Source organism: Nocardia sp. NPDC050718 (assembly GCF_040654235.1).
GTDB lineage: Bacteria > Actinomycetota > Actinomycetes > Mycobacteriales > Mycobacteriaceae > Nocardia.
In genome coordinates this window covers 1,114,227-1,569,316 of record NZ_JBFAHQ010000001.1, presented here as the reverse complement: position 1 = coordinate 1,569,316, position 455,090 = coordinate 1,114,227, and the positions used below count along the sequence as shown (strand labels likewise).

Here is a 455,090-nt window from a genome sequence, read left to right as displayed (position 1 = left end):
GCTACCAACCAGCTCATCGATCTGCTCGGCCGCGACGCGGACCGCCGGATCGGGCTCGGGCTGGCCGACGATCGGTGGTTCACTTTCAGCGCGGGCGTCGGTCTGGACGCCGATGTGTGCGAGGCGATCGATGTCGCCAGGGCGAAGGGCCGCAAGGCCACGCCAGCCCGCTATCTGCGGACCACGGTGCGCCAGTTCTTCCGCGCCCGGCGCGAGGATCCGCGCGTCACCGTCGAGGTCCCGGGACACGATCCGGTCGATGAGGTGTATTACGCCTTCGTCACGAATTCGAGTCCGTGGACCTATCTCGAGGACCGCCCGATTCGCACCAATCCCGGGACGACCTTCGAATCCGGCCTCGGGGTGTTCGCGGTCCGTTCGATGAGTGTGACCCGCACCCTGCTGCTTGCCAGGCAGTTGCTGGCGGAGAATGGAAACCCCAAGGCGGACACGCTTTTCCGGGTCGACGACGTGCCGTCCGTGCACATCGAGACGCCCGAGGAGATCGGCCTGCAAATCGATGGCGACTTCATCGGAAAACGCAAGATGGTGCATTTCACATCGGTGCCCGGCATCCTCGATGTGGTGGCACCCAAGCCCTCCTGAGCTCCGGACACGCGGAAAAATCTCCCGGTTGCGCTGCGAAAACCAGGAGACGCGAGTACAAAGGACCGGGCGGGTTCCCCCTGCGGGCACCTTAGAGCGTGATCTCCCCCACGGTGCGCCGGACACCTATTGACATCTACGGTGTTCGTGAAAGCATTCACAAGCAACCGTGCGGAAACATTCGAGTCGCACAAGTGAACGATCCACTAACCAGAGGTGCCCTTTGTGGCGCCCGCGCAAAGGAGCAGAGGAATGGACTGGCGCCACAAGGCCATCTGTCGCGACGAGGACCCCGAGCTGTTCTTCCCGGTGGGTAACAGTGGTCCTGCGCTCGCGCAGATTGCCGATGCCAAGCTGGTCTGCGCCCGCTGCCCCGTCACTGCCGATTGCCTGTCGTGGGCCCTGAAGTCCGGACAGGATGCCGGCGTGTGGGGTGGAATGAGCGAAGACGAGCGTCGCGCGCTCAAGCGGCGCAACGCGCGCACCCGTACGCGTACCTCCGTCTAGTCGACGAAGGAGGCGTTGCCGGGCCATTCAGCCCGGCCCGGTAACGCATGTGAGAACCCGGCACCTCGCGGTGCCGGGTTTATTGTTGCCCTACAGCGGTTTTCGGACTTTCTATCGTCCGGAGCGGCGGCCCAGCGGGACCCGCAGCACCGCGTCGGTGCCCACGTCGGCACCGGGATGCAGGCCGATCGAACCACCGAGTTCCGAGGTCACCAGGGTCCGCACGATCTGCAGGCCGAGGCGGTCGGAACCCTCCAGACTGAACCCCGAGGGCAGGCCACGGCCGTCGTCGCTGATGATCACGTCGAGCCAGCGGGCCGACCGTTCCGACCGAATCGTCACGGTACCGTTCTGCCCCGCGTCGAAGGCGTGCTCGATCGCGTTCTGCACCAGTTCGGTCAGCACCATCACCAGCGGGGTCGCCCGCTCGGCGGAGAACACCCCGAGCGAGCCCGCCCGGCGGACCTTGATCCGCGCGGTGTGCACCGTGGCCACATCGGCCATGATCGGCAGCAGCCGGTCCACGACCTCGTCGAGGTCGACCTCTTCGTCCACCGACATCGACAGCATCTCGTGCACCGAGGCGATACTGGTCACCCGGCGCACCGATTCCGTCAGCGCCACTTGGGCTTCCGGGTTCTCGGTGCGGCGCGCCTGCAGGCGCAGCAGCGCCGCCACGGTCTGCAGATTGTTCTTCACCCGATGGTGGATCTCGCGGATCGTCGCGTCCTTGCTCAGCAGCGCGCGGTCGCGCCGCTTCACCTCGGTGACATCGCGCACGAGCACCGCGGGCCCGGCCAGTTCGCCGCCCGGCCGCAGCACCAGCGTGCGCAGCAGCACGGTCGCGCCGCGCGCCTCGACCTCCATCCGGCGGCCGGTGCGCCCGGCCAGCGCGGCCTGGATGTCGGCCACCACTTCCTGCGCGTCGAACGGGTCGGTGATCAGCGAGCGGGTGGTGACGGCGAGATCCTGGCCGACCAGGTCGGCCTGCATGCCCATCCGGTGATACGCCGAGAGCGCGTTCGGGCTCGCGTAGACGACGATGCCCTCGGTGTCGAGCCGGATGAAGCCGTCGCCCGCGCGCGGGCTGGAGTGCGTCGCCGCACGGTCCTCCGGGGTGGGGAAACTGCCGTCGGCGATCATCTGGCACAGGTCGTCGGCGCAGGAGACGTACGCCGTCTCCAGCGTGCTGCGGACCCGGGACCGCTGCAGATCGGAGTCGCGGCTCAGCACCGCGATCACGTCCTCGCCGCAGCGCACCGGGATCGCCTCCCGGATCGCGTGCACCGGGCTGGGGTGATAGACCGCGCTGACCTCGACCTCACTGTCGGTCCGCGCCGTCTCGCCGGTCAGCAGGGCGTCGAACACCTGCGGGAAGTCGGTGCGGGAGGCCGTGGTGCTGACCTTGTCGTCCAGGTGCACGGTCGGTGCCGTCGTCGGGCGGATCTGGGCGACGCACACGACATCGGCGCCCTCGGCGACCGGCCCGGCGCCGACCCACAGCAGCAGGTCCGAGAACGAGAGGTCGGCGAGCAACTGCCAGTCACCCACCACCCGCTGCAGATGATCGACGGCGATGCCGGGTAGGTCGGTGTGTTCGGCCAGTAACTCGCTCAGAGTTGCCACGGTGGATCTACGCTTCGCTTCCGGGTGCGGGTCAGGCGATGGTGGCGATCAGGTCGCCCGCCTGGAGGACCTGTCCGGGCGCCACATCGATCGAGGTGACGTCACCTTCGACCTCGGTGAGCACCGGGATCTCCATCTTCATGGACTCGAGCAGCACCAGGGTCTGATCGACCCGCACATGCTCGCCCACCGCGACCTCGACAGCGAGCACGGTCGAGACCATCTCCGCGCGCACTTCTTCAGGCATGGCACCCCGTTCACTAGTCGTTCGGCCACCGCGATTCGCGATGGCCGTATCCGCCGAAGCTACAGCCAATCACACATGAAACAATGGCTCTCGATCAGATCGTGCTCCGCGCTCCGGCGGGGAGGACCCAGAGAAGGGAGCTACCTATGGGTAAGCGTGGACGTAAGAAGCGCAGCCGCAAGGGCAACGCAGCCAACCACGGCAAGCGGCCCAACTCCTGAGCTGCGCTCGGAGTACGGAAAAGGGGCACCCGTCGGGTGCCCCTTTTCTGTGTCCTGACCCGGGCGTTCAGCCCTCGGTGGTCTCGATCCTGGTGACCGTGATCGACCGGTGGATCTCCAGCTTGAGCCGGTCGCGCAGGCCCTCCGGAGCGTGCTCACCACCACATTTGCGGCTGAGCAGGCCCTTGATCTTCTCCTCGATGCCATAGGCCTCGATGCACGGACTGCAGTGGTCCATGTGCTCCTGGAGCCGGTCCCGGGTGGCCTGGTCGCATTCGCCGTCGAGCATGAGCCACACGTCCGCGAGTACCGCGGTGCAGTCCATCTCCATGTCGGGGTCGCTCACTTCGTAACCTCCTGGCGTTCCCCACGGTCGAATCCACGTTCGCGCGCCACGTCGGCGAGCAAACCCTTGAGCTGCTTGCGGCCGCGGTGCAGCCGGGACATCACGGTACCGATCGGGGTGCCCATGATGTCGGCGATTTCCTTATACGGGAAACCCTCGACATCGGCGTAATACACCGCCATCCGGAACTCCTCCGGCAACTGCTGCAGCGCGGCCTTGATCTCGTCGTCGGGCAGGGCGTCGAGCGCCTCCACCTCGGCCGAGCGCAGGCCCGTCGAGGAGTGCTCGGCGGTGGCGGCGAGCTGCCAGTCGGTGATCTCGTCGGTCGGGTACTGCGCGGGCTGGCGCTGTTTCTTGCGGTAGGAGTTGATGTAGGTATTGGTCAGGATCCGGTAGAGCCAGGCCCGCAGGTTCGTGCCCTCCTTGAAGGACTTGAACCCCTGGAACGCCTTCACGTACGTCTCCTGCACCAGGTCCTCGGCGTCGGCCGGGTTCCTGGTCATGCGCAGAGCGGCGCCGTAGAGCTGGTCCAGCATCGGGAGCGCATCGCGCTCGAACCGCGCAGCCAGCTCGGCTTCGTCGACTTCCGAGCCGGACGCCTCGGCAGGCACCACGTCATCGTCGCTCGTCACACCAATCCCTTCGATCGCCGTAGTAGCCGAATCTACCGGCACCACGGATTCGAAAGGCAATCGCGCACCCTGCGGCGAGACAGGACGCTCCTCGAGCAGCAGTGTCACTATCTCTCCTTCGCGAGTTCGGCGGCGGGTGGGCTTGTCACTTGTGTGCAACAGGCACCCCAGCATCCGTGTTCCCGGACGGTAGGAAATGTGTTTGCCGAGCGGGGCACGAGCGTGGTTAGGGTGACGCTCATGGCAGCCGCGTCGACTCCCGCGATCAAGGTCCTCACCGGTGCGGGCATCGCCCACCGGGTCCACGCCTACGCCCACGATCCGCGGGCGGAGTCCTTCGGCGACGAGGCGGTCGACGCGCTGGGCGGCGAACTGGGCGTCGCGGCCGCGCAGATCTTCAAGACGCTGGTGATCGAACTGTCGACCGGCGCGCTGGCCGTCGCGGTGCTGCCGGTACCGGCCAAGCTGTCGCTGAAGGCGGCCGCCGCGGCGCTGGGCGCGCCGAAGGCGGGCATGGCCGACAAGACCAAGGCCGAGCGCACCACGGGGTACGTCCTCGGTGGCGTCTCCCCGCTGGGCCAGCGCAAGAAGCTGCCGACCGTCGTCGACGCCTCGGCGCTGGACTGGGACCGGGTGCTGTGCAGCGCGGGCAAGCGGGGCCTCGAGATCGAGCTGGCGCCGGCCGACCTGGTGCGCGCGGCGGCCGCCGTCACGGCCCCGATCACCGCCTAGCGCGGCGCGCGGCCATCCGATCGGCGTTTCGTTCCGAATTCACTGCGACGCAGTCCGCGCCCGGTACGACCGATTCGACCCGAGGATGTGATGCGAGAAATGTCCGCTCGTTCGACGATCGCCACCCTGTCCGGTGCTCTTGTCCTGACCTTCGGCGCTGTCGCCTTCGCCCCGCCCGTCACCGCGATCCCGCCGGTGGCCCCGTCCGCGCCGACCGACCCGAGCGACTTCCCGCTCAACGGTCCCGGCACCACCAAGAACTCCCCCCAGGCCGCGCCCGAGAAGGACGAGAAGGCCGAGAAGGCGGAGAAGCTCGGCGGCGGGGTCGCCACCGTGCTGATCGATCTGGCCACCGGAATCGTCAAGTGCGGCTTGAACATCGCCACCGACGCGGTGAAGTGCAAGTTCTGACGACGCACACGGCGGGGCCGGATCGGCGCGAGCCGACCCGGCCCCGCCGTTCTCCGCCTCCGGACTAGAACAGGCTCGGCACGTCCGCGGCGGGGTCGAGCAGCTCGGGCCCGTTGTTGCGCACGCTGTTGACCAGGGTCGACACCGGCCGCGCCACGATCGCCGCCACCTCGGCGGGCGAGGCACCGGCGAGCAGTTCGGCCGGCGCCGGATGGTCGGGATCGAGCCAGGCGTCCCAGTGCTCGCGCGGCATCGGCAGCGGCATCCGGTCGTGGATCTTCGCCAGGTCGCCGATGGCGTCGGTGGTGAGGATCGTGCACGACAGCAGCGGCGCGGCGTCGGGCACGTCCCGATCGCGCCACACCGACCACAGCCCGGCCATGTAGAGGCGCGACCCGTCCGCGTGCGCCATGTAGTACGGCTGCTTGACGGCCTTGCCCTGCTCCGTCGGGGCGGATTCGACCAGCCATTCGTACCAGCCGTCCATCGGCACCAGGCAGCGCTTGTGCTTGGCGGCGTCGCGGAACGACGGCGCGGTGACCGCCCGGTCGGCGCGGGCGTTGAACAGCGGCTTGCCCTTGGCCGGCTTGCCGGGCTCACCCGCCTTCGTCCAGGCCGGGATCAGGCCCCAGCGCATGCGCCGGACCCGCAGTGCCGGGTCGTCGTCGGGGGCGCCGTGCTCGTGCCGCTCCACCACGGTCAGCACCTGGCTGGTCGGGGCCACGTTGTAGCTGACCGCCGATTCCTGCTGGTCCGCGTCGAGATCGGTCTCGTCGATCGCGTCGAGTTCGGCCGCCAGCCGACCCGGATTCGTGGTCGTCGCATATCGTCCGCACATACGGCCATCGTCTCACCGGGGACCGACACCCGGCGGCGACGCGACCACACCGAATTCCACACCACCCGTGTGTCCGGACCGCACATGCGCGAAGATGGGCGGGTGAGTTTCTGGCCAGCGCCCCATATCGAGGTCCCCGTCCACGCGACCGTGACCCTGCCCGGTTCGAAATCCATCACCAATCGCGCGCTCATCCTGGCCGCACTGGCCGATGGCCCGTCCACCCTCACCGGTGCGCTGCGCAGCCGCGACACCGACCTGATGATCAAGGCGCTGCAGAGCCTGGGCACCGAGATCCTCGGTGACGCCGAGACGCTCGAGGTCACCCCGGCGCCACTGCGCAGTGCCGCCGTCGACTGCGGCCTGGCGGGCACCATCATGCGGTTCCTGCCGCCCGCCGCCGCGCTGGCGACCGGCGACGTCGCCTTCTTCGGTGACGAGCAGGCCAAGACCCGCCCGCTGACCACCATCCTCGACGCCCTGCGCAAGCTCGGTCTCGACGTCGACGGTGACGCGCTGCCGTTCGTCGTGCACGGCACCGGCAGCCTGCGCGGCGGTGCGGTCACCATCGACGCCTCGGGCTCCTCGCAGTTCGTCTCCGGCCTGCTGCTCTCGGCGGCCCGCTTCGACGAGGGCATCACCGTCCACCACGACGGCAAGCAGCTGCCGTCCATGCCGCACATCGAGATGACGGTGGAGATGCTGCGCCGCGCCGACGTGACCGTGCACACCCCCGCCGACTCGCGCAGCGCGCAGACCTGGACCGTGGAGCCGGGCCCGATCCGCGCGGTCGACTGGGAGATCGAGCCCGATCTGTCCAACGCCACCCCGTTCCTGGCCGCGGCGGCGGTCACCGGCGGCGAGGTGAGCATCCCGATGTGGCCGCGCGGCACCACCCAGCCCGGTGACGTGATCCGCGAGATCCTGGTCCGGATGGGCGCCGAGGCGCGCATCTTCGACGGCGTGCTCACCGTGCGCGGCCCCGGCCGCCTGGCCGGCATCGACATCGACCTGCACGACGTCGGCGAGCTCACCCCGACCGTGGCGGCGCTGGCCGCCCTGGCCGACTCGCCCTCGCACCTGCGCGGCATCGCGCACCTGCGCGGCCACGAGACCGACCGGCTCGCGGCGCTGTCCACCGAGATCAACCGCCTCGGTGGCGATGTCACCGAGACCGAGGACGGCCTCGAGATCGTGCCCGCCCCGCTGCACGGCGGACAGTGGCACTCCTACGCCGACCACCGGATGGCCACCGCCGGCGCGATTCTGGGCCTGCGGGTGCCCGGCGTGGAGATCGAGGACATCGGGACAACGGCCAAGACGCTGCCGACCTTCGTCACCCTGTGGGAGCAGATGCTCGACCCCGCCCTATCGGGTGAGGGAGCGGCGCGCTGAGCCGCCGCGGCCGTACCGCAGCCAGCTACGACGAATCCGATGTCCGGGTCCGCCCGGGCAGGGCCTCGCGTCCGCGCACCAAGACCCGTCCGCAGCACAACGACGCCGAGGCCGCCATGGTGGTCTCGGTGGACCGCGGTCGCTGGGGCTGTGTGCTCGACGGTGACGCCGACCGGCGCATCGTCGCCATGCGGGCCAGGGAACTCGGCCGCACCCCGATCGTGGTCGGCGACCAGGTCGACGTCGTCGGCGATCTCACCGGCAAGCCCGACACCCTCGCCCGGATCGTGCGGGTCGCCGAGCGCAGCACCGTGCTGCGGCGCACCGCCGACGACACCGATCCGTTCGAGCGGATCGTCGTCGCCAACGCCGAGCAGTTGTTCATCGTGGTCGCGCTGGCCGATCCGCCGCCGCGCACCGGGTTCGTCGAGCGGGCCATGGTGGCCGCGTACGCCGGTGGGCTGGAACCGATCCTGGTGCTCACCAAACGCGATCTGGTCGCCGAATCCGAATTCGCGACCGCCTTCGATGGCTTGGACCTGAAGATCCTCTACGCCGGGATCGATGACCCGATCGAGCCGGTGCTGGAACTGCTCGACGACCGGCTCACCGCCCTGATCGGGCATTCCGGGGTCGGCAAGTCGACGATGGTGAATCGTCTTGTGCCCGATGCCTATCGGGCCGTGGGCGAGGTGTCCGGGGTGGGCAAGGGCAAGCACACCTCCACCCAGTCGGTGGCCCTCCCGCTGCCCGCGGGCGGCTGGGTGATCGACACCCCCGGCGTGCGGTCGTTCGGGCTGGCCCACATCACGCCCGACGACGTCATCGCCTCGTTCACCGACCTGGCCGACGCCATCGAGGACTGTCCGCGCGGCTGCACCCACCTGGGTCCGCCCGCCGATCCGGAGTGCGCGCTGGACCAGCTCCCCGGCACGGAGCGGCGGGTCGCCGCGATTCGTCAGCTGCTGACCGCGCTGATCTCGAACGAGACCTGGTAGCAACCGATTCCGTGCCGGGGAGGGGTGCTCAGAACCCGAAGGATCCGGTGCCGGTACCGCCGCCGTCACCCGGGCCGGGATCGGTCGGCACGTCGGCCACGGTGACCACCTTGGTGGTCGACGAGCTGGCCACGCCGCTGCGGCCGGAGAACGTCGCGCCGATGGTGTAGGCACCCGCGGCGCCCGGCGTCCACACGATCGTGGCCTTGCCGTTCGCGGCGACCGGGATGTCGCCGAGGACGTTGTCACCGGCCTTGAACTGGACGGTGCCGCCCGCCGCCGCGGGCGAGACGCTGGCCTCCAGCGTGACGGCCTTGCCGACCTGCGCGCCGGTCACGTCGGTGAGCACGGTGCTCGACACGGCGTCGCTGGACACCGTGATGTTCGGGCCCTTGCCCTGGTAGGTGCCGTCGCCGAGCGAGCCGCCGTAGTGCATGGAGGTCGGCAGCGGGGTGTCGCGGGCGCAGTTCACGCCCACCTTGTACTGCACCTCGAAGGTCTGCGACTTCGGCTCGATGTTCGGGTACACCGGGTACTTGGTGATGCCGAATTCGGCGCGCACCCAGTCCGAGGACGAGGTGTCGAGCTGGACCTGGTCACCGCCCATCTTGGCCGAGCCGGCGACCGGGGTCAGGCACGCCGGGTGCAGGTCCTTGATGTTGTAGATGTATTCGACCGGGATGCCGGTGCGCTCGAACTTCGTCGTCACGGTCACGGTGTCGCCGACGACCGGGTTGGTGTTGGACACCGTCCGGGTGAACTTGCTGTTCCCGTCGTTCCAGGTGATCGTTCCCGGCGCGGCCGAGGCCGTCGCCGGCATCGCCGCCACCGCGAAGCCGGCCGCCACCGCGAACGCGGCCATCGAACCGGCTACCCGCTGCACTCTTCTGTCCACCATCGTTGTCTCCCACGTACACCGGGCGCCCTCGACATCTTCGTCGAGGCGTTCCATCGCCCGAGTTGGCGAGCAGTAGATCACGCAGCGGCACCCCGGCGGATCGAAATCCGAAATGAGTCTCATTCAGATTGCGAATTCGACTCACGTTGGTTCGCGTTCCCGGCAACGGACACCCGGCGCCGGTAGCGTCTCCCCCATGAAGCCACCGGCGATCGGTTATCTGCGCCGCGACATCTCGGGTGTCGCCCAATCCTGGGACGAAACGCAGATCCGTTCCCTAGCCGAACGACTCGGCTACCGCTTCACCAAGACCGTCGTCTTCAGCGACCGCACCATGGACCCGCTCGGCCGCCTGCTCGACGTGGTGACCACCACCGAGGCCGCCGCCGTGGTCACCCCCGACCTCACCCACCTGGGCGCCGATCTCCCCCACCGGTTACTCGCCGCCTGCGACATCATCACGGTCTCCCCCGAGATCACCCACGCCCGCACGATCCCCGCCCTCCCCGCCTGATCCACCGGCGGACCATGGACGTTCCTATCGTCTGATCGACGTGGGCGCCACCGTGGGCTCGCACGGCCTCCGGCGCGGAACGATGAACCTCGCAAAACGCCCATCTTTTGCGAGCCTCGGAGGCCGTGCCATGTGTTCCGACATCCTCGACCTGGACGCTGTCGACATCGATCCCGACGACTACGTCCAGGCCTTGATGAGCTGGCATTTCGGTGCCGACACCGGGAGTCCGTACTGGTTACGGCGGGCCGCCGGGCTCGACTTCGATCCACGGACCGACGTGCGGACCTTCGACGATCTGCGCCTGTTCCCCAACGTGATCGACGAGTTCCGCGATGTCGCGGTGGAGGATCTGATCCCGCGCGGGCTGCGCGGCGCGGATCGGGAGATCGCCGGGATCTTCGAGAGCGGCGGGACCACCGGCGCGCCGAAGCGGTTCGTGATGTTCGAGCGCTGGATGGAGTTCGCGCTGTCCTGGGACGAGCACCACTACGCCGACCTCGGGACCACGAACACCCTGGCCATCGCGCCCAGCGGCCCACACATGTTCGGGGAGTTCGCGTCCCGGCGCGCCCACAGGCACCACGGCGTGAAGTTCACCGTCGACCTGGACCCGCGCTGGATCAAGTACCTGATCGGCTCCGGTGACACCGACGGCGCCGACCGCTACGCCGAGCACCTGATCGACCAGGCCGCCGCCATCCTGACCACCCAGTCGGTCGGCATCCTCATCGCGACCCCGCCGCTGCTCGAGCGGCTGGCCCGGCGCGAGGAGCTGGTCGACGCGGTCCGCAAGCAGGTGAAGTTCCTGTGCTGGAGCGGCGCGCACATGGACGCCGACACCAGGGACATCCTGCGGCAGGAGGTCTTTCCCGGCATCCCGCTCAAGGGCCTCTACGGCAGCACCACCATCCTCGGCATGTCGCGCGAGCGCGATGTCGAGCGCGCGGACGGGCTGGCCGTGTTCGACACGCCGAGCCCCTACATCGCGTTCCGCGTGGTCGATCCGGCGACCGGTGACGACGTCGCCGACGGCGAGCGCGGTCAGGTCGTGATGAACCACCTCACCAAATACGCGCTGCTGCCGAACAATCTGGAGCGCGACACCGCGCTGCGCGCCGAACCCGCGCCGGGCACGCTGGGCTGCGCGGTCGCCGATGTGCGGCCGGTGCAGACCTTCGCCGACAAGTCCGTCATCGAGGGGGTGTACTGATGATCGAGATCGACGCCCTCGGGCCCGCCGGCGCGTATCACGCCAGGCAGCGCATTCCGATCACCGCCCTGGACGGCACCGAAGTCGGTGAGCTGGGCCAGGTTCCGGCCCTGTTCGTCCGGCGCGCGATCGCCGCCATGCGGGCGGCGCCCACTGTCCCGGCCGCTGAACGCTTCGCCCTCATGGCGAAGGCCGCCGAGCTGTTCACCACCGCCACCATCGGCGGGCTCGATCCCGAGGAGTACATCCGGATCGTCTCGACCGTGTCCGGGGTGCCCCAGCAGGTGGTGCGCCAGTCGGCCGAGTGGGTCGCCGACGTCCTGCGCTCGCAAAGCGACACACTGGCTTCGGCGATGCCGCAGGGCGCCGTCGCGGAATGGTCCGACGAGCGCACCCGCGAGGGTGCGGGCGTGTGGGTCCGCAAGGGCGAGGTGTTCGCGGTGCACGCGGCGGGCAACACCCCGGCGGTGCACGGGCTCTGGCCGGAGGCACTGGCGCTGGGCTACAAGGTCGTCGTCCGGCCCTCGGCACGCGAGCCGTTCACCGCCTTCCGGCTGGTGAGCGCGCTGCGGATGGCGGGGTTCCCGCCCGCGACGATCACCCTGCTGCCCACCGACTACGCCGCCGCCGATGTGATCATCGCCGAGGCCGACTACGCGATCGTCTACGGCGGTCAGGACGTCGTCGACAAGTACGGCACGAGCTCGCGGGTGCTCACCCAGGGCCCCGGCCGGTCCAAGATCCTGATCACCGCCGACGTGGACTGGCGGGAGCGGATCGACGTGATCGCCGATTCGGTGAGTCATCTGGGCGGCACCGCCTGCACCTGCACCACCGGGGTGCTGGTCGAAGGCGACCCGGAACCGGTGGCCCGCGCGCTGGCCGAGCGCCTGGAGCGCATCCCGAGCCTGCCCGCCGACCATCCCGACGCCATCCTCACCGTGCAGCCGCTGCCGACGGTGACGGCGATCGACGAGTACCTGCACGAGGTCGCGGGCACGGCGACACCGCTGCTCGGCGGCGACACCATCGTCGACGAACTCCCCTCCGGCGGTGCGGTGCTGCGCCCGGCCGTGCACCTGGTCGACACCGCGACCGCGCCGCAGCTCGGGGTCGAACTGGCCTTCCCGTGCGTCTGGGTGGGGCCGTGGCAGCCCGCGGACGGCATCGCGCCCCTGCGGGACACGCTGGTGCTGACGGCGATGACCACCCGCGCGGATCTGGTCGACGCCCTGCTGACCGAGCCGACCATCACCAATCTCTACCTCGGCGACAATCCCACCACCTGGCTGCGACCCGGCGTTCCGCACGACGGCTACCTGGCCGAATTCCTCATGCGCTGCAAGGGCATGATCCGCTCCGGCATCTGATCCGGCGCGCTCGCGCCCGGCCTGTCCCCGCCGGGCGCGGGCGCGTACGCGAAAATGACCGGGTGACCACCGAGAACCCGCGCCCCCGGCCACCGGCGATGAGCCCGACCATCCTGGTGATCACGCTGTCGCGCCGGGTCGAGGCCGAACTGAGCGCCGGGCTGGCCCCACTGGACCTCACGGTCGCCAGGCTCGGGCTCCTCGGGCACATCAACGGCGTGCCGGGGGCGTCGTTCAGCGAGCTGGCGCGGATGTCGGGAACGAGCGTGCAGAGCGTGCACACCGCGGTGAAGTCGCTGGTCGCGGCCGGGCTGGTGCAGGACCGCACCGCGCGCGCCGGATCGGCCTCGGCGATCGAGCTCACCGAGGCGGGCACCCGGCTGCTCGGTGAGGCGCGAAAAGTGGTGACCCAGGTCGACACTCAGCTCTTCGGACCCGACGCCGACCCGATTCAGCGGCGCGTCGGCGCGGCCATCGTCGCCGCGTTCACCGGCGCGTCGCCCGCCTGACCAGCGTTCGCACCGGACGTGACCCAGCCGACCTTCAATGTTGTTGAAACTCGAGCTAAGCTTCAGTCACATTGAAGGTCGGAGGGAGTCGACAGGTGGAACATCTCTTGCTGTCCGTGCACGTGGTCGCGGGCATCGTCTTCGTCGGGGGCTCGGCGGTCGCGACCAGCCTGTTCCCCCGCTACGCCCCGGTAGCGGCGGGCGGCCCCGATCCCGACTCGGTGCGCAGCCGCTCGGTGGCGGTCGCCCTGCACCGGATCACCGGCAACTACGCCAAACTCGCGATCATCGTCCCGGTGATCGGCATCGTCCTGGCCACCCTCCAGGGCCGGATGAACGAAATCTGGATCACCGTCGCCATGATCACCACCGCCATCGCGGGCGGCCTGCTCGCCGTGCAGATCCACCCACTCCAGCGCCAGGCCCTCGACACCCCCGACGCGGGCAGCCGCCTGAAGACGCTGTCGATGCTGGCCGGCATCTACAACCTGCTCTGGACGGCGGTCGTCGTCCTCATGATCGTCCGCCCCGGATCCGCGAGCTGAAAGAGAGTCCCGACATGACCGACCAGGGTGTCACCTTCATCAATGTCATCGAAGTCCCGGCCGCCGACGTCGACGCCTTCGTCGCCCAGTGGCGCGAGCGCGTCGCGCTGATGCGCACCGCCCCCGGCTTCCGTGACGTCCGCCTGCACCGCGCCCTGCTGCCCGACTCCCGCTTCCAGCTGGTGAACGTCGCGCACTGGGACAGCGCCGAGGCCTGCGAGGCCGCCGGTCTGAACCCCACCGTCGTCGCGTCGGTCGACCAGGCCCGCCGGGTCGCGAGCGCCAACCCCGCCCTCTACCAGGTCGTCGCCGAATTCCCCTGAGCCGCGCGGCTTCTCGCCGCCATCGGCGTCAGGCGTGTTTGGCGCCGATGGTGTGCAGGATTTCGTGGATGATCGGGTCGGCCAGGCGATTGGTGACCGTGCGGCCTTCGCGGCTGGAGGCGACGCAGCCTTCCTGGCGCAGGACGCGCAGGGCCTGGGAGATCGCGTTCTCGGTGCGGCCGATGGCGGCGGCCAGTTCACCGACGCTGATGCCGGGGGTGCGGTGCAGGCACAGCAGGATCTCCAGGCGGTTCGGGTCGGAGAGCAGGTCGAATCGCTGGGCCCAGGTGGCGATTTCGACGTCGCCGATCGCGCGCCGACCGAGCTCGACCGGCGATCCGTCCAGTGTGCGTGGCTCTCCCATGACGGCGTTCAGCTTAGTCCTCGACTGGACACCGCCGCTATCATCTGTCCATCTGTTCAGATAAACATGAGTTGGGATGATGGATGAGGCTCCGCGCTCGGTCGCTGTTCGCTGTGGGGGTCGCGTGCGCGCTGGCCGTGTCGCTGTCCTCGTGTGGCGCGCCGACGAGCGGGTCGACCGACTCGCTGGTCCTCGCCGATGCCTATGAGCTGGGCGGATACAACCCCGTCGCCGGGTACGGCGCGGCCGGTGAGGCCAAGATGTACGACGGCCTGCTGCGGTTGACCGGCGGCGCGGGGCTGTCGGGATTCGCCCCCGCGCTGGCCACCGCCCTGCCCACCCCGAACGCCGATGCCACGGTGTGGACCGCGCCGCTGCGCACCGGCGTGCGGTTCAGCGACGGCTCCGCGTTCGACGCCGACGACGTGGTCGCCACCTATCGGGCGATCCTGGACCCGGCCTCGGCCTCGGAGGCGCGCTCGTCGTTCTCGATGATCGAGCGGGTCGAGGCCGTCGACCCGGCCTCGGTCCGGTTCACCCTGCGTCACTCCTACGCCGCGTTCGCGACGAAGCTGCTCATCGGCATCGTTCCGGCGGAGTCCGTCGCGACTCCGGGCCCGGCGACGGCGTCCGCGCTCAATTCCGCGCCCATCGGTACCGGCCCGTACCGGCTCACCAGCCTGGAATCGACCCGCGCGGTCTTCGAGGCGAACGAGGACTACTGGGGCGGCGCACCCGCGGTGAAACGCCTGACGCTGCTCTACGTCCCCGACGACAACACCAGGGCGCAGCGGATGGCCAGTGGTGAACTCGACGGCACCACGCTGCCACCGCTGCTGGCGAAGACGTTCGCCGAGCGGCCGTCGATGGCGGTGCGGTCCAACACGTCCGCCGATTGGCGCGGCGTCTCGATGCCCGCGGGCGATCCGGTGGCCGGTGATCCGGCCGTGCGCCTGGCGCTCAACCACGCGGTCGATCGCCAGGCCATGATCGACAACATCCTCGGCGGGTACGGCCGCCCCGCCTACACCCCGATTCCCGAGGTCTACGGCGATTCCCACAACCCGGCGGTGACCTTCGCGTTCGACCGGACCCGCGCCGAACGCATCCTCGACGACGCGGGCTGGCGAGCCGGGCCCGACGGCATCCGCGCGAAAGACGGTGTGCGCGCGAAGTTCACGGTGATGTACAACTCCACCGACACCCTGCGCCGCGATCTCGCGCTGGCCTTCGTCTCCGATGCCAAGCGGGTCGGCGTCGAGGTCGATCTGGAGGCGCTGTCCTGGGACCGGATCGAGCCGCGCATCGACACGGCGGGCATCCTGCTCGGCGGCGGCAGCGAGCCCTACGATCCCGATACCCAGGCCTACGCCACCCTGCACTCGCCCGCGGCCGACCCGAGCGCGGGCAGCCCGTACGACAACGCGAGCAGGCACGCCGACCCGGCGATCGACGCGCTGCTCGAACAGGCGAGGCGCAGTACCGATCCCGCGGTCAGGGCGACCGCCTACCACGACGTGCAGAGCCGCTACGGCCAGAACCCGAGCCACGTGTTCCTGGTGCACCTGGATCACGCCTACGTGGTGAAGGACTCGGGTTGGACCACCTCCGGCCCGATCCTCGAACCGCACACCCACGGCGTGACCTGGGGCCCGTGGTGGTCGTTGCAGACCTGGACCCGGCCGTGACCCGCGGCCGATTCCGCGGACGCGGCATCGGCGCCATGGCGGGCCGTCGGCTGGCGGCCCTGGTTCCGGTGCTCGCGGCGGTGTCGGCCGGGCTGTTCGCGGCGGCGGCGATCTCGCCGTTCGACCCGCTGGTCGGCTATCTCGGCGCGCGCTACGAGTCGACCAGCGCCGCCGACCGGGCCCTGCTCGCCCATCAGCTCGGCACGGACGCCCCCTGGTATCAGCTCTACCTGCGCTGGGTCGCCGACCTGATCGGTGGCGATCTCGGTGTCTCGCGCGGCTTCGCGCAGCCGGTGAGTACCCTGCTCGCCCAACGCATTCCGTGGACCGTGCTGCTGGTGGTCGTCGCGATGAGCGTGGCCGTGGCGATCGCGCTCGGCGCGGGCGTCTGGGCGGGCATGCGGCGCGGCGGGGTGGTCGACCGGACGATCGCCGCCGCGTGCGTGGTCATGCAGGGACTGCCGCCGTTCGTGGTGTCGCTGGCGGCGATCGGGCTCTTCGCGGTCGGCCTCGGCTGGCTGCCGCCCGCCGGGCTGACCGACGCGGGCGCCGACGTCGACGTCGCCCAGGTGGCGCGGCACCTCGTGCTGCCCGCCTCCGCGCTCGCGCTGTCCCAGGTGCCGTGGCTGCTGCTGGCCGTGCGGGAATCGGTGTCGGCCAACCGGAGTGAGGATTTCGTGGTGGGCGCGGTGACCAGGGGCATCGATGCCACGACCATCGCCCGCAGGCACATCCTGCCGACCTCGTTGGCCCCGTTCGTGACCATTCTCGGGGTGCGGCTGCCGGAGGTCGTGGTCGGCGCGGTGCTGGTCGAGGAGATCTTCTCCTGGCCCGGTGTCGCCGGCGCCTTCGTACAGTCGGCGAAGGACCTGGACATGGCGCTGCTGGCGATCCTGACCGTCGGCACGACTGGCGCGGTCATGCTCGGGTCACTGCTCGCCGACATCGCCGTCGTCGCGCTCGATCCGCGGGTGCGGGCCGATGGCTGAGCGGCGGCTGACCCTCGCGCTGGGCGTCCTGGCCGCGGTGGTGCTGTACGCGGTGCTGGTGCCGTGGGTGGCGGGGATCGACGACCGGCTCACCGATTTCGCCGCCGCGCGGCAGGCGCCGTCGGCGCGGTGGTGGTTCGGCACCGACGCGGCCGGGCGTTCGCTGTTCGTCCGGATCGCGGCGGCGCTGCGGACCTCGCTGCTGGTCGCGGCGTGCGCCGCCGCCGTGTCGACGGTGCTCGGTGTCGCCGTCGGCGCGGTCGCGGCATTGGCGGGCGGCCGGGTCGATCGGGTGGTGATGCGGCTGGCCGACACCGCGAACGCGCTGCCGCATCTGCTGCTCGGCATCGTGATCGTGGCACTGTTCCGCGGCAACGCGGTGGCGGTGGTGTTGTCGATCGGGCTCACCCACTGGGTGCAGGTCGCGCGGATCGTGCGCGCGGAGAGCCTGAGTCTGCGCGAACGCGAGTACATCGCGGCGGCGGTGCTCGCCGGGGCGGGCCGCAGCCATCTGCTGCTGCGGCATCTGCTGCCCGCTGTCGCGCCGCAGGCGCTCATCGCGGTGGTTCTGCTGCTGCCGCACGCGATCTGGCACGAGTCGACGCTGTCGTTCCTCGGATTCGGGCTGCCCCCGCACGAACCGAGTCTCGGTACCTTGCTCGAGGAAGCGCGGACCTCGCTGCTGCTCGGCGGCTGGTGGACGCTGGTCTTCCCGGCCGGGTTCCTCGTGCTGACCACGGTCGCGGTCGCCGTGGCCGGGTCGGCGCTGCGCGGGGTGCTGCTCCCACCGAGACCGTCGAGGATGCCCCGATGACCGGATTGTCGATCGACGCGCTCACCGTCCGGATTCCCCTGCGCGGCAACGACATCGTGCACGCCGCCACCGGTGTGTCGCTGACGGTCGCCGCGGGCACCGTGACCGCGCTGGCCGGCGAGTCCGGGTGCGGGAAGTCGATCGTCGCGAGCGCCGTCCTCGGTGTGCTGCCGCCGGAAGCGGTCACCACCGGGTCGGTTCGGCTCGAGCTGGGTGGACGGACCATCGACCTGATCGACGACGATCCCCGAACCGGAGGCCGGGCATCGCACGCCCCGCTCGGCGCGGCCCCGTCCCGCCGGACCTTCCGGCGCGTTCGCCCCCGCCCGCGCTCCTACCGCGGCCGCCATGTCGCGCTGATCCCCCAGTCGCCGAGCACGCATTTCACCCCGGTGCGCACCATCGGCTCGCAGCTCGCCGAGACGATCGCCGCGCTCGGCACCGATCACACCCCCGCCGATCTGGCCGACCGCGCCGGGCTCCCGTCCTCGGCGCTCGAGCTGTACGCGCACGAACTGTCGGGCGGGATGGCCCAACGCGCGGCGGTGGCCGCCGCGCTGGCCGGTGACCCGGAGGTGATCGTCGCCGACGAGCCGACCTCCGGGCTCGACCGGGCGCGCACCGATCAGATCGGGCAGTTGCTACGCGACTGCGCCGATCAGGGCGCCGCGGTCCTGCTCATCACCCACGATCTGGGACATCTGCTGCGCGCGGGCATCGCCGACACCATCGCGATCATGTTCGCCTCGCGCCTGATGGAGGTCGGGCCCGCGCGGCAGGTCCTCGACGATCCCTGGCACGACTACACCGGCGATCTGCTCGCCGCCCTGCCCGAACGCGGGCTGCGTCCGCTGCCGCATCCGCCGCTCGCGCTGACCAACCTGACCGAGATCTGCCCGTACGCGGGCGGACCCACCGAGCTGGTTCGCGAGGGCCTGCGCATGATCCGTCGACCGAGGACCTGATGCTTGTCGCCGACGCCCTGACCGTGGGCTACCGATCCGACGCCCCCGTGGTCCGCGGGGTCGACCTGCGGGTCGGACCTGGCGAGATCGTCGGGATCACCGGCGATTCCGGCTCGGGCAAGACCACCCTGGCCAAGACCATGGCCGGGCTGCTCCCGCCGAGCGCGGGCACGGTCACCCTCGACGGCGCACCGCCGCGTGCCCGGCGCGGCGCGATCGCGATGGTCTTCCAGTCACCGCGCGCCGCCACCAATCCCCAGTTCACCCTGGCCCGAATCATCGCCGAACCGGCCACGATCCGCCGCGCCCCGGCACCCGACCTCACCGCCGTCGCCGCCGAGGTCGGCCTCACCCCCGACCTGCTCGACCGCCGCCCGCACGCCCTCAGCGACGGCCAGCTGCAACGCGCCTGCGTGGCCCGCGCCCTCCTCCAGCGCCCCCGCTACCTCGTCCTCGACGAGGCCACCGCGATGCTCGACGCCGCCACCACCGCCACCATCCTCCGCCTGATCATGACGAAAGCCACCGACGACCTCGGCGTCCTCCTGATCAGCCACGACCACGCCCTCCTCACCGCCACCTGCACCCGCGTCACCACCGTCGCCAACGGCACCCTGACCCCACCCTGAAGCCTCAGGCTGTCCTCAGCAACGCGGCTCAGCGTGTGTACCACGGGCAGGCCACCACAAAGGTAGTATGCATTTTGTTGGGTAAGGGCCAACTATATGCACACCATGTGGAGGTGGCTCGATGACGGAACACCGCAGCATCCTGCTGCCCACCGAGCTCTGGCGGGCACCCCTGCGAACCCTGCGCCCGCAGGATCTGGCCAACGTGTACGCCCAACCGCGGCCCGAGATCGCCCGACTCGTTGATCGGGGTGCGCTGCACCGCGTTGCACACGGCTACTACGTCATCGTCCCGCCGGACCATATCGGCCGCCCCTGGCTGCCTGGCCTGGAGGCCGTGGCCGCAGGTATCGCGTCGTCGATTTACGGGCCGGACCACGCCGTGTTGATGGGAATCAGCGCGGCTCGCGTTCTCGGAGCCCTCCCGCGCGCGCTGGCGACCGCGATTGTCGCGGTACCGCGCCAGCACCGGCCGATCACACTGACCGACCGCGCCGCGCAAGTCCGTTTCGTCCGCCGCGATACCGATGCTCTCGACGCGGAGCGCGCTGAAACCCCACTGGGCCCGGTACTGGTCACGACACCGGAGCAGACAGTGCTCGACCTTGCCCGGCGTCCGGAATTGGGCAACGCCGAGGGGGAGGTCCTTCCGGCGATCAAGACGCTCTACCGCCGGAGCGATCCGGCACGGCTCGAGCAACTAGCCGGGAACCAACATCGGCTCGCGAAACTTCGAGAGGTGGAAAGCTGGGTGGGGAATGAAGAGCGATGAGCGTGACAGTGTCGCAGCCCAATTCGGAGTCGCGCCAGAGCAGGTCGAGCGTGACCACCTCATCTCCTATCTGCTTGCGGCAATCGGCAGCAGGTTCGGCGACCGGTTGCACTTCATCGGCGGTACCGCACTTGCTCGTACACACCTGGTGAGTGGAAGGCTCAGCGAAGATATCGACCTGGTCGCACTCGACAACCGTGCGGCACTGGCAGCTGAACTCGATGCCGCGTTGCCGCGATCGGTCGCACGGAGCCACGGCCGACTGGAGTGGGAACCATCATTGAGCGATATCCCGGATACCGGAGCCGCGCACCTTCGCTCCGGATCCGGCGTGTCTGTCAAGATTCAGTTGCTGTCCGCACGTGGCAGACCAGCGTGGCCCACTGAACTCCGCGGGCTCGAACAGCGGTACGCCGACGCACCGTCTGTTGAACTGCTCGTGCCCACATTGCCCGCTTTCGTCGCGGGAAAGACCACGACATGGCATGACCGGCGCGCACCACGCGACCTGTGGGATCTCTGGGCGTTGAACAAAATCGGCGCGATCGACAGTGTCGCGGGACGGTTGTACCTAAGGCATGGTCCGACCAACCGCCTCCCAGCCCGGCAACTGTTCGATCGAGCGCCGGACGAGCGTGACTGGAACTCGCAGCTGGCCGGACAGACTCGACTACAGACAAGCGCCGAGACCGCACTGTCGTCAGTCCGGGATGCATGGGCACGCATCACGGATAGTCGACCTTGAAGCCTCAGGCTGTCCTCAGCAACGCGGCTTAGCGTGTGCTCCCGTGACTTTCACGCAGGGGAATTCCGAGACCGAGCGGCGCAGTCTGAGTGGGTGGGGACGCACCGCGCCGACCGTCGCCGAGGTATTGCGCACAGCTGATCTCGGCGTGATCGCCGAGCGGGTGCGCACGGCGGGCCCGCGCGGGGTGATCGCCCGCGGACTGGGCCGTAGTTACGGCGATCCGGCGCAGAACGGCGGCGGGCTGGTCGTCGACATGACCGCCCTGGACCGTATCCACAGCATCGATCCCGACAGCGGGATCGTCGACGTCGACGCCGGGGTCAGCCTCGACACCCTGATGCGGCGCGCGCTGCCGCACGGACTCTGGGTGCCGGTGCTGCCCGGCACCAGGCAGGTGACGGTCGGCGGGGCCATCGGGTCGGATATCCATGGCAAGAACCATCATTCGCAGGGCAGCTTCGGCAATCACGTGGTGTCGCTGGACCTGCTCACCGCCGACGGTTCGGTGCGGACGCTGACACCGACGGGTCCCGGGTCCGAGCTGTTCTGGGCCACCGTCGGCGGCATGGGGCTGACCGGCATCGTCACCGGGGCGCGAATCCGGTTGAAGCACACCGAGACCGCGTACTTCTTCGTCGACAACGACCGCACCCGCGATCTCGACGAGACGATGGCGCTGCTGACCGGCGGATCCGACGACGGCTACGACTATTCGATGTCGGTACCGGACACCATTTCCACCGGCGCGAAACTCGGCCGCGCCGGTTTCAGCCGTGGTTCGCTTGCGACGCTGGACCAGCTGCCGGTGAAACTCCGCAGCAAACCCCTGAATTTCGATGCACCGCAATTGTTCACCGTGCCCGATATCTTTCCGAACGGGATGGTCAACAGTGTCACGACGCGCATCGCGGCCGAGGCGGCGCATCGCATGTTCCCGCGGCGGGCGCGCGGCCGGATCCAGAATCTGACGCAGTTCTATCACCCGCTGGATCTGCTCGGCGAATGGAATCGCGCCTACGGCAGGCGCGGCTTCCTGCAGTACCAGTTCTCGATGCCGTTCGGCGCCGAGCAGCAGCTCGCCCGTGCGGTGCAGGCCATCGCCGAGTCGGGGCACCACTCGTTCCTCAACGTGTTCAAGCGGATGGGTCCGAGCAACCCGGCGCCGCTGTCCTGGCCGCACCCCGGATACATGCTGAGCTTGGACTTCCCCATCGCCGCCGGTCTCGACCGGTTCTGCCGCGAGCTCGACGAACGGGTGCTGGTCGCGGGCGGGCGGCTGTACTTCGCCAAGGACTCACGGACCGCGCCGGAGACGATCGCGGCGATGTATCCCCGCCTGGCCGAATGGCGGCGGGTGCGCGACCTGGCCGATCCCGAGCAGGTCTTCGCCTCCGATCTCTCGCGGCGGCTCCAGCTCGTTCCGGCGGCGGTGCAGCACGTCCGACAATGACGTGTTCCAGATCACGATGACAAATCCCGAATGAAAGTTCCACTCGGCAAACGGCATTCGTGGACGATGACGCAGATCACTGTCCGTTTTGGGTTCTTATGACATTTTAAGTTACATCTCAGCAACATTGAGTTGGACACTTGTTCATGGGTGCTCGATCGAGGGCCTGCGCTCCTCCGGGAGCATTGCCATTGAGGGAAAGACTGCATTCATGAAGATCCGCAAGGTTGCCGCAACCTCCGCACTTGTCATCGCCGCGCTCGGTATCGCCACCGGCACCTCGCACGCCGCGCCCGCCCCGGCGCCCGTCCCCGCCTTCCTCGACGGGGTGAGCCAGGGCGTGAACCAGGTGCTGCCCGGCATCAACTGGAAGACCGGCATCGAGGGCGACTCGGTCGTCGTCGAGACCGACGCGGGCTCGCTGGCCAGCGAGAACGGCCAGTTCCAGGTCCGCGACGAGCAGGGCAACGTCGTGGTCGGGTTCCCGCTCGCGTACACGCTCAACGACCTCGAGTACCCGATCGACGCCGCCATCGACGGCACCCGCGCCGTGCTCACCCCGCGCACCGAGGCCGCCTCCGCCCGGCCGTCGACCCTGCTCAAGGACGTCGTCCGGCAGGACGCCTTCGACGACGCCGTGAGTGCCGCCGCCACCCAGTTCGGCATCGTCACCGCCATCGGCACCCTGGTCGGCACCCTCGTCGGTGGCGTCGCGGGCTGCGCGCTCGGCGCCGCGGGCGGCGTGCTCCTCGGCATCCCGGTCCTCGCCCTCGGCGGCGCGACCGGTGTCGCCGGCTGCCTGGCCGGTGGCGCGGTCGGCATCCCGCTGGGCGCCGCCGCCGGTCTGGTGATCACCGGCGTGCCCGCCGCGATCGCGATCGGCATCGGCTTCCACAACCGGATCAACGCGCCGGAAAACCAGTAGTACCCGCGAAGGCCCCGTCCACCGGACGGGGCCTTCGTGCTGTCGTCAGTCCGTGAGCCGGATACGCAGCGTCTCGTAGGTGGGGATGAAGACCTTGCGCCGGTAGCGGCGCTCGACGATCTCCCACGGCCTGCCCGCCGCGGTGAGCGCCTCGAGCAACGCGGTCAGCTCGGAGTGGACGAGCTGGGCGCCCAGGCACAGATGGCGCCCGCCGCCGAACCAGAGCTGGCGGGTCTCGGGCACGTAGTCGCGGTGCACGCTGAAGTCGCCGACCGCGTTGTTGATGGTCCAGGTCAGGATCTTCACGTGCTCCCCGGCCCGCAAGTCACGGTCCGCGACCCGCACGTCGGCGGTGACCGAGCGCCCGACCAGATAGGCCGGACTGGTCACCCGCAGCGTCTCACGCACCGCGTCGGGCAGCCGCTCGGGCGCGGCGAGCAGGGCCCGGTGCTCGCCGGTGTCGTGCATGATCGCGACCATCCTGGTCATCGCGCTGGCCAGGGTGTCGGTGCCCGCCACGGCCATCAGGATGGCCAGCCCGGCCGCGTGCTCGACGTCGAGACCGAGTTCGCGGCAGCGCCCCAGCGTGGTGTCGGGGTCGGCGCGCGCGTAGGCGGAAGGGACATTGACAGCGAGCTGCCCGGCCAGCTCCTTCGCGCGGGCCACCGCGACGGGGTCGAGCGTGGTCGAGGCCATGGTGCCGAAACCGAGGTTGACCAGCTCCTCGACGTGGTGGAACAGCCGCAGGAACAGCGCGTCCAGGTCGTCGGTGGGGTCGCCGCCGATCGCCGCGGCGATGTCCTCCGGACGCATCCCGACCAGGTCGGACACACTGCGCCCGACCAGGATCTGGGCGCGCGCGGCGATGTCGACGGTCTCGCCCCCGGCCAGCCGATCGCGCAGATCCCGCAGGTCAGGACCGATGACGCGCTGCACGAGCGCATCGGTGTGGGTGAGGGTGAACAGGTCGCGCACCTTGGTCCGCAGCTCGGTGTGGCCTGGCCCTTCGAACAGGTCCTCGACCCAGTCGCCGATGACCTGCGCCCACCAGTGCCCGGCGGCGCCCTCGGAGACGATGCTGAAGTGCGTGCTGTCGTTGTAGATCTGGCGCGCGACCAGCGGATCGGCAACGAACCAGCCGAGTTTGGGGACCTTGCGGATCGGGCGCGCGATCCGGCCCAGCAGCAGCACGCCGGGCAACCAGGGCTGACCTGCGGCGAGTAGGGTGAGTTCATGGCGTCGGGCAGCACTCCACACCCCGGCACAATCTAGTTGAGCGTGACCGAATAGTGAAGGTCTGTGACTAGGATCGGCGAGATGCGTTGATGGAGGACGATGCATCGCGCGATATTCGGAAGTGAACAAGCACATGGTGAAATCCACAATCGAGGCCGTCGGCGCGTATCTGCCCGCCCGCGAGGTGACCACGGCCGAGCTGATGAGCAAGCTGGCCATCGACGCGCCGCTGGATCTGGAGAAGGTCAGCGGGGTGGCGGCGCGGCGGGTGCGCGGCGTCGACGCCGAGGGCAGGCCGGAGGATTCGTTCAGCATCGCCCTCGCCGCCGCGCGCGAGGCACTGGCGAATTCCCGGTACGCGGCCGCCGAGCTGGATGTGATCATCTCCTGCTCGATCACCCGCACCCGCGGCGAGGACTTCTGCCTCGAGCCGTCCTTCGCGCTGATGCTGCGCTCCGAGCTCGGCGCGCACCGGGCGATCCACTTCGACGTGTCCAACGCGTGCGCGGGGATGATGACCGGAGTCCTGTTGCTGGACCGGATGATTCGCTCCGGTGCGGTCCGCAGGGGCCTGGTGGTCTCCGGCGAGTGCATCACCCCGATCTCCGACACCGCGGTGCGCGAGATCGCGCAGAAGTACGACCCGCAGTTCGCCTCGCTCACCGTCGGCGACGCGGGCGCGGCCGTGGTCCTCGACGCCACCGACGGCCCCGGCCTGGACTACGTGGAGCTCAACACCAGCGCCGCCTTCGCGAAACTGTGTCTCGGCATGCCGAGCGACCAGGGTCCCGGCGTCGCGCTCTACACCGACAATCGCGCGATGCACAACGAGTCCAGGTACCTGCTGTGGACCTCGCGGCAGCGCGAATTCCTCGCCGCCCGTGGCTCCGACTTCGCCGCCGAGGGCTACGACTACCTGATCCATCACCAATTCAGCGGTCCCGCGGTGGAATTGATCGACAAGATCGCCGAGCGCGAGTTCGACTCCCCGATGCCGCCGAAGCTGGCCGTGCTGGACCGCTACGGCAACACCGCGTCGACCTCGCACTTCGTGGTGCTGCACGACGCGCTGCGGCAGGGCCTGATCGCCCCGGGGTCCAAGGTGCTGCTGGTGCCCGCCGCGTCCGGGGTGGTCGCCGGGTTCTTGTCGGTGACAATCGGCGATCTGCGGGTATAGGACAGTATGGGAATCATCATTTCTTCGGCCGTCACACAGACCGGTGGCGTCAGCTCGGTGGGTCAGGCGGCCGCCGCCGCGGGGGCCGCGCTGACCGCGGCCGGGTGTCCGCCGGAACAGGTCGACGCGCTGATCAATGTCGGGGTCTACCGCGACGCGAACCTCGTCGAACCGGCAGTGGCCGCGCTCATCCAGCAGGCGGCCGGCATCGGCCTGGAGTACCGGCCCGGTGACGTGCCCTGCCTGTCGTTCGACCTGATGAACGGCGCGTGCGGCCTGGTCAACGCTGTCGGCGTGGCCACCTCGCTGCTGGCCGACCTGCCCACCGGACACGTGGTCGTCGTCTCCGGTGACGCGCATCCGTCGATGCGAGCGGACGCGGACTTCCCGTTCGAGCCGGTCGGCGCGGCGCTCGTGCTCGAGAACTCTTCCGCCGCTGTCGGTTTCGGCGGTGTGCACGTGAGCGCCGGTGACGCGCTGCCCGATCCGCAGGGCTACGTGACGCTGTCGGCGATGGGCGCGACCGGGCGTTCGGCCCTGACCGTCGAACTCGGCACCGGCACCGCCGAACTCGTCGAGCACGCGGCGATCGCGGCGCGGGAAGCCCTGGCGGCCGACGATCTCGACGCCGCGCGGGTGGTCCTGGTGTGCGGCAGGCCGACCCCCGAGTTCGCCGCCGAGCTGGCCGCCGAACTCGGCATCGGCACCGTGATCACCGACGACTTCGCCGGTGACGCGCACACCTCCGCGCTCACCGCCGCCTACGTGGCGGCGCGGGACGCCGGGCTCGTCGACCGGCCGCTGCTGTTCGTCGCCGCCGACGGCGGGCCGACCGCCGCGGCCGTGACCTACCGTGGGCCCGGGGTGCGGTGATGACCACGCACGCCGTGTCGACAGCGAACGGAAACAAGGAGAGGTGGACGGTGACCGCACCGCAGCAGACTCAGGCGCGCCATCGCGCGACGACGGCGCAGGCCCCGAGCAAGGCGACCGTGTTCGCCCTGCGGACGGTCCCGGTGCTCGGCTGGGCCTACGTGGTCCTCGGGATCGTGCGGCCGTTCCGGTCCCGGCTGGCGAAGCTGGCGTTCTGGATCGACCTGGCGCTCAGCGTCGGCGCGCACCTCGCCCAGATCCCGGCCGCGCGCAAGGTGGCGGCCGAGCACGGAATCGGGCCGGGCCGGGCCGCCGCGATGACGATGCTGCTCGGTGCGACCTGGTGGAAGACGCTGGGCGAGGCCACTCGGTGAGCCCGGCGTGGACAGCGGCGAACGACCACCGGGACCGGTGCGTCCCGGCGGGCCCGCCGCGTCCGCGCCGTAGGGTGACGCGATGACTGTGCTGGTGACGGGGGCGAGCGGGTTCGTCGGCGGGGCGATCGTGCGCGCGCTGCTGGCGCGTGGCGTGCCGGTCAGGGCGATGGTGCGCGAGCCGTCGAGCGCCCCGGCGGGCGCCGAGGTGGCGGTGGCCGATCTCGCGGACACGGCGGCACTGGCCCGCGCGGTCACCGGGGTGCGGGCCGTCGTGCACGCCGCGGCCCTGCTCGGCGAGTTCGGACGCCCGGCGGAGTTCTTCGCGGTGAATGTCGCCGGGACGGACCGGCTGATGCAGGAGGCCGCCGCCGCGGGTGCCGAACGGTTCGTCTTCATCGGCAGTCCCAGCGCGCTGATGGCGCCCGACGGCGGCGATCAGCTGGGGATCGACGAGACGACCCCGTATCCGGCCCGCTTCCTGAACAGCTACTGCGAGACCAAGGCGGTGGCCGAACAGCTGGTGCTGGCGGCCGATACACCGACGTTCACGACGTGCTCGCTGCGGCCACGGGCCGTCTGGGGGCCGGGCGACCGCCGCGGTCCGATCGTGCAGATCCTGGCGAAGTTGCGGGCGGGCCGCCTGCCCGACCTGTCCGGCGGCCGCGAGGTGCGCGCGTCGCTGTGCTACATCGACCATCTGGTGCGGGCCGTGGAGCTGGCGCTCGAGGCCGAGAAGATCGGCGGGCGTGCCTATTTCGTCGCCGATGCCGAGCCGGTGGCGGTGTGGCCGACGATGGCCGCGGTGGCGCGGCGATTCGGGCTGACCCCGCCGAGTGTCGTCGTGCCGGCGCCGGTACTCGGTGGGGCGCTCGCGGCGATCGAGACGGTGTGGCGGATTCCGGCGGTCGCGCAGCGGTGGACGCCGCCGCTGTCGCGCTACGCGGTCGCGCTGGTCACCCGGTCGGCGACCTACGACCTCACCCGCGCCGAACGCGAACTCGGTTACCGGCCCACCGTGCCGTTCGCGGAGGGGCTGGATCGCTTCCACGCGTGGGTCACCGAGATCGGCGGGCTCGACCGGCTGGTGGCCGACCGGTGAGCGGCGGCCTGTGGGTGGTGATCCCCGCTTTCGACGAGGCGCGCGGGATCGGCGCGACCCTGAACGCCATTGCCGCGCAACGCGATACCGATTTCCGGGTGGTCGTGGTCGACAACGATTCCAGCGACGGCACCGCCGGCATCGTGCGGACCTTCGCCGCCGCGCATCCGGTGCCCGTCATCGAGGTGATCAGCGAAGCGCAGAAGGGCACCGGGGCCGCCGCCGATACCGGCATGCGGTACGCGATCGCCCAGGGCGCGACGCGGCTGGCCCGGACCGACGCCGACTGCCTGCCCGCGCCGGACTGGATCGAGCGGATCAACGCCGGGTTCGACGCGGGGTTGCGGCTGATCAGCGGGCAGCTGATCCCCCGGACCGACGAAGGAGTCTCCTGGCGCGACCGCACGATCATCCGGGTCGCGCTGGAGGTGGCCTCGGCCTTCGGCAAGGTGCGCTCGGGCAATCGCGATCCGAAATATCTCGGCCCGTACGTGATGACGCCCGGGTGCAATATGGCGATCACCGCCGAGTTGTACACGGCCGCAGGAGGATTCCCGCGCACCGCGATCGAGGACCTGCACGAGGACCGGGCCCTGGTCAACGCGGTGCGCACGATCACCACCGACTACGGCCTGCGCCGTGATGTCCGGGTGTACGGCTCGAACCGGCGGGTGCGGGCGTGGGGTATCCGCAAGACGCTGGCCTGGTACGCCGATCACCGCTACCGGCCCGAGATCGTCGATATCCGATGACCGCCGATTTCCTCGCCCACCTGGCGATGCAGGCCGATCGCATTCCCGACGCCTCGGCGCTGGGCACGGTCGGGCAGCGCGCGCTGACCTATCGCGAGCTCGTCGACACCATCGACCGGGTCGCGGCCAATCTGGGGGCCGCCGGGTTCGCGCCCGGCGATCGGATGCTGTTCTCGATCCGCCCGAGCGTGGCCTCGGTGACCTTGATCTTCGGGGTGATCGCGGCGGGTGGCACGATCGTGTTCGTCGACCCCGGCATCGGTCCCGACCTGTTCGCCCAGCGGGTGGCGCTGGTCGAACCCACCTGGGCGGCCACCGAATCGCTGCTGTACGCGGTGAGCGGGCCACTCGCGGGATTCGGGCGCAAGCGCGGGCTGAGCCTGCCGCGCTTCGGCGCGCTGGAGGTGCGGCACATCCACAGTGGCGCGTGGCTGCCCGGCGTGCCCGCGGGCTCGATTCCCCTGCGCCGCTTCACCGGTAAGGCGGCCGGGTCGTCGACGGTACCCGCCGATCCCGACGCGGCGGCCTTGATCGTGTTCACCTCCGGGACCACCGACGACCCGAAAGCCGTTGTGCACACCCGTGCTTCGCTCGGTGCGGGGCTGGCCGCGATGGGCGGCCGGACCAGCCTGGCCCCCGGCGCGTTCCTGCACACCGAGCAGCTGATGATGGGGCTGCCCGCGCTGATGGCGGGCGCGCGCTGGGCGATGCCGCCGTATCCGCGGTTCGGCACCCACATCGATCCGGTGCGCTTCACCCACGGCTTGCGCAGCGCCACGCACGCCTTCTACACCCCCGCCGACCTGGCCGCCGCGCTCGACGCGCTCGAGGCCGGTGCGATCACCGCGCCCACGTACCTGCGCCAGGTCGCCCTCGGTGGGGCGCCCGTCACCTCGGCGCTGCTGCGGCGGGCGCGGAAGTCGTTGCCCAGCACCGAGTTCCTGGCGATCTACGGTATGACCGAGATCCTGCCGGTCGCCGTCACCAACGATGTGGCCAAGCTCGCGCACGAGGGCGACCTGCTCGGCGCGCCCGTCCCCGGGGTGCGGGCGCGCATCGCCGCGGACGGCGAACTCGTCCTGGCCGGACCGAACCTGTGCCGCGGCTACCTCGGCGCCGAGCCGCTGACCGAGGTCCCCACCGGTGATCTGGCCCGCTGGGACGGCGAGCAGCTCGTGCTCACCGGCCGCAAGAAGGACATGATGATCCGCGGCAAGACCAATATCTACCCCGGCCTGTACGAACCGGTGATCACCGCGATCGCCGGGGTACGCGAGGCGATCATGGTCGGCCTGCCCGACGAGATCGGCGACGAACGCATCGTCCTCGCCGTCGTCCCCGACCCCGGCGCCGGCGACATCGCGACCCTGCTCCGCACCCGCCTCCCCCACCTCATCGACACCACCGCCGTCCCCGACGACATCGTCATCGTCGACAAGATCCCGGTCAGCGGCCGCACCAACAAACCCGACCGCGCCACCCTCCGCGACCAGCTGCGCGCCCACCTGGGCTAGCTCAGCGGGTCAGGGCGGTGTGGGTGGCGTCGGCGAGGGATTCGATGGTGGGGCGTGGGAGCAGGGTGTCGACGTAGCAGAAGGTGATCGACATCGTGGTGTCCAGGGTGGCGACGGCGACGGTGAGGGCGCTGGCGCAGGAGTTGGTGCCCGCGACGGTGAGGGCCGTGATCGGGAGGGGCTCGGGGGTTTCGGGGGTGGTGAGGCGGCCGAGGTTGCTCAGGGTGACGTTCCAGGGGGCGCGGCGGTCGACGAGTTCGACCGCGCGCCTGCCGGATTCGAGGGAGCGCGGGCAGCCGTAGCGGATGGCGGCCAGGGCGCCGAGGTCGGCGTGCCGGTCGAGGCGGTGGGTCAGTTGGGATCCGGCGGCCCGCGCGGCGTCCCAGAGGGAGTCGGCCGGGCCGAAGGGCACGAACGTGGGGACCACGGCGGTGAACATGCCCGGCTCGTCGTCGGCGGGTGGTGGCGCCAGGCGGGAGCGCAGGTCGACCGGGATGCCGATCGCGGCGATGCCGGAGCCACGGGGACGGTTCAGTGCGCCCAGCGCCTGGGCGAGGGCGGCGGCCAGCGCGGCGTTGACGGTGACGCCCGCGCGCTGGCAGCGGGTGCGGAGCGCGGCGAGCTCGTCGCCCTCGACGGTGCGGAGCACGGTGCGGGTGCGGCGGGCGGGCAACGGCGGCGGGGTGCCGGGGATGCCGACGGCGCGCCGGAAGGTCGCGGTGAGCTGGCCGGCGAGGTTGGTGCGCAGGCACCGGAGCAGGCCGGTGTGCGCGGGCGGGATCAGGTCGTCGGCGGCCGGGATCGGGGTCCGGACGGTGTCGGGCGCGGCGGCGCCGAAGGCGACGGCGAGCAGGCGCGAACCGAGGGCGGCCATCGAACGGCCGTCGATCAGCACGTGCGAGAAGACCAGGATCAGGTCGTGCAGTTCGTCGGAAGTGCCGGGGCGCCACGCCAGATCGATGAGTCTGCCCGGCGCGGTCGCGAGGTCGACCGGGGTGACGAGCTGCTCGTCGAAGACGGCGTGCCACTCGTCCGGATCGTCGACGATGCGGTGCAGGACCGGCAGATGTGGGTCGGCGGCGGGCACGAACCGAGGTCCCGGCGCGACAACCACCCGCAGCAGCGGGTATTCGGCGACCACCGCGGTCGCCGCCTCCTCCAGGCGATACGCGCCGATCGGCCCACGCACCCGCAGCCGGACCACGCAATTGGCCGGGGACAGCTGATCGACCAGCCAGAACCAGCGCTCCGACGGCGACAGCGGACGATCGATCTCGCCGTCGCGCACCCTCACGCCGTCCTCCTCCACACCTCACCCGGACCCGTGTGCGCCACGTTCCACACGCACTCGTTCGAGAGTACGGCCGCAGCTCGGCCGGGGCGCGAATCACGCGATTCCCGGTGTGCCGGAGAGCCCGGCCCGCGATCGACCCCGCTGCCACCGGCTGCTTACGCGGAGCGACGGCTGCCCTGCGATCTCGTTGCGCAACAGTTCGACTGGGCCGCCACACAACGCGGCTGCGACCACCGCGGCCCCCATGGTGTGACCAGGCCCTGCCGAGCTGGCACCGCAAACGCAAGCAGGTGCGGCAGCCGAGCCGATGGCGGTCGAGCGATGCACGGTCGGGCGTCGTGTGCCGTTCACCGGGCAGGCGCGATCACTGACCGCTGTCCCGATCTCGGCGTTCGTTCAGGCCGATGCGGGTTGCAGGACTCGCTCGGTCCAGGTGGCGTCGGTGAGCAGTGCGCTGTCCGCACCGGCGGGCTTGGACAGCAGCGCGGCACGGCCGGGGCGCCCGAGTGCGGTGGGCAGGCTGATCCCGCAGGTGCCGAGGTAGCTGAGCAGCATCGTGGTGCGCAGGAGCGCCGCGTTGGCGGTGTCGTAGGTGTCCTGGTCGGCGAGCAGGTCGGGGATCCGTGGCGGCAGGTGGCGGATCGGCGGGCAGAGCAGCGTCGCACCGCCCAGCTCGGCGGCGAACTCGGCGCGCAGGCCGGGCAGCGCGGCGTACACCGGGGCGATCGTGGTCGCCGTGCCGGTATTGCCTTCGAGACGGCGGCGGGTCGCGGGCTCGATCGGCATCGTCGAGCGCAGCCGGTGGCTGTGCAGGCGATAGGCCTCGGCGCCGACGATCGTGCCGTGGTCGTCCAGCAGTCGCTGGGCCGCGCCGAGGGAAGAAAATCCGCGCACCATCACGGTCGCACCCGCCGCGCGCAACCGGGCGACGGTGCGGGCGAAGTCGTCGGCGATCGGTGGCGCGAAGTCCTCGGTCCATTCGCCGGTCGGCACGACGAATCGTGGCGGCAGCGAGCGCGCGGCGTCGACCCCGCCGGTCGTGCCGAGCCCGCCGACCGGCTGTCCGGCGCACCGCGCCGGGTCCGGCGTCCGGCCCTCGAACCACTGCCCGCCGGGTGATGCCGCCCCAGCGTGCGACACCGGCCCGGCCAACTGCGCGGGCCCGGCGGATGCCGTAATACCAAGCGGAAGCAGTAGTTCGTCGAGGGCCGCGATGTCGGTGACGGTGGTGGCGAAGAGGCCGATGCTGTCGAGAGTCGGCGACAGCGGGGCGAAGTCGTGCGGGCCGTATCGTCCTGGGCTGGCGCGGAATCCGACGATGCCGCAGAGGGCGGCGGGAATGCGGACGGAGCCGGAGGTGTCGGTGCCGACCGCGAGGGGAACCAGTCCGCGCGCGACGGCGACGGCTGATCCGGCGGACGATCCGCCGGGGATCATGTCGGGGGCCAGGGGGTTGGCGGGGGTACCGAACCGGGTGTTGATGCCGAGGCCGGAGAAGGCGAACTCGCTCAGGGTGGTCTTGCCGACGGTGATCAGGCCGCGGTCGTGCGCCCGGCGTACGAGCAGGCTGTCGACGGCGGCGGGTTCGTCGTGCTGGTGGCTGGCCGAACCGCACGTCGTGACGGTGCCCTGGACGTCGAACAGGTCCTTCCACACGATCGGCACACCGTCGAGAGCACTGCGCCGGAGCCCACGCGCGGCCCGGCGATCACTCGCTGCGGCCTGGAGGCGGGCGCGCTCACCGGTGACCGTCACCAGGATCGCGGCCGAATCAGGCTGGCGCACACGATCGATCGCGGCTTCGGTCACGGCTGTCGCGGTGGTTTCGCCGGTGGCGACGGCACGGGCCGTGACGAGAGCGGTGGCCATGGGCGCGGTACTCCTCGGCATCGATGGAACGGACCACCGCACGCTATCGCGACCGCAACCACCCAGGGCATGGCGAAACATCCATTCGAATCGCAAGACAGTGGTGATATCTCTATAGCACCCGGGGTCCGCCCACCGGTTGACTGAACGGCATGACAACGACGAGCTACCCCGAGCCGGTGCTGGTGCCGGCCAGGCAGGCCAGGTCGGTACTGCTGCGGACCGGCGACCGCCTGAGGATCACCGATGTCGCCGGTGGCCAGGTCGGTGACGTCTTCGCCTACCACGCCGACGACCTCACCGAGCAGCACAGCGCCGCGCACACCCGCACCCACACCAGCCGCCTGTTCCCGGCGCTGGGCGAGGCGTTCGTGACCAACCGGCGCCGCCCGATCCTCACCTACCTCGCCGACACCTCCCCCGGCGACCACGACATGCTGATCGCCGCCTGCGACCCGGAACGCTATGCGGCATACGGCGATCCGGGCCACGCCAGCTGTGCGGAGAACCTGATCCGGGCGCTGGCCGAGCGGGGACATCCGGCGCCGTCGCACATCCCGCAGCCGATCAACGTGTTCATGCGGATCCCCGTCGCCGCCGACGGCGCGCTGTCCTGGCTGGCCGCCCCGACCCGGCCCGGCGACGCGATCACCCTGCGCGCCGAGATGCCGTGTCTCGTCGTCGTCTCGTCCTGCCCGCAGGACCACAACGTCATCAACGGGGCTGGCCCGAGCCCGCTGTCCCTGACCGTCCTGACCACCGAGGAGAAGAACCGATGACCACCACCGACCTCGCCCATCCCGCCCTCGCCCCGTTCGATCTCGGCGCCCTGCGCCTGCGCAACCGCTTCACCGTGGCCCCGATGACCCGGATCTCGGCGACCCCCGACGGCACCCCGACCGCCCGGATGGCCGGGTACTACCGCGAATTCGCCGCGGGCGGCTTCGGTCTGATCACCACCGAGGGCATCTACCCCGACGCCACGTACAGCCAGGGCTACCACGGTCAGCCCGGCCTGGTCACCGACGCGCACGTCGCCGGGTGGCGGACGGTGGTGGACGCGGTGCACGCCGAGGGCGTGCCGATCGTCGCCCAGCTGATGCACGCCGGTGCCATCTCCCAGGGCAACTCCTACGGCAACGGGACGATCGGGCCGTCGGCGGTCGCGCCGCCGGGACGGATGATGGCCGACTACGGCGGTGTCGGCGGCCCGTGGAGCGCGCCGAGGGAGATGACCGCCCGCGATATCGACGAGGTGATCGCCGGTTTCGCCGCCGCGGCCGCGAACGCGAAGGCCGCCGGGTTCGACGGCGTCGAGATCCACGGGGCCAACGGCTACCTGCTCGACCAATTCCTCACCGGCTACACCAATCTGCGCACCGACGAGTACGGCGGCCCGGTGCGCGACCGGGTCCGGCTGCACGTGCGCGTGCTGGACGCGGTCCGCGCGGCGGTGGGCGAACTGCCGGTCGGCGTGCGGCTGTCGCAGACGAAGGTCAACGACTTCACCTACCGCTGGCCCGGCGGCGCGGACGACGCGCGGGTGATCTTCGGCGCGCTGGCCGAGGCGAGCTACCTGCACATCGCCAGCGAGGGCCGGAATTTCCTGGAGACCGCGCGCCTGGCCGACGGCTCGACGATCACCCAGCTCGCCCGCGAGGTGACCGGTAAACCGGTGATCGCCAACGGCGGCATGCACGCGCTGCCCCAGGCCGCCGACGTCCTCACCGGCGGGCACGCCGATCTGCTCTCGCTCGGCACGGGCGCGCTCGCCAACCCCGACCTGCCGCGCCGGGTCGAGACCGGGCGTCCGCTCGACCCCTTCGACCGTGAGATGCTGCACCCCATGGCGAACCTGGACACCGCGGCGGCCTGGCGCGCACGCCGATGACGTCGTGGACCCGTGGCGCGGCCGCCGTCGCGACCCTGACCTTCGACGTCGACGCGGAAACGCCGATCCTCGCCGAGGGCGGGCGCTACGCCGAGCACCCGATGGTGATGTCGCACCAGTCCTACGGACCCGATGTCGGCGTGCCACGGATCCTCGACCTGCTCGACGAGCTGGCCGTGCCGGCGACGTTCTTCGTGCCCGGCTGGGTGGCGGAGCGGCGTCCTGGACTGGCCGCCGCGATCGTCGATCGCGGCCACGAGGTCGCCCACCACTCCTACAGCCATCGGGCGCCCACCTCGCTGCCGCCGGGCGCCGAGCGCGCGGATTTCGTTCGGGCACTGGAGGTCTTCGCGGCCCAGGGCATCGAGATCACCGGGCATCGCGCGGCGATGTGGAGCGCCAGCCGCGAAACCCTCACGCTGGTGGCCGAATACGGGCTGACCTACGACTCCTCGCTGATGGGTGACGACCGGCCGTACCTGGTGCCGGGCGCGCCCGCGCCGGTGGTGGAACTGCCGGTGCACTGGTCGCTCGACGACTGGGAGCAGTACGCGTATCTGCCGGAGCCGCGGATCGGGTCGGTCATCGAGTCGCCGGACAAGGTCGAGCGGATGTGGCGGGCCGAACTGGACGGGATGCGGCACTACCGATGCCTGTTCAACGTGTGCATGCACCCCTTCCTCACCGGGCGGCCGGGCCGGATGCTGGCCCTGCGCACCCTGATCCGCTACGCGCAGGACTGCGGGGACGTGACGTTCGCGCGCTGCCGGGACGTGGCGGCCTGGGCCAGCGCCGACGCCGCGACGCCGGTACGGCCGCTGCCCACCTACGACGTGGATCCGGCGGTCTATCCCGGCTGAGGGTCGGCCGCGAACGCCAGGAACAGGTCGACGGTGTCGGCGAGCCGGTGCACATCGCGGCCGGTCAGCTCCGTGATCCTGGCCATCCGGTTGCGCAGGGTGTTGACGTGCACGTGCAGCGCCGCCGCCGTCACGCCCCACTGGCCGTCGTTGACGAGGAAGACGCGCAGGGTGTGCTCCAGTTCGGTGCGCGCGCGGGCGTCGTGCGCGCGCAGTGCGCCGAGAACCTGACCGGCGAAGCGCTCCAGCACCCGGGCATCGAGCAGGCCGAGCAGCATCCGGTGGGTGGCGATGTCGGCGAAGGTCGCGGTGTCCGGACCGGTCTGCGCGCGCAGCACCTGGCAGACCTCCCGCGCCCGGACCAGCGGCTCGCGCAGCCCCGCCGCGGTGGCGGCGATGTCGCCGACGCCGATGACGACGCGGGCGGCCGCCGCGCGACGGGCGACCTCGCCGGAGAGCTCGGCGGCGAAGCGGGCCGGCTCGTCGGCGGCGCCCGGCCACGGGCACACCGCCACCACATCGCGGCTGCCCGCGGCGGTGAACACCGGGATGCCGTGCGTGGCGAACACGGTGCCCGCCGCGTCGGCGATGTCGTCGAGCGACACGTCCTCACCGGCCAGCGCGAAGACCGCCAGCGGTCCGTCCGACGGCACGCCGTAGGCCCGCAATCGCCTGCGCACCTCGTCGTCGCGACCGGGGCCGGACAGGATCATCTCGAGCAGCTCGGCGGCGAAGCGGGCTTCGATCGCTTGCACCGCTTGCTGTTTGGCGACCTCGAGGCTCAGGAACCGCGCCGCCTGGTCGAGGGCCTCCCGATCGGCGGCGGTCAGCGTCGCCGCCGGTTCCAGGCAGTAGAGCCCGGCGTCGATCTCGCCCATCGCGCCCTCGACGAGGTAGAGCGCCGACGGTCCCGATCCGAGCAGGTTCACCTCGAGTGGCGGCGGCGTGCGGGTGAGCGCGGCGGCGGCCGCGCGGATCTGCTCTGCGGTCGGCTCACAGCCGATGGCGGCCAGGCAGCGGCCCCGCCGATCGACCACCAGCAGCGGCAATTCCGTCTCGCCACGCAGGATTTCGAGGACGCCCGCCGCACCGCTGCCCCGCGACAGGGCGGTGGCCAGCGCGTCGCCCCGGCGCACCGTGGCGGTCAGCTCGGCCTGCAGGACTTCGTTCTGGATGCCTGCGGCGGCGCGGGTGAGCGCAGCGAACGGCACCCCGATACACAGCTCGATCAGGGGCAGGTCGCGCTCGCGGCACAGGTCGACGAGCTCCGCGGGCAGCACCGAAGTCTGCGCGGTCAGCCCGAAGACCAGACCGGCCGCACCCGCCCCGGCCAGCGCGTCGACGAAGCGCGCCGCGGGCACGTGCGGCTGCCACAGCCCGTTGGTCAGCACCAGCTCGCCGGGGCGCACGTAGGGCGACGGGTCGGGCAGCTCGGTGGTGTGCAGCCAGCGGATCTCGGCGGCCAGGCGATCGGTGAGTTCCGGCGTCACGATCCGCAGGCCGAGCGCGGGATCGGCGACCAGTCGGCTGATGGTCAACACCCAGCGAATCTACCCACCGATCGGGCCGGGATGCTCAGTGCTTTCACAGGCTGTTACTACGTGCGTATTATGGACCTATGGGTTTCGAGTGGCCTGATTGGGCGATCGCTCACCTGATCGGCGTCGAACCCAGCGAGGTTCGGCAGGTCCTCGCAGCGTCACGACGGTGGCCACGCCCGGCCTTCGACGGCCAGGTGTCCGTCCTGACGGTGTGGGGGCGCACCACGGCCGGACGTCCGCTGATCGTGGTCACACGACAGCGCGACGACTGGACGTGGGTGATCATCGGCGCACGCGCGATGCGCGCCGAGGAGCTGGCGCAGTTCGAGCAGTGGGAAAGTGGGACCGAGTCATGAGCGATCAGGACTATCCATCGAGCAAGGAAGAGCTCGCCGACTTCATGGATCGGCTGAGCTTCTCCGACGCGGCCGCCGAAGCGCCACCCCGCCTGCCCGCCAACGAGGACATCATGGTGACCACCTCCATCCGGTTGCCGCTGGGCCTGCACTCCCGGCTGAAAACCCTGGCCGACGAGCGTCGCGTCGGCGTGTCGACATTGCTGCGGGAGTGGGCCGAGGCCGCCGTCGCCGAGATCGACGACGAGGATCAGCTGATCTCGCTCGCCGAGGCCAAACGGGCGCTGTCGCGGGTCCACCCCATCCATCGGGCCAGCTGATTCACGTTCGTGACCGGACGGTTCCCGCGCGAGAAGCGCAGGGTGTAAATACTTCTCATGATGTTCTGGCGGCGCCGGCCGAAAGGCGATCTGCACGCGGTGCCCAGGTGGCCCACCGACCCGGACGCGCGGACGGTTCTCGCGCACTATCTCGCCCAGCTCCCCGCCGACCCGGCCGCGCCGCGCACCACCGAGATGCTGTTCAACGGGTGGGGCCTCGACCTCGCAGGCAGTGATCTGTCGGGGCTCGATCTCGGTGGCGCCGAGCTCGGCGAGGCGAGGCTGACCGGCGCCCGGCTGGTCGACACCGACCTCTACGGTGCCTGGATGCTCGCCACCGACCTGTCCGGGGCCGACCTCACCGGCGCCGACCTCGGCACCGCGCAGGCCCGCGACTGCGTGCTGCGCGCGGCCCGGCTCACCGGCGCGCGCCTGATGAAGGCCGATTTCGCCGCCTCCGATTTCCGCGACGCCGACCTCGACGGCGCCGATCTGCGCCGGGCGAGCTTCGGCGACAGCGATTTCCGTGGGGCGAGTCTGCGGGGCTGCCGGCTCGACCGCGCGAACTTCGATCGGGCCCGGCTGGCCGGCGCCGATCTCACCGGCGCGAGCGGCGCGGTCGACGGCGCGATCGATATCGGCGCCGAGGCGCCCCTGCTGGTGCACGGCGCGGAACTCGCGGAGTGGTTCGACCGGCAGGGTGCGGCGATCGGTGTCGCTGTGTGCCGCTGATCTTTCGTTCGGCTGAGCAAGGGTGGCCACGCCCGGGCGCGGGACACGTGACCGTGAATTTCCTTGCACGAGTGGGTATTCCACGCGCATTCTGACGCCGTGCAGAAGCTGGTGGCGGTAGTGCTCGCGGTCGTGGTCGGGTTCGGGATCGTCGGGTGCAAGGGCGACGAGGCGACCGAGACGGCCAAAGAAGTCGTGTGCGAGATGGTGGTTCCGGTCGTCGAGGTGGTCGCGCTGAAGCTCAGGGCCGGCGTGACGGTGACAGCGGCCCTCGTCGTCGCGGCCACCGGCATCGCGCTCTCCCAGGCGTGCACCCTTCTGCTCGACCGGTTCGGCGAGAACCCCGACGAGGAGATCCCGGTGATCCTGGACAACGGAAAGGGCACCGAGACAACGAAAGTCAGCGCCAACACCTTCACCAGCGTCACCCAGAACTGGTGCGACAAGACCGGCGGCTGCACCGGCTACGACCGCTGCCCCACCGGCTACCTGTGCCTGTTCACCGGCAGCGAGGGCACCGGCAAGATGTCGCTGTTCAAGATCGGCTCCCCCGACCTGGCCGGCCAGCACATCGACAGCGCCGCCCTCTCGGTCTACAACCGCGCCGGCAAGACCGCCACCCTCTTCGCCGCCCGAGACAACAAGGGCGACGCCTACACCGTCGCCACCTCCGCCAAGGGCGACCTCCCCGCCGACTGGCGAGCCAGGGCCCGCTCCCTCACCGTCGGCCCGATCCCCACCGGGATCGCCTCCGGCACCGACTCCCCGACCGCCACCGGCACCGGCTCCCCCACCGGTACTGGCACCGGCACGAAGACACCCGGCCCGACCGCCCCGAAGAGCGGAACCGGCTCGGCCATACCCTCGGTCACCAAACCGAGCACCCCCGGCACAGCTGGATCCTCCGCCCCAACCGGCTGAGACCCACCGGGCACCGACGGCGCCATCGTCGAACCGGGTTGTGACAGGCCTGCGCTACCGGTGACTCAGCCTCGCAGGACGCGCACCGCGCAGGTGATGCCCGGCGCGTTCGCCAACCGGGCGTCCGTCGTGAGCAAGTCACATCCATAGGCTTCCGCCGCCGCGACATAGGCGGCGTCGTAGGCGGTCAGGTTGTCGCGGAGATCCCAGATTCTGGGTACGAAGACCCGCGTAACGGGAACCTCGGGATCCAGTCTGCCGACGGCCTCGACCGCGCGGGCGGCCTGGTCCGCGGTGATGGTGCCCGCACGGGTGAATCGCCGGATCACCGACAGGACCTCGACGGTCCAGTGCTGCGGGGCGATCCAGCGGTTGTCGGCTTCCAGCGCGGCACGGCAGACATCACCCAGCGGGTCGGGGTTGAGCAGCGCGTGGACGAAGACCGAGGCGTCGACCACGATCACCCGCCGAAATCCGCATCATCGAAGGCCGAATCCCGTTCGGCGCGTTCGGCATCCAGCGCTACGACGACATCACCCGCGGTGAACGCGACATCCATCGCCGCGGGACTGAACTGCTTGAGCACCGCGATGTTGTCCTGACGCCGAGCCTCGTCGCGCACCAGGTCGAACAGGAACGCCTGCAGCGACTGCCCACGTTGCCGCGCCAGCGCGACCAGCTGGTCGCGCAACGGCTCCGGAACGTCGCGAATCTGCAAGGCAACCATGCATGCAATTATACATGCACGATCGGCAGGGGAAACGGCCGAGGCCCCCGCGGTGTGCGGGGGCCTCGGTCGTCTCGATCAGTGGTGCGTCAGCGGCGGCGCTTGCCCTTGGTTTCGGCGCGGGCGGCTTCGCGGCGCTCGCGGCGGGTGCCGGGCTGCTGGCCGCCGTATTCCTGGGCGTCGGAATGGGATTCGGCGCGGCCGTCTTCGGCGGGGCCCGAGTAGTTCAGGCCGCGGGGGGCCTGATCGGTGATGCCCTTGGCGCGCAGGGCGGGCGGGGCCTGGGTTTCGGTGGGGGCGTCCTGGGGGCGGGCGCCGACCGGGGAACGCAGACCGGCGCCGACCGAGACGCCTTCGGGCTGGGGCTGCTGGACCTCGACCTGGAGGTTGAACAGGAAGCCGACCGACTCCTCCTTCAGACCGTCCAGCATCGCGGCGAACATGTCGAAGCCCTCGCGCTGGTACTCGACCAGCGGGTCGCGCTGGGCCATCGCGCGCAGGCCGATGCCCTCCTTGAGGTAGTCCATCTCGTAGAGGTGCTCGCGCCACTTGCGGTCCAGGACCGAGAGCAGGACCTGGCGCTCCAGGTTGCGCATCGCGCCCTCGCCGGCGAGGCCGTCGATCTCCTGCTCGCGCTTCTCGTAGGCGGTGTGCGCGTCGTCGAGCAGGGCCTCGCGCAGCTCGTCGCGGGTGAGTTCGCCCGCGTCGCCGGTGCTGGTCTCGCCCGCCAGTTCCTTGTGGTCGAGGGTGACCGGGTAGAGCGTCTTGAGGGCGCCCCACAGCTTGTCCAGATCCCAGTCCTCGATGTAGCCCTCGGCGGTGGCGCCGTCGACATAGGCGGTGGTCACGTCGGTGATCATGTTCTGCACCTGACCCTCCATGTCCTCGCCACGCAGGATCCGGTTGCGCTCGCCGTAGATGACGGTGCGCTGCTGGTTCATCACCTCGTCGTACTTCAAGACGTTCTTGCGGATCTCGAAGTTCTGCTGCTCGACCTGGGTCTGGGCGCTCTTGATGGCCTTGGAGACCATCTTCGCCTCGATCGGCACGTCGTCGGGCAGGTTCAGCCTGGTCATGATGGCCTCGAGCGCGGCACCGTTGAAGCGGCGCATCAGCTCGTCACCCAGCGACAGGTAGAAGCGGGACTCGCCCGGGTCGCCCTGACGGCCGGAGCGGCCGCGCAGCTGGTTGTCGATGCGACGCGACTCGTGGCGCTCGGTGCCGAGCACGTACAGACCACCGGCGTCGCGGACGGCCTCGGCGTCGGCCGCGGTCTGCTCCTTGACCTGATCGAGCGCGGAGTGCCAGGCGGCCTCGTACTCGTCGGGGGTGTGCACCGGGTCGAGGCCCTGCTTGCGCAGCAGGATGTCGGCGATGATGTCGGCGTTGCCGCCGAGCACGATATCGGTACCACGACCGGCCATGTTGGTGGCGACGGTGACCGCGCCGGGCCGACCGGCCTCGGCGATGATCTGCGCTTCCTGCTCGTGGAACTTCGCGTTCAGCACCGAGTGCGCCACACCGCGCTTGGTGAACTGCTTGGACAGGTACTCCGAGCGCTCGACGCTGGTGGTACCGATCAGGACCGGCTGGCCCTTCTCGTGCCGCTCCACCACGTCGTCGACGACGGCGGCGAACTTGGCCTCCTCCGACTTGTAGATCAGGTCGGCCTGGTCCTTGCGGACCATCGGCTTGTTCGTGGGGATCGGGACCACGCCGAGGCTGTAGATCGAGTGCAGCTCGGCGGCCTCGGTCTCGGCGGTACCGGTCATGCCGGACAGCTTGTTGTAGAGGCGGAAGTAGTTCTGCAGGGTGATCGTGGCCAGCGTCTGGTTCTCCGGCTGGATCTCGACCTTCTCCTTGGCCTCGATCGCCTGGTGCATGCCCTCGTTGTAGCGGCGGCCGACCAGGATGCGGCCGGTGAACTCGTCGACGATGATCACTTCGCCGTCGCGGACGATGTAGTCCTTGTCGCGGGTGTAGAGCTCCTTGGCCTTGATGGCGTTGTTCAGGTAGCTCACCAGCGGGGAGTTCGCGGCCTCGTAGAGGTTGTCGATGCCGAGCTGGTCCTCGACGAACTCCACGCCGGCCTCGTGCACACCGATGGTGCGCTTCTTGATGTCCACCTCGTAGTGGACGTCCTTCTTCAGCAGCGGCGCGATGCGCGCGAACTCGGCGTACCACTTGGACGACGCGTCGGCCGGGCCCGAGATGATCAGCGGGGTACGGGCCTCGTCGATGAGGATGGAGTCGACCTCGTCGACCACGGCGAAGTTGTGGCCGCGCTGGACGAGATCGTCCAGCGAGTGGGTCATGTTGTCGCGCAGGTAGTCGAAGCCGAACTCGTTGTTGGTGCCGTAGGTGACGTCGGCGTTGTAGGCGACGCGGCGCTCGGCCGGGGTCATGCCGCCGAGGATCACGCCCACCTCGAGTCCGAGGAAGCGGTGCACGCGGCCCATCCACTCGGCGTCACGCTTGGCGAGGTAGTCGTTGACGGTGACGACGTGCACGCCCTCGCCGGAGATCGCGTTCAGGTACGCGGGGAGCACACAGGTCAGGGTCTTGCCCTCACCGGTCTTCATCTCCGAGATGTTGCCCAGGTGCAGCGAGGCGCCGCCCATGATCTGCACCTTGTAGTGCTTCTGGTTCAGCACTCGCCAGGAGGCCTCCCGAGCCACCGCGAACGCCTCGAGCAGCAGGTCGTCGAGGGTCTCGCCCTCGGCGAAGCGCTGCTTGAACTCGGCGGTCTTGGCGCGCAGCTCGTCGTCGGTCAGCTGCTCGATCTCCTCGCCGTACGCGATGACCTCGTCGGCGAGGTTCGACAGGCGCTTGACCATGCGACCTTCACCAATCCGTAGCAACCTCGTCAGTGTCAGCGCAGGCACGGGTCTCGTCAGTCCTCTGGTCGGAGTGTGTTCGGCTAGTGAGCCACGGTGTTATGGGCCATCGTAGTCCGCAGACCACCGTACCCGGCCGGGAGTACCCGTGCCCGGTGTACCGGGCGATGCCATCGGCCCAGGTCACACCTGCCGATGAGGCTCGTTGCCCGGCACCGCGATTCACCTACGGTGACGTAGGATGAGGCACGTGCCAGATCTGCGCGATACGGCACCGGAAGGAGTATCGGAGCGCGTGATCACGAGACTGACGCCGCAGGACGCGTCGTTCTACCGGCTCGAGTCGAGCAGCAACCCGATCCACATCGGCTCCCTCGCGATCCTCCAGAACACCGAACCCGGCGCCACCGGCCAGGTCCTCGACTACGACGGCCTCATCGACCTGGTCGAATCCCGGCTGCCCCTGGTGCCGCGCTACCGCCGCAAGGTCCGCGAGATCCCGCTCGCCCTCGGCAGGCCGGTGTGGGTGGAGGACAGCCGCTTCGACATCAGCTATCACATCCGCCGCTCCGCGCTACCCGGTCCTGGCAGCGACGAACAGCTCTACGACCTGGTCGCCCGGCTCGCCTCGCGGCCGCTGGATCAGGGACGGCCGCTGTGGGAGATGTATCTCATCGAGGGCCTGGCCGACGGGCGCAGCGCGGTGTTCACCAAATCGCATTCGGCGCTCGTCGACGGTGACACCGCGCTCGAGATCGGGCACGTGATCCTCGACAACAGCCCGCTGCCGCGCGACCTGGCCGACGACGCGTGGCGGGCCCCGCGCGAACCCACCGACGTGGAGCTGCTGGCTGGCGCGCTGTCCCAGCTGGCCGCGCAGCCGCGCGAGGCCTACGAGGTGGCCCGCGACGCCGGATCGAACGCGTTCGGGCTGGTCCGTGGCACCCGGATGGCGGTGAAGGCGGCGGCCAACGCGGTGCGCACGGCGACCTCGGGGGTCGCCGACAGCCCGCTCAACGCCAGGACCTCGCGCAGCAGGCGCTTCGACGTGGTGCGCACCGATCTGGAGGACTACCGGACCATCCGGCGCCACTTCGACTGTTCGATCAACGACACGGTGCTGGCCGTGGTCACCGGCGCGCTGCGCAACTGGCTGCTCTCGCGCAACGAGGCACTGGTCGAGTCGACCAATCTGCGCGCGGTGGTGCCGATGTCGGTCTACGTCGACGGCGGCGACCAGCCGACCCCGGCCAGCGAGGTCTCCTCGTTCCTGATCGATCTGCCGGTGGGCGAGCCGAATCCGGTGATGCGCCTGTCGCACATCTCGCACGCCACCGAAGCCACCGGCAGGCAGCGGCGCGGTGTGCGCGCCCGCACGCTGGTACACCTGGCCGGGTTCGCTCCGGCCAGCCTGCACGCGATGAGCGTGCGCGCGGCGAGTACCTTCGCCGACAACACGTTCAACCTGGTGATCACCAACGCGCCGGGACCACAGACCGCGATGTACATCGGCGGGGCGCGCATGCTGGAGATGTATCCGGTATCGCCGCTGCTGCGCAATCAGACGTTGAGTTTCGGGCTCACCTCGTACGACGGTCAGGTCTTCTACGGACTCAACGCCGACCGCGACGCCATGGCCGACATCGACGTCCTGGCCGCGTCGGTGCACGAATCGATGGAGGAGTTGCTCGGTGCCTGTATCTGAGAACGGCAAGCTGCGCGTCTACATCCCGGCGACGATCCCGATGCTGCGCAGGCTCGTCGACGAGCGCGAGGTGTTCCCGCTCGGCGCGACCGCGTTCGCGGTGACCCCCGCGCTGCGCGAGGCCTACGCCGCGGGCGACGACGACGAGCTGGCCGAGGTCGCGATGCAGGAGGCGGCGAGGGCGTCGCTGCGGCTGCTCGCCGGTGAGCGCGACGGCCTCGACGACGCGGGCGAGGACGCCACCCCCGCGGACGAGGCGACCGCCCCGGGCAGCCCGGTCTACCGGCGCGCGGTGATCGCGGCCGACGTCACCGGCGCGAAGCTGCGGCCGGACCTGGACGACGCCGTGGTGAAGCTGGCCGGGCCGATCACCTACGACCAGGTGGCGTCGGTGCACGTCGACCTGGCCGAGGCCGAACCGCAGGTCGCAAAGGCCGTCGACGTCATCGACGCCGCCGACCTGGGCGATACCGACGCCGAGTTCGTCCTCGGTGACGCCGAGGACCATCAGCTCGCCTGGTACGCCACCCAGGAACTGCCGTTCCTGCTCGATCTGCTGTGACATCTCCCTGATCAGCGCCGTGACCGCCGCTGCCACTGCCGCCGAACCTACGATGCCGTAACCTGGCTGCGAGCGAGCTGCCCCACCGCGGCTCGACGGCAGGACAGGGAGACAACGGCAAGCATGGTCATGAACAAGTTCCGGGAATGGCTCGAAGCACCGGCCGCGCAGGTCGGCGACCGCGGCGGCAAGCTCAACGTGCTGCGTGGCGCGGTGGCCCGGGTGACCACTCCCCTGCTCCCCGACGACTACCTGCACCTGGCCAACCCGCTGTGGTCGGCCAGGGAGCTGCGCGGGCGGATCGTCGAGGTGCAGAAGGAGACCGCCGACTCGGCGACCCTGGTGATCAAGCCGGGCTGGGGCTTCGACTTCAAGTACCAGCCCGGTCAGTACATCGGCATCGGCATCCTGATCGACGGCCGCTGGAACTGGCGGTCCTACTCGCTGACCTGCCCGCCGGACTGGACCGGCGAGGGCGGCAAGCGGCTCATCTCCATCGCGGTGAAGGCGATGCCGGAGGGCAAGCTGTCCAGCCACCTGGTCAACGGGGTGGCCGCGGGCACGATCGTGCGCCTGGCCGCGCCGCAGGGCGGGTTCGTGCTGCCGGAGCCGCCGCCGGCGAAGGTGCTCTTCCTCACCGCGGGCAGCGGCATCACCCCGGTGATGTCGATGCTGCGGACGATGGACCGGCGCGACGGTGTGACCGATGTGGTGCACGTGCACTCGGCGCCGACCGACGCCGATGTGATGTTCGGCGCCGAGCTGCGGGCGCTGCACGACAAGCACCCGAGCTTCGTCTCGCACCTGCAGCTGACCGACGCGCAGGGCCTGTTCTCGCTGGCGAGCCTGGACGAGCTCTACCCGGATTGGCGCGAGCGCGAGACCTGGGCGTGCGGCCCGGCCCCGATGCTCGACGCGATCGAACACCATTGGAAGGCAGCGGGAATCCCGGAGAAGCTGCACGTCGAGCGCTTCGAGGTGGAGCGGTCGGCGATCGGCGAGGGTGGCACCGTGACCTTCGGCACCACCGGCCGCACCATCACCGCCGACGGCGCGACCAGCCTGCTCGAGGCGGGCGAGTCGATCGGCGTGCAGCTGCCGTTCGGCTGCCGCATGGGCATCTGCCAGACCTGCGTGGTCACGCTGTCCGCCGGACACGCCCGCGACCTGCGCAACGGTGACGAACGTCAGCCCGGCGACAAGGTGCAGACCTGCATCTCCGCCGCGGCGGGTGACTGCACGCTCGACATCTGAGCGTCCCGCGCACTTCGGACAGCAGGTACCCTCGGAGTCATGCGTCGGCCATATGAATGGCCGACAGCGGCTGGTCTCGGCCTACCTCGCGCCGACCGGCGCAACCCCGGGGCCGGGAACGCGGCACAGCCGCCGTTCTCGGCCCGCCTCCATATCTGAGCGACCAGCCGCCAACCGACAGAGAGGACCCCGGTGGCCATCACCGATATCCAGGCCTTCGCCCATCTCACGGCGGCCGACATCGAAACCCTGGGGAAAGAACTCGATTCGATCCGCCGTTCGGTGGAGACCTCCCGCGGCGAGCGCGACGCGAAGTACATCCGTCGCACCATCGCCGCCCAGCGCGCGCTCGAGGTGGCCGGCCGCGCGGTGCTGTTCGGCAGCCGCAACCGCTGGGCCTGGCTCGGCGGCACGGCCTTGCTGTCGGTGGCCAAGATCATCGAGAACATGGAGCTCGGGCACAACGTCAGCCACGGGCAGTGGGACTGGATGAACGATCCGGAGATCCACTCCACCAGCTGGGAGTGGGACATGACCGGGACCTCGGCGCAGTGGCGCCGGGCGCACAACTACTCCCACCACACCTACACCAACGTCCTGGGCAAGGACGAGGACCTCGGCTTCGGCATCCTGCGGATGACCCGCGACGAGGCCTGGCACCCCAAGCATCTGGTGCAGCCCGCGGCGAATCTGCTGCTGGCCGCCACCTTCGAGTGGGGCATCGCGCTGCACGACCTCGGCATCGAGAAGGAGCTGGCGGGCATTCCGGCCAAGCAAGTGCTCTCCGAGCCGAACAAGGACTTCGCCCGCAAGGCGGGCCGTCAGGTCGTCAAGGACTTCGTGCTGTACCCGGCGCTGACCGGCCCGGCCTGGAAGTCGACGCTGAAGGCCAACACCACCGCCAACCTGGTCCGCAATCTGTGGGCCTACGCGGTGATCTTCTGCGGGCACTTCCCCGACGGCGCGGAGAAGTTCACCATCGAGCAACTCGACGGTGAGACCCAGGGCGAGTGGTACCTGCGGCAGATGCTGGGCAGCGCCAACTTCAAGGCCGGTCCGGTGATGGCCTTCATGAGCGGCAACCTCTGCTACCAGATCGAGCACCACCTGTTCCCCGACCTGCCGAGCAACCGGTACCCCGAGGTCGCGGTGCGGGTGCGCGAGCTGTGCGACAAGTACGACCTGCCCTACACCACCGGCTCGCTGGGCAAGCAGTACCTGCTGGCCTTCCGCACCATCCACAAGCTGGCCCTGCCGGACCGCTTCCTGAAGCGCACGGCCGACGACGCCCCCGAGACGTCCTCGGAGCGCAAGTTCACCGGCATCTCGCTGCCCGACGCGCTGCGGGTCGATCCGGAGACCGGCAAGCGCTTCGGCCTGCGCTCGGCGCTGCACGACGCGAAGGTCTCGCTGGAGATCAAGGCGCGGCACGAGAAGGAAGTCCTGCGCGAGGCCAAGGCCACGCTGAAGGCGCGGGCGCGGCAGGAGAAGCTGGCGCTGCGGGAGGCCAAGCGCGCGCTCGGCGAGCGGGCCAAGCACGAGCGGGGCGCGCTGCGCGACCGCGCGGCCAAGCGCAAGGCGCGCCGCGGCTGAGATAACATCTCAGTTTCGATTTCGCAATAGGACGTTTCACACAATCAGGGCCCGAAATCGCCAACCTACGCTCTCGTAACCTACGGTAGTGTAACCGGCATGGCGATCTCGGATGTCAAGGAATACGCGCACCTCACCGCCGCGGATGTCGAAGCTCTCGGTGCTGAGTTCGACGCGATCCGCCGCGAAATCGAATCTTCGCGGGGGGCTGCCGACGCGCGCTACATCCGCAACGTCATCCGCCTACAGCGGGCACTGGAGATCAGCGGTCGTACCGTGCTGTTCGCCAGCTTCCTGCCCCCGGCCTGGCTGGCCGGCGTCGCCCTGCTCGGCACCGCCAAGATCATCGAGAACATGGAGATCGGGCACAACGTCATGCACGGGCAGTGGGACTGGATGAACGATCCGGAAGTCCACTCCACCTCGTGGGAATGGGACAACGCGGGCCCGTCGGCGCACTGGAAGATCACCCACAACTTCCTGCACCACAAGTACACCAACGTCCTGGGCATGGACGACGACATCGGCTACGGCCTGCTGCGCGTCACCCGCGATCAGCGCTGGATGCCGTTCTACCTGGGCAACCCGATCTACAACCTGCTGCTGCAGATGCTGTTCGAGTACGGCGTCGCGATCCAGCACCTGGAACTGGGCAAGGTCGCCAAGAAGAAGTGGGCCAAGGACTCGCCCGAGTGGCAGCAGTTCGACGCCGACCGCAAGCTGGTGCTCAAGAAGATCGGCAAGCAGGCCGCCAAGGACTACCTGATCTTCCCGCTGCTCACCGGCCCGTCGTTCTTCAGCACGCTGACCGCCAACATGGCGGCCAACGTGGTGCGCAATGTGTGGACCAACGCGGTGATCTTCTGCGGTCACTTCCCCGACGGCGCGGAGAAGTTCACCAAGGCCGACATCGAGAACGAGACGCAGGGCGAGTGGTACCTGCGCCAGATGCTGGGCAGCGCCAATATCTCCGGCGGCAAGGTCATGCACTTCATGACCGGCAACCTCAGCCACCAGATCGAGCACCACCTGTTCCCCGACCTGCCGAGCAACCACTACGCCGCCATCGCCGTGCGGGTGCGCGAGCTGGCCGAGAAGTACGACCTGCCCTACACCACCGGCTCGCTGCCGGTGCAGTACTTCAAGTCGTGGCGCACGATCCTCAAGCTCTCGCTGCCCAACAAGTACCTGCGCCACACCACCGACGACGCGCCGGAAACCAAGTCGGAGAAGCTGTTCGGCGGCAATGCCGTCACCACCGTCGACCCGGTGACCGGCCGTCGCCGTGGCCTGCGCACCGCGCTGGCCGCCGGGCGCAAGCTGGCCCGCCGCTCGGTGGCCTGACCGGCTGCGGTTGACTGGTCGGCGTGTGTGCCGACCAGTTGAGCGTCTACGACGCGATCCGCCTGCGCCGTGATGTGCGCGCCGAGTTCACCGGCGAGCTCGTCGACGACGACACCCTGTGGCGGATCCTGGACGCCGCCCATCGCGCGCCCAGCGTCGGCAATTCCCAGCCGTGGGACTTCGTCGTGGTCCGCAAGCCCGACACGTTGCGCCGCTTCGCCGACCACGTCGCGGACAAACGGGTCGAGTTCCGTGACGCGCTGCCCGCCGAGCGGGCCGAGGTCTTCGAGCCGATCAAGATCGACGGGATCGTCGAGAGCGGCACCGGCATCGTGGTCACCCACGACGACCGGCGGGGTGGACCGCAGATCCTGGGCCGGGCGACGGTGCCGGAGACCGGCGTGTACTCGACGGTGCTGGCGATCCAGAACCTGTGGCTGGCGGCGACCGCGGAGCGGGTCGGCGTGGGCTGGGTGTCGTTCTACGATCCGGAGGTCCTGCGCGAGCTGGTGGAGCTGCCCGCCGGGATCAAGCCGGTGGCCTGGTTGTGCGTCGGGCCGGTGCGCGAGTTCCAGCGGGTCCCCGACCTGGAACGGTTCGGGTGGCGGTCGGGTCGCGCGCTCGCCGAGGCCGTGCACCACGAAACCTTCGGTGGCTGAACACGATCCGGGCACCCGCTGCGGCGGGTGCCCGGATCGGCGTTGGTGTCAGGCCAGTCGGATCAGGCCGTAATCGAAGGCGTGTCTGCGGTAGACGACCGAAGGTCGGTCGGTCTCGCGATCGTGGAACAGGAAGAAGTCGTGCCCGACCAGTTCCATCTGGTAGAGCGCGTCGTCCACCGACATCGGCGTGGCGGTGTGCACCTTGGTGCGCACGATGTGGCCGGGGCCTTCCTCATGCTCGGGTTCCTCGGCATGGGCGTGCGCGGCGGCGCCGTTCGGCGCGGCGAACAGGGATTCGTCCACCAGCGTGGCGGTGGCCTGCGCGACCGAGACCGGCGTCTTGTCGCCGTAGTGCACCACGCGCCGCTTGTCTTTGGTGCGGCGCAGTCGGCTCTCGATCTTCTGGGTGGCCGATTCCAGCGCGGCGTAGAAGCTGTCTGCACAGGCTTCCGCGCGCACGATCGGACCACGGCCGCGCGCGGTGATCTCCACGCGCTGACAGGCCTTGCGTTGACGACGGTTGCGTTCGTGGAAAAGTTCCACATCGAAGAGGAATATCGACGGATCGAAGCGCTCGAGCCGAGCGAGCTTCTCCGCCACGTAGATTCGATAGTGGTCGGGGACTTCGACATTCCGACCGGAGACCACCACTTCGGCGTGCGGGCTCTCGGTCGAGTCGGCAGCACTGTCGGCCAGTGCCGTGGGGTCAGCGTCTCGCACTGATGCCCGTGAAGAAGTCGTCACGCGTACCTCCCGGATATGGCCGCACACGAGAAGCGAGTGCGGCGGGATTGAGCTGTGCCGATCGGGAATCGCTCGGCACCAGATGTCCGCGGCGCCACCTCCCAAACTTGTCGTTCGGTGTGTGTCCGCGACGCTAGTCCGCCACGGGCAAGTGCGCCACTGTTCACGCAAATTTCGCGGAGTCAAGCCGCGCAGGTCACCAAAACCGCGCACGGAAGTACGCCGATTCGACTAAGAACGCGTACCGATTCGGTGACAGTCGCCCCGGTGGTGAGAACGTCGTCGACCACGACTACCTCGGCATTCGCCGCGATGACGGCCGGGTCGGCGAGCTGGGTCACCGTCATGATCTTGTCGCGCAGATTGTGGGCACGCTCGCGTGTCGTCAACCCCACCGAGTCGCGCACGCCGCGCCGCATCCGCAGCAGCGGCACGCTCCGGCTATCGATCAGCCACCGCGTGGCGGCGGCCGTCGCCCGCGCCACCGGGTCGCCGCCGCGGCGCCGGGCGGCCGCCGAGCGGGTCGGCGCCGGGACGAGCACCAGCGGGCGATCGGGGGCCCGCAGGCGGTCGAGAGCGAGCGCCAGGGCCAGGCCCAGCGGCGCGGCCAGGTCGCGCCTGCCGTGCTCCTTGGCCGCCAGTACGGCGCGGCGTCCCGCACCGCGATAGGGGCCAAGCGCCCAGCACGGGACGCCGGGATCGGTGCGCGGACGGACCCGCACCGGGCCCCGGCTCAGCTCGGCCGCGCAGCCGGGGCACCAGGCGTCGCCCACCGTCGCGCAGCCACCGCAGTGGACGGGCAGCACCAGATCGAGCAGGGCTCTCATAGCGGGTGAGTATCACAGCACCCACCGACAACTCAGCCGGGCAGCACCGGGACGACGCGTTCGCCGGTCAGGCCGGGCACCTCGCGCCAGAAGCGGTCGTTGCGGGCCGGGTCGGCGGTCTGCAACTGCAGGACGGCGCGGGAGTCGGCGACGTACTGGGTGGCGGGCGCGGCCGTCACCACCCGCACGGGCGGGGTCAGGTTCTGCGAGGTCACCGCGGAGAACTGGGACCCGTCGATGGAGACGGTGAAGACCGGGTCGACATTGCCCTCGCGCGCCACCATGATCGTGTCGCCGGTGACCCAGCTCAGCGAGACCGCGCGACTGCTCAGGCCGAGCGCGAGCGGCACCGGTGAGGTGAGCGCGTACTTGCCGTCGGGCCTGCGTTCGATCACCGCGACGTAGACCCGGCCGTCGGCGATCAGGGCGGCCCGCACACCGGTGCGCGAGACCGCGACCTCGCTGATCGGCGGACGCGGCGATCCCGAGCCCTCGAACAGGGCCGTGGTGTCGACGTCCTGGACCGAGACGTTGCCGGTGGCGCGATCGGTGACCGCCCGGATGACGTGGTCGCCGTCGAGCACCGTCCAGGCGGCGCCGCCGTCGGAGGTCCACGACGGGCGCGCGATGGTGGCGCCCTCGGCGACGGCGAAGGCCTTGGCGCCGTAGTTGCCGATCAGCAGGGTGCGGCCGGGTTCGGGCGCGGGCCTGCCGGTGTCGGCGACGGCGGCGACGAACTGGCCGTCGGCGGAGATGCCGACCGACTGCAGATTGGTCGCCTCGCCGAAGGAACCACTCGGGGTGACGATGCCGTCCGGGGTCACCTGCACCAGCGTGCCGTCGCGCAGGGCGTGCAGGCCGATCCGGTTCTGACCGGGGGCCGACGCGCTGTACTGGTCGAGATCGGCGACGGACCAGCCGTTGGCGTACCGGTCGTCGAGCGGTTTGCCGTCGGCGAGCAGCACGTACGGGCCGAGAATGTCGGCGCCGGCCAGTGTCATCACCACCTGCGCGGCGAGCAGTTCGCGGTCCTTCGGCCCGAGCTGACCGATCCCGGCGAAATCGATGCGCACCCCGCCGATGCCGATGCCGACCTCGCCCGGCTCGTTGCTGGCCTTGGTGATCGGGCCGCGCACGGTCACCGGCTGCGCGAGCTGATTGCGCACGACCGGCGCGATCGCCGACTGCGGGCCGGCGCCGAGCATGCCGACCAGCCGCTCGGTCAGCTGGGCGCGCGGCACCGAGATCCAGCGCGGGTCGGGGACCAGCACGGAACTGCCCGGATCGACGTACTGCAGGACGTAGCGGCGATAGGACTTGTCGAACGCGGTGGAATCCATGACGACGCCGTCGGGCAGCTCGGTGATCCGCCACTCGCCGTCGATCTTGCTCATCTCGATCTTGTTCTCGAGCGTGCCCTCGACCGCCCGGTAGCTGCCGTCCCCGGCCAGCTCGCCGACCTTGCGGGCGCGGATCACGTAGCTGGCCTTGTCGCCGGATCGCGATTCGCGCAGGGTGTCGGGCCGGTCGACGATGGTGATGCCCGCCTCGTCGTTCCATTCGCCCGCGGTGTCGGCGGCCATGTACTGGCGGGCCGCGGCGTGCCGGTTGGCCGGGTCGGCGCTGGCCGCCAGGAAGTCACCGACCAGCAGGTCGGGGTCGCGGCCGGAGGTGGGCGGCGGCGGGCCCTCCGAGGTCGGCGCGCGGTTGATCGTGCCGAGGGCCTGCGGCGCCGAGGACTCCGGCAGGCTGGCGCACCCGCTCAGCACCAGCACGCCGGCCAGTACGGCCGCGACCAGCGCGGCGGCCCGCCGTCCCCAGCGCTCACCCCGCACGTTCGTCATGACTGTCGGTCTCCGGTCTCGGTGGACATCGGCTGGTCGTCGGCGCCGGCTAGCCCGTTCGACGCGGGCGGCGCGTCGGCGTCAACGGGTGCTGCCTTCGAGTCTGCCCCTCCGCCGGGCTCGGTGTGCATTCCCTCGGTGGCACCGGTCTCGCCCGGGTCGGCCGGACTCGCCGCCGAGCCGCTGGGCTCGGTCCGGATCGCGCCGGAGTCCGCCGGATCCTGCTGGATCGCGGGCGACCCCGCGGGTTCGGTCTGGATCGCGCTCGGACCCGTCGGCTCGGTCCGGAGGTCGCCCGGCTCGGTCGACTCGCCGTCGCCGGGTTCGGGCTCGACCGGTTCGGGCTCGGCCTCGGGGAGCGCGGGGACCTTGCGCAGCATCGGTTCCAGGGCCAGCGGGCTCGCGCCCAGTTTGCGGCCGCGCACCATCGGCAGCAGCAGCCGGAAGCTGGCGCCGACGCCGGGATCGCCCCACGCCTCCAGCCTGCCTTCGTGCAGATTGGCGTCCTCGACGCTGATCGACAGGCCGAGTCCGGTGCCGCCGGAGCGCCGCACCCGGGACGGGTCCGAGCGCCAGAACCGGTTGAAGACGAGCTTCTCCTCGCCCGGCCGCAGACCGACACCCTGATCGCGCACGACGGTCGCGACCGCGTTGGCCTCGCCGTCACCGCGCATCCGGATCAGCACCGGCTTGCCCTCGCTGTGGTCGATCGCGTTGGCGAGCAGGTTGCGCAGCACGCGCTCGACGCGGCGCGGGTCGACCTCGGCGACGACCGGCTCCTCGGGCAGATCGATGACGACCTCGACGCCGGCCTCCTTGGCCAGGTGCCGCACCGTGGAGATCGCCGCCCGCGCGCACATCCGCATGTCGAGCGATTCCACCTGCAGCTCGGCCACACCGGCGTCGTGCCGGGAGATCTCGAGCAGGTCGTTGAGCAGGCCCTCGAACCGGTCCAGCTCGTTGACCAGCAGCTCGGAACTGCGGGCCAGCGCCGGATCGAGATCGTCGCTGGAGCCGTGGATGAGGTCGGCGGCCATGCGCACCGTGGTCAGCGGGGTGCGCAGCTCGTGGCTGACGTCGGAGGTGAACCGGCGTTGCAGATTGCCGAATTCCTCCAGCTGGGTGATCTGGTTGGACAGGCTCTCGGCCATCTCGTTGAACGCCTGCGCGAGGCGGGCCATGTCGTCCTCGCCGCGCACCAGCATGCGCTCCTTGAGCCTGCCGTCGGCGAAGCGACCGGCGATCCGCGCCGCCGACCGGATCGGCAGCACCACCTGCCTGGTCACCAGCGCGGTGATCGCGGCGAGCAGCACCAGCAGCACCACGCCGCCGATGAGCATCGTGCCGCGCATCAGCGACAAGCTCGCTTCCTCGCTGGCCAGCGGGAAGATGAGGTAGATCTCCAGGGTCGCGACCTCGGCGCTCGGGCTGCCGATGATCAGCGCGCGCCCGCGATAGCCGTCCGGGTCGGCGACGGTGGTGAACTGGTAGGAGACCTGGTTGCGCTGGACGAAGCGGCGCAGCTCCTGCGGCACCTCCGAGATGGGGCCGGTGGTGAGTTCCTGCGGCGGCGTGCCGCCGACCATCGCCAGCGCCGAGTCGAAACTACCGGCGGCGCCGCTGGACTGGCCGGTGCCGCCACGGCTGGACAGCGCGGCGCGGGCGTCGGCGAGCTGTTGCTGCTGACTGTTCGCGTCGTGCACGCCGGAGAGCTTGCCCTCGATCGTGCTGCGGGCACGATCCATCTCCTCGACGGCGGCGTTGATCTTGGCCTCGAGCAGCCGGTCGGTGATCTGACCGGTGAGCACGACACCGAGGATCGTGATCACGATGAGCGAGAGGGTCAGCGTGGACACGATGACACGCAGCTGCAGCGACCGGCGCCAGAGATGGCCCAGCGCGGTCCCGACAGCCTGGAACCAGGCCATGACCGGGGCCGCCCATCGCCGCAACTGCGTGACGAAGGTGTGCGCACGTCCGTCGTGCGCTGGAGGCGCTGACGCTGTACCGGCAGGTCGACCGTCGGTCACAGCGGCGCCTCACAGGTACCGATCACGGCGGTCCGGCCTTGTAGCCGACTCCGCGGACGGTCAGCACGATCTCCGGGTTCTCCGGATCCTTCTCGACCTTGGCGCGTAGTCGCTGCACGTGCACGTTGACCAGGCGGGTATCGGCGGCGTGCCGGTAGCCCCAGACCTGTTCGAGCAGCACCTCACGGGTGAACACCTGGCGCGGCTTGCGCGCGAGCGCGACCAGCAGGTCGAACTCCAGCGGGGTGAGCGAGATCTGCGCGCCGCCGCGGGTCACCTTGTGCGCGGGCACATCGATGACGATGTCGGCGATCGAGAGCAGCTCGGCGGGCTCGTCCTCGGTACGGCGCAGCCGCGCGCGCACCCGGGCGACGAGTTCCTTCGGCTTGAACGGCTTGACGATGTAATCGTCGGCACCGGACTCCAGACCGAGCACCACGTCGACCGTGTCGGTCTTGGCGGTGAGCATCACGATCGGAACGCCGGAATCGGCCCGGAGCACACGGCATACGTCGATGCCGTTCATCCCGGGCAGCATCAGGTCCAGCAACACCAGGTCGGGGCGGATCTCCCGCACCGCCGACAGGGCCTGCGTGCCGTCGCCGACCACGTGCGGGTCGAACCCTTCCCCGCGCAAGACGATGGTCAGCATCTCAGCGAGTGCCATATCGTCGTCGACGACCAGAATCTTGGGCTTCATAGTCCTATGTTGTCATCTCCCAGGCCAGGATCGGGCTGCCACGCCATTAATGATGTGAACCCGTCGCGTATCCAACCTTATCCGGCAAAGATTTCCGAGCAGAGGGTGAGTAGGGCGGGCCTATCGTCATCGGATCGGTATGTCCACCAGCGACCGAACCAGTCGCGGTCGGCCAGCTCACGATAGACCTCCCCGGTGCGGTGCTGCAGGCCGCCGTCGCGCTCGTAGGCGTCCAGGGCGCGGGCGGTGTCGAGTTCACCACGGCGGCGGGCACGTTCGGCCGCGACCTCGGTGGGCAGGTCGATCAGCACGGTGAGGTCGGGCACCGGCAGCGCGAGCCTGCCGAACTCCAGATCGCCCACCCAGGACACGATTTCACCGTCGGCGTCCTGCCCGGCCCTGGCCGCGGAATAGGCGGCGTTGGAGGCCACCCAGCGGTCCAGGACGACGATGTCGTTGGCGTCCAACAGGTTCGACAGCTCCGCACTCGCGTCGGCGCGGTCGAGGGCGAACATGATCGCCATCGCGTTGATCGACCCGGCGAGGTCGCCGTGCCCGCCCCGCAGGGCCTCGGCGGCCAGATCGGCGTGGATCGATCGGCCGTATTGCGGAAAGGCCAGGCGGCCTGCCCGCAGCCCCTTTCCGGACAATTCGTCGATCAGCCCGTCGATCAGCGTCCGTTTACCGGCGCCGTCGAGGCCTTCCACCGCAATCAGCACGCCCATGAGCGGTGAGATTACCCGGCCGGGGGCGGCGAACCGCGCAGGCCCCACCCCGGAATCACCGGCGGCCGCCGCGGCGCGACGACCAGCCGGGCGACCGACCGCTGTGTCGTCCGACGCGCCGGGCCGATGGGGACCGGATTACCCGTTTCACCTCCCGACAACGGTCTGAAGTGGTCTCATTCCAGAGTCCTCGGCGGATCGGCTCCGTCCGGGCTACCGGGGCGCACGCCAACCCAGCGCCCGCGCCGGGCCGCTCGATCCAGGAGTCATCATGCTCAACCGAACCGTTCTCCGTGCCGCCGTGGCCGCCGCCGCGCTCGGCATCGCCCTCGCGGGCTCCGGCGTCGCGACCGCCGCGCCGGCGGCCGACCCCATCGGCCGCGGCGACCACGCGCGCAGCGGCTCGGCCGCCCTGCTCAGCGGCTCGGCCGAGGCGGGCTCCGCCGCGGCGGGCTCCGCCGCCGAACTCGCCGCCTGCGCCCTCCTGGAAGCCGTCATCCCGCTGCCGGTCTGCCTGCTGCTGGTCTGATCCCCCCGAACACGACGGTGGCCCGCCGACCATCAGGTCGACGGGCCACCGTTCGTTCAGCGGCTCAGTAGCGGTAGTGCTCCGGCTTGTACGGGCCCTCCACATCCACGCCGATGTACTCGGCCTGGTCCTTGGTGAGCTTGGTCAGCGTGCCGCCGAGTGCCTCGACGTGGATGCGCGCGACCTTCTCGTCCAGGTGCTTGGGCAGCCGGTAGACCTCGTTGTCGTACTCCTCCGGCTTGGTCCACAGCTCGATCTGCGCGATGACCTGGTTGGAGAAGCTGTTCGACATGACGAACGAGGGGTGGCCGGTGGCGTTGCCCAGGTTCAGCAGGCGACCCTCCGAGAGCACGATAATCGCCTTGCCCGAGTCGAAGGTCCACAGGTCGACCTGCGGCTTGATCTCGAGGCGGTGGGCGCCCGAGCGCTCCAGCGCGGCCATATCGATCTCGTTGTCGAAGTGACCGATGTTGCCGAGGATGGCCTGGTCCTTCATCGCCTTCATGTGCTCGAGGGTGATGATGTCCTTGTTGCCCGTCGAGGTGATGACGATGTCGGCCTGGCCGATCGCCTGCTCCACGGTGACCACGTCGTAGCCGTCCATCAGCGCCTGCAGGGCGTTGATCGGGTCGATCTCGGTGACCTGCACGCGCGCGCCCTGGCCCGCCAGCGACTCCGCGCAGCCCTTGCCGACGTCGCCGTAGCCGCAGATCAGCACCTTCTTGCCACCGATGAGTACATCGGTGCCACGGTTGATGCCGTCGATCAGCGAGTGGCGGGTGCCGTACTTGTTGTCGAACTTCGACTTGGTGACCGAGTCGTTGACGTTGATCGCCGGGAACACCAGCTCACCCGCGGCGGCGAACTGGTACAGCCGCAGCACGCCGGTGGTGGTCTCCTCGGTGACGCCCTTGACCGCGTCGGCGATGACACTCCACTTGGTCTTGTCGGCCTCGAGGCTCTCGCGCAGCAGGTTGAGGAACACCTTGTACTCGGCCGAGTGGTCGGCGTCCTCGGGCGGCACCACGCCGGCCTTCTCGAACTGCGCGCCGCGCAGCACGAGCATGGTCGCGTCGCCACCGTCGTCGAGGATCATGTTGGCCGGCTCGCCCGGCCAGGTGAGCATCTGCTCGGCGGCCCACCAGTACTCCTCCAGCGTCTCGCCCTTCCAGGCGAAGACGGGGGTGCCCTTGGGCTCGTCGACGGTGCCGTTGGGCCCGACGACGATGGCCGCGGCCGCGTGATCCTGGGTGGAGAAGATGTTGCACGAAGCCCAGCGCACCTGCGCGCCGAGAGCGACGAGGGTTTCGATCAGGACGGCGGTCTGCACCGTCATGTGCAGCGATCCGGAGATGCGCGCGCCCTTGAGCGGCTGCACATCGTGGTATTCGCGGCGCAGAGCCATCAGGCCGGGCATCTCGTGCTCGGCGAGGCGGATCTCCTTGCGGCCGAATTCGGCCAGCGAGAGATCTGCCACCTTGTAATCGATGCCGTTGCGAACGTCGGCGGTCAGCTCGGTGCGCGCGGGAAGTTCTGAGGTCGTCATCAGCCTCTCCTGGTAGTCAGTACCGAGGCAAGGCTACCGCGTGCGCGCCCGCCCGTTTCCCGGTCCTCGGCGGGCGGCGGTCAGGCCGCCGCGCGGTATCGGGCCAGCAAACGCCGCTCCTTGGGCGGCGCGACATTGGCCAGCGACAGATCGCCGCCGTAATGGGCGGCCACCTTGGGATCCATCACCGCGCGCCACAGCGGCGGCACCGCCGCCAGCAGCAGCATCGTGGCGTAGCCGGCGGGCAGCTGCGGCGATTCCTCGGTGGATCGCAGGGTCTGATAGCGGCGGCCGGGGTTGGCGTGATGGTCGCTGTGGCGCTGCAGATGGAACAGGAAGATGTTGGTGACCAGGCGGTCGCTGTTCCAGCTGTCGCGCGGGGAGCAGCGTTCCCAGCGGCCGTTGGGCTTGCGGGCGCGCAGCAGTCCGTAGTGCTCGACGTAGTTCACGGCCTCCAGCAGCCCGAAGCCGATGACGGCCTGCAGGACCAGCCAGGGCGCGATCGCGGGCCCGAACGCCAGCAGCAGCGAACCGAACAGCACCGCACTCATCGACCACGCCTGCAGGATGTTGTTCTTGGTGCTCCACCAGCCCCGGCCCTGCCTGGCCAGCCGGGCCCGCTCGAGCTGGATCGCGGAGCGGAAGCCGCCGATCACACTGCGCGGCAAGAACTCCCACAGCGACTCCCCCAGCCGGGCGCTGGCCGGATCCTCGGGGGTCGCGACCCGGGCGTGATGGCCGCGATTGTGCTCGACGAAGAAGTGCCCGTACCCGGACTGGGCGAGCGCGATCTTCGACAGCAATCTTTCAGCACTCTCGACCCGGTGCCCCAATTCGTGGGCGGCGTTGATGCCGATCCCGCTGACGAAGCCGACGGTGGCGGCCAGCCCGAGCTTGTCGACGACGTCCAGATCGTCGCCAGCCCACATCGCGCAGGCGATCACCAGACCGATCAGCTGCACGGGCAGGAACAGGTAGGTGCACCACCGGTAGTACCGGTCGGAAGAGAGCGCTTCGTAGTCCTCGTCGCGCGGATTGTTGCCGTCCTCGCCGACGATCCAGTCCAGCACCGGAATGGCGATGAGCACGATCACCGGCCCGATCCACCAGAGCACTTCGGCCTTCGTGTGGTACACGAGCTGGGAGGGCAACAGTGCCGACGCGGGAGCGATCAGCCCCAAGGCCCATAGATACCGTTTGGGATCACGAAATCCCCCCGGTTTGCCAACCGTTTGCACGCACGCTCCGCTGTAAAAAAACTAATCGCCGACCGATGTGAATACTGACAGACCGTAGGCGCGTTACACAGAGTCACGCCGCCAAACGTGGTGACGGTTACACGGTGGCGAATCAGAGCCGATCAGACACCGGAGTGATCGCCGTCACCGAGCGGTGCCCGGATGCCGCGTACCTGCACGATCGCTTCGACGTACGGACTCAGCAGCGCGCTCATCTCGGCGGGCGCGTCCCGCTCCGGCACCGGCGGGTTCGGGATGTAGCTCAGCGCGATCCGCACCAGGGCGTGCGCGAGCACATCGGCCTCCGCGTCGGTGGCGTCGACCCAGCTGCGCTGGAACACCACGCCCAACCGCGCGGTGGCGTGTTCGAGCAGGGGGCCCGCGTCGAGGGTGATCAGCCGCAGCAGGTCCGGCTTCATCTCCCCGGCCAGCAGCGAGCGCACCAGCGGGTCGGCCGCGGCCGACAGGAAGAACCCGGTCATGCCGACCCGGATGGCGGCGCGGGCGTCGCCGACATTGTCGTCGAGCGCCTCGCGCACATGGTCGACGAGTTCGTCGGCCAGCCGCAGCGCGTAGGCCTGCGACAGACCGGCGCGCGATCCGAACTCGTTGTAGAGCGTCTGCCTGCTGACGCCGGCGCGCGCCGCGACATCACCGAGCGTGATCTTGGACCAATCACGCTCGGTGAGCAGTTCGCGCATCCCGTCCAGGACGGAGGTGCGCAGCAATTCCCGCGCGGCCTCCTGATACGGGATGCGCGATCCGGTGCGCGGCGTGCCCGCGACGCTCACGAACGTTCGATCTCGACCATGAAGAAGTCGGACTTGGCCGCGCCGCAGTCGGGGCAGGTCCAGTTGTCCGGGATGTCCTCCCACTTGGTGCCGGGGGCGATGTTGTCATCGGGCCAGCCCTGCGCCTCGTCGTATTCGAACCCGCACTGCACACACTGGTAGAGCTTGTACTCGGTCACCGCGATACTCCTACCGCCTCGAAGTCGATCTTCTCCCGCACCCCGCAGTCCGGACAGCACCAGTCGTCGGGAACCGACGCCCAGGGCGTGCCGGCCGGAAATCCCTCTCGCGGGGCTCCTTTCGTTTCGTCGTAGACATAATCACAGACCGGGCAGCGGTACGCACTCATGCCGGATTCTCCTGTCCGTACCGGGCGAGCACCCGCCCGCGATGCTTCGGTTCGATATTGGCGCGGGTGACGTCACCCGCGTAGTGCGCGAGCACGCGCTTGTCCATCACCCTGCGCCAGATGGGCGGGAAGTAGGCGATCAGGATCATGCTCGCGTAGCCGCTGGGCAGGTTGGGCGCACCGTCCCAGCTGCGCAGCGTCTGATAGCGGCGGGTGGGGTACGCGTGGTGGTCGCTGTGCCGCTGCAGGTGGTAGAGGAAGATGTTGGTGACGATGTGGTCGCTGTTCCAGCTGTGCTCGGGCGCGGGCCGCTCGTAGCGCCCGGTCGCCGTCTTCTGCCGGACCAGGCCGTAGTGCTCGAGGTAGTTCACCGACTCGAGCAGGCTGAACCCGACGACGGCCTGCAGGATCAGATACGGCAGCACCTCGATGCCGAAGACCGCGATCAGGCCCAGCCACAGCACCACCGACATCGCCCAGGCGTTGAGCACGTCGTTGCGCAGGGTCCACGGGCTCTTGCCCAGCCGGTGCAGGCGCTCCTTCTCCAGATGCCAGGCCGAGCGGAAGCTGCCCCACACCGTGCGCGGCCAGAACGACCAGAACGTCTCGCCGATGCGGGCGCTGGCCGGATCCTCGGGGGTGGCGACGCGGACGTGGTGCCCACGGTTGTGCTCGATGTAGAAGTGCCCGTAGAACGATTGCGCCAGCGCGATGCGCGCGAGCCAGCGCTCCAGATCGACCTTCTTGTGGCCGAGTTCGTGCGCGGTGTTGATGCCGATGCCGCCGATCATGCCGACGCTGATCGCGATGCCGATCTTGTCCACCACGTTGGCCCCGCCGGGGAAGCCGAGCCAGTGCAGATTCGGCGCGGTGATGATGTAGCAGGCGAAGATCAGCGAGGCGTACTGGAACGGCAGGTACAGGTAGGTCAGGTAGCGGTAGTACTTGTCGTTCTCCAGGTACTCCATCACCTCGTCCGGCGGATTGTTGCCGTCGGGCCCGAAGAACAGGTCCGCGATCGGGATCACGATGTACACCAGCACCGGCCCGAGCCAGAACGGCACTTCGGCCAGGCGGTGCCAGCCGAGCTGGTTGAGTCCCCAGATCAGGGGGATCGCGATCGTGAACAACCCGGTCGGGGCGAACAGGCCCCACAACCAGAGATAGCGCTTGGAATCGCGCCACTGCGGGGGCGCCACCCGCTGTTCGGACGCGTTGGCATCTGTCGACATCGTCGTCTCCATCCTGCGACACACCTCACACCTGTGATGTGCGTAACTCTCTGTCACAGACGATAGGTCCCGATTTGTCCGGCGTCTAGACAAATTCGCAGATTTGTAAAGCTGCAACAGTCGGATAACGGAACAGCGACCGTGCCCACCTGGGCACGATCGCTGTCATCGCAGGTCGGAGACCTATTCAGGGTCCTATACGCCCGCCAGCAGGACATCGGCACCGGCCGGTAGCCCGGCCACCGGCCACCACCGCAGATCCGTCGACTCGGCGCTGCGAACGGGCACCGCGCCCGGCGGCGCGACGATCTCGAACAGCAGGTCAAGGTGCCGCGTCGGCACCCCGAGCGAGCAGGTGATCGGGTGCGCCTGCGCGCCGTACAGACCCGGCGTCAGACGCAGGTCCGCGATGCCCGACTCCTCCACCGCCTCGCGCAGCGCGGCGTCGGCGACCGTCTCGTCCCCCGGCTCGCAGTGCCCGCCGAGCTGGATCCAGCGGCCCACCCGCGGATGCAGGGTCAGCAGGATCTCGCTGCGGTCGTGCGAGAGCACGATCGCCGAGGCGGTGATGTGCCCCGGCGCGTGCTCGCGCAGGCACCCACGCGGCGCCGAACCGAGAAACGCCAGCATCGCCTCACGCAGCGACCGGTCCTGGCCGGACTCCGGCTGCCAGTCGGTGAGCAGCTCGGTGGCCGAGGCGTGCAGCGACTCCGCGCTCACAGTTCGACCAGGCCCGCGCCCGGCGAGCCGACCGTCCGTGGCGCGGGTTCGTCGAGCGGCACACCGATCGCGATGGCGCCCAACGGCATCCAGTCCTCGTCCAGGCCCAGGGTCTCGCGGACCAGCTCGGGGGCGAAGATCGTCGACCCGATCCAGCAGCTGCCGAGGCCGTCGGCGGCCAGCGCCACCAGCAGGCCCTGCACCGCGGCGCCGACCGCGACCGTGAACATGGTCTGCTCGGCGGCCTGGCGACGGGCGTCGGGATAGTCGTGCGCGCCGTCGGGCACGCAGAACGGGATGATCACCTCGGGGGCGTCGAACAGGATGCGCCCGCGCGCGACCCGGCGCTCCACCCGCTCGGGGTCGAGCCCGTCGGCGGCCAGATCGGCGCGCCACTGCTCGGCCATCGCCTCGAGCAGCTGGGCGCGCAGCTTCGGCTTGCGCAGCCAGACGAAGCGCACCGGGCGGGTGTGATGCGGTGCGGGCGCCGTCAGCCCGACCGCGACGGCGGCCCTGATCCGTTCCGGGTCGACCGGCTCGTCGGCGAAGGCGCGGACCGAACGCCGCAGCGGCACAGCCTCTTTGCGGCCCATCTCGATCGCCTCGGCGGTGCCGAGCCAGAACAGGTCGTCGATGCCGCCGCGCAGCAGCGCAGCCGCGCTCGATCCGTCGTCGTCGGTCGCCAGGCCGCGCACCACCGCGACCGGGACGCCGCCGAGCTTGCCCTTGACCAGGTCGGCGGCGGCGGCGAGTTCGTCGGCGACGGCCACCTGGGTGACGTGCAGTTCGTTGCCCTGGCCGTCGACCGCGCCCGCGTAGTCGTGCAGCACGCGCAGCCCGGCCGCGCCGATCGCGGCGTCGATCTGGCCGTTGCGCCAGGCCCGGCCCATGGTGTCGGTGATGACCACGGCCACGTTCACCCCGAGCCGCTGGGCCAGCGCGGCCCGCAGCGACTTGGCGCTGGCGTCGGGATCGGTCGGCAGCAGCACCAGTTCGCCCTCGGCCACGTTCGAACCGTCGACGCCGGACGCGGCCTGCACGATGCCGAGCCGGTTCTCGGTGATGAGGGTGCGGCCCTTGCGGGCGAGCACCCGCACCGCCTCGTCGTCGACCAGCTTGCGGCGGGCGGTGTCGCGCTCCTCCGGATCGGTCGGCGCGGCGACGATGCGGCCCTCGGCCTTGGAGACGATCTTGCTGGTGACCACGACGACGTCGCCGTCGGCCAGCCACGGCGCCTGTGCGGCAAGGTGTTCGGCGACGTCGTCGCCGGGCCGGAACTCCGGCAGGCCGGTCACCGGCAGGATGCGCAGCTCGTCGGCCGCGTGGTCGGGCAGTACGCTCACGGCTTCACTCCCGCCAATTCCAGTGCGGCACGGGCCATCTCGGCCGTGGCTTCGGGGTCGGTCATCAGCAGCGGCACGCTGCGCACCTCGACGCCGGGCACGTCGGCGGTGTCGGTGGAGTGCACCAGCCAGCCGTCGAGGATGCCGGTGGCCGAGCGGGCGCCGTAGTGCCGCCCGATCGCCTCGGCGGTGGATTCCACGCCGATCACCGACAGGCACTCATCGGCCATGCCGCGCAACGGCTTTCCGTCGATCACCGGCGACAGGCCGATGACCTTCGCCTCGGTGGTGCGCAACGCGCCCCTGATCCCGGGCACGGCGAGGATCGCGCCGATGCTCACGACGGGGTTAGACGGGGCCAGCAACACCGCGTCGGCGGACGCTATGATTTCGGTCACATCCGGGGCCGGGGCGGCCTGTTCGGCACCGATCGAGGCGAATCCGTGCGTCGGGAGCGCCGCGCGGTACCGCACCCACCATTCCTGGAAGTGGATCGCGCGACGTTCGCCGGCGTTGTCGGGATCGCTGACGACGACGTGGGTTTCACAGCGATCGTCGGTAGCCGGAATCAGGCGCACGCCCGGTTGCCACCGATTGCACAGCGCCTCGGTGACCGCGGACAGCGGATATCCGGCGCGCAGCATCTCGGTGCGGATGAGATGGGTGGCGATATCGCGATCGCCGAGGCCGAACCAATCGGGCTGGGCGTTGTACTTGGCCAGCTCCTCTTTCGCGTGCCAGGTCTCGTTCGCGTGGCCCCACCCGCGCTCGGGGTCGATGCCGCCACCGAGGGTGTACATGCAGGTGTCGAGGTCGGGACAGATGCGAAGCCCGTGCATCCAGACGTCGTCGCCGACGTTGACGATGGCGGAGATGTCGGCATCGGGCAGCAGCTGCCTGACGCCTTGCAGGAACCGTGCACCGCCGACGCCGCCGACCAGAACGGCGATCTTGGGCTCGCGCACCGCGTGTTGTGCAGTCACAGGGTCACAGCCTAAGCGGTGGGGGTAGCCGATTGATTTCGCGGCGAATTCCGGCAAAGTTGCTGGTCATTTGCCACAGCACATAACAAGATCAAAACGAAAGGCGGGTGCGGAGTGTAACGGAAGGGTGACGGCGGGTTGACCACCGGCGAGTGCGGCGTGTCTAATCACAGACATGTCATTCCGGTCACCGCGATAGGGCATAGCGCGGGGGCGTTTGCGAGAGGGTGTTGGCTCGCCGGAAGACAGGTTCGGGGAAGCCCGCGAGACTACATCGCGGTGTTCGGCCGTCGGGGTCCGCGTTGGCCCGGCGGAAAGAATCTTTCTGCGCTAACACATAGTGAGGAGGCGGAACGATGACCGAAGACATGGTCTCGCCGACCGATTCCACAGCAGGCGCAGCTCACGCTGTCTGCGCCGACACGAGCTGGCCGGAACCGGACGTGGTAAGCGAAGTCGCGGCCCCCCGGCTGAGTCTGGTCGTGACGGGCTTCGACGAGATGTTCGAGTCCATCGAAGAGCAGTGGCAGGAGCGCGCTCTGTGCGCTCAGACAGACCCCGAGGCGTTCTTCCCCGAGAAGGGCGGCTCGACCCGTGAGGCCAAGCGCATCTGCCTGGGCTGCGAGGTGCGCGATCAGTGCCTGGAATACGCACTGGCGCACGACGAACGTTTCGGTATCTGGGGCGGTCTCTCGGAACGAGAGCGTCGCAGGCTGAAGCGCGGAATCGGCTGAGAGAATGTTCGAAAGTAGACTCTGAGGCTCCAGCCCGGAGCACGCAGGCGCAGTACGTCGGTGCTTCGGGCGCACGCCCAGTAGTCGCGCCGTCCCCAGGCTCGACGGGCACGACCAGGTGCACGCGAGAAAGGTGGACGACTCCCATGGCACGTTCCCGGCGTCATACCCCGGCGCCCACCGCCCGCTCGGTGACCCGCCGCGGCCGTGGTGTCCGTGGACCCATGCTCCCGCCCACCGTTCCCGCGTGGCGCACGAGGGGGCAGAAATTCGACCGGCTGGTGCTCGAGGCCTTCGCCCCGCTGGACACCCGCTGGCACGATCGCCTCACCAAGCTCGACATCGCCGTCGACGACGTACCGAAAATCCGTCCGCTGCACCCTGATTCGGTCACCTGGCCGGACGAGGTGGTGGCCGACGGGCCGGTGCCGCTGTCGCGGTTGATCCCCGCGGGCGTCGACCGGCACGGCGCGGCCACCCGCGCCAGGGTGGTGCTGTTCCGCAAGCCGCTGGAGCTGCGCGCCGCCGATCCGGACGATCTCGTCGAACTGCTGCGCGAGGTCCTCGTCCAGCAGATCGCCACCTATCTCGGCGTCGACCCGGACCTGATCGATCCCGAGCCCGAATAACGACCCGCCGATAACGGGACGTATCACCGCGTGTCCGTATCCACTTTTGCGGGCCGGAGGGCTAATCTCGACGTCGTGATCCCCATGCGTCGTTGCTGCCGACCCGGCTGCAAGAACCCGGCTGTAGCGACGCTGACGTATGTGTACTCCGACTCGACCGCCGTCGTCGGACCACTGGCCACCGTCGCCGAACCGCACTCCTGGGATCTGTGCGAGACCCACGCCTGCCGCATCACCGCCCCCAAGGGCTGGGAACTGGTGCGCCACGAAGGCGGATTCTCCTCGAGCACACCCGACGACGACGATCTGACCGCCCTGGCCGAGGCCGTGCGCGAAGCGGGCCTGCGCCGCCGCCCCGCCGACGCCGATCAGCCCGGCTACCGCGACAGCTCGACCCCGCCGCCGCGCACCACGCGGACCGGCCGCCGCGGCCATCTGCGCGTCCTCCCCGACCCGTAGGCCGTCCGCTCCTCGCGAAACCGGACCGGAAATCCGCTGGTCACCGTCCCCGCGCCCAGGTACATGCGAAACCACCGGGCGCGCACCACTAGGGTGAGAGCCATGACGACTGTCGCGCGCTCCGGCGAACTCGTGAACGCCGTGATCAAGGCTTATGACGTCCGCGGAGTGGTGGGCGAACAGATCGACGCGGAATTCGTCGGGGATGTCGGCGCCTCCTTCGCCCGGCTGATGCGCGCCGAAGGCGCGACCCGGGTCGTGATCGGCCACGACATGCGCGAGTCCTCCCCCGACCTGTCGGCGGCCTTCGCCGCGGGCGTGCGGGCCCAGGGCCTTGACGTGGTGCACATCGGCCTGGCCTCGACCGACCAGCTCTACTTCGCCTCGGGCAAGCTCGGCTGCCCCGGCGCCATGTTCACCGCCAGCCACAATCCGGCCCGCTACAACGGCATCAAGCTGTGTCGCGCGAACGCGCTGCCGGTCGGCCAGGACACCGGGCTGGCCACCATCTCGGCCGAGATCGTCGCCGGCGTGCCCGCCTTCGACGGCACGCCAGGCACCGAGACGAGCACCGACCTGCTGGCCGACTACGCGAGCTTCCTGCGCGAGCTGGTCGACCTCGACGACATCCGCCCGCTGACCATCGCGGTCGACGCGGGCAACGGCATGGGCGGCCACACCGTGCCCGCCGTCCTCGGCACGCTCGGCCCGGTCACCATCGTGCCGCTGTACTTCGAACTCGACGGCTCGTTCCCCAACCACGAGGCCAACCCGCTCGACCCGAAGAACCTGGTCGACCTGCAGGAGCTGGTGCGCCGCAGCGGCGCCGACATCGGCCTGGCCTTCGACGGCGACGCCGACCGCTGCTTCGTCGTCGACGAGCGCGGCGAGCCGGTCTCCCCGTCCGCGATCACCGCGCTGGTGGCCCAGCGCGAGCTCGCCAAGGAGCCGGGCGCGACGATCATCCACAACCTGATCACCTCGCGCGCGGTGCCCGAGCTGGTGGAGGAGCTGGGCGGCAAGCCGGTGCGCACTCGCGTCGGTCACTCGTTCATCAAGCAGGAGATGGCGTCGGAGGGCGCGGTCTTCGGCGGCGAGCACTCCGCGCACTACTACTTCCGCGATTTCTGGGGTGCCGATTCGGGCATGCTGGCCGCGCTGCACGTGCTGGCCGCCCTCGGTGAGGGTCCGCGTCCGGTCTCGGAGCTGATGGCCGCCTACGACGTCTACGCCGCCTCCGGCGAGATCAACTCGACCGTGGCCGACGCCGCCGAGCGCACCGCCGCGGTGCTCGCCGCGTTCGCCGACCGGACCGTCTCGGTGGACCGCCTCGACGGCGTCACCGTCGACCTCGGCGACCACGCCTGGTTCAATCTGCGCGCCTCGAATACCGAACCGCTGCTTCGACTCAACGTCGAAGCCGGATCGCAGGCCGAAGTAAACGCACTCGTGACCGAGATTCTGAGCATCGTCCGCGCCTGACTGGGAAAATGAAACCAGTACCGGTGCCGACTGGAATAGTGGAATCACAGACCTGGTATTCGCCGACGGCTCGCCGGCAGACGACACAGCGCGATGAGGGGAGGTGGGATCGGCGATGATCGCTGGCACACCCGTATTCGACCTCGACGATGCCGCGTCGCTGGAGGCGGCCGATACCGGCGGCGCCTTGCGTTCGGCGGCTTCGGGCGGTGCGCAGGTCCGCGCCACGGCCGCGGCGGTGGCCGAAACCTCGCTCACCGAACGCCTCGCCGAGCTGCGTCCGCGCAGCCTGGTCCTCGTCTCCGGTTCGGGCCGGGCGGCCCGCGCCGCCGGCCTGCTGGTCGCCACCCTCGGCGACCGGGCCGGGCTACCGATCGTGCCCGTCACCGCGCTGCCGCCGTGGGTCGGTCCGCTCGACGTGGTGCTGGTGGCAGGCGACGACGCGGGCGACCCGCGCCTGATCGATGCCGTCGACCGCGCGCTGCGCCGCAGTGCCGAGGTCATCGTCGCCGCGCCCAACGAGGGTCCGCTGCGCGCGGTGGCCGCCGGTCGCGCGACCGTGCTCGAACCGCGCGTGCCCGTCCTCGACCACAACCGGCTGCTGCGCTTCCTCGCCGTCGGCATCGCGGTGCTGCGCGGGGTCGACGCCCAGCGCAGCGTGCCCGCCACCCCCGACCTGACCGAACTGGCCGACATGCTCGACGCCGAGGCGCTGCGCGACGGCCCGCACAACGAGGTCTTCCACAATCCGGCCAAGACGCTGGCCGCGCGGATGCACGGGGTCGGCGTCGTCCTCGCCGGGGATTCCCCCGCCGCGGTCGAGCTGGCCGGGCACGGCGCCGAGGTGCTGCTGCAGTCGGCGGGCAGGCTCGCCGCGGCCGCCGATCTGGCCGACACGGTCGCCGCCGTCGGGCGGCTGGCCGAGGCGGCCGGTGGCGCCGCACCGGGTTTCGATCCGCTCTTCCACGACGAGGAACTCGACGGTCCGGCCCCGGTCGACCGGGTGCGGGTGCTCGCGCTGAGCGTGCATCCCGATCAGGCCGCCGCCCGGCGCAAGCTCGCGGTGTTCGACGGTGTCGGCGGCGGGCTCGTCGACGCCGATCTGGTGCACGCCGACGTCGACGTGCTGCAGACCCAGCTGGCCGAGCCGGGGTCGGCCCCGACCACGGACAGCGCCGCCGCCACCTCCGCCGCAGGGGGCGGACACGGCAGCGAGATCGAGCAGCTGGCGGTGCTGGCCTTGCGCCTGGACATGGCGGCTGCCTATCTCCGGCTGACGGGGGCGCGCGGCCCGGCCGCGCCCGGCCCGGACCCATACCACGACGGGGGACGCTACTAGTGCAGGAACTCGTTGGTGCGCTGCGTTCCTACGCCTGGGGATCGCGCACCGCGCTCGCTCAGTTGTGCGGTCGGCCGGTGCCGTCGGCGCATCCGGAAGCCGAACTGTGGTTCGGCGCCCATCCCGCCGACCCGGCCCACGTGAAGGTCGCCGACGGCACCCGCTCGTTGCTCGAGGTCGTCGCCGCCGACCCGGCGCGAGAACTGGGCGCCGTCGCCGACACCTTCGGCACCCGGCTGCCGTTCCTGCTGAAGATCCTCGCCGCCGAGGAACCGCTGTCGCTGCAGGCCCACCCCAGCTCGGCGCAGGCGCGAGCCGGCTTCGAACGGGAGAACCGCACCGGGGTGCCGCTGGACTCGCCCATGCGCAACTACCGCGACGACAGCCACAAGCCCGAACTCGTGGTGGCGCTGGGCCGGTTCGAGGCGCTGGCCGGATTCCGCGACCCGCACCGCACCGTCGACCTGCTGCGTGCCCTGGACGTGCCCGGCCTCAACATCTACGGCGAACTGCTTGCCGCCCAGCCCGATTCGGCCGGGCTGCGCACACTGTTCACCACCTGGATCACGCTGCCCGCGGCGGCGCTGTCGGCGCTGCTGCCCGCGGTGCTCGAGGGCTGCGTGCGCTACCTGTCCGGCAAGGGCGATCGCGCCTTCACCGCCGAGGTGCGCACCGCGCTGGAGCTGGCCGAGGCCTACCCCGGCGACGCGGGCGTGCTGGCCGCGCTGCTGCTGAACCGGCTGACGCTGGAGCCGGGCCAGGCCCTCTACCTCGACGCGGGCAACCTGCACGCCTACCTGCGTGGCGTCGGCGTGGAGATCATGGCCAACTCCGACAACGTGTTGCGCGGCGGCCTCACCCCCAAGCACGTCGACGTGCCGGAACTGCTGCGGGTGCTCGACTTCGAGCCGATCGACCTGCCGGTGATCGAACCGGAGCTCGGTGCCGACGGTGGCGTCCGGTATCGCACGCCCGCACCGGAGTTCGCGCTGTGCCGGTTCGATCTGTCCGCCGACGCCGAGCCGGTGGCGCTGGCCGACGCCGGGCCCGGCATCGTGCTGTGCACCGAGGGCACCGTCGAGCTGTCCCAGAACGGGCGCGCGCTCACCATCGCTTGCGGCAGCGCGGCGTGGATCTCCGCGGCCGACACCGAGATCAAGGCCCGCGCGATCGGCGGGGCCGCGCAGCTGTTCAGCGCCTGCGTCGGCGCCGGGAACTGACGCCGAAGCGCACTTTTCACTCCCCTCCCTCTAGGCTGTTGCGGGCACAAGCGTGTACAGCGGAGAGAAGGGCGGGCCGGGTATGTCGGCTGGTGGTGGCAAGAAGGCGATCATCGCCGCGTTGACGGCCAACGCGGGAATCGCGGTGTCGAAGTTCGTCGGCGCCGCGATCACCGGATCGGCGTCGATGATGGCGGAGGCGGTGCACTCGGTCGCCGACACGGCCAACCAGGGTCTGCTGCTCTACGGTCAGCGCGCGGCGGCCAAGGACGCCGACGAGCTGCATCAGTTCGGGTACGGGCGCAACCGCTACTTCTACTCCTTCGTCGTCGCCCTGGTGCTGTTCACCCTCGGCTCGGTGTACGCGATCTACGAGGGCATCCACAAGGTCCAGCATCCCGAGGAACTGAGTCAGCCGATCGTCGCGATCGTCATCCTCGGCATCGCGATCGGCTTGGAGACCTTCAGTTTCATCACCGCGGTCCGCGAGTCCAGGCCGCTCAAGGGCGACGCCAGCTGGTGGCGGTTCATCCGCAACTCGCGCAGCCCCGAGCTGCCGGTGGTGCTGCTCGAGGACACCGGCGCGCTCATCGGTCTGGTGATCGCGTTCGGCGCGGTCGGCCTGACCATGATCACCGATGATCCGATCTTCGACGGCATCGGCACCCTGGCCATCGGTGTGCTGCTCGGCGTCATCGCGGTCGTGCTGATCGTGGAGATGAAGAGCCTGCTGATCGGCGAGGGCGCGACCCCGGAGCAGGACGACGCCATCCGCGCCAACCTGGTCGACGGCGCGAAGATCACCTCGGTGATCCACCTCAAGACCGAGTACCTGGGCCCGGAGGAGATGCTGGTCGCCGCCAAGGTCGCGATCGCGCCGGACCTCGACATCGCCGAGATCGCCGAGGCCATCGACTCCGCCGAGGTGCGGGTGCGCGCCGCGGTGCCCACCGCGCGGCTGATCTACCTGGAGCCCGATCTGTACCGGACCCAGTCCGTCTGATCCGTCCGGCGCACCGAATCGCCGTCGTCCCACCCGGGACGGCGGCGATTCGCGTCGGTCGACACGTCCTCGCGCCGGGGTGGTCCGGCGCGGTCGAGCGGGTACGGTTCGGTGCCATGGCCGGTGCGGGTGGAGAGAGCAAGATCGCGATCGTCGCCGCGCTGGCGGCGAACGCGGGCATCATGACCGCGAAGTTCATCGGCGCGTTCATCACCGGCTCGTCGTCGATGCTCGCCGAGGCCGTGCACTCGGTGGCCGACACCGCCAACGAGGCGCTGCTGCTGGTCGGGCAGCATCGGGCGGGCCGGGACCCGGACACGCTGCACCCGTTCGGGTATTCGCGCAACCGGTACTTCTATTCGTTCGTCGTCGCGCTGGTGCTGTTCACCATGGGCTCGCTGTTCGCGGTGAACGAGGCGATCCACAAGATCATGTCGCCGCACGGGATCGAGTCGCCGTCGGTCGCGATCGTGATCCTGCTGGTGTCGATGGTGCTCGAGGGCTTCAGTTTCCGCACCGCGCGCAAGCAGTCCGCGCCGTTGAAGGGCGAGCGCGGCTGGTGGCATTTCATCCGCACCACCCGCAATCCCGAGCTGCCGGTGGTGCTGCTCGAGGACCTGGGCGCGCTGATCGGCCTGGTATTCGCGCTGGCCGGGGTGAGCCTGACGATGCTCACCGGCAACGGGGTGTGGGACGGCATCGGCACCCTGTTGATCGGCCTGCTGCTCGGCGTGAACGCGATCGTGCTGATCGTCGAGACCAAGAGCCTGCTCATCGGCGAGGGCGCCACGGCCAAGGAGGACACCGCGATTCGCGGCGCCCTGCTCGCCGATCCCCGCATCGTGCGGGTCGTCCGGATCCAGACCCAGTACCTCGGCCCGGAGGATCTGCTGGTGAACGCCAAGATCGCGATGCGCCCCGGGCTCGACATCAGCGAGGTGGGCGCCGCCATCGACGACGCCGACCACCGCATCCGGGTGGCAGCGCCACACGTCTGCACCGTCTACCTGGAACCCGACGTCTTCCGGCCCGAATCGGCCCGCGCGACACCCTGATTCAGTGGTAGGCGGGGGCCGCGCCGCGCAGGAGGTCCAGCGGGTCGGTGACGATGCCGAAGCGGGTGCGCAGCAGGTGGCGGGCGGCGTGCAGGCCGGGCATGCCGTGCACGCCGGGGCCGGGTGGGGTCGACGACGAGCACAGGTAGGTGCCGGGGATCGGGGTGGCGTAGGGGTTCCAGCGGGCCAGCGGGCGGAAGGCGGTCTGGCGCAGGGTCATCGCGCCCGCGGAGATGTCGCCGCCGACATAGTTGGCGTTGTGCGCGGGCATGAAGGCCGCCGGGGTCACGTGTTTCGCCAGGATCAGCTCGCGGAAGCCGGGGGCGAACCGCTCGACCTGGGCGATCACGGTCTCACTGATATCGCGGTCGGAGCCGTTGGGGACGTGGGCGTAGGTGTAGAAGGTGTGCTTTCCAGCGGGGGCCCGGGTGGGGTCGACGACACCGGGCTGGATCGCCAGCACATACGGTCGCTCCGCGAATTCGCCCGCGGCGACACGGCGTTCGGCCCGCATCGCCTCGGCGCGGGTGCCGACCAGGTGCAGGGTGCCCGCCAGCTCGCAGCCGGGCGCGGTCCACGGCACCGGACCCGACAGCGCGAAGTCGACCTTGCAGGCGGCCCCGCCGTAGCGGAACCGGCCGAGGCGCTCGCGATACCGCGAGGGCAGGCGATCCCCGGCGATGCGCAGGAGTTCGGCGGGCGAGGTGTCGAACAGCACGGCGCGCGCCCGCGCGAGTTCCGCGAAGTCGTCGACCCGGTGTCCGGTGACGATCTCGCCGCCGAGCCGTTCCAGCTCGGCGATCAGCGCGTTCGGGATCGCCTGGCTGCCGCCGCGCGGAATCACCCAGCCGCCCGCGTGGGCCAGGGTGCCGAGCAGCAGGGCGGCACCGACCGCGGGCAGCGCGCGCGGCGGGGTGATCGCATGGGCGGCGACGCCGGTCAGCAGCGCGGGCGCGACCTCGTCGTGGAAGCGGTTGTTCCACAGGGGCGAACCCTGTTCGAGCAGGCGCAGGCCGAAGCGGACGGCGGTGGGAATCCGGGTCGGCGGATGCCGCAGATCCGACATGGCCAGGTCGACCACGTCGGGCCAGTGCTCGACCAGCGGACCGAACAGCGCACGCCAGGCCGGACCGTCGCGCCCCAGGTCGGCGATCGTGGATTCGAGGTTGCGCCACGCCAACCCGGCGCTGCCGCCGTCGAGCGGGTGCGCGTAGGAGATGGTGGGGGTCAGCAGGTCGACGCCGTGCGCCGGGAGGTCGAACGCGCGAAAGAAGGGCGAGGCCAACGCCATCGGATGGGCGCCGGCGCAGATGTCGTGGTGGAAGCCCGGCAGGGTGAGCTCGGCGGTCCGTGACCCGCCGCCCGGCTGTTCCTGAGCCTCGAGCACCCGCACCGAGAGCCCGGCGCGCGCCGCGATCACCGCCGCGGCCAAGCCGTTGGGCCCCGACCCGACTACCACGACCTCAGCCATCCGCTGTCCCTTCGCCCTCGGCCGCCGCGGGCGACCTGCGCCGTCGACTCCAACCTACGCGGCGCGCGGACCGCGGCCGACGAGTCGTCGGTCACCTCAGGCGAACGCGGCCCAGCTCTCGACCAGCAGGGCGATCCGCCGCTCGCGCAGCTCGGGGCGCAGCCTGCCGCTGCGTTCCAGCGTGGCGATGCCGTGCATGGAAGCCCAGGCCACCTCGGTGCGCGCGCCGAGTTCGTCGCCCTCGGCGCCCGAGCTGAACATCGCCTCGAGGCCGGCGAAGGCGTCGCGCAGCGGCTGCGGGGCGTCCAGGCCGAAGGTGAGATCGGTGGTGAGCACGAAGATCGCGTCGTAGCGGGCCGGGTTGGCGGCGGCGAAGTCGAGGTAGGCGCGGGCGACCTTGTCGAACATCTCGGTGCGGTCGGTCGCGCTCTCCCTGGCCAGGCGCACCTGCTCGGCCAGTTCCACGCAGCCCTGCAGAGCGACGGCGCCGACGATGGCGGCCTTGTTGGCGAAGTGGCTGTAGAGCACCGGCTGGCTGTACTCGATGCGGTCGGCCAGTTTGCGGATGGTGACCGCGTCCCAGCCCTCCGCCTCGGCCAGCTCCCTGGCCGTGTCGATGATCTGCTGATGTCGCTGGGCGCGTTCGCGTTCCCTACGGGTTTGCGTGCTCATGCTCGAAATTCTAGCAACGCTAGACAAGAGAGCGGGGCGCACGCTATCGTTCTCTCATCACCTAGCAACGCTAGATTTCAGAGCAGAGCAATACAGACCAGGAGCACACCATGACCGTCTCGCGCACCGCCACCGCCCTCTCCGCACTCGGCGCGGCGTTCATCCTCTACATCGGCCTGAGCTACCTGATCACCCCGGAAACCATCGCCACTGGCTTCGGCCTGCCCACCTGGCCCCAGGGCGACGCGGTGGCCTTCCTGAATCTCAAGGGCGTGCGCGATACCGTCAGCGGCCTCCTGATCATCGCGCTGCTGGCCGCCCGCCAGCGCTTCGCGCTCGGCATCACGATGCTGGTGCTGGCCCTGATCCCGGCCGGCGACATGCTCACGGTGCTGAGCTGGGACGGCTCCCCCGCCGCCGCCTTCGGCATCCACGGCTTCACGGCCGTGCTCGTCGCCCTGGCCGGCGGACTGCTGCTCCGCGAGCACCGCACCGGCACCAACACCACCGTCGACCAGCGGGTCGCCGTCGCGGCGTGACGCCGGTCACTATGCGATGAATACCGCGCCGCCCCACCGTCTTCACCGACAACGAGCAACCACCGAGGAGGAACCACCATGGCGAACGCACCGCACGGCCCCGCGTCCTACTTCCCCACCATCGAGGCCAAGTACGGCCGCACCGTCGACGAGTGGCTGACCCTCCTCGGCGCGGCCACGGAGACCAAGCACGCGGCGCTGGTGACCTGGCTCAAGACCGAGCACGGTCTCGGCCACGGGCACGCGACCGCCCTGGTGCAGTACCACCTGAACCCGGACAAGTGGGCGCGCGCCTGATCCCGCGCCCACCGGAAGGCCCCGCGAGCACCGCGGGGCCTTTCGCGTCGGTCACGACACCGGAACGGGTTTCGGCTCCGGTTCCGCGACGTCGACCGGATGGTCGTCGACCATCGTCTCCTCGTCGAAGGGCAGTTCGCGATCGAGGACCCGGCGGGCGCGATCGGCGTCGACGGTCTTGGTCCAGGTGCCGATGAGCAGGGTGGCGACCGCGTTGCCCGAGAAGTTCGTCAGCGCACGGGCTTCGGACATGAAGCGGTCGATGCCGACGATCAGGCCGACACCGTCGAGCAGTTCCGGACGGTGACTCTGCAGGCCACCGGCGAGCGTGGCCAGGCCCGCGCCGGTGACCCCCGCGGCGCCCTTGGACGCGATGATCATGAACAGCAGCAGGCCGATCTGCTCCCCCAGGCTCAGCGGCTTGCCCATCGCGTCGGCGATGAAGATCGAGGCCATGGTCAGGTAGATCGCGGTGCCGTCGAGATTGAACGAATATCCCGTCGGCACAACGACACCCACCGTCGTGCGCTCCACGCCCGCGTGCTCCATCTTCGCCACCAGCCGGGGCAGCGCCGACTCCGAGGACGAGGTCGCCACGATCAGCAGGTACTCGCGCGCCAGATACCGGCACAGCTTCAGGATCGACATCCCCGAGACCAGGCGCAGCACCACCCCGAGCACGCCGAAGACGAACACCAGGCAGGTCAGGTAGAACGCGATCATCAGCGTCGCCAGCTGCACGACCGCCGACCAGCCGGTGCGGCCCACAACGTTGGCGATCGCGCCGAACGCGCCGATCGGGGCCAGCCACAGGATCATCGACAGGATCCGGAACACCAGCTTCTGCCCGAGCGCGACCGCCCGCAGGATCGGCGCGCCCGCCTCCCCCATCGCCTGCACCGCGAACCCGACCAGCAGCGCGACGAACAGCGCCTGCAGCACGCTGCCCGCGGTCAGCGACGACACCAGCGTCGTCGGCACGATGGCCTGGATGAAGTCCCAGGTGCCGCCCGCGCCGTGCGCCTGCTCGGCGTACTTCGCGCCAGCGCCCGCGGTGCCGGCGCCCAGTCCGGTGCCCGGCTCGATCAGGTTCCCGACGACGAGCCCGATGCCGAGCGCGACCGTCGACATCGCCAGGAAATAGGCGATGGCCAGGCCACCGACCTTGCCGACGGTGGCGGCCGCGCGCACCGATCCGATGCCCAGGACGATCGTGCAGAAGATGACGGGTGCGATCATCATCTTGATCAGGTTCACGAACAGGGTGCCCAGCGGCGCCAGCGACTGACCGAATTCCGGCGCCAGCCGGCCGACCAGGATGCCCGCAAGGACCGCGAAGATCACCGCGATGTACAGCCAATGGGTATGGTCGCGTTTCCGCGATGGTGCGGCGGTTGTGCTCATGGCGCACAATCATCCGGAACCACTGTGACTCCCATCACATTTGGTGCATAACGTTCAAGACGAGGTCGGAGGGCAAGATGCGACGAGTGCGGCTGTCGCTCGCCGGGCAGGCCTTCGTCTGGCAGCTGGTGGTGCTGGCCCTGATGATCGGGACCGGGACCATCCTGGCGGTCCTCGACGCCCGCCACGACCACGACGTGGCCACCGAACTGCAGGTCCGCGACGTGGCGGTGACCGTGGCGCGCGCACCGTCGACGCTGGCCGCGGTCAACTCGCCCTACCCCAGCGGACTGCTGCAACCCACCACCGAGCGCATCCGCGTCGACACCGGCATGGACTTCATCGTGGTGATGGCGCCGGATCGCACCCGCTACACCCACACCAATCCCGACATGATCGGCAAACCGTTCACCGGCAGCATCGACGCGGCCCTGGCCGGGCAGACGCTCACCGAGACCTTCACCGGTTCGCTCGGACCGTCGATCCGCGCGGTCACCCCGGTCTACGACAGCGGCCGGGTGGTCGCGCTGGTCTCGGCCGGGGTCACCAGGGCCAGGATCGGCACCCAGGTGGCCTCGCAGGTGCCGGTGATCCTCGGCGTCTCCGCGGCCGGGCTCGCGCTGGCCGCGTGCTCGTCGTTTCTGATCAGCCGCAGACTGCGCCGCCAGACCCACGGCCTGGCCCCCGACGAGCTGCGCGCGCTCTACGAGCACCACGACGCGGTCCTGCACTCGGTGCACGAGGGCCTGGTGGTGTTCGGGACCGCGCCGGGGCCCGCCGAGGTGGTCAACGATCAGGCGCGCACCCTGCTCGACCTGCCCGACGGCCCGGTGCACCGCACCGACCTGCCGACCTCGCTGCAGCAGATGCGCTGGGGCGTGGTGCGCGACGAGACGCACGTGACCACCGACCGGGTGCTGCTGGTCAACCAGGACGTGGTCAGCTGGGAGGGCCGCCCGATCGGCACCGTGCTGACCATCCGCGATCAGACCGAACTGCGCGCGGTGCTCGGCGAGCTCGACTCGGTGCGCGGGTTCGCCGAGTCGCTGCGGGCGCAGGCGCACGAGGCGGCCAACAAGCTGCACACCGTCGTCACCATGGTCGAGCTGGGCCGCCCGGAGGAGGCCGTCGCCTTCGCCACCGCGGAGTTGCGGCTCTCGCAGGTCCTGATCGACCGGCTGCTGTCCGCCGTCGGGGACGCGGCGCTGGCCGCGCTGCTGCTGGGCAAGGTCGACCAGGCCGCCGAGCGCGGGGTGAGCCTGGCGATCAGCGAGGACACCGCGCTGGACTCCACCGATCCGCTCTCGGCGCAGGAGACGGTGACGCTGGTCGGCAACCTGGTCGACAACGCGATCGACGCCGCGGCGGGCACCGTCGACAAGCGGGTCGAGGTGTCGGTGTTCCACTGTGACGGCGAGCTGGTGGTCCGGGTCGCCGACAGCGGACCCGGCATGTCGGCGCAGATGTTCTCGCGGGCCGCCGAACGCGGCTACACCACCAAGACCGACCACGCCGGACTCGGCCTGGCACTCGTGCACCGCCTCGTCGATCGGCACGGCGGCGCCATCACCACCACGGCCGCACCACACAGCGCGGTCAACGTTCGCATTCCGCTGAGGGAGAAGACATGATCCGGGTCCTGATCGTCGAGGACGAGCCGTTGATCGCCCAGGCCCACCGGGCCTATCTCGAGCGGCTCGACGGGTTCGTCACCGGCGGCGTCGCGCACACCGGTCGCGACGCGCTCACCCTGGCCGCCGAGGCGATCGCGGACAGCAACCCGTTCCACCTGGTGCTGATGGACATCGGTCTGCCCGACATCAGCGGACTCGAGGTGGCCGCCGCGCTCAACGGTCTCGAACCGCGGCCGGACGTCATCGCGATCACCTCCGCCCGCGAGCTGACCATGGTGCGCAATGCCGTGGCACACGGCGTGGTGCTGTATCTGCTCAAGCCGTTCACCTTCGCCGCGTTCCGCGAGAAGCTGGAGCGCTACCGCGATTTCGACACCGCGCTCCCCGCGGGCGAGGCCGCCCTGTCGCAGTACGACATCGACCGCGCTCTCGGCGCCCTGCGCACCGCGGACCAGCGGGCCGGCGCGCCGAAAGGCGTGGTGCAGCACACGCTCGAGGAGGTCTCGCGGGCCGTGCGCTCGGCCGAGTCCGGCATCACCGCGACCGATGCCGCCGCGGCCGTCGGCGTCTCCCGTATCACCGCGTGGCGCTACCTGGAGAAGCTCGCCGACGACGGATTGGCCGAGCGCCGAGCCGATTACGGCCGCGCCGGCCGCCCCAAGACCCGCTACCGCTGGCGCGCCGGCGCGTAGACCGCCGGGCACGGGGAGCCGTTTCACGCGGTCGGGTGTCGACGGCCGACGCAGCTCGAGCACCTGCCCGCAGCGGTCATCCGGCCCGCACCGGATCAAGACAGGTGCGCGGCGCCTGCCAAATCGTCCGGTGCCGGGGTCCGCGCGACCGGACCGAGGTCGACCGGCATGTGCTCGAAACCGTGCAGGGTGAACAGGTTTCGCCGTACCGGCGCCTCGCGCAGCCGCAGGTTCGGGTAGCGGGTGTAGAGCGCGCGCAACGCATGCACGGCTTCCATCCTGGCCAGGCTGGCGCCGAGGCAGGCGTGGATGCCGCTGCTGAAGGCGACGTGTTCGCGCAGGTTCGGGCGATCGATGTCGAAGCGGTGCGGGTCGGCGAAGACGGCGGGGTCGCGGTTGGCACCCGCCAGCGACAGGATGACCGTGTGGCCCTCCCGCACCGTGACGCCGTCGATCTCGACGTCCTCGAGCGCCTGGCGCGCGGTGGTCTGCACCGGCGGGTCGAAGCGCAGGGTCTCCTCCACCACGTCGGACCAGCGGTCGGGATCGGCCTGGGCGAGCGCGAGCTGATCGGGGTTGGCCGACAGCGCCGCGATGGCGTTGCCGATCAGGTTGACGGTGGTCTCGAAACCGGCGCCCATCAGCAGGCTCGCGCCCGCCTGGAGTTCGCGCAGGTCCAGGTCGCCGGAGCGGACCAGGGTCGAGAGGATGTCCTCGCCGGGGTCGCGGCGCAGCTGGGCGATGTGGGCGGCCAGGTAGTCGTCCATCGATTCGATCGCGACCATCGCGCCCCGGTAGGTGCGCCACGCGGTGCCGATGTCGAGCAGCGGTGTCACCCGGTCGCCCCAGCGCAGGAACAGGTCGCGGTCGGCGGCGGGGAAGCCGAGCATGTCGGCGATGATCGCGATCGGCACCCTGGCGGCGAAATCGGTGATCAGGTCGACCGATCCGTGCGCAGGCATCGCGTCGAGCAGTTCGGCGGTGACCACCTCCACCCGATCCCGCAGCCGGGCGATGGCGCGCGGGGTGAACGCCGAGGCCACCGGCTTGCGCATCCTCGTGTGCTCGGGCGGATCGAGGACCAGCATCGACGGCGGCTCGACCGGGTTGGGCGGCAGCGTGACCAGCGCGGCCAGCTTGCGCCACGGTCCCGGCAGATCGCCGCCGAGTGCCTGCCGCACGCCGAATCGGGTGTCGCGCAGGATGGCCCGCACCTGGCCGTGGTCGAAGGCCGCGTAGGACAGCGGGGTCCGCAGCAGTCCGCCGGGCGCGCGGAGTTCGTCGATCAGCGGGTAGGGGTCGTGCAGGCCGCGCTGTCCACTGAGCAGGATGGCGAACGGGTCACCCTTGCGCACCTGCCAGCGCAGGACCGCCCGTGGCGCTCCGTGCTCGGCCGACCATCGCAACCAGTACTGCGCGTTCATCGCCACCCCTGCCGCTCTGCCGAATGGATGCCTCCACCGTACGGCTACCGGCACGCCGGCGGAACGTGTTCCAGTCGGAGATCGACCTATACCTGGGTAGGAGACGCGGCCCGGGTCAGCGCCGGACGGTGACCCGCTCGGTGGTGGCCCGATGCTCCACGGCGGCCGGGTCGGGATTGACGACCTGGACCAGCGAGGCACCGGCGTACAGCACCGCGATGTAGCCGTCGATCAGCTCGGTCACGGTCTCCCACGGCGCGCTCGACAGCACCCGGTCACCGGCGGAGATCCCCTGGAGCGCCGCCGACTTCCTGGCCTCGGCGAGCACCTCGCCCACCGAGAGCCCGTCGAGCGCGGCCCGGAAGCCACCGGGCAGGAACTGGTCGCCGTGCACGCGGACCGCGGTCGCGAAATCGGTGACGCCGACCGGGACATCGCGCACCGGCGTGCCCATCGCGTCCAGCGACAGCACCGCCACCTCGTCGACGCCGTCGGCGTCGTCGAGCCGGTCGGGGGTGACCAGGGCGAGGTCGGCGTCGGGATCGGGGGTGAGCACCACCTCGGTGCCCGCCCACCAGCAGCCGAGCAGCACGGCCGCGGTCTGCCAGTGCGCCGGCAGCAGCACGGCGACCCTGGCGCCGGGACTGAGCGCGAACTCGTCGCGCAGCAGATTGGCGGTCTTGGCGGCCCAGTTGGCCAGCGTCAGGCCCGACAGCTCGATGCGGGCGCCGGTGGCGTCGTCGTACCAGGTGACGCGCGGACCGGCCGGGTCGCGTTCGAGGATCGGGTCGAGGAGGACGTCGGTGAGGGTCGAGTTCGGCTCACGCATGGGTCAGTTCACGCATTTCGGTCCGTTCTGGCCTGCGTCGATCGGCGGGGCTGGCGGTACTGGCGTCGCGGTCGCCGAGGATGTTCCGTCGAAATCGAACATGCCTGCCGCGGCCGAGCCCGGACCAGAATAGTCGCTCGCCAGCACCACGCTCACGGTATCCGCCGACAGTGACGGATCCGCGACCACGGTGAGACCGCCCAGTGCCTCGGCCACCGCCGCGGCCTTCGGATCCCCGGCGTCCGCGGCGAGCACCCGGCTCGAACTCACGCTGCCTCCGGAGTAATTGCCCACCAGGCCCTCGCGGAAACCCTTGCCGGTCAACGCGCTCGACACCTTGGCGGCCAGCCCGGCCTTGCCGCCCGCGTTGAACACGCTCACCGTCACCGTCGACGGGTCGAGCTTCGGCGCGTCGCCGCCGCCCTTCTTCTCCTCGCCGACGAGCCCGGCGACGTAGTCCTGCACCGCCTTCGGCTCGACCCGGACCACCGATTCGCCCGCCGAGGTCATGCTGTTGAGGTCGGCGACCGGGATGGTCTCGAATTCCACCTTGCCGCCGGACAGATCCTTGAGCTGCTGCAGGAAGGCCAGCACGTCCCAGTCCTCGTCGAGCACCACCGTGCGCCCGACCGCCTCGCTGATCTCGCCGAGCTTGCCCGGATTCGCCAGGATCTTGGCATTGAGCAACTGGCCGACCAGCTGGGCCATGAACACCTGCTGACGCACGATGCGATCGATGTCACCGCGCGGCAGCCCGTGCCGCTGGCGCACGAAACTCAGCGCCTGCTGACCGTCCAGACGCTGCTGCCCGGCCGGGAAGTCCGCGCCCGACATCCATTCGTCCACCGCGTTGTTCAGGCACACCTCGACCCCGCCGACGGCATCGGTGAGCAGCACGAAGCCGAGCAGACTGACCTCGGCGTAATGGTCGACGGTGATGCCGGTGAGCGAGGCCACGGACTTGATCAGCGCCTGCCTGCCCGACTTGGTCGACTCGCGTTCGGCGTCGGCCTCGGAGCTGCCCTTGGCCAGCAGCTTGGCGCGTTCGGCCTCCTTGGTGGAGCCGTAGGCGGAGTTGATCTTGGCCTTGCCCTGGCCGGGCACGTCGACGTAGGAGTCGCGCGGGATCGAGATCGCGGTGGCCGAGCGGCCGTCGTTGGGCACCCGGACCAGCACGATGGTGTCGGTATTGGTGCCCACCTCGTCGCCCGCGTGCAGCATCGCGCGCTCGGCCGAGGTCAGCGGGTTGCCGTGCGCGTCGGTGCGGCTGTCGACGCCGACGAGCAGGATGTCGACCGCGCCGTCGCGACCGCCGCCGAGCCCGAGACCACCGATGCGATCGATATTGGCGATCAGATTGTCGACACTGCGCCACGCGAATCCGGTGAGGGCGAGCACCAGCACCGCCGCGATCGCCACCATCACCTGCACCGGACCGGCACCGGTCTGGGTGGCGACCGTGGGTGGTCGTGTCGACTCTCGCACTCGTGATCCTCTCGACGAACTCCGCGCTCGGCTCCGAATCCCCGGCAAACCCCACCATCTCGTGTGCCTGGGCTCGTCCACCGAAACCGGCCATCACAGGCTAACCAACAGTTACCACAGTCACGCCGAACCGCAGGTGTTCCGGCGTGCCAGACTGGCCGCGTGAACCCCGATTTCCCCGTCCCCTCCCGGCTGATCGTAACCGGAGCGCGTGGCCTGCTGGGGCGAGAGATCCTGCGGCTCGCGCCCGCGGCGTCGGGCTACGGCAGGGCCGAGCTCGATATCACCGATCGCGCGGCCGTCGACGCCGTCCTGCGCCCGGGCGCGGTGGTGCTCAACTGCGCCGCCTACACCGCGGTCGACGCCGCCGAATCCGATCGCGACGCCGCCTTCGCCGCCAATGCCACCGGCCCCGCCGTGCTGGCCGCCGCCTGCGCCGCGGCGGGGGCCCGGCTGATCCACGTGTCCACCGACTACGTCTTCCCCGGCACCGCGAGCACGCCCTACGAACCGGACGACCCCACCGGACCGGCGACGGTCTACGGCCAGTCGAAGCTGGCCGGCGAGCGGGCGGTGCTGGAGCTGAGCCCCGACGCGCAGGTCGTGCGCACCGCCTGGGTGTACTCCGGTGTCGAGGGGGATTTCGTCGCGACCATGCGCAGGCTGGAACGCGAACGCGAGACCGTCACCGTGGTCGACGACCAGCTCGGCTCCCCCACCAGCGCCGCCGATCTCGCGGCCGCGCTGCTCGAGCTGAGCACCCGGCCCGCCGCGCCTCGGGTGCTGCACGCCACCAATTCCGGCACCGCCACCTGGTTCGATCTGGCCGTCGCCGTCTTCACCGAGATCGGGGCGGATCCGGCGCGGGTGCTGCCGTGCGATTCGAGCGCCTTTCCCAGACCCGCACCGCGACCGTCCTATTCGGTGCTGTCCCCCGCGGCGTGGGACGCGGCCGGTCTCACCCCGTTGCGGCCTTGGCGTTCCGCACTAGCCGACGCACTCCGGCGTCTGTCCGACTAGGCTGCCCAGTCGTGAACGCAGCCGATTCCGCGGCCCCTGCGGGCCTTGCCGTCGTCACGGTGACTTATTCACCGGGCGAGCACCTCGAGCACTTCATCACCACCCTGGCCGACGCCACCAGCGAGAAGCCGCAGGTGATCCTGGCCGACAACGGCTCGACCGACGGCGTGCCCGAGCTCGTCGCCGAGGCCAACTCGCACGTGCGGCTGCTGCGGACCGGCGGCAACATCGGCTACGGCGGCGCCATCAACCGGGCCGTCGCCGAGATCGACCCGTCGATCGAGTTCGTGATCCTGGCCAACCCGGACATCCGGTGGGGCGTCGATTCCATCGACAAGATGCTCGCGGCCGCCCAGCGCTGGCCCCGGGCCGGCGCGTTCGGGCCGATGGTGCGTGAGCCCGACGGCAGCGTCTACCCGTCCGCGCGCCGGGTCCCCGGCCTCGCCGACGGCGCGGGCCACGCCATCCTGGGCACGATCTGGCCGAAGAACCCCTGGTCGGTGCGCTACCGGCAGGAGAACGAGGAGATCTCCGAGCGGGTGGTCGGCTGGCTGTCCGGCTCCTGCCTGCTGGTCCGCCGGGCCGCCTTCGACACCATCGACGGCTTCGACTCGCGCTACTTCATGTACATGGAGGACGTCGACTTCGGTGACCGCATGGGCAAGGCGGGCTGGCACAATGTGTTCGTCCCCGACGCCGAGGTGACCCACGCCAAGGGCCACGCCGCGGGCAAGCATCCCGAACTGATGCTGCCCGCCCACCACGCCAGCGCCTACCGCTTCCAGGCCGACCGGCATCCGCACTGGTGGCAGGCGCCGTTGCGGGGCGCACTGCGCGCCGGACTTGCGGTTCGCTCCCGGATTGCGGTTCGATCGGCGCTGCGCGAGAAAGCGCGCACCGGCGCCTGACGTGGGCGCCGTCACTGTGAACAGGGGAAACTCGATGGCAGGCAACTCAGGCACCGACGCGGTCATCCTCGTCGGCGGACAGGGCACGCGGCTGCGTCCGCTCACCCTCTCGGCGCCCAAGCCGATGCTGCCGACGGCCGGGCTGCCGTTCCTGACCCACCTGCTGGCCCGCATCGCCGAGGCCGGGATCACCCACGTGGTGCTGGGTACCTCGTTCAAGGCCGAGGTGTTCGAAGAGCACTTCGGTGACGGCTCCGAACTCGGGCTCGAGCTCGAGTACGTCACCGAGACCGAGCCGCTGGGCACCGGCGGCGGTATCCGCAACGTGCTGCCCAAGCTGCGCGCGGACAACGTCATGGTGTTCAACGGCGACGTCCTCGGCGGCACCGATCTGGGCGCGATCCTCGACACCCACGAGTCGACCAACGCCGACGTCACCCTGCACCTGGTCCGGGTCAGCGACCCGCGCGCCTTCGGCTGCGTGCCGACCGACGCCGACGGCCGGGTCACCGCGTTCCTGGAGAAGACCCAGGATCCGCCGACCGACCAGATCAACGCGGGCTGCTACGTGTTCCGCCGCGAGTACATCGAGAAGATCCCGACCGGTCGCCCGGTCTCGGTCGAGCGCGAGGTCTTCCCCGCGCTGCTGGCCGAGGGCGCGCGGGTGCAGGGCCACGTCGACGCCTCCTACTGGCGCGACATGGGCACCCCGGAGGACTTCGTGCGCGGCTCGGCCGACCTGGTCCGCGGCATCGCCCCCTCGCCCGCGCTGCCGGGCCAGCGGGGTGAGTCGCTGGTGCATCCCGGTGCGGGCGTCGCTCCTGGCGCGCTGCTCATCGGCGGCACCGTGGTCGGCCGCGGCGCCGAGATCGGTGCCGGTGCCCGCCTGGACGGCGCGGTCATCTTCGACGGCGCGATCGTCGAAGCGGGCGCGACCGTCGAACGCTCCATCGTCGGCTTCGGCGCCCGGATCGGTCCGCGCGCGCTGGTCCGCGACGGCGTGATCGGCGACGGCGCGAATATCGGCGCCCGCTGTGAACTGCTGCGCGGTGCCAGGGTGTGGCCGGGTGTGGAGATCCCCGACGGCGGCATCCGCTTCTCCACCGACGTCTGATCCGTTCCACCGCGGTAGCCGCCGACTGTCGGTCGGTGGCCACCGCGGTGTTGGTTTCCGCGACAAAATCACCTGGTCGGAGCCCCGATACAGGTAGTGAAGTACTCAGGCGTGGCGGTTCTCGACCCTGCGAACATTCGCGGTATGGAGAGGCTCGTCATCCTCCACCCGCAGGAACTGGCGGGTACTGTTCTGCCGCTCACCGCTGGTCGGCAGCTGATCGGCCGCGGCGCGCGGGCGGACCTGCGCCTCGACGACCGCTATCTCAGCGCCGCGCACGCGGCCATCGATCTCACCGCCGGTCGCGCCACCGTGGAGGACCTCGGTTCCGCCAACGGCACCAGGGTCGACGGTGAGCTGATCGCGGGTCTGCGCCCGCTGCGCGACGGCGACATCCTCACCTTCGGCAATGTCGACGCGCGCTTCGAGCAGGGGCCACCCACCGTGACGATGCCGAGTTCGGCCGTACGCAGGCCACCGCCGGACCCGGTCACCTTCACGGTGGAGCGGCAGACCGGGCACCAGATCAACAATGTCGGGCGCGATCAGATCAACAGCTACATCGAGCAGCGCGAGAGTTTCCTGCGCGCGGTCGCGGCATCCAGGACCAAGGCACGCTGGGTGTTCTGGATCGGCCTGTTCATGCTGGTCGGCGGCGGAATCGGCTACGCGTACTTCCTGATCGACGGGATCAGCGAGCTGAACGACACGTTCGGCGATGCGAGCGCAGGGCCGCCCGACGGGATGCTGTTCTTCGGCCCCGACACGAGCCTCGGCATGCCCGCCGGGTTGATCTGCTTCGCGGTGGCCTTCGTCGGTCAGTTCCTGCTGATCATCGGCCTGATCATGTGGATCGTCGCGGCCGCCCGCGTCCGCAAGGTCGACCGGGACCCACGGCACGCGTGGAACTCACCGTTCGTCAGATAAGGGGAAAATCTCGTGGTCTTCAATATCGGCTCGCAGCAGGGCAATATCAACAACGTCGCCGGCGACCAAACCATCCACGGCGGTCAGCACGGCACCTTCACCGCCACCCAGACCGTCGACTTCGCCGTAGAACTCGAGGCCACCCTGCGGCGGCTCGGCATGGACCGCGCCGCCGACGACGCGGCCGAGGTCCGGCGCGAACTCGCCCGGCCACAGCCCGACCGCGAGCAGATCTCCGCGCGGCTGACCCGGATCGCCCAGGCCGCCACGGTGGTCGCGGGCGCGGCGACCGCCGTGGCCGGCCCGCTCACCGCCCTCGCGCACTGGCTGGGCGCGCTCGGCGCGCCGATCCTGGGGCTGCTCGCCTAGCTGAAGCCGACCGCCTGGTCGCCCCAGGCGGTGTGCAGGTCGGCGTCGGGGTTGTCGACGACGCGGTCGATGGTGTCGATGAGCAGCGTGGTGCGGGCGGACGGGCGGTAGTGGGGCCAGTGCTTGGAACCGTCGATGGCCGCGGGGACACCGTGTTCGGCGAAGGCCAGCCAGCGGCGCTGCATCCGGCCCGAGACCGCGACCGAGGCCTTGCGACCGCCGAGCCAGAAGGTCGGATCGTGGTTCAGAGTGCCGAAATTGCCGAAGACGTACGGCAATTCGGTGGCGTGCCCGGCGCCGACCCGGGCCGCCTTCAGCATCGGGGTCGCGTAGTCGAAGCGGTACATCCAGGTCGGCGAGTGCTGGGCGTGCCCCTCGGCGACCCAGGCGGCGGGCATCCGGAAGGCCGCATCGGTCGACATGGCCAGCGCCCCGCGGGTCTTCGTCAGATCCGGGTAGGCGGAGGTGATCTCGGCGATCCGCTCGGGCGACATCTCCGGATGCGAGGCCGCGACATCGCGCAGCATCGCGTTCACCGCGTCGGGTGTCACCGGCATGATCGGCGAGCGCAGTACCCGGAACAGCGAGGCCTCGTCCCGGTTGGTCCCGATCAGCAGCGGTACCCGATGCGAACGCCCCTGCTGGAAGAGGTCGATCGGGTAGCCGGGCAACAGATCACCGTCGACGACGGGCGCCGCCGCGAGCCTGCCCGGTTCGTTGATCGGCACCTCGTCGAGCAGCACCGCGCCCACCTCGACGAGCCGATCGATCGGCAGGTCCAGCAGCCGATCCGTCTCGCCGGGGCCGAGTTCGAGCAGTTCCAGGTAGCGCTGCGCGACGACGGCCGCGCGTTCCTGCCCGAAGACCGTGGTGGCGGGCGGACTCTGGGCGATCGCCTTGTGGAACAGCCCGGCCGCCGACGGCGAGGTGAGCAGCGCCGTGACGCAGCCCGCGCCCGAGGACTCACCGAAGACCGTGACATTGTCCGGATCGCCGCCGAACGCCGCGATGTTGTCGCGCACCCAGGCCAGCGCCGCCAGCTGATCGCGCAGGCCGAGATTCGGGGTGAACGGCGTGCCGAACGAGGACAGGTCGAGGAAGCCGAGCACGCCGATCCGGTAGTTCACCGACACGACGACAACGTCACCGGCCTCGGCCAGTTTGCGCCCGTCGTAGATGGTCTGCGCCGCGGTGCCGAGGCAGTAGGCGCCGCCGTGCAGCCACACCATCACCGGGCGCGGCGCGTCGTCGCTCGGCTCGGGGCGCGGCGACCAGACGTTGACCCAGAGACAGTCCTCGCCCATCGCCAGATCGGAGTCGACGGGCACCATCGCGCCCATCGCCTGCGGGGCGATGTCACCGAAGACGACGCAATCGCGCACGCCGTCCCAGGCGCGCGGCGGCCGCGGCGGCGAGAAGCGGTCAGGTCCGGCCGGTGCGGCGGCGTAGGGGACGCTGCGCCAGACCGCGATCGGCCCGTCCCAGGCGCCGCTGACCGTTCCGTACTCCGTGCGAGCCAGCGGTTCGGCCTCGTGCGTCCGCACGTCGGGGCCGAGATCGGACTGAATGCTCATCGCACACCTCCTAGCCGGCGCGACCCGACGGGTGCCTGTGTATTTGCTCCCGCAGGCCGCAGCACCTGGTGACTCCTTACGAGAGTACGTGCGTCCGCCCCGGTCAGCCTCCCAACGCACCATTCCGACAGGTAACAGTTACCCCGCGGAACACGCCGAATCCGCTTCTCAGCGGGCCGCCCGGCGGTCACGATGTGGATTCGGCCACGTCCGCCGTCCGCTCCGGCCCCGGACACGGCGATATCTGCCGCTGCCCGAAGATCCCCGTCCGGGCGACTGCCGACATCACAGCTAGTTAGCTGAAAATAAGCTGCGCTTCGTCGCCGTGCCGTCGACGAGAACCGCGTCGCGCGGCAGGTCGCCGATGCGATCGACGCCGAACACCTGATGTCATACCGTGCCGGGCGAAGGCTTCGGCGCACGGTGATCGCAAGCGCCCGCCTACACTGTGCCGATGCCGAACTACAGCTTCCGGTGCCGCTCCTGCGGCGACACGTTCGAGGTGAACCGGCCGATGGCGCAGGCCGCGGACCCGGCCGCCTGCCCGGCGGGCCACGACGACACGGTCAAACTGCTCACCACCTTCGGCACCGTCGGCCGCGGGTCCGCCCCCGCGCCGGTGGCCGCGCCGCGCCCCGCCGGTGGCGGGTGCTGTGGTGGCGGCGGTTGCTGCTGACCTGCGGGGCCGTCCGCTGATCGCCGCGGGTTCGTAGAATCGAGGGGGACCGATCCCCTCGCGGAAGAAGACGCGTCATGACCGTCGCGCGTACCGCGGTCGCCCTGGTGCTGGCCGCCCTGCTCGTCTACTCCGCCCGCGCGAAACTGTCCGGCAGGCCCGAGGTCGTCGAGGCCTACGCCAGGGTCGGCGTCGAACGCCGACGGCTGCCGATCCTCGCGGCCGTGCTGCTGGCCGCCGCGCTCGGGCTGGTCGTCGGCCTGTGGTGGACGCCGCTGGGCCTGGCGACGGCGCTCGGGCTGGTGGCGTACTTCGCGCTGGCGCTCCTCGCGCACGCCACCCACCACGATCTGAACCATGCCGGGCCGCCCGCGGTGATCTTCGGGCTCGCGATCGCGGCCGCGGTGCTGTTCGCCTGATTCAGTCGCGGCGGTCCACGTGGCCGAGGTCGCGGTCGGGATCGATGCGGTCGCGCACGCGCTGCTTGAGGACGGCGATGTCGGGGAAGCCGCCGTCGACCTTGCGCTCCCACAGCTGTTCACCGTCGAGGGTGATCCGGAAGATGCCACCCTGACCGGGCACCAGGGCGACCTCACCGAGATCGGTGGCGAAGGTGGTCAGCAGTTCCTGGGCCATCCAGCTCGCGCGCAGCAGCCAGCGGCATTGGGTGCAGTACTCGATCGCGATCCTGGGCACGGGGCCAGTATCCACCAGGGGTGACTCAGGCGCTGAACGTGCCGTCGAGGTAGACCCACGCGCCGTCGACCCGGACGAAGGTGCTGTTCTCGTGCATCGCGTCGCGGACGCCGTCCGCCTTGTAGTGGGCGATGAACTCGACGGTGCCGTTGTCGTCGAACGGCCCGCCGCGCTGCGTGCCGACGATCTCCAGGAACAGCCACCGCTGCGCCGGGTCGAGCTCGAGCTCGGCGGGCCGGGTGTTCGGATGCCAGGAACGCAGCAGGTAGTCGACGTCACCGACGACATAGGCGGTGTAGCGCGAGCGCATGAGGGTCTCGGCGGTGGGTGCGGGCCGGGTGCCCGCCAGGATCGGTCCGCAGCAGTCGTCGAACGGTTCGCCGCGGCGGCACGGACACGGTTTCGCTTCACCCATGCCGGTCATCCTGCCGGGTGGGGACCGGCGGCGCCCACGCGGGATCAGCCGAACGGCTGGTGCGCGAGCGGGACCAGTTCCAGCGTCCGCGCGAGGTCACCGGTCTGATCGCGCCAGCGCCGCAGGTCGGTCACGCTGGGCGCCATCTCGTAGTCGAGGTGATGGGCCGCCCGGGACAGCGCGGCCCACAGCGCGCCGACCTGCCCCGCCGTCTCCGGCCCCGCGTACACACGCAGGGCGAGGAGCTGGGCCCGCATCGGGCAGCGCATGAGTTCGGGGGCGATCTGCGCCCACAGTTCGTCGACGGCCTGCTCGAGCGCGAGCCGCAGAATCCACGCGACCGCCCGCGACCACACCCCGCCCGCGTCGGAGACGTCGCCGGACAGCAGGTTCTCGGCCGCCTCCAGGCGCTCGGCCACCGAGGGACGCGGGGTGTACCTGGGCCGTCGCGGCCTGCTCCGCCGGTTCACCGGAGCACCACCGCGGCACCGCCGCCCCGGCGGGACCGCGAGCGCCGACCACCTGTATCGCGGCTCATGAGCGGACCGCGGCGGGCTCGTGGGCGCGCAGCCAGGCGATGAATCGTTCGGTGTCGCTGATCAATTCCCGCATCGGCCGATCGATCGGCACATGCGCGCCCGCGGTGGCGTCGCGCAGCACGCCGACCAGCCAGCGGCCGCCGACCGCGCTCAGGTGCTTGTTCAGGTCGTCGACGCGGGCGCCGGGGCCCATGATCGCCAGGGTGATCATCGCGCGGGTGGTGTGGGCGTTGCGCACCCGCCGTTCCACCTCGGCGTGATCGAGGCCGGTGGCGAGCAGTTCCTGGCGGGCCTTCGCCAGCCCCGCCGCCTCGATCGCGGAGCGGCAGCAGGTGGCGACGAGTTCGTCGGCGATGGCGGACGGCAGCTGCGGGGTGCGCAGCAGCGAGCGGGCGTCGTCGAGGTAGCGGCGCACCGGGTCGCCGGTCACCCGCACCTCCACCACGGAACGTTCCCGGCGCTGCACCTCGAGCACCGTGGCGTCGAGCTGCATCCGGCGCACCGCCTCGGCCAAGCGCTCGTCGTGGGTGAACACCACCACCTGCCGGGTGGTCGCCACCTCGGCGAGCACCCTGGCCAGGCCGTCGACCTTCGCCGGGTCCATCGCCTGCACCGGATCGTCGATCATCACGAAGCGGAACGGACTGTGCGACATCGTCGCTCGCGGCAGGAACAGCGACAGCCCGAGCGCGTGCAGCTCGCCCTGGCTCATCACGCCGAGCGCGGCGCCGTCCACCTCGTCGACGGTCACATCCAGCAGCACCCGCCGCGCGGTGCCCGCGCTGCCCTGCAACCGGATCGCGCCGAGTTCCACATTGCTCTGCTGCCGCAGCGTGCTCCACACCCACCGCGCGGTGCTCTCCAGCGGGCGCATCCGCTCGCCGCGAATCGTCGCGGTGGCCGATTTGAGCCAGTCCGCGGCCTTCTTCACCATCCGCAGTTCGGCCGCGTCCGCCGACACCGCGCGAGCGGGGTCGAGCCAGGCGAGGATGCGCGGGACGAGCGGGGACCACACGGAGTCGAGGCGATCGAGCTCGGTGCTCGTATCACGTTGCAGAGCAGAGAGTTCGGCGCTCAACTCGGCGTAGGTGTCACCCAGACGCCGCGAAAACTCGTCATCGTGTTCCGCCTCGCCGAGCCCGGCCCACACCGTCCAGAGTGCGTGCACCGCCGACAGTTGCCGCCTGATCAGACCCGCCCCACCGCTCGCCTGCCCGACGCTCGACGCAGTCCCACCACCGACCACGGCGGCACCGCCCAGCGCGGTCCCACCTCCAGGCGTGGCCACACCTTCCGACGGCACAGCGCCGCTGCCCGATGTGGTTTCGCCGCCGCCGATCGACGCGGGAGCGACCGGTGTCGGCTGCGCGGCGCCGAGCTCGAGGGGTACACGCGACGTGAGCGCGCGAGCGGCGGCCAACGCGGCATCGAACTCCGCGCGGGCCGAGCGCAGTGCGGCGAGTTGCGTTTCGCGCTGGTCGATTTCGGCGTCGGCGGCGGCCAGCCAGGCGGTGTCGAGGTCGCCGCGGCCGCAGAGCGGGCAGGGGCAGGTGCCACCGGCGGTGACGTGTTCGCGGGCGCGGGTGAGCAGTTCGAGGACGCGCAGGTCGGACTCGGCGTCGGTGGTGGCGTGGCGCGACAACGCGGCCGAAGCGTCGGCGAGGCGATCGACCGCCGCGGCCACCTGTGCCGGGTCGGGCAGCGTGAGGCGCAGGATGGCCCGCAGTCCGTCGGGTCCGTCGGGCCCGAGCACCGAACCGGCGACTGCGGCGGCCACCGCGTCGAGATCGGGGTCCGGGACGCGGAGCAGGTCGGCGACGTGGCGGGCGCGCGCGTCGTCGACGTCGGCGAGTTCGGCGAGCAGATCGGTGCGGGACTGCCGCGAATCCTTGACGGCGCGCTCGAGTTCCAGCTTGCGCAGGCGGATGTGTTCGGCGGCGGCGGCCAGTTCGTCCAGGCCGAGCAGGCGGTGCAGCGCGTCGAACAGGTCGCTGGGCTTGCCGTCGACGAGAGCGCCGAGCTCGCTGTAGGACAGGAAGGGCCGATACAGGTCCAGCCGACCGCGCCTGCTGCGCGGGTCGATGGCCACGGTCCGGTCCGTGCCGCGACGCTCGGTCCACTGCGCCTCGCCCAGCTCGCTGCCGGGCGCCCAGTGCGTGGCGACCGTGAGCTCGGCCTCCTCGCCCGCCGTGAGCAGGTCGACCTCGATCCGGGCGAGATCGGGTTCGTGCAGGTTGCGCCAGCCTTCGCGCCACGCGGTCGAGCGGCCGTCCCAGCGCCGGTTGCCGCCCGTGAGCGCGAATTCGGCGGCCTCGGCGAAGCTGGACTTGCCGCTGCCGTTGCGCCCGACGACCAAGGTCAGCCCCGGTCCGGGGTTCAGGCGCAGCGTAGCCGTCGGCCCGATGCCGCGGAAGCCGTGCACGGTGATCGAGCGCAGGAAGACCCCGGTATCACCGGAATCGGGTGCGGCTCGATCACCGTCGGCCTCGGCGAGGGCTGCCAGCACGCACTCGGCGACCCGCCCCTCCACGGCGGGGTCGGCGGCGAGCTCACGCGCGACCACCTCGGCGATGCGATCCGAGCACACTTCTGCGACATCCCCCTTCGCGGCCGCACGCACCGCGGCGGCCGATCTGCCCGGCCCACGTGATCCTCCTCGGCAAACGCTACCTGATCGCGGAGCGTTCGCCCAGGGGATGCGCAGTGCCCCAGCGAATCTGCCCGCGGGAGTGGAATGGCCATCGTGGTGCCACGGCGGGCCCCTCGATGTCCACCCCTCGCCCACCCCGGCGGGCAGCTCGATGAGGTGTTCACACCCGCGCTACGCTGCGATGAGCGACGTGGGCGGTCCGGGCGAGCCGAACAGGTCAGAATGCCAGATTTTTCCGCAGGCAGCAAGTCCAACCGCACGAATCTGCCGGAGCGGCAGCGTCTTCCGCCGAGATTCGCCGACGTGAACGGCAGTTGTCGGTCCCCTGCGGTAGATATTTCGGCGAGGAGAGAACGGGGGAAGGCGATGACCGACCAACAGGCGCCGTGGACCGAGGACCAGGTCCGCGCACTCGCGCCGGACGCGAGCTCACTGGCTGCCGCGCGCAAGCTGGCCGGTCGCTGGCGCGCGACCGGTAGCGCGGGCAGTGCGGTGTGGGGTCTGTGCCAGGGCAGCGGGTCCAAGCCCTATCAGACGATCGTCGACCTGGCCGGGCCCGCGTACAAGTGCTCGTGCCCGAGCCGCAAGTTTCCGTGCAAGCACGCGCTGTCGCTGCTGCTGAGCTGGTCCGGTGGCGCGGTGCCTGCGCAGGACGCGCCCGCGGAGTTCGCCGCGGAGTGGCTGGCGGGCCGGGCGGCCAAGGCGGCGGCACCGCCCAAAGCCAAGGCGGCCGCCACACCGTCGCCGGCGACCGTCGAGCAACGGCGGGCCAGGGTCTCGGCGGGCCTGACCGAGCTGGAGGTGTGGCTCACCGACCAGATCCGGACCGGGCTGGCCCAGGCCGACCGCTCGTTCGCCGCGTACGAGGCGATCGCCGCCCGCATGGTCGACGCCCAGGCGCCCGGCGTCGCTGCGACGCTGCGCCGCCTGCCCGCCGCCGTGGTGACCACCGAGCACTGGCCCGAGCTGCTGCTGCGCGAGTACGCCCGGCTGCATCTGCTGGTGCTGGCCCATCGCACCATCGATGCCGTCCCGGAGCCGCTGCGGGCGGGCATCCGCACCCATGTCGGCTATCCGACCCAGGCCGAGACCGTGCTGGCCGAGCCGGCGGTGCGGGACCGCTGGCTGGTCCTCGGCATGCGGGTCAGCGAGGAGGAGCGCCTGCACACCCGGCGCACCTGGCTGCGCGGCCGCGGCAGCGGGCGCTGGGCGGTCCTGATCGAACATTCCTTCGGCACACCGAATTTCACCGGCGAGGTCCCCGCGCCCGGCCACGAGGTCGACGCCGATCTGCACTACTACCCCGGCGCCGCGCCGTTGCGCGTGCAGTGGGGCGCCCGGCACGGCGTCCCCGCGCCGTTCACCACCGTGCCCGCGATCGGCGGTGTCACCATCGGCGACGCGCTCGACGCCTACGCCTCGGCCCTGGGCGAGGACCCGTGGCTGCGGGCCTGGCCCGCCCTGCTGGCCGACGTGGTGCCGGTGCTCGACGAGCACGGCTGGCACCTCGTCGACGCCGAGGGCGCCGCGCTGCCGCTGCCCGCCGGGGTGCGGCCGTGGCGGTTGTTCGCGGTGGCGGGCGGTCATCCGGTGACGGTCACCGGTGAGTGGCGCGCCGACGGGTTCGATCCGGTCTCGGTGTTCAGCGCGGGCGAGGTCACCGATCTGGAGACCGAGTTCCCCACCCGGTCGGCACCGACTCCCGAACTGGCCGAACTGGTTTCGGTCGCGCTGCTCGGCACGGCCCGACGCAGTGCCGACGGCGTCCAGCTGGCCGACGCCGTGACGGCGGTGGTGCCGCAGCGCTCCGGCGAACCGGCGGTCCGGCTGCTCGACGCGGCCGCCCTCCAGGACCTCTACCTGCGCGGCGGCCGGATGCCGGGCACCGCGCCGAAGCCGGACCCCGCGCCCGACGACGCGCGCCCGCTGCTGCCCCGGCAGGCCGCCGATCGGCTCAGCCGCCTGCTCGCCGAGAAGTCCGCGTTCCTGCCCGAATGGTTCACCGCCGCGGCGCCGTTCGACTACCGGCTGCCGGATGTGCTGTGCGTGCAGGCACTCACCGCGGCCGCCGATGTCCAGCTGCGCGGGTCGCTGCTGCGGCTGGCCGGTCGGCGTGGCCGGTGGCTGGCGGCGCGGAACCCGGCGTGGTCGACGCTGCTCGACTCGTTCCCGGTCGATCGGGTCGAGCTGGCCGCGCCCGAGGAGGTCACCGGAACACCCGGGGCGCAGGATGTCTGGCTGTTCGGCGCCCCCGGCGAGCGCAAGGATTGGCTGGCGCGCCTGCGCCACACCGATCCCGCCGCCGCGCTCGAGGTGCTGAGTACCGCGTGGGCCAAGGAATCGGGCCCGATCAAGGCCGAGTTGCTCGCGCTCCTCGTCGACGGGTCGAGTCTCGCCGACGAGCCGCTGCTCGAGCGCGCACTCGACGATCGCCGCGGCGACGTCCGGCGCACCGCGGCAGGCCTGCTGGCCCGGCTGCCCGGGTCGGCGCTCGGGCAGCGGATGGCGGCGCTGGTGTCGGCGTGGCTGCGCGTCGACACCGACGGCACCGTCGAGGTCACGGTGCCCGCTGCGGTCGACGCGCAGGCCAGGCGCGACGGCATCACCGACGGCACCGACCAGGCCACCCTGCGCTGGGACACCCCCGACTCCACGCTGAAGACCCTGCACCAGGCGATCGCGGCCACCCCGTTGACCGCGTGGGAACCGCTCGTCGGCGCCACCGGAGCGGCCACCGCGACCGCCGCGCTGACCCTCACCCTGCCGCCGCGCTACGCCAAGGCGATCGTCGACGGCTGGGTCGACGCCGCCCTCGCCCAGCGCGACACCACCTGGGCCCGTGCGCTGTTCGCCAACGCCACCCCGACCGAACAGGCCGTACTGCGCCGCCGCGAACTGTTCACCCTGCTCGACGCCACCGACCGGATCGAGCACGTCCTCGATCTCGACGCCCACCAGCTCACCGAACTGCACGCGATCCTGCCCGGCCTCGACCATCCCTGGCCGCGCCCGGTCGCCGACCACGTCGTGCGCCTGCTCGGCGAACGCGCCCGCACGACCTCCCGCCAGGCCAACGCGAACGCCGGCGTCTACGCCGACCGGGCCCTGATCACCGCGGCGGGCGTGCACCTGCCCGTCGACCTGGCCGAGCGCGTCACCGCGCTCGCCGACAGCACCGACGACCCCGCCTGGCAACAGGCCTTCCACCGACTCGCCCACCACCTCACCGACCGCGCGACCATGCTCGAGGAGCTGCGATGACCACCACCGAACCGGCAACCACCCTGCTGCGTCCGCATGCCGAACAGGCCTTCGCCGAGGAGCTGTCCGCGCTGGCTCGCGTCGACGATCGGCCGCGGCCGCCGTCCTGGCGGCTCTCGCCGTGGGCGGTCGTCACCTATGTCCTCGGTGGCACGCTCGACGACGGCACCGTCATCACGCCCAAGTACGTCGGGCCGCGGCGGCTGATGGAGGTGGCCGTGGCGACCCTGGCCACCGATCGCGCCCTGCTGCTGCTCGGGGTGCCCGGCACCGCGAAAACCTGGGTGTCGGAACATCTCTCGGCCGCCATCAGCGGGGAGTCGACACTGCTGGTGCAGGGCACCTCGGGGACCGCCGAGGAGGCGATCCGGTACGGCTGGAACTACGCCAGGCTGCTGGCCGAGGGGCCAAGTGACGCCGCGCTGGTCGCCTCGCCGGTGATGACGGCCATGCGGACCGGGGCCATCGCCCGCATCGAAGAGCTGACCCGCATCCCGTCCGACGTGCAGGACGCGCTGATCACGATCCTGTCCGAGAAGACCCTGCCGGTGCCAGAGCTGGGCGCGGAAGTGCAGGCGGCCAAGGGTTTCAACGTGATCGCCACGGCCAACGACCGCGACCGCGGCGTGAACGACCTGTCCTCGGCGCTGCGCCGCCGCTTCAACACCGTGGTGCTGCCGCTGCCCGCCGACGAGGATTCCGAGGTCGCCATCGTCAGCAGGCGGGTCGAACAGCTCGGCGCCGCACTGGAACTGCCGACCGTCCCCGCCGCGGCCGAGGAGGTCCGCCGGGTGGTGCGGGTGTTCCGCGAACTGCGCTCCGGGATCACCGCCGACGGCCGCACCAAGCTCAAGTCCCCCTCGGGCACCCTGTCCACCGCCGAGGCCATCTCGGTGATCACCAACGGGCTCGCCCTGTCCGCGCACTTCGGTGACGGCGTGCTGCGGGCCTCCGATATCGCGGGTGCCGTCCTCGGTTCGGTGATCAAGGACCCGGTCGCCGACTCGGTGATCTGGACCGAATACCTCGAGGCCGTGGTGCGCGAACGTCCGGACTGGGCCGACTTCTACCGCGCCTGCCGCGAGATCTCGCACTGACGCCGGGCCGACGGGGAGGACGGAACAGACCGCACACATGGGGTTTTCGATGAATCGACAGACCGACGACACGAGCGTCTCGGCCACCGAAGCCGACCGGACAGCCGCTGAACCCGCCGACCACGAGTCGGCGGAGACCGGCGCGCCCGCTGCCCCGACCGGTCCGGCTGACACGGCGCCCGACCCCGGCACGGGCCGACGGCCACCCACCGGCGCGGATGAAGCCGCGGTGACGCGGGTCTTCGGCATCCGCCACCACGGGCCGGGTTCGGCCAGATCGCTGCGCCAGGCGCTCGAGGAATTCGGCCCCGACGCCATCCTCATCGAAGGCCCCGCCGACGCCGACCCGCTCGTCGGATTCGTCGCCGCCGACACCATGACCCCGCCGGTCGCCCTGCTGGCCTACGTCCCGGATTCGCCTGCCCGCGCGGCCTTCTGGCCGTTCGCGGTGTTCTCCCCGGAGTGGCAGGCCATGCGCTACGGCGCCGACCACGCCGTGTCGGTGCGCTTCTGCGATCTCCCCGCCGCGAACGTCCTCGCCGCCGACGACGACGCTCGTGGCGACCGCAGCGACCCCTTGGCCGCCCTGGCCTCGGCAGCGGGCTACGACGACGCCGAACGCTGGTGGGACGCCGTTGTCGAATCCGTCCCGGACAGTGCGGCTTTCGACGCGATCACGGAGGCGATGTCCGCCCTGCGCGAAGACGCGATCCAGACGCCACACGACGATTCGCCGCTCCCCACCGGCCTGCCCACCGCTTCCACAGCGGATCCGGACGACGCCGCACCTGCACCGGGATCGGGCGCCCCGCTACCGGTGGACCCCACGATCGCACCGCTGGTCGTCGATCAGCACACCCTGCGGCGCGAGGCGTACATGCGACAGGTGATGCGGCAGACCCTCAAGGACGGGGCGAAGCGACTGGCCGTGGTGTGCGGCGCCTGGCACGCGCCCGCGCTGACCGGAGCGTTGGGCCCGGCCGCACCGGACGCGCGGCTGCTCAAGGGCTTGCCGAAGATCAAGACCGCGCTGACCTGGGTGCCGTGGACGCATTCGCGGCTGGCGGCGGGCTCGGGGTACGGGGCCGGGGTCACCTCGCCGGGCTGGTATCACCATCTGTTCACCGAGACCGAGCGACCGGTGGCGCGGTGGCTGACGAAGGTCGCCGGCGTGCTGCGGGCGCACGATCTGCCGGTGTCGAGCGCGCACATCATCGAGTCGGTGCGCCTGGCCGACACGCTGGCCGCGCTGCGCGGGCGCCCGCTGGCCGGATTGTCCGAGGTGACCGAGGCCGTGCGCTCGGTGATGTGCGGTGGCGACGAGACCATGCTGCGGCTGGTGATCGACGAACTCGTCGTCGGCGAGACCCTCGGCGGCGTCCCCGAGGACACCCCGACCGTGCCGCTGGCGGCGGATCTGCGGGCGCGGAGCAAGACATTGCGGCTCAAGCAGGAAGCCCTCGCCCGCACGGTCGATCTGGACCTGCGCAAGGAGCGCGATGTCGAGCGCTCGCACCTGCTGCACCGGCTGCGGCTGCTCGGCGTCGACTGGGGCACACCGACCGTCGGCGAGGTCCGCAACACCGGCACCTTCCGGGAGACCTGGACCCTGCGCTGGGAACCGGAATTCGAGGTCCGCATCGTCGAAGCCGCGGTCTGGGGCACCACGCTGCGCACCGCCGCCGAGGCGAAGATCCTCGACACCGCGAGCCGCGACGGGGTCACCGTCGCCGAACTCGCCGACGCGCTGGAGACCGCGCTGCTAGCCGATCTGGGCGGCGCCACCGACGGTCTGATCACCCGGCTGGAAGCGGCCGCCGCCCTCGACCACGACGTCACCCATCTGCTGGGCGCGCTGCCCGGCCTGACCAGGACCCTGCGCTACGGCGACGTCCGCGGCACCGACACCAAGGCGCTGGCCCATGTCGCCGACGGCCTGCTGGTGCGGATCTGCGCCGGGCTGCCCGGCGCGGTCACCGGCCTCGACACCGACGCGGCCGAGGCGCTGCGCGCCCAGATCGATGCCGCGCACACCGCGATCAGCACCCGCGACGACGATCACACCACCACCGAATGGCTGGCCACGCTCCAGCGCATCGCCGACCGCGACGACGTGCACGGCGCGATCAGCGGCCGCGCGGTCCGCCTGCTGTGCGACGCCGAACGCATCGACGACGCCGACTCGGCCCGCCGCCTGGCCGCCGCCCTGTCCGTCGGCAACACCCCCGCCGCCAAGGCCGCCTGGATCGACGGCTTCCTCGGCGGGCGCGGCCTGCTGCTCGTGCACGATCGGGAGTTGTTGCGCCGCATCGACGAGTGGCTCCGCGAACTCACCGAGGACCAGTTCGTCGCCACCCTGCCGCTGCTGCGCCGCACCTTCGGTTCCTTCGAATCCGGGGAGCGCCGCGCCATCGGCCAGGCCCTGCGCGATACCGGTTCCGCACCGGCCGCGGCTACCGGCGCGACCCCCATCGACCCGGCCCGAGGGCAGGCGGCCCTGCGCGCCGCCGCCGCGATCCTGGGCGCCGCCGGATGACCGCGCCACCGGCCCACGGTGCGGTCCTCGCCGCCGCCCGCCGAATCCGGTGCAGCACACCGCCGGAGATCCGAGCTGCGGCCCGGGTATCACCGGCATCCCGACGAATTCCGCTCGAACACCTGGAGCTGCTGCCGTGACCGGTAACGACGAAACCCATTCGCGCCGTTGGCGACTCGTCCTCGGCCAGGCCGCGGAGGAACAGCTCGGCGGCTTGTCCTCGGGCCCTGACCAGGCCATGGACCAGGCCCTCGGCGCCCTCTACAACACCGGTGAGGCAGGCGGATCGACGAAGAGGTCCGGCGGACTCGGTGGTTCGGCACCGCGTGTGGCGCGCTGGCTCGGCGACATCCGCACCTATTTCCCCGCGACCGTGGTCGAGGTGATGCAGCGCGACGCCGTGCAGCGGCTGAACCTCACCCAGCTGCTGCTCGAACCCGAACTGCTGGAATCGGTGGAGCCCGACGTACATCTGGTGGGCACGCTGATGGGGTTGAACCGGGTGATGCCGGAGACCACCAAGGCCACCGCCCGGATGGTGGTCGAGAAGGTGGTGCGCGAGATCGAGCAGCGCATCGCCGCCAAGACCGTCGCCGCGGTCACCGGCGCGATCAATCGCTCGGCCCGCACCCACCGCCCGAAACTGCGCGATATCGACTTCGACCGGACCATCCGCAAGAACCTCGCCAACTATCTGCCCGAGCACCGCACGGTGGTGCCGGAGCGGCTGGTCGGCTACGGGCGCAAGGCGCAGTCGATTCAGCGCGATGTGGTGCTGGCCATCGACCAATCCGGCTCGATGGCGGCCAGCGTCGTCTATGCCTCGGTGTTCGGGGCGGTGCTGGCCTCGATGCGCTCGCTGAAGACCTCGCTGGTGGTGTTCGACACCGAGGTCGTCGACCTCACCGACCAGCTCAGCGACCCGGTCGACGTCCTGTTCGGCACCCAGCTCGGCGGCGGCACCGACATCAACCGCGCCATCGCCTACGCGCAGACGCTGATCACCCGGCCCACCGACAGCCTGTTCGTGCTCATCTCCGATCTGTACGAGGGCGGCGTGCGCGAGGAGATGCTGCGCCGGTGCAACGCGATGAAGGAGGCCGGCGTCCAGGTGGTGGTCCTGCTGGCACTGTCGGACGAGGGCGCGCCCGCCTACGACCACGACAACGCCGCCGCGCTGGCCGCGCTCGGCATCCCCGCCTTCGCCTGCACGCCGGACAAATTCCCCGATCTGCTGGCGGTCGCCCTGGACCGCGGCGACCTCACGCACTGGGCCGACACCAACACTCCCGCCGTGTAGCACCGCGAGTTTCGCTAGGCTGCGAAGCGATCGGGTTCGGTGAACGGGGTGAGGCGATGTTGCGGCGCGGGGAGGTGTTCGCGGGGTTCGTCATCGAGCGGGAGCTGGGGCGCGGGGGCATGGGCGCGGTGTACGCGGCCCGGGACCGGCGGCTGCCCCGGCTGACCGCGCTCAAGCTCATGCACCGTGACCTGTTCACCGACTTCGAGATCCGGACCAGGTTCGAGCGGGAAGCGGACCTGGTCGCGCAGCTGGACCATCCGAACATCATCACCGTCTACGACCGCGGCATGGACGAGGACCGGCTGTGGATCGCCATGCAGTTCGTCGACGGTGTCGACGCGGCGGCGGTTCCGGTGCCGCAGTTCGGGAGCGAGCGGATCGCCCAGGTCGTCACCCAGACCGCGAGCGCACTGGACTACGCGCACCGCCAGGGCGTGCTGCACCGGGACGTGAAACCGGCCAACATCCTGCTCTCCCGCACCGCCGGGGTCGGCGCGGGCTTCGACGAACGCGTCCTGCTCACCGATTTCGGCATCGCGAAGCTCCTCGACGACACCGGCGGCCTCACCCGCACCGGCCAGTTCACCGCCACCATCGCCTACGCCTCCCCCGAACAACTCAGCAGCGCGCCCTTGGACGGCCGCGGCGACCAGTACTCCCTGGCGTGCACCGTCTTCCGGTTGCTCACCGGCAGCGGCCCCTACGACGCCCCCAACCCGGCGACCGTCATGCTCGGCCATCTCAACGCGGTGCCCCCGCGGGCCAGCACCCGGCGGTCCACCTTGTCGCCCGCGGTCGACGCGGTCCTGGCCAAGGCGATGGCCAAGGACCCGGCGCGGCGCTTCCCCACCTGCGCCGATTTCGCGTCCGCCCTCACCGAATCCCTCACGCGCCGAGGGTCTGCCGCGCCGGGCGGGTCCTCGGCCACGCCCCGGACCGCCCTGTCCACGGGTCACGCGCCGGACCACCGATCGGGCACCGACTTCCGTGGCCGTGGCGCCGGACCGGCGACCCACACCGATGCGCCGCAGGCCCGGCGGAACGCCGCAGCGGAGGCGGCCCGCCGGTCCGAGCCGACCGCACGCGGCGCGACATCCGCGGACGGCAGGCCGCGGATCGACATCCGGCACCCGGCGCGACACCCCGGCGCTACCTCGCGCACACCGGGTCCCGGTCGGCACGACCCCGAACAGCAGGCGCCCCGACGCGAACACACGCACCGCAGCAGCGACGCCGTGGCGAGCGCGGGATCGGTGTGGCTGAACGCGGTGCACGGTTGCCTGATCGGCGGTGCGGTCGGGGACGCGCTCGGGGCCCCGATCGAGACCAGAACCCTGCGCCAGATCCGGGACCAGTACGGTCCGGACGGCCTCACCGACACCGATCCACTGCGGATCTCCGAGGAGACGCAGCTGACCGCGTTCACCGTGGAGGCATTGATCCGCGGCTCGGTGCGGGCCAGGGCCAAGGGCATCGGCGGGGCCACCATGGGCCTGCTCCAGCAGGGCATGCTCGTCTGGCTGCGCGGCCAGGTGGTCGACCTGCCCGACCAGCCGTTCGCGCTGCACAGTTCACTCAGCGGCCATCCCGAACTGATCGAGCAACGAGGCGTGGCGAATTCGGTGTACACGGCATTGCGGCAGGCCGCGGCGCGCCGCGCGCCGACCGCCCCGCTCGGCACCCGCAGGCAGCCGATCAACCAGTCCAAGGGCAGCGGTGCGGTGATGCGCGCGGCACCGTGCGGATTCGGGTACGCCGCAGATCGTTCCGGCGCGGCCACCGGGGCGATCTTCGAATTGGGTTGTGACGCGGCCGCACTGACACACGGCCATCCCAGCGGCTGGCTGCCGGCGGGCACCCTCTCGGCGCTGGTCTATCAGCTCGCCCGGGGAAACGACACCACGACGGCGCTCGCCCGCGCCCGGGCCGAACTGGCGACCTATCCCGAGCACGAGGAAACCTCGGCCGCCCTGGACGCCGCGGTCGCGCTGGCCGAGGCGACCGCGCGCACCGGCCGCGGACCGACCCCCGAGGAGGTCGAATCCCTCGGCCAGGGCTGGGTCGGCCCCGAGGCACTGGCCATCGCCGTATTCGCCGTGCTCGCCGCGGAATTCCGGGGCGGCGCCGCGCACGACATCGTCCGCGCCGGACTCCTGCTGTCGGTCAACCACTCCGGCGACAGCGACGCCACCGGCTCGATCACGGGCAGCCTCCTCGGCGCCCGCTACGGCCGCACCGCCCTCCCCCACCGCTGGTCCGACACCGTCGACGCCCGCGCCGCCCTGGACCGCCTCGCCACCGACTACTGCACCGAATTCGGCCTCACCCCACCGCAGGACGACCACGGCCAGCCCACCCCGGACTGGTTCGACCGCTACCCGGCCTAGCCCATCAGCCGCCACCCACGACGACGCCGATTCGGCCCGCCCACTCGCGGCCCGAGCCGGTCCCCAGGAACGCCATCGGCCCCCGGTGGAACGAATCCGCCGGGGGCCGAAGCGACTACGACTCCTACAGGTCCGCGATGGCGGCCAGTGGGGGTGTGCGGGCCGCGCGGACACCGGGCCAGACGGCGGCCAGGACGCCGACGACGCCGGAGGCGATCAGGACGGTGACCAGTTGCGACCACGGGATGGTGATCTGGTCGATGCCCAGGTCGCGCAGGGTGCGCAGGAAGCCGACGCCGAGGGCGATGCCGAGGACCAGGCCGACGATGGCGCCGAAGATGGCGATCAGCATGGATTCCAGGTAGATCGTGCGACGGACCTGGGAACGCTGGGTGCCGACGGCGCGCAGCATGCCGATCTCGCGACGGCGTTCGACCACCGACAGCGCGAGCGTGTTGATGATGCCGAGCACCGCGATCACCACGGCCAGGGCGAGCAGGCCGTAGAGGATGGCGAGCAGGGTGTTGATCTGCTGGCCCTGGGCGCCCTTGAACTGCTCGGCATCCTGCACCTGCACGACGACGAACGGTTCGGTGGCCTTCTCCAGATTCGCCCGCATGGCGGTGAGATCGGTGCCGGGCGCCGCCTTCACCAGCACGTAGATGTTGGTGCGCAGGCTCTGCGGCATCAGCTGTTCGTAGACGCCGGGGTCGACGACCATCGGGCCGAGCAGCGGCGAGTTGGCGAAGATGCCGCCGACGGTCAGCTCGAGCTGCTTGTTGTCCAGGCTGGTGATGCCGACCTTGTCGCCGACCTTCCAGCCGCGATCGGTGGCTTCCTTCTCATCGACGAGCAGCCCGTTCGGGGCGATGGTGGTGGAGCCGCTGAGCACGTCGATGTTCATCACCGGGTCGATCGGGCCGTCCGGGGAGGTGGCGCCGATCTGTTCCTTGCCGACCTTGAAGGCGACCACCCGGATGCCGGTGACATCGCTGACACCGGGCACCTCGGCGCGCACGGCGTCGACCGCGCCGATCGGCACACCGATCATCTGCGGACCGGCGAGCACGTATTCGGCCTCGACGCCCTTGTCGATCAGCACGCTGACGCTGGTCTTCGCGGAGGCGCCGAGGATGCCGATCGCCGAGACCAGCATCAGGCCCAGCGTCAGCGCGAACGCGGTGGCGGCGGTGCGGCGCGGGTTGCGCACGGCGTTGTTGCGGGCCATCTGGCCGATCGCGCCGAACGGGCGGGTGAGCACGCCGAGCACGAGCACCATCGGCCGCGACAGCGCGGGCGCGGCGAGCAGGACGGCCAGGATCAGGCCGAGCGCGCCGATGCCGACGGTCACCGCGGCGCTCTTGCCGGTGCCCTGGGCACCGACGTACACGAGCACGCCACCGGCGACGGCCATGACCGCGCCGATCACCGTGCGAATGCGCAGCGAGTCACCGGCACTGGCGAATTCGGACCGCATCGCCTCCACCGGCGGCACCTTCGCGGCCCGCCGGGCGGGCGCGTAGGCACTGGCGACGGTGACGATGAGGCCCACCAGCAGCGCCACGATCGCGGTGCGCGGCAGCACCGTCAGCGATCCGGTGGGCAGGCCCAGGTCGAAGGCGTTGAGCAGGGCGGACAGACCGAACGCGAGCCCGATGCCCGCGATCAGGCCGAGCACGCTGCCGATCACACCGATCACCACGGCCTCGACGACCACCGAGCGGCCCACCTGCTGACGGCTCGCGCCGATCGCCCGCAGCAGCGCCAGCTCACGCAGGCGCTGGGCGACGATCATCGAGAAGGTGTTGTAGATGATGAACGTGCCGACGATCAGCGCGATCGCGCCGAAGGCGAGCAGGAAGTAGTTGATGAAGGTGAGTGCCTCGGAGACCTGCTTCTTCATGTCCTCGCGGACCTCGTCGGCGTTCTGCACCTTGTAGTTGGGCAGGCCGGCGGCGAGCTTGTCGCGCAGGTCGTCGGCCGAGACGCCCGGCGACGCCGCGATATCGGCGTAGGCGACGTGTGAGCCGTCGGTGAACAGCTTTCGGCCCTGCGGCTCGGTGAACATCACCGCGACCACCCCGCCGCCCTCGGTGCCGGGCATCTCGTAGATGCCGGTCAGCGTCACCTCGAACGGGTCGCCCTTGGACGGGACGAGCACCTTGGTCTTGTCGCCGACCTTCAGCCCGGCCTTCTCGGCACCGCTGGTGTTGAGCGCGATCTCGCCCGACTGGGTGGGCGGCCCACCGGCGACGAAGGTGTTGGGCTCCTCGACCGACTGCTCCGGCGGCAGGTAGGACAGGCCGAAACTCGGCGCGCCACCGGTCTGCACGGCCTTCTTGCCGTCGGGTTCGAGCAGCACCACCGGGCCGTTGACGGCCGGGGCGACCCGGTCGACACCCTCGGTCTTGGCCAGCGCGTCGACGATATTGGTCGGCAGGCCCAGCGACTGCTGGTCCTTGGGGCCGACGCGCACGTCGACGCCCTGGGCCTGGCCCTCGAAGATGCCGTCGAAGGTGCGCTGCAGGGTGTCGGTGAAGACGAACGACCCGGAGATGAAGGCGGTGCCGAGCACCACCGACAGCAGGGTCAGGGCCAGGCGCACCTTGTGCGCGGCGAGATTGCGCAAGGCGACCTTGCGCATGGGGTTCGTGCTCACTTGGTCTCCAGCGCCTTCATCCGGTCGAGGATGGAATCCTGGGTCGGATCGCGCAGTTCGTCGACGATCCGGCCGTCGGCGAGGAACACGACGCGATCGGCGTAGGCGGCCGCGCGCGGATCGTGGGTGACGATCACGACGGTCTGGCCGAACTCGTCGACCGAGGCGCGCAGGATCGAGAGCACCTCACCGGAGGAGTGCGAGTCCAGGTTGCCGGTCGGTTCGTCGCCGAAGATGATCTCCGGCTTGCCGACCAGGGCGCGCGCGCACGCGACGCGCTGCTGCTGACCGCCCGACAGCTCCGAGGGCCGGTGGTCGAGCCGGTCGCCGAGGCCGAGGCGCTTGACGACGGTGTCGAGCCACTCCTGGTCGGCCTTGCGGCCCGCGATGTCGAGCGGCAGGGTGATGTTCTCCAGCGCCGTCAGCGTGGGCACCAGGTTGAACGCCTGGAACACGAAACCGATGCGGTCGCGGCGCAGCGCGGTCATCTGCTTGTCCGACAGCCCGGTCAGCGCGGTGTCACCGATGCGGACCTGGCCCGCGCTGGCGCTGTCGAGCCCGGCCAGGCAGTGCATGAGCGTGGACTTGCCCGAACCGGAGGGCCCCATGATCGCGGTGAACTCACCCTTGGCGAAGTTCGCCGACACTCCATCCAGGGCTGTGACCTGGGTGTCTCCCGATCCGTACAGCTTGACCAGGTCTTGTGCGGCGGCCGCGATCTCGGTGTCGGCCGCCGCGTCGACGGCCTCGGTGCCCATGGCGTGCGAAGTCATGGTGTCCAGTCTGTCTGTCCGCCGGAAACCGCGCCATCCGGGATCCCCCCGATACCTACCGGATGACCCACTCGAACGCCGCCGCCTCCGACCGCGCGCCCTCGGCGGCGCGGGAGCGATTCGGTTCGCCGAGGTCGGCGAGCAGCTCCTCGGTGAGGCCGACCAGGCTCGCCAGCGACGCCGGGGTGAACCAGTCCGGCCTGGTGGCGAACAGGATGTCCTCGGAGGCGGTGTTGCCGCTCGCGCCGGGCGCGAACGGGCACCCGCCGAGACCACCGAGCGCGCCGTCGACCATGGTGGCGCCCGCCGCGACGGCGGCGAGGGTGTTGGCCACGCCCATGCCCCAGGTGTCGTGGCCGTGGAAGACGATGCGGCGCGCCGGGGTGGTGTCGCGGACGGCCGTCACCAGCGCGCTCACCTGGCCGGGGTGCGCCTGGCCGAGGGTGTCGGCCAGGACGATGTCGGCGGCGCCCTCGGTGCGCGGGTCGCGGGCGATGCCGAGCACCCGTTCGGGATCGACGGGACCATCGAACGGGCAGGTGAAGCTGGTGGCCAGGCACAGCTGGATCTCGCCGCCCGCCTCGCGCGTCAGCCGGATCGCGTCGGGCATCGCGGCCACCGACGCCTCGGTGTCGCGGCCGATATTGGCCCGGTTGTGCGCGTCCGACGCCGAGAAGCAGTACTGGAAATTGCGGGCGCCCGCCGCGGCCGCCTTCTCGATGTGCCGCGGCGTGGCCACCCAGACCCAGCATTTCGCCAGCTCGTCAGGGGTGAGCGCGGCGATCAGCTCGAGCGAGTTGGCCATCGGCGGCACCAGATCCGGCCGGGCCATCGAGCCGATCTCCAGCGCGGGCACGCCCGCGGCCAGCAGCCGCCGGACGACGTCGATCTTCTGCTCGGTCGGCAGCACCTTGCCGGTCAGCTGCAATCCGTCGCGCAGGGTGACATCACGCAGCAGCGGCGCGGTCATCGCCGCTGGTCCGGTTCCTGGGCGGGCACGCACATGACCCCGCCGCACGGCTTGTCACCGACGCTGGCCGGCGTCGGATGCACGGTCGGGCGCACGTGACCGGGGCCACGCTGTTCCCACTTGCTGCGCACCGGTGGGCGGCGTCTGCCGTGTACTCGCCTGCTCACGATGCCTCCAGCGCGTCGATCTCGTCTTGCGTCATCCCGAGCAGCTCGCCGAGCACCTGGGCGGTGTGTTCGCCGAGGTCGGGGCCGACATTGCGAATCGGCAGCGACTGTCCCCCGATCACCGGGACGATGCCGGGGAACCCCACCTGCTTGGGTTCGGGCTCGCCCACGTCGACGGGGAACGACTGGATCATATTGCGTGCGCGGTACTGCTCGTCGGCCACGATGTCGGCGGCGGTGTAGATCGGGCCGCACGGGATGGCCGCCTCGTCGAGGATCTTCAGCGCCTCGTCGCGGGTGTGCTCGACCGTCCACTCCGCGATCGAGGCGTCCAGGCGTTCCCGATTGCGCCAGCGACCCGCGTTGTCGGCCAGCTCGGGATCGGCCGCCAGGTCGGGACGCCCGATGACCTGCATGTAGCGCTGGAAGATGGCATCGCCGTTGCCGCCGATGATGATGCTGTAGCCGTCACTGGTCGGATAGGCGTTGCTGGGCGCGATGCCCTCCATCCGGCCGCCGACCCGCTCCCGGTTGATGCCGTAGGCGAGGTGGTCGGGGACCAGCGATTCCATCACCGACAGGATCGACTCGTTGAGCGCGACGTCGATGATCCGCTCGGGCTGCGGCACCGGGCCACTGACCCGCTCACGCTGGAACAGCGCCATCACGGTGCCGAAGGCGGCGTAGATGCCCGCGATCGAGTCGCCGATCGACACCCCCACCCGCACCGGCGGGCGGTCGGGGTCGCCGACGAGTTCGCGCAGGCCGCCCACGGCCTCGGCGACGGCGGCGAACCCGGGACGCGCGGCCATCGGGCCGGTCTGGCCGTAGGCGGAGATCCGGGTGATGACCAGCTTCGGGTTCACCTCCTCGAGCACCTCGGGCCCCAGGCCCCATTTCTCCAGCATGCCGGGCCGGAAGTTCTCCAGCAGCACGTCGCAGTGCCGCAGCAGGTCGAGCACGATCGCCCGGCCCGCCTCGGTGCGCAGGTCGAGCACGATCGACTTCTTGTTGCGGTTGACCGTGCGATACAGCATGGAGGTGTCGCCGCCGTAGAGCCGCCAGTTGCGTAACTCGTCGCCCGTTCCCGGGCGCTCCACCTTGATCACCTCGGCGCCGAAGTCGCCCAGAATGCGACCGGCGGTGGGAGCGGCGACATAGTTGCCGAGTTCCAGGACGCGCACTCCATCCAACGGCCGAATATTCTCATCCGCCACCCCGCGACCTTAGCGTGTCGTCCGGGAGCTCGGCAGTTGGTGGTCGGGCTCGCGTCGTGTGCGCCACGGCGGGGAGGTGGTCGGGGAGTTACCCATGTCCTCGCGGGATCACCCGGTCACCTCCCGCCCCGTGGTCAGCTGGCGAGGAGTTCCGGTTCCTCGACGATGGAGTAGTGCTCGGCGTTGCCTTCGAGGACGGTGCTCGGCTTGCCGTCGACGCCGATCGGGATGTCGCCGGCGAGGGTGATGCGGGTCAGGCGGCGGGGCTGGTTGTCGTAGTCGTCGATGGCGTAGTGCTGGGTGGCGCGGTTGTCCCAGATGGCGACGTCGCCGTCGGACCAGGTCCAGCGGGTGGTGTTCTCCAGGCGGGTGACGCGGTCCTGGAACAGGCGGAACAGCGCCTGCGACTCGCTGGTGGACAGGCCGACGAAGTTCTTCACGAAGTGGCCGAGCAGCAGCGCGCGCTCGCCGGTCTCCGGGTGCACGCGCACCACCGGGTGCTCGGTCTCGTAGTAGGTGGACTGGAACTCCGCGCGGTACTCCGCGGTCTTCGGGCGCAGCGGCTCGACATTGCGGGCGGCGTAGTCGTAGACGTTGGTGTGCACGGCGCGCAGGTTCTCGGCGAGCGCCTTCAGCGGTTCGGGCAGCGAGTCGTAGGCCGCGACGGTGGAGGCCCAGGTGGTCGAGCCGCCGTAGGTCGGTAGGTACTCCGCGCGCAGGATGGACGCCTTCGGGATGCGGTCGACGAAGGTGACATCGGTGTGCCAGGAGTTGGCGCGGCCGGTCTCGGAATCGATGGCCAGGCTCTTGACGCCGTGCGAGGTCACCGTGGGGTGCGGCGTCGTCGGGCTGCCGAGCAGCTGCGCGAACTCGTGCTGGCCGTCCTCGGTGAGGTGCTGCTGACCGCGGAAGAAGATGACCTTGTGCTCGTTGAGCGCGCGCCGGATCGTCGCGACGGTCGCCGCGTCCAGGTCACCCCCCAGACGGACGCCGTCCACCTGGGCGCCGATGTGGGCGCCGAGCTTGGTCACCGTCAGGGCGGCGGGGATGGCGTGGTCGACCGTCATGGGAGATCACCTCTGTCGTTGTGGAACGGTTGGTATGCCTCCAGCACACCGCGAATTCCGTTCGGCAGACAGGTTTTCCCTCCGGGTGATCGGAACCGTCAGCCCAGGTTCTCCCGCAGGTAGGCGAGGTCCTCGGCGACTCCCTCGGCCGGGGTCTCCAGGATGACCGGGGCGCCCGCCGTGCGGCAGACCTCGGCCAGCAGCTGCGGGTCGATGGTGCCGTCGGCGAAGTTGGCGTGCCGGTCGGCGCCGGAGTCGAACTCGTCACGCGAGGAGTTCAGGTGGACCAGGTCGATGCGGCCGGTGATGGCCTTGATCCGCTCGACGACGCCGACCAGTTCCTCACCGCCCGCCCAGGCGTGGCAGGTGTCGAGGCAGAAGCCGGCGCCGTAGTCGCCGACCGCGTCCCAGAGCCGGGCGATCGAGTCGAAGTGCCTGGCCATCGCGTGATTGCCGCCCGCGGTGTTCTCGATCAGGATCGGCACCGCGAAGCCGCCCTTGTCCTGCTGGCGTTCGAACAGCTTGCGCCAGTTGTCGATTCCGGTATCGAGCTCGGCGTCGGAGCGCACGTGTCCGCCGTGCACGACCAGGCCGAACGCGCCGAGCTCGGCGGCGGCCTTCGCCTGCTGGGCCACCGCGTTGCGCGAGGGCATCCGCAGCCGGTTGTTCAGGCTGGCCACATTGATCTGATAGGACGAGTGCACGACCACATCGATCGGGCTGGCCAGGATCTCGGCGGCCTTCGGGTGCGGCTGCGGTTTGTCCCAGCTCTGCGGATCGACCACGAACAGCTGGATGACCTCGGCGCCGAGCTTCTCGCCGAAGCCGATCGGATCGCTCTCGTCGCGAACGTGTGCTCCAATGCGCATGACGTCACCCTAAACCGCGGCACCGACAGCATCGGCGGATGTTGCGAAGCGGGGGCGTCGGGAGATACATCGGTAGAATTTCGACGGGTGCTCTGCCCTGGAGGGGGTGACTTCGCGGTGTTGCGCAAAGGCGACGTGTTCGCCGGGTACACGATCCGGCGCGTGCTCGGCTACGGCGGGATGGGCGTGGTCTACCTGGCCCGGCACCCCCGCCTGCCCCGGCTCACCGCGCTCAAGCTGCTCAGCCGCGACCTGTCCGCCGACGACGAGATCCGCCACCGTTTCGAACGCGAGGCCGACCTGGTCGCCCAGCTCGAGCACCCGAACATCGTCAACGTCTACGACCGCGGCAACGACGACGACCAGCTGTGGATCTCCATGCAGTTCGTGGCTGGCACCGACGTGGCGACCGCCGACGTCAACGTGCTGACGCCCGGCCGCGCGGTGCAGATCGCCGCCGAGACCGCGACCGCGCTGGATTTCGCGCACGCGAGCGGGGTCCTGCACCGGGATGTGAAACCGGCCAACATCCTGCTCGCCAAGCCGCCGATCGGACGCCCGGAACGAGTGGTGCTCACCGATTTCGGCATCGCGGCCGTGCGCGACAGCGAGACGACGCTGTCCTCGGCGGGCAGCATCACCGCCACCCTGGCCTACGCGGCGCCCGAGCATCTCGCGGGCGCGCCGCTGGATCACCGCGCCGACCAGTACTCGCTGGCCTGCACCCTGTTCTGGATGCTGACCGGCTCGGTGCCGTTCCCCGGCCCGAATCCGGCCGCGGTGATCCAGGCGCACATGAGCAAGCCGGTGCCGCCGCTGCGCAGCCTGCGCCCCGACCTGCCGTCGACCCTGGACACCGTGCTGGCCAGGGCCACCGCCAAGCAGCCGCGGGCGCGCTACGACAGCTGCGCGGAGTTCGCCGGGGCGGCCAAGGCCGCGCTGTTCGCGGTGCCAGGCCCGTGGCAGCACCAGCAGCACCAGCAGACGGCGACCGGGGTGGTGCTGCGCGCCCGCGAACCGTATCCGCAGCAGCCCTATTCGCGCCCGGCCACGCCGCCGCAGCCCTATCGTCAGGCGCCGACCACGCCGGCCCAGCCGCACACGCAGGTGCCGCGACCGGCGACACCCGCGCAGCCACATCCGCACGCACCGCGCCCGACGACCGGCAACACCGCCATCCCACCGCGGCGCGGCACCCAGCGGCCGGGCACCATCGATTTCCCCGGTGGCCGTAACCATCCCGGCTACATCGTGCCGCCACAACCACGGCGACCACCGTGATCGGGGCGTCCTGGTCGGTCGCTTCGCTGCCCACCGTCCGCGCGGTCACCGACTGCTAAGGTTTCGTTGAATTTTCCCGTGGCGGGCCACCCGGCCGCGGCTTTCTTGCTGTACGCGCGTGCGCTGGTGGGTCCCGGCGCACGGCGGGAAGTGGAGCAGACATGCTGGCCAACGGAGATGTCTTCGCCGGCTACGTCATCGAACGGCAGCTCGGCCGGGGTGGCATGGGTTCGGTCTATCTGGCCAAGCACCCGCGCCTGCCGCGGATGACGGCACTGAAGTTGCTCAATCGCGAGATGTTCTTCGATCAGGAGGTGCGGGCGCGGTTCGAACGGGAGGCGGACCTGGTCTCGCGCCTGGATCACCCGAACATCGTCACCGTCTACGACCGCGGTCTCGACGACGAGCAGTTGTGGATCTCGATGCAGTTCATCGACGGCATCGACGCCGCCTCGGTGGACCCGCAGACGCTGCCGCCCGCCCGCGCGCTGCAGATCGTCAAGGAGACCGCCGACGCGCTGGACTACGCGCACGGCATGGGCGTGCTGCACCGCGACGTGAAACCGGCCAACATCCTGCTCGCCCGCTCGGGCGCGGGCCGCGGCGAACGGGTCTACCTCACCGACTTCGGCATCGCCCGGCTGCGCGACGACACCGGTCATCTCACCCAGACCGGCACCTTCACCGCGACCCTGGCCTACGCCTCGCCCGAGCAACTGACCGGCGCCGCGCTGGACCACCGCTCCGACCAGTACTCGCTGGCCTGCACGCTGTTCTGGCTGTTCACCGGGTCGGGTCCGTTCACCGCCACCAATCCGGCCGCGGTCATCCAGGGCCACCTGCAGCAACCGCCGCCGCCGCTGAGCAGCGTGCGGCCCGGTCTGTCCTACGCCCTCGACAGCGTGCTGGCCAAGGCCATGGCCAAGCGACCAGACGACCGTTTCGACTCCTGTTCGGACTTCGCGAACGCGGCGATCACCGCGCTCAACAACCCGAGCGCGCCCGCGCTGCCGATCGTCGGCCCGCGCCCGACCACGGGCGGCGCGATCCCGGTGACCGGCGGTCCGCGCCCGACCACCGGCGGCGCGATCCCGCAGACCGGATCGCCGTATCCGCTTGCCGGGCAGGGCCCGATGACCGGCGGACCGATGGGCACGGCCGCGCCGGGCCCGATGACCGGCGGCCCGATGACGGCCGGTCCGATGACCGCGGGTCCGATGACGGCCGGTCCGATGGCCAACCAGTCGCCCGCACCGCTGACCGGTGGCGCCGCGACACAGCACCCGTACACCCAGCAGTCCCGGCCGCAGTATCCAACGCCGCCCGGACCGCCGCGTCCGCCGGCGAACAACTTCGCGCAGTACCCGCAGGGTCCGCGACCGCCGTCGAAGTCGAACACCGGCCTGATCGTCGGCATCGTCGTCGCCGTGGTCGTGGTGCTCGCGCTGCTGGTCGGCATCGGTATCGCGGTCAGCGGCGACGATTCGGGCGGCGGCTCCACCACGACGACCAGCGCGTCGGCGGGCAAGCACGTCACCCCGAACGCCGACGCGATCAGCGCCGAGTTCGGCCGGATGGTGCCCGCGAACGTCGACGGCGACACCGGCTACAACGGGGCCTCCTGCTGGGAGACCGATTCCAGCTACACGCCGTCGCCCAACGACGGTGACCCCGATTTCGGCTCCTGGGCCTGGCAGTGGCGCTGCTACGACGGCGGCGGCAGCGGCGGCAACGATCCGTTCTACCGGATCTACGTCTACAACTCGGCTGCCGATGTGCAGGCGGTGATCAGCGGCCTGCCGACCAACACCAAGTCGGTGGATACCAACGGCGGCAAGCAGTACACCAACTACAAGTACACCGACAACGGGAACAAGATCATCACCCAGTTCACCGGTGACCCCGATCGCGCGCAGTTCCTGATGTTCACCGACGGCTACGGCAAGGCCGACGAGGTGCTGCGCTGGTGGCGTTCGGCCCCGCTCAACTGATGTCGATGCTCGACCGGGACGACGTCTTCGCCGGATACACCATCGAGCGGTTGCTCGGCCGCGGCGGCATGGGCTCGGTGTATCTGGCGCGGCATCCGCGCCTGCCCCGGCGCACCGCGATGAAGCTGCTGAACCGGGAACTGTTCGACGACACCGAGATCCGGGCCAGGTTCGAACGCGAGGCCGACCTGGTCGCGCAGCTGGAGCATCCGAACATCGTCACCGTCTACGACCGTGGCGTCGAGAACAACCAGCTGTGGATCTCGATGCGCTACATCGACGGCGCCGACGCGGCCTCGCTGCCCGCCCCGGTCGATCCGGCGCGGGCGGTGCGCATCGTCGCCGAGACCGCGGCGGCGCTGGACTTCGCGCACAGCCGCAGCGTGCTGCACCGCGACGTGAAACCGGCGAACATCCTGATCGAACCGGTCGACGACACCGAACGCGTCTACCTCACCGACTTCGGCATCGCGCGCCTGCACGACGACAACGCCGCCAAGCTCACCCAGACCGGCACCTTCACCGCCACCCTGGCTTTCGCCTCGCCCGAACAGCTCTCCGGCATCGCCCTGGACGGCCGCGCCGACCAGTACTCGCTGGCCTGCACCCTGTACCGGCTGCTCACCGGGACAACGCCGTTCGACGCGAGCAACCCGGTCACGGTGATCCAGGGCCACCTGCAACAGCCGCCGCCCCGCGCCAGCGCGCTGCGCGCCGAGCTGCCCGCGGCACTGGACGCGGTGATCGCCCGCGGCATGGCCAAGCGGCCGGACGAGCGTTTCGCCACCTGCGCCGAGTTCGCCGCGGCCGCCGGGCAGGCGCTGGCCGGTCCCGGTACGGGACAGCGGTTCCCGGCCTCGGCCCAGACCAGGACGTATCCGCCGAACTCGCCGTTCACCCCGGCGCCGGGGTTGCCGATCGCCGGGAACGGGACGGTCGGACCGAACTCGGCTGTCGGCGTGGGCAATCCGTCGTGGCCGGGCGGCGGGCAGCCGTCCTCGCCTGGCATCCCACAGCCGACCTGGCCTGAGGCACAACAGTCCTCCTCCCCGGGGATTCCGCAGGCAGGGTGGCCCGGCGCGCAGCAGCCGTCCTCGCCCGGCCTTCAGCAACCTTCGTGGCCCGGGGCGCAGCAGCCGGTATGGGCGAGTGAGCAACCATCGCCTGTTGCGGGGATGCCGCAGGGTTCGTGGCAGGGTGGCGCGCCGAGCAGGACGGCCGAGCGGCCGCGGGACGGCGGGTCGCCGCGGGCCGCGGGGGCTCGGTCGAAGGTGGCCGACGACTATCTCGGCCGGAAGCGGGATTCCCGCTGGCAGGCGTCACCGGTGGGGTGGGTCGCGCTGATCGTCCTGCTCGGGCTGGTGATCTGGATGATCGTGGGCGTCCTGCGGAGTCCCGAGGACACGACGTCGGGCGCGCCGCCCGTCGAGTCGACCGAGCCGACCGAGCCGACCACGGTCGCGCCCACCACCGTCGTCACCCAGCGCCCGTCGAGCACCGCGCCGACGACCAGCGATCGCAGGGTGATCGGCGCGAACGCCGCGCAGCTCAGCGACCAGTTCCCGCGCATGCTCCCGCAGACCAGCGCGAGCAACCTGGTGCATGCAGGTTCCGGGCTGGGCAACGCGGGCTGCTTCGCCTACGACCGCACCACCGCCAGCCGCGACAGCGACGACGCCGACATGGGCGACTGGGTGGTCATGTGGCACTGCTTCGGCGGCGGCAACAAGGCGACCTACGAGTTCTTCCTCTACCCCTCCGCCGACCAGGCGAAGCAGGCGATCGCGGCGCTGCCCGCCAACGACGCCCGGGCCGCGACGCACACCGGGCACAGCTACACGAACTTCGTCCTCCAGGGCAGCCAGGCGCGGTCCCCGCGCATGGTCACCCGGTTCGACGCCGACCCGGCCCGCGCCGCGATGCTCATGTACAGCCGGGGGTTCATCGCCGACGAGGCGCAGATGCTGGAGTGGTGGCACACCGCGCCACTGACCTGAGCCGTCACCGACACGTTCGCGGGCGTTGGGGCGTGGGCACAGGTTTCGCCGGAAGCGCGGCCGGTGCAGGCCCTCGCCCGCCGAGGTGAGTGTCAGGCGCTCGCCCACCGGGGCGAGTGTCAGGCCCTAGCCCGCCGGGGCGAGTGTCAGGCCCTAGCCCGCTGGAGTCAGCGTGTAGTGCACGAAGTCGCGCACCGGTTCGTAGCCGATCGCCTGGTAGATCTTGTTCGACGTCGGGTTGGCCAGATCAGTGAACAGGCAGACGTCCGTGCCCTCGGCGCGAACCACCTGGGAGACAGTGGCGGTCAGCGCGCTGGCGAAGCCGTTGCCGCGCAGTTGCGGAGGCGTGTAGACCGGCCCGATCCGCGCCCAGCCGAGGGTTTCGCTCTGCCGGGCGACGAACGCGGCGGGCACCCCCTCGTGCTCCCACAGCCACCAGAATCCGGCGTCGATCCGGCGCCGCGCGGCCTCCTCGTCGAAGGGCCGCGGCTCACCGATCTCGACGCAGAAGGCATCGATGAAGTCCCGGCAGATCGGGAGATCGTCCACGGTGGCCAGGCGCGGCTTGCCCGCCGCCTCGGGCACGATCAACGTTCCGAGACGGAACAGGCGGGCCGAGTACGACTCCGCGCTCGAGCCACCGGTTCGGGCCGCCCACTCGCGCCCGAAGGTCTCCGCGTCGGCGCGCACACCTTCGACGCTGGTCGGCGGCGGTCCTGCCGCGAGAAAGGCGTCGGCCACGGCCGCAACGCTGTGCGCGGGCAACTCGCCCAGGTAGATCCGGCCACCGAAGGCACTCGTGGCGACACCGGCGACCCGACCCGTGTCCTCACGCACGGTCAGGAATCGCGTCGCCGCGGCACCGGCCCGGCCGCCGAGTTCGTTGGCGACGGCGGTGGCGATCACCGTATGCCGCAAGGGGTCTTGACGAAGAAAACTCTCCGCGTCGGCCAGAAAGTGGGCGGCGTCGCCGGTGATGTCGATACGCACCCTGCCGACGGTAGGCCGTGGCGGGGTCGATCGCAGCTGAATTATTCCGCTACTCAGTCCTTTTCGCGCGCGTCCCGATCGGTGCGCAGCTTCAGCAGGATGAGACCCGCGGTGCAGGCCAGGATCAGGCCCGCGACAGTGATCTCCACGTGCAGGCCGGCGATGCCGAGCCCGGCGCCGACGAGGCCGCCGACGAAGAACAACCAGCCCAAGACCCGGGCGACGACCGCGAGAGCGCGATTGCCCGGTGGGTTCGACAGTGCGTGCTGAACATTTGCCACTGCGGCCGAATCATCGTTCGCCGCCGCGGTTTCCAGCCGGGGTGTCGAGTAAGCTCCCATCAGATTCTCCTCGATGACGCCGATCAGATTCTTGCTTCGCGCAGACCTCGCGCGTCGGGGTTCGTTCCGGGCGTCTCATGCGTAACTTTGCTCACACACGCTACGACTCGGCGACGCCGATCGCGCGCGACACGTCCCCGCGACACGCTGAAGAAATCAATCCGATATCTGAATCAATAGTGTTTAAGATAGGCTGTTTGCCCCGACCTGCACTACTGTGAGGCGACTCGAAGCCGACGAGGAGTGCACGCGATGGATGACAGCAGGACCAAGCTCGTAGGTCCGGCAATCGCTGTCGGCGCGGTATCGCTCGGACTGATCATCATCGGTGCCTGCGGTGTCGGACAGCAGGATGTCTACGTTCCGCCGCCGCCGCTGAACGCCGATCTGGCCGCCGCGCCGGCCAGGATCGCCGAGGAGACCACGTCCACGACGACCCGGATCTCGATTCCGCCCTCCCCCAGCTGGCGCATCGCCCCCTACATGTCGCCGCGGAAACCGTTCAGCCTCAGTTCCACCGAGACCTCGCCGTCGGAGACCCCCGCCGAGGGCGAGCCGACCAGCGAGTCCAGGCCGGCGGATCCGACGACCGAATCCCGCCCGCCCGCGACCACCGCCGAGGATCACACGACCACGCCGCGCAGTACCACCACCCGGCCGATCCCGACCCTCACCACCCCACCGCGGATCCGGCCGACGGTCGACGACGAGGAAGCCGCCGAGACGGACTACCCGACGACGCATTCCCACGACAACACCACCACCGCGCCGATCACCCCGGCCACCCCCACACCGGCGGCCACCTCCGAGGCCGAGACGACCACCGTCGCCCCGACCACGACCGACGACGAGCGCTGACACGGCGACGGTGCGCACCCCACCGGGGCACGCACCGTCGGCAACCTCGCGCTACAGCTCCGGCAGGTCGTAGCTGCCGACCCGGTCGGCCAGAATCCGCCGGTGTTCCAGCGCCCCGCCGAGCGTCTGCCCGATCGCGGTGAGCCGGGCGACGTAGTGGCTCACCGGATATTCCGCGGTGACGCCGATGCCGCCGTGCATCTGGATCGCCTCCTGCCCGATGTGCTCGGCCGACTTGCCGACCTGTAACCGCGCCCGCGACGCCACCACCGGATCGTTGCCGCCGTCGGCCAGCGCCGCCGTCGCGAACAGGCTCATGCTGCGCGCCAGCTCGAGGGAGACGTAGCAGTCCGCGGCCCGCTGGGTCAGCGTCTGGAACTTCGACAGCGTGACGCCGAACTGCTTGCGGGTCTTGAGGTAATCGGTGGTCAGGGCCAGCGCGATCTCCATCGCCCCGACCGACTCCGCGCACAGCGCCGCCTGCGCGTACCCCTGCACCAGCGCGATCTGCTCGGCCGCGTCGACGGTGTCGCCCAGCAGTTCCCCGGCGGCGCCGTCGAAGTCGAACTGGGCGCCGCGCCTGCCGTCGAAGGTCCGGTAGGCGCGCTTGGTCACCCCGGCCCCGGCCGGGTCGACCAGGAGCAGGCCGGTGCCGCCGCCGGGCAGCACCGCGCTGACGATCAGCTCGTCGGCGACATCGCCGCGCAGCACCGGGTTCTTGACGCCGGTCAGCGTGTACCCGTCGCCCTGCGCGGTGGCGGCCGTGGTGATCTCGGTCGACGGCCAGCGCTGCCCGGGCTCGGCGTGCGCGAAGGCCAGCAGTTTCTCGCCCGCGGCCAGCGCGGGCAACAGCCGGGCGCGCTGCTCGGCGCTGCCGGTCAGCTTCAGCAGCTCGGCCGGGATCACCACCGCGTCGAGCACCGGCTCCGGGGCGAGCGCGCGACCGAGCTCCTCCTGCACCAGCATCGCCTCGACGGGGGTGGCGCCGACGCCACCGTCGTCCTCGTCGATGGTCAGGCCGAGCACGCCCAGATCGGCGAGCTGCTTCCACACCGTGCGGTTCCAGCCGGGGTCGGTCTCGCCCGCCTTGGCCAGCGCTTCCCCGTCGTAGAACCGGTGCAGCAGCTCGCGCACGGTGTCGCGCAGCATCGTCTGTTCTTCGGTGAGTTCGAGATCCATGTCAGCGCCTCACAATCCGAGGATCGTGGAGGACACGATCGAGCGCTGGACCTCGCTCGAGCCTCCGTAGATGGTGACCTTGCGGTAGTTCAGATAGCCGGGCCCGGTGTGCTGAGCCCAGGCGGGCGAGGCGATGCCCTCGGCGTCGACCGGCAGCGCGTCGGCGCCGGCGATGTCGAGCAGCAGTTCGGTGGCCGCCTGCTGGAGCTCGGAACCGCGCAGCTTCAGCACCGAGGAGGCCGGGTTCGGCTTGCCGTCGGCGGAATTGGACACCACCCGCAGCTGGGTGAGCTCCAGGGCGAGCAGCTCGTTCTCCAGCTCGGCGACGCGGGCCGCGAACACCGGGTCCTCCAGCAGCGTGCCGTGGCCGGTCCTGGTCTGGCGCGCATAGTCTTTCGCGAGCCCGATCTTGACCTTGGTCTTGCCGACGCCGGTGATCGAGGTGCGCTCGTTGCCGAGCAGGAACTTGGCGTAGGTCCAGCCCTGGTTCTCCTCGCCGACCAGCTGATCGGCGGGCACCCGGACGTTCTCGAAGAAGACCTCGTTCACCTCGTAGCTGCCGTCGATCAGCTTGATCGGGCGCATGGTGACACCGGGCGACTTCACGTCGAAGAGCAGGAAGGAGATGCCCGCCTGCTTCTTGGGCGCGTTCGGGTCGGTGCGCACCAGGCAGAAGATCCAGTCGGCGTACTGACCGAGCGTGGTCCAGATCTTCTGGCCGTTGACGATGTAGGAATCGCCGTCGCGGACCGCGGTGGTGCGCAGCGAGGCCAGGTCGGATCCGGCGTCGGGTTCGGAGAAGCCCTGGCACCACCAGATGTCGAGCGCGGCGGTCGGCGGCAGGAAGCGCTGCTTGAGTTCCTCGGAGCCGAACTGGGCGATCACCGGGCCGACCATCGAGGCGTTGAAGGTGAGCGGCTCGGGCACCGAGGCCAGCTGCATCTCGTCGAGCCACAGGTGGCGCTGCATCGGCGTCCAGTCCTTGCCGCCCCAGGCCACCGGCCAGTTCGGCACGGCCAGACCGTGGTCGTTGAGGATCTTGTTGGCGGTGACGATGTCGTCGCGGGACAGCTCGTGGCCGTATTTGACGCGGTCACGGATCTCGACCGGAATCTCGGTCTTGTAGAAATGCCGGAGCTCGTCGCGGAAGGCGACCTCGTCAGAGGAAAGGGCTAACTTCATCCGGGTCTCCCAGCGTGGTTGGTAGCCGTCGAGAAAAACTTACCCCCGAGTAAACGCCAGTGTCGACTACATCACACCCACCCGTGCTCAGCCCCCGTGGCGCCGCGCCCGCCGGTGGCTCGGCGACCCCACCGCCGACCTGGTACGTTGCCAGACGAGCCGGGGAACCGGACTCGAGCATCCCAAGGAGTCACGGGTGAACGGCAGAACCATCGCAGGCAGGGCAGCGGCGGTCACCGCGGCGAGCATCGGCGCGCTGGCACTGCTGGCCACACCCGCGAGTGCGAACCCCACTCCGCTCGACGAAGGCATCAGCCACCTGTCCGAGATCGCCGGGACGGACGACTCCGCCAAGGCGGGCGTCGGCGCGCTGGACAGCTTCACCAAGATCGTCGGCGCCGACCGGCTGCGCGACATCTCGGCCCAGTTCATCCCCTTCACCTATGCGGCGCCGACCTTCGGCTGCGGCAGCAACGGCCCGATCACCACGATCATCGCCGCCGCCACCTTCGAGGGCCCCGGCCCCCGCACCGAGACCAGCATGGCCCCCGGCGACATCCGGTTCAGCGCCAGCCCGCGGCACACCGGCTTCGCGCTGGCCTCGGGTCTGAGCGTGGCCTGGGTGAACGTGAACACCGGCCAGAGCGGCATCGTCCCGCTCGACGATCTCACCGAGTTCCAGCTGCCGTCGCTGTCGAAGACGGTGCACAGCGGCGCGGGCACCGTGATCGCGTCCATGTGGGGCACCATCGACTACCCGGGCGCGCGCTGCGTGATGACGCCGACCGTCGGCACGTTCGTCGTCCCGGATCTGCCGGTCCAGGCCACCGAGGCGCCCGCCGCGCCGCCCGCTCCCGAACCGCAGGCCACCAGCCCCGGCTCGGGTGAATCCTCGGGCGCGCCGCGCTCGCAGGCTCCCGCCCCGCAGACCCCCGCTCCCGCACCGGCTCCCGCGCCCGCGGAGGCACCGCCGACCACACCGGCCCCCGCGCCGCAGAACCCGCCGTCGGCGCTCACTGTCGGCGGCTGATCGCTCGGCTGTTTTCCAGCGGGCAGTTACACGCTGGCACCGACCCCGCCGCCTACCTCCCGTTCGACGAGCAGGCCGCTGGGAACGTCCCGGTGAGGGCGGGGCGATCCGGCTCGTTGCCGCGGTGAACTTCCGCGCGACGAACCCGCAGCGACACCTCGGGCGCCGGAGGCTGTCGCCTAGCCGATCGGGCGGATGCGCAGCACAGTGCCTTCCTCGGAGCCGGCCAGCAGTGCGGTCGAATCGGCGGGGTCGGCGACGACCGCGGTGAGCGGTTGCGTCGCGACGACGGTGCAGGAGGCACCCGTCTTGGGGTCGACGCGGACGAGGTGACCGGCCAGCGTGGTGACGTAGAGGGCGCCATCGCGCACGACCAGGTCGTCGACGAAATCGGGCAGGGTGCCGAAGGAGGTCAGGTCGGCGACGGTGACGCTGTCGGCGGGATTCGAGCGCGACAGCCGCAGCACCCGGCCGACCGGCGTGCCACCGGTGGCGACGAAGTTGGCGGTGACGTAGACCGAATCACCGGCGACGACAATGCCGTTGGGCCCGTCGACCTTGACCGCGGACCACCAGTCCATGTCCTCGCTGCCGTCGCGGCGCAGGCGGTGCACGCCGTTGCCCGCGGTGACGTAGAGATTGCCGTCGGTGTCGAAGGCGGCGCCGTTGGGCTGGGTGAAGCCGGTGGCGAAGGTGGCGGGCACCGGCGCGGTGGCCGCGGGATCGAAGCGGACGATCCCGCCGGTGCCGGACAGCGGCGAGTTCCCGGTGACGACGTAGAGCAGCCCGTCGGGGCCGAGCCGGACCGCGCCGGGCGCAGGCACCGCGACGGTGGCGGTCAGTCGGCCCTCGCGGTCGTAGCGCTGCACCTCGCCGCGCATGACCCGGGCGACCCACAGGTTTCCGTCGCCATCGAGCCCGAAGTTCTCCGACCAGTCCAGCAGCGGCACGCTCGAGCGGATCGCGACGTCCTGGCTGGCCCGGCCGCACTCGGCGATCGGCGCCGCGCCCGCGGTGCCAGTGCCGAGCGAGGCGGTGGTCACGACGGCGGCGCCGACGACGACGTGGGCGACGCAACGACGGAACGACATGGCAGACCTCGACTCTGTGGACGCAGTTCGACGCGCGAAAGTCTAACGGCTACCAACGGGTAGTGGGGTGTCCACACCGCACCGATACCACGCATCGTGCGCAACGCGGGCCGGAACGCACTGATCCTGTCGCGCACGACAATTCGCGCGGCGGTCATAATCGGTCGATGCCCTACTTCGACAGCGCCCGTGGCCGCCTGCATTACCGGCGGTGGCCGGTGCCGGGTGTCGCCGCGACGCTGGTGCTGCTACCGGGCACCGGCCAGCACAGCGGGCACTACCACCGCTTCGCCGATCTGCTGCGCCCCACCGGGATCGAGCTGTGGACGCTGGACACCGCCGGTCAGGGCCTGAGCGAAGGCGATCCGGCCGCGCCTGGCACCGTCGCCGAGCTGGCCGCCGACGCCGGTGGGCTGCTCGCCGAGGTCGCCGCGGCGGGCGGCGCGGCGCCGGTGCTGATGGGCCATTCGCTGGGGGCGATCACCGCGCTCACCGTCGCCGCCGAGCGTCCCGGTGAACTGGCCGGGCTGGTCGTCTGCGGGACGCCGCGCCGGGCCACCGAGATCGCGCCGGACTCGCGCCTGCGGGTGCTGGCGGTGCACGGCGCCGACGACCGGCGGGCGCCGATCGATGCGATCCGGCTATGGACAGGGCGGCACGGATCGGTAGATTTGCGCGAGTACGCCGACGCGGGACACGACCTGTTGCACGAACCGGTGCAGCAGCGCGTGGCGGCCGATATCGCGCAGTGGGTACTCGCCACGGCGCGATGAACGACGAAGGGGGAACAGTGCAACCGATTCGAACAGGGCTGCCGGATACGGCGGCGCTCGGCCAGGCCGTGGACGAGGGCGGACTGTGGATCGACGGCCTGCTGGTCGCCGACGGCGCGCCGGAACGCTGCGCCCAGCGCTACGAGCGCCTCGCCGACGCGGTGGACGCCCAGCTGCTCGTCCTCGGTGGGGCCGAGGTGATCCCCGGTTTCGGCGGGCTGGCCTCGGGCGCCGCGCTGCGCACGGGCTTCGAGGGCAAGGCGGTCGACGCGCTCGCCCAGCTGCGGGCCTACGCGAGCACCGCGCGGGCGCTGGCGGCCGTCTTCCGTGCCGCGGGCACGGCCTATCAGGACAGTGATCAGGCGCTGGCCGCGTCCATCGCGAAGCAGGAGACCGAGCATGCGTAGCATCTCCGGCCGCGTGCCCGGCACCGATCCCGACTACGCCGCCGTCGTCGAGGTGTTCGACAACCTCTCGCACGCCGAGATCCACCAGGCCGTCCGGCAACTCGATCCGGCGGCGCTGTCCGCCGCGGGCGAGCTGTTCCTGACCACCTCGACCGCGCTCGGTGACGAGGTCGAGAACGCGCACGGCGAGATCGGCGCCGCCATCGCCGACGGCTGGCGCGGCAGCGCAGCGCAGCGGGCGATCGACGCGGTGCGCGACTTCGAGCAGGCGGGCAGGCGGATCGCCGATGTGCTGACCGCGGTGGGCGTCCGGCTCGGTCAGGCGGGCGACGCCGCCGAATCGGTGCGCGCCGCCGTCACCGAACCCGATGGCGTCCAGCCGGATCCGGCGGCGGCGCTGCTGGATTCGCAGCAGGCCACCGACAATGCCGCGATCGTGCGACGGGCCGAGAACGCCCGGCTCGACGCGGTGCGGGCGATGGAGACGATCTACGGGGGTGCCTTCGTGCCGACCGGGTCGGGCGTGCCGTCCTTCCCCGAGATCACCACGGAGCCGGGGGCCGCCGATCCCGCTGTCGCGTCGAACGGTGTCGCCGGTGTGCCGTCCGCCGCCGTGCCCGTCGTCCCGGCCGGCGCGGCCACGACCGACCCGGCCGTGGCCGAGGCGACGACCGCCGGTGCGGGCGGCGGGAACGGGACGACCACGGCCTTCGTGCACACGGGTGGCGGCAGCGGCGCGCAGACGGTCGCGGCCGGAACGACCACGACGACAACCACCGCGGCGGGCGCCCAGGGCGCGTCGGGCGCACCGGCGACCGTCGGCGCCGCGAACACCGTGCCGGGCGGCCCGTCGTCCGCCGCGCCGGTGACACCGGCCGGATACCTGCCCTCGGCCGACCCGCGTGTCCGGCGCAGGCCCGCCGGTCGGCCCGACGAGACGTCCACCGCGGCAACGCACGACGGCCCGACGCCGGACGAGGACGCCACGCTCGCCGCGAGCACCGACACCGCCTCGGCGTCGACCGAGAGCCGCCAGGACGCCGTCGCGGCGAGCGGCGACGCGACGGCGGGCATGACCGCGGGCGCCATGGGCGGCCTGCTCGGCGGCGCCATGGTCGCCTCCGACACGACCCGGCCGCCGAACGGTCAGCGGCCACCGGTGCCGCAGGCCGACGACGAGGAGGACGACGACGAGTTCCTGCGGTTCCTCGACGAGGAACCGACCTACCTCGAGCCCGCCGACGAAGTGAACGCGCTGATCGGCAAGATGGAGCCGACCAGTCCCGCCGTGCTCGGTGAGTGGACCGAGCGGGGGTGAACTGGCACCTCACGCCGGATCAGTTCGCGCTGGCCTGGGCGCGCACCGACGGCGACCGGATCCCCTATCCGCTCGCCGTGCGCGCCTCGGCCCGCGACACCGCCGAACGCGACGCCGCCCAGCCCGCCCTCGACGCCTGGTGCGCGCGCACCCTCGACGCCGATCTGTCGGCGGCGCTGCGGGTGCTGGCCGAGCCGGAGATCCGCGTCGAGGTGTGCGGCCGGGCCGTCGCGCCGGTCCGGATGCTCGGGGCCGTCACCCACGACGTGGCGGTATTGGCCGTGCAGGAACCAGGTCGCACGGAGGACCGGGGCGGCTCGGTCCACGTCCAGGTCGGCAGCACGCGGCGGTTCGCCGCCCAGGTGTTCGCGCGGATGCCCGTCGGCAAGACCGGCACCGGCCCGCCGCTGTCGGCCCTCACCGCCCGCGTGGTCGAGGACAGCCGCGACCTGGTCACCGCCCCCGTCGCCGGTCCCTCCGACGCGGCCCGCGTCCGCAGACTGCTGCAACGCCCCCGCGAGGGCATCGGGCAGATCCTGGTGGCCGCGGGCGGCGATCGCACCCCGTCGGGCGTGCTGTCCTGGATCGATGTCACCGGCGACGGCCGCTACCTGGTGCACACCGCGCACCGGGTCGACATCGCCCCCGCCACCCCGGAACTCGCCGCCGACTGGCTGCGCCGGCTGCTGCGCAACGCGTAGATCGGTCGCCGCGGGCGACCGCGCGCGGATCGGCCGGTCGCGCCGCGCTCAGTCCAGACGGAGGAATTCGGCGAGCGCCGTCAGCTCTTCCTGGCTGTCGGGGAGGTACTCGGTGAGCAGTGGGGAGCGGATGACGATGGCTTTCCACATCGCGCGGCACAGCGTCGCGTGGATCACGGTGCGCGACAGCAGCGCTCGCATGCCGAAGGGGGCGTCGGCGGGGGTGGAGGTGGTCATCGAGAGCAGGACGACGGCGGCTTCCCGGCCACGGAACCGGTCGGGGGTGCCGACCAGGACGTCCTCGATCTTGGCGCGCGCCAGCAGGGTTCGGATGCGGGCCACCTGCGCCGCGTAGGGCGCGACGACGAACACGTCGTGCGGATGCAGCTTGCGGGCGCGCCCGCCCGAGGTCCAGGTCTCGCCGAGCAGGGCCCGCACCCGGCGAACCACCTCGCGCGCCTCGGCGTCGGATTCGGTGGCGCTGCCGCGATGGTCGACGAGCACGGTGCTCACGCCCGGCGCGATGCCAGCCAGATCCCGGGCCAGGGTGATGGTCTCGCTGGCCCGCAGCCTGCCCGCGTAGCAGCTCGCCGACACCGGCTCGCACACCGCGGGATGCATCCGCCAGGTGCGGTCGAGGAAGTAGCCGCGCTCGGCGGGCAGGGTGGCCGCGCCCTCGCACAGCCAGTCCAGCGCCGAGACCTGCACCGGTTCCGGATGCGCGGCCAGCGCCCGCGCCGGCACCGGATCGCCGATCAGCAGCAGATTGCGCGCGCTCACCGCCACGGCGACGGTGTCGGCCAGCGAACTCGCGCCCGCGTCGGCGATCACCAGCAGATCGAGGGCGCCGGGAGCGATCAGCGTCTCGTCGACGAAATCGGCGGTGGTGCCGCCGATCACGCACCCGTTGACCGCGTTGTCGAGGAAGCGCGGATACCGCTCGGCATCGATCGCCGACCATTCCGGGCCGACCGAGGCGACATCCTTCTTGGCCACCAGCTCGGGGAGCAGCCCGGCCTCGACGACGGCGTCGAAGATCCGCTCGATCACCGCGTGCGACTGCGCGACCACCCCGATCCGCCACCGGTGCCGGGTGACCAGCCGTTCGATCGCGCGACCGGTGATGCCGGTCTTGCCGGTGCCGGGCGGGCCGTGCACGGCCAGATAGGAGGCGTCCAGCGCGCCGACCGCGCTCGCCAGGGCGGCGGCGATATCGCCGTGCACCTGCGGCAGGTCCAGCCCGTCACGCAGGCGGGGCGCGCGGCGCAGCAGCAGGTCGTAGACGGCGTTCTCGGGCACCTCGGGCAGGGTCACGAGCAGGTCCTGGGCCGTGAGTTCCAGGGCCGCTTCGATTTCGGCCTCGCCGTCGGGCGGGCCGGGGGCGATGGCCGCGGGCAGGTCGTCGTAGGGCGGGCAGCCCTCGGGTAGCAGTTCCTCGAGTCGGACGGTGTCGTCGAAGTTCGCGTCGACGGCGCAGCCGAGGACGGTGGCGGTGGCGGTGGCGCGGCGGCCGAGGGTCTGGGTCATGCCCGCAGCGGCGGCGCCGTCGTAGATGGTGACCATCTGGGTGCCGGGGGTGAGCGTCGCGCCGGTGCCGAGCCTGCCGGTGAGGGTCAGGTAGCGCCGCATCGTCGGAAGCAGCGGGGTGCGATGCCATTTGGTGTCGACGGTGCCCCACTCCGCGACGAGCACGCCCGGCGCGTCGGCCCATTCGCCTACGGGGTGGCCGAGCCGGTCGATGTGGGCCCACCAGCGCGGCTGACGTTCCCGACGGTGGTAGCCGAGGATCGCGGCGGTCAGCGCCGCCGCGCGGGCGGCGTCACCGTCGGCGGCCGCCGCGAATTCGGTGAGCGCCGCCTCGAGCGAACCCGGCCGCAGCGACGGCGGGACGTCGGCCTCCGCGACCGCGAAACGGGTCCCCGGCACCGCTACCCCGGCGTCGTCGGCGCGGGCCAGCAGCCAATCCCGCAGGGCGAGCACGGTCGTGGCCCGGCTCTCCACGGCCGGGAACAGCCCGGCCAGACCCGCGATGTCATAGGACTGTTCGCCGATCAGCAGGGCGGTGCGCACGATGGGCGCGAGGTCGAACAGCGCGCCGTCGGCCAGCAGCTCGTCGAGCAGGTCGGCGCCGGTGCCGAGGCGACCGGCCAAGTCCAGCAGCGCGGTCCGGACGGCCGAACCGTAGTGGTACACGCGCACATCGGGGTCGACCGCGCGGTGCTCGCCGATGATGTCGAGCAGTTCGTCGAGGACGTCGGCGGCCGGGGCGCCGGTGGCGGTGGGAGCGTGCCCGGCGGGTGCTGCATCGGCACGGTCACCGATCAGGCGGTGCGCTGCGGACAGACCGCTAACCGCGTGACGGGCACCGGAGTTCGGGTCGGCCACGTCGGTCGCGGACCCGGGCCGAGCGGTCGGTGTGGCGCCGCTGGCTTGCCCTGCGCTGGTCACCTCGGCGCGCTCCACCGTCGGGCGATGCGGTGCGGACAGGTCGGTAGCGGTGTGGCCGGGACCGCCGCTCGTCTCGGACGGGTCGCCAGAGAACCCGGGCCCAGCGGTCAGCGGGGCGCCGGAGCGCTCGGCAGTCGGGTAGTCACCGGATGCTGTGCCGGAGATTCCGCGTGCGATGGCCGGTGCGGCGGGTACACATCGGCCGAACGCCGCGGGTGGGTCGGTGACCGCGCTGCGGTAGACGACGGAGCGCGCGTCGGACAGTTCTACGGCGGTGACGGTGCCGTGCTGGTCCAGGTCGACGATCAGTGCGAGATCGCCGTGGCCGGGGGCGGGGAGGGCGCCCAGGGCGGCGACGTCGCGGAGGGCGAAGGTGGGTTCGCCGGTGCGCTCACGCTCCAGCTGGATCTCGGCCTGGCGGCGCAGGGCGGTCACCGTGCGCGGGGCGAGACCGGTGACCGGGGTGGTCGTGGTGGCGAGGCGATCGATCGTGAGCACACCCGCCTCGCGGAGCCGGGCGCGCTGGGTGGGGCGGATTCCCGCCACCAGCAACAGGTCCCGGGCGGTGGACGCGGCGACCCGGCAGGTCGCGCAGCGTCCGCACGCGAGGTAGCGGGGGTCGCCCCACTGCACCGGCAGCAGTTCGGTCAGCTTCTCCTCGACGATCCGCTCCACCCGCGCCCGCCGAGCCGGATACACCCGCGCCAGCTCGTCGGTCCGCATCCGCTGGGCGCCCGCCTCGGTCCACAGGTACGCCGACGGGTCCACGCCGACACCCGCCTCGGCGAGCGCGGCACCGCACGCCGCGAACGCGAGCCGCGCCCGCAACGCCGCCCGCGCGCCGTCGACCTCGGCCGTCCCGACCGACGCCGTCGCCCGTTCGAAGGGCGTACGCCCCGCGGCCAACTCGCGCCGCAACGCACGGAAGTCCTCCGCGGGCAAGGAGACCGGCGCGGCAGCGCCCACCGTCGCCCCGGAATCCACCGACGCGCCGTCGAGCTCGGCCGACGCCTCGTGATCGACAACGACCGGTCCGGTCTCCGATGCCACCTCGCCGTATTCAGCCGACTCCGCAAGGCCGACAGGGACACCCGGCGTCACCGGGCCCCCACTACTCGCCGCGAACTCGCCCGGCTCCGGTCCCACGAACCCACCCGTGGCGCGATCACCGGACTCGACGACAACGCCCGGCCCCCGACCGAACTCCAACGATGCGGGCAGATCGACCGCTCCGGACCTCGACGATGCGGGCAGGCCCACCGCTGCGGACCCGAACGACGCGGGCAAGCCCACCGCTCCGGACCCCGGCGACGCGGGCAAGCCCACCGCCGCGGACCCGACAGCGATGTGTTGCGTGTACTGCCCGGTGCCGGGATCGCGGACCAACAGGTCGGCGCCGCAGGCGAAGCGGCCGTCGAAGAAGACCGCGCCGAGGATGGCGGCGGCGCCGTCGCGCAGGGCCGCCGCGGTCTGCTCGGCGGCGGCGGTGAGTGCGGCGATCCGGGCGGCGGGAGTGGCGCCGGGGAGTTCGGGCGACGGGACGCGGATCAGGGCGTCGCCGAAGTGCCGCAGCAACTCCGGCGCCACCTCGGCGGCACGCACGACGGGGACCGCGGCGTCCGGCGCGCCGGGGAGGTTGCCGATGGCCGCGTCGAGGGCGCGAAGCAGCGCGAACTCACAGTCCGCCGCGCGCACGAGATCGCCGACGGCACCGATCACCCGATCACCGGACACGAACAACCGCGGCCCTCCTGTGTTCACGCACACCCGACGGCAAACACCTTAACCAGCGCCGCGGGCGACCAGGGCGCTACCCGCGGACATGTCGAGCAGTTGCGACGGGTGTGGCCTCGCCGGATCCGGCGAGCGCCCCCGGCGTCAGAACCGCGGCTTGCGCCGTTCGGTCCGCGGCCGCGCGTCGCGATCGCGGCGCGGGCCCCGCGAGGCCAGCCGCTGCGCGGGCGGGCCCTGATCGGGCTGCAGCTGGATCAGCACGCCGCTGATCCTGGTGCGGCGCAAGGCTTCCAGCGTCTCGTGCGGCAGGTTGGCAGGCAGCTCTACGAGGCTGTAATCGGGCCGGATGCTGATGTGCCCGAAGTCGCTGCGGCGCAGGCCGCCCTCGTTGGCGATGGCGCCGACGATCGCGCCCGGCACCACGCGGTGCCGCTTGCCGACGCTGATCCGGTAGGTCGCCAGCTCCTGGCCGGTCTCGCGGGAGAACGACGGGCCGCGGCTGCCCCGGTCCTCGTCATCGAAGCGGCGCGGGGCGCGCTCCCGATCACGGTCCCGGTCGCGCTGCGGGCGCGGCGCGGGCTCCGGCTCGGGCTCCATGAAGAAGTTGTCGCCGTCGAATCCGCCGACGGCCAGCGCCGCCGCGATGTCGACCAGCGGCGTGTTGTGCTCGGCCTCGTAGTCCTCGATCAGCTTGCGGAACAGCGCCACATTGTCCGAGGACAGGTTCTCGGTGATCATGTCGCCGAACTTGGACACGCGGGTCGCGTTGACGTCGTCGACGCTGGGCAGCTGCATCTCGATCAGCGGGTGCCGGGTGGCGCGCTCGATCGACTTGAGCAGATGCCGCTCACGCGGCGCGACGAACAGCAGCGCCTGACCCGAACGGCCCGCGCGACCGGTGCGGCCGATGCGGTGCACGTAGGACTCGGTGTCGTGCGGGATGTCGTAGTTCACCACGTGCGAGATGCGCTCCACGTCGAGACCGCGGGCGGCCACGTCGGTGGCGACCAGGATGTCGAGCGCGCCCGACTTCAGCTGGCCGATGGTGCGCTCACGCTGGTTCTGCGCGATGTCACCGTTGATCGCCGCGGCGGAGAAACCACGCGAGCGCAGCTTCTCGGCCAGCTCCTCGGTGGCCTGCTTGGTGCGGACGAAGATGATCATCGCCTCGAAGTCCTCGACCTCGAGCACGCGGGTGAGGGCGTCGAGCTTGCGCTGGTGCGAGACCTGCACGTAGCGCTGGGTGATGTTGGTGTTGGTCTGGGTCTTGGACTTGACCGTGATCTCGACCGGGTCGTTCAGGTACTGCTTGGAGATCTTGCGGATCGCGCCCGGCATGGTCGCCGAGAACAGCGCGACCTGCTTGTCGTTGGGCGTATCGCGCAGGATGCGCTCCACGTCTTCCTGGAAGCCCATCTTGAGCATCTCGTCGGCCTCGTCGAGCACCAGGTAGCGCAGCTGCGACAGGTCGAGCGTGCCCTTCTCCAGGTGATCGATCACGCGGCCGGGCGTGCCGACGACCACGTGCGCGCCGCGGCGCAGACCCGACAGCTGCACACCGTAGCTCTGGCCGCCGTAGATGGGCAGCACGTGCAGCCCGGGGATGTGCGCGGAGTACTTGCCGAAGGCCTCGGCGACCTGGATGGCGAGCTCACGCGTCGGCGCGAGCACCAGCGCGCTCGGCTTCTTCTGCGCGGTGTCCAGACCCATCAGGATCGGGATCGCGAAGGCCGCGGTCTTGCCGGTACCGGTCTGCGCGAGGCCGACCACGTCCGCGCCCTGGAGCAGCGGAGGGATGGTCGCCGCCTGGATCGGGGACGGCGACTCGTAGCCCACATCGGCGATGGCCGCGAGGACGCGGTCATCGATCCCGAGATCGGCGAAGGTCGGGCCGTCTTCGTGCCTGTCGTCGTCGGCAGGAACGCTGTCGACCTCATTGGTACTCATTGACCAGGAGTTTACTGCCTGACGGTAGCTGTCCCGGCCACCGGGTGAATACGGTGAGACCTATGCAACTGCAGAACGGGTCAGCGCATCAGGAACCGGCACCGGACGCGGTGCCGATCGCGGTCGTCCAATTCGCTCCCCAGACCGACCCGGCCGCCAACCTCGCGGCCCTGCGCGAGCACCTGCGCACGGCCGCCGCGGCGGGCGCGAAGGTGGTCCTCGCCCCCGAATACTCGATGTTTGCGGTGACCCGGCTGGACGAGCGGGTGGTGGCGATCGCCGAGCCGCTCGACGGCCCGTTCACCACCGGACTGAGCGCGCTCGCAGCCGAATTCGGGGTGTATCTGGTCGCCGGTGTGGTCGAGCGGACGGCGCCGGAAGCGACCCGGATCAGCAATACCCTCGTCGCCCACGGACCCGACGGCGCGCGCGTCGCGGTGTACCGGAAGGTGCATCTCTACGACGCGTTCGGGCATCTGGAATCCGACGTGGTCGAGGCCGGTCCGCTCGTCGCGCCGGCCACCTTCACCGTCGACGGTGTGATGTTCGGCATGCAGACCTGTTTCGATCTGCGTTTCCCGGAGGGATGTCGGCGTGTCGCGGCGGCGGGCGCCCAGGTGTTGCTGCTGCCCGCGCAGTGGATTCCCGGCCCGGCGAAGGTCGACCAGTGGACCACGCTGCTGCGCGCCCGCGCGATCGAGAACACCATCTACGTGGCGGCCGCCGACCAGTGTCTGCCGCGCGGGGCCGGCGCGTCGATGATCGTCGACCCGGCGGGCGTGGTGCTGGCCGAACTGGGCGACGAACCCGGCGTGCTCACCGCCGCGATCGACCCGGCGCATCTGGCCCGGGTGCGCACGGCCAATCCGAGCCTGTCGCTGCGCCGGTTCGCCATCACCGAGCGCGTATCGCCGGAGCCCGCCGCGGAGTAGCGTTTACAGACGTGGTCTACCCCGATCGGGCAGCGGCGGGCCGCGTCCTCGGCAAGGCCCTGGAGCACCTGCGGGCCCCGCGCCCACTGGTGCTCGGGCTGCCGCGCGGTGGTGTTCCGGTGGCGGCCGGGGTCTGCGCGATCGTCGGCGGTGAACTCGACATCCTGCTGGTCCGCAAGCTGGGCCTGCCCTGGCAGCCGGAGCTGGCGATGGGCGCGCTCGGCGAGGGTGGCGTGCTGGTGGTCAATCGCGATGTCGTCGAACGCAGCGGGGTGACGCAGGAGGCCTTCGACGAAGTCGAGCGGGCCGAGCGGATCGAACTGGCGCGCAGGCAGCGCGAGCTGCGCACCGGCGACCCGGTCCCGCTGGCCGGGCGGGTGGTGATGATCGTCGACGACGGCATGGCGACCGGCGCGACCGTGGTGGCCGCGTGCCGGGTGGCCAGGGCCCGGCATCCGGACCGGATCGTCGTCGCGATGCCGGTGTCCTCGCCCGAGGCCGCGCGGCGGGTGCGCCGCGAGTGCGACGAGCTGGTCTGCCTGTGGACGCCCGCCGACCTGGGCGGGGTCGGGATGGCCTATCGCGACTTCCACCAGCTCGCCGACGACGAGGTCCGCGCGCTGCTCACCGATCAGCCGAAGCACTGACCTTCGCCGCGGTAGGTCGGCACGGTGGTGCGCGCACCAGCCTCGTCGACCAGGTGGATCCGGTCGAAGCGCTCGCACAGCTCGCCCGCCTTGGCGTGCCGGAACCAGACGCGATCGCCGATCTCGAGCTCGGCGCCACCGGCCAGCGGGGTCTGCACCTCGCCCGCGCCCTCGGCGCCGAGCAGCTTCAGGCCCGCGGGCCACACCGGCAGCGGCACCCGGCTCGGGCCGGCGGGACCGGAGGCGATGTAGCCGCCGGCGAAGACGGTGGCGATCCTCGGGGTGGGCTTGCGCAGCACCGGGGTCGCGAAGAACAGCGCGGGGCGGGGGGTGAACGAGCGGTAGTGGTCGAACAGCGTCGGCACGTACAGCCCGGACCCCGCGGTCACCTCGGTGACCTCCGGGTCGGTGATCGAGACCTCGATCGAGCCGGTGCCGCCGCTGTTCACGATCTCCAGCGGACCGGTGACCATGCGCACCGCGTCGAGCACCCGGGAGCGCCTGCGGCCGATCTCGGCGGCGGACAACCGCTTGACCACCCGCACCGCGGGGTTGGTGTCGGGCAGGCCGGCGATCTGGGCCTCGTAGGTCATCACGCCGACCACGTCGAAGCCGCGCCTGCGCGCCTCGGCGGCCAGCTCGGCGGCCTGCTCGGGGCTGCGCACCGGGGAGCGCCGGGTGCCCAGGTGCAGCGGGCCGATCCGCAGGGCGGCGTCGACGTCGAGGCAGATCCGGGGATGGACCAGGTCGGTGCCGAGGGCGGCGCGGGTGAGTTCGAGCTGGGCGACGTCGTCGATCATCAGGGTGATCGCGGCCAGCAGCTCGGGGGACGCGGCGAGCTCGGCCAGCGCGGCCCGGTCGGCCACCGGGTAGCCGAGCAGGACGTCGCGGGCGCCGAGGCGGACCAGCCAGATGGCCTCCCGCAGCGAATAGGCCATGATGCCGGCGAAGCCGCCCTGCGCGGTGAGGCCGTCGCCGAGCACGCGTTCGAGCACGGCGCGGCAGCGCACGGATTTGCTGGCGACCCGGACCGCGACGCCGTTCGCGCGGCGGACCAGATCGGCGGCGTTGGCGTCGAGCGCGGCGAGGTCGACCGCGGCCAGCGGCGGATCGAGCTCGGCGGTCGCCGCGTGCAGATGGTGCAGCGATGTCGTCTGGGTCACTCGACTACTGAACCACCTATTTGGTCAGTCGTCCAGTATCAGCGGGGTCAGACTTCGACGGCCTTGAGCGTCAGGCAGCCGACCAGGTCGTCGATGACCACCAGGGTGGTCTCGTCGTTGCCGTCGGCGAGCCAGCGCAGCACCGCGCCGTAGAGCACCGAGACGATGTAGGTGGCGACCGAGTCGAGCGGCTCCAGCCACTGGGTGCCCGAGAGCCGGGCGCACAGCCCGAGGAAGGCGATGGCCTCGTCGTCCATCTGCCGGAACAGCGCGGTCGCGGTCGGGTCGCCGATGGCGTCACCGGTGTCCGACCACCGGTGCCGCAGAGTCTGCAACGCGGCGTCGTAGGCGGCGATCTGACGATCGGGCTCGGCCTTCACCAGCGGCCAGTAGGCACTCATGCCCGCGTGCAGCAACATGCGCAGCGCCCGCACGCCGGTGGCGTCCGAATTCGCGGCGGCATGCTCCACGGCCTCACAGACGGCAGGCCGGAGCAATGTCTCGGTTAGTTCACGACTGGCGCTCAACGACAACTCCTCGGCAACAAATTTCGCTGCCCGCGGCGATGCGAGCGAGTGGAGAGACCGACCGGGTACCGATCAACCTATCCAGCGAGCTCGATCTTAGAAGGTTTTCTGGATTCACGAACTGGTTCAGCCGTCCTTTTCAGACTGAAAGATTGTTTTGTTATCCGAATGCGACCTTTTGTAAAACCGACCATACGGCTTGAATAGTTCACATTCACCGCAGACGCCACCCCAACGCCATCATCCGCGCACTGGTCGAGTGTACAAGTCATCGCAGGTAGGCCCCGGTGCGTGTGGGCGACGGCACAGTGGCACCCGGCGAAACGGACACAACACAGTGCGTGTCGGATCCGCGAACTCCATCGCGGGTCCGGCGGAACCGTCGATAACCTGGACGGGTGACTCTTTCGCCTCCTGCCGATCAGTTCGCCCTCAGCGGCACCTTCAATTTCCGCGATGTGGGCGGGCTGCGCACCACCGACGGTTCGACGATCCGGCCCGGTGTGCTGCTGCGCTCGGCCCAGTTGAGCGGTCTCGACGCGAAAGGGCACGACACCCTGCGCGGACTGCGCGTCACCGACGTGCACGATCTGCGCGGCCTGGCCGAGATCGACCACATCGGCCACGACATCCTGCCCGCGGGCGTCCGGCTGCACGTCACCCCGTTCGACTCGCGGATGGGCGAGGCACCGCCGCACGAGGCCGAGACCGTCTCGGCGCGCACCCACATGCTCGAGGTCTACCGGCAGTTCCCGGTGATGCCGGAGGCACACGCCGCGATCACCCGGCTGGCCACCTCCGTCGCCGAGGGCGACGGCGCGGCGCTGGTGCACTGCGCGGCGGGCAAGGACCGCACCGGCTGGGCGGTGGCCACGCTGCTGCGCGCGGTGGACGTCACCGAGGACGACGTCTACACCGACTACCTGGCCAGCAACGCCGCCGTCGAACCGCTACGGCGGCTGCTGGAGCCGAAGATCGCCGACGGCGCGGCCCTGTCGGCCGACCTGCTCGGTGTACAAGAGGACTACCTGCGCACCGCCGACCGCACCGTGCGCGAGACCTACGGCGACACCGAGGGCTACCTGAGCGCGATCGGCCTCACCGGCGAGCTGCGCGCGGCGCTGCGCACCCGGCTGCGCTGAGCTACAGCCCGCTGACGCGGCGCTGCCGCACCGGCAGCACCGCGCGGACCAGACCGTTGTCCTCGATGCTCACCAGATTGCCGGTGTGGAACCAGCTTCCGCTGAACCGGGCGACCGAGGCGTCGGGATCGTTCCAGTAGCGCCTGCTGACATTCGGGCCGCGGCACAGCAATTCGCCGCGGCCCGCGCTCGCCTGCGGCCCGGACAGGGCCAATTCCGTCCCGCCGAAAGCGAATCCGAGGGTGGACGCGGATTCGGCGAGGTCGGTGTCGTCGACCATCAGGCCGATGCCGCTGGTCTCCGTCGCGCCCCAGACCGACCACTGCCTGGCCGCCGGGAACAGGTCGCGCAGCGCCGCCGTCAGCGTGGCCGGGGCGGCCGCGGCGGCGCGTTCGGACCGATGACAGGCCTTGCTGATCCGCCGCACCCCCGCGCCCGCCCGGCGCGCGGCGAGTTCGGGGAGCAGGCCCGCGAAGATGCGCGGGGTGCCCGAGACGGTGTCGATGCGCTCGGTGTCGAGCACGTCGGCGAGGCTGGGCGCACCGGGCGCGAGCACCACCGTGCCGCCGACCGCGAAGGTGGGCAGCAGCTGGTCGACACACCCGCTGGCGTGCGCCAGCGGCAGCAGCACCAGGTTGCGCAGGCCCTCGGCGGGCAGGTCGAGCGCGCCGATCACCGAGGACACCGCCGAGAGCAGGTTCTCGTTGGTCAGCTCGACGCCGGTCGGCACCGGCCGCCGGGCGGCCGTGCCGGTGTAACAGAGCAGCGCCGGATCATCCAGTGCCGCACCGTCATCGATATAGGCGGCGCTGTCGGGCAGCGGGCCGTCGGGGCCGAGCACGAAGTCGGCGCTGCTGTCGGCGATCACCCGCTGCGCCACCGCGACCGGCAGCGAATCGGGGACGAGCACCGGGACCGCGCCGGAGAGCAGCGCGCCGAGGAACGCCTGCACCCAGCGGGCGCTCGTCGGCATGTGCACCGCGACGCGGTCGCCGTAGCCGATGCCCCGGTCCTGCAGCCCACCGGCGATCCGGGACGCGCTGTGCCACAGTTCGCGATAGGTCAGCCGCGGCCCGCCCACCTCGACGACCGCCTCCCGGCCGGTGAACGCGTGCACCCGCAGGTCGAGCAGCTCGGTGAGGGCCGGGCTGAGGTCGCCGTAGCGCAGGATCCCGTCGGACCCCCTGGTCAGCCGCCCGGCCGCACCGTTGGCAGGGAACTCGATGATGGTCGCGCCCTCGTGCTCGCTCTGACCCATCCGGACCTCCACGTACGTCGATGCAGCACCGCACCTGTGACTATATGACGTGGATCACACAGCTGTCAGGCACTCGGCGCGCTCATTCGCCGCGATAGGTCGCCTTACCCGGGCCGATCTCCAGGAAACTGCGCACCGCGCCGCGCAGGTCGGCGGTCGCGAACAGCTCGCCCGAGATATCCGGCGTCACCGAATCCGCGTGTGCCACACCGCCGGAACGCCACGCCTCGATGATCTGCTTGGTCGCCGCGTGCGCGCGGGTCGGGCCTGCGGCCAGGCGCGCGACCAGCGCCGCGGCGGCGGCCTCGACATCGTCGTGCACCGCGTTGACCACGCCCCACTCGGCCATCGTGGCGGCGTCGTAGAGGTCACCGGTCATCACGAACTCGCGGGCGCGGCCTGAGCCCGCGCGTTCGGCCAGCCGCTGCGGGCCGCCCATCGACGGCGTCAGCCCGACGACCGTCTCGACCAGCCCGAACTTGGCCTTGGGCGCGGCCAGGATGAAGTCGCAGGCCAGCGCGATCTCGAAGGCGGCGGTGAGGGTGAGGCCGTGCGCGGCGAAGACCACCGGGCACGGCAGGGCCTCGATCGGGTGGATGATCTGGGCGAACAGGTCGTTCCAGAGGCGGGCGCCCTCCTCGACGGTGAGCCCGTCGAAGATGTTCACGTCGACGCCGCCCGAGACGACCTTGCCCTCGGCGCGGATCAGCACGGCGCGCGGCGGCTGCTTGCCCACGGCGGCGATATCGGCGATCAGCGAGTCGATGAGCCGGCGGTCGAACAGGTTCAACGGCGGGTGGGCGATGGTGATCGTCGCGATCTCGGCACCGTCTGCGGTGAAGTCGCGGATCAAACGGGTCGGCTGCGTTGCGCTCATCCGGTCAGACTAGAACCAGCTCCCGCGCGAGGACCAGCACGGAGATCGCGCCCACATCATGGAACCGGCGGGGTGTCGGCGCTCGTTGGCATGATGAGCTGTCGGGGACCGCGGTGCCCTACAGTTCGTTTCGTCAGGCGATGAGGAGGACAACGCCGTGTTCAACAAAGCGATCGAGAAGGCCGTGGTCGATGTGCTCGACACGGGGTCCAAGCTGCAGGCACCCGCGGTGCGCAAATACGTCGCCTTTCTCCGCGAGCGTCATCCCGGTGAGAGCCCGGCCCAGCTCGTGGAGCGGCTGGAGAAGCAGTATCTGCTAGCCGTCACCGGCAGCGGCGCGGCGGTCGGCGCGACCGCGGCGGTGCCCGGCGTCGGCACGCTGGCCGCCCTCGGCGCGATCAGCGCGGAGACCGCGTTCTTCATGGAGGCCTCCGCCCTGTTCACCTTGGCCAGGGCCTATGTCCACGGCATCGAGCCGGAGGACAAGGAGGCCCGCCGGGCGCTGGTGCTCGCCGTCGTCCTCGGCGACGCGGGCATGGCGATCGTGCAGAAGGGGCTCGGCACGTCGTCCAAGAACTGGGCGGGCACGCTGGCGAACAAGGTGCCGGGGATCGCCTCGATCAACAACCGGCTGCTGCAGCAGTTCATCAAGCGCTTCATCACCAAGCGCGCCGCGCTCATGGCGGGCAAGATCCTGCCCGCCGGCATCGGCGCCGCCATCGGTGGCGCGGGTAACCGTGCGCTGGGCAAGGTGACGATCGACAACGCGCGCAAGGCTTTCGGGCCTGCGCCCGCGTTCTGGCCGTCCCCGCTGCATCCGGTCATCGAGGCCGATCCGCTGCCCGCGATCGACGCCCCCATAGCGAAGAACCAGTGAGCGCGCGCCGCGGCGACGCTGTGCGACTGCGCGGTGTCGGCAAGCAGTTCGAGCTGGTCAGCGCCGTGCACGAGGTCGGCTTCGCGGTGCCCGCCGGGTCGGTCACCGCGCTCGTCGGTCCCACCGGGGCTGGCAAGTCGACGGTGCTGCGGATGGTGGTCGGCTTGCAGAAGCCGACCACCGGCACCGTCGAGATCGACGTGCCGGGCACCGGTCCGGGCGCCGTCGGCGCGGTGCTGAGTCCGCGCGGCCTGCATCCGGCGCGCACGGTGCACGATCATCTGCGCTGCTACGCGCCGGTCGCGGGGGCATCCCGGCGGCGGGTCGCGGCTGTCCTCGCCGAAACCGGGCTGGCCACGGTCGCCGATACCCCGATCGCGCGGTTGCAGCCCGGTCAGCAGACCCGGCTGGCACTGGGCACCGCGCTGCTGGCCGATCCCCCGCTGCTGGTGCTCGACGACCCGTTCACCGGCGCCGACGGCAGGGAACGCGGCTGGCTGCACGAACTGCTGCGCGGGCACACCGCCCGCGGCGGCACGGCGCTGGTCAGCGCCGACAAGCTGGCCGATGTGGTGGCGACGGCCGATCAGCTCGTCGTGCTGAGCGAGGGCGCGGTCGTCTGGCAGGGCACCCCGGCCAAGCTGCGCCGCGGCCATCCGGACCGGCTCGTCGTCGCCGCCTCACCCTCGATCGCGCTGGCCACCGCGCTGGCCGCGCGGGGCTACACCGACGCGGTGATGCGGCCCGACGGCAGGCTGGCCGTCGCCGAGGCGAGCGAGGCCACCCTCCGCGAGGTCGCCGAGGCCGCGCAGGTGCGGATCGGCAGCATCGTCGCCGATCCGATCCATCCCGACCGGGTCCTCGCCTCGCTGACCAAACCCCGCGGCCACCGGCACACCGTGCCGGCGCCGCACGCGAATCCCGCCGCGTTCGCCCCGGCGCCGACCTCGTATGGGATGCCACGATGACCGCAGTGCTGCCCGCCGATCTCCTGCCCGGCATCGAGTCCGAGGCGCGCAAGGTCGTCGCCGTGCGCCCGGCGCGGCTGTTGCTCGCCGCGCCCGTGGCGCTCGCGCTCGTCGGTACGCTGATCACCGCGCTGATGTCCGGGCCCGCCGATCCGAAGGGTCAGCCCGCCACCGGCGCCGCGACCATCGGGCTGTATCTCGGGCTGGCCGCGGTGTTCGTGGTGGCGGCCCTGCTCGGCATCGCCGCCACCGGCGGGGAGTACCGGCGCAAGACCATGGCGCTGACCGTGCTGTTCGCGCCCGACCGGACCCGCCTGGTCGTCGCCAAGTTCGCCGCCACCGCGGCGTTCGCCTTCGCCGTAGCGCTGGCCGCCGAGGTGGTGAGCCTGCTGGCCCTGCTGGTGGCCGGACGCGGCAAGTTCGACTTCGGCTGGCAGCTGACGGAGGTGCTCGGCGCCGGTCTGCTGGTCGCCCTGTGCTGGGCGGTGATCGGCGCGGGCCTCGGCCTGCTGCTGCGGACGGTCAGCGGCGCGGTCTGGCTGGTGCTGGGGTGGGCCTTCATTCTCGAACCGCTGATCTGGGTGGTGGTCAAGGGCTTCGGCGCGGGCGGCTTCGCCACCCTGCTGCCGGTCTCCGCCACGGTCGCGGGCGTCAGCGCGGGCTCGTTCGCCGAGGCCGAGGTCTTCGCGCCGACGCCCGCCGCCCTCGTGGTCCTGTTGCTGTGGACGGCCGCGATCGGCGCCGCGGGCTGGTGGGACCTGCGCACCCGCGACCTGTAGGCCCGGTGGCAGCCACCGAACCGGGCTGGATCCGCAGGCTCTGGCGCCTGAGCCTGGAGCATCCCCGGCTGCTCACGGGCATCACCGCCGCGGTGCTGGCCGGTGCGGTCGTCTCGATCGCCGCGCCGCTGGCGACCAAACGCGCCGTCGACGCGGCGGTCGCGGGCGATACCTCGGTCATCGGCAGTGCCGCGGCGCTGCTGGCCCTGCTCGCGGTCGGCCGGTTCGTCGCCACCTTCGCGCGCAGGCTCTGGGCGGGCAAGCTGTCGCTCGAGGTGCAGCACAGCCTGCGGGTGTCGCTGCTGGCCGCGCTGCAACGGCTCGACGGCGCGGGTCAGGACGCGATCCGCACCGGCCAGGTGGTGTCGCGCTCGATCACCGATCTCCAGCTGGTGCAGGGCCTGCTGGCAATGGTCCCGTGGTCGGGTCTCGCGGTCTTGCAGTTCGTGCTCTCGGCCGTGGTGATGGTGTGGCTGAGCCCCCCGCTGGCCCTGGCCGCGCTGCTGGTCGCGCCCGCGATGGCGGTGATCGTGCTGCGGGTGCGGCCCCGGCTGTACGCGGCGACCTGGTCGGCCCAGCAGCGCGCCGCCGACCTCGCCGAACACGTCGAGCAGACCGTCACCGGGGTGCGGGTGGTGAAGGGGTTCGGGCAGGAGGCCCGAATGGTCGACGTGCTCGAGGAGCACGGCCGCCGCCTGTTCGCCGAACGCCTGCGCGCCGCCCGGATCAATGCCGGGTTCGCGCCGGTGGTCTCGGCGCTGCCGCAGGCGGGACTGGTCGCGGTGATCATCGTCGGCGGCGTGCTGGCCAGGCACGGCGCGATCGGCGTGGGCACCTTCCTGGCGTTCACCGCCTACCTGGCCACCATGACGTCCTCGGCGCGCACGATCACCTCGGTGGTGATCATGGGCCAGCTCACCGAGGCCGCCGTCGACCGGGTCTTCCAGGTCATCGACGCCGCGCCGGTGCTGGTCGACCCCGACAAGCCGGTCACCCTGCCGCCCGGCCCGCTCGGCATCGAATTCGACGCGGTGAGCTTCGGCTTCGCGGCCGATCAACCGGTGCTCCACGAATTGGACCTCACCGTGCGGCCGGGCGAGACGGTCGCCGTCATCGGTCCGGCCGGATCGGGCAAGTCGACGCTGTCGCTGCTGCTGCCACGCTTCTACGCGCCCGACGCGGGCCGGATCAGCCTGGTCGGCGCCGACGGCACCCGGGTCGACCTGGCCGAGCTGCGCGCCGACGAACTGCGCGGCGCGCTCGGCGTGGTCTTCGACGATCCGTTCCTGTTCTCCGACACCATCGCCGCCAATATCGCGCTCGGCCGCCCCGAGGCCACCGACGCCGAGATCAGGGCCGCCGCGACGGCCGCCGCCGCCGACGAGTTCATCGCCGAACTCCCCGACGGCTACGACACCGTCATCGGCGAGCGCGGCCTCACCCTGTCCGGCGGGCAGCGCCAGCGCATCGCCCTGGCCAGGGCCCTGCTCACCCGGCCCCGCGTGCTGGTGCTCGACGACGCCACCTCCGCGGTCGACGCCGTCACCGAGGCGGAGATCTTCCGCAGGCTGCCCGATCCCGGCGGCCGGACGACGCTGATCCTGGCCCACCGCGAGTCCACGCTGGCCCAGGCCGACCGGGTCATCCGGCTGCCCGCGCCGCTGGGCGCCGCCCTGCCCACCGCGCCCTCCGCCACCACGAACCGCCCCGACGGCGGCCGCCCACGGTCGATGGCCGCGGCGGCCACGGACCTGAGCGAGACACCCGAACTGCGCGCCGCCGTCGACGCGCTGCCCCCGGCCACCGAGCACCCCGGCCTCCCCGGCGACCTGCGCGCACCGCAACCCGACTTCGGCTTGCGCGCGCTGCTGCGCCCGGTGCGCGGCCTGGTCTGCGCGGTGATGCTGCTGCTCACCGTCGACGCCCTGATCGGTGTCGCCTTCCCGCCGCTGGTCCGCTACGCCATCGACACCGGCGTCACCGCGGGCGACGGCACCGCGCTGGCGATCGCGGGCGTCGTCGGGATCGGGCTGGTGCTGACCGGGCTGATCGTCGGCGCCGCCGTCACCGTGCTCACCGCGCGCACCGGCGAACGCGTGCTGTTCGGCCTGCGGGTGCGCAGCTACGCGCACCTGCAGCGGCTCGGCCTCGACTACTACGAGCGCGAACTGTCCGGCCGGATCATGACCAGGATGACCACCGACGTCGACGCCCTCTCGACGTTCCTGCAGACCGGCGTCGCCACCGGCCTGGTCGGGCTGATCACCCTGGTCGGCGTCGCCGTCGGCCTGGTCTTCATCGACGCGGGGCTGGCGCTGATCGTGCTGGCCACGGTGCCGCCCATGCTGCTGGCCACGCTGGCGTTCCGCCGGGTGTCCTCCTCGGCCTACACGGTCTCCCGCGAGCGGGTGTCGGTGGTCAACGCCGATTTCCAGGAGAACATCGCGGGCCTGCGCGCGGTGCAGGCCGCGCGCAGCGAGCCCGGCGCCGCGCGCCGCTTCGCCGAGTACTCGCACCGCTACCGCGACGCCCGCGTCCGCGCCCAGCGCGCCATCGCCGCCTACTTCTCCTTCGGGCTGGCCTGGGCCGACCTCGCCCTGGCCGTCGTGGTGTACCTCGGCGCGAACGCGGTCGCCGATGGCCGGACCACGACCGGAACGCTGGTCGCCTTCGTGCTGTATCTGGGCCTGCTGTTCGGCCCGATCCAGGAGCTGTCGCAGGTATTCGACGGCTATCAGCAGGCCAGGGTCGGCCTGCGCCGGATCGGCGACCTGCTGCGCACCGAGTCCTCGATCGCGCCCGATCCGCCGGACGCGGTGCCCGTCGACCGGCTCGACGGCGCGATCGTCTTCGACGACGTGCGCTTCCGCTACCCCGGCGCCGCCGCCCCCGCGCTCGACGGTGTCTCCTTCACCGTCCCGGCGGGCTCGACGCTCGCGCTCGTCGGCGCGACCGGCGCGGGCAAATCGACGATCGTGAAGCTGCTGGCCCGGCTCTACGACCTCCCGGCCGACCCCGCGGCGGGCTCGATCCGTGTCGACGGGGTCGATTTACGTAAATTTGTGCTCACCGACTTCCGCGGCCGGCTGGGAATTGTGCCCCAGGAAGCTCACCTGTTCACCGGCGACGTCGCGAGCAACATTGCATTCGGGCAACCTTTCGCCACGGCAGTGGACATCGGCACCGCGGCCGCCACCGTCGGCGCGGCGCAGATGATCGACGGATTACCCCAGAAAATGAACCAACCGGTCGGTGAAAGAGGGCGCGGACTGTCCGCCGGACAGCGTCAGCTGATCGCCCTCGCGCGGGCCGAACTGGTCGATCCCGATCTGCTCCTGCTCGACGAGGCGACCTCCACCCTGGATCCGGCGACCGAGGCATCGGTGCTGGTAGCGAGCCGATCGCTGGCGCGCGGCCGGACCACCGTCGTGGTCGCGCACCGGCTGGCCACCGCGGCGCGGGCCGACCTCGTCGGCGTGGTCGAGCACGGCCGGGTCGTCGAATTCGGCACGCCGCAGGAACTGCTGGCCCGAGGCGGACGTTACGCGCGACTCTGGGCGGCGGGTGCCGAAGCCGAGGGAATACTGTCGGCGCGTGACCGGTAGCACCCGGGGAGATCGGGTCAGTCGCAACACGGGTATGCCGCTGGGCATATGCTCGGTGAGGGCGCATCGGCAGCCATCCGCTGATACCCCTGCCGGGCACGTCACAAACGTCGCAGCGCGAAGAACGAAATGAGGCGAACACCAGCTGTGAGCAGCTCAACTTCCCAGTTCGGACAGAACCAGTGGCTAGTCGACGAGATGTATCAGAAGTTCAAACAGGACCCATCCTCGGTCGACGCCAGTTGGCACGAGTTCCTCGCGGATTACACTCCGGAGGTCGGCACCGAATCAGGTAACAGCCAGGCTCCGGCTCCCGCCGCCGCTGCGACACCCCCGCCGGCCGCCGCTCCCGCCGCGGCTCCCGCGCCCGCCGCCGCCAAGCCCGCCGTGGCGCCCCCGCCGCCGGCTCCGGCACCGGCCCCCAAGCCCGCTCCCGCGACCGTGCGCGCACCGCAGACCACACCTGCCCCGGTGTCGAACGCACCGGCCACCGCCGCGCCCAAGGCCGCCGCCGTCGCCGACGAGACCAAGGTGCTGCGCGGCCCGGCCGCCGCCATCGCGAAGAACATGTCGGCCTCGCTGACGATCCCCACCGCGACCTCGGTGCGCGCGATCCCGGCCAAGCTGATGATCGACAACCGCCTGGTGATCAACAACCACCTGGCCCGCACCCGCGGCGGCAAGATCTCCTTCACCCACCTGCTCGGCTACGCGATCGTGCAGGCGGTCAAGGCCTTCCCGAACCTGAACCGGCACTTCGCCGAGATCGACGGGAAGCCGAACTCGGTCACCCCGGCGCACACCAACCTGGGCCTGGCGATTGACCTCGTCGGCAAGGACGGCAACCGCTCGCTGGCCGTCGCGGCCATCAAGGGCACCGAGGACATGAGCTTCGGCCAGTTCCACACCGCCTACGAGGACGTCGTCCGCCGCGCCCGCGAGGGCAAGCTCACCACCGACGACTTCGCCGGCGTCACCATCTCGCTGACCAACCCGGGCACCATCGGCACCGTGCACTCGGTGCCGCGCCTGATGCCGGGCCAGGGCGCGATCATCGGTGCCGGAGCGATGGAGTACCCGGCCGAGTTCCAGGGCATGAGCGACGAGCGGATCGCCGATATCGGCGTCGGCAAGCTGATGACGCTGACCTCGACCTACGACCACCGCATCATCCAGGGCGCCGAGTCCGGCGACTTCCTGCGCACCATCCACAACCTGCTGATCTCCGACGAGTTCTACGACGAGATCTTCCACGGCCTCGGCGTGCCGTACGAGCCGGTCCGCTGGCGCAAGGACATCAGCGAGCGCGGCGTCGACAAGAGCGCCCGCGTGCTCGAGATGATCGCGGCCTACCGCAACCGCGGTCACCTGATGGCCGACACCGACCCGCTGCGCCTGGTCAAGGACAAGTTCCGCAGCCACCCCGACCTCGATGTCACCGAGCACGGGCTCACGCTGTGGGACCTCGACCGCACCTTCAACGTCGCCGGCTTCCACGGCCAGGAGCGGATGAAGCTGCGCGACGTGCTGTCGATCCTGCGCGACGCCTACTGCCGCCACGTCGGTGTGGAATACACCCACATCCTCGAGACCGACCAGCTCAAGTGGATCCAGGAGCGGGTCGAGCAGAAGCACGTCAAGCCGACGGTCGCCCAGCAGAAGTACATCCTGAACCGCCTCAACGCCGCCGAGGCGTTCGAGACGTTCCTGCAGACCAAGTACGTCGGTCAGAAGCGCTTCTCGCTCGAGGGCGCCGAGGCCGTCATCCCGATGATGGACGCCACCATCGACCAGTGCGCCGAGCACGCGCTCGACGAGGTCGTCATCGGCATGCCGCACCGCGGCCGCCTCAACGTGCTGGCCAACATCGTCGGCAAGCCGTACTCGAAGATCTTCACCGAGTTCGAGGGCAACATGAACCCGGCGGCCACCCACGGCTCCGGCGACGTGAAGTACCACCTCGGCGCGCAGGGCCAGTACCTGCAGATGTTCGGCGACAACGAGATCGAGGTGTCGCTCACCGCGAACCCCTCGCACCTGGAGGCGGTCGACCCCGTCCTCGAGGGCCTCGTGCGCGCCAAGCAGGACCTGCTGAACAAGGGCGACGGTCCCGAGGGCTTCTCGGTCATGCCGCTGATGCTGCACGGTGACGCCGCGTTCGCCGGTCAGGGCGTGGTCGCCGAGACGCTGAACCTGGGTGGCCTGCGTGGCTACCGCGTCGGCGGCACCATCCACATCGTGGTGAACAACCAGATCGGCTTCACCACCGCGCCGGAGAACAGCCGCTCCACCGAGTACTCCACCGACATCGCGAAGTTCATCGGCGCGCCGATCTTCCACGTCAACGGTGACGACCCGGAGGCCTGCGACTGGGTCGCGCGCCTGGCGGTCGACTTCCGGCAGAAGTTCCGCAAGGACGTCGTCATCGACCTCGTCTGCTACCGCCGCCGCGGGCACAACGAGGGCGACGACCCCTCGATGACCCAGCCGGAGATGTACGACGTCATCGACACCAAGCGTTCGGTCCGCAAGGCCTACACCGAATCGCTGATCGGTCGCGGCGACATCTCCATGAAGGAGGCCGAGGACGCGCTGCGTGACTACCAGGGTCAGCTGGAGCGCGTGTTCAACGAGGTCCGCGAGCTGGAGAAGTACGTTCCGGAGCCGTCGGAGTCCGTCGAGGACGACCAGAAGGTTCCCGCCACCGTGCAGACCGCGGTCGACAAGTCGGTCCTGCAGCGCATCGGCGACGCGTTCAACACCCCGCCGGACGGCTTCAACGTGCACCCGCGCGTCAAGCCGGTGCTGGAGAAGCGCCGCGAGATGGCCTACGAGGGCAAGGTCGACTGGGCCTTCGCCGAGCTGCTGGCCTTCGGCACGCTGATCGACCAGGGCCACGACGTGCGCCTGACCGGTCAGGACTCGCGCCGCGGCACCTTCACCCAGCGGCACGCGGTCATCATCGACCGGCTCAACGCCGACGAGTACACCCCGCTGCACAACATCGGTTCGGACAAGCCGGGCTGGTTCGCGGTGCACGACTCGGCGCTGAGCGAATACGCCGCCGTCGGCTTCGAATACGGCTACTCGCTGGGCAACCCGAACGCCCTGGTGCTGTGGGAAGCCCAGTTCGGTGACTTCGTCAACGGCGCGCAGTCGATCATCGACGAGTTCATCTCGTCCGGTGAGGCCAAGTGGGGCCAGCTCTCCGACGTGGTGCTGCTGCTGCCGCACGGCCACGAGGGCCAGGGTCCCGACCACACCTCGGGCCGCATCGAGCGCTTCCTGCAGCTGTGCGCGGAGGGTTCGATGACCGTCGCGGTGCCGTCCACCCCGGCGAACTACTTCCACCTGCTGCGCCGCCACGCGCTCGACGGCATCCGTCGTCCGCTGATCGTCTTCACCCCGAAGTCGATGCTGCGCAACAAGGCCGTGGTCTCCGACATCAAGGACTTCACCGAGTCGAAGTTCCGCTCGGTGTTCGACGAGCCCACCTACGAGCAGGGCGTCGGCGACACCACCAAGGTCAAGCGCATCCTGCTGACCTCGGGCAAGCTCTACTACGAGCTGGCCGCCGAGAAGGCGAAGCAGAAGCGCGAGGACGTGGCCATCGTCCGGATCGAACAGCTGTACCCGATCCCGACGTACCGCCTCAACGAGGCACTGGCCAAGTACCCCAACGCGACCGACATCGTCTGGGTCCAGGAGGAGCCGGCCAACCAGGGCGCCTGGCCGTTCTTCGGCCTCAACCTCCCCGAGGTCCTCCCCGAGCGCCTCGGCAAGCTGCGCCGCATCTCGCGCCGCGCCATGTCGGCCCCGTCCTCGGGCTCGTCGAAGGTGCACGCCGTGGAACAGGCCGAGATCATCGCCGAGGCCTTCGAGCCGACCGCGTAGTTCCTCGCACACAACGGCCGACGCCGGGTGGATCCACACGATCCGCCCGGCGTCGGCCGTTTCCCATGCCGGTCCGGGTAGATCTCAGCTCTTCACGCGGCCCGGTAGTATGCCATCGACGAATCATCTTGGGGGGAGAGTTATTTCGTGATCCTCGATGCGAATCCCGCCTCCCGCCAGTGGGAGCTGCGGTGAACGACTTCTCGGTCCAATTGGGTAGCCTCGCCGGATTCCGGCTGGACCTGGAAGACCTCGGCACCAACTTCTCGTCGAATGCCTCGCGCCTGCTGTCGACCTTCTCGATCCCCGCCGATACCGCCGGACTGCTGTCCACCCTGGCGCCGTCGTTCGAGAAATTGCAGACCACCCTGTCGTCATCCCACGGACAGGATCTGTCGAGCCTGAGCACCTTCGGCTCCGCTCTCGCCACGGCCGGAACCCAGTACCTGACAACGGACACCACCTCGGCACAGGCGATTTCCGCGGTGCGTGCCGATGAGGCGGTGAGCGTCTCGGGCGACCCCGGGGCGGTGAACAGATTCGCCGGACTGCAACTGCCGACGCTCACGGCGACCGATGATGCCCAGTTCACGGTTCGGCAGCTGGTGAACAGCGGCATAGAGGTTCTCTCGCCCTATGACGACAAGCTGAGCGAGGCGATCGGTATCAAACCCGCTGCGGACTACTTGAACCCGCTGGCCGCGGACTGGGAGGTATTGCAGCCACTCGGCGATCGGATCTGCCAACTCGGCATCAACGACTTCGTGTCGTCACAGAACCTCTCCGGAGGACTCGGCTGGCTGCAGTCCACCTGGATCGGAACGGCGGCCGAGGCTTTCGCGTCGAGTGCGACCACCCTCGGGCAGGCGATCTCGACGCGCAGTGACGACCTGGACGCGACGTCGAAGATCGTCCGCAACGGCGGTGCCTACCTGGAGCGCCTGGTCTCCAACCAGGCGATAGGGCTCAGCAACGACCTCACACAGCCGATGACCTTTCTGGATATCACTCTCCCGCTATCGCATTGGGCCCTGATGATCAACGGACCGATGCGCGAATCGTTCCGAACGGACATCGTGGCCGCCGTCGACGCGATGAAGACATCGGCGAACGCGAGACGAGATGCGATAGCCACGGCGGTGGAGCGAATCTCCCAGGCGATGGACTACTCGCCGGGTCGGGCGAGGCCGACCTACGATGCGGCCGAGTTCGAGATCCCGGACAAAGTGGCCGCCGACGTCGGTGTGCGGCGATACGGACTCGACAACAACGTGTGGTGGGAGAACAGCATTGCATCCGCCTGAAGACCGGGAACTGCCGATCAACCGGGCGATCTACGGTTCGGACACCGGAGTCATGAGCAAGGTGGCAGCGACATTGGCACGAACCGATCTCACGGCCGTTCTGGTGGCCTGGGATTCGTTCGGCTACGACCTCGCGCCGAAGCTGCTGCGGATCTACATGCGTGACGAGGGTCCCGACCACAACTACCGATTCGACAGCGCCGAGATCCGCAAGATCGTCAAAACGAGCGCCGTGCAGCGGGCGGCGGCCGCCAGCCTGGATGAGGTGAAAGATCTGGCGCGGGCGGATCCCCGCATCGGAGTGACGAGGGAAATCACGCCCGCCGGTTGGATCGGCAACGTCGAGATCGGCGATGACGACGACCTGGCGAATGCCCTTGGGCACTTCGACGTCGCAGTGGGCACCGACACCACGGTCCACCAGGCCGACGACGGCAGCCTCCGGGCGGAGATGGACTACCGGATCTATGTCTACGACTACTACAACTTCGATCTCAAAGGTGATCACCTGATCAACATCAATCCCGCCAAGACCATCAACAACGAAGCGCGGCAGCTGGAAGAGGCTGGGTGGGCGCGCGCATTCAAATCCAGGGGTGAATCCGCCCTGCAACACTGGAGCGGAACGCTGTGAGCCCGGTCGTGCGTCAGCGCAGCTACTCGGGCGGCTTGGCCTGCCTGCTGGTCGGGCTGGTCGTCGGCTGTTCCAGCGGTGATTCCGATGACTTGAGAAGCCTGGCGTCCTGCGGAGAGTTCGTGTTCCCGGAGGACGCGAAAGTGGTCTGGTTCCACGAGAACGCGACCTTTGGTGACACGCTCCTGGATGCGGTTGTCGAGATATCCGGGAGCGAGGTCCCGGAATTCAAGCAGCGGTCGCAGTTGAACAAGTTCGAACCGGGAGTCCCCAAGTATTGGCGCCAAACCTGGAGCGACATCGGCCAGGCGCAACTGCTGGCGAATGACGCCGGGAACGAACACCTGGTGGAGCTGAACCAGAGCCCGACCAGATGGGTCGTGGTCCACGATTCCGGCCAGACGAGGCAGCTCTTCATCAGGGTCGGATGCTGAGCAGTCGGCCGGGCTCGATCCCGTAATCGATGCCGAAGGGGCGGATCCGGGTGGATCCGCCCCTGTCGGTGTTTCGGTTAGCCGTTCAGCGTGATCCAGGCCTTGCCCGAGAGCTGTTCCAGATCATGGTGATTGGGATAGGTGTCGGTGGTCGCCACGATGCTCGCTTCGACGCGGCCGACACCGGGGCCCATGCCCATGCCGGTGATCACGCCGTCCGGGGCGTGTTCGAGGACGCCGTTGCTGTCGACCTTGTGGGACTGGGCGTTCGCGACGCCGGTGTCGAGATTCTTCCACCGCACCGAGACGCGGTACACCTCGCAGTTCTGCCCGGTCTGGACGATTTTCACGCGGACGCCGAGCTGCCCGGCCTGCGGCTGCGGGACCGTCTCGGCGTTGACGATGGCCGCGCAGCCGTTCCCCGGAAGCCTGGCGAGGGTCGGGTTGAACTGGACGACCTGGTCCGACGGCAGGGCCGCCGCCGGACCACTGAACCCGACGAGCGCGGCAACGGCCGCTGCGGCGGCCACCCCGACCCGAACCGAAACCCGTTGACCTTGTGTGCTTTTCAGACTCATGCAACGGATTTCGCGACTCGCCCATAGTTCGTTACCCATCGTAATGGTCTCGATATGGCAACGGCGCCGATGCCGGTGGTCAGCCCACGTTGCGGGTGCAGACCACGTCGATGACCTGGGTGCCGCTGAGGTCCGAGGAGCCGAAGTTGGCCAGCCGGGCGATCGGGACACCGTCGGACAGGCGGTCGATGGCCTTGCGGATGGCCTCGCTGCGGTTGGGACCCGAGGCGGCCGCGACCCAGCCCTCTTCGTTCCACACCAGCGCGCCGCACCCGTTGGCCCAGGTGGTCATCACACCGCAGTCCTCACCGCCCGCGGCGACGCAACTGTCGATCACGGCGGCCCGGGCGCTCTCCGCGCTGTCCCAGTTCGCCGCGGACCAGCTCTCCCATTTCTGCGAGCTGAACCCGATCGCGCCGAACAGATCGCCCGCCGCGTTCGCCGAACCGGCAACCAGTACCGACCCGGCCGCAAGACCGAGCGCCGCGACGGCGACGCCGGCCTTACCCATGAAACTCATCGAAAGATCCCCTCGTGGAATGGATTCCGAAATTCGGAACCGCGTAGCTAAGCACGGAACCCCGCCGGTGGCCAATCCGGAGGCGCGCCGACCGGCGGCGGCCCACAGAGTTCTCTCAGTGGTACGCCAGTGCCGCATCACGTCGGCCGGGTAGTGTCCGCCGCGAAGGACTGGGACAGGAGAAGGCATGGCGAGCGGACGGAACGGATACCTGCTGGTCGGCGGGATCGCGTCGGTCGGGGCGGGAGCGGTGCACTTCCTGGCCGCCGGGATGCACACCGAGCACGCCACGCTGGCGCGGTTGATGGTGGTGCTGGCCGCGATCCAGTGCGCGACCGGCGTGGCGGTGCTGCTCAGCGCGCGCAAGCCCGTCGTGGCGGCGATGCTGGCGGTGAACGGCTTCGCGGCGGCGGTGTGGGCGTTCACGCGGTTCGCCGATATTCCGTGGATCACCGGGCTGACCGCGGAGGCGCCACAGGTGGCCGACACCGTGTGCGCCGCGCTGGGCGCGCTGGCCGTGCTCGCCGGCGCCGTCGGCCTGCTCCGCCCCACCGCCACCCTGCCCCCACTGAGGTCGGGGATCGCCGCGAGCGCGGTGGGTGTCCTCGCGCTCGCGGCGATGCTCAACGGTGTCGGCCACGTACACAGTCACGGCGACACCGGCGGCGAGCACACCCACGCCGCGGGCGAGGAGCACGGCGACCACGACACCGGCACCGCCTGGCCGCGCCCGTTCGACCCCACCCAGCCGATCGACCTGTCCGGCGTGCCCGGGGTGACCGCCGACCAGCAGCTGCGCGCCACCAACCTGATCCGCAGCACCCTCGACGGCCTGCCCGCCTTCGCCGACGTCACGACCGTCGGCGCGCTGGGCTACCGCTCGATCGGCGACTCCGCCACCGGCTACGAGCACTACATCAACACCGGCTACATCCGCGACGGCAACTTCCTCGACGCGGGCCACCCGGAGTCGCTGGTCTACCGGGTCGACGGCCAGAACCGCACCCTGGTCTCGGCCATGTACATCGCCAACGGCAAGAAGATCGACGACCCGGCGCTGACCGAGTTCGGCGGTTCGCTGATGCAGTGGCACGTGCACGACAACCTGTGCTGGAAGGCGGGCGACAACGGCCCCGTCGTCGCCGGTGTCACCGACGCGGCGGGCAACTGCCCGCCCAACTCGATCAATCCCGGTGCGGGCAACCCGATGGTGCACGTGTGGATCGCCCCGCACCAGTGCGGTCCGTTCGCCGCGCTCGAGGGCCACGGCGCGGGCCAGGCGAGCGCCACCGACGGCCGCCGGACCGACACCTGCGGCGGCCACGACCACGGCGGCGGCCACAAGTAGTACGCCCGCGACGACAGCTCGGCGCGCGTCACGGGCCGTCGTCGGCGCTCAGCTCGGCCGCACCCACCGACGCAACGCGTCGATCGTCGTCTCGGGAGACGTGTTGAAGCAGAACCGGATTCCCGGGGCGAGCTCGGCGGCGACATTGATCAGCCGTTCGAACAGCAGAGTGTGTTCGGGAGCCATCCGCACACCGGCGCCGATCATCGCCACGCCGAAGTCCCCGCCCGCCACGCATTCACGCAACACCGCCTCGGCGGCATCCGGGTCGGCGGGCACCTGGCAGCTCACGAGGTCGAATCCGGCGTCGCGCAACGCCGCTTCGCCCGCCGCGATCCGCGCGGTGAGCGTCGCTTGATCGAGCCCCGGGTAGCGGGTGTAGTCGACGGCGCCGGGATGCAGGCCGATCGACAGGACAGTTTCGGAATGGTGTTGCGCCACCGCGTTCTCCGTTCTCAGCAGATATCCGATGATGCCCAGCCCGGCGAGCACAGCCGCCAGCAGGGCACCGGTTCTCACCATGGCGTGGTGCCCGTCCGGTCGAAGAAACCGCCGGTGACGCCATCGCGGGGCACCGAGGCCAGTTCGACGACGGCGTCGGTGCCCTCGGTGAGGGTCTGGAACCCACTGTGCCCGTTGAGGTCGGTCGCGGTGTAGCCGGGGTTCACGGCATTGACGCGCATGCCGGTCAGGTCGGCGGCGTACATGGTGGTGATCATGTTCAGCGCGGCCTTGGTGGTCGGGTAGCCGAGCGCGGGCGGCAGCAGACCCGCCCACTGCGGGTCGGTGACGGTGGCGATCGAGCCGACCCCGCTGGAGACCATCACGATCCGCGGGTTCTCCGCGCGGCGCAGCAGCGGGAGAAAAGCATGGGTCACCCGGATCGGGCCGAACACATTGGTCTCGAACACTTCCCGCAGTTCGTCGGGACGGGTCTCGCCGGGCGCGGTGTGCGGACCGCCGATGCCCGCGTTGTTGATCAGGACGTCCAGCCGGCCCGCCTCGGCTTGCACCGTGTCCGCGGCGGCGGACACCGAGTCGTCGGAGGTCACGTCCAGTGCGACGAACCGGACGTCGAGCCCGGCCGCGACGAGTTCGGCCGCCGCCGCTTCGCCCTTGGCGGTGTCGCGCGCGGCCAGATATACCCGCCAGCCCGACCCGGCCAGTCTGCGGGCCGCTTCCCGGCCCAGTCCCTTGTTGGCCCCGGTGACCAGGGCGATCGTCTTCGTCATGCCCCCAGATTCGCGCGGCGACCGGCCGCGCTCCAGTGCCGGCGAGCCATAGGACGGGCGATACCAGGGCCTACGAGGCCAGGACCGGCGACCCGGATTCGGCGTGCGCACCGGCGACGCGGATGCCACGCAGCAGCAGGATCGCGGCGATCACCACCACCGGCCCCGGAGTCGGTTCGACGATGACGGCGCACACCACACCCCACCCGAGCACCGCCCACGCGAGGAAGGCGGGCGGCACGATGCCGCGCTGGTCCATCCACACGATGAGCAAGCCGACGAGCAGCAGCGGCCAGCCGAAGCCGGCGGGGTTGGCCCAGAAGCTGTTGGCCGCCGGGGTGTCCTCCCACCAGTGACCCCACAGCTCCAAGGACAGCCATTCGTCGAAGGAGGACGAGCTGAGCAGCAGTCCGATGGCGAGGTGCCCGCCGCCGATGATCGCGAGCACCACCCCCGCCCAGTTGATCATCCGAGTCACCCTCTGTCGCTCCATCACGAACCCCTCAAACCTATACGGAACCGTATAAAGCACAGCATATCGACAACTTATACGGAACCGTATAGATCTGGCGGTATGGCCTGCGGCACAGGCGACACCGGGTGGGATTCGCGGTACCACCCCGTGCTCGAGGACCTGCGGCACCATGGAGAACGTGGACAGAGCGGAATTGGCGGCAGTCCTGCGCAGCGCGCGATCCCGGCTCACCCCGGCCGACGCGGGCCTGCCCGCCGGATCGCGCAGGCAGGTGCCCGGGTTGCGGCGCGAGGAGGTCGCGAGCCTGGCCGGGGTCAGCGTCGACTACATCGTCCGGCTCGAACAGGGGCGCGGCCCCAAACCGTCCAGCCAGGTGCTCGGCGCGCTGACCAGAGCCCTTCGACTGCCCGACGCCGACCGCGATCTCGTCTTCCGGCTCGCCGGTTCCGAACCACCGCAGGCGGGCCGCATTCCGATGCTCATCCGCCCCAGCGTGCAACGCCTGCTCGACCGCCTCACCGATCTCCCGGTGATGGTGCTGTCCGCCAAATCCGATGTGCTGGCCTGGAACCCGCTGTCGGCCGCCCTGTTCGGCGACTTCTCCGCGTACCCGCCCGCGCAGCGCAATGTCTTGTGGCAGCGCTTCCTCGGGACGGCGCCGACGCGGATCGTCATGTCGCCCGACCGCGCCGAGGACACGGCCGCCGCCTGCGTCGGCTCGCTGCGCGCCACCAAGGCCGACTACCCCGACGACCCGGACCTCACCCGGCTGATCACCGAACTACGCACCGGCAGCAAGCATTTCGATCAGCTCTGGCGCACCGGGCGATCCGGCTCGCTCAATACCCTCACCAAGACCATCATCCACCCGGACCTGGGCACCCTCACCCTGGACTGCGACACCATGCTCGTCCCCGACTCCGGCCAGACCATTCTCATCTACTCCGCCGCCCCCGGCACCCCCACCGCGTCCGCCCTGGAACTCCTCCGCGTCACCGGCCTCGAATCCTTCACACCGACAGTCGAATAACCACTGGCCCGCGTTCCGCCCACCCGGCTACCGTGCGTTCCTCGACAAGGAGGAACGATGCGCACGACGACCCTGTGGCGGCCGACCGGTCCCGAGGAGCTGGCCCTGGTCGCCGCCTCCGGGTGGCTGGCCTGGCCGCCCCGGTTGCCCGATCAGCCGATCTTCTACCCGGTCCTCAGCGAGGATTACGCGATCCTGATCGCCCGTGACTGGAACGTCCCGGCCTCCGGCGCGGGCTACGTGACACGCTTCGACGTCCGCACCGACTACCTCGACAACTACGAGGTGCGGCAGGCGGGTGGGCGCGACATTCTCGAATACTGGATCCCGGCCGAGGATCTCGCGGAGTTCAACCACCAGATCGTCGGCACCATCGAGGTGGTCCGGCGGTTCCCCGACGACGCGCCGATCCCCGGCTGACGGCGCTCAGGCGGCTCCGGTGCGCTCGCTCGGGGCCGCCGCCCGGATCGCCGCGACCGCGGCGGCCGGGTCGTCGGCCCAGAAGCCGATGGCGCGCACCGTCACCTCGCCCTGCGGTGTCGAGAAGCGCTGCGGCGCGGTGAGTTCCACGCGGACATTCGTCGAGCTGCCGACCGGGAGAACGAGCAGGTCGGAACCGACGAGCTGCACCGTCTTCGAATCGTCGTGGGCGCGGAGATCGCGGCGGACCGCGGCGACGAGGTGCAGCGGAACGTCGAAGCCGGTGCGGCGCAGGTAGCGCACACGGAGCCGATCCGCGTCGAGCACATGCGGGTACATGTGGTGCGCGGCCAGCATGCCGAGCATCCAGAACAGTCCCCAGACACCGAGCGCCAGCGCGACGATCCGCACCGGCGCCCACGGGATGATCAGGTGCACCGCAGGCACCTCCACCGCACTGACCACGATGAACGCCCACAGCACGGCCGACATCGCCCCCGCGTAGCGAATCGGCGTGCCGCCCCCGAGGTCGGGCCTGCGCGCGACGGCCCGCGCGAGGCTCACCCAGATGTCGATTTCGAGCTGGACGAATCGGCGTCCCAGCCGGATGGCGAGATTCATGACGCCCCCTTTCGCAATACAACTGCATTGTAAAGAGCGCGGGGCCTCGATAGCAATACGACTGCATCGTGAAAAGATGGGCACATGCCGAAACGGGTGGACCACAGCTCGCGCCGGGCGACGATCAGCGACGCCGTCATGCGCCTGCTCGCGCGCGACGGGCTGGAGGCGATCAGCCTGCGCCACGTCGCCGCCGAGGCCGGCGTCTCACCGGGCCAGGTGCAGCACTATTTCCCCAGCAAAGACGCGATGATGGAATTCGCGGCAGGCACCATCGCCCAGCGAATCGCCGCCCGGATCGACACCGCGGGCCCCGACCCCGACCTGCGCCATCTCCTGACCGCCCTGCTCCCCACCGACCCCGACACCACCGCCGACGCCCGCACCCTGATCGGCTACCTGGCCTTCGCCTCGGTCCGCCCCCAGGTCGCCGACACCCTGGCCACCAACGGCCGCGCCTTCCGCGACCACATCGCCACCCTGCTCCCCGACCACCCCGACCCGACCACCGCCGCCGATACGCTGCTGGCCCTGCTCGACGGCCTGGCCCTGCACGCCACCCTCGGCCAGATCACCCCCGAGCACGCCCGCACGGTCCTGCACGCGGCGATCGACGCCGCCGTCGCCGCCCGCTGATCCGCCACGGTCGCGCGCGGCGAACGCTCAAACCGCGCTCTTCGGATCGGCGGCGCGGGTGAGATCCAGCTCGATCGCGAACGGCACGGAGACGCGCAGGCGGTCATGGTGGATTCCGGCGGTCGCCATCTTCGGGACGGTACGTCGGCCATCGGCACGCGCCGATCGATGATCAGCACGCCGGGTTCGAGCCACCTGCATGGACAGCGCCGGTCCGCCCTCGGCGCGGGCGCCGAGGGCGTTGCCTCAAACGGCCGCCCCTGCTTTCCGGGCGCGGAGTTCGGAGACGGCGGCCTCGGTCTCCGCCATCACCAGCTCAGCGTTGATCTGCGCGCCCGCCATGGCGCCCGCCGCCGCGGCCGCGCCGACCTGGGCGGACGGATCGGTGGCATTACCCGCGATCCAGACGCCCGGGACGGTGGTGCGGCCGACGGGGTCGGCGGGGATGTGGTCGCCGGCGCCCGACGGATGCGGTTGCGGAGTCAGGCCGAGGCCGGCGAGGAAGGTGGCGCGGGTGTTCATGCGCGGGCCGACGACCAGCGCGTCGCGGTCGAGCACGGTGCCGTCGGCCAGGCGGACGCCGGTGAGCGTGCCCGCGGCGGACAGCACCTCGGCGACCACACCGTCGACGATCCGGATGTCGCGCGCGGCAAGCTTTTCCGCGTCCTCATCGCTCAGCGGGGCAGCCGTGTGGGTCAGGAAGACGACGTCGTCACTGAGCTGACTGAACAGCAGCGCCTGGTGCACCGACATCGGCCCGCCCGCCAGGATGGCGATGCGCTGGTCACGCACCTCCCAGCCGTGGCAGTAGGGGCAGTGCAGGACACCGTGACCCCACTGTTCGCGCAGACCGGGGATATCGGGGAGTTCGTCGGCGAGGCCGGTCGCGACGAGGACGCGACGAGCGAGCACCGTGCGCCCGCCGTCCAGCGTGACCCGGAACGACTCCGGTCCGGCGCCGTCCGACCCGCCGTCGCGAGGCCCCGGCGGAACCGCGTCCGCGTCGACTCGCTCGACCGCGACGACCGCGCCGGGCACCACCTGCCCGCCGTATCCCCGCACCTCGGCCCGCCCGATCTCGAGCAGCTCGGCGGGCGGCATCCCGTCCCGCGCCAGCAAACCGTGCACCCCCTCGGCCGGGGCGTTGCGGGGCGACCCCGCGTCGATCACGACGACGGATCGCCGGGAGCGGGCCAGCATCAGCGCCCCGTTCAGTCCGGCGGCGCCACCACCGATCACCACCACGTCGTAGGTGTCGTTCAACTCTGTCATCTCGACCTCCTTCGCCGACCACAGTGCCGCCCAGGCCCAGATACTGGCAACGAAATTTGCCGCCGTGGCAAACTGGAGAGCATGGACGACCTCGAACAGACCCTCGATTCGGTCGGCCCCCGCCTGCGCGACCTGCGCAAACGGCGCCGGACCACCCTCGCCGACCTGTCGGCCGAAACCGGCATCTCGGTGAGCACCCTGTCGCGCCTGGAGTCGGGCGACCGCAAACCCACCCTGGAGCTGCTGCTCCCCCTGGCCAAAGCCCACGGCGTCACCCTCGACGAACTCGTCGACGCCCCACCCACCGGCGACCCGCGCATCCACCTGCGCCCGGTCACCCGCCACGGCATGACCATGCTCCCGCTCACCAAACGCGCGGGCGGCATCCAGGCCTTCAAGATGATCATCGCCCCCAACGCCCGCAACCGCCCCGAGGAACCCCAGGTCCACGAGGGCTACGAATGGCTCTACGTCCTCAACGGCCGCCTGCGCCTGATCCTCGGCGACAACGACATCGTCCTCACCCCCGGCGAAGCCGCCGAATTCGACACCCACATCCCCCACTGGTTCGGCGCCGCCGACAACCACCCCGTCGAATTCCTCAGCCTCTTCGGCAAACAGGGCGAACGAGCCCACTTCCGAGCCCGCCCCAAGACCTCCGACTGACCCCGAACGTCGGTTAGTATCCCCCCGAGTAGATCCATGGGGGTGGGCCGGTGTCATTGCTATACAACATAATTCAATCCCGCCTCTGCGGTCCGGCGACCGGTGGTAACACGTGCCACCGTGCCGGCCGAGACGCCTCGGAGGCACTGTGAACAACTTGGCGGTTGACGTATCCCGACTCCAGGGATTCAAGCTCGACCTGCAGGACATCGCGGCGAACGCATCATCGAACGCCGCCCGATTCAATTCCGCGATCGCGTTGCCAGCAGGCGCATCGGGACTCATCGCCAACCTCGCGACGCCACTGGAAAAGTTCCGATCCGCACACGCCGCGGCATTGCAATCCGATACCACCACGATGGACACCCTTGGCACGAACCTGTCGATAGCGGCGACTTCGTACCAATCCACCGACGACCAGACCGCGACTGAGCTGGCCGCGACGACAGATTCCACCGCCGGAAACTCTGGAACGACCGGCAACACCCGATTCGCGGGCCTCCAACTTCCCAGCCTCCCGGATGTTGCCGATGACCAATACACCTTGAAACAACTGGTGACCTCGACCATCGCCCAACTGTCGCCCTACGACGAGCCGTTGAGCGTTGCAATAGGCATCAAACCGACCGAGGAGTACCTCACCCCGCTGCTCGCGGATTGGGAGTCGGTCGAGACCATCGGCAGGCGGATCGCCATGCTCGGCATCAACGACTATGTCGCCTCCCAGAACGTCACCAACGGATCCAACTGGCTGACGTCGGAATGGACCGGCGATGCCGCGCAGTCGTTCACCACCACATCCAGCACCCTCGGACAAACGCTCGGCGTGCGCAGCACCGACCTGGAAAGCACTGCGAAGATCATCGAGAGCGCGGGCGTATGCCTTGAACGTCTCGTCTACAACCAGGCCATGGACCTCAGCAGCAGAGTTCTGCAGGCGGTTGCCTACAAGGAAGCTTCCTTCCCTCTCGGAGCATGGGCAGCACAGGTGAACGACCCTCTACCTGCTGACCTGAAGTCCCAGATCACCACGGGCACAGACGACTTGAAGGCCGCCGCCGAGGCGCGCAAGAACGCGATAACGACCATTATCGACAACACCTCGACCGCCCTCGACTACTCGCCCGGACGAGCCGCACCAGTCTACAACGCAGGCGATTTCGAGGTACCAGACAAAGTGGTTGCTGACCCAGGGAGCAGAAAGTACGGCATCGGGAACACAACTTGGTGGGAAGAAGGCACCGACGACCGCGTCTGACGCTCCGACCATCGGCATCCCACCATGCACCAGTACCCGCGAGACTATATGAAGGACCTCGATGGCACCACAGATCCCACCGATGCCAACCCCGCCCACACCCGATGCAGGTGCAGGCGCCCACGGCTCACAGCCGATCTATAGCCGAGCTGATGACCTCGCATTCTTTACCGTTGCGCTGCGTGCACAAGTTGTCGCAGATGTTGCGGGTTTGACCCACGCAGCGTCCGGCATGCGGCATTACCTCGGCAACTCGGGCGACGACTTCACAATCAGCCCCGACGAGGCTATGAGCGACGTGCCCCGGCTGAAGGCCTATGCCGACAAGGTGGTCACCGATGCCGTACGTCCCATCGCAACTGATCCAGCGAATCACAACAGGACCGTCACCTTCACATCGCCGGATTGGGACGACTTCTCGGTCGGCCAAGCGGAGAGCAATGACTGGTACCTTGCGATGGCATCAGTCGAGATCTGTGCGACGGGTGTAGTCACCACCAAGCCCGCGGAGGGCGGGGGCGATCCGCACATTGCGATGGACTATCAGATTCATTTGTTCGACAAGTACAACTGGGATGGGGGGAAACATGTATACATTCTCAATATCAAGCTCACCGACGAGCGTCTGGGCGCGTTACACACAGCGGGCTTGGCCAAGGAATTCTTGCAGTTCGGAACGTCGACCACGAAGCATTACGAGGGGACACTTCCCTCCGCGGGATCGCTCGATCTCCCGTCCACCGACGTGGGACGTGAGGGCTCTCGTACGGACCCGGGGCGGTGACTGCACCATGACACATGATCGAACCCGATTCCGCCGATGGCTGACAATCGCCGCCATAGGACTTTTCACATCCGGATGCTCTGGCGTGATCGCCGTCGGCGAAATGGAACCACCAGTCGAGTCGACGAACGCCGAGCTCATCACAGAAGCAACCACATTCGCGGCCTGGGTCTTGCCATCCGACGGAAAGGTGTTGCTCGTCAGGAGGGAAAGGCCGGATGGTCTGAAATACTCCGTTGCACTGGAGACCTCACCGGGCGGGTTGGCTCAGATGCTGAAGGACTCCGGCTTCACTACCCCACTTCACAATTGGATGGGTACCGCTTCGGCGGAGACGATCGCCGGACCGCCGCTGACAACGTCACCGCGCATGCAGCGAGGCCAAGACTTCTACCGCTCGCCGGACGGCGACTCGATGATACGCGACGTTCTGATCGACGAGCGGACCAGCGAACTCCGCTTCGTTCACCTGGAGTTTCGCGAGCAATAGGAAGCCGGTGCGGAATCGAGGTTTTGAGGCACTGCAGGCCGAGTTCAACCCTGCAGTGCCGCGATCAGGCCTGGGCTCAAGGCCAGCGGGCAGCGATTCGATCAGCAGATCCACCATGGGAAATGGCATGCGAAGCAAGATAACTCCGCTCGTTGTCGGGATCGGACTCTCGATCGCCGGATGCGCGGACATCGTCCCCACGATCAGCATCGACCCGCCCGTGGAATCGAACAGCCCCGAACTCATCGAGGAAGCAACGGCTTTCGGCGACTGGCAGCTACCGGCCGACGCCAGAGTCCTTCGTGTCAGAAGCGAGAACCTGCGAGACCCGAACTTCAGATTGGCGATCGAGACATCGCCGGACGGCCTGTCCTGGATGCTGGACAAGTCACGATATTCCGAACCGCTCGAGAAGGGGATGCCGGTGCACCCCGAGAAGATCATCGCGGGACCACCTCTGGCAACCTCGCCCAGCGTCAAGGTGTCACAGGATCTCTTCGTTTCACAGGAAGGCGACTCGATGATTCGTGCGGTCGTCGTCGACGAACGCACGCCCGAACTCCGCATCGTCCACCTGCAGTTCCGCGGGCAATAGGAATCGCGCGAAACATCTTCGGGAGTTTCAGAGCGAACTCAGCCCTGTAGTGCCGCGATCAGCGCGGGACTCAGGGCCAGGGCGGGGAGGGATTCGACGAGTAGGTCGACCAATTGTTCTCGGGTGATGGGCTTTTCGGTCATCCAGGTGAGGATTGTTTCCTCGACGAAGGCGATCCAGCCGCGGATGGCCAGGGTGAGGCGGGCGAGGTCGGGGTCGTCGGGGGGAAGTGGGAGTTCGCCGACGATGAGATCGGCGATGGCGCCGCGGGTTTCGTTGACGTAGTCGACCAGGTCGGGTGCGATGCTCGCGGGTCCGCGCAGCACGGAGCGGTAGGACGCGGAGTGCTCGGTGGCGTAGTCGACGAAGCGCTCGATCGAGTCGCGCAGCATGTCGAACAGCGAGAGCTCGCGGTTGGGCGTGACGGCCGCGAAGAACTCGGCGCTCACATGCCGGGCGATCGCCTCGTGGAACTCCTGCTTGGAGGCGAAGTAGTGGAACAGCAGCCCGCGTGAGATGCCCGCCTGCTTGGCGATGTCGTCGACCGAGATGTCCTCGAGCGATCGCTCGGCCAGCATCTCGGCACCGAGGGTGATCAGCTGCAGCCGCCGCTCCTCGGGGCTGAGACGAACCCGCTTGGCCGCTCCCGAACTCGTGATACTCACGTCAATCATCCTAACGCTACTGAATCTGATTCAATAGCTGTTGACTCCCGCTCAATAAGAACGTAGTCTGCATTACATGAGTCGCAAGGTTACAGACAAAGTTGTCGCCGACCGCGGCGCCCGCCACCTCAAGACGATCATCGTCGGCAGTGGGTTCGCGGGCCTCGGAATGGCCATCCGGCTGCGCCAGCAGGGCGCCGAGGATTTCCTCGTCCTGGAGCGCGGCAGCGATGTCGGCGGTACCTGGCGGGACAACACCTACCCCGGCGCCGCGTGCGACGTGCCGTCGCACCTGTACTCCTACTCGTTCGCGCTGAACCCCGACTGGTCGCGCTCGTTCTCCAAGCAGGGCGAGATCCAGGCCTACATCCGTGGCGTCGCCGAGAAGAACAACGTGCTGGACAAGCACCTGTTCGACTGCGATGTGCTCGGTATGCGCTGGAACGCCGAGACCGCCCGCTGGGAGATCACCACCAGTAGGGGCGACTTCACCGCCGACACCGTGGTCTCCGCGGTCGGCGCCCTGTGTGAGCCGTCGCTGCCCGACATCAAGGGCATCAACGAGTTCAAGGGCGAGATCTTCCACTCGGCCCGCTGGGACCACGATGTCGAGCTCGCGGGCAAGCGCGTCGCGGTGATCGGCACCGGCGCCTCGGCCATCCAGATCGTGCCCGCCATCGCGGGCAAGGTCGCCCACCTCGACCTCTACCAGCGCACCGCGCCGTGGCTGCTGCCGCGCATGGATCGCCCGTACTTCCTGCCGGAACGCCTGGCGTTCAAGTACATTCCCGGCGTGCAGCGACTGTCCCGCGCGGCCATCTACGCCGCCCGCGAGACCCAGGTCGTCGGCCTGGCCAAGTACCCCGCGCTGATGAAGATCTTCGAGACCATCTCGCGCGGCAAGCTGCTGGCCGAGGTCCGCGACCCGGTCAAGCGGGCCAAGGTCACCCCGAACTACCGCATCGGCTGCAAGCGCATGCTGATCTCCAACGAGTACTACCCGGCGATCGACCGCGACAACGTCGAGGTGATCACCGAGGGCATCACCGAGGTCAAGGCCGGCTCGATCGTCACCAAGGACGGCACCGAGCGCGAGATCGACGCGCTGATCGTGGCCACCGGCTTCCACGTCACCGACTCGCCCGCCTTCGAGACCATCACCGGCCGCACCGGGCAGACCCTGTCCGAGCAGTTCGACGAGGTCGGCCAGCGCGGCTACAAGGGCTCGACCATCGAGAACTTCCCGAACATGTTCTTCCTGCTCGGCCCGAACGTCGGCCTCGGCCACACCTCGATGGTGTTCATGATCGAGTCGCAGATCAACTACGTCGCCGACGCGCTGGCCACCATCGACAAGCAGGGCCTGCGCACCGTCGAGGTCCGCAAGGACGCGGTCCGCGAGTACAACGCCGAGTTGCAGGCGAAGATGGCCGACAGCGTCTGGATGAACGGCGGCTGCGCCAGCTGGTACCTGGACAAGCACGGCAACAACACCACGCTGTGGCCCGATTTCACCTTCCAGTTCCGTAGGCTGACCAAGAATTTCGATGTCGCTGCCTACGACACGACTTCTTCGACCGACTCCGACACCGAACTGAAAGTGGTGGCAGCACAGTGAGCAATGATGCTTACTTCACGAACAAAGTCTGTGTGATCACGGGCGCGGGCTCCGGCATCGGCCGGGCGCTGGCCGAGAACCTGGCCCGGCGCGGCGCCAAGCTGGCGCTGTCCGACATCGACGCCGAGGGCCTGGCCGAGACCGTGCGCATCGTCGAGGGACTGGGCGCGCAGGTCAAGGCCGACCGGCTCAATGTCGCCGAGCGCGAGGCGTTCCTGCTCTACGCCGACTCGGTGAAGGCGCACTTCGGCGTCGTGCACCAGATCTACAACAACGCGGGCATCGCCTACCACGGTGACGTGGTCAAGACCGACTTCAAAGACATCGAACGCATCATGGACGTCGATTTCTGGGGCGTCGTCAACGGCACCAAGGCGTTCCTGCCGATGCTGATCGAGTCCGGTGACGGCCACGTCGTCAACGTGTCGAGCCTGTTCGGCCTGGTCACCGTGCCCGGCCAGGCGGCCTACAACTCGGCCAAGTTCGCGGTGCGCGGCTTCACCGAGGCGCTGTACCAGGAGATGAAGATCGCCAAGGCGCCGGTCAAGGTCACCTGTGTGCATCCCGGCGGCATCAAGACCGCCGTGGCCCGCAACGCCACCTACGCCGAGGGCATCGACGGCGCCAACACCGCCTCGCTGTTCGACAAGTACCTGGCGATCCACAGCCCGGAGATGGCCGCGCAGACCATCACCGAGGGTGTGCGCAAGGGTCACTCGCGCGTGCTGATCGGCTGGGAGGCCAAGATGCTCGACGTGAGCGTGCGCTTCCTGGCTTCGGGGTACAACCGGATCTCGGCCGTCGTCAACGGCCGCTTCATGCCGCACTGACGCGACTAGGAAACGCCATGCGCGAGTTCACCATCCCGCTGCCGATCGCCCGTGCGGTGCTGGATCCGATCTTCCGGGTCACGCTCAACGCGCGGCTGCCGGTGGCGGTGCAGCGCACCCTGCTCGACGTGGCCTCCGTGCTGCAGCCGATGCCCGACGGTTCCGTCGTGCAGCATCTGCAGCTCGGCGGCCGCCCGGCCGAGCGGGTCATCGCCGAGACCGCCATCCCCGGTTCGCTGACCAGGGCGGTCCCGCCGGAGCGCGCCGCGGGCGCGATCCTGTACCTGCACGGCGGCGGATACGTCGTCGGGTCGCTGGCCACCCACCGCTCGCTGGTCGCGCGGCTGGCCAGGGACAGTTCCTGCGCGGTGTACTCGCTGGACTACCGGCTCGCCCCCGAGCATCCGCTGCCCGCCGGCCTCGACGACGCCGAAGCGGCGTTCCTCGACCTGGTGGAGAACGTCGGCTACCGGCCGGACCAGATCTGCCTCGCCGGTGACTCGGCGGGCGGCGGCCTGGCGCTCGCGCTGGCCCAGCGACTGCTCGAACGGCACCAGATGACGCCCGCCGCGCTGGGCCTCATCGCGCCCTGGGTCGACCCCACCCAGGTGCCGAGCCGCAGCCGCGACCTGGTGATCAACCGGGCGTGGTCGCAGGCGTGCGCCGCCTACTACCTCGGCGACGGCGCCGCAACCGATGCGGGCTACGCTCCGCTCACCGGAAACCTCATCGGACTGCCTCCCACCTACGTGCAGGCCGATGTGAGCGAACTGTTACACGATCAGTGCTGTCAGCTCGTCTCGGCCCTGCGTGGCGCGGGTGTGCACGTCCGCTTCACCGAAACCCGCGGCCTCTGGCATGTCGCGCAACTGCAGGCCGCGCTGGTCACCGAGGCAGCGCTGGCACTCAGCGAACTCGCAGAATTCCTGCGAGAAGCAATCCAGCCAGTTTCGATCGACGATTTACGATAAGTCCTGGTGACAGGATTTTCGGACGGCGATATCGCGGCCCGCCCGAACGTGTCGTAGATTACTGGCGAGTAGAACCCACTGGAAGGGCACTGATGCGAGAGTTCGAAGTTCCGGCTTCCTACACCATCCCGGACGATGCGAACAATTCCGACAACGTCTTCCGCTTCGCCGCGGAGACGCCGAACACGGTGTTGTTCAACGTCCCGAACGGCAGCGGCGGCTGGAACGACGTCACGGCGAAGCAGTTCGAGAAGGCCGTCACCGGCGTCGCCAAGGGCCTGATCGCCTCCGGCATCGAACTCGGCGACCGCGTCGCCATCATGGCAGCCACTCGCTACGAGTGGACCCTGCTGGACTTCGCGATCTGGGCCGCCGGTGGCGTCACCGTCGCGATCTACGACAGCTCGGCCGCCGAGCAGGCCAAGTGGATCCTGCAGGACTCCGAGACCAAGCTGCTGGTCGTCGAGAACGACAAGCACCGCGCCACGATCGACGAGATCGAAGCCGGTTCGCTGCCCGCGCTGGCCGAGACCCTGCAGATCGACAAGGGCGCGATCGAGCAGCTCACCGAGCGTGGCGCCGACCTCGACGACGCCGTCGTGCACGAGCGCCGCAAGCAGGTCGGCGCGGCCTCGCCCGCCACCCTGATCTACACCTCGGGCACCACGGGCAAGCCCAAGGGCGTCCAGCTGACCCACGCGAACCTGTACGCGGAGTCGCGCTCGGGCGGCATCGAGCTGGCCGCCTTCGTCTCCGAGGGCCAGAAGACCCTGCTGTTCCTGCCGCTGGCGCACGTGTTCGCCCGCGCGGTCGCGCTGATCGCCTTCGATTCCAAGGTGATCGTCCGGCACAGCTCGGACTGGACGACCCTGGTGGAGCAGTTCGGCGATTTCAAGCCGGACTTCATCCTCTCGGTGCCGCGCGTGTTCGAGAAGGTCTACAACTCGGCCAAGCAGAAGGCGCACGACGGCGGCAAGGGCAAGATCTTCGACGCCGCCGCCGACACCGCCATCGCCTACAGCGAGGCGCTCGAAAAGGGCGGCCCCGACCTGATCCTGAAGCTGAAGCACTTCGTCTTCGACAAGCTCGTCTACAGCAAGCTGCGCGCCGCGCTCGGTGGTCAGTGCCTGGCCGCCGTGTCCGGTGGCGGCCCGCTGGGCGCGCGCCTCGGCCACTTCTTCCGTGGCGTCGGCGTCACCATCTACGAGGGCTACGGCCTGACCGAGTCCACCGCCGCGTTCAGCGTGAACACCGCGCAGTTCATCCGGGTCGGTTCGGTGGGTCGTCCGATCCAGGGCCACGCGGCCAAGATCGCCGAGGACGGCGAGCTGCTGCTCAAGGGCTCGGTCGTGTTCGGCGGCTACTGGGGCAACCCGGAGGCCACCGCGGACTCGTTCGAGGACGGCTGGTTCAAGACCGGTGACCTCGGCGCCATCGACGCCGACGGCTTCATCACCATCACCGGCCGCAAGAAGGAAATCCTGGTCACCGCGGGCGGCAAGAACGTCTCCCCCGCCGTGCTCGAGGACTCCCTGCGCGCGCACCCGCTGATCAGCCAGGTCATGGTCGTCGGTGACGGCCAGCCCTTCATCGGCGCGCTCATCACCCTCGACCCGGAGGCACTGCCGGGCTGGAAGGAGCGCAACGGCGTCGCCGCCGACACCGCGATCGAGAGCCTGATCGAGAACCCGACGCTGGTCGCCGAGGTGCAGGCCGCGGTCGACGAGACCAACAAGAAGGTCTCCAAGGCCGAGGCGATCAAGAAGATCCGCATCCTCCCGGTCGACTGGACCCAGGAGGGTGGCGAGCTCACCCCGAAGATGTCGCTCAAGCGCGCCGTCGTCATGAAGCAGTACGCGGGCGAGGTCGACAAGATCTACTCGTAATCCCCGTCCGGAAGGCCGGTTGCGTTCGCGCAGCCGGCCTTTCGGCGTTTCAGGCGACGGCCGCGGACCGTTCGCGCAGGACGCGCAGTCCGGCCAGGCCCACCGCGAGATCGGCGGCGATCTCGAACAGAGCCGCGAACCAGGAGAACCCGGTGACGTTCGCGCTGACCGGCGCGTCGACGAAGCTGTCGCTGAGCGGGCCGAACCAATCCGGCAGCAGGTGCACGACGAAAAAGCCCGCCGCGCTGGCGAAGCCGACGACCACCGCGGCCAGCGGGGCCGCGGAGTGCCGCCGGAACACCAGGACGACGACAAGCAGGGCCGCCAGGAGTTGCAGGGTGCCGAGCGCGTTGACCAGGGCCGAGGTGGCGTCCATCCCCCGGCGGAGATGGTCGGCGCCGTGGACGACGAGGGCGACGGCGAACACGGCGGTGGCCGCGCGCAGGGTGGTCTCGGGTGCTGTGGTCTCGGGCATGGGAGCCTCCTGCCGAGGACGGATTCAGTTCTACTACGGAGTGTAGTTTTCACCGGCGGCCGAGGACAGCTGTTCCGTCGTCACAGATCGGTCTCGGCGACGTAGGCTCGCTGACATGGCGTTGTTGCGGGTAGCGGCCGGAATCGCGGCGGCCGCGCTGGTCCTCGGCGTGGCCGAGCTGGTCGCGGTGTTCACCGGTGCGGGCAGCGCGCCCGCGTACGCGCTCGGCGCGACCGTCGTCGACCACACGCCGGACGGCCTGCGCGAGTGGGCGATCCAGAGCTTCGGCCGCAACGACAAGGCCGTGCTGTTCGTGTGCATGGGCGTGGTGGCGGCGGTGGTCGCCGGTCTGGCCGGGTGGCTCGAGCGGGTCACCCGGCCGGTCGGATCGATCGTGTTCGCGGTCTTCGGGGTGGTCGCGGCGGTCATCGGGGCCGGGCGGATCGGCGGAATCAGCGGTGCCCTGCCCGCGCTGATCGGCACCGCGGCAGGGATTCTCGTGTTGCGGGGGCTCGCCCGACGCATCGATGCCATGCCATCACCGCCCGCATCGACGGGCGTGGAACCGGGAGTCGGCCGCGGTGTGGGGCCAGACGACGGCGCCAAGGCGCTCGGCGGCGAATCGCCGGACGGCGCGACCGACCGAGCGCCCGTCGCCGGCGGCGCGATCACAGCCGGTAGCTCGGGCGCGACAGCCACCGGCAGCAGCGCGACCACAGCGGATGCCTCGGGAGAGACAGCCATCGGCCGGGGCGCCACCACGGGCCGGGCTGCGATCGCGGCGGAGGAGTCGCGCGTGGCGGTGACCGCCGGGCGACGGCGGGTGCTGGGCGGGATCGCCGCGACCGGGGTGATGGCGATCGGTGCCGGGCTCGCAGGAAGGTTGCTCGGTGGTGCGCGGACCGATGTGACGGCCGAGCGGTCCACCGTCGAATTGCCCGGTCCCGCAACGCCGCTACCCGAGCTTCCCGCCGACGCGGACCTGCGCGTGCCAGGACTCACGTCGTATCTCACGCCCGCCGACGATTTCTACCGGATCGATACCGCGCTGATCCTTCCCCAGGTCTCCACCGCGGACTGGTCGCTGCGCATCCACGGCATGGTCGACCGCGAAATCCGGCTCACCTGGGACGATCTCGCGCGCCGCACGCCGGTGGAACACCTGGTGACGCTGGCCTGTGTGTCCAATCCGATCAACGGCGATCTGATCGGCAACGCCCGCTGGCTCGGCTACCGCCTCGACGAACTGCTCGCCGAGGCGGGCCCGCACCCCGACGCCGACATGGTGCTCTCGCACAGCAAGGACGGCTGGACGGCGGGCAGTCCGCTGGCCGCGCTCACCGACGGCCGCGACGCGCTGCTGGCGATCGGGATGAACGGCGCTCCACTGCCGGTCCAGCACGGCTACCCGGCGCGACTGGTGGTGCCCGGCCTCTACGGATACGTCTCGGCGACCAAGTGGGTCACCGAGCTCGAGGTGACGCGGTTCGACAGGGCCACCGCCTATTGGACGCGGCGCGGGTGGTCGGCGCAGGGCCCGATCAAGACCGGCACCCGGATCGACACCCCACGCGGGCGCGGCCGGATTCCGCAGGGCCGCACCACGATCGCGGGCGTCGCCTGGGCGCAGCACCGCGGCATCACCGGCGTCGAGGTGCAGATCGACAACGGTGAGTGGCGACCCGCCCGGCTCTCGACCGAGGTCTCGATCGACACGTGGCGCCAGTGGGTCTACGACTGGGACGCCACCACCGGGCCGCACACCATCCGCGCCCGCGCGATCGACAACACCGGGGTGCCGCAGACCGCGGTCGAGCAGGATGTCGTACCGGACGGGGCGACCGGGTACCCGACCGTCACCCTGCAGGTCGCCTGATCGAACGGTTCGTCCCGTCAGCCCTTCGGTCGTCGGCAATTCAGCCCGTCGGCGCTGACGCACCGACCTGACAGCCGGAAGGCCGGTCGCGCATCCGCGACCGGCCTTCCGCTACTCGTCGTTCAGAACCGCTGCGCCGCGAATTGCGCCGCGGTGAGGGTCATTCCGTTGACGCTGTAGAGGGTGTGCAGGGCATTGGGCTGGCCGAGCGGGGAACCGTCGCAGATGTTGTCGGCATCGATGCACAGGTCGATGGTCTTGCCCGCGTAGGGCGCGCCGATCACCACGGCGGGCGCGCCGGCATCGGCCAGGAACCGATCCGACGGTTTCCCGAACAGCGCGACCGCGGCGACGTGCTCGGCCACCTCGGGCGCCAGCGGCGCGGGCAGATGCGACTGGTACTCCAGCGGCACCCCCTCGGGCACCCCGGTGCCGGTGGCGAACCCGGCGACCGCCGCGCCCTGGGAGTACCCGCCCAGCACGATCCGCGTGCTCGGGCAGTTGGCGGCGATGTACTCGACCCGCCGCTGGGCGTCGTTGATGCCGCGCACCACGGTGCGGGCGAAGGCGAGCCGGTCGGCGAAGTCACTGCTCGCGGGATAGTCGACTCCGTAGGCGCCGACCGAGCGGCCACCGGAGTTCAGGCGGACCGCTTCGACAAACGACGCGCCGGTGAAACCGAGCTCACCACCGGGCTCGGCCGTGCCGCGCGCGAACACCACCTCGATGTCGGAACACGACGCCGCTGTCGCGGAGTGGATGGGCGATACCAGCGGAATCGCGGCTGCCATGAGTGCTGCAGACACGAATCGCGAAAGAGAACGTGCTGTCATTCCGGGCAGACTACCCACCTCGCCGCGTCGGCAACACCCCAGGTCACCGGCGCGGCGCCCGCGAAAGCGCTGGTGTCGGCACCGGCATCGTGCTGACCGGGCCGGGTTCGGCGCCGGAACGAGCGCTGCCCGTCTCGCGCACGGCGGGACGGGCAGCGGCGCGACGGGTCAGGCGCCCGCGTCGGCCTTGGCCAGTTCGGGCTTCGGGGTGGCGCCCGATTCGCCGTGGCCGACGAAGAGGGCCGAGGCGATCACGCCGATGATCAGGATGGCGGCGGGCAGCAGCATGGACTGGGCCAGTGAGGTGCTGAACTCGTCGAGGATCTGTGGCGGGAGCGGGCCGGTGGCCGCGCCCTCGCCGACCGGAGCGCCGCCGCCGAGGCCGTTGGCGGTCAGGCGGGCCGCGATCAACGCGCTGATCGCGGCGCTACCGAGCACCGAGCCGACCTGGCGGGTGGTGTTGTAGACACCGGCGCCCGCACCGGCCTGGGTGACCGGCAGGTTGTGCGTGGCCGTGGAGGCCAGCGGCGCCCAGATGCAGGCGTTGGCCAGACCGGCGACGGCCGCGGCGAGCAGGAACCAGATGATCTGCGAATCCGGCTTCATCAGCGCGGCGAAGGCGAACGTCGACCCGGCGAACAGGGTGAAGCCGATGGTCGGCACCAGCCGCGGCGGCAGCCGGTCGGAGAACTTGCCGACGAACGGCGCCGCGAAGCCGGTGACGATCGCCATCGGCGCGAACACCAGCGCCGAGACCGTCGGCGACATCTCGCGCACCGCCTGCAGGTAGAAGTACGAGGGCACCATCATCGACGTGACCGCGGCGCCCATCGCGGCGATGGCCAGGTTCGACAGCGAGAAGTTGCGGTCGCGGAACAGGCTCATCGGCACCAGCGGTTCGCCGCGGTTGCGGGCCTGGTTGATCACGAACGCGATCAGCATGAGCACGCCGAACCCGATCAGCAGCCAGATCCGCAGCGACCAGTCCTGCGTGTTGCCCTCCTGGATACCGAAGACCAGCGCCGTCATGCCGATACCGCTGAGCACCACGCCGACGAGGTCGAACCGGTGGTCGCTGGTCGGCAGCGCGGGCACCAGCCACACGGCCAGGCCGAAGGCGATGATGCCGACCGGGACGTTGACGAAGAAGATCCACTCCCAGCCCAGGTTGTCGACGAGCACGCCGCCCAGGATCGGGCCGACCAGCGTCGCGAGCCCGGCGACGCCGCCCCACAGGCCCATCGCGGCGCCGCGCTTGTCCGGCGGGAAGGTGCGGGTGATGACGGCCATGGTCTGCGGGGTCATCAGCGCGGCGCCGATGCCCTGCGCGGCGCGCGCGGCGATCAGCATGCCGATGGACCCGGACAGACCGCACCACAGCGACGCGGCGGTGAAGATCGCCAGGCCGATCAGGTAGATGTTCTTGGGGCCGAACTTGTCACCGAGCCGGCCGGTGACCAGCAGCGGCACCGCGTAGGTGAGCAGGTAGGCGCTGGTCACCCAGATGACGTTGGAGATGTCGGTGCTCAGGTCCTTCATGATCGCCGGGTTGGCGACCGCGACGATCGTCATGTCCAGCAGGATCATGAAGAACCCGACCACCAGCGCGAACAGCGCCAGCCACGGATTACGTTGGGTGGTCATCGAATTCGTTCCTATCGGAAGATGAGCTCGGGATATCAGTCGCGGGCGGCGCCGGCCGCCCACCTGGGTCGCGGCGCGGCATCGGGGTGGTCCCCCGGCGGCCATTCGTGGGTGGTGTCACCGCTGTCGGTGACGCGTTCGCCGGTGTCGGGATCGAAGATCTCCCACTCGATCTCACCGGCGTCGAGGTCGGCGGCGAACCGCTCGATCCAGGTCAGTTCCGCCTGGATCGTCGCCTGGATGTACTCGAGGACGAACCAGTACCGGCGCGGGATCCGGTGCGCTCTCGCCCACGCGATCATGGCGTCGACATCGGTCACCGCCTCGCCCAGCCGCCCGGCCCGCTCGCGGAGCAGGGCGACGACCTGCTCGGCGGGCAGGGTGTGCGCCTCGGCGAGGGCGACCCGGAAGATCGGATACTCCTGGACTGGGGCGCGGAGCAGTTCGGTGATGCGGCCGCGCAGCGCGTCGCGACCGGTGTCGGTGATCCGGTAGGTGGTCCGTTCGGGTCGATTGCCTTCGCGTTCGGTGCCTTCGGCGCGGACCAGCTCGTCGGCCGCCAGCCGGGCCACCGCGTGATACAGCGATCCCGGCCGCACCTTGACCAGCAGGTCTTCCCGGCGGGCCATCAGCACCTGATACATCTCGTACGGATGCATGGGCCGCTCGTCCAGCGACGCGAGAACCGCGATGGCCAACGGCGTCATCGCGTTGCGACCCGGCTGTCCCACAACGCTCACCTCCACTCCCGCGCGGTCGGCGCAGGTCCATGTTCCACACCAAATATTCCAGTAGGAATATACGGAGCGGAACAGTGACTGGCAAGCGAACTTTTCGGTACTTCGGTGTCCGATCGGGGCGATCGTGTTCGTAGTAGGGGTGAAGGAGCTTCATACCGACTGATCAGGAGCAGATGATGACCAAGGTTGTCGCACTCATGTCCATGTCCCTCGACGGCTTCGTCGCCGACCCGGACGACGGCGTCGCCGAGGTGTTCGACTGGTACTTCTCCTCGGGAGACGTCGAAGTCCCCACCGGTGGCGCCGATCCGATGACGTTCCGGGTCTCCGCGCCGAGCGCCGGGCACCTGCGGGCGCTCACCGCCGAACTCGGCGCCATGCTCACCGGACGGCGCACGTTCGAGGTCGCCCACGGCTGGGGCGGACGGCACGGGTGGGGACCCGCCTTCGTGCTCACCCATCGGGTCCCGGACGGGTGGCTGCGGCCGGATTCGACTGTCCACTTCGTCACCGACGGGCTCGAGAGCGCGGTGCGGCAGGCCGTCGCGGCCGCGGCGGGCAAGTCAGTCGGCGTCCACGGCGCCGACACCATCCAGCAGTGCCTGAACGCGGGGCTGATCGACGAGATCCACGTCGACATCGCGGCGGTGCTGCTCGGGTCGGGGGTGCGGCTGTTCGATCGGCTCGCCGGTGCGCCGGTGTGGCTCGGCGACCCGGCGGTGACCGCGGGCGTCGGGGTCACCCATCTGCGCTACCCGGTGCGCAAGGCTTGATCCCGAGTCCGGTGGGCAACTCTCGAACCGAAGGAGATGATGCGTGATGCAGTACCTGCTGTCCGTGATCCACGACCGGCCCACCCTGGCCACGCCCGCGGAGGAGGCCGCGATCGACGTGTTCAACGACAAGCTGATCGCCGAGGGCTACTGGGTCTTCGCCGGTGGCCTCGGCGAGCCCGGCACCGCCACGGTCGTGGACAACCGGGGTGACGAGCCGATCGTCACCGACGGGCCGTTCGTGGAGTCCAAGGAATTCCTGATCGGCTTCTGGGTCGTCGAGGCCGCCGATCTCGATGTGGCGCTCGCGCTCGCCACCGAGGGATCGAAGGCCTGCCATCGCAAGGTCGAGGTGCGGCCGTTTCTGTGAACGGCGTCGACGCGGCGATCACCCGGGCCCACCACGCGGAGTGGGCCCGGGTGGTCGCGGCGCTGGCCGCCCGGTTCGGCGATCTCGACATCGCCGAGGAGGCGGCGGCCGAGGCGTTCGCGATCGCCGTCGAGCGCTGGCCCGTCGACGGGGTGCCGCCCAACCCCGGCGGCTGGCTGACCACGACCGCCCAGCGCAAGGCCATCGACCGGATCCGCAGGGAGCACAAGCGCGACGACAAACACAGGGAGGCCCGGATGCTCGACGACCACGACGCCGAACCGCCCGGCGTCATCGCGGACGAGCGGCTGCGGCTGATCTTCACCTGCTGCCATCCGGCGCTGGCGATGGAAGCCCGGGTCGCGCTGACGCTGCGGATGGTCGGCGGGCTGACCGTGCCCGAGATCGCGCGGGCCTTCCTGGTGCAGGAGAGCGCCATGGGCAGGCGGATCACCCGCGCGAAGACCAAGATCAAGACGGCGGGCATTCCGTACCGGGTGCCGTCGGCGGCGGACCTGCCCGCCCGGGTCTCGGGGGTGCTCGCGGTGCTGTTCCTCGTGTTCAACGAGGGCTATCTGTCGACCGGGCCCGGCGCCGACCCCGTCCGGAGCGACCTGACCGCCGAGGCGATCCGGCTCACCCGGCTGATCCGTGAGCTGCTGCCCGGCGACGGCGAGGTGGCCGGACTCCTGGCGCTGATGCTGCTCACCGAGGCACGCCGCGGCGCCCGGCTGTCCTCGAGCGGCGAACTGGTCGCGCTCGACGACCAGGATCGGGGAGCGTGGGACCGGGCGCTGATCGCCGAGGGCCACCGGCTCGTCCGCGAGCGCCTCGCCACCCGGGTGCCGCCCGGCCGCTACCAGATCCTCGCGGCGATCAACGCCGTCCACACCTCGGCCCGCGATATCCGCGACACCGACTGGTCCCAGATCGTCGCTCTCTACGACCAACTCGTCCGCCTGGACCCCTCCCCCATCGTCGCCCTCAACCGCGCCATCGCGGTCGCCGAACCCGACGGCCCCGAGGTAGCCCTGGCCACCGTCGACCGCCTCACCGACACCCTGCACGGCTACCACGTCTTCCACGCCACCCGCGCCGACCTGCTCCGCAGACTCGGCCACAGCCGCGCATCCCGCGCCGCCTACGACACCGCCATCGACCTGGCCACCAACCCCGCCGAGATCACCCACCTGACCCGCCGCCGCGACCAGCTGGGCACGTGACGATCAGATATCGTTGTCTCTCAATAGATTTCGGCGAACGATTGCCGACCCGCTAGAGGCCGTGGGCGTCCAGCCAGGTGCGGGCGGCGGTGGCTGGGTCGGTGCCGGTGTCGACCTGGTGGATCAGGTCGGTGAGGCCCTCGGTGGTGAGTTCGCCTGCTACGTAGTTGAGTTTCTTCAGTTGGGTGCGGTCGAAGTGGCCGGAGCGGTAGAGGGCCAGGATGTTCTGGGCGCGGACGGCGTATTTCGGGTCGTCGAGGACGACCAGGTCGGCTGCGGTGCCGGCGGGTGGTCCGTTGACGATGCCCACCTGGATCTCGCCCTCCCGCAAAGCTTTCCGTAGCGCCGCCGGGTCCGGGTAGTGGGTGGTCGTGGCGAAGGCGCAGCCGGCGATCGTGACGGGAGACGGGGTGGTTGGTGCGAAACCGGGCAGCTCGGTGTAGCCGGCGGTGAGGTCGGCGCAGCGCGGGGTCAGGGCGGCCAGCGTGCGGATGCCGTCGCGGGCGGCGAACTCCTCGGTGACCAGGAAGCGGGAGCGCAGGTCGGTGCCGTCGGCGGCGTCGGAGGCCGACAGGCCCTGCGGGAGCGAGGCGTTGACGGCGGCCACCACGTCCTCGGGGGTGCGGGCGGGCGCGACCGGGTTCCAGCGGTCGAGCAGGGCGCCGTCGCGGGCGGGCAGGACCGCGATGCGGCCCGCGTCGAGGTCGGCCCGCGGGTTGTCCGAGCCGCGCACGACGGCGGTCGGGGTGCCGGTGCGGGCCAGCGCCTGGGCATAGATCTCCGCGAGCACAATCGCCTCGGCCGAGGAATCCGCGCCCACCGCGACCACCTCGCGCGGCTCGTCGCCGGCGCACGAAACAGTGGTGAAAGCCCAGGTGGCGACCAGTAGCGCAGCCAGCTTCCGGCGCACCCCGCGCGACACCATCCGGCGACACCAACTTCCTGTATTTGCGGTCAACCCACGCAATTCGGCGCGACGCGGGCAGTATGAACTACCAGAATGTACCTGCGGCCCCCGGGTCGCATGCACAGCGCACTGCCCGCCTTTGCCGGAAGGACACCAGTGAAAACCGCGTTCGCCTCCTCTTCGCACGGACAACGTCGACCGGCACGCCGCTTCGCGGTCCGGGCGGGCCGGGTGCTGGCAGCCGCGGTCGCGCTGGCCGCCGCCATGATCGTGTCCGCCTGCGGCAACTCCGACCCACTGGCCGCCAAGGGCGATTGCGCCAGCGACGCGCTGATCATCGGATCGGCCAATTTCCCCGAGTCCGAGACCGTGGCCAATATCTACACCGAGGTGCTGCGGATCAACGGGTTCAAGGTCGACACGAAGTTCAACATCGGCAGCCGCGAGGCCTACATTCCCGCCTTACGCCAGTGCGCGATCTCGCTGATCCCGGAATACACCGGCAACCTGCTGCAATATCTCGACAAGGACGCGACCGCCACCTCCGAGGCCGACGTGAACGCGGCGCTGACCACGGCGCTCGGTTCCGAGCTGGCCATCGCCACGCCCGCCCCCGGCCAGGATTCCGACGCCGTGGTCGTCACCCGCGCGACCGCCGACCGGTGGAACCTGCGCAGCATCGCCGACCTCGCGCCGCATTCGGCCGAGGTGAAGTTCGGCGCGCCCGCGGAATTCGCGCAGCGCCCCGGCGGACTGCCCGGACTGAAGAAGAACTACGGACTCGACATCAGCGACGCGAATTTCGTACCGATCGCCGACGGCGGCGGTCCGGCGACGGTGCGCGCGCTGGTCGACGGCCAGGTCACCGCGGCCGATATCTTCACCACCTCACCCGCGATCGCGCAGAACAACCTGGTCGTGCTGGCCGATCCGAAGAGCAATTTCGCCGCCCAGAACGTGGTGCCGCTGTTCAACTCCGCGAAGAAGACCGACAAGGCGGTGGCCGTCCTCGACGCGGTGTCGGCCAAACTCACCACCACCGAACTGATCTCGCTCAATACCGCGGTCTCGGGCGACGCCAAGATCGAACCGAAGGCCGCCGCGCTCGCCTGGATCACCGCGCAGGGACTCGACTCCCCGATCGGCTAGGCAAGCGCCCACTAGGAGAATCCGTGTCCGATATCGAATTCCGCGGCATCGCCAAGACCTATCCGGACGGGACGCGGGCGGTGCGCGACCTGAGTCTGCGGATCGACTCGGGCTCGTTCACCGTCTTCGTCGGTCCGTCCGGCTGCGGCAAGACGACCTCGATGCGGATGATCAACCGGATGGTGACGCCGAGCGCGGGCAGCATCCACATCGACGGCCGCGATATCGCGACGGTCGATCCGGTGAAACTGCGCCTCGGCATCGGGTACGTCATCCAGAGCGGCGGGCTGCTGCCCAACCGCAAGGTGATCGACAATGTGGCGACCGTGCCGATGCTGCTCGGCGCCTCCCGCAAGTCCGCGCGGTCCGCGGCGCTGGCGGTCCTGGACCGGGTCGGGCTGGATCGCGCGCTGGCCGACCGGTATCCGGCGCAGCTCTCCGGCGGTCAGCAGCAGCGCGTCGGGGTGGCGCGGGCGCTGGCGGCCGACCCGCCGGTGCTGCTGATGGACGAACCGTTCAGTGCCGTCGACCCGGTGGTGCGGGCGGAGTTGCAGGTCGAGATGCAGCGGCTGCAGGCCGAACTGCACAAGACGATCGTGTTCGTCACCCACGACATCGACGAGGCGATCACCCTCGGCGACAAGATCGCGGTCTTCGGGCGCGGCGGGGTGCTGCAGCAGTTCGACGCACCCGAGCGGGTCCTCGCCCAGCCCGCCACCGACTTCGTCGCCGGGTTCGTCGGCCGGGACCGCGGCTATCGCGCGCTGTCGTTCCGCACCGCCGACGCCGTGGCGCTGGCGCCGATCCGGACCGTCGAGGCCGACGGGGTCGCCGGGCTCCGGCTGGCGCGGGGCGAGTGGGCGCTGGTGGTCGACGCCGACGGCAAGCCCGGCGGCTGGGTGGACGTGACCGGGGTGGAAGCCGTCCGCGCCGGAAAACCGCTGTCCGCCGGCGTGTCCGCGGGTGGCTCCCTGTACCCGCCGGACGGTGACCTGCGCCAGGCGCTGGACGCGGCGATCTCCTCGCCGTCGGGCATCGGGGTGGCCGTCGACGACGCCGGCGCCGTGCGCGGCGGGCTGCTGGCCACCGACGTGCTCACCCAGCTCGCCGAGCAGCGTGGCCGCGAGGACGCCGAACGGAATCGGGAGTTCTTCGACCAGGACGCGCCGTGCGATACCTGATCGACAATTTCGCCGAGGTCATGGCGATCACCCGCACCCACCTGGTGCTCGCGCTGGTGCCGCTGCTACTCGGGCTGGTCATCGCGGTCCCGGTCGGCGCGGTGATCCGGGGCGCCGGGTGGGCCAGGCGGATCACCACGACGGTGTCGAGCCTGGCCTACACGATTCCCTCGCTGGCCCTGTTCGTGATCATTCCGCCGCTGGTCGGGATCTCGGCCATCGACCCGCTCAATGTGATCATCGCGCTCACCGTGTATTCCACGGCGCTGCTGCTGATCGCGGTGCCGACCGCGCTGGACACCGTGCCCGCCACGGTGATCGACGCCGCCGACGCGATCGGGTTCGGCCGGTTGCGCCGCACCCTCACCGTCGACCTGCCGCTGGCGCTGCCGGTGTTCGTCGCCACGCTGCGGGTCGTGGTGGTCACCAATATCGCGATGGTGTCGGTGGGCGCGCTGATCGGGGTCGGCGGACTCGGCAAGCTGTTCACCCAGGGCTATCAGCGCGACTATCCGGATCAGATCGTGGCGGGCATCATCGTCACCCTCGTGCTCGCGCTGATCTTCGACCGGCTGGTGTTCCTGCTCGGCCGCCTCGCCACCCCGTGGACCCGCGCCGACGCGCGCGGGCAGCGGACACCGCGAGAGGACCCGGCATGAATCTGTTCGTCGACGCCTGGCAGTACCTGAGCGACGGCGCGAACTGGGGCGGCCCGGCCGGGATCGACACCCGGCTGCTGCAACACCTCTGGTACAGCGTCCTGGCGGTCGCGCTGTCGGCGGTGATCGCGGTGCCGCTCGGGTTGGTCATCGGGCACACCCGGCGGGGCAGCGCGCTGCTGGTCGGCTTCGCCAACGCCATGCGCGCGCTGCCGACGCTGGGTCTGCTCACCTTCCTGGTGCTGCTGCTCGGGCTCGGCTTGATCCCGCCGCTGCTTGCCCTGATCACCGTCGGGGTCCCGCCGCTGCTGGCGGGCGCCTACGCGGGCATCGCGAACGTGCCCGCCGATGTCGTCGACGCCTCGCGCGCGATGGGGATGACCGAGCCGCAGATCCTGTTCCGGGCCGAACTGCCCAATGCCCTGCCGGTGATCCTCGGCGGATTGCGGGCCGCGACGCTGCAGGTGGTCGCCACCGCGACCATCGCCGCCTACGTCAACCTCGGCGGGCTCGGCCGCTACATCTTCGACGGGATCGGTCTCTATCGCTACGACCTGGTCCTGGTGGGCGCGCTCCTGGTGGCGGCGCTCGCCCTGGTGCTGGACGCGCTGCTGGCGGCGGCGGTCTGGGTGAGCGCGCCGGGCACCGGACGGCTGGCGCGCGGGACGATCGTCGACACCGACGCGTCGCTGGTCACGGAGTAGTCCAGGCCGGTCCGGGTCGTCGACCGTCGCCGGTGGCGAGGGTCAGTCGTCGCCGAGCAACGCGCGCAGGTGCGGATCGGCCGCCAGCACCTGCTGCATCCGGGCGCGCTCCTGGGCCCGATGGGCTCGCGACTGCAGCCACTCCTGCACGGCCGTCACCACGGCCGCGTTCATCGACAGGCCATCGGCCTCGGCGGCGGTGACGAGCTGAGCGTGCACCTCGTCGGGCAGCTGCACGGTGAGGGAGGTCATCACCCGATGATCCCAGACAACGCGAGAGCGCCCCGTTCCGGGGAACGGGGCGCTCTCGGTCGATCAGGGAACTACGCGACGCCCTCGGCGCGCGCGGCCTCGGCCACGGCCTCGGCGACCGCGGGCGCGACGCGCGGGTCCAGCGGGCTGGGGATGATCCGGTCGACGGCCAGCTCACCGGCGACGACACCGAAGATGGCGTCGGCGGCGGCGACCTTCATGCCCTCGGTGATCCGGCGGGCGCCGGCGTCCAGCGCACCCTTGAACACGCCGGGGAAGGCGAGCACGTTGTTGATCTGGTTCGGGAAGTCGCTGCGGCCCGTCGCCACGATCGCGGCGTACTTGGCGGCCACCTCGGGGTGGATCTCCGGGTCCGGGTTCGACATGGCGAACACGATCGACTCCGGCGCCATCGAGGCGATGAGCTCCTCGGGGATGGTGCCCGCGGACAGGCCGAGGAACACGTCGGCGCCGGCCAGGGCCTCGGCGGCACCACCGGTCAGGCCGCGCGGGTTGCTGCGGGCGGCCAGGTCGGCCTTCACGCCGTTGAGGCCGTCCCGACCGGTGCTGACGATGCCCTTGGAGTCGAGCACGACCACATCGGGCACGCCGGCGGCGAGCAGGATGTTGGCGCAGGCCACACCGGCCGCACCGGCACCGGACACCACGACCTTCAGCGCCGACATGTCGCGGCCCTGCTGCGCGGCAGCGCCCTTGAGGGCGGCCAGCACCACGATGGCGGTGCCGTGCTGGTCGTCGTGCATGACGGGGCAGTCCAGGGCCTCGATGACCCGCTGCTCGATCTCGAAGCAGCGCGGCGCCGAGATGTCCTCGAGGTTGACCGCGCCGAAGCTCGGGCGCAGGCGGATCAGGGTCTCGACGATCTCGTCCGGATCGGTGGTGTCGAGCACCAGCGGGATCGAGTTCAGGCCGGCGAACTTCTTGAACAGCGCGGCCTTGCCCTCCATCACGGGCAGCGAGGCGCGCGGGCCGATGTCACCCAGGCCGAGCACGGCGGTGCCGTCGCTGACCACGACCACGAGGCGGTCGGTCCAGGTGTAGGTCTTGGTGAGCGCCGCGTCCTCGGCGATCGCCCGGCTGACCTGGGCCACACCGGGGGTGTAGGCGATCGACAGATCACGCTGGGTCTCGAGCGGGGCGCTGAGCTCGACCGACAGCTTGCCGCCGAGGTGACCCGCGAAGATCTCGTCTTGGGTGATGGCAGCCAGGCTCGCTGCGTCATCGGCCTGGGGCGCCGCGGTGGCATTCGGTGCGTCAGTCACAGGTGACACGATTTCACTCCTGCTCGAGTCGGACTCAACCGGGGGACGGTTACCGCCGGGTATATCGGGATTACGGAATTGCATGACGCTCATAGGGTGCGCAGCCAGGGCGAATACCGGAGAAAACCGGTCGCGTGGCGCGACACTGATCCGCCGAGCGGAGCCGGACGGGTGGTCCGGTCGGACATACGGGTCGGCCCTCGGCCGCGACGGTGCGTCGCGGGGCGGAAGGTCGCCATGGTCCCCGAACCCGGCGGTGGCAAGGGCAGGGAATCCGCAACATTCTGCCAGCCCGGTCGACTCCTTGCCAAACCGGATCCGTGTGTCACCCGGCCGCGCGTCATGGATCGAGGGTATCCGCGGCGAATTGCCATGGCGTTAGAGAAAACTCGCAGTTGAGGGGGAACATCCGGTGAACAATCACACCGCGGCGGGTCGGCCTGCGGTGAGCTGATCGTCCACCGCGACGCGGCGCACCCACACCGCGTCCAGCCCACCACAGCGCTGGCGCACCTGCCACTCCGGCGCGGCCTGCGGGTGGTCGATCCGGCGGTGGATACCACGGGTCTCGGTGCGCACCAGCGCGCTGTAACCGGCCCAGCGCGCGACCGCGAGCAGCGCCGCCGCCTGCCTGGCCTTGACCTGTTCGGCCCCGAGACCGCCCAGCTCGAACTGCGCGCCCGGCCACATGGCATCCAGCTCGGCGATGCTGTCGGCCAGGCTACCCGCACTGCGCCGGTAGCTGCGCCGCAGCGGCAGGGTGTGCTCCTGCACCAGCCCGATCACCGAGCGCGGATCGATGTGCGCGTGCAGCCCGAGACCGGCGCCGGGGACCGGCCGCGCGCTGGTCGCGCGCTCGTTGGCCACCGCGAAGGCGGCGGCGCCCTCGCCCGCCCAGGTCCCCGAGGCCAGCGCCCAGGCACCGCTCAGGCCGCCGGTCGCGCCCGCGGCCCCCGTGACGACCTCACGCCCGGCGACGGCGCCCGCGACGTACAGCCCGCGCACGGTGGTCGCGCAGTCGGGTCCGGTCAGCGCCACCCCGCCCGCGCCGAGGACCGTGCCCTCGAGCACCGCGCGCACCGGCACCCGGCCCGCCGCGTCGACCGCGCCGTGCCTGCTCAGCCAGTGCCGGACGGTGTCGGGCACCTCGTGCAGCGCCGCGAAGACCCGCCCGCCGTCGGCGAGCGCGGCCAGGGCCGCCGGGTACCGGCCGGGCAGTTCCGCGCCCGCCTCGTCGTAGAGCGCGGCGAAGCGCACCGAGAGGCCGGGGGCGACAGCCGGATTCGGATGCACCCGCGACAGCACCGGGGCCAGGCCGTAGGCGCTGGAGAATTCCATCCCGGACAGCTCGGCGCCCGCCTCGACCGCCATCAGCAGGCCCTCGCCGGTGTTCACCTCGGTGCCCGCGCCGCCGGACAGGAACGCGCAGCCACCGGTGGCGACGACCACCGCACCCGCCCGGATCGTCCACGGCCGGAACCGGTTGTGCCGCTGGATGCCCGCCGCGCCGACCACCGTGCCCGCCGGGTCGACGAGCAGTTGCAGGGCCGGATGATGATCGAGGATGCGCACGCCCACCTCCAGCGCGCCCCGGCGCAGCCTGCGCAGGTAGCTCGCGCCGTCCAGGTGCACCACCGGCGGATCGCCGCCCGCGGTGTCGGGCGCCCGGTGCCGGGTGCCGGACCAGACCTGGAGGCGACGGTGGGTCTCGTCGACGACGCGGTGCAGCCAGTCCGCGTCACCGAGGCCGCCGCCACGGGCCAGCGCCGTGTCGACGACGTCGGCGCGGCTGTGACCGGGCGCGACGTCCCAGATCATGGTGCTGCCGTAGACCGTCGGGCCGCTGGACCCGCACCGGCTCTTGTCGACCAGGACGACCCGCGCGCCCGCGGCCGCCGAGACGGCGGCCCACAACCCGGCGGGTCCGCCGCCGAGGATCAGAACATCCGTCTCGATGTTGCTCACAAAGAGAAATATTCGGGGACAGTTCACCCGGGCGCAACCATTACGCGCTCGTCAACTCCACCATTGTGTCCAAAGCAGTGCACCGGTCGTGATCAACACGATCGCCGAGGCGGTGAACGCGGCGACGCCCCGGTTCCGATCGGCGTAGAGCTGGGCGGCGACGACGACCACCGCCGCGAGCACATGCCAGGTCAGCGACTCGGCCCCCGGGCCGGGGAAGTCCCGGCGCGAGCCCATCACCGCGGCCCCGATCACCACGCAGAGCAGGACGACCACCCCGCCCGCGACCAGTCCGCTGAACCCGCGCACCACCGTCACGGGGCGATCACCGGCACCCCGCTCGCCTTGCCGATCAGCGCCTCGAACTGTTCGGGATCGGTCCGGCACGCGCCGATCTCGATGGTCTTGTTGCTGCCGTGGTAGTCCGAGGACCCGGTGCGCAGCAGCCCGAGCTCGGCCGAGAGATCGGTCAGCACCGCGCGATCGGCGGCGCTGTGATCGGGATGGTCGATCTCGAGACCGCCGAGGCCGAGGGCGGCGAGGTCGCGGATCTCGTCGAGCGCGAGCAGCCTGCCGCGCTTACGGGCCCGCACATGCGCGAGCACGCTGACCCCGCCCGCGGCCGCGATCAGCCCGACGGCCCTGGTCAGCGGGGTGTCGGCCTTCTCGGCGTAGTAGGGGCCGTGCGGGGCGAGCAGTTCGTGGAACGCGGCGTCGACGCTCTCGACCACGCCGGCCTCGACCAGCGCCCGCGCCAGATGCGGACGCCCCGCGGCCGGGCCCGCGCCGGCGAGGACCGCGTCGGGATCGATGGGCAGCCCGTCGGCGACCATCTTGTCGGCCATCGCGCGCACCCTGGCCACCCGCTCGGCCCGCAGCCGCTCGCGTTCCTCCGCGAAGCCGGGGTCGGTGGGATCGAACAGGTAGGCCAGCAGATGCACCGGGACGGGCCAGCCGTCCTCGCCCATCCCCTGGCACGACATCTCCATGCCGCGCACCAGCGTCAGGCCCGCCGGGCGGGCGGCCTCGGCCTCGGCCCAGCCCGCGGTGGTGTCGTGATCGGTGATCGCGACGACGTCGAGGCCGGCCGCGGCGGCGTTCCGGACCAGCTCCGCCGGGCTGTCGGTGCCGTCGGAAGCCGTCGAATGGGTATGCAGATCGATGCGCACACCCTCAGTCTTACAGTGCCGTCTCGACCGGCGCGCAGTCCTCCACCGAGACGGCGCCGCCCGTAGCATCCACCTCGTGCCTTCACTACCGCAGATGCCGTCGTTCCGCGGGCCCGGCCGGGCCGGGCCGACGCGGCCACGGATTCCCGTGCCGACCGCGCGCGCCATCGTGGACTGCGGCGTCTACGTCGAGGGGAAACGGCTGCCCGGCCACTTCACCCCCGAGCAGGCGCTGAAGGCGGCGGCCAAGACCGATTCCGGTTTCGTCTGGCTCGGACTGCACGATCCCGACGAGGGCCAGATGACCGAGGTCGCCCAGATCTTCGGGCTGCACCCGCTCGCGGTGGAGGACGCGGTGCAGGGCCGCCAGCGCCCCAAGCTGGAGCGCTACGACAACACGCTGTTCCTGGTGATGCGCACCGTCAGCTACGTCGAACACGACATCCACGCGATCAGCGAGATCGTCGAGACCGGCGACATCATGGTCTTCACCGGACCGCATTTCGCGATCACCGTGCGCCACGGCGAGCACACCGGACTGGCCGGGGTGCGCCACGAACTCGAGGGCACCCCCGACCAGCTGCGGCTGGGCCCGTGCTCGGTCCTGCACGCCGTCGCCGACCACGTCGTCGACTCCTATGTCGAGGTCTCCGAATCGGTCGAGTCCGATATCGACGAGATGGAGGAGGCGGTGTTCACCCCCGCCTCCAAGATCGGCATCGGGGCGATCTACCAGCTCAAGCGGGAAGTGGTCGAATTACGCAGGGCCGTTTCGCCGTTGGGGCAACCGCTGCAGATGCTCGTGCACAACCCGGAGCTGCCGGTGCCCAAGGAGATCCGCCGCTACCTGCGCGACGTGGCCGATCACCACACCAGCGTCACCGAGCACATCACCTACTTCGACGAATCGCTGAGCGGCCTGGTGAACGCGGCGCTGGCCAAGATCAGCGTCCAGCAGAACACCGACATGCGCAAGATCGCCGCCTACGCCGCCATGGCCGCGGTGCCGACCATGATCGCCGGCGTCTACGGCATGAACTTCGACCACATGTGGGAACTGCACCAGCCCTGGGGCTATCCGGTGGTGCTGATCATCATGGCCGTCGTCTGCGGGGTCCTGTTCCGCAGCTTCCGCCGCAGCAAGTGGATCTAGAGGTTCACCGCGCCGCGCGCCGGGTCGCGGATATCGATGCCCGCCTCGGCCCAGGCGTCGCGCAGCGCCTGCGCGCCGCGGACGCGGACCCAGGCGGCCTCGGTCGCGGTGATCGGGACGACGCTGAGATACCGCACCGGCTCGGCGGGTTCGGGCAGCGCGATCTCGGCGATGTCGCTCTCGCCGAGCAGCACCGCGGTGAAGACGGCGTTGTGCCACAGCGGTTCCCCCAGGTCGAGCAGCGCGTCCGCCTGGAGCACAACGCCTTCCACCGAGGGGGTCGCGATGAGCACGCCGAGCGAACGGACGACGCCCGCCTGCGGGCCCGCGCTCAGCAGCAGCGTCAGCACCAGTTCGGCGCGCGGACCGCGGACCGGGTCGGCCAGCAGATCGGCGGGATCGCCCATCGGATGGCGTGATCCGCCCAGTGTCGCGTAGTGCACCGCGCCGTCGCCGGGGATGCGCAGGATCTCGATCGGTTCCAGCCCGAGGAAGGTCACCGAGGCCGAGTCGACCTGGGCGCGTTGCACGCCGAAGTGGTCCAGCACCGCGGTGCGGACCGTGTCCGTCACATCCATTGCGTCACAGGGCCAATCGGGCCAGCATGTCGCGGGCGCGCTCGGCGGTCTTCGGGTCGCACAGCACGTCGTAGCGGCCCGCCACCAGCTGCATGGTGGAGGCGAAGTCGCGCTGGCCCTTGGTGGCCGCGTACGGAATCGAGGTGGTGATCACGCCGAACACGATGCCACCGAGCAGACCGACGACCAGCGGGCCGAGGGCACCGCCGGTCGTGGTGAACAGGCTCAGTAACAGACCGAGGAACAGGCCGAGCCACGCGCCGGAGACCACGCCGCCGCCGATGACCTTGCCCCAGGTCAGCCGGTACAGCACCCGCTCGACCTGCATGAGGTCGACGCCGACGATGGTCACGTCCTGCACCGGGAACTGCCCGTCGGCCAGGTAGTCGACCGCGCGCTGCGCCTCGGCGTAGGTCGGATACGAGCCGACCGGCCAGCCCGACGGCGGCGTCGGCAACGCCTGCCGTCCGCGATTCGGGTTGCCCAAGGGATTCGTCATAGTCCCATTCTGCTAGTTCTGGACCGGCTGTGGCGGAGTGAAACGCGTTGTGCGCGTCATTCCCGCAGCTCGCCCCTTCTCCGCTATGACCTGCGCCATCTTCGCGCTGGCCTCATCGATCATCTCATCGCCCAGCATGACGGCGCCACGAGCGCCGCCCGCGGCGGAGGTGTGGAAGGCGTAGGCCTCCAGGATCAGTTCGGCGCGGTCGTAGTCGGCCTGGCGCGGGCTGAAGATCTCGTTGCAGGCGTCGATCTGGTCGGGATGCAGCACCCACTTGCCGTCGAAACCGAGCGCGGCGGTGCGCCCGGCCGCCCGGCGGAACCCGTCGACGTCGCGGACCTGCAGGTAGGGGCCGTCGATCGCCTGCAGACCGTGCGCGCGGGCGGCGAGCAGGATGGTCATCAGGATGTGGTGGTAGGCGTCGCCGACGTCGTAGCCCACCGGCTGCTCGCCGACCACCAGCGTGCGCATATTGATACTGGCCATGAAGTCGGCCGGGCCGAACACCAGCGCCTGCACCCGCGGGCTCGCGGTGGCGATCGCGTCGATATTGCGCAGGCCGATGGCGTTCTCCAGCTGCGGTTCGATGCCGATCCGGCCGACCTCGAGGCCGCTCGCCTTCTCCAGCTGGGTGAGCAGCAGGTCCAGCGCGTGCACCTGGCCCGCGTCGGTCACCTTGGGCAGCAGGATCGCGTCGATCGCCGCGCCGGCGCCCTCGACGACGGTGATCACGTCGGCGTAGGTCCACTCGGTCGACCAGTCGTTGACCCGGACCACCCGCAGCTGGGAGCCCCAGCCCGGTTCGTTCAGCGCGGCGACGATATTCGCCCTGGCCGCGGTCTTCGCGCCCGGCGCGACGGCGTCCTCGAGATCGAGGAACACCTCGTCCACCGGCAGGCCCTTGGCCTTGGCGATCATCTTGGGGTTGCTGCCGGGTACGGCCAGCACAGATCGGCGGGGCTTCATGGGCCCTCCTCCTTTGTTCGTCACACCGGCCGTGGCGTGTCGTGACCGGCCGTTGTGGACCGCCTAGCCTGAGGGTCATGGCAACCACCAGGGTGTACGTCGCCCGGCTCGCCGGCCTGACGGTGCTGGGTCCGGACGGGGAGTCTATCGGCCGGGTCCGCGACGTCGTCGTGGCCGTCCGGCACGGGCGGCAGCAACCACGGGTGCACGGCCTGGTCGTCGAATTGGTCACCCGGCGGCGGATTTTCGTCCCGATGCTGCGCGTCACCGCGATCGAGCCGGGCATCGTCACGCTCAACACCGGCACCGTCAGCCTGCGGCGATTCGCCCAGCGACCCGGCGAGATGCTGGCGCTGGCGCAGATCGTGGACTCACAGGTGCGCGTCGACGATCCCGGTCTGCCGGACCTGGACGGCGTCGACGTCTACGTGGCCGACCTGGGCATCGAGCAGAGCCGGACCAGGGACTGGGTGATCGGGCGGGTCGCGGTGCGCGGGCACCGGCGGATCGGGCGCAGGCGCACCGTGCACGTGGTGGACTGGTCGCAGGTCCACGGGCTGACCCCGGCCGAGGTTGGCAGGCCGGGCCAGGACGTCACCTCCCTGCTCGAGGAGTACGAGGGCCTGCGCGCCGCCGACGTGGCGCACCGGTTGCGCGAGCTGCCGGAGAAGCGCCGCATCGAGGTGGCGATCGCGCTCGACGACGAACGGCTCGCCGACGTCGTCCAGGAACTGCCCGACGACGACCAGGTGGACCTGCTCGGTCATCTCGAGGTGCGCCGCGCGGCCGACGTGCTCGAGGCGATGGACCCCGACGACGCCGCCGACCTGCTCGGCGAGCTGCCCGAGAGCGAAGCCGAATCCCTGCTGGCCCTGATGGACCCGGAGGAATCCGAGCCGGTCCGCAGGCTGCTCGCGCACTCCCCCGACACCGCGGGCGGTCTGATGACGCCCAAACCGATCGTGCTCAGCCCGTCGACCACCGTCGCCGAGGCACTGGCCCGGGTCCGCGATCCCGACCTGACCCCGGCGCTGGCCTCGATGGTCTTCGTCGTTCGCCCGCCGACCGCCACCCCCACCGGCCGCTACCTCGGCTGCGTGCACATCCAGCAGTTGCTGCGGGAACCGCCCGCGCACCTGGTCGGCGGGATCGTCGACACCGATCTGATGCCGCTGGCGCCGGAACTGCCGCTCTCGGCGGTCACCCGATACTTCGCCACCTACAACCTCGTCTGCGGTCCGGTGGTCGACGCGGAGAATCATCTGCTCGGCGCGGTGACCGTCGACGACGTCCTCGATCATCTGCTGCCCGAGGACTGGCGCGAAGAAGAAGAGCAGCCGTTCGCCCATGTCGAAAGGGCCCAGCGTGAGTGAGAAGAACCCGGCCCGCCAGCGACTGGAGACCCCGGTCGGCTCGCGATTCACCCTCGACTGGGACTCCGAGGCGTTCGCGCGCAGCAGTGAGCGCGTGGCGCGATTCCTCGGGACCGGGCGGTATCTGGCGATCCAGACGATCATCGTCATCGTCTGGATCGTGCTCAACGTGTTCGTGGTCGCGCTGCGCTGGGACCCGTATCCGTTCATCCTGCTCAATCTGGCCTTCTCCACCCAGGCCGCCTACGCGGCGCCGCTGATCCTGCTGGCGCAGAACCGCCAGGACAATCGGGACAAGGTCTCGCTCGAGGAGGACCGCAGCCGGGCCGCGCAGACCAAGGCCGACACCGAGTTCCTCGCCCGCGAGCTGGCCGCGCTGCGGCTGGCCGTCGGCGATGTCGCCACCCGCGACTACCTGCGCCGCGAGCTCGAGGAGATCAAGGACGTGCTGGACCGGATCGACGCGGTCACCGCGCCCGACGGCGCGCCGAAGCCGGAGAAGAAGCGAAAAGCCGCACGCAAGAAAACCTCCGGTCAAACGCCCTCTCCTGCCCCGGTTTCGCCAGGTGGTTCAGACGAGTAACCGGAAATGCTCTACAACTTCCTGACCGGTAGGTAACCTGGATCACGTTGTTCCGGGCGGGCCGGAGGGGGACTCTGCGGTGCCGCTGCTTCGACGTAAAGGGTTGGTGTGGCCGTGCGAATCTCTGCTCCGATAACGATGTCGGCCCTTGTCGTCGCTGGACTGGTCGCCTCCGGGTCGGCCGCGCAGACCGCGACCCCGAGCACCGCCCCCACCGCACCCGAGGCACTCCTGGCCGCGACCGCGAGCACCGCAGAGGACACTCCGGAGACCGATCCCTCCGAGATCGTCGGGCTGCTGCCGATCGCCCAGGAGGCGCCGCGCAAGCTGCGCGCGCTCTCCCCGTCCGCGAACAGCCTGGCGCCCTTCGCCGGAACGGTTCCGCTGCAGAGCATCTCGCTGCCCACCGGCAGCGGTGCGCTCGGCATCCCCGAGATCGTGCTCGCGGCCTACCGCAACGCGGAGCTGGCGATGGAGACCGCCCAGCCCGGCTGCGGGCTCACCTGGAACCTGCTGGCCGGCATCGGGCGCATCGAGTCCGGGCACGCCAGCAGCGGCCGCACCGACGCCGCAGGCACCTCGACCACCCCGATCTTCGGTCCCGCGCTCGACGGCACGCTGCCGGGCAACGAGATCATCAAGGAGGCCGACGGCGGGTTCGTCCGGGCCGTCGGCCCGATGCAGTTCCTGCCCAGCACCTGGGCGCTCTACTCCGCCGACGGCAACGGCGACGGCACCGCCGATCCGCACAACGTCTTCGACGCGGCGCTGGGCGCGGGCAAGTACCTGTGCTCGGGCGGGCTGAACCTGCGCGACGCGTCGCAGGAACTGCGCGCGGTGCTGCGCTACAACAACTCGATGTCCTACGCGGCCAACGTGCTCAGCTGGTCGGCGGCCTACCGCACCGGCGGCGCGCCGAGCTCGGTCGCCATCTCCCCCGGCATCGTGCCGCCGGGCAGCGCGCCGATGGTCTCGCCCAACGTGCTGGCCGCCTCGACGAACGGGTCCGTCACGGCGGCGCCGCCGTCGACGACCAACCAGCTGCCGCCGAACACGCCGAAGGTGACCACGCCGACCCAGGTGATGATCACCCTGCCCGGCCTGCCGCCGATCCCGTGCGGCATCTTCTGCCCCGCGCCGGTCGCGCCCGCCCCCGAGGTCTGCGTCAGCGACCCGGCGCCCGCCCAGATGCCGAACCCGCTCGAACCGGCCAAGCCCGTCGAGCAGACCTACGGCGCTGCGGCGCCGAAGGATCCGGCACAACCCGAGCAGGCGAGCCCCGAGCAGCAGGCGGCCGAGCAGCAGGCCACAGCGCCGGTCTGCACCCCGGCCACGACCGCCGCGCCCGCGCCCGCCGAGTCGACGGCGCCCGCGCCGGAGAAGACCCCGGAGCCGGGCATCGAGCCGACCGAGGAACCCGCGCCCGTCGAGCAGGCGCCGGTGGCGCCCACCCAGCAGCCGGGGATCACGTTGCCGTTCAACATCGTCATCCCGCTGCCGCCCGGTCCGGCCGTTCCCTAGAAATCAAACCGAAATACAGGTCACGGAGGGGTAACAAAAAGGTCTCGGGTGCGGTAATCTCTTCTCATCCAACACGGTTGAGGAGGGCACCACACAGTGGGTCGTCATCGGAAACAGCCTGCTACGACGGTTCGACGTAGCTCGCTCATCGCACTGACCGGATTGGTCCCCGCCGGGCTCGTGGCCGTCACCGCCGCCGCGACCGACGCGACCATCGCCAGCAACGCGGCCGTCGAGCACGACCTGCCCGGCACCGATGCCGAGGCCGCGCCGGAGCTGGCCGCCGCGCCGCAGGCCGACATCGCCGAGATCGCCCACGCGGAGGCGCGCCAGTCGCCCTCGGCCGCGCCGATCGTGAAAACCGTTGCGCAGCCGAATGATCGCGTTGCCGCCGACCTGCCCGCAGGCCCGCTCGGCATTCCGGGCATCGCGGTCGCCGCCTACCAGAACGCCGAAGAGCAGCTGGCCGTGGAGAACCCGACCTGCGGGATGTCGTGGTCGCTGCTCGCGGGCATCGGCCGGGTCGAGTCCACCCACGCGTACGGCAAGGCCGACGCCGACGGCAACCCGATCAAGGCCGTCTACGGCCCGGTCCTGGACGGCAGCCTCTACGGCAACAACGTCATCCACGACAGCGACGGCGGCGAACTCGACGGCCTCGGCGGCTACGACCGCGCCATCGGCCCCATGCAGTTCCTCCCCGAGACCTGGCACCGCTACGCCGCCGACGGCAATGCCGACGGCGTCGCCGACCCGCAGAACCTGTTCGACGCCGCCCTCACCGCGGGCCGCTACCTCTGCGACGGCGGCCTCAACATGCGCGACCTCTCCCAGCAGTCCAAGGCGATCCTGCGCTACAACAACTCCATGGCCTACGTAGCCAACGTCATGGCCTGGTCCACCTCCTACTCCAACGGCATGGCCCCCAAGCCCTCGGACCTCCCCCGCATCTGAGCCGCGGTTCCGGGCACGTTTGCACTGAGCGGGCCGGGTATGTGAGAGTGCCCCGACCATGCGCGGCTTCCGCCGCGCGGCCGGAAGGGGGCTGGTGATGTCCGAGGTTTTCAAGGTCGAACCGGACGCGGTGGATACCTTCGCCGCGAGTTTGAAGGCGCTCGCCGACGCCAACGCGAACGTCGCCACGTACCTGGAGAAGTGGCTGGTACTGGACAACACTGTGTGGGGCGACGGCGGGCTGATCCGCACGGGACTCAGCGCCGTCGCCGAGGCGCACGGCAAACTCACGCCGAACTACGCCACGCTGGGCAGCCTCGCCGAGGCCGCGGCGACCGAACTGACCAAGGTGGCGCAGGTGTATCGCACCACCGACAAAGCACTGGCCGACGAGCTCGACCGGACCTACCCGGCGGGTGGTCAGCCGTGACGACCACCCCTGCCGAGCTCCTGGTCGAGCCCGCGCTCGCGGATCCGCTCAACGACCAGTTCGAGTTCCTGATCACCTCCAATGCCATCTCGCCGACCTACTGGGCGTGCAAGTGGTGCGAGAACGTCCTCGGAACAGACCCGCTCAAGTGGGTGACCACCAAGATCTCCGGCGATTGGGAAGCCCTGCAGAAGGCGGGCAAGGCCGTGGAGAATCTCGCGGCCTACAACTCGGCCTTCGCCACCTCGGTCGAATCCGCGGCGAAAACGGTGGACGCGACCTGGGACGGGAATGCGGCGACGAGCGCTCAGGCCTACTTCAGCAAGCTCACGACGGCCATCTCCGCGCAGGTCGAGCCCTTGAAGGCGATGGCCACCGAGATCAACAACTTCGCCTCGACCGCCTACCACCTGTCGACGTCGATGAGCAACGCGTTGCAGACCGTGCTGGACTGGGGCGCGATCGCGGTGATCGAGTGGGCCGCCGCCCTCACCGGCGTCGGAATCGTCGCTACCGCGGCTCTTGTCGCGGCCGCCACCACCACCACGCTCAAGGTCGTCGCGGAGTGGGGCAGGCTGGTCGAAACCTTCAACGCCGGCTATGTCGCCCTCGAGGCGATCGCCGGCGTGGGTTTCGGTGTGGCCGCGGTGGTCGAGTCGGCGGAGATGCCGGTCCTGCCCACCGCCAACTACGACCATCCGGGAGCCTGAGTGAACGCGCCCGAACCGATACACGATCTCGCCCGCGGTGACGTCGGGGTCTCCCGGCAATTGTCCAGAGCCCTTCGGGTGCTGATGGACACCGCGACGGAACCACAGTTGAAGAATCAGCTTCGCGGAATCCTGGAGGGCAAGGGCAGCGCCCGGGATCTGATGCACAGCGAGGCCTTCAACCGGGTGCTCGATCGGACGATGCCCGCCGCCATGGCCCAGTTCGCCGCGATGACGGACGACGAGCGGCAGCGACTGGCCGAACAGGGCGAGGCGGACCTGCAGCGGCTCCGATCGCAGCCGGCCACGGAGGAGCCACGGTCGCAACCGATCACGGCCCCGCCGCCGACACCCGCGGCGAACACCGTGGTCCCCGGCACCCGCAGACCCAATCGCGAGCGCATTGTCACACCGGATGACGAGGACGACGACGACCAGTACTTCCGCGAGCGAAACCAGCGCGGGTGGCTGGCGTGACCTCGCGAGAGCAGGTGGTGTTCGGGACGGAGGTCGAACCGGAGTGGGTGCCGGTGTTCACTACGCCGGGGCCGATGGAGCTGGTGTTGGCCGAGGCGATGCCCGAGGTGTGTAGTGAGCACGGGTTGGCTGCGGTCGAGCGCCGGTCGGTCTTCGTGAATTCGCACGGGCCGCACTCGGAGTGGCCGACGTTGCGGGGCATGCTGATGTCGGTGGCGCCGTTTCGGCCGCGGCTTCCGGTCGCCGCCAGGGTCAGGTTCGACTGCCCGGCCTGTGAATTCTGTCTGGCCGGTATCAGGCGGTCACGATGGATCGCGGCGCTGGCGCTGCTGGCGGTCGTGCTGACCATCGCCGGAATCTTCATGGCGGTGTCCCTGGAGCTGCAGCAGCTCTATGTGCCGTTGGCTCTGGCCTTCCTGCCCGGGTGTATGCCGATCGCGTTGCTGGTGGCCGTGCTGGCGTGGAGTCGATCGGGCTTCTTCGCGGATGTGTGGATGAATCAGGACGCGGACGAATTGATTGTTTCCGCGCATCCGGATTTCGTCGCCGCGGTGGCGCAATGCCGGGCCGAGCGGCGCTGATCGCGCTGTCCGAGCAGCCCAGGGCGTTGTTCCACGGGTACGGTCCCCGGGTCGAGTGGCGGGTTCGGTGATCCGGTGTCCACCGGGTGGTCCGGATCGGCCCCAGGACTGTTGCCGAAATCCGCGCAGCATAAAATCGGGCATATGCCAGTGATTACGGAAGCGGATGTGCGGGCCGCGCTCGCGAAGGTCGACGACCCGGAGATCCGCAAGCCGATCACCGAGTTGGGCATGGTCAAGAGCATCGCCATCGCCGAGAGCGGTGACGTGCACGTCGAGGTGTACCTGACGACGTCGGGCTGCCCGCTGCGGACCGAGATCGTCCAGCGGGTGACCAAGGCCGTCGCCGACGTGCCCGGCGCCGGTGCGGTGACCGTGGATCTCGACGTGATGAGCGACGAGCAGCGCACCGAGCTGCGCAAGTCGCTGCGCGGCGACTCGGCCGAGCCGGTGATCCCGTTCGCCCAGCCCGGCTCGCTGACCCGCGTCTACGCCGTCGCCTCCGGGAAGGGCGGCGTCGGCAAGTCCAGCGTCACCGCCAACCTGGCCGTCGCGCTGGCCCAGCGCGGCCTGTCGGTCGGCGTGCTCGACGCCGACATCTACGGCCACTCGATCCCGCGCATGCTCGGCACCGACGCCCGCCCGACCCAGGTCGAGCGGATGATCATGCCGCCGATGGCGTACGACGTGAAGATGATCTCGATCGCGCAGTTCACCCAGGGCAACACGCCCGTGGTGTGGCGCGGTCCGATGCTGCACCGCGCGCTGCAGCAGTTCCTCGCCGACGTGTTCTGGGGCGACCTGGACGTGCTGCTGCTCGACCTGCCGCCCGGCACCGGCGACGTCGCGATCTCCATCGCCCAGCTGATCCCGAGCGCCGAGATCCTGGTCGTCACCACCCCGCAGATCGCCGCCGCCGAGGTGGCCGAGCGCGCGGGCGCGATCGCCCTGCAGACCCGTCAGCGGATCGCCGGCGTGGTGGAGAACATGTCCTGGCTTGACCTGCCCGACGGTTCCCGGATGGAGCTGTACGGCTCCGGCGGTGGCCAGGTCGTGGCGGATCGGCTGACCCGCGCGGTCGGCTCGACGGTGCCGCTGCTCGGCCAGATCCCGATCGAGCAGGCCCTGCGCGAGGGCGGCGACGCGGGCACCCCGATCGTCCTCGGCGACCCGGACAACCCGGCCGCCAAGGCCCTGCGCGAGGTCGCCGACAAGCTGGCCGTCCGCAAGCGCGGCCTGGCCGGCATGTCCCTCGGCATCGACACCACCCGGCACCTCTGAGCCGGAGATTGTCGGTGGGGGTGCCTAGGCTGTTCCTATGCTGACGCTGCTGCTCTATGTGCTGATCGTCGGACTGGTCGCGGCCATGTTGTTCCTCGTGGCGAGCGCGGTGTTCGGGCGATCCGAGGAACTCGGGCCGCTGCCCGAGGGCACGACCGCCACGGTGCTGCCCGCGCACGGGGTGACGGGTGCCGACGTGCGCGCGTTGCGGTTCCAGCAGGTGGTGCGCGGCTACAAGGCCGGTGAGGTCGACTGGGCGCTGGGCAGGCTGGCCGAGCGGATCGACGAGCTCGAACTCGAGGTGACGCAGCTGCGCCAATGGCAGGCGCAGGTGTCGGCGGGGCAGGATCGCTCGTGACCGAGCTCGCCGACGACGGGCGCGAGCGCTGCCCCTGGTCGACCGGCTCCGCGCTGTATCGCGACTACCACGACACCGAGTGGGGCACGCCCCTGCACGGTGACGACGCCCTGTTCGAACGGCTGTGCCTGGAGGCCTTCCAGTCCGGCCTGGCCTGGATCACCGTCCTGCGCAAGCGGCCGGCGTTCCGGGCCGCGTTCGCCGGCTTCGAGATCGCGAAGGTCGCCGAGTTCGGCGCCGCGGACCGCGAGCGGCTGCTGGCCGACGCGGGCATCGTCCGCAACCGCGCCAAGATCGACGCGGTGATCGCCAACGCCCGGGTTGCTCGGGACCTGCCGGTGAGTCTGGACGAGCTGCTGTGGTCCTTCGCGCCCGCGCCACGCCCGCGCCCGGCGACGATCGCGGATGTGCCCGCCACCACACCCGAATCCATTGCTCTGGCAAAGGAATTGAAGCGCCGCGGCTTCGCTTTCGTCGGCCCGACGACGGCGTACGCGCTCATGCAGGCGACCGGGATGGTCGACGATCACCTGGAGGTTTGCTGGGTGCGCCCGCCCGCGAACGGAACCGACTCGCGAGTCACATTTCGTACTCAGGTGTCCGCCCGAGACGGCAATAGGGAAGAATAGGACCGGTGTGGCCCGCCGAACACCCGGCGAGCCCGCTGGTTGGCGACAACCGGCAGACGAGAATCAGTGCGCAGACAGACCGCGCAGATCTGGAGGGAGCAGAGGATGGCGGCCATGAAGCCCCGTACCGGGGACGGTCCCCTCGAGGCAACCAAGGAAGGTCGTGGAATCGTCATGCGGGTTCCACTCGAGGGTGGCGGGCGTCTGGTCGTCGAACTCACACCGGACGAGGCTGCGGCGCTCGGTGACGAACTGAAGAGCGTCACCAGCTGACGGCACTCACCGAGGTCGCCGCGCTCCTGGCCTGCCCGGAGTGCGGTGACCAACTGCGACCGCGCGATCGCGCGCTGCGCTGCGGTACCGGACACAGCTTCGACATCGCCCGCCAGGGCTATGTCGGGCTGTTGACCGGCGCCTCGACGAAGATGACCGGCGATACCGCCGACATGCTCGACGCCCGCGCCGCGTTCCAGGGCGCCGGGCATTTCGCGCCCATCGCCGCGGCCGCGGCCAACGCGTGCACGGCGGGAATCGACCGGTCGCCCGCGTCCGCCGAGGCGGCGGTGATCCTCGAGGTCGGCGCGGGCACCGGCTATTACCTCGCCGCGGCGCTGGCCGCCGAGCCCACGTTCTTCGGCATCGCGCTCGATGTCGCCAAGCCCGCCGCGCGGCGGGCGGCCCGCGCGCACCCGCGCATGGCCTCGGTGCTGGCCGACGCCTGGCGCGGCCTCCCGATCCGCGACCACTCCCTCACCGGCGTGCTGTCGGTGTTCGCGCCACGCAATCCCACCGAGGTCGCCAGGGTCCTCGCGCCCGGTGGCCGCTTCGTGGTCGTCACCCCCACCGCCGACCACCTGAACGAACTCGTCGGCCCGCTCGACATGGTCCGCGTCGATCCCGACAAGGAGCGGCGGCTCGCCGAATCACTCTCCGGGCTGTTCGACCGCACCGCGCACACCCGCGTCGAGTTCCCGATGAAGCTGACCCGCCGCGACGTCACCGACGTCATCGCGATGGGCCCCTCGGCCTTCCACGGCACCCCCGCCGACGACCCGCGCATCGCGGCGCTGCCCGACACCACCGAGGTCACCGCCTCGGTCACGGTGTCGACGTACCGCCCGACCGCCTGATCGCCCGCGGCGGCTACTTCAACACGCTCCGGTACACCTCGACGGTCTGTTCGGCGATCCGCGCCCAGTCGAACCGCGCGATGGCCCGCGCACGCCCGGCGTCGCCGTAGCCGCGTGCCAGCGCCGGATCCCCCGCCACGGCGTTGACGGCGGCGGCGAGGCCCTGTTCGTAGTCGGTCGTCGTGCCCGCGTCGTAGTGCACCAGCCGACCGGTGACCCCGTCGTCGACGACCTCCGGGATGCCGCCTACATCGGAGGCGACGACCGCGGTGGCGCAGGCCATGGCCTCCAGGTTGACGATGCCGAGCGGCTCGTAGACCGAGGGACAGACGAACACCGCGGAGGCGGTCAGGATCTGGCGGACCTGCTCGGTCGGCAGCATCTCCTTGACCCAGAACACATTCCCGCGCTCGCGCTGCAATCCGTCGACGGCGGCGGCGATCTCGAGTTCGAGTTCCCTGGTGTCGGCCGCGCCGGCGCACAGCACGAGCTGGATGTCGGGATCGAAGTGCGCGGCGGCGGCGAGCAGGTGGCCGACGCCCTTCTGCCGGGTGATCCGCCCGACGAAGGACACGATCGGCCGGTCGGCGCGCACGCCGAGCCGTGCCAGCACGGGCGTCTCGTCCCCGGTGGGCGGACCGGGATGCCAGACCGTCGCGTCGATGCCGTTGTGCACCACGTGGACCCGGGTCGGGTCGATGGCCGGATAGGCGTCGAGCACGTCGTGCCGCATGCCCTCGCTCACCGCGATCACGGCGTCGGCGTACTCCATCGCGTTGCGCTCGGACCACGACGAGAGCCGGTACCCGCCGCCGAGCTGCTCGGCCTTCCACGGCCTGCGCGGCTCCAGCGAATGCGCGGTGAGGATGTGCGGGATGCCGTAGAGCGCGCCGGCGAGATGCCCGGCCAGCCCCGCGTACCAGGTGTGCGAGTGGACCACGTCGACGGCGCCGACCGCGTCGGCCATCCGCAACTGCGCAGACATCATCTGCAGCGCGGCGTTGGCGGCGTAGAGCTCGGGGTCGGGCCGGTGCACGACGGCGCCGCTGCGGGGCGCGCCCATGCAGTGCACCGTCACTTCCGCCAGCGCGCGTAGCCGGGCGGTGAGTTCGGTGACGTGAACTCCCGCACCGCCGTACACCTCGGGCGGGTATTCCCGGGTCAGCATGGCGACCCGCAGCTGTTCCGCCGGCGCCAGGTCGCTGTCGGTGCCATAACTCACTGGTCCAAATTAGACCCTCGGGTCGACATGAGCCACCGTTGCGCCGCCCAGCCTGTACTTTGAGCAGGGTGAGGAGCCAGCCGCACGTACTCGGGATCGTGCTCGCCGGTGGCGAGGGCAAACGACTGTTTCCGCTCACCGCAGACAGGGCCAAGCCCGCGGTTCCGTTCGGCGGCGCGTACCGGCTGATCGATTTCGTCCTGAGCAACCTCGTCAACGCGGGCTACCTGCGGCTGTGCGTGCTCACCCAGTACAAGTCGCACTCGCTGGACCGGCACATCTCGCAGACCTGGCGGCTGTCCGGCTTCACCGGCGAGTACATCACCCCGGTGCCCGCGCAACAGCGGCTCGGGCCGCGCTGGTACACCGGCAGCGCCGACGCGATCATGCAGTCGCTCAACCTGATCTACGACGAGGATCCCGACTACATCGTGGTCTTCGGCGCCGACCACGTGTACCGGATGGACCCGGAACAGATGGTGGCCAGCCACATCGCCTCCGGTGCGGGCGTCACCGTCGCGGGCATCCGGGTGCCGCGCAGCGAGGCGAGCGCGTTCGGCTGCATCGACTCCGACGAGTCCGGCCGGATCACCCAGTTCCTGGAGAAACCGGCGCACCCGCCCGGCACCCCCGACGACCCGAACATGACGTTCGCGTCGATGGGCAACTACGTGTTCACCACCCGCGTGCTGGTCGACGCGATCCGCGCCGACGCCGAGAACTCCGACTCCGACCACGACATGGGCGGCGACATCATCCCGGCGCTGGTCGCCGCGGGCAAGGCCGCCGTCTACGACTTCGCCGACAACGAGGTGCCCGGCGCCACCGAGCGCGATCGCGGCTACTGGCGTGACGTCGGCACCATCGACGCCTTCTACGACGCGCACATGGACCTGGTCTCGGTGCACCCTGTGTTCAACCTCTACAACAAGCACTGGCCGATCCGCGGCGCCGCCGAGAACCTGCCGCCCGCCAAGTTCGCCAGGGGCGGGCTGGCACAGGAGTCGATCGTCGGCGCGGGCTCGATCCTGTCGGCGGCCACCGTCCGCAATTCGGTGCTCAGTTCCAATGTGATGATCGACGACGGCGCCACCGTCGAGGGCAGTGTGCTGATGCCGGGGGTCCGGATCGGGAAGGGCGCGGTCGTGCGGCACGCGATCCTGGACAAGAACGTGGTGGTCGGCGAGGGCGAGATCATCGGCGTCGACTTGGATCGCGACCGGGAACGGTTCGCGGTCAGCAACGGCGGGGTGGTCACCGTCGGCAAGGGCATCTGGGTCGGTTAGCAGCGCGAGGCGCAGAGCAGCCCGTCCCCGATCGGGATCAGCACGCTGGTGAGTTCGGGGTTCTCCGCGATGGCCCTGGTCGCCGCGCGCACCGCCTGGGTGGCCGGGTCGCGCTGGGACTGGTCGGGCACGCGACCGCCGAGCAACGCGTTGTGCAGGATGAACGCGCCGCCCTCCCGGAGCAGCCGGACACCCTGCTCGACGTAGTGCGGGTGCTCCATGGGGGCCGCGTCGACGAACACGAGGTCGTAGGCGCCGTCGGCGAGCCGGGGTAGGACGTCGAGGGCACGGCCGTTGATCAGCCGGGTGCGCGCGGGCGGGATCTCGGCGGTGCGGAAGGCCTCCTTGGCCGCGCGCTGATGCTCGGGCTCGGAGTCGATCGTGGTGAGCGTGCCGTCCTCGCGCATGCCGTCGAGCAGCCACAATCCGCTGATCCCGGCGCCGGTGCCCACCTCGACGACCGCGCGGGCGCCCAGCATCTGGGCGTACATGCTCAGCAGGGCGCCGACGGAGGCGGGCACGGGCACGGCGCCCAGTTCGGTGGCCCGCTCGCGCGCCTCGAGGAGGACCTCGTCCTCGACGACGGACTCCTCCACATAAGCCAGGTTCCGCTCCACGTTCGATGCCACAGCTATGAGGCTAGGGCACCGAACGGCTCTGTGTATTCAGCGAATGCGCCGATCCCGGTGAGTGTCGCGCACCGATCGAACAATTGCCGCGAGTTTGCGGAAACGTCACGAAGGGGCTGGAACTGCTGCTTTTCCCTTCTCCGGGGGACTAGGGTCGGTATCGATAAGGATTCTCAGGTCACGCTCAGGATCTCCACATCTGACCCATATCGGGGCAGGAAATAGTTGCCCTACGCAAGGCCAGCCGATCGCGGCGGGTACGAGACGCGGGAACAACCTCACACAGTTGCTGGTTGATTCCGATAGCAAGGTTCGCTGACCCGGACCGGCGTGGTTTCGTGCCAGCGGTCCCGAGTAGGAGGTGTCCCATCCCGATGGTAGACACGGCGCGTCACGCCACACCGACCGATCAGACTCTCCCCGCCGATCTCTTCGCCGCCGAGGGCGAGCAGCTCGATGCCGAACTCACCGGCACCGCCGCCTTCGACGCGACCGGTGATCGCACGGTCATGCCCTCCTGGGACGAACTCGTCCGCGAACACGCCGACCGGGTGTACCGCCTGGCCTATCGCCTCTCCGGCGACGCGCAGGACGCCGAGGACCTCACCCAGGAGACCTTCATCCGGGTGTTCCGCTCGCTGCAGAACTACCAGCCGGGCACCTTCGAGGGCTGGCTGCACCGCATCACCACCAACCTGTTCCTGGACATGGTCCGCCGCCGCAACCGCATCCGCATGGAGGCGCTGCCCGAGGACTACGACCGGGTGCCCGCCGACGGCCCGACGCCGGAGGAGTCGTACCACGACGCCCGGCTGGATCCCGACCTGCAGAAAGCACTGGATTCGCTGGCGCCGGAGTTCCGCGCCGCCGTGGTCCTGTGTGACATCGAGGGCCTGTCCTACGAGGAGATCGGCGCGACGCTCGGCGTGAAGCTGGGCACCGTGCGCAGCCGGATCCATCGCGGGCGGCAGGCACTGCGCGAATACCTTGCGCATAATGGAACTGAGCAGCGGTACTCCGCTGACGCCTACGCAGGGTGACGCAGTTGTCGGCGTCACCGAGGCTCTCGGTTGATGTCGGTCGGAAGGAAGAACTCCGTATGAGCGTGGACCCCAGTGCCTCAGGTCGTACCCCGCGCTTTCAGCCCACCGAGCATCTGGCCAGCGAGGCGATCGCGGCCTATGTCGACGGCGAGCTGCGTATGAACGCGTATCTGCGCGCCGCCCAGCATCTTTCGGTGTGCCCGGAATGCGCGGCCGAGGTCGATGCCCAGCAGCAGGCGCGGATCGCGCTGCGCCGGGCCGCCGAGGTGGCCGTGCCGCGCAGCCTGCACGACAGCCTGACCCGGATCCCGCTGGCCGAACTGCCCGGCACGACGGCCGAGCCGCCGCGCCGTAACGAGGCATTTCTCGGATTCATCACCGATTCCTTCACCGCGACCCGGTGGACAACCTGGCGGCGCAAGTAGAGTCACGGGCGTGACAGGCGAATCGACGAATTCCGGATCGACCGAACACGCGGATTCGGCGGCCGACCGGGGGAACCTGCGGCCGTCGGACGCGCCGAACCTCGGCCCGCGTCCGGTGTACCGGCCGCACATCGACAGTCATACCGCGCACGCGTTCCGTCGCCCGAACGGCCAGACCGGCTCGTTCGCACCGCACGACCCGCAGCGGACGGGTCCGGCCGCCGACGCCGATCAGCTGGTCAGCCAGCGCCCGCCGGACGGCGTGCTGGCCGAGGCGTTCGCCCGTCCCGAGGGCTCCGACGAGCTGCTGCAGCGCGAACCGGGCTCCGACGAGCCGCGCACCGTCGTCGCCGGGCCGGTCGATCCCTGGCGTGATCCCGCCGCCGCCGCGCGCCTCGGCGCACCGGCGGTGGAGACCCCCGAACCCGAGCGCCTGCCCGTCGCCCCCAAGCTGACCGCCCGCGAGGTGCTCTTCGGCTCCCGGGTCGCCCCCAAGGCCCTGGCCCTGCTGGCCGTGCTCGCGCTCGGCATCGCCGTCCTCGGCGGGCTGGTCGGGCGGATTACCGCCGAGACCGCGTCGACGCTGACCTCCCGCAAGGTCACCCTGGACCAGACCGCCGGCATCGAGGAGCCGCACAGCCGGATCGCCGCGGTGGCCAACGCGGTGCTGCCCTCGGTGGTCTCCATCCGGGTCACCGTCGGCGACAACGGCGCGACCGGCTCCGGCGTGGTCATCGACGGCGCGGGCTACGTGGTCACCAACAACCACGTGATCTCGATGGCCGCGACCGACAAGTCCGACCGCGCCGCCATCCAGGTGCAGTTCTCCGACGGCACCCGGGTCCCGGCCAAGATCGTCGGCCGCGATCCCAAGACCGACCTGGCCGTGCTGAAGGTGGAGGCCAAGAACCTGACGGTGGCCAATCTCGGCAAGTCCTCCGACGTGCAGGTCGGCGACGACGTGCTGGCGGTCGGTTCGCCGCTCGGCCTGAGCAAGACCGTCACCTCCGGCATCGTCAGCGCCCAGCACCGCCCGGTGAAACTGGCGGGCGAGGGCAGCGACACCAACGCCGTCATCGACGCCGTGCAGACCGATGCCGCGATCAACCCCGGTAACTCCGGTGGCGCGCTGGTCGACATGCAGGGCCGGGTGATCGGCATCAACACCGCCATCCGCAGCGAGACCGGCGGCTCGGTGGGCCTCGGCTTCGCCATCCCGGTCGACGTGATGCAGACCGTCGCCCAGACGCTGATCCGCGACGGCCAGATGCACCACCCGGTGATCGGCCTGAGCGCGCGCACCAAGACCGTCGCCAACGAGGTGATGAGCGGTGCCGCCGTCGCCGACGTGGCCCCCGGCAGCCCGGCCGCCAAGGCGGGCATCGTCGAGGGGGATGTCATCGTGAAGATCGGCGACCGTGAGGTCACCGGACCGGACGAGCTGGTCGTCGCCGTCCAGGCGCGCAAGATCGGGGAGACGGTGAACGTGCAGTTGATCCGGGATGGCAGGCAGGTGGACGTCCCGGTCACCCTCGAATCCGACTGAGCCGCGACCGCGCCGTCCAGGTAGCCTGGACGGCGTGTTCAGCAACATCGGGTGGAGCGAGATGATGATCCTGCTCGTCGCCGCCCTCGTGATCCTCGGCCCGGAGCGCCTCCCCGGCGCGGTCCGCTGGACCACGCGTTCCCTGCGCCAGGTGCGCGACTACGCCAGCGGCGCCACCTCGCAGCTCAAGGAGGAGCTGGGGCCGGAGTTCGACGAGCTGCGCAAGCCGCTGGCCGAGCTGAACGAGCTGCGCAACATGAGCCCGCGCGCCGCCGTCACCAAGCATCTGCTGGGCGGTGACGATTCGGTGCTGCGCGAGCTGGAGACCGCGGTGCCCGACAAGCAGCAACTGTTCGGCACGAGCAGCGGGATGCCGGGCGGATCGGGGTCGTCCGCGCCCTCGCTCGCCAAGCCGCTCGGGCACAACGAGCGCCCGCCGATCGACCCCGACGCCACCTAGATCGCCGGATCACACCGCACGGTCGGCATTTGCCCCGAGGTCGCGCAGCCCGAACACAGCCGCGTTCACCTCGAAATATTGTGATAGCGGACAAGTCGGGCAGGATAGCCCTTGTGCCGCAATACAGTTCGATGTCAACCGATATAGACACGGAATGCTGTCGAGCTGTCTAGACTTCGCACATGTCGGCCGATGACGTGGCACGAGTCTTCGCGATCGAGGACAAGGTCGAGAGACTCAAAGCAGCCACCGACGGGGTGGCGGCTGCCCAGCAGACCATCAACGAACTCACCAGGATCAGGCGCGCCGTGATCCGCGAACTCCATGCCGAGGGCTGGACGTTCGCCCGGATCGGCGCCGCCGCCGGCCTCTCGCGTGCGCGCATCCATCAGGTGAGCACCCAGGGACCGGTCCCCGAGGGCCTGTTCTTCGGGCACGGCACGCTGACCGTGCTCGCGCCCGAGGTCCGCGCCGGGCGGCTACTCGGCGCCCCCGATCCGGCCGCGGCCCAGCGGCTGGCCGAGCTGCTGCGCCAGCTGGGCTTCGTGGCGAACGTGGAGACCTTCCTGCCCGGCAGGCCGGTCGACCTCAATCGCGACGGCCTGGTGATCCTCGGCGGCCCCGAGCTGTCGCCCAGCCTGCGCCAGCTGGTCGTGGCCGATCCGCGGCTGCGCCGGACCGTCACCCGCGCGGGCGACACCCGGCGCGGCATCGAGGACCGGGCCGCGCGCCGCGTCTACCGGCCCGGCGGCACCGAACCACACGACATCGCCTACCTGGCCCGGCTGCCCCGTCCCGACCGGCGCGGCAGCGTCATGCTGATCGACGGCCTGCATCCGCCCGGCTCGCTGGGTGCGATCCGATTGCTGGCCACCCGGCTCGCCACCCTGCACGAACGCGCCAGCAGCCACCTCTTCTCGGTCCTCATCGCAGTCAGATACGACCGCACCTCCGGCGAACCCGTGGATGCCGACCTGCTCACCCCGGTTTATCGCCACGAAACCGACCCCAGGTTGGCTACGACCCGGGTTCGTCCATAGTTAGATCTAAACTAAGCTCACTTTGTGATCTGCATCACGCTATTGTTATGCAGCACAGAACGACGACGATGTTTAGATTGCTAGCGAGTAACCGAATGTGAGTAGGTGAGCGTCACATGTTCTCGTCTCCCGAGGCCAGCGCGTGCCGGGTCCTGCCCGTGCGGACGGCAGGCACCCAGGATCCCCGACCCGTCCCGCCCTTCGAGGCCGAGTCGACCGCCGCCGACGTCATCGTCGCGACCCATCGCCTCACCTACAGCGACCGCCTGAAGGTCTTCATCGGCCCGCACGAGGACGTGGACAGCTTCCTGCGCCCGTTGCGCCGGATGGACGGCAGGCAGCGCTACGCGCTCGATCTGACCGTGCTGCCCGAGCCGATGCCCGCCACGGAGGTCACCACGGCGGTGAGTGGCGCCCGCGGCGATCTCGCGCTGCGCTGCGCGGGCTCGGCCGACGCGATGACCCTCCAGCTACGCATGACGATCGACCACGTCACCCGCCGCTACACCCTCGGTTTCCCCGGTGGCAGGCTCGGCCTGCCGACGGTCTACCTGCCGCACGGCGACGACGACACCTACGTCTATCCCGAAGAGGTCTTCACCGCCGAACGCGCGGCGGAGGTCTTCCGCGCCTTCTTCCACGATGCCGCGATCCCCGGCGACCTGCAGCACCGCGAGATCCTCGACTGAGCTCCGCTCGCCGCGCGCCGACGCTGCGCGATAGCTAGGCTGGTCAGCACGGTCACAATGGCGAATCGGTGGACGTGGAGAGGCCGGTGCGCGATGCGAGAGCTGTTCGGAGCGATCCTCGCGCTGCCGGCCGAGCAGCCCGTCGCGCTGGCCAGGATCATCGATCGGACCGGGCCGGGACCCCGCGACACCGGCGCCGCGATGGCGGTCGCCGCCGACGGGCAGGTGATCGGATCGCTGTCCGGCGGATGCGTGGAGGCCGCGGTCGTCACCACCGCGCGCCAGGTCCTGCGCGACGGCCACGCGAGCACCGAGCGCTTCGCCGCGGCCGACGAGTTCGCCGTCGGCCTCCCCTGCGGCGGCGAGATCGAGGTCTTCGTCGAACGCCTCGACGCGACCGATCGCCCCCTGATCCGCGCGCTCGTCACCGCGCTCGCGGCACACGAACCGATCGCCTACGCCACCACCCTCGAGGCAACGCCGGATCGTAGGCTGCTGTACCCGGGCCGGGTCGAGCCGTGGCGCGACCTCGACCGGGACGCGGCCGCGCTGCTGGCCGCCGGCCACAGCGGTCTCGTCGGCGCCCAGGACTGCACCCCGGCCGCCGCCACCCGGCCGCGCGCCTTCGTCCAGGTCTTCCGCTCCCCCGCGCGGCTGATCCTGGCCGGAGCCAACGACTACACCAGGGCGCTCACCGTGGCGGCGACCCAGCTCGGGTATCACGTCACCGTCGTCGACGCCCGCGAAACCTTCACCACCCCGGCCCGTTTCCCCGCGGCCGACGCGGTGGTCGTCGACTGGCCGCACCGGTATCTGGACGCGGAGCGGCGGGCGGGCCGGGTCGACGAGCGCACGGTCGTCTGCGTGCTCACCCACGACGCCAAGTTCGACGTCCCGATGCTCGCGTGCGCGCTGCGCCTGCCCGCCGTCGCCTTCGTCGGCGCGCTCGGTTCCCGCCGCGCCCATGCCGACCGCACCGCGCGCCTGCGCGAGGCGGGGCTCACGGCGGCCGAGATCGCCCGTGTGCGTAGCCCACTCGGGCTCGACCTGGCCGCGCACACCCCCGAGGAGACCGCGATCTCCGTGCTGGCGCAGATCCTCGCCGAACGCGGCGGCGCGTCGGCCCGGCCGCTGGCCGATCTCGACGGCCCGATCCACCGACCCTGAGCCGAATCCGCGCCCGCCCCTGTTCTTGCCGCCCGAACTTCGATACAGTCTGTTTCATAGATTTGAAACAGTTTGTCTCACAGGAGGTGCTGTGCGCCCACCCGATCCCCGGACCGTGCGCAGTCGCGAGGCCGCGCTGGTCTCGGCCAGGGAACTACTCGTGGAGCAGGGCCTGGCCGGGCTGACGCACAGCGCGGTCGCGGCGCGCAGCGGGATCAGCCGGGCCACGCTGTACCGCCTGTGGCCGGAGCCGACCGAGCTGGTGCGCGCCACCATCACCTGGCACATCACCGCCTCCCAGGCGGCGCCGACCGGTGACCTGCGCGCCGACCTGCTGACCCAGCTGGCGGGCACCCGCGCGATGCTGCACGAGCCCGCCAGCGAGCAGGCGATGCGGGTGCTGATCGAAAGAGCCGCCGTCGACCCGGCATTCGCGGCGGTCAAGGAGTCGCTGTACCGGTCGGGCACCCGGGTGGTGCGCGCGATCCTGACCGCGGCGGTCGAGGGCGGCGATCTGCCCGCCGATCTCGATGTCGACCTGGCCGTCGACCAGCTGCACGGCCCGCTGTTCTTCCGCAGGCTAGTCGCCCACCGCACCTTCGACCTCGACTACGTCCAGGCGGTCGTCGACGACTTCCTGCGCCGGCCGAATACCCCACTCCAGCAAGGACCTTCGTGACATGACGACCACCACCCCCGTAACCCGCTCCGCCCCACTGCTGCTCGCCGTCCTCGTCGGCCTGGTCACCGTCTTCGGCGCGCTACTGGCCGATTTCGTCATTCCCGCGAGCGCCGACCAGCACCTCGGCAACGACGCCTGGCCCCCACACGCGAAGTTCCACGACGCCCAGTACATCGTGATGTCGATCCTGCTCGGCGCCATCGCCCTGTACCTGCTCCTGCGCGACTCCACCCGACCCCACTTCCTGACCGCCTGCGCCCTCCTCGCCACCCCCTGGCTGAGCCTGCTCGCCGCATTCCTGTTCCCCGGCACCGCCATCCAGGACCCCGGCTTCGACAACCCCGCACCCCTGGGCCTGCACCCCCAGGTCCTCTTGTCGCTGATCCTGCTGACCGTCCTTGCCGTGGCCGCCGCGCTCGGCGCCCGGTGCGGTCGACGACTACGCCGCGACTTGTTCGGGGCGGAGGGTTTTCATCGGGGGGCGGTCTTCGAGGGAGACCTCGGTGGCGTGGGCGATGAATTCGCCGCCGATCATCGGGAACTGGGTGAGGGCGGCGCCGGAGTCGATGACGCCGCTGCGGCCCAGCGCGGTGCCGAGGATCTGGCGGCTCATCACGCCGAGGTCGGCCAGCGGGCGATTGCGGTGGGTGCGCACGCCCAGGTTGACCTGGGTGATGGCGTCCATGCCCATCTGGTCGTAGGTGTCGAGCAGCAGGCCGATCTCGACGCCGTAGCCGGGGGCGAACGGGACGGCGGTGAGCAGTTCGCGGGTGCCCGCGTACTCGCCGCCCAAGGGCTGGAGCACCTGGGACAGCTCGGGTCGCAGCGCCGCCAGCAGCGGGCGGGCGACGAGTTCGGTGACCCGGCCGCCGCCGTTGGCGTCGACGGCCTCGCCCTGGCGCAGCGGACGGCGGTAGTAGGCCTTGGACAGGTGGGTGCCCGGCATGGTCAGCAGCGGGCCGAGCAGCTTGGGCACGAAGGCGGGGTCGGGGTCGATCAGGTCGGAGTCGACGAAGGCGATGAGGTCGCCGGTGGTGCAGGCCAGCGAGCGCCACAGCACCTCGCCCTTGCCCGGGACCGGCTCCAGCTCGGGCACGGCTTCCTCGCGGGTGATCACCTCGGCGCCCGCCGCGCGAGCGCGCTCGGCGGTGGCGTCGGTAGAGCCGGAGTCGAGCACGATCAGTTCGTCGACGAGTGTGCCGAGCAGCGGCCGGATACTGGCCACCACCGCGGCGACGGTGTCTTCCTCGTTCAGCGCGGGCAGCACCACCGAGACGGTGCGACCCGCCTTGGCGGCGACCAGTTCGCCGACCGTCCAGTCAGGGGTGTCCCAGGTGTGGGTAGTGGCCCAGGCGGGCTCGCGGTGTTGGATTTTCATGCCAGACCTCGCAGAGTTCGTGCGGGGGGCCGGATGCCCTGGATCGCGGCGATCATGTCCACCACCCGCCGGGTTTCGGCGACTTCGTGGACCCGGAAGATTCGAGCGCCCGCGGCGGCCGACCAAGCCGTCGCCGCCAATGTGCCCTCGACCCTTTCGGTCAGACCGACACCTAAAGTCTCCCCGATAAAATCCTTGTTGCTCAGTGCCATCAAGACTGGCCATCCGGTTTTTACAAGACCGTCGATTCCGCGCAACAACTCGAGCCCGTGATGGGTGTTTTTCCCGAAATCGTGGGTGGGATCGATCACGATCCCATCGCGCCGGACGCCGGCCGCGGCCGCGTTCTCCGCCGCGGCGACCACCGTCGCGGTCACCTCGGCCACCACATCGGTATAGCGGACCCGGTGCGGGCGTGTCCGCGGAATCGCCCCGCCGGTATGACTGCAGACGAGGCCCGCCCCCAGCTCGGCGGCCACGTGCACCAGCTCGGGGTCGGCGCCCGCCCAGGTGTCGTTGACGAGGTCGGCCCCGGCCTCGACCGCGCTGCGCGCGACATCGCCGCGCCAGGTGTCCACACTGATCAACAGGTCGGGATACTTCGCGCGAATCGCCGCGACGAACGGGACCACCCGCTGCGTTTCCTCGGCCGCGTCGACGGTGACGCCCGGCCCGGCCTTCACCCCGCCGATATCGACCAGGTCGGCGCCCTCGTCGACCGCCCGCGCCACCCGGTCCATGGCGGCCTCGTCGCTGAAGGTGGCGCCGCGGTCGTAGAACGAATCGGGGGTGCGATTCACGATGGCCATGACCAGGGCCCGATCGGTCGCCACCGGCCGCCCACAGAACGTCGGGCTCACCCGCCTCTCCGCGGTTTCTGCCGACGGCTCGGAGCCGCTACTGCTGGTGCTTCGGGCAGGCGGTTGGTCGTGTGGTCGGGGTTCGGGCTTGCCCGACGAGTTACCCATGTTCATGCGAGATCAGACGTTACCTTGCTAGCGCGGGGCCTGACCGGCCGCGACGTCGGCGGCGTAGCCGTCGTAGGCGGGGACGTAGCCCGTGGACGGGCCCGACAGGACGTACAGCTGACTGTCGCTGTCGGGGGCGTAGCCCTGTTTGCGCAGCTCCACCTTGCGGCTCTTGAACGTCGAGGTCTGTTCCAGTTCGGCGACCACCCGGACGAACAGCGGGATCGCGTACATCGGCAGGCGCTGGTACGCGGTGGCCGCCAGCGACTTGCCGTCGAATTCCGCGCCGGGGTGCAGGGTGACCGCGGCCATGCCCGCCTTGCCGTCGGTGCCGGGGATGTCGACGCCGTAGACCACGGCCTGCTCGATGTTCTCGTCGTGGTCGAGCGCGCCCTCCACCTCGGTGGTCGCCACGTTCTCGCCCTTCCAGCGGAAGGTGTCACCGAGCCGGTCGACGAAGGCGATGTGCCAGAAGTGCTGGTCGCGGACCAGGTCGCCGGTGTCGAACCAGCAGTCGCCCCGCTTGAAGCCGTCGCGCACCAGCTTGGACTCCGAGGCCCGCTTGTCGGTGTAGCCGTCGAAGGGCTGGCGGTCGTTCACCTTGGCCAGCAGCAGGCCGACACCGCCCGAGCGCACCCGGCGCAGCTTGCCGTCGCGGCCGCGCTTGGCCTTGCCGGTCTCGTCGTCGTATTCGACGACGGCGTAGGGCAGCGGGCACAGGCCGGCGGTGCGGTCCAGACCGAAGGCGTTGACGAACGCCAGCGGCGCCTCGCTCGACCCGTAGAACTCCACCACCCGGCCGATCCCGAACCGGCGGCGGAACTCGTCCCACAGCTCCGGCCGCAGCCCGTTGCCGACGGCCAGGCGCACCCGGTTGTTCCGCTCGGCCGGGCGCACCGGCTGATTGAGCAGGTAGCGGCACAGTTCGCCGATGTAGATGAACGCGGTGGCGCGTTCGCGGGCGATCTCGTCCCAGAAGCCCGAGGCCGAGAACTTGCGGCTGAGCACATAGGTCGACTCGCCCGCCAGCACCGCCGACAGCGCGACCGTCAGCGCGTTGTTGTGATACAGCGGCAGGCAACAGTACAGGCCGTCCTCGGCGCGCAACCGCACCCCGAGACCGCCGAGCCCGGCCATGCTCTTGGTCCAGCGGTGGTGGGTCATCACGCTGGCCTTGGGCAGGCCGGTGGTGCCGGAGGTGAAGATCAGGAACGCGCGTTCGCCCGCGGTCACCTGGGCGCACACCGCCGGGTCGGCATCCGGTGCGGTGCGGGCAGATTCGGCCAGTTCCTCGGCGGTGAGCAGGTTCTCGGCGGGCGCGGGCAGCGAGTCCAGCGCCTCCCCGCACTCGGCGCCGACGACGGTGAGCACGCTGTCGAGCAGGCCGATGCTGTGCGCGAGCACCTGATCGCGCTGGTTGTAGTTGAGCAGGCCGACGGTGCCGCCGAGCTTGAGCACCGCGAGCACGGTGAACAGGGTCTCGGGCCGGTTGGTCATCAGTACGCCGACCACGTCGCCGCGGCGCACCCCGCGCGCGGACAGCACCGACGCGTACCGGTTGACCTCGCTGTTGGCGGCGCGATAGGTGTAGGAGCGGCCCTCGAACCGCAGGAACACCCGATCGGGCCTGCGGTGCGCGACCCGCTGGAAGTACAGGCCGATGGAGGCTTTGTCCTTGGGCCCCACCAGCATTCCGCGCGCATTGCGCAGCATGCCGGGCGCGTCGAGCGCCATCGCGGGCAGCGCCTTGGCGAGGTCGAACACGCTGACGGTCGAGCGGGCGTCGTTGCTCACGTCGAATCTCTCCTAGCCCTCGGCCGGTGCGGCCGGTTCCAGCGCAGCGAAGGCGGCGGGCAGATCGGTGACCACGGTGATGCGGTCGCGCGCCTGCTGCGTCACGATTCTGCGTTCGTACAGTTCATCGATCCAGCGGAAGAGTCCGCCGTAGAAGTCGTCGGCATCCAGCACCACCACGGGTTTGGCGTGTTCGCCGAGGTAGCCGCCGGTCCAGGTCTCGAACAGTTCCTCGAGCGTGCCGACCCCGCCGGGCAGCGCGAGGAACGCGTCGGCGCGCGCCTCCATCAGCTGCTTGCGCTGGCGCATGGTGTCGGTGACGAGCAGCTCACCCGCGTCGACATCGGCGACTTCCTTGTGCACCAGGTGTTTCGGGATCACGCCGACGGTGTGCGCCCCGCCGGCGCGGGCCGCGGTGGCGACCGCGCCCATCATCGACACGTGGCCACCGCCGGAGACCAGTTGCCAACCGCGCCGGGCGATCTCGGTGCCCACGCGGGCGGCCAGGCTGATCAGGCCGGGATCGGTGGTGCTGGCGGAGCAGTAGACGCAGACGGAGTAGGGGGCGCTCACCACTGGTCCTCGGTGCCGAGGCGCTCGATGTCGGCGTGATCGCCGGTCTCGCCACGGATGATCCGCACGACCTCGTCGACGCTGTCGGTGATCTGGATCAGGTCGAGGTCCTCCGGGGAGATCTTGCCCGAGACCGCCATCGTGTTCCGCAGCCAGTCGACCAGGCCGGACCAGTAGGCGCTGCCGAACAGGATGATCGGGAACCGGGTGATCTTGCGGGTCTGCACCAGGGTCAGCGCCTCGAACAGCTCGTCGAGGGTGCCGAAACCGCCGGGCAGACAGACGAAGGCCTGCGAGTACTTCACGAACATCGTCTTGCGGACGAAGAAGTACCGGAAGTTGATGCCCAGGTCGACCCACTCGTTGAGCCCCTGCTCGAACGGCAGCTCGATGCCGAGCCCGATCGAATAGCCGCCCGCCTCGGAGGACCCGCGGTTGGCGGCCTCCATCGCGCCGGGACCGCCACCGGTGATCACCGCGAAGCCCGCGTGCGAGAGCGCGGCGCCGATCTCCCGGCCCGCGATGTACTCGGGATCGTCGCGGTGCGTGCGCGCCGAACCGAAGACGGTCACCGCGGGCGGCACCTCGGCCAGCGCGCCGAAACCCTCGACGAACTCGGCCTGGATCCGCAGCACCCGCCACGGATCGGTGTGCACCCAATCGCTGTCCTGCCGGGAGTCGAGCAGGTTCCGGTCGGCGGTCCGCATGCCCTGCTTGCGATTGCGCCGGAACATCACCGGCCCCCGGAACTTCGCCGTGGATTTGACCTTCCCGGCCTGATCAGCGGAATCGGTAGACATACCCCCACGCTACTGGGTCGGGTCGAACACCAGTCGTCAGCGGGCTGACAGGTAGGTGCGCAGCATCGCGGTGACGGCGGTGATCTGGCTCAGCGGCACGTGCTCGTCGCGCTTGTGCGCGAGATTGGGGTCGCCGGGGCCGAAGTTGACCGCGGGGATGCCGCGCGCGGCGAAGCGGGAGACGTCGGTCCAGCCGTACTTGGCGCGGACCCCGCCGCCGCCGTGGGCGTTGACCGAGTCGATCAGGGTGCGCGCGGCGGGCGCGGTGAGGCCGGGCAACGCGCCGGGCGAGGAGTCGGTCACCACGAACTCGACATCGAGCCCGGCGAAGACCTCACGCACATGCGCGACGGCCTGCTCCACGGTGCGATCGGGCGCGAAACGGAAGTTCACATCCACCTCGGCGACATCGGGCACCACATTGCCCGCGACCCCACCGGAGACGCGCACCGCCGACAGTCCCTCGCGGTACACGCAGCCGTCGATGTCGACCTCGCGCGCCGCATAGGCCGACAGCCGCGCCAGCACCGGCGCGAGACCGTGGATGGCGTTCTCGCCCAGCCAGGCCCTGGCCGAGTGCGCGCGCACCCCCGAGGTGGTCAGCCGGACCCGCAGCGTGCCCTGGCAGCCCGCCTCGATCCAGCCGCCGGAGGGCTCGCCCAGGATGGCCAGGTCGCCGTCGAGCCACTCCGGTAGCTCGCGCTCGATGTGGCCGAGGCCGTTGAATTCGGCGGCGATCTCCTCGCCGTCGTAGAAGATCAGCGTCAGATCGTGGGCCGGGTCGGCGATGGTGGCCGCCAGATGCAGGAACACCGCGTCGCCGGACTTCATGTCGACGGTGCCGCAACCGAACAGCACCGGCTCGCCACCGACCTCGTCGGGGCGGCTGGGCACATTGTCGGCGATCGGCACGGTGTCGAGGTGACCGGCCAGGATCACCCGGGTCGGCAGCCCGCGCTGCGTACGCGCCAGCACCACGTTGCCGTGCCGCAGCACCTCGAACCCGGTGGTCTGCTCCCGTAATGCCTGCTCCACCAGATCCGCGATCTTGGCCTCGTCGCGCGACACGCTGGGAACGTCGACCAGGGCGGCGGTCAGCTGAATGGGGTCGGCATGCAAATCGAGAGTCACATCTCGACAGTAGTACGGACGCCGATCCGACTCGCGGGTTCGCCGGACCACGCGGCCGAATCCCCGTGTCGGGATAATCATTACCCGAGCGAATTAACGGCAAATATTACGATTGTTTGACGATGAACCCCCTTGCGCGGCAGTGAAATTCCACCGCGCTAGCGTTCGTTCGCCGCCTTTTCCGGGCGGTCGAGAATACGGAGGGATTCACACGAAATGAAGTTCGGAAAGATCACTACCGCTGCATTCCTGGCGATCACCGCGATGGGGATTACCGCGGCCACCGCCAATGGTCAGCCCGCCGTGGCGACCGAGCAGCCCGCGGTAGTGGCTGCGGGGGGCGCGACTTCCGGTACTACCCACGGGATCAACTACACGACCTCGGTGTCGCCCGCGGACAAGACCATCACCTGGGCGGTCGACAGCGGCCGGTTCGAGCTCGCCGCCGACGGCTCGGCCGTGCAGCTGCGCACCCAGGACGGCGTGACCGTCGACCAGGCGCCGCTGCGCTCCGAGGTCGCCGGGCTGCCGATCGCGGTCACCCCGCAGATCAGCGAGGACGGCCGCACCGTGAAGCTGGCGGCGGCGATGACGCCGGAGGACACCGCGAAGCTGCAGAGCGTCGCGGGGGCCAAGGACATCAGCTCCTACGACCGGCTGATGGAGCAGGTCAACAAGAACCTGCCCGGCATCGTCATCGGCGCTCTCATCGGCGCGTTCATCCCGTTCCTGTGGCTGATCACCATCCCGGCGGGCGCGCTGATCGGCGGCTACGTGATGGGTGGCCAGGAGTTCCTGGACGCCGTGATCGCGTTCGCCACCGGCCAGCCCTGATCGACCCGGCATGACGCGCGGGTGCGCGGACGTTTCGACGTCCGCGCGCCCGCGTTCCGTGTCCGCCCCGGGGGTGGCCGACACAAAGCGCCGCGGAACCGGCAAAATGAACTCCGTGAGCATTCAGGGAGCAACTGCAGTCGGTATCGCGAACGTGACCTCGGACGGCACCGTCCTCGACACCTGGTACCCCAGCCCCGAGCTGGGCGAATTCACCGAGACCGGCTCCAAGCGCGTCGACGCCGCCGAGGCGGGCGAGTTCGCGGAGCTGCTCGGCGTGGACGCGGCGCGTGGCGTCGAGGTGATCGCGGTGCGCACCACGATCGCGGACCTCTCGGCCGCCCCGGTCGACGCGCACGACGTGTACCTGCGCCTGCACCTGCTCTCGCACCGCCTCGTGCAGCCGCACGGCCTGAGCCTGGACGGCCAGTTCGGCCTGCTCAGCAATGTGGTGTGGACCAACCACGGCCCGTGCGCGGTGGACGGCTTCGAGCAGACCCGGCTGAAGCTGCGCGCCCGCGGCCCGGTCACCGTGCTCAGCGTCGACAAGTTCCCGCGCCTGGTCGACTACGTGGTGCCCTCGGGCGTCCGGATCGGCGACGCCGACCGGGTCCGCCTCGGCGCGCACCTGGCCTCGGGCACCACCGTCATGCACGAGGGCTTCGTCAACTTCAACGCCGGCACCCTGGGCAATTCGATGGTCGAGGGCCGCATCTCGGCCGGCGTCGTCGTCGGCAACGGCACCGACGTGGGCGGCGGCGCGTCGATCATGGGCACCCTGTCCGGCGGCGGCACCCAGGTGATCTCGGTGGGCGAGCGCTCGCTGCTCGGCGCCAACTCCGGTCTCGGCATCTCGCTGGGCGACGATTGCGTGATCGAGGCGGGTCTCTACGTCACCGCGGGCACCAAGGTCACCGGCCCCGACGGCACCGTGGTCAAGGCCGCGACCCTGTCCGGACAGAACAACCTGCTGTTCCGCCGCAACTCCACCACCGGCGCGGTCGAGGTCGTCCCGCGCAAGGGCACCGGCATCGAGCTCAACGCGGCGCTGCACGCCAACGACTGAGCGGAACTCCCCGGCGGCCCCGTACTCGCGAGAGTGCGGGGCCGCTGTCGTCGCCGGACCCGCACCGCCGAGCGAGTGTGACCCGCATCACCATCACAAACCGGGTCCCTGTCGCATCACATGGTCGAACGCAGAAACCGACGGCAGGAGACAGAGATGAACATCGTGGTGGTCGGGGCAGGGTACGCGGGCACCGTCGCGGCGAACAGGCTGGCGCGCAAGGCCGGGGACGCGCGGATCACGGTCGTCAATCCACGACCGGACTTCGTCGAACGGGTGCGGCTGCACGAGCAACTCGCCGGAACCGGTTCGGCGGCGACCCCGCTCGCCGAGATGCTCGGTGCCGGGATCGCGACGCGGGTCGCCGGGGTCGACAAGATCGGCGACGGTGCCGTCACCCTCGACGACGGCACCACCCTCGGCTTCGACCATCTGTTCCTCGCGGTCGGCAGCACCGCGCGGCCGCTGCCCGGCTCGATCCCGATGGGCACCTGGGAGGGCGCCGAGCAGGCGCGCACCGCCCTCGCCACCCTGCCCGCGGGCGGCCGCGTCACGGTGATCGGTGGCGGCCTGACCGGCATCGAGACCGCGGCCGAGATCGCCGGCGCCCGGCCGGACCTGCGGGTGCGGCTGATCGGTGCGGAGCTCGGGGCGAGCCTGTCCGGTGGCGGACAGCGCAGCGCGCGGGCGGGGCTGACCCGGCTGGGCGTGGAGATCGTCACCGACGAGGTCGAGCGGATCGAGGCCGCGACGGTGTGGCTGCGCTCCGGCGACCCGCTCGAATCGGACCTCACCCTGTGGGCGGTGGTGTCGACCGTGCCCGACCTGGCGGCCCGCAGCGGACTCGCGGTCGACGCCGACGGGAAGGCCCTGGTCGACCCGTATCTGCGCAGTGTCACCGATCCCCGGATCTTCGCCGTCGGCGACTGCGCCGCCGTGCCGGGTCAGCGCATGGCCTGCGCCACGGCCGCACCGCAGGGCGCGCACGCGGCCGATACCCTGGCCAGAGTGATCGAAGGACGTGCGCCACGGCCCTATTCGATGGGGTACACCGGCCAGGCGCTGAGCATCGGCAGGCGCGGCGGCATCGTGCAGACCGGACGCCTGGACGGCACCGCCCTGCCGCTGCACGTCAGCGGCCGTCTCGCCGCGATCGTCAAGGAACGCATCAATCGCTACGCCGCCTACGCCGCCCGCACCGGCAACAGCGTGTGGCTGCCGGGCCCGACGCGGTGACCGACGAGTTCGCCGAGAACCGCAGGCTGCTGTTCTCCATCGCCTACGAGATCCTCGGTTCGGTCGTCGACGCCGAGGACGTACTGCACGACAGCTACCTGCGCTGGCGCGAGGTCGACCACGCGAGCGTCGACAATCCGCGCGCCTACCTGGCCCAGATCGTCACCAGGCAGGCGATCGGCGTGCTCCGCTCGGCCGCGCGCAGGCGCGAGGAGTACATCGGGCCCTGGCTGCCCGAGCCGCTGGCGGCGGAGTCCGAGGGCGGGGTCGAGCACGTGCTGACCGGCGAGGCGGTGACCACCGCGATGCTGCTCGTGCTGGAGACGCTGACGCCGGTGCAGCGCGCGGTCTTCGTGCTCCGCGAGGTCTTCGCGTTCAGCTACGCCGAGATCGCGGCGGCCGTCGGCAAGTCCGAGACCGCGGTGCGGCAACTGAACCAGCGGGCCAGGGCGCGCGTGCACGCCAAGCGGCACACCGTGATCGCGACCCCGGCCGAGGCGCAGTCGGTGGTCGAGCGGTTCTCGATCGCGGCGGCCACCGGCGACGTCCAGGCACTGATGGACGTGCTCGCCCCCGACGTGGTCTACATCGCCGACGGCGGCGGCGTGGTCAACGCGGTGCGCAGGCCGGTCCTCGGCCCGGACAAGGTGGCCCGGCTCGTCATCGGCCTGCTCCAGAAGGGCGACCGGCTGGGCGAGATGGGCGTGCGGGTCGGCGTCTTCAACGCGATGCCCGGCGTGGCGGTGACGATCGACGGCGTCCTCGACCAGGTGACCTCCATCGAGGTCACCGACGGCGTCATCACCGCGGTGTACTGCGTGCGCAACCCCGAAAAGCTCAGCGCGGTACGGGTTCCGGAGTGAGCCGACGGCGTGGCCGGGTCGGATGGGCGCGTCGGGACGCTCGGTGATGTAGGACTCGAGTGCCTCGACGCCGCTTCGGCGACCCGCTACGCTGATCAAGTATACGGAGCCGTATATCTGGAGGATCGTCATGGCACTCCCCCCTGGTCAGCGCGCGGTCGAGGGATTCCCGCGCTTCGGTACCCACCTCCATCACCCGCCGCCGCCGGTGCCCGCCAACCCGACGATCGAACTCGGCGGCGAGCTCACCGAGCCGGTCTCGCTGTCGCGGACCGATCTCGCGGGGCTCCCCCGGCGCACCGAGCTGGCCGACTTCCACTGCGTCGCGGGCTGGTCGGCCACCGGGCTGCGCTGGGAGGGCATCCCGTTCGCCACGTTCTACCGGGAGGTCGTCGAGCCGCGCCTGCGACCGGGCGCGGCCATCAGCCACGTCGTGTTCGCCGGGCTGGACGGCTACCAGTCGATCGTCCTGCTCGACGACGCCCTGGCCGCGGACGTGCTCATCGCCGACCGGCTCGACGGGCAGCCGCTCGACAGCGACCACGGCGCGCCGATCCGGCTGGTGAGCCCGAGCCAGTACGGCTTCGTGAACACGAAACACCTGTGCCGCATCGAGTTCCACGTCAGCGAACCGCCCGATCCCGAACGGTTCTCGCCGATCGCGGCGCACCGCCGCGCCCGGGTGTGGGCGGAGGAACGACACCGCTACCTGCCCGGTCGGGTGGTGCGGCCGATCTACCATCGGCTGATCGGGCCGATCCGGGCGCTGAGCGCCCGCGGCAGCAGTACCCGGCGGGACTGAGTCAGCCGAGCAGCTTCTTCTGCACCTTGCCCATGGCGTTGCGCGGCAGCGCGTCGACGAACCTGACCTCGCGGGGCCGCTTGTGCGCCGAGACCTGGTCGCCCACATGGGCGATCAGCGCGGCGCCGAGCTCGGCGGAGTCACCCTCGCGTGAGACGACGAAGGCGACGACGCGCTGGCCCAGATCGTCGTCGGGCAGGCCGACCACGGCGACCTCGGCGACCGCCGGATGGCCGAGCAGCGCGGTCTCGATCTCGCCCGCGCCGATCCGGTAGCCGCCGGACTTGATGAGGTCGATGGACTCGCGCCCGACGATGCGGTGGAAGCCGTCGGGGTCGATGACCGCCACGTCGCCGGTGCGGAACCAGCCGTCCTCGGTCCAGTCCGCGGCGGTGGCGTCGGGACGGTTGAGGTAGCCGTCGAACAGCATCGGCCCGCGCACCTGGAGCGCGCCGATGCTCTCGCCGTCGTGCGGGACCGCGGCGTCGGATTCGTCGCGCAGCCGGGTTTCCACCCCGCGCACGGGCGTGCCGACCCAGCCCGGCCTGCGCTCGCCGTCAGCGCGGGTGGACAGCGTGATCATGGTTTCGCTCATACCGTAGCGCTCCACCGGCGCCTGCCCGGTGAGCTCGGCCAGTTGCTCGAACACCGGCACCGGCAGCGGCGCGCTGCCCGACACGAGCAGCCGGGCTTTGCCCAATTGCCGTGCCAGCTCGGGCTGTTCGACGACCCGCGACCACACCGTCGGCACCCCGAAGTACAGGCTGCCGCCCGCCGCCGCGTAGGCCTGCGCCGTCGGCTTGCCGGTGTGGATCACCGGGCTGCCGACCCGCAGCGGGCCGAGCAGGCCCAGGATCAGCCCGTGCACGTGGAACAGCGGAAGCCCGTGCACCAGGGTGTCTTTCCAGGTCCAGCCCCACGCCTCGGCGAGCGCGTCGAGACCGGCGGCGATGGCGGCGCGGCTGAGCATCACGCCCTTGGGCGCGCCGGTGGTGCCGGAGGTGTAGAGGATGAAGGCCGTCGACGCGGGATCGGGCTCGGGGTAGGTGTGCCAGGACCGCGCGTGCAGCCGCACCGGCACCACCGGCAGCCCGGTCCCCTCGGGCGCGGCGCCGAGCCAGGCCTGCGCACCGGAATCACGCAGGATGTGCTCGAGTTCGGCCGCGCCGGAATCGGGCGGCACCGGCACCACCGTCACCCCGGCGATCAGGCAGCCGACGACGGCGAGCACGGTGCGCACGGTCGGTTCGGCCAGCACCGCGACCCGGTCGGCGCGGGCGATCCGCTCGGCCACCGAGGTCGCCGCACCCAGCAGATCGGAGCGCGACAGAGTGGCATCATCGATGGTGACGGCGTCGGGAATGTCGGCACCGGCGGCGACGGCGATCGGATCGAGCGAGGCAAGCAGCAGCGGCGGACCGTAAGGCATCCGTCCACGCTAACGCGGCGAGGTTCGGCGGTCGCGCGCCGCCGTCCGTTGACTCCCCGACGACATGATGAGACATTCGTCATATAGTTCTCTCACCGATGAAGGGGTCAACGATGACCATCCTTGCTCGCGCACGTTCGGGTCGCACCGAACCGGCCGAATTCGACATCCGGGACTACGTCGACGGTTCGACCGCCTTCTGGGGCGCGACCGCCAACGTGATCATGCAACTGAGCCTCGCGCCCGTCGGCTACGGCGTCGCGGAATCCCGGGTCCACAGCGGCAGCATCATGAAGCACCCGGTGAAGAGAACCCGCACCACCCTGACCTATCTGTCGGTCGCGCTGATGGGCGACGACGCCGATCGCGCCGCCTACCGCACCGCGATCAACGGCGCGCACAAGTACGTGCACTCCACCGCGGACAGCCCGGTGAAGTACAACGCCTTCGACCGGAAACTCCAGCTGTGGGTGGCCGCCTGTCTGTACTGGGGCGCGGTCGACGTGATGGCCCGCATCTACGGCCCCACCGACGACGACATCGCCGACACCTTCTACGAATACGCCCACCACCTCGGCACCACCTTGCAGGTGCCCAGGGAGATGTGGCCCGCCGACCGCGCCGCCTTCGACGCCTACTGGACCGAGCATCTGCCCCAGGCCCACATCGACGCCACGATCAAGGCCTACTTCGACGACCTGCTCGATCTGAAGATGGTCAGCCCGGCCCTGCGGCTGCCGTTCGCCCGGTTCCACCGCTGGTTCACCACCGGCCTGCTCCCCGCCCACCTCCGCGACGAGATGGGCATGACCTGGACCGAGCGCGACGAACGCGCCCTCAATCGCCTGATGCGCGCAGGCGGCAAGGTGACGGGCAGGCTGCCGCGGGTGGTCCGCAACTTCCCGTTCAACCTCACCCTCGCCGACATGCGCCGTCGACAGCGCCGGGGTAAGCCGCTGATCTGACCGGTCCTGCCGCGCGCCTTCCGCGCCGACCTGCGACGTTCGGGTTTCATACCCACGATCGGATCGCCGTCGCACAGAACCGGAGGACGCTCATGAGCAGGCGAACAGTGATGTGGTGCGTGGCGGCGGCCGCCGCCGGTCTGGTGATCGGCGCGCCCGCCGCCAACGCCGACGAGGACCCGGCCACGGTGCCGTCCCGGACGGCGCTGTCGGTGCGGACTCCCGGCGGATTCGCCTGGGGGACAGCCAACGAGCACGAAACGCGGTCGGCGCTGTCGATGTCGAAGCTCTACATCGTCGACTACGCGCTGCGCCACGGCGACGGCGCGCCGGAGGACCGCGCGCTGGCCGAACGGATGATCCGCGACTCCGACGACGGCGCCGCCACCCAGCTGGCGAACAAGTATCCCCAGGCCATCGAGGCCACGGCGAGCGAATACGGGCTGCGCGCGACCCACGGCACCGCCGACTGGGGCCGCTCCAGCACGAGCACCGCCGATCTCACCGAGTTCCTGGTCACCAAGCAGCGCACCGATCCCGGCTCGCCGATCTTCGGGTGGATGTCGGGCGCGAGCAACACCGCCGCCGACGGCACACCCCAGAACTGGGGCACCGCCCAGCTGCCGGGGGTGCAGGGCAGCAAGTGGGGCTGGTCGGACCTGGATGCCCCCGAGGTGGCGTCGGCGTCCTTCGGCACCGGGTTCTCGGTCGCCGCGCACACCTACGGCACCCCGGCCGAGCAGTCCGCCGACGTGCTCGACGCGCTGCCCGCGGTGATCCTGAAGCTGGTCAGCGGGCGCTAGTCCATGTGCGGGTAGCGGTAGTCGGTCGGCGGGACGAAGGTCTCCTTGAGCACGCGCGGGGCGACCCAGCGCAGCAGGTTCAGCGGGGAGCCCGCCTTGTCGTCGGTGCCGGAGGCCCTGGCACCGCCGAAGGGCTGCTGGCCGACCACCGCGCCGGTCGGCTTGTCGTTGACGTAGAAGTTGCCCGCCGCGTAGCGCAGTGCGGCGCTCGCCTTCTCGATCACCGCGCGGTCGCGGGCGAAGACCGCGCCGGTGAGCGCGTACGGCGAGGTCGAGTCGACCTCGGCCAGCAGGACGTCGAAGGCGTCGGGCGCGTCGTCGTCGTAGACGTACACCGACAGGATGGGCGCGAAGTACTCGGTGCGGAAGGCGTCGTCGTGCGGGTCGTCGGCGAGCAGCACCGTCGGGCGGACGAACCAGCCGACGCTGTCGTCGTAGGTGCCACCCGCGGCGATGGTGAGGCCCGCGTCCCTGGCGCGCTCGATGGCGGCGACGCCCTTGTCGTAGGCGCGCTGATCGATCAGCGCGCCACCGAAATTCGCGAGGTCGGCGACGTCACCGTAGGTCAGCTCCTCGACCGTGGCCAGGAACTTCTCCCCCATCGTCCGCCACAGCGAGCGCGGCACGTAGGCGCGCGAGGCGGCCGAGCACTTCTGGCCCTGGTATTCGAAGGCGCCACGAATCATGGCTGTGGACAACGCGTCCGGGTCCGCGGAGGGATGGGCGAGGATGAAGTCCTTGCCGCCGGTCTCCCCGACCAGGCGCGGATAGCTGTGGTAGCCCGCGATATTCGCGCCGACCTGCTGCCACAGGTAGCGGAAGGTCTTGGTCGAGCCGGTGAAGTGGATGCCGGCCAGGCGCGGGTCCGCGAGCGCGATCTCGGAGAGGTCCCGGCCGTGGCCGGTGACCAGGTTGATCACACCGGGCGGCAGCCCGGCGGCGACCAGGATCCGCATCGTGACCCAGGCCGCCAGGGTCTGCGACGAGGACGGCTTCCAGATCACCGTGTTGCCCATCAGCGCGGGCGCGGTGGGCAGATTGCCCGCGATGGCACTGAAATTGAACGGGGTGATCGCGTAGACGAAGCCCTCCAGCGGCCGGTAGTCCATCCGGTTCCAGACGCCGGGACCCGACTGTGGCTGCCCCTCGAGGATCTGGCGCGCGTAGGCGACATTGAACCGCCAGAAGTCGACCAGCTCGCACGGCGCGTCGATCTCGGCCTGCACCGCCGACTTGGACTGCCCGAGCATGGTGGCCGCGGCCACGGTCTCGCGCCACGGTCCCGACATCAGATCGGCGGCGCGCAGGAAGACCGCGGCCCGCTCGTCGAAGGACATCTCCCGCCACTGCGGCGCCGCGCGCACCGCGGCCTCGATCGCGTCGCTCGCCTCCTCGTGCGTGGTGTCGGTGTAGGTCCCCAGCACCAGCGACCGCCGGTGCGGCGCCACGATCCCGTGCCGCTCACCGTCCCCGCTCCGCTCCTGCCCGCCGATCAGCAGCGGCACGTCGACGCACTCCCCCGCGATCTCGGCCAGCCGCGCTCGCAGCCGCTCCCGCCCCGCCGTCCCCGGCGCGTACGACTGCGCCGGCTCGTTCGCGGGCACCGGAACCACCGTGACAGCGTCCATACCCCGAGGCTATCGCCGCGGCCCCAAGATCGCCCGGACCGAGATGTCGCCCGGCGCGTGGCGAGCTTCCACCGCTACAGCGGCGCCCACAGGTACCAGCCGAGCTGCGTCGATTCGAACGATCCGCCCGCCGCGGCGACCTCGACGACGACCGGCTGGCCCACGCCGTCGACGGCACGCCGCACCGCGAGGGTGAAGGGCTCACCGGCGCGCGGGCGCCAGGCCGTGACGGTGGCATTCGCGCCGAGCGCGGCCCCACGGGTGGTGGTGGGATCCGCCGTGGCGTGGCGACCGAGATAGGCGTCCGCGTCGGCGGCGGTGGCGTACTGGGTGTACCAGGAGGTGACACCGAGCGAGTCCGTGCAGGTGATCTGCCGGACCGGCACCGGATCACCGGGTTGCACGATCATCGCGCCCGTGGGGAAGCACTTCGAGTCCGACCACCCCGTGGCGGTCGGATCCTTGGGCAGCATCTGGGGGAAGTCGGAGACCAGCGAACTGTGCTCACCCCACGACGCGACGGGCGGCGGCGCGATCCGGCCCGGCCGCACGAACTTCCAGTAGACCGCGCCGATCCCGACCACCCCGACACCGCCCACCATGGCCAGCACGAGCAAGGTGACCGCGAGCGCGCGCCAGCGCGACGACACGGACTTGCGCGGCGGAGCGGACCGCGTACCCGGACGCGGGGCGTAGCCGGGTGGCGGCGCGTGCCAACCGGGGCCGCCCGCGATCGGAAGCTGCGGCGCCGAGGGTGGCGGCGCCACAAGCGTCGCCATCGAACTCGACTCCGGCTGCGTGCCGGGCCGCGGCGCCGGGTGGCTCGAACCGGGTGCGCTCGGCCCCTTGTGGCCAGAGCCGGGTGCGCTCGGGCCCTGGTGCGATGCCTGCTCACCATGCCCGGACGGCGTGAATGCCGTCGGCACTTGCTGATTCGGAGCGGGCGGCGTCTGTGCGTTCCGCGGCGACGGCTGCGTGGGCGAGGCGGTCGCGCCGCCGAGCGCGTCCACCGCCGCCTTGGCGAATTCCGCACAGCTGTCGAATCGTTCGGCCGGGTCCTTGGCCAGCGCGCGGGCGATCACCGCATCGACACCTGGCGGCAAGGACGGAACCGTCGCGGACGCACGCGGCACCGGCTTGCTCAGATGCGCGGCGACCACCGCGCCGGGATTGTCGGCGGGGAACGGACTTTCGCCGGTGAGCAGGGTGAACAGGGTGCACCCGAGGGAGTACTGGTCGGAGCGGTGATCGACGGACGCGCCGGAGAGCTGTTCCGGCGAGGCGTAGGCCAGGGTCGCCAGGAACGCGCCGGTCCGGGTGAGCTGGCGGGCGTCGCCGCGCAGGCGGGCGATGCCGAAGTCGGTGAGCAGCACGCGGTCGCCGGCACGGGCCGCGGCCAGCAAGATGTTTGCGGGCTTCACATCCCGGTGCAGCACACCGCGCTCGTGGGCGTAGTCCAGCGCCTCGGCGGTCTGGGCGACGATGCCGACCGCACGGGCGGGGTCGAGTGCCGCGCCGCGGAACACCGACGCGTCGGTGCCGTCGACGTACTGCATGGAGATCCACATCAGCCCGTCCTCGACACCGCGGTCGAGCACCGACACGATGCCGGGATGGTCCAGGTGCGCCGAGACATCGGCCTCGCGTTCGAACCGGCCACGCACCTCCGGGTCCGAGGACAGTTCGCGATTCAGCAGTTTCAGCGCCACCTGGCGCGGCAGCCGCGGGTGCGCCGCCAGGTAGACGGTCCCCATCCCACCCCGGCCGAGCAACCGTTCGATCCGATACCCGGCGAACACCGAGCCCGCGCCGAATTCCACCCCGTGCATCCGTGACGAGCCTTTCGATCCCATACCGCTCCGACTGCCGGACCCTAGCCGATCCGGCAGCCGGAACGCGAGATCAGCGCAGATCGTCGGCGATGATCCGCTCGATATTGCGCTCGGCCAGCGCGGTGATGGTGACGAAGGGATTCACGCTGGTGTTGCCGGGGATCAGCGCGCCGTCGATGACGTAGAGACCCGGGTAGCCGTGCAGGCGACCGTAGTTGTCGGTGGCCTCGTTGAGCACGCAACCGCCCAGCGGGTGGTAGGTGAAGTCGTCACCCCAGGTCTTGTAGACGCCGAACAGATCGGTCCGGTAGATCGTGCCCTCCTTCTTGTTGATCTTGTCGAAGATCCGCTTGGCGGCGTCGATCGAGGACTGGTTCCAGGCGGTCTGCCAGTTCAGATCCACCTTGCCGGTGCCGGAGTTGAAGGTGAACTTGCCCCGGTTCGGGTTCTTCGTGATCGCCAGGTACAGGCTGACATAGGTCTCGATCCCGGACGGGAACGGCGCGACCTCGGCGAAGGCCGGACCGCCCGCGTCGGCCCAGTTGTCGATGCCGAGGCACGGCATCGCCGACTGGAGGCTGCCGGTGGCGTCCCACATGTGATTGGCCCGCCCGACCATGACATTGCCGTTGTTGCCCCACTTCTGGCCCACCGCGTCGGACAGATTGCGCAGCTGCCCTTTGGCTTTCATCGCGACCAGCAGCTTGCTGGTGCCGACGCTGCCCGCCGCGAAGAAGACCCGGTCCGCGGTCACCTTCTTGGTCGAGGTGGTCCGGCCCTGCGTATCGATCACCGCCATCTCGACCTCGTATCCGCTGCCGCTGGGCGTGACCGAGGTGACCATGTGCTGGGCGGCGATGGTCACCTTGCCGGTGCCGGTGGCCGCCGCCAGGTAGGTCTTGTCCAGCGAGCGTTTGCCCGCGTTGTTGCCGTAGATCACCTCGCCCGCGAGCGCGGACCGGCGCACCGTGTTCGCCTGCTCCTTCTTCATGTACTCGAAGTCGTAGACGTTGGGCACGAAAGTCCAGCCGAATCCGGATCTTTCGGCATGTTTGCGGCCGACGCGCGCGAACTGGTAGCACTCGGCCGATTCGAACCAGTTCTGGTCGATGGTGTTCACCCCGAGCGCGCTGTTGGCGCGCGGGTAGTAGGTGGCGTACATCTCGTCGGCGTTCACCGAGGGCAGGATGGCGCCGAAGTTCTCCCGCTTCGGCGTCACCGCCATGCCGCCGTTGACCAGCGAGCCGCCACCGACGCCACGCCCCTGGTAGACCCGGATGCCGCCGAAGCCCTCGGAGTCGAGCACGCCGGTGTAGCGGTCGATGTCCTTGTTGTAGGACCCGCCCATGAAGTACCCGACCGGCTGATCGGTGGTGTCGCGCAGCCAGTAGGAGCGGCCGTCGGGTTTCAGGACCGGACAGAAGATGTCGCCGTCGGGCCCCGGCTTGGTCCAGGACATGCCCATCTCGGCGACGAGGACGTCGACACCCGCCTGGGCCAGGCGCAGCGCGGCGACCGAGCCGCCGTAGCCGCTGCCGATCACCAGGGCGGGCACCTTGTCGCCGTCGGCCGCGGGCGCCGCCGCGGCGACAGCGCGACTCGCCAGCGCGGCCGCGCCTAGCGTGAAACCTGTTGCAGCTAGGAACCCGCGGCGCGAAATGCCCCGGGTGTATTGGTACTGACCTGGCTTTTCATACAAGAATTCACGCACAGAGAGGCTCCTCATCGAGACTGCAATGAGAACCTGTTATACCGAGACTTGCACTGAAACGAACGCGTTTCGAACAAACGAAACCCCGGACACCACGGTGCCCGGGGTTTGCGGAGGCGGTGCTTCAGGCCAGGCGTTCGGCCGCGGCGGCCACCCGTTCGTCGGTCGCGGTGAGCGCGATCCGCACGTGCTCCGGCGAGCGCGGACCGTAGAAATCACCGGGCGCGGCGAGGATTCCACGCTCGGCCAGCCAGTCCAGGGTGCGTCGGCACGCCTCGCCGCGGGTGGCCCACAGGTACAGTCCCGCGTCGGAGTAGTCGATCCGGAAACCGGCCTCCTGCAATGCCTTTCGCAGGATCTCGCGACGCGCGCGGTAACGCTCGCGCTGGCGCGCCTCGTGCTCGTCGTCGGTCAGGGCGGCGGTCATCGCGGCCTGGATCGGGAACGGCAGCATCATGCCGGAGTGCTTACGCACCTCGAGCAGTTCGGCGACCAGTTCCGGGTCGCCCGCGACGAAGCCGGCGCGGTAGCTGGCGAGATTCGAGGTCTTCGACAGCGAGTGGATCGCCAGCAGGCCGGTGTGGTCGCCGTCGCACACGCGCGGGTCGAGGATCGAGACGGCCTCGCCCTCCCAGGTCAGGCCCAGGTAGCACTCGTCGGAGGCGACGACGGCCCCGCGCTCGCGCGCGAACGCGACCACCTTGCGCAGGTGCTCGATCCCGAGCACCTTGCCGGTCGGGTTCGACGGCGAGTTCACGAAGATCAGCGCGGGCTTCTGCGGTCCGATCTGGGTCAGACCGTCCGCGCGCCACGGCTTGGCGCCCGCCAGCAGCACGCCGACCTCGTAGGTCGGGTAGGCGATCTCGGGGATCACGACGAGATCGTCGGAGCCGAGCCCGAGCAGGCGCGGCAGCCCGGCTATGAGCTCCTTGGTGCCGATCACCGGCAGCACGGCGGCCGGGTCGACGCCGGTGATCCCGAACCGGCGCGCCATGGCCGCGACGGCGGCGGCGCGCAGCTCAGGGGTGCCGTGCGTGGTCGGGTACCCGGGGACCTCGGCGACCGATCGCAGCGCCTCCTGGATCAGCGGATCGACCGGGTCGACCGGCGTACCGACCGACAGGTCGACCAGCCCACCGGGGTGGGCGGCCGCCTTCTCCTTGACCGCGGCGATCGTGTCCCAGGGGAAATCCGGCAGCAGGCTGCTGACCCTCATTCTTCAGCCATGGGCGGCAGCGCCTTGATGAAGGCCGGGTCGAAGTCGACCTTGCCCACCTTGGTGGCGCCACCGGGGGAACCGAGCTCGTCGAAGAAGTCGACGTTGGCGTTGATGTAACCGCTCCACTGGTCCGGGGTGTCGTCCTCGTAGAAGATCGCCTCCACCGGGCAGACCGGCTCACACGCACCACAGTCAACGCACTCGTCGGGTTGGATGTAGAGCATGCGGCCACCCTCGTAGATGCAATCCACGGGGCATTCCTCGATGCACGCCTTGTCCTTCACGTCAACGCACGGTTCAGCGATGATGTACGGCACTGCCGTTCTCCTAGTCTGTCCTCACCTGCGGTGGTACTCCGCCACCGAAACCCTATCCCGAGACCGCACCTCAGTCCCAGGTCAGCCTGCCCTAACTCGCACTCTCGATCAGCCGATCACTCTTTACCTCCGGCGTATCGGACCCTAGATTCAGAACAGGATCTCGTTGTCGTCAGCGCAACGAAGGGAGCCGCCATGAGTACGGCGGAAGATCGTGCGGCCGCGCTTGATCTGGTAGCCCGGCTGAAATCCGCATATCCCGAACTTCCCGACGCGCCGCCGCCGGACCTCCTCGACCACGCGCGGCTGTGGGCCTATCTCAAGACCGACCACGATGTCGGCGGTGAACCCGACGCTGCGATCACCTACGAGAACAAACAGTACGAGGTCTGGGAGCACAACACCTATGTGATCTGCGAGGTACTCGCCTGGCGCGGGATCTGGCTGTCCGAGGAGCGGCGCCGGATCGGCAATGTCGACCTGGGCCGCACCATGTACCTCGGCCTGCCGTACTACGGCCGCTGGCTGCTCGCCGTCGCCCGGGTGCTGGTCGAGAAGCAGCACATCGGCCTGACCGAACTCAGTGAACGCCTGCTCGAGATCCAGGCGCGGTACGTGGACGGCCTGGGCGGGAAACCGCCGACCGCCCAGCCGAAGTTCGAGGGCGACGGCACGGGGGTCAGCCGCAACCGGCACCACCTCGCGGCGGTCGGCAAGGGCGATCCGCAGGTCTTCGCCGGGCAGGCGGGCGCGGCGGCCTTCGCGGTCGGCGACGCCGTGCGGGTCAGGGAACTGCCCGCGCTGTTCTACACCCGCACGCCGGAGTACGTGCGCGGCGCGGTCGGCCGGATCACCTCGCTGGCCTACGAGAGCCCGGCCCCCGAGGACGAGACGTGGGACCGGCACGACGCGACACCCGAGTGGTTCTACGTCGTCGAGTTCGAGCTCGCGCGCCTGTGGCACGGCTACACCGGCACCGCCGCCGACGTGCTGCGCACCGAGATCCCCGAACGCTGGCTCCAGGTGGCGTCATGACCGGCCACGAGCACGATCACGATCACGATCACGAGCGCACCGTGGCTCCCATGGTCGACGAGATCACCGATTTCGAGGTGCTCGAGATCGCGCTGCGCGAACTGTGCATCGAGAAGGGGATCTTCACCGCCGAGGAGCACCGGCGGTTCACCGAGTTCGCCGAACAGATCGGGCCGACGCCCGCGGTGCGCCTGGTGGCCAGGGCCTGGCTCGATCCCGATTTCCAGGCGCTGGCGCTGGCCGAGCCGATGACGGCGAGCAAGGCGGTGGGCGTGGACTGGCTGGAACCGACCGGTTTCGGCACGCCCAGCGACTTCACCGCGTTCTCCATCCTCGCCGACACCCCGACGCTGCACAACGTGATCGTGTGCGCGCTGTGCTCGTGCTACCCGCGCCCGATCCTGGGCAACTCGCCCGAGTGGTATCGCACGCCGAACTACCGGCGCCGCATGGTGCGCTGGCCGCGTCAGGTGCTCTCGGAGTTCGGGCTCACCCTGCCGCCGGAGGTCGCGGTGCGGGTGCACGATTCGAATCAGAAGCACCGGTTCATGGTGCTGCCGATGCGGCCCGACGGCACCGACGGGTGGACCGAGGATCAGCTCGCGGAGATCATCACCAGGGACTGCCTGATCGGCGTCGCGCTCCCGAAGCCGGGGGTGACCACCAATGTGATCACCGCGACCCGGCCCGCCATCCACCCGGCGACCTAGCGGAAGGCAGCGATGAGTACCCCACGCGAGATCGCGTCGTTGCGGGCGATCGTCGATCGCGACCAGGTGTGGCCCCGGATGGCCGCCCAGTACGGCGTGACCAATCCCCTGCCACCGTGGAAGTCCAGCCTGGACGGCCTCTGCGACGCGCTCGATCACGCCGCGTGCGCACCGGGCGGCCTGGACTTCCAAGCCAGACGCGACGACGAGGACACGCTGGCGGCGACCGTCTATCCCAGCCTGCCCTACCCCGAGAACCAGCTCGTCGCCCTGGCGCACTCGCTGGTGGCCCGGGGCGTCATCGACGAGACCGAGCTGGCGGAGCGCCTGATCAGGATTCGAGCCCGGCTCGAATCCTGATCCGCCCGTTCGGCATTCGCCGCGCTCAGCCGATCGTCAGCGGCAGCGCCACCGGCTTGGGCGGCACCGTGCCGTAGACGGTGGTGCGCTCGCGCACCGGCCGGTCGATGCCCGCGGCGATCTCGGTGAGTTCGGCGACGGTCTTGGCCGAGCCGTGCTGGGAGCCCGCCATCCGGGAGATGGTCTCCTCCATCAGGGTGCCGCCGAGGTCGTTGGCGCCGCCGGTGAGCATCATCTGGGTGCCGACGGTGCCGAGCTTGACCCAGCTGGTCTGGATGTTGTCGATGCGGCCGTGCAGCATGATCCGGGCCAGCGCGTGCACCGCGCGGTTGTCGCGGTTAGTCGGGCCCGGCCTGGCCGCGCCCGCCAGGTAGAGCGGGGCGCTCTGGTGGACGAACGGCAGCGGGACGAACTCGGTGAAGCCGCCGGTCTGGTCCTGGATGCCGCGCAGCACCCGCAGGTGACCCACCCAGTGCTTCGGGTTGTCGACGTGGCCGTACATCATCGTCGAGCTGGACCGGATGCCCAGCTGGTGCGCGGTGGTGATCACCTCGATCCAGGCCGAGGTGGGCAGCTTGCCCTTGGTGAGGACCCAGCGCACCTCGTCGTCGAGGATCTCGGCCGCGGTACCGGGAATCGAGTCGAGCCCGGCCTCCTTCAGCGCCGCCAGCCAATCGCGGATGCTCTGGCCGCCCCGGGAGGCGCCGTTGACGATCTCCATCGGGCTGAACGCGTGCACGTGCATCGACGGGACGCGGGCCTTGATCGCGCGGACCAGATCGGCGTACCCGGTGACCGGCAGCTCGGGGTCGATCCCGCCCTGCATGCAGATCTCGGTGGCCCCGTCGACGTGGGCCTCCCAGGCGCGGTCGGCGACCTCGTCGGTGCTCAGCGTGAACGCGTCGGCGTCGCCCTTGCGCTGGGCGAACGCGCAGAACCGGCAGCCGGTGTAGCAGATATTGGTGAAGTTGATGTTCCGGTTCACCACGTAGGTGACGTCGTCGCCGTTGACCGTGCGGCGCAGCGCGTCGGCCAGCGCCGCGATGGCGTCCAGGTTCACCCCGTCGGCGGTGGCCAGGGCGAGGTACTGGTCGTCGGTCAGGCCCGCCGGGTCGCGCTCGGCGGCGCGCAGGGCGTCGAGCACGTCCGAGTCGAGCCGTTCCGGCGCGGTGACGGCCAGGTCGCGGGCGTGTTCGCGGATGGTCTCCCAGTCGCCGAAGGCGCCGACGACCTCCTGGCCGAGCCCGGAATCGCTGCGGCTCTCGGTGTTTCGCCCCTCGGTGTCGATCGCGGTGTTCAGGTCGACGCGGCCGACCGAGTCCCACGATTCGTCGGGCTCCTGCCACGGCAGGCCGACCGGCAGCGCGTCGGGCCTGGCCAGGCCGGTCGCCGGATCGGTGAGCGCGGCGACGTGCGCGCCGATGCGCGGGTCGATCCACGGGTGGCCGGCGCGCACGTACTTCGGGTGCGCGGAGGTGCGCTCGACCAGGGTGTAGCCGGCCGCCTCGGTGATCTCGCGCAGGGTGTCCAGGTTCGGCCACGGGCGTTCGGGATTCACGTGGTCGACCGTCACCGGCGACACACCGCCCCAGTCGTCGATGCCCGCGTCGATCAGCGCGCGGCAATCGCTGTGCGAGACCAGGTTCGGCGGCGCCTGCACCGGAACATCCGGTCCGAGCAGCAGTCTCGTCACCGCGACGGTGGCCAGGAACTCCGCGACGTCGGCGTCGGGGACATCGCGCATGGCGGTGTCGTCCTTGGCGCGGAAGTTCTGCACGATCACTTCCTGGATGTGCCCGAACTCGCGGTGCTGCTTGCGAATCGCCATGATCGACTCGGCGCGCTCGGTGAGCGTCTCGCCGATGCCGACCAGGATGCCGGTGGTGTAGGGCACCGAGAGCCTGCCCGCGTCGGTGATCGAGCGCAGCCGCACCGCGGGATCCTTGTCGGGGCTGCCGTAGTGGCACTGCCCCTTCTCGGTGAACAGCCGCGTCGAGGTGGTCTCGAGCATCATGCCCATCGACTGCGCGACCGGCTTGAGCCGGGCGATCTCGGCCCAGCTCATCACGCCGGGGTTCAGATGCGGCAGCAGCCCGGTCTCCTCCAGCACCAGGATGGAGACGGCGCGCAGGTAGTCCAGGGTGGAGTCGTAGCCGCGCTCGTCGAGCCACTGCGCGGCCTCGGGCCAGCGGTCCTCGGGCCGGTCGCCCAGGGTGAACAGGGCCTCCTTGCAGCCGAGCGCGGCGCCCTCGCGGGCGATCGCGAGCACCTCGTCCGGTTCCAGGAACATGCCGTGGCCCTCGGCGCGCAGCTTGCCCGGCACGGTCACGAACGTGCAGTAGTGACACTTGTCCCGGCACAGCTTGGTGAGCGGGATGAAGACATTGCGCGAATAGCTGATCGTGCGGGGCCTGCCCGCCGATTCCAGGCCGGCGTCGCGGACCCGGGCCGCGCTGGCGCACAGATCGGCGAGATCGTCGCCGGTCGCGTGCAGCAGGACGGTCGCCTCGTCGACATTGAGGGTGACACCGTCGCGTGCCCGGCGCAGCGCCCGGCGCATGGCGGCGGGAGTCGGCGGCGGCAGGGGAACGCTCGGGTTCGGAAGCTCGGTCACCCCGTCGATCATGCGCTACTTCTTTCCGGAACGTGCGGTCGGCTGGTCACGGGCCCGGCTGGGCACGGGTTTGTCGTCCTCGTCGCACGACAACCCTCCGCACGACCCCGCATATTCCCGAGGGGGTGAACTCCCCGGCCGCGCATGGAACCATGGCTTCATGTCGCTGCCGCGCTCCACCATTCTGGCCGAACCGGCCTGGCGTCCGAGTTCCAAGGCCACGTTGCTGTGGGCGCTGGAGAACGCGATCGCGGTCGCGGTGCTGTGCGTGGTGCTCGTCGGGTGGGCGCTGCTCGACGACGACCATCGCGGATGGCAGCTGGTCGCGGCATTGGCCGTGGGCGCGCTCGCGGTGCTCGGCGTGGTCGTGGTGCCGCTGTGGCGGTACGCGGTGCACCGGTGGGAGGTCACCGACGAGGCCGTGTACACCCGGGTCGGGTGGCTGGATCAGGAGTCGCGGGTCGCACCGATCTCGCGGGTGCAGACCGTCGACACCGAGCGCGGACCGCTGGAGCGGATGCTCGGGCTGGCCACCGTCACCGTGACCACCGCGTCCTCGGCGGGGGCGGTGAAGATCAGCGCCCTGGATCTGCCGGTCGCCGAGCAGACCGTGGCCCGGCTGGCCGCCATCGCCGCCCAGCACCGCGGGGACGCCACGTGAGCACTCCGCCCGCGCCGCAGGCCGAGTGGCAGCGACTCGATCCACGCATGCTGATGGTGTATCCGATCAACGAGATCATGAAATACATTCCGGTGCTGCTCGGTTCGATCATCGTCGGCACCACCAGCGGCAATCCGCTGTGGAGCCTGATCCCGGTGACGCTGGTCGCCGGCTTCGGTGTCGCCCGCTGGTTCACCACCTCCTATCGGATCGATGCCGATCACGTGCAGCTGCGCAGCGGCATCGTGCAGCGGCGGACGCTGTCGGTGCCGCGTCCGCGGATCCGTTCGGTGGACGTGGAAGCGCCGCTGCTGCACCGCGCGCTCGGGCTGGCGGTGCTGGCGATCGGCACCGGCAAGCAGACCGACAAGGGCGAGGAGTTCAAGCTCGACGCGCTCGACACCCGCCGGATTCCGGCCCTGCGGGCCGAATTGCTCTCGCACACCGGGCAATTCCCCACCGACCAGCCGGGATCGCCGGGCGCGCCGCACGTCGCGCCGCACGACGCGGTCACCGAAGCCGGGGTCGAGATCGGGCACTGGCGGGCCGCGTGGGTGCGCTACGCGCCGCTGTCGCTGACCGGGCTGGCCGTGGTCGCGCCGATCGCGGGCATCGGCGCGCAATACGGGCTCATCGACATCCTCTCGGAGTCGCCCGCCGTGCAGCATCTCGACGACGACAGCCCGCCCATCGTCGCGATCGTGATCGTCGGGCTGTCGCTGTTCTCGGTGGCGCTGGTGAGCGTGGCCGCGTGCGCCCAGTACCTCGCGACCTGGTTCGGGCTCCGGGTGATCGACAACGGCGCCACCCTGCACCTGCGCCACGGCCTGTTCACCACCCGGCAGATCACCCTGGACCTGGCCCGGTTCCGCGGCGCGACGCTCAACGATCCGCTGCTGCTGCGCGCCGCCAGGGCCGCGCAGCTGGAGATGATCATGACCGGGGAGAACCCGCGGCAGAAGATCCTGCCGCAGGCGCCAAGGTCCGCGGTCGAGCGCACGCTCGACGAGCTGCTGCGCACCCGCCGCAAGCCGAACGCGCCGCTCGGCGCCGAACCGGCATCCGGTGGCGCGACCGGCACCGAACCGGCGAGCTCGGCCGATGCGCCCGCGTCGCTGACGAAACAGGCCGCACCGCAACCGATCACCGGCGCCGCGCTGAGCACGATCGAGCTGGTCCGGCACGGTCCGGCGGCGCATCGGCGGCGCTATTCCAAGGCCGCGTGGCCGGTCGGTGGGCTGGTCGTCGTCCTGATCGCCATCGCGCTGGTCAGCGGCCCGCTGCCGGGGTGGCTCTGGGGCCTGCCGGTGGTGTTCGCGGTGATCATGGCCGGGCTCGCCGAGGACCGCTACCGCAGCCTCGGCCATCGGGTGCTGCCCGGCAGCACCGGCCCCACCTGGCTGATCACCCGGCGCGGCAGCCTCGATCGCAATCGCGACTGCCTGGAAGCCCCCGGCATCATCGGCTGGACCATCCGCCGCACCTACTGGCAGCGGCGGGCCGGGCTGGCGACCGTGGTCGCCGCGACGGCGGCGGGCAAGAAGGCCTACCTGGTGGACGACATCCCGTTCGACCAGGCTGTCGCGCTCATCGAGGCCGTCACGCCCGGGGTGCAGGGCAGCCGCTGACCGGCCGTCACCGGTCAGCGATCACGCCGCACCCGCGGGTCGGCCCGAGTGTCGGCCCGCCGCCGCGCCCGCGCGCGGCGTAGCGTTCCGTACAGCGTGCTCTGTGCTGTGGACGGAGGCTGGTTGGTGTGGAGTTCACCGAGATCATCGAGACCGCGGGTCAGGCGCTCGACGGCGCGGGCGTCGCGGCGATCGTCATCGGCGGGCTCGTCGGCACCGTCAAGTTCGTCCGCGCGCTGGCAGGGCACACGGATTTCGACGTCGCCTATCGCGTCTACCGGCGCGGCCTCGGCCGGGCCATCCTGCTCGGGCTGGAATTCCTGGTCGCCGCCGACATCATCCGAACCGTCGCCATCGCACCGACTTTCACCAGCGTCGGGGTCCTGGCCCTGATCGTGCTGGTCCGGACGTTCCTCAGTTACTCACTCGAGCTGGAGCTCACGGGCCGATGGCCGTGGCAGCGGCCGCTCCCCGAGGACGCGGCGACCACGGCATCCTGATCGAGCGCGCCCCCGGCGGAGACCGCGAAACAGCCGGAAAGCGAACGCTTCCCGGCCGTATCCGCGCTCGGTGACCTAGACCGCCGCCGCCTCGAGCTCCGGCTCCGGCGCATCGGCCTTCACGTCCCGCATCAGGATGACCGCGAGCACCGCGGCGGCGACCGAGGCCAGCGCGCCGACGCCGAAGGTGACCTGCATGGCGGTGCAGAAGGCGTCGCGGGCCAGCCCGATGACGGTGCCGTCGCCGGTACCGAGCGCACCCGCGATCGACTCCTTGGCCGCGGCGGGCGCCGAGTCCGGCATGGCACCGGCGAAGGTGCCCGCCAGCACCGCGCCGAGCACCGCGACGCCCAGCGCCGCACCGGCCTGCTGGATGGTGTCGTTGAGCGCCGAGCCGACACCCGCGTGGTCCTCGGGCACCGCGCTCATCAGGGCCCCGATCGCGGCGGGCATCGCCAGGCCGCCACCGGCACCGAGCAGCGCCATCGCGACGGCGGGCAGGGTGAAGCTCGCTCCGGCGTCGAGGGTGGCCAGCACCGCGAAGCCCGCGGCGACCACGATCAGACCCGCGATGGTGACGATCCGCGCGCCCAGCTTGCCGACCAGCACCGCGCCGATGCCGTTGGCCACCAGCAGGGTGACGGCCATCGGGGTGAAGGCCAGCGCGGTCCGCATCGGCGAGTAGTCGAGCACGAACTGCAGGTACTGGGTGAGCACCAGGACCAGGCCGCCGTTGGCGAAGGTCACCAGGACCAGCGAGAAGCTGGAACCGGTGAAGGTGCGGTTGCGGAACAGCTGCAGCGGGACCATCGGCTCGTCGGTGCGCAGTTCGCGGACCACGAAGGCGCCGAGGGCGAGCACCGTGACGGCGAAGCCGGCCAGCACGTCACGATCGGTCCAGCCCGCGTGCGGCACCGAGATGATGGTCCACACCAGCGCGGTCATGCCGATGATCGAGGTCAGCATGCCGGGAATGTCGGGCCTGCGCCACGGGCCCTTGGACTCGGGCATCAGCACCAGCGCGGCCACGATGGCGACCACCGCGATCGGCACGTTCATCACGAACACCGACCCCCACCAGAAGTGGTCGAGCAGCACGCCGCCGACGACCGGGCCGCCGACCATGCCGACCGTGGCCACCGCGCTCCACGCGCCGATCGCCTTGGGTCGTTCGTCGTCGTCGAAGACGGTGATGAGGATCGACAGCGTGCTCGGCATGATCAGCACGCCGCCGATGCCCATCAGCGCGCGGCCCGCGATCAGCAGTTCGGCGCTGGTGGCGTAGGCGGCCAGCAGGGACGCGCCGCCGAAGAGGACCAGGCCGATCACCATCACCAGCTTGCGGCCGAACCGGTCCGAGAGGCTGCCCGAGGTGAGCAGCAGGCCGGCGAACACCAGCAGATAGGCGTCGATGATCCATTGGATCTGCTGCGCGCTCGCGTCCAGATCGGTGGCGATCTGCGGGATGGCGACCGTGAGAACCATGTTGTCCACGATCAGCACCAGCGAGCTCAGGCACAGCACGATCAGGATCAGCCACCGGCGGGGGTTGCGGACCACCGGATCGGTGGCAGCCGTTGCGAGCGGGTCCATCCTGCTCTCCTCTCGAGTATCGCCGCACAGCGTGCGGTCATGTCGAACACTGTACGATCACGGAACGCTGTGCGCAATAGGAACGGCGTGCGTGATCCGTACACCGTTCCTTAGGGGCTATGCTGTGCGGACACGCGACGTGGAGACCGACATCACCAGCACAGGAGGCAGCGATGGCCGCGGGCAGCACGAACTCGACCGAGATCGCATCGGTGTGGACCAGGCCGACCCGTGAACGCCGAGATCAGCCCGCGCTGAGCCGAGATCAGATCGTCGACGAGGCGATCGCGCTGCTCGACGAAGAGGGTTTCGACGCGCTGAGCATGCGCAAACTCGGCGCGCGCCTCGGCGCCGGAGCCACCTCGCTCTACACGCACGTCGCGAACAAGGACGAGCTGCTCGAGCTGGTCGTCGACCAGGTCATCGGGGAGGTGCCGTGCCCGGAGCCGGACCCGGCGCACTGGCGCGAACGGGTACACGCCCAGGCCGACGGACTGCGCGCGACGCTGCTGGCCCACCCGTGGGTCACCATCGTGTTCGGCAACGCCGCGCTGACCTACCTCGGCCCCAACATGATGCGGCTGACCGACTCGATGCTCGGGCTCGTCGAGGCGGGCGGTTTCTCCGACGAGGTCGTCGACGCCACCACCAACACGGTCTTCCGGTTCATCGTCGGCTCGTGCGCCAACGAGGCCGCGATGCTGATGACGATCGCCCGCAGCGGACTGCCCACCGACCAGTGGGTCGACCAGGTGATGGCGGCCAGCGTCGCGGCCTCGGCCGACTTCCCGCGCCTGCACCGGCGCTACGTCGACCAGCGCGAGGAGGTCGTGGCCGAGGCGGCGAGCGGGGTCGTCAACCGGTTCACCCAGGCCATCGACCTGATCCTGGACGGCGCCGAGACCCGCCGCTGACCACTCAGGCCCGGAACAGCCCCACGTTGGAGCGGTAGTACAGGTAGGCGGCGGGCGCGAGCACCCCGCAGGCCAGCAACAGCAGGGTGCGGCCGTCGCTGCCGAGCAGGATGTCACCGCCCGGACCGCGCGAGGCCGCCACCAGGAATCCGAAGACCCACACCACGATCGGCGCGAAGGCGAAGCCGAGCCGCGAGGTCACCGACTCCATGCCGTAGACCAGCCCCACGTTGATCGGCGCGGCCAGCAGCGCCGCCACCGGCAGCGCCACGGCACCGACGTAGAGCGGCAGGAACAGCACCTCGAGCGCCAGCGTGATCAGCGCGTCGACGAGCAGCAGCACCACGATCAGCCCCGAGATCACCGGGTCGAACCGGGCGGGCAGGCGCACTGACCGCAGCACGGCGGTCGGCGTGCCTGCGGGCTGATGGGAGTCGGTCACCATGGGGGCGAGTCTATTCGGCCGGGCGGGCAGACCACGCCGCCGTCGGCAGCCGCCATCAGCCGACGCGTGTCCGGCTCAGTCGAGCCCGGCGAACAGGTCGTGCTCGAAGCCGTCGGCACCGACCTGCCCGCGGGTGCCGCGCACGAGCGTGAAGTGTTCCTCGGGCAGCACCGGCAGCGCGATGTTGTTGGACAGGGCGAACTCCCGGCCACTGGGCGCGACGGTCACCTGGGTGGCGTGCGCGCGCATGGCGGCGCGTTTGGCGGAGACCGCGTCGGCGACATCGACCACGGTGGTCACGCCGGTCGTCGTCATCGCGGCCAGTTCGGCCTCCACCGGCAACCGCCAGCCAGCGGGCAGGGCGCCGGGCAACTCGTCCACGGTGCGGCGGGCCAGCGCCGCGGTGTGCTGGCGCAGCAGGTCGCCATCGGTGACGGTCCAGTAGAACTTGGGCACGTCCCAGCCCCGCGCCGCGGCGGCTTCGACCGCGGCGGTGGTGATCTCGTGCGCGCGGATGTGGTCGGGATGGCCGTACCCGCCGCGCGGATCGTAGGTCACCACGACGCGCGGCTTCAGCTCCAGCAGCACCTCGACCAGGGCCTCGACCGCCGCGTCACCGGAGTTCACGAAGGCCCGCGGATGCGCGGCCGACGGGGTGCCCGCCATGCCGGAATCGCGCCACCGGCCGGCACCGCCGAGGAACCACGGCGCGCCCGCGTCCAGCGCGGCCAGCGCCGCGGTGAGTTCGGTGATGCGGTAGCCGCCGAGCTGGTCGGCCTCGGCGGCGACCAGGCCCGCCCAGCGCTCGCCGATGACCTCACCCTCCTCGCCGAGCGTGCAGGTCACCACGGTGACGGGGACGCCGCGCTTGCGATAGTGCGCGATCGTGCCACCGGTGGTGAGGGTTTCGTCGTCGGGATGGGCGTGCACCAGCAGCAGGCCGCCGGTCTCGCGGGTCGAATGCGTCATGGGATCCTCCGCCATTGCGCCGTGTCGCCGAAGATGCCGACCTGGATCGCGCCGGCCATCGAGACGCCGTCCACCCGCGGACCCGCCGCGGCGACGACGTTGTCCTGCACGATCGGCAGCACCGTCGACAGTTCCCACAGCTTGGGCTCGGCCTCGGCCAGTACGCGCGGCACCTCGACACCGCGCAGCGCCTCGTCGATCGAGGGTTGCAGGGACGGATCGCACACGCCGCCGATATTGCTCGGCGCCTTGCGGTACGCCTCGGCCGCGGCCAGCGCCTTGCTGTCGGCACCGGGGAGTTCCGGCGGCGGGCAGCCGTAGCGCGAGGCCAGCACCGTCGCCGGGTCGTCCCCGGCCAGTTCCCAGCCGACGATGGCGTCGATCGCGGACTCGGTGAGGTCCTTGCCGTACAGCTCGTCGGCGGGCACACCGCGCACGGTGGCATCGATACCCGCGCTGCGCAATTGGTCGGCGGCGGTGTTGGCCACCGCCAGCGTCGCCGCGTCCTCGTTGACGGCGCCGATCCGCACCGACAGGACCTTGCCGTTGCGCGCGACCGAGCGCGGGCGCGGCGCCGGCGAGGTCGGCGAGCCGGTCTGCGGGGTCTCCGGCGCGCGGCCGAAACCGGCCTCGGCCAGCAGCGCGAACGCCTCCTCGGTGCTCAGCCGCGGCGGCGCGGTCGGCACGTAGCCGGGACTGGACGGCGGAAGGACCTGGGCGCGTGCGGGTTCCACCCAGCCGCCGGTCTGCGCGCCGACGGTGGCCAGCAGCGCGGGATCGAGCAGCGCGAGCACCGCTTTGCGCACGCGCGGGTCGGTGAGATCGCCCGAGCGGCCGTTGAGCGCCAGTTGCAGCTCGCGGGCCTGCGGCATGATCGTGGTCCGCACCGAGGGGATCGCGGCGAGCTGGGCCTGGGTCGCGACACCACCGTGCACCAGCGCCATCTGGGCGTCGCCGGTGCGCAGCGACTCGGCCAGCTGCGAGGGGGTGCCACCACGGCGGAACAGGATCTGGTCCGGTGCGGCCGGGGTGCCCCAGAAGCGGTCGTTGCGCTCGAGCAGGATCTCGTCGCGACCGCGGTCGACCGACTTGATGGTGAAGTTGCCGCCCGAGACCGGAATCCGGTCGACCAGGCCGCTGGTGAAGCCACCCGGCGAATCCTTCACCAGGTGCGAGGGCAGCAGGTTCGAGAACAGTTCGCGCCAGGCCGGATACGGCTGGGACAGCGTCACGGTCACCGTCTTGCCGCCCCCGGAGGACGCCACGTCCGAGATCAGCCGGTAGCCGGCCGGATCGACCACTCCGGGCTGCGTCGTCATCTGCTGCCACAGGAACCGGAAGTCCTCGGCCGCGATCGGGGCGCCGTCGGACCAGTTGGCCTGGTTGCGCAGCGTATAGGTGATCGTGAACGGTTCCTGCGCGGTGACCTCGGCCGACTCGATCAGCGAGGCGTCGGGCACCCAGTCGACCACGGCCGGATGCGCCTGCGCGGCCACCGGCCGGAACGGGCTCGGCAGCACCATCGAACTCACCGCGTTGGTGGCCGGCGACTGATCCGAGCGCAGATGCGGATTGAACCCGATGCCGATGTCGTCGATCGCGACCACGACCGTGTTCTTCCCCGGCTTGGCCTGGGTGGTCTTGGGCGAATCGGTGCTCTCGATCGGCGGCGGTGGATTCGCGGTGCAACCGGCGAGGACCGCCGTCGAGGCCGTCATCGCCATCACCGCCACGCGCCACCTCGCGCGTCTGACCCCCGAACTCACTCTGGCACCCTACCTCGCTCATCTGCCCGGAGCCCGGCACCGGTCACTGCGGAAACGACAGTGGGACGGTACCGAAGTACCGTCCCACTGTCAGAACCCGATCAGGAGTTGCTCACCGCGCGGTCGCGCGCCTTGCGGCGCGACAGGTCGCGAGCACGCTCGTTGGCGCCGAGCACCACCTTGCGCACGCGGACGACCTCCGGGGTGACCTCGACGCACTCGTCGCCGGCGCAGAACTCCATCGCCAGCTCGAGGTCCAGGGTCAGCGGCTTGGCCAGGGTCTCCATCACGTCGGCGGTCGCGCTGCGCATGTTCGTCAGCTTCTTCTCGCGGGTGACGTTGATGTCGAGATCCTCGGCACGCGGGTTGATACCGACGACCATGCCCTCGTAGGTGTCGGCACCCGGCTCGACGAAGAACTGACCGCGGTCGGCCAGCTGGATCATCGCGAACGGAGTGACGGAGCCGGCGCGGTCGGAGACCAGCGAACCGGTGTGGCGGGCGCGGATCTCACCGGCCCACGGCGCGTAGCCGTGCGAGACGGCGTTGGCGATGCCGGTGCCGCGGGTCTCGGTGAGGAACACGGTCCGGAAGCCGATCAGGCCACGCGAGGGCACGATGAACTCCATGCGCACCCAGCCGGCGGCGTGGTTGCTCATCTGCACCATCTTGCCCTTGCGGGCGGCCAGCAGCTGGGTGATCGCGCCCAGGTACTCGTCGGGGCAGTCGATGGTCAGCTCTTCGAACGGCTCGTGCACCTTGCCGTCGACCTGCTTGGTGACCACCTGCGGCTTGCCGACGGTCAGCTCGAAGCCCTCGCGACGCATCTGCTCGACCAGGATGGCCAGCGCCAGCTCACCACGGCCCTGCACCTCCCAGGCGTCGGGACGGCCGATGTCGAGCACGCGCAGCGACACGTTGCCGATCAGTTCCTGGTCCAGGCGCGACTTCACCATGCGGGCGGTCAGCTTGTGGCCCTGCACCCGGCCGACCAGCGGCGAGGTGTTGGTGCCGATGACCACCGAGATGGCGGGCTCGTCGACGGAGATGCGCGGCAGCGCGACCGGGTTCTCGATGTCGGCGAGGGTGTCGCCGATCATGATGTCCGGGATGCCCGCGATGGCGACGATGTCACCGGCGACGGCGACCTCGCCGGGCTGACGCTCGACACCGATGGTCTGCAGCAGCTCGGTGATCTTGACCTGCTTGGCGCCGTCGGCGTTGATCCAGGTGACGTTCTGGCCCTTGCGCAGCTCGCCGTTGTGCACGCGCACCAGCGCCAGGCGGCCGAGGAAGGCCGAGGCGTCGAGGTTGGTGACGTGGGCCTGCAGCGGCGCCTCCGGGTTGCCCTTGGGCGCCGGGATGTTCTCCATGAGCACGTCGAACAGGGCGTCGAGGTTCTCGGCGGCGGGCGCCGATCCGTTCTCGGGACGCTCCTTGGAGGCCTTGCCCTCACGGCCGGAGGCGTACAGGACCGGCAGGTCCAGCGCCAGCTCGGCGGCTTCGGCGGCCTCGTCGTCGAGGTCGGAGGCCAGGTCGAGCAGCAGGTCGTGCGACTCCTCGACGACCTCCTCGATCCGGGCGTCGGGACGGTCGGTCTTGTTGACGACCAGGATCACCGGCAGCTTGGCCGCGAGCGCCTTGCGCAGCACGAACCGGGTCTGCGGCAGCGGGCCCTCGGACGCGTCGACCAGCAGCACGACACCGTCGACCATGGACAGACCGCGCTCGACCTCACCACCGAAGTCGGCGTGGCCGGGGGTGTCGATCACGTTGATGACGGTGACGGAGCCGTCGGGGTGATGGCGGTGGACCGCCGTGTTCTTGGCGAGAATGGTGATGCCCTTCTCGCGCTCCAGATCTCCGGAGTCCATGACCCGGTCGACCAGCTCGGCTCGCTCAGCGAACGCGCCCGACTGACGAAGCATGGCGTCGACCAGCGTCGTCTTGCCGTGGTCGACGTGGGCCACGATGGCGACGTTGCGAAAATCGCGTGTAGACGACACGCCTCAATCCTCCTGCTGTTGGTGTATTGGCGCGCATTCATCTGGCATCGCGGCCTGTTACACCCTACCGGTACCGGAGTGGCACGCACGTGTCAGGCTTTGTACTTAGGGTACGCTAACCCGCATGGGCAAGGTGAAGGCTAAGAAGGTGTCGAGCCTGAAGCCGAAGAAAAAGTGCTGCAGGAAGAAGACGCGGTGCTTCAAATGTCCCGTCGTCATCATGCGCATGAAGAAGGCCGAGGCCGCCGGAGTGTGCGGCAAAGATCTCAAAAAGGCGCTGGAGAAGGCGCGCGCGGCCTGAGGCGGATGACCACGGGCGATGCGTGCTGCCCGAACCAGGCGTAGAACTGCAGGTATGGGTACTCCGAAACCGGCGTTGCTCTCCGATCCCGAGATCACCATCGCCCTGGCCACTCTCCCGGAGTGGTCCCGCGACGGTGACGCGATCACCCGCACGGTGCGGGCCGAGTCGTTCCCCGCAGGCATCGAACTGGTCCGCAAGGTCGCCACGGCGGCCGAGGCGGCCGACCATCATCCCGACATCGATATCCGATGGCGCACACTGCGATTCACCCTGAGTACGCACTCGGCCGGTGGCCTCACCGCCAACGACACGGCCATGGCGCACACCATCGACGACATCGTCGGCGGCTGAGTCCTCAGCTGGTCGCGGGGACTTCGGCACGGCGGCCGAGCCCGCGCGCCTGGGCGCGCAGGGTCTCGCGGCCGTGCCAGATCAGCCAGCCGAGCAGCACGAACACTCCGATCACGTCGACCGCGCCGAGCCAGGCCAGCGGCCACGGCCGGGGAATCGTCCAGATGGTGGGCTGCGCGAACGACAGCACCCAGGGGACGCCGATCAGCATCGTCAGCACCCAGAAGCCGGCGATGATCCGCGCGACGCGCTCCCCCCGCAGCGGCCCGTAGAGCAGCCACAGCACGGTCGGGATCAGCCAGACCCAGTGGTGCGACCAGGAGATCGGCGAGATCATCAGCCCGAACAGCTGCACCAGCACCAGGGTGCCGAGCCGGTCGTCGGGGCCGAGCGTGCGCCAGGCCAGGACCGCCAGCACCGCCGTGACCAGCACCGCGGCGATCCACCACGGCCCGGACTGCACGTCGTAGCCGAGGATCCGGCTCAGCGTGCCGCGCAGCGACTGATTCCAGACCGAGCCGACCGGCCCGATCCGGTCCGCGTCACCGAGCAGGGTGCCGAAATACCGCTTCGCCTCGTGCGCGTTGATGAGAAAGCTCACAGCGACGGTCAGCCCGAAGGCCGCCGCCGACCACAGCACCGTCGCCCAGCGGCGGCGGGCCACGAAGTACAGCCCGGTGATCGCGGGCGTCAGCTTGATGCCGGCGATCACGCCGACCAGCGTGCCCGAGATCCACCAGCGCGCACTGCGCACCGCCAGCATCGCGCCGAACACCAGGAACACATTGACCTGGCCGTAGTCGATGGTGGTGCGCACCGGCTCCAGCCAGACCCCCAGCGCCGTCCAGCCGACCGCGGCGGTGATCCAGCGCGGCTGCCGGGCCCGGTCGGCGCCGAGCAGCAGGTCGAAGCTGATCCGGATCACGCCGTAGAGCGCGGCGACGGTGGCCAGCATCCAGCCGACCGCGACCGCCGAGAACGGCAGATAGTGCAGCGGGAAGAAGACCAGCGCGGCGAACGGCGGATAGGTGAACGGCAGCGGGAAGTCCGGCGTCTTCTCCGCGTAGGTGAAGTCGTAGAGGCGATCGGTGAGCAGCGCGGCCGACCCGTCCACATAGACGTGCAGATCGACGACATTGAGGCCGTTCTTCGCGAACAGCATCCAGCCCAGCCTGGCGAGCACGGACAATCCGAGCAGCGCGAGAGCCCATCGGAGGTGTCGGTTCAATGCCAGGCTTTCGGTCGAGTGGGCGGCGTCGCGGTGCTTTCCTCACCTTAACCGGGCGGGCGCGGACAGCCGCGCGCACGGCCTCACGCGCGGGCGCGCGACACCATCGGTAACATTTGCATCAACATCCCCAGGTGTAACACCGGTGGGGGTTAGCGTCGATGAACACGGCCGCCGGTTCGCCGCCGACGGCCGGGCGGCTGTACAACACGGCAGCGATGTCCTTAGAGTGACCCCGACATCGAAGGGCTCGACACCCCTCGCCCCATCGCAACACCGAGGTAAGGACGGCTAGACAAGTGCTTCGTAGCCGAGGATCGCGGATCGCAACGACCGCATTCGCCATTGCGGCAAGCGCCATGCTCGTCGCGCCGGCGTCGACCATCGCCGCTCCGGCGCCTGCCCCGCAGGCCGCGCCGATCAGCGTGCCGATGGTGCCCGAGGGCGTCCCGGTCGACGCGCTCGCCGCCTTCGCCCCCGCCGTCGCGGGCCTGATCGCCGGCCCCGCCGACGTCGCGAGCCCGCAGACCGCGCTGCTCGATCAGGCGCGCGCCCTGCTGGCCACCCTGAACCTGCCGCCCGCCATCAAGTCGACGCTCGAGCGGATCATCACCTTCCTCGACGGCAGCGGCGGCGGTGGCCCGGAGATCCCGCAGGACGGCCCGGTCATCGCCCAGTTCCTGTACCCGACGATCGGCAAGGGCTGCATCGGCGACGGCGCCGACTCGGTCGGCACCGCGCTCGCGGTCGCCGGTCCGGCGCAGCTGCCCCCGCCCGGCGTCGCCGCCGGTCAGGCCGGTTTCGTGTTCACCGCGCTCGGCACCAAGGCGCCGACCGCCGAGCAGAACCCGCCGATGACGGTGCAGTGGCTCAACCTCGACACCCGCCAGTCCGCGATCCAGACGCTGACCGACGAGGCCAAGATCAACCCCGGCGGCCCGGCCACCCTGTCGGCCATCGCCAGCACCGGGCACGGCCGCGTCGTCGCCGTCGTCTCCGGTTCGCTGACCACGCAGGCCGAGGGCGCCGCCCCGCGCACCTGCAACTTCCTGCCGACCCTGGGCTTCTTCACCGTCTAGGTCCGCGACACACCGAGCCCGGTCCGTTCCCTCGGGAACCGGCCGGGCTCTGTCGTTGTCAGCGGGTTCCCGCGAGCACCGCGATGTGGTAGACCGAGAACCATGGCGACCACGCAAGGTTCACCCCGCGCCGCTCGGTCGATCCGCAGTCGGCGGTCCAGCCGCTCCATCCTGTCCTATCGATCCGAGGGTTCGATCCTGTCGATCGGGTCGGCGTATTCGATCCTGTCGATCGGCAGTGTCGGCTCGGTGCTGTCCGTCGGTTCGGTCGGCTCGTTCGGCTCGGCGATCTCCTCCGGCTCGTTCCTGAGCCTGGGCTCGGCGCTGTCCGGCCTGTCCCGCTGGTCACTGCTGGCGTGGCGGGGCGTGCTCGCCGAACCGGAGGGCAGGCCGACGCTGCGGGTCATCCCCGACGACGAGCCGGACCTGCGGCTCGCGCCGACCTGCCACTGCCAGACCTAGCTCACCACTGGCCGTAGTCGGTGGCCAGCACCCGATTCAGGTCGACGCCGATGCCGTCGATGTCGCGCTTGTCGATCTCGAACTGGTGCAGCTGCGCGCCGGGGTGCACATAGCCCTTCGGTGTGCCCCAATTGTGCTGCCAGAACCAGGAACCCAGCCCGGCGTCGAGCGCGCGGTCGATGGTGGGGGTATTGGCGTAGATGCCGACGAGGTCGGCGCCGAGCACCGACTGCCACCCCTCGATATACGGGGCGATCATCTCGTCGAACTCCTCCTCGGACGGGTTGTCGTCGATCGAGGCGTAGATCGGCGCGGTGTCGGGACCGCCAGCGGCGGTGTGTAATTCCCAGCCGCGCTCGGCGTGCCGCTTGCCCGCTTCCAGGCCGCCGCGCCAGTCGGCCGTCGGGCCCTTGCCGAACTGATAGTTCGACACGATCGACAGCCCGGCCGCCCACAGGTCCTCGACCTCGGCCGCCAGCAGCGGTTTGCCTTCCATCCACTCCGCACCGGGCCTGCGGTCGGACACATACCGGATCACCCCGATGTGCCCCGCGGCGCTGATCGACTCGGCCGAGGGCACCCCGGCGGCGTAATCGACCAGCGTGCCGAAGGATTGGGCGGCCGCGGGCGCGGCGGAGGTGGCGGCCAGGCCGAGCCCGACCGTGGTCGCTGCGGCGGCGAATCCGAAGAACTCCCGCCGGGTCACCGGAACAGAACGCATCGCAGAGCTCCTTCGCGCAACCCGACCCTCAACCGGCAGCGTGCCCGGCGCGCCTTCCCCGAATCCCGCGCGCCGGGAGCCTCGAACGTGCACTCATTTCACCACAACCACAGGAGAACCGCCAGAACCAAAGGTCACTTTCGTCCCAGCTGTCACACGGGTCAGGTGGCGCTGTCGATGGCCGCGCCCACGTCGATCGTGCGGGTCGACGGGTCGGCCAGCTCGGTGCTGACCACGGCGACGACCTGCGCCACCACCTGCCGCTTGATCCCGGCCAGCCGGGCCAGCGTGGCCGCGCGCAGCCCCTTGGCGGTGAACTCCATCGAGATGTCCTCGACCGCGGGCGGCGGCACATCGATGACGATCTGCAACGGCTCGGCGGCCTTGGCCGTGAGGACCAGTGGAATCTCCAGGTCGGCGCGGTAGTGGTTGGCCTTGAGCACGTCGACGGTGATGTCGAGGCCGACGGGCAGGGTCATGTCGAACACGCGCGGGTCACCCGGGTCGCCCACCCCGCGATCGATCACGCGCGGCTGCTCGATCGCGCCGCGCACGGTCACCGTGGCCGCGCCGCGCGGGCCCTCCGAGAGCGGCCCGACCACGATCTCGCTGCCCGCCATCTGCGCGACGACGTCGTGCACGCGGTCCCTGGTGACGATGTGGGTGAAGAACCGCAGGCCGAACTCGCGGAAGTCGATCCACTCGAAGACGGTGTCGTTGCGGTGCGGCGAGCGGTAGCCGTCGAGGATGGCCTCGATGTCGAAGACCCGCTCGGAGCGGACCTTCGGATCGCCGACGATGGCGTTCACCCGGTTCGCGACCTCGCGCTGCACGAGACCGGCGATCGGGTCGAGCAGCATCTCCCAGGCGGTGTCGATGGCCTCGGCACGCAGGGTGAAGCTCACGTCCCTGGCGGTCACTGGCGCCACGTCGATCACCACCAGCAGTGGTTGCGCGGTGCGCGCGTGCAGGTTCAGCCCGATCTCGACCACGGCGGCCAGGCGCAGTTTGCGCCCGCCGAGCACGAGGTTGACCGCCAGCGTGAGCGGTACGCGGACGTTGAAGGCCAGCGCGTCACCGGGATTGCGGGTGACGGCGGGGGTGCCGAGGGTGCCCTCGGCGACGAATCCGGCCAGTCCGGCGGGGCCGAGGGAGAACGGCCCGATCGTGACACCGCGGCCGGTCATGCCCGCGACCGCCGCGGCGATGCGCTCCTCGGTCACCGCGTAGGTGACGAAGCGCTCGCCGAAATCGGCATAGTCGATCCACCTCGGGTCTCGACGAGCGTCCTCGGTCACCTTCGCGCGCACATCGGACACCGTACGTGACGGAGGGAAACCCCCGGGTAATGGCACAACTCCCCCGTCCTGCCGATGAGGGGGAAGCAGGACGGAGGGGTCGGCCGGGGCGCTGCCGGGCGCCACCGCTTCCATCGTACGGGTACCCGCGTGGTACCGCCGTCCAGGTTCATGGCAGTTGTCTTGAGCGACAATCGATTTCAGAAACGCCCATAACCGACCAGATCAGCGGTTTCGGCCGGTCGGATGGTCCGCACCCGTACCCCGCCCAGTTCGTTGCCGCCGATCGTGGTGATCGTGTCGCCCTCGGCCTTCAGCACGATGTTGGTGTGCTGGCCGAGCGGGCTGTCCGGGCCGTAGAGCACCACATCGCCGGTCCGGGGCCGGTAGCCGACATTGCCGGGGGTGAACCGGCCGACCTGCTGGTAGTACTCGGTCAGCGTGTAGACGCCGGGGATGCGCCAGGACCCGGAATTCGGATTGGCCAGCGGCCTGCCCGCCGCGCGCATCGTCCAGCTGACGAAGTCGGCGCACCAGGCCTCTTCGACGCCCTCGGCGTACTTCGTGCCCGCGCCGGGGCGGTCGTATTCCTGGCGCAGCACGTCGACCAGGGCGATCTGCTGTTCGTCGAGGTGCTCGCTGTCCAGCGCGGGGAACTGCTCGCCCCAGTCGTGCTGCCACCACACGAGTCCGACGACGACGACCGCCGTCGCCGCGAGCAATCCCGAGATGCCGAGCGCCCAGCGCCCCCGGCGACCGGTACGTTCGGCTTGCAGTTGCGTCATCGCCCCCCGCTTTCGATCTGTCTTCTGTCCTCTAAGACGAACCGGAGGCGGTCGCGGTTCCCGGATCGGGAAGCGAATTTGTGTGCTCCGGAGCGGGCCGGGCGGGAGACGATCACCGGGTGGACCCCTGCGCCACCCGGGTATCGGCTCGCTACCGCGCTCTCGGCGCGCATCCAGCGTGCGTGCCGTCCCCTCCGGCGACGTCCACGCGCGGGGCGCGGACGTGGTTGCGAACACGTACCGCTCCGGAACACACAGTCTTGACCAGCGCGTTCACCGGCCTGGATCACCGGGAAGCGATGGACAGTCAGCCGGGCGCTGTCCCGTCCGGCTGTGAGAATTTTTGCGAACGCTTTACTGTCGGTCAAGCTAGACGACTGTCCCAGTTTGTCCCAATGATTGCCCGAAGGGATCGCGCGTGGAAGATCCGCATGCGCCGATCGCGCGGTACCTCCGCGAACGACGCGAGACGGCCGGCCTGACCAGAACGGCGCTCGGCGGCCTCGCCGGCGTCTCACCGGCGCTCATCCAGAAGATCGAGCAGGGCACCCGCTCGCCCACGCTGGAGGCGCTCACGGCACTGTGCCACGCGCTGCAGGTCCCCGACCTGATCCGCGACCACCTGGTGTCGCTGTCGCTGTCGCACCGCTTCGACAAACCCGAGCCGCCGGTGCAGACCCCGGTCTCGGCGACCGATCAGCTCCTGCTCGACAGCTTCGCGTATCCGGCCAGCATGCAGCGGTTCCCGACCTTCGACGTGCTCGCCGTCAACGACGCCTGGGCCCGGCAGTTCCCCGGGCTGGAGCCGGGCACGACCCTGCTGGAGTGGATGCTGCTGCACCCGGCGGCGCGGACGGTGGTCCTGCACTGGGAGCGGCAGATCCACATGAGCGTCTACAGCTTCCGGGTGATCAGCCCCGGCGTGGTGCCACAGGCGCGGATCGACGAGCTCATCGCGTCGTGCGCGCGGGCGCCGGAGTGGCAGGCGCTGTGGTCGACGGAGCCGCCGCCGCCCTACGGCATCGAGTCGCCGGAGCTGGTGGTCCGGCATGTCGACACCGGCGAGCCCACCGCGATGGCGATGCACAACCTCGATTTCACGTTGCCACAGCGCACCTGGTCGCTGGTGGTCATGGTGCCGAAGGGGACCACCTAGTCTCTTTCCATGGCCACGCCGGCCGCCCGCCCCGAGTCCACCGGCCCGAAAGAGGAACTGCGACGTTGGAGAATCCGCATCCGCCGATCGCCCGGTACCTGCGCGAACGCCGCGAGTCGGCGGGCCTGACCCGCGCGGCGCTCAGCGCCGTCGCCGGGATCTCGCCCGCGCTCATCCAGAAGATCGAGCAGGGCACCCGGCCGCCGACCCTCGAGGCGCTGACGGCGCTGTTCGACGCGCTCACCGTCCCCGATGTGATGCGCGATCACCTGATCTCGCTCGCGATCGCGGCCCGCTACGAATCCGTGCCGCTACCCCTGGTGCGTCCGGCCGACCTGGTGTTGCTCGACGGGATCACCCATCCGGCCAGCCTGCAGATGCACCCGACGTTCGACGTGGTGGCCACCAACGCGGCGTGGCGGCAGTGGTTCCCCGGCCTGGAGGCGGGCGCCTCGATGCTCGAGTGGATGCTGCTCGACCCGCGCGCCAAGACCGCGCTGGTGGACTGGGACGAGCAGACCCACATGTGCATCTACGGTTTCCGGCTCATGGGACCCGGCCTGGCCCCGGAGCGCCGGATCGCCGAGATCGTCGAGACCTGCGCGCAGGCGCCCGAGTGGACGAAGTTCTGGACCACCGACCCGGCCGGGGCGCACAGTCTCGACGGACCGGTCATGTACCTGCGCGACCCGGCGACCGGCGCGACCACCGCGATGACCGTGCACTCGCTCGGCTCGTCGCTGGTGCCGCGCCGGGACTGGTCGCTGGTCGTCTACGCGCCGATCCCGGCCGGCTGAGCGTCAGTCGGTCTTGCGGACCGGGATGCAGGCGGTGAGCACGATCGCCACCGCCGCGCCCGCCATCGCGATGAAGAAGGCGGTGTGGAAACCCTCGCGCGAGGGCAGCACGTGCGGGCCGAGCTGCATGGTCATGTGCGCGAGCACCACGCTCATCACCGCCGCCGAGGTGGAGGTACCGATCGAGCGCATCAGCGAGTTCAGGCCGTTGGCCGCGGCCGTCTCGCTGATCGGCACCGCGCCCATGATCAGCGCGGGCATCGCGGCGTAGGCCAGGCCGACGCCACCGGCGACGATCACCGCCGACAGCACGATCTGCCAGACGCTGTCCATCATCACCACCGCGCACAGGTAGCCGATGCCGATCACCGCCGAGCCGAGGGCCAGCGTCAGCTTGGGACCCTTCTTCGCCGACAGCCGCGCGGAGACCGGCGAGAGCAGCATCATGACCAGCCCGGTCGGCGCCATCGCCAGACCGGCGACGACCATCGACAAACCGAAGCCGTAGCCGGTCGCCTCCGGCGCCATCAGCAGCTGCGGGAACGTCAGCGACATGCCGTAGAGCGCGAACCCGACCGCGATCGAGGCCAGGTTGGTGAACAGCACCCGCGGCCGCGCGGACACCCGAAGATCGACCAGCGGCGCGGACTGCCGCAGTTCGTAGAGACCCCAGAGCAGGAAGCTCGCCAGCGAGACGGCGAACAGCGACAGGATGGACGCGCTGGCCCAGCCCCAGTCGGCGCCCTTGGTGATGCCGATCAGCAGCGTGAGCAGGGCGATGGACAGACCGATCGCGCCACCGAAGTCGAAGCGCGCGGGCGTGCGCACCGGCGACTCCGGCACGAAGACGAACACCAGCACCGCGCACAGCGCACCGAGCCCGGCGGCGGTCCAGAACAGCACGTGCCAGTTCGCGTTCTGCGCGATGACGGCCGCGAACGGCAGCCCGATCGCGCCGCCGACGCCCAGGGTCGCGCTCATCACGGCCATCGCGCCGCCGACCTTCTCGGCGGGCAGCTCGTCGCGCATGATGCTGATGCCCAGCGGGATCGCGCCCACCGCGGCGCCCTGTAGCGAGCGGCCGACGATCTCGGGCAGCAGCGAGGAGAAGCTCGCGCAGATCACCGAGCCGACGATCATGAAGCCGAGATTGACGACGAGCACCAGCCGCTTGCCGAACATGTCGCCGAGTTTGCCCGAGATGGGCGTGGAGACCGCGCCGGCCAGCAGGGTCGCGGTGACCACCCAGGAGGCGTTGGACGCCGAGGTGTTCAGCAGGCCGGGCAGCGACGGGATGATCGGGATGACCAGCGTCTGCATGAGCGAGACGACGACACCGACGGTACTGAGCACCGCGATGAGCACGGCCGGCGTGACGCCGCGGGTTTCGGGAGGGGCCGGCGTGACGTCGGCTGCGGTAACGGACACGTTATGCACCGTACACAGCATGTGTATAGTACACAATTTGGATTCGCGGTGATCCACGCGACATAGTTGGCACATGTCCGATTCCGGCCCCGCCGACGACACCCCGTTCACCCGCCTGGTGTTCGAGCTGAACCTGATCTCGCGCCACTTCCCCACCACGACGCGCCGCCGCCCCGGCTTCGCGCTCGACCGCTCCGCGTTCCTCATCCTCACCCGCCTCGACCTGGGCGAACCGCTGAGCCTGCGCGAACTGTCGGAGGCGTTCCAGCTGGACATCTCCACCATCAACCGCCAGGTCGGCGCGATGCTGAAGCAGGATCTGGTCGAGCGGGTGCCCGATCCGGAGGGCGGCGTCGCCAGGAAGGTGCGCGCGACCGCCGAGGGCAAGGCCGCGCTGGCCGCCGATCAGAAACACCGGGCCGCGGGGATCGGCGTGGTCGTCGCCGACTGGGACGCCGAGGACGTCGCCGAATTGAGCAGGCTCATGCAGAAGTTCAACCACTCGGTCGAGCGGATCGAGGAAAACCCGTGGCCGAGACCGCCGCGCGCGCACGACTGAGCGCGCTAAGCTCCGCCGCGTGGTCACTCAACGGTCTACCCGCCCGAGCTGGCTCGCCTGGGACAACTACTTCGTCGGCGTCGGCGGATTGGTCCTCGGCCTGTGCTTCGGCACCTGCGCCGCGCTGATCGCCGGCCCCGGCCGCAATCTCGCGGCCGTCGTCCTCGTCGTGCTCGCGGTGATCTGTGTCCTGCCCGCGCTGCTGCGCGCCGTCGCCGAACTCAGCGTCTGGGTCCGGCTGGCCGTGCTGATCATCGGCTTCGCGCTGCTGCTGCCCGCGATCGCGCTCAGCCCCGACGTGCGGGACTGGGCGGCGGAACGCTGGGAACGGGCCTGGAAGTAGCTGTCCTACAGCTGATTACGCGGCACCGCGAGCAACATCTGGATCGCCTTCTGGATGAACTGCGACGACTGCCAGGTCAGGTAGGCACCCGCGGCGCCCGCCGCGGCCGCGCCGCCCGAGGATCCGCCCGCCGAGCCCGAGGCCAGATCCGCCGAGCCCGTGGCCGAACCGGTCGCCGAGCCCGAGCCGGGCAGCGCCGAGGCGGGCGCGGCCGCGCCGAGCAGCCCGATCGTCATGGCGACGCCCACCAGGGCGGCGCGCACTGCGTACTTGGACGTTTCCCGACCGGACACCATCAGCTGAATCCCACTCTCCGAAAAGCACTGCGAACATGCAGTATTCACGCCGAATACACCCGCCAAACCCGATTCGCGTGGATTGACCATTTCGCACGGTTCTCGGCGGGTATTTTTCGGCGATACGGCCCGACCCGTGTTCATTCTCCGCCGGACCGGGCATCGTCGACAGACCACGGATCTCGGGGCAGACCCGAACACCGGTGTGGGTCAGCGCCTCCCGAGGTGAGCCGAGGCCGTCGGCTCCATGGTCAGCGGGCGGCCGCCCGGCGTTCCCGCGCCGCCTCCTCGAATCGCTCCGCCCGATCGCGGACGAGGTCGGCCGCCTGCGCGCCCCGCGCCCACGCGACATCGAGCAGATGCGCGCCCCGCTCCCGCGCGGCCTCGGCCAGCACCGGCCCACGCTCCCTGGCCACCTCGGCAAGATGCGCGCTCCGCGCCCTGGCCACCTCCGCCAGCGCGGGACCACGCTCCTTGGCCACCACGGCCAAATGCGCACCCCGCTCCCGCGCGGTCTCGGCCAGCTCGGGGCCACGCTCCCTGGCCACCTCGGCCAGCTGCACGCCCCGTTCCCTGGCGGCCTCGGCCAGCTCCGGACCACGCTCCCTGGCGACCTCGGCCAGCTGCGCACTCCGTTCCCGCGCGGCCTCGGCCAGCTCCGGGCCGCGCTCCTTGGCGACCTCGGCCAGCTGCGCACCGCGCTCCCGGGCCGCTTCGGCGAGCTGCGGGCCACGATCGCGGGCGATCTCGGCGAGTTGCGTGCCCCGCTCGTCGGCGACTTCGGCGAAGTGCGCGCCCCTGACCTTGGCCGCGCCGACGATGGCCGCGCTCTCGGCCGCCACCCGCGATTCCCGGCTCGACAGCGCCTGCCTGGCCCGCCAGCCCAGCGACGGCTTGCCCGCCGTATCGGACGCGGTGATCAGCAAGCCGCCGAGCAACCCGAGATCCTTGAGGAACCCGGCGCGCTTGGCCGCCCGGCGATCCGGGTCCGGCTCGGCCCAGAAGTCCTGCTCGGTGACGGTGCCGGGGATCACCGTCGCGGCCAGCACCATCGCGGCCGGGCGCGGTGCGCGGCCGCTGGCCAGCAGCACGCCGCCCGCGATCTGGGTGACGGCATTGACCTTGACCAGGCGGCCCGGGTCGTCGGGAATCCGCGCGGCCAGCGCATCGGGCAGGCTCCCCCGGCTCTGCTCGGCGAGCGCGGCCGCGGCCGCGGCCCGCGGTTTCGGATGCAGCAACGCGTTGACACCACCGGCGACGAACGTCGCCGCCAACAGGGTGCGGGCAACACGGCGGACTGGCTTGATCGGCATCGTCTGATCCCTTCGTCTACGACTGGGGAGAACGGCTCCTCCCCATTCGACTACCCGGGACCCCGCACCACAAACGATCCACACAACGATCCGATCACACCGCGCTAGCGTCGATGCCGTGTCCGACACCACCGTTCGCACGGCCTACGCCGCGATCCACGAGCTCTACATCGACCTGTTCGGCAGCCCCGCCGACCTGCATCCCGACGACGCCGACCTGGCATTACGCCATCTCGCCGACGCCCCCGGCCCGGTCCTCGATCTGGGATGCGGTCCCGGCCACTTCACCCAGTTCCTGCACGCGGCGGGCGTCGCCGTCACCGGCGTCGATCTGGTCCCCGAGTTCATCGCCCACGCCCGCTCGCGCTACCCGGACGTGCCGTTCCGCGTCGATTCCCTGCGCACCGTCGACGCACCGACCGCCTCGATCGGCGGCGTGCTCGCGTGGTTCTCGCTGATCCACTTCACCCCGGCCGAACTGCCGGCGATCCTGGCGGAGTTCGCCCGGGTCCTCGTGCCCGGCGGGCGCCTGGTGCTCGGCTTCTTCGACAGCGCCGAGCAGGTCGAGGTGTTCCCGCACAAGGTGACCGCGGCCTATCGCTGGCCGGTCGACGAGCTGGCCGAGGTGCTGCGCGCGGCCGGTTTCACCGAACGGGAACGGCTGCAGCGCCCGGTCGAGGGTGATGTCCGCCCGCTGGCCGCGCTGGCCTGCTCACGCGCTCATCGGTAGTTCGGGCTGGGCGGGCAGCCGCACCGAGGTCGCCCTGACCACCCGGAACTGTCCCGGCGTCATGCCGGTCTCGAGCTGGAAGGCGCGGTAGAACTGCCGCGCCGAGGAGAATCCGCTGGCCTCGGCGATCCTGGCCACCGACCGCGCCCGGTCGCGCAGCAGCAGCTGGCGGGCGTGGCGCACCCGCATCCGGCGCAGCATGGCGGCCGGGCTGGTGCCCAGCGACGCGAAGGCGCGGTGCAGGGTCCGGCGCGAGACCAGGCAGCCGCGCGCGATGCCGTCGACGGTGAGCAGCGGATCGGTGAAGTGCCTGCGCAGGAACACCAGCAGCTGGCCGCGCGAGAGGACCCGCGCCTGCCGCACCACCGTCCGGCGCGCGGAGGCGGCGACGATCGAGCGCACCAGATCCAGCCCGCCCGCCGCCAGCGGCCCGGCCTGCTCGGGCTGCGGCAGCGCCACGACACCGGCGAAGAACCGGGCGATCACCTCGCCGGCACCCGCGGCCGGGATGTGCAGCGGCAGCGCCGCGCGGAACGCCGGGCTCTCGGCGAGCACCTCGGCGGGCAGCCGCAGCACGACCTGGGCCCACTCGCCGTGCATGGCCCACCGGAAGGGCTCGCTCGCGCGGTACACGATCAGGTCGCCGGGACCGACCTGGATGGTCCGCCCGGCGTGCGCGAGCTCCCCGGTCCCTTCGAGCTGGATGCTCACCAGCAGTTGGTCGCCGCGCGGTGCCGACTCGCGCGGCGCGCGCCGCAGCGTCTGCCGCCCGGCTCGCAGGATCGTCAGATCGAAGCCGGGGAACCGGTGTGATTCGATCCGTCCCGTGCAGCTCGGCTCCGCGCCGGACTCCACCAGGACCGGGACGACGGCCTGCGAAACCCGTCGCGCCCAGTCCTCTCCAATGCACATCTCAGATGCCCCCTGACCCAACACATTTCGTGATTCGGACGGTTATCCGGTGGTTTCTCCCTCGAGATCACCTCTGCGCCAAAGGTTTTCAGATGGCAGTGACCCACACCAACCGAGCGGCCGGAATCCCCGCCACCGCGATAGTGAAATCTTCAACAAATAGCGCGCGGACATCGCTGTTCGTGGTACCGACAAATAGCTTCGGCGCGTCGGGTGTGATCGACATCAAGGCGGTAATATCCGCTCCATGGTGGACGAGCGTTCCCGCTCGGCGCACGAGAGCGACAACGAGCTGACGCCACGGGAGCGACTGGCCTGGCGCACCTACCTCGCCGGAAAGTCCAATCTCGACGAGGTCGTCAACCGCCAATTGGAACAGGGCCACAACCTGAGCTTTCCCGAATTCCGGATTCTGCTCGCCCTGCACCGCGCACCCCAGCACGCCCTGCGCATGAGCGTGCTCGCCGACCGGGTCCACGTCTCCCGCGGCCAGCTGACCCACCTGGTCCGCGCCCTGGAAGCCCGCGATCTGGTCCTGCGCAAGCCCGACCCGCACGACCGCCGCGGCGTCGTCGCCCATCTCACCCCGACCGGCAGCCGGACCGTGGAAGCCGCGCTCCCCGGTCACGAGAGAATAGTTCGGGACCACTTCGTCGAACCCGTCACCGACATCGCACTCGATACCGTCGCCGACGCCTTCGGGCGCATCGCCCGAAATACGACGGAATTGTCGGCGGGCACCGGAAAAGGCTCCGGAAAAGTCCGCCGGGAACCGACTGATTCGAATAAATGAATAGGAACTCGGTCGAGTTCAGTTCGGCTGGTCGGCGGTAGCGCCGAGGACGCCGCGCACGACGCTTTCCAGCGCCTCGGCGGTCTGGTCGAGCGGTCGGGTGCTGCGCTGCGCACGGCACAGCGCGACGGTGCCCTCGATGGCGGCGACGATCAGGGTGGCGGTCCGCTCGGCGGCGTCGTCGGTCGCGCCGTGCTCGCGCAGCGCGTCGGCGAGCAGAACGGTCCAGTGGCCGAACGCCTCGGCGGCGGCGCGGCGTGGTTCGTCGTCCTCGTCGGGCTGGTCTTCCACCGACACCGCCAGCACCGGACACCCGGCCCGGAAATCGCTGTCCACCAAGATCTTTCGCCACATGGCCACGAACGCGCGCAGGCCGTCGACCGGACCGGCAGGCAACTCCGCCGTCAGTTTGCGCACCGTCAGCGCGTCCGCCAGCCGCACCGCCTCGGCCGCCAGCTGCGATTTGCCGCCGGGAAAGTAGTGATACGTCGAGCCGAGCGGCGCGCCGGAGTGTTTGGCCAGCTCGCGCACGCTGGTCGCGTTCAAGCCGCGACGCCGCAGCATGTCGGCGGCACCGGCCACCAAGCGATCACGCGCATCCGACTGCGCCATCCCACACCTCCTTGACCATAACGACCGTCATAGCGTACCGTCCGGGACTTATAACAGTCGTTATAACGGAGGTGTTCCCATGCCGATGATCCAGCTCACGCTGCCCGCGGACGTCCTGTCCGGCGCTGCCCGGCAGCAGTTGCAGAAGACGCTCGCCACCACCCTGCTCACCTGGGAAGGCGCACCGGACACGGCGTTCTTCCGGGCCCAGGCCTGGTGCCTGATCCACGAGGTGCCCGCAGGCGCCTTCGGCACCGCCGAGGACGACCTGCCCCGCTTCCGGGTCGACGCCACCGTCCCCGCGGGCGCCCTCTCCGACCGCCGCAAAGCCGGTCTGGTGCGGCAGGTGACCGACGACGTCCTCGCCGCCGCCGGCCTCACCGAGGCCGACGCCCTCCGGGTCTGGGTCCTCATCCACGAACAGCCCGAGGGCACCTGGGGCGCGGCGGGCAACATCATCCGCTTCGCCGAACTGAAAGCGCTCGCGGCCCAGGCCCGCGGCTGATGCGGGAGCTGCACCTCGTCCGCGCCAACCACCTGGCCTGGCGCGAACGACCCGATCCGGTCCTGGAAGGGCCACACGACGCGCTCGTCCGCCCGTTCGTCGCCGCCCGGTGCGACGGCGACACCATGCCGATCCATCGCCACGTCTCCCGGGCCATGCAGGTCGGCGTGCGGGCCGGATTCATCGATCCGGTGGTCGCGAGCATCTGCGGTGACGTCCCGTTCCGCGGTCCGTTCGCGATCGGCCACGAGTGCGTCGCGGTGGGCGCCGAGGTCGTCGACTACGTCGATCACCGGCCCGAACGCGCTGAAAATCGGTGTCTCTCATGTCCGCCCGCATCTGCCGGACCTGCTCGCCTTCGTCGCCGAGACCGGGTTCCCGGCCGAGGAAGTCACCACCCTGCTGGCCGACTGGGACGACGCGCCCGCGGCCTACCGCGCCCACACCACCAAGCTCGTCCTGCATCGGGCGCCGCTGGGAGTGTCGGCGTAGCGGCGGATCAGGCCGCCAGCGCCAGGCTCTCGACGTCGAACCGGTCGGCGCTCGCGCGGGCGACCAGGCGCGCGACGGCGTCGGTGACCTGCGCGGGCTGCTCGAGGATCACCGAGTGGCCCGCGCCCTCGAGCTGCACGAAGTCCGCGTAGTCGACGGCGGCGGCCATGGCGATCGAGTGCGACGGCGGCGTCATCAGATCGGCGGAGCCGCACAGGATCAGCGTCGGGATCGTCGACAGCGTCGGCAGCGCGTCGGTGCGATCGAAGACCTTGAAGGAGCTCAGGAAGGTCGCCATCGTGACGATCGAGGTGGCGTTGTGCATCGCCTCGGCCAGTGCCAGCACCCGCGCGCTGACCTGGCGATCACCGAACTCGGCGGTCCGCACCACCGGCGCGAAGACCTTGCAGGCCAGCAGCTTCGCGCGCTGCATCAGCCGCGGCGCGCGCCGGACGGCGGCCTGGAAGACACCGATGATCGGGTTGCGCAGCAGCCGCCCGAAGCCCGCGTCGGCGAGCCCGTTCGCGGCGGTCGCGACCAGCCCGACGCCGACGATGCGGGTGCCGACTTCCTCCCGGTACTGGCTGACGTAGGTCAGCACGGTCATCCCGCCCATCGAGTGGCCGACCAGCACGACCGGTCCGGTCGGGGCGACCGCGTCGAGCACATCGTGCAGGTCGCGGCCGAGCTGTTCGAGGGTGTAGGTCTGGCGCGGCGCCATCGCCGAGTCGCCGTGGCCGCGGTGGTCGTAGCAGACGACCCGCGCGCCGGGGTGCTCGCGCAGCAGCGTGTCACGCACATCGGTCCAGGACTCGGTGCGCAGGCAGTGCCCGTGCAGGAGGACCACGGTGAGGTCCGCGTAGCGCTGTCCGTATTCGCGGACCGCGAGCTCGACCCCGTCACCGGTGGTGACCGTGAACCGGCGCTCCGCGTTGGCGGTGATGCTGATCGACATCGGGACCTCCGGATCGGCTGACGGTGACAGGATCAACTCTCCGCCGAATCCGCCCCCGTCATCAGGGCCCCGAGTGCTGGCGCCGAACCACCGAGGGTGCGCAGAACCCCACCTTGGTGCCTACCGCGGCGTCGCGCCCGGTTCGAGCAGCCGCTTCGGGTGCATGCCGTCGACCTGGCCGACGAACGGCGGGTGGATGCTGTAGCCGAGCATGCGCCGGATGTCCTCCGAGACCCGGCGCACGGTGTCACGGGTCATCGAGAGGGTGAACGCCTCCTGCGGCCGCAACCACGGCTCGCAGTACTGGGCGGTGACGGCCAGGCGCGGGCGATCGGTGCGGTTGGCGCCGCCGCCGTGCCACAGGGTGCCGGGGAAGAACACGCACGACCCGGCACGCATCACCACGGGTTCGCGGGCTTCGCCCGCGGGGAGCCGATCGCCCCACCGATGGCTGCCCGGGATGATGTCGGTCGCGCCGTTGTCGGCGGTGAAGTCGTCGATGGCCCAGATCGTGGCCGCGCCGAGCGCGGCGCGGGGGCGCGGCAGCGGGTAGAAACCGTCGTCGGTGTGCAGCATCTGCGCCTGCTCGCCGGGCAGGATATTGATCACCTGCAGCATCGACAGCAGGTAGTTCGGCTGGAACAGCCGGTCGAGCAGGGCCAGCACGCGCGGATGATCGGCGATGCGGTCGCAGCTCGCCGTCTTGTTCAGCACGCTGTACACCCGCTGGGTGGTGTGACCCTCGAACTGGTTGCGCCCGGGCCGATCCAGCAGCGGCGCCACCGCGGCGCGGATCTCGTCGAGCTGATCCGGCGTGAGCAGGTCCGGCAGGATGACGTACCCGTCGCGCAGCACCGCCGCCAGATCCGCCTCGACGACGGCCGGATCGACCGTCGCCCCGCTGCTCGCGGTCCGCCGATAGGTCCCGGCCAGGTCGCCACCCAGGTCCGTCAACGAGGAAACTTCGCCGGTCATCGGCCACTCCCTTGAACATAACTGAGTTCTGTTATGTTTCGAATATGGCACGCGCCCCGATCGGACGTCAACAACTGCTCACCGCCGCCCGCGAGGAACTGGTCCGCGGCAACGGCGTCCTGGAACTGAGCGCGCTCACCCGCCGCGCCAAGCTCAGCACCGGCGCGCTCTATCACCACTTCGGCTCCAAGAGCGGCCTGCTCGCCGCCATCTACGACGGCTTCTACGACGGCCTCCGCCACGCCATCGCCGACGCCCACCTCCCCGCCGACGCCGACTGGGCCACCCGCGAACGCGAACGCACCCACCTCTTCGTCGCCTACCACTACGCCGACCCCCTGGCCCCCATCCTCCTCACCCGCGCCGCCCTCGACCCCGACCTCGCCGAACTCGAAGCCGTCCACATCGAAACCATGAGCGCCATGGCCGCCGACAACATCCGCCACGGCCAATCCCTAGGCCAACTCCCCCACGACCTCGACCCCGACAGCGCGGGCGCCTACGTCATCGGCGGCCTACGCCACGGCATCGCCCAGCAACTCCGCGCCACACCCCCGACCGACGAGCACCGAGCAACCGCCCGCCTCTGGCACCTGACCGCCGCTACCCTCGGAATCACCAAGAGCCAGGGGGGCACATGAAAGACAGCCGCGCAGCCGTCCGTCCACATTCACGCGGATTCCGAATCGCCACGGCCACCGCACAAGTCGCACTCGGCTGCGCCGCCGGCTACCTGATCAACCGGGCAACCCTCCTCGCCACCCTCGACCTCCAGATCGCCACCGGATGGAACCTGCCGTGGCTCATCGACATCTGGCTGATTCCCCTCGCAGTGACACTCGTCCTCATCACCGTCCTCTGGTCCACCCGCCCGAAGATCAGAATCGCCCTGACAGCGGCAACCACGAGTTCCCTGCTGACCTCAGCATTCTTCGTCTGGATCTTCGCGACCTGGTAGCGCCCCGCACCACTGGGCATCCAACAGACCGCACCGAACCGGCGTGCGGATGTTCGTCACCGTGCCTTGTCAGAGGTACAGACCGTCCCAGTCGACCACGCCGCGTTGGCAATCGATCGACCCGAGAGTGATTGCCACACGCCCCTTTTCCCCGAGGTCGAGCAGGCACAAGGGGCCACCGTGCTCGAATGTCAGATCGGCGAACCATGCGCGTATCGACGCCGATCGTGGCCAGTTGGTCGCGACGATCCAGGGACAGCATGAAGGGGTAATAGTTCATTCTGCACAGCAGCCCCCGAGGTCCCGGTGTCAAATTCCTTGCACCGGTGACGATCCAAACCGCGAATCGATTAGTTCCGCACAGATGCCAGGCCCGTTGACAGCGCTGTTCGGCAGGCCGCATCAGGGTGCTTCGAAGCCACTTAGCGTGTCCCGGTAGTCGTGAACCAAGCCAAGCCTCGCTTGCCAATCATCGACGAGTTCCATCGCACTTTCGCACGCCCAACTCGCGCAGCCTGCTGCAAGCGCACTGTTTGGATACCAGGGACTACCGATGGATTGCCGGTTCGGAGTGATTCGCGCCTGAAGTAGCTTCCACATCCTATGACTCTCTTCGATATCCTGCGTCACAGGCTTAAAATGCACAAGCTCATTCCTGAGCTCTATCAGCGCGTTCACCGCCTGAAGCGGTGAACGCCCAGCCTCTAAAGTAGGCTTTCCTGCACAAACGAGCACAAGTTGGAACTTTTGGACCACACTCATTTTTCGTTCGAGCGGAATCACACCGGTCACCCAGAACTCACGCATTCGCTCCAGGGCGGACAGGTCCAGGCCTTCTGTACGATACGACACCATCGGCGCCTGTACAGAATCCGCGAGAGTCTCATTTACGAACCCCTCAAGAAAAGCGACTGCCGACAAAACCGAGTTTATCGCGTCCGAGCGATGTCCCATGTCGATGTTCTTGATGCCAGCAGCAACAAGCTCCTGTTCGCGCTCATCGCAGCACCTAGCCGACCGCAATGCAGACCACAGGTGGGCCACCGACATGTAGTTCCTTACCGCGACACTCGCCGCCACGACACCGGCGCCTGTCGCCTTTGCTTCGACAGCAACGACGGCATTCTGGGCCGCGGCGTCCTCAACCATGAATCAGACCCGACTCGCCCACGCACAAAATCACCTTGCACCTCGACCTTCCACTAGTGGGACACGCCAGATGCCCGATACACCGTTTCGAGTGTGAGACCAGACATAGTCAGGTCCTCGAAGGCCGCCGTGTCGGCCACAGCCGCCACACTAGCCGCGTGGACCGACAAGAAAGTCAACTCGCCGCAGCGCTGCCAATACAAGCAGGTCGCCGGCATTCGGTCTCACTGAGCGGGTGACAGCGAGCCGCGCGCATGAGTTGGCCGGCTGCAGACCGCGACGCAGGTCGACGAGATGCTCCTGATCATGGATCACAGCCAGATGAAGCTCAAGGACAGACATCCTGCGACAGCACAGGCTAATCCCACCCGAGGACCGAGGCCGAGGCGACCAGCTAAGTCATGCGGGGGACTACCAAGGCTTAGCGGTACTCGGCTGACTATCGAGGTCGCTCGTTCAACGGCGCCTCAGGCCGTGCTCATCCACGTGGGGAGGCATTAGTCGGCTTCGCGGGCCACCCGATCGGCGTAGCCGATGAGGCTCGTGACGAGCATGAGCACCTGGATACAGTTCCGCTTGCTGAACTGACGGGATGAGACGCCGTGGACGCTCGCGTGACGTGAGTAGTAGTGTGGCACCCTATCGCCCTTGTGCTTCCAGAACTCCTCGTGTGCATTCCAGATCGGCAGCCACACAAAGGCTTCCCGGACGCCCATCTCGTCGATCTCCTCGGGCACTCCAGCGCCCTTCTTGCGGTTGGTGATGACCCCCCGGGCCTTCCGGTCGGGGTAGAAGCGGTAGATCAACGTGTCCAGGGTGACGGTGAACATGGCCTGAGCCGACCGGGTGTGGCCGACGCGCATCGCGCCGAGGCCGTCGAGGGCAAAGCTCAACTCATCTCTGATCACCTCGTGGTCCGCCTGCTCCAGCACTACGGCACAGTCCTCGATAAGCGACTCATAGCAGTCGCCGAGCACTCGTCGCTGTCCTGCGCGGTCCTTCGCCCGCAGCAGCCGCAGCGCCGTTCGGCCCCGCGGTACAAGGTAGAGCGGGATACCTTCCCGCTCTACAAACTCATGGACGTCGCTAGCCCAGATCTCATCCGCGTGCTCCTTCAGGTTGGGCGGCAGCAGGGCGCGGTTGAGACCCTGGAACGCCTTGGGGTCGAAAAGCGGCCCGAGAGCCTTCCGCAGGCCCTCCATAGTCCTCGTGTGCTGCTCGGCAATCCCCATGAGCATTTCTTGGGTCGCAGTACTGATGACTGGAACCTGTTGTAGCGCAGGAACATTGAGCGCTGGTATCGAGAAGGCAGGGATGGTAGCGACGATCGAAGCCATCTCCTGGACCCGCTCGCTTATCGACGCGAGGGCCTTCTGAGCGGGCAACAACGATCGCATCCGCTCCTGCACAGGCGCGACTATGCTGGCCAGGAAGTCGTCTGTGTTCGGGAGCAGTGACCGGGCGAACCCTGTAGGCACGCTGAAATCACCATCTCTCGCCCTGCCCCAGTCCCTACTCTGCTCCTCAGGCTCAGACCCTTCCTCCTGCGAGACGTCGTCGTCGGGGTCGATCTCATGGTCATCCTCATTCCCGATCACGACAAGCCTCCGCTGGCAGGGCACGCACTATCCAGCTTCCAAGGACCATAGCTACGACAGTAGCCCCGTATATCAACCAGAAGATCAGCTTCCCGCGATACGGTTCTAATGCCAACGGACCGGCAGCACATTCAGTATTCAGCACCACCAACCCCGCCTCGCGGGTCCCGGCTCATCGCTCGTCAGCCGAGTAAGTCATGCCAAGCAATCCGGACCAGCCGATTAGGTAGGCGGTACTACTTGATCTTCGACGGTGAAGGTACTTTGCGACGGAATTCGACGACGTCGCCGTCGGCCATGATGTAGTCCTTGCCTTCCATGCGGACCTTGCCCGCGGCCTTGGCGGCGGACATGGAGCCGGCCTCGACGAGGTCGGTGAAGGCGACGAGTTCGGCCTTGATGAAGCCGCGTTCGAAGTCGGTGTGGATGACGCCGGCGGCCTTGGGGGCCGTGTCGCCCTGGTGGATGGTCCAGGCTCGGGCTTCCTTGGGGCCTGCGGTGAGGTAGGTCTGCAGGCCGAGCTCGGTCTCGTTGATGGGCCTGTTCTACCTTTACCTCATAGGTCAGTTGTCGTGGCCGCGGTTTCGAGCGCGTGCAGCGACACGTAGCGCTGGCGCTGAGTGAATGCAGAACCACGACCGATGCCGTTGTGTGGCAACGGGTCGACCAGTTGTCGATGCACCGGATCGCCTGGGCGCGTCAGCAGAAAGACCTGGTAGATTCCCTCGGTCCAGCCCTCCGGTCGTGATTCGTCGATTACCCGAGCAACCTTGCGGTCTATCGGGTCGGCCGAGGCGCGCAATCGATCCGCGGAGCCCTCCGACCAATCGACATTGTCACGCCGATGCTGGATGCGCGGGATGTCGACCTGAATGCGAGAGTCGACGTAGAAGGCGAGCCGGTCCACCGGCCGGAAGAAGCGGCCCGGTTGGCAGACGTACGCATAGCTTCGCTGGTACAGCGGCCAAGCGTCCTTCGCTGCCACCACAGCAGTGTCGGCGACTGCGATCGGGCGCTGAGCGTACTGGTCCATTGCCGTACTCACCTGCTGTAGCCACTTCGCGGCCGACTGGTCGATGTACCCGGCGACCTCGAGGACCCGTCGGATCTCGAACGGAACATCGACGTTCAACAGACTGTCGTGATGTGCCAGCCGGTTCCTGAACTTGCGCACACCCTCGACTGCTGACGCGAGTTGCTTGCGTTGTCCCGATGAGTTCGGGAAGGCGCGGTGGAGGCAGTCCCGCCACAGTTGCTCGTATTTGCGGCCGAGCAGACCTGACCAGAATCCAAAACTGAGACCGGCGACGATCTGATGGCGCGACTCACGATTCATCGGGCGCAGTCGCATCCGCACCGTCTCGACGGCGACCGACAGATCGGCGCCGTCGGGAACCGGCATCAGAAACCACGGAATCCCGGTCGAAATCTCATCGAAGTGAGTTCGAAGCTCCCGGTCCAGTGCGTTGCGTAGCAGCACTTCGAGGTGCCCGACCACCTCGAACGAGACCGCCGCTGTTCGACTCGACCATGCGTAGAGGTCCAGAGCAGCCTCGCGGTCGCCGTCGGCAACCTTGAGAAAGGGGTCGAGCCTGTGTTCGGACAGCAGGCCCCACACATCGGTCGCGACATAGTCCCCTGGCACCCGCAGATGCTATCCTGAACAGGAACGCCCCAGTGCCGCCTCTGAAGCAATTCATGCGCCTGGGGCTCCTTCAATTCACCCCAGGCGCAACGGATTACACGTTGAAGCGGAATTCGACGACGTCGCCGTCGGCCATGATGTAGTCCTTGCCTTCCATGCGGACCTTGCCCGCGGCCTTGGCGGCGGACATGGAGCCGGCTTCGACGAGGTCGGTGAAGGCGACGAGTTCGGCCTTGATGAAGCCGCGTTCGAAGTCGGTGTGGATGACGCCGGCGGCCTTGGGGGCCGTGTCGCCCTGGTGGATGGTCCAGGCTCGGGCTTCCTTGGGGCCTGCGGTGAGGTAGGTCTGCAGGCCGAGGGTGTGGAAGCCGGCGCGGGCCAGGGCGTGCAGGCCGGGCTCGGTCTGGCCGATGGACTCGAGGAGTTCGAGGGCGGACTCGTCGTCGAGTTCGAGGAGTTCGGCTTCGACCTTGGCGTCGAGGAACACGGCGTCGGCGGGGGCGACGGCGGCCTTGAGCTCGGCGACCTTGGCCTCGTCGGTGAGCACCGATTCGTCGGCGTTGAAGACGTAGAGGAAGGGCTTGATGGTGAGCAGCGAGAGTTCGCGCAGCAGTTCGCCGTCGACCTTCTTGCCGGCGGCGAACAGGGTGGTGCCCTCGTTGAGGAACTCCTGGGCGACCTTGGCGGCGTCGAGCAGCGGCTTGCGGTCCTTCTTGACCTTGGCTTCCTTCTCGAGGCGCGGGATGGCCTTCTCGAGGGTCTGCAGGTCGGCCAGGATCAGCTCGGTCTCGATGACCTCGATGTCGGCGGTGGGATCGACGCGACCGTCGACGTGCACCACGTCGTCGTCGGCGAACACGCGCACCACCTGGCAGATGGCGTCGGCCTCACGGATGTTGGCCAGGAACTTGTTGCCCAGGCCCGCGCCCTCGGAGGCACCCTTGACGATGCCCGCGATGTCGACGAAGGACACCACGGCGGGCACGATCTTCTCGGAACCGAAGATCTCGGCCAGCTTGTCCAGCCGCGGGTCCGGCAGCGGGACCACGCCGACGTTGGGCTCGATGGTCGCGAACGGGTAGTTCGCGGCCAGCACGTCGTTCTTGGTCAGCGCGTTGAACAGCGTCGACTTTCCGACGTTGGGCAGGCCGACGATTCCGAGGGTGAGGCTCACGAGGAGCAGAGTCTACGCGGTGCGGCCGGTCACCGAACCACCGGAACCCGCCCCGCGCGGGCGGGGCGGGCCGACGGTGATCACGGAACCAGGACTACCTTGCCCAGGTTGGCGCGCTGCTCGATGACCGCGTGCGCGGCGGCGGCCTCGTCGAGGGCGAACTCGGCGTGCACGACCGGATGCAGCAGGCCGGAGGCGTAGAACTGCCAGACCTCCTGGCGCAGGTCCTCGTAGCGGGCCGGGTCGCGCTGGGCGAGGCGGCCGATCCGGAAACCGGACAGCGTCTTGCCGCCGGCCAGCAGGTCCTCGGTGTCGATGAGGCCGCCGCCGGTGCCGTAGGTGACGACCCGGCCGCCCTCGGCGAGCGCGCCGATCGCGGCGCCCAGGCCGGTGCCGCCGACGCCGTCGAGGGCGAAGTCGGCCTGCTTGGCGGCCTGGAGCTGGTCGTAGGTGACGACCTCGTCCGCGCCGAGGCCACGCACGAAGTCGGCCTTGGCCTCGTCCGACACCGCCGCGACGACCCAGCCAGCGCCACGGACCCGGGCCAGCTGCACGGCGAGGTGGCCGACGCCACCGGCGGCGGCGGTGATCAGGGCGGTCTCGCCCTCGCGCGGGGCCGCGGTGTCGAGCGCGCCGAGCGCGACCAGACCGCTCCGCATCAGCGCGACGGCGTCGACCGCGGACGCGCCGTCGGGGATGGCCGAGGCCTGGTCGGCGGGCAGCACGACGTACTCGGCGTAGGCGTCGGCGCACAGGCCGACGACGCGATAGCCGGGGGCGTAGCCGTCGACACCGTCACCGACCGCGACGACCTCACCGGCCACCTCGGCCCGCAACTGCTGCGGGCCGCTGATCCGCCGGATCGCCGACAGGGTGACCCCGATGGCCTCGACCTTGACCAGCAGCTCACCGGGACCGGCCACCGGCACCTCGGCCGCGACGACCTCGAGCACCTCCGGACCACCGCTGCGCTCGTACCGAACTCGCCGCATGACACCTCCTGAGATTGGGCGAAGGCGCAACGGTAACCGCCTGAGTGCGCGTAACCACAGCTCACGGACCTGTGAGTGCGAAATCTCACCGCCGCGCACCGGGCGCGGCGAGCACCTTCACAGAATGGTTACCCCGCACGGGAGCGCGGGACGCGTGCGCCACACCACATCGCTCACGACCCTGGTCGCTGCCACTGTTTCCGGCGTAGCGTGACGCGTATGGAGTCGACCACGGAGGTGGTGACCGCGGCCCCGGCGCCGATCCTGGCGGCCTTCATCGACCGCTACATCGGCTACCGGCTCGCGGGGTTCGAACCCGGCCTGCACCGGGGCCTACCCTCGCGGCACATGACCTTCATCGTCGCCATCGGCCCGACCATCGACGTGGTCGAGCACACCGATCCGCACCAGGCGCCCGGCAGCTACCGCTGCGTACTCAGCGGCCTGCAGGCGACCCCGGCGATGATCTCGCACACAGGTTTCCAGGAGGGCATCGCGATCGAGCTGACCCCGCTGGGCAGCCGGGTCCTGTTCGGCATGCCCGCGAGCGAGCTGTGGGATGTCTCGATCGAATGTTCCGACGCCGGTGGACCGCTGGGTGACCAGCTCGCCGATGCCGTGCAGTCACAACCGGATTGGCCCGGCCGCTTCGCCGCCTGCGATCGGGCGCTGACCGCGGCGGCGCGCACCGAAACCCTCGCCGGACCCGAACTGTCCTGGGCCTGGCGCACCCTCGTCGGCACCGGCGGCACCTGCGAGATCACCCCGCTGGCGCAGCGGATCGGCTGGAGCCGCCAGCATCTGACGCGCAAGTTCACCGCCGAGTTCGGCGCGAGCCCGAAACTGGCCGCGCGGATCATCCGGTTCGAGCGGGCGCGGCGGATGCTGGCGAACACCCCGTCCTATGTCTCCATCGCCCAGGTCGCCGCCGCCTGCGGCTACTACGACCAGGCTCATCTGAACCGCGACTTCGCCGAGCTGGCCGGCTGTGCCCCGACGACCTGGCTGGCCGAGGAGATTCCATCCGTCCAAGACCCGAACGCCCCCGAGGCGAGAGGCTGAGCACATGGACACTTCCACCAACACCCAGACCGCGGTCTGGCCCTGCCTCGCCTTCGACGACGCTCGCGCCATGATCGAATTCCTCACTACCGCCTTCGGTTTCGACGAGGTCGCCGTCTACGCCAGGGAGGACGACGCGTCGGTCGTCGAACACGGCGAACTGCGCTGGCCCGCGGGCGGCGGCATCATGTTCGGCTCCACCGGTCGCGACGACAGCCCCTTCGGCACCCGCCCCGCCGGCGCCGCCTCGCTCTACCTGGTCACCGACGAGCCCGACGCGCTGCACGCGCGGGCGATCGCGGCGGGCGCCCGCCTCATCCGCGACCTGCGCGACGAGGACTACGGCTCGCGCGGCTTCACCGTCGCCGACCCCGAAGGCAACCTCTGGAGCTTCGGCACCTACCGCGGCGAATGACCCGCTGAACAAAATTTCATCTTGGCCGCGACGGTGGGTGATCCTGTCCGGCGCGCTGGGCCGATCGGCTACGTTGTCGATGTTTCACCCGAGGCTCTGCGCGTTATACCAGGAGAGTTGGCACATGGCGACCATCGAATATCTGCGGACCGACCCGGACTTGCCTCCGGTCGGTGTCGTCGATCGCACCCCGATCACGCCCGCCAAGAAGGCCGTGTTCGCGGGGATCGCCGTGCTCGGCGCGATCGCCTGGGCGATCATCGCGTTCGTCCGCGGTGAGTCGGTCAACGCGGTGTGGATCGTCATCGCGGCGGTCTGTACCTACATCATCGCGTACCGGTTCTACGCGCGGTTCATCGAATGGAAGATCACCAAGCCGCGCGACGATGTCGCCACCCCCGCCGAGATCTACGACAACGGCAAAGACTTCATGCCGATGGACCGGCGGGTGCTCTACGGTCACCACTTCGCCGCCATCGCGGGCGCCGGGCCGCTGGTCGGCCCGGTGCTCGCCGCGCAGATGGGTTACCTGCCCGGCACGATCTGGATCATCGTCGGCGTGGTCTTCGCCGGCGCGGTGCAGGACTACCTGGTGCTGTGGGCCTCGACGCGCAGGCGCGGCCGCAGCCTCGGGCAGATGGCGCGCGACGAGCTCGGCACGGTGGGTGGTGTCGCCGCGATCGTGGCGATCCTGGCCATCATGACGATCCTGCTCGCGGTGCTGGCACTGGTCGTCGTCAACGCGCTCGGCGAGAGCCCGTGGGGCGTGTTCTCCATCGCGATGACCATCCCGATCGCCCTGTTCATGGGCGTGTACCTGCGGTATCTGCGACCGGGCAAGGTCGGCGAGGTCTCCGCGATCGGCATCGTGCTGCTGCTGGCCGCCATCGTCGGCGGCGGCTGGGTGTCGGAAACCGAGTGGGGCGCGGACTGGTTCACCCTCTCGCGCACCACCATCGCCTGGTGCCTGATCGCCTACGGCTTCTTCGCCTCGGTGCTGCCGGTGTGGCTGCTGCTCGCCCCGCGCGACTACCTGTCGACGTTCATGAAGGTCGGCACCATCGTGCTGCTGGCGGCGGGCATCCTGATCACGATGCCGGTGCTGAAGGCGCCCGCGGTCTCCGAATTCGCGCACACCGGAACGGGTCCCGCGTTCGCGGGCAGCCTGTTCCCGTTCCTGTTCATCACCATCGCCTGTGGCGCGCTGTCGGGTTTCCACGCGCTGGTCTCCTCGGGCACCACGCCCAAGCTGCTGGCCAAGGAATCCAACGCCAGGATGATCGGCTACGGCGGCATGCTGATGGAGTCGTTCGTCGCGGTGATGGCCATCATCACGGCCTCGATCATCGATCAGCACCTGTACTTCGGCATGAACGCGCCGCTCGGGCTCACCGGCGGCACCCCGGAAAAGGCCGCGGCCTACACGAATACGCTCGGCCTGTCGGGTCCGCCCGCGACGCCGGAACTGTTCGCCGACGCGGCCGCCGACGTGGGTGAGAAATCGATCATCTCGCGCACCGGTGGCGCGCCGACGCTGGCGGTCGGCATCTCCGAGGTCTTCCACAAGTTCCTCGGCGGCGAATCGATGAAGGCGTTCTGGTACCACTTCGCGATCATGTTCGAGGCGCTGTTCATCCTCACCACGATCGACGCGGGCACCCGGGTGGCCCGGTTCCTGGTCTCCGACGCGCTGGGCAACTTCGGCGGCGGGTTCACGAAGTTCCGCGATCCGTCCTGGCGGATCGGCGCGTGGCTGTGCTCGCTGCTGGTCGTCGCGGGCTGGGGTGGCGTGCTGCTGATGGGCGTCAACGATCCGTTCGGCGGCATCAACGCGCTCTACCCGCTGTTCGGCATCGCCAACCAGCTGCTCGCCGCGATCGCGCTGACGATCGTGCTGACCATCATCATCAAGCGCGGCCTGCTGAAGTGGGCCTGGATCCCCGGCGTTCCGCTGGTCTGGGATCTGCTGGTCACGATGACCGCGTCCTGGCAGAAGATCTTCTCCGCCGATCCCAAGCTGGGCTACTGGAAGCAGCACAGCCTGTGCCAGGCCGCCAAGGAGGCGGGCACGGGCTGCCTGACCGCGAAGACGCCCGAGCAGGTCGACATCGCCATCCGCAACACCTTCATCCAGGGCACGCTCTCGATCGTGTTCGCGGTGCTGGTGCTGATCGTCACCGTGGTCGGCGCGATCGTGTGCGCGCGGGCGATCCGGTCGGGCACGGTGTCGAGCACCGAGTCCGAGGAGCAGCCGTCGAAGATCTTCGCGCCCAGCGGTTTCGTCTCGACCGCCGCGGAGAAGGACGTGCAGAAGGAGTGGGATGTGCTGATCGCCGAGGGCAAGGTGACCGCACCCGGATCGGCGCACGTGTCGTGAGTGTGTCGCGGGACGGGAGCGGCCGGTTCACCGGATCGGCCGCCCCCGCCCCTGCGGCCACGGCGCCGCGCCCGGCCGCGCCGGCGCTGCTGTCGCGGGTGTGGGCGGGCGTGCGCGGGGTCGCCCGGTGGTACAGCGCGATCAACGGCGGCCAGGACTACCAGCGCTACGTCGACCATCTGCGGCGCACCCACCCCGGCTGCCCCATCCCCAGCGAACGCCAGTACTGGCGCGACCGCTACGCCGAAGCCGAGCGGAACCCGACCACCCGCTGCTGCTGACATCGGCCTCCATATCGTTTATCGTTAATATCGAAAAACGATAAACGGGGGGCCGATCATGCCTACGTCATCCGCATTCCGCTGGTCCGGTACCGACAATGCCGTACTCCGGGCCGTGCTTCTCCTCGCGATCGGGATCACCGGTCTCGTCGCGGTCTATCAACTGCTGTGGATCGCCGCGCTGGTACCCGTCCGCGGCGGTGGCCATCCGACAACGATCGTCGTGGACCGGCCGGGTGACATCGCCGCGCCGGTCGTCGACGCGAGGACTTCGGGAGATGTCAGCGTCGCCGTCGACGGGAACCTGACGATCACCTTCCACCAGCCCGATGCCGTGGAGCGACTGCTGCTCGCGACGCCCGGACTGCTGCTCGCCGCGGCCGTCCTGGTCGCGCTGATCGCGGTCCTGCGGATCGTCGGGAGCCTGGCGCAGGGCGACCCGTTCGTCGCGCCGAATGTCCGCCGGATCTACACCGTCGCGGGCGCGGTCCTCGGCGGCGCGCTACTGGTTCCGACGGTCGCGGCGTTCACCAGGGCCGAACTCCAGTCCCGGGCGCTCGACGGCCACGATCTGGTGCTGCTGCGGTTCACGCTCGACGCCGGATCGCCCACCCTCGCAGCACTTCTCGCCGGGATGGTGCTCGTCGCGCTGGCCGAGGTGTTCCGGCGCGGCACCGCGCTGCGCGACGACACCGCGGGCCTGATCTGATGCCACCGGAAGAAGCCACGGGCGTGCGCGTGCACCTCGACCACCTGCTCGCCGAGCGCGGGCTGACCCTCACCGAACTCGCGGAGCGGGTCGGGATCACCGTGGTCAATATGTCGGTGCTCAAGAACGGGCACGCGAAGGCCATCAGGTTCTCCACCCTCGCCGCGCTGTGCCGGGAGCTGCGATGCCAACCGGGTGACCTCATCAGCTACGAATTACCGTCATCGGGTCACCGGGGATAGTGGCCGATTTCCGCTAGCGACCCGCTCGCTTCGCGGGCATTGTGGAACCCGTGACGATCACGGCTTTGGACTTCGAGCGCTGCTACCGGGCGGTCTCGACCCGGGACTCCCGCTTCGACGGGCAGTTCTTCACCGCGGTGCGCACGACCGGTATCTACTGCAGGCCCTCCTGCCCCGCGATCACGCCCAAGCGGGCCAATGTCTCCTTCCTGCCCACCGCCGCGGCGGCGCAGCAGGCCGGGTATCGCGCCTGCCGACGGTGCCTACCCGACGCCGCGCCGGGCTCGCCGCTGTGGAACGTCCGGGCCGATCTGGCCGCGCGGGCCATGCGGCTGATCGGGGACGGGGTGATCGAACGCGGCGGCGTGCCCGCGCTCGCCTCGACCCTCGGTTACTCCCAGCGACAGCTCACCCGGGTACTCACCACCGAACTCGGCGCCGGACCGCTGGCCCTGGCCAGGGCGCATCGCGCGCACACCGCGCGGCTGCTGATCCAGACCACCGAGATGCCGATGTCCGACATCGCCTTCGCGGCCGGGTTCGCCAGCATCCGCCAGTTCAACGACACCGTGCGCGAGGTGTTCGCGGTCAGCCCGACGACCATGCGCACGGAGTCGCGGCGCTCACCGCGCTCCGATGCCGTCGCACCCGCCGCGCCTGGCCTGCTCACGCTGCGCCTGCCGTACCGGGAGCCGCTCGACACCGGGTGGCTGGCGTGGTTCCTGTCCGCGCACACCGTGCCCGGCATGGAGCTGTGGGAGGACGGCGTCTACACCCGCGGGCTGCGAACTCCGCACGGGCACGCCACCGTCCGGCTGTCGTTCCAGCCCGGCCACGTGCGCGCCGAACTGGCGCTGCGCGACATGCGCGACCTGGCGCCGACGGTGGCGCGCGTGCGGCACCTGCTCGACCTGGACGCCGATCCGCAGGGCATCGACGAGGGTCTCGGCCTCGCCGTCCCGGACAACGGACTTCCCGTCGTCGCGACGGCGGCCCCCGGCCACGGGTTCGGACCGGGCATTCGCGTGCCCGGCTGCCTCGACGGCCCGGAGTTGTTGCTGCGCACCATGATCGGCCAGCAGATCTCGGTCCAGGCGGCGGCGACCCACACCGCGCGCCTGGTCGGTGCCCTCGGCGATCGGATCGACGGCCCGGCGCCCCGGCTGTTCCCCACCCCCGACGTGGTCGCCGAGCGCGGCGCGGAGGTGCTCACCGGACCGGCCCGCCGGGTGTCGGCCGTCGTGGCGGCGGCACGGGCGATCGCCGAGGGCGAACTGGTCCTGCACTCCGGCCGCACGGCCGCCGAACTGCGCCGCGACCTGCTCGCGCTGGCCGGCGTCGGGCCGTGGACGGCCGATTACGTCACCATGCGCCTGCTCGCCGATCCGGACATCCTGCTCGGCACCGACTTGGTCGTCCGCCAGGGCGCGACGCTGGCCGGCGTCGACCTCGACCACACCACCCGCTGGGCGCCGTGGCGCTCCTACCTGTCCATGCACCTGTGGAAGACGGCACTCGAACATCGCGGCGTCATCGCCGCGCCCCGCCCTTCCCGCCCCGTCAACGGAAGCGAAGCATCATGACCGACACCAGCATTCGACGCGCCGACGTCGCCACCGTCGCCACCCCGATCGGACCGTTCACCGCCATCGTCGACGCCGACGGCGCGGTCCTCGCCTCGGGCTGGACCGCCGACCCGGCCGAGCTCACCAGCGTCATCCACGCCACCCTGCGTCCGGCCGAGCTGCGGCAGCGGGACGCGCTGGGCGAGGTCACCCGGGCGGTGACCGCCTACCACGCCGGCGAGCTCACCGCGATCGACACGATCACCGTGCGCCAGCGCTCCGGCGAATTCCTCACCCACGCGTGGGAGGTGCTGCGCAAGGTGCCCGCGGGCGAGCCGGTCACCTACACCGAGTTCGCCGGGCTGTCCGGTCGGCCGGAGGCGACCAGGGCCGCCGCGAACGCGTGCGCGCGCAATGCCGCGGCGCTGTTCGTGCCGTGTCATCGGGTGCTGCGGATCGGTGGCGCGCTGGGTGGGTTCCGCTGGGGACTCGACGCCAAGCGATGGTTGCTCGCGCACGAGGCCTGAGATAGTAAGGCCAGTAACTCGCGATTGGCTCTTTCGTGAGGTCCAGTCGGCCCGGATGCTGATACCCATGCTCACTCGTCGCCTGATCGCGCTCTACACCGGTCTGTGGTTGTACGGGACGTCGATGGCGGTGATGATCCGGGCCGGGCTCGGGCTCGATCCGTGGGACGTCTTCCACCAGGGCGTCGCCGCGCACGTGCCGCTGAGTTTCGGCGCCGTCACCGCGGTGACCGGCGTCGTCGTGCTGCTCGCATGGATTCCGCTCCGGCAGAAGCCCGGTCTGGGCACGGTCAGCAATGTGATCGTGATCGGGGTGTCGGTCGACGTAGGGCTGTGGCTGATCCCCGCGGCCGAGGCGCTGTGGGTGCGGGTGGCGGCGATGGTCCTCGCCGTCGTCGTCAACGCCGCGGCGACCGTGCTCTACATCGGCGCGGGGATGGGTCCAGGCCCCCGTGATGGACTGATGACTGGACTGGTCGCCCGGACCGGGTGGCCGGTGTGGTCGGTGCGCACCGGCATCGAGGCGACGGTGTTGATCACCGGCTGGCTGCTCGGAGGCAGCGTCGGCATCGGCACCCTCGTGTACGCCTTCGGCATCGGGCCGCTGATCCAGCTGATGATCCCGTATGTCGACGGGTGGTTGCCGGGGTTCGCGCCGAAGTCCGGGGGTGCGGTCCGGGCCGATCCGGTGCCCGAACCGACGGCCTGATCTGCGGGGCTCCGGGTCGGAGCTACTACCTGATCGACGGCAGCGCGAGAAGAAACCCGGCCCACCGTCGTCAGGCGACAGTTGCTTGGAGCTGCGAGCCCGTTCGGCCGCGTAGGACGTGCAGTCGGCTGGGAATCCGCTGGCGCATCTCGTCGACGTGGCTGACCACGCCGACCACGCGGCCGCCCGCCCGCAGTTCGTCCAGGACGCCCATGACCGCGTCGAGGGTGTCGGCGTCGAGACTGCCGAAGCCCTCGTCGATGAACAGGGTGTCCAGGACCAGGCCGCCCGCTTCGGCCGCGACCACGTCCGCCAGGCCGAGCGCCAAAGCCAGTGAGGCCATGAAGGTCTCACCGCCGGAGAGGGTCTTCGCGGAGCGGACCGCGCCGGTGTAGTCGTCGCGGACATCGAGGCCGAGGCCACCGCGTCGGCCACGCGGGCCCGCCTTGTCGGAGTGCACGAATTCGTAGCGGCCGCCGGACATCCGGCGCAGCCGCAGCGAACCGGCGACCGCGACCTCCTCGAGGCGCGCGGCGAGCACGTACGAGCGCAACGACATCCGGCGATTGTTCTCGCCACGCCCCGCGACCACGTCGGCCAGCGTGGCCAGCTCGTCGAAATCACGCTGCCTCGGCGCGATCCGCTCGACCTCACCCCACAGCTGGGTCCCCAGCTGCTCCAGCTGCGCGACCCGCTCGGCGGCGGCCGACTGGGTCGCCACCGCCGCGGTGAACGCGGTCTGGGCGTCGGCGAAACGCTGTTCCAGCGCGGCCAGATCGGCGGGCACCTGCTCGGCCACCGCCTGGATCTGCGGTTCGGCGAGGACCGCGTCGGCGTGGGCACGGGCCCGATCGGCAGCGGTGAGCTCGGATTCGATCGCCGACTGCTGGGCCGCGGTGCGGGCGAGCACGGTGACGAGCTGGGCGTACGCCGTGAGCAGGGCGATATCGTCGCGCCGCGGCACCGGTTCGGGCTCCGGTTCCGGTTCGTCCTCGACCGACTCGTCGTCGAAAAGGTCGAAGAGCGTGGGCATCTCGGGCTCGACACGCACCGTCCGCGCGGCCCGCTTGGAACGCGATCGCGCCCCATCCCCGGTACCAGCGACCTCGCCATCGCTGCCCGCGGTCTGCCCGTCGACACCATCGGTCGTCGCCTCCGCACCGGCCCCGCCGTCGATCGGCGAAGACCCCGTGCCGTCGCCAGCGACATCGGCCGGTGCTCCCGGGCCGCCCGCTGGCACCGAATCCCCCACACCATCGCCGGACGCCGAAGCCTGGGGATCGCTGGCAGCCAACGACTTCGACGGCGCGCCTGCGATGTCGACCGGCGTCGTTGTCGCGGGGCCACCGTCGGGAGCCGCAACCGTGGCGGCACCGTCCGCAGGCGTGGCGTCGCCCTCGGCAGTCGCGACCGTGGCAGCGCCGTCCGCAGCCACAGCCATAGCGCCGCCGCCTACAGCCGCAACCGCGGCAGCACCGTCCACAGCCGCGCCCGTGGCATCGGCGTCCACAGCCGCAACCGCGACGCCGCCGCCCGCAGGCGCGCCCATGGCGGCACCACCGGGCGTCGCAGCCATGGCGTCACCACCAGCAGCCGCAACTGGGGCGCCACCACCGGCAGGCGCGACCGTGGCGACACCACCGGCAGGCGCGACCGTGGCGACACCACCGGCAGGCGCGACCGTGGCGACACCACCGGCAGGCGCGACCGTGGCGACACCACCGGCAACTGTGGCAGCACCGTCCACAACCGCGCCCGTGGAGTTGCGGTCGGCATCCGCAGCCGTGGCATCGCCGTCCGCAGCCGCAGCCGGGGCGCCGCCGCCCATAGGCGCGCCCGTGGCAGCACCACCGGTAGTCGCAGCCATGGCGTCACCACCAGAAGTCGCATCCGTGGCGACACCATCGGCAGGCGCGCCCGTGGCAGCACCGCTGGTAGTCGCACCGGCGGTGCCATCAATCGACGTCTCGTGCGATGCGGTGGGGATCCTTTCGTAGCCCTCGGGGACGAAACCGGCTGACTGGGCCAGGTTTTCGACGCGGGTGGCGATGTGGCGGACGGTGTCGCGGGCGGCGGATTCCTCGGTGCGGGCGGTGCGCAGGGTGGTGGCGGCGGTGATGAGGGATTCGAGGCGGGTGGTGCGGGCGTCGACCGAGTCGTCGGCGCCGGCGGCGGTGCGCAGGCGGAGGGTGAGTTCGTCGAGGCGGGTGCGGGTGGCGGTGATGGTCGCGGTGGCGGTGCCGAGGCGGGCGTCGAGGTCGCGGGACTGCTCGTGCAGGGTGGTTTCCTCGGCGCGCAGGGTGTCGAGGCGGGTGGTGAGGGTGGTGACGCGGGCGGCGCTGTCGGCGGCGTCGTCGAAGCGGTGGGTGGCGGTGCGCACGGCATCGGCCAGGGTGACCGGGTCGGCGTCGCCGCCGCGCGCGGTCAGCGCCTCGATCTCGCGTTCGATGACGCCGATGCGCTCGGCGATCCGGTCGCGGGCGGCTTCGGCCGTCTGCTCGGCCGTGGTGGCCGCGTCCTCGGCGTCCTTGGACACCGCGTCGTCGGTGGGGCGTGCGGGGTAGGGATGCTCGGCGGAACCGCACACCGCGCACGGCGCGCCTGCCGACAGGGCACCCGCGAGTTCGGCCGCCATGCCCGCCAACCGACGCGTGCGCAGATCGAGCACGCGCTCCCTGGCGTCGAGATGGGTCCGGCGCGCCGTGTCGAACTCGGTCTGCGCCCGGTCCAGCGCGGGCCGCTGCTTGGCCAATTCGACGGCGGCCGCGGCGGATTCCTGCCACTTGCCGAGCTCGGTCCGCAGTCCGGGCAGCGCGGCGGCGGCATCGGTGGCCTCGCGCAGCTGCTCCCCCGCTCCCGCGAGCACGGCGGGCAATTCGGTACGACGCTGCGCGAGTTCGCCGGCGCGCGCGGTCAAGCGCGTCACCTCGGCCTCGTGCGCGGTGAGATCCACGGCGAGCTGACGTGCGGTCTCGGCGTCGGCCCGCACTTCACCGAGCACACCGAGCTGGGCGTTCCACTGGCTCACCGCGGCATCGAGATCGCCCTCGACATCGCGGACGCGGCCGAGATCCTCCGGCCGCACGCCACGTGGAACGGAGGGGCTGCCCGCCCGGGTGCCCTGTTCACTACCTGGTCCGGGCGACCCGCCGTCAGATCGCACGCCGCCGACGCGTCGCGTATCACCGAGTCCACCGGTGGAATCCACTCGCTCAACCGGCGTATCAGCGTCGTCGAAGACCACCGTCAGCAGATCCAGCCCCGCGATATCCGCGGCCGCCTCGGCACCCAACTGGACGGCCAATTCACCGGCGACCGTCCGGGTCGACGCCTCCGCGCGGCGCAGCGCGCGCACCGCCGACCGCGCCTCGTCGATGGCGTGCACCACCGGCTCGGCCCGGCGGGCCTGTTCGAGTTCGCGTTCCAGCTCGGCCCGGCGCGGGGCGTCGGCGGTGTACGCGGCCAGTTCCGCGCGGGCCGCCGCCATCCGGGCGTGCAACCCGGCGACGCGGCGCTGCTCCTCGGCCTCGGCGCGGGCTTCGCCCGACTCCTGCTGTCGGAGTTCGGCGTTCGCGTTCGCCTCGGCCAGCTCGGTGCGCGCGGTGGCGAGCAGATCCTGGGACCAGGTCACCGCGTCGGGCAGGCCGACCGATTCCGCGCCGCCATAGCCCGCGGCCATACCGACCTTGGTGATCAGTCGATCGATGCCCTGGGTGCGGGCGGTGAGGTCGGCCTCGGCGGCACGACGGCGGTCCGCCAGCCACGTCTCGGCGGTGCCGAATCGCTGGGTGTCGAAGAGCTTTTCGAGCAGCCTCTCGCGATCCTCGTTCTCGGCGCGCAGGAACTTCGCGAAATCGCCCTGGGGCAACAGCACGACCTGGAAGAACTGGTCGGCGCTCATGCCGAGCAGGCGCACGACCTCGTCGCCGATATCGGTGAGCCGGGACAGATTCTCACCCGACCCGTCCAGCCATTCCAGCGTGCCCTTGGCCTGCACCTCCGTGAACCGGGTGCTGTCGCGACTGCTCGGCCGCTCGAACGCCGGGCTGCGGGTGAGCCGGAGCCGACGACCGCCGAGGGTGGCCTCTAGGGTGACCTTCGGCGGCGTCTGCGGGTCGGCGTGATCGGAATGCAGCCGCTTGCCCTCCCCGCGCGCGCCGGGCACCCGCCCGTACAGCGCGAAGGCGATGGCGTCGAGGATGCTGGTCTTGCCCGCGCCGGTGTGACCGTGCAGCAGGAACAGACCATCCGCGCCGAGCACGTCGAAATCCACGACGGTGGACTCGGCGAAGGGACCGAACGCGACCATCTCCAGTCGATGCAGTCTCACGCGGCACCGCCCAGCGCAGCCCTCACGCGGTCACGTCCATGGCCTCGAATTCGTCCGCCGCGCGACGGGTTTCGGCGCGACCCGCATCGGGTTCACGCACGGCGGCGGCCAGCGCACGCTCCACCCATCGCATCTCGCCTCCGGTCGGCGCACCGCGCACATCGGTCAGGAAACTCGCCGCGACCTCGACATCGCGGCGGCCGTGCACCCGCTCACGGTAGCGCAGCTCCGGATTGCCCTCGGGGCGTGCCCATTCCACGTGCACCGCGTGCGGGAACCGCTCGCGCAGTTTACGCATGGGGTCGACCGGGCGGGTGCTGTCGGTGAGCGTCGCGGAGACGTAATGCGGCTCGGCGTCGGCGAATCCGGCATCGGTGAGCAGCTCGTCGAGGGTGCCGGTGAGCTTGCTGAGCCCGCGCACCAGCGGTAGGTCGTGGCGGTGCACCGCGGCCAGTCCGTCGGCGTCGAGGTCGACGATCCAGATCGCCTTGCGATGGGAATTCTCGGCGAACGAGTACGGCAGCGGAGAACCGCTGTAGCGCACCGACTCCGACAGGGTCTGCGGCGAGTGCAGGTGTCCCAGCGCCACATAGTCGATCCCGTCGAACGCCGACATCGACACCGTCTCGACCCCGCCCACCGAGATCGATCGCTCCGACCCCGTCGCCTCCCCGCCGACGACGAACGCGTGCGCGAGCACCACGGTGCGCGTGCCCGGCCGACCGGCGAGATCGGCGCGGATGCGGCCCATCGCGGCGTCGAGGATCTCCGCGTGCGAGCGGGCCTGCGGCACACCGAGTTCGGCGCGGGTGATCTCCGGCTCCAGATACGGGATCCCGTAGAAGGCCACCTCGCCGGCATCGTCGGCGAGCAGCACCGGCCGGTCGGCGTCGGCGACCCTGGTGCACAGATGCAGCCCGCCCGCCGCCGCGAAGCTGGCACCCGCGCCGAGGCGGGCGGGCGAATCGTGATTGCCCGAGGTCGCGACGATCACCGCGCCCGCGGCGCGGATCGCCTCGAACCCGCGGTTGCAGACCGCGATCGCGTCGGCGTTCGGGATCGACCGGTCGTAGACGTCGCCCGGCACGACGACCACGTCGACGGACTCCGCCGCGACCAGGTCCGCGATCGACGCCAGCACCGCCGCCTGATCGGCTAACAGGTCGACACCGTGGAAGGTGCGCCCGATGTGCCAGTCGGAGGTGTGCAGGATCCGCATGCCGCGAAACTTAGGCCACACCCCCGACAGAATTCAATCGACGCACCCCTCGGGTGTGCCGCACCGGCGCGTCACCACGCCCGGGTTGCCCGGTGATTGCGAGTTTGTCGGTGGCTTCGGGCACTATCGCCGCTATGACCGCCTCGATGCTCGTCGCGCTCGTCTTGGTATTCGCTGCCGGGTTCGGTCTCGGCTGGTTGGGGCATTCCGCCCGGGGCGGGCAACGCGCCGCCGCGGCGGAGGCCAGGCTGGCGGCGGCCGGGGACAATCAACGGTTGCTGCAGCAATCGCTGCACGCGGCGAACGAGGATGCGGCGCGCAGGCATTCGGCGGCGATCGGCGCGATGGTCGATCCGCTGCGCGATGCCGTCGGCGCGCTCGAGCAGCAGATCCGCCAGGTCGAGCACCACCGGATCGACGCGTACTCGGGGCTGCGGGAGCAGGTCGCCGGGATGCAGCGCACCTCGCACCGGCTCTCCGACCAGACCGGGCAGCTGGTCGCGGCGCTGCGCGCGCCGCAGGTCCGCGGCCGCTGGGGGGAGATCCAGCTGGAGCGGGTCGTCGAGCTGGCGGGCATGACCAGGCACTGCGATTTCGACACCCAGGTGCACCGGGCCGGCGGCGGCGATCGCGGCGGGGTGCGGCCGGACCTGGTGGTCCGGCTGGCGGGCGGCAGGCACATCGTCGTCGACGCGAAGGTCCCCTTCACCGCCTACCTCGACGCCGCGACCACCGACGACCCCACCGCCCGCGACCAGCTGCTGGCCCGGCACGCCAAGCATCTGCGCGCCCACGTCGACCAGCTGGCGGACAAGGCGTACTGGGCGGCGTTCGATCCGGCGCCGGAGTTCGTCGTCCTGTTCGTGCCGGGCGATCCGTTCCTCGACGCCGCGCTCACCACCGACGCGGGGCTGCTGGAGTACGCGTTCGGGCGGAACGTGATCCTGGCAACCCCAACGACGCTCATCGCGCTGCTGCGGACGGTCGCGTTCAGCTGGCGCCAGGAAGCGCTGTCCCGCGATATGGCAACGGTGCAGCAATTGGGCAAGGAGCTCTACACCCGGGTCGGCAAAGTGGCCGACCACCTGGACAATCTCGGGGTGAATCTCGGTAAGGCAGTAGCGGCTTTCAACGCCACCGTCGGCTCGGTCGAGTCACGGGTGCTGGTCACCGCGCGCCGGATGCACGATCTCGGGATCGCCGATCAGGAGCTCCCGGCAATCCGGTTGACCGAGGCCAGACCGCGGGCCGTGGCCTTCGCCGAGGCCGAGGATCGTCGCTGAGATCCCCGTGCCGCAGCGCCTGACGGCGCGTTGTGCGGTTAGTGTCATGGTGTGGCTGCTTCCCAACGTGCGCGACCCCGGGTGCCCGCGCCGCAACGTTCGATCCTGCCCTCGGTGCCCGGCATCCCCGCCTGGGGCGCGATTCTGCTTGCCGCGGGCATGACGATGGTGGGGTTCGCGATCGACGCGATCGGGGGCGAGACCTACCCGACGGGCACCTTCTCGGCGCTGTATGTGCTGGGCTGCGTGCTGGCCGTGTGCGCCGTGCGGTTCCGCGGGCTGTTCTCCACCATGGTCATGCCGCCGCTGCTGCTGTTCGTCGCGGTGCCGGTGGCCTGCCAGCTGCTGGGTGGGCGCGCCACCACCTCCATCAAAGACGTGCTGATGAACCTCGTCATCCCGCTGGTGGAGCGCTTCCCGACGATGATGCTGGCCACCGTCCTCGTCCTCGCCATCGGCGGTGCCCGGATCGCGATCGCCAAGCGCACCCCCGCCACCGCCCGCCCGCTCTCCGACGAACGCCGGGCCGAACGCAAGACCGAGCGCAAGCCGGTCAAGCGCCGCCGTCCCGAGGCCGCGGGCGACACCGGCCGCCAGCGCACCCGCCGCGCCACCGCCGTCCTGGACGACCCGGTCACCGAGGTCGACATGGCCAGCCCGGCCCGCCGCGCGCCGCGCGCGACCGATCCCAAGCGCGCGCCCGCCGCGGCCAGGACCAGGGAGCCGCGCGCCGCCCGCAACGCCGCCCCGCGCGAGGCCGACGCCGCGCGCACCCCGCGCCGTAGGCCCGACCCGCAGCCGCATCCCCAGCCGACGGTGCGCTACCGCGATCGCGCCGACACCGGTCGCACCGAACGGCGCAGGCCCGACAACGTGTGAGAACCAGGAATCCCCCGCCGCGAACTCGCGACGGGGGATTCCTTGTATATGTCGGTCCTGTGTCAGCCCTGGGCGGGGGCGTCGCGGCGCGCGGCGCGCAGCTCACGCGGCAGCGAGAACACCAGGGTCTCGTTGGCCGTTGTCACCGGCTGCACCTCGCCGAAGCCGTGCTCGGCGAGCAGGTCGAGCACACCGGTCACCAGGATCTCCGGCACCGACGCGCCCGAGGTGATACCGATCGTGCGCACCCCGTCGAGCCAGGCGAGGTCGACCTCGCGGGCGTAGTCGACCAGGTACGCGGCCCGCGCGCCCGCGCCGAGGGCGACCTCGACCAGCCGCACCGAGTTGGAGGAGTTGCGCGAGCCGACCACGATCACCAGATCGCATTCGGGTGCCATCGCCTTCACCGCGGTCTGCCGGTTGGAGGTGGCGTAGCAGATGTCATCGCTGGGCGGATCCTGCAGCGTCGGGAACCGCTCGCGCAGCCGCTGCACCGTCTCCATGGTCTCGTCGACCGACAGCGTGGTCTGCGACAGCCAGATCACCTTCGACGGATCACGCACGGTGACCTTGTCCACCGAGTCGGGGCCGTCGACCAGCTGGACGTGCTCGGGCGCCTCACCGGCGGTGCCCTCGACCTCCTCGTGGCCCTCGTGGCCGATCAGCAGGATGTCGTAGTCGTCGCGGGCGAAGCGCTTGGCTTCCTGGTGCACCTTGGTGACCAGCGGACAGGTCGCGTCGATGGTGCGCAGGTTCCGCTCGGCGGCGGTCTCGTGCACGATCGGCGCCACGCCGTGGGCGGAGAACACGACCAGCGCGCCCTCGGGCACCTCGTCGGTCTCGTCGACGAACACGACACCGCGCTCACGTAGCGTCTCCACCACGTGCCGGTTGTGCACGATCTCCTTGCGGACGTAGATCGGGGCGCCGTGCTTCTCCAGCGCCTTCTCCACGGTCTCGACGGCGCGGTCGACGCCTGCGCAGTAGCCGCGCGGCTCGGCCAGCAGCACGCGCTTGCCACCGGCAGCGGACGCGCCCGCGGAGCGCGCGATACCGACGTTCAAGGGAATTGCCGAGGTCATAGTCCACAGCTTACGTGCGCCGCGCGGGCGGGATCAGGGCGGATCGAGGGGCGAAAGTCACATCGGGGTGGTCTGGACCTTTGCATCACAGGCGGTTTGCGGCAGGCTGGGACCATGTTCCGTCCTCCGTACCTGGCCCGGGTCGCCGCCGGTGCCGCCGTCTACGCCTTAGAAGAGACCCGGCGGCTGCCCGTCGCCGCGGTCAACTTCCCGATCACCGCGCTGAGCCGCGTGCTGCAGACCACCATGCACGTGCAGCAGTTCGTCACCAGCCTCGCGCTCAAGGGCGACGGCCTGTTCGAACGTCTGGGTTCGGCCCCGCAGGAGCAGCCCGCCTGGGCCACCTTCGACGAGGACGTCGCCCCGGAGCCCGCCGTCGCCACCAACGGCCATGCCAGCCGCTTCGATCTGTTCACCGAGGAGATCCCGGCCGAGCAGACCAACGGCAAGGCCACGCCCGCGTCGCTGCTGCTGCTCGAGTCCGAGCAGGCCGCCGAGGAGCCCGCCGCCGAGCCGGAGCCCGAGGAGGTGCAGGCCCCCGAGGTCGCCATCCGCTACGACTACCCGGCGATGACGCTGGCCCAGCTGCGCGCCCGGCTGCGCATGCTGACCGTCGAGGAACTGGCCCAGCTGCTGGCCTTCGAGCAGCAGACCCGGGCCCGCGCGCCGTTCGTCACCATGCTGACCAACCGGATCGCGACGGTCCAGGCGCAGTAGCCTCCCCCCTTCGCAGCGACCGCGACCGGGGCCAACGCGCCGGTCGCGGTCGCTTTTGTTTGTGTCGGTAGCGCCGCGTATACCTGACGTATGACTGAGGACGGCTCCGGCGCTTCCGCCCCGGCGGACACCGCCGCGGGCGCACCGGGCAGTTCCGCGGAGCAGCCGTGGCCGGTGCGCTCGATCGCGGTGAAGGTCGCGCAGTGGATCGACCGGCTCGGCAGCGTGTGGGTGGAGGGCCAGGTCACCCAGATCAGTCTGCGGCCCGGCACCCGCACCGCCTTCCTGGTGCTGCGCGATACCTCGGCGGACATGTCGCTGTCGGTGACCTGCGATCCGGAGTTGTTGCGGCGCAGTCCCGTTCCGCTCACCGAGGGCAGCCGGGTGGTCGTCTACGGCAAGCTGCAGTTCTTCACCGGACGGGGCACGCTGTCGCTGCGGGTCACCGAGATCCGGCCGGTCGGCATCGGCGAACTGCTCGCCCGGATCGAGCGGCTCAAGGCGCTGCTGTCGGCGGAGGGGCTGTTCGATCCACGGCTCAAGCGGCCGTTGCCCTTTCTGCCCGGCACGGTCGGGCTGATCACCGGGCGGGCGAGCGCGGCCGAACGCGACGTGCTGACCGTCGCTCAGAATCGCTGGCCCGCGGTGCGTTTCGTCGTCAAGAACACGGCGGTGCAGGGCCCGACGGCGGTGCCGCAGATGCTGGAGGCGCTGGCCGCCCTCGATCGCGATCCGGCCGTCGACGTGATCGTGCTCGCCCGCGGCGGCGGCAGCACCGAGGACCTGCTGCCGTTCTCCGACGAGGCGCTGTGCCGGGCCATCGCCGCCGCGACCACCCCGATCGTCAGCGCGATCGGGCACGAACCCGACGCGCCGCTGAGCGATCTCGTCGCCGACGTGCGCGCCGCCACCCCCACCGACGCCGCCAAGCGGATCGTCCCCGATGCCGCCGCCGAGCTCGCGGGCGTGCGCGAGATGCGGGCTCGCTCGGCCGCCGCGCTGCGCGGCTGGGTGCAGCGCGAGACCCACATCATCGCCCAATTGCGCTCGCGCCCTGTGCTCGCCGATCCGCTGCGCGAGCTGCGGCACCGCCACGACGAGGTGGAGCGATTGCGGCTGGCGGCCCGGCGCACCGTCGAGCAGACCCTGCGCACCGAGTCGACCGCCGCGGCGCACCTTCGCGAGAAGCTCACCGCCGTCGGCCCGGCCGCGACGCTGGCCCGTGGCTACGCTGTCGTGCAGCGCGTCGCCGGGAAGGACCGGCACGTGGTCCGCGCGATCGAGGACGCCCCCGCGGGCAGCCAGCTCCGCATCCGCGTCGCCGACGGCGCCGTCACCGCCGCCGCGCTCGGCACCCAGCGCCTGACACCCACCAACGACAAGGGGAACTGACCGTGCCCGACGCCGGAACCGAGCCCGCCGACACCCTCGCCGAGATCGCCGCCTTCGGCTACGAACGCGCCCGCGACGAGCTGGTCAACGTCGTCAAGATGCTGGAGCAGGGCGGTCTCGATCTCGACGACTCGCTCGCCCTCTGGGAACGCGGCGAGGCTCTGGCCACCCGCTGCGAGCAGCACCTGGCCGGTGCCCGTAAGCGCGTGGAAGACGCCATCTCGCACGCCGACGACGCGAGCGAGTAGCCGGGCAACGCCGCCTTTACGGCGACGAAACACGGTGCGGGCACCCTGGTGCGCACGTCTCGACGGCACTGGGAGGCACCGCGATGTCACGCACCGAAGCGCTGGCCCGACTGCGCACCGAGCTCGGCGCGGTCGACCATTCCGTCGACACGCGCAGGCTGCGCACCAAGAGCCGGGACCGGTTCGCCCAGAGCCCGGTCCTGCGTGATCTGCTGCGCGGCCGCAATGCCGAGATCTTCATCGCCCCGCGCACCAAGGAGGAACTGCGCGTCGCCGTCGCGGCGTGCGCCCGGCATCGGGTTCCGATCACGGTGCGCGGCGCGGGGTCCGGCCAGTTCGGCCAGGGCGTTCCGCTCTCCGGCGGCGCGGTGATCGATGTCACCGCCATCGCCGGGATCGTCGGCTGGCACGGTGACCGGGCCCGACAGCCACCGCGCACGGTGCGCGCGCTGACCGGCACCGTGGTCGCCGACATCGACGCGACGATCCGCCCGTCCGGCTGGGAGCTGCGCATGCACCCCTCCACCGCGCAGCAGGCCACGATCGGCGGCTACATCGCCGGTGGGCACGCGGGGGTCGGCAGCTGCCAGTGGGGCATCCTGCGCGACGCGGGCAACATCACCGCGCTGGAGGTGATGACGGTCGAGGAACAACCCCGCCTGGTCGAGCTGCGCGGCAGCGAGGTCACCACGGTGCACCACGCCTACGGCGCCAACGGCATCATCACCGAGGTCGAGCTGCCCGTCGCGCCCGCCTGGGAGTGGCACGAGCTGGTGATCGCGTTCCCGGAATTCGAGCAGGCCGCCCGCTTCTCGGTCGACCTCGGCACCAGCGACGGCGTGCTCAAGAAGGTGGTCTCCCCGCACGCGCACCCGCTGCCGCAGTACTTCCCCGGCCTGGCCGGGCTGATCCCCGACGGCGCGGCGATGGTGCTGGTGCTGGCCGCGGTGCAGTCGGTGCCGAACGTGGAGGATCTGGCGCACGCGTGCGGCGGGCAGGTCCGCTACCGCTGCCTCGAGGGCAAAGGCGTCTACGGCGTGCCGCTCTACGAGTTCACCTGGGGCCATTCGATGCTGCACTACCAGCGCCGCGACGAGCGCCTCACCGGGTTGATGGCGCTGTTCCCGCCCGCCGACCTGTACGCGTCGATCGTGCGGGTGCACCGGGAGTTCGCCGATCTCGGGCCGCTGCACGTGGAGATGAAACGGATCGACGGCGCCCTGTCCGCCCAGGGCTCACCGGTGTTCGCCTACGAGAGCCGGGCTCAGCTCGCCGCGATCACCGAGCGCTTGCAGCGGGCCGGGCTCTCCATCGCCAATCCGCACACGCCGGTCCTCGGCGCGGGCGGCATGAAACCGTGGGGACCGCGGGAGATCGCGACCAAACGCGCCTTCGACCCGCACGGTCTGCTCGCGCAGGGCAAGGTCGACGACCTGCTCGCCACCGACGTCATCACCACCTCGACGGCCCTGCCCACCTCCGGCTGGACCTACCGGCTCAGCGACACGGCCGGCCGCTGAGCTACTTCGACAGCGGCTGCGCGGTGGTGACCGCCTGCGCCAGCGTGGTGAACGCGGCCTCGTTGCCCGCGCCGGTGATCAGGATCCGGACGCCGCCCAGATCGGTGATCCAGGCGGTCTCCTCGGTCGGTTCGGTGTAGACGACCCACTTCTGCCCGGCGATGTCCTGGGTGCCGGTGGCGTACCGCGAGCCGAGCACGTGGCGGGCGAGGGCTTCCTCGGAGGCGGAGGTCTGCGAGTACCGCATGTAGGTGCCCTGCGGAGTCAGGTAGCCGACGGTGCTGACCGGGCCGCCGCCCGAGCTGACGATCGTGTCGCGGCTGCCCGAGTTCGACACCCAGTCCTGCGGCAGCTCCGGCTTGCGGATCGCGAACGGCAGGGTCTTGGCGTCGGACTTCAAGGCCGCGTCGGCGTCGAAATGAGGGATCTGACCTTGGGTCGGGCCGTTCGTCGCGACGGTGCACTGGCTCGCCGCGCCCGCCAGCACGATGGCGATCAGCACCAGCGGAATCAGCGACCAGAACAGGTCGCGATAGTCGTTGAAGATCCGGTGCTTCTGCTGGGCCACGGCTACCAGTATCCACTCGGGCTCTGACCAGGCCACCGACGGGGCATCGCAGGTCGTGCACGGGCGTGCCGATCCTAATGCGACAATTGCCCCCGTACACCAACGCCCAAGGAGGCACTTCGCAATGACGGCATCATCGCCCGCTCCCAGCCGCCGCGAGGCACCCGACCGTAACCTCGCACTCGAGCTGGTCCGAGTCACCGAGGCAGGCGCGATGGCAGCGGGCCGCTGGGTCGGCCGCGGCGACAAGGAAGGCGGCGACGGTGCGGCCGTCGACGCCATGCGTCAGCTCGTCAGCTCCGTCTCCATGCAGGGCGTCGTCGTCATCGGCGAGGGCGAGAAGGACGAAGCGCCGATGCTGTACAACGGCGAGGCGGTCGGTGACGGCACCGGTCCCGAGGTCGACTTCGCGGTCGACCCGATCGACGGCACGACGCTGATGTCGAAGGGCTCCCCCGGCGCCATCTCGGTGCTCGCGGTCGCCGAGCGCGGCGCCATGTTCGACCCGTCGGCCGTGTTCTACATGCACAAGATCGCCGTCGGCCCCGACGCCGCGGGCTCGATCGACATCACCGCCCCGATCGGCGAGAACATCCGCCGCGTCGCCAAGGCCAAGAAGTCCTCGGTGTCCGACCTCACGGTCTGCATCCTGGACCGCCCCCGGCACGCCGAGCTCATCCAGCAGACCCGCGACGCGGGCGCCCGCATCCGCCTGATCTCCGACGGTGACGTCGCCGGCGCCATCGCCGCCGCGCGCCCCGACTCCGGCGTCGACATCCTGGTCGGCATCGGTGGTACCCCGGAGGGCATCATCGCCGCCGCCGCGCTGCGCTGCCTCGGCGGTGAACTCCAGGGCATGCTCGCGCCCAAGGACGACGAGGAGCGCCAGCAGGCCATCGACGCGGGCCACGACCTGGACCGCGTCCTGTCCACCACCGACCTGGTCGCCGGCGAGAACGTCTTCTTCTGCGCCACCGGCGTCACCGACGGCGACCTCCTGCGCGGCGTCCGCTACTTCGGCGGCGGCGCCTCCACCCAGTCGATCGTCATGCGCTCCAAGTCCGGCACCGTCCGCATGATCGACGCCTACCACCGCCTCACCAAGCTCCGCGAATACTCCTCCGTCGACTTCGACGGCGACGACAGCGCCAACCCGCCCCTCCCCTGATCCCATGACAGGCCGCGCACCCCGGGTGGTGCGCGGCCCGTTCCTTGATCGATCCCTGCACGGTTCACTACGGTGGCCTGCAGGGGTACCAGGGGATGGGGGAACCGACATGAGTGTCATCGACGTGGATTCCGGGCGGTTGCGCTCGGAGATCGCCGCGTTCTACGCCGGGTTCGGCGCTCCGACCGAGTTGTCGGCAGCCTTCGAATCCTCGGCCCTGCTCGTGCCGTTGATCGGCCCCGAAGATCGGGTGTACACACTCGAATCCGGTGCGGTGCAGTGGTTATGCGCGTTCACCGGCGTCGCCGAGTACGCGCATTTCATGACGACACGCGGAGTCGTCGCCGAGCAGGAGTATCGATTCCACACCTTCCTCGGCATCCGCCTCCGTGAGTTCGCCGCCGCACAGACGGACCCGACCGGCGTAGCGATCGACATGCTGTCCGCGGCACCCATGGTCTTCCCTCCGGTGATGACGGAAGAACCGACGACCCGCCACGGACACGGCTGATGTCGGACCTGAATGTCGACCCGGCCCTGCTGAACCAGGCCGCGACCGGTATCACGAGCATCATCAGCGAACTCTCGGAACTGGGTGTCGGCGAGACCGGCGCGGTGGGTCGGGGTTTCTCGCAATTGACGATGTCGGCGATGGAGGCGGGAAAGGCGAACGTGCAGGCCACGTTCGAGACCTTCACCGAGCGCTGGTCATGGGGCATACGCGCACTGGTGCAGTCCGGCAACGAGATCGCCGAGGTTCTCGACCTGTCGGCGGGCCGCTATTACCTCATGGACCAGCAGGCCTCGAACACGCTCAAAGAGATGTTCACCCACCTCGCCGGTAACCCGCATCTCACCGACGAGGAGATCGACAAGAAGTCCTGGGACCAGGTCCTCAGCGAGAACACGTGGAACCTCGCCGCCGATCCCAACTACAGCGGAGCTTCATTCTCCGAAGCGTTTTCCCATATGGGTGACAACGTGTCGACGCTGGGCCAGGTCGGGCAGTATCTCGCGACCAATCCGGACAAGGCGTACTCGCTGGACACCGGCGTGGCGGCCAAGGTCACCCAGATCAACGAGGACAGGCAGAAGGCCGGGGGGCAATAGTTCATGGGTATCGGGGATTTCCTCAACGACCTCGGTGACAAGATCGAAGACGGGCTGGAGAGCGCCACCGAGAAGGTCGGCCAGGTCTACAACACCGTCCTCGATGCCGAGTCCAAGGTCGCGAAAGCTGTCGGTGCCGACGGATTGTCGAACTTCCTCGACGATCTGGGCGACAAGATCGTCGACGCCACCGGCGGCTCGGTGCCGGAGAAAGAACTCGGCGAAACCACCGATCCCAAAGAACTGATCCGCGGTGACGTAGCCAAGATCAACGAGGTCGCCGAGCACCTGGGCACCATCGGAACCGCGATCGATCAGACCGGTGACGCGCTGCGCAAGATCGATGTCGCCGACTGGTCGGGCTCAGCGGCCTCCGCCTTCCACGACGAATACTCCAAGCAGCCCAAGCTGTGGTGGGACGGCGCGGACGCGATGGGCAAGGCCAAGACCGCGTTGGCCGCGTGGTCGGCCGAAGTCACCGCCGCGCAAGCCAAAGCCTCCGACGCCATCGCGAAGTGGGAAGCCGCCGACCGCGAGGAACGCGACCGCAAGAACGAGTGGAACGCGAAATCCGACGAGGACCGCAAGGGCAAGAACCTCACCGACACCTGGACCGATATCCGCAACGAGGCCAGGGCGATCCTGACCGGCGCCCGCACCCAACGCGACAACGCCGCGAACTCCGCCGTCGCCGCGAACTCCGCGGCAACCGAGACCGCGCCCACCGAACCACCATTCCTGTCCCGGTGGGGCAGCAACTTCGAAGACCTCAGCGCGGCGCTGGACCAGGCAAAACTCAACTTCTCATCCGGCCTGCTGACCTCACTGACCGGAATGGTCCAGTTCGTGCGATCGATCTCACCGATCGACGCCTACAACGCCACCCATCCCGCCGAGTACCTGTCGAAGATGTCGGATCTCGGCACCGGCATGGTGCTGGCCGCCGCCGACCCCAAAGCGACCGCGTCGGCCATGCTGTCCGGCTTCAAGACCAACCCGTCCGAAGCGCTCGGCGCGCTGACCGGTGACGCCTTGATGACCGTGGCGACCGGTGGTGCCGGTGGTGCCGCCAAAGCCGGCGCGAATGTGGTCGACAAGGCTTCCGAGGCCGCTCGCCTCGGCAATGCCGGGCGCAATGTCATCGACGACACCGCCGGTGCTGCGTCCCGAAACGCGCCGCACAACGTCCCCGAGGCACCCAAGACCCAGCCCGCGGCCCATGCGCCGGAGAACCCCGCGGCTCCTGCGAACGACGCCCCGGCGGCGAACCCCAGCCCGGAAGCACCGACCAATCCCGCCGGGCACGACGGTGACCCGGATGTGCCTGCACCCGACAACCTTCGCGCCAACGATCCGGAATCCCCGAAGCTCGACGACGACGCACCCGCACCCCGCGACGGCTCCCCCGAATCGCCCGCACCCGCGACCACGCCGGAAAGCCCGGGAGCCGGCACGAACCCCGATGCCCCGCCGGTTCGCGAGGACGGAGCTCCGCACAACGGCGATGCGGACAACGGTCCCGAGCCCGACCCGGAGGTCCCCAACGATCGGGGCGACGGGGGAAAGCCCGAATCGGATTCGCCGGGAGCGGCATCCCCGGATCCCGACAACGCGCCGCCGCCCACAAACCCCGACAACGCGGCTCCCCACACCGACGACGCGGGAAACCGCCCGGGTGACGCCGACGGCGACACCCAGCCTGGTGCGCACAACGGTCCCGACAGCGGCGTCCCGAACAATTCCGACAACCTGATCGACCGGGACGGCAACGACCGAGGCGGAGATGGAAAGCCGAGTGTGGGCGACGACGCCCAGACCGACGGACCCGCGAAGACCGCCACCGACGACCAAACGCCCAAGGCCGGTGACCCGGTCAAGATCGCCACCGGCGATTTCCTCCTCCCCCTGACAGACATCGATCTCCCCGGTGTCCTGCGGCTGGCCCTCAAGCGAGCTCACCACTCCAACTACCGGTTCGGCCGCTGGTTCGGTCCTTCGTGGTCCGCCACGCTGGACATGCGCGTCGTTGTCGACGACGACTGTGTCACGGTCGTTTTCGAAGACGGGATGCTGCTCGCCTATCCGCACGCGGAAGTCGGTGTCGGCGTAGAACCGATCACCGGCGGACAACGCTGGAAACTCACCCGCACCGACACCGGCGGGTACCGGCTCTGGGACCCGGATCGCGAACTGGTCTGGCATTTCGCACCCGAACCCACACTCGACGGCCTCGACACGCTGCTCGGCAATTTCGCGATCTCCGCGATCACCGACCGCCACCACAACCGGATCCGCTTCCACTACAACGGCAATGGCGATCCGATCGAAGTCACCCACTCCGGCGGTTATCGCGTCGTCCTCGACTCCGCCGATGGCAGGGTCACCGCGATCTCCGTGGCAGGCGAACTCGATGGCGTCAAAACCTCCACTCCGGTACGCGAATTCGGCTACGAAAACGGCGACCTGACCACCGTCACGAACGGCGTCGGTGGCGTTACGCGCTTCGACTACGACGACGAGCACCGCATGCTGTCGTGGACCGATTCCAATGGCAGTTGGGTCACCAACACCTATGACGAGTCCGGCCGGGTGGTCTCTCAGCGCGGCACCGACGGCGTCTTCGACGCCGAATACGAATACCTGGAATTCGGCAACGGCACCGGCCGCCTGACCCGCATGACCGACTCGCGGGGCGCAGTCACCGGCTATGGATTCGACAGCGACCTACGTCTGCGCGATCTCCGCGCACCCGACGGCGGCCACCGGCACATCGATTACAACGCGGCCCGGAAGCCGCTCTCGGTGAGCGAACCAGACGGCGCGACAACCACTTACAACTACACCGCTGACGGCGATGTCGCCGTCATCACCCGACCCGACGGTCGCCAGATCACCATCGACTACGCCTACCCGAACCGCCCGTCGACCGTCACCAATGCCGACGGCACCACACAGCACCGTGAGTGGGACAAGGCAGGCAACCTCGTCGCGGTCATCGACCCCGCGGGCGCGCGAACCGAGTACCGCCACCATGAAGGCGGCGCGGTCGCCGAAATCCGCGACCCCGACGGCGCCCGAACCCAGATCGACGTCGACCTCGCGGGTCTGCCGGTCAAGGTGACAGACCCCTACGGCGCATCCACCGAAATCCGACGCGACGCCTTCGGCCGCCCCATCCAGGTCACCAACCAACTCGGCGCCGTCACCTACTACGAGTGGACACCCGAAGGCCGACCCGCCCGCCGCGTCGACCCCGACGGCTACGCGGAATCCTGGACCTACGACGGCGAGAACAACCTCCTCACCCACACCAACCGCGCGGGCCACGTCACGTCATACGCCTACGGCGGCTTCGACAAGGTCTCCACCCGCACCGACCCCGACGGCTCGGTCCACCGCTACCTCTACAACACCGAACGCGCCCTCACCGCAGTCATCAACCCTCTCGGCCAACGCTGGACCTACGAATACGACCTCGCAGGCCGCCTCGAAGCCGAAACCGACTACACCGGCGCCACGACCCGCTACACGTACACCTCCACGGGCCGGGTCGCGACGGTCACCCCGGCCACCGGCGTCACCCGCCACCACACCTACGACAACCTCGGCAACCTCCTCGATATCACCGCCGACACCGGCGAATACATCCGCAACACCTACGACCCCGCAGGCCGCGTCCTCACCGCCGTCAACGGCACCGCCGAAGCCATCACCCACACCCTCCGCTTCACCTACACCCCCACCGGCCAGGTCGCCACCGAACAACTGGACGACCAGCCCCCGATGCGCAACGACTACGACCACCGCAGTCGCCGCATCCGCCGAACCACCCCCAGCGGCGCAGTCACCACCTGGAACCACGACACGCTCAACCGCGTCGCCAGCCTCGACGCCGACGGCGAACGCATCACCTTCAACTACGACCCAGCGAGCCGTCTGACCGGCTGGCGCATCGGCGAAGTACAGATCGACCGCACGTTCACACCGACCAGCCAACTCGCCTCCCAAACCGTCACCGGCTTCCCCACGACGGGCGGCCTCGACCTCGACTTCGGCGACACGCCCCCACGCCCCAGCTCCTTCGCCATTCGCCATGACGACTACGAATATCGCCCCGACGGCTTCCTCACCACCCGAACAACCACCCTCCCCGACACCACACCCAACCGCCGCCGCCGCCGCTACGATCTCGACCCCATCGGCCGAGTAACCACCATCACCGACAACGGCTCGATCTCCGAGACCTACACCTATGACGCCCTCTCCAACATCACCTCAGCCCACCCGTCCCCCCACACCCCTCCTTCCCCCACCGCCCCTGCCACTACAGAGCGCCGGGAGTACCACAACAACCTCCTCGTCCGCGACGGACGCAACCATTACTACTACGACCCTGCCGGCCGACTAATTCGAAAGGTAACCACACGAATTTCACGAGAGCCAGATATCTGGCACTATCGATACGACGCATTCAACCAGATCACCGATGTCTACACGCCCGCCCGCGCGTGGTGGCATTATGAGTACGATGCAATCGGACGTCGAACGGGCAAGATTCTTCAGCAAGTAGACCATTCGCGGGAGAACTCGGCTACTTACGTCTGGGACGGCAGCGTACTTGCACAAGCCAATTCACCACGGGCCAGCACACATTGGCAGCATATCCCCAATTCCCACATTACGGTAGCGCAGCACGAAAACAATTCCGGCTGGCTTAGCACAGTGACCGATCACTCCGGAATTTCAGAGTTTGTCGAGCCGCGAACTGGCCGCGTCGATCCCACGCCGCCTGCTACGCTCTGGGGCGCTGGTCGACGGCGAATCAGAAGTCACGAGTTCCACCTAGGCTTCCCCGGGCAGATTTTTGACGACGAAACAGGATTGCACTATAACTATTATCGATATTACGATTCAGCGACCGGCCGTTTTCTCACACCAGACCCACTAGGCCTCGGTCCATCTGACAACAACTTCATCTATCCTTTCAACGCGACACATTGGATCGACCCACTCGGACTCTCTCCCTATAAACCAGAATTCAACACCAACGACCGCAACCTCTCCGACCCTAACCCGCTGCCGAGGCAAATCCGTGAGCAATACGAAGACATCCACCAAGGCAACGGAACACCTAGAATAGATCCAGCCACCGGTCAGCAGACCATCTTCCAAGGGCGCGAGTTGCCGCCACGACAGCAGACTCAGTGGCAAGGATCTCTCGAATGGGATGTCCCTGGCACCACGCACAGAATCCTGGAGCGACCGGATGGCCAGTTCGGATACGTGCTGAACCATGACTATCGAGCCCCCTTCCTGTTCCCTGGACCTTGGTATCCTGAGGGCGGAACCATTCCCAAGAGACTGGGCGGCTGACGCAAAGGAACCCATGGACCACGACAACACGTCCACCACCGTGGAGCCCGAATGGAAGTACGCACTTTACTTGGAGGATGAAGACCTTCTAATAGCATACTGTAGCGATATCGATAATTTCTTCGCAGATACGCTTGCGACCACTTCACGCAGGAAGTTGACCCTCCGCGAAGCGTGCCCATCGTCTGATCAGATCAGAGAAACGCTTCGGCGAATGACAGGAAACCCTGTCGGCAACGGCGAAATCAGGATGCTTTCCCGTTATCACGAAACCATGGGCGCATATTACATATCCGGGATCGAAGTCTCCTCGATCAACCCAACAGTCTCAGCAACTGCAGATACTTGCAACATTTCGATCACCTGCAGCGTACTAGATCCCCCTACGACCTTCGAGCAGGAACTGTGGCGCATGCGAAGAGAGGGACGCCCGGAAGTTTCCAATACCTGGAAAGGACTTCGGGCCAGCCAGCTCGATGCATGGATACGCGTTGCCCAGATATATCAACTAAATAATCCGGCATCGACGTCGCCTCCCGGCTCGATATTCTCACTCGATGGACTGGGCATAGAGAATACTCAGGGTATATTCTGCGCATTAGGCGAAGCGGTAAACGGCCCTGGCGGATACTTTGGCAGCGGACTGGATTCTCTCGCCGACTGTCTCCGCGGCGGATTCGGGGCGTCAGCACCGTTCTCGATCACTTGGACCGGGTGGACCGGCTTGACATCGACCGTAGGCGAATCTTACTGCACCGCACTGACAGAGGTATTGACTGCCGGATCTGCGACTGTGGATCCCGCGTTCTGATGAGCAAACGACACCGGCAGGCCCGCGAGGAACACCGCTCGCACACAACACGATCACCACATGATGGCCAACGAGCCTGGAGCAATCCGCTTGCGCCTTGACAAGATCGCCGTCTACCCGATGTCGCCATAGTCGAATCAGTTCCGTGGAAACCCCTCCTCGGCATGTAATAGCGCGCCTATATCGTCCGACAGCCTCTACAGCGCCTTCTGATCTCACTGGACCTGCGAACTCACCCGGCCATCGCCACGTCATGGAGCGCAGACAGGATCCGCTCACCGGCGACGTCCTGGTCAGGTCGGCAAGATGCCCTCAATGATGTAGTGACGCGATCATTGCGTCAAAGATCGTCCAGCTGCGATCCATCGCCTTGCACCTGGCACCACAGCGAGTCACATCTGATTATCTGATTCTGATACCATGACCACATGAAGGAGATCAGTGCGACCGAGGCCGCGCGGGCGTTCGCGCGGGTCCTCGATGAGGCCGAGGCGGGGGAAGAGTTCGTCATCACCCGCAAAGGCGTGTGTGTGGCGCGCCTCGTTCCGGCACCGCGGGCGAACGGTAAGAGCCTGAACAAGCTGGCAAAGCAGTGGGCCGGCCACATCGGTTTGGATGCGGAGTTCGAAGCTGCGGTCGAGTCGATCGACCGATACGCGAGCGCCGACGCGGACAGTGATCCATGGGAAGACTGATCCTCGATACCGGCATTCTGATCGCCATCGATCGTGGCACTGTCGCCCTCCCCGATGTCATCGCCGATGACGACAACGTCGCCGTCGCGGCTGTCGTCATCGCGGAATACCTCACCGGGCTGGCTGGTCAGACGAACCCGGCGAAGCAAGCGAGCGCGCGAGCCTTCCTCACCGAGTTCCGGGCCATCGTGCCGAGCATCCCTTACGACGACTCGGTCGCCGAGCATCATGCTGAGCTACTGACTTACGTCCGGGGTACGGGGTCGCCCCGAGGTGCGCACTATCTGATCATCGCGGCGACCGCGCGGGCGACCGGGCGGACCGTCGTCACTACCGACAAGCGCGCCGATTTCGGCGCACTTCCCGGGGTGGACGTCCGCCTGGTCGGGTGATGGCGTATTCCCCGCCGGAGTGTGGGATTTTGCGGGGGTGTGGGGACCCCATTCGGGGTGGGATCGTCCTAGGGTCGAGTCATGGCTGATGACGACGTGCAGTACCGCATCGAGCACGACACGATGGGGGAGGTTCGGGTTCCGGTCGACGCGCTGTGGCGGGCGCAGACGCAGCGGGCCGTGGAGAACTTTCCGATCAGTGGGCGGGGGTTGGAGCGGGCGCAGATCCGGGCGCTTGGGCTGTTGAAGGCCGCTTGCGCGCAGGTCAACAAGGATCTGGGGTTGCTGGATCCGGGGAAGGCGGACGCGATCATCGCGGCGGCGAACGAGATCGCCGAGGGGCGCCACGATGATCAGTTCCCGATCGATGTGTTCCAGACCGGGTCGGGCACCAGTTCCAATATGAACGCCAACGAGGTGATCGCCTCGATCGCGGCGCGCAACGGGGTGAGCGTGCACCCCAACGACGACGTGAACATGTCGCAGTCGTCCAACGACACCTTCCCCACCGCCACGCATCTGGCCGCCACCGAGGCCGTCATCACCGATCTGGTTCCGGCGCTGGACCATCTGCGGCTCGCGCTGCTCGACAAGTCGGAGCAGTGGCGCACGGTGGTGAAGTCGGGCCGCACGCATCTGATGGACGCGGTGCCGGTGACGCTGGGGCAGGAGTTCGGCGGCTACACCCGCCAGATCGAGGCGGGCATCGAGCGGGCGCTGGCCACGCTGCCGCGGCTGGGCGAGCTGCCGATCGGCGGCACCGCGGTCGGCACCGGGCTCAACGCGCCCGCCGGTTTCGGCACGAAGGTGGTGGCGGAACTGGTGCGCAGCACCGGAATCGACGCGCTGCGCGAGGCGAAGGACCACTTCGAGGCCCAGGCCGCGCGCGACGGGCTGGTCGAGGCGTCCGGCGCGCTGCGCACCATCGCGGTCAGCCTGACCAAGATCGCCAACGACATCCGCTGGATGGGGTCGGGCCCGCTGACCGGTCTCGGCGAGCTGCAGCTGCCGGACCTGCAGCCGGGCAGCTCGATCATGCCGGGCAAGGTGAATCCGGTTCTGCCCGAAGCGGTCACGCAGGTCGCGGTGCAGGTCGTCGGCAACGACGCGGCCATCGCGTTCGGCGGCGCGAGCGGCGCGTTCGAGCTCAATGTCTACATCCCGGTGATGGCGCGCAACCTGCTCGAGTCGATTCGGCTGCTGGCCAACGTCTCTCGGTTGTTCGCCGACAAGTGCGTCGTCGGCCTGGTCGCCAACGAGGAGCATCTGCGCACGCTGGCCGAGTCGTCGCCGTCGATCGTCACCCCGCTCAACTCGGCCATCGGCTACGAGGAGGCGGCCGCGGTCGCCAAACAGGCACTGCGCGAGAAGAAGACGATCCGCCAGACGGTCATCGACCGGGGCCTGACCCCGGACAAGCTCTCGGTCGAGGAGCTCGACAGCAAACTCGACGTGCTGGCGATGGCCAACGTCGACCGCGACTGAAACGGCGAACGGCCGTCACCTCACGAGGTGACGGCCGTTCGCGCGAAAGATCAGGCCAGGTGCGCCAGTTCGGCGCGGGCCTTCTCGCCTTCTTCGCTGAAGTCGGTGCGGGTGAAGATGTTCCAGCGCTGCAGCAGCGGCTTGAACACCAGCTCGCCTTCCTTGGCGGGGTCGTAGATGCCCGCCGCGGCCAGGGCCTCGTCGCTGGAACCGCCACCGGGCAGGTCGACGTGCGGGACGCGGAAGGCGGCGACCTGGTCGGCGATGGCGCGCACGGCCTGGTCGGGGACCAGGTCGAGGGCGGCGGCGACGAGGACGGCGAAGAAGTCGGCCTGCAGTTCGTCGTCGGCGGCCAGCTTCTCGGCGATGGCGGTGACGACCGGGTTCTCGCCGAGCGCGGCGGTGTTGCGGTGCCGGATCGCGGCGGCGAGCTCTTCGAAGGCGCAGGTGGCCAGCACGTCGATCAGGTGCAGCGGCGGACGGTTGAAGCCCTCGGTCATGTGCGCCATGCGGGCCCGCTCGAGCGCGACCGGATCCACCGCGCGCGTCACCATCAGGTAGTTGCGGATCAGGATCTCGTGGCGGTTCTCCTCGGCCGTCCACCGGCCGACCCAGCGCCACCACGGACCGGTGCGCAGATGCTTGCCGAGCTCCCGGTGGTAGGAGGGCAGATTGTCGGCGACCAGGACGCTCACCGTCAGCGCGAGCTCGGCGGTCGCGCTCAGCTCGGACTGCTCGGGGGTCCAGTCGGTGCCGCCGAGGAAGGCGAAGTTGCGCCCGTCGGCCCACGGCACGAACTCGTGCGGCTGCCAGCCCTCGGCCACCTCGGTGTGCCGCGCCAGGTTGGTTTCCACCACATCCGCGAGCGAATCCAGCAGCTCACGGTCGGTCAAAGTTTTCTGCACCCCGACAACATAGTGGTTCGGCCGTCGGCGCGGGGACCTACGGGGCGATCGGGTCCCCACGCCGGACCGAGGGCGCGAGCTACTTCGTGGTCACCGTGGTCTCGCCGTTGACCCAGACGATGGTGCCGCCGGTGAACTCGCTCTGCTTGCCACCGTTGGCGGTGTTGGTCTCGTCGCTGGTCGGGTAGCCGAGCTGGCCGTTGGCGCCGCCCTGTTCCTCCCAGGTCTCGCGGATGTCACCCCAGACGATGTGGGCGCCGGAGTCGCTGCTCCAGTAGATGGTGCCGCCGGTGAAGTCCTGGTACTGGCCGCCGTTGGGGCCGTTCTCCTGGGGCTCTTCGGGGGCGCCGAGCGGGCTGCTCGCGCCGCCGACCGCGACGTACTTCTTGTAGACCTCGCCGGAGACGGTGATGTCGCCGTTCGGGGTGGAGATGGTGGTCGAGCCGCCCGCCGCGGTCGCGGTGGTGGTCATCCCGCCTTCGCCGGGGGTGGTGGTCGCCGCGCCTTCGCCGGGAGTGGTCGTCATCCCGCCGTGGTCCATGGTGGTGGTCGACCCGGCGCCGCCCATGACCGAGGTCACGGTGCCGACGGTGTCGTTGGCCTTGTCCTTGTCCTCGTCGCTGCAACCCGCGGCGAGCAACAGTCCGGCAGCGGCGAGAACCGCGGCGCCGCCTGCGGCAGTACGTCGAGCGAAGTGGTTCATATCCATCCTCTCGCGAGTGGCCCCCCCGGGGGCACGCCCCCGGAATGGAGCCTGGCCGACATCCGCAACGGCCCGGCGGAACAGTGTTCGCCGAGCCGTTGCTGGATTGGTGTCGTGGCGGATAATACCCACAGTTCGCCGTAATCAAACGGATTCAGACCGCGACGCGGCCTGATTGCCGAGCGATCAGGCGTTCGGCCCGTACTCCTCGAGCATCTCGGTCACCAGCGCCGCGATCGGCGAGCGCTCGGAACGGGTGAGCGTGATGTGCGCGAAAAGCGGGTGCCCCTTGAGCTTCTCGATCACCGCGGCCACGCCGTCGTGCCTGCCGACCCGCAGATTGTCGCGCTGGGCGACATCGTGGGTGAGCACCACGCGGGAGCCGGTGCCCAGCCGGCTCAGCACCGTCAGCAGCACATTGCGCTCGAGCGACTGCGCCTCGTCGACGATCACGAAGGAATCGTGCAGCGAGCGCCCACGGATGTGGGTCAGCGGCAGCACTTCGAGCATGTCGCGGCTGAGCACCTCCTCCATCACCTCGCGGCTGGCCAGCCCGTCGAGCGTGTCGAAGACGGCCTGCGCCCACGGGCCCATCTTCTCGCTCTCCGAACCGGGCAGGTACCCCAGTTCCTGGCCGCCCACCGCGTACAGCGGCCGGAACACGACCACCTTGCGCTGGGTCCGCCGCTCCAGCACGGCCTCCAGCCCGGCGGTCAGCGCGAGCGCCGACTTTCCGGTGCCGGCCCGGCCACCCATCGACACGATGCCGATGCTCTCGTCGAGCAGCAGATCGAGCGCGATCCGCTGTTCGGCGGAGCGGCCGTGCAGGCCGAACGCCTCCCGCTCGCGGACCAGCTGGACCCGCTTGTCGGCGGTGACCCGGCCCAGCGCGCTGGAGCTGCTGCCCAGCAGCCGGATCCCGGTGTGGCAGGGCAGTTCCCGCGCCTCGTCCAGGTCGATCACCGAATCGGCGTAGAGCTGGTCGATCTGGGTGCCCGCGACATCGAGTTCGACCATGCCGCTCCAGCCGGAGGTGACCACGTCCTGGGCGTGGTACTCGTCGGCGGACAGGCCGACCGCGCTCGCCTTGACCCGCAGCGGGATGTCCTTGGACACCAGCACCACGTCCTCGCCCTCGGCCGAGAAGTTCAGCGCGCAGGCCAGGATGCGGGAATCGTTGGTCTCCGAACGGAATCCGGCGGGCAACACCGACGGATCGGTGTGGTTGAGCTCCACCTGCAGTGTGCCGCCCTCGGTGCCGATCGGCAGCGCCTGGTCGAGCCTGCCGTGGTTGACCCGCAGGTCGTCGAGCATCCGCAGGGCTTCCCTGGCGAACCAGCCGAGTTCGTGGTGGTGTCGCTTGGCCTCCAGTTCACTGATCACGACCAGCGGTAGAACCACCTTGTGTTCGCCGAACCTGGTGACGGCCCACGGATCCGAGAGCAGGACCGAGGTGTCGACGATGAAAGTCTTGCGACCGGAACGCGAGGGGCGGACCCCCTTCTTCGAGGCCGAGGCCGTGTGCATCGCGGGGGCGGAAACGGAGCGTGCAGCAGTCACGGTGGGCTCCTTATGTGTTCGCACGGCACCCGCGCGAACGATCTCGCTGGACCGGTCCGTCCTGGTAGGCGGTGACGCGCTGGTCAACCGCCACGAGGGCCGGGTGCCGGCCCTCTCGCACTGAGTTGCTCAGTCACGGTCAGGACCTCCCGTACGAGTCACACCGACGCGACCCGCATCACCGACGCTACCGTCCATCTCCCGGCCGCGCTGCCGGACAGCCGCACGTGTCCGTGAATTTGTCGTTAACCGGCGCCGACGCAGCGGATCCGCGCCAGGTGAGTCGCCGAGCGCTAGAGTCGAGGCATGGCCGAAGACCAGGATCTGGAGAAACTGTCGTCGAAGGAACTGCACGATCGCGCGGTGAAGACGGCCGTGCGGCGCGGCGACGTGAAGTTCCTGTGGAACCTGCTCAAGTCGATCCCGGCGGCCCAGGCCGAAGCGGGCGAGCTCGGCGAGAGCGAGGCCGACATCAAGTACGTGCTGCCGATGATCGACGACTACATCCACGCGGGCGACGGCAAACTGGCCGATGTCCTGCGGCCCACCTACCTGGACTACCTGAGCAAGCACCGGTAGTCCGGGCCGGGCTCAGCGGCGCAGCACCGCCCGCGCCGCTCCGACGACCGTGCCGCGCAGCACATTGCCCATGCTGAAGTGGTCGTCCCACAGCACGATCCGGCCCTCGCGCAGTTCGAAGGTGCCGCTCACCCAGAACCCGATCCGGACCGGTCCGGCGCGCAGATAATCGGTGCGGTCGGTGAGCACGATGTCACCGGTGCCCGCGATGTGGTGCATGTCCGCCCCGAACCCCAGCTGCGGCCGGTCCAGCCCGCGCAACAGCGTGGCGACCCGATCCTTGCCGCGGACGGTCGGCAGTCCGGTGTTCTTCCAGACGATCGCCGGGTCGAGTAGGTCGAGCGCCTCGTCGACGGAGCCGAGTTCGAGCGCGGCGAAGAACTCGCGCACGACGGTGACGGCGTCCTCCGGCAGCTCCGGTTGGTCGGTCATGAGGCGAGCCTAGGGCGTTCGCCGGGCGCAGGCCAGACCTCGGCGCTACCGATCCGCGCGTCGCGCGATCAGCACCGCGAGCCCGTCCAGGATGCGTTCGATGCCGTAGTCGAAGGCGGCGCCGGGGGCGGCCGACGGCGCGGCGGCCGCCGCGGATTCCTCGGCGAAGGCCGCGCTGACCGCGGGGAACCGGCCGCCGGCGGCGTCCATCATCGCGGTGAACTGCTCGGTGAACTGGATCGCCGAATCGCCGCCGCCGACCGATTCGACCTGCTGGGCCAGGCTGCGCGCGTGCCCGTTGAGCAGCACGATGGTGTCGAGCCGTTCGGGGCCGGTCAGGCCGGTGCCGTCGAGGGCGGTGAGCGCGGCCTCGGTCCAGCTCATCTCGTTGGGGCCGATGGGCCGGATGCCGAGGGTGAGCTCGATGACCCACGGATGGGCCCGGTAGCGCTCGAAGATGGCCTCCACCCAGGCGCGCAGGCCGGCGCGCCAGTGCGCGGGCGCGCCGCCGGTGGCGGGCGGGTCGCCCATCGCCGCGTCGAGCATCAGCGCGGTGAGCTGCTCTTTCCCCGGCACGTACCGGTACAGCGACATCTTGGTGAAGCCGAGCCGTTCGGCCAGCCGCTGCATCGACAGCGCGGACAGACCGTCGGCGTCGGCCAGCGCGATCGCCTCGGCGACGATCCCGTCCAGGGTGAGCGCGGGTTTGGGCCCGCGCTTGGGGCGCGGGGCGGTACCCCACAGCAGTTCGACGGTGGTCGGCGGCGGCATCGATCCATCCTCTCGAGAATTCCGGTTGACGCAAAACTGTGTCTACCATACTCTTATTCGTGTCCACCGGATACAGATTCCATCGGACACAGAATCCGAGCCGAGGAGCAGACCATGCGCAACCTGACCGTTCTCATCTCCGGCGCCAGCATCGCGGGCCCCGCCCTGGCCTACTGGCTGCACCGCTACGGCTGCGCCGTCACCGTGGTCGAGCGCGCCCCCGCGCCGCGCCCCGGCGGCCAGGCCGTCGACTTCAAGGGCGCCACGCATCTGACCGTGCTCGAGCGGATGGGCATCCTCGACGAGGTCCGCGCTCGGCGCACCGGCACCACCGATGTCGTCTTCGTCGACGAGAACGAGCGCGAGCTGGCCTTCCTGTCCGGCGACTTCACCGGCGGCGACCTCGAGATCCTGCGCGGCGACCTGGCCGAGATCATGTACCGGCGGACCGAGCGGCACTGCGAGTACGTCTTCGGCGACACCATCACCGCGCTCACCGACACCGCCGCCGGCGTGCGGGTGGAGTTCGAACACGGCGCCCCGCGCACCTTCGATCTCGTCCTCGGCGCCGACGGAATCCACTCGCGGGTGCGGAAACTGGCGTTCGGCCCGGAGGACGAGTTCGTGCGGCACCTCGGGCACTACTACTGCGTCGCGGGCGCGAGCCCGTGGAGCGACACCAGCCGTCCGCGCGAGCGAGCGCGGGGTTACGCCCACAACTCCCCCGGCAAGCTCGCGATCGACGGCGGTTCCAAGGCCCAGCAGCTGTACATGTTCGCGTCCGGGCCGCTCGACTACTCCCGCGAGGACACCGCCGCCCAGCGGCGCATCATCGAGCGGACCTACGCGGGCATCGGCTGGCACCTTCCGCGCATGCTCGCCGACCTGGCGAGCTTCGACGACATCTACCTCGACTCGATCAGCCAGGTGCGGATGCGGGGCGCCTACACGCGCGGACGCGTCGCCCTGGTCGGCGACTCCGCCTACGGCAACACCCTCGGTGGGTTCGGCACCGGCCTGGCCGTGGTCGGCGCGTACGTGCTCGCGGGTGAACTGGCCGTCGCCGACGGTGACCACGTCACCGCGTTCGCCGCCTACGACCGGATCATGAAGCGCTACGCCAAGATCGCGGGCAACAGCAACGCCGGACCGTTCCTCGCGCCGAAGACCGCGCTCGGGATCAAGGTCCGCAACCGGTTCCTCGGTTCACGCGCCTTCTCGATGATGTTGAAGTACGGCGACAAGGCCGCCAACGACATCGACCTGATCGACTACCCGGCGCACGTCGCCTACAGCGAGGCCTGACGAGACCTTGACTTGGAGTGCACTCCAGGTCATATCGTCGCCGGTATGAGCATTCGTCTCGGTTACCAGATGCCCAACTTCAGCAACACGTCCTCGGTGCGCGAGCTGTTCCCCACGGTGATCGCGCAGGCCAGAGCGGCGGAAGCGGCCGGTTTCGACGCCGCCTTCGTGATGGACCACTTCTACCAGCTACCCGGTATCGGCGCGCCGGACGAGCCGATGCTCGAGGCCTACACCGCGCTCGGCGGGCTGGCCACCGCGACCGAGCGAATCCAGCTGTCCGCCTTGGTCACCGGCAACACCTACCGCAATCCGGCGCTGCTCGCCAAGACCGTCACCACCCTCGACGTGGTCAGCGGCGGGCGGGCCGTGCTCGGCATCGGCGCGGGCTGGTTCGAGCTCGAGCACCAGCAGTACGGCTTCGAGTTCGGCACCTTCACCGAGCGCTTCCAGCGGCTGGAGGAGGCGCTGCGGATCATCGCCCCGATGCTGCACGGCCAGCGGCCCACCTTCGACGGCGCCTGGTACCACACCGAGAACGCCATGAACGAGCCGCGCGTGCGCGACGACCTGCCGATCATGCTCGGCGGCGGCGGCGAGAAGAAGACCTTCGCGCTGGCGGCCCGCTTCGCCGATCACCTCAACATCATCAGCAACGCCTCGCTGCTGCCGCAGAAGATCGCGGCCCTACACCAGCGCTGCGCCGAGGCCGACCGCGACCCGGCCACCCTGGAGACCAGCTTCCTCGCCTTCGTCATCGCCGACGAAGACGGCGATCGCGCCCGTAAACTCCAGTCCGACATGCTCGCCCGCGCCGGCATCGACCTGTCCGCCCTGTCGCCGGAGGAAATCCGCAACTCCCCCGCCGACCGCCAGTTCGTCGGCACTCCCGACGAGGTCGCCGAGCAGATCCAGACCCGCGTTCTCGACCACGGGATCGACGGCGTCATCGTCAACATGATCACCAACGGTCACGAGCCGGGTGTCATCGAGGCGGCGGGACGGGCGCTCAAGCCCTTGGTCAGCTGACCACTCCTTTCTCGTTCCGAAGCACGAGCCCGCCCCGCGGTGCCGACAGTGGCGCCGCGGGGCGGCTATGTTGGCAGACCGGAACACGCGTTTGTCGCACTCCGAATCCGGGGGAACCGAATCGACAGTTCGTGCGTCCAACTAACAGAACGAGAGAATCGGGGAGGGTAGATGACTGGAATTCTCCAGGTCGACATCGATGTCCTTGGCAAAACCGTCCAGTTGCTGCGCGGAACGGAGCAGGTGCTCACCGACGCCATGAACGCGCTGTCCAAGGACGGGAATTCCGACATCGGCACCGCCAAGCTGAACGACGCCGCCGACAACTTCCAGAGCAAGTGGAAGTACGGCATCGAACGGATCTGTGAGTCCACGACCGTCACCGCCGACGGAATCGCGCAGTGCCACACCGCCTATCAGCAACTCGATGCGGCGGTCGCGCAGGCGCTCGCCCAAGCGGGCGCGCAGACCGATCCACAGGCGGTCGCTCCGGGGACCACGCAGTGACCGACAATCCCTACCCGAATCTCGGTTTCAACCCCACCCCGGGCGACGCAGGCGAGGTCGCCACCCTCGGTACGAAGCTCAAGACCGCGGCCGATGCCGTCACCGAGACCAACACGCTGCTCACCAGCATTCGCAACAGCAACGACGAGGTGTGGAAGGGCGAGGCGGGCGATGCCTTCCGCGCCAGTTTCGACGCCACGCTCGCCCAGGACCTCGGTCTCGCCCAAACCTCACTGCAGCAGGCCAACACCGCGATCGCCGCGTGGCACACCGATCTCGTGGCCTTCCAGGACACCGCGAAGGGGCTGGAGACCGAGGCCGCCACCGCCAGGGCCAACCACGCCCAGGCGGTCACCGCGCTCCAGCAGGCCAAGGCGGATCCCGACCTCGGCCTGGCGGGCAAGACGTTCTCCGACGCGTCCGAACTGGCCGATGCCCAGTCCCGGCTGAACGCCGCCAACGCGAAGGTGACCTCGGCGTCGACCGCGGTCGACAACTGCCAGGGCGCGATCGACGCGATCATCGCCCGCGCGAAAGACCTCGAGATCGCGCACAACGCCAAGGCCGCCACGACGGCGAGCGAGCTGGAGGCCGCCGCGAACTTCGCGCCAAGCGAGCCCGACAAGAGCTGGTGGGAGAGTTTCACCGATTGGATCGATGAGAACCGCGACGCGATCCACGAGGTGCTGTCCACGACCTCCGCGATCGCGGGCATCCTGGCCCTGGTCACCCCGCCACCGATCAGCGCGATCGCCTTGGGCATCTCGCTGGCCGCCGGCGCGGGCGCGCTTGCCCTGACCACCACCGATGCCGAATGGCGCGACGATCTGGTCAACGGCAGCTGGACCGAGAAGCTCGGTGCCGCCGGGACTCTCGGCGGTGACCTGCTGAGCGTGGTCCCCGGCGCCTCCGGGGTGTTCAAGGCGGGCAAGGTGGGCCTCATGGGTGGCGGCGCCGACGATCTCGGCCGGTTCGGGATGATGGCCCAGACCTGGGGTGAGGCGGCGAACGATCCGGGTCTGGTCGCCCGCGTCTTCACCGACAAGAACGTGTTCGGGATCTCCGACAAGCTCACCTCCTCCGGCGCCACAACCGGTGTGCATTCGCTGCTACAGCTCACCGGGGCCGAGGGCAAGCACTTCATGCAGGAGAGCCCGGCCACCGCGCTGGCAGTGCTGCAGCGGATGACCGGTGCCTCGTACAAGTCGATCGATCTGTCCCAGGGAGTTGGAGATTGACCGCGCACACCTCGCCTGACGGGTCGACGACCTCGCTGTCGGTCGTCCTGCCGCGTGGCTATCACGAATTGCCGCTGGACACGATTCACGAAGCGGTCGAGTCGGCCGAGAGCATCGTCGAGTTCCTGCCCGCCGAGGTCGCCGGTGACTTTCCCGAAGTGGCCGCGGCCATCGCCGATCTGCTGACCGCCCTGCGCGCCAACAACGCCTGCTACTGCGCGATCGGTCAGCACGCGTCCGCCGACGGCACGCCCGTGACCTCGTGGCTGACCCTCTCGCTGCTCGATCGCGGACGCACCCAGAACCCCCGGGTGACCATCGCCGAACTGGCCGAGGAGAAGGCGACCGACGGCCGCGGCGCGCACATCGAAACGGTCGAACTCGGCGGGCGCACCGTCCTGTTCGTCGAATCGACGACAACCTATGCGGTCGTGGATGATTCGGCACCGGAGCCGCCGGGCCGCGCCGTCCATCAGATCGAGGCGATCGTCGTCTCCGACGACGGCGCCCGGATCGCCGTCGCCGTGCTGTCGACCGCCGATGTGGCGCACGGGTCCGACTTCGGGGCGATGATGGTGCTGCTGGCCGGCTCGATCACCTTCGAGACCGTTGTCCATCCACAATTCACGCTCGCGCTGTGAACGGAACGGACACCCGCGCGTGGAGCACACCACGGACCTGCTGGACGCTCCTGTGGACCACCCTGCGCGCGCTGGCCGTGCTCGGGCTGGGTGTGGGGTGCGCGGTGGCGTTCCTCCACTTCGTCGATGTGTCGCAGACGAAGACGGGCCGGACGGCGGAGGACGCCGACCGGATGGCTCTGCTGTGTTTCTTCGCGGTCTTGCCGCTCACCGTGACGGGAATCGTCATGACCCGGACCGCGATTCGGCGATGGTTGTCGGCGCGGCATCGGTGGCAGGTGTGGCATATCGAGACGCTTCGAACCGGAATTCAGGAATGGGTCCATCTGATAGACGACCGGGGAACCATCGCCGGCACGCTGGTGCTGCGGAAGTGGACGTCGCGCACGTTCAGCGACGACGACCGGCTGGTGTGGTTCGCCGGAGTGCCGAACAAGGCGGGCCTCATCGCGAAACCGGGCGGAGCCGGCACACAGCTGGCCTACCGTTCGCTCTTCTCCACGCCGCCGCGCTTCGGCACCTCGCTGTTCGTCGAGAACCAGCCGTCTGCTCCGGCTCCGCAGCCGGACAGCGCCGCTCCGGCGACAACCCCCGAACCTCCCGGCAAGCACGGCGGATTGGACGATGCCGCGTTCCCCTCACCACGAAAGCTCCGTCGAGCACTGGCCTACCCGCTCGATGTCGCCCTGCATCTGGCGATCGGGTTCGGTGTCGTGTTCTGCACCGACGAGGCGACGCGGCTTGCTGTGACGCACCAGGATTGGAACAGTCCCCAGATCAAGTGGTGGACGATGGCCGGATACTTTCTGCTCGCGTCGTTCATCGACCGGGTCGTCCTCCAATCCGTGACGAGGACGACGCTCGGCAAAGCCGTGTTCGGGCTGGTCGTCATCGACCGCGACACGGGCCGCTATCCCCGGGCGCGTCGGCTGCTCGCGGCCTGGCTGATCGGGGTGATCATGCCGCTGTTGGCCCTCGGGGACAGCTCCGTCCCGGAACGCCCCGAGCGCTACCTGCTCCCGGCGGTGCGACGCACCGATGCGCGCCAGGTGATCCGGCAGTCTGCCTGAGACGACGAAAGACCCTCACCTGCTGGATGATTCAGCGGGCGAGGGCCTTCGGTGAGGTATCGGCTCAGCCGAGCAGGCGCCAGTCCTCCAGGCCCTGGTAGAGCGGGACGCTCTGGGCCAGCTTGGCGACACGGGCGCGCAGCGACTCGGTGTCGGAGGTGCCCGCCAGGGCGGCGGCGATGATGTCGGCGACCTCGGTGAACTCGGCGTCGCCGAAGCCGCGGGTGGCCAGGGCGGCGGTGCCGATACGCAGGCCGGAGGTGACCATCGGCGGGCGCGGGTCGAACGGGACCGCGTTGCGGTTGACCGTGATGCCGACCTCGTGCAGGAGGTCCTCGGCCTGCTGGCCGTCGAGCTCGGAGTTGCGCAGGTCGACCAGGACCAGGTGCACGTCGGTGCCGCCGGTGAGCACGGAGACGCCCTTGTCCTTCACGTCGGCGCCGGTCAGGCGCTCGGCGAGGATGCGGGAGCCGGACAGGGTGCGCACCTGACGGTCCTTGAACTCCTCGGTCGCGGCGATCTTGAACGCGGCGGCCTTGGCGGCGATGACGTGCATCAGCGGGCCACCCTGCTGACCCGGGAACACCGCCGAGTTCAGCTTCTTGGCGAATTCCTGCTTGGCCAGGATCAGGCCGGAGCGGGGGCCGCCGAGGGTCTTGTGCACGGTGGAGGACACCACGTCGGCATACGGCACCGGCGAGGGGTGCAGACCGGCGGCGACCAGACCGGCGAAGTGCGCCATGTCGACCCACAGGTAGGCGCCGACCTCGTCGGCGATCTCGCGGAACTTCGCGAAGTCCTGGTGACGCGGGTAGGCCGACCAGCCGGCGACGATCACCTTCGGCTTCGAGGCCTTGGCGATGTCACGCACCTCGTCCATGTCGATGCGGTGGTCTTCCTTCGACACACCGTAGGAGTGGACGTCGTAGAGCTTGCCGGAGAAGTTCAGGCGCATGCCGTGGGTGAGGTGACCACCGTGCGCCAGGTCCAGGCCCAGCAGGGTCTCGCCCGGGTTCATCAGCGCCATCAGCACCGCGGCGTTGGCCTGGGCGCCGGAGTGGGGCTGCACGTTGGCGAACTCGGCGCCGAAGAGCTCCTTGGCGCGGTCGCGCGCCAGGGTCTCCACCACGTCGACGGCCTCGCAGCCACCGTAGTAGCGGCGGCCCGGGTAGCCCTCGGCGTACTTGTTGGTGAGCACGGAGCCCTGCGCCTGCAGGACCGCGCGCGGCACGAAGTTCTCCGAGGCGATCATCTCGAGGGTGTCGCGCTCGCGGGCGAGCTCGCCCGCCATCGCGGCGGCCAACTCGGGATCGAGCTCACCGAGAGACTGGGTATTCACCGAAGCGGTCGTCTGCGTCACGACCCTCAGTCTATGGGCCGCGCGCGGACGCCCGAGCACGGGGATAGCGCAACACCGGCGCGGCCGCCACCCGGGAGACGCAGCTCACAGCTCTGCGGCCCGGTCGGCGGCCACCGCCGAACAGCACCGGCGGCCGCTACGGCGCCGTCGGCGGTGACCGAGGACACAGTCAGACCGGCATCCGCCGGATCGCGCCCGGCGTGAGCGGCTCGTCGAGCAGACGGCCGAATCGCTCGACCCGGTCCTGCGCGTCGACGGCGTTGTCCAGCCAGCCGCCGAGCAGGCGGTAGCCCTCCACGTAGGTGCTGATGTAGGCCCGCCACAGCGGCGAGGACAGGAACCGCAGCGACTGCCGCGCCCGCTCCGGCGTGGCCAGGCTCCACCGCTGCAGGAACGCCGCGACCTCGTCTTCGCCGCGATGCTGGTCATGCAGCAGCAGCGCCGCGTCCTGACGCACGCTCAGCAGCTTCGCCGACGCGGTCGAGAAGCGCTCGGCCCGCTCACCGTCGAACCGCAGCCCGAGATCGGCGTAGATCTCCTGCGCCCACAGCCCCCAGCCCGGCCCGACGATCGACTGCAGCGCCAGGTCGGCCAGGCCCTCGGCCATCAGGCACTGCGGGGTGTTGACCAGGAACAGCGTCTGCTCGTCCTCGCCCGCGGCGACCAGCCCGGCTTCCTTGCGGCAGTGCTCGGTGTGGTGACCCGGGTAGGCCTCGTGCGCGATGAGCGCGGGCAAGTGCGCCATGTGCTGCTTGAGGTCGGAGTTGATCGCGACCTTGGAGTGGAAATTGCCCAGGTAGTAGTTGAATCCGGACCACGGCTTGTCGCCGACCACCTCGTAGGTGACCGTCTCGTGGTCGGGCAGCGGGTAGCGCTCGCGGACCCGCTCGCGCAGCGCGCTGGAGAAGGCCTCGACGCAGGTCGCGAGCTTGTCCGGCGGGATCTCGTCGCCGCGCCGGTAGGCGGCGGCCCGCTCAGCCAGCGGGCCGTCCCCGCCCAGCACCTCGTCCATCCGGCGGTGCGCCTCGCGGTAGTCGTCGGGGTCGCCGGGTGCGATGTCGACGTCGAAGTAGGCGCGGACCTCGTCGACGAACCCGATGTCCTCCCCGGCGAACTTGCGCGCCGAGCATTCCATCGCCACCAGGTGGGCGTCGAGGAATTCGGTGCGCCGCGCCGAGAGCCCGGCGTCGGCCAGGCCCGCGCGCAGGTCGACGGCCCGGTGCACCAGCTCCGCCGGGTCGGGGACCGGCGCGTTCTCGCTGTCGCGACGCAGCTGCGGGTCGCCGGTGTAGGCGTCGACGAAGCCTTCTTCGAGCCGGTCGAAAGCCAGTCCGAGCCGCAGGTATTCAGTGACGAGTGGATGAGACCCCATGCCGCCCGACCTTACGGGGTAATTCGGAAAAGCGGGCCCTACCTCGGCGTTGTTGCTCGTTACCGACGGGTAGCCAAACCCCCTGTTGCGCGCGGATGGCCGGGACGGAGCACAATCGCGACATGCGGTCAGAGTTATCCCGGATCTCACTGGACGGGCAGCCCAGCTGTGCGTGTGCGCCCGAACGGAGCGTCGGGTAGGTGGCACGGATGAGCGAGCCCAGCCCGTATGTGGAGTTCGACCGGAAGCAGTGGCGCACCCTGCGCAAGTCGACTCCGCTGGTCCTGACCGAGGAGGAACTGACCGGCCTCCGTGGTCTCGGCGAGCAGATCGATCTCGAGGAAGTCGCCGAGGTCTACCTGCCGCTCGCCCGTCTCATCCACCTGCAGGTCGCGGCCCGCCAGCGGCTGTTCGCCGCCACCGCGACCTTCCTCGGGGAGAAGCATCCCGACAAGCAGGTGCCGTTCGTGATCGGCGTCGCGGGCAGTGTCGCGGTCGGCAAGTCGACCACCGCGCGCGTGCTGCAGGCGCTGCTGGCCCGCTGGGATCACCATCCCCGGGTCGACCTGGTGACCACCGACGGATTCCTCTACCCCACCGCCGAACTCACCCGCCGCGGCATCATGCACCGCAAGGGTTTCCCGGAGAGCTACGACCGGCGCAAGCTGCTGCGCTTCGTCACCGAGGTGAAGTCGGGCGCCGAAGAGGTGTGCGCGCCGGTGTACTCGCACATCTCCTACGACATCGTGCCCGACGAGAAGCACTGCGTGCGCCAGCCCGACATCCTCATCGTCGAGGGCCTGAACGTGCTGCAGACCGGGCCGCGGCTGATGGTCTCGGACCTGTTCGACTTCTCCATCTACGTCGACGCCAGGATCGAGGACATCGAGAACTGGTACGTGCAGCGCTTTCTCGCGCTGCGCAAGACCGGCTTCGCCGACCCCGACGCGCACTTCCACCATTACTCCGCGCTGAACGACGAGCAGGCCACCGCGGCCGCGCGCGACATCTGGAACTCCACCAACCGGCCCAATCTGGTGGAGAACATCCTGCCGACCCGCCCGCGCGCGACCCTGGTGCTGCGCAAGGACTCCGACCACACCATCAACCGGCTGCGGCTGCGCAAGCTCTGATCAGCGGTGCGTGGCTCGCACCTCGATCACGTTGCGCAGCACCGGCTTCCCGTCGACGACCAGGTCACCGTCGATGGTGCCGAACGGGGAAGCCGCGCCGGTGTGCCGGAGTTCGACGGCGATCGGGTCGGTGAGGACGCGCACGGCCGGGTCGGCGCCGGCCTGGGTCCAGCCGTCGCGGTAGCGCCAGACCGTCGAGGACACCAGCCGCTGCGGTTCGTCGCGGTCCCAGACCAGGCGGGTCAGCACGACATCGGCGCCGTCACCGCGGATGTCGGCGATCGAGCTGCACGACGGGAACGGCGGGCCGACGGAATCGACTGTCCCGGTGACGAGATCGAGCCGGTGCGCCGAGGCGGTGCCGCAGGCGACATTGTCGCGGCTGTAGCCCGCGACGACGACCGACCGTCCGCCGGGAGCGATCGCCGCCTGCCGGAAGGGCATGTTCACGTCGGCGATGCGACCGAACTGCTGCACCGCACCGGAATTCAGATCGACCACGTAGAGGTGGTTGATGCCCCAGATCGCGCCGGGGATGGTCTCGATGCGGGTGAGCACGGCCCGGTCGCGGTCGAGGGCGATCAGCTCGGTGCCGGTGAGGGCTACCCCATCACCCAGCGGATCACGGGGTGCGGGCAGCGAAATCGCCCGCAGCACCGCGGGATCGGGCGTGCGCAGATCGGCCTGCATGATCACGCCGTCGCGCCACCAGCCGACCACCGCGTCATGCAGCGGGAACACCCGGGTGCAGTGGCAGTCGATGCGGCCCGAGGCGACGAGCAGCTCGGCGACCTCCATCGCGGTCACCACGCCCGCGCCGTCGACCGTGTAGGCCAGCGAATTGTCCTGGCTGAAGCCGATATCGCGATAGTCGCCGACCCGGTCGCCGCGCATCCCCGAGGCGTCGGCCACCCCCATCCCGGTGGTCGTGCGCACCGCGAACAGCGGCGCCGACTGCGGCGCCGTCGTCACGATCTGCGGTCCCTGCGGCGTGGCGGTCGCACAGCCCGCCCCCAGCATCGCGACGGCCGCCGCGGCGACCACCATCCGTAACCCACTGATCCGCATCGGTACCTCCGGCGCTCCCCCGCCTCGGCGTCGCCCGTGCGGCGCCGATCGGCCGGGCACTGTGCCCGGCGCGCGGGTATACGGACTCGGCACCGGATCGGTTCGATGGGCCGAACCCGCCCACGGTGGCGCACCGCTGCCGGACCCGCTCGCCGCCAGGACGGTGCGAATCGCCGGACGCGCGTGGGCGGACGCCGACGCAGCTACCGCTGCGCGGCGGACGGCGCGCCCAGCGAGACGACCTGGGTGGCGAGTTCGGTTCGCGTGCCGCCCTTCTCGACGACCAGCACCCCGCGCGGGGTGTCGCGCGCGGCCGTCGGATCGCCCGCGACCACCTGGATCACCGACTCCTGCGGGCGCGGCAGCAGCATGTCGACCACCGGCTGCTCGCCGACCGGGGCCCAGCCCTGGGCCGCCGACTGCAACCGGTCGACGGTGCTCGGCGCGCCCGCCACGTCGGCCCACTTCCTGGTGGCGACGGTGATGGTGCCGTCACCGCCCCAGCGTGGGCGGTAGGCCGACGAGCACTCGCCCGGCAGTTCGGGCAGTTCCTGCACCGCGTTGGAGCGGGCGTCGATGGTCGCCACGTGGCCGGTACCGCAGGACGCGCTGCGGGCGGTCGTGCCCGCCAGCACGAAGGTGTGGCCGTCGGGTCCGGCGGCGGCCGACAGGTCGGCGTCGATGCCGGGCACCCGGCCCAGCGGCAGGATCGCCTCGGTGCCGATCGCGTACAGATGGTTCTTCTCCCACCACAGGCCGCGCGACTCGACCCTGGCCAGCAGCAGGAACTCGTCGGTCGCCGCGACCAGCCTGGCCCCGTCCCACGTGCCACCGGAGAGCGGGCTCGGCGAATCCGGCAGTGTCACATCCTGTTCCGGCGCCGCGGGCGCGGTGCCCGACAGATCCATGGTCATGATCTGGCCCGGCTCCCGCCACCAGGCCAGCACCGACCCGCGCAGGGCCACCGCGTCGGTGCAGTCGCACTCGATCCGCGACACCGCGCCGTCGGCGACCCGCAACGCCACCAGCGTCTTCGACCCCGACTCCACCGCGAAAGCGAACTTCCCGTCCGTGGAGAAATTCACCGCGGCCGACGAATACCCGAAGCTGCCCGGCGCGCGCAGGGTGTCGGCTCCGCGCACCACCGCCAGCTCCCCCTCGGTGCGATAGGCGAACACCGCGCCCGCCGCCTGCGGCTGATCCTCGGGCGTGATCCGGGGCGGCGCCGGCTGATCGGCGCCGCAGCCCGCGACCAGCAGCACGGCACTCGACACCGCACCGAGCGCCGCGATCCGCGCGCGCCGACTCGGTCCTGGCTTGCTCACAACTCCCACAGCTCACCCCTGCATGTGTCGTCGGGCCTGGTCTCGCGCAGCAGCGTAGCCCGCGCCCGCCCGGGATCGGGGCGACTCTCCTACAACTTCCAGGCCGCGTCGAGCCTGGTCGCCACGTCGATATTGCGGACCGCCGCGATCTCCGGCTTCCGGATCTCCTGGGCCACATACCGGGCGACGAACCGGCGGATCTCGTGATCGACACTGGCCAGCACCCGCAGCAACTCCCCCCGCTTGGTCGCGCTCGCCACGTTCACCCGCACATCGCTGGCTCGTGGCTCCGCGATGTCGATGACCACCCGCAGCGGGTCGGCGGTGCGCGCCGTCAGATGCAGATGCACCGTGCCGTCCACCCGGAACCGCGACCGGTCGACCGCCAGATCGACCACCAGGTCCACATGCAGCGGAATGGTGAGCTCGAAGGAGATGTAGGCGTCGACGTAGCGCAGGATGCGCGGCCGCCCCAGCTCGACCTGCGCCGTCACCTTCGCCAGGCGACCCGGCCCCACCCCGATCGGCCCGAAATCGAAAGCCGCGCCGGTGAGTTCACCGAACGCCGCGGCGATCCGCTGCTCGGAGACGGCGTATTCCAGGAAACGCCTGCCGAATTCCTCATAGCTGATGTAGGAAGACTGTTCGGGGTCCACTGCCCGCAGAGTACGCGAGCCGAGTCACCTCACACGCCGAAACGGCGGTGCCGCGCGGCGTAATCCCGCAGCGCGCGCAAGAAGTCGACCCGCCGGAACTCCGGCCAGTACGCCTCGGTGAACCAGATCTCCGAATAGGCGCTCTGCCACAGCAGGAAACCCGAAAGCCGCTGCTCACCAGAGGTTCTGATGACCAGATCCGGATCCGGCTGACCCGAGGTGTAGAGATGCTGACCGATCGCGTCGACCGTGATCGACTGCACCAGATCCTCGCCCGACTCACCCGCGGCGATCTCCTGGCGCACCAGCGAACGCACCGCGTCGGTGATCTCCTGGCGCCCGCCGTACCCCACCGCCACATTCACATGTACACCGTCGCGGCCACTCGTGCGCTCCGCCGCCACCCGCAGCCGCTTCGCGATCAGCTCCGGGAAGCCCGCCAGCGAGCCGACGATCCGCACGCTCCAGTTCTGCTCCGGCGCCGACAGCTCCTCCACCACGTCGGTGATGACCTCGAACAGCGTCTCCAGCTCGTCCGGATCGCGGCGCAGGTTCTCCGTCGACAGCAGATAGACGGTCACCATCTCGATGCCCTCGTCGGAACACCAGCCGACCAGCTCGGCGATCTTCAGCGCACCGACCCGATGACCGTGGCTGACATCGGTGAACCCGTTCTCGCGCGCCCAGCGGCGATTGCCGTCGCACATCACGGCGACATGGCGAGGATGCTGCTTGTCGGCCAGCTGCTTGGACAGTCTGGCTTCGTAGATGCGGTACGGCAGACCACGCACCCGAGCGAGAAACTCCACGCCCGCACCCTACGCTCCCCCGCCTCCCCGCGTTTTTTGCCGGTCGTGGGGAAGCCGCGAGTTGCGCGCCGGGCCGGCGGTGAGTAGGTGGTGGGGTTCTGGGGTGGCTGGGGAGTTACCCCTGTGCTCGCGGGATCGGCGGTGTGGGGGTGGGCACGTTTGTGGTGGTGGACGTGGGTGCTGACGTACCGTTGGCGGTAACCTACGGTACCGTAGGTTTGGACTTGGGAGGATTCGTGGAGGCTGTGCGGGCCGAGGTGCCGGAGCCGGTGGTGCTCGGCAAGCCGCTGCTGCGGGGGTGGATTCATACCTGGGCGGTGGGGGTCGCCGCGGTCGCGGTGGCGGTGCTCGTGGTGTTCGGGTTCCGGGAGTCGGCGACCGCCGGGTGGTCGACGCTGCTCTACGGGGTCTCGGTGATCGCGCTGTTCGGGATCAGCGCGGTGTATCACCGGGTGACCTGGCGCAGTGCGCGGGCCCGGGTGCGGATGAAGCGGGCCGACCATTCGATGATCTTCCTGTTCATCGCGGGCAGCTACACGCCGTTCGCGTTGCTCGGGCTGCCGGGGACGACCGGGCGGACATTGCTGATCGTGGTGTGGGCGGGCGCGCTCGCCGGGGTGGCGTTGAAGCTGTTGTGGCCGACCGCGCCGCGCTGGGTGGGGGTGCCGCTGTATCTGCTGCTCGGCTGGGCGATCGTGCCGGTGGCGCCCGAACTGCTGCACAACGTGGGCGTCTGGCCGCTGGTGCTGCTCGCGGTCGGCGGCGTGATCTACAGCGTCGGCGCGATCCTCTACGCGACGAAATGGCCGAACCCGTGGCCGACGCACTTCGGGCATCACGAGTTCTTCCACGCCGCGACCGTGGTCGCCGCGCTGTGCCACTACATCGCGATCTGGCTGGTCGTGCTCGGCTGATCGGCGCGTGCGCGTCGTGGGCGCGACCGGGCCTTCTATGCTCGATATTCGTGTCATCCGTCAGCGCAGCTCGTGACCGCCGGGCGTCTCGGCGCGCCGGACCCGGGCGTGCGCGATGAACCGGCTGGTCCGCTGGGCGCTGCGCAGCTACTGGGGCCTGGCGCTGGTCGTCATCACCGCCAATATCGTCGGCCTCGCGGCCATCTTCCTCATCGCCTGGGCGGACGGCGTCTTCAGCCGCGTCGGGCCGAACTGGCGGGAAGCGGCCTGGCTGCTGGCCATCTATCCCGTCTTCGCGGTGGCCGTCGGCATCGCGATGGCCATCTACGACCGGCGCCGCTATCTGCGCTGGCTCGACGACGGCCGCAAGCCGACACCGGAGGAAGCGCGGCGGCTGATCGCGCTGCCCGCCGCGATCACGGTGCGCGCGGTCGTGCTGTGGATCCCTGGCATCGCGCTGACGGTCTGGCTGGTCGACCGGTTCACCGACTACGACAACAAAGCGGTCGTGATCGCCGGCTTCACGCTGGGCGCCCTGGAATCGGCGGGCGCGACCTATCTGATCCTCGACCGGCTGATCCGGCCCGCGGTCCCGATCATCACCTCGGTGCTCGGACCCACCGTGCACCCGAGCGCCACCGTGCTCGTGCGCGTGCTCGTCACCTGGGCGGTGTCGAGCGCGCTGCCCGGGCTGATCATCATCACGGTGCTCAACGATCCGGCCACCCCGGCCGAGGACCGGGTGCGCGCGGCCTGGATCTTCACCCTCGTCGCCCTCGCCGTCGGCGCCCTGGCCACCGCGCTGCTGGCCCGTTCGGTCGCCACCCCGATGCGCACGATGTACCGGGCGCTGGACCGGATCACCCGCGGCGAACTCGACGTGCGGGTGCCGGTCGGCAGCGCCAGTGAGATCGGGCGGCTGGAACACTCCGTCAACGAACTGGCCTCGACCCTGCAGGATCAGCAGCACACCGAGGACGTGTTCGGCAGGCACGTCGGCTCGACCGTCGCCGAACGCGCGCTGTCCGGCAGCACCGACCTGACCGGTGACGTGCGGATCGTGTCGGCGCTGTTCGTCGACGTCACCGGATCGGTGCAGCTGTCGGCCGAGATGGCGCCGGAACAGTTCGTGCACAAGCTCAACCGGCTGCTGGCCACCGTCGTTGCCGCCACCGAGGACAACGGCGGCCTGGTCAACAAGTTCGCCGGCGACGCCGCCCTGTGTATCTTCGGCGCCCCCTCCGCCCTCGACGACAACGCCACCCCCGCGCTGCGCGCCGCCCGCCGCATCCGCGACGAGGTGGTCGCCACCGGCGAACTCGACGTCGGCATCGGCGTCGCCCGCGGCCAGGTCTTCGCCGGTGACGTCGGCGCCGACACCCGCCTCGAATTCACCGTCATCGGCGACGCGGTCAACGAGGCCGCGCGCCTCACCACCATGGCCAAGGAGGTCGACCGCCGAGTCCTCGTCAGCGACGCCGTCCTCCAGGCCGCGACCGCCACCGAACGCGCCCACTGGAAGCGCTACAAAGACCTGCGCCTCCGCGGCATCCCCGGCCGCACCCGCACCTGGACCGACATCCCACCGGGACGCGGGTGAGCCGATCGGAGCGACGCGCACACCGCGGCAGCGAACCGACCAGGCCACGCCCCGCACCCAGCGCGACCGCAAGCCGATCGGAGCGACGCGCACACCGCGGCAGCGAACCGACCTGGCCAACGCCTCGGCGGCGCGCCGACAGTGGCCGCGCTAGGTGCGCAGTGCGGCGGTGAGGGCGGCCGGGTCGGTGACGGGGAGGTCGCAGACCGAGCCGCGGCAGACGTAGGCGGCGGGGGCGTCGTCGACCAGGGGGCGGTCGGCCAGGAGTGGGGCGGAGTCGGGCGGGCCGGCCAGGACGATCGCGCCGCCGGGGGCCCAGGTGCGGGCGGCGGCGAGGAGTTCGGTGGCGGCCGAGGACTTCTCGGTGGCGGTGACCGCCACCTGGAGGGGACCGCGCAGGGACGCTTCGGCGACCGACAGCCAGTGGCCCGCGGTGCGTGGGGCGCGGGCCAGCAGGACCGCGCCGCGCGCCAGGGTGTGGTCGGCGAGTTCGCGGTAGCGCACGGCGTGCTCAGGCTCGGTGACGGCGGACGCGGTCAGCAGGGCTTCGGCGAGGGCGGAGGAGCCCGCCGGGGTGGCGCCGTCGACCGGGTCGCGCGGGCGGGCGACGAGGGTCTCGGCGTCGTCGGCGGTGTCGAACCAGCTGCCGGGGCGGTCGGGATCGGCGAAGTGGTCGATCGCGCCGTCCAGCAACACCTGTGCGGCGGCGAGCCAGTCGGGTTCACCGGTGGCCTGGTAGAGGGCCAGCAGGCCGGTGGTGAGCCAGGCGTAGTCCTCGAGGACACCGGGCGGGGTCCCGACGACACCGTCGAGCGAGGCGCGGCGCAGCCTGCCGTCGACCAGGTGGACGTCGAGCAGGAAGCGAGCGCAGCGGACCGCGGCCGCCACCCACGACGGTTCCTCCAGTGCCGCACCGGCTTCGGCGAGGGCGGTGATCACCATGCCGTTCCAGGCGGTGACCACCTTGTCGTCGCGGTCGGGCTGCGGGCGTTCGGCGCGCAGTTCCAGCAGCCGGGCGCGCAGCCGGTCGAAGCGGGCCGACTGCTCGGCGTCGACGGGATCGCTGCGCCGGGTGAGCACCGAGGTGCCCTGTTCGAAATTGCCCGCCGTGCTGACGCCGAAAGCCTCTGCGGCCCAGACGCCGTCGAGCGGGCCCAGGTCGCCGATCAGTTCCGACGGCGTCCACACATAGGTGGCGCCCTCGACCCCGGGACCGCCCGGTTCCAGGTGGGTGTCGGCGTCTAGCGCGGAGGCGAACGCGCCCTCCGCGGTACCGAGGTCGGCGAGCAGGAATTCGACGGTCTCGCGAGTCACCCGGTGCGGCAACGACTCCAGCGGGGTCGCGGGCGCGCGGCGGGCGAGATGGGCGTAGGCGCGCAGCAGCAGGGCGTTGTCGTAGAGCATCTTCTCGAAGTGCGGGATGAGCCAGCCCGCGTCGACCGAGTACCGGGAGAAGCCACCGCGCAGCTGGTCGTAGATGCCGCCGCGCGCCATCGCCTCGGCGGTGCGCTCGACGAGGTCGAACACGGCCTGGTCGCCGGTGCGTTCCCAGTGCCGCAGAAGGCCTTCCAGCAGCGCCGACGGCGGAAACTTCGGCGCCCCACCGAAACCGCCGCGCTCGCGGTCCTCGTCGGCGGCGATCGCGAGCACCGCCTTGTCGAGCAGGTCGGGGACGACGGCGAATTCGGCATCGGGCAACCCGGTCGCCTGCGCGCGCAGCGCGTCGGTCACCTGCTCCGCCGCCTTGTCGACATCCTCGCGACGGTTGCGCCAGGTGTCGGTGATGGCGCTGAGCAACTGGGTGAACGACGGCATCCCGCCGCGCGGCGCCTTCGGGTAGTAGGTGCCGCAGTAGAACGGCGCGCCGTCGGGTGTCAGGAAGCAGGTCATCGGCCACCCGCCCTGGCCGGTCATGGCGACGGTCGCGTTCATGTAGACCGCGTCCAGGTCGGGCCGTTCCTCCCGGTCCACCTTCACGCACACGAAGCCGGCGTTCATCTGCTCGGCGGTCGCCGCGTCCTCGAACGACTCGTGCGCCATCACATGGCACCAGTGACACGACGCGTACCCGATCGACAACAGGATCGGCACGTCCCGCTCGGCCGCCTCGGCGAGCGCGTCGGCGTCCCACTCCCGCCAATGCACCGGATTGTCGGCGTGCTGACGCAGATACGGCGAAGTCGCGTTACCCAACCGGTTCACAGTGCCAGCCTCCCAGATCGGTGTGACCTCAGCCTAGTGCGCGGCCGTTTCCGGGCGAGTGACCCATGCCACGCGGAGCCGCTGTCAGGAAATCCGGGGCTGCCTCGTTCAAGGAGCACGCGAAGCAGACAGGAGCCAATCATGAAGCACCGCATCGTCGTCCTCGGCGCCGGTTACGCCGGGGCCTTCACCGCCGGGTATCTGGCCCGCCGACTCCACGCCGACGACATCGAGATCACCGTCGTCAACGCCGCGCCCGATTTCGTCGAGCGGTTGCGCCTGCACCAGCTCGCCGCCGGGCACGAACTTCCGCACCGGCCACTGACCGAGATCTTCGCCGGCACCGGCATCCGGCTCCGCGTGGCCAGGGTGACCGGCATCGACGTCGACCGCAGGACGGTGACGGTCAGCGACGACGACGGCACCGACCAGCTCGGTTACGACACCCTGCTCTACACCCTCGGCAGCACCGCCGCCGACCACGGCGTTCCCGGCGTCGCCGAGCACGCCTTCCATGTCGCGGAGCGGTCGTCCGCGCTGCGCCTGCGGGCCCGCCTGGACGAGCTGGCCGAGGGCGCGCGGGTGCTGGTGGTCGGGGGCAACCTGACCGCGATCGAGACCGCCACCGAGATCGCCGAAGCCCATCCGGGGCTGCGCGTCAGCCTGGCCACCGGCGGTGAGCTGGGCGGCTGGCTCGGCCCGAAGGCGCGCGCGCACCTCTTGCGCGCCTTCGACCGCTTCGGCATCACGGTGCACGAGCACAGCGAGATCGAGCGGGTCGAGCGGACCGGGGCCGTCGCCGTCGACGGGACCGTCCTCGCCGCCGACGCGACCGTGTGGGCCGCCGGGTTCGCCGTCCCGCCGATCGCCGCCGCCAGCGCGCTCGCGGTGGAACCCGACGGGCGGATCACCGTCGACCGGCAGATGCGGTCGATCTCGCACCCCGAGGTGTACGTGGCCGGTGACAGCGTCTTCGTGCTCGGTGAGAACGGTCTGCCGCTGCCGATGTCGTGCGCGTCGGCGGGGTTCACCGGCTCGCAGGCGGCAGCGGCGATCATCGGGGACCTGACCGGGCGCGCGATCAAGACGACGGCGCTGTCGTATGTCGGCAACCACATCAGCCTGGGCCGCAAGGACGGGTTGTTCCAGCTGGTCGACCGCCGCGCGCGGGCCAGGGCCGGTGCCCTGCGCGGGCGACCGGCGGCGCGGGTCAAGGCGGCGATCGTGGCGACCAGCGCCTGGGCGATCAGCCGCCCGACCTTCGGGCAGCGTAACCGCCGATACCGCCTGGCCACCGCTCGCGCGGTCTCGTCCCGGGTGGTTCCCGCCTAGGGTCGTGCGCATGGACATCGCCGCTGTGGCGCACTTCGAGGCCAGCCGGAACCGGCTGGCCTCGCTGGCGTATCGCCTGCTCGGTTCGGCCGCCGACGCCGAGGACACGGTGCAGGACGCGTTCCTGCGGTGGCAGGCCGCCGACCGGGAGTACGTCGAGGTGCCGGAGGCCTGGTTGACCAAGATCGTCACCAACCTGGCGATCGACCGCCTCCGTTCGGCGCAGGTCCGCCGCGAACGCGCGGTCGGAGCGTGGCTGCCCGAGCCGCTGCTCGACGGCGATCCCCTGCTCGGCCCGGCCGAGACCGCCGTGCAGCGCGAGTCGGTGACGCTGGCGGTGCTGTTGCTGATGGAGCGGCTCTCCCCGGTCGAACGGGCCGTCTACGTACTGCGCGAGGCCTTTTCGCACAGCCATGCCGAGATCGCCGCGATACTCGGCATCACCGAATCGGCGAGTCAGCAGCACGCGCACCGGGCCCGGCGCCGAATCGCCGCCGCCGGCACCGAGACCCGCACCGACGAGGTGTCCGCGCGGCGGATCGTCGAGGCGTTCGTCGCGGCCGCGACATCGGGCCGGACCGAGCGCCTGGTCGCCCTGCTGACCGACGACGCGACCGGCGTCTCCGACGGCGCGCTGGGCCTGGCCACCACATTGATCAGGTACGCGACCCCGGCCCAGCTCGCCACGGCGGTGCGGGTCGGCTTCACACCGACACCCGCCAAGCGCAAACTCGTCGGCGGCTCGCCCTCGATCCACGCGGCCGTCGTCAACGGCTGCCCGGCCATGGTGTTCACCCTCGACGATCGCGTCCTCGGTGTGTCGATCCTGGCGATCCGGGACGGCAGGATCGCGAGCATCGGCAGTGTCTCCGCCCCGGCCCGGCTCGGTCGCCTCACCGAGTCGTGGCGACAGCGCGAACACGATGCCCCGCTGGTCGAATTCTGGTGAGCCCGCTCGGCCGACCGTTCACCCGATGACGTCGGCGCGTGCTTCCTTGTCGCCCACCACGACACAGGCGGCGAGGGCGCCGACGACCAGGCTGAACGGCGAATACACCGCCAGGTCCCAGCGGGTGAACAGGCTGCGCTTGCTCACGAATCCCGAATAGACCAGGCCCAGCGCCCCGCGCAGCAGGAGCCCACCGGCGACGGTGGCGACGGCCGCGCGGCCGAGCCGGGCGGGGAGTGCGCGCGGCGCCAGTCCCGCCTGCGCCGACACCGTGTAGGCGGCCGCGGCGAACGTCGCCGCGGCTGCGGCGGTGGCGACGGGGCCGGGCGCGTCGTCGACGGAGTCACCGCTGGTCGCACCGGCGAATACCGCGCGATCGGCGAACGGCCACGGGGAGAAGACCCAGACGACGTGCATGGCCGCGGCGATGCCGAGACCGGTCGTGGCGAGCCTCGCGGCCGGCTTCCTGAACCTCATGATCGCTTGTCCTTTGCCCAACTCGAATTACGAAACCATTGGTATCGAAACCAATCGCTCGAATAGTGCCATGCGAGCCGGGGACGCGGCAAGGGTCAGCCGACCGGCGCGGCCCGCAGGCCGGGCTTGCGCCCGATGGTGATCCAGCGCAACAGCCATTCGGCGGGCCCATACCGGTACCGGCGCAACCAGATCGCGCTCACCCACAGCTGGAGCGCGAAGATCGCCAGCGCCAGCGTCATCGTCGCCGGCGGCGACAACCGGCCGGCCAGGCCGAACCCGACACCGGTGAAGAGGATCAGCCCGATCGCGGACTGGCCGAGGTAGTTGGTCAGGGCGATCCGTCCCGCCGGTGCCAGCGCCGAGCGGATCCACGTGCTGCGCGGGGCATGCATCAGCCGCAGCAGCGTCGCGACATAGGCGGCGGCGAGCAGCGGCGCGGTGGCGACGCTCGCGGCGACGGCGAGCGTGTGCCCATTGCCCCCGCCGACGGTGTACAGCAGCCCACCGGCCACGCCCACCGGAAAGCCGATCCACTGGATCCGCCGCAGGATCGGCTCGTCGCCGCGCACCCGCGCGAGCAGTTGCCTGCGACCGGCGACCAGGCCGAGCAGGAACATCGCGAGCGCGGTCGGGCCCTGCATGGTGAGGGCCTGCAGGATCAGCAGCGGAAGGCCGTCGAGATGGTGGCCGATGATGTCGCCCCAGCCACCCAGCATGGCCGCGGTCGACCGCTCCGCGTTGACCCGGGCCTCCTCGGCCGACGGCAGCACGGCCGACGCGTCGAGGAACAGCCCGCTCGCCACCAGGCTCACCAGCACCACGCCGTACAGCGCGGCGGCGACCCGCAGCGCCGTCCGGTCCGCGCACCGCCGCATCCAGAACAGGACCAGGCAGGCCACCGCGTAGGTCGTCAGCACGTCACCGCCGTACAGGAACACGACGTGCAGCACGCCGAGGACGAACAGCCCCGCGATCCGGCGCAGCATGCGCGGCTCGAAGGCGGCCCCGGCGGCGGCCGCCGATTCCATCTGGAGGGTGAAGCTGTAGCCGAACAGGAACGAGAACAGCACGTAGAACTTCATGTCGACGAACACCGACGACACCGCGCGCACGACCTCGTCGAGGGTCGAGGTGAACTGCGGGTCGACGACCAGGTTTCCCGGATACCCCGAGGCCATGAAGGTGATGTTGACGATGAAGATCCCCAGCAGCGCGAAGCCGCGCAGCGCGTCGACATCGTGCACCCGGGATCCGGGAACAACCAGCTGATCGGTCATGCGATCGCCCACTCTCGCCGAGCTCCTGAATAATATCCCTGGGATACTATCCCATAGATACTAAGTGCGGCGATAGTATTCGGGAGCGGCCGCGCCGACGCCGCCGAACTCCGAGGAGGTAGTTGCCGTGACGCCCGACGAGGCGATGCCCGCCGACCTGGGCAGGCTCTGGCGACTGCCCACCCCGGCGCGCCTCGGACGACCGGCCGAACTCGACGTCGACACGGTCGTGCGCACGGCGGTCGAGCTGGCCGACCGCGGCGGCCTGGACGAGGTAACGCTGGCGAAAGTCGCGTCCGCCCTCGGCTTCACGAAGATGGCGCTCTATCGCCACGTCGGCTCGAAGGACGAGTTGTTCGAGCTGATGTCCGACCTCGCGCTCGGCCCCGCGCCGGACCCGACGGCCGCACCCGACCGGTGGCGCGACGGCCTGCGGCAGTGGGCGCACGCCCTGCTCGCGGCCTACGCCGCGCACCCGTGGGTGCCGCAACTACCGATCGCCGGACCGCCCCGCGGCCCCAACGCGGTCGGCTGGCTCGACGCCGCGCTGCGCCCCCTCGCCGCGACCGGGCTCGACTGGGGGACCAAGGTGGGCATCGTGATGCTGGTGAGCATGCACGTCCGGCAGGCGAGCCTGCTCACCCAGCAACTGTCCGACGGCAGAGCGGGAACGGGCCTGAGCGAGGCGCAGGTCAATCAGAACTACGGCAGCGCGCTCGCCCGCCTGGTCGACGCGCAGCGGTACCCGGAGGCGGCGCGACTGTTCGCCGCACCGCTGTTCCGGTCGCCGCCGAGCACGCCGGACGACAGCGACTTCACCTTCGGCCTCGAACTCATCCTCAACGGCGTTGCCGCGGAGATCGCCGCGCCGCAAGCCGATCGCTGAGGAACTCGGTCACCTGGGCCAGCGCGGTCTTCGCCTGCGGGACCAGGCCGGGCAGGGCGATGAAGGCGTGCGGTGCGCCGGGGTGCTCGAACAGCCGGACCGGCGTACCGGATTCGCGCAGCCGCTCGGCGTAGCGGCGGCCGTGGTCGGCGATCGGGTCGACGGTCGGGACCAGGATCAGGGCCGGTGCCACGTCGTGCAGGTCGGCGTGGATCGGCGAGACGGCGCCCGCGTCCGTGCCCGCCAGCCGCTGGAAGAATCGCAGGCGCGCGACCGGCAGCATCGGGCTGTCGCCCGGGTCGGTCATCGAGGGGTAGTCGAGCATCGTGGCCGTCGGGTCGACGGCCGGGTTGACCAGGACTTGCGCCTGCAACGGGAGATCGGCGTCGCGGGCCCGGATCGCGGCCATGGCCGCGATGAGGCCACCGCAGCTCTCCCCGGCGACGGCGACGCGAGCCGGGTCGATCCCCCAGTCGGCGGCCTCGGCCACCACGTGCCGCAGCACGTCCCACCCGTCGTCGACGGCCGCCGACAGCGGCGTACCCGGCGCCAGCAGCCGGTGCTCGACCGAGACGACGACGGCGGGCAGCCGGGCGGCGAGACGACTGTTGGCCCAATCGCATTGGGCCGCGGTTCCCACATAGGCACCGCCGTGGATGTGCACGACGAGCGGCAGGGCCGCCGCAGTCGTGCGCGTCGGCCGGTAGACCCGGACCGGGATCACCCGATCCGGCAGCGACACGTCCTGCCAGGTGATCGCGGCGCCCCGGTCCGGGAATCCGGTGATCACCCGGGAGAACCGCGACGACGCCGTGCGATTGGCCGCGTCACGGACGGTGATCAATTCCGCCGGCGTCAGCGACTCCCACTCCGGTTCCTTGCGCAGCGCGTGCAGCAACCGCACGCGGTAGGACACCTCGTCCCTGCGGGTCGCGTCGTTCATGGTCGTTCCTCCTCGATCACACCGCGCCGGATGTCGCCGGGCTCGCGGTAGCGGACACGACACTCAGCATCGGCCGCCGACGAATCGAGGTATTGGACAAATGTTCCCGTCGCCGATCACCGGCGCGGGTCACTCCCGGCGGACCGGGCGCGACCCACCCCGATGCGCCGTCAGGATCCGCTGGTGAGCAGGCACCACGCGGTCAGCAGCGGGTGGGCGGTGCACGGGCTCGGCGGAACGGGCGACGGGCCGATGGGAGCGGGGTCGGCCAGGGCGGTGCCGCCGCCTGCCAGGGCCGCGGTGCCGATCACGGCGGCGACGACGATGCCACGCAGTGCGTTCATGGTGAAACCTTTGCTGTCGAGGGGTGCCGGGTCAGAGGGCGACGCAGGCGGATCCGAGATCGATGCCGGTGCCGACGTCGACGACCTGCCTGGTCTCGGGCCACGCGTCGGGCTGGACGGCGTAGATGTAGGTGATGCCCGGCTTGGACGGAGTCCAGGTCGTCTTCGCCACGCCATCGACCGGCATCGCGTCGGCGAAACCGCTGGGGCCCTGGCCTTCTTCGAAGAAGTAGACGCGCTTGGTGTTGTCGTCGACGGTCACGCTCACGTCATAGGTGCAGGTCGTGCCGTAGCGGTGGGCGCCGAGGGTGACCGAGGGCGCGATACCGATGCTGGTCACGGTCGCCGAGGCGGCGGGCGCGAGCACGGCGGTCACGCCCGCGATGACGCCGACCGCGACCGTCGCGGTGGCGCCGCGAATCAGTGTGGGTAAGTGGCTATTTCGAGCCATAGGACGATCCTCCAGCGGTTTGTTGCGATCGGATGACGGCTCAGAGTTTTGCATATTTGACCGATCGGTCGCAATAAGTGATCAAAGGCGAAAATTGCTGTAACACAATGCTCTTCGACCTCGATATCGCCACGTAGGACCATTCTTGGCCTGCTGGAACGACCGGTCTGGAATATCGCGGTGCGCGAGTCAGACGACGGTCGCGTAGGGCCGCCCGGCCCACGCCACCTCGTCGACCGACAACCACGGCGCGCACGCCAGCCCAGCGGGCGTCAACCCGGCGAAAGTCGCTGCCGCACGGCTCAGATGGGACTGGTCGACGTACCCGCTCTCCGCCGACACCAGCGCCACGCTGTCCCCGGCGGCCAGCCGGTGCGCGGCGTAATCGAACCGCACCAGCTGCGCGGCCTGCTTCGGCGTGACCCCGAGCTGCGCCCGGAACCGCGCCCACAGCCGTTTCCGGCTCCACCCGAGCTCGTCCGCCAGCGCCGCGACCCGAATCCGGCCCCGGGACACCACGATCCGGTGCCACGCGGCGGCGACCTCGGGATCCACCCGGCGGCCCGACGCGACGCGGCTGCCGAGCTCCGCGCGCACGATCGCGAACCGCTCGTCCCACCCGGCGGCGTCGCGCATCCGCTCGCGCAGGCGCTCGGCCGCCGGGCCCCACACCTCGTCCAGCGCGACCACCGGAGTCCCCGCCATCGGCCCGAGAACCGCGTGCGCCACCACCGGCGACAACCGCACCTGCATCAGCTCCACTTCGCGCGCTCGCCCGCGCACCCGCGCGGCCCCGAGCCCGACCACCGCGCTCCCCCGCTGCCCCGCCCCGCCGCCCGCGTCGACCAGCAGGCCGTCCCCGAAGTCGAGAAAGACCGTCAACGCCGGATACGGCACCACCCGCAACTCGACATCCGCCGGAGCGCGCCCGGCGAACCCCGCCATGCCCACCCCCGCCATCGACCACCCCGGGACCGCGACATCCACCGCGGCCCCGGCGATCCGAACCGGCTCGACAGGCACACCGCCATGGTACGAGCGGGCGCCGACCCCCGCGGCCGCCCTCGAAACCGCTGCTCAGTGCCCGATGCTGAGGCATGATGAGGGGTGACCGACCCGATTCGCGATCGCACAGGAAGACGCCGATGGCCTCGCAGCTGACACTCTCGGCGCAGCGCGCTGCGCTGGAACGAGAGTGGGAGCAGTGGGTGCCCGCGGGCGGGTCCGCGCCGGGAACGGGGAGTTCGGCGGTGCGGACAGAGGTCGCGCAGTCGTGGTTGCGGTCGCTGCGGACGGTGGATCCGGGGCGCGACTGCGCGCCGGAGAGCGAGCTCGACGACATCGGGCCGCGGTGGGCGGAGTCGCCGCTGCGGGGGCCGGTCACCGAGTTGAGCGAGCAACTGCGCGGCGCCGCCGAGGCCGGATTCGTGGCCGCGGTCACCGACGCCTCGGGCACCATCCTGTGGACCGACGGTGGACCGGTCATGCGCAGACGGGCCGAACAGGTGAACTTCGCGCCCGGCGGGCGCTGGGACGAGGCGCACATGGGCACCAACGCCCTCTCGCTCGCGCTGCGCACCGATCAGCCGCACACCGTGTTCTCCGCCGAACATCTGGTCGCCGCCCTGCACGGCTGGGTCTGCTACTGCGCGCCGATCCGGGCCGCCGACGGCACCCTGCTCGGCGTGCTCGACCTGTCGACCACCTGGAAGCGCTCGCACCCGCTGGCCATGGCGACCGTGCGCACCATGACCAGCGCCATCGAGTCGAAACTGCACGCCGCCACACCCGCGCCCGCCGGAATGCGGCTCACATGCCTCGGCACCGGCAGGCTGCTGCGGGATGGCACCCCGATCCGGCTGCGCCCGCGCCAGCTCGAGATCCTCACCCTGCTCGCCCTCGACGACGACGGCTACAGCCACGAACGCCTGCACTACGCCGTCTACGGCGATCGCGCGGTCGGGGCGAGCACCCTGAAATCGGAGATGTCCTACCTGCGCCGCGCCACCGGCGGCGACATCACCAGCCGCGTCTATCGCTTCACCACGGCCCTGTCCTGCGACGCCGTCGACGTCGCCCGCGCGCTGGAATCCGGTGACCTCGACACCGCCGTCCGGCTGTATCACGGTCCGCTGCTACCGGATTCGGACACCCCCGGCATCAGCGAATGGCGCGACTACCTCGCGGTCGCCATGCGCAACGCCGTGCTGGCCAGCCCCGACGCCGACCACGCGCTGACCTACGGCGAGGCCGCCCCCGACGACATCGCCGTCCACGAACACGCGCTGGCCCTGCTGCCCCCGCGCGACGCGCGACGCGCGGTCGCCGCGGCCCGCCTGCACAGCGCTCTTCGCGCCTGATCGGTCCGGCTTCAACGTTTCATCAACCCTCGCGGCGGATAGTGATGGGCGTCACGCTTCACCGGAATCAGCGAGGAGCCTCCGCACATGATCTACGCCAAGCCGGGCACCGAGGGCAGCATCGTCAGCTACGCGCCGCGGTACGACAATTTCATCGACGGCAAGTGGGTTCCGCCCGTCGAGGGCCGGTACTTCGAGAACACCTCGCCGGTGGACGGCCAGCCGTTCTGCGAGATCGCCCGGTCCACCGCCGCCGACATCGAGCTGGCGCTGGACGCCGCCCACCGGGCCGCCGACGCCTGGGGTGAGACCTCCGCTGCCGAGCGCGCCAACATCCTGAACAAGATCGCCGACCGGATCGAGGCCAACCTCGAGGCCCTCGCCGTCGCCGAGACCTGGGACAACGGCAAGCCGGTCCGCGAGACCCTGGCCGCCGACCTGCCGCTGGCGGTCGACCACTTCCGCTACTTCGCCGGCGTCCTGCGCGCGCAGGAGGGCGGGATCAGCGAGGTCGACAAGGACACGATCGCCTACCACTTCCACGAGCCGCTCGGCGTCGTCGCGCAGATCATCCCGTGGAACTTCCCGATCCTGATGGCCACCTGGAAGCTGGCGCCCGCGCTCGCGGCCGGTAACGCCGTGGTGCTCAAGCCCGCCGAGCAGACGCCCGCCTCGATCATGAAGGTGGTCGAGCTGGTCGCGGATCTGCTGCCGCCGGGTGTGCTCAACGTGGTCAACGGTTTCGGCGTGGAGGCGGGCAAGCCGCTGGCGTCGAGCCCGCGCGTGGCCAAGGTCGCCTTCACCGGTGAGACCACCACCGGCCGGCTGATCATGCAGTACGCCAGCGAGAACATCATCCCGGTGACGCTGGAACTGGGCGGCAAGAGCCCCAACATCTTCCTGCCCGACGTGATGGCCGCCGACGACGATTTCCTGGACAAGGCGATCGAGGGTTTCGTGATGTTCGCGCTCAACCAGGGCGAGGTCTGCACCTGTCCCTCGCGCGCGCTGATCGCGTCCTCGATCTACGACGAGTTCATGGCCCGCTGCGTGGAGCGCACCAAGGCGATCGTCAGCGGCAACCCGCTCGACGAGGCCACCATGATCGGCGCGCAGGCCAGCAACGATCAGTTCGAGAAGATCCTGTCCTACATCGACATCGGCAAGAAGGAAGGCGCCGAGGTGCTCACCGGCGGCGCGGTCCGCGCGGTCGACGGGCTGGCGGACGGCTTCTACATCGAGCCGACGATCTTCAAGGGCAGCAACGACATGCGCGTGTTCCAGGAGGAGATCTTCGGCCCGGTCGTCGCGGTGACCACCTTCGACTCCACCGACGAGGCGCTGAAGATCGCCAACGACACCCTCTACGGCCTCGGCGCCGGCGTGTGGACGCGCGACATGAACACCGCCTACCGGCTCGGCCGCGGCATCAAGGCGGGCCGGGTGTGGACCAACTGCTACCACGCCTACCCGGCGCACGCGGCCTTCGGCGGCTACAAGAAGTCCGGCATCGGCCGCGAGAACCACAAGATGATGCTCGAGCACTACCAGCAGACCAAGAACCTGCTGGTCAGCTACTCGCCGCAGAAGCTCGGCTTCTTCTGATGGTGCGGCGCGTCGACCTCACCGAACAGGCGGCGACGCTGCTGCGGGAACTGACCGGGCAGCACGGCCCGGTCATGTTCCACCAATCCGGCGGTTGCTGCGACGGCAGCTCCCCGATGTGCTACCCACGCGGTGAATTCCGCGTCGGCGCCTCGGACGTGCTGCTGGGATATCTGCCGGGCGACACCCCGTTCTGGATGAGTGCCGACCAGTTCGAGTACTGGAAGCACACCCATCTCACGGTCGACGTGGTGCCCGGCCGGGGCAGCGGTTTCTCGCTGGAGGCCCCCGAGGGCGTGCGGTTCCTGATCCGCTCACGCCTGCTCACCGACGCCGAGGTGGCCGCGCTGGACACCCAGCCGCCGCCACCCACCGGTGACACCGTTCCACAGTGATGTGAAACACGCGTTGTCACATCGTTTCCGCAGGTCGGCGGCGCTCGATACGCGCCGCTGACCTGTGGGATCCACGGCCGTAACAGTCGTCAACCATTCTTCAACCCTCGACGATCACCGTTGCCGTCGCTACGCGCTTGTTTGTTGATGAGGAGCTTTCCTGTGAGTACCGACGCGATTCCCGGCACGGGTGCGGAGACGCCCGCCGACGACTATCTCGCCAAACGCACCCTGCGCTCCGGCTCGGCCGGCTGGGTGCTGCTGGCCGGTCTCGGCGTGAGCTATGTGATCTCCGGTGACTACTCCGGCTGGAACTTCGGCCTCGCCGAGGGCGGTTTCGGTGGTCTGCTGATCGCCGCGATCGTCATCGCCGCCATGTATCTGGCCATGGTGCTCGGCATGGCCGAGCTGTCCTCGGCCCTGCCCGCGGCGGGCGGCGGCTACACCTTCGCCCGGCGCGCCCTCGGCCCGTGGGGCGGATTCGCCACCGGCACCGCGGTGCTCATCGAGTACGCGATCGCGCCCGCCGCCATCGCCACCTTCATCGGCGCCTACGTGGAATCGCTGAACCTGTTCGGGATCACCGACGGCTGGTGGGTGTACCTGGCGGTGTACGCGCTGTTCATCGGCATCCACCTGGGTGGCGCGGGTGAGGCGCTCAAGGCGATGTTCGTGATCACCGCGATCGCGCTGGTCGGCCTGGTGATCTTCGCGGTGGCGGCGCTCGGCGAGTTCGACGTGGCCAATCTGACGAATATCGCGCCCGACCCCGACGCCACCGGTTCCTCGTCCTTCCTGCCGTTCGGCTACCTGGGCATCTGGGCCGCGATCCCGTTCGCCATCTGGTTCTTCCTGGCCGTCGAGGGCGTGCCGCTGGCGGCCGAGGAGGCCACCGAGCCGGAGAAGAACGTGCCCAAGGGCATCATCGTCGCGATGCTGCTGCTGGTCGTCACCGGCGCGGTGGTGCTGGTCCTGGTGACCGGCGCGCTCGGCGCGCAGGGCGCGTCGACCTCGGGCAACCCGCTGGTGGAGGCGCTCGGCGACGGCGCGGCGGCCAAGGTGGTCAACTACATCGGCCTGGCCGGTCTGGTCGCCAGCTTCTTCTCCATCGTCTATGCCTACTCCCGCCAGACCTTCGCGCTCTCGCGGGCCGGCTACCTGCCGACCAGCCTGTCGGTGACCAACTCCCGCAAGGCGCCGGTGCTCGCGCTGATCGTGCCCGGCCTGATCGGCTTCGCCCTCTCGCTCACCGGCGAGGGCGCGATGCTGCTGAACATGGCCGTGTTCGGCGCCGCGGTGAGCTACGTGCTGATGATGGTGAGCCACATCGTGCTGCGGGTCCGCGAGCCGAACATGCCGCGCCCCTACCGCACCCCGGGCGGCATCGCGACCACCGCGTTCGCGCTGGTCATCGCGGCGGCCTCGGTGGCGGCGACCTTCCTGGTCGACCCGAAGGCGGCGCTGTTCACCCTCGGTGTGTTCTGCGCCTTCATGGCCTACTTCGGCCTCTACAGTCGCAAACACCTGGTCGCCAAGTCCCCCGACGAGGAATTCGCGGCACTGGCCGAGGCCGAACAAGAACTCGAGTAACCCGCACCACGAACCCGCGAAAGGAGGCGGCACCCGATGACCGTGTACCGCAGCTCTGTCGGCGTCACGACCTACACGTTCGACGGCCTGGTCGATCTCCTCGCCAAGGCGACCCCCGAACGCAGCGGCGACCAGCTGGCCGGTTGCGCCGCCGCGACCGATGCCGAGCGGGCGGCCGCGCAGTGGGCCCTGGCCGACGTGCCGCTGACCACCTTCCTCGACGAGGTGGTCGTGCCGTACGAGACCGACGAGGTCACCCGGCTGATCATCGACAGCCACGACCGCACCGCGTTCGGCCCCATCGCGCACCTCACCGTCGGCGGGCTGCGGGACTGGCTGCTCGCGGTCGCCGCCACCGACGACGCGGCGGCCACCCTGGCCGCGGTCGCCCCGGGACTGACACCGGAGATGGTGGCGGCGGTCAGCAAGATCATGCGCAATCAGGATCTGATCGCCGTCGCCAAGGCGACCGTGGTGACCGCGGGCTTCCGCACCACCATCGGCCTGCCCGGCCGGTTGAGCACCCGCCTGCAACCCAACCATCCGACCGACGACCCGCGCGGGATCGCCGCCGCCACCCTCGACGGGCTGCTGCTCGGCTGCGGCGACGCGGTGATCGGCATCAACCCGGCCACCGACTCGCCCCAGGCCACCGCCGATCTGCTGCACCTGCTCGACGAGGTCCGGCTGCGCTTCGACATCCCGACCCAGTCGTGCGTGCTCTCCCACGTCACCACGACCATCGGCCTGATCGAGGCCGGTGCGCCGGTGGATCTGGTGTTCCAGTCGGTGGCGGGTACCGAGGGCGCCAATGCCGGTTTCGGCGTGAACCTGGCGCTGCTGCGCGAGGGCAACGAGGCCGGGCGCTCGCTCGGGCGCGGCACTGTCGGCGACAACGTGATGTATCTGGAGACCGGGCAGGGGTCGGCGCTGAGCGCGAACGCCCATCTGGGCGTGGGTGATCGGCCGGTGGACCAGCAGACCCTGGAGGCGCGCGCCTACGCCGTCGCCAGGGAGCTGCGGCCGCTGCTGGTGAACACCGTCGTCGGGTTCATCGGGCCCGAGTACCTCTACGACGGCAAGCAGATCATCCGGGCCGGGCTCGAGGACCACTTCTGCGGCAAGCTGCTCGGCCTGCCGATGGGCGTCGACGTCTGCTACACCAACCACGCCGAGGCCGACCAGGACGACATGGACACCCTGCTCACCCTGCTCGGCGCGGCCGGTTGTGCCTTCGTCATCGCGGTGCCGGGCGCCGACGACGTGATGCTCGGCTACCAGAGCCTGAGCTTCCACGACGCGCTCTACGCGCGGCAGGTGCTGAACCTGCGCCCCGCACCGGAATTCGAGGCGTGGCTGTCCGGGCTCGGCATGCTCGACGCCAACGGCCGGATCCGGCAGGTGGCGCCGCTGTCGTCACCGCTGCGCGCCCTGGCGGCGAACCGATGAAACCCACTGCGACGAAACCAGTTCTGCGCATCGTGCGATCGAACACCGAGCCGAGAGGACACGTCGTGGGCGAGCCGACACCGGACGAACGGGCCGAAGCCGCGGTGGCCCAGGAGTTCTGGCGCGATCTGCGGCGCAACACCCAGGCCAGGATCGGGCTCGGCCGCACCGGCGACGCCCTGCCCACCACCGAGGTCCTGACCCTGCGGGCCGCGCACGCCGCCGCCCGCGACGCGGTGCACGTCCCGCTCGATGTGGACATCTTCACCGAGCAGATCGCGAGCATGGGCCTGGGCGATCCGGTGACGGTGACCAGCAAGGCCGCCGACCGCTCGGAGTACCTGCGCCGCCCCGACCTCGGCAGGCTGCCCGCCGACCTGTCCGGCCTCGGCGACCACGGGGCCGACATCGGTTTCGTGCTCGCCGACGGGCTGTCCCCGCGCGCGCTCACCGACCACGGCGCGGGCCTGCTCGCGGCCCTGGCCGACGAACTCGCCGATCGCTACACCCTCGCCCCGCCGGTGATCGCCACCCAGGCGCGCGTCGCCCTGGGCGACCACATCGCCGAGGCCATGGGCGTGCGGACGGTGCTGGTGATCATCGGGGAACGCCCCGGCCTCTCGGTCGCCGACAGCCTGGGCATCTACCTCACCCATGCCCCGCGTCCTGGCCGCGCCGACGCCGAACGCAACTGCATCTCCAACATCCATCCGCCCGACGGCCTCACCTACGCCGACGCCGCCCGCGTAGTGGCGGGCCTGGTGGCGGGCGCGCGCGAGCTCGGCCGCTCGGGCGTCGACCTCAAGGACACCTCGCGCACCGGCGCGCTCACCGCCTCCGACCCGCTGACCATCGACGGGGCTTGACTCTCCCCACGCGGGAGAGTCCACGCTGGGTGCCATGAAACTGGACCTGGCCAAGACCGACCGCCCCTACTACACCGCCCCGGCCGACCCCGTCCTGCGCACCTTCCCGACCTACTCCTACCTCACCGCGCCCGGCCGGGGCGCCCCCGGCGGAGCCGCCTACAGCGCGGCCGTCGAATCGCTGTACCGGGCCGCCTACGGCGCGAAGAAGCAGGCCAAGGCCGCCGGCGCCGATTTCGTCGTGCCCAAGCTCGAGGGCCTGTGGTGGGTGGAATCGGACCTGCCGCCGCTCACCGTCCCGCGCGACGAATGGCACTGGAAGCTGCTGATCCGGATGCCAGAGACGGTCACCGCGGACATGGTCGACGGTGTCGGATTCGAGCAGCTCACCGAGGGCGAGGCGATCCAGGTGCTGCACGTGGGACCGTTCGCCGACGAGCCCGCGACCCTGGCCCGGATGGACGCGTACATGGCCGAGCACGACTTGACGATGAACGGCCTGCACCACGAGATCTACCTGTCCGACCTGCGCCGCACCGCGCCGGAAGCGACACGGACGATCCTGCGCCACCCGGTTCGCCGCGAGCGGGAGCCGATCGCTCCCTAGAGTGATCTCCATGATCCGCACCGCCGCCCTCGCCCATGTCCGCGACCGCAGGCTGATCCAGACGCGCCCGGAGGGCAAGGACGTCTTCTACATGGCGGGCGGCAAGATCGATCCGGGCGAAACCCCGTTAGAGGCGCTACATCGCGAAATCGAGGAAGAACTCGGCGTCGGGCTGTCCGGCGTCGCCGAACTCGGCATCTTCGAGGCCGAGGCCTTCGGCCACGGCCGCAACACCGGCCTGCACATGACCTGTTTCCTCGCCGACTTCACCGGCGAACCCCACGCCACCGGCGAGATCGCCGAATTCCGCTACTTCACCGTCAGCGAATACGCCGCCATGGACCACGTGGCCCCCGGCTCCATGATGGTCTTCCGCCGCCTCCACGAACTCGACCTCATCGATTGGTGACCACCCGGACGGTGCGTTGGCTAGATTCGACCCCGGCGGAGGAGGAATGGCGATGCGGATCCGGCATGTGAAGCTGCCAGTGAGCGACTTGCGGCGCAGCGCCGCCTGGTACCGGGAGCTGCTCGGGCTCTCGCTCGCGGGGGAATTCGCGGAGGCGGGCGTGGTGCGCGGCGTGCAGCTGATGCACCCGTCCGGATTCGGGATCGCCCTGCGGGAGCGGGCCTTCTGCGCGGGCACGCCGGATCTGGGTGGATTCGATGTGTTCGCGCTCGAGGTCGACTCGGTCGACGAGCTGCATCGGATCGCCGCGGTGGCCACCGGGATGGGTGCCGAGATCTCCGGAGTGGGTGACCGCGGCGAGTACGGCGCGGCGCTCGACGTGATCGATCCGGACGGGCATGTCGTCCGGTTCCTCGCCAACAACCCGTTCCGGGCCGACCGCTTCCTCGGCGTCGATTTCGACGGCGCGGGCGGGTTCACGGTGTACACCGAGCCGACCCTGCCCGCGCAGGGTTGACCACGCCCGTTTCGGCGAAACATTGTGTCCCGGTGCGACGATCACACTCTCGTGACGGGGACAGAGATATTAGGCAGCACCGAATTGTCCGCGGCCGAGCGCAGGGCGGCCCTGCGCAGGCTCGTGGTCATCTTCGGGTTGATGAACAAGATGATCGAGCTCAGCGCGACCGGCGCGCCACGGCAGCTGGCCGAGCACGCGGCCGCCGCCAGGGATCTGGTCGGCGAGCTGGTGACCGATATCGCGCAGCTGCCCTAGCTCAGTCGGTTTTCGGGGTCTGGGGAGCGCCGTCGCCGGTATCCGGCTCGATGGCGCCCGGTTCCGTGCCCTCGTCGGCCTTCTGGTCCGGTTCCGGGTGCTCGGGCTCGAACGTCTCGGGCAGGCCCTTGAGATGCTTGTTCATCGAGCGCACGAGCAGCACGGTGCCCGCCAGCAGGATCAGGATGACCAGCAGGCCGAGCGGCGACGCCTTGCCGAACTCGGGGCCGGTCGGGGTGTTCTGAGCGAGGTAGACCAACATCACCGGTCGGCGTCCTCGATGCCGGCGAACAGGTCGGTCTCCGGGATGGCGGTGCGCACCCTCGTCTTGGCCAATTCGAACTCCTCGGTCGGCCAGAGCCGCTGCTGCATCTCCAACGGGATCGCGAAGAACGCCCCGTTCGGATCGATCTGGGTCGCGTGCGCGCGCAGGGCGTCGTCACGCTGGGGGAAGTATTTGGAGCATTCGATCTGGGTGGTGACCCGGCCCCAGGAATCGCCGCGCTTGAACTGCTTCATCCGGTCCAGCCACTCCTGCAGCGGGAACGGTTCGCCGATGCGCTCGTACTCCTCGGCGAAGGCCTCCAGGCGCTTCATGCTGAAGCCGTGGTCGTAGTAGAGCTTGAGCGGCGTCCACGGCTCGCCCGCCTCGGGAAACTTCGCCGGATCGCCCGCCGACTCGTACGCGGCCATCGACACCTCGTGGCACCGGATGTGGTCCGGATGCGGGTAGCCGCCGTTCTCGTCGTAGGTGGTGATCACGTGCGGCTGGAACTCGCGCACGACGCGCACCAGCGCCTCGGTCGACTCCTCGAGCGGCACCAGCGCGAAGCAGCCCTCGGGCAGCGGCGGCAGCGGGTCGCCCTCGGGCAGGCCGGAGTCGACGAAGCCGAGCCAGTGCTGGCGCACACCGAGCGCGTGCGCGGCCGCGGCCATCTCCTCGCGCCGGACCTCCTCGATCCGGTCCAGGACGCCGGGGGTGTCCATCGCGGGGTTGAGAATGCTGCCGCGCTCGCCACCGGTCAACGTCACGACCAGGACGTCAACGCCCTCGGCCGCGTACCTGGCCATGGTCGCGGCGCCCTTGCTCGATTCGTCGTCGGGGTGTGCGTGCACCGCCATGAGGCGAAGGCCACTCACGTCTCGTTCACCATCGCTCTCGCTCGCGGGTGTCAGAACTTCGTTCCCTATAGTTCCATCCGACCCCCCGTTTGTTCCGACCACCCCCGGGAGCGAGAAACCGATGACCGAGCCCGCACCGGACTCCGCGGCGACCTCGGCCGCCGCCGCAGCCCGACACGCCGACCGTTACGGCACCAAACCACCGGCGCGTCGGACATGGCTGCTGGTGGTGCTCGGGATCGGTGTGCTGGTCGCCGGGGTCGGCGTCGCCTTTCTGGGGTTCCAGAAGTACGGCCCGAAGGCGATCGAGACCGAGCAGCTCGGCTACGTGGTCGTCGACGACTCGACGCTGACCGTGCGGATGAAGGTCACCCGGGACAACCCGGAGCAGGCCGTCGTCTGCTTCGTGCGGGCCATGGACCGCGACAGCGCCGAGGTCGGCAGGCGCGAGGTGCTCGTCCCCGGATCCGACTCCACCAGCGTCCAGGTGACCACCACGGTCAAGTCCTCCGCGCGTCCGTCGGCGGGCGACATCTACGGCTGCACCGAGCAAGTACCGGGCTATCTGCGCGCGGAATAGCAGCCTCGCCTAGCCTGACCTGCATATTTATGAGACATGCTAAAATGGCCTGATACACGGTTCCGGGGCTCGGAGCCGTGTTTGCTGCATTGGCGGCCAGCGGTGCTGTTTCCGGGTTACGGGTTCACCCCCCAGGATCGCTCCAGCCGTCGGGCTGGTGCATGCCCTCCTCCGGAGGGTATCGCGCCGGTTTCAGGGAATCCCGGTGCGCCGGGAACAACTACTAGGGAGTGATCGAGATGACCGAGAATGTGACCTGGCTTACCCAGGAGTCGCACGACAGGCTCAAGGGCGAGCTGGACTCGCTCATTGCCAATCGTCCGGTCATTGCCGCCGAGATCAACGAGCGCCGCGAAGAGGGCGACCTCAAGGAGAACGGCGGCTACCACGCCGCGCGTGAGGAGCAGGGCCAGCAGGAGGCGCGAATCCGCCAGCTGCAGGAACTGCTGAACAACGCCAAGGTCGGCGTCGCCCCCACCAAGTCCGGTGTGGCTCTGCCGGGTTCGGTCGTCACCGTCTACTACGACGGCGACTCCGACGACACCGAGACCTTCCTGATCGCGACCCGCGAAGAGGGCCTCGGCGCCACCAACCTGGAGACCTACTCGCCGAACTCCCCGCTGGGCGGCGCGCTGATCGACGCCAAGGTGGGCGAGACCCGCGAGTACACGCTGCCCAACGGCAACACCATGAAGGTGACGCTGGTCAGCGCCGAGCCGTACCACGGCTGATCCTGGCCTGACCGAGCCCGCACCGACCGAACCCGAACGCGAACGGCCGCATCCGAACATCGGATGCGGCCGCTTCGTCATCTGGGGGTCCCGGTCAGCTCAGTGCCTGCTCGACATCGGCGAGTAGATCGCTGATGTCCTCGATACCGACCGAGAGCCGCACCAGGTCGGCGGGGACCTCCAGCGCCGAGCCCTCGGTGCTGGCGTGGGTCATCGCGCCCGGGTGCTCGATGAGCGACTCGATGCCGCCCAGCGACTCGGCCAGGGTGAAGATCTCGGTGCGCGAGCAGAACTTCAGCGCCGCCTCGCGGCCGCCGGCTAGCCGCACCGAGATCATGCCGCCGCTGCGGCGCATCTGCTTCTGCGCGATCTCGTAACCGGGGTGGGTCGGCAGGCCGGGGTAGATCACCTGCGAGATGGCCGGGTGGTTGGTCAGGAACTCCGCGATCACCTCGGCGTTGTCGCAGTGCTTCTCCATCCGCACGGCCAGCGTCTTGATGCCACGCAGGGTGAGGAAGGCGTCGAACGGGCCGGGCACGGCGCCGGCGCCGTTCTGCAGGAACGCGAAGGCGGTGTCGAGTTCCTTGCTGTTGGTGATCAGCGCGCCGCCGACGACGTCGGAGTGGCCGCCCAGGTACTTGGTGGTCGAGTGCACGACGATGTCGGCGCCGAGCAGCAGCGGCTGCTGCAGGTACGGGGTGGCGAAGGTGTTGTCGACGACCAGCTTGGCGTCGGCCTCGTGCGCGATATCGGCCAGCGCGGGAATGTCACCGATGCTCAGCAGCGGGTTGGTCGGCGTCTCGATCCACACCAGCTTGGTGTTCGGGCGGATGGCCGCGCGCACCTCGTCGAGGTTCGCGATGTGGGCGGGCGAGTGCTCGATGCCCCACTGGCTGAAGACCTTGTCGATGAGCCGGAAGGTGCCGCCGTAGGCGTCGTCGGGGATCACGATGTGATCGCCGGGGCGCAGCGTGGCGCGCAGCGCGCAGTCGGTGGCCGCCATGCCGGAGGCGAAGGCCCGCGCGAAGCTGCCCGATTCGAGGGCGGCGAGGTTGCCTTCCAGCGCGGTGCGCGTCGGATTGCCGGTGCGCGCGTATTCGTAGCCGCCGCGCATGCCGCCGACGCCGTCCTGGGCGAAGGTGGAGCTCGCGTAGATGGGCACGTTGACCGCACCGGTCTGAGGATCGGGTTCATATCCGGCGTGGATGGCCCTGGTCGAGAATCCCAGCTCACTCATGGCCCCAGACTAGTTGGCCGGTTTCGGGGCCGTGCGCAGGGGTATTCGCGGTGTACCAAGTGCCGGATTCGCCGATGACCGTGCGGCTACGCTGGCGCCATGGTGACTGTCGAAGAGTTGTTCGCGATCGACCCGTTGCTCTCCCCGGAGGAGCGCGAGATCCGCGACACGGTGGCCCGTTTCGGCGAGCGCAGGCTGCGCCCGCACATTGCCGAGTGGTTCGAGGCAGGCACCTTCCCGGCCAGGGAGATCGCCCCCGAACTCGGCAAACTCGGCCTGCTCGGAATGCACCTGGACGGCTACGGCTGCGCCGGCGCCTCGGCGACCGCGTACGGCCTGGCGTGCCAGGAACTCGAGGCGGTCGACTCGGGCGTGCGCAGCATGGTCTCGGTGCAGGGCTCGCTGGCGATGACCGCGATCCACTTCTTCGGCTCCGAGGAGCAGAAGCAGCAGTACCTGCCCGCGATGGCGGCGGGCGAGGTGATCGGCTGCTTCGGTCTCACCGAGCCCGATTACGGCTCCAACCCGGGCGGGATGCGGACCAGGGCCAAGCGTGACGGTGACGACTGGGTGCTCAACGGGTCCAAGATGTGGATCACCAACGGCTCGGTCGCCGATATCGCCGTTGTCTGGGCGTACGCCGAGGAACCGGGCCGGGACAAGCCGCGCGTGCGTGGTTTCCTCGTCCCGGCGGGCACCCCCGGTTTCACCACCCGCGAGATCCATCGCAAGCTGTCGCTGCGCGCTTCCCTCACCGCCGCACTGGATTTCGACGACGTCCGGCTGCCCGCCGACGCGGTGCTGCCCGAGTCGGGTGGCCTGAGCTCGCCGCTGGCGTGCCTGAGCGAGGCGCGCTTCGGCATCGTCTTCGGCGCGCTGGGCGCGGCCCGGGACTGCCTGGCCTCGGCGATCGACTACGCGCGCACCCGCGAGGTGTTCGACAAGCCGCTGGCCGCCTACCAGCTCACCCAGGCCAAGCTCGCCGACATGGCGCTGGAACTCGGCAAGGGCCAGTTGCTGGCGCTGCATCTGGGCCGGTTGAAGGACCGGCACGAGATCACCGGTGAGCAGATCAGCGCGGGCAAGCTCAACAGCACCCGCGAGGCCATCGCGATCGCCCGCGAGTGCCGAACCATTCTGGGCGCCAACGGGATCACGCTGGACTACCCGGTGCTGCGGCACGCGAACAACCTGGAGTCGGTGCTCACCTACGAGGGCACCGCCGAGGTGCATCAGCTCGTGCTCGGCAAGGCGCTCACCGACGCCAACGCCTTCCGCTAGGCGGCTTCGGGCCGGCCGGGTCAGCGCCTGGCCGGCACTCCCGGCCCGCGCCCGGCGACCGGCGCGGGCCGAATCAGGCCGCCCGCGAAGGCGATCGCCAGGATCGAGACCACGACGGTCAGGACCGTGAGCGCGATCGGCACGGTGATCGCTGCCGGGATGCCGAGCACCGTCAACGACGCCAACCCGCCGCAACCCCACGCGAACGCGGCGACGAGGCGGCCGAGCAGCGGGGCGTACGGCGACCGGCGCAGCGACCGGACGACGCCCTCACGCGCCAAATACCCTGCGACAGCAGGAAATATCGGGGTCATGCCGAGCAGCTGGATGGCCGGTTCGGTGACGTCCACTACAGGCCCCTTCGCTCGCCGTGCTGGTTAGCCGAAAGTTGTCTCGAGTCGGTGCTACCCGCTCAGAATCCCCCTGGCGCCCCGTTGACGCAACTCCGCCGCACCCCGCGACCAGCGATAAACCCTTGACGGCGACAGTGATCTGCGACACAATTCTAACTGTGTTAGGTGAAACTACTCGCGATAGGCAAGCCGAACGCCGTGAGGCGACGCGGCGGGAGATCCTGCAGGTCGCGTGGGAACTCGCCAGGGAGAACGGGCTGGCGCAGATCACCCTGCGCGATGTCGCCGCCAGGGTCGGCATGCGCGCGCCCTCCCTCTACACCCATTTCGCGGCAAAACACGCGATCTACGACGCGATGTTCGAGCAGGCGTGGGCCGAATACGAGGCGCACGCGGCCCGGGTCACCGCCGCGTTACCCACCGCGCCGCGGCCCCGGCTGCTCGCGCTCGCCTACAGCTTCTTCGATTACGCGGTAGCGGACCTGGCCCGCTACCAGCTGATGAATCAGCGCACGGTGCCCGGATTCGAGCCGTCGCCCGAGGCGTTCGCGCCGTCGGTGCGGGTGGTCCGCGAAGCCGTCGCCATGTTCGCCGAGGCAGGTGTCACCGATCGGGGTGACATCGAGATCTGGTTCAGCCTGATCGGCGGCCTCATCGACCAGCAACTCGCCAACGATCCGGCCGGCGACAGCCGACGCAGGCTGATCGAACGCGCGATGACCATGTGGGCCGACAGCGTCGGCCTGCCCCCGGAACCGAGGGATCCGCCATGACCACCACGACTCCGGCGCCGACCACTCCGCGCCGCAGCGCCCTGCCCCGCCCCGACTCGATGACGCTGGCCGCGACCGAGTACACCCGCGTCGGCGCCGCCCTCGCGGCGCTCGACCCCGCCGACTGGGACCGGCCCACCGATTGCCCGGAATGGACTGTGCACCAGCTGATCGCCCACGTGGTCGGCATGGCCGCGATGACCGCGTCGCTCCCCGAGATGATCCGGCAGAACCGGGTCGCCGATCGGCGGCCGAACGGCGAGGAACAGCGCATCGACGCGCTGACCGCCTTCCAGGTCGCCCGCTACGGCGTGCACTCCCCCGCCGAGCTCACCGCCCAGCTCGCCCGCCTCGGCCCGCGCGCCGCGGCCGCCCGGCGCAGGCTGCCCGGCTTCCTGCGCAAGCTGACGATGCCCGGCTCCGAGCGGGTCAACGGCGCCGACGAGCGCTGGACGGTCGGCTACCTGACCGAGGTGATCCTCACCCGCGACCCGTGGATGCACCGGATCGACCTGAGCCAGGCGACCGGGCGACCACTCGAGCTCACCGCCGAGCACGACGGACGCATCGTCGACGATGTCGTCCGCGAGTGGGCCCAGCGCCACGGCGCCCCCTACCGGCTCACCCTGCACGGCCCGGCGGGCGGCACCTGGGCGAGCGGCCCGACCGCGGCACCGGCCATCGAGCTGGACGCGATCGAGTTCTGCCGCATCGTGTCCCGGCGCGCCGACGGCTCCGGCCTGCTGAACACCGAGGTGCCGTTCTGACCGACTAGCCGACCGCGGGCAGCTCCAGGTTCTCCCGGTAGGTGCCGGCCAGGTAGTCGCTGTCGACCAGCCCGCGCCCGCGCAGTTCGGGCAGCAGGCCGTTGACGACGAAGTCGCGGGTGCGCTCCTCGGCCAGGCCGCCGAGGGAGATCACGTCGAGCACGTTCGCCCGGTAGCGCTCCTCGATGGCGTCGGCGAGTTGTTCCGGGGTGCCCGCGGCGGCCCAGTGGCCGGTGTCCTTGGCGGCGACGACGAGTTCGCGCAGCGTGGCGCCGGTGGCGGCGAGCTTGCTGAAGATCTCCACCCGGCCCCGGCGCCGATGCACCGTATCGAGGTGCGGGAGCAGGCTTTCCGGGAGCGCCTTGTCCAGCGGCAGCTCGGACAGGTCGACGCCGCCACCGAGTATGTCGGCCAGCTGACGGCGGCCCGCGTCGAAGTCGGTGGCCTCGGCCGCCTCGCGGACCAGCCGGGCGGCCTCGGCCTCGGTGGCGCCGTAGGTGGCGTGGAAGGAACTGAAGATGAGCGGCAGCCCGTCGGGCCTGCCGAGTTCCGCGGCGCGGGTGCGGATCTTCTTCGTGTAGGTGACCGCGTCCTCGAGCGTCGGCAGCGAGGTGAACACCACCTCGGCGAACCGCGCGCCGAGCTCGATGCCGCCCGCCGACTGCCCGGCCTGGAACTGCACGGGCCTGCCCTGCGGCAGCGGCGGGATGTTCAGCGGCCCACGGACCGAGAAATACTGTCCCGCATGGTCGATCGGCCGGACGAGCGCGTCGTCGAGCACCGCGCCACCGTTCCCGTCGGGCCGCAGGGCGCCGGGCCGCCAGCTGTCGAACAGCGCGTTGACCACGGCCAGCACCTCGCCGGCACGGGCGTAGCGCGCCTCCGGGCTCGGCAGGTCACCGTCGCCGTAGTTCTCCTCGCCGAGGGAGGAGGTCACCGCGTTCCAGGCCGCGCGGCCGTTGCTGACGTGATCGAGGGTGCCGAACAGCCGAGCCAGATTGTAGGGATGATGGAAGGTCGTGGTGACCGTCGCGATGAGACCGACGTGGGTGGTCACCGCGCTCAACGCGGCCAGCTGGATCAGCGGTTCCTGCGCCCCGATCGCCCCCTGGGCCCCGAAGGCGAGCAGGTCGGCCGCGAACACCGCGCCGATCTTGTTGTCCTCGGCGATCCTGGCGATCCGCCGCGCCTCGTCGAGGGTGGAGCGAGCCGGATCGAGCGCGGCGGCGTAGACGTCACGCGACCCGCTCACCCCGGTAACCGTCTTCAACTTGCGGCGTTCGGTGCCCATGCCGCCAGTCCAGCAGGGCAGCCACGACCTCGACCATGGTTGCGCTCACCATAATTCGAGCGGAATGCGCGATAGCGCCGGGTGTGCCGTCGATGGGGTCTTGCGCCGCGTCGCGATCTCGGTCATCGTGTAAGTAAGTGGTTACTTATGACGGAGGTGCCGTGACCCCGACATCGCGAGAGCGAATCATGACCGAGGCCTTGCGGCTGTTCGGGGAACAGGGGTTCGCCAAGACCTCCGTCGCCCAGATCGAGCAGGCGGCGGGCCTGTCGGGCGGGTCGGGGGCGCTGTACCGGCACTTCAAGTCCAAGGACGAACTGCTGGTCCGCGCCGTGGCGACCCGGCTCGAGGATCGCGGCGAGTGGGTGCGATTCATGGCACCGGAGTTCTCCATCGCCGCGGCGATGGAGGCGCTCACCTCCGGCGGCGACCTCGTCGACAAGCTCGTCGCACTGTGCCGGATCGGCCTGGCGCGTCTCGACCACGACCGCGATGTGACCCGGATCCTGTTGCGGGACAACTCGATCCCGGCCGAGCTGCTGGAGGTGTTCCGGCAGCAGGAGTACGCGGTGGTGATGTCGGCGGTCACCCGCGGACTGACCGAACTGGCCGGTCCCGGTGCGCGCGTTCCGAAGTGGGACGCCACCGCCGCCGTCCTGGTCGGCGCGCTCGCGCACTTCTGGATGATGCGCGACATCTTCGACGGTGGACACCCGGCGAACGTCGACACCGACAGCTATCTGCGCGCCACCGCGGAGATGATCGCCGCCCGGCTCGACCGGGCGGGTACCGAGGGAGAGGACAGCTGATGAACACACCCATCACCGTTGTCGGGGGCGGACTGGCCGGGCTCACGGCCGCGATCGCCGCAGCCGAGACCGGAGCGCCGGTCGTGTTGTACGAAGCGCACCGCACGCTCGGCGGACGCGGGCGTGCCACTCCGGTGCCACACGTGGCGCACGAGGGCCCGCACGTGTTCTACGCCGACGGGCCGCATTACCGCTGGCTGAAGAAGCGCGGATTCGTCGCCGGTCTCGGCTTCCCGTCGATCGGGGCGGCGGTGAAGATCGGTTTCCGCGCCGACGACCGCATCAGGAAGGCCCCGCCATCGGGAATGCTGCGCGCCCAGTCGCGCAAGTGGCTGCAGGCCCCGGTCGACGTCGACTTCCACAGTTGGGCCGCCGATCGATGGGGTGACCGCACCGCCGCTCAGATCGCCAACGCGATCAGCGTGGTCACCTACGACGCGGACACCGGCCGCCTCTCGGCCGCCTTCGTCTGGGACCTGTTCCAGCGCGTGCTCGGACCCGCCGTGCCGGCGGTCAGATGGGTGCGCGGCGGCTGGCAGCAGACCATCGACCGGATGGCGGCCCGCGCCTGCGCGCTCGGCGTTGCGATCGAAACCGGATCGCGGTTGGACACGTTGCCCACCGGCGGTCCGGTCATCGTCGCCACCGACCTGGACTCCGCGCGGCGTCTGCTCGCCGACGACACCCTGTGCGGCACCAGCGGTTTCACCGCGCTGCTCGACCTCGGCGTGACCAAGGACCGCCGCGACCGCAACCTGGTCTTCGATCTGGACGCGGGCGGCTTCCACGAGAGCTACACGATGCAGGACCACACCATCGCTCCCACAGGTGAGTCGCTTTTCCAGCTCCAGATGCCGGTGCGCGACAACGAGTCCCGCGACGACGCGCACCGTCGGCTGGCAGCCTTCGCCGACGCCGTCGTGCCGGAGTGGCGCTCCCGCACCACGTTCCATCGGACGGCGACAGCGAAGGGCCGCACCGGCGCCCTCGACCTGCCCGGCACGACCTGGCGCGACCGGCACGCCATCGATCGTGGCGACGGCGTCTATCTGGCCGGCGACATGGTGGCGGCGCCGGGGATGCGGGGCGAGATCTCCATCAACAGCGCGCTGACCGCCGCCGCCGCGGCGGTCGCGGCGGCCGGGACCGGCGCGCGGCGCCGCGTGGGCACCGTCTGAGCGCGGCCCCGCCACGGCCGCCGGTCAGCGGGTTCGAGAGTGAGGCGGAGCAGGCGGCGAGCCTGTTCGGCGTCACTCTCGCCCGCGTTGGCGATCGCGACGGTCGCCGGACCTTTCCGGAGCCGGGCGCGTCACGGTAGCCGAAATTCGGTTGCGTGGGTGGTCGTCCGGTTTCTAAGGTGTGCCGCATGTCGTGCCAAGTATTCATTCGCATCCGCTACGTCCGGGCTCTGGCCCGCTAGCGGACGCGGATATCGCATCGGCGTCCACCGGCGCGCCCAGGGCCCATCGAGCTCTCATTCACTCGATGACCCGAAGGGGCAACTGCCGTGGCGCAGGATTTTGCACACCGAAACTACTCACACACTCAGCGCAAGGTCACCGGGCACAGCGGCGGCCGGACGTCGCGTGACCTGGCGAGACGGACGCTCTCGCAGAACTTCCTGGTGGATCGGACCGCCGTCGACACGATGATGACGGTCGCCGATCCGGCGGGCGAGGTCCTCGAGCCCGGCGCGGGCGAAGGCGTTCTGACGCGGGCGCTGGCAGGCCGTGGCGCGCGGGTCACGGCCTACGAGATCGATCCGCTGCTGGCGGCGAAGCTCTCGGCGCAGACCAGGGCCGAGCGCGGAATCAGCGTGGTGCGTGGCGATTTCACGAAGGCCAAGGCGCCGCGGACGCCGTTCGCGGTGGTGGGGAACATCCCGTTCTCGGTCACCGCCGAGATCGTCGACTGGTGCCTGGCCGCGCCGGCGCTCACCTCGGCGACCCTGCTCACCCAGCGGGAGTACGCGCGCAAACGCACCGGCGACTACGGTCGCTGGAGTCTGCTGACCGCGACGAGCTGGCCGTGGTTCGACTGGCGGCTGCACGGCCAGGTGCACCGCACCAGCTTCCGTCCGGTCCCCGCCGTCGACTCCGCCATCCTGCGGATCGATCGGCGCCCGGAACCGCTTGTTGCCCACCGGGATTCCTACACCGACCTGGTGCGCACCGGATTCTCCGGCATCGGCGGCACGGTGCGCGCCTCGCTGCGCACCAGATATCAAGGCGTGGACGCAGCCCTGGCCGAGGCGGGCATCGCCCGCGACACCGTGGTCGCCTACGTCCACCCGGAACAGTGGGTGGCACTGCACTCGGTGCTGACGGGCTAGCCGTTCCGCGGTGCCGTCCCCTGGGCGGCACCGCGGGGTCGGGCAGGTCGCTGGATCGAGCCGGTCCGCCACTGCGCGACCGGTGCCTCCGGAGAGATGTTCCGGCCGGTCAGCCCCTGCCTTCGCTCAGCCCTGTGCCCCGAGTTCTCTGGTCAACGTGATGAGGAACTTGGACGCGGTTCGGATCTGCGAGTCCGATACCTGGAACTCAGTTCGACCGGCGCTGATCCTCGACTGTTGCAAGTTGATCTGAGCCGTCTGTATATCGAGAGTGCCCTGCCAACCATCAACCTGGGTAAGAAGGTATACCGCGCCGGCCGCCTTCTTTATCCACACCTTCTCGTCCGTCCCGGACAGCGAGATGTAGCCCAGGTCGTCCTTCAGTAAGGCGGGCTTCGACTCGTTCGGCACCAATGCCCGTAGGCGCGTTTGCCCCACCGCAAGATTGTCCTGCGTAATGGTGCAGTGCGCTCCCAGCCCAATTTTTTCGTCGGGCGCTTCGGATCCGTATTCGATACCCGCAGAGGATATTCCGAGATCTTTCGAGAAGAAGGCCAGCGTCCGATCGCACTGCTCGCGACGAGCATGGCTCGACTCTGTCATCGCAGGACTTTCCGAAGAACTCAGCCCGCACGACGACATGAGCGAAACTGCGATTGCTGCAACGGCAGCGCGTCTCGCAAATATGCTCACTGTCGTCGTCGGAGACCGAACCGAATTCCGAATCCCAGCACGCAAGTCGGCGATCAGCCTGCTCAGTGGCCGATAGAGCCGGTGCTGAGGAAGCCGAGGAGGTCGTGGCGGGTGATGACGCCGACCGGCTTGCCGTCCTCGACGACCATCAGGGCATCGGTGTCGGACAGGGCCTTGGTGGCGGTGGAGAGGGGCTCGCCCGAGCCGATCAGCGGGAACGACGGGCTCATGTGCTGGGCCACCGAATCGGTGAGCTGCGCGCGGCCCTCGAAGACGGCCGAGAGCAGGTCGCGCTCGGTGACACTGCCCGCGACCTCGCCCGCCATCACCGGCGGCTCGGCGCCGACGACCGGCATCTGCGAGACGCCGTACTCGCGCAGGATCTCGATGGCGTCGCGCAGGGTCTCCGACGGGTGGGTGTGCACCAGATCGGGCAGCTCGCCGGACTTGCCGCGCAGCACGTCACCGACGAGCGGTTCCGGACCGGCCTCCAGCGGGGTGGTGAGGAAGCCGTAGGAGCTCATCCACTTGTCGTTGAAGATCTTCGACAGGTAACCGCGGCCACCGTCGGGCAGCAGCACCACGACCACGGCGTCGGGATCGCGGCGGGCGACCTCGATCGCGGCGACCACGGCCATGCCGCAGGAGCCACCGACCAGCAGGCCCTCCTCGCGGGCCAGGCGGCGGGTCATCTCGAAGGAGTCGGCGTCGGAGACGGCGATGATCTCGTCCGGGATGGTCGGGTCGTAGGCGGAGGGCCAGAAGTCCTCGCCGACCCCCTCGACCAGGTACGGGCGACCGGTGCCGCCCGAGTACACCGACCCCTCGGGATCGGCGCCGACGATCTTCACCTTGCCGCCCGAGACCTCCTTGAGGTAGCGGCCGGTGCCGGTGATGGTGCCGCCGGTACCGACACCGGCGACGAAGTGGGTGACCTTGCCTTCGGTGTCGCGCCAGATCTCGGGACCGGTGGTCTCGTAGTGGCTGTCCGGACCGCCCGGGTTGGCGTACTGGTTGGGCTTCCAGGCGCCCTCGATCTCGCGGACCAGGCGATCGGAGACGTTGTAGTAGCTGTCCGGGTGCTCCGGCGGCACGGCGGTCGGGCAGACCACGACCTCGGCGCCGTAGGCACGCAGCACGTTGCGCTTGTCCTCGCTGACCTTGTCCGGGCAGACGAACACGCACTTGTAGCCGCGCTGCTGGGCGACCAGCGCGAGACCGACACCGGTGTTCCCCGAGGTGGGCTCGACGATGGTGCCGCCCGGCTTCAGCAGCCCTTCCTCTTCGGCGGCATCGATCATCTTGACCGCGATCCGGTCCTTGGAGCTGCCGCCCGGGTTGAGGTATTCGATCTTGGCGGCGACCAGGCCCGCGTTCGGGCCGACCACAGAGTTCAGCCGAACCAGAGGGGTGTTCCCGATGAGGTCGACGACATGATCCGCGATACGCATGCCCCCATCGTTGCAGAGCCGTAGCTCGGCGTCGCGACCTGGTCGGATCCTGTGAGCAGTGGCACCACCGGCGGCGCCGCGCTGGGCCGGTTCGGGATCTGCTGCCCCGCCGATGCACACCGTAGAATTTTCGAATGTGAGCGCACCTCGAATCAGCTGGCGGACGGCGGTCGTCACCGGCGCCACCACCGTGCTCGCCGGATCGAGCGCGGGCACCGTCTCGTGGGCGACCTACCGGCTGCTGATGACCCAGGCCGGGGCGGCGCGGGCGGTCATCGGGCGCGACACCTCCAAGCCGCCGGAGGCCGACGGCGTCTACGCCCCGGGGGCACAACTACCCGAACTGTGGCGCAAGGGCGTGCCGAGCGACCTGCACCTGATGGTCTTCGGCGACTCCACCGCCGCCGGGCTCGGCTGCCTCGGGGCCGCCGATGTGCCCGGGGTGCGGCTGGCGCGCGGGCTGGCCGAGGCGACCGGGCTGCGGATCCGGCTCAGCACCAAGGCGATCTCCGGGGCCACCTCCAAGGGGCTCGCCGGACAGGTGGACGCGATGTTCGTCGCGGGGCCGCCGCCGGACGCCGCCGTCATCCTGGTCGGTGCGAACGACATCACCAAGAAGCACTCCATCCGGGCCTCGGCGCGCAGGCTGGCCGCCGCGGTGTCGCGGCTGCGCGAGGCCGACGCGCTGGTCGTCGTCGGCACCTGCCCGAACCTGGGCACCGTCACCGCGATCCAGCAGCCGCTGCGCACGGTGGTGGCGAACTGGAGTGTGCGCCTGGCCAAGGCGCAGACCGTCGCGACCACGCTGGCGGGCGGGATCGCGGTGCCGATGGGTTCTCCGCTGGTCGCCTCGGAGTTCCGCGCGGCCCCGGAGATCCTGTTCGCGACCGATGGATTCCATCCCTCCGCGGCGGGGTACGAATTGGCGGCGGCTCAGCTGTTGCCCGTCCTCGTCGAAGCCGTGCAGACCCGCCCTGGTCTTCCCGTCGCGCACGGCGAGACGTAGATTCCAGAAAGACCGGCTTGTAAACGCCGTTCACTGAACCACCCGAAAAGGAGTCCTCATGCCCGAGGCCGTAATCGTCTCCGTCGCCCGTTCCCCCATCGGCCGTGCCGTCAAGGGTTCCCTGGCGGGTATGCGTCCGGACGACCTGACCGCCCAGATGGTGCGGGCCGCGCTGGCCAAGGTCCCCGCGCTCGACGCGAGCTCGATCAACGACATCATGCTGGGCACCGGCTCCCCCGCGGGTGAGGGTGGCTTCGGCATGGCTCGCAACGTCGCCGTGCAGCTCGGCCTCGACACCGTGCCGGGCACCACCGTGCAGCGCTACTGTGCGTCGTCGCTGCAGACCACCCGGATGGCCTTCCACGCGATCAAGGCCGGCGAGGGCGACGTGTTCGTCTCCGCCGGTGTGGAGACCGTCTCCCGCTACGCCCGGGGTTCGGCCGACAGCTGGCCCGACACCAAGAACCCCGAGTTCGCGCAGGCGATGGCCCGCACCGCCAAGACCGCCGAGGGCGGCGCCGGCGTGTGGCACGACCCGCGTGAGGACGGCCTGCTCCCCGACACCTACATCGCGATGGGCCAGACCGCCGAGAACGTGGCGTCGCTGACCGGCATCTCCCGCGAGGACCAGGACCACTGGGGCGTGCGTTCGCAGAACCGCGCCGAGGAGGCCATCAAGAACGGCTTCTTCGAGCGCGAGATCACCCCGGTGACCCTGCCCGACGGCTCGGTCGTCAGCAAGGACGACGGCCCGCGCGCCGGCGTCACCTACGAGGCGGTCAGCCAGCTCAAGCCGGTCTTCCGTCCCGACGGCACCGTCACCGCCGGTAACTGCTGCCCGCTCAACGACGGCGCGGCCGCGCTGGTCATCATGAGCGACACCAAGGCCAAGGAGCTGGGCCTGACCCCGCTGGCCCGGATCGTCTCCACCGGCGTCTCCGGCCTGTCCCCCGAGATCATGGGCCTCGGCCCGGTCGAGGCCGTCAAGCGCGCGCTGGCGCTGGCGGGCAAGTCGGTCTCCGACATCGACCTGTTCGAGATCAACGAGGCCTTCGCGGTGCAGGTGCTCGGCTCGGCGCGCGAGCTGAAGATCGACGAGGACAAGCTCAACGTCTCCGGTGGCGCCATCGCGCTGGGCCACCCGTTCGGCATGACCGGTGCCCGCATCACCGCCACCCTGCTGAACAACCTGCAGACCCACGACAAGCAGTTCGGCGTCGAGACCATGTGCGTCGGCGGCGGCCAGGGCATGGCCCTGGTGATCGAGCGCTTGAGCTAGGACCTCCGACAAACACGAAAGCGGCCCCGAGCAGATTGCTCGGGGCCGCTTTGTTGATCTCGTGAGCACATGGGTAACTCACCGGGTACCGGCTAACCCAACATCCGCTCCGCCGCCGGCCGCGTTCGTGGTCGCCACGCACCTAGGTCTGGCCAGAATTCGCGGAGAGGCGGAACAGCTCAGTCGCGCTGGAAGTAGCTCAGCAGACGGAGGATCTCGATGTAGAGCCAGACCAGGGTGACGGTCAGACCGAGGGCGACGCCCCAGGCGGCCTTCTCGGGGGCCTGGGCGCGGATCAGCTGATCGGCGGCGTCGAAGTCCAGCAGGAAGCTGAACGCGGCGATGGCGATGCAGACCAGGCTGAAGATGATCGCCAGCGCGCCACCGTCACGCAGGCCGAAGCCGCCATCGGTGAAGAAGCTCGCGATCAGGTTGCCGACCATCAGGACCAGCACGCCGACCATGGCGCCGAGCAGCATGCGGGTGAAACGCGGGGTGACCCGGATCGCGCCCGTCTTGTAGACGACGAGCATGCCGAAGAACACGCCGAACGTGCCGAGCACCGCCTGACCGATCAGGGCGCTACCACCGACACCGCCGAAGGTGACGTCGGTGAACATCAGCGACAGCGCGCCGAGGAACAGACCCTCGAAGGCCGCGTAGGACAGCACGATCGCCGGGTTGTCCATCTTGCGGCCGAAGGTCGCGACCATGACCAGCACGAAGCCGATCAGACCGCCGCCGATGACGAACAGCGGAGCGAGCGAGGGGTTCGCCGAGGACAGCGCGAACGAGGCGATCGCCGCGACGGTCAGCACCGCGAGGGTGATGCCGGTCTTGGTGACCACGTCGTCGATGGTCATCGCACGGGTGGCGGGGGCCTGCTGGAACTGCTGGCCGTACTGCTGCCCGTACTCGCCGTATTGCTGCTGGCCGTACTGCTGGTTGCCCAGCTGGCCCGCGCCGGCGACGCCCGAACCGAAGTTCGCGTAACCGCCGACTCCCTCCTGGCGAGGTAAGTTCTTGAACACCGGATTCGATGAGGTACGCACCGTGCGCCTTTCTTGGAGTGATTAGTCGCTGTTCGCCTGTCGGCGGGCAACAGCTCCAACTGCCCTGTTCAACGCCTCGTGATCGGACAAAGTTCCCGGCGGACCGGTCGCCCGCCGAACGGACAAATCGGACTCTACCCGGTTCGACCGGCTCTATCGTTGTACGTCGCGCAGACCACGAACGGACCGCGTCACCGTGAACTTCTGGTTCCGGCCGATCACATCGGTGCGCCCGACCATCCGCTCGACCACCCCGCGATAGTTCAGATGCGAGTTGTAGACCGTCCACAGCTCGCCGCCCGGCCGCAGCACCCGGCCGGTCTCGGCGAACATCTTGATCGCCGAACCGGTGTGCACGGCCGCGCCGACATGGAACGGCGGATTGCACAGCACCAGGTCGGCGCTGTTGTCCGCGGCCGAGGACATCGCGTCGTCGCGCACCACCGTCACCCGGTCGGCCACGCCGTTGGCGGCCGCGGTGGCCCTGGCCGAGGCGACCGCGGCGGCGGACTGATCGGTGCCGACGACCCGCAGATGCGGCCGCGACTTGGCCAGCGCCACCGCCAGGATGCCGGTCCCGCACCCGAGGTCGATGGCCTCGCGCGCGTCGGGCTTCATCCGGTCCAGGTGCTCGAGCAGGAACCGGGTGCCGATATCGAGGCGGGGCCCGGAAAAGGCGGCGCCGTAGGCGAGGACGTCGCCGTCGATCTCGGCGATGTGCTCGGCCACCGGGAACCGCGACTCGCCGACCGGCAGCGGCTCGCCGACGACCAGCACCCGGGACTTCTGCCTGCCCCGCCCCGCGCGCACCTGCCCGAAGGACTCGGCGAGCACCTCGTTCATGGCCGGGGTGAGGTACTTGTCGCGCCCGCCCGCGAACACGACGACGTCCGGCGCGGCGTACCTGGCGACGGCCTCGGCGATCTCGGCCAGCCCCGACAGCATCCGCGGCAGGCGCATCAGCACCACCCGGGCGCCGGTCAGCAACCCGGCGTCGAGGCCGTGCGCGGTGTAGCGGTCGGTCAGGCCGAGATTCTTGGCGTTGCCCGCGAGCGCGAGTTCGCCGGTGAGCAGGTCCTGATGCACGCGCAGGCCGGTGAGATCGTGGCGGGTGGCCGCGCCGATGGTGAGCGCGCCGTAGGCATCGCCGATCACCGCAACTTCGCCGCTACCCGCCGCCGAGAGGGCATCGGCCGCGGTATCGAGGAGTAACCGGTCGGCGGCGTCGACGGCATAGAGGTTCGGCGCCTCCACGTCCGGATACCGGCGCAGCCGGGTGAATACGTCCTCGACTCTGTCCACGCGACAAGTGTGCTAGATCGTTGCCCCACCGTCACATCCGACCCTGATATCCGCTGGTGGCCTTGCTCACAGTGGGTAGTCGGAGCATGTATTCCGATGGGCACGAACAGCTTCCACCGATTTGCGACACCCTTGCAGGTCGGCGCGGATCGGCCGATCTCACGAATCCCCTTGTTCCCCAATGTTTCGGCCAGGTGAACCGGCGGCCACCGGCCCCGAACATCGCGGTGACGGCGGTTCACCGGGCGGGCGAATCCGTCGCCACCGCGGGCCGATCGGGGCACCAGCGCCGATCCGAGCGCCCCGCGCGTGGTCGCGCGCCCCAGCAAACTCACCGTAGCCCGAACACGCCCCGCGCCGGTTCGCCCGCCGGACCGCCGACGCTGAGTACCATCAGCCCCATGCGTAACGCTCTCGTGTTCGGACTGGTCGCCGTCGCCGCGCTGACACTGCCCGGCTGCGGCACCGAGGACGCGCCGGCGGCCACGCCACCCCCGACGAGCACCACCAGCACCTTCGCCGACGCCACCGGCGCGGCCCCCAGCGACAACGCCCCGAAGTCCGGCGCGGCGTCCCCGGGCGCGGCGCTGACCGTGACCGACATCAGGATCGGCCACCAGCCCGGCTTCGACCGGGTGGTCTTCGCGCTCGGCGGCACCGGGACCCCCGGCTGGCAGGTCGGCTACACCGATCGCGCGGTGCAGGACGGCAGCGGTAAGACCGTCGATGTGGCCGGACGCTCGATCATCGAGGTGCGCATCCTCGGGTCGATCTATCCGTTCGACTCGCCGGTGCCATCCTTCAGCGGACCCGATCCGGTGACCGACCCGAGCGTCCCGGAGATCACCGGCGTCTACAAGAAGACCGTGTACGAGGGCACCACCCAGTCGTTCATCGGCGTCGACGCCGACGCGCCCGCCTTCGCCGTCACGACGCTGTCCGACCCACCGCGCCTGGTCGTCGACATCGCGCACCCCTAGCCACTACCCCTACCGTGTGCGGGTATTGCGGATCACTCGATAGCGCTGGTTAGACTGGGCGCCGTGACCGACCAGCATTCGCGCGTGCGCGCACCCGGCATCGCCAGGGTGCTCGCGCTGCTGGCACTGCTGGCCGGGATCCTCGCCATGCACTCGGCGGTCTTCGGCACCGCACACGCCGCGCACCCGGGTGGCACCGAGTCGTCCCACCCCGGCGCGGTACCGGCCACGGCGATCCACCCCGAACCGCCGACGGTCGCGAATCCCGCCGCGGCCGCGCACGCCGAACCGGCAGCGGCGGCGCTTCCCGGTCAGGAGCGCACTGGCGGCCACACCGCCGACGAGCTGCTCACGGCCGCCCACCTCGCCGCCGCCGGTGACGCGGCCGCCCATGTCGCCCTCCCCGGCGAGGACAGGCACGCCATGGGATCCGGCTGCGGGGCCTCGGGGTGCGACGAGCGCGCGGGCATCCACGGCTGCGTCTTCGTCCTCGCGGCACTGGCCGCCGCGCTCACCCTGGTCCTGCTCTACCGGCTCTCCGACGACGGCACGGCGGGCGGCACCACCGCCACCCGGCCCTGGCGTGGCAGGCGTGAGCGCCCGCCGCCGTGGACCGTGCTCTCCCTCGCCCAACTGGCGATTCTGCGGATCTGACAGGTCCGCCGCCCCGGCATGCCCGGCGGCGGGACCGAATCACATCCACACGAATCCCCAGGAGGGTCACCCATGTCCATCAGCCGTACCCGCGCCACCCTGCTCGCCGTCACCGCCGCGAGCGCCCTGCTGCTCGCCGCGGGCTGTAGCGACGACAACGACCAGGCCGCGCACGACACCCATGCCGCGACGAGCACCACCAGCTCGGCCGCGCCCTCGGCGGCGGCCCGCACCGACTTCAACGACGTCGACGTCACCTTCCTGCAGATGATGTACCCGCATCACGCGCAGGCCGTCGACATGGCGAAGATGGTGCCGACGCACACCCAGAACGCGCAGCTGATCGCGCTGGCCGCGCAGGTGGAGAAGGCCCAGGCGCCGGAGATGCAGCAGATCACCACCCTGCTGACCAGCTTCGGCAAGCCGGCGCCGAGCGCGAGCGGCGGCCACGACGGGCACGCCATGCCCGGCATGATGACCGACGCGCAGATGACCGCGCTGCAGGCCGCCCAGGGCGCCGATTTCGACCGGCAGTGGCTGGAGATGATGATCGCCCACCACGAGGGCGCGGTCGACATGGCCCAGACCGAGCTGAACGGCGGCGTGAACCCGGAATCCCGGCAGCTGGCGACGGCGATCGTGGCCGATCAGCAGGCCGAGATCGCCACCATGCGCGGCATGCTCGGCCAGAGCTGAGCGGGAGCGGCGCCGGGACAGCCGGTCCCGGCGCCGCGCCCGGCCGACGTCTCGGTTGGTCATCGAAATCGCCACCGCGAGCTGACGTCACCCGCCTCCAGCCAGTACGGTCGATATGTTCGGCTCCGGCGCAATCCGCGAGCCAGCGGTCCCGAGGGAGGAGAGGGAGACATGAGACAACGGGAACGAATGGGGGTCGGCACGGCGCTCGTGGCCGTGGCGACGGGCCTGGTCCTGGTCGCCTGCACCAAGCAGGTGCCCGGCGACGCGCAGGCCAACCAGACCGACCTCGCCTCCTATACCTCCGAGGTCGCCGCGTCGTCGGCGGCGCGGGTGGCCAAGGCCAACGACGCGGCCTGCGACGGCCTGCGCGCGGCGAACAAGAGCTCGGTGACCGCGTTCAACGCCTACATCGACGCCAGCAACACCAGGGCCGCCGACACCGACGCCAAGGCCAACGACGCGGTCACCACGCTGCGCAACAACGCCAAGGACCTCGGCCGCAAGATCACCAACGACGTGATCTCGACGCTGGCCACCCCGTTGCGCGCCTACCGCGACAACACCAACACCCTCGCCGACACGCTCGAACGCCGCGCGCCCACCGACGAACTCAACGGCGTGATCGACACGTTCAACGACGCCAAGGACACCGCGATCGATGTCTGCAAACCGTACGGAAACTGAGCACAAGTAACGAGAACGTGTCTGTTCACGATTCCCCTCCGAAATCTCTTTCTGGAGGGTGGAGTGCACGGCTATCTGAAACATGTTGTGGCGGTGGCGATTACCGCGCTGACGCTGTCGTCGGGCGCGCTGCTGCCCACGGTGGCCCAGGCCGAGCCGGTCACCGCCAAGCAGTGTGAGGTCAGTTCGGGACGCACGCCGCAGACCGCGACGCCCGCCGAGGCGGCCCTGGACCCCGCGCGGGTCGCCGACGCCATGAACCTGGCGGTCGACACCACCCGCTTCAACATCCAGCTGTACCGCAACAACTGCCTGATCGCCGGGGGCCCGCGCAACGCCGAATCCGGCGGCGTGGCCTGGAATCTGTGGAGCGGGACCAAGAGCGTGGTCGCGCTGGTCGCCGGGCTGGCCGTGGACGAGGGCAAACTGCTCATCGACGAGCCGATCGGCCGCTATCTGCCCGCGGGCCTCGGCGACGAGGCGCACCGGTCCATCACCGTGCGCAACCTGCTCACCGAGTCGTCCGGGATGGAGGTCGCGGTCGCCGCCGAGGGCGCGACCGGGCTGGCCGCGCTGGATCCGAACGTCGTCGCGCAGGCGCTGGCGATGCCGATCGAGCGCCCGCAGGGCACCATGTTCCGCTACAGCCAGCGCGCGGTCGACCTGCTCGTCTACGTCATCGGACAATCGGTCGGCGAGGACTTCCAGAGCTTCGCGCAGCGGAAGCTGTTCGACCCGTTGGGCATCGCCCGCGGCGACTACTTCTGGGCCCGCGACCGCGCCGGAAACACCTACGGCCACGCGCATCTGATCCTGCCGCCGGACGACTTCGCGAAACTCGGCCTGCTCGTGGGCAATCGGGGCCGCTGGAACGACCAGCAGGTGATCTCCGACGAGTACATGCGCGCGGCGCTGTCGCCCTCGCCGAGCATGCCCTGCTACGGCTTCCTGTTCGTGATCAACGGCACGCCGTGCGTGCTCGAGTTCCCCGGCCTGCCGCTGGACGCGGTGAAGATGTCGGGCATGCTGCGCAACGACAGCTACATCGTGCCCAGCCTCGGCCTGATGCTGAACTGGACCGGTGTCGCGACGCCGGGCGCGTCGTCCACCTACACCCACAACGTGCTGCGCACCCTGGTCTCGGCCTTCGTCGACCAGCAGCTCCCCGATCCCGGCCCGTACCGGGAACGCCCGGACGTGAGCGTCACCGATCCGATGATCGCCCGTCCCGACGCGCTGTTGGGCACCTTCGGCATCGGGCCCTACGCCTACCCGGGGTGCAGTTTCGTCGACTGCCTCGGCGAGACCCCGAAGCCGCCGTTCTCCGACTGGCCGCCGGGCTGCGTCGTCCTCGGCTGCGTCGGCACCAACCCCGCCACACCCGGAATCCGCTGACCGACACGGGTGGCGGCGGCGGGCCGCCACCCGCGATGGGGCCATCCGCGCGCGTACGCTGACGGGTACCCACTCTGCACAGGGTCAAAGAAACGCTCGACGACCGGCAATTTTCCAGCGAAAAGCGTGCTTCAATCGATCGCCCGCAACGGACGATCGATCCCTCTCCCCCTCGAGGTGTGCCATGTCATTCTGGGAAGTCATCTGGCTCATCATTGTGAGCTTCGCTTTTGTCGCCTACCTGCTGATGGTCTTCATGATCATCGGGGACCTGTTCCGGGATCACAAGACATCGGGCTGGGTGAAGGCGATCTGGATCATCTGCTTGATCTTCCTCCCCTTCCTGACGGCGCTGGCCTACCTGATCTTCCGCGGTCAGGGCATGGCCGAGCGCTCGAACGCCCAGGCCAAGCAGATCCAGCAGGCGCAGGATTCCTACATCAAGGAGACCGCGGGCACCAACCCCGCGGCGCAGATCGCCGACGCCAAGAAGCTGCTCGACGAAGGCTCGATCACCCAGGCCGAGTACGAACAGCTCAAGGCCAAAGCGCTGTCCTGATCGCCCGCTCCACCCGCGAGCCCCGCACCGAGACCCTCGGTCAGCGGGGCTTTCGGCGTTCCGGCGGAGAATTTCCTGGGCCGCGGGGGCGGGGTCGCGTATTCTCGAACACACCGGACAGGACCAGTAGGGACCGGTGCACCCTCACCGAAGGAGCCACCTTCATGCCCGCACCGCTGCGCGACAGCGCAGTGCCCAAACACGAACAGCTGCGCGCGATCCTGTTGCAGAAATGCACGCGCGAGCTACAGCCGGGCGACCTGATGACCAGCGAGCGCAACCTCATGCAGGACTACGGCGTCAGCCGGATCACCGTACGCGAGGCGATCGGACAGCTGGTCAACGAGGGCTATCTGGTCCGGGTCCGCGGCAAGGGCACCTTCGTCGCGCACCGGCCGGTACAGTCCCGGCTGCATCTGGCCTCCTTCACCGAGGAGATGCGCACCCTCGGACATCAGCCGACCACCCTGGTGCTGGTCGCCGAGGAGGCGGTGCCGCCCGAGGCCACCGCCCGCGCGCTGCGCCTGCCCCCGGAGACCGCGGCCTATCACGTGCGCAGGCTGCGGCTGGCCGACGAGGAACCGGTCAGCGTCGACGACGCCTGGTTCAACCCCGAACTGCTCCCCGGCCTGATCTCGCACGACCTCACCGGCTCGATCTACCGGACCACCGCCGATCGCTACGGCAGGCCGATCGAGCGGGCCGAGCAGACCGTCGACGCCCAGGCCGCCGAGGCGGGCGTCGCGGCGCTGCTCGGCGTCAAGAAGGGCGCTCCCGTCCTGCATTTCGACCGGGTGTCGTTCAGCGCGGAGGTGCCGATCGAGCACACCCACAGCTGGTATCGCGCCGACCGCTATCGCGTGCAGATGGAAGTCGGCCACCGATCGCAGGTATGAAACTGACATATTTCAGATACTGTATGAGCGCTATCACAGCGAAGTGCTCGGAGGTATCACCCCATGTCCATCCGTAAGTCCACCACCCGGGCGGGCCTGCTGGCCGCGCTCGCCGCGGGAACCCTGCTCGGTGCGGGCGGCACCGCCCATGCCGCCGGCGGCCTCGATTGGGATCTGTGGCCCTCGGGCTCGGTCGAGATCGGCCCACCCACCGGCAGCTCGATGGGCTCGGTCGACGCCGACTTCGGCAGCGGCACCGGCTCCTTCGACGCCGACCTCGGCTCCGCCGGACCGCGTCCGCCCGCGACGGGCTCCGCGGTGTTGCCCATCCCGGGCTCCGCGGGCTGATCCACGTTCGGCGCGCCACCCTCGGCGGCGCGCCGAACCCCGCTCAGATCGCCGTGCCCACGTCGGTGCGGACCAGATTCTCCAGCGCGCGCTCGGCGATCGCGGCGATGGTCATCGACGGATTGCAGGCGGCGGTATTGCCCGGCATGAGCGCGCCGTCGATGACGTAGAGCCCGCGCTGCCCGAGGACGCGGCCGTCGAGATCGCAGACCGTACCCATATTGGCGCCGCCGAGCGGATGCCAGGTGGAGGGGAACAGGGCGTTGGTGTCGATGAGCGTGCTGTCCGGGCCCGCGATGCGCTGCACGGCGGGGCCGATGTGGTTGTCCTGGATCGCCTGGTCGCCGTCGCCCGGCCACCGCAGGGTCGCGATGTCGGCACCCGGCTCGTAGGCGAATTCGCCACGGCCGGAACTGACGCCGTAGCCGACCAGCATGGTGGCGCCCGGGTCGATCGGCAGCGACGGGATCGAGGCCTGGATGACGGTGAACGCCGACCGCGGGTCGTCCCAGTTCTTGCTGCCGTAGACCACCGGACCGCCCTGCGCCGCGCCGAATCCGGCGGAGGCGTTGCGCCACACATAGATCCGGTCGGCGTTGGTCCCCCAGCCCCGGCCCAGCTCGTCGGGCAGATCGGGGATGTGGCCGAGCGCCTGCGCGCGCACCAGCATCCGGGTGGTGTTGAGACTGCCCGCCGCCAGCACCAGCGCGCCGGTGGTGATGACCTTGTTCTCCAGCACCGTGCCCGCGGTGTCGACCCGGTCGACGCGCACCACCCAGCGACCGTCGGCGGCGCGCTCGATCCCGGTCACCTCGTGCAGGGTCCGCACCTCGACCAGGCCGGTCGCCTCGGCCGCCGCGACGTAGGTGACGTCGACGGAGTGCTTGCCTCCGTTGTTCACACCCATCGCGCCGTCGCCGTTGGTGTAGGACGGGGTCATCTCCCCGCGCAGTTCGGCCAGCGCGTAGTTCCAGTCGATCGGCATCGGGATCTTCGACAGCGGCATCCCGGCGCCCCGCACCCGGTCGGCGAAAACCCGGGCCGCGGTGTAGTTCCTGTGTTCGATCAGTTCGTCCGGGGCGGTGGCGAGACCGAGCATGCGGGCCACCGTCGGGTAGTGGACCCGGTCCATCCGGTCCCAGTCCAGCCCGGCCGGGAAGTGCGTCTCGAACACCTCACGCGTCGGTTGCAGCGACATGCCCTGGTAGATCAGGGAACCGCCACCGAGCCCGGCGGCGCACAGCGCGGTCATCCCGGCGCCCGGAACCGCTTCCACCAGACCGGCATACGGCTCGAACACCATCGGCCTGCCGAACACCATCGGGTCGGAGCGGTACCAGAGCAGGCGCTTGTCCGGGCGGGTGGCCAGCGGGAAGGTCTGGGCGTTCGGCCCGGTCTCCCAGCGCCTGCCGCGTTCGAGCAGCAGCACCGGGACGCCCGCCTCGGCCAGGCGCAGCGCGGTCACGCCGCCGCCGAAGCCCGAGCCGATCACGACGACCCGGCGGTCCTCGGTGGTGAGCGGGATGCCGCCGGTGCGGGCGGCGACGGGCCGCGCGCCCGCGGTCCCGGCGGCCGCCAGGGTGAGACCGGCGGCGGCCGCGCCGGTCAGCAGGGTACGGCGGGAGAACTTCGACATTCGGCAAACCTTCATCGGGGTAGGGATTTTCGGGTGTCCGGCTTACGCGCGGCGGTCGAGCAGCAGGCCGAGCAGGCCGGCCTCGCGGCCCTGGCCGGTGATCATGTCGCGGGCCGCGCGCTCGACCTCGCCGCCGTCGAGCAGCGCGTCGGCGGTGGCGGCCATCTCGATGCCGCCGTAGTGATGGCGCTGCATGAGCCGCAGGAACAGCACCTCGGCCTGAGTGCCGGTGGCGGCGGCGAGCTCGTCGAGCTCGCCGGTCGTCGCCATCCCCGGCATCGCCGAGTCGTGCTGTGCGGCATCGGCACCGGCGTGCCGATGCGCGCCGACCGGGCGCATCCAGGCCATCGGGTCGGTCCCGGCGACGGGCGCGCCCGCCAGCCGCAGCCAGCCGAGCAGCATGCCCAGCTCGGTGCGCTGGGTGTCGGCGATCTGCCCGGCCAGCACCAGGACCGCGGGATCGACACCCCGGTCCAGGCGCTGGACCAGGACCAGCGCCTGGCTGTGATGGGTGACCATGTCCTGGACGAAACCGATCTCGGTCGCGGTCAGCACCGGCGGCGCGGCGGGGGCGGGCAGCAGCGGCCGTAGCGCGGCGCCCATGGCGAGCAACAGTGCCGCGCCACACGCCAGCGCGGCCACCCGGAAGCCCTTGCGCCCGCTCATGATCCGGTGGTCGAGAGCTGGTCGGCGGGCGGGGTGTACACCTCGGGCGCGAGTTCCAGGGCGAGGAATCCGTTGTCCGCGCAGGTGGTCCACAGCTGGTTGCCGCGCCACTCCGGTGGCGAGAAGCACCAGTCGGTCGACAGGTCACCGAAGGCCAGGGTGCCGGTGCGCGCGCTGAGCGCCTGCGCGGGGTCGAAGGCGCCCCCGAGCATCGCCTGGGCGACGGTCGGCGCCGCCAGCAGCGGCGGTCCGATGATCGAGGCGAGCGCGTGCGGCGAGTTCCACAGTTCGCTGTTCTCGCCGGTGCGGGCGGGCGGGTTGAAGTAGCCGATCTCCCGGATGGCGGCGGGATCGCGGACGTCGAAGACCCGGATGCCCGAGGAGGTCCAGCTGCACGCCAGCGCGGTCGGGTCCGCCGGGCGATCGGCCGCGCAGTAGTGCGCGTCGTAGGCGAACAGCGAACCACCCGAGGCGGAGGCGAGCATGCTGTCCTGGTTCTCCGGCAGGTTGATCGCGAGCTTGATCGACCGCGCGATCCGGGGATTGCGCTCGTCGGCGACGTCGATGAGCTTCACCCCGCCCGAGCCCGCCTCGTCGACGGCGAACACGTACGGCTTGCCCTGATAGGTCACCGGGATGGCGTGCTGGGTGGCCCAGCCGTCGGTCCAGGACAGGTCGGCGAGTTCGGGGACGTGCGGTCGCGGGTCGCGGCGCTGCACGGCGGCGACGTCGAGGACCTTCAGACCGCCCAGGTTGTTCGCCAGGTACATCCGAGTGCCGTCGGGCGAGAAGCCGAAGCCGTGCATCGACAGGCCGGGCAGGCCCTGCCAGATCACCCGGGGATTCGACGGATCGGTGAGATCGACCGCGCTGAGCAGACCCGGGGCCGTTCCCGACGCCCAGTAGGTGCGGCCGTCCGGCGAGAAGCCGCCCTCGTGCGCCGTGATCGGCACCGGCAGCGCGAGATCGGTGCCGGGGCCCGGATTGAGCAGCCGGGGATGGGCGCAGTCGGAGATGTCGTAGACCGAGAGCAGGCCCGCGCCGGTCAGGGCCGGAACACCGGCGCCGACAAGGAGTTTGCGCGCGGCGTTGACCTTCAGGCTCTCCCAGGTGCCGGCCAGCATCGCCGGCTCGGTGAGCGTGGTGGTGTGGACCGGGGCCGACGGGTCGGCGATATCGAGCACCCGCACACCCTCGTCCGGGCCGAGCAGATTGCCGGGGAAGAACGTGCCGACGTAGGCGCAGTGGTCGAAGGTGACCGAGGTGATGCCGCCGCCGCGGCCCGGCGCACTGCCGAGCAGCCGCATATTGCAGCGGAATCCGTCGCGGGAGCGACCGCTGTCGCGGTCGGCGGCGGGGACGTCGCCCTGCAGGCCGGTCTCGGGCAGGGAGCCGGGCAGGCAGGCGGTTCGGTCGGTGGGTGCACCGGTCGCCGTCGGGACGGCGGCGCCGAGCGGTAGCAGCAGCAGCGCCACCGCGACGAGGCCGTAGCGGCGGGCCGCACGGGAGAGCAAACGAGTCATGGAGTTGTCGTCGGCCCCGCGAACGGGGCCGCCTTCCTGTGTCCTGCGAGCACGCGGCGGCAGCGGGCGCCTCGGCTCGGGAGTGGTCGGGTGTCGCGTCGTCCGGACGGGGCGTGCACCGACCCCATCCAGCGGTAACTGTGTTACCGCTGCGCGACGCTACCATTCACCCGTGAGCAGCGGAACGGAATCGGACGCATCGGCGAAGATCATCGCGGTGGTGCTCGGCCTGCTGACCACCGAGGGCTACGACGCCGTCCAGCTCCGCGCCGTCGCCGCCGAGGCCCATGTCTCGCTGGCCAAGATCTACCGGCTCTTCCGCACCAGGGACGAGCTGATCATCGCCGCGCTGGAACAGTGGATGGCCGCCAACGCCTACGCCGACGTGACCCCGCCCGAACCCGGCGAGCCCTTGCGCGAGAGCCTGATCCGCCTGCTGCGCACCGTCTTCGAGCCCTGGGAGCGCAACCCCAAGATGCTCGAGGCCTACCACCACGCCCGCACCGGCCCCGGCGGCGAACGCCTCGACAGCCAGGGCCTGATCGCGGTGCTCCCGGCCGCCGAGGTCGCCCTGCGCGACCTCGACCCCGGTTACCTCGACGACCTCGGCCTGATCCTGGGCAATATGGTGCTGGCGCTGATCGCGCGATTCGCCGCGGGCACCCTGCCGATCACCGGCATCCTGCCGACCCTCGAACGCACCGTCTACCGGATGACCGCCGACAACGAGTCGGCCGCCCGCCGCCGCGCGGCCACCCCGCCACCGTCGCACTGACCACGCGGATCCGTTCCGGCGCGAACCAGAGCTGTTTCCGATCGGCACAACGGGGCATATGCCCGATGTGACGTGCGATCCGGCACGTCACGACGCAGTACCCCGTATCGAACAGGTGAGCTCAAATGATTCTTCTAGGCGCAATACTCCTCATAGCCGGACTCGTCTTCGGCATCTCCCTGCTGTCCACCGTGGGCGTGGTCCTCCTGGTGATCGGCGTCGTCCTGCTCCTCGCCGGCCGCGTCGGCCGCCCGATCGGCGGCAGGCGCCACTACTACTGACCCCGGCCGGACCCTTCCGAGGAGGAACATCATGTCGGCGAATCTGCCCCGAATACTGTCGATCCTGGTGCTGGTGTGGCTGGTGATCGGTGTCATCGCCGCGGGCCAGCGCGGCTACTTCACCGATCGTGAACAGAACTGCGCCACCCTCGGCACCATCGCGGTGACGATGCTGGCCGGGCCGTTGAACTACATGGGCGTCAACCCCAAGGTCGACGACTGTGCGCTGCCCGAACCCAGCCAGTAGACCGGGCTCAGCCCTGACGCGGCCACTGCCTGCCGCTGTCGGACAGGGTGGCCGGGTCCGTGCTGCGCATGACCCCACCGGTCACGCGCACCGGATCCGGCCGCGCCCGGTCCCCGGCGTCGATGTCCAGTTCGGCCAGCCCGACCAGGATCACCAGCCCGGTGACCACCAGCGACACGCTCCCGATCAACGGCAGCAGCAATTGCACCGGCGCCACCCCGTCGACCGGCCGCTCGGCGCCGCTGTGGTGCGCGCTCATCGCGGCCATCGCCGTGTAGTGCATGCCGCAGACCGCGACCCCCATGACCAGTGCCGCGCCCGCCGTCCGGACCAGACCGCGCACGTGCAGCATGAACCACAGCGCAGCGGTCGCCGCGACCACCGCGATGACGATAGAGAGCACCACCAGCGGCGGCCGATAGCCGATGACGGCCCCGCTGCGCATCGCGCGCATACCCAGGTAGTGCATGGCGGCCACGCCGAGGCCGGTGATCGTGCCGCCCACCGGCAGGCTGAGCCATTCGCGCCGCCCCAGGGTCACGATGGTCAGCCCGGCCAGGACGACGCCGATCGAGATGACCGCGCTGAGCAAGGTCGTCGGCACGTCGTAGCGAATCGGCGTCCCATCGATGCTGAAGCCGAGCATGGCCGTGAAATGCATGACCCAGATCGCCGCCCCGCCGATCGCGACCGCCGCGGCGATCAACCACCCGATCGGCGCGGTCGACGTTTTGGCGTGCACCGCACACCGCAACCCCAATACCGAGCCGATGAACGACAGACTGAAAGCGAGAACCGGATTCATCCAGCCATTGTTGAAATGCTCGATGTGCAGCACATCATCCCCCGGAGGTCGATCATTTCCGCATGCGCGATGGCTAGAGACTAGACCATTCGACCTGGCCGTATCGGTTTTGCCGACAGTTCGAAATTCATGATTCGAATTCCGTTCCGGCACATTCTGTTTCGCAATTATCGAGATGAATCCAGCGTGCGCGAACTCCTGGAACGGCGCCCCTGGAAATAGGGGCATTCATTTCGAACCGACCGGTTGCGATCTTGCGATCAGGAGTTCTGCGCCCGTGCCCTGATCAAATCCGCCAGCCGATCCAGCGATTCCTGATTGCGCGCGGCGAAGGCCAGATCCTGCGCCACCCCGGGAATCAGCCGCGCGGGCCCGCCGGACGCGCGCTCGGTCATCCGGATGGTGGTGTGCCCCGGCGTCGCCTCGGACAGGGTGAGCCGGATCCACGCCGAGCCGACCGACCACAGGCGCGCCTCCAGCTCCAGCCGATGCGGCGGATCGGCGGCGCGGACCACCGTGGTGTCGCTGATCAGTACCGGCCAGAGCCCGAAGCGATAGTGGATCTGGCTGCCGACGGCGGGCCAATCGGGATCGACCCGGCCGATATGCGAGGCGCCGACCACCCAGCTCGCGTACAGCCAGCCGTCGGCCAGGGTCGCGAAGGCCGCCGCGCGGTCGACCGGCACGGTCACCTCGGCAGTCAGCATGTCTGATTTCCTCGTCCGTCGCGGGAATCCGGCCACTCCAGGGTAATTCGCGCGCGGGCCCGCCGCGCGCCGAGAACATCGGCGCCGAGGCGGCGCGGCGCGCCGAAGCCGCGGCGATGCGGGAAAATTGCTGTACACCGTTTGGACGTGGGATCGTTCCCCTATGTCCACCGAAGAAACGCGGCTCGGCGACCCGCCCGGCCCCGCCGACGAGGCTGGCGAACGGACCCTGTTCGGCCATCCGATCGGACTCACCAACCTGTTCGGTGTCGAGCTGTGGGAGCGTTTCTCCTTCTACGGCATGCTCACGATCCTGGGCTATTACCTCTACTACTCCACCACCGAAGGTGGACTCGGCCTCGACCAGAGCACGGCGCTCGGCATCGTCGGCGCCTACGGCGGGCTGGTGTATCTGTCGACGGTCCTCGGCGGCTGGATTGCCGACCGGGTGCTGGGCATGGAGCGCACTGTCTTCTACGGCGGTGTCGTGGTCATGGCGGGCCATATCGCGCTGGCGGTGCTGCCCGGACTGGCCGGGGTCGGCGTCGGCCTCGTGCTCGTCGCGTTCGGCAGCGGCGCGCTCAAGGCCAACGCCTCGTCCCTGCTCGGCACCCTGTACTCGCCGACGGACGCGCGCGTCGACGGTGGCTTCACCCTCTTCTATCTCGGCATCAATCTCGGTGCCTTCACCGGCCCGCTGCTGACCGGCCTGCTGCAACGCGAGTGGGGCTTCCACGCCGGTTTCGCCGCCGCCGCGGTCGGCATGGCCCTCGGCCTGACCCAGTACGTGGTCTTCCGGCGCAACCTCGGCACGCACGGCCGCGACGTGCCCAATCCGCTCACCCGCCGCGAGCTGAATCCGGTGCTGATCGGCGTGGCCATCGCCGCCGTCGCGGTGCTGGTGGCGGTGCTGACCGGGCTGCTCACCCTGGACAATCTGTCCGATGTCACCACCGGCGTCATCGTGGTCGCCTCGGTCGTCTACTTCGCCGTGCTGCTCACCAGCGCCAAGGTGACCCAGGTCGAGCGCACCAGGGTGCGCGCGTTCATCCCGCTGTTCATCGCCAACGCGGTGTTCTGGTCGCTGTTCCAGCAGATGTTCACCATGCTCGCGGTGTACTCCGACGAACGCGTCGACTGGCGCATCTTCGGCTGGGAGGCGCCGGCCAGCTGGATCGGGTCGGTGGAGCCGGTGTGGATCATCGCGCTCTCGCCGCTGTTCGCGCTGATGTGGACCAAGCTGGGCAACCGGGCGCCGAGCACCCCGATCAAGTTCGCCCTCGGCGTCATCGGCATGGGTATCGCCTTCTGGATGTTCGCGCTGCTGAGCGGCTTCGAGGGCAAGACAGTGCCGGTGCTCGCGGTCTTCCTCATCCTGGGCGGCTTCGCCGTCTCCGAGCTGCTGCTCTCGCCGATCGGTCTCGCGGTGACCACCCATCTCGCCCCCGCCGCGTACCGCTCGCAGATGATGGCCCTGTACTTCTTCTCGGTCGGTATCGGCACGTCCATGGCGGGCACCCTGGCCCGCTACTACAGCCCCGACAACGAGACCGCGTACTTCGGCATCAGCGGTGCCGCCGCCATCGTGGCCGGTCTCGTCGTGGCCGCGCTCGCGCCCTGGATCAAGCGCCATATGCAGGGCGTGCACTGACCTGCCGCCGGGTATCCCCCGAAGACGTTCGCACAGAAGGAGAAGACCGTGCCGACACCGGACGCCACGCCAGCGGCAGGCCGTTCCACAGGCCGAGGCAGCGGATTGTTCCGCACCAAATCCGTAGAGCAATCCATCCTCGACACCGATGAGCCCGATTCCAAACTCCGCAAAGACCTGACGGCCTGGGATCTGACGATCTTCGGTGTCGCCGTGGTGGTCGGCGCGGGCATCTTCACGCTGACCGCCCGCACCGCGGGCAATGTGGCCGGGCCGTCGGTCTCGCTGGCGTTCGTGTTCGCCGCCATCGCGTGCGGTCTCACCGCGTTCTGCTACGCCGAATTCGCCTCGACCGTGCCGGTGGCGGGCAGCGCGTACACCTACTCGTACGCGACCTTCGGTGAACTGGTGGCCTGGATCATCGGCTGGGACCTCATTCTCGAATTCGCGCTCGCCGCGTCGGTGGTCGCGAAGGGCTGGTCGCAGTACCTCGGCACCGTCTTCGGCTTCGAGACCGCCACCGTGCAGCTCGGCTCGGTCACCTTCGACTGGGGCGCGGTCACGCTGATCGCGGTGCTCGGTGTGCTGCTTGCCATCGGCACCAAGGTGTCCTCGCGGGTGTCGGCGATCGCGGTCGCGATCAAGCTCGCCGTCATCGCGCTGGTGCTGGTCCTCGGCATCACCTACTTCAAGGCATCCAACCTGAGCCCCTACATCCCGCCGTCGCAGCCCGAGGAGGACGGCGCCAGCGGCCTGCACCAGTCGCTGTTCTCGTTCCTCACCGGCGCGGGCAACAGCAACTTCGGCTGGTACGGCCTGCTCGCCGCGGCCAGCCTGGTGTTCTTCGCGTTCATCGGTTTCGACGTCGTCGCCACCGCCGCCGAGGAGACCAAGAACCCGCAGAAGGCGGTGCCGCGCGGCATTCTCGGCTCGCTGCTCATCGTGACCGTGCTCTACGTCGCGGTGTCGCTGGTGCTCACCGGCATGGTGCCCTACACCGATCTGGCGGGCGAGAACGCCACGCTGGCCACCGCGTTCGCCATCCACGGCGTGGACTGGGCCAAGAACGTCATCTCCATCGGCGCGCTGGCCGGTCTGACCACCGTCGTGATGGTGCTGTTCCTCGGGCAGACCCGCGTGCTGTTCGCGATGGCGCGCGACGGGCTGCTGCCGCGCTGGCTGGCTCACACCGGTTCGCGCGGCACGCCGGTTCGGCTGACCGTCATCGTCGGCATCGTCTGCTGCGTGCTGGCCGGCTTCGTCGACTTCGGCACGCTCGAGGAAATGGTGAACATCGGCACCCTGTTCGCCTTCGTGCTGGTCTCGGTCGGCGTGATCGTCCTGCGCCGCACCCGCCCCGACCTGCCGCGTGGTTTCCGCGTCCCGTTCGTCCCGCTGATCCCCATCCTGGCCGTGCTCTCCTGCCTGTGGCTGATGGTCAACCTCTCGGTGGAGACCTGGCTGCGCTTCATCGTCTGGATGATCCTCGGCTTCGCCGTCTACTTCGCCTACGGCCGCCGCCACTCCGTCCTCGGTAATCGCCCGCCGACCGGCTGACCAGCCCCATCGGCGATAAGGTCGGTTCGGCGCTGTCACCGGCGACACGCCGGGCCGACCTTGTATACCGACACGATTCCGGTACACCCGTACGAGTCGCTAGGCTGTCCCGGACGCCCCTATAGCCCAATTGGCAGAGGCAGCGGACTTAAAATCCGCCAAGTCAGGGTTCGAGTCCCTGTGGGGGCACTTCATTCGCGCAGGTAGACGGCCTGACATCCTGTGATTTCTGATCAACTCGCCTGTTCGGTCCGCAGTAAGTCCGCAGCAGCTCGCGCCCTGAGATCGAGAGCAGCCGCCACGGGTCGAGGTCTTCGTCGAACAGATGGCCATACAGATCGAGCGTCAAGGTTGCCGTCTTGTGCCCCAGCATCCGCTGCACGACCTTTATGTTGGCCCCGGCACTGATCGCCAGCGAGGCCGCCGTATGGCGCAAGCTGTGCGGAACCACCCCGGGCACCTCGCCGCTTCGATCGCCGCATCCAACGCCCACCGGAACTCACCGAGAGGGAGCACCGCACCCTTGTGCGACGGGAACACGTAGTCGGCCTGGCACTCAGCCAGTCCACCGCTGTTGTTGCGTGCTCCCGGCAGATAGCAGCGATGGTCACCAGGGTTCCTCTCCGCCTGGTGCAGCCCGTCTCCGTGTCGACGGAATCTGCCGGTGGCATACCAGTCGACCCAGGCCAGAAACTCCGCAGGGCGAATTGCTGAACGGAATCCACCGGCACTGTGCCACTCGACCGCTGTGGTCCACCGGTTGAGTGGTGACATCACGGCTCTGCCTGCGCACATCGCGCGATAACGTCTGCCAGTGAAGACATTTGGAGATGTCCTCGAAATCATCGGCACCGTCACTACGGCCGTCGGGCTCTTCATTGCCTGGGAGAAGGCAACCGGGCGAGTGAACAGCCTTCGGGACCGGGCGCGAACTCGTCTTGCTCAGATCCTGCAGAAGGTCGGCATTGGTGAGGAGCCGCCAGTTCCCGCCATAGACGTAACCTTCTCCGGCGAAGGTCACCTGTCTGTCCGAACAGTCGCCCAACTTCGCGTCGATCCGCACGCGCCCATGAGTGAGCAGATTGAAAGTGTTGCCGGGGAGACTCGAATACTCCGGGACATGATCGAAGACCTGCGCGAGCACATCGTCGAGGTAGAGGCCGCTCCCCGCCTTGAGATGGCGGAGGTGCACTCAGCCCTCAATCAGGCGGCAATCGAGCTCAAATCCGAACTCAACATCAGCTCAGCCAAGGACTTCCAGGTTGCAATCGGGGGTGTGGTCGTGACCCTGACAGGAATGGTCTGCGGACTCGTCTCCGGGCTCTTCTGACGGCCGGGTGCAGTCGTTGCGCAAGGTGAGCGGTACCGCGGCCGGTGGCCGCGCGACCCTGTGTGGGTTCGCCTGCATTGTGATCCCGCGCCCCTCACACCCCAAGGGCGCTTCGCGTCAGCTGCGCTGATGGACGAGTCCACTCTTGACCTTTGAGCCTCTGCGCGTGAAAGGCAGGCCTTGTCGGGCAGCCGGGGAGCCAGCCCACCTCATGCGCACCCCAACCAGCACAGGGCCAATCGCGGTCCAGACACGACAAAAGCTGCGGGGTCGCACTCCCGCAGCTTCTGTCGCACCGGTCGTTAGAAGTAGATCATGCCGACACCATCCCCGTACTCGGGTGATGCATCCTTCCATGCAGCTTCATCGCACTCGCCGTCAGCGATCAGATCGAGAGTCTCGATGTGCCCATCGGCGTCGATGAGTCGACTCAGCGCCTCATTTTGGACGTAGAAATTGCCCTGAACAGCGCCGCAGCTTCCGCAGTGTGACGCCAATTCGCCTTCGCTGCCATCTCGGTGGTGTTTCCGAACGAGCAGCGCAGCCACCTCGGTCTTGCCGTCCTGTAACAGGATCTCGCGCGCCAGAGTCTGGGCAGGATCTCCCAGTGGAATCTCGTTGTCGCCGTATCGGTATGGCCCGACGACACACTGAACTGACTCACTGCACTTCCAGCATCCCCAGCTGAAGCCGACTACCCCGACCCTCACAGCGTCCATACCCCGCGCCCCTCCCGGCTGTGTGACCACCACTCCAGGATGCTCTGCAAAGGGTCATGCGTTCGAGGTCGGAAAGTCCGCAAATTGTCCGCAGTAGGTTCGAATGCGACCAACCGCGCCAACCTACAAACCCATGTTTTCGCAGGTCAGACCAGAATGCCCTCATTCACCAACGTTGCCGTGACCTGCAACGATGCAACTCGCCAAACTTAAGATCCGCCAAGTCAGGGTTCGAGTCCCAGTGGGGCACTCAGCACGGCTGGGTCGAGGGGTCACTGCGGGATGACGATGGGGCAGGACATGGCGCCGACGGCGCAGGCGAAGGCCTCGATGAGGTCCTGGGCGGAGCCGGTGCCGAGTGAGCTGCTGCCCGTGGTGGGGGTTTCCGCGGCGGCTGGGGCTGCCGCGAGGAGGAGTCCGGTGGTGAGGGCGAGGGCCGCGACACCGACGCGCGGTAGCCGAGTCAGGAGAATCATGACCGAATCGTAGAGTCGGGCCTGCGATTTCGATTGCCCCGAATGTCGGGGTCAGGGGCCTGTTCGGGCTGAATGCCTCGTTAGAATCGCCTATGACATCGACGCACCCCTTCTTCCAGCTGGGAGCCGACAGTCGACGACTCGTTCATCTCTCGCTGTGCGACGATGCCCTGCTGACCTGGAACGATTATGTCAGGGGAAAGCCTGCCGCGCTTCGCTATCGCGACTCGGTGGTCGGGATGTGGCACGACGTCGATGTCGAGCTGCCAGCCCATGCCCTGCGCGCGGCGCGAGCCGGCGTGGATCACGCGGATGTCGACAGCCGGTATCTCGAGCCCCTCGCCGCGCTCCAGGACGACGATCTGGCCTTTCCCGATTCGATCGAGCTCGGCTACTACGCGATCTACAACTGTTTCCGGAAGTACGTCCGCGGTGACGACATCGCGGATTGGCTGATTGTCAACCAGGCTTTGTCGATTCATCCCCAGGGCGAAGTCGCGCGGCGCCTGACGCGCGCGGTCGACGGGACGCGCTGATCGGCGTCCCCGCGGGGTTCTCCGGCCGTGGGGTGGTCTATGTTGGGTCGCGAGCCGACCGCGGTGACGTGGACGTGCGGATTCTTCGACAGTTCGACAGTTCGAGCGCAGCGGAGGGATCGTCATGCATTCGGTTGTTGCCTTGTTCGTCCGGCTGGGGTGTGTGGTCGCCCTGATCTCGGGAGTGGTCGGGTTCGCCGCGCCCGCCTCGGCGGGGCCGCCGGACTCGGCGCTGTGCGCGTGGCGGTTCATGTCGAACGACACCGTGCTGAATGTGGCGTTCCCCGACGCGAACTCGACGTACTGGCTGATGCCGTACGTGCTGGGGCCGGGTGACTCGATCGAGTTGTCGGGGACCTATCCGGCCGCGCGGTATTTCTCGCTGAACACCTACGGGACCGATCTGAACACCGTGGACACGTTGCGCGACAACCAGATCGCCCCCGACCCGGGCAGCGGCAACCCGTATGTCGACGCCTCCGCCGCCGCGCTGCCGACGGACCAGCAGCGGTGGCACGCCAGGTTGGTCAACGGCCCGGCCAACCACAGCCGCAACGAGATCCAGGCGGTCGCGAGCGGGCAGAGCACGCCGATCGGGTTCGTCATCGTCCGGGTCTACGTGCCGACCGATCCGGCCTCGCTCAGCGGTGGTGTTCCCCTGCCGGACGTGAAGCTGACCCTCGCGGGCAATCAGGTTCCGGCCCAGCCGTGCGAGCAGCCGTTCAACCCGGCGACCTACACCGGTCCCGTCGCCGACGCCGCGAAGGCGGTCTTCGATCAGGGCATCGCCGCGGCCGCCTCTGGCGCGTTCCCCGGCAATGCCCCGGAGGCCACCTTCGGCAATCCGGCCAGCACCGCCGGGCTCTTCCCGAACGGTGACAACAAGTACGTCGGGACCCGCATCAGCTACCAGCCGGGCCGCCTGGTGGTGGTGCGAGCGAAGGCCCCGACCTTCCCGGACACCAGGGCCGGGCAGTCACCGACCGAGCCGACCCAGGTGCGGTACTGGTCGATGTGCCAGAACGACCTGCGCACCCCGTACCCCGTCGTCGCCTGCGCGTCCGACTTCCAGACCGCGCTCGACGCCGACGGCTACTACACCTATGTGCTCGCCGCGCCCGCGGACCTGCCCGCGAATCTCCCGTCGACCGTGACAACGATTCCCTGGGGCAGCACCGACGTGGACAAGGTGCTGTTCCTGCGGAACATGACCCCGAGCGCGGCGTTCTACCCGAACTCGGTCCAGGCGTCGCAGGATGCGGGAACCGACCCGGCCGTCACGATGGGCCCGTACTACCCGCGGGCCGCCTATTGCAGCACCGAGACGTTCGCCGCGGGCGGCGCCGGGGCATGCCTCGGCGCCTGACCAGACCAGCCGCCGATCGGACGGTGCCGAAGCGCGGCTCGGCATTGGAGACCGCCGAAAAGCCACCGCGAGGGTCGACGGCCCGCCGACTACGGACAGTCCGGGTCGGCGGCGTCGACGAAGAGCGGTTCGTTCGCGCGGTTGAGGTAGGCGACGTACAGCTCGGCGGGCACGGTGCCGAGATTGCGGCCGACGTGGACGTGATCAGGGCCGACCGTCTCGGACAGGCCCTGACCGGCGAAATATGTCACCGGCAGGCAGTCCGCCGCCTCGTACCGGGTGACCTCGCCCGCGGTGACGAACGCGAGGACGTTGCCGTCGTGATAGTGCCAGCCGAGGGTGCCGCCGGGCGCGAGCGTGATCCGGCGGAAGGTGAACTTGCTCGGTAGCGAGGCGAACGGGCTGAAGGCGCTCACGTCGACCTGCGCGAGCGGTTCGACCGTGACGCCGGAGGACGGCGTCGCCGCGGCCGCCGGCGCGAGGGTGACCGCCGCGGTGACCACCGCGGCGCCGACGAGGACAACCCGGCGGATTCGCATCTCCGCAGTATACGAGCCCGCTACCTGCGCGAACAGCGAAAACCCGCCATCCGCGCGGTAGCGCGCCCTGCGCTATCCGGCGATCAGACCCTTCGCGATGTGGGTGACCTGGATTTCGTTGCTGCCCGCGTAGATCATCAGGGACTTGGCGTCGCGGGCGAGCTGCTCGACCTTGTACTCGGCCATGTAGCCGTTGCCACCGAAGAGCTGGACGGCCTCCATCGCCACCTCGGTGGCGGCACGGGAGGAGTAGAGCTTCATCGCGGAGGCTTCGGCGAGGGTCACCTTGTCGCCCGCGGCGGTGCGCTCGATGGCGTTGAAGACCATGTTCTGCACATTGATCCGCGCGATCTCCATCTCGGCCAGCTTGAGCTGGATGAGCTGGAACTGCGCGATCTCCTTGCCCCACAGCTTGCGGGACTTGGCGTAATCGATGCACAGGCGGTGACATTCGTTGATGATGCCCAGCGCCAGCGAGGCGATGCCGATGCGCTCGGCCGCGAAAGACTCCTTGGCACTGTCCTTTCCGTCGCCCTTGGCCGGGTTCTCGGTCTCGCCGAGCAGGCGGTCGGGGGTGATGCGGACGTTCTCGAAGAACAGCTCGCCGGTGGGCGAGGAATTCATGCCCATCTTCTTGAACGGCGGGCTCTGCACGAAACCGGGCATGTCCTTGTCCAGCACGAACGCGAGCACCTTGCGGTCGCGGCGGTCGGTGCCGTCCTCTTCGTCCAGCTTGGCGTAGACGACGGTGACGTCGGCGTACGGGCCGTTGGTGATGAAGGTCTTGCGGCCGTTGAGGATGTAGTCCGCGCCGTCGCGGCGGACGTAGGACTTCATCCCGCCGAAGGCGTCGGAGCCCGAGTCCGGCTCGGTGATGGCCCAGGCGCCGACCTTGGCCATGGTGACCAGCTCGGGCAGCCAGCGCTTCTTCTGGGCGAGGGTGCCGCGGCTGCGGATGGTGCCGGCGGTGAGGCCGAGGCTCACGCCCATCGACGCCACCAGGCCAAGGCTGACCCCGGCCAGCTCGCTGTTGAGGATGACGCCCATGCTGCCCGCGCCACTGAACCCGCCGCCCGACTTGCCCGATCCGGTGGTGCCCGCCTCCTCGCGGGCGAGGGCCTTGTCCAGCCCTTCGCGCGCCATCTCGTCCAGACCGAAGGTGGCGTAGAGCTTGCGGATGATGTCGAACGGCGGCAGCGCCCCGCTCTCCAGCTGGTCGACGTGCGGGGTGATCTCCTTGGCGATGAACCCGCGCACAGCGTCGCGGAACATCAGGTCTTCGTCGGACCACTGGTACATATCTGGACTCCCGAGGGATCGCCGGAACTTTCCTCGAATATAGAACACGTTCTAGTTGGGGCGGCGGAGTAGGTTCGGAGGTAGGCGAATCGTCGACACGAAGGGGTGGTTTCGATGCGAGTGCTCGAGCGGATCAGGGGATACGCCACGGTGATCGGGCAGGCGCGGCGCAATCGCGGCGATCTGGTCGGGTGGCTGGGCCGACGCCCCCAGATCGGGGCGGCGACCATGGCCTACGAGACGGCGCTGCTGTTCAGCAACAAGCTCGATCCCCGGCTCAAGGAACTCGCCGAGCTCAAGACGGCGGGGCTGGTGGCCTGCCAGTTCTGTCTCGACATCGGCTCGGCGCTGGCGCACACCTCCGGACTGACCAGGGCCCAGATCACCGAGCTGCCCCGCTACCGGACCAGCGACGCCTACACCGAGCTGGAGAAGCTGGTGATCGAGTTCGCCGAGGCGATGACCTCGACCCCGGCGGTCGACCTCGACGAGCTGCGCGCGACCCTGCTCACCCACCTGTCCAAGACCCAGCTGACCGAGCTGGCCGCGGCCATCGCGTGGGAGAACCAGCGGGCGCGGCTCAACCAGGGCCTCGGCGTGCAGCCGACCGGCATGGCCGACGGGATGGCGTGCGCGATGCCGGAACCGCGCGTCGCCCACCTCGACCGGAAGACCGCCGAACCGGGGCGCTGACTCAGCGGTCGGCCCAGGTGGGGGCGGCGCGCGTGACGATCGGGGCGACGTACTCCCGCAGCATCGCGCGTTCGTCTGCCTCGTCACGGCCCGGCGTGGCCAGGAACGAGACGATGACGCGGGTCAGCCAGCGGGCCAGCCTGCTGCGTTCGGGATCGCCGAGGTCGATGTCGGCGAAGATGGTCGCCGCCAGTGACTCGATGACGTCGGAGTCCCGGCTGATGCGACCGGCGGTGCCGGAATCGCCGGGGCGGAACCAGGCGATCAGCAGCGGGTCGGCGCGGACCGCGGCGATCGCGGCGAGCATCGCGGCGATGATCCGCTCCCCCGGGTCGGCGATGTCGCGCACCTGATCGGTGAGCCCGGCGACGATGCGCCGGGTCTCGCGGTGCACGAAGGCGATCCGGACGGCCTGCCGATTGTCGAAGTAGCGGTACAGCGTGGCCCGGGAGCACCCGGCCGCCGCGGCGATATCGCGCATGCCGACCGCGGCCACCCCGCGCTCGGCGAACAGTTCGGCGGCCGCGTCGAGAATCCGCTCGGCGGCCAGATCCGCGCGGTCGGTGGCCAGCCAGTCGCCGCTCACGCCGCACCCGTCGCGTGGAAAGGCACCGACAGCGGCCAGCGGACGTAGTTGCCGTGGGCCCACCGCACGGCGTCGAGGTCCACGGTGAAATCGGGGCAGCGGGCCAGCAGTTCCTCGAGCGCGACGCGTGCCTGCATGCGGGCCGCGGCCGCGCCCAGGCAGTGGTGGTGCCCGTGACTGAACGTGAGGATGCGCTTCGGATTGCGGCGGATGTCGAGTTCGGCTGCCGTTGCTCCGAATTCGCGCTCGTCCCGGTTGGCCGAGCCGTAGAGCAGCAGCACGCGCCGCCCGGCGGGGATGGTGGTGTCGTGGAGTTCGACATCGCGGGTGGCGGTGCGGGCCAGCCCCTGCACCGGGGAGGTCATGCGGAGGAATTCCTCGATGGCGTCCGGGATGAGCGACGGGTCGTCGGCGAGCTGTCGGCGCTGGTCGGGGTAGGCGGTGAGGAGCTGGACCGCGCCGCCCAGATTGCCGGTGGTGGTGTCGTTGCCGCCCGTGATCATGGTGAACGCGAAGCCGAGGATCGCGATCAGGCCGTCGTTGTCGCCGTCGGCGCCGAGACCGGAGGCCAGCAGGTGCGAGATGGTGTCGTCGCCCGGTTCGACCCGGCGACGGGCGATCAGCTCGGAGAAGTAGCCGACCAGCTCACCGACGGCGGTGAAGGCGTGCTCATCCCCCGCGGCCAGCCCGGCGCCGGCGACCGCACCGCCGACGATGTTCTCGGTCCACTCGTCGAACTTGCCGTGATCGCGTTCCGGCACACCGAGATAGTGCGCGACGACCATCGTGGGCAGGGGCTTGAACAGCTCCTGCACGATGTCACCCTCGCCCGCAGCGCGCAGCCGCTCGATCCGCTCGACGACGAAGCGGCGGACCGCGGGCTCCACCGAATTCACCTGGCGCGGAGTGAATCCCGGAGCCACCCGGCGCCGGAAATCGGTGTGCTCGGGCGGGTCCATGAAGACGAACGGCTTGACGGCGCCGAAGCCCGCCGCCGCCAGGTCGACGTAGTCGACGGTCAATCCCGCCGCGGAGGAGAAGGTCTCGGGATCCCTGGCCGCGGCCCAGACATCGGCGTGGCGGGACAGCACGTAGAAGTCGTCGGCTTCCCGCCCGTCGGGGATCACCCGGTGGACCGGGTCCTGGTCACGCAGCGCGGAGTACATGGACCAGGGGTCGCGCCAGGTTTCCCCGGAGCGCAGCTCGAACCCGACCACATGAGACGTCGTTGAACTCATGCCTCCACGGTAAGACAAACACTCACATATGTCTAACACTAGTTTCTGTCGGTGGCGGCGGGGAATATCTGGGCATGGGTTCCGGGGAGGATTTCGGCAGTTGGGGGGCGGCGCTCATCTGGGCGGTGCTCGCGGCGACGATCGGCGTGCCGATCTGGCTGTGGACCGGCCAGGAGCTGTGGCTGGCGCTGCTGCTCCTGCCCGGCATCGGGTTCACCGGTGCGGGCCGGGCGGCGGTGTGGCTGGCGCTGGCAGCGCTGCCGCGGCGCGGAATACTGCTCGCCGGTTGGTCTTTCGTGGCGGTGGCGGTGGCGGACGTGGTCGCGGTGGCGGTGTGGAAGCTGTCGCCGTCGGGGTGGACGTGGCCGGTCGCGGTGGTGTCGGCGCTGGTGGTCGCGGCGGTGATGTATCTCGCGGTCGCCGCCGAGGTGGTCGGCGGGTGGACGCTCACCCACGGTGCCGCCCTGCATCTCGTGGACAGCGGAATCGCCTGGGACAAGGCGCATCCGCAACCGGATCGCTACAGCTCGCTGCTCTCGGCCGGGCGCACGGCGGAGGTGATCGGGCTGCGGCCGCCGCCGTTCGCGATCGGCACCCACGTCCTCGCCGACAAGCTCGGCGAGTTCCACAGCCGGATCGCGCGCAGGCACTGGGTCGTCGACGATACGGCCGCGGCGCTGCGGCACGCGGCGGAGTCGACGGCGGTGCGCCGCGAGATGGTCGCGATGCCGCTCGGCCGCGCCAAGACGACCAGCTTCGCGCAGTCGCTCTACGAGGAGGCGTTCTATCTCGACGAACTCGGCCGGACGCGGGAGGCCGTCGCCCTGCGGGCCGAGGAGATCGAACTGCGCCGCTGGATCGTCGGTCGATTCGACCGGAAGTTCCCGGCGCTGGTGTCGAAAGCGACTCGGCCGCAGGCGAAAACGACAACGAAATGCCTGGTGATCGAGGTCGAGAAGCTCGGGCGGAGCATGAAGGACACGCTCGCCCTCGCGCTGCGCGCCCAGGCGGACGGCCTGTCCGAACTGGACCGCGCCGACGAGGCGACCGCGCTGCGTGCCGAGGCCGACACCATCGCGCCACTGCCCGGCTAGCCGCTCGGTGGTCCAACCAACCCGGCTCGCCGCGCCCCGACCCGGCAGCGAGCCACCGGTGCCGGGACGACGGCCGCGTTCACGCCGCGCAGATCAAGGCGGCGAAGGGACCGACGAGCGGCACCCAACCGACCGTGGAACTACAGAACGCCATGGCACCGGGAGATCCGCCGAGGGCGACCTCCTGGATGGGCACCGGCATGGGCACCGACGCGGTAGGAGGTCAGAACGGCCCTGGTGTGGTGCTCGGGGTGGGTGGTGCGTCGGGTTCGCGCACCATGCGGAACGAATTGAGCAGGCCGAGGAGTCCGGCCAGGATCGGCACCAGCAGCGCCGCCTGGAGCGCGAGCGGCCGCGCGTCGGTGTTGATCCGGATGATCTCCTCGCTGATCGCCGGGGGCTGACCGGCGAGCAGCGCCTCGAGTTCGGTGTTGCTCATGACCTGCGCGTCGTCCTCGAGTACCTGGGCGACGTGCGCCTGCTCGGCGGGCGGGAGCACCTCGCTCGACTCCGCCATCGCGGTGAAGGTGAGCGACAGTGTGGCCAGCATGATCGCGCCGGCGAAGGCCAGGCCGAACGAGAGCCCGAACGACCCGGCGGCGGAGTTGGTGCCCGAGGCTTCGCTGACCCGCTCCTCCGAGATCGGCGCGAGCGTGTAGTTGTTCAGCTGCGAGACGAGCAGACCCAGGCCCGCGCCCGCCACGACGAGCGGCGCCAGCAGCGCCCACCCGAACTCCGCGCGCGGCACCAGCGGAACGAGCACCGCGATACCGACGGTGACCAGGACGAACCCCCACCGGATGATCGGCGCCGAGCGCCGCGCCCCCGCCCGCCGACCCGCGATCAGCGCGACGGCGAACATGCTCAGCGAGAGCGGCGCCAGCGACAGGCCCGCCTGCATCGCGTTGTACTCGAGCACCATCTGCAGGTAGATCGGCAGCGCGATCATCGTGCCGCCCAGCGCGATCTGCTGGAGCATCTGCCCGGTGACCCCGAGCCGGAACGCCTTGGACCGGAACAGGTCCGGATCCATCAGCGCGGGTTCGCCCCGCCGCTTCCGGCGGATCAGCCAGTACGCCAGCCCGATCAGCGCGGCCGCACCGGCCACCAGCAAGGCCGCGACGGCCTCGCCGCCCTCCTGCCACACCAGGATCCCCAGCACGATGCCGCCCATGCCGAGGACCGACAGCGCGGCACCGACCACATCCACGCCGCGCGACCCCGTGTAGGGCACGTCGCGAACCAGCCCGATCCCGGACAGGACGGCGACGATGATCACGACTTCGAGCGCGAACCCGACGCGCCACGACAGGTAGGTCGTGACGAAGCCGCCGAGCAGCGGTCCCACCGCGGCGGCGATCGCGGCCGCCGCGCCGACGAGCGCGTACACCTTCTTCTGCGCCGCCCCGTGGAAGTTGCCGTGCACCAGCGACTGCATGGCGGGCAGCAGCAGGGACGCGCCGATGCCACCGACCACGGCCCACAGCACGATCACCGCGGTGAGGCTCTGCGCGAACGTCATCGCGGTCGCGCCGGTCGCGTAGCCGAGCAGGCCGAGCACGTAGGCACGGCGACGGCCGATCAGGTCCCCTACCTTGCTGCCGATCAGGATGAAGGCCGCCGACACCAGCGCCTCGAGCGCGATCGCGGATTGCACGCCGCTGACGGTGGTGTCGAGGTCACGCACCACCGCCGAGATCGACACGTTCATCAGCGAGGTGTCGACGACGAGGACGAACATGGCCATCGCCAGCAGAATCGCCAGCAGCCGCCTGCTGCCCGACAGCTGATCAGCACCCCCGGAAACCGCCCCGTCGACCATGGCAGTCCCACCACCTCACGCGTCGTGAACCGGCGGCAACCCGGTTCGGCCAACCCAGTGCTCACCCCGACAGTAAGCTCCCGGCGATCCGGAAAGCCGCAACCAGCCACGAACCGTTACGACAGGCCCACCTCGGTGCGATCAGCCCCACCCGAGCCGAGGTCGCCGAAGGTTTGCTCTCGGGGCTTGATCGTCGACCACGGCACGGCGGTAACGGCGCTGCCACGCGGAAAAGCCGTTGCTCGCACGCGGGGCGATATGGCCTCCTTGGGGAGATGAAAAGACAACGGCCGGGGAACACCCGGGAGATCGGCAACGGGTTGAAACTGCACCGGCATTCGGTGCGGGGAGTGCGTGGTGTACGGACGGTGATCGTGCCGCGGCCGGGGACGCGCGCCCGGTTCAGCACGAATCGGTTCCACGAGACGTGGCATGTGCTGTCGGATGACCACGGCGCGAAGCTGCTGGCCAGGCTGCTGTGGGGGCTGTCGTATCAGTCGCGGCCGGGGACCGTGATCCTCCTCGACCGGGAGTTCCTGGTGCCGACGCCATTCGACGCCGACCCCGCCGATCCCATCGTGCTGGTGCCGGGCTGGCACACCCGATTCGACGATCAGGCCGCGGCGGCACTGAAGCGGCAGACGCGGGAAGGCGATCCAACGGGGACCGTCCGCTGGCAGACGTTCGGCCTGGACCGGACGCTGGAGCCCCGCGCCGCGGACGCGTGGTCGGCCGGGCACCGCCATCGCCGGGTCGGCGGGGACATCACCCGCCGCCGCGGGATGCTGGTGCTCACCCCACGCACCCCCGACGACTGCCGGGTCTGGGCGCTCGACGCCGCACGACTCGATTCCGCCGGATTCGGCACCGACCACGTGTATCTGGACGAATGGCGGCACGGTCACGACGGCGAGATCCAGATCTTCCGCGCATTTCGCCCGATGGTCGGCGTCGCCCGGCAGGCGCGCACCCGCGTTCTCGCCCGCGCCGACCAGCCGGCTTCCCCGGACGCCTTGCGCGCCGAGGTCTGGAGCGAAGCCGAAACCGTCGGGGGTGACGCCCATTTGCGTATTCGCGAATATCGCGGGCGCGGCGCCGAACTCGGGCACGCGGCGGCGGCGATGCTCGCGCACGCGGACGTGCGTTCGCTCGACGAACTCGCCGAACTCGGCGCGGTGGAAACCTATCGGCGGCTGCGCGCGGCGCAAGTGCCCGGCCTGAATCCGGAAATGCTCTGGGCGATGGAGGGCGCGCTCACTTTTCGCGACCGGCGGTTCATCGGGCCGGAGCGGCGCCGGGAATTGGTCGCCGCCCTCGGTCCGGCACCCGTCCCCACGCGGGTGTCCCCGCCGCGTTACCGCGCGCCGGTCCGGCCGGGCCCGGGCGCAACACTCCGCGCCACGCCCGGGCGGAATTAGCCCGGCCGGGAATTCCATCCAAGACGGCGGGGCAATCCGAATCATCTGTGTTCATCGACCACGATATTTCGGATTCACCCGGGGGGCCGATTTCTTCGGGCGAATTCGGAGAGGGAGTTTCTCCGATATGTTCCAGAACTCGAGTTCCGGCCTCGGCCGGCGGCTGCTCGCCGCCGCCCTGCCGGTCGCCGTGGCCGTCACCTGCGCCGGGGTGGCCTCGGCCGATGTCGATGCCGATCAGCAGGCCAGGTTCGTCCAGGGGCTGGCCTCGCACGGCCAGGCCGAGGGCATCGCCTACCGCACCGACGTCACACCGGATCTGCGGACCGTGTCGGCGACCGTCGACGACGGACGATTCGTCCTCGGCCAGGACGGCATGCTGACGGTCGAATCGGCGACCGGCAGCCCGATCGCGCAGGTGCCCACCACCTTCGGCACCGTCGGCGGCAACACCATCACCGTGGCCACCGAGATCTCCGCCGACGGGCGCACGCTGCGGGCGACCCCGCAGGTCTCGCAGGCCGCGGCCACCGAACTGAAGACCATCGCCACCAACCCGACCGCGCAGAATTCCGATCCGGTGCACAATGCCGCCGCGATCGGCGCCGGCGTCGGCCTGATCGCCGCCGCGGTGGTGTGCGTGCCGATGATCACGACCATGATCCTGTACCTGCCGTGCGTCGGGCTGGTCGGCCTGCCCAACGCCCTGGTCGGCGCGCTCATCGGCGCGGCTGTCGGTGCCGTGGCGCCGGAGGTCATTCCCCAGGTGCTGCCCTGATCCGACGGTCCACGTCGCCGCGCATCGGAAGCCTTCCGGTGCGCGGCGATGTCGTGTCGATCAGGCGATGACGGACATCGCGATGCCGTCGAGGATGTCGTGCTCGCTGACGATCAGCTCGGAAACGCCGGCGCGCCTGGCCAATTCGTCGGCCAGCACCTCGGTGATGACGGCGCCGCCGCCGATGACGTCGACCCGGCCGGGGTGCATGGGGCCAAGCGCCGCGCGCTCGTCGTGGTTCATCGCGATCAGGCGGTCGCACACCTGGTGGACCTCGGCCAGGCTCAGCCGGGTCAGGTGGACCCGGGTCGAGTCGTATTCGGGCAGGTCCAGCGCGACGGCGGTGATGGTGGTCATGGTGCCCGCGACACCGACCCAGGTGTGCACCCGGTCCACCGGAACCTTCGCGAACGCCTCGTCGAGCTTGGTCTGCGCGAATTCCCGCGCCGCCTCGACCTGTTCGGGCGTCGGCGGGTTGCCGGGCAGACAGCGTTCGGTGACCCGCACGCAGCCGATGTCGGCGGAGTAGGCCGCCTGCACGCCGTCGCCGTCGCCGACGACCAGTTCGGTGGAACCACCACCCAGGTCGACCACCACGAACGGCCCGGCGTCGGCGGACAGTTCGCCGACAGCGCCGGCGAAGGACAGCCGCGCTTCCTCGTCGCCGGTGATCACCTCGGCGACCGCGCCCGGCACGACCCGGCCCAGCTCGGCGCGGGTCATGTCGAAGAAGTCGTCGCGGTTGGCGGCATCGCGGGTGGCGGAGGTGGCGACCATGCGCACCCGGGAAACGCCCTGGGCCAGCATCACATCGACGTAGTCCGCCAGCGCGACGCGCGTGCGCTCGATCGCCTCGGGCGCGAGCCTGCCGGTCGCGTCGACCCCCTGGCCGAGCCGCACGATGCGCATCTCCCGGTGCACATCGGTGAGGCCGCCGTCGGCGCCGACCTCGGAGATCAGCAGACGAATCGAGTTGGTACCGCAGTCCACCGCGGCGATGCGCTCGGTCATGATGTTCCTCCTGGTCGGCCCGATCGCCCGGCGCCGGTGCGAATCCGGCGCCACGCGCTGTCCGCGATTATGCCGATTCTTCGGGCGTGCGTGCGGCGGGCCAGTCGGCGGGGATGGCGGTGCCGCGCAGGCCGGCGTCGGCGGCCAGGGCGACGGCCTCGTCGCCGAAGGGGTTCAGGCCGGGGCCCTTGGCCAGCGAGTGCGCGATCAGCACGTGCAGGCACTTCACCCGGTCGGGCATGCCGCCGCCGGTGAAATCGGTGCCGAGCGATTCGATCTCGTCGCGTTCGGCCAGGTAGCTCTCGTGCGCGGCGCGGTAGGCCGCGGCCAGCTCGGGGTCGGCGGCGAGACGTTCGGTCATCTCGCGCATCACCCCGGCGGATTCCTGCCTGCTCGCCTCGGCGGTCAGCCGGGGGTCGGTCAGGTAGTACAGGGTGGGGAACGGGGTGCCGTCGGGCAGCCGCGGCGCGGTCTTCACCACGGCGGGCAGGCCGTCGGGGGTGCGGTAGGCGACGGCGAGGACACCGCGCGGCTCGCGGCCCAGCTGCTGGGCGATGATCTCGAGGTCGCGCTCGTTCGGTGCGGTCACCTTGGTCCTTCCGGGGCCGGTTCGGAGATGCTGCGCCACAGGTCGGTGTACCAGGGGTCGGGCGCCGCTGTTCGGGTGCTCATCGGCGGCGGCGCCGGTGCTTCGATGCCGGGGATCTGCACGATGTAGGGGGTTTCGCCGGGCATCACCAGGCGCAACCGGTCGCGGGCCTCGGAGCGGATGTAGGCCGGGTCCTGCTGCTGGGCCCGGCGATCCCGCAGGGCCGCCAGGTCGGCGTCGAGTTCCGCGCGCTGCTGGGCCAGCGCGGCCGCCTCGGCCCGCTGACTGAAGTAGGTGCGGGTCGGGACGGCCAGGGTCAGCGCCAGGCCGCACAGCACGGCCGCGAGGATCACCGCCTTGCCGGTCGAGAGACCGAGGATGGTGTGCTCACTGCGTTCGAGCCTGCCGCTGGTCTTGCGCTTGCCCGTGGTCGCGCCGGTGGCGGACTCGGGACGGCGCCGGGTGGTGCGTTTGGCCGCGGCGGGGCGGCCGGGGGCGTCGAGATGACTGGGGCGGGAGCGCGCGGCCCGCGACGTGCGGCGGTCGCCTCGTCCACCCGGACTGGTTCCACGCGCACGTCGCTCGGTCATTCGCTACCGCCCCGTCATCTCACTGCCTGTCTTGCGGTACTGCTACTGCTCAGAAAACGCCGGTGAAGCGCGGGAAGGCCACGTCACCCGCGTAGCGCGCCGAGTCGCCGAGGGCGTCCTCGATGCGCAGCAGCTGGTTGTACTTGGCGACCCGCTCGGAACGGGCGGGGGCGCCGGTCTTGATCTGGCCCGAGCCCACCGCGACCGCGAGGTCGGCGATGGTGGTGTCCTCGGTCTCGCCGGAACGGTGCGACATCATGGTCTTGTAGCCGTTGCGGTGCGCCAGCTCGACGGCGTCGAGGGTCTCGGTCAGGGTGCCGATCTGGTTGACCTTCACCAGCAGCGCGTTGGCCGCGCCCTTGGCGATGCCCTCTTCGAGGCGCTCGGGGTTGGTGACGAACAGGTCGTCGCCGACCAGCTGCACCTTGTCGCCGATGGCGTCGGTCAGCGCGACCCAGCCGTCCCAGTCGTCCTCCGACAGCGGGTCCTCGATGGAGACCAGCGGGTAGCGGGTGAGCAGGTCGGCGTAGAACTCGCCCATCTCGGCGGCCGTGCGGACCTGGCCCTCGAACTTGTAGCCCTCGCCCGCGGTGTAGAACTCGGTGGCGGCCACGTCGAGCGCGAGCGCGACATCGGTGCCGAGCTTGTAGCCCGCGCGCTCGATGGCGACGCTGATCAGGTCGAGCGCCTCCACGGTGCCCGCGACGTCGGGGGCGAAGCCACCCTCGTCGCCGAGGCCGGTGGACAGGCCCTTCTCCTTGAGCACGGCCTTGAGCGAGTGGTACACCTCGGTGCCCCAGCGCAGCGCCTCACGGAAGGTGGGCGCGCCGATCGGGGCGACCATGAACTCCTGGACATCGACGCCGGTGTCGGCGTGCGCGCCACCGTTGAGGATGTTCATCATCGGCACGGGCAGCACGTGGGCGTTCGGGCCGCCCAGGTAGCGGAACAGCTCCAGGCCCGAGGACTCGGCCGCACCGCGCGCGACGGCGAGCGAGACGCCGAGCAGGGCGTTCGCGCCGAGGCGGGACTTGTCGGGGGTGCCGTCCAGATCCAGCAGGACCTGGTCGACGGTGCGCTGCTCGACGGCGTCGAGGCCGATGATGGCGGGGGCGATCTCGTCGAGGACACCCTCGACGGCCTTGGTGACGCCCTTGCCGTTGTAGCGGTCGCCGCCGTCACGCAGCTCGACGGCCTCGTGCTCACCGGTGGACGCGCCGGACGGGACATCCGCCCTGGTCAGGGTGCCGTCGTCGAGGGCGATCTCGACCTCGACAGTGGGATTGCCGCGCGAATCCAGAATCTCGCGCGCTCCGACCTGTTCGATGATGGCCACGAAAACGACTCCTTACGACTGAAGGCACGGTAGGTCTCACGGGATGGGCCGTGCGGTGCCGAGCCTATCGTCTCGGCGTGACGTGGAGTAACCGGCACTCCGGCCGGTCGGTAACTACACCCGGCGGCCGATGCTGTAGGTGGCGGCGCGGTCGCGCACGACCCGCATGTACTTGTTCGACTGGTTGTAGGCGAACAGGGCGCGCTGCCAGCCGTCGGCCGAGGTCAGGTCGCCGCCGCGGACGCACAGGTACCGCGCGGCGGTGAGGGCCGCGTCGTCGATGTTCTGCGGGTCGACGACCCCGTCGCCGTTGGCGTCGACACCCCAGCGCCGCCAGGTCTCGGGGATGAATTGCAGCGGCCCGACCGCCCGGTCGTAGGTGGTGTCGCCGTCGAGGGTGCCGCCGTCGGTGTCGCGGATGTCGGCATTGCCCTTGGTGCCGTCCAGGGCGACCCCGATGATCGCCGGGCGCACCGTCCCGTCGGCGTCGACGCCCGCGCCGCGATGGGTGCCGTGCCCGCTCTCCACGCTGGCGATCCCGGCCAGGGTGGTCCAGGCGATCCCGCATTCGGGCTTGGACCTGGCCAGCACCGCCGCCGCGTACCCGTATGCCTCCAGCGCGACCGGTTCGATCCCGACCGCCCCCGACTGCTCGTCGGCCCACGCGCGCAACTGCTCGGACGCGCGCCCCGGCGCGTCGACATCGATCGCGGGCAGCGCGGCACCCGGACCGGGCGGCATGTCACCGGGGATCGACGCGAGCGAACTACACCCCGCGAGCAGCGCGGTCACCGCCACGGCGGCGAGCACGCCGACTTTCTGCACAGACACCCCATCCATCATCCAGGTCGGTCGCATCCCTGGCACCTCTCACAGCGACTTCTCAGAGTGAAGTGGGACCGATCGCCGCGCCCTCACCATAGGAACGCGCCTGGTCAGCCCAGCAGTGCGGCGGTGGCCTGGTGGGTCGGATCAGCGAAAACAGCGGCTGGGGTGCCGGATTCGACCACCCGGCCGTGGTCGAGCACGACCAGCTCGGCGCAGTGCGTCGTGACCAGCGCCATATCGTGGCTGATCAGCACGACCGCCGTGCCGCGCGCGGCGCGCAGGTCGTCGAGCAGGGTCATGATCGCGGCGGCGGTGGAGCTGTCCAGGGCCGTGGTGATCTCGTCGCAGATCAGTACGGCGGGGTCGGCGGCGAGGGCGCGGGCCAGAGCCACGCGCTGGCGTTGACCGCCGGAGAGTTCGTGCGGATGTCGCGCGGCCAGATCGGTGGGGAGTTCGACGGCGGTGAGCAGGGATTCGACCCGGGCGCGCAGCTCCGCCCTCGGCACGCGGGCGATGCGGCGCAGTGGGCGCGCGAGGGTCTGTTCGACGGTGCGGCGGGGATTCAGTGCGGCGAGCGGGTTCTGGGTGACCAGTTGAATACCCCTGGCCCCCGCCCTGATCCGACGTCGACGGTCGACAGTGATTCGCGCACCGGCCAATTCGAGCGAACCCGACCCGACGTGCAGGCCAGCGATCACCCGGGCGAGCGTCGTCTTGCCCGCTCCCGACGGACCGACAACGGCCAGCGCTTCGCCCGCGCGCACGGTGAAGTCGACGTCGGCGAGGATCTCGTGCCCGTCGGCGACCGCGCCGATCCCCTCGACGCGCAGGATCGGCGGGTCGGCCGCGTCGGCCGGGAGTGCCGTCGTTCGTTCGGCGCCACCGCTCCCCAGGCCCTGGTCGTCATCCGGTTGCCCGGTCGCCTCCGTCTGATGCGCTGCCGCGCGCTTGACCGGCGCTGCCCCCTTGCCCCGCACCACCTGCACACCGCCGGACCTCGCCGCTCCCGCATGTACCGGCTCCCGTTCTGCCGCGCCCCCGTCGTCGACCGTGTCTTCCTCGAGTAGGTCCGGCGTCGATTCGCGGTTCACGCCCGCGACAACGGTCACCGGTGCGGGCGCGCGCCCGGCCGAACGACCTACCTGATCGGACGGCTGGTCGTGGTGATCGAACGGTGTGCCGGTGTCGCCCACCGGTGCCCGGCCCGGCGGAGACACCTCGATCACGGTGTCGGCGATGGCGTGCACGGTGGCGGTGTCGTGGCCGGAGAGCAGGACGGCGGTGGATTCGCGGGCGGCGACTTCGGCGATGAGGCGGGCGATGTCGGTGCGGAGCGCGCCGTGCAGGCCGGCCAGGGGTTCGTCGAGGAGGAGGACCTGGGGTTTGCGGAGGAGTGCGCGGGCGAGGGCGACGCGGCGTTGCTGGCCGCCGGAGAGGCGGGCGCAGCGGCGGCGCAGGTGCGTGGCGTCGAGACCGACGCGTTCGAGGACGGCGTAGCGCTCGGCGTCGGTGGCCGTGGGCGCGGCCTCGGCGAGGAGGGCGCGCACGCGCAGGAGCGGGTTGAGTTCGGAGCCGGGATCCTGGCCGACGTAGGCGACCCGAGACCGCCGAAACTTCCGCAGCGCACCGGAATCCAACGCGAACACGTCGTGCCCGGCGACCAGCACAGCCCCTTCCTGCCTGGTACCGGCGGGAAGATGACCGAGCAGCGCACGCATCGCGGTCGACTTGCCCGCACCCGACGGCCCGGTCAGCGCGGTCACGGTCCCGGCCTTCAGCCGGAAGGACAACGGCGACACCAACAACGCGCCGCTGTCGGCGACCACAGTCAGTCCTTCGACCACTGCGGCGTCGCCGGCATCGACCACCGAGATCCCGCAGTCCTCGCGCCACCGGCCCGTCGGCCGATCCCGACCCCCGGCCGGGGTACGACTCACCACAGTGCCGGTCGGCGGATCCGCGGGCCTGGCGACACCGGTCGCCGTGTCGGCGGGCCGCGGGGCAGTGACGGATTCAGCGGCCTGGCGATCGGGTTTCCTGGCCACCCCACCGGTGACGACGAGGTTGACGCCGACCGCGACGACCGCGATGGCCGCACTGGGCGCGAGCACCGCCCAGGGGTTCAGCAACAGACCGGAGGCGTTGTCGCGCACCATGTTCGCCCAGTTGTCGTCGTCGAGGGCGGGGAGGCCGAGGAAGGAGACGGTACTGACGAGATAGATCGCGACGACGAAACGCAGGCCCAGCTGGGTGGTGAAGACCGCGCGCAGGTTCGGCAGGATCTCGCGGAAGACCAGGTGCGGCAGGGATTCGCCACCGGCGATCGCGGCCTCGACGTAGCCGGTGGCCGCGATGGTGGCCGCCGAGGCGGCGAAGATCCGGGCGCAATAGGGAACGGCGAAGAGCAGCGAGACCACGATCAGCGCGCCGACGCCGCCCTGCGGCCAGGCGGTGAGGACGAGCAGGATGCCGAGCACGGCGGGTAGCAGGATCAGCAGATCACTGCCCAGCTCGATCACCGCACCCGCACGCGGGCGGACCGCCGCGATCGCACCGAGCACCGCCGACGACACCGTGACCACCACCGCGATCACCGCCGAGACGACCAGCAGCTGGGTGCCGCCGGTCAGCAGATGGCTCAGCACATCCCGCCCGAGCCGATCGGTCCCGAGCACCGCTCCCCCACCCGGCGTGGCGAACGGCATCCCCACCGCTCGCTCCGCCGGGTAGGGCGCGAGCAGTGGCCCCACCACCGCGACGAGCACCACCAGCCCCACCCCGGCCGCCACCGACCACTGCCACCACCGGGACCCGCGGATCATCGCGTGCCTCCCGAGGCCCAGGTGCGGACGAAGTCGGCGACCGCGAGCAGCACCATGATGACGATGGCCGTCAACGCGACGACCGCGGCGACGGTGGCGGTGTCGCGGTCGGCGACCGAACCCGCCAGGACCGCACCGACGCCGGGGTAGTTGAACAGCGTCTCCACGACCAATGCGCCACCGAAGAGCATGCCGACGGAGGTGGCGTAGCCGGCGACGATGGCGGGGGCCGCGAAGGGCAGCATGTGCCGCAGCAGCACGGTGCGGGACGGAAGTCCTTCCAGCACAGCGTTCTCCACGTGCGGCGCGGTGGCGACGTCCTCGAGGGCGGAGCGCACGACGCGGGCGTTCCAGCCGATCTGCGGTATCGCCAACGCCAGCACCGGCAGGATCAGCATCTCCGGCCCGGCCGGGAACCCCGAGCGATCGGTGATGGTGACGGCGGGCAGCCAGCCGGTGGCCAGCGAGAACACCAGGATCAGCAGTGTGCCGCAGACGAATTCGGGCACCGCGACCGCGATCGTGCTGGCCGGTTGCAGCAGACGCGCGCCGAACGCTCGCGGGCGCATCGCCCACCAGCAGCCCAGCGCCAGCGACACCGTGACGGTGAGCGCCAGCGCGATCCCGCCGAGCACCAGGGTCTGCGGGAACTTGTCCGCCAGCAGGTCCCCGACCGAGTTGCCGCGCGCGGTCTGCCCGAAGTCCCCGGTCAGCACGCCGGAGAGCCAGTGCCAGAACTGCACAGGGAGCGCGCGATCCAGGCCGAGTTCGTGTTCCTTCGCGGCCAGTTCGCCCTGCCCGGCGTCGCGGCCGAGCGCCGAGGAGGCCGCGCTGCCGGGCAACAGGTCCACCGCGACGAACACGATGGCCAGCAGTGCCACGAGCAGCGCGATCCGCCGGAGCAGCGGCAGGGCGAAGGTCCGCACGGCGCTCACGCCAGCCAGGCGCGTTCCAGCTGCACGCGGGCGAAGCCGCCGAGCGTCGGCAGGCCACGCACCGGCGCGGCGGCGATGTCGACGCCGTCGGCCATGCCCCACACCAGATAGCCGCCGCGCTCGAACTCGATGCGCTGGATATCGCGGCAGGACTTCGTGTAGTCGTCACCGGAGGACGCCAGCGCCTTGGCGGTGGCGGCATCGAATTCCGGGTCGCGGAAGGCGGTTTCGTTGCGGTTGGTCGCCGAGGTCATCAGCTTGTCGGCGAAGAACAGCACCGAGTCGTTGGTGCCCCACGACACCGTGTAGAGCGGGGCGGTGAGCCAGGTCGTGTCGTAGAAGGCGGCGGGTTCGACCACCTGCACGTCGAGCCGGACGCCGATGTCGGCGAGCTGAGCGGCGATCACCTTCGCCGACTCGACCTCACCCGGCACCTCGGCCTTGGTGACGAAGGGATAGCTGCGCCCGGTGTCGAAATTCGCCTCCCGCAGCAGGGTCCTGGCCCGCTCGACGTCACGATCGCGCCGCGCGAGCGCGGTGTCGTAGAGCGGGTCGGCGGTGCCGAGGATATCGGCGGCGACGGTGCCATAGCCGGAGTGCACCTGGTTGACCAGCGCGGTCCGGTCGACGCCGAGCCGCAGCGCGGTGCGCACCCGCGCGTCGGCGAACGGCCCGTCGGCGGCGCGCATGGCCACGCCGAGCATGGTGTCGTTCGCGCGCCGGACCACCTGCAGGTCACCGCGGCTCGCGGCGGTGCGGCCCGCGATCGCGCCGACATTGGAGGCGAGGTCGATCTGCCCGGCCAGCGCGGCGTTGCCGAGCGCGGTGACGCTGTCGAACATGGTCACCTCGATCGCGTCGAGCAGCGGCGGGGTGCCGTGCCACTGCTCGTTGCGGACCAGCCTGGCATTGCCGCCCTGGTAGGACTCGAGCCGGAACGGGCCGGTGCCGATCGCGGCGGCGAAGTCGGTGGTGCCCTGCGGCACGGTGAAGGTCATCAGCCGGAGCAGCAGCGGCAGCTGGGTATTGGGCGCGGCGAGGGTGAACACGACGCGGTTCGGCCCGTCGGCGACGATGTCGTTCTCGGCGACCGGCATCTTCGACGCCCCGCCGACCGAGCGCAGCCGCCGCATCGACCACACCACGTCGTCGGCGGTGACCGGCGCGCCGTTGTGGAACTTCGCGCCCTCGGCGATGGTGAACGTCCAGCGACGGTTGTCGGCGGAGGGTTCCCAGCGCGCGGCAAGGCGGGGCGCGACGGTCGGGTCGGCGCCGGGGACGGTCAGCGCGTCGTAGACGAGCGAGGCGATCAGGAAGTCGCTGTCGTTGCTGAGGTTGGCGTGCGGATCGCGTTCGATGCGGGCGGCCGTGCCGAGCGCGCCGACGCGCAGCGTGCCGCCCGGCTTTGCGGGGCCGTCGGCCTCGTCGTCGCTCGTGCACGCGGCCACCACCAGTAGTGCGGTGACGCCGAGCCCGGATTGCAGGAGCTGCCTGCGCGTGAAACCCATGGTGTTCCTCCCTCGAACCGCGTGCGCCGCACCACTTTTCCTGGCGCCGCAAACTAGGCGAGGCTAGCCTAAAACAGTCGTCGGCTGGGGAGCTTCCCGGCGACCGTCACCGAACCGCAGCACGTCATCCGGACCCCGGATGACGCCCGCTTCGACCGCTCCGGTAGAACTCTGCGTTATATGAATAGGCTATTTCTCAGCCAACACGTTAGGTAAGTCTTGCCTAATTAGAGTACAGGCACTACCTTCGCACTTCGAGTCTGAAGATCACCCGCGTTCGACCGATGCGAAGAAGGGAAGGCCGGTGAAAAGCGTTCTGTCCGAACGTATGACGCTTCACCTGCACGACATCGAAAATCGCGAGCTACCCCCCGACGCCGCCTCGGCCGTCCGTGCGCTCGCCACCGACATCCGGCACCGATTAGGTGACGAACCCCACACTGACACGCTGCACGACCCGGTCCTGCTGGCCCAGGTCGACGAGCGGGTCGGCGAACTGCCCGCCGCCGTGCGCCACGCCGTGCGACCGCCCGCCACGGCGGCGGGCGCCACCGTCGTGCGCGGCCTGCCGGTCGACGACGCCGAATTCGGCCCGACGCCGCCGCATTGGCAGGCCGCCGCCGCGTCCGCCGCCGATCCCCGGCACACCGGCTCGCTCGATCTCGACATCGCGATGCTGCTGCTGGCGCGGTGCGCGGGCGAACCGTTCGGCTGGGCCGGCCAGCAGAACGGCAGGCTGGTCAACAACATCCTGCCCGCCGTCGGCCACGAGGACGAGCAGTCCGGCGCGAGCAGCTCCACCCTGCTCAGCCCGCACACCGAGGACGCCTTCCACGCCGCGCGCGCCAACCTGCTGATGCTGACCTGCCTGCGCAACCCCGACCGGGTGGCCACCACGGTGTCGTCGGTGCGGCAGGTCCGGCTGGCCGAGGCGGACCTGGCGACCCTGACCGTGCCGACGCTGCCGATCCTGCCCGACGTGTCCTACGGCACCGGCTTCGATCAGCCCGCCCCGGCGCTGCCGACCGTGTGGTTCGACGAATCCGGCAGTGCCACACTGCGTTACGATCCCGCCTATACCCCGCTCGACGACGCCGACCCGGCGTTCCGGGCGGCCTATGCCCAGCTCACCGCCGAGCTCGCCCGGGTCTGCCACGCGCCGGCGCTCGCTCCCGGGGAGATCCTGCTGGTGGACAACGACGTAGCCGTGCACGGGCGGGTGCCCTTCCGCGCCCGCTACGACGGCACCGATCGCTGGCTCAAGCGGGTCAACATCCGGTTGCCCGAACGTCGCAGGCGCGCGAACGAGTCGTCCGAGAATGGGTATGGGCAAAGGGTGGTCGCGCCGTTCCGGGCGGCCATCGATCGGACGGCAGAGCGGGGCAGCACAGATGAACGAGGATCCGTTGAACAACCGTGACCGGAGCATCCCGCTGCGGGTGCTCTCGCGCAGCGACCTGGCCGACGTACCGATCACCCCCGCCGAGGTGGTCCGGGCCGTGGAGGAGGCGTATCTCGCCTTCGCGGCGGGCGAATCCGACAACCCGCGCAAGCTGAGCGTCGCCGATCCCGGCGGCTCCTCGGTGTCCTACGCGATGCTCGGCCGCGACGGCAGGCGCCGGGTGGTGGCCATGAAGACCTCCTACAAGTTCGACCCCGGCCACGACCGCAGCACCAAGCGGTACTACACCACCATCACGCTCTACGACGACACCACCGGCGCGCCCATCGCGATGATGGACTGCGCCAGGGTCGGCGCGTTACGCACGCCCGCGGTCTCGGCGCTGCTGGTGCGCGAGACCGTGCGGCGCGGTGCGGAGAGCGCGCTGCTGATCGGCACCGGCACCCAGGGACGCAACGCGCTGCCGCATCTGCTGGCGGTGAATCCGCAGCTGCGCAAGCTGATGGTGTTCGGCACCCACCCGGAGGGACTGTCGGCCGTGCACGCGCACCTCGCCGACGCGGCGCCGCACGCGCTGCTCGAGGTGGTCGACGATCCGTACGCGGCGGCGGCCACTGCCGACGTGGTGCTGGCGACCGCCGGTCCCGGCACCGAGGTGGCGCTCGAATCCGCCCATCTCGCACCGGGTTCGGTGGCGGTGCTGGTCGGCTACGGGCTCGCGCCGTCGACGCTGGTCGAGGCCGATCGAGTGGTCGCGACCAGCGCAGCGCAGATGGCGCTCACCGGGACCGACATGGTCGGGCCGGACGGCACCCTGCGCAGCGTCGACGCCGAACTGCCGCAGATCCTCACCCGCGGCGCGGCCGCCCGGCGCAGCGAGGACGAGAAGATCTTCGTCTACAACAGCGGGCTGGTGCTCACCGATATCGCGGTCGCGCACGCGCTGGCGGCCAGGGCCATCGCCGAGGGACGGGGTGTCGAGGTGCCGTTGTGGGACTGACGGACGACGCGTCCGGTGGCGGCGTCGGTGGTTCGTCCGCCGACGCCGCCGTCCTGCGTCGGGCGGATCCGCCGCAGCCGGGCGGCATCGCCGATCGGGGCACGGTGCCCACGGCTGATCAGCCTGCGCACTGCGCGCCGCCGATGCCCGCTCTGATCAGCGCGGCGGAACAGCGGCTGATCGATGATCCGCGGCTGCTCGGCGAGATCGCGGAGGTCGTCGGCGGGCCGTTCCATGTGCTGTTTCCCGAGCGGGTCGCGGTGAATATCAACGCCTTTCACGCGGCGTTCCGCCGGGCCGAGGTCGACGGGTTCGTGTACTTCGGGAAGAAGGCGAACAAGGCGGCGTGCGTGGCCCGCGCCTGTTCCGAGAACGGGGCAGGCATCGACGTCGCCAGTACCGGCGAGCTGGTTGCCGCCTTGGCGCAGGGTGTACGCGGCGAGGACCTGATGGTGACCGGACCCGCGAAGTCCGACGAGCTGCTGTGGCTGGCGGCGCGGCACCGGGCACTGATCGCGATCGACGCGCTCGACGAGCTCGATCGCCTGCGCGCCATGGAGCTGCCCGCCCGCATCCTGCTGCGGGTACTGCCCGAGGGGTCGGCCAGCCGCTTCGGGCTCGACCCGATCGAGCTGGAACAGGCCGTGCAGGCGATCGCCGGACCGATCACGCTGTCCGGCTTCAGCTTCCATCTGTCCGGCTACGACGCCACGGCCAGGGCCGAACAGGCTGTCGCGCTGGTCGGGCACTGCCTGCGGGCACGGGCGGACGGGCATCCGGCCGACACGATCTCGATCGGCGGCGGATTCGGGGTGGACTACCTCGACGCCGACGCGTGGGCGCGATTCCAGGACACCCTGAGCGAGAGCTGGTTCCACGCCGACCCGCCCACCGGCGGCTACTACCCGTATCACTTCCCGGTGCCCGGCGCGGACATGCTCGCCGCCGTCCTCGCCCACCACGACCTGGCAGGTCTGCTGCGCGACAACGACATCCGGCTCGCGGTCGAACCCGGACGCGCCCTGCTGGACCGGGCGGGCAGTTCGGTCTTCCGGGTGCAGGGCGTGAAGACCCGGACCGCGCACGGCGCTGCGTACGACATCCTCACCGTCGACGGCACCAGCCTGAGCCTGTCCGAGCAGTGGTTCGCCAGCGAGTACCTGCCCGATCCCGTGCTGTGGCCCGCGCATCCCGGCGACCGCACCCCCACCTGTGTCGGCGCCACCACCTGCCTGGAGTCCGACCTGCTGAGCAGGCGGCGCATCCCGCTGCCCCGCCGCGCCCGCGTCGGCGATCTGCTCGTCTACCCGAACACCGCCGGGTACCAGATGGACTCCAACGAGTCCCCGTTCCACGAACTCCCGCTCCCGCCGAAGGTCGTGCTGCGCGCTCGCGGCGACCGGTGGCGCTGGAGCATGGACGCCCGCTGATCCACCCGAGCTCCCAATCCGATGGAGGAACACCCCATGGCTCTCGTCACGCGCGTGACGGATCTGATCGGCCGCACCCCGCTGTTCGAACTCGCCGTCACCGACGCCGGAACCCGGCTGCTGCTCAAGCTCGAACAGTTCAACCCGACCGGCGCCGCCAAGATCAGAATGGCCCGCTCGATGGTGCTCGACGCGGAGCGGCGAGGTTTGCTGCGCGATGGCGGGCATATCATCGAGTCGACGTCCGGGAACACCGGACTCGGCTTGGCGGTGGTCGCGGCCGAACGTGGCTATCGATTCACCGCCGTGGTCGACAACCACGCCTGTAAGGACAAACTGCGCGCGATGCGGGCCATGGGCACCGACCTGGTGTTCGTCGCCGACGACGGTGACGACGAGCTGGCCACCTCGGCACGAGAGGATCTCGCCGAGGCGATGGCGGCCGCCCGCGACGACGCCTACTTCACCGAACAGCACAACAACGACGCCAATGCCGTCGGCTACTACGCGGTGGCCGAGGAGTTGCTGGCCGACGTCGAGCGGGTCGACATCCTGCTGTCCGCGGTCGGCACCGGCGGCTCGCTGTTCGGCACCGCCACCCGGTTACGCGAACTCGGCGCGCCCGCCCGGGTGATCGGGGTGGAACCGGTCGGCTCCATCGCCTTCGGCGGCGAGGGCGGGCCGTACTGGCAGTCGGGCACGGGCACCCCGCCCGGCGCGACCATCGGCACCGCCGTGGACTACTCCCTGCTCGACGAGGGGGTGAAGGTCAGCGATACCGACGCCTTCGCCACCGCGCGCGCCGTCGCCAGGACACACGGTCTGCTGATCGGAGGTTCCGCGGGCGGTTCGGTGCACAATGCCCTGGCGCGGCTCGAGGAATTCCCGGCCGGGTCGACCGTGGTGACCATCGTGTGTGACGGTGGCGAGAAGTATCTCGATACCGTGTTCGACGACGACTGGATGGCCGCGCGCGATCTGCTCGACCCCGCCGCCGAATGCGAGGTCACCACCCTGCTGCGCCGCTACTCGCCGCTGCGGCGACACGACGAACTGATGGAGGTCAGGTGAGCGCGAACGCGCGCGGGACGAATCGCGGAGTGGGTGGGTGAGCGCGCGGCCCACCGACAGCAGCGCGCTGGCCCGACTAGCGACGCCGATCGCGCTCACCCAGCTGGCGCAGATCGCGGTCTCGACCACCAACCTGGCCCTGATGGGCACGCTCGGCGTGCGCGAGGTCGCCGCGGGCGGACTGGCGCTGGTGCTGTTCAACCAGATCCGCACCATGTGCGTCGGGTTGATCACCGGTACCGGTAACCAGATCGCCGGGGCGATCGGCGCGGCGGGCAAGCGCGGCGACTCCGCCGACGACGAGATCCGCGGCGTGGTGCGCGCGGCGTTCGTGATCGCCACCATCGCGGGCCTGCTCGGCGGGGCCCTGCTGATCGGGCTCGGGTGGATCCTGCCCTGGCTCGGGCAGGACGAGGGCGTGCTCGCGCTCGCCCGGCCGATGATGATCGCGCTGGCGCCCGGGCTGCTGCCCTGCCTGTGGTTCCAGGTGTTGCGGCAGTACACCGTCGGCATGCAGCGCCCGCAGGCGCTACTGCTGGTGACGCTCGGCTCGGTCGCGCTGAACCTGGTGCTCGCGCTGACCTTCATCCACGGCTGGGCGGGTATCCCCGCGTCCGGCCTGACCGGCGTCGGCATCGCGACCTCGCTGGTCTTCCTGATCACCTTCGGCGTGTTCTGGGCGATGGTCGCCCGCGACGAACGCCTCGGCCCGACCCTGCCGCGCACCCCGTGGCCGGTGCGCTGGTCGATCGTGCGCGAGGAACTGCGCCTGGGCACCCCGATCGCGCTGACCTACGGGTCGGAGGCGGGCATGTTCTCCGTGCTGGCGCTGGTGATGGGCAGTTTCGGGCCCGCCGCGCTGGCCGCGCACAATGTCGTCTACCAGATCATCTACATCGTGTTCCAGGTCGCGATCGGCATCTCGCACGGCGCGTCGATCCTGGTCAGCCATGCCGTGGCGCGCGACGAGTACAGCCACGCCAGGGCACTGGCCTGGCTGGCGCTGCGGCACGCGGGCATCGTCGCCGCGGTCACCGGCGCGGTCTACGTGGTCGCCCCGAACCTGGTGCTCGCCCCGTTCCTGGACTCCGGCGACACCGACACCATCGCGATCGCCCACACCCTGCTGCTCATCGGCATCGTCCTGCAATTCTTCGACGCCGCCCAGAACATCGGCACCGGTCTGCTCCGCGGCCTGAAGGAAACCTCGGCGGGCTTCCGCCTGTCCGTGATCGGCTACTGGGGCGTCGGCCTCCCCACCGCCCTCCTCTTCGCCTTCCCCCTGCATCTGGGCGCGGCAGGGGTCTGGTGGGGCCTCACGGCGGGCCTGGCCACCACCGCGGTGCTGATGCTGCGCAAGTACCTGTCGCTGCTCGACCGAGCAGTTGCCGAACAGCCAAGGCGCGTTCCGGCGACGCAATCGTCCTGACCGAGACTCGGCGGATGTGCGGCGCTCTCAGGTCAACGGGGTGCCGCGCAACCAGCTGGCCATCGTCTCCGCCCGCTCGTTTCGGTTGGCGAGACTGTTCTGGAACCCGGGTAGCGCGTACATGAGGACGGCCCCCCGGACGGGATCGCCAGGGAATGTCGTGATGAGATTCCCGGTCTCGGCATCGCGCGTGATTTCCGGCCGGAAGAACTGATAGTTGGTCACGGACAGCCCTTCGACCGAATCGGCGAACTTGGTGTTCGCGGGCAATTTGTCGATGACGCCCTGAACGTCGGCGGGGGTGCGGTACGAGACCAAGAAGTACGCACAGCATTTTCCGGTACCGCCCAGGCACCGCCACACCGATACCCAGTCCCCGAAGTCGATACCGTGACCGAACATCGCCTTCGGCACGATCACCTTCGAGCTCGGCTCACACGAGGTACCGAGGTAACCGGCCTTCGAGTTCGAGTCCGCGGGGATCATCCGAGGAAAAGTGTTCCGCAGGAGCTCCACTGCCTGCTGGGCTTCGGCGGTATCCGCCGGAGTAACCGGCTTCGCTGTCGTCGCCGGCTTCGTGGTCGTGGTCGGGGATGCCGCATCGGCGCGCGAATCGGTCTCCAGCAGGCCGACCACAGCAAGACCGGATCCGACACCGAGGACGACGACCCCCGCGACAGCGAGCGCTATCTGCCATCGGCGAACCCTCACCACCCGCTTGGGCTCGCGGGCTGTCGATCGCGGCGTTCGCGGTCTGACCACGGGGTCGGTCGGTGCAGCGGCTCGCGGCAGCCCCTCGATCGTCGCGCGGACAGCCGACCTCGGCACGTCCACGGTGGCGGCGACAGCGGCCGCGAAGTCCCGACAGGACGGGAAGCGCTCCTCCGGTCGCTTGGCCAGCGCACGGCTGAGCACCGCGTCGAGACCCTGCGGCAAATCGGGTCGACAGGTACTCGGTGTGGGTGGGGCGAGGTGCAGATGGCCGGTGATCGTGGCGACCGGATCACCCGACTCGAAGGGAGTCCGGCCGGTCAGTAGCCGGAACAGCGTGCACGCCAGCGAGTACTGGTCGGCTTTCCCGTCCAACGGCGAACCGACGAGCTGCTCCGGCGATGCGTAGGCGAGGGTCGCGTTGATCGTCCCGGTCACGGTCAGCTGACTGGCGTCGCTACCCGCGCGAGCGATCCCGAAGTCGGAAAGAAGGGCGCGTTCGACAACGCCATCCAGGGTGGTCAGCAAGATATTGGCCGGTTTGATGTCTCGGTGGAGCACACCCATACCGTGTGCGTAATCGAGCGCGTCAGCGATATCGGAGATGATGCGCGCGGCCCGGTGCAGCGGGAGATCGGGGGCCCGCAACTTGCTCGCGTCCGTCCCTTCCACGTAGCGCATGCTGATCCACGGCTGTCCGTCCACCGAACCACGATCGAACACGGTGACGATGCCGGGATGGTCCAGCGCCGCGATCAACTCGGCTTCGCGTTCGAACCTGCGCAACGACTCGCTGTCCGCGACGAGATCGCGGGCGAGCAGTTTCAGGGCGACGGTGCGCGGCAGGCGGGGATGCCGCGCGAGATACACCGTGCCCATCCCGCCGCGACCCAGCTCCCGAAGGATCGTGTACCCGGCGAAAACACTGCCCTCTTCCAAGATCCGCCCCTCCCCGCAGCACAAACCGGGCCCACCGAGGTGCGGTGGGCCCGGTCGAAGAGTACCCGTCAGATATTGACGCCGTAGTCCCTGGCGATGCCTGCCAGGCCGGAGGCATAACCCTGGCCGATGGCGCGGAACTTCCACTCGGCGTTGTGGCGGTAGAGCTCGCCGAAGACCATGGCCGTCTCGGTGGAGGCGTCTTCGGAGAGGTCGTAGCGGGCCAGTTCGACGCCGGTGACGGCGTCGGTGACGCGGATGTAGGCGTTGCGGATCTGGCCGAAGGACTGGCCGCGGGCCTGGGCGTCGTGGATCGAGACCGGGAAGAAGATGTTGGTGATCGTCGGCGGGGTGGCCGCCAGGTCGACGTTGATCACCTCGTCGTCGCCGTCGCCGGCACCGGTCAGGTTGTCGCCGGTGTGCTCGATCGTGCCTTCCGGCGAGCGCAGGTTGTTGTAGAAGATGAAGTGCTGGTCGGAGAGCACCTTCAGGTTGGCGCCGGTCGCCAGCGCGCTGGCGTCGAGGTCGTGGTCGGCGCCGGTCGTGGTGCGCACGTCCCAGCCCAGACCCACCGCGACCTTGGTGAGATTGTCGGTCTGCTTCGACAGCGAGACATTGCCGCCCTTGGCGAGTGTGACGCTCATGGAAACCCTTCTATCTGATGATGTGTGTCAGTGCCCGTCCTCGGCCCAGGTCCGCAACGTCTCGACCCGGCCCTCCAGTGCGCGCAGTTCGGAGTCGTCGAGCACGGTGCGCTGGATGCCCCGGTCCACCGCGAAGGCCGACTGCCGGTGGTCGTCGATCACCTCGACATCGAGCTGCACGGCGGTGTAGTCCTCGGCCGCCGGCATCTGCTCGGCGATCACCGACGCCCGCCCGCGCGCGCACAGCGCGACATTGCCGCCGCCCAGGATCAGCAGGGCGACCTCCGGCCGCGCCCGCAGCCTGGCCAGCGAGCCGCGATCGGACTTCAGGCTGATCAGGATGCGCCGGTCGCCGGCGCGCACCGGCCACGAGACGGGAATCGCGTGCGGCGCCGGATCGGTCGTGACCAGCACGGCGATCGTCTCCTGCGGCCACACCGGCAACACGTCGAGCTCGGGATGATCGGTCACGTAGTCCTGTTCCGCCGGATCCACTTCTGTTGCCATCTACCTCACCTCGACGATCGTCGGACATCACCGCGCACGCCGCGAACGGCGGGCCACCTCCGAGTCTAAATCGGTGTGCCACTTGCTCGCTGGCTCGCGCCGGATTGTCCGGCAGCTCTCAGCAACGTCTCAGCCGCCACCTGGGCGAACTGTCCGATTAACTGACCGATAACTCTTCCGGCCAGTACGCGCGCCACTCCGCCGCCGTCAGCGCGGCCCGTTCGCCCCGCGCGGCTTCGGCCGCGTCCTCGGCGGCGCGGATCGCGGCGGCGAAATCGATGGTGGCCTTGCGCAGTCGTTCCTCGGCGGAATCGGGGCCGCCCAGCTCGACCACGCGCAGCGCCGCGGGCACCAAATCCTCGGGCAGACCGGCTCTGGCGCTGCGCGCGCGCACCTTCTCGGCCAGGGCGAGCGCGGGCTGGGCCATGGCGATGCCGTCCAGGCAGGACCGCCGCGACTTCTCCGCGGATTTGCGCTCCTCCCAGGCCTTTTCCTGCGCGGCGATCTTGTCGGCCACCGAGGTGCCCGCGGGCAGGTCGGCGTCGATCAGGTGCGGGCTGCGGTGCACGAGCTTGCCCACCAGCGTCGCCGCCACCTCGTCGACGGTGAATTCGCCTGCGGCTTCGGCGATCCGGGAGTGGAACAGCACCTGCAGCAGCAGGTCGCCGAGCTCCTCCTTGATCGTCTCGTAGTCGCCCGCCTGGATCGCGTCGAGCAGTTCGTAGGTCTCCTCGAGCAGGTACGGGCGCAGCGAGTCGTGGGTCTGGGTGGTCTCCCAGCCGCCGAAATGCCAGAGCCGGTCCATCACCTCGACCGCGCCCGCCAGCCCGGCCGCGACCACCGCGGTGTCGGCCGCCTCCTGCGCGCCGTCGGCCATCAGACCGGCGTCGCTTCGGTCGGCACCGAGAGATCCACCATGCCTTGGGGTTTCCCGTCGAGCGCGAGCAGCAGATCGGCGACGAACTGCAGCACGGCCACATCGCGCACCCGGTCGGCGCCGACGCTGTCGGTGACCCGGGGCAGCGGCAGCTGCACCAGGCCGCTGGCCGCGCGGTAGGTGGCGCTCGGGTAGAGCCGCTTGAGCCGGAGCTGTTTGGAATCGGGCAGCGTCAGCGGGGCGATCTTGAGTGTCGTTCCGGTGACCACGATCTCGGCCACGTCGTAGGCGCGGGCCAGCAGCCGCAGCTTGGCGACCGAGGCGAGCCTGCCCACCTCCACCGGCAGCGGGCCGTACCGGTCGACGAGTTCCTCGACCACCGCGGCCAGCGCGGCATCGTCCTGCGCGGCGGCGAGCTTGCGGTAGGCCTCGAGCCGTAGCCGGTCGCTGGCGACGTAGTCGGGCGGGATGTGCGCGTCCACCGGCAGGTCGATGCGCACCTCCTTGGTCTCCTCGGTGACTATCGGCTTGCCGTCGGCGGCCGCCCGATAGGCCTCGACGGCCTCGCCGACCAGCCGCACGTACAGGTCGAAGCCGACGCCGGCGACGTGGCCGGACTGCTCGGCGCCGAGCACGTTGCCGGCGCCGCGGATCTCGAGGTCCTTCATGGCCACGGCCATACCGGCGCCCAGGTCCGAGTTCTGCGCGATGGTGGCGAGCCGGTCGTAGGCGGTCTCGGTGAGCGGCTTCTCCGGCGGGTACAGGAAGTAGGCGTAGCCGCGTTCGCGGGAGCGGCCGACGCGACCACGCAGCTGGTGCAGCTGCGAGAGGCCGAGCGAGTCGGCGCGTTCCACGATCAGGGTGTTGGCGTTGGAGATGTCGAGGCCGGTCTCGATGATCGTGGTGCAGACCAGCACGTCGTATTCGCGCTGCCAGAAGCCCTGCACGGTGCGCTCGAGCTGGTCCTCGTTCATCTGCCCGTGCGCGACGACCACCCTGGCCTCGGGGACCAGCTCGCGAATCTTCTTGGCCGCCTTGTCGATCGAGGAGACCCGGTTGTGCACGTAGAAGACCTGGCCGTCGCGCATCAGCTCGCGGCGGATGGCGGCGGTGACCTGCTTGTCGTTGTAGGCGCCGACGTAGGTGAGCACCGGATGCCGTTCCTCGGGCGGAGTGAGGATGGTCGACATCTCGCGGATGCCCGCCAGGCTCATCTCCAGGGTGCGCGGGATCGGGGTGGCCGACATGGTGAGCACGTCGACGTGGGTGCGCAGCGCCTTGATGTGTTCCTTGTGCTCGACGCCGAAGCGCTGTTCCTCGTCGACGATGACCAGGCCCAGGTCCTTCCAGCGCACGCCGGTCTGTAGCAGCCGGTGCGTGCCGACCACGATGTCGACCTCGCCCTCGGCCATTCCGGCCATGATCTCCTTGGACTCGGCCGCGTCGGTGAACCGGGACAGGCCCTTCACCGTCACCGGGAAACCGGCGACGCGCTCGGTGAACGTCTGCAGATGCTGCTGGGCCAGCAGTGTCGTCGGCACCAGCACGACGACCTGCTTGCCGTCCTGGACCGCCTTGAACGCGGCGCGCACCGCGATCTCGGTCTTGCCGTAGCCGACGTCGCCGCACACCACGCGGTCCATCGGGACCGCCTTCTCCATATCGGCCTTGACGTCGGTGATGGCGGTCATCTGGTCGACGGTCTCGGTGAACGCGAACGCGTCCTCCATCTCCTGCTGCCACGGCGTGTCCGGGGCGAAGGCGTGACCCGGCGCGGCCTGCCGGGCCGCGTAGAGCTGCACCAGCTCACCGGCGATCTCGCGAACGGCCTTGCGCGCCTTGCGTTTCGTGTTCGCCCAATCGGACCCGCCGAGCTTGGACAGGCTGGGCAGTTCGCCGCCGACGTAGCGGGAGAGCTGATCGAGCGATTCCATCGGCACGAACAGCCGGTCGCCGGGCTGACCGCGCTTGCTCGGCGCGTACTCGATGACCAGGTACTCGCGGCGCGCGCCGCCGATGGTGCGCTCGATCATCTCGACGAAGCGGCCGATGCCGTGCTGGTCGTGCACCACCATGTCGCCCGCCGACAGCGCCAGCGGATCGACCTGGTTGCGGCGCTTGGCCGGCAGCCGCTTGCCCTCGGTGGGGGCGGTGACCCGGTTGCCGGTGAGGTCGGACTCGGCGACGACGACCAGCCCGGCGTCGTCGAAGATCAGGCCGTCGTGCAGCGATCCGCAGAGCACCCCGACCACACCCGATTCCGGCACCGCGCCCGCCGCCAGCGCGGCCGCGGGCACCTCGGCGTCGGCAAGGCGTTCCAGGATGCGTTGCGCCGTACCGTGTCCGGTGACCACGACGACAGCGCGGCCGCCGGTGGCGACGTGCGCGCGCAGCGAGGCGAAGATGGTGGCGACCAGTTCCTCGGAACCGCGCGCGGTCGGACCGGCCAGCACGGGCAGGTTCACCTCGACCGGATCGCCGGAGCTGAGCGGGCTCAGCGACCACCACGGCAGCCCGAGTTCGTCGGCGCTGGTGTGCAATTCCGGCAGGGTGCGGTAGCCGGAGGCGGCCAGGTCGAGACCGTGCGCGCCCAGCGGCGCGTCGCTGCCGAACGAGGCCGCGGTCCAGGACGCTTCGAGGAACTCCTCGCCGGTGCGCACGAGATCGGCGGCGCGGGTGCGGATCTTCTCTGGATCGCACAGCAGCAGGTGGGTGCCCGCGGGCAGGGCCTCGGTGAGCAGGCTCAGCTTGCCCGGCGCGAGGACCGGCAGCAGCGCTTCCATGCCGTCGACCGGGATGCCCTCGGCGATCTTGTCCAGCATCTCGACCAGGGCGGCGTCGGCGGCGTTGTCGGCCGCGACGGCGGCGGCGCGTTCCCGCACCGGCACGGTGAGCAGCAGTTCCCGGCACGGCGGCGCGACCACGGTGTCGACGGTGTGCTCGCCCAGCGAGCGCTGGTCGGCCACGGAGAACGGGCGCAGCTCGGTGATCTCGTCGCCCCAGAACTCCACGCGCACCGGATGATCGGCGGTCGGCGGGAACAGGTCGAGGATGCCGCCGCGGACCGCGAACTCACCGCGCTTGCCGACCATGTCGACCCGGGTGTAGGCGAATTCGACCAGGCGGGTGAGCAATTCGTCGAAGTCGTAGTCGGCGCCGGTGCGCAGCACGATCGGTTCGATGTCGCCGAGGCCCGCCGTCATCGGCTGCATGAGCGAGCGCACGGTGGTCACCACCACGCGCAGCGGCTCGGGGTAGACCGGGTCGTCGGGATGGGCCAGCCTGCGCAGCACCTCGAGCCTGCGGCCCACCGTGTCGGGGCCGGGCGAGAGCCGCTCGTGCGGCAGCGTCTCCCAGGACGGGAACATCGCGACCGAGGGACCGAGGATCTCGGCCAGCTCGACGGTGAGGTCGTCGGCCTCGCGGCCGGTGGCGGTGACCACTACCAGCGGCTGCTGGGCCGCGATCGTCGCGGCGACGAACGGTCGCACGGCCGACGGCGCGACCAGCTCCACCCCGGACTTGCCGACCAGGTCGGCAACCGTCCGCAGTGCGGCGTCACCCCCAGCCGCCTCGGCCAGACCGGCGAGCGGAGGACGAAGGGAGGACATGAACGCTCCTGAATACGCAGACGGGATGTTCCGGGTCGAGTCTAGTCACCGGCCCCGACACGATCGGCGGACACCTCCTGACCGGCCCGGGTGCGCTCGGTCGCCACCTCCGGCGCGGCGTCGTCGGCCGGGCGCGCGTACCGTCGAGACCGTGAGTCTGGCTCAACGCGAACGCCACGCCCTGGTGGCGACAATGATCGAGGCGGGGCCGTCGGCGCCCACCCTGTGCGGTACGTGGACGGTGCACGATCTCGCCGCCCACCTGGTGGTCCGGGAGCGCAGGCCCGACGCCTCCCTCGGCATCCTGGTCAAGCCGCTGGCCGGGTACCTGGACGCGGCCCAGGACAAGATCGCCCAGCGGCCGTTCGCCGAACTGGCCGAGCTGGTGCGCACCGGACCGCCGTGGTGGTCGCCGCTCAAGCCGGTCGACGCCTACGCCAACCTCACCGAGATGTTCATCCACCACGAGGACGTCCGCCGGGCCGAACCCGGTTGGACGCCACGGGAATTGGCGACCGCCGACGAGAAGCGGCTGTGGTCGGCGCTGCGCATGGTTGCGCGCAGGGCCTACCGCAAGTCGCCGGTCGCCGTGGTGCTCGCGACGCCGGACGGCGACCGGGTGACCGCGCACCGCGCCGCGGGCCCGGAGGTCGTGCTCACCGGCAAGCCGTCGGAGCTGCTGCTGCACGCGTTCGGGCGCAAAGAGGTCAGGATCGAGACCACCGGCACCGAGGACGACGTGCGCGCGGTGCTCGCCACCGACCGCAGCGTCTAGAGCACGTAGCGACGCAGACGGCGGGCGGCGAACTCGCGGAAGTAGGACAGCTTCTCCGCGGGCACGATCGAGGGCAGCAGGAAGTACCAGGCGCGTTCCATCCTGGACGCCATCTGATCCATCGACTCGGTGCCGACCGCGACGATGTGCACGCCCGCCGTCAGCTCGTGCAGCAGCAGCCCGACCACCTCGGGATCGAGGTCGGCGTGCAGATCGCCCTGGGCGATCGCCCGCTCGGCCAGCACCCGGTACGTCTCACTCCACACCTTGGCGATGTTGTCGCCCTGGGCGCCGCGATAGTCACCGATCTGGTGGGTGAGCTTGAGCATCGCCCCGACCATCGGATCGTTCATCGACAGGTCGGCCACCACGTAGGTGATACCGATGCACGCCTCCAGCGCGGGCACCCGGGAATCGAAGAATCCCTGGCACGAACCGACCAGGCGCTCGTTGCCCTGGTCGACCACCGCCCTGGCCAGCTCCTCCTTGGAGCCGAAGTGAAAGTACAAGGCGCCCTTGGTCACATTGGACTGCGCGATGATTTCGCTGAGGCTCGCGTTGGCGTAGCCCAAACGGAGAAAGACATCGGCAGCGCCAGCAAGGACGGAGTCGCGGGTGATCTCCGCGCGCGCTTGCCTAGCCATCAGATCCGCCTGTCATCCAATAATCCAGCCATCCTGAAGTAGACCGACATCCCGAAGTTTGATCGACTTACCGCCCGGCAGCACCCAAAAGGATGGGTGAACCGTACCACCAGGCGGCTACGCGGCAGCCGAATCCTGGATTCGCTCTAGCCGCGGGCGCTATCGTCCGGTTACCCCGCCGATCCGCCTGCCTGTCCCGTATTCCATTCGGAGCTGAGCCCCGGTTCGGCTTCCAAGTGGCTCAATCCGTTCCAGCACAGGTTGACCAGATGCGCCGCGACCACTTCTTTCGACGGCGTGCGTTCGTCGAGCCACCAGGTCGCCGCTGTGGAGACCATGCCGACGAGCGCCTGCGCGTAGAGCGGGGCCAGGCTCGGGTCCAGATCGCGGCGCGCGAAGTCGCCGGCGAGCAGGTGCGCGACCTGGTTGACGGCCTCGTTGAGCAGGCTCGAGTAGCGGCCGTCGGCGTTCACGGCGGGCTGGTCGCGCACCAGGATCCGGAAGCCGTCGGTGCGCTCCTCGATGTAGGCCAGCAGGGCCAGCGCCACCTGTTCGAGCCGGACCCGGGAGCGGTTCTGGGTGAGCGAGGAGGTGATCATGTCCAGCAGCATCGACATCTCGCGGTCGACCACGACCGCGTAGAGCCCCTCCTTGCCGCCGAAGTGCTCGTAGACGACCGGCTTGGACACCTGGGCGCGCTGCGCGATCTCCTCGATCGATGTCGCGTCATATCCCCGTTCGGCGAACAACGCGCGACCGATCTCGATCAGCTGCTGCCGCCGTTGCGTTCCGGTCATCCTCGGTCTGGTAGGACGCCCCGACTCCGTCGACGACATGCTCCCCCGCCTCTCCGTGATTTCGGCTCACGAGATCTGTACGTGCGTTCCAGAAGGCTAACAACGGGCCGGACGGGTGCTCGCGACAGGCGTACACAAGATTCGCCGGGTGGCGGGATCATGTGCGAGGATCATGCCGTGCCGTAGCACAGTGGTGGGCTCTCACGGCCCACTGGTGTGGCGATCCGCCGTAGTGTAATGGCAGCACCTCTGATTTTGGTTCAGATAGTTCAGGTTCGAGTCCTGGCGGCGGAGCACACGGACACAGTGACGTATCGTCGGCCCGCACCATCACCGACCGAACCCGCCACAGCACACTCGCTGACAGGCAGCCGAGGGAGATCCATGCCACCGCAGACCGCCGTCGTCGTTCTCGCCGCTGGTGCCGGGACGCGAATGCGGTCGAAGACTCCGAAAGTGCTGCACCCATTGGCCGGTCGGTCGATGCTCTCGCACGCGCTGCACGCCGCCGCCGAAATCGACCCCACCCACCTGATCACCGTGGTCGGCCACGACCGCGACAAGGTCGGCGCCGCCGTCGCCGAGGTGGGCAAGGAACTCGGCCGCGAGATCGTCTGCGCGGTGCAGGAGGAGCAGCTCGGTACCGGCCACGCGGTGCAGTGCGCGCTGGACTCGGTGCCTGCGGACTTCGACGGCGACCTGCTCGTCACCTCGGCCGACGTCCCGCTGCTGGACGGGCACACCCTCGCCGCGCTGCTCGACGAGCACCGCAGCTACGCCGAACGCCCGGCGGTCACCGTGCTGACCTTCGTCCCCGACGACGCCAACGGCTACGGCCGGATCGTGCGCGATGTCGACGGCCAGGTCGCCGAGATCGTCGAGCACGCCGACGCCACCCCGGCACAGGCCGCGATCAAAGAGGTCAACTCCGGCGTCTACGCCTTCGACGCCTCGGTGCTGCGCACCATGATCGGACGGCTGTCCACCGCCAACGCCCAGCACGAGCTGTACCTCACCGACGTGCTGCGGCTGGCCCGCGAGGCCGGGCATCCGGTGCACGGCGCGCGCCTGGTCGACTCCAACAAGGTGACCGGCGTCAACGACCGCGTGCAGCTCTCGCAGGCGGGCGCCACCCTCAACCGGTACATCCTCGAACGGCACATGCGGGCCGGCGTGACGATCATCGATCCGGCCACGACCTGGGTCGACGCGAGCGTGCGGATCGGGCGCGACGCCGTGCTGCGGCCGGGCACCCAGCTCTTCGGCGAGACCCACATCGGCGAGGACGCCGAGATCGGACCGGACACCACGCTGACCGACGTCGTCGTCGGCGCGGGCGCGAGCGTCGTGCGCACCCACGGCGAGCGCGCCGAGATCGGCGACAGCGCGACCATCGGCCCGTACAGCTACCTGCGGCCGGGCACCGTCGTCGGCGAGCAGGGCAAGCTGGGCGCCTTCGTCGAAACCAAGAACGCCTCGATCGGAGCGCACTCGAAGGTGCCGCACCTGACCTACGTCGGCGACGCGACCATCGGCGAGTACAGCAACATCGGCGCTTCCAGCGTTTTCGTGAACTATGACGGTGTCAACAAGCACCACACTGTGGTCGGCTCCCATGTGCGGACCGGTAGCGACACGATGTTCATCGCCCCGGTCACCGTGGGTGACGGCGCCTATACGGGTGCGGGTACTGTGCTGCGTAGAAGCGTTCCACCGGGGGCACTGGCCGTGTCGGGTGGACCACAGCGCATCATTGAGAACTGGGTGCAGCGTTACCGTCCAGGAACCGCTGCGGCGCGCGCGGCGGCGGATGCCATCGCGGCAAACGAGACGTCTGATCAGACAATCGAGCAAAAGGATGGCAACCAGCAGTGACCGCGTTCTCGATCGACAACCAGAAGAACTTGATGCTCTTCGCCGGCCGGTCACATCCTGAGCTGGCCGAGCAGGTCGCCAAGGAGCTGGACGTCGACATCACGCCGCAGACCGCGCGCGATTTCGCCAACGGCGAGATCTTCGTTCGGTTCGAGGAGTCGGTGCGCGGTTCCGACGCCTTCGTGCTGCAGAGCTTCCCGGCCCCGCTGAACCAGTGGCTGATGGAACAGCTCATCATGATCGACGCGCTCAAGCGCGGCTCGGCCAAGCGGATCACCGCGGTGCTGCCGTTCTACCCGTACGCGCGCCAGGACAAGAAGCACCGCGGCCGCGAGCCGATCTCGGCCCGCCTCGTCGCCGACCTGCTCAAGACCGCGGGCGCCGACCGCATCATCACCGTCGACCTGCACACCGACCAGATCCAGGGCTTCTTCGACGGCCCCGTCGATCACATGCACGCGCTGGTGCAGCTCTCGGAGTACATCCGCACCAACTACCCGTCGGACAACCTGGCCGTGGTCTCGCCCGACGCGGGCCGCGTGAAGGTCGCCGAGAAGTGGGCCGACTCGCTCGGCGGCACCCCGCTGGCGTTCATCCACAAGACCCGCGACCCGCTGGTCCCCAACCAGGTGAAGTCCAACCGCGTCGTCGGTGACGTCGAGGGCCGCACCTGCGTGCTGATCGACGACATGATCGACACCGGTGGCACCATCGCCGGCGCGGTCAAGGTTCTCAAGGAAGCGGGCGCGGGCGACGTCATCATCGCCGCCACCCACGGCGTGCTGAGCGACCCGGCCGCCGAGCGCCTGGCCAACTGCGGTGCCAGGGAAGTGGTCATCACCAACACCCTGCCGATCAGCGAGGAGAAGAAGTTCCCCACGCTGACCGTGCTGTCGATCGCGCCGCTGCTGGCGCGCACCATCCGCGAGGTCTTCGAGAACGGCTCGGTCACCGGCCTCTTCAACGGCAACGCCTAACCGCCTCTCCGCGATTCTTGGCCAGACCTAGGTGCGGGGTGAGGTGGGGACGCGGCAAGCCTTCCGAAGTGGAGGGTTAGCCCGTGCCCGGTGAGTTACCCATGTTCTGACGTGATCAGTCGGCGCGCTTCGTCTTCGGACGTGGCGCGCCGACTGGTTTCGAGGCATGGTGGTGCTGTCGTAGTTCGGGACGTGGCAGGGGGGTTGCATGAGTAGCGAGCCGGAGCGGCGGGTCGAGCTGGGCAAGGATCCGGTGGTGCCTCGGGTGCAGGATGCGCCGGCGCCCACCGAGCGGATGTGGACCGACGGCTTGCCGCCCGCCGAGTTGCCGCTGCCCGCGCCCGCCGCGCCACCACCACCGCCACCGCCCGCGCCGCCTGTGCCGCAGGCCGCGCCCGCCGCGCCGCCGCCCGTGTCCGCCGTGCCACAGGCCGCGCCTGCCGCGCCGCCACCCGTGTCCGCCGTGCCGCAGGCCGCGCCTGCCGTGCCGCCGTCGGTGGCCGCCGTGCCGCAGGCCGAGGCGGCGTGGGCCGGGGTCGAGCGGGCCGCGCCGCCGGTCGAACCGCCGCCGCCCGCCGTGCCGCAGGCCCAGGCGCCGTGGGCCGGTGTGGAGCGGGCCGCGCCACCAGCCGAGTTGCCGCCGTATCCGGCGCCGCCACCGGTTGTCGGGCCGATGTTCCCGCGTCCGGCGTATCCGCCCGCCGTGGGGTATCCGGGGTATGCCCCGCCTGCCTACGGGCCGCCGCAGCCGCTGGCGCCGCGCTACGGCTATGTCGACAGCACGCCCATCTGGTCGATCATCAGTTTCTGCTGTGTGGCCGCCTCGGTGCTGGGCGGGCTGATGCTGTGTGGGCTGCCGGTGCTGGTCACCGCGCCGACCGGGATCGTGCTCGGGGTCGTCGGCCACGCCAAGGGCGAGCAGATGGGCAAGTGGGCGGCGATCGCCAACGGTGCGGTCGCCGCGCTCGCGGTGCTGCTGTTCGTGCTGTTCGTCGCGGCGATCGGCGGCGCCTGACCGGCGCGGACGATACTGGTACACCATGGACGCTTTCACTGGTTTTCCGCTGGCGGCCCTCGACTTCTACGAGGACCTGGAAGCCGACAACTCCAAGGCCTTCTGGACCGCGCACAAGCGCACCTATGACGAGTCGGTGCGCGCCCCGATGACGGCGCTGACCGCCGAACTCGAGGCCGAGTTCGGGCCCGCCAAGATCTTCCGGCCCTATCGCGACGTCCGGTTCTCCGCCGACAAGGTGCCCTACAAGAACCATCAGGGCGCGGTCGCGGCCACCGCACCCGGCGTCGGCTGGTACGTCCAGATCGGCGCGGCGGGGCTGTTCGTTGCGGGCGGCTGCTACATGATGTCGCCCGCCGCCCTGGCCACCCTGCGGGCCACCATCGACGACGACGTGCGCGGCGCCGAACTCGAGGCGATCCTGGCGACGGCCACCGCGGCGGGCTTCACCATCGGCGGCGACCGCCTCAAGACCAAGCCCAAGGGCTATTCCGCCGACCACCCCCGAATCGAGCTGCTGCGGCACAAGTCGCTCACCGCGCACCGCGAGTTCGGCGCGCCCGACTGGCTGAGCACCCCGGCGGCGGCCACCGAGATCCGGCGCGCGTGGACCGAGCTGCGGCCACTGGTCGAGTGGTTCACCGGTGTCTTCGAGGGCGTCGCCCACTGACCCGGCGGGCGTGGCAGCGGTGACGGACGCCGACCGGAGGCCGATACTGGACTCATGAGCCGTGAACCACTGGACATGGACATGGGCGACGACGATCAGGCCGACGACATCGTCGAATACGAGCGGTACGTCGAGGACCCGCCGCAGGACTACGTCATCCGCAACCACGAGGCCGACGCCGACGGCTTCCTCGGCATCAACGAGGAGGTCGACGAGGAGTGGTCGGAGGCGGGCGCCGCCCGCGAGGCCATCGCGGAGGACGAACGCCCCGCCGAGGTGTCGGCGGTCCGGGTCGTCGGTGACGACGCCGTCGACGGCGACCTCTACGACGACTCGATCGACGGCGCCGAACGCGACCTCGAGGGCGACGAGAACCTGACCGACGGCGAGTACCTCGCCGACGAGCTCGACCTGTAGCCGCTCAGCGGCGCTCGGCCAGCACCAGGGCGAAGCGGTTGTCCGGGTCGGTCCAGGTACGCGCGGTGCTGAACCCGGCGGCGTCGAGTTCGGCGCGCAGGCCCTCGGGCCGGAACTTGGCGGAGATCTCGGTCCGCATCTGCTCGCCCGCCGCGAAGTCGACGGTCAGGTCCAGGTCGGCGACGGTGGCCGTCATCGCCTCGGTCGCGCGCAGGCGCATCTCGATCCACTCGTGCTCGGCGTCCCACAGCGCCACGTGCTCGAACTTCTCCGGGACGAAATCGGCACCGAGACGGTGGTTGAGCACGTGCAGCACATTGCGGTTGAACTCGGCGGTGACGCCGGCCGCGTCGTCGTAGGCCGGGACCAGCACGGCCGGGTCGATCACCAGACCGGCGCCGAGCAGCAGCAGCTCACCGGGTTCGAGCACCTCGGTGATGCCGGCCAGGAACTCGGCCCGCTCGGCCGGCACCAGGTTGCCGATGGTGCCGCCGAGGAAGGCGATCATCCGGCGGCCGCCACGCGGCAGATTGTGCAGGGTGTCGGTGAAGTCGCTGACCACGCCGTGCACGCCGAGCTGCGGGTACTCGGCGGCGATCTCGGCGGCGGCGCCCCGCAGCGCGGAGGCCGAGACATCCTGCGGAACATAGGTTTTCAGCGACCCTTCCGCGGTGAGCGCGTTCAGCAGCAGCCGGGTCTTGGCGGCCGAGCCGGACCCGAGCTCCACCAGGACCTCGGGCCGGGCCGCCGCGGCGATCTCGCCGACGACGCGGGCCAGCAGCGCGCGCTCGGTGCGGGTGGGGTAGTACTCGGGCAGTTCGGTGATCCGCTCGAACAGCTCGCTGCCGCGGGCGTCGTAGAACCACTTGGGCGGCAGCGATTTCGGGGTGGCGGTGAGGCCGGTCCTGGCGTCGGCGCGCAAGGCCGCGGTGAGATCGTCGTCGGTGAGATGGATGTCCAGCAGCGGCGCGGTCATGAACGGACCCTTTCGGTGACGGGAAGCTCGAGAGCGGTGACGGTGCAGTGGCCGGGGGTGGCGACCACCAGCTGGTGATCGGCGATCGGGCGCCACCGCGGATCGGCGTCGTACGGTTCGGAGGAGAGCACGGTGTAGTCGTCGGCCACCAGGACCGACAGGGCATGCCAGCAGGTGGTCGCCCAGAGCTCGGTCCCGTTGCCGAGCAACAGGTTCAGCCGGGCGGTGGGCTGGTGACGCAGGACGGCGGCCACCAGCAGGCGGAGCGCGTCGGCGGGCGAGGTGACGGGGCCGTCGGGGGTGATCGCGCCGAGCAGTCCGCGCAACAGCACCCACAGGGCGGCGGAGTCGGTGAGCGCCTCGGCCCGCAACAGCACCTCGGCCGAACCGAACAGCGGGCCGGCGGCCTCCGGCACCGAACCGAACATCGGACCGGCGGTCTCCGGCATCGAACCGGCCCGCGACTCGGCGGCGGCCCCCGGCTGTGCGGCCGACGCCGGTCCGTCGCTCGCCGGTGGCCACGATGCCGCCGAGTGAGCGAGTGCCGTTGGGGTGGCGAATATTTCGTCCAGGTCCGCACGGACCCGCGCCGATGTCGTCCGCCAGTCGGGCACGACACCGTTGTGGCTGAAGGCCCAGTGCTCGTCGACGAACGGCGCGCACGCGGCCCGTTCCACCGGCATGCCGACCGTGGCGGAGCGCACCGCCGCGAGCACGGCGCGCGACTCCAGCTGCCCGAGCACCTCGGCCACGGCCGGGTCGGTCCAGATCGGCGCCGCGTTGCGATAGCGGGTGACCGCCTCGCGTGCCCCTTCGACACCGACCTCGGCCCGGCGCCACCAGGCCACGCCGAAACCGTCGGCGTTGATCGTGCCGCCCGCCCGCATATCGGCGGGCGCCCAGGACTGCTGGTAGAGCGAATGCGGGCCGCGCACGACCAGCTCGCCGACTGTCACCGGCGGGCCGACGTAACCCAGATGACGGCACATCAGCAGACCGCCGACGGGACGGGTTCGGCACCGTCGGACCGCGACGAACCCCGCAGCCGCGCCCAGGATGCGCGCTGTGTCGGGCACGCGGCCACTCCGACGCGGCGGGCCGGGTGCGGCCGCCGGTCGGCGATGTCGCCACCGCGCATCAGATCTCGTCCTCGCGCAGGTCGCGGGCCAGCCGGAAGCCGGCGAAGATCTGCCTGCGGATCGGGTGGTCCCAGTTGCGGAAGGTGCCGCGGCAAGCCACCTCGTCGGTGCCGAACGAGCCGCCGCGCAGGATCCGGTAGTCGCCGCCGAAGAAGACCTCGGAGTACTCCCGGTACGGGAAGGCGCGGAAGCCCGGGTAGGCCTCGAAGCCCGAGGAGCACCACTCCCAGACGTCGCCGATCAGCTGGTGCACGCCGGTCGCCGAGACGCCGGCCGGGTAGGCGCCGACCTCGGCGGGTTCCAGGTGCCGCTGACCGAGGTTGGCCAGGTGCTCGTCGGGGGTGTCCTCGCCCCACGGGTAGCGGCGGGAATCCCCGGTGGCCGGATCGAACCGGGCCGCCTTCTCCCATTCGGCCTCGGTCGGCAGGCGCTTGCCCGCCCAGCGCGCGTACGCCTCGGCCTCGAACCAGCACACGTGCACGACGGGCTGACGCGGCCGCAGCGGGGTGCGCACGCCGAACGCGACGCGGGTCCACTGCCCACCGTCGCGCTCCCAGAACTGCGGCGCGACGAGCCCGGCTTCCTGCCGGTGCGCCCAGCCCCGCTCCGACCACAGCTCGGGGCGGTCGTAGCCGCCGTCGTCGAGGAAGGCCAGGTACTGCTCGTTGGTCACCGGCGCGACGTCGATGGCGAAGCCGGGTACGTGCACCGGATGGGCGGGGCGTTCGTTGTCCAGTGCCCAGGGGTCGGCGGAGGTGCCCATCAGGAATTCGCCTGCGGGAACGCGCACTTCGCCGGTAGCGGGAATCGACGCGGTGGGCGCGGGTGGTGCCGAGAGCACCGGTCCGCCGCGCCGCAGCTGATGGGTGGCGAGCATGGTCTCGTCGTGCTGCTGTTCGTGCTGGGCGATCATGCCGAAGGCGAAACCGTTGTCCACCAGCGGATCACCGGACAGATCACTGGAACCCAGCACGTCCCAGACCTTCTCGCGCACCGTGCCGACGTAACCGCGTGCCTGATCGGGATTCAGCAGGGGCAGCGCGGGCCGGTTCACGCGGGCGTGTTTGAAGGCGTCGTAGAGCTCGTCGATATCGGCCCGGACGGCCTCGCGGCCACCGACATCGCGCACCAGCCACAGTTCTTCCTGATTGCCGATATGGGCGAGGTCCCAGACCAGCGGGCTCATCAGCGGCGAGTGCTGGGCGACGAGATCGGCCTCGTCGACGCTGTCGGTGAGGCCAGCGGTGCGGCGGCGGGCCCGCTGCAGCACCTCGGCGATGCGGTCGCGCATGCGGTCGCGGTCGCTGTGATCGGCGGGGGCGGAAAGGGTCACGGGATCAACTCCGAAAGGATGTGGGCGACAACGTCATCGGGCCTGCGGGCGCGGAACCTGTCACGAACCGCCCGACCCGTTGCGCGCACGCGCCACGGCGAGGGGACTGCCGCCGGTGCGACATCGGCGGGCGGCGAGCGCCAATTCCTGTGCGGCGGGCGCGGATCGGGCGTGCTGTGCGGCCAGGTCGAGCAGGTCGACCGCGACCCGGCGCACCTGCGGGTCGAGCAGGCCGGTGCGGGCCGCGCCCAGCCACTCCCCCGCGGTCGGCGCGGCCAGGGCGGTCGCCTCGGCCACCACGGCGGGCGTGGACAGCAGCGCGTCGAACAGGTGGATCGGGGTGGTCCAGGTGTCGCCGGGCTGGGTGTCGAGGTAGCGCACCTCGAGGTGGCCCGCGGCCCGGACCGGCGGGAACAGGGTGGTCAGGTGGTAGTCCAGGTCGGCGGTGCCGGGGCGGCGGCCGACCTCGTCGTCGAGCGCGCCCGCCAGCCAGTCGGCGAAGGTGGCGCCGGGCGGCGGTGACCAGTCGGCGTCGCGCTCGGTACAGCGCACGCACAGCAGCGGCACGTCCAGTGCCCAGTGCGCGTAGGCGGCGATCGGATCGGACCAGTCGGCGACCGGCGGGCGGGTGCGGGACGGGTCGAGCCGCAGCCAGGTGCGCATCCGCTGCGAGGCCCACTCCCCCGGCGGGGCGCCGTAGAGCCGGGGCGAGCAGGCGAAGGCGGCGATCAGGGCCGGCCCGAGGACGTAGAGCGCCGTCCAGCGGGCCCTGACCTCGGCGGGATCGGCGCCCGCGTCGACGCTGACCTGGGTGGCCGCGGTATTGCACATCATGAGGGTGCCGAACGGTCCGACCCCGGCGAACCGGCGTTCCATGGCCGCGTATCGCGGCAGCCGGAGCAGGCGTTCGGCCGGACGACGAGCGTCGGAGGCGAGGGATTCGATGCCGATGCCGTGGGCGGCGAGCAGGTCCCGCAAACGGGCCGCATCAGCCGCGAGCTGCTGCGTCAGCACCGCCGGATCGGCGAACGGGGCGCTGGAGAGTTCTATCTGACCACCGGGTTCGATGGTCACCCTGCTGCCGCCGGGCAGGGGTGCCGCGGCCGAGGCCGGGGCGATCGAGGTGGGTGCGTGGGGCCCGAGGGCCGCCGCCATGAGCTCGAGCGAGGGACGCGCACCGGTGGGCCCGGCGGTGAGCCACTCCAGTTCCGCGCCGATCAGCGCCGGTGGTCCGAGCTTGAAACAGACCCCTCCGACATAGGCCTCCGCCGCCGCCCTGGACGACAGTTCGCCCTGGTCGGTAGCGGAATCGGGCCACGAAGAACGTTCCAGAGTGACCGCCATGCCAACCTCCGCGTACTGGGTACCGCCGTGGAAACCGCGTGCTCGTGCAACCGACTCATTCCAGAGTAGCGATGGGCACCGACAGGAAAAGTGACGAAATGGGGAACAGCTCGGCGGCGGTAGGGTCGTCGCCATGATGGACCTCGCCGCGATCAGAGCCGACACTCCCGGACTCGCGTCCGGGCAGGTATTCCTGGACAGCGCCGGATCGTCGCTGTCACCGCGGATGGTCACCGACACCGTGATCGCCCATCTGCGCCGGGAAACGGAGATCGGTGGCTACCGTGCGGCAAATGAGCGCCTCGACGACCTGGCCGCGGTGAAGACCTCGATCGCGACCCTGATCGGCGCCACCGCCGACACCATCGCGCTCAGCGACAGTGCGAGCCGGTCATGGGCCGATTTCGCCTATTCGGTCGCGCTGCGTCCCGGCGACCGCATCCTGATCTCCGGCGCCGATTACGCCAGCAACGCCATCGCCGCGCTCCAGCGCGCCCGGCAGACCGGCGCGGTGGTCGAGCACATTCCCAGCGACGACACCGGCCGACTCGATACCGACGCCCTCGCGGCCATGCTGGACGAGCGCGTGAAGCTGGTCTCGCTGCAGCACGCGCCGACCAACGGCGGCCTGGTGAACCCGGTCGGCGAGGCCACCCGCATCGCCCACGAGGCGGGCGCGCTGGTGCTGCTGGACGCCTGCCAGTCGATCGGGCAGCTGCCCATCGATGTCGGCGCGCTCGGCGTCGACGCGCTCTCGGCCACCGGCCGCAAGTGGCTGCGCGGGCCGCGCGGCACCGGATTCCTTTATGTCCGTAACGAACTGGTGCGCACGATGGAACCGGGCCGCCTCGACCTGCACAGCGCGCAGTGGGTGAGCCCGACCGAGTACCGGCTGGCCCCGGACGCGTCCCGCTTCGAGTTCTGGGAGTGCGACGTGGCCGCCCGGCTCGGGCTCGGCGCCGCCGTGGACTACCTGCTCGCCCTCGGCCCCGACGAGGTCTACGCCGCCGTCGCGGACCGGGCGGGCTACCTGCGCAAGGCTATGCCCGGCGTCCCCGGGGTGACCGTGCGTGATCTGGGCACCGAGCACAGCGGGATCGTCTCGTTCACCGTCGACGGTCACGAGCCGGTCGCGCTGCGTGACCGGCTCGCCGAGCACGCCGTCACCGTGACCGTCAGCCACGCGGGCTCCACCCTGCTGGACATGACCGCGCGCGAGCTGCCCGCGATCGTGCGGGCCTCCCCGCACTATTTCGTCGACACCGACGACCTCGACCGCTTCGTCGCCGCGCTGGCCGAGATCACCCGCTAGACCCCGAGATGCTCGCCGACGATCCGGTCGGCGAGCGCGCGCGGGTCCGCGTCGGGGGCGACGACCTCGAGGGTCCGGTTGGCGGCGACGGTGGCCATGCCGTGCACATTGGTCCACAGCAGCAGCGCCGTGCCCGCGGCATCGGCGCCCGGCCGGGCCGCGGCGACCAGCGCGACGACCTGACCGTAGAGCGGCTCGGTCGTCGCACGCAGGTTCTCGCCGGCGCCCGCCAGCAGGTCGTGGCGGAACATCAGGGTGAACATCTCGGGCCGGGTGAGCGCGAAGTCGACGTAGTCGATCGCCATCCGGCGCAGCCGTTCGCGCGGGTCGTCGATGGTGGCGAGCGCGGCGAAACGGTCGATCAGGTCGGCGAAGCCGCGCGCGGCGATGGCGGCCAGCAACGCGCCGTGGGTGGGGAACCAGCGCCGCGGGGCGCCGTGCGAGACACCGGCGGCCCTGGCGATGGCCCGGAGCCCGAGTTCGCCCAGGCCGTCGCGTTCGAGCAGGTCGACGCCGGTGTCGATCAGGCGCACACGCAACGACTCGGACATACCGGCAATTCTCACATCCGGCGGGCGACGCGCGCCCACACCTTCCGTAGACAGTGTCTACTATGGTCGAGTAGACATTGTCTACGTCGGAGGTCCTATGTGGTACCAGCTGTGCAAACACGTCCTGATCGGCCCGCTGCTGCGGCTGCTCGGCCGACCGCGCGTCGAGGGGCTCGAGCACGTGCCGCGCACCGGGCCGGTGATCATCGCGGCCAATCACCTGGCCTTCATCGACTCGCTGTACCTGGCGCTGGTGATCCCGCGCCCGCTCACCTTCCTCGCCAAACAGGAGTACTTCACCGGCACCGGTCTGCGCGGGCGCGCCAAGCGCTGGTTCTTCACCGCCGCCGGGCAGGTGCCGGTGGACCGGACCGGGGGCGACGCGGCCGCCGACGCCCTCGCGGCGGCCACCCGGATCCTCGACGCGGGCGGCGCCTGGGCAATTCACCCGGAGGGCACGCGATCGGTGGACGGCAGGGTCTATCGTGGTCGCACCGGGGCGCTCCGCGTTGCCATGGCTACAGGGGCGCCGGTGGTGCCCGTGGTGCTGGAGGGAACCGACCGCATGAACCCCCGCGGTCGGAAACTGTTGCGTTTCACCAAGGTGCGCATCAGCATCCAGCCGGCGCGGCGGTATCCGGCAGCGGTGCACCGCGCCCAGGTCAGAGTGGCAACTGACCAGCTGATGCGGGAAATTGCGCTGCAATCAGGTAGACCATATGTGGACCGCTACGCTGCCTCCTTTGCCGCCGAACGCTGATCGGCGAGGACGCTCGGTTGTCAGTCGGGGTTAACACCGGGTGGGCGGGGCGGGATTTTCTGTTGGGAGAGCACGGCCGTAACCGATCGTTGGCGTAAAGGGAGTCCGACGTTGAGCAGGTTCACCGACGAAATGTTTGCCACAGCGTTGACCAGCCACAGGGGGCTGGTCACCGGGGAGCCCGAGGCGCCGTTGCGGCAGACCTGGGGGGAAATCCACCGCGCCGCGCGGCGGATGGCGGGTGGCCTGGCGGCCGCCGGGATCGAGCACGGCGACGCGGTGGGCGTCCTGGCCGGTCTGCCCGTCGACATCGCCCCTGTCTGCCAGGGCATCTGGATGCGCGGCGCGTCGATCACCATGCTGCACCAGCCGACACCGCGGACCGACCTCGCGGTCTGGGTGCGCGACACCGAGACGGTGCTCGACATGATCGAGGCCAAGGCCGTCGTCCTCGGCGCGCCGTTCGCGGCCGCCGAACCCGTGCTGCTGGAGCGCGGCATCACCGTGGTCAAGATCGAGGACCTGCACGACGGCCCCGACACCGACCCGGTACCGACCGGCGAGTCCGATATCGCGCTGCAGCAGTTGACCTCTGGATCGACCGGCTCGCCCAAGGCCGTCCGGATCACCCACGGCAACTTCAACGTCAACGCGCGCGCGATGTTCAATCGGGTGAAATTCCAGCTCGACGACGACGTCATGATCAGCTGGCTGCCGCTGTTCCACGACATGGGCATGGTCGGCTTCCTCAGCGTACCCATGCAATTCGGCGCCGAGGTGGTCTGCGTGACCCCGCTGGACTTCCTGGCCAGGCCGCTGCTGTGGGCCGAGCTGATCGACAAGTACCGCGGAACCGTCACCGCGGCACCGAACTTCGCCTACTCGCTGCTGGCCCGGCGGCTGCGCCAGGCCGAGCCGGGTTCGATGGACCTGTCCAGCGTGCGCTACATGTGGAACGGCGCCGAACCGGTCGACCCGGACACGATGATCGCGCTCGCGGAGGCGGGCAAGCACTTCGGGCTCAACCCGATGGCGCTGACCCCGGTCTACGGCATGGCCGAGACCACCCTGGCCGTCTCGATCCCCGACCCCGGCCACGGCATGGTGCTCGACGTCATCGACGCCGACCTGCTCGAAGCCGTCGGCAAGGCCGTGCCGGTCGCCGAGGACGGGCACCACGGCACGCCGCGCAGGCTGCCGACACTGGGTCACCTCGTCGACGACCTGGAGGGCCGGGTCGTCGACGCCGAACGGCAGCCGCTGCCGGTGCGCACGGTCGGCGTCATCGAATTGCGCGGGCCCGCGGTGACTTCGGGCTACGTGACCGTCGACGGGTTCCGGCCCGCGCAGGACGCGGAGGGCTGGCTCGACACCGGCGACATCGGCTACCTCACCGAGGCGGGCATGGTCGTGGTGTGCGGGCGGATGAAGGACGTCATCATCATGGGCGGCCGCAACATCTACCCGACCGATATCGAGCGGGCCGCGATGCGGGTGCCCGGGGTCCGTCCCGGCAATGCCGTTGCGGTGCGCCTGGACGCGGGCGAGAAGCGCGAAAGCTTCGCCGTGGTGGTGGAATCCAACGACTACCAGGACCCCGACGAGGTGAAGCGGATGGAGCGCGAGATCGTGCACGAGGTGTTCGCCGAGGTCGGCGCCCGCCCGCGCACGGTCGCGGTGCTCGGCCCCGGCGCGCTGCCCAAGACGTCGTCGGGCAAGCTGCGGCGCGCGGCCACCGCGGTCCACCTGCGCTGAACGCACTCGGCGCGCCCTGGCGAATTCGCCTGGGCGCGCCGGGAGGCCGGGGTCAGTGCAGCGAGTTCTGGGCGGTTTCCAGCCCGACCTTCAGCAGCAGTTCGACCGCGTCCGCGGCCTGCTCGACGATCACCGGGACCTCTTTGCGCTCCGGGGCCGCGAACGGCTTGAGCACGTAGTCGGCCGGATCCTGGCGACCGGGCGGGCGGCCGATGCCGATCCTGGTGCGCAGGTAGTCCTTGGTGGTCAGGGCCTGCGAGATCGAGCGAAGGCCGTTGTGGCCGCCCTCGCCGCCGCCCTGCTTGAGCCGGATCGTGCCGAACGGCAGGTCGAGCTCGTCGTGGACGACGATGACCTGATCGACGGGCACCGAGAAGAACTTGGCCAGCGCGGCCACCGGCCTGCCGGACAGGTTCATGTAGGCGCGCGGCTTGGCGATCAGGATCTGACGCCCGTCCAGGCGGGCCTGCAGCAGGTCGGCGCCGGACTTCTTGTGCACGGCAAAACGGCCGCCGACGCGCTCGGCGAGCACGTCGGCGACCAGGAAGCCCACATTGTGGCGGGTGCGCTCGTATTCGGGGCCGGGGTTACCCAACCCGACCACGAGCGCGGGCCCGGAGGATTCGGTCATGCGCCGAACCGTAGTGCAGGAGTCTTACTCGGACTCGGGAGCCGACTCGGCGGTCTCCTCGGCGGCGGCGCCTTCGCCCTCTTCGTCGAGCTGCGCGGCCGACGGCGCGGCGATCACGTTGACGATCAGCGCCTCCGGGTCACCGGCCAGGGTGACGCCCGCGGGCAGCGCGATGGCGCCGGCCAGGATCTGGGTGCCCGCCTCGACGCCCTCGACCGAGACCTCGATGGCCTCGGGCAGCTTCAGCGCGTCGGCCTCGATGGACAGGGTGGTGGCTTCCTGGGTGACCAGGGTGCCGGAGGCGGCATCGCCGGTGACGGTGACGTTGACGTCGGTGGTGACGCGCTCGCCACGCTTGACGATCAGCAGGTCGGCGTGCTCGATGTAGCGGCGGATCGGGTGGACGACGACCGACTTGGTCATGGCGAGCTGCTGCTTGCCGTCGACGACCAGGTTCAGGATGGCGTTGGTGCCGTGCTCACGCAGGATGGCGGCGAAGGCCTTGGCGTTCAGGCTCAGGTGCTGCGGCTCGGCCTGGTGGCCGTACAGCACGGCGGGCACGTTGCCGTCGCGACGGGTACGGCGAGCGGCGCCCTTACCGAATTCGGTGCGGACGGCGGCTTCGATCTGGTTCACGTCGGACATGACTGAATGCGCTCCTACGGCTCTTCCGGGCTGGTCATTGTGGCGACCCATCTGCGGGGTCAACGTCTACTCGTCGGACGAAGAACGAACGAGGACGACCGGGAAGGCCGAGCCGCGTCGATCACGGTGAGCACAACCACTGGGGGCAACTCACCCTCGCCGAGACAACCCGACAACCATACCGCATCCACATCGCCCGGAAAAACCGGGTCGGTTCGGCAGAACACCCCGCCGACCTCGCCGAACCGGCGACCTTTAGGCTCTATAAGTTGCCGACCACTGCGAAAGGTTCCGCGTTGACCGAGTCCGGAGAGAGCGCCGCCCCCACCCCGCGCGGACTACCCGCCGAGGTCGCGCGCCGCCGCACCTTCGCCGTGATCTCGCACCCCGACGCGGGTAAGTCGACGCTGACTGAGGCGCTGGCGCTGCACGCCAAGATGATCTCGGAGGCGGGCGCGATCCACGGTAAGGCCGGTCGCAAGTCGACCGTGTCGGACTGGATGGAGATGGAGAAGGCTCGCGGCATCTCGGTGAGCTCCACGGCGCTGCAGTTCAACTACCGCGCCGCCGGGTCCGACGTCGACAATGTCATCAACCTGGTCGACACCCCCGGTCACTCCGACTTCTCCGAGGACACCTACCGCGTGCTCACCGCGGTCGACGCCGCGGTCATGCTCATCGACGCCGCCAAGGGCCTCGAGCCGCAGACGCTGAAGCTGTTCCAGGTCTGCCGCCACCGCGGCATCCCGGTCATCACCGTCATCAACAAGTGGGACCGCCCCGGCCAGGCGCCGCTGGAACTGCTCGACGAGATCAGCGAGCGGATCGGCCTCACCCCCACCCCGCTGTTCCTTCCGGTCGGCATCGCGGGCGACTTCCGCGGCCTGCTGCGCCGCGGCCTCGAGGGCGCGGCCGACGAGTACATCCACTTCACCCGCACCGCCGGTGGCGCGACCATCGCGCCGGAGGAGTCGCTGACCCCGGCCGAGGCCGAGGCGCGCGAGGGCGAGGCGTGGACGACCGCCGCCGAGGAGAGCGAGCTGCTCTCGGCCACCGGGCAGGACCACGACCAGGAGCTGTTCCTGGCCGGGCAGACCTCGCCGGTCATCTACGCCTCGGCGATGCTGAACTTCGGTGTGCGCCAGCTGCTGGAGACCCTGGTCGCCTTGGCGCCAGCCCCGGGCGCGCGCGCCGATGTGGCGGGCAAGGACCGCGAGACCGGCGATCCGTTCAGCGCGGTGGTCTTCAAGGTGCAGGCGGGCATGGACACCGCGCACCGCGACCGGCTGGCGTTCATGCGGATCGTCTCCGGTGAGTTCGAGCGCGGCATGGTCGTCACGCACGCGCAGACCGGCCGCCCGTTCGCCACCAAGTACGCGCTGACCGTGTTCGGCCGCGAGCGCACCACCGTCGACACCGCCTACCCGGGCGACGTGGTCGGCTTGGTGAACGCGACCGCGCTCGCCCCCGGCCACACCCTGTTCGTGGACAAGAAGGTGGAGTTCCCGCCGATCCCGAGCTTCGCCCCCGAGCATTTCGCGACGCTGCGCGCGCAGAGCGCGGGCAAATACAAGCAGTTCCGCAAGGCCATCGACCAGCTCGACTCCGAGGGCGTGGTGCAGGTGCTGCGCAACGACGCCCGCGGCGACCAGTCACCGGTGCTGGCCGCGGTCGGCCCGATGCAGTTCGAGGTCGTCACCGCGCGCATGCAGGCGGAGTTCAATGTGGAAACCCAACTGGATTTCCTGCCGTTCACGCTGGCCCGCCGGACCGACGCCGAATCGGCGCCGGAATTGGATCGCCAGCGCGGCGTCGAGGTGTTCACCCGCACCGACGGCGCGATTCTGGCCCTGTTCAGCGACAAATGGCGGCTGCAGTACATCGAGAAAGAGCATCCGAAGCTCACGCTGGAGCCCCTGGTGGCGACCGCCGACTAACTGGTCGACTGTCTGAGTCGGCCTCAGGCGGCTGGTCCGGGGTTGCGCTCCACCGAGGAGATGTGATTCTCCTGCGCGATCATGCCCCAGCGGCTCGCGGTCAGCCGCAGGCTGGGCAGGTCGCTGAGCGAGAGGACCACCTCGTAGGTGCGCTCGTACCCGGTGTGCGCGATGCGCCAGTGCCCGTCCTCGCAGCGGACGTAGCGATCGGTGTAGAAGGCCGCGCCGCGCAGGCACATGTTGTGCTCGGGGATGATCACCGTGTCGGCCAGATACCAGGTGCCGGTCGCGGTGTCGCCGTCGACATCGATCTCCGGATGGTCGCAGCGGTGCTCGGTGATGACGTGCGGTCCGAGGGTGTTGCGCAGGAAGGCCAGGAAGGCCTCGCGCGACTCGAACTGCAGGTATTCGCTGTAGGTGGCGGTCGCCTCGGGGATCAGGGTGTCGGCGAACTCGTCCCAGGACTTGGTGTCGAGTGCCCGCAGATAGCGGAACTTGAGCCGGCTGAGCGCGATGAGGTCGTCGGGATGATCGGGCGGGCGCTGGACCGGCTCGGGCTGCTCGTCGTCCATCGCGTCCGCGTGCGGCACGTCGGCCATCCGGACCTCCCCCGTCTCCATCCCGGCGACCAGCGGTTCGTCGTCACCGGGCAGCAGCGGACCAGGCCGCGCCGAGGTGGGCGCGACAGGATCGTCGACGCGCACGTTCGGAGATCCGGACCCCTGCTCCATCCCTCCACGATCCCACTGAAACGAGCGCAGTGCCGGATCTGTATCTGATCGCTATCACTGCCGACACCGGAGCGTGACCTCCGGCGCCGACAGCCCGCGCTGTCTCAGCTACCCGATGGTGAAGCAGGTGCGGCAGAAGTCCTCGCCGAATTCCGACAGCCGCAGGCTCTTGCGGACGATCTTCGGCGCGCGGCCCGCCTTCTTGAGCGCGTCCTCGACCACGGGCTGCACTTCCAGCACCATGTAGCGGCTCAGCACCACCGGATCCTCGGAGGTGAAGGTCAGGCCGAGGCGGTTGAGGTTGATCAGGTACGAACGCGCCCGGTCCGGGTAGCGCACGCCCGCCTGCTCGGGCACCGAGGTCAGATCGCCCTGCACCAGCTCCGAGCCGATGCCGAGCGGCCGGTTGGTGCGCACGTCGACCGAGGGCTGCGGACCGTTGAGGGCCATGAAGCGCAGGATGCGGGCCTCGTCGGGCGCGATCTCGTCGAGGATGCGGTCGTAGGCCGGGTGCACGTCCTCGGTGAAGTAGACGTCGGCCGAGCGGGCCAGCAGCGCGTCGCCGCGGCGGCGCAGGTCCTCGGTGCTGGCCGAGCGCAGGTAGGGGCCGACGGTGATGGCCTGCTGGGAGGACCCGTTGGGCGTCGGCACATAGCTGACGATCTCGCGCACCGACCCCTCGGTGACGCCGAGCGCGCTGCGCGCGATCGAGCGCAGGGCATTGCCGGTGCGCTCGGCGATATCGGCCGAGGACTCGCCGTCCAGGGCCGCCTGGGCCAGCTCCTTGGTCACCTCGTAGGTGGTGCCGACCGCCCACTGACTGCCGCGCACCGCGGTGCCCGCCGCCAGTCCGGCGGCGCGGAACACCCCGCGGATCAACCGGGCTTCGTTACTGATCTGTCGCTGCTCGACGTCCGAGCTGCGCTCGACGGCGCGGGTACCGGCACGGGCCAGGTCCTGTCCGGTCCTGTCGTCTGTCACGTCCTACTCCGAAGTCTCGCATGGGAACGATCGCCCACAGATTATTGCCCGACCACGCTCCGAACACAGTGCGTACGCAGCGCGCCCCCTGAACGCGCTGGTTGTGGCCTGTCACCAAATGTGGTGGTGCTCATTGTTCCGACTCGCCAGGACGAATACGGCATTCGGGACAGGTTCTGTGACTGATGTCTCAGACACTACCCTGTGTCCTGGCACACGACGAATGGACCCAGTTCCGCAACTCACAGTAGGGTCACCGCGGCGCGGGGGTGCTAATTTTGGGTGCCGGTGAGGCGGTGATCACCGGATAACGGCAGGAGGGTGTCGTGTTGGAGAGTGTGTTCGGGTTGCATCCGACACTCCTGCTAGAAATTCTGACTATTCCTCTTTTCACAGGAATAATCGGCTACATCACGAACTGGACCGGCATTCTGATGCTGTTCCAGCCGATCAAGTTCCACGGCGTGAAGCTGCCCGGCTTGCGCGCGATCTTCCCGTACCTGCCCAAGCGGATCCAGGTGTTGCCGCTGCTCAGCTATGACGGGCGGATCGGCTGGCAGGGCATCGTGCCCTCGCGCGCGGACAAGATGGCCAGCATCGCCGTCGACAAGGGGTTGTCCAAGCTCGGCAGCGTGTCCGACTTCTACCGTGAGCTCGATCCGGAGAAGCTGGCCGAACATCTGGCCGAGGTCGCCGACGCCCAGATCAGCGACATCGTCGAGGTGATCCTGCGCCGCGAGCATCCGCAGCTCTGGTACAACCTGCCCACCCAGGTGCGCGAGATGGTGCATCAGCGGGTGCGCTCGCAGCTGCCGGAGATCCTGCGCGAACTCACCACCGAACTCGGCACCAATATCGATCAGCTGCTCGATGTGAAGCAGATGGTCATCCGCTATTTCCAGGCGCGGCCACAATTGCTCAACCAGTTGTTCCAGGTGCTCGGCGCCAAGGAACTGCGGTTCATGCAGAACTTCGGCTTCTATTTCGGCGCGCCCTGCGGTCTGCTGCTGGTGCTCGCGCTGCACACCACCGGCCTCTCGCCGCTGATCGTGCTGCCCATCGGCGGCATCATCATCGGCTGGGTGGTCAACTGGGTCGGCATCAACATGATCTTCGCGCCCGCCACGCCCAAGTGGTGGTGCCCGTGGCGGCAGGGTCTGCTGATCAAGCGGCAGCCCGAGATCACCGCAGGCTACGCCGAACTCGTCTCCACCGAGGTCGTCACCGTCGCCAACATCGGCGACGAGCTGCTCAACGGCCCGCGCTCGGACCGCACCCTGCAGATGCTCGAGGACACCCTGCGCCCGGCCGCCGATCGCGCGCTCGGCCCGGCCCGGCCCGCGGTGAAGTTCATGCTGGGCAGCCGCGAGTACGACTCGCTGCAATCCACGCTCACCGCCGAGGCGATGACGATCGCGCCGATGGCCTTCGCCGACCCCGCGTTCAACGTTCAGCAGGGCAGGCAGGTCAACGAATACATCGCCCGGCAAATGTCCGCACTTTCCCCACACGACTTCGTGGACATGCTGCGGTCGGCCATCAAACAGGACGAATGGTTGCTTTTCGTCCATGGCGGCGCGCTGGGGCTCCTCGCCGGATACGCTCACATCCTGGTCTTCGGAACAGGAGTAGCGACGACATGGATATAGACGACGGGACCCCGTCCACCGAACTGGTGCGACGGACGGTACCGCCGATCGAAGCCACCGGTGACCGGCGTGGCGTGCTGCCGGTCTCGCCGGTGCGCACGGTGCGGGCGGCGACCGGTGTCGCGCGGGTCGCGCTCACCGCGGCCTCGGGGGTGACCCTGTGGACGCTCGACACCGCCCTCGGCGTGACGGTCACCGTGCTGCGCGGCAGCATCGCGGGCACCCCGCCCAAGGAAGTCCTCGCCGAAGCCGAAGGCGAAGTGCGCGACCGGCTTCGGCACGCGCTCGGTCTGCCCGTCGGCACCGAACACCCCGGCGACGGCGGCATGCCGACGCTGCGCGAACAGGGCGCCGAACTGCTGCGACTATCGGCCAGCACGCACGCCGCCCAGCCCGACGCGCACCCCGCCTACCCCGGCATCCTGGCCGAGATCACCCCCGACGAAGCGCGGATCCTGCGGTTCATGCACGTCGACGGACCGCAGCCCGCGCTCGACGTCCGCACCGGCCGTCAGCGAGCCTTCGGCGGGGAACGCCTGATCAGCGGCCTGACTCTGATCGGCGAGCACGCCGGCCTGCGCTTCCCGAACCGGGTGCCGCAGTACCTGCCCAACCTGCGCAGGCTCGGGCTCATCGAGTCCACCAGGGAGCCGGTCGGCAACCCGAGCCGCTACCAGCTCATCGAGGCGCAGGAGCAGGTGCGCGACGCGCTCAAGCGCGGCTTCGGCACCAAGGTGAGCTACCGCAGCATCATTCTCACCGAATTCGGCGCCGACTTCGTGCAGACCTGCCTGCCCGTCGTCATCACCGACGGGCAGACCGCCACCTAGGACATCAGTGGTCTTCGGCTAGTTCCAGCCAGCGTTCCTCGGCGGCTTCCTTCTCCGCGACGACCTCTTTGAGTTCGGCGCCGAGCTTCACCAGTTTGTCCGGGTTCGTGGCGGCATCGGCCAGGGCGACGTGGAGTTTCTGTTCGCGCTCGTCGAGTTTGGCGATACTGCGCTCGAGCCTCGACAGTTCCTTGCGGGCCGCGCGGCGGTCGGCCGAATCCGTGGTCGCCGCTGCCGGTTTCGCGGCGGCGGGCTTGGCGGCGGTGGCCAGGGTGGCGCGCTTGGTGAGGTACTGGTCGATGCCGCCGGGCAGGTTGGTGAGCTTGCCGTCACCGAAGAGCGCCCAGGTGGTGTCGCAGATGCGCTCGACCAGGTAGCGGTCGTGGCTGATGACGACCAGCGTGCCCGCCCAGTTGTCGAGCAGGTCCTCGAGCTGCTGCAGGGTGTCGATGTCGAGGTCGTTGGTCGGCTCGTCGAGCAGCAGGACGTTGGGCTCCGCCATCAGGATGCGGGTCAGCTGCAGCCGGCGGCGCTCGCCACCGGAGAGGTCGCCGACCGGGGTGCGCTGACGGGCGGGCGTGAAGCCGAGCCGTTCGGCCAGCTGACCGGCCGAGATCTCCTTGTCGCCGAGCATGATTCGCTGCGCGACCTGCTGCACGGCCTCGAGCACCCGCATATCGGTGGGCAGGTCGTCGAGTTCCTGTCGCAGCCAGCCGATCTGGACGGTCTGGCCCTGGATGCGCTTGCCCGTGGCCGGTTCGGCGTCGCCGGCCAGCGCGCGCAGCAGCGTGGTCTTGCCCGAGCCGTTGACGCCGACCAGACCGACCCGCTCGCCCGGCGCGAGCCGCCAGGTCAGCTCGTCGACCAGCACGCGGCCGTCGGGCGTGGTGAGGGTGGCGTCCTCGAGTTCGATCACCACGCGGCCGAGGCGCTTGCGCGCGAACGCGGCCAGCGAGACCGAGTCGCGCGGCGGCGGCACGTCGGCGATCAGCGCCTCGGCGGCCTCCACCCGGTAGCGCGGCTTGGAGGTGCGGGCCTTGGCGCCGCGCCGCAGCCAGGCCAGTTCCTTGCGGGCCAGGTTCTGGCGGCGGGCCTCGGTGGCGTCGGCCTGCCTGGCGCGTTCGGCGCGGGCGAAGATCCAGTCGCCGTAGCCGCCCTCGTAGGTCTCCACCTTGCCGCCGACGACCTCCCAGGTCCGGGTGGCGACGGTGTCGAGGAACCAGCGATCGTGGGTGACGACGACGAGCGCGGTGCGCCGGGCGACCAGGTGCTCGGCCAGCCACTGCACGCCCTCGATGTCGAGGTGGTTGGTCGGCTCGTCGAGGACGAGCAGGTCGAGGTCGCGCACCAGCGCGGCGGCCAGCGCGACGCGGCGGCGCTCGCCACCGGAGAGGTTGGTGACCGGGGTGTCCAGGCCGAGGTCGGCGATGCCGATGCCGTCGAGCACCGAGCGCACGCGCGCGTCGGCGGCCCATTCGTGTTCGGCGATATCGGCGGTCGACAGGTCGTCGGACAGGCCGGCGAGCACGATGGAACCGATGGTCGCGCCCTCGGGCAGCACGCCGCGCTGGGTGACCACCGCCATCCGCAGGCCACCGACCCGGCTCACCCGGCCGCTGTCGGGCTGCTCCAGGCCGGTCAGCACCTCGAGCAGCGTCGTCTTGCCGCCACCGTTGAGACCGACCACCCCGATCCGCTCTCCCGCGTGCACTCCGAGCGAGACGTCGTCCAGCAGCGGCTTGATGCCGAAGCTCTTGGCGACCTGTTCGAGGTTGATCAGGTTGGACATAGGTGTTGCTCGCCCGCCTTCCGCGCGACTGTGGGGCCGTGACGAGCCTACTTGCCCGGTCGGCGGCGGTCCGATCCGCTCCGCCTTGTGTGACGAACGCCGTTCGTTTAACGTTGTTCGTAGCGAACAACGTTCGACACGAACAACGTTCTTGACTCGGAGGATTCCATGCACATCGGCCTCGGCCTCCCCATTTCCGATCCGATCGCCCTGTTCGACTGGGCCCGTCGCGCCGACGACGGCCCGTTCTCCACCCTCGGCCTGCTCGACCGGCTGGTCTACGACAACCCCGAACCGCTCACCACCCTCGCCGCGCTGGCCGGCGCCACCCGCCGCATCCGGTTGCAGACCGAGGTACTCCTGGCCCCGCTGCGCGAGACCGCGCTGCTGGCCAAGCAGGCCGCCACCCTCGATGTGCTGTCGGGCGGCCGGTTCATCCTCGGCGTCGGCGTCGGCGGACGCGCGGACGACCACGTCGCCGCGGGCACCGAGCTGCGCACCCGCGGTCGCCGCCTCGACGCGCAGATCGGCCTGCTCCACCGCCTCTGGGCCGGTGCACCGTTCGGCCCCGACTGCGGCCCGATCGGCCCTGCCCCGCTCTCCCCCGCCGGACCCGAGCTGCTGTTCGGCGGTTTCCAGCCCGCCGCGCTCGACCGGGTCGGCCGCTGGGGCGGCGGATTCCTCGCCGCTGCGCCGCCGTCCTGGGCGGGCACCCTGTTCAACACGGTGCGCCGCTCCTGGCAGGACCACGGCCGCGCGGGCGCGCCGCGGATCGTCGCCCAGGTGAATGTGGCCGTCGGCGACGACGACCTGATCGCCGACGCCCGCGCGTCGATGAGCGCCTACTACGCCTTCGCCGGCGACCGCTCGAAGTTCATGCTCGACGGGCTGCTCACCACGCCCGCGGCCGTCCGCGCCACCATCGCGCGATTCGACGAACTCGGCGCCGACGAGGTGATGCTCTACTGCTACGGCCGCGACGCCGACCAGGTCGACCGGCTGGCCGACGTCATCGGCTGACGCTCAATGCTTCCCGTGCGCCTCGGCGTCGAGCACCCTGGCCCCCGGCACCGGACCGCTGGCCGTGCGCACACTGCGGCACACGCCCGCACCGGCCAGTTCGGCCGCCACCGCGATCGCCGCCTCCTCCGTCTCGCACAGGAACGCGCAGGTGGGGCCCGATCCGGAGACCAGACCGGCGAGCGCACCCGCCCCGACCCCGGCGCGCAGCGTGCGCCGCAGCTCGGGCTTCAGCGACAGCGCCGCGGCCTGCAGGTCGTTGCCGAGCAGCGGCGCGAGGGTGTGCGGATCGCCCGCGGCCAGCGCCTGCATGAGTTTCTGCGGATCGCCCAGCCGCGGCGGATCGCCCTCGGCGCGTAGTCGATCGAGTTCGCGGAACACCGCCGGGGTGGACAGGCCGTCCTTGGCCAGCGCGAGCACCCAGTGAAAGGTGTTGCGCGACAGCACCGGAAGCAATCGCTCACCGCGCCCGGTGCCGAGCGCGGTGCCACCGTGCAGCGCGAACGGGACATCGCTGCCGAGTTCGGCGGCCACCGCGGACAGCTCGTCACGGCCAAGGCCGAGGTCCCACAGTTCGTTCAGGCCGACCAGCGCGGCGGCCGCGTCGGCACTGCCGCCCGCCATGCCGCCCGCGACCGGAATACCCTTGGCGATGGCGATCTCCACCAGCGGCGCGCGCCCGGCCAGGTGCGCCAGGCGCACCGCGGCCTTCCACACCAGGTTCTCCCGATCGGTCGGCACCTCGGCCGCGCCCTCGCCGGTGACCCGCACGGCCAGCGAGGCCGACGGGGCGAGTTCGAGCTCGTCGGCCAGCGACAATGCCTGGAAGACGGTGGTCAGGTCGTGATATCCGTCCGGACGCAGATCACCGACTCCGAGATGCAGGTTCACCTTCGAAGGAGCGCGCACGACGACCGGGCTGGGCACAACTGACAGCACGATCACCAAGCGTAACGGGTTACACCGACGAGTACGCGCGCTGAATCCTCGCCCGGCGGGCGGGGGTTGCGTCAGATACCCATAGGGGGTATGTTCATTCGTGTCGGGGACATACCCCTGGACCGTATGATCGAAGAGCGAAGGAGTCGGCCATGGCCACCACCACCTACACCGTCACGGGGATGACCTGCGGACACTGCGTGAGCTCGGTCAAGCAGGAGATCGGCAAGATCGACGGTGTCACCAGCGTCGACGTCGACCTGGCCAGCGGTCTCGTCAAGGTCGACAGCGCGAACGAGCTGACCGAGTCCGAGGTCGCCGCCGCCGTCGACGAAGCGGGGTACGAACTGGCTCGCTGACCCCCGATTCGCGAAGTCATCCGCGGCCCGCGCCCTCCGGCGCGGGCCGCGGCGCGTTCACCAGCGGTTCATCCGCCGCGACGACGCCGCGAATCATCCACAGCGTCATCCACATCTGCACCCAACGGCCCACCACCGGCGGTTTTCGCGCCGGACCGGTGATGTCGTCCGTGCATCATGATCAACTCCGCCTGCGGCGAAAACCGGTTGTCCACAATTGCTTTCACAGGGTGCGCGGACGCGCCCCGATGAACAGCCGGTGTACTGCGGGTTCGGCTGCGCGAGCCCGCGATTCGCGGACTACCCCTGGGCGGCCAGGCGGACGAACGCCGCGGTGTCGAGCGTCTCGCCGCGGGCGGTCGGATCGATGCCGGCCGCCACCAGCCTGCGCTCGGACTCCGCGGGCGAACCCGCCCAGCCGGACAGCGCCGAGCGCAACGTCTTCCGGCGCTGCGCGAAGGCGGCGTCGATCACCTCGAACACGCGCCTGCGATGCGCCTCGTCCATCGGCCACGGCGGTTCGGCGTAGCGATCGATGCGGACCAGGCCGGATTCGACGCGCGGCACCGGCCAGAAGACCTGGGTGCCGACCGCGCCCGCCCGGCGCACCTTGCCGAAGAAACCGGCCTTGACGCTCGGCACCCCGTACACCCGGTTGCCCGGCTCGGCCGCCAGCCGGTCGGCCACCTCGGCCTGCACCATCACCAGCGACACCCCGATGCTCGGCAGCACCGCGAGCAGGTGCAACAGCACCGGGACCGCCACGTTGTAGGGCAGGTTCGCGACCAGCGCGGTCGGCTCGGCGGGCAGCTGATCGGGGCGCACGCGCAGGGCGTCGGCCTCGACGACCTGGAGCCGGTCGACCAGGCCGGGGGCGCGGTCGGCGACGGTCTCGGGCAGGTAGTTGGCCAGCACGGGGTCGATCTCGACGGCGACCACCCGGTCGACCACGTCGAGCAGCGCCAAAGTCAGCGAGCCGAGACCGGGACCGACCTCGAGCACGGTGTCCTTCGGGCCGACGCCCGCGGCGGTGACGATGCGGCGCACCGTGTTCGCGTCGTGCACGAAGTTCTGCCCGAGCTGCTTGGTCGGCCGGACGCCGAAGCGTTCGGCCAGCGTCCGCACCTCGGCGGGACCGAGCAGTGCGGCGCTACCGCGCGCGGGAATCTCTGGTTCGGGCACCGCTAGAACCTACCAACCCAATCGATCGAGCAGCTCAGCGCTGCGGCGGGGCGGCATTGACCCGCGCGAGGAAGGCGTCCATCGCGGCCCGCTGCTCCGCCGAGACCGAGCCGTGCGTGCCCGTGCCGGGGACGACCTGCTGATCGACGCCGTTGGCGGCGAGCTGCGCGACCAGCGCCGCGTGCAGCGGGGACGGCACGATCGTGTCGGTGACGTTCATGGTCAGCAGGATCGGGGCGTCGTAGCCGCTGGTCGGCAGGGTCATGTAGGCGGCGAGGACATCGCGCAGGCCGGTCAGTGGGCGGGCGAGCAGGTCGCGCGCCGTCAGGCCCTTGGTCGAGGCGATGATCGCGTCCAGGCACCGGTCGCCCGCGGCGTCGACGAGCGACTTGCCCAGCGGCGTGAGGTAGGAGTCCACCTCGGCCTCGGGGTGAGTGGCGCGCAGTCCGGCCAGGATGCTGACGACGAACGAGGTGGCCGCGGCCAGCACCGGGATCTCCGGCAGTTCGGGCCCGATGAACGGCAGCACCTTCTCCACGTCGGAGGCGGCGTCGACGGCGATGGTGCCGCGGAAGTCCAGCTCGGGGGCGTAACCCTGCTGCACGTGCGCGGTGCTCAGCGCGGCGTGCCCGCCCTGCGAGACACCGAGGACGCTCCAGGTGCGCGACAGCTCGGGATCGGCGGCGCGGGCGGCCCGGACCATATCGATCGTCGCGGTCGCCTCGCTGCGCACCTCGAGATACGGGTGCGGGCCGGTCTCGAAGCGGCCCAGGCCCAGGTAGTCGGGCGCGACCACGGCGTAGCCCTGGTCGACGAAGCGCTTGATCAGCGCGTCTTCGGCGGCACGATGCTGCGGCAGCGCCGCGAGTTCGGGATCGGCCTGGCCGCCGCAGCCGGAGCCGGAGCCGGAGGTGCCGTGGTCGTAGGCCAGGATCGGCCAGCCGGTGGCCGGGGCATCGCCCGCGGGCAGATACATCGCGCCGCTGGCCGGGCGCGCGACGCCCGCCGAGTCGGTCATCCAGTACTCGACGACCGACCCGCGTGCCATTCCGTGCCACCCCGCGGGCTTGCGCTCCACCGAGATGATCGAGCCGGGCGCCTCGGCGGCCGCGGGCGCGAACCCGGCGGCGCACAGCGCGCTCGCGGTGACGGCGGCGACGAGCGTCGCGCGGATCGTGGTCTTCGGCAACGGATTCAGCTCTCCACCAGGCGACAGTTCCTGGACGAGTGTACAGATCAGTCGCCGGTCCACTCGGCGCGTCGAGCGCCGGCGACCCGCGTCGTCAGCGCTGTGGCGGCGCCGCGTTGACCCGGGCGACGAACCCGTCGAGCGCGTTCCACATCCGCTGATCGAGCACGGTGTGCTCGCCGAAGCCGGTCACCGTCTCGAAATCGACGCCACCGGCCGCGAGCTGGGCCACCAGCGCGGCATGCAGTGGGGAGGGCACGACCGTGTCGGTCGCGTTGATCAGCAGCAGGATCGGCGCGTCGTAGCCGCTGGTCGGCACGGTCATGTACGCGATCAGGGCCGGGCGCAGCGGCCCGTCGGAGAGCCTGCGGGCGAACAGGTCGCCGAAGCCGAGTCCCTTGACGTTCCGGACGATCTCGTCGATGCACTGGGTACCGGCGGCATCGAGGATCTCCTTGCCCTTCGGCGTGAGATACGAATCGACCTCGGCCTCGGGATGGGTGGCGCGCAGACCCGCCAGGATGCTGACGGTGAAACCGGTCAGGCCCGCGGTGCCCTCGATCTCCGGGAACCCGGGGCCGAGCAGCGGCAGGACCTTCTCCACGTCGGAGGCCGGGTCGATGGCGGCGATGCCGCGGAAGTCCAGTTCGGGAGCGTAGCTCTGCTGCACGTGCGCGGCGCTCAGCGCGGCGTGCCCGCCCTGCGAGGCGCCGAGAACGGTCCAGGTGCGCGAGAGTTCGGGATGCGCCGCCCGCGCCGCGCGCACGAGGTCGATGGTGGCGGTGGCCTCGCTGCGCACCTCCAGGTAGGGGTGCGGGCCGGTCCGGAAGCGGCCGAGCCCGAGGTAGTCCGGGGCGACGACGGCGTAGCCCTGGTCGACCAGGCGCCCGATCAGCTCGTCCTCGGCGGCGCGATTGGCGGGCAGCGGGGCCAGGTCGGGATCGGCCTGACCGCCGCAGCCGGGACCGGAGCCCAGGGTGCCGTGGTCGTAGGCGATGACCGGCCAGCCGGTGGCGGGCGCGGTGCCCGCGGGCAGGAACAGCGCACCGCTGGCCGGACGCTCGGCGCCCGCGGAGTCGGTGGTCGTGTACTCGAGCACCGAGCCGCGTGCCTGGCCGTGCCAGCCCGCGGGTCGCGCTTCGGTGGCCAGGACGTCACCGGGGGCCGCCGAAGCGGGCGCGTTGGCGGCGGTCACCAGTGCGGCGGCGAGGGCGGCTGCGATCGCAGCGCGGCTCAGGGTCTTCGGCATCAGGGGTTACCTTTCCGGCCGATCGGCAGCAATGAACTGGACGATCGTACAGTTCGCTGAACGGTTGCTTGGACACCGCTCGCGACCTGCGTCGGAGCGGGGAAAGGAACCGGTCAGCGGGCCCGGGCCAGGAAATCGTCGATCGCGGCGATCATCGCCGGGTTCAGTTCGCAGTGTTTGCCGGTGCCGACGACCGGGGTGTAGTTCACGCCGTTGGCGGTGAACTGGGCGGCCAGCGCGGCGTGCAGCGGCGAGGGCACCGTGCGGTCGGTGGCGTTGACCAGCAGCAGGATCGGCGCGTCGTAGCCGCTGGTCGGCACGGCCATGTAGTCGGCCATCACCGAGCGCAGCGGTTCGTCGCCGAGGGATCGGGTGAGCAGCTGCCCGAGCGTCAGATCCGCGACGCGCTCGTCGATCGCGTCCTGGCACAGGGTGCCGATCTCGTCGAGGACCTGGCGTCCCAGCGGGCTGAGGTAGCTGTCGACCTGCGCGTCCGGCCTGGCCGCCCGCAGCCCGGCCAGAATGCTCACCGAGAAACCGAGCACGCCGCCGCTGACCCGATCCGGATTGCCGGGCCCGAGCAGGGTGGCCACCTTCTCGACATCGGATTCCGGATCGATGGCGATGGTCCCGCGGAAGTCCAGCTCGGGCGCGTAGGTCGCCTGCCGGTGGCCGGTGCCGAGCGCGGCCTGCCCGCCCTGCGACATGCCCGCCGCCACCCACACCGGCGACAGATCCGAGCGCACCGAACGCGCCGCCCGCAGCAGGTCGAGGGTGGCGGTGGCCTCGGTGTCGATGCCCAGATACGGATGCGGCCCGGTATCGAACCGCCCGAGCCCCAGGTAGTCCGGCGCGACCACGGCATACCCCTGCCCCACCAGATGACGCAGGAATTCGTCCTGCCCGGCCTGCGATTCCGGCCAGGGCGCGCCCGCGGGATCGGACTGCCCGCCACAGCCGGCGCCGAGCCCGGTGGTCCCGTGGTCGAAGGCGACCACCGGCCAGCCACCGGCGGGCGCGTCCCCCTCGGGCAGGTACAGCGCTCCGCTCGCGGGCTGCGTCACCCCACCGACGCCCCTGGTCCAGTAGTCGATGACCTGCGCGCCGGACATCCCGTGGAATCCGTCGGCCTGCGGAACGACCGCGATCACGACCCCCGGCGTCTCCGCGTGCGCGGGCGTCAGCGGCACACAGACCCCCGCACCCACCGACAACGCCACCACGACAGCCGCCCGCCGCCAGGCCGAAACCCCACGCATCACAACCACCCTCGACTCGACGAGCCGGGACAACGCACGAGACACAGACCCGGCGAAACGAGTGCAAACTACCCTGCGAATTCCGCTGGTCAACCCGACCCGCCGAAGCAATCCCAGATCAGCCGCTGACAGCCCACTCAGCCACCACGCCCCGACCTCGAGGAGGGGCAGGCCGACGCAGTCGGCCGTCGCGGCCGTCCCGCCGATCAGGCGCCGTTGCGTAGGCGACGAAGGAGCAAGCAACGGTGCCTGATCGGCGGGACCGGAAGGGCCGCGACCTCGAGCGCGCCAGCGCTCCAAAGACTCAGCTCAGGCCGAGGCGTCCCGTGCACGCGGGCCAGGCGCCCCAGCCCTGCCGGGCGCGGGTGACCTCGGCGATGGCGATCTGCTCTTCGCGGGTGGCCAGGTCGGCGCGGGGGGCGTACTTCAGGCCGCCCTGGCGTTCCCAGGTGCTCTGGTCGAACTGGATGCCGCCGTAGTAGCCGTTGCCGGTGTTGATGGCCCAGTTGCCGGTCGACTCGCAGCGGGCCAGCGCGTCCCAGATCGCGCCGTCGCGCACCGGCGGCACCTCGGTGCCCGGCTTGGCGCCCTTGCGGATGGTCTTGGGCTGCGCCGGGGTGATGACGTTGGAGTTGGTCTGCACGCGGCTGGACTCGACACCGTTGGTCAGGGTGACCGCGAAGGTCGCCTCGTGCAGCCCGGCCTCGCCCGGGTTCTCCACGACCGTCCGGCTCATGTTCATGGTCGGGTCCTCGATCACCAGTTCGGTGGGATCGAGCGGGAGAGTCTCGGTGCGCTGCTCGACGCGCTGCCGGGTGACGGTCACCTTCATGCCCTCGGTGAGCGGCGTGGTGGCGGCCGGTTCGGTGAAGTCCTGGTCTTTGAGCGGAATGCCCGCGGCGGTGAGGAATTCGCCGATGGTGGCGGCGGCCAGGCGCACGTCGACCGCGGCGGCGGCGCCGTCGACGAGCGAGACGGTGCGCGGCGAGTAGACGCTGAGCGCGGCGCCTGCCAGCGGCAGCTTCTCCGTGCGGGTCGGCACGACGTGGGTGTCGGCCGGGATCTGCATCTGCGCGAGCGCGTCGCCCGCGGTGATGCCGGTGGTCCACACCTTGCGCTCGGTGCCGTCGACCGAGACGGTGATCTCGCGGCCGCGGTTGAGCGTGATGGTGGCGCCGTCGGAGACCTTGCTTCCGGCCGCCGGGGTGACCGCGTCGTGCTCGGAGAGCTCGTAGCCCGCGTCGGCCAGGATGGCCCGCACATCACGGGACATGGTGGAGAGCTCGGTCCGCTCACCGTCGACGACCAGGGCGACCGTCTTGTGGTTCACGATGGCCATCGACGCACCGACCATGAGAATCAGCAGCATGGCCGCCACCGCCGCGTACAGCAGCGGCGAGCGAGACGAGTTGATCCGCGCAAAAGCCGACATGGTTACAGAACGATAACGACAAGGTTTGCCCCAGACAACACCGTGCGCCCCGATCAGCGGGATCGCAGGTCACGATTCGATATAGACGTCGCTGGTAGATAACGACTATGACCGGCGGATGTGAGCCGAAACACGTTTATCGTCCAGCCCCCTATCGACCGGACGAATCGGGCTAGCGAATCCGGTACAACCTGCGCGCGTTCGCGGTGGTGATCTCGGCCAGTTCCGCCGGGTCCTGTTCGCGCACCTCGGCCAGCGCCCGGACCGTGTACGGCAGGCAGTACGACTCGTTGGGCGCGCCGCGATACGGGTGCGGGGTCAGATACGGCGCGTCGGTCTCGACCAGGATCTGGTCGTCGGGCACCAGCTGGGCCGCCTCGCGCAGCTCGTGCGCGTTCTTGAAACTGACCGTGCCGGAGAAACTGAGCACGTACCCCTCGGCCACGCACGCCTGCGCCATGGTCGCGTCGGACGAGAAGCAGTGGAAGATCACGGTGTCCGGGGCGCCCTCGTCGAGCAGCACCGTGAGCAGGTCGTGGTCGGCCTCGCGGTTGTGGATCATCAGCGGCTTGCGGACCCGCTTGGCCAGGTCGATGTGCCAGCGGAAACCCTCGATCTGGGTCTCGATATCGGCGCAGCCGTCGAGCTTGCCCGGCCAGTAGTAGTCCAGGCCGGTCTCGCCGATCGCGACCACGCGGGGGTCGGTGGCCAGGTACTCCAGCTCGGCCTTGGCCTTGTCGTCGAGGGCGTTGGCCCTGGTCGGATGCAGCGCGACGGCGGCGTAGACGCGCGGGTCCCACTGCGCGGCCTGCACGGCCCACTGCGCGGCGGCGAGATCGTCGGCGACGGTCACCACGTGCCCGACGCCCGCCGCGGCGGCGCGGTCGACGATCGCCGTGGTCGAGGCGGCATCGGTTGCGCCACAGGCGTCGAGGTGGGTGTGCGCATCGATCAGGGGCGCGAGCGGCGGCGGAAGGGGCGGAGCCGGACGATTCTGGTTTGCCACGCGGATTACAGTAGTTGCCATCATGAGCGCACTTGAAGGCGCCGAGGCGCCCGCCTTCTACATCACCACGGCCATCGCGTACCCCAACGGTGCGCCGCATATCGGGCACGCGTACGAGTACATCTCGACCGACGCGCTGGCCCGGTTCAAGCGACTCGACGGCTACGACGTGTTCTTCATGACCGGCACCGACGAGCACGGTCAGAAGATGCAGCAGACCGCGGCCACCGAGGGCATCCCGGTGCAGGAACTCGCGGCCCGCAACTCCGACGTCTTCGAGGCGATGGACAAGGCGCTCGACATCTCCTTCGATCGCTTCATCCGCACCACCGACGAGGACCACAAGGCCGCCAGCGTCGCCCTCTGGGAGAAGATGCTCGCCAACGGCGACATCTATCTGGGCAACTACTCCGGCTGGTACTCGGTGCGCGACGAGGCCTTCTACACCGAGGAGGAGACCACCCTCCTCGACGACGGCACCCGCGTCTCGACCGAGACCCAGACCCCGGTCACCTGGACCGAGGAGTCGAACTACTTCTTCAAGCTCTCCGAGTACCAGGACAAGCTGCTGGCGCTCTACGAGGAGCAGCCGGAGTTCATCGCGCCCGCGACCCGGCGCAACGAGATCGTGAGCTACGTCAAGGCCGGCCTGAAGGATCTGTCGATCTCGCGGACCACCTTCGACTGGGGCGTCCCGGTGCCCGGCCACCCCGATCACGTCATGTACGTGTGGGTCGACGCGCTCACCAACTACCTGACCGGTGTCGGCTTCCCGCACACCGATTCGGCGGCGTTCCAGAAGTTCTGGCCCGCCAATGTGCACATCATCGGCAAGGACATCACCCGGTTCCACACGGTGTACTGGCCCGCGTTCCTGATGTCGGCCGGGATCGAGCTGCCGGACCGCGTCTTCGTGCACGGGTTCTTGTACAACAAGGGCGAGAAGATGTCGAAGTCGACGGGCAATGTCGTCGACCCGCTCGCCCTGGTGTCGACCTACGGCCTGGACCAGGTGCGCTTCTTCCTGCTGCGCGAGATCTCCTACGGTCAGGACGGCAGCTACAGCAACGACGCCATCGCGGGCCGGATCAACGCCGACCTGGCCAACGAGTTCGGCAACCTGGTCCAGCGCAGCCTGACCATGGTCAACAAGAACTGCGACGCCAAGGCACCAGCGCCGGGCGCGTTCACCGAGGACGACCAGGCCCTGCTCGACCGCGCCAACGCCCTGCTGGAGCGCTGCCGCGCCGACTTCGACGCCCAGCAGATGCACCTGGCGCTGGAGGCCATCTGGCTGACCCTCGGCGAGACCAACCGGTACTTCTCCGCCAATGCCCCGTGGGCGCTGCGCAAGTCGGGCACCGAGGAAGACCTGGCCAGGATGGCCACGGTCCTCTACGTCACGCTCGAGGTGGTCCGGATCGTGGCGATCCTGGTGCAGCCGGTGATGCCGGGTTCGGCCGCGAAGATCCTGGACCTGCTGGCCCAGGACGGCCGCGCCTTCGCCGATATCGCCACTCCCCTGGTCCCCGGGATCGACCTGCCCGCGCCGGAACCGGTGTTCCCGCGCTACGTCGAACCCAAGGAGTGAGTCGCGGTGGGGCCCCGGGGCGGGCCCGGGGCCCCCCCCCCCCGCACGGAGCCGCGGGGCGGCCCCGGGGGCGGTCGGCGCCGGGTGGCGCCGACACCCGCCG

Annotated in this window: 443 protein-coding genes, 2 tRNA genes and 5 pseudogenes (1 of these 450 only partly in view); 256 read left to right on the top strand and 194 right to left on the bottom strand. The window is 70.1% G+C overall.

Going from position 1 to position 455,090, the window contains the following annotated elements; translation table 11 throughout:
- A protein-coding gene (locus AB0H54_RS07375; protein WP_355276076.1) for a diacylglycerol kinase family protein crosses the window boundary here: on the top strand, positions 1–606 show its 3' portion. It extends 339 nt beyond the left edge of the window; the window shows 606 of its 945 coding nt (coding positions 340–945); the start codon falls outside the window, past its left edge; its stop codon occupies positions 604–606.
- 252 nt (positions 607–858) lie between these two features.
- A complete protein-coding gene (locus tag AB0H54_RS07370) occupies positions 859–1,113 on the top strand; it encodes a WhiB family transcriptional regulator (protein ID WP_022567051.1) in 255 nt (84 codons plus the stop codon).
- A 111-nt stretch (positions 1,114–1,224) separates the two neighbouring features.
- Here AB0H54_RS07370 and AB0H54_RS07365 read toward each other — a convergent pair whose 3' ends face one another.
- From AB0H54_RS07365 to AB0H54_RS07350, 4 genes are all read right to left on the bottom strand, one after another.
- Positions 1,225–2,739 carry a histidine kinase N-terminal domain-containing protein gene (locus AB0H54_RS07365; protein WP_357343490.1) on the bottom strand — a complete coding sequence of 505 codons (1,515 nt, stop codon included), beginning with the start codon at positions 2,737–2,739 and terminating at the stop codon, positions 1,225–1,227.
- Positions 2,740–2,770: 31 nt separating this feature from the next.
- On the bottom strand, positions 2,771–2,986 hold the full coding sequence (locus AB0H54_RS07360) for a biotin/lipoyl-binding carrier protein (protein ID WP_189026708.1): 216 nt from the start codon (positions 2,984–2,986) through the stop codon (positions 2,771–2,773).
- 288 nt (positions 2,987–3,274) lie between these two features.
- Positions 3,275–3,538 carry a mycothiol system anti-sigma-R factor gene (gene rsrA / locus AB0H54_RS07355; protein ID WP_218718691.1) on the bottom strand — a complete coding sequence of 88 codons (264 nt, stop codon included), beginning with the start codon at positions 3,536–3,538 and terminating at the stop codon, positions 3,275–3,277.
- Positions 3,539–3,549: 11 nt separating this feature from the next.
- Positions 3,550–4,293 carry a sigma-70 family RNA polymerase sigma factor gene (locus AB0H54_RS07350; protein ID WP_355276080.1) on the bottom strand — a complete coding sequence of 248 codons (744 nt, stop codon included), beginning with the start codon at positions 4,291–4,293 and terminating at the stop codon, positions 3,550–3,552.
- Positions 4,294–4,425: 132 nt separating this feature from the next.
- Between AB0H54_RS07350 and ybaK the strand changes: the two genes are divergently transcribed.
- Positions 4,426–4,917, top strand: a complete 492-nt coding sequence (gene ybaK / locus AB0H54_RS07345; protein WP_357343488.1) for a Cys-tRNA(Pro) deacylase — start codon at positions 4,426–4,428, stop codon at positions 4,915–4,917.
- 99 nt (positions 4,918–5,016) lie between these two features.
- Entirely contained in the window at positions 5,017–5,328 is a 312-nt protein-coding gene (locus AB0H54_RS07340) for a hypothetical protein (RefSeq protein WP_357343486.1), read from the top strand.
- Between the two features lie 64 nt (positions 5,329–5,392).
- Here the strand turns inward: AB0H54_RS07340 and AB0H54_RS07335 are convergent, their stop codons facing one another.
- Positions 5,393–6,166: an SOS response-associated peptidase gene (locus AB0H54_RS07335; protein WP_357343485.1), complete on the bottom strand. Its 774-nt coding sequence runs from the start codon at positions 6,164–6,166 to the stop codon at positions 5,393–5,395.
- An 84-nt stretch (positions 6,167–6,250) separates the two neighbouring features.
- Here AB0H54_RS07335 and aroA point away from each other — a divergent pair, with 84 nt between their 5' ends.
- Both aroA and rsgA read left to right on the top strand, forming a co-directional pair.
- Positions 6,251–7,561 carry a 3-phosphoshikimate 1-carboxyvinyltransferase gene (gene aroA / locus AB0H54_RS07330; RefSeq protein WP_357343483.1) on the top strand — a complete coding sequence of 437 codons (1,311 nt, stop codon included), beginning with the start codon at positions 6,251–6,253 and terminating at the stop codon, positions 7,559–7,561.
- Positions 7,558–8,559: a ribosome small subunit-dependent GTPase A gene (gene rsgA, locus AB0H54_RS07325; protein WP_357344244.1), complete on the top strand. Its 1,002-nt coding sequence runs from the start codon at positions 7,558–7,560 to the stop codon at positions 8,557–8,559. The genes aroA and rsgA overlap by 4 nt, the downstream gene beginning before the upstream one ends.
- A gap of 28 nt (positions 8,560–8,587) precedes the next feature.
- Here the strand turns inward: rsgA and AB0H54_RS07320 are convergent, their stop codons facing one another.
- Entirely contained in the window at positions 8,588–9,457 is an 870-nt protein-coding gene (locus AB0H54_RS07320) for an Ig-like domain-containing protein (RefSeq protein WP_355276088.1), read from the bottom strand.
- Between the two features lie 196 nt (positions 9,458–9,653).
- Here AB0H54_RS07320 and AB0H54_RS07315 point away from each other — a divergent pair, with 196 nt between their 5' ends.
- The 6 genes from AB0H54_RS07315 (at position 9,654) to AB0H54_RS07290 (ending at position 13,931) form a co-directional block, all read left to right on the top strand.
- Positions 9,654–9,971: a hypothetical protein gene (locus AB0H54_RS07315; protein WP_357343481.1), complete on the top strand. Its 318-nt coding sequence runs from the start codon at positions 9,654–9,656 to the stop codon at positions 9,969–9,971.
- 130 nt (positions 9,972–10,101) lie between these two features.
- Positions 10,102–11,184 carry an AMP-binding protein gene (locus AB0H54_RS07310; protein ID WP_357343479.1) on the top strand — a complete coding sequence of 361 codons (1,083 nt, stop codon included), beginning with the start codon at positions 10,102–10,104 and terminating at the stop codon, positions 11,182–11,184.
- On the top strand, positions 11,184–12,554 hold the full coding sequence (locus AB0H54_RS07305) for an aldehyde dehydrogenase family protein (RefSeq protein ID WP_357343477.1): 1,371 nt from the start codon (positions 11,184–11,186) through the stop codon (positions 12,552–12,554). Before AB0H54_RS07310 ends, AB0H54_RS07305 begins: the two co-directional genes overlap by 1 nt.
- Positions 12,555–12,616: 62 nt before the next feature.
- Positions 12,617–13,063: a MarR family winged helix-turn-helix transcriptional regulator gene (locus tag AB0H54_RS07300; protein ID WP_355276094.1), complete on the top strand. Its 447-nt coding sequence runs from the start codon at positions 12,617–12,619 to the stop codon at positions 13,061–13,063.
- A 95-nt stretch (positions 13,064–13,158) separates the two neighbouring features.
- Complete coding sequence (locus AB0H54_RS07295) at positions 13,159–13,608, top strand: hypothetical protein (RefSeq protein WP_357343475.1); 450 nt, start codon at positions 13,159–13,161, stop codon at positions 13,606–13,608.
- A 14-nt stretch (positions 13,609–13,622) separates the two neighbouring features.
- Complete coding sequence (locus tag AB0H54_RS07290; RefSeq protein WP_357343473.1) at positions 13,623–13,931, top strand: antibiotic biosynthesis monooxygenase family protein; 309 nt, start codon at positions 13,623–13,625, stop codon at positions 13,929–13,931.
- Between the two features lie 28 nt (positions 13,932–13,959).
- Here AB0H54_RS07290 and AB0H54_RS07285 read toward each other — a convergent pair whose 3' ends face one another.
- Positions 13,960–14,295, bottom strand: a complete 336-nt coding sequence (locus AB0H54_RS07285; protein WP_357343471.1) for a metalloregulator ArsR/SmtB family transcription factor — start codon at positions 14,293–14,295, stop codon at positions 13,960–13,962.
- A gap of 83 nt (positions 14,296–14,378) precedes the next feature.
- Between AB0H54_RS07285 and AB0H54_RS07280 the strand changes: the two genes are divergently transcribed.
- The 9 genes from AB0H54_RS07280 (at position 14,379) to AB0H54_RS07240 (ending at position 23,275) form a co-directional block, all read left to right on the top strand.
- A complete protein-coding gene (locus tag AB0H54_RS07280; protein WP_357343469.1) occupies positions 14,379–15,983 on the top strand; it encodes an ABC transporter substrate-binding protein in 1,605 nt (534 codons plus the stop codon).
- Positions 15,984–16,018: 35 nt separating this feature from the next.
- Positions 16,019–16,972, top strand: a complete 954-nt coding sequence (locus AB0H54_RS07275) for an ABC transporter permease (protein ID WP_357344242.1) — start codon at positions 16,019–16,021, stop codon at positions 16,970–16,972.
- Positions 16,965–17,786, top strand: a complete 822-nt coding sequence (locus AB0H54_RS07270) for an ABC transporter permease (protein WP_357343467.1) — start codon at positions 16,965–16,967, stop codon at positions 17,784–17,786. The genes AB0H54_RS07275 and AB0H54_RS07270 overlap by 8 nt, the downstream gene beginning before the upstream one ends.
- A complete protein-coding gene (locus AB0H54_RS07265) occupies positions 17,783–18,751 on the top strand; it encodes an ATP-binding cassette domain-containing protein (RefSeq protein WP_357343465.1) in 969 nt (322 codons plus the stop codon). Before AB0H54_RS07270 ends, AB0H54_RS07265 begins: the two co-directional genes overlap by 4 nt.
- Positions 18,751–19,380, top strand: a complete 630-nt coding sequence (locus AB0H54_RS07260; protein ID WP_357343463.1) for an ATP-binding cassette domain-containing protein — start codon at positions 18,751–18,753, stop codon at positions 19,378–19,380. Before AB0H54_RS07265 ends, AB0H54_RS07260 begins: the two co-directional genes overlap by 1 nt.
- Before the next feature lie 121 nt (positions 19,381–19,501).
- On the top strand, positions 19,502–20,152 hold the full coding sequence (locus AB0H54_RS07255; RefSeq protein WP_357343461.1) for a type IV toxin-antitoxin system AbiEi family antitoxin: 651 nt from the start codon (positions 19,502–19,504) through the stop codon (positions 20,150–20,152).
- Positions 20,139–20,897, top strand: a complete 759-nt coding sequence (locus AB0H54_RS07250) for a nucleotidyl transferase AbiEii/AbiGii toxin family protein (protein ID WP_357343460.1) — start codon at positions 20,139–20,141, stop codon at positions 20,895–20,897. Before AB0H54_RS07255 ends, AB0H54_RS07250 begins: the two co-directional genes overlap by 14 nt.
- A gap of 43 nt (positions 20,898–20,940) precedes the next feature.
- On the top strand, positions 20,941–22,350 hold the full coding sequence (locus AB0H54_RS07245) for an FAD-binding oxidoreductase (protein ID WP_357343458.1): 1,410 nt from the start codon (positions 20,941–20,943) through the stop codon (positions 22,348–22,350).
- Between the two features lie 211 nt (positions 22,351–22,561).
- Complete coding sequence (locus tag AB0H54_RS07240) at positions 22,562–23,275, top strand: hypothetical protein (RefSeq protein WP_357343456.1); 714 nt, start codon at positions 22,562–22,564, stop codon at positions 23,273–23,275.
- Positions 23,276–23,320: 45 nt separating this feature from the next.
- Here the strand turns inward: AB0H54_RS07240 and AB0H54_RS07235 are convergent, their stop codons facing one another.
- A complete protein-coding gene (locus AB0H54_RS07235; RefSeq protein WP_357343454.1) occupies positions 23,321–24,532 on the bottom strand; it encodes a cytochrome P450 in 1,212 nt (403 codons plus the stop codon).
- 112 nt (positions 24,533–24,644) lie between these two features.
- On the opposite strand from AB0H54_RS07235, the gene AB0H54_RS07230 reads away from it, so the two are divergent.
- The 6 genes from AB0H54_RS07230 to AB0H54_RS07205 all read left to right on the top strand — a co-directional run bounded on the left by AB0H54_RS07230 (position 24,645) and on the right by AB0H54_RS07205 (position 30,303).
- The gene (locus tag AB0H54_RS07230; protein ID WP_355276105.1) at positions 24,645–25,688 is read left to right on the top strand and encodes a 3-oxoacyl-[acyl-carrier-protein] synthase III C-terminal domain-containing protein; all 1,044 of its coding nucleotides are present in this window, start codon (positions 24,645–24,647) and stop codon (positions 25,686–25,688) included.
- 6 nt (positions 25,689–25,694) lie between these two features.
- Complete coding sequence (locus AB0H54_RS07225) at positions 25,695–26,561, top strand: hypothetical protein (protein ID WP_357343451.1); 867 nt, start codon at positions 25,695–25,697, stop codon at positions 26,559–26,561.
- A gap of 50 nt (positions 26,562–26,611) precedes the next feature.
- Positions 26,612–26,935 carry a hypothetical protein gene (locus AB0H54_RS07220; RefSeq protein ID WP_357343449.1) on the top strand — a complete coding sequence of 108 codons (324 nt, stop codon included), beginning with the start codon at positions 26,612–26,614 and terminating at the stop codon, positions 26,933–26,935.
- 82 nt (positions 26,936–27,017) lie between these two features.
- The gene (locus AB0H54_RS07215) at positions 27,018–28,037 is read left to right on the top strand and encodes an NAD-dependent epimerase/dehydratase family protein (RefSeq protein WP_357343447.1); all 1,020 of its coding nucleotides are present in this window, start codon (positions 27,018–27,020) and stop codon (positions 28,035–28,037) included.
- Positions 28,034–28,789, top strand: a complete 756-nt coding sequence (locus AB0H54_RS07210) for a glycosyltransferase family 2 protein (protein ID WP_357343445.1) — start codon at positions 28,034–28,036, stop codon at positions 28,787–28,789. Before AB0H54_RS07215 ends, AB0H54_RS07210 begins: the two co-directional genes overlap by 4 nt.
- Positions 28,786–30,303, top strand: coding sequence for a class I adenylate-forming enzyme family protein (locus AB0H54_RS07205; protein WP_357343443.1), 1,518 nt, complete (start codon positions 28,786–28,788; stop codon positions 30,301–30,303). The genes AB0H54_RS07210 and AB0H54_RS07205 overlap by 4 nt, the downstream gene beginning before the upstream one ends.
- A gap of 1 nt (position 30,304) precedes the next feature.
- Here the strand turns inward: AB0H54_RS07205 and AB0H54_RS07200 are convergent, their stop codons facing one another.
- Positions 30,305–31,597: a hypothetical protein gene (locus tag AB0H54_RS07200; RefSeq protein ID WP_357343441.1), complete on the bottom strand. Its 1,293-nt coding sequence runs from the start codon at positions 31,595–31,597 to the stop codon at positions 30,305–30,307.
- Between the two features lie 396 nt (positions 31,598–31,993).
- On the bottom strand, positions 31,994–33,466 hold the full coding sequence (locus AB0H54_RS07195; protein WP_357343439.1) for an amidase family protein: 1,473 nt from the start codon (positions 33,464–33,466) through the stop codon (positions 31,994–31,996).
- A gap of 152 nt (positions 33,467–33,618) precedes the next feature.
- Between AB0H54_RS07195 and AB0H54_RS07190 the strand changes: the two genes are divergently transcribed.
- Genes AB0H54_RS07190 through AB0H54_RS07180 form a run of 3 tightly spaced genes read left to right on the top strand, consistent with a single transcriptional unit; the run spans position 33,619 to position 36,217 of the window.
- Positions 33,619–34,245, top strand: coding sequence for an urea carboxylase-associated family protein (locus AB0H54_RS07190; RefSeq protein ID WP_357343437.1), 627 nt, complete (start codon positions 33,619–33,621; stop codon positions 34,243–34,245).
- Positions 34,242–35,357, top strand: coding sequence for an NADH:flavin oxidoreductase (locus tag AB0H54_RS07185; RefSeq protein ID WP_357343435.1), 1,116 nt, complete (start codon positions 34,242–34,244; stop codon positions 35,355–35,357). The genes AB0H54_RS07190 and AB0H54_RS07185 overlap by 4 nt, the downstream gene beginning before the upstream one ends.
- Positions 35,354–36,217: a polysaccharide deacetylase gene (locus tag AB0H54_RS07180; protein ID WP_357343433.1), complete on the top strand. Its 864-nt coding sequence runs from the start codon at positions 35,354–35,356 to the stop codon at positions 36,215–36,217. Before AB0H54_RS07185 ends, AB0H54_RS07180 begins: the two co-directional genes overlap by 4 nt.
- Here the strand turns inward: AB0H54_RS07180 and AB0H54_RS07175 are convergent.
- Complete coding sequence (locus AB0H54_RS07175; RefSeq protein WP_357343431.1) at positions 36,205–37,758, bottom strand: PucR family transcriptional regulator ligand-binding domain-containing protein; 1,554 nt, start codon at positions 37,756–37,758, stop codon at positions 36,205–36,207. The two genes, AB0H54_RS07180 and AB0H54_RS07175, sit on opposite strands and share 13 nt — an antisense overlap.
- 77 nt (positions 37,759–37,835) lie before the next feature.
- Between AB0H54_RS07175 and AB0H54_RS07170 the strand changes: the two genes are divergently transcribed.
- From AB0H54_RS07170 to AB0H54_RS07155, 4 genes are all read left to right on the top strand, one after another.
- Positions 37,836–38,114 carry a hypothetical protein gene (locus AB0H54_RS07170; RefSeq protein ID WP_355276126.1) on the top strand — a complete coding sequence of 93 codons (279 nt, stop codon included), beginning with the start codon at positions 37,836–37,838 and terminating at the stop codon, positions 38,112–38,114.
- On the top strand, positions 38,111–38,434 hold the full coding sequence (locus AB0H54_RS07165; RefSeq protein ID WP_355276127.1) for a hypothetical protein: 324 nt from the start codon (positions 38,111–38,113) through the stop codon (positions 38,432–38,434). The genes AB0H54_RS07170 and AB0H54_RS07165 overlap by 4 nt, the downstream gene beginning before the upstream one ends.
- 60 nt (positions 38,435–38,494) lie before the next feature.
- Entirely contained in the window at positions 38,495–39,166 is a 672-nt protein-coding gene (locus AB0H54_RS07160) for a pentapeptide repeat-containing protein (RefSeq protein WP_357343428.1), read from the top strand.
- A gap of 99 nt (positions 39,167–39,265) precedes the next feature.
- The gene (locus AB0H54_RS07155; RefSeq protein ID WP_357343426.1) at positions 39,266–40,087 is read left to right on the top strand and encodes a peptidase inhibitor family I36 protein; all 822 of its coding nucleotides are present in this window, start codon (positions 39,266–39,268) and stop codon (positions 40,085–40,087) included.
- Between the two features lie 65 nt (positions 40,088–40,152).
- Here AB0H54_RS07155 and AB0H54_RS07150 read toward each other — a convergent pair whose 3' ends face one another.
- The 3 genes from AB0H54_RS07150 to secA form a co-directional block, all read right to left on the bottom strand.
- Positions 40,153–40,551, bottom strand: a complete 399-nt coding sequence (locus AB0H54_RS07150) for a type II toxin-antitoxin system VapC family toxin (RefSeq protein WP_357343424.1) — start codon at positions 40,549–40,551, stop codon at positions 40,153–40,155.
- Positions 40,548–40,814 (bottom strand): hypothetical protein, encoded by a 267-nt coding sequence (locus AB0H54_RS07145; RefSeq protein ID WP_357343422.1) that lies wholly within the window; start codon positions 40,812–40,814, stop codon positions 40,548–40,550. The genes AB0H54_RS07150 and AB0H54_RS07145 overlap by 4 nt, the downstream gene beginning before the upstream one ends.
- 89 nt (positions 40,815–40,903) lie before the next feature.
- A complete protein-coding gene (secA, locus tag AB0H54_RS07140; RefSeq protein WP_357343420.1) occupies positions 40,904–43,699 on the bottom strand; it encodes a preprotein translocase subunit SecA in 2,796 nt (931 codons plus the stop codon).
- Between the two features lie 247 nt (positions 43,700–43,946).
- Here secA and AB0H54_RS07135 point away from each other — a divergent pair, with 247 nt between their 5' ends.
- From AB0H54_RS07135 to bluB, 6 genes are all read left to right on the top strand, one after another.
- Positions 43,947–45,356, top strand: a complete 1,410-nt coding sequence (locus AB0H54_RS07135) for a wax ester/triacylglycerol synthase family O-acyltransferase (protein WP_357343418.1) — start codon at positions 43,947–43,949, stop codon at positions 45,354–45,356.
- Between the two features lie 40 nt (positions 45,357–45,396).
- Positions 45,397–45,918, top strand: coding sequence for a hypothetical protein (locus AB0H54_RS07130; RefSeq protein ID WP_357344240.1), 522 nt, complete (start codon positions 45,397–45,399; stop codon positions 45,916–45,918).
- Between the two features lie 123 nt (positions 45,919–46,041).
- A complete protein-coding gene (locus AB0H54_RS07125; protein ID WP_357343416.1) occupies positions 46,042–47,172 on the top strand; it encodes a ferredoxin reductase in 1,131 nt (376 codons plus the stop codon).
- Positions 47,173–47,364: 192 nt separating this feature from the next.
- Entirely contained in the window at positions 47,365–48,765 is a 1,401-nt protein-coding gene (locus tag AB0H54_RS07120; RefSeq protein ID WP_357343414.1) for a fatty acid desaturase, read from the top strand.
- Positions 48,766–48,864: 99 nt separating this feature from the next.
- Entirely contained in the window at positions 48,865–50,109 is a 1,245-nt protein-coding gene (locus AB0H54_RS07115) for a fatty acid desaturase (protein WP_355276138.1), read from the top strand.
- A gap of 23 nt (positions 50,110–50,132) precedes the next feature.
- The gene (bluB, locus tag AB0H54_RS07110; protein WP_357343412.1) at positions 50,133–50,768 is read left to right on the top strand and encodes a 5,6-dimethylbenzimidazole synthase; all 636 of its coding nucleotides are present in this window, start codon (positions 50,133–50,135) and stop codon (positions 50,766–50,768) included.
- 48 nt (positions 50,769–50,816) lie between these two features.
- On the opposite strand, the gene raiA is transcribed toward bluB, so the two are convergent.
- The 6 genes from raiA to AB0H54_RS07080 all read right to left on the bottom strand — a co-directional run bounded on the left by raiA (position 50,817) and on the right by AB0H54_RS07080 (position 57,641).
- Positions 50,817–51,491 (bottom strand): ribosome-associated translation inhibitor RaiA, encoded by a 675-nt coding sequence (gene raiA, locus AB0H54_RS07105; protein WP_355276547.1) that lies wholly within the window; start codon positions 51,489–51,491, stop codon positions 50,817–50,819.
- Positions 51,492–51,697: 206 nt separating this feature from the next.
- On the bottom strand, positions 51,698–52,342 hold the full coding sequence (locus AB0H54_RS07100; RefSeq protein ID WP_357343411.1) for a ComF family protein: 645 nt from the start codon (positions 52,340–52,342) through the stop codon (positions 51,698–51,700).
- Between the two features lie 32 nt (positions 52,343–52,374).
- A complete protein-coding gene (lpqB, locus tag AB0H54_RS07095; RefSeq protein ID WP_357343409.1) occupies positions 52,375–54,186 on the bottom strand; it encodes an MtrAB system accessory lipoprotein LpqB in 1,812 nt (603 codons plus the stop codon).
- On the bottom strand, positions 54,183–56,114 hold the full coding sequence (gene mtrB, locus AB0H54_RS07090) for an MtrAB system histidine kinase MtrB (RefSeq protein ID WP_357343406.1): 1,932 nt from the start codon (positions 56,112–56,114) through the stop codon (positions 54,183–54,185). Before mtrB ends, lpqB begins: the two co-directional genes overlap by 4 nt.
- A 124-nt stretch (positions 56,115–56,238) precedes the next feature.
- Positions 56,239–56,916: an MtrAB system response regulator MtrA gene (gene mtrA, locus AB0H54_RS07085; RefSeq protein WP_019048752.1), complete on the bottom strand. Its 678-nt coding sequence runs from the start codon at positions 56,914–56,916 to the stop codon at positions 56,239–56,241.
- Positions 56,917–56,993: 77 nt separating this feature from the next.
- Positions 56,994–57,641, bottom strand: a complete 648-nt coding sequence (locus AB0H54_RS07080) for a dTMP kinase (RefSeq protein ID WP_357343404.1) — start codon at positions 57,639–57,641, stop codon at positions 56,994–56,996.
- A gap of 271 nt (positions 57,642–57,912) precedes the next feature.
- Between AB0H54_RS07080 and AB0H54_RS07075 the strand changes: the two genes are divergently transcribed.
- Entirely contained in the window at positions 57,913–58,170 is a 258-nt protein-coding gene (locus tag AB0H54_RS07075; RefSeq protein ID WP_357343402.1) for a hypothetical protein, read from the top strand.
- 64 nt (positions 58,171–58,234) lie between these two features.
- Here AB0H54_RS07075 and ahcY read toward each other — a convergent pair whose 3' ends face one another.
- From ahcY to cofD, 9 genes are all read right to left on the bottom strand, one after another.
- A complete protein-coding gene (gene ahcY, locus AB0H54_RS07070) occupies positions 58,235–59,716 on the bottom strand; it encodes an adenosylhomocysteinase (RefSeq protein ID WP_357343400.1) in 1,482 nt (493 codons plus the stop codon).
- A gap of 80 nt (positions 59,717–59,796) precedes the next feature.
- Positions 59,797–60,852 carry an alkane 1-monooxygenase gene (locus tag AB0H54_RS07065; RefSeq protein WP_357343398.1) on the bottom strand — a complete coding sequence of 352 codons (1,056 nt, stop codon included), beginning with the start codon at positions 60,850–60,852 and terminating at the stop codon, positions 59,797–59,799.
- Positions 60,853–61,076: 224 nt separating this feature from the next.
- Positions 61,077–61,745, bottom strand: coding sequence for a TetR family transcriptional regulator (locus AB0H54_RS07060; protein WP_357343396.1), 669 nt, complete (start codon positions 61,743–61,745; stop codon positions 61,077–61,079).
- On the bottom strand, positions 61,742–61,924 hold the full coding sequence (locus AB0H54_RS07055; protein WP_189026616.1) for a rubredoxin: 183 nt from the start codon (positions 61,922–61,924) through the stop codon (positions 61,742–61,744). Before AB0H54_RS07055 ends, AB0H54_RS07060 begins: the two co-directional genes overlap by 4 nt.
- A complete protein-coding gene (locus AB0H54_RS07050; protein WP_218718627.1) occupies positions 61,921–62,094 on the bottom strand; it encodes a rubredoxin in 174 nt (57 codons plus the stop codon). The genes AB0H54_RS07055 and AB0H54_RS07050 overlap by 4 nt, the downstream gene beginning before the upstream one ends.
- On the bottom strand, positions 62,091–63,326 hold the full coding sequence (locus AB0H54_RS07045; protein WP_357343393.1) for an alkane 1-monooxygenase: 1,236 nt from the start codon (positions 63,324–63,326) through the stop codon (positions 62,091–62,093). The genes AB0H54_RS07050 and AB0H54_RS07045 overlap by 4 nt, the downstream gene beginning before the upstream one ends.
- A gap of 195 nt (positions 63,327–63,521) precedes the next feature.
- The gene (locus AB0H54_RS07040) at positions 63,522–64,046 is read right to left on the bottom strand and encodes an NUDIX domain-containing protein (RefSeq protein WP_357343391.1); all 525 of its coding nucleotides are present in this window, start codon (positions 64,044–64,046) and stop codon (positions 63,522–63,524) included.
- Positions 64,043–65,389: a coenzyme F420-0:L-glutamate ligase gene (locus AB0H54_RS07035; protein WP_357343389.1), complete on the bottom strand. Its 1,347-nt coding sequence runs from the start codon at positions 65,387–65,389 to the stop codon at positions 64,043–64,045. Before AB0H54_RS07035 ends, AB0H54_RS07040 begins: the two co-directional genes overlap by 4 nt.
- Positions 65,386–66,372, bottom strand: coding sequence for a 2-phospho-L-lactate transferase (gene cofD / locus AB0H54_RS07030; protein WP_355276160.1), 987 nt, complete (start codon positions 66,370–66,372; stop codon positions 65,386–65,388). The genes AB0H54_RS07035 and cofD overlap by 4 nt, the downstream gene beginning before the upstream one ends.
- A gap of 500 nt (positions 66,373–66,872) precedes the next feature.
- Here cofD and AB0H54_RS07025 point away from each other — a divergent pair, with 500 nt between their 5' ends.
- The 8 genes from AB0H54_RS07025 to AB0H54_RS06990 all read left to right on the top strand — a co-directional run bounded on the left by AB0H54_RS07025 (position 66,873) and on the right by AB0H54_RS06990 (position 74,293).
- Entirely contained in the window at positions 66,873–67,106 is a 234-nt protein-coding gene (locus tag AB0H54_RS07025; RefSeq protein ID WP_133733920.1) for a WhiB family transcriptional regulator, read from the top strand.
- A gap of 146 nt (positions 67,107–67,252) precedes the next feature.
- Positions 67,253–67,735, top strand: a complete 483-nt coding sequence (locus AB0H54_RS07020) for a metallopeptidase family protein (protein WP_218718623.1) — start codon at positions 67,253–67,255, stop codon at positions 67,733–67,735.
- An 84-nt stretch (positions 67,736–67,819) separates the two neighbouring features.
- Complete coding sequence (locus AB0H54_RS07015) at positions 67,820–68,194, top strand: DUF3499 domain-containing protein (RefSeq protein ID WP_355276550.1); 375 nt, start codon at positions 67,820–67,822, stop codon at positions 68,192–68,194.
- Positions 68,195–68,296: 102 nt separating this feature from the next.
- The gene (locus AB0H54_RS07010; protein WP_357343386.1) at positions 68,297–69,676 is read left to right on the top strand and encodes a phosphomannomutase/phosphoglucomutase; all 1,380 of its coding nucleotides are present in this window, start codon (positions 68,297–68,299) and stop codon (positions 69,674–69,676) included.
- 115 nt (positions 69,677–69,791) lie between these two features.
- The gene (locus AB0H54_RS07005; RefSeq protein ID WP_355276164.1) at positions 69,792–71,015 is read left to right on the top strand and encodes a tobH protein; all 1,224 of its coding nucleotides are present in this window, start codon (positions 69,792–69,794) and stop codon (positions 71,013–71,015) included.
- The gene (gene manA / locus AB0H54_RS07000; protein ID WP_355276166.1) at positions 71,015–72,235 is read left to right on the top strand and encodes a mannose-6-phosphate isomerase, class I; all 1,221 of its coding nucleotides are present in this window, start codon (positions 71,015–71,017) and stop codon (positions 72,233–72,235) included. The genes AB0H54_RS07005 and manA overlap by 1 nt, the downstream gene beginning before the upstream one ends.
- An 82-nt stretch (positions 72,236–72,317) precedes the next feature.
- Positions 72,318–73,238: a cation diffusion facilitator family transporter gene (locus AB0H54_RS06995; protein WP_357343384.1), complete on the top strand. Its 921-nt coding sequence runs from the start codon at positions 72,318–72,320 to the stop codon at positions 73,236–73,238.
- A 116-nt stretch (positions 73,239–73,354) separates the two neighbouring features.
- A complete protein-coding gene (locus tag AB0H54_RS06990) occupies positions 73,355–74,293 on the top strand; it encodes a cation transporter (RefSeq protein ID WP_357343382.1) in 939 nt (312 codons plus the stop codon).
- A 1-nt stretch (position 74,294) separates the two neighbouring features.
- On the opposite strand, the gene AB0H54_RS06985 is transcribed toward AB0H54_RS06990, so the two are convergent.
- Together AB0H54_RS06985 and AB0H54_RS06980 are read right to left on the bottom strand one after the other, a co-directional pair.
- Positions 74,295–75,764, bottom strand: coding sequence for an NAD(P)/FAD-dependent oxidoreductase (locus AB0H54_RS06985; protein ID WP_357343381.1), 1,470 nt, complete (start codon positions 75,762–75,764; stop codon positions 74,295–74,297).
- A gap of 96 nt (positions 75,765–75,860) precedes the next feature.
- Positions 75,861–76,436, bottom strand: coding sequence for a TetR/AcrR family transcriptional regulator (locus AB0H54_RS06980; RefSeq protein ID WP_355276171.1), 576 nt, complete (start codon positions 76,434–76,436; stop codon positions 75,861–75,863).
- A gap of 110 nt (positions 76,437–76,546) precedes the next feature.
- Between AB0H54_RS06980 and AB0H54_RS06975 the strand changes: the two genes are divergently transcribed.
- A complete protein-coding gene (locus tag AB0H54_RS06975; RefSeq protein ID WP_357343378.1) occupies positions 76,547–76,975 on the top strand; it encodes a DUF4267 domain-containing protein in 429 nt (142 codons plus the stop codon).
- A 78-nt stretch (positions 76,976–77,053) separates the two neighbouring features.
- Positions 77,054–77,272 carry a DUF4287 domain-containing protein gene (locus tag AB0H54_RS06970; protein WP_357343376.1) on the top strand — a complete coding sequence of 73 codons (219 nt, stop codon included), beginning with the start codon at positions 77,054–77,056 and terminating at the stop codon, positions 77,270–77,272.
- 51 nt (positions 77,273–77,323) lie between these two features.
- On the opposite strand, the gene AB0H54_RS06965 is transcribed toward AB0H54_RS06970, so the two are convergent.
- Positions 77,324–78,676: a cation:dicarboxylase symporter family transporter gene (locus AB0H54_RS06965; RefSeq protein WP_357343374.1), complete on the bottom strand. Its 1,353-nt coding sequence runs from the start codon at positions 78,674–78,676 to the stop codon at positions 77,324–77,326.
- Between the two features lie 77 nt (positions 78,677–78,753).
- Here AB0H54_RS06965 and AB0H54_RS06960 point away from each other — a divergent pair, with 77 nt between their 5' ends.
- On the top strand, positions 78,754–80,307 hold the full coding sequence (locus tag AB0H54_RS06960) for a sensor histidine kinase (protein ID WP_357343372.1): 1,554 nt from the start codon (positions 78,754–78,756) through the stop codon (positions 80,305–80,307).
- Positions 80,304–81,002, top strand: a complete 699-nt coding sequence (locus AB0H54_RS06955) for a response regulator (RefSeq protein WP_357343370.1) — start codon at positions 80,304–80,306, stop codon at positions 81,000–81,002. The genes AB0H54_RS06960 and AB0H54_RS06955 overlap by 4 nt, the downstream gene beginning before the upstream one ends.
- Before the next feature lie 95 nt (positions 81,003–81,097).
- Here AB0H54_RS06955 and AB0H54_RS06950 read toward each other — a convergent pair whose 3' ends face one another.
- The 3 genes from AB0H54_RS06950 to AB0H54_RS06940 all read right to left on the bottom strand — a co-directional run bounded on the left by AB0H54_RS06950 (position 81,098) and on the right by AB0H54_RS06940 (position 84,677).
- The gene (locus tag AB0H54_RS06950) at positions 81,098–82,426 is read right to left on the bottom strand and encodes a cytochrome P450 (protein WP_357343368.1); all 1,329 of its coding nucleotides are present in this window, start codon (positions 82,424–82,426) and stop codon (positions 81,098–81,100) included.
- Between the two features lie 115 nt (positions 82,427–82,541).
- Positions 82,542–83,255, bottom strand: a complete 714-nt coding sequence (locus AB0H54_RS06945) for a TIGR03089 family protein (protein WP_357343366.1) — start codon at positions 83,253–83,255, stop codon at positions 82,542–82,544.
- A 3-nt stretch (positions 83,256–83,258) separates the two neighbouring features.
- The gene (locus AB0H54_RS06940; RefSeq protein ID WP_357344237.1) at positions 83,259–84,677 is read right to left on the bottom strand and encodes an LCP family protein; all 1,419 of its coding nucleotides are present in this window, start codon (positions 84,675–84,677) and stop codon (positions 83,259–83,261) included.
- Positions 84,678–84,902: 225 nt separating this feature from the next.
- Here AB0H54_RS06940 and rfbD point away from each other — a divergent pair, with 225 nt between their 5' ends.
- The 5 genes from rfbD to AB0H54_RS06915 all read left to right on the top strand — a co-directional run bounded on the left by rfbD (position 84,903) and on the right by AB0H54_RS06915 (position 89,078).
- Entirely contained in the window at positions 84,903–85,760 is an 858-nt protein-coding gene (gene rfbD / locus AB0H54_RS06935) for a dTDP-4-dehydrorhamnose reductase (RefSeq protein ID WP_357343364.1), read from the top strand.
- An 11-nt stretch (positions 85,761–85,771) separates the two neighbouring features.
- Positions 85,772–86,668, top strand: a complete 897-nt coding sequence (locus AB0H54_RS06930; RefSeq protein ID WP_355276184.1) for a glycosyltransferase family 2 protein — start codon at positions 85,772–85,774, stop codon at positions 86,666–86,668.
- Between the two features lie 34 nt (positions 86,669–86,702).
- Entirely contained in the window at positions 86,703–87,782 is a 1,080-nt protein-coding gene (locus AB0H54_RS06925) for an NDP-sugar synthase (RefSeq protein ID WP_355276186.1), read from the top strand.
- A gap of 144 nt (positions 87,783–87,926) precedes the next feature.
- Positions 87,927–88,709 carry an FHA domain-containing protein gene (locus tag AB0H54_RS06920; protein WP_357343362.1) on the top strand — a complete coding sequence of 261 codons (783 nt, stop codon included), beginning with the start codon at positions 87,927–87,929 and terminating at the stop codon, positions 88,707–88,709.
- Positions 88,710–88,721: 12 nt separating this feature from the next.
- Positions 88,722–89,078 (top strand): hypothetical protein, encoded by a 357-nt coding sequence (locus AB0H54_RS06915; protein ID WP_357343359.1) that lies wholly within the window; start codon positions 88,722–88,724, stop codon positions 89,076–89,078.
- Here the strand turns inward: AB0H54_RS06915 and AB0H54_RS06910 are convergent.
- Positions 89,075–90,652, bottom strand: coding sequence for a carboxylesterase/lipase family protein (locus AB0H54_RS06910; protein WP_357343357.1), 1,578 nt, complete (start codon positions 90,650–90,652; stop codon positions 89,075–89,077). The two genes, AB0H54_RS06915 and AB0H54_RS06910, sit on opposite strands and share 4 nt — an antisense overlap.
- A gap of 454 nt (positions 90,653–91,106) precedes the next feature.
- On the opposite strand from AB0H54_RS06910, the gene AB0H54_RS06905 reads away from it, so the two are divergent.
- Together AB0H54_RS06905 and AB0H54_RS06900 are read left to right on the top strand one after the other, a co-directional pair.
- Complete coding sequence (locus AB0H54_RS06905) at positions 91,107–91,328, top strand: zinc ribbon domain-containing protein (RefSeq protein ID WP_355276204.1); 222 nt, start codon at positions 91,107–91,109, stop codon at positions 91,326–91,328.
- A gap of 77 nt (positions 91,329–91,405) precedes the next feature.
- Complete coding sequence (locus AB0H54_RS06900; RefSeq protein WP_357343355.1) at positions 91,406–91,747, top strand: DoxX family protein; 342 nt, start codon at positions 91,406–91,408, stop codon at positions 91,745–91,747.
- 1 nt (position 91,748) lies between these two features.
- Here the strand turns inward: AB0H54_RS06900 and AB0H54_RS06895 are convergent, their stop codons facing one another.
- The 4 genes from AB0H54_RS06895 to AB0H54_RS06880 form a co-directional block, all read right to left on the bottom strand.
- Positions 91,749–92,024, bottom strand: a complete 276-nt coding sequence (locus AB0H54_RS06895) for a SelT/SelW/SelH family protein (protein ID WP_357343353.1) — start codon at positions 92,022–92,024, stop codon at positions 91,749–91,751.
- Between the two features lie 25 nt (positions 92,025–92,049).
- Positions 92,050–92,448, bottom strand: a complete 399-nt coding sequence (locus tag AB0H54_RS06890) for a YchJ family protein (RefSeq protein ID WP_357343351.1) — start codon at positions 92,446–92,448, stop codon at positions 92,050–92,052.
- A gap of 35 nt (positions 92,449–92,483) precedes the next feature.
- Positions 92,484–92,858 (bottom strand): hypothetical protein, encoded by a 375-nt coding sequence (locus tag AB0H54_RS06885; protein ID WP_357343349.1) that lies wholly within the window; start codon positions 92,856–92,858, stop codon positions 92,484–92,486.
- A gap of 115 nt (positions 92,859–92,973) precedes the next feature.
- Positions 92,974–95,565, bottom strand: coding sequence for an AAA family ATPase (locus tag AB0H54_RS06880; RefSeq protein ID WP_357343347.1), 2,592 nt, complete (start codon positions 95,563–95,565; stop codon positions 92,974–92,976).
- Positions 95,566–95,994: 429 nt separating this feature from the next.
- Here AB0H54_RS06880 and AB0H54_RS06875 point away from each other — a divergent pair, with 429 nt between their 5' ends.
- The 5 genes from AB0H54_RS06875 (at position 95,995) to AB0H54_RS06855 (ending at position 106,212) form a co-directional block, all read left to right on the top strand.
- Positions 95,995–98,889, top strand: a complete 2,895-nt coding sequence (locus AB0H54_RS06875; protein WP_357343345.1) for an SWIM zinc finger family protein — start codon at positions 95,995–95,997, stop codon at positions 98,887–98,889.
- Positions 98,886–99,986, top strand: a complete 1,101-nt coding sequence (locus AB0H54_RS06870) for an AAA family ATPase (protein ID WP_357343344.1) — start codon at positions 98,886–98,888, stop codon at positions 99,984–99,986. Before AB0H54_RS06875 ends, AB0H54_RS06870 begins: the two co-directional genes overlap by 4 nt.
- A gap of 49 nt (positions 99,987–100,035) precedes the next feature.
- Positions 100,036–102,522 (top strand): DUF5682 family protein, encoded by a 2,487-nt coding sequence (locus AB0H54_RS06865; RefSeq protein WP_357343342.1) that lies wholly within the window; start codon positions 100,036–100,038, stop codon positions 102,520–102,522.
- A gap of 136 nt (positions 102,523–102,658) precedes the next feature.
- Positions 102,659–103,822 carry a VWA domain-containing protein gene (locus AB0H54_RS06860; protein ID WP_355276218.1) on the top strand — a complete coding sequence of 388 codons (1,164 nt, stop codon included), beginning with the start codon at positions 102,659–102,661 and terminating at the stop codon, positions 103,820–103,822.
- 56 nt (positions 103,823–103,878) lie between these two features.
- Positions 103,879–106,212, top strand: a complete 2,334-nt coding sequence (locus AB0H54_RS06855) for an ADP-ribosylglycohydrolase family protein (RefSeq protein ID WP_357343340.1) — start codon at positions 103,879–103,881, stop codon at positions 106,210–106,212.
- A 124-nt stretch (positions 106,213–106,336) separates the two neighbouring features.
- Here AB0H54_RS06855 and AB0H54_RS06850 read toward each other — a convergent pair whose 3' ends face one another.
- The 7 genes from AB0H54_RS06850 to AB0H54_RS06820 all read right to left on the bottom strand — a co-directional run bounded on the left by AB0H54_RS06850 (position 106,337) and on the right by AB0H54_RS06820 (position 113,934).
- Positions 106,337–108,856 (bottom strand): FtsX-like permease family protein, encoded by a 2,520-nt coding sequence (locus AB0H54_RS06850; protein ID WP_357344235.1) that lies wholly within the window; start codon positions 108,854–108,856, stop codon positions 106,337–106,339.
- Positions 108,857–108,867: 11 nt separating this feature from the next.
- Entirely contained in the window at positions 108,868–109,644 is a 777-nt protein-coding gene (locus AB0H54_RS06845; RefSeq protein ID WP_355276227.1) for an ABC transporter ATP-binding protein, read from the bottom strand.
- Positions 109,645–109,699: 55 nt separating this feature from the next.
- Positions 109,700–110,614 carry a hydroxymethylglutaryl-CoA lyase gene (locus AB0H54_RS06840; protein ID WP_355276228.1) on the bottom strand — a complete coding sequence of 305 codons (915 nt, stop codon included), beginning with the start codon at positions 110,612–110,614 and terminating at the stop codon, positions 109,700–109,702.
- Complete coding sequence (locus tag AB0H54_RS06835; RefSeq protein ID WP_357343337.1) at positions 110,611–110,781, bottom strand: hypothetical protein; 171 nt, start codon at positions 110,779–110,781, stop codon at positions 110,611–110,613. Before AB0H54_RS06835 ends, AB0H54_RS06840 begins: the two co-directional genes overlap by 4 nt.
- On the bottom strand, positions 110,778–111,983 hold the full coding sequence (locus AB0H54_RS06830) for a CaiB/BaiF CoA-transferase family protein (RefSeq protein ID WP_355276555.1): 1,206 nt from the start codon (positions 111,981–111,983) through the stop codon (positions 110,778–110,780). Before AB0H54_RS06830 ends, AB0H54_RS06835 begins: the two co-directional genes overlap by 4 nt.
- 149 nt (positions 111,984–112,132) lie before the next feature.
- Positions 112,133–113,065: a TauD/TfdA family dioxygenase gene (locus tag AB0H54_RS06825; RefSeq protein WP_357343335.1), complete on the bottom strand. Its 933-nt coding sequence runs from the start codon at positions 113,063–113,065 to the stop codon at positions 112,133–112,135.
- 98 nt (positions 113,066–113,163) lie between these two features.
- Positions 113,164–113,934 (bottom strand): deoxyribonuclease IV, encoded by a 771-nt coding sequence (locus tag AB0H54_RS06820; protein ID WP_357343333.1) that lies wholly within the window; start codon positions 113,932–113,934, stop codon positions 113,164–113,166.
- Positions 113,935–114,051: 117 nt separating this feature from the next.
- Between AB0H54_RS06820 and AB0H54_RS06815 the strand changes: the two genes are divergently transcribed.
- The 3 genes from AB0H54_RS06815 (at position 114,052) to AB0H54_RS06805 (ending at position 119,203) form a co-directional block, all read left to right on the top strand.
- A complete protein-coding gene (locus AB0H54_RS06815) occupies positions 114,052–115,215 on the top strand; it encodes a protein kinase (RefSeq protein WP_357343331.1) in 1,164 nt (387 codons plus the stop codon).
- Positions 115,216–115,376: 161 nt separating this feature from the next.
- Positions 115,377–117,206 carry a protein kinase gene (locus AB0H54_RS06810; RefSeq protein WP_357343329.1) on the top strand — a complete coding sequence of 610 codons (1,830 nt, stop codon included), beginning with the start codon at positions 115,377–115,379 and terminating at the stop codon, positions 117,204–117,206.
- Positions 117,182–119,203 carry a protein kinase gene (locus tag AB0H54_RS06805; RefSeq protein ID WP_357343327.1) on the top strand — a complete coding sequence of 674 codons (2,022 nt, stop codon included), beginning with the start codon at positions 117,182–117,184 and terminating at the stop codon, positions 119,201–119,203. The genes AB0H54_RS06810 and AB0H54_RS06805 overlap by 25 nt, the downstream gene beginning before the upstream one ends.
- 153 nt (positions 119,204–119,356) lie before the next feature.
- Here AB0H54_RS06805 and AB0H54_RS06800 read toward each other — a convergent pair whose 3' ends face one another.
- Positions 119,357–120,193 carry a GNAT family N-acetyltransferase gene (locus tag AB0H54_RS06800; RefSeq protein WP_357343325.1) on the bottom strand — a complete coding sequence of 279 codons (837 nt, stop codon included), beginning with the start codon at positions 120,191–120,193 and terminating at the stop codon, positions 119,357–119,359.
- Positions 120,194–120,246: 53 nt separating this feature from the next.
- Positions 120,247–120,474 (bottom strand): hypothetical protein, encoded by a 228-nt coding sequence (locus AB0H54_RS06795; protein WP_357343323.1) that lies wholly within the window; start codon positions 120,472–120,474, stop codon positions 120,247–120,249.
- A 312-nt stretch (positions 120,475–120,786) separates the two neighbouring features.
- Here AB0H54_RS06795 and AB0H54_RS06790 point away from each other — a divergent pair, with 312 nt between their 5' ends.
- Positions 120,787–121,392, top strand: coding sequence for a hypothetical protein (locus AB0H54_RS06790; RefSeq protein ID WP_357343321.1), 606 nt, complete (start codon positions 120,787–120,789; stop codon positions 121,390–121,392).
- 51 nt (positions 121,393–121,443) lie between these two features.
- Here the strand turns inward: AB0H54_RS06790 and AB0H54_RS06785 are convergent, their stop codons facing one another.
- Together AB0H54_RS06785 and AB0H54_RS06780 are read right to left on the bottom strand one after the other, a co-directional pair.
- Positions 121,444–122,571, bottom strand: coding sequence for an acyl-CoA dehydrogenase family protein (locus tag AB0H54_RS06785; RefSeq protein WP_357343319.1), 1,128 nt, complete (start codon positions 122,569–122,571; stop codon positions 121,444–121,446).
- 9 nt (positions 122,572–122,580) lie between these two features.
- Entirely contained in the window at positions 122,581–123,753 is a 1,173-nt protein-coding gene (locus tag AB0H54_RS06780; RefSeq protein ID WP_218716239.1) for an acyl-CoA dehydrogenase family protein, read from the bottom strand.
- Between the two features lie 196 nt (positions 123,754–123,949).
- Here AB0H54_RS06780 and AB0H54_RS06775 point away from each other — a divergent pair, with 196 nt between their 5' ends.
- Positions 123,950–124,783, top strand: coding sequence for a hypothetical protein (locus AB0H54_RS06775; protein ID WP_357343317.1), 834 nt, complete (start codon positions 123,950–123,952; stop codon positions 124,781–124,783).
- A gap of 179 nt (positions 124,784–124,962) precedes the next feature.
- Here the strand turns inward: AB0H54_RS06775 and AB0H54_RS06770 are convergent, their stop codons facing one another.
- Complete coding sequence (locus tag AB0H54_RS06770) at positions 124,963–125,874, bottom strand: SMP-30/gluconolactonase/LRE family protein (RefSeq protein ID WP_357343315.1); 912 nt, start codon at positions 125,872–125,874, stop codon at positions 124,963–124,965.
- A 167-nt stretch (positions 125,875–126,041) separates the two neighbouring features.
- On the opposite strand from AB0H54_RS06770, the gene AB0H54_RS06765 reads away from it, so the two are divergent.
- From AB0H54_RS06765 to AB0H54_RS06750, 4 genes are read left to right on the top strand one after another with little or no spacing between them, the layout of a single operon-like run.
- Positions 126,042–126,647, top strand: a complete 606-nt coding sequence (locus AB0H54_RS06765) for an alpha/beta fold hydrolase (protein ID WP_357343313.1) — start codon at positions 126,042–126,044, stop codon at positions 126,645–126,647.
- A 17-nt stretch (positions 126,648–126,664) separates the two neighbouring features.
- Positions 126,665–127,054 (top strand): hypothetical protein, encoded by a 390-nt coding sequence (locus AB0H54_RS06760; protein ID WP_357343311.1) that lies wholly within the window; start codon positions 126,665–126,667, stop codon positions 127,052–127,054.
- Complete coding sequence (locus AB0H54_RS06755) at positions 127,047–128,372, top strand: WXG100 family type VII secretion target (protein WP_357343309.1); 1,326 nt, start codon at positions 127,047–127,049, stop codon at positions 128,370–128,372. Before AB0H54_RS06760 ends, AB0H54_RS06755 begins: the two co-directional genes overlap by 8 nt.
- A complete protein-coding gene (locus AB0H54_RS06750) occupies positions 128,369–129,073 on the top strand; it encodes an ESX secretion-associated protein EspG (protein ID WP_357343307.1) in 705 nt (234 codons plus the stop codon). Before AB0H54_RS06755 ends, AB0H54_RS06750 begins: the two co-directional genes overlap by 4 nt.
- Before the next feature lie 48 nt (positions 129,074–129,121).
- On the opposite strand, the gene AB0H54_RS06745 is transcribed toward AB0H54_RS06750, so the two are convergent.
- Positions 129,122–133,255, bottom strand: a complete 4,134-nt coding sequence (locus tag AB0H54_RS06745; RefSeq protein ID WP_357344233.1) for an AAA domain-containing protein — start codon at positions 133,253–133,255, stop codon at positions 129,122–129,124.
- 144 nt (positions 133,256–133,399) lie between these two features.
- Positions 133,400–135,202, bottom strand: coding sequence for a DEAD/DEAH box helicase (locus tag AB0H54_RS06740; RefSeq protein ID WP_357343305.1), 1,803 nt, complete (start codon positions 135,200–135,202; stop codon positions 133,400–133,402).
- 62 nt (positions 135,203–135,264) lie between these two features.
- Here AB0H54_RS06740 and AB0H54_RS06735 point away from each other — a divergent pair, with 62 nt between their 5' ends.
- Together AB0H54_RS06735 and AB0H54_RS06730 are read left to right on the top strand one after the other, a co-directional pair.
- Complete coding sequence (locus AB0H54_RS06735; RefSeq protein WP_357343303.1) at positions 135,265–136,134, top strand: carbon-nitrogen hydrolase family protein; 870 nt, start codon at positions 135,265–135,267, stop codon at positions 136,132–136,134.
- An 11-nt stretch (positions 136,135–136,145) separates the two neighbouring features.
- Complete coding sequence (locus tag AB0H54_RS06730; protein WP_357343301.1) at positions 136,146–136,781, top strand: phosphoribosyltransferase family protein; 636 nt, start codon at positions 136,146–136,148, stop codon at positions 136,779–136,781.
- On the opposite strand, the gene AB0H54_RS06725 is transcribed toward AB0H54_RS06730, so the two are convergent.
- Both AB0H54_RS06725 and AB0H54_RS06720 read right to left on the bottom strand, forming a co-directional pair.
- On the bottom strand, positions 136,766–137,944 hold the full coding sequence (locus AB0H54_RS06725) for an alanine racemase (protein WP_357343299.1): 1,179 nt from the start codon (positions 137,942–137,944) through the stop codon (positions 136,766–136,768). The two genes, AB0H54_RS06730 and AB0H54_RS06725, sit on opposite strands and share 16 nt — an antisense overlap.
- 47 nt (positions 137,945–137,991) lie before the next feature.
- Positions 137,992–138,471: a TetR family transcriptional regulator gene (locus AB0H54_RS06720; RefSeq protein ID WP_357343297.1), complete on the bottom strand. Its 480-nt coding sequence runs from the start codon at positions 138,469–138,471 to the stop codon at positions 137,992–137,994.
- 398 nt (positions 138,472–138,869) lie between these two features.
- Here AB0H54_RS06720 and AB0H54_RS06715 point away from each other — a divergent pair, with 398 nt between their 5' ends.
- Entirely contained in the window at positions 138,870–139,613 is a 744-nt protein-coding gene (locus tag AB0H54_RS06715; protein ID WP_357343295.1) for a tyrosine-protein phosphatase, read from the top strand.
- A gap of 1 nt (position 139,614) precedes the next feature.
- Here AB0H54_RS06715 and AB0H54_RS06710 read toward each other — a convergent pair whose 3' ends face one another.
- Positions 139,615–140,871: an AMP-binding protein gene (locus tag AB0H54_RS06710; protein WP_355276247.1), complete on the bottom strand. Its 1,257-nt coding sequence runs from the start codon at positions 140,869–140,871 to the stop codon at positions 139,615–139,617.
- Between the two features lie 82 nt (positions 140,872–140,953).
- The gene (locus AB0H54_RS06705) at positions 140,954–141,748 is read right to left on the bottom strand and encodes an enoyl-CoA hydratase/isomerase family protein (RefSeq protein ID WP_355276249.1); all 795 of its coding nucleotides are present in this window, start codon (positions 141,746–141,748) and stop codon (positions 140,954–140,956) included.
- Between the two features lie 157 nt (positions 141,749–141,905).
- Between AB0H54_RS06705 and AB0H54_RS06700 the strand changes: the two genes are divergently transcribed.
- The 8 genes from AB0H54_RS06700 to AB0H54_RS06665 all read left to right on the top strand — a co-directional run bounded on the left by AB0H54_RS06700 (position 141,906) and on the right by AB0H54_RS06665 (position 154,243).
- Complete coding sequence (locus AB0H54_RS06700; RefSeq protein WP_355276251.1) at positions 141,906–142,625, top strand: hypothetical protein; 720 nt, start codon at positions 141,906–141,908, stop codon at positions 142,623–142,625.
- Positions 142,622–143,593 carry an ATP-binding cassette domain-containing protein gene (locus AB0H54_RS06695; protein ID WP_357343292.1) on the top strand — a complete coding sequence of 324 codons (972 nt, stop codon included), beginning with the start codon at positions 142,622–142,624 and terminating at the stop codon, positions 143,591–143,593. Before AB0H54_RS06700 ends, AB0H54_RS06695 begins: the two co-directional genes overlap by 4 nt.
- Positions 143,590–144,372 (top strand): ABC transporter permease, encoded by a 783-nt coding sequence (locus tag AB0H54_RS06690; protein WP_357343290.1) that lies wholly within the window; start codon positions 143,590–143,592, stop codon positions 144,370–144,372. The genes AB0H54_RS06695 and AB0H54_RS06690 overlap by 4 nt, the downstream gene beginning before the upstream one ends.
- Positions 144,373–144,419: 47 nt before the next feature.
- The gene (locus tag AB0H54_RS06685) at positions 144,420–147,977 is read left to right on the top strand and encodes an ABC transporter ATP-binding protein (protein WP_357344231.1); all 3,558 of its coding nucleotides are present in this window, start codon (positions 144,420–144,422) and stop codon (positions 147,975–147,977) included.
- A gap of 129 nt (positions 147,978–148,106) precedes the next feature.
- Positions 148,107–151,871 (top strand): multifunctional oxoglutarate decarboxylase/oxoglutarate dehydrogenase thiamine pyrophosphate-binding subunit/dihydrolipoyllysine-residue succinyltransferase subunit, encoded by a 3,765-nt coding sequence (locus AB0H54_RS06680; RefSeq protein WP_355276256.1) that lies wholly within the window; start codon positions 148,107–148,109, stop codon positions 151,869–151,871.
- 191 nt (positions 151,872–152,062) lie between these two features.
- Positions 152,063–153,175 (top strand): hypothetical protein, encoded by a 1,113-nt coding sequence (locus AB0H54_RS06675; protein ID WP_357343288.1) that lies wholly within the window; start codon positions 152,063–152,065, stop codon positions 153,173–153,175.
- Positions 153,162–153,809 carry a hypothetical protein gene (locus AB0H54_RS06670; protein WP_357343286.1) on the top strand — a complete coding sequence of 216 codons (648 nt, stop codon included), beginning with the start codon at positions 153,162–153,164 and terminating at the stop codon, positions 153,807–153,809. Before AB0H54_RS06675 ends, AB0H54_RS06670 begins: the two co-directional genes overlap by 14 nt.
- Complete coding sequence (locus AB0H54_RS06665) at positions 153,806–154,243, top strand: hypothetical protein (RefSeq protein ID WP_357343284.1); 438 nt, start codon at positions 153,806–153,808, stop codon at positions 154,241–154,243. The genes AB0H54_RS06670 and AB0H54_RS06665 overlap by 4 nt, the downstream gene beginning before the upstream one ends.
- Before the next feature lie 77 nt (positions 154,244–154,320).
- On the opposite strand, the gene AB0H54_RS06660 is transcribed toward AB0H54_RS06665, so the two are convergent.
- Entirely contained in the window at positions 154,321–154,773 is a 453-nt protein-coding gene (locus tag AB0H54_RS06660; protein ID WP_357343282.1) for a hypothetical protein, read from the bottom strand.
- Between the two features lie 127 nt (positions 154,774–154,900).
- Entirely contained in the window at positions 154,901–155,341 is a 441-nt protein-coding gene (locus AB0H54_RS06655; protein ID WP_357343280.1) for a DUF4189 domain-containing protein, read from the bottom strand.
- A gap of 187 nt (positions 155,342–155,528) precedes the next feature.
- On the opposite strand from AB0H54_RS06655, the gene AB0H54_RS06650 reads away from it, so the two are divergent.
- A complete protein-coding gene (locus tag AB0H54_RS06650; RefSeq protein ID WP_357343278.1) occupies positions 155,529–156,689 on the top strand; it encodes a hypothetical protein in 1,161 nt (386 codons plus the stop codon).
- Between the two features lie 48 nt (positions 156,690–156,737).
- Here AB0H54_RS06650 and AB0H54_RS06645 read toward each other — a convergent pair whose 3' ends face one another.
- The 3 genes from AB0H54_RS06645 to AB0H54_RS06635 form a co-directional block, all read right to left on the bottom strand.
- Entirely contained in the window at positions 156,738–157,208 is a 471-nt protein-coding gene (locus tag AB0H54_RS06645; protein ID WP_357343275.1) for a hypothetical protein, read from the bottom strand.
- On the bottom strand, positions 157,205–157,921 hold the full coding sequence (locus AB0H54_RS06640) for an SDR family NAD(P)-dependent oxidoreductase (protein WP_357343273.1): 717 nt from the start codon (positions 157,919–157,921) through the stop codon (positions 157,205–157,207). The genes AB0H54_RS06645 and AB0H54_RS06640 overlap by 4 nt, the downstream gene beginning before the upstream one ends.
- Positions 157,922–157,991: 70 nt before the next feature.
- A complete protein-coding gene (locus AB0H54_RS06635; protein ID WP_357343271.1) occupies positions 157,992–158,390 on the bottom strand; it encodes a DUF6463 family protein in 399 nt (132 codons plus the stop codon).
- A 175-nt stretch (positions 158,391–158,565) separates the two neighbouring features.
- Here AB0H54_RS06635 and AB0H54_RS06630 point away from each other — a divergent pair, with 175 nt between their 5' ends.
- Together AB0H54_RS06630 and AB0H54_RS06625 are read left to right on the top strand one after the other, a co-directional pair.
- Positions 158,566–159,426 (top strand): helix-turn-helix transcriptional regulator, encoded by an 861-nt coding sequence (locus tag AB0H54_RS06630; protein ID WP_357343269.1) that lies wholly within the window; start codon positions 158,566–158,568, stop codon positions 159,424–159,426.
- 57 nt (positions 159,427–159,483) lie between these two features.
- On the top strand, positions 159,484–159,846 hold the full coding sequence (locus AB0H54_RS06625) for an ADP-ribosylation/crystallin J1 (RefSeq protein ID WP_357343267.1): 363 nt from the start codon (positions 159,484–159,486) through the stop codon (positions 159,844–159,846).
- 6 nt (positions 159,847–159,852) lie between these two features.
- Here the strand turns inward: AB0H54_RS06625 and AB0H54_RS06620 are convergent, their stop codons facing one another.
- Complete coding sequence (locus tag AB0H54_RS06620; protein WP_357343265.1) at positions 159,853–160,467, bottom strand: hypothetical protein; 615 nt, start codon at positions 160,465–160,467, stop codon at positions 159,853–159,855.
- An 84-nt stretch (positions 160,468–160,551) separates the two neighbouring features.
- Here AB0H54_RS06620 and AB0H54_RS06615 point away from each other — a divergent pair, with 84 nt between their 5' ends.
- A complete protein-coding gene (locus AB0H54_RS06615) occupies positions 160,552–161,103 on the top strand; it encodes a TetR/AcrR family transcriptional regulator (RefSeq protein WP_357343263.1) in 552 nt (183 codons plus the stop codon).
- A gap of 246 nt (positions 161,104–161,349) precedes the next feature.
- Here AB0H54_RS06615 and AB0H54_RS06610 read toward each other — a convergent pair whose 3' ends face one another.
- Positions 161,350–162,375: an NAD(P)/FAD-dependent oxidoreductase gene (locus AB0H54_RS06610; RefSeq protein WP_357343261.1), complete on the bottom strand. Its 1,026-nt coding sequence runs from the start codon at positions 162,373–162,375 to the stop codon at positions 161,350–161,352.
- Positions 162,376–162,456: 81 nt separating this feature from the next.
- Between AB0H54_RS06610 and AB0H54_RS06605 the strand changes: the two genes are divergently transcribed.
- The 5 genes from AB0H54_RS06605 to AB0H54_RS06585 all read left to right on the top strand — a co-directional run bounded on the left by AB0H54_RS06605 (position 162,457) and on the right by AB0H54_RS06585 (position 166,168).
- Positions 162,457–163,041, top strand: a complete 585-nt coding sequence (locus tag AB0H54_RS06605; protein WP_357343259.1) for an XRE family transcriptional regulator — start codon at positions 162,457–162,459, stop codon at positions 163,039–163,041.
- Between the two features lie 148 nt (positions 163,042–163,189).
- Entirely contained in the window at positions 163,190–164,299 is a 1,110-nt protein-coding gene (locus AB0H54_RS06600) for a type VII secretion target (RefSeq protein WP_357343257.1), read from the top strand.
- Between the two features lie 61 nt (positions 164,300–164,360).
- Complete coding sequence (locus AB0H54_RS06595; RefSeq protein WP_357343255.1) at positions 164,361–165,083, top strand: hypothetical protein; 723 nt, start codon at positions 164,361–164,363, stop codon at positions 165,081–165,083.
- A gap of 85 nt (positions 165,084–165,168) precedes the next feature.
- A complete protein-coding gene (locus tag AB0H54_RS06590; protein ID WP_357343253.1) occupies positions 165,169–165,573 on the top strand; it encodes a hypothetical protein in 405 nt (134 codons plus the stop codon).
- A 127-nt stretch (positions 165,574–165,700) separates the two neighbouring features.
- Entirely contained in the window at positions 165,701–166,168 is a 468-nt protein-coding gene (locus AB0H54_RS06585; protein ID WP_357343251.1) for a hypothetical protein, read from the top strand.
- Between the two features lie 38 nt (positions 166,169–166,206).
- Here the strand turns inward: AB0H54_RS06585 and AB0H54_RS06580 are convergent, their stop codons facing one another.
- On the bottom strand, positions 166,207–166,842 hold the full coding sequence (locus AB0H54_RS06580) for a TetR/AcrR family transcriptional regulator (protein ID WP_357343249.1): 636 nt from the start codon (positions 166,840–166,842) through the stop codon (positions 166,207–166,209).
- Positions 166,843–166,909: 67 nt separating this feature from the next.
- Between AB0H54_RS06580 and AB0H54_RS06575 the strand changes: the two genes are divergently transcribed.
- From AB0H54_RS06575 to AB0H54_RS06560, 4 genes are all read left to right on the top strand, one after another.
- Complete coding sequence (locus tag AB0H54_RS06575) at positions 166,910–168,451, top strand: NAD(P)/FAD-dependent oxidoreductase (RefSeq protein WP_357343247.1); 1,542 nt, start codon at positions 166,910–166,912, stop codon at positions 168,449–168,451.
- The gene (locus AB0H54_RS06570) at positions 168,448–169,281 is read left to right on the top strand and encodes an SDR family oxidoreductase (protein WP_357343245.1); all 834 of its coding nucleotides are present in this window, start codon (positions 168,448–168,450) and stop codon (positions 169,279–169,281) included. The genes AB0H54_RS06575 and AB0H54_RS06570 overlap by 4 nt, the downstream gene beginning before the upstream one ends.
- Positions 169,282–169,298: 17 nt before the next feature.
- Complete coding sequence (locus AB0H54_RS06565; protein ID WP_357343243.1) at positions 169,299–170,252, top strand: alpha/beta hydrolase; 954 nt, start codon at positions 169,299–169,301, stop codon at positions 170,250–170,252.
- Positions 170,253–170,344: 92 nt separating this feature from the next.
- Complete coding sequence (locus tag AB0H54_RS06560; RefSeq protein ID WP_357343241.1) at positions 170,345–172,138, top strand: long-chain fatty acid--CoA ligase; 1,794 nt, start codon at positions 170,345–170,347, stop codon at positions 172,136–172,138.
- 49 nt (positions 172,139–172,187) lie between these two features.
- Here AB0H54_RS06560 and AB0H54_RS06555 read toward each other — a convergent pair whose 3' ends face one another.
- Positions 172,188–172,613, bottom strand: a complete 426-nt coding sequence (locus tag AB0H54_RS06555) for a hypothetical protein (RefSeq protein ID WP_357343239.1) — start codon at positions 172,611–172,613, stop codon at positions 172,188–172,190.
- A gap of 115 nt (positions 172,614–172,728) precedes the next feature.
- Here AB0H54_RS06555 and AB0H54_RS06550 point away from each other — a divergent pair, with 115 nt between their 5' ends.
- Entirely contained in the window at positions 172,729–174,489 is a 1,761-nt protein-coding gene (locus tag AB0H54_RS06550; protein ID WP_357343237.1) for a molybdopterin-dependent oxidoreductase, read from the top strand.
- Between the two features lie 122 nt (positions 174,490–174,611).
- Here the strand turns inward: AB0H54_RS06550 and AB0H54_RS06545 are convergent, their stop codons facing one another.
- The 3 genes from AB0H54_RS06545 to AB0H54_RS06535 all read right to left on the bottom strand — a co-directional run bounded on the left by AB0H54_RS06545 (position 174,612) and on the right by AB0H54_RS06535 (position 177,706).
- Positions 174,612–175,280: a cutinase family protein gene (locus tag AB0H54_RS06545; protein ID WP_355276302.1), complete on the bottom strand. Its 669-nt coding sequence runs from the start codon at positions 175,278–175,280 to the stop codon at positions 174,612–174,614.
- 210 nt (positions 175,281–175,490) lie between these two features.
- Complete coding sequence (locus AB0H54_RS06540) at positions 175,491–176,966, bottom strand: DHA2 family efflux MFS transporter permease subunit (RefSeq protein WP_357343235.1); 1,476 nt, start codon at positions 176,964–176,966, stop codon at positions 175,491–175,493.
- Between the two features lie 35 nt (positions 176,967–177,001).
- Complete coding sequence (locus AB0H54_RS06535; RefSeq protein ID WP_357343233.1) at positions 177,002–177,706, bottom strand: PadR family transcriptional regulator; 705 nt, start codon at positions 177,704–177,706, stop codon at positions 177,002–177,004.
- A gap of 176 nt (positions 177,707–177,882) precedes the next feature.
- Between AB0H54_RS06535 and AB0H54_RS06530 the strand changes: the two genes are divergently transcribed.
- The 3 genes from AB0H54_RS06530 to AB0H54_RS06520 are packed head-to-tail and all read left to right on the top strand — an operon-like array spanning position 177,883 to position 180,072.
- Positions 177,883–178,479 carry a dihydrofolate reductase family protein gene (locus tag AB0H54_RS06530; protein WP_357343231.1) on the top strand — a complete coding sequence of 199 codons (597 nt, stop codon included), beginning with the start codon at positions 177,883–177,885 and terminating at the stop codon, positions 178,477–178,479.
- Between the two features lie 46 nt (positions 178,480–178,525).
- Positions 178,526–178,849 carry a YciI family protein gene (locus AB0H54_RS06525; RefSeq protein WP_357344229.1) on the top strand — a complete coding sequence of 108 codons (324 nt, stop codon included), beginning with the start codon at positions 178,526–178,528 and terminating at the stop codon, positions 178,847–178,849.
- Entirely contained in the window at positions 178,846–180,072 is a 1,227-nt protein-coding gene (locus tag AB0H54_RS06520) for a DUF6596 domain-containing protein (protein WP_357343229.1), read from the top strand. The genes AB0H54_RS06525 and AB0H54_RS06520 overlap by 4 nt, the downstream gene beginning before the upstream one ends.
- A 52-nt stretch (positions 180,073–180,124) precedes the next feature.
- On the opposite strand, the gene AB0H54_RS06515 is transcribed toward AB0H54_RS06520, so the two are convergent.
- Positions 180,125–180,997 carry a glycine betaine ABC transporter substrate-binding protein gene (locus AB0H54_RS06515; protein WP_357343227.1) on the bottom strand — a complete coding sequence of 291 codons (873 nt, stop codon included), beginning with the start codon at positions 180,995–180,997 and terminating at the stop codon, positions 180,125–180,127.
- A 246-nt stretch (positions 180,998–181,243) separates the two neighbouring features.
- Here AB0H54_RS06515 and AB0H54_RS06510 point away from each other — a divergent pair, with 246 nt between their 5' ends.
- Genes AB0H54_RS06510 through AB0H54_RS06495 form a run of 4 tightly spaced genes read left to right on the top strand, consistent with a single transcriptional unit; the run spans position 181,244 to position 184,672 of the window.
- Complete coding sequence (locus tag AB0H54_RS06510) at positions 181,244–182,128, top strand: ABC transporter substrate-binding protein (RefSeq protein ID WP_357344227.1); 885 nt, start codon at positions 181,244–181,246, stop codon at positions 182,126–182,128.
- A 23-nt stretch (positions 182,129–182,151) separates the two neighbouring features.
- Entirely contained in the window at positions 182,152–183,309 is a 1,158-nt protein-coding gene (locus AB0H54_RS06505) for an ABC transporter ATP-binding protein (protein WP_357343225.1), read from the top strand.
- Positions 183,297–183,968, top strand: a complete 672-nt coding sequence (locus tag AB0H54_RS06500) for an ABC transporter permease (protein WP_357343224.1) — start codon at positions 183,297–183,299, stop codon at positions 183,966–183,968. The genes AB0H54_RS06505 and AB0H54_RS06500 overlap by 13 nt, the downstream gene beginning before the upstream one ends.
- Positions 183,965–184,672 carry an ABC transporter permease gene (locus tag AB0H54_RS06495; RefSeq protein ID WP_357343222.1) on the top strand — a complete coding sequence of 236 codons (708 nt, stop codon included), beginning with the start codon at positions 183,965–183,967 and terminating at the stop codon, positions 184,670–184,672. The genes AB0H54_RS06500 and AB0H54_RS06495 overlap by 4 nt, the downstream gene beginning before the upstream one ends.
- A 42-nt stretch (positions 184,673–184,714) precedes the next feature.
- On the opposite strand, the gene AB0H54_RS06490 is transcribed toward AB0H54_RS06495, so the two are convergent.
- From AB0H54_RS06490 to AB0H54_RS06470, 5 genes are all read right to left on the bottom strand, one after another.
- Positions 184,715–184,924 carry an Arc family DNA-binding protein gene (locus AB0H54_RS06490; RefSeq protein ID WP_355276321.1) on the bottom strand — a complete coding sequence of 70 codons (210 nt, stop codon included), beginning with the start codon at positions 184,922–184,924 and terminating at the stop codon, positions 184,715–184,717.
- A gap of 71 nt (positions 184,925–184,995) precedes the next feature.
- A complete protein-coding gene (locus tag AB0H54_RS06485) occupies positions 184,996–186,153 on the bottom strand; it encodes an NADP-dependent malic enzyme (protein ID WP_355276562.1) in 1,158 nt (385 codons plus the stop codon).
- Positions 186,154–186,627: 474 nt separating this feature from the next.
- Complete coding sequence (locus tag AB0H54_RS06480; RefSeq protein ID WP_357343221.1) at positions 186,628–188,172, bottom strand: FAD-binding protein; 1,545 nt, start codon at positions 188,170–188,172, stop codon at positions 186,628–186,630.
- Positions 188,173–188,223: 51 nt separating this feature from the next.
- Positions 188,224–188,490 (bottom strand): hypothetical protein, encoded by a 267-nt coding sequence (locus AB0H54_RS06475; RefSeq protein ID WP_355276325.1) that lies wholly within the window; start codon positions 188,488–188,490, stop codon positions 188,224–188,226.
- Positions 188,487–189,341, bottom strand: a complete 855-nt coding sequence (locus AB0H54_RS06470) for a PHP domain-containing protein (RefSeq protein ID WP_357343219.1) — start codon at positions 189,339–189,341, stop codon at positions 188,487–188,489. Before AB0H54_RS06470 ends, AB0H54_RS06475 begins: the two co-directional genes overlap by 4 nt.
- 94 nt (positions 189,342–189,435) lie before the next feature.
- On the opposite strand from AB0H54_RS06470, the gene AB0H54_RS06465 reads away from it, so the two are divergent.
- Complete coding sequence (locus AB0H54_RS06465; RefSeq protein WP_355276564.1) at positions 189,436–190,494, top strand: magnesium and cobalt transport protein CorA; 1,059 nt, start codon at positions 189,436–189,438, stop codon at positions 190,492–190,494.
- Here AB0H54_RS06465 and AB0H54_RS06460 read toward each other — a convergent pair.
- The 3 genes from AB0H54_RS06460 to AB0H54_RS06450 are packed head-to-tail and all read right to left on the bottom strand — an operon-like array spanning position 190,491 to position 192,540.
- Entirely contained in the window at positions 190,491–191,072 is a 582-nt protein-coding gene (locus tag AB0H54_RS06460; RefSeq protein WP_357343217.1) for a suppressor of fused domain protein, read from the bottom strand. The two genes, AB0H54_RS06465 and AB0H54_RS06460, sit on opposite strands and share 4 nt — an antisense overlap.
- A gap of 4 nt (positions 191,073–191,076) precedes the next feature.
- On the bottom strand, positions 191,077–191,571 hold the full coding sequence (locus AB0H54_RS06455) for a general stress protein (RefSeq protein WP_019048869.1): 495 nt from the start codon (positions 191,569–191,571) through the stop codon (positions 191,077–191,079).
- A 12-nt stretch (positions 191,572–191,583) separates the two neighbouring features.
- Complete coding sequence (locus AB0H54_RS06450) at positions 191,584–192,540, bottom strand: CoA ester lyase (RefSeq protein WP_355276329.1); 957 nt, start codon at positions 192,538–192,540, stop codon at positions 191,584–191,586.
- Positions 192,541–192,617: 77 nt separating this feature from the next.
- On the opposite strand from AB0H54_RS06450, the gene AB0H54_RS06445 reads away from it, so the two are divergent.
- The 13 genes from AB0H54_RS06445 to AB0H54_RS06385 all read left to right on the top strand — a co-directional run bounded on the left by AB0H54_RS06445 (position 192,618) and on the right by AB0H54_RS06385 (position 202,567).
- Positions 192,618–193,913, top strand: coding sequence for a CBS domain-containing protein (locus tag AB0H54_RS06445; protein WP_355276331.1), 1,296 nt, complete (start codon positions 192,618–192,620; stop codon positions 193,911–193,913).
- Complete coding sequence (locus AB0H54_RS06440) at positions 193,906–194,496, top strand: DUF1003 domain-containing protein (protein WP_355276333.1); 591 nt, start codon at positions 193,906–193,908, stop codon at positions 194,494–194,496. The genes AB0H54_RS06445 and AB0H54_RS06440 overlap by 8 nt, the downstream gene beginning before the upstream one ends.
- A 138-nt stretch (positions 194,497–194,634) precedes the next feature.
- On the top strand, positions 194,635–196,017 hold the full coding sequence (locus AB0H54_RS06435; RefSeq protein ID WP_357343213.1) for a lytic murein transglycosylase: 1,383 nt from the start codon (positions 194,635–194,637) through the stop codon (positions 196,015–196,017).
- Between the two features lie 96 nt (positions 196,018–196,113).
- On the top strand, positions 196,114–196,971 hold the full coding sequence (locus AB0H54_RS06430) for a lytic murein transglycosylase (RefSeq protein WP_357343211.1): 858 nt from the start codon (positions 196,114–196,116) through the stop codon (positions 196,969–196,971).
- Between the two features lie 97 nt (positions 196,972–197,068).
- Positions 197,069–197,401: a hypothetical protein gene (locus AB0H54_RS06425; protein ID WP_357343209.1), complete on the top strand. Its 333-nt coding sequence runs from the start codon at positions 197,069–197,071 to the stop codon at positions 197,399–197,401.
- Positions 197,398–198,111, top strand: a complete 714-nt coding sequence (locus AB0H54_RS06420) for a hypothetical protein (RefSeq protein WP_357343207.1) — start codon at positions 197,398–197,400, stop codon at positions 198,109–198,111. The genes AB0H54_RS06425 and AB0H54_RS06420 overlap by 4 nt, the downstream gene beginning before the upstream one ends.
- Before the next feature lie 78 nt (positions 198,112–198,189).
- The gene (locus AB0H54_RS06415; RefSeq protein WP_357343205.1) at positions 198,190–198,588 is read left to right on the top strand and encodes a hypothetical protein; all 399 of its coding nucleotides are present in this window, start codon (positions 198,190–198,192) and stop codon (positions 198,586–198,588) included.
- A complete protein-coding gene (locus tag AB0H54_RS06410; protein WP_357343203.1) occupies positions 198,585–199,169 on the top strand; it encodes a hypothetical protein in 585 nt (194 codons plus the stop codon). The genes AB0H54_RS06415 and AB0H54_RS06410 overlap by 4 nt, the downstream gene beginning before the upstream one ends.
- A 144-nt stretch (positions 199,170–199,313) precedes the next feature.
- Complete coding sequence (locus AB0H54_RS06405) at positions 199,314–200,450, top strand: Mrp/NBP35 family ATP-binding protein (RefSeq protein WP_357343201.1); 1,137 nt, start codon at positions 199,314–199,316, stop codon at positions 200,448–200,450.
- Between the two features lie 37 nt (positions 200,451–200,487).
- Complete coding sequence (locus tag AB0H54_RS06400; protein WP_355276342.1) at positions 200,488–200,808, top strand: DivIVA domain-containing protein; 321 nt, start codon at positions 200,488–200,490, stop codon at positions 200,806–200,808.
- Entirely contained in the window at positions 200,805–201,437 is a 633-nt protein-coding gene (locus AB0H54_RS06395) for a DNA-3-methyladenine glycosylase I (RefSeq protein WP_357343199.1), read from the top strand. The genes AB0H54_RS06400 and AB0H54_RS06395 overlap by 4 nt, the downstream gene beginning before the upstream one ends.
- A gap of 105 nt (positions 201,438–201,542) precedes the next feature.
- Positions 201,543–201,710 (top strand): DUF3117 domain-containing protein, encoded by a 168-nt coding sequence (locus AB0H54_RS06390; RefSeq protein ID WP_011211259.1) that lies wholly within the window; start codon positions 201,543–201,545, stop codon positions 201,708–201,710.
- The gene (locus AB0H54_RS06385; RefSeq protein ID WP_357344224.1) at positions 201,707–202,567 is read left to right on the top strand and encodes a putative RNA methyltransferase; all 861 of its coding nucleotides are present in this window, start codon (positions 201,707–201,709) and stop codon (positions 202,565–202,567) included. The genes AB0H54_RS06390 and AB0H54_RS06385 overlap by 4 nt, the downstream gene beginning before the upstream one ends.
- 13 nt (positions 202,568–202,580) lie before the next feature.
- Here the strand turns inward: AB0H54_RS06385 and glgA are convergent, their stop codons facing one another.
- Entirely contained in the window at positions 202,581–203,747 is a 1,167-nt protein-coding gene (gene glgA, locus AB0H54_RS06380) for a glycogen synthase (RefSeq protein WP_357344222.1), read from the bottom strand.
- 110 nt (positions 203,748–203,857) lie between these two features.
- On the opposite strand from glgA, the gene glgC reads away from it, so the two are divergent.
- Positions 203,858–205,075: a glucose-1-phosphate adenylyltransferase gene (gene glgC / locus AB0H54_RS06375; protein ID WP_357343197.1), complete on the top strand. Its 1,218-nt coding sequence runs from the start codon at positions 203,858–203,860 to the stop codon at positions 205,073–205,075.
- Here glgC and AB0H54_RS06370 read toward each other — a convergent pair.
- Positions 205,072–205,710 carry an O-methyltransferase gene (locus AB0H54_RS06370; RefSeq protein WP_357344220.1) on the bottom strand — a complete coding sequence of 213 codons (639 nt, stop codon included), beginning with the start codon at positions 205,708–205,710 and terminating at the stop codon, positions 205,072–205,074. The two genes, glgC and AB0H54_RS06370, sit on opposite strands and share 4 nt — an antisense overlap.
- 368 nt (positions 205,711–206,078) lie before the next feature.
- Between AB0H54_RS06370 and sigE the strand changes: the two genes are divergently transcribed.
- The 9 genes and pseudogenes from sigE to AB0H54_RS06325 form a co-directional block, all read left to right on the top strand.
- Positions 206,079–206,744, top strand: a complete 666-nt coding sequence (sigE, locus tag AB0H54_RS06365; protein WP_357343195.1) for an RNA polymerase sigma factor SigE — start codon at positions 206,079–206,081, stop codon at positions 206,742–206,744.
- A 59-nt stretch (positions 206,745–206,803) separates the two neighbouring features.
- Positions 206,804–207,172 carry a hypothetical protein gene (locus AB0H54_RS06360; RefSeq protein ID WP_218719897.1) on the top strand — a complete coding sequence of 123 codons (369 nt, stop codon included), beginning with the start codon at positions 206,804–206,806 and terminating at the stop codon, positions 207,170–207,172.
- A 10-nt stretch (positions 207,173–207,182) separates the two neighbouring features.
- Positions 207,183–208,718: a trypsin-like peptidase domain-containing protein gene (locus AB0H54_RS06355; protein WP_357343193.1), complete on the top strand. Its 1,536-nt coding sequence runs from the start codon at positions 207,183–207,185 to the stop codon at positions 208,716–208,718.
- A gap of 34 nt (positions 208,719–208,752) precedes the next feature.
- Complete coding sequence (tatB, locus tag AB0H54_RS06350) at positions 208,753–209,178, top strand: Sec-independent protein translocase protein TatB (RefSeq protein ID WP_355276352.1); 426 nt, start codon at positions 208,753–208,755, stop codon at positions 209,176–209,178.
- Positions 209,179–209,360: 182 nt separating this feature from the next.
- Positions 209,361–210,218 (top strand): hypothetical protein, encoded by an 858-nt coding sequence (locus AB0H54_RS06345; RefSeq protein ID WP_218719894.1) that lies wholly within the window; start codon positions 209,361–209,363, stop codon positions 210,216–210,218.
- A gap of 116 nt (positions 210,219–210,334) precedes the next feature.
- Positions 210,335–210,907 (top strand): hypothetical protein, encoded by a 573-nt coding sequence (locus tag AB0H54_RS06340; RefSeq protein WP_355276354.1) that lies wholly within the window; start codon positions 210,335–210,337, stop codon positions 210,905–210,907.
- Positions 210,908–211,000: 93 nt separating this feature from the next.
- Positions 211,001–212,074: an XdhC family protein gene (locus AB0H54_RS06335; protein WP_357343190.1), complete on the top strand. Its 1,074-nt coding sequence runs from the start codon at positions 211,001–211,003 to the stop codon at positions 212,072–212,074.
- Between the two features lie 91 nt (positions 212,075–212,165).
- Complete coding sequence (locus AB0H54_RS06330; RefSeq protein ID WP_357343188.1) at positions 212,166–212,753, top strand: TetR/AcrR family transcriptional regulator; 588 nt, start codon at positions 212,166–212,168, stop codon at positions 212,751–212,753.
- Between the two features lies 1 nt (position 212,754).
- Positions 212,755–213,123: pseudogene (locus tag AB0H54_RS06325) on the top strand (DUF6640 family protein); the annotation flags it as partial.
- 72 nt (positions 213,124–213,195) lie between these two features.
- Here the strand turns inward: AB0H54_RS06325 and AB0H54_RS06320 are convergent.
- The 6 genes from AB0H54_RS06320 to dapE form a co-directional block, all read right to left on the bottom strand.
- Complete coding sequence (locus AB0H54_RS06320) at positions 213,196–214,134, bottom strand: glucosyl-3-phosphoglycerate synthase (protein WP_357343186.1); 939 nt, start codon at positions 214,132–214,134, stop codon at positions 213,196–213,198.
- Positions 214,131–214,994, bottom strand: a complete 864-nt coding sequence (gene folP, locus AB0H54_RS06315) for a dihydropteroate synthase (protein ID WP_357343184.1) — start codon at positions 214,992–214,994, stop codon at positions 214,131–214,133. The genes AB0H54_RS06320 and folP overlap by 4 nt, the downstream gene beginning before the upstream one ends.
- Positions 214,995–215,129: 135 nt before the next feature.
- Positions 215,130–216,896: a long-chain-acyl-CoA synthetase gene (locus AB0H54_RS06310; protein WP_357343182.1), complete on the bottom strand. Its 1,767-nt coding sequence runs from the start codon at positions 216,894–216,896 to the stop codon at positions 215,130–215,132.
- Positions 216,897–216,908: 12 nt separating this feature from the next.
- The gene (locus AB0H54_RS06305; protein ID WP_355276364.1) at positions 216,909–217,469 is read right to left on the bottom strand and encodes a TIGR00730 family Rossman fold protein; all 561 of its coding nucleotides are present in this window, start codon (positions 217,467–217,469) and stop codon (positions 216,909–216,911) included.
- Complete coding sequence (locus AB0H54_RS06300; protein WP_355276573.1) at positions 217,466–218,203, bottom strand: TIGR00730 family Rossman fold protein; 738 nt, start codon at positions 218,201–218,203, stop codon at positions 217,466–217,468. The genes AB0H54_RS06305 and AB0H54_RS06300 overlap by 4 nt, the downstream gene beginning before the upstream one ends.
- A gap of 102 nt (positions 218,204–218,305) precedes the next feature.
- Positions 218,306–219,400 (bottom strand): succinyl-diaminopimelate desuccinylase, encoded by a 1,095-nt coding sequence (gene dapE, locus AB0H54_RS06295; protein ID WP_355276366.1) that lies wholly within the window; start codon positions 219,398–219,400, stop codon positions 218,306–218,308.
- A 216-nt stretch (positions 219,401–219,616) separates the two neighbouring features.
- On the opposite strand from dapE, the gene AB0H54_RS06290 reads away from it, so the two are divergent.
- The 5 genes from AB0H54_RS06290 to AB0H54_RS06270 all read left to right on the top strand — a co-directional run bounded on the left by AB0H54_RS06290 (position 219,617) and on the right by AB0H54_RS06270 (position 224,201).
- Positions 219,617–220,234 carry a hypothetical protein gene (locus tag AB0H54_RS06290; RefSeq protein WP_355276368.1) on the top strand — a complete coding sequence of 206 codons (618 nt, stop codon included), beginning with the start codon at positions 219,617–219,619 and terminating at the stop codon, positions 220,232–220,234.
- 115 nt (positions 220,235–220,349) lie between these two features.
- A complete protein-coding gene (gene dapD / locus AB0H54_RS06285) occupies positions 220,350–221,300 on the top strand; it encodes a 2,3,4,5-tetrahydropyridine-2,6-dicarboxylate N-succinyltransferase (protein WP_357343179.1) in 951 nt (316 codons plus the stop codon).
- Between the two features lie 156 nt (positions 221,301–221,456).
- A complete protein-coding gene (locus AB0H54_RS06280; protein WP_357343177.1) occupies positions 221,457–222,536 on the top strand; it encodes an FAD-dependent oxidoreductase in 1,080 nt (359 codons plus the stop codon).
- Positions 222,512–223,399, top strand: coding sequence for an RNA polymerase sigma-70 factor (locus AB0H54_RS06275; RefSeq protein ID WP_357343175.1), 888 nt, complete (start codon positions 222,512–222,514; stop codon positions 223,397–223,399). Before AB0H54_RS06280 ends, AB0H54_RS06275 begins: the two co-directional genes overlap by 25 nt.
- A gap of 130 nt (positions 223,400–223,529) precedes the next feature.
- Positions 223,530–224,201 (top strand): molybdopterin-dependent oxidoreductase, encoded by a 672-nt coding sequence (locus AB0H54_RS06270; RefSeq protein ID WP_357343173.1) that lies wholly within the window; start codon positions 223,530–223,532, stop codon positions 224,199–224,201.
- A 1-nt stretch (position 224,202) separates the two neighbouring features.
- Here the strand turns inward: AB0H54_RS06270 and AB0H54_RS06265 are convergent, their stop codons facing one another.
- Positions 224,203–225,630, bottom strand: a complete 1,428-nt coding sequence (locus tag AB0H54_RS06265; RefSeq protein WP_357343171.1) for an acyl-CoA synthetase — start codon at positions 225,628–225,630, stop codon at positions 224,203–224,205.
- Positions 225,631–225,743: 113 nt separating this feature from the next.
- Here AB0H54_RS06265 and AB0H54_RS06260 point away from each other — a divergent pair, with 113 nt between their 5' ends.
- Positions 225,744–226,595, top strand: coding sequence for an oxygenase MpaB family protein (locus AB0H54_RS06260; protein ID WP_357343169.1), 852 nt, complete (start codon positions 225,744–225,746; stop codon positions 226,593–226,595).
- A gap of 92 nt (positions 226,596–226,687) precedes the next feature.
- Positions 226,688–227,398, top strand: a complete 711-nt coding sequence (locus tag AB0H54_RS06255) for a hypothetical protein (RefSeq protein WP_355276379.1) — start codon at positions 226,688–226,690, stop codon at positions 227,396–227,398.
- Here the strand turns inward: AB0H54_RS06255 and pruA are convergent.
- The 5 genes from pruA to fdxA all read right to left on the bottom strand — a co-directional run bounded on the left by pruA (position 227,395) and on the right by fdxA (position 234,105).
- On the bottom strand, positions 227,395–229,026 hold the full coding sequence (pruA, locus tag AB0H54_RS06250) for an L-glutamate gamma-semialdehyde dehydrogenase (RefSeq protein WP_357343166.1): 1,632 nt from the start codon (positions 229,024–229,026) through the stop codon (positions 227,395–227,397). The two genes, AB0H54_RS06255 and pruA, sit on opposite strands and share 4 nt — an antisense overlap.
- A gap of 74 nt (positions 229,027–229,100) precedes the next feature.
- Positions 229,101–230,855 (bottom strand): protein kinase, encoded by a 1,755-nt coding sequence (locus AB0H54_RS06245; RefSeq protein ID WP_357343165.1) that lies wholly within the window; start codon positions 230,853–230,855, stop codon positions 229,101–229,103.
- A 73-nt stretch (positions 230,856–230,928) separates the two neighbouring features.
- A complete protein-coding gene (locus tag AB0H54_RS06240; protein WP_357343163.1) occupies positions 230,929–232,569 on the bottom strand; it encodes a GMC oxidoreductase in 1,641 nt (546 codons plus the stop codon).
- Between the two features lie 124 nt (positions 232,570–232,693).
- The gene (dapC, locus tag AB0H54_RS06235) at positions 232,694–233,785 is read right to left on the bottom strand and encodes a succinyldiaminopimelate transaminase (RefSeq protein WP_355276384.1); all 1,092 of its coding nucleotides are present in this window, start codon (positions 233,783–233,785) and stop codon (positions 232,694–232,696) included.
- Positions 233,782–234,105, bottom strand: a complete 324-nt coding sequence (gene fdxA, locus AB0H54_RS06230; protein WP_189026332.1) for a ferredoxin — start codon at positions 234,103–234,105, stop codon at positions 233,782–233,784. Before fdxA ends, dapC begins: the two co-directional genes overlap by 4 nt.
- A gap of 195 nt (positions 234,106–234,300) precedes the next feature.
- Here fdxA and AB0H54_RS06225 point away from each other — a divergent pair, with 195 nt between their 5' ends.
- The 3 genes from AB0H54_RS06225 to AB0H54_RS06215 are packed head-to-tail and all read left to right on the top strand — an operon-like array spanning position 234,301 to position 236,210.
- Positions 234,301–235,140 (top strand): SH3-like domain-containing protein, encoded by an 840-nt coding sequence (locus AB0H54_RS06225; protein WP_357343160.1) that lies wholly within the window; start codon positions 234,301–234,303, stop codon positions 235,138–235,140.
- The gene (scnC, locus tag AB0H54_RS06220) at positions 235,137–235,850 is read left to right on the top strand and encodes a thiocyanate hydrolase subunit gamma (protein WP_357343158.1); all 714 of its coding nucleotides are present in this window, start codon (positions 235,137–235,139) and stop codon (positions 235,848–235,850) included. The genes AB0H54_RS06225 and scnC overlap by 4 nt, the downstream gene beginning before the upstream one ends.
- Before the next feature lie 12 nt (positions 235,851–235,862).
- Complete coding sequence (locus tag AB0H54_RS06215) at positions 235,863–236,210, top strand: thiocyanate hydrolase (protein ID WP_357343156.1); 348 nt, start codon at positions 235,863–235,865, stop codon at positions 236,208–236,210.
- 25 nt (positions 236,211–236,235) lie between these two features.
- Here the strand turns inward: AB0H54_RS06215 and AB0H54_RS06210 are convergent, their stop codons facing one another.
- A complete protein-coding gene (locus AB0H54_RS06210; RefSeq protein WP_357343154.1) occupies positions 236,236–238,836 on the bottom strand; it encodes a bifunctional FO biosynthesis protein CofGH in 2,601 nt (866 codons plus the stop codon).
- A gap of 148 nt (positions 238,837–238,984) precedes the next feature.
- On the opposite strand from AB0H54_RS06210, the gene AB0H54_RS06205 reads away from it, so the two are divergent.
- From AB0H54_RS06205 to AB0H54_RS06195, 3 genes are all read left to right on the top strand, one after another.
- The gene (locus tag AB0H54_RS06205) at positions 238,985–239,485 is read left to right on the top strand and encodes a PH domain-containing protein (RefSeq protein ID WP_357343152.1); all 501 of its coding nucleotides are present in this window, start codon (positions 238,985–238,987) and stop codon (positions 239,483–239,485) included.
- On the top strand, positions 239,482–241,113 hold the full coding sequence (locus AB0H54_RS06200) for a PH domain-containing protein (protein WP_357343150.1): 1,632 nt from the start codon (positions 239,482–239,484) through the stop codon (positions 241,111–241,113). The genes AB0H54_RS06205 and AB0H54_RS06200 overlap by 4 nt, the downstream gene beginning before the upstream one ends.
- Positions 241,114–241,241: 128 nt before the next feature.
- The gene (locus AB0H54_RS06195; RefSeq protein ID WP_357343148.1) at positions 241,242–241,613 is read left to right on the top strand and encodes a DUF1622 domain-containing protein; all 372 of its coding nucleotides are present in this window, start codon (positions 241,242–241,244) and stop codon (positions 241,611–241,613) included.
- 75 nt (positions 241,614–241,688) lie between these two features.
- On the opposite strand, the gene AB0H54_RS06190 is transcribed toward AB0H54_RS06195, so the two are convergent.
- The gene (locus tag AB0H54_RS06190; RefSeq protein WP_357343146.1) at positions 241,689–243,206 is read right to left on the bottom strand and encodes an MFS transporter; all 1,518 of its coding nucleotides are present in this window, start codon (positions 243,204–243,206) and stop codon (positions 241,689–241,691) included.
- Between the two features lie 173 nt (positions 243,207–243,379).
- Between AB0H54_RS06190 and AB0H54_RS06185 the strand changes: the two genes are divergently transcribed.
- A complete protein-coding gene (locus AB0H54_RS06185; protein WP_357343144.1) occupies positions 243,380–244,120 on the top strand; it encodes a TetR/AcrR family transcriptional regulator C-terminal domain-containing protein in 741 nt (246 codons plus the stop codon).
- Between the two features lie 4 nt (positions 244,121–244,124).
- On the opposite strand, the gene AB0H54_RS06180 is transcribed toward AB0H54_RS06185, so the two are convergent.
- The 4 genes from AB0H54_RS06180 to typA all read right to left on the bottom strand — a co-directional run bounded on the left by AB0H54_RS06180 (position 244,125) and on the right by typA (position 249,306).
- Complete coding sequence (locus AB0H54_RS06180) at positions 244,125–244,565, bottom strand: hypothetical protein (protein ID WP_357343142.1); 441 nt, start codon at positions 244,563–244,565, stop codon at positions 244,125–244,127.
- Between the two features lie 75 nt (positions 244,566–244,640).
- Positions 244,641–245,534, bottom strand: a complete 894-nt coding sequence (gene mshB, locus AB0H54_RS06175; RefSeq protein WP_357343140.1) for an N-acetyl-1-D-myo-inositol-2-amino-2-deoxy-alpha-D-glucopyranoside deacetylase — start codon at positions 245,532–245,534, stop codon at positions 244,641–244,643.
- Positions 245,531–247,252, bottom strand: a complete 1,722-nt coding sequence (locus AB0H54_RS06170; RefSeq protein WP_357343138.1) for an ABC transporter family substrate-binding protein — start codon at positions 247,250–247,252, stop codon at positions 245,531–245,533. The genes mshB and AB0H54_RS06170 overlap by 4 nt, the downstream gene beginning before the upstream one ends.
- A gap of 149 nt (positions 247,253–247,401) precedes the next feature.
- A complete protein-coding gene (gene typA / locus AB0H54_RS06165; protein ID WP_357343136.1) occupies positions 247,402–249,306 on the bottom strand; it encodes a translational GTPase TypA in 1,905 nt (634 codons plus the stop codon).
- A gap of 124 nt (positions 249,307–249,430) precedes the next feature.
- Here typA and AB0H54_RS06160 point away from each other — a divergent pair, with 124 nt between their 5' ends.
- On the top strand, positions 249,431–249,607 hold the full coding sequence (locus tag AB0H54_RS06160) for a hypothetical protein (RefSeq protein WP_355276409.1): 177 nt from the start codon (positions 249,431–249,433) through the stop codon (positions 249,605–249,607).
- A gap of 54 nt (positions 249,608–249,661) precedes the next feature.
- Complete coding sequence (locus AB0H54_RS06155; RefSeq protein ID WP_357343134.1) at positions 249,662–249,961, top strand: 4a-hydroxytetrahydrobiopterin dehydratase; 300 nt, start codon at positions 249,662–249,664, stop codon at positions 249,959–249,961.
- Positions 249,962–249,965: 4 nt separating this feature from the next.
- Here AB0H54_RS06155 and AB0H54_RS06150 read toward each other — a convergent pair.
- Positions 249,966–251,198 (bottom strand): annotated as a pseudogene (locus AB0H54_RS06150) (mannosyltransferase); the annotation flags it as partial.
- A 350-nt stretch (positions 251,199–251,548) separates the two neighbouring features.
- Here AB0H54_RS06150 and AB0H54_RS06145 point away from each other — a divergent pair.
- Both AB0H54_RS06145 and AB0H54_RS06140 read left to right on the top strand, forming a co-directional pair.
- Complete coding sequence (locus tag AB0H54_RS06145; RefSeq protein WP_355276413.1) at positions 251,549–252,268, top strand: hypothetical protein; 720 nt, start codon at positions 251,549–251,551, stop codon at positions 252,266–252,268.
- Between the two features lie 102 nt (positions 252,269–252,370).
- Positions 252,371–252,730 (top strand): hypothetical protein, encoded by a 360-nt coding sequence (locus AB0H54_RS06140; RefSeq protein ID WP_355276415.1) that lies wholly within the window; start codon positions 252,371–252,373, stop codon positions 252,728–252,730.
- Between the two features lies 1 nt (position 252,731).
- Here AB0H54_RS06140 and AB0H54_RS06135 read toward each other — a convergent pair whose 3' ends face one another.
- The 3 genes from AB0H54_RS06135 to AB0H54_RS06125 form a co-directional block, all read right to left on the bottom strand.
- Complete coding sequence (locus AB0H54_RS06135) at positions 252,732–253,451, bottom strand: DUF1906 domain-containing protein (RefSeq protein WP_357343131.1); 720 nt, start codon at positions 253,449–253,451, stop codon at positions 252,732–252,734.
- A gap of 161 nt (positions 253,452–253,612) precedes the next feature.
- The gene (locus AB0H54_RS06130; RefSeq protein WP_357343129.1) at positions 253,613–254,761 is read right to left on the bottom strand and encodes a hypothetical protein; all 1,149 of its coding nucleotides are present in this window, start codon (positions 254,759–254,761) and stop codon (positions 253,613–253,615) included.
- Between the two features lie 188 nt (positions 254,762–254,949).
- Entirely contained in the window at positions 254,950–255,534 is a 585-nt protein-coding gene (locus AB0H54_RS06125; RefSeq protein ID WP_357343127.1) for a CHAP domain-containing protein, read from the bottom strand.
- A gap of 418 nt (positions 255,535–255,952) precedes the next feature.
- Between AB0H54_RS06125 and AB0H54_RS06120 the strand changes: the two genes are divergently transcribed.
- Together AB0H54_RS06120 and AB0H54_RS06115 are read left to right on the top strand one after the other, a co-directional pair.
- Positions 255,953–256,690, top strand: coding sequence for a helix-turn-helix domain-containing protein (locus AB0H54_RS06120; protein ID WP_357343125.1), 738 nt, complete (start codon positions 255,953–255,955; stop codon positions 256,688–256,690).
- 65 nt (positions 256,691–256,755) lie between these two features.
- Positions 256,756–257,487 carry a helix-turn-helix domain-containing protein gene (locus AB0H54_RS06115; protein WP_357343123.1) on the top strand — a complete coding sequence of 244 codons (732 nt, stop codon included), beginning with the start codon at positions 256,756–256,758 and terminating at the stop codon, positions 257,485–257,487.
- A 3-nt stretch (positions 257,488–257,490) separates the two neighbouring features.
- On the opposite strand, the gene AB0H54_RS06110 is transcribed toward AB0H54_RS06115, so the two are convergent.
- A complete protein-coding gene (locus AB0H54_RS06110; RefSeq protein ID WP_357344218.1) occupies positions 257,491–258,852 on the bottom strand; it encodes an MFS transporter in 1,362 nt (453 codons plus the stop codon).
- Between the two features lie 136 nt (positions 258,853–258,988).
- Here AB0H54_RS06110 and AB0H54_RS06105 point away from each other — a divergent pair, with 136 nt between their 5' ends.
- Positions 258,989–259,474: a MarR family winged helix-turn-helix transcriptional regulator gene (locus AB0H54_RS06105; RefSeq protein ID WP_357343121.1), complete on the top strand. Its 486-nt coding sequence runs from the start codon at positions 258,989–258,991 to the stop codon at positions 259,472–259,474.
- 19 nt (positions 259,475–259,493) lie between these two features.
- Positions 259,494–259,817: a hypothetical protein gene (locus tag AB0H54_RS06100; RefSeq protein WP_355276427.1), complete on the top strand. Its 324-nt coding sequence runs from the start codon at positions 259,494–259,496 to the stop codon at positions 259,815–259,817.
- 5 nt (positions 259,818–259,822) lie between these two features.
- Here AB0H54_RS06100 and AB0H54_RS06095 read toward each other — a convergent pair whose 3' ends face one another.
- Positions 259,823–260,113 (bottom strand): hypothetical protein, encoded by a 291-nt coding sequence (locus AB0H54_RS06095; protein ID WP_357343119.1) that lies wholly within the window; start codon positions 260,111–260,113, stop codon positions 259,823–259,825.
- Between the two features lie 251 nt (positions 260,114–260,364).
- On the bottom strand, positions 260,365–261,426 hold the full coding sequence (locus AB0H54_RS06090) for a DoxX family membrane protein (RefSeq protein ID WP_357343117.1): 1,062 nt from the start codon (positions 261,424–261,426) through the stop codon (positions 260,365–260,367).
- A gap of 118 nt (positions 261,427–261,544) precedes the next feature.
- Between AB0H54_RS06090 and AB0H54_RS06085 the strand changes: the two genes are divergently transcribed.
- Positions 261,545–262,156 carry a class I SAM-dependent methyltransferase gene (locus AB0H54_RS06085; protein ID WP_357343115.1) on the top strand — a complete coding sequence of 204 codons (612 nt, stop codon included), beginning with the start codon at positions 261,545–261,547 and terminating at the stop codon, positions 262,154–262,156.
- On the opposite strand, the gene AB0H54_RS06080 is transcribed toward AB0H54_RS06085, so the two are convergent.
- Together AB0H54_RS06080 and AB0H54_RS06075 are read right to left on the bottom strand one after the other, a co-directional pair.
- Positions 262,139–263,068: an AraC family transcriptional regulator gene (locus AB0H54_RS06080; protein ID WP_357343113.1), complete on the bottom strand. Its 930-nt coding sequence runs from the start codon at positions 263,066–263,068 to the stop codon at positions 262,139–262,141. The genes AB0H54_RS06085 and AB0H54_RS06080 overlap by 18 nt on opposite strands.
- Positions 263,069–263,156: 88 nt before the next feature.
- Positions 263,157–263,294, bottom strand: a complete 138-nt coding sequence (locus tag AB0H54_RS06075) for a hypothetical protein (RefSeq protein ID WP_357343111.1) — start codon at positions 263,292–263,294, stop codon at positions 263,157–263,159.
- Positions 263,295–263,315: 21 nt separating this feature from the next.
- Here AB0H54_RS06075 and AB0H54_RS06070 point away from each other — a divergent pair, with 21 nt between their 5' ends.
- Positions 263,316–263,861, top strand: coding sequence for a MarR family transcriptional regulator (locus AB0H54_RS06070; RefSeq protein ID WP_357343109.1), 546 nt, complete (start codon positions 263,316–263,318; stop codon positions 263,859–263,861).
- A gap of 18 nt (positions 263,862–263,879) precedes the next feature.
- Here AB0H54_RS06070 and AB0H54_RS06065 read toward each other — a convergent pair whose 3' ends face one another.
- A complete protein-coding gene (locus tag AB0H54_RS06065; protein WP_357343107.1) occupies positions 263,880–264,473 on the bottom strand; it encodes a TetR family transcriptional regulator in 594 nt (197 codons plus the stop codon).
- A gap of 79 nt (positions 264,474–264,552) precedes the next feature.
- Here AB0H54_RS06065 and AB0H54_RS06060 point away from each other — a divergent pair, with 79 nt between their 5' ends.
- Positions 264,553–264,978, top strand: coding sequence for a tautomerase family protein (locus AB0H54_RS06060; protein WP_357343105.1), 426 nt, complete (start codon positions 264,553–264,555; stop codon positions 264,976–264,978).
- 210 nt (positions 264,979–265,188) lie between these two features.
- Positions 265,189–265,470 carry a hypothetical protein gene (locus tag AB0H54_RS06055; RefSeq protein ID WP_357343103.1) on the top strand — a complete coding sequence of 94 codons (282 nt, stop codon included), beginning with the start codon at positions 265,189–265,191 and terminating at the stop codon, positions 265,468–265,470.
- 7 nt (positions 265,471–265,477) lie between these two features.
- Here AB0H54_RS06055 and AB0H54_RS06050 read toward each other — a convergent pair whose 3' ends face one another.
- Together AB0H54_RS06050 and AB0H54_RS06045 are read right to left on the bottom strand one after the other, a co-directional pair.
- Complete coding sequence (locus tag AB0H54_RS06050; RefSeq protein WP_357343101.1) at positions 265,478–266,425, bottom strand: alpha/beta hydrolase; 948 nt, start codon at positions 266,423–266,425, stop codon at positions 265,478–265,480.
- Positions 266,426–266,545: 120 nt separating this feature from the next.
- Positions 266,546–267,400, bottom strand: coding sequence for a phytanoyl-CoA dioxygenase family protein (locus tag AB0H54_RS06045; RefSeq protein WP_357343099.1), 855 nt, complete (start codon positions 267,398–267,400; stop codon positions 266,546–266,548).
- A 44-nt stretch (positions 267,401–267,444) separates the two neighbouring features.
- Here AB0H54_RS06045 and AB0H54_RS06040 point away from each other — a divergent pair, with 44 nt between their 5' ends.
- Positions 267,445–268,041, top strand: a complete 597-nt coding sequence (locus AB0H54_RS06040; protein ID WP_357343097.1) for a TetR/AcrR family transcriptional regulator — start codon at positions 267,445–267,447, stop codon at positions 268,039–268,041.
- Positions 268,038–268,358 carry a hypothetical protein gene (locus AB0H54_RS06035; RefSeq protein ID WP_357343095.1) on the top strand — a complete coding sequence of 107 codons (321 nt, stop codon included), beginning with the start codon at positions 268,038–268,040 and terminating at the stop codon, positions 268,356–268,358. The genes AB0H54_RS06040 and AB0H54_RS06035 overlap by 4 nt, the downstream gene beginning before the upstream one ends.
- Positions 268,359–268,760: 402 nt before the next feature.
- Here the strand turns inward: AB0H54_RS06035 and AB0H54_RS06030 are convergent, their stop codons facing one another.
- From AB0H54_RS06030 to AB0H54_RS06005, 6 genes and pseudogenes are all read right to left on the bottom strand, one after another.
- Positions 268,761–269,507, bottom strand: a complete 747-nt coding sequence (locus AB0H54_RS06030) for a hypothetical protein (protein ID WP_357343093.1) — start codon at positions 269,505–269,507, stop codon at positions 268,761–268,763.
- Between the two features lie 497 nt (positions 269,508–270,004).
- Positions 270,005–271,105: a hypothetical protein gene (locus AB0H54_RS06025; protein ID WP_357343092.1), complete on the bottom strand. Its 1,101-nt coding sequence runs from the start codon at positions 271,103–271,105 to the stop codon at positions 270,005–270,007.
- Positions 271,106–271,341: 236 nt separating this feature from the next.
- Positions 271,342–271,620 (bottom strand): annotated as a pseudogene (locus tag AB0H54_RS06020) (DUF933 domain-containing protein); the annotation flags it as partial.
- A 41-nt stretch (positions 271,621–271,661) separates the two neighbouring features.
- Positions 271,662–272,750 carry a hypothetical protein gene (locus tag AB0H54_RS06015; RefSeq protein ID WP_357343090.1) on the bottom strand — a complete coding sequence of 363 codons (1,089 nt, stop codon included), beginning with the start codon at positions 272,748–272,750 and terminating at the stop codon, positions 271,662–271,664.
- Between the two features lie 94 nt (positions 272,751–272,844).
- Positions 272,845–273,924: a redox-regulated ATPase YchF gene (gene ychF / locus AB0H54_RS06010; protein WP_357343088.1), complete on the bottom strand. Its 1,080-nt coding sequence runs from the start codon at positions 273,922–273,924 to the stop codon at positions 272,845–272,847.
- Between the two features lie 80 nt (positions 273,925–274,004).
- Entirely contained in the window at positions 274,005–274,916 is a 912-nt protein-coding gene (locus AB0H54_RS06005; RefSeq protein ID WP_355276462.1) for a zinc-binding dehydrogenase, read from the bottom strand.
- A 219-nt stretch (positions 274,917–275,135) separates the two neighbouring features.
- Here AB0H54_RS06005 and AB0H54_RS06000 point away from each other — a divergent pair, with 219 nt between their 5' ends.
- The 9 genes from AB0H54_RS06000 to AB0H54_RS05960 all read left to right on the top strand — a co-directional run bounded on the left by AB0H54_RS06000 (position 275,136) and on the right by AB0H54_RS05960 (position 282,803).
- Positions 275,136–275,978, top strand: coding sequence for a helix-turn-helix domain-containing protein (locus AB0H54_RS06000; RefSeq protein ID WP_355276464.1), 843 nt, complete (start codon positions 275,136–275,138; stop codon positions 275,976–275,978).
- Positions 275,979–275,982: 4 nt separating this feature from the next.
- Positions 275,983–276,393: a VOC family protein gene (locus AB0H54_RS05995; protein WP_357343085.1), complete on the top strand. Its 411-nt coding sequence runs from the start codon at positions 275,983–275,985 to the stop codon at positions 276,391–276,393.
- A gap of 124 nt (positions 276,394–276,517) precedes the next feature.
- The gene (locus AB0H54_RS05990; RefSeq protein WP_357343083.1) at positions 276,518–278,770 is read left to right on the top strand and encodes a carbon starvation CstA family protein; all 2,253 of its coding nucleotides are present in this window, start codon (positions 276,518–276,520) and stop codon (positions 278,768–278,770) included.
- A gap of 110 nt (positions 278,771–278,880) precedes the next feature.
- Positions 278,881–279,051, top strand: a complete 171-nt coding sequence (locus tag AB0H54_RS05985; protein ID WP_357344216.1) for a YbdD/YjiX family protein — start codon at positions 278,881–278,883, stop codon at positions 279,049–279,051.
- Between the two features lie 115 nt (positions 279,052–279,166).
- Positions 279,167–279,760, top strand: coding sequence for a DUF2975 domain-containing protein (locus tag AB0H54_RS05980; RefSeq protein WP_357343081.1), 594 nt, complete (start codon positions 279,167–279,169; stop codon positions 279,758–279,760).
- The gene (locus tag AB0H54_RS05975; protein WP_357343079.1) at positions 279,760–280,002 is read left to right on the top strand and encodes a helix-turn-helix transcriptional regulator; all 243 of its coding nucleotides are present in this window, start codon (positions 279,760–279,762) and stop codon (positions 280,000–280,002) included. Before AB0H54_RS05980 ends, AB0H54_RS05975 begins: the two co-directional genes overlap by 1 nt.
- A 41-nt stretch (positions 280,003–280,043) precedes the next feature.
- Positions 280,044–281,585, top strand: a complete 1,542-nt coding sequence (locus AB0H54_RS05970) for an Ada metal-binding domain-containing protein (protein ID WP_357343077.1) — start codon at positions 280,044–280,046, stop codon at positions 281,583–281,585.
- Entirely contained in the window at positions 281,582–282,094 is a 513-nt protein-coding gene (locus tag AB0H54_RS05965; protein ID WP_357343075.1) for a methylated-DNA--[protein]-cysteine S-methyltransferase, read from the top strand. Before AB0H54_RS05970 ends, AB0H54_RS05965 begins: the two co-directional genes overlap by 4 nt.
- Positions 282,095–282,161: 67 nt before the next feature.
- Positions 282,162–282,803 carry a hypothetical protein gene (locus AB0H54_RS05960; RefSeq protein WP_357343073.1) on the top strand — a complete coding sequence of 214 codons (642 nt, stop codon included), beginning with the start codon at positions 282,162–282,164 and terminating at the stop codon, positions 282,801–282,803.
- Between the two features lie 70 nt (positions 282,804–282,873).
- Here the strand turns inward: AB0H54_RS05960 and AB0H54_RS05955 are convergent.
- From AB0H54_RS05955 to AB0H54_RS05945, 3 genes and pseudogenes are all read right to left on the bottom strand, one after another.
- Positions 282,874–283,710, bottom strand: a pseudogene (locus AB0H54_RS05955) (SbcC/MukB-like Walker B domain-containing protein); the annotation flags it as partial.
- Between the two features lie 2,889 nt (positions 283,711–286,599).
- Positions 286,600–287,133 (bottom strand): annotated as a pseudogene (locus AB0H54_RS05950) (SMC family ATPase); the annotation flags it as partial.
- Between the two features lie 22 nt (positions 287,134–287,155).
- A complete protein-coding gene (locus tag AB0H54_RS05945) occupies positions 287,156–288,352 on the bottom strand; it encodes an exonuclease SbcCD subunit D (protein ID WP_357343071.1) in 1,197 nt (398 codons plus the stop codon).
- Positions 288,353–288,486: 134 nt separating this feature from the next.
- Here AB0H54_RS05945 and AB0H54_RS05940 point away from each other — a divergent pair, with 134 nt between their 5' ends.
- Positions 288,487–289,635 (top strand): DNA recombination protein RmuC, encoded by a 1,149-nt coding sequence (locus AB0H54_RS05940; protein WP_357343069.1) that lies wholly within the window; start codon positions 288,487–288,489, stop codon positions 289,633–289,635.
- 51 nt (positions 289,636–289,686) lie between these two features.
- Positions 289,687–290,514 carry a DUF6542 domain-containing protein gene (locus AB0H54_RS05935; protein ID WP_357343067.1) on the top strand — a complete coding sequence of 276 codons (828 nt, stop codon included), beginning with the start codon at positions 289,687–289,689 and terminating at the stop codon, positions 290,512–290,514.
- Between the two features lie 62 nt (positions 290,515–290,576).
- On the opposite strand, the gene AB0H54_RS05930 is transcribed toward AB0H54_RS05935, so the two are convergent.
- Positions 290,577–291,596, bottom strand: a complete 1,020-nt coding sequence (locus AB0H54_RS05930) for a 4-hydroxy-3-methylbut-2-enyl diphosphate reductase (protein WP_355276488.1) — start codon at positions 291,594–291,596, stop codon at positions 290,577–290,579.
- 114 nt (positions 291,597–291,710) lie between these two features.
- Here AB0H54_RS05930 and AB0H54_RS05925 point away from each other — a divergent pair, with 114 nt between their 5' ends.
- The 4 genes from AB0H54_RS05925 to AB0H54_RS05910 all read left to right on the top strand — a co-directional run bounded on the left by AB0H54_RS05925 (position 291,711) and on the right by AB0H54_RS05910 (position 295,473).
- Positions 291,711–292,313, top strand: a complete 603-nt coding sequence (locus AB0H54_RS05925; protein ID WP_357343065.1) for a lipid droplet-associated protein — start codon at positions 291,711–291,713, stop codon at positions 292,311–292,313.
- A 90-nt stretch (positions 292,314–292,403) separates the two neighbouring features.
- Positions 292,404–293,705 (top strand): exodeoxyribonuclease VII large subunit, encoded by a 1,302-nt coding sequence (xseA, locus tag AB0H54_RS05920; protein WP_355276492.1) that lies wholly within the window; start codon positions 292,404–292,406, stop codon positions 293,703–293,705.
- A 2-nt stretch (positions 293,706–293,707) separates the two neighbouring features.
- Positions 293,708–293,953, top strand: coding sequence for an exodeoxyribonuclease VII small subunit (locus AB0H54_RS05915; protein WP_355276494.1), 246 nt, complete (start codon positions 293,708–293,710; stop codon positions 293,951–293,953).
- 83 nt (positions 293,954–294,036) lie between these two features.
- Entirely contained in the window at positions 294,037–295,473 is a 1,437-nt protein-coding gene (locus AB0H54_RS05910; protein WP_357343064.1) for an FAD-binding oxidoreductase, read from the top strand.
- Between the two features lies 1 nt (position 295,474).
- On the opposite strand, the gene AB0H54_RS05905 is transcribed toward AB0H54_RS05910, so the two are convergent.
- The gene (locus AB0H54_RS05905; RefSeq protein WP_357343062.1) at positions 295,475–296,041 is read right to left on the bottom strand and encodes a DUF4245 domain-containing protein; all 567 of its coding nucleotides are present in this window, start codon (positions 296,039–296,041) and stop codon (positions 295,475–295,477) included.
- Between the two features lie 124 nt (positions 296,042–296,165).
- On the opposite strand from AB0H54_RS05905, the gene glpX reads away from it, so the two are divergent.
- The 8 genes from glpX to AB0H54_RS05865 all read left to right on the top strand — a co-directional run bounded on the left by glpX (position 296,166) and on the right by AB0H54_RS05865 (position 307,075).
- The gene (glpX, locus tag AB0H54_RS05900) at positions 296,166–297,209 is read left to right on the top strand and encodes a class II fructose-bisphosphatase (protein ID WP_357343060.1); all 1,044 of its coding nucleotides are present in this window, start codon (positions 296,166–296,168) and stop codon (positions 297,207–297,209) included.
- A 109-nt stretch (positions 297,210–297,318) separates the two neighbouring features.
- A complete protein-coding gene (locus tag AB0H54_RS05895; RefSeq protein ID WP_357343058.1) occupies positions 297,319–297,720 on the top strand; it encodes a hypothetical protein in 402 nt (133 codons plus the stop codon).
- Positions 297,720–298,319, top strand: a complete 600-nt coding sequence (locus tag AB0H54_RS05890; RefSeq protein WP_357343056.1) for a hypothetical protein — start codon at positions 297,720–297,722, stop codon at positions 298,317–298,319. Before AB0H54_RS05895 ends, AB0H54_RS05890 begins: the two co-directional genes overlap by 1 nt.
- A gap of 3 nt (positions 298,320–298,322) precedes the next feature.
- A complete protein-coding gene (locus AB0H54_RS05885) occupies positions 298,323–303,692 on the top strand; it encodes a putative T7SS-secreted protein (RefSeq protein WP_357343054.1) in 5,370 nt (1,789 codons plus the stop codon).
- Entirely contained in the window at positions 303,613–304,503 is an 891-nt protein-coding gene (locus AB0H54_RS05880) for a barstar family protein (RefSeq protein ID WP_357343052.1), read from the top strand. Before AB0H54_RS05885 ends, AB0H54_RS05880 begins: the two co-directional genes overlap by 80 nt.
- 428 nt (positions 304,504–304,931) lie before the next feature.
- Entirely contained in the window at positions 304,932–305,198 is a 267-nt protein-coding gene (locus tag AB0H54_RS05875) for a type II toxin-antitoxin system prevent-host-death family antitoxin (RefSeq protein ID WP_355276509.1), read from the top strand.
- Positions 305,186–305,590 carry a PIN domain-containing protein gene (locus AB0H54_RS05870; protein WP_357343050.1) on the top strand — a complete coding sequence of 135 codons (405 nt, stop codon included), beginning with the start codon at positions 305,186–305,188 and terminating at the stop codon, positions 305,588–305,590. The genes AB0H54_RS05875 and AB0H54_RS05870 overlap by 13 nt, the downstream gene beginning before the upstream one ends.
- Before the next feature lie 81 nt (positions 305,591–305,671).
- Positions 305,672–307,075 carry a class II fumarate hydratase gene (locus AB0H54_RS05865; protein WP_357343048.1) on the top strand — a complete coding sequence of 468 codons (1,404 nt, stop codon included), beginning with the start codon at positions 305,672–305,674 and terminating at the stop codon, positions 307,073–307,075.
- Between the two features lie 50 nt (positions 307,076–307,125).
- On the opposite strand, the gene AB0H54_RS05860 is transcribed toward AB0H54_RS05865, so the two are convergent.
- The 3 genes from AB0H54_RS05860 to AB0H54_RS05850 all read right to left on the bottom strand — a co-directional run bounded on the left by AB0H54_RS05860 (position 307,126) and on the right by AB0H54_RS05850 (position 310,243).
- Complete coding sequence (locus AB0H54_RS05860; protein WP_357343046.1) at positions 307,126–307,980, bottom strand: acyl-ACP desaturase; 855 nt, start codon at positions 307,978–307,980, stop codon at positions 307,126–307,128.
- Between the two features lie 79 nt (positions 307,981–308,059).
- Positions 308,060–308,683: an esterase gene (locus AB0H54_RS05855; RefSeq protein WP_357343044.1), complete on the bottom strand. Its 624-nt coding sequence runs from the start codon at positions 308,681–308,683 to the stop codon at positions 308,060–308,062.
- A gap of 186 nt (positions 308,684–308,869) precedes the next feature.
- On the bottom strand, positions 308,870–310,243 hold the full coding sequence (locus tag AB0H54_RS05850; RefSeq protein ID WP_355276519.1) for a PhoH family protein: 1,374 nt from the start codon (positions 310,241–310,243) through the stop codon (positions 308,870–308,872).
- Positions 310,244–310,549: 306 nt separating this feature from the next.
- Here AB0H54_RS05850 and AB0H54_RS05845 point away from each other — a divergent pair, with 306 nt between their 5' ends.
- Positions 310,550–310,822, top strand: coding sequence for a hypothetical protein (locus AB0H54_RS05845; protein WP_355276521.1), 273 nt, complete (start codon positions 310,550–310,552; stop codon positions 310,820–310,822).
- 12 nt (positions 310,823–310,834) lie between these two features.
- Here AB0H54_RS05845 and AB0H54_RS05840 read toward each other — a convergent pair whose 3' ends face one another.
- Positions 310,835–311,254: a limonene-1,2-epoxide hydrolase family protein gene (locus AB0H54_RS05840; protein WP_357343042.1), complete on the bottom strand. Its 420-nt coding sequence runs from the start codon at positions 311,252–311,254 to the stop codon at positions 310,835–310,837.
- Between the two features lie 45 nt (positions 311,255–311,299).
- On the bottom strand, positions 311,300–312,025 hold the full coding sequence (locus tag AB0H54_RS05835) for a TetR/AcrR family transcriptional regulator (RefSeq protein WP_357343040.1): 726 nt from the start codon (positions 312,023–312,025) through the stop codon (positions 311,300–311,302).
- A gap of 114 nt (positions 312,026–312,139) precedes the next feature.
- Here AB0H54_RS05835 and AB0H54_RS05830 point away from each other — a divergent pair, with 114 nt between their 5' ends.
- The 6 genes from AB0H54_RS05830 (at position 312,140) to AB0H54_RS05805 (ending at position 317,815) form a co-directional block, all read left to right on the top strand.
- The gene (locus AB0H54_RS05830; protein ID WP_357343038.1) at positions 312,140–313,330 is read left to right on the top strand and encodes an FAD-dependent monooxygenase; all 1,191 of its coding nucleotides are present in this window, start codon (positions 312,140–312,142) and stop codon (positions 313,328–313,330) included.
- Between the two features lie 45 nt (positions 313,331–313,375).
- Positions 313,376–314,359 carry an LLM class F420-dependent oxidoreductase gene (locus tag AB0H54_RS05825; protein WP_357343036.1) on the top strand — a complete coding sequence of 328 codons (984 nt, stop codon included), beginning with the start codon at positions 313,376–313,378 and terminating at the stop codon, positions 314,357–314,359.
- 171 nt (positions 314,360–314,530) lie between these two features.
- A complete protein-coding gene (locus AB0H54_RS05820) occupies positions 314,531–314,866 on the top strand; it encodes a hypothetical protein (RefSeq protein ID WP_355276530.1) in 336 nt (111 codons plus the stop codon).
- A complete protein-coding gene (locus tag AB0H54_RS05815; protein WP_357343034.1) occupies positions 314,863–316,104 on the top strand; it encodes a hypothetical protein in 1,242 nt (413 codons plus the stop codon). The genes AB0H54_RS05820 and AB0H54_RS05815 overlap by 4 nt, the downstream gene beginning before the upstream one ends.
- Positions 316,101–316,745: a hypothetical protein gene (locus AB0H54_RS05810; RefSeq protein ID WP_357343032.1), complete on the top strand. Its 645-nt coding sequence runs from the start codon at positions 316,101–316,103 to the stop codon at positions 316,743–316,745. The genes AB0H54_RS05815 and AB0H54_RS05810 overlap by 4 nt, the downstream gene beginning before the upstream one ends.
- Before the next feature lie 104 nt (positions 316,746–316,849).
- The gene (locus AB0H54_RS05805; protein ID WP_357343030.1) at positions 316,850–317,815 is read left to right on the top strand and encodes an RDD family protein; all 966 of its coding nucleotides are present in this window, start codon (positions 316,850–316,852) and stop codon (positions 317,813–317,815) included.
- 64 nt (positions 317,816–317,879) lie between these two features.
- On the opposite strand, the gene glyA is transcribed toward AB0H54_RS05805, so the two are convergent.
- Both glyA and AB0H54_RS05795 read right to left on the bottom strand, forming a co-directional pair.
- Entirely contained in the window at positions 317,880–319,175 is a 1,296-nt protein-coding gene (gene glyA / locus AB0H54_RS05800) for a serine hydroxymethyltransferase (protein WP_357343028.1), read from the bottom strand.
- Positions 319,176–319,344: 169 nt separating this feature from the next.
- Positions 319,345–320,547: a DUF885 domain-containing protein gene (locus tag AB0H54_RS05795; protein WP_355273094.1), complete on the bottom strand. Its 1,203-nt coding sequence runs from the start codon at positions 320,545–320,547 to the stop codon at positions 319,345–319,347.
- 200 nt (positions 320,548–320,747) lie between these two features.
- Between AB0H54_RS05795 and coaA the strand changes: the two genes are divergently transcribed.
- Positions 320,748–321,680 carry a type I pantothenate kinase gene (gene coaA / locus AB0H54_RS05790; RefSeq protein ID WP_355273097.1) on the top strand — a complete coding sequence of 311 codons (933 nt, stop codon included), beginning with the start codon at positions 320,748–320,750 and terminating at the stop codon, positions 321,678–321,680.
- Here the strand turns inward: coaA and AB0H54_RS05785 are convergent, their stop codons facing one another.
- The 4 genes from AB0H54_RS05785 to AB0H54_RS05770 all read right to left on the bottom strand — a co-directional run bounded on the left by AB0H54_RS05785 (position 321,681) and on the right by AB0H54_RS05770 (position 325,538).
- A complete protein-coding gene (locus AB0H54_RS05785; protein WP_357343026.1) occupies positions 321,681–322,748 on the bottom strand; it encodes a hypothetical protein in 1,068 nt (355 codons plus the stop codon). It lies immediately after the preceding gene.
- A 203-nt stretch (positions 322,749–322,951) separates the two neighbouring features.
- The gene (locus AB0H54_RS05780; protein ID WP_357343024.1) at positions 322,952–324,073 is read right to left on the bottom strand and encodes a hypothetical protein; all 1,122 of its coding nucleotides are present in this window, start codon (positions 324,071–324,073) and stop codon (positions 322,952–322,954) included.
- A gap of 89 nt (positions 324,074–324,162) precedes the next feature.
- Positions 324,163–324,729, bottom strand: a complete 567-nt coding sequence (locus tag AB0H54_RS05775; RefSeq protein WP_357343022.1) for a hypothetical protein — start codon at positions 324,727–324,729, stop codon at positions 324,163–324,165.
- A 29-nt stretch (positions 324,730–324,758) separates the two neighbouring features.
- A complete protein-coding gene (locus AB0H54_RS05770) occupies positions 324,759–325,538 on the bottom strand; it encodes an isoprenyl transferase (protein WP_355273109.1) in 780 nt (259 codons plus the stop codon).
- Between the two features lie 245 nt (positions 325,539–325,783).
- Here AB0H54_RS05770 and AB0H54_RS05765 point away from each other — a divergent pair, with 245 nt between their 5' ends.
- Complete coding sequence (locus AB0H54_RS05765) at positions 325,784–326,452, top strand: hemolysin III family protein (protein WP_357344214.1); 669 nt, start codon at positions 325,784–325,786, stop codon at positions 326,450–326,452.
- Positions 326,453–326,567: 115 nt separating this feature from the next.
- Positions 326,568–328,052 (top strand): adenylate/guanylate cyclase domain-containing protein, encoded by a 1,485-nt coding sequence (locus AB0H54_RS05760; protein WP_357343020.1) that lies wholly within the window; start codon positions 326,568–326,570, stop codon positions 328,050–328,052.
- Between the two features lie 150 nt (positions 328,053–328,202).
- Here the strand turns inward: AB0H54_RS05760 and AB0H54_RS05755 are convergent, their stop codons facing one another.
- Positions 328,203–330,254 (bottom strand): thioredoxin domain-containing protein, encoded by a 2,052-nt coding sequence (locus tag AB0H54_RS05755; protein WP_357343018.1) that lies wholly within the window; start codon positions 330,252–330,254, stop codon positions 328,203–328,205.
- A 141-nt stretch (positions 330,255–330,395) separates the two neighbouring features.
- Here AB0H54_RS05755 and AB0H54_RS05750 point away from each other — a divergent pair, with 141 nt between their 5' ends.
- Positions 330,396–331,586, top strand: a complete 1,191-nt coding sequence (locus AB0H54_RS05750; protein WP_357343016.1) for an FAD-dependent oxidoreductase — start codon at positions 330,396–330,398, stop codon at positions 331,584–331,586.
- A 10-nt stretch (positions 331,587–331,596) separates the two neighbouring features.
- Entirely contained in the window at positions 331,597–332,535 is a 939-nt protein-coding gene (locus AB0H54_RS05745; RefSeq protein ID WP_357343014.1) for a sigma-70 family RNA polymerase sigma factor, read from the top strand.
- Between the two features lie 18 nt (positions 332,536–332,553).
- Here the strand turns inward: AB0H54_RS05745 and AB0H54_RS05740 are convergent, their stop codons facing one another.
- Both AB0H54_RS05740 and AB0H54_RS05735 read right to left on the bottom strand, forming a co-directional pair.
- Positions 332,554–333,012: a DUF3995 domain-containing protein gene (locus AB0H54_RS05740; RefSeq protein WP_357343012.1), complete on the bottom strand. Its 459-nt coding sequence runs from the start codon at positions 333,010–333,012 to the stop codon at positions 332,554–332,556.
- Between the two features lie 95 nt (positions 333,013–333,107).
- Positions 333,108–334,292, bottom strand: a complete 1,185-nt coding sequence (locus AB0H54_RS05735; protein WP_357343010.1) for a DUF418 domain-containing protein — start codon at positions 334,290–334,292, stop codon at positions 333,108–333,110.
- Between the two features lie 127 nt (positions 334,293–334,419).
- On the opposite strand from AB0H54_RS05735, the gene AB0H54_RS05730 reads away from it, so the two are divergent.
- Positions 334,420–335,178, top strand: coding sequence for a TetR/AcrR family transcriptional regulator (locus AB0H54_RS05730; protein WP_357343009.1), 759 nt, complete (start codon positions 334,420–334,422; stop codon positions 335,176–335,178).
- Here AB0H54_RS05730 and AB0H54_RS05725 read toward each other — a convergent pair.
- The 4 genes from AB0H54_RS05725 to AB0H54_RS05710 form a co-directional block, all read right to left on the bottom strand.
- On the bottom strand, positions 335,132–336,121 hold the full coding sequence (locus AB0H54_RS05725; RefSeq protein ID WP_357343007.1) for an alpha/beta hydrolase: 990 nt from the start codon (positions 336,119–336,121) through the stop codon (positions 335,132–335,134). The two genes, AB0H54_RS05730 and AB0H54_RS05725, sit on opposite strands and share 47 nt — an antisense overlap.
- A gap of 170 nt (positions 336,122–336,291) precedes the next feature.
- Positions 336,292–336,465, bottom strand: coding sequence for a hypothetical protein (locus AB0H54_RS05720; RefSeq protein ID WP_357343005.1), 174 nt, complete (start codon positions 336,463–336,465; stop codon positions 336,292–336,294).
- Between the two features lie 31 nt (positions 336,466–336,496).
- Complete coding sequence (locus AB0H54_RS05715) at positions 336,497–336,916, bottom strand: hypothetical protein (protein ID WP_357343003.1); 420 nt, start codon at positions 336,914–336,916, stop codon at positions 336,497–336,499.
- 189 nt (positions 336,917–337,105) lie between these two features.
- Positions 337,106–337,939, bottom strand: a complete 834-nt coding sequence (locus AB0H54_RS05710; RefSeq protein ID WP_357343001.1) for a helix-turn-helix domain-containing protein — start codon at positions 337,937–337,939, stop codon at positions 337,106–337,108.
- Between the two features lie 122 nt (positions 337,940–338,061).
- Here AB0H54_RS05710 and AB0H54_RS05705 point away from each other — a divergent pair, with 122 nt between their 5' ends.
- The 10 genes from AB0H54_RS05705 (at position 338,062) to AB0H54_RS05660 (ending at position 346,972) form a co-directional block, all read left to right on the top strand.
- A complete protein-coding gene (locus tag AB0H54_RS05705) occupies positions 338,062–339,276 on the top strand; it encodes a transcriptional regulator (protein ID WP_355273145.1) in 1,215 nt (404 codons plus the stop codon).
- Between the two features lie 87 nt (positions 339,277–339,363).
- Complete coding sequence (adh, locus tag AB0H54_RS05700; protein ID WP_357342999.1) at positions 339,364–340,881, top strand: aldehyde dehydrogenase; 1,518 nt, start codon at positions 339,364–339,366, stop codon at positions 340,879–340,881.
- The gene (locus AB0H54_RS05695) at positions 340,881–341,276 is read left to right on the top strand and encodes a DUF779 domain-containing protein (protein ID WP_357342997.1); all 396 of its coding nucleotides are present in this window, start codon (positions 340,881–340,883) and stop codon (positions 341,274–341,276) included. The genes adh and AB0H54_RS05695 overlap by 1 nt, the downstream gene beginning before the upstream one ends.
- A gap of 162 nt (positions 341,277–341,438) precedes the next feature.
- On the top strand, positions 341,439–342,866 hold the full coding sequence (gene eat, locus AB0H54_RS05690) for an ethanolamine permease (RefSeq protein ID WP_357342995.1): 1,428 nt from the start codon (positions 341,439–341,441) through the stop codon (positions 342,864–342,866).
- Positions 342,867–342,902: 36 nt separating this feature from the next.
- The gene (locus tag AB0H54_RS05685; RefSeq protein ID WP_357342993.1) at positions 342,903–344,315 is read left to right on the top strand and encodes an ethanolamine ammonia-lyase subunit EutB; all 1,413 of its coding nucleotides are present in this window, start codon (positions 342,903–342,905) and stop codon (positions 344,313–344,315) included.
- A 104-nt stretch (positions 344,316–344,419) separates the two neighbouring features.
- A complete protein-coding gene (eutC, locus tag AB0H54_RS05680; RefSeq protein ID WP_357344212.1) occupies positions 344,420–345,181 on the top strand; it encodes an ethanolamine ammonia-lyase subunit EutC in 762 nt (253 codons plus the stop codon).
- A gap of 34 nt (positions 345,182–345,215) precedes the next feature.
- Positions 345,216–345,788, top strand: coding sequence for a GyrI-like domain-containing protein (locus AB0H54_RS05675; RefSeq protein WP_357342991.1), 573 nt, complete (start codon positions 345,216–345,218; stop codon positions 345,786–345,788).
- 10 nt (positions 345,789–345,798) lie between these two features.
- Positions 345,799–346,197 carry an NUDIX domain-containing protein gene (locus AB0H54_RS05670; RefSeq protein ID WP_355273161.1) on the top strand — a complete coding sequence of 133 codons (399 nt, stop codon included), beginning with the start codon at positions 345,799–345,801 and terminating at the stop codon, positions 346,195–346,197.
- A gap of 52 nt (positions 346,198–346,249) precedes the next feature.
- Positions 346,250–346,714: a VOC family protein gene (locus tag AB0H54_RS05665; protein ID WP_357342989.1), complete on the top strand. Its 465-nt coding sequence runs from the start codon at positions 346,250–346,252 to the stop codon at positions 346,712–346,714.
- An 84-nt stretch (positions 346,715–346,798) separates the two neighbouring features.
- Positions 346,799–346,972 (top strand): hypothetical protein, encoded by a 174-nt coding sequence (locus tag AB0H54_RS05660; protein WP_355273166.1) that lies wholly within the window; start codon positions 346,799–346,801, stop codon positions 346,970–346,972.
- A gap of 1 nt (position 346,973) precedes the next feature.
- On the opposite strand, the gene AB0H54_RS05655 is transcribed toward AB0H54_RS05660, so the two are convergent.
- A complete protein-coding gene (locus tag AB0H54_RS05655; protein ID WP_355274601.1) occupies positions 346,974–347,234 on the bottom strand; it encodes a hypothetical protein in 261 nt (86 codons plus the stop codon).
- The gene (gene mca, locus AB0H54_RS05650) at positions 347,234–348,094 is read right to left on the bottom strand and encodes a mycothiol conjugate amidase Mca (RefSeq protein ID WP_357344210.1); all 861 of its coding nucleotides are present in this window, start codon (positions 348,092–348,094) and stop codon (positions 347,234–347,236) included. Before mca ends, AB0H54_RS05655 begins: the two co-directional genes overlap by 1 nt.
- 121 nt (positions 348,095–348,215) lie before the next feature.
- Here mca and AB0H54_RS05645 point away from each other — a divergent pair, with 121 nt between their 5' ends.
- Positions 348,216–348,674, top strand: a complete 459-nt coding sequence (locus tag AB0H54_RS05645; RefSeq protein WP_357342987.1) for a DUF4307 domain-containing protein — start codon at positions 348,216–348,218, stop codon at positions 348,672–348,674.
- A gap of 239 nt (positions 348,675–348,913) precedes the next feature.
- Complete coding sequence (gene greA / locus AB0H54_RS05640) at positions 348,914–349,405, top strand: transcription elongation factor GreA (protein ID WP_110036717.1); 492 nt, start codon at positions 348,914–348,916, stop codon at positions 349,403–349,405.
- 94 nt (positions 349,406–349,499) lie between these two features.
- On the opposite strand, the gene AB0H54_RS05635 is transcribed toward greA, so the two are convergent.
- Positions 349,500–350,642: a cystathionine gamma-synthase gene (locus AB0H54_RS05635; protein WP_355273174.1), complete on the bottom strand. Its 1,143-nt coding sequence runs from the start codon at positions 350,640–350,642 to the stop codon at positions 349,500–349,502.
- Between the two features lie 99 nt (positions 350,643–350,741).
- Between AB0H54_RS05635 and AB0H54_RS05630 the strand changes: the two genes are divergently transcribed.
- Positions 350,742–351,923 (top strand): acyl-CoA dehydrogenase family protein, encoded by a 1,182-nt coding sequence (locus AB0H54_RS05630; RefSeq protein ID WP_357342984.1) that lies wholly within the window; start codon positions 350,742–350,744, stop codon positions 351,921–351,923.
- A gap of 20 nt (positions 351,924–351,943) precedes the next feature.
- Here AB0H54_RS05630 and AB0H54_RS05625 read toward each other — a convergent pair whose 3' ends face one another.
- Positions 351,944–352,273: a hypothetical protein gene (locus AB0H54_RS05625; RefSeq protein WP_357342982.1), complete on the bottom strand. Its 330-nt coding sequence runs from the start codon at positions 352,271–352,273 to the stop codon at positions 351,944–351,946.
- Positions 352,274–352,434: 161 nt separating this feature from the next.
- Between AB0H54_RS05625 and AB0H54_RS05620 the strand changes: the two genes are divergently transcribed.
- Positions 352,435–353,049 carry a TetR/AcrR family transcriptional regulator gene (locus tag AB0H54_RS05620; RefSeq protein ID WP_357342980.1) on the top strand — a complete coding sequence of 205 codons (615 nt, stop codon included), beginning with the start codon at positions 352,435–352,437 and terminating at the stop codon, positions 353,047–353,049.
- A complete protein-coding gene (locus AB0H54_RS05615) occupies positions 353,046–353,816 on the top strand; it encodes a maleylpyruvate isomerase family mycothiol-dependent enzyme (RefSeq protein WP_357342978.1) in 771 nt (256 codons plus the stop codon). Before AB0H54_RS05620 ends, AB0H54_RS05615 begins: the two co-directional genes overlap by 4 nt.
- 4 nt (positions 353,817–353,820) lie before the next feature.
- Here the strand turns inward: AB0H54_RS05615 and AB0H54_RS05610 are convergent, their stop codons facing one another.
- Positions 353,821–355,107, bottom strand: coding sequence for an NtaA/DmoA family FMN-dependent monooxygenase (locus AB0H54_RS05610; protein ID WP_357342976.1), 1,287 nt, complete (start codon positions 355,105–355,107; stop codon positions 353,821–353,823).
- A gap of 161 nt (positions 355,108–355,268) precedes the next feature.
- Here AB0H54_RS05610 and AB0H54_RS05605 point away from each other — a divergent pair, with 161 nt between their 5' ends.
- From AB0H54_RS05605 to erm, 3 genes are all read left to right on the top strand, one after another.
- Positions 355,269–355,916 (top strand): helix-turn-helix domain-containing protein, encoded by a 648-nt coding sequence (locus tag AB0H54_RS05605; RefSeq protein WP_357342974.1) that lies wholly within the window; start codon positions 355,269–355,271, stop codon positions 355,914–355,916.
- Positions 355,916–357,094, top strand: a complete 1,179-nt coding sequence (locus AB0H54_RS05600; RefSeq protein ID WP_357342972.1) for an NAD(P)-binding protein — start codon at positions 355,916–355,918, stop codon at positions 357,092–357,094. Before AB0H54_RS05605 ends, AB0H54_RS05600 begins: the two co-directional genes overlap by 1 nt.
- A 329-nt stretch (positions 357,095–357,423) precedes the next feature.
- Entirely contained in the window at positions 357,424–358,248 is an 825-nt protein-coding gene (gene erm, locus AB0H54_RS05595) for an ErmE/ErmH/ErmO/ErmR family 23S rRNA (adenine(2058)-N(6))-methyltransferase (protein ID WP_357342970.1), read from the top strand.
- Between the two features lie 126 nt (positions 358,249–358,374).
- Here the strand turns inward: erm and AB0H54_RS05590 are convergent, their stop codons facing one another.
- Together AB0H54_RS05590 and AB0H54_RS05585 are read right to left on the bottom strand one after the other, a co-directional pair.
- On the bottom strand, positions 358,375–358,851 hold the full coding sequence (locus AB0H54_RS05590) for a hypothetical protein (protein WP_357342968.1): 477 nt from the start codon (positions 358,849–358,851) through the stop codon (positions 358,375–358,377).
- A 152-nt stretch (positions 358,852–359,003) separates the two neighbouring features.
- A complete protein-coding gene (locus AB0H54_RS05585; RefSeq protein WP_355273193.1) occupies positions 359,004–360,392 on the bottom strand; it encodes a cystathionine beta-synthase in 1,389 nt (462 codons plus the stop codon).
- A gap of 136 nt (positions 360,393–360,528) precedes the next feature.
- Between AB0H54_RS05585 and AB0H54_RS05580 the strand changes: the two genes are divergently transcribed.
- Positions 360,529–361,398, top strand: coding sequence for an SGNH/GDSL hydrolase family protein (locus AB0H54_RS05580; protein WP_357342966.1), 870 nt, complete (start codon positions 360,529–360,531; stop codon positions 361,396–361,398).
- A gap of 58 nt (positions 361,399–361,456) precedes the next feature.
- Entirely contained in the window at positions 361,457–362,677 is a 1,221-nt protein-coding gene (locus AB0H54_RS05575) for an acetyl-CoA C-acetyltransferase (protein WP_355273198.1), read from the top strand.
- Positions 362,678–362,856: 179 nt separating this feature from the next.
- On the opposite strand, the gene AB0H54_RS05570 is transcribed toward AB0H54_RS05575, so the two are convergent.
- Positions 362,857–363,729, bottom strand: coding sequence for a Bax inhibitor-1/YccA family protein (locus AB0H54_RS05570; RefSeq protein ID WP_357342964.1), 873 nt, complete (start codon positions 363,727–363,729; stop codon positions 362,857–362,859).
- A gap of 153 nt (positions 363,730–363,882) precedes the next feature.
- Positions 363,883–365,031 carry a methyltransferase gene (locus AB0H54_RS05565; RefSeq protein WP_357342962.1) on the bottom strand — a complete coding sequence of 383 codons (1,149 nt, stop codon included), beginning with the start codon at positions 365,029–365,031 and terminating at the stop codon, positions 363,883–363,885.
- Positions 365,032–365,432: 401 nt separating this feature from the next.
- Here AB0H54_RS05565 and AB0H54_RS05560 point away from each other — a divergent pair, with 401 nt between their 5' ends.
- The 8 genes from AB0H54_RS05560 to AB0H54_RS05525 all read left to right on the top strand — a co-directional run bounded on the left by AB0H54_RS05560 (position 365,433) and on the right by AB0H54_RS05525 (position 371,246).
- Positions 365,433–366,011 (top strand): hypothetical protein, encoded by a 579-nt coding sequence (locus AB0H54_RS05560; RefSeq protein WP_357342960.1) that lies wholly within the window; start codon positions 365,433–365,435, stop codon positions 366,009–366,011.
- Between the two features lie 63 nt (positions 366,012–366,074).
- Positions 366,075–366,665: a hypothetical protein gene (locus AB0H54_RS05555; protein WP_357342958.1), complete on the top strand. Its 591-nt coding sequence runs from the start codon at positions 366,075–366,077 to the stop codon at positions 366,663–366,665.
- Between the two features lie 72 nt (positions 366,666–366,737).
- Positions 366,738–367,361 carry a DUF305 domain-containing protein gene (locus AB0H54_RS05550; protein WP_357342956.1) on the top strand — a complete coding sequence of 208 codons (624 nt, stop codon included), beginning with the start codon at positions 366,738–366,740 and terminating at the stop codon, positions 367,359–367,361.
- Between the two features lie 171 nt (positions 367,362–367,532).
- Entirely contained in the window at positions 367,533–368,048 is a 516-nt protein-coding gene (locus tag AB0H54_RS05545) for a hypothetical protein (RefSeq protein ID WP_355273213.1), read from the top strand.
- A 93-nt stretch (positions 368,049–368,141) separates the two neighbouring features.
- Positions 368,142–369,443, top strand: coding sequence for a serine hydrolase domain-containing protein (locus tag AB0H54_RS05540; RefSeq protein ID WP_357342954.1), 1,302 nt, complete (start codon positions 368,142–368,144; stop codon positions 369,441–369,443).
- Positions 369,444–369,627: 184 nt separating this feature from the next.
- A complete protein-coding gene (locus AB0H54_RS05535) occupies positions 369,628–370,002 on the top strand; it encodes an SHOCT domain-containing protein (RefSeq protein ID WP_357342952.1) in 375 nt (124 codons plus the stop codon).
- A gap of 164 nt (positions 370,003–370,166) precedes the next feature.
- Positions 370,167–370,898 carry a GntR family transcriptional regulator gene (locus tag AB0H54_RS05530; protein WP_355273220.1) on the top strand — a complete coding sequence of 244 codons (732 nt, stop codon included), beginning with the start codon at positions 370,167–370,169 and terminating at the stop codon, positions 370,896–370,898.
- A gap of 63 nt (positions 370,899–370,961) precedes the next feature.
- Positions 370,962–371,246 carry a hypothetical protein gene (locus AB0H54_RS05525; protein ID WP_355273223.1) on the top strand — a complete coding sequence of 95 codons (285 nt, stop codon included), beginning with the start codon at positions 370,962–370,964 and terminating at the stop codon, positions 371,244–371,246.
- A gap of 43 nt (positions 371,247–371,289) precedes the next feature.
- Here AB0H54_RS05525 and AB0H54_RS05520 read toward each other — a convergent pair whose 3' ends face one another.
- Genes AB0H54_RS05520 through AB0H54_RS05510 form a run of 3 tightly spaced genes read right to left on the bottom strand, consistent with a single transcriptional unit; the run spans position 371,290 to position 375,071 of the window.
- Positions 371,290–372,882, bottom strand: coding sequence for a GMC oxidoreductase (locus AB0H54_RS05520; RefSeq protein WP_357342950.1), 1,593 nt, complete (start codon positions 372,880–372,882; stop codon positions 371,290–371,292).
- A gap of 42 nt (positions 372,883–372,924) precedes the next feature.
- A complete protein-coding gene (locus tag AB0H54_RS05515; RefSeq protein WP_357342949.1) occupies positions 372,925–373,548 on the bottom strand; it encodes a DUF305 domain-containing protein in 624 nt (207 codons plus the stop codon).
- Entirely contained in the window at positions 373,545–375,071 is a 1,527-nt protein-coding gene (locus AB0H54_RS05510; RefSeq protein WP_357342947.1) for a hypothetical protein, read from the bottom strand. Before AB0H54_RS05510 ends, AB0H54_RS05515 begins: the two co-directional genes overlap by 4 nt.
- 172 nt (positions 375,072–375,243) lie before the next feature.
- On the opposite strand from AB0H54_RS05510, the gene AB0H54_RS05505 reads away from it, so the two are divergent.
- The 3 genes from AB0H54_RS05505 (at position 375,244) to AB0H54_RS05495 (ending at position 376,374) form a co-directional block, all read left to right on the top strand.
- Complete coding sequence (locus AB0H54_RS05505) at positions 375,244–375,846, top strand: TetR family transcriptional regulator (RefSeq protein ID WP_357342945.1); 603 nt, start codon at positions 375,244–375,246, stop codon at positions 375,844–375,846.
- A 125-nt stretch (positions 375,847–375,971) separates the two neighbouring features.
- A complete protein-coding gene (locus AB0H54_RS05500; protein ID WP_355273237.1) occupies positions 375,972–376,127 on the top strand; it encodes a DUF6131 family protein in 156 nt (51 codons plus the stop codon).
- A gap of 31 nt (positions 376,128–376,158) precedes the next feature.
- Positions 376,159–376,374, top strand: a complete 216-nt coding sequence (locus tag AB0H54_RS05495) for a hypothetical protein (RefSeq protein WP_357342943.1) — start codon at positions 376,159–376,161, stop codon at positions 376,372–376,374.
- A 7-nt stretch (positions 376,375–376,381) separates the two neighbouring features.
- On the opposite strand, the gene AB0H54_RS05490 is transcribed toward AB0H54_RS05495, so the two are convergent.
- Both AB0H54_RS05490 and AB0H54_RS05485 read right to left on the bottom strand, forming a co-directional pair.
- A complete protein-coding gene (locus AB0H54_RS05490; protein ID WP_357342941.1) occupies positions 376,382–377,179 on the bottom strand; it encodes an MHYT domain-containing protein in 798 nt (265 codons plus the stop codon).
- 260 nt (positions 377,180–377,439) lie between these two features.
- Complete coding sequence (locus AB0H54_RS05485) at positions 377,440–377,886, bottom strand: SRPBCC family protein (RefSeq protein WP_357342939.1); 447 nt, start codon at positions 377,884–377,886, stop codon at positions 377,440–377,442.
- A 163-nt stretch (positions 377,887–378,049) separates the two neighbouring features.
- Here AB0H54_RS05485 and AB0H54_RS05480 point away from each other — a divergent pair, with 163 nt between their 5' ends.
- The 3 genes from AB0H54_RS05480 (at position 378,050) to AB0H54_RS05470 (ending at position 381,283) form a co-directional block, all read left to right on the top strand.
- Positions 378,050–379,537: an oligopeptide:H+ symporter gene (locus AB0H54_RS05480; RefSeq protein WP_357342937.1), complete on the top strand. Its 1,488-nt coding sequence runs from the start codon at positions 378,050–378,052 to the stop codon at positions 379,535–379,537.
- A gap of 48 nt (positions 379,538–379,585) precedes the next feature.
- A complete protein-coding gene (locus tag AB0H54_RS05475) occupies positions 379,586–381,094 on the top strand; it encodes an amino acid permease (protein ID WP_357342935.1) in 1,509 nt (502 codons plus the stop codon).
- Positions 381,095–381,209: 115 nt separating this feature from the next.
- Positions 381,210–381,283: transfer RNA gene (locus tag AB0H54_RS05470), tRNA-Leu, on the top strand.
- On the opposite strand, the gene AB0H54_RS05465 is transcribed toward AB0H54_RS05470, so the two are convergent.
- Entirely contained in the window at positions 381,258–381,545 is a 288-nt protein-coding gene (locus AB0H54_RS05465) for a tyrosine-type recombinase/integrase (protein ID WP_357342933.1), read from the bottom strand. The genes AB0H54_RS05470 and AB0H54_RS05465 overlap by 26 nt on opposite strands.
- 363 nt (positions 381,546–381,908) lie before the next feature.
- Here AB0H54_RS05465 and AB0H54_RS05460 point away from each other — a divergent pair, with 363 nt between their 5' ends.
- Positions 381,909–382,424: a hypothetical protein gene (locus AB0H54_RS05460; protein WP_357342931.1), complete on the top strand. Its 516-nt coding sequence runs from the start codon at positions 381,909–381,911 to the stop codon at positions 382,422–382,424.
- Between the two features lie 302 nt (positions 382,425–382,726).
- On the opposite strand, the gene AB0H54_RS05455 is transcribed toward AB0H54_RS05460, so the two are convergent.
- Positions 382,727–383,143 (bottom strand): hypothetical protein, encoded by a 417-nt coding sequence (locus tag AB0H54_RS05455; RefSeq protein ID WP_357342929.1) that lies wholly within the window; start codon positions 383,141–383,143, stop codon positions 382,727–382,729.
- Between the two features lie 272 nt (positions 383,144–383,415).
- Positions 383,416–383,619, bottom strand: coding sequence for a hypothetical protein (locus AB0H54_RS05450; RefSeq protein ID WP_357342927.1), 204 nt, complete (start codon positions 383,617–383,619; stop codon positions 383,416–383,418).
- Between the two features lie 92 nt (positions 383,620–383,711).
- Between AB0H54_RS05450 and AB0H54_RS05445 the strand changes: the two genes are divergently transcribed.
- Positions 383,712–384,155 (top strand): hypothetical protein, encoded by a 444-nt coding sequence (locus AB0H54_RS05445; protein ID WP_357342925.1) that lies wholly within the window; start codon positions 383,712–383,714, stop codon positions 384,153–384,155.
- A gap of 124 nt (positions 384,156–384,279) precedes the next feature.
- Positions 384,280–385,521 carry a hypothetical protein gene (locus AB0H54_RS05440; RefSeq protein WP_357342923.1) on the top strand — a complete coding sequence of 414 codons (1,242 nt, stop codon included), beginning with the start codon at positions 384,280–384,282 and terminating at the stop codon, positions 385,519–385,521.
- Between the two features lie 89 nt (positions 385,522–385,610).
- Here the strand turns inward: AB0H54_RS05440 and AB0H54_RS05435 are convergent, their stop codons facing one another.
- Both AB0H54_RS05435 and AB0H54_RS05430 read right to left on the bottom strand, forming a co-directional pair.
- Positions 385,611–386,060 carry a cupin domain-containing protein gene (locus AB0H54_RS05435; RefSeq protein WP_357342921.1) on the bottom strand — a complete coding sequence of 150 codons (450 nt, stop codon included), beginning with the start codon at positions 386,058–386,060 and terminating at the stop codon, positions 385,611–385,613.
- A 72-nt stretch (positions 386,061–386,132) separates the two neighbouring features.
- A complete protein-coding gene (locus AB0H54_RS05430) occupies positions 386,133–387,359 on the bottom strand; it encodes an acyl-CoA dehydrogenase family protein (protein ID WP_355273268.1) in 1,227 nt (408 codons plus the stop codon).
- Positions 387,360–387,473: 114 nt separating this feature from the next.
- Between AB0H54_RS05430 and AB0H54_RS05425 the strand changes: the two genes are divergently transcribed.
- The gene (locus AB0H54_RS05425) at positions 387,474–388,052 is read left to right on the top strand and encodes a carboxymuconolactone decarboxylase family protein (protein ID WP_357342919.1); all 579 of its coding nucleotides are present in this window, start codon (positions 387,474–387,476) and stop codon (positions 388,050–388,052) included.
- Position 388,053: 1 nt separating this feature from the next.
- Here the strand turns inward: AB0H54_RS05425 and AB0H54_RS05420 are convergent, their stop codons facing one another.
- Together AB0H54_RS05420 and AB0H54_RS05415 are read right to left on the bottom strand one after the other, a co-directional pair.
- Positions 388,054–388,638, bottom strand: a complete 585-nt coding sequence (locus AB0H54_RS05420) for a helix-turn-helix domain-containing protein (protein ID WP_357342917.1) — start codon at positions 388,636–388,638, stop codon at positions 388,054–388,056.
- Positions 388,635–389,876 (bottom strand): cytochrome P450, encoded by a 1,242-nt coding sequence (locus AB0H54_RS05415; RefSeq protein ID WP_357342915.1) that lies wholly within the window; start codon positions 389,874–389,876, stop codon positions 388,635–388,637. The genes AB0H54_RS05420 and AB0H54_RS05415 overlap by 4 nt, the downstream gene beginning before the upstream one ends.
- A 74-nt stretch (positions 389,877–389,950) precedes the next feature.
- Between AB0H54_RS05415 and AB0H54_RS05410 the strand changes: the two genes are divergently transcribed.
- Entirely contained in the window at positions 389,951–390,970 is a 1,020-nt protein-coding gene (locus AB0H54_RS05410) for a hypothetical protein (protein ID WP_357342913.1), read from the top strand.
- Positions 390,971–391,193: 223 nt separating this feature from the next.
- Here AB0H54_RS05410 and AB0H54_RS05405 read toward each other — a convergent pair whose 3' ends face one another.
- On the bottom strand, positions 391,194–392,792 hold the full coding sequence (locus AB0H54_RS05405; RefSeq protein ID WP_357342911.1) for an MFS transporter: 1,599 nt from the start codon (positions 392,790–392,792) through the stop codon (positions 391,194–391,196).
- 173 nt (positions 392,793–392,965) lie between these two features.
- Here AB0H54_RS05405 and AB0H54_RS05400 point away from each other — a divergent pair, with 173 nt between their 5' ends.
- Together AB0H54_RS05400 and AB0H54_RS05395 are read left to right on the top strand one after the other, a co-directional pair.
- On the top strand, positions 392,966–394,210 hold the full coding sequence (locus AB0H54_RS05400) for a TfoX/Sxy family DNA transformation protein (protein WP_357342909.1): 1,245 nt from the start codon (positions 392,966–392,968) through the stop codon (positions 394,208–394,210).
- Between the two features lie 127 nt (positions 394,211–394,337).
- Entirely contained in the window at positions 394,338–394,988 is a 651-nt protein-coding gene (locus AB0H54_RS05395; protein WP_355273281.1) for a hypothetical protein, read from the top strand.
- 60 nt (positions 394,989–395,048) lie between these two features.
- On the opposite strand, the gene AB0H54_RS05390 is transcribed toward AB0H54_RS05395, so the two are convergent.
- From AB0H54_RS05390 to AB0H54_RS05355, 8 genes are all read right to left on the bottom strand, one after another.
- Positions 395,049–395,999: a Ppx/GppA phosphatase family protein gene (locus AB0H54_RS05390; RefSeq protein ID WP_357342907.1), complete on the bottom strand. Its 951-nt coding sequence runs from the start codon at positions 395,997–395,999 to the stop codon at positions 395,049–395,051.
- A 67-nt stretch (positions 396,000–396,066) separates the two neighbouring features.
- Positions 396,067–396,588 carry a DUF501 domain-containing protein gene (locus AB0H54_RS05385; RefSeq protein ID WP_355273287.1) on the bottom strand — a complete coding sequence of 174 codons (522 nt, stop codon included), beginning with the start codon at positions 396,586–396,588 and terminating at the stop codon, positions 396,067–396,069.
- A complete protein-coding gene (locus tag AB0H54_RS05380) occupies positions 396,585–397,178 on the bottom strand; it encodes a septum formation initiator family protein (protein WP_355273290.1) in 594 nt (197 codons plus the stop codon). Before AB0H54_RS05380 ends, AB0H54_RS05385 begins: the two co-directional genes overlap by 4 nt.
- A gap of 49 nt (positions 397,179–397,227) precedes the next feature.
- Positions 397,228–398,514 carry a phosphopyruvate hydratase gene (gene eno, locus AB0H54_RS05375; RefSeq protein ID WP_355273293.1) on the bottom strand — a complete coding sequence of 429 codons (1,287 nt, stop codon included), beginning with the start codon at positions 398,512–398,514 and terminating at the stop codon, positions 397,228–397,230.
- Positions 398,515–398,628: 114 nt separating this feature from the next.
- Positions 398,629–399,354 (bottom strand): lytic murein transglycosylase, encoded by a 726-nt coding sequence (locus AB0H54_RS05370; protein WP_355274605.1) that lies wholly within the window; start codon positions 399,352–399,354, stop codon positions 398,629–398,631.
- A gap of 95 nt (positions 399,355–399,449) precedes the next feature.
- Entirely contained in the window at positions 399,450–402,164 is a 2,715-nt protein-coding gene (locus tag AB0H54_RS05365; protein ID WP_357342904.1) for an ATP-binding cassette domain-containing protein, read from the bottom strand.
- Positions 402,161–403,099, bottom strand: coding sequence for an ABC transporter permease (locus AB0H54_RS05360; protein WP_357342902.1), 939 nt, complete (start codon positions 403,097–403,099; stop codon positions 402,161–402,163). Before AB0H54_RS05360 ends, AB0H54_RS05365 begins: the two co-directional genes overlap by 4 nt.
- A complete protein-coding gene (locus tag AB0H54_RS05355; RefSeq protein WP_357342900.1) occupies positions 403,096–404,607 on the bottom strand; it encodes an ABC transporter substrate-binding protein in 1,512 nt (503 codons plus the stop codon). Before AB0H54_RS05355 ends, AB0H54_RS05360 begins: the two co-directional genes overlap by 4 nt.
- A 328-nt stretch (positions 404,608–404,935) precedes the next feature.
- Here AB0H54_RS05355 and AB0H54_RS05350 point away from each other — a divergent pair, with 328 nt between their 5' ends.
- From AB0H54_RS05350 to AB0H54_RS05330, 5 genes are read left to right on the top strand one after another with little or no spacing between them, the layout of a single operon-like run.
- Positions 404,936–406,027: a TauD/TfdA family dioxygenase gene (locus AB0H54_RS05350; RefSeq protein WP_357342898.1), complete on the top strand. Its 1,092-nt coding sequence runs from the start codon at positions 404,936–404,938 to the stop codon at positions 406,025–406,027.
- Positions 405,999–407,009, top strand: a complete 1,011-nt coding sequence (locus AB0H54_RS05345; RefSeq protein WP_357342896.1) for an ornithine cyclodeaminase family protein — start codon at positions 405,999–406,001, stop codon at positions 407,007–407,009. Before AB0H54_RS05350 ends, AB0H54_RS05345 begins: the two co-directional genes overlap by 29 nt.
- Positions 407,000–408,439 (top strand): Y4yA family PLP-dependent enzyme, encoded by a 1,440-nt coding sequence (locus AB0H54_RS05340; RefSeq protein WP_357342894.1) that lies wholly within the window; start codon positions 407,000–407,002, stop codon positions 408,437–408,439. Before AB0H54_RS05345 ends, AB0H54_RS05340 begins: the two co-directional genes overlap by 10 nt.
- A 36-nt stretch (positions 408,440–408,475) precedes the next feature.
- Entirely contained in the window at positions 408,476–409,510 is a 1,035-nt protein-coding gene (locus tag AB0H54_RS05335) for a cysteine synthase family protein (protein ID WP_355273312.1), read from the top strand.
- A 37-nt stretch (positions 409,511–409,547) separates the two neighbouring features.
- Complete coding sequence (locus AB0H54_RS05330; RefSeq protein WP_357342892.1) at positions 409,548–410,939, top strand: MATE family efflux transporter; 1,392 nt, start codon at positions 409,548–409,550, stop codon at positions 410,937–410,939.
- 27 nt (positions 410,940–410,966) lie between these two features.
- Here the strand turns inward: AB0H54_RS05330 and AB0H54_RS05325 are convergent, their stop codons facing one another.
- The 5 genes from AB0H54_RS05325 to mfd all read right to left on the bottom strand — a co-directional run bounded on the left by AB0H54_RS05325 (position 410,967) and on the right by mfd (position 418,228).
- A complete protein-coding gene (locus AB0H54_RS05325; protein WP_357344208.1) occupies positions 410,967–412,589 on the bottom strand; it encodes a serine/threonine-protein kinase in 1,623 nt (540 codons plus the stop codon).
- Between the two features lie 68 nt (positions 412,590–412,657).
- Entirely contained in the window at positions 412,658–413,233 is a 576-nt protein-coding gene (locus AB0H54_RS05320) for a TerD family protein (RefSeq protein ID WP_355273318.1), read from the bottom strand.
- A 27-nt stretch (positions 413,234–413,260) separates the two neighbouring features.
- Positions 413,261–413,740: a hypothetical protein gene (locus AB0H54_RS05315; RefSeq protein ID WP_357342890.1), complete on the bottom strand. Its 480-nt coding sequence runs from the start codon at positions 413,738–413,740 to the stop codon at positions 413,261–413,263.
- A gap of 157 nt (positions 413,741–413,897) precedes the next feature.
- Complete coding sequence (locus AB0H54_RS05310) at positions 413,898–414,617, bottom strand: MazG family protein (protein WP_357342888.1); 720 nt, start codon at positions 414,615–414,617, stop codon at positions 413,898–413,900.
- Positions 414,617–418,228: a transcription-repair coupling factor gene (gene mfd / locus AB0H54_RS05305; protein WP_357342886.1), complete on the bottom strand. Its 3,612-nt coding sequence runs from the start codon at positions 418,226–418,228 to the stop codon at positions 414,617–414,619. The genes AB0H54_RS05310 and mfd overlap by 1 nt, the downstream gene beginning before the upstream one ends.
- Before the next feature lie 151 nt (positions 418,229–418,379).
- Here mfd and AB0H54_RS05300 point away from each other — a divergent pair, with 151 nt between their 5' ends.
- Entirely contained in the window at positions 418,380–419,003 is a 624-nt protein-coding gene (locus AB0H54_RS05300) for a TIGR03085 family metal-binding protein (RefSeq protein ID WP_357342884.1), read from the top strand.
- On the opposite strand, the gene AB0H54_RS05295 is transcribed toward AB0H54_RS05300, so the two are convergent.
- Both AB0H54_RS05295 and AB0H54_RS05290 read right to left on the bottom strand, forming a co-directional pair.
- Positions 419,000–419,647, bottom strand: coding sequence for a TetR/AcrR family transcriptional regulator (locus AB0H54_RS05295; RefSeq protein ID WP_355273331.1), 648 nt, complete (start codon positions 419,645–419,647; stop codon positions 419,000–419,002). The genes AB0H54_RS05300 and AB0H54_RS05295 overlap by 4 nt on opposite strands.
- Positions 419,648–419,817: 170 nt before the next feature.
- Positions 419,818–420,444: a TetR/AcrR family transcriptional regulator gene (locus AB0H54_RS05290; RefSeq protein WP_218716036.1), complete on the bottom strand. Its 627-nt coding sequence runs from the start codon at positions 420,442–420,444 to the stop codon at positions 419,818–419,820.
- A gap of 223 nt (positions 420,445–420,667) precedes the next feature.
- Between AB0H54_RS05290 and AB0H54_RS05285 the strand changes: the two genes are divergently transcribed.
- The 6 genes from AB0H54_RS05285 to AB0H54_RS05260 all read left to right on the top strand — a co-directional run bounded on the left by AB0H54_RS05285 (position 420,668) and on the right by AB0H54_RS05260 (position 425,398).
- A tRNA-Gln gene (locus AB0H54_RS05285) sits at positions 420,668–420,738 on the top strand.
- A 90-nt stretch (positions 420,739–420,828) separates the two neighbouring features.
- Positions 420,829–422,319 (top strand): bifunctional UDP-N-acetylglucosamine diphosphorylase/glucosamine-1-phosphate N-acetyltransferase GlmU, encoded by a 1,491-nt coding sequence (gene glmU / locus AB0H54_RS05280; protein ID WP_357342882.1) that lies wholly within the window; start codon positions 420,829–420,831, stop codon positions 422,317–422,319.
- The gene (locus tag AB0H54_RS05275) at positions 422,316–423,296 is read left to right on the top strand and encodes a ribose-phosphate diphosphokinase (protein ID WP_110039788.1); all 981 of its coding nucleotides are present in this window, start codon (positions 422,316–422,318) and stop codon (positions 423,294–423,296) included. The genes glmU and AB0H54_RS05275 overlap by 4 nt, the downstream gene beginning before the upstream one ends.
- A 208-nt stretch (positions 423,297–423,504) precedes the next feature.
- On the top strand, positions 423,505–424,311 hold the full coding sequence (locus tag AB0H54_RS05270) for a hypothetical protein (protein ID WP_357342880.1): 807 nt from the start codon (positions 423,505–423,507) through the stop codon (positions 424,309–424,311).
- A 25-nt stretch (positions 424,312–424,336) separates the two neighbouring features.
- Positions 424,337–424,981, top strand: a complete 645-nt coding sequence (locus tag AB0H54_RS05265; RefSeq protein WP_357342878.1) for a DUF2461 domain-containing protein — start codon at positions 424,337–424,339, stop codon at positions 424,979–424,981.
- Positions 424,982–425,035: 54 nt separating this feature from the next.
- Complete coding sequence (locus tag AB0H54_RS05260) at positions 425,036–425,398, top strand: hypothetical protein (protein ID WP_357342876.1); 363 nt, start codon at positions 425,036–425,038, stop codon at positions 425,396–425,398.
- A gap of 4 nt (positions 425,399–425,402) precedes the next feature.
- On the opposite strand, the gene egtD is transcribed toward AB0H54_RS05260, so the two are convergent.
- From egtD to egtA, 4 genes are all read right to left on the bottom strand, one after another.
- Positions 425,403–426,374, bottom strand: a complete 972-nt coding sequence (gene egtD / locus AB0H54_RS05255; protein WP_355273345.1) for an L-histidine N(alpha)-methyltransferase — start codon at positions 426,372–426,374, stop codon at positions 425,403–425,405.
- Positions 426,371–427,363 (bottom strand): class II glutamine amidotransferase, encoded by a 993-nt coding sequence (locus tag AB0H54_RS05250; protein WP_357344206.1) that lies wholly within the window; start codon positions 427,361–427,363, stop codon positions 426,371–426,373. Before AB0H54_RS05250 ends, egtD begins: the two co-directional genes overlap by 4 nt.
- 148 nt (positions 427,364–427,511) lie before the next feature.
- Entirely contained in the window at positions 427,512–428,804 is a 1,293-nt protein-coding gene (egtB, locus tag AB0H54_RS05245; RefSeq protein WP_357344204.1) for an ergothioneine biosynthesis protein EgtB, read from the bottom strand.
- A 102-nt stretch (positions 428,805–428,906) separates the two neighbouring features.
- Positions 428,907–430,190 carry an ergothioneine biosynthesis glutamate--cysteine ligase EgtA gene (gene egtA, locus AB0H54_RS05240; protein ID WP_357342874.1) on the bottom strand — a complete coding sequence of 428 codons (1,284 nt, stop codon included), beginning with the start codon at positions 430,188–430,190 and terminating at the stop codon, positions 428,907–428,909.
- Positions 430,191–430,323: 133 nt separating this feature from the next.
- Here egtA and AB0H54_RS05235 point away from each other — a divergent pair, with 133 nt between their 5' ends.
- The gene (locus tag AB0H54_RS05235; protein ID WP_357342872.1) at positions 430,324–431,502 is read left to right on the top strand and encodes an aminotransferase class V-fold PLP-dependent enzyme; all 1,179 of its coding nucleotides are present in this window, start codon (positions 430,324–430,326) and stop codon (positions 431,500–431,502) included.
- Here AB0H54_RS05235 and AB0H54_RS05230 read toward each other — a convergent pair.
- Complete coding sequence (locus AB0H54_RS05230; RefSeq protein ID WP_357342870.1) at positions 431,499–432,053, bottom strand: TetR/AcrR family transcriptional regulator; 555 nt, start codon at positions 432,051–432,053, stop codon at positions 431,499–431,501. The genes AB0H54_RS05235 and AB0H54_RS05230 overlap by 4 nt on opposite strands.
- A gap of 97 nt (positions 432,054–432,150) precedes the next feature.
- Here AB0H54_RS05230 and AB0H54_RS05225 point away from each other — a divergent pair, with 97 nt between their 5' ends.
- Positions 432,151–432,813 (top strand): lysophospholipid acyltransferase family protein, encoded by a 663-nt coding sequence (locus AB0H54_RS05225; RefSeq protein ID WP_357342868.1) that lies wholly within the window; start codon positions 432,151–432,153, stop codon positions 432,811–432,813.
- Between the two features lie 111 nt (positions 432,814–432,924).
- Positions 432,925–434,568, top strand: a complete 1,644-nt coding sequence (locus AB0H54_RS05220) for a fatty acyl-AMP ligase (RefSeq protein WP_355273360.1) — start codon at positions 432,925–432,927, stop codon at positions 434,566–434,568.
- A 52-nt stretch (positions 434,569–434,620) separates the two neighbouring features.
- Here AB0H54_RS05220 and pth read toward each other — a convergent pair whose 3' ends face one another.
- Both pth and AB0H54_RS05210 read right to left on the bottom strand, forming a co-directional pair.
- Positions 434,621–435,199, bottom strand: coding sequence for an aminoacyl-tRNA hydrolase (gene pth, locus AB0H54_RS05215; RefSeq protein ID WP_355273363.1), 579 nt, complete (start codon positions 435,197–435,199; stop codon positions 434,621–434,623).
- 24 nt (positions 435,200–435,223) lie between these two features.
- Complete coding sequence (locus tag AB0H54_RS05210; protein ID WP_357342865.1) at positions 435,224–435,844, bottom strand: 50S ribosomal protein L25/general stress protein Ctc; 621 nt, start codon at positions 435,842–435,844, stop codon at positions 435,224–435,226.
- 296 nt (positions 435,845–436,140) lie between these two features.
- Between AB0H54_RS05210 and AB0H54_RS05205 the strand changes: the two genes are divergently transcribed.
- Positions 436,141–437,781 carry a peptide chain release factor 3 gene (locus AB0H54_RS05205; RefSeq protein WP_357342863.1) on the top strand — a complete coding sequence of 547 codons (1,641 nt, stop codon included), beginning with the start codon at positions 436,141–436,143 and terminating at the stop codon, positions 437,779–437,781.
- Between the two features lie 23 nt (positions 437,782–437,804).
- Here the strand turns inward: AB0H54_RS05205 and AB0H54_RS05200 are convergent, their stop codons facing one another.
- Both AB0H54_RS05200 and AB0H54_RS05195 read right to left on the bottom strand, forming a co-directional pair.
- Positions 437,805–438,353, bottom strand: a complete 549-nt coding sequence (locus AB0H54_RS05200; protein WP_355274612.1) for a nuclear transport factor 2 family protein — start codon at positions 438,351–438,353, stop codon at positions 437,805–437,807.
- 267 nt (positions 438,354–438,620) lie between these two features.
- Positions 438,621–439,493: an Abi-alpha family protein gene (locus AB0H54_RS05195; protein ID WP_355273370.1), complete on the bottom strand. Its 873-nt coding sequence runs from the start codon at positions 439,491–439,493 to the stop codon at positions 438,621–438,623.
- A gap of 434 nt (positions 439,494–439,927) precedes the next feature.
- Here AB0H54_RS05195 and AB0H54_RS05190 point away from each other — a divergent pair, with 434 nt between their 5' ends.
- Both AB0H54_RS05190 and AB0H54_RS05185 read left to right on the top strand, forming a co-directional pair.
- Entirely contained in the window at positions 439,928–441,142 is a 1,215-nt protein-coding gene (locus tag AB0H54_RS05190) for a hypothetical protein (RefSeq protein ID WP_355273373.1), read from the top strand.
- Positions 441,133–441,972 carry an Abi-alpha family protein gene (locus AB0H54_RS05185; RefSeq protein WP_355273375.1) on the top strand — a complete coding sequence of 280 codons (840 nt, stop codon included), beginning with the start codon at positions 441,133–441,135 and terminating at the stop codon, positions 441,970–441,972. The genes AB0H54_RS05190 and AB0H54_RS05185 overlap by 10 nt, the downstream gene beginning before the upstream one ends.
- A gap of 4 nt (positions 441,973–441,976) precedes the next feature.
- On the opposite strand, the gene AB0H54_RS05180 is transcribed toward AB0H54_RS05185, so the two are convergent.
- Positions 441,977–443,761, bottom strand: coding sequence for an ABC-F family ATP-binding cassette domain-containing protein (locus AB0H54_RS05180; protein WP_357342861.1), 1,785 nt, complete (start codon positions 443,759–443,761; stop codon positions 441,977–441,979).
- A gap of 168 nt (positions 443,762–443,929) precedes the next feature.
- Between AB0H54_RS05180 and AB0H54_RS05175 the strand changes: the two genes are divergently transcribed.
- The gene (locus tag AB0H54_RS05175; RefSeq protein WP_357342859.1) at positions 443,930–444,781 is read left to right on the top strand and encodes an LLM class flavin-dependent oxidoreductase; all 852 of its coding nucleotides are present in this window, start codon (positions 443,930–443,932) and stop codon (positions 444,779–444,781) included.
- Positions 444,782–444,784: 3 nt separating this feature from the next.
- On the opposite strand, the gene AB0H54_RS05170 is transcribed toward AB0H54_RS05175, so the two are convergent.
- The gene (locus tag AB0H54_RS05170) at positions 444,785–445,720 is read right to left on the bottom strand and encodes a 4-(cytidine 5'-diphospho)-2-C-methyl-D-erythritol kinase (protein WP_357342857.1); all 936 of its coding nucleotides are present in this window, start codon (positions 445,718–445,720) and stop codon (positions 444,785–444,787) included.
- 152 nt (positions 445,721–445,872) lie between these two features.
- Here AB0H54_RS05170 and AB0H54_RS05165 point away from each other — a divergent pair, with 152 nt between their 5' ends.
- Entirely contained in the window at positions 445,873–446,079 is a 207-nt protein-coding gene (locus AB0H54_RS05165; protein WP_355273385.1) for a cation transporter, read from the top strand.
- Between the two features lie 300 nt (positions 446,080–446,379).
- On the opposite strand, the gene rsmA is transcribed toward AB0H54_RS05165, so the two are convergent.
- The 6 genes from rsmA to AB0H54_RS05135 form a co-directional block, all read right to left on the bottom strand.
- Positions 446,380–447,261 carry a 16S rRNA (adenine(1518)-N(6)/adenine(1519)-N(6))-dimethyltransferase RsmA gene (gene rsmA / locus AB0H54_RS05160; RefSeq protein WP_357342854.1) on the bottom strand — a complete coding sequence of 294 codons (882 nt, stop codon included), beginning with the start codon at positions 447,259–447,261 and terminating at the stop codon, positions 446,380–446,382.
- 34 nt (positions 447,262–447,295) lie between these two features.
- On the bottom strand, positions 447,296–448,450 hold the full coding sequence (locus AB0H54_RS05155) for a lipase family protein (protein ID WP_357342852.1): 1,155 nt from the start codon (positions 448,448–448,450) through the stop codon (positions 447,296–447,298).
- 94 nt (positions 448,451–448,544) lie between these two features.
- Entirely contained in the window at positions 448,545–449,699 is a 1,155-nt protein-coding gene (locus AB0H54_RS05150) for a lipase family protein (protein WP_357342850.1), read from the bottom strand.
- 113 nt (positions 449,700–449,812) lie between these two features.
- Entirely contained in the window at positions 449,813–450,958 is a 1,146-nt protein-coding gene (locus tag AB0H54_RS05145) for an alpha/beta fold hydrolase (RefSeq protein WP_357342848.1), read from the bottom strand.
- A 304-nt stretch (positions 450,959–451,262) separates the two neighbouring features.
- Entirely contained in the window at positions 451,263–452,390 is a 1,128-nt protein-coding gene (locus AB0H54_RS05140) for a transglycosylase family protein (RefSeq protein ID WP_357342846.1), read from the bottom strand.
- Positions 452,391–452,562: 172 nt separating this feature from the next.
- A complete protein-coding gene (locus AB0H54_RS05135) occupies positions 452,563–453,417 on the bottom strand; it encodes a TatD family hydrolase (protein WP_355273396.1) in 855 nt (284 codons plus the stop codon).
- 1 nt (position 453,418) lies between these two features.
- Here AB0H54_RS05135 and metG point away from each other — a divergent pair, with 1 nt between their 5' ends.
- Positions 453,419–454,987 (top strand): methionine--tRNA ligase, encoded by a 1,569-nt coding sequence (gene metG / locus AB0H54_RS05130; protein WP_357342844.1) that lies wholly within the window; start codon positions 453,419–453,421, stop codon positions 454,985–454,987.
- Positions 454,988–455,090 lie beyond the last annotated feature (103 nt).

Bases quoted from the DNA above. Each gene is read 5' to 3' on its own strand.
- AB0H54_RS07370 (WP_022567051.1), top strand. From the start codon at position 859: ATGGACTGGCGCCACAAGGCCATCTGTCGCGACGAGGACCCCGAGCTG.
- AB0H54_RS07360 (WP_189026708.1), bottom strand. From the start codon at position 2,986: ATGCCTGAAGAAGTGCGCGCGGAGATGGTCTCGACCGTGCTCGCTGTC.
- rsrA (WP_218718691.1), bottom strand. From the start codon at position 3,538: ATGGAGATGGACTGCACCGCGGTACTCGCGGACGTGTGGCTCATGCTC.
- ybaK (WP_357343488.1), top strand. From the start codon at position 4,426: ATGGCAGCCGCGTCGACTCCCGCGATCAAGGTCCTCACCGGTGCGGGC.
- AB0H54_RS07340 (WP_357343486.1), top strand. From the start codon at position 5,017: ATGTCCGCTCGTTCGACGATCGCCACCCTGTCCGGTGCTCTTGTCCTG.
- AB0H54_RS07335 (WP_357343485.1), bottom strand. From the start codon at position 6,166: ATGTGCGGACGATATGCGACGACCACGAATCCGGGTCGGCTGGCGGCC.
- aroA (WP_357343483.1), top strand. From the start codon at position 6,251: ATGCGCGAAGATGGGCGGGTGAGTTTCTGGCCAGCGCCCCATATCGAG.
- AB0H54_RS07320 (WP_355276088.1), bottom strand. From the start codon at position 9,457: ATGGTGGACAGAAGAGTGCAGCGGGTAGCCGGTTCGATGGCCGCGTTC.
- AB0H54_RS07315 (WP_357343481.1), top strand. From the start codon at position 9,654: ATGAAGCCACCGGCGATCGGTTATCTGCGCCGCGACATCTCGGGTGTC.
- AB0H54_RS07310 (WP_357343479.1), top strand. From the start codon at position 10,102: ATGTGTTCCGACATCCTCGACCTGGACGCTGTCGACATCGATCCCGAC.
- AB0H54_RS07305 (WP_357343477.1), top strand. From the start codon at position 11,184: ATGATCGAGATCGACGCCCTCGGGCCCGCCGGCGCGTATCACGCCAGG.
- AB0H54_RS07290 (WP_357343473.1), top strand. From the start codon at position 13,623: ATGACCGACCAGGGTGTCACCTTCATCAATGTCATCGAAGTCCCGGCC.
- AB0H54_RS07285 (WP_357343471.1), bottom strand. From the start codon at position 14,295: ATGGGAGAGCCACGCACACTGGACGGATCGCCGGTCGAGCTCGGTCGG.
- AB0H54_RS07280 (WP_357343469.1), top strand. From the start codon at position 14,379: ATGAGGCTCCGCGCTCGGTCGCTGTTCGCTGTGGGGGTCGCGTGCGCG.
- AB0H54_RS07275 (WP_357344242.1), top strand. From the start codon at position 16,019: ATGGCGGGCCGTCGGCTGGCGGCCCTGGTTCCGGTGCTCGCGGCGGTG.
- AB0H54_RS07270 (WP_357343467.1), top strand. From the start codon at position 16,965: ATGGCTGAGCGGCGGCTGACCCTCGCGCTGGGCGTCCTGGCCGCGGTG.
- AB0H54_RS07265 (WP_357343465.1), top strand. From the start codon at position 17,783: ATGACCGGATTGTCGATCGACGCGCTCACCGTCCGGATTCCCCTGCGC.
- AB0H54_RS07260 (WP_357343463.1), top strand. From the start codon at position 18,751: ATGCTTGTCGCCGACGCCCTGACCGTGGGCTACCGATCCGACGCCCCC.
- AB0H54_RS07255 (WP_357343461.1), top strand. From the start codon at position 19,502: ATGACGGAACACCGCAGCATCCTGCTGCCCACCGAGCTCTGGCGGGCA.
- AB0H54_RS07250 (WP_357343460.1), top strand. From the start codon at position 20,139: ATGAAGAGCGATGAGCGTGACAGTGTCGCAGCCCAATTCGGAGTCGCG.
- AB0H54_RS07240 (WP_357343456.1), top strand. From the start codon at position 22,562: ATGAAGATCCGCAAGGTTGCCGCAACCTCCGCACTTGTCATCGCCGCG.
- AB0H54_RS07230 (WP_355276105.1), top strand. From the start codon at position 24,645: ATGGTGAAATCCACAATCGAGGCCGTCGGCGCGTATCTGCCCGCCCGC.
- AB0H54_RS07225 (WP_357343451.1), top strand. From the start codon at position 25,695: ATGGGAATCATCATTTCTTCGGCCGTCACACAGACCGGTGGCGTCAGC.
- AB0H54_RS07215 (WP_357343447.1), top strand. From the start codon at position 27,018: ATGACTGTGCTGGTGACGGGGGCGAGCGGGTTCGTCGGCGGGGCGATC.
- AB0H54_RS07205 (WP_357343443.1), top strand. From the start codon at position 28,786: ATGACCGCCGATTTCCTCGCCCACCTGGCGATGCAGGCCGATCGCATT.
- AB0H54_RS07195 (WP_357343439.1), bottom strand. From the start codon at position 33,466: ATGGCCACCGCTCTCGTCACGGCCCGTGCCGTCGCCACCGGCGAAACC.
- AB0H54_RS07190 (WP_357343437.1), top strand. From the start codon at position 33,619: ATGACAACGACGAGCTACCCCGAGCCGGTGCTGGTGCCGGCCAGGCAG.
- AB0H54_RS07185 (WP_357343435.1), top strand. From the start codon at position 34,242: ATGACCACCACCGACCTCGCCCATCCCGCCCTCGCCCCGTTCGATCTC.
- AB0H54_RS07180 (WP_357343433.1), top strand. From the start codon at position 35,354: ATGACGTCGTGGACCCGTGGCGCGGCCGCCGTCGCGACCCTGACCTTC.
- AB0H54_RS07170 (WP_355276126.1), top strand. From the start codon at position 37,836: ATGGGTTTCGAGTGGCCTGATTGGGCGATCGCTCACCTGATCGGCGTC.
- AB0H54_RS07165 (WP_355276127.1), top strand. From the start codon at position 38,111: ATGAGCGATCAGGACTATCCATCGAGCAAGGAAGAGCTCGCCGACTTC.
- AB0H54_RS07160 (WP_357343428.1), top strand. From the start codon at position 38,495: ATGTTCTGGCGGCGCCGGCCGAAAGGCGATCTGCACGCGGTGCCCAGG.
- AB0H54_RS07145 (WP_357343422.1), bottom strand. From the start codon at position 40,814: ATGGTTGCCTTGCAGATTCGCGACGTTCCGGAGCCGTTGCGCGACCAG.
- AB0H54_RS07130 (WP_357344240.1), top strand. From the start codon at position 45,397: ATGCTGCGCAGGCTCGTCGACGAGCGCGAGGTGTTCCCGCTCGGCGCG.
- AB0H54_RS07125 (WP_357343416.1), top strand. From the start codon at position 46,042: ATGGTCATGAACAAGTTCCGGGAATGGCTCGAAGCACCGGCCGCGCAG.
- AB0H54_RS07115 (WP_355276138.1), top strand. From the start codon at position 48,865: ATGGCGATCTCGGATGTCAAGGAATACGCGCACCTCACCGCCGCGGAT.
- AB0H54_RS07100 (WP_357343411.1), bottom strand. From the start codon at position 52,342: ATGAGAGCCCTGCTCGATCTGGTGCTGCCCGTCCACTGCGGTGGCTGC.
- lpqB (WP_357343409.1), bottom strand. From the start codon at position 54,186: ATGACGAACGTGCGGGGTGAGCGCTGGGGACGGCGGGCCGCCGCGCTG.
- mtrB (WP_357343406.1), bottom strand. From the start codon at position 56,114: ATGGCCTGGTTCCAGGCTGTCGGGACCGCGCTGGGCCATCTCTGGCGC.
- mtrA (WP_019048752.1), bottom strand. From the start codon at position 56,916: ATGAAGCCCAAGATTCTGGTCGTCGACGACGATATGGCACTCGCTGAG.
- AB0H54_RS07080 (WP_357343404.1), bottom strand. From the start codon at position 57,641: ATGGGCGTGCTGATTGCGGTGGAAGGCCTCGACGGCGCCGGTAAACGG.
- AB0H54_RS07075 (WP_357343402.1), top strand. From the start codon at position 57,913: ATGCTCAACCGAACCGTTCTCCGTGCCGCCGTGGCCGCCGCCGCGCTC.
- ahcY (WP_357343400.1), bottom strand. From the start codon at position 59,716: ATGACGACCTCAGAACTTCCCGCGCGCACCGAGCTGACCGCCGACGTT.
- AB0H54_RS07050 (WP_218718627.1), bottom strand. From the start codon at position 62,094: ATGAGTGCGTACCGCTGCCCGGTCTGTGATTATGTCTACGACGAAACG.
- AB0H54_RS07045 (WP_357343393.1), bottom strand. From the start codon at position 63,326: ATGTCGACAGATGCCAACGCGTCCGAACAGCGGGTGGCGCCCCCGCAG.
- AB0H54_RS07025 (WP_133733920.1), top strand. From the start codon at position 66,873: ATGTTCGAGTCCATCGAAGAGCAGTGGCAGGAGCGCGCTCTGTGCGCT.
- AB0H54_RS07020 (WP_218718623.1), top strand. From the start codon at position 67,253: ATGGCACGTTCCCGGCGTCATACCCCGGCGCCCACCGCCCGCTCGGTG.
- AB0H54_RS07015 (WP_355276550.1), top strand. From the start codon at position 67,820: ATGCGTCGTTGCTGCCGACCCGGCTGCAAGAACCCGGCTGTAGCGACG.
- AB0H54_RS07010 (WP_357343386.1), top strand. From the start codon at position 68,297: ATGACGACTGTCGCGCGCTCCGGCGAACTCGTGAACGCCGTGATCAAG.
- AB0H54_RS07005 (WP_355276164.1), top strand. From the start codon at position 69,792: ATGATCGCTGGCACACCCGTATTCGACCTCGACGATGCCGCGTCGCTG.
- AB0H54_RS06995 (WP_357343384.1), top strand. From the start codon at position 72,318: ATGTCGGCTGGTGGTGGCAAGAAGGCGATCATCGCCGCGTTGACGGCC.
- AB0H54_RS06990 (WP_357343382.1), top strand. From the start codon at position 73,355: ATGGCCGGTGCGGGTGGAGAGAGCAAGATCGCGATCGTCGCCGCGCTG.
- AB0H54_RS06985 (WP_357343381.1), bottom strand. From the start codon at position 75,764: ATGGCTGAGGTCGTGGTAGTCGGGTCGGGGCCCAACGGCTTGGCCGCG.
- AB0H54_RS06980 (WP_355276171.1), bottom strand. From the start codon at position 76,436: ATGAGCACGCAAACCCGTAGGGAACGCGAACGCGCCCAGCGACATCAG.
- AB0H54_RS06975 (WP_357343378.1), top strand. From the start codon at position 76,547: ATGACCGTCTCGCGCACCGCCACCGCCCTCTCCGCACTCGGCGCGGCG.
- AB0H54_RS06970 (WP_357343376.1), top strand. From the start codon at position 77,054: ATGGCGAACGCACCGCACGGCCCCGCGTCCTACTTCCCCACCATCGAG.
- AB0H54_RS06965 (WP_357343374.1), bottom strand. From the start codon at position 78,676: ATGAGCACAACCGCCGCACCATCGCGGAAACGCGACCATACCCATTGG.
- AB0H54_RS06960 (WP_357343372.1), top strand. From the start codon at position 78,754: ATGCGACGAGTGCGGCTGTCGCTCGCCGGGCAGGCCTTCGTCTGGCAG.
- AB0H54_RS06955 (WP_357343370.1), top strand. From the start codon at position 80,304: ATGATCCGGGTCCTGATCGTCGAGGACGAGCCGTTGATCGCCCAGGCC.
- AB0H54_RS06950 (WP_357343368.1), bottom strand. From the start codon at position 82,426: ATGAACGCGCAGTACTGGTTGCGATGGTCGGCCGAGCACGGAGCGCCA.
- AB0H54_RS06945 (WP_357343366.1), bottom strand. From the start codon at position 83,255: ATGCGTGAGCCGAACTCGACCCTCACCGACGTCCTCCTCGACCCGATC.
- AB0H54_RS06940 (WP_357344237.1), bottom strand. From the start codon at position 84,677: ATGGTGGCGATCGCGGCGGTGCTGGTGCTCGCCCTCACCGGATTCGCG.
- AB0H54_RS06925 (WP_355276186.1), top strand. From the start codon at position 86,703: ATGGCAGGCAACTCAGGCACCGACGCGGTCATCCTCGTCGGCGGACAG.
- AB0H54_RS06920 (WP_357343362.1), top strand. From the start codon at position 87,927: ATGGAGAGGCTCGTCATCCTCCACCCGCAGGAACTGGCGGGTACTGTT.
- AB0H54_RS06910 (WP_357343357.1), bottom strand. From the start codon at position 90,652: ATGAGCATTCAGTCCGATCTCGGCCCCGACGTGCGGACGCACGAGGCC.
- AB0H54_RS06905 (WP_355276204.1), top strand. From the start codon at position 91,107: ATGCCGAACTACAGCTTCCGGTGCCGCTCCTGCGGCGACACGTTCGAG.
- AB0H54_RS06900 (WP_357343355.1), top strand. From the start codon at position 91,406: ATGACCGTCGCGCGTACCGCGGTCGCCCTGGTGCTGGCCGCCCTGCTC.
- AB0H54_RS06890 (WP_357343351.1), bottom strand. From the start codon at position 92,448: ATGACCGGCATGGGTGAAGCGAAACCGTGTCCGTGCCGCCGCGGCGAA.
- AB0H54_RS06875 (WP_357343345.1), top strand. From the start codon at position 95,995: ATGACCGACCAACAGGCGCCGTGGACCGAGGACCAGGTCCGCGCACTC.
- AB0H54_RS06870 (WP_357343344.1), top strand. From the start codon at position 98,886: ATGACCACCACCGAACCGGCAACCACCCTGCTGCGTCCGCATGCCGAA.
- AB0H54_RS06865 (WP_357343342.1), top strand. From the start codon at position 100,036: ATGAATCGACAGACCGACGACACGAGCGTCTCGGCCACCGAAGCCGAC.
- AB0H54_RS06855 (WP_357343340.1), top strand. From the start codon at position 103,879: ATGTTGCGGCGCGGGGAGGTGTTCGCGGGGTTCGTCATCGAGCGGGAG.
- AB0H54_RS06850 (WP_357344235.1), bottom strand. From the start codon at position 108,856: ATGCGCAAGGTCGCCTTGCGCAATCTCGCCGCGCACAAGGTGCGCCTG.
- AB0H54_RS06845 (WP_355276227.1), bottom strand. From the start codon at position 109,644: ATGACTTCGCACGCCATGGGCACCGAGGCCGTCGACGCGGCGGCCGAC.
- AB0H54_RS06840 (WP_355276228.1), bottom strand. From the start codon at position 110,614: ATGACCGCGCCGCTGCTGCGTGATGTCACCCTGCGCGACGGATTGCAG.
- AB0H54_RS06825 (WP_357343335.1), bottom strand. From the start codon at position 113,065: ATGACGGTCGACCACGCCATCCCCGCCGCCCTGACGGTGACCAAGCTC.
- AB0H54_RS06820 (WP_357343333.1), bottom strand. From the start codon at position 113,934: ATGCGCATTGGAGCACACGTTCGCGACGAGAGCGATCCGATCGGCTTC.
- AB0H54_RS06810 (WP_357343329.1), top strand. From the start codon at position 115,377: ATGCTGGCCAACGGAGATGTCTTCGCCGGCTACGTCATCGAACGGCAG.
- AB0H54_RS06790 (WP_357343321.1), top strand. From the start codon at position 120,787: ATGGATGACAGCAGGACCAAGCTCGTAGGTCCGGCAATCGCTGTCGGC.
- AB0H54_RS06785 (WP_357343319.1), bottom strand. From the start codon at position 122,571: ATGGATCTCGAACTCACCGAAGAACAGACGATGCTGCGCGACACCGTG.
- AB0H54_RS06780 (WP_218716239.1), bottom strand. From the start codon at position 123,753: ATGAAGTTAGCCCTTTCCTCTGACGAGGTCGCCTTCCGCGACGAGCTC.
- AB0H54_RS06770 (WP_357343315.1), bottom strand. From the start codon at position 125,874: ATGTCGTTCCGTCGTTGCGTCGCCCACGTCGTCGTCGGCGCCGCCGTC.
- AB0H54_RS06765 (WP_357343313.1), top strand. From the start codon at position 126,042: ATGCCCTACTTCGACAGCGCCCGTGGCCGCCTGCATTACCGGCGGTGG.
- AB0H54_RS06755 (WP_357343309.1), top strand. From the start codon at position 127,047: ATGCGTAGCATCTCCGGCCGCGTGCCCGGCACCGATCCCGACTACGCC.
- AB0H54_RS06740 (WP_357343305.1), bottom strand. From the start codon at position 135,202: ATGAGTACCAATGAGGTCGACAGCGTTCCTGCCGACGACGACAGGCAC.
- AB0H54_RS06735 (WP_357343303.1), top strand. From the start codon at position 135,265: ATGCAACTGCAGAACGGGTCAGCGCATCAGGAACCGGCACCGGACGCG.
- AB0H54_RS06710 (WP_355276247.1), bottom strand. From the start codon at position 140,871: ATGGGTCAGAGCGAGCACGAGGGCGCGACCATCATCGAGTTCCCTGCC.
- AB0H54_RS06705 (WP_355276249.1), bottom strand. From the start codon at position 141,748: ATGAGCGCAACGCAGCCGACCCGTTTGATCCGCGACTTCACCGCAGAC.
- AB0H54_RS06690 (WP_357343290.1), top strand. From the start codon at position 143,590: ATGACCGCAGTGCTGCCCGCCGATCTCCTGCCCGGCATCGAGTCCGAG.
- AB0H54_RS06680 (WP_355276256.1), top strand. From the start codon at position 148,107: ATGAGGCGAACACCAGCTGTGAGCAGCTCAACTTCCCAGTTCGGACAG.
- AB0H54_RS06655 (WP_357343280.1), bottom strand. From the start codon at position 155,341: ATGAGTTTCATGGGTAAGGCCGGCGTCGCCGTCGCGGCGCTCGGTCTT.
- AB0H54_RS06650 (WP_357343278.1), top strand. From the start codon at position 155,529: ATGGCGAGCGGACGGAACGGATACCTGCTGGTCGGCGGGATCGCGTCG.
- AB0H54_RS06640 (WP_357343273.1), bottom strand. From the start codon at position 157,921: ATGACGAAGACGATCGCCCTGGTCACCGGGGCCAACAAGGGACTGGGC.
- AB0H54_RS06635 (WP_357343271.1), bottom strand. From the start codon at position 158,390: ATGATCAACTGGGCGGGGGTGGTGCTCGCGATCATCGGCGGCGGGCAC.
- AB0H54_RS06630 (WP_357343269.1), top strand. From the start codon at position 158,566: ATGGAGAACGTGGACAGAGCGGAATTGGCGGCAGTCCTGCGCAGCGCG.
- AB0H54_RS06625 (WP_357343267.1), top strand. From the start codon at position 159,484: ATGCGCACGACGACCCTGTGGCGGCCGACCGGTCCCGAGGAGCTGGCC.
- AB0H54_RS06620 (WP_357343265.1), bottom strand. From the start codon at position 160,467: ATGAATCTCGCCATCCGGCTGGGACGCCGATTCGTCCAGCTCGAAATC.
- AB0H54_RS06615 (WP_357343263.1), top strand. From the start codon at position 160,552: ATGCCGAAACGGGTGGACCACAGCTCGCGCCGGGCGACGATCAGCGAC.
- AB0H54_RS06610 (WP_357343261.1), bottom strand. From the start codon at position 162,375: ATGACAGAGTTGAACGACACCTACGACGTGGTGGTGATCGGTGGTGGC.
- AB0H54_RS06605 (WP_357343259.1), top strand. From the start codon at position 162,457: ATGGACGACCTCGAACAGACCCTCGATTCGGTCGGCCCCCGCCTGCGC.
- AB0H54_RS06595 (WP_357343255.1), top strand. From the start codon at position 164,361: ATGGCACCACAGATCCCACCGATGCCAACCCCGCCCACACCCGATGCA.
- AB0H54_RS06585 (WP_357343251.1), top strand. From the start codon at position 165,701: ATGCGAAGCAAGATAACTCCGCTCGTTGTCGGGATCGGACTCTCGATC.
- AB0H54_RS06580 (WP_357343249.1), bottom strand. From the start codon at position 166,842: ATGATTGACGTGAGTATCACGAGTTCGGGAGCGGCCAAGCGGGTTCGT.
- AB0H54_RS06575 (WP_357343247.1), top strand. From the start codon at position 166,910: ATGAGTCGCAAGGTTACAGACAAAGTTGTCGCCGACCGCGGCGCCCGC.
- AB0H54_RS06565 (WP_357343243.1), top strand. From the start codon at position 169,299: ATGCGCGAGTTCACCATCCCGCTGCCGATCGCCCGTGCGGTGCTGGAT.
- AB0H54_RS06560 (WP_357343241.1), top strand. From the start codon at position 170,345: ATGCGAGAGTTCGAAGTTCCGGCTTCCTACACCATCCCGGACGATGCG.
- AB0H54_RS06555 (WP_357343239.1), bottom strand. From the start codon at position 172,613: ATGCCCGAGACCACAGCACCCGAGACCACCCTGCGCGCGGCCACCGCC.
- AB0H54_RS06550 (WP_357343237.1), top strand. From the start codon at position 172,729: ATGGCGTTGTTGCGGGTAGCGGCCGGAATCGCGGCGGCCGCGCTGGTC.
- AB0H54_RS06545 (WP_355276302.1), bottom strand. From the start codon at position 175,280: ATGGCAGCCGCGATTCCGCTGGTATCGCCCATCCACTCCGCGACAGCG.
- AB0H54_RS06540 (WP_357343235.1), bottom strand. From the start codon at position 176,966: ATGACCACCCAACGTAATCCGTGGCTGGCGCTGTTCGCGCTGGTGGTC.
- AB0H54_RS06530 (WP_357343231.1), top strand. From the start codon at position 177,883: ATGACCAAGGTTGTCGCACTCATGTCCATGTCCCTCGACGGCTTCGTC.
- AB0H54_RS06525 (WP_357344229.1), top strand. From the start codon at position 178,526: ATGCAGTACCTGCTGTCCGTGATCCACGACCGGCCCACCCTGGCCACG.
- AB0H54_RS06515 (WP_357343227.1), bottom strand. From the start codon at position 180,997: ATGGTGTCGCGCGGGGTGCGCCGGAAGCTGGCTGCGCTACTGGTCGCC.
- AB0H54_RS06510 (WP_357344227.1), top strand. From the start codon at position 181,244: ATGATCGTGTCCGCCTGCGGCAACTCCGACCCACTGGCCGCCAAGGGC.
- AB0H54_RS06495 (WP_357343222.1), top strand. From the start codon at position 183,965: ATGAATCTGTTCGTCGACGCCTGGCAGTACCTGAGCGACGGCGCGAAC.
- AB0H54_RS06490 (WP_355276321.1), bottom strand. From the start codon at position 184,924: ATGACCTCCCTCACCGTGCAGCTGCCCGACGAGGTGCACGCTCAGCTC.
- AB0H54_RS06465 (WP_355276564.1), top strand. From the start codon at position 189,436: ATGCCGTCGTTCCGCGGGCCCGGCCGGGCCGGGCCGACGCGGCCACGG.
- AB0H54_RS06460 (WP_357343217.1), bottom strand. From the start codon at position 191,072: ATGGATGTGACGGACACGGTCCGCACCGCGGTGCTGGACCACTTCGGC.
- AB0H54_RS06455 (WP_019048869.1), bottom strand. From the start codon at position 191,571: ATGACGAATCCCTTGGGCAACCCGAATCGCGGACGGCAGGCGTTGCCG.
- AB0H54_RS06450 (WP_355276329.1), bottom strand. From the start codon at position 192,540: ATGAAGCCCCGCCGATCTGTGCTGGCCGTACCCGGCAGCAACCCCAAG.
- AB0H54_RS06445 (WP_355276331.1), top strand. From the start codon at position 192,618: ATGGCAACCACCAGGGTGTACGTCGCCCGGCTCGCCGGCCTGACGGTG.
- AB0H54_RS06435 (WP_357343213.1), top strand. From the start codon at position 194,635: ATGTCGGCCCTTGTCGTCGCTGGACTGGTCGCCTCCGGGTCGGCCGCG.
- AB0H54_RS06425 (WP_357343209.1), top strand. From the start codon at position 197,069: ATGTCCGAGGTTTTCAAGGTCGAACCGGACGCGGTGGATACCTTCGCC.
- AB0H54_RS06405 (WP_357343201.1), top strand. From the start codon at position 199,314: ATGCCAGTGATTACGGAAGCGGATGTGCGGGCCGCGCTCGCGAAGGTC.
- AB0H54_RS06400 (WP_355276342.1), top strand. From the start codon at position 200,488: ATGCTGACGCTGCTGCTCTATGTGCTGATCGTCGGACTGGTCGCGGCC.
- AB0H54_RS06390 (WP_011211259.1), top strand. From the start codon at position 201,543: ATGGCGGCCATGAAGCCCCGTACCGGGGACGGTCCCCTCGAGGCAACC.
- sigE (WP_357343195.1), top strand. From the start codon at position 206,079: ATGGTAGACACGGCGCGTCACGCCACACCGACCGATCAGACTCTCCCC.
- AB0H54_RS06360 (WP_218719897.1), top strand. From the start codon at position 206,804: ATGAGCGTGGACCCCAGTGCCTCAGGTCGTACCCCGCGCTTTCAGCCC.
- AB0H54_RS06345 (WP_218719894.1), top strand. From the start codon at position 209,361: ATGTCGGCCGATGACGTGGCACGAGTCTTCGCGATCGAGGACAAGGTC.
- AB0H54_RS06340 (WP_355276354.1), top strand. From the start codon at position 210,335: ATGTTCTCGTCTCCCGAGGCCAGCGCGTGCCGGGTCCTGCCCGTGCGG.
- AB0H54_RS06335 (WP_357343190.1), top strand. From the start codon at position 211,001: ATGCGAGAGCTGTTCGGAGCGATCCTCGCGCTGCCGGCCGAGCAGCCC.
- AB0H54_RS06320 (WP_357343186.1), bottom strand. From the start codon at position 214,134: ATGAAAATCCAACACCGCGAGCCCGCCTGGGCCACTACCCACACCTGG.
- AB0H54_RS06300 (WP_355276573.1), bottom strand. From the start codon at position 218,203: ATGTTCCGGCGCAATCGCAAGCAGGGCATGCGGACCGCCGACCGGAAC.
- AB0H54_RS06290 (WP_355276368.1), top strand. From the start codon at position 219,617: ATGAAGTTCGGAAAGATCACTACCGCTGCATTCCTGGCGATCACCGCG.
- AB0H54_RS06280 (WP_357343177.1), top strand. From the start codon at position 221,457: ATGAACATCGTGGTGGTCGGGGCAGGGTACGCGGGCACCGTCGCGGCG.
- AB0H54_RS06270 (WP_357343173.1), top strand. From the start codon at position 223,530: ATGGCACTCCCCCCTGGTCAGCGCGCGGTCGAGGGATTCCCGCGCTTC.
- AB0H54_RS06265 (WP_357343171.1), bottom strand. From the start codon at position 225,630: ATGCCTTACGGTCCGCCGCTGCTGCTTGCCTCGCTCGATCCGATCGCC.
- AB0H54_RS06260 (WP_357343169.1), top strand. From the start codon at position 225,744: ATGACCATCCTTGCTCGCGCACGTTCGGGTCGCACCGAACCGGCCGAA.
- AB0H54_RS06255 (WP_355276379.1), top strand. From the start codon at position 226,688: ATGAGCAGGCGAACAGTGATGTGGTGCGTGGCGGCGGCCGCCGCCGGT.
- pruA (WP_357343166.1), bottom strand. From the start codon at position 229,026: ATGGACGCTGTCACGGTGGTTCCGGTGCCCGCGAACGAGCCGGCGCAG.
- AB0H54_RS06245 (WP_357343165.1), bottom strand. From the start codon at position 230,855: ATGCACGGGGTGGAATTCGGCGCGGGCTCGGTGTTCGCCGGGTATCGG.
- dapC (WP_355276384.1), bottom strand. From the start codon at position 233,785: ATGAGGGTCAGCAGCCTGCTGCCGGATTTCCCCTGGGACACGATCGCC.
- AB0H54_RS06225 (WP_357343160.1), top strand. From the start codon at position 234,301: ATGAGTACGGCGGAAGATCGTGCGGCCGCGCTTGATCTGGTAGCCCGG.
- scnC (WP_357343158.1), top strand. From the start codon at position 235,137: ATGACCGGCCACGAGCACGATCACGATCACGATCACGAGCGCACCGTG.
- AB0H54_RS06215 (WP_357343156.1), top strand. From the start codon at position 235,863: ATGAGTACCCCACGCGAGATCGCGTCGTTGCGGGCGATCGTCGATCGC.
- AB0H54_RS06210 (WP_357343154.1), bottom strand. From the start codon at position 238,836: ATGATCGACGGGGTGACCGAGCTTCCGAACCCGAGCGTTCCCCTGCCG.
- AB0H54_RS06205 (WP_357343152.1), top strand. From the start codon at position 238,985: ATGTCGCTGCCGCGCTCCACCATTCTGGCCGAACCGGCCTGGCGTCCG.
- AB0H54_RS06190 (WP_357343146.1), bottom strand. From the start codon at position 243,206: ATGGACCCGCTCGCAACGGCTGCCACCGATCCGGTGGTCCGCAACCCC.
- AB0H54_RS06185 (WP_357343144.1), top strand. From the start codon at position 243,380: ATGGCCGCGGGCAGCACGAACTCGACCGAGATCGCATCGGTGTGGACC.
- AB0H54_RS06180 (WP_357343142.1), bottom strand. From the start codon at position 244,565: ATGGTGACCGACTCCCATCAGCCCGCAGGCACGCCGACCGCCGTGCTG.
- mshB (WP_357343140.1), bottom strand. From the start codon at position 245,534: ATGACGCATTCGACCCGCGAGACCGGCGGCCTGCTGCTGGTGCACGCC.
- AB0H54_RS06170 (WP_357343138.1), bottom strand. From the start codon at position 247,252: ATGACGGCCTCGACGGCGGTCCTCGCCGGTTGCACCGCGAATCCACCG.
- AB0H54_RS06160 (WP_355276409.1), top strand. From the start codon at position 249,431: ATGGGCAAGGTGAAGGCTAAGAAGGTGTCGAGCCTGAAGCCGAAGAAA.
- AB0H54_RS06155 (WP_357343134.1), top strand. From the start codon at position 249,662: ATGGGTACTCCGAAACCGGCGTTGCTCTCCGATCCCGAGATCACCATC.
- AB0H54_RS06145 (WP_355276413.1), top strand. From the start codon at position 251,549: ATGCTCGTCGCGCCGGCGTCGACCATCGCCGCTCCGGCGCCTGCCCCG.
- AB0H54_RS06140 (WP_355276415.1), top strand. From the start codon at position 252,371: ATGGCGACCACGCAAGGTTCACCCCGCGCCGCTCGGTCGATCCGCAGT.
- AB0H54_RS06135 (WP_357343131.1), bottom strand. From the start codon at position 253,451: ATGCGTTCTGTTCCGGTGACCCGGCGGGAGTTCTTCGGATTCGCCGCC.
- AB0H54_RS06125 (WP_357343127.1), bottom strand. From the start codon at position 255,534: ATGACGCAACTGCAAGCCGAACGTACCGGTCGCCGGGGGCGCTGGGCG.
- AB0H54_RS06105 (WP_357343121.1), top strand. From the start codon at position 258,989: ATGTCCGATTCCGGCCCCGCCGACGACACCCCGTTCACCCGCCTGGTG.
- AB0H54_RS06095 (WP_357343119.1), bottom strand. From the start codon at position 260,113: ATGGTGTCCGGTCGGGAAACGTCCAAGTACGCAGTGCGCGCCGCCCTG.
- AB0H54_RS06090 (WP_357343117.1), bottom strand. From the start codon at position 261,426: ATGCCGATCAAGCCAGTCCGCCGTGTTGCCCGCACCCTGTTGGCGGCG.
- AB0H54_RS06080 (WP_357343113.1), bottom strand. From the start codon at position 263,068: ATGTGCATTGGAGAGGACTGGGCGCGACGGGTTTCGCAGGCCGTCGTC.
- AB0H54_RS06075 (WP_357343111.1), bottom strand. From the start codon at position 263,294: ATGTCGATCACACCCGACGCGCCGAAGCTATTTGTCGGTACCACGAAC.
- AB0H54_RS06070 (WP_357343109.1), top strand. From the start codon at position 263,316: ATGGTGGACGAGCGTTCCCGCTCGGCGCACGAGAGCGACAACGAGCTG.
- AB0H54_RS06065 (WP_357343107.1), bottom strand. From the start codon at position 264,473: ATGGCGCAGTCGGATGCGCGTGATCGCTTGGTGGCCGGTGCCGCCGAC.
- AB0H54_RS06060 (WP_357343105.1), top strand. From the start codon at position 264,553: ATGCCGATGATCCAGCTCACGCTGCCCGCGGACGTCCTGTCCGGCGCT.
- AB0H54_RS06050 (WP_357343101.1), bottom strand. From the start codon at position 266,425: ATGTCGATCAGCATCACCGCCAACGCGGAGCGCCGGTTCACGGTCACC.
- AB0H54_RS06045 (WP_357343099.1), bottom strand. From the start codon at position 267,400: ATGACCGGCGAAGTTTCCTCGTTGACGGACCTGGGTGGCGACCTGGCC.
- AB0H54_RS06040 (WP_357343097.1), top strand. From the start codon at position 267,445: ATGGCACGCGCCCCGATCGGACGTCAACAACTGCTCACCGCCGCCCGC.
- AB0H54_RS06035 (WP_357343095.1), top strand. From the start codon at position 268,038: ATGAAAGACAGCCGCGCAGCCGTCCGTCCACATTCACGCGGATTCCGA.
- AB0H54_RS06030 (WP_357343093.1), bottom strand. From the start codon at position 269,507: ATGGTTGAGGACGCCGCGGCCCAGAATGCCGTCGTTGCTGTCGAAGCA.
- AB0H54_RS06005 (WP_355276462.1), bottom strand. From the start codon at position 274,916: ATGCGGCGAGTTCGGTACGAGCGCAGCGGTGGTCCGGAGGTGCTCGAG.
- AB0H54_RS06000 (WP_355276464.1), top strand. From the start codon at position 275,136: ATGGAGTCGACCACGGAGGTGGTGACCGCGGCCCCGGCGCCGATCCTG.
- AB0H54_RS05995 (WP_357343085.1), top strand. From the start codon at position 275,983: ATGGACACTTCCACCAACACCCAGACCGCGGTCTGGCCCTGCCTCGCC.
- AB0H54_RS05990 (WP_357343083.1), top strand. From the start codon at position 276,518: ATGGCGACCATCGAATATCTGCGGACCGACCCGGACTTGCCTCCGGTC.
- AB0H54_RS05975 (WP_357343079.1), top strand. From the start codon at position 279,760: ATGCCACCGGAAGAAGCCACGGGCGTGCGCGTGCACCTCGACCACCTG.
- AB0H54_RS05965 (WP_357343075.1), top strand. From the start codon at position 281,582: ATGACCGACACCAGCATTCGACGCGCCGACGTCGCCACCGTCGCCACC.
- AB0H54_RS05960 (WP_357343073.1), top strand. From the start codon at position 282,162: ATGCTCACTCGTCGCCTGATCGCGCTCTACACCGGTCTGTGGTTGTAC.
- AB0H54_RS05945 (WP_357343071.1), bottom strand. From the start codon at position 288,352: ATGCGGATCCTGCACACCTCCGACTGGCACATCGGGCGCACCTTCCAC.
- AB0H54_RS05940 (WP_357343069.1), top strand. From the start codon at position 288,487: ATGACCGCCTCGATGCTCGTCGCGCTCGTCTTGGTATTCGCTGCCGGG.
- AB0H54_RS05930 (WP_355276488.1), bottom strand. From the start codon at position 291,596: ATGACCTCGGCAATTCCCTTGAACGTCGGTATCGCGCGCTCCGCGGGC.
- AB0H54_RS05925 (WP_357343065.1), top strand. From the start codon at position 291,711: ATGTTCCGTCCTCCGTACCTGGCCCGGGTCGCCGCCGGTGCCGCCGTC.
- xseA (WP_355276492.1), top strand. From the start codon at position 292,404: ATGACTGAGGACGGCTCCGGCGCTTCCGCCCCGGCGGACACCGCCGCG.
- AB0H54_RS05910 (WP_357343064.1), top strand. From the start codon at position 294,037: ATGTCACGCACCGAAGCGCTGGCCCGACTGCGCACCGAGCTCGGCGCG.
- glpX (WP_357343060.1), top strand. From the start codon at position 296,166: ATGACGGCATCATCGCCCGCTCCCAGCCGCCGCGAGGCACCCGACCGT.
- AB0H54_RS05895 (WP_357343058.1), top strand. From the start codon at position 297,319: ATGAGTGTCATCGACGTGGATTCCGGGCGGTTGCGCTCGGAGATCGCC.
- AB0H54_RS05890 (WP_357343056.1), top strand. From the start codon at position 297,720: ATGTCGGACCTGAATGTCGACCCGGCCCTGCTGAACCAGGCCGCGACC.
- AB0H54_RS05885 (WP_357343054.1), top strand. From the start codon at position 298,323: ATGGGTATCGGGGATTTCCTCAACGACCTCGGTGACAAGATCGAAGAC.
- AB0H54_RS05880 (WP_357343052.1), top strand. From the start codon at position 303,613: ATGACTATCGAGCCCCCTTCCTGTTCCCTGGACCTTGGTATCCTGAGG.
- AB0H54_RS05875 (WP_355276509.1), top strand. From the start codon at position 304,932: ATGAAGGAGATCAGTGCGACCGAGGCCGCGCGGGCGTTCGCGCGGGTC.
- AB0H54_RS05870 (WP_357343050.1), top strand. From the start codon at position 305,186: ATGGGAAGACTGATCCTCGATACCGGCATTCTGATCGCCATCGATCGT.
- AB0H54_RS05865 (WP_357343048.1), top strand. From the start codon at position 305,672: ATGGCTGATGACGACGTGCAGTACCGCATCGAGCACGACACGATGGGG.
- AB0H54_RS05855 (WP_357343044.1), bottom strand. From the start codon at position 308,683: ATGAACCACTTCGCTCGACGTACTGCCGCAGGCGGCGCCGCGGTTCTC.
- AB0H54_RS05845 (WP_355276521.1), top strand. From the start codon at position 310,550: ATGGCCGAAGACCAGGATCTGGAGAAACTGTCGTCGAAGGAACTGCAC.
- AB0H54_RS05840 (WP_357343042.1), bottom strand. From the start codon at position 311,254: ATGACCGACCAACCGGAGCTGCCGGAGGACGCCGTCACCGTCGTGCGC.
- AB0H54_RS05835 (WP_357343040.1), bottom strand. From the start codon at position 312,025: ATGCCGCCGCCGACCACCGTCGAACTGCTGTGGGGTACCGCCCCGCGC.
- AB0H54_RS05830 (WP_357343038.1), top strand. From the start codon at position 312,140: ATGCGCAACCTGACCGTTCTCATCTCCGGCGCCAGCATCGCGGGCCCC.
- AB0H54_RS05825 (WP_357343036.1), top strand. From the start codon at position 313,376: ATGAGCATTCGTCTCGGTTACCAGATGCCCAACTTCAGCAACACGTCC.
- AB0H54_RS05820 (WP_355276530.1), top strand. From the start codon at position 314,531: ATGACTGGAATTCTCCAGGTCGACATCGATGTCCTTGGCAAAACCGTC.
- AB0H54_RS05795 (WP_355273094.1), bottom strand. From the start codon at position 320,547: ATGGGGTCTCATCCACTCGTCACTGAATACCTGCGGCTCGGACTGGCT.
- AB0H54_RS05785 (WP_357343026.1), bottom strand. From the start codon at position 322,748: ATGCGGATCAGTGGGTTACGGATGGTGGTCGCCGCGGCGGCCGTCGCG.
- AB0H54_RS05760 (WP_357343020.1), top strand. From the start codon at position 326,568: ATGAACCGGCTGGTCCGCTGGGCGCTGCGCAGCTACTGGGGCCTGGCG.
- AB0H54_RS05750 (WP_357343016.1), top strand. From the start codon at position 330,396: ATGAAGCACCGCATCGTCGTCCTCGGCGCCGGTTACGCCGGGGCCTTC.
- AB0H54_RS05745 (WP_357343014.1), top strand. From the start codon at position 331,597: ATGGACATCGCCGCTGTGGCGCACTTCGAGGCCAGCCGGAACCGGCTG.
- AB0H54_RS05740 (WP_357343012.1), bottom strand. From the start codon at position 333,012: ATGAGGTTCAGGAAGCCGGCCGCGAGGCTCGCCACGACCGGTCTCGGC.
- AB0H54_RS05735 (WP_357343010.1), bottom strand. From the start codon at position 334,292: ATGACCGATCAGCTGGTTGTTCCCGGATCCCGGGTGCACGATGTCGAC.
- AB0H54_RS05725 (WP_357343007.1), bottom strand. From the start codon at position 336,121: ATGAACGACGCGACCCGCAGGGACGAGGTGTCCTACCGCGTGCGGTTG.
- AB0H54_RS05720 (WP_357343005.1), bottom strand. From the start codon at position 336,465: ATGAACGCACTGCGTGGCATCGTCGTCGCCGCCGTGATCGGCACCGCG.
- AB0H54_RS05715 (WP_357343003.1), bottom strand. From the start codon at position 336,916: ATGGCTCGAAATAGCCACTTACCCACACTGATTCGCGGCGCCACCGCG.
- AB0H54_RS05705 (WP_355273145.1), top strand. From the start codon at position 338,062: ATGGCCTCGCAGCTGACACTCTCGGCGCAGCGCGCTGCGCTGGAACGA.
- adh (WP_357342999.1), top strand. From the start codon at position 339,364: ATGATCTACGCCAAGCCGGGCACCGAGGGCAGCATCGTCAGCTACGCG.
- AB0H54_RS05695 (WP_357342997.1), top strand. From the start codon at position 340,881: ATGGTGCGGCGCGTCGACCTCACCGAACAGGCGGCGACGCTGCTGCGG.
- AB0H54_RS05685 (WP_357342993.1), top strand. From the start codon at position 342,903: ATGACCGTGTACCGCAGCTCTGTCGGCGTCACGACCTACACGTTCGAC.
- AB0H54_RS05675 (WP_357342991.1), top strand. From the start codon at position 345,216: ATGAAACTGGACCTGGCCAAGACCGACCGCCCCTACTACACCGCCCCG.
- AB0H54_RS05670 (WP_355273161.1), top strand. From the start codon at position 345,799: ATGATCCGCACCGCCGCCCTCGCCCATGTCCGCGACCGCAGGCTGATC.
- AB0H54_RS05665 (WP_357342989.1), top strand. From the start codon at position 346,250: ATGCGGATCCGGCATGTGAAGCTGCCAGTGAGCGACTTGCGGCGCAGC.
- AB0H54_RS05655 (WP_355274601.1), bottom strand. From the start codon at position 347,234: ATGTTGGTCTACCTCGCTCAGAACACCCCGACCGGCCCCGAGTTCGGC.
- mca (WP_357344210.1), bottom strand. From the start codon at position 348,094: ATGGCGGTGCACGCACACCCCGACGACGAATCGAGCAAGGGCGCCGCG.
- AB0H54_RS05645 (WP_357342987.1), top strand. From the start codon at position 348,216: ATGACCGAGCCCGCACCGGACTCCGCGGCGACCTCGGCCGCCGCCGCA.
- greA (WP_110036717.1), top strand. From the start codon at position 348,914: ATGACCGAGAATGTGACCTGGCTTACCCAGGAGTCGCACGACAGGCTC.
- AB0H54_RS05635 (WP_355273174.1), bottom strand. From the start codon at position 350,642: ATGAGTGAGCTGGGATTCTCGACCAGGGCCATCCACGCCGGATATGAA.
- AB0H54_RS05630 (WP_357342984.1), top strand. From the start codon at position 350,742: ATGGTGACTGTCGAAGAGTTGTTCGCGATCGACCCGTTGCTCTCCCCG.
- AB0H54_RS05615 (WP_357342978.1), top strand. From the start codon at position 353,046: ATGACCACCACGACTCCGGCGCCGACCACTCCGCGCCGCAGCGCCCTG.
- AB0H54_RS05610 (WP_357342976.1), bottom strand. From the start codon at position 355,107: ATGGGCACCGAACGCCGCAAGTTGAAGACGGTTACCGGGGTGAGCGGG.
- AB0H54_RS05600 (WP_357342972.1), top strand. From the start codon at position 355,916: ATGAACACACCCATCACCGTTGTCGGGGGCGGACTGGCCGGGCTCACG.
- AB0H54_RS05590 (WP_357342968.1), bottom strand. From the start codon at position 358,851: ATGACAGAGTCGAGCCATGCTCGTCGCGAGCAGTGCGATCGGACGCTG.
- AB0H54_RS05585 (WP_355273193.1), bottom strand. From the start codon at position 360,392: ATGCGTATCGCGGATCATGTCGTCGACCTCATCGGGAACACCCCTCTG.
- AB0H54_RS05575 (WP_355273198.1), top strand. From the start codon at position 361,457: ATGCCCGAGGCCGTAATCGTCTCCGTCGCCCGTTCCCCCATCGGCCGT.
- AB0H54_RS05560 (WP_357342960.1), top strand. From the start codon at position 365,433: ATGCGTAACGCTCTCGTGTTCGGACTGGTCGCCGTCGCCGCGCTGACA.
- AB0H54_RS05550 (WP_357342956.1), top strand. From the start codon at position 366,738: ATGTCCATCAGCCGTACCCGCGCCACCCTGCTCGCCGTCACCGCCGCG.
- AB0H54_RS05545 (WP_355273213.1), top strand. From the start codon at position 367,533: ATGAGACAACGGGAACGAATGGGGGTCGGCACGGCGCTCGTGGCCGTG.
- AB0H54_RS05535 (WP_357342952.1), top strand. From the start codon at position 369,628: ATGTCATTCTGGGAAGTCATCTGGCTCATCATTGTGAGCTTCGCTTTT.
- AB0H54_RS05530 (WP_355273220.1), top strand. From the start codon at position 370,167: ATGCCCGCACCGCTGCGCGACAGCGCAGTGCCCAAACACGAACAGCTG.
- AB0H54_RS05525 (WP_355273223.1), top strand. From the start codon at position 370,962: ATGTCCATCCGTAAGTCCACCACCCGGGCGGGCCTGCTGGCCGCGCTC.
- AB0H54_RS05520 (WP_357342950.1), bottom strand. From the start codon at position 372,882: ATGTCGAAGTTCTCCCGCCGTACCCTGCTGACCGGCGCGGCCGCCGCC.
- AB0H54_RS05515 (WP_357342949.1), bottom strand. From the start codon at position 373,548: ATGAGCGGGCGCAAGGGCTTCCGGGTGGCCGCGCTGGCGTGTGGCGCG.
- AB0H54_RS05510 (WP_357342947.1), bottom strand. From the start codon at position 375,071: ATGACTCGTTTGCTCTCCCGTGCGGCCCGCCGCTACGGCCTCGTCGCG.
- AB0H54_RS05500 (WP_355273237.1), top strand. From the start codon at position 375,972: ATGATTCTTCTAGGCGCAATACTCCTCATAGCCGGACTCGTCTTCGGC.
- AB0H54_RS05495 (WP_357342943.1), top strand. From the start codon at position 376,159: ATGTCGGCGAATCTGCCCCGAATACTGTCGATCCTGGTGCTGGTGTGG.
- AB0H54_RS05490 (WP_357342941.1), bottom strand. From the start codon at position 377,179: ATGAATCCGGTTCTCGCTTTCAGTCTGTCGTTCATCGGCTCGGTATTG.
- AB0H54_RS05485 (WP_357342939.1), bottom strand. From the start codon at position 377,886: ATGCTGACTGCCGAGGTGACCGTGCCGGTCGACCGCGCGGCGGCCTTC.
- AB0H54_RS05480 (WP_357342937.1), top strand. From the start codon at position 378,050: ATGTCCACCGAAGAAACGCGGCTCGGCGACCCGCCCGGCCCCGCCGAC.
- AB0H54_RS05455 (WP_357342929.1), bottom strand. From the start codon at position 383,143: ATGGACGCTGTGAGGGTCGGGGTAGTCGGCTTCAGCTGGGGATGCTGG.
- AB0H54_RS05450 (WP_357342927.1), bottom strand. From the start codon at position 383,619: ATGATTCTCCTGACTCGGCTACCGCGCGTCGGTGTCGCGGCCCTCGCC.
- AB0H54_RS05445 (WP_357342925.1), top strand. From the start codon at position 383,712: ATGACATCGACGCACCCCTTCTTCCAGCTGGGAGCCGACAGTCGACGA.
- AB0H54_RS05440 (WP_357342923.1), top strand. From the start codon at position 384,280: ATGCATTCGGTTGTTGCCTTGTTCGTCCGGCTGGGGTGTGTGGTCGCC.
- AB0H54_RS05435 (WP_357342921.1), bottom strand. From the start codon at position 386,060: ATGCGAATCCGCCGGGTTGTCCTCGTCGGCGCCGCGGTGGTCACCGCG.
- AB0H54_RS05430 (WP_355273268.1), bottom strand. From the start codon at position 387,359: ATGTACCAGTGGTCCGACGAAGACCTGATGTTCCGCGACGCTGTGCGC.
- AB0H54_RS05425 (WP_357342919.1), top strand. From the start codon at position 387,474: ATGCGAGTGCTCGAGCGGATCAGGGGATACGCCACGGTGATCGGGCAG.
- AB0H54_RS05415 (WP_357342915.1), bottom strand. From the start codon at position 389,876: ATGAGTTCAACGACGTCTCATGTGGTCGGGTTCGAGCTGCGCTCCGGG.
- AB0H54_RS05410 (WP_357342913.1), top strand. From the start codon at position 389,951: ATGGGTTCCGGGGAGGATTTCGGCAGTTGGGGGGCGGCGCTCATCTGG.
- AB0H54_RS05405 (WP_357342911.1), bottom strand. From the start codon at position 392,792: ATGGTCGACGGGGCGGTTTCCGGGGGTGCTGATCAGCTGTCGGGCAGC.
- AB0H54_RS05395 (WP_355273281.1), top strand. From the start codon at position 394,338: ATGTTCCAGAACTCGAGTTCCGGCCTCGGCCGGCGGCTGCTCGCCGCC.
- AB0H54_RS05390 (WP_357342907.1), bottom strand. From the start codon at position 395,999: ATGACCGAGCGCATCGCCGCGGTGGACTGCGGTACCAACTCGATTCGT.
- AB0H54_RS05380 (WP_355273290.1), bottom strand. From the start codon at position 397,178: ATGACCGAGCGACGTGCGCGTGGAACCAGTCCGGGTGGACGAGGCGAC.
- AB0H54_RS05370 (WP_355274605.1), bottom strand. From the start codon at position 399,354: ATGGATGGGGTGTCTGTGCAGAAAGTCGGCGTGCTCGCCGCCGTGGCG.
- AB0H54_RS05365 (WP_357342904.1), bottom strand. From the start codon at position 402,164: ATGATCCGCGGGTCCCGGTGGTGGCAGTGGTCGGTGGCGGCCGGGGTG.
- AB0H54_RS05355 (WP_357342900.1), bottom strand. From the start codon at position 404,607: ATGGGTTTCACGCGCAGGCAGCTCCTGCAATCCGGGCTCGGCGTCACC.
- AB0H54_RS05350 (WP_357342898.1), top strand. From the start codon at position 404,936: ATGACGCTTCACCTGCACGACATCGAAAATCGCGAGCTACCCCCCGAC.
- AB0H54_RS05345 (WP_357342896.1), top strand. From the start codon at position 405,999: ATGAACGAGGATCCGTTGAACAACCGTGACCGGAGCATCCCGCTGCGG.
- AB0H54_RS05335 (WP_355273312.1), top strand. From the start codon at position 408,476: ATGGCTCTCGTCACGCGCGTGACGGATCTGATCGGCCGCACCCCGCTG.
- AB0H54_RS05320 (WP_355273318.1), bottom strand. From the start codon at position 413,233: ATGAGCGTCACACTCGCCAAGGGCGGCAATGTCTCGCTGTCGAAGCAG.
- AB0H54_RS05315 (WP_357342890.1), bottom strand. From the start codon at position 413,740: ATGGCAACAGAAGTGGATCCGGCGGAACAGGACTACGTGACCGATCAT.
- AB0H54_RS05310 (WP_357342888.1), bottom strand. From the start codon at position 414,617: ATGGCCGACGGCGCGCAGGAGGCGGCCGACACCGCGGTGGTCGCGGCC.
- mfd (WP_357342886.1), bottom strand. From the start codon at position 418,228: ATGTCCTCCCTTCGTCCTCCGCTCGCCGGTCTGGCCGAGGCGGCTGGG.
- AB0H54_RS05295 (WP_355273331.1), bottom strand. From the start codon at position 419,647: ATGGCTAGGCAAGCGCGCGCGGAGATCACCCGCGACTCCGTCCTTGCT.
- AB0H54_RS05290 (WP_218716036.1), bottom strand. From the start codon at position 420,444: ATGACCGGAACGCAACGGCGGCAGCAGCTGATCGAGATCGGTCGCGCG.
- glmU (WP_357342882.1), top strand. From the start codon at position 420,829: ATGCCACCGCAGACCGCCGTCGTCGTTCTCGCCGCTGGTGCCGGGACG.
- AB0H54_RS05270 (WP_357342880.1), top strand. From the start codon at position 423,505: ATGAGTAGCGAGCCGGAGCGGCGGGTCGAGCTGGGCAAGGATCCGGTG.
- AB0H54_RS05265 (WP_357342878.1), top strand. From the start codon at position 424,337: ATGGACGCTTTCACTGGTTTTCCGCTGGCGGCCCTCGACTTCTACGAG.
- AB0H54_RS05260 (WP_357342876.1), top strand. From the start codon at position 425,036: ATGAGCCGTGAACCACTGGACATGGACATGGGCGACGACGATCAGGCC.
- egtD (WP_355273345.1), bottom strand. From the start codon at position 426,374: ATGACCGCGCCGCTGCTGGACATCCATCTCACCGACGACGATCTCACC.
- AB0H54_RS05250 (WP_357344206.1), bottom strand. From the start codon at position 427,363: ATGTGCCGTCATCTGGGTTACGTCGGCCCGCCGGTGACAGTCGGCGAG.
- egtB (WP_357344204.1), bottom strand. From the start codon at position 428,804: ATGCGCGACCGCATCGCCGAGGTGCTGCAGCGGGCCCGCCGCCGCACC.
- egtA (WP_357342874.1), bottom strand. From the start codon at position 430,190: ATGGCGGTCACTCTGGAACGTTCTTCGTGGCCCGATTCCGCTACCGAC.
- AB0H54_RS05235 (WP_357342872.1), top strand. From the start codon at position 430,324: ATGATGGACCTCGCCGCGATCAGAGCCGACACTCCCGGACTCGCGTCC.
- AB0H54_RS05230 (WP_357342870.1), bottom strand. From the start codon at position 432,053: ATGTCCGAGTCGTTGCGTGTGCGCCTGATCGACACCGGCGTCGACCTG.
- AB0H54_RS05225 (WP_357342868.1), top strand. From the start codon at position 432,151: ATGTGGTACCAGCTGTGCAAACACGTCCTGATCGGCCCGCTGCTGCGG.
- pth (WP_355273363.1), bottom strand. From the start codon at position 435,199: ATGACCGAATCCTCCGGGCCCGCGCTCGTGGTCGGGTTGGGTAACCCC.
- AB0H54_RS05210 (WP_357342865.1), bottom strand. From the start codon at position 435,844: ATGTCCGACGTGAACCAGATCGAAGCCGCCGTCCGCACCGAATTCGGT.
- AB0H54_RS05200 (WP_355274612.1), bottom strand. From the start codon at position 438,353: ATGGACGACGAGCAGCCCGAGCCGGTCCAGCGCCCGCCCGATCATCCC.
- AB0H54_RS05190 (WP_355273373.1), top strand. From the start codon at position 439,928: ATGCTGTTCCAGCCGATCAAGTTCCACGGCGTGAAGCTGCCCGGCTTG.
- AB0H54_RS05185 (WP_355273375.1), top strand. From the start codon at position 441,133: ATGGATATAGACGACGGGACCCCGTCCACCGAACTGGTGCGACGGACG.
- AB0H54_RS05180 (WP_357342861.1), bottom strand. From the start codon at position 443,761: ATGTCCAACCTGATCAACCTCGAACAGGTCGCCAAGAGCTTCGGCATC.
- AB0H54_RS05175 (WP_357342859.1), top strand. From the start codon at position 443,930: ATGCACATCGGCCTCGGCCTCCCCATTTCCGATCCGATCGCCCTGTTC.
- AB0H54_RS05165 (WP_355273385.1), top strand. From the start codon at position 445,873: ATGGCCACCACCACCTACACCGTCACGGGGATGACCTGCGGACACTGC.
- AB0H54_RS05150 (WP_357342850.1), bottom strand. From the start codon at position 449,699: ATGCCGAAGACCCTGAGCCGCGCTGCGATCGCAGCCGCCCTCGCCGCC.
- AB0H54_RS05145 (WP_357342848.1), bottom strand. From the start codon at position 450,958: ATGCGTGGGGTTTCGGCCTGGCGGCGGGCGGCTGTCGTGGTGGCGTTG.
- AB0H54_RS05140 (WP_357342846.1), bottom strand. From the start codon at position 452,390: ATGTCGGCTTTTGCGCGGATCAACTCGTCTCGCTCGCCGCTGCTGTAC.
- AB0H54_RS05135 (WP_355273396.1), bottom strand. From the start codon at position 453,417: ATGGCAACTACTGTAATCCGCGTGGCAAACCAGAATCGTCCGGCTCCG.
- metG (WP_357342844.1), top strand. From the start codon at position 453,419: ATGAGCGCACTTGAAGGCGCCGAGGCGCCCGCCTTCTACATCACCACG.